The organism is Colwellia sp. MB02u-9 (genome assembly GCF_014077085.1).
In the GTDB taxonomy this organism is placed as follows: domain Bacteria; phylum Pseudomonadota; class Gammaproteobacteria; order Enterobacterales; family Alteromonadaceae; genus Cognaticolwellia.
This window is the reverse complement of the sequence record NZ_JACGVF010000094.1, coordinates 230687-602740: the sequence shown is the minus strand read 5'-3', so window position 1 is coordinate 602740 and position 372054 is coordinate 230687. Positions and strand designations below refer to the sequence as shown.

Genomic DNA, 372054 nt, shown 5'->3' with positions numbered 1-372054 from the left:
AAGGGTTTTATCTACAGACCAAAGTCAATGCTTTAAGGTTGGACTCAAACTCTCTTAGTTCTCGTCATAGAATAATAGCTCATTACTCTATTTAGAGAGATACAAGGTTGGACTTTAGTCCATCAGGTAAAATGAAATTTAACTTTTTTGGTATTAAGATGGCTCAACAAAAAAAGACCTGCTGCAGATTTTTTGTTAATTCATTGCTTTGATCGTCGGCTAAGCGTTTGACGGACTGAAGTCCGACCTACAAAAGAGCTACAAAAGACCTATAAAACAGTTGACTAACATACTCTTTCCTCTATAGCCTTTTAAAAATAAGACTTCATAACTTAACATCCTTGTTGTCGAACAGAGCGTTTTAATTAAACATCTATAAATTATTAGCAATTTGGTTATGAGTCATTAAATTATTTTTCGCATATTTGAGTAATAATATGCCACATAGAACAATAAAAGCGGTTAAATACAGTGCCGCGTTATAATTGCTAAATTGCGCGATTAACGCCACACAATAAAGTGGTGCAACTACTTGCCCAACGCCATAAGCGGCAGTAATTACCCCCATGATAAACACAGGATTTTTACCAGCTAATTGGCCACCAAAATTCATAAACAGTGAAACTAGGCCAATAAAGGTGCCACCGTATAACACGCCACTGAGTAAATTAAGCCATATATTGGCAGAGAAGGTCGGGATTAAAATAGCAATGACCTGCAGTGCCATCGCCACCATCATAATGTCGATACTATTAAACCTGTGTGCTAAACGCATCCAAATAATGCAAGAAGGAATACCCGCTAAACCAACCGCTAACCAAGCATAGCCACCATAACCCGCTAACCCCGGCAGTGAGTTTACTATGTCAGGAAGAAAGGTCGCTTGTACCACCATGCCAACACCTTCGGTGAAGTAGGCCAGCGCCAACACAATCACCAGTGGCGTAAATAACGATTTATCAAATTTGTGGCTAATAACTTTGTCAGCCCCTTGCTTGTCAAAACTGAGAATATAGGCGGAATAGCAGGCGAATATTACCCCCGCAATCGCTAAAGCTAACCAAGCATGTTGCCAATTGTCACTATAGGCAAAAACACTGCGCATGATTAAGTCAGACACCAAGATTGAAAAACCTAAACCACTAAAGTGTATACCCATTGCTTTGGTTTTATTGGTATTTTGTAGTTTTGACATCACGATGGCAGAGCCAACCACTAATGCCATAGCCGCGCCAAAGCCAGCAAATAGGCGAGACAGTAACCAAATAGTATTGTTTTCGGTAAAAGCCAGTAGCAGTGACGTGGTAACACACAAGGCTAAGCCAATGCGGAAGAACTTCACTTTGGCATGAATATCTTTAATAAAAATAGAGAAAATTGAACCCGATAAATAACCAACATAGTTAATTGACGCAAGTACACCGGCGAAAGCGATACTGAGGTGGTTTTCCAACATGGATGGCAGTAATGAGGTAAAGGCAAAACGCGCGACGCCAACACCAACGACTAAGGCTAGAATGCCAGCCAATAAGATCGCGGCATTGTTATTTCGATCAAGCAACATGTTAAATTCCTGTGTTATCGCTTACGGTCAATACTGATGAAAAGACAGTAACTGAGCCAGTTTTGGTCGTTAGAGCACAAACAAGCTAATGCTCTAATGTAAGGACAGAAGTCACTGAAAGCAAATCATTATTTGTTATTAAGAGTATATAAAAATAGCGAGAAATAAAATTAAAGCCAAGCAATGATAAAGTCGAACAGAACTATTATCTCTGATGTTTTTTTAATTTCTTGCTTGAAAACCTTATCGCCACCCCCACATGTTAACTATCGAGTGAGTATTGGATAATGATGTTTAATATTCACGATAAACAATCATTTTAATGTTAGTTAGAGTAGGAAGTTTCCAGATGTCTGAGACAGGCCAAAAAGAAGTTCACGGTTTTCAAACCGAAGTAAAGCAACTATTACAGTTGATGATCCACTCACTTTATTCAAATAAAGAAATATTCTTACGCGAGTTAGTTTCAAACGCTGCTGATGCCGCTGATAAATTACGTTTTAAAGCATTATCGAATGCTGATCTATATGAAGGTGACGGTGATTTACGTGTGCGTGTCAGTTGCGATAAAGAAAACAATACCCTGACTATTTCTGATAACGGTATTGGTATGACACATGACCAAATCGTTGAGCATTTAGGTACTATTGCCAAATCAGGTACTGCTGAATTTTTCTCACAACTTTCTGGTGACCAAGCGTCTGACTCACAATTAATTGGTCAATTTGGTGTTGGCTTTTACTCAGCATTTATCGTTGCTGACTCGGTCACTGTGCGTTCACGTGCTGCCGGCGTTGATGCTTCGGAAGGTGTTGAGTGGACAAGTGCCGGTGAAGGTGAATTCACTACCGCTAAAATTGAAAAAACTAACCGTGGTACCGACATTATTCTTCACTTAAAAGAAGAAGAAAGTGAGTATGCTGATGATTGGCGTTTAAAAACTATTGTTACTAAGTATTCAGACCATATCTCTGTTTCAGTTGAAATGTTAACACCGGAAGTACCGGGTGTTGACGCGATTGAAGAAGTAAAAGATGATGAAGGTGAAGTAACAAAACCAGCCGTTGAAGCACGCGACGCTGTTCCTGCTATATGGGAGCCTGTGAACAAAGCCACCGCACTTTGGACACGAGAAAAGTCTGAGATTACTGACGAAGAATATAAAGAGTTTTATAAGCATGTATCACATGACTTTGGTGACCCACTTTTATGGGAACATAATAAAGTAGAAGGTAAAACTGAATATACTTCATTACTTTACATTCCATCTAAAGCCCCGTTTGATATGCATAACCGTGAGAAACAGCATGGTTTAAAATTATTTGTTCAACGTGTGTTTATTATGGATGACGCCGAGCAATTCATGCCAAGTTATTTACGTTTTGTAAAAGGCTTATTGGACTCAAATGATTTGCCTTTAAACGTATCACGTGAAATTTTACAAGATAATAAAATCACGCAAGCCATACGTAAGGGTTGTACTAAACGTGTTTTAAAAATGCTTGAAAAATTGGGCAACAAAGATGCTGAGCAATATCAACTATTCTGGAACGAATTTGGTCAAGTATTAAAAGAAGGTCCAGCAGAAGATTCTTCTAATAAAGATGCTATTGCTAAACTCATGCGTTTTGCTTCTACTCATGAAGATAACAGCTTGCAAAGTGTTTCACTTGCGCAATACGTTGAACGGATGAAAGAAGGCCAAGATAAAGTTTATTATGTCGTTGCTGATAGTTTTGAAGCGGCTAAAAACAGCCCTCATCTAGAAGTGTTCCGCAAAAAGGGCATTGAAGTACTATTGATGGCTGACCGAATTGATGAATGGTTAGTGAGCCATCTAACTGAGTTTGATGGTAAGCAATTACAATCAGTTACCCGTGGTGGTTTAGACTTAGGTGATATGGATGATGCTGAAACGAAAGAAGCACAAGAAAAACTTGAGCAAGAATTCGACTCAGTTGTTATTCGTATAAAAGCTGCGCTTGCAGGCAAAGCCAAAGACGTTAAAATATCACAACGCTTAACCGATTCACCGGCTTGTATTGTTGCTGATGAACATGATATGAGCAGCCAAATGATGAAGTTGATGCAATCAGTGGGTCAAGAAGTACCAGATTCATTGCCAATTTTTGAAATTAACGCTGAGCATGACTTGATCAAGCATGTTGCTGAAGAGCAAGACGATGAAAAGTTCACACAATGGACTGAAGTTTTATTTGAACAAGCCATGTTGGCAGAGCGCGGCAGTTTGAAAGACCCAGCAACTTTTGTTGCTCGTTTGAACAAACTAATGTTGAGCCTAACTAAATAAACTGCAGTTAGGTTAAATAATGATCTAGGTCATATTATCATTCGACTATCATTAGACTTTAGTCAAAAAAAGGAGCTTTTTAGCTCCTTTTTTGTTTTTTTGCACTGCTAGCTACTTGTTTGAAGCCCTTTGAATATGTATAGTGTTTGCTCTTTCACAAAACTAATTCATTAATTAAATAGGGTTATACTAAATGCGCATTATTTTATTAGGTGCACCAGGTGCCGGTAAGGGTACTCAAGCACAATTCTTAATGGCTAAATTTGGCATTCCACAAATCTCTACCGGTGACATGCTTCGCGCTGCGATTAAAGCAGGCACTGAACTCGGCCAAAAAGCCAAAGCAGTGATGGACGCAGGGCAGCTCGTATCTGATGAATTAATTATTGGTTTGGTTAAAGAGCGTATAGCTCAAGACGACTGTAAAGCCGGTTTCTTACTTGATGGTTTCCCACGCACAATTCCACAAGCTGATGCAATGAAAGCGAGTGGCGTTACTGTTGACCACGTTATTGAGTTTGATGTACCAGATGAAGTGATTGTTGAACGCATGGCAGGCCGTCGTGTTCATGCCGGTTCAGGTCGCGTTTATCATCTCGTTTACAATCCGCCAAAAGAAAACGGTAAAGACGATGTAACGGGTGACGACTTATCTGTGCGTCCAGATGACGAAGAAGCAACTGTACGTAAGCGTTTAGGCATTTATCACGAACAAACTAAACCATTAGTTGACTACTACCAAGGCGAAGCTAAAGCCAAGGCTTGTGCCTATTTAACGATTGATGGCACACAACCGGTTGAACAAGTAAGCTCATTGTTAGATGAGAAACTATCATAAGTTAAGCACTGAATGCTAAGTTATGAAATATGAAGCTCGCTTATGCGAGCTTTTTTATGTTTAGTATGAAGGGATTTTTTTGTGCCAAATAAAATCTAAGGCTTTATGTAGGCTGGACTTCAGTCCATCAGGTTTAATGAAATTTAACTTTTTTACTATCAAGACAGACAAAAATAAAACCTGCTGCAGATGTTTATTGCTTCTCTAATTAACAGCTCGCTTAGCGTTGACGGACTAAAGTCCGCCCTACAAAAAAATAACAAAAACCACAAAAACCACAAAAAAATTATCCAGCGCTTGATTGTCACCCGTAGGCATTATGTAGGGTGGACTTTAGTCCATCAGGTTAAATGAAATTTAACTTTTTTGCTATCAAGACCGACAAAAATAAAACCTGCTGCAGATGTTTATTGCTTCTCTAATTAACAGTTCGCTTAGCGTTGACGGACTAAAGTCCGCCCTACAAAAAAAATAACAAAAAAAATAACAAAAACCACAAAACAATTATCCAGCGCTAGATGGTCACCCGTAGGCTTTATGTAGGGTGGACTTTAGTCCATCAGGTTAAATGAAATTTAACTTTTTTCTATCAGTATCGACAAAAATAAAACCTGCTGCAGATGTTTATTGCTTCTCTAATTAACAGTTCGCTTAGAGTTGACGGACTAAAGTCCGCCCTACAAAACAATTATCCAGCGCTACATTGTCACCCGTAGGCTTTATGTAGGGTGGACTTTAGTCCATCAGGTTAAATGAAATTTAACTTTTTTCTATCAATATCGACAAAAGTAAAACTTGCTGCAGATGTTTATTGCTTATCAAATTAACAGTTCGCTTAGCGTTGACGAACTAAAGTCCGCCCTACAAAAAAATAACAAAAACCACAAAAACAACAAAATAATTATCCAGCGCTAGATTGTCACCTTTAGGCTTTATGTAGGGTGGACTTCAGTCCATCAGGTTAAATGAAATTTAACTTTTTTCTATCAATATCGACAAAAGTAAAACTTGCTGCAGATGTTTATTGCTTATCTAATTAATAGTTCGCTTAGAGTTGACGGACTAAAGTCCGACCTACAAAAAATCACAAAACAATTATCCAGCGCTAGATTATCACCCGTAGGCTTTATGTAGGGTGGACTTCAGTCCATCAGGTTAAATGAAATTTAACTTTTTTCTATCAGTATCGACAAAAGTAAAACTTGCTGCAGATGTTTATTGCTTATCTAATTAACAGCTCGCTTAGCGTTGACGGACTAAAGTCCGACCTACAAAAAAATTACAAAACAATTTCCCCAGGCTACATTGTACCCTTAGGCAGGTTGGTGAGAAAGAACGGTGATATAGCTGATAAAATCTACCTAGTGCTTAAACCCTTGCTAAAGCGTTAATTCTACTTTTATTACATACATTAATGGGTTTTTAGCATACCAATATGGGGGATATCATCCTCTAAGTACATTTCACTGACACGTTCAAAACCGTGCTGATTATAGTATTTCTCTAAATGTTCTTGAGCTGATATTTTTACGGTGTCATTTGGGAAAAACTTTAGGCATTCAACTAAACCGACTCGCATTAGTTCGTGACCAAGCCCGATACCACGGGCACATGAGGCAGTAACGACACGACCAATACTAATGTTATCTGGATAGGTTAAGCCTTTGGGTAAAATACGTAAATATGCGGTCATAACACCGTCTTGATAGCAAAATAGATGTTGGGTTTGTGGGTGGCGATCGTGATCGTCTAAGTCAGGATAAAAACAGCTTTGCTCAACAACAAACACATCAATTCGTAATTTTAATAAATCGTAGAGTTCATCGGTGTTTAACTGTGAAAAGGTTTTGTTTTCCCAGATTATTTCTACAGGTATAAGCGATTTTTTTAGCAAATTTTTCATATTTCATCATACTTTTTCATGAGGTTTAGGTGATGTACAGCCTGTACTAAGTCTTGTTTGTGACGCATTTCGTTATATACTTGCGGATAAGGTAAATTGCTTCATGACGATTTTTTATTTTTTATTTTTTATTAGTGGTCAATTGATATTCTCACGACGCATTTCTTACGAGCCACTTCTGACGAACCACTATGAGGAATTGCTCATAGTGGTTCGTCACTTGATAAACTATTTTATGAGTCATTGAGGTTTTATTATTTGCCGCTAAGTCGTAAATAATCAAACCTCAACTAAGACAGTTTATTTTTAGCAGATTTTCAGCAAATCACTAGGTAGTTAGCTTACTCTCAGGTGAAATTTTACTATTCTGCTTGATCAGTAATTGTTCAAAATTATCCTTTGTCAGTGGCCTTGATAATAAGTAACCTTGGCCAAAAAGACAACCGGCTTCAGCTAGAAACTTTTGTTGTTGCTCTGTTTCTATTCCTTCAGCAATAACGTCAATATTGAGCTTGCTGGCCATTACTATGATGGCTTCACATAACGCCGCATCTTTATTATTAGCAGACATATTTTGTACAAAGCTCTTATCAATTTTTAAGTAATCAATGGCATAGTTTTTAAGATAAGAAAATGAGCAATAGCCAGTACCAAAATCATCAATAGAAACAGCGATACCTTGTTGACGAACTTTATCAAGTACGTTGACGACTGCTGTTTGATTTTCCATTAATAAATTCTCAGTAATTTCAAAGGCAATGGCTTGAGGCGAAATATTTTGCGCTTTAAGGGACTCAGTCCATGCAATAATTTGCTTGCCTTGATTTCTATATTGTACCGGCGAGGTATTGATACTGATCATCAGATCTTGACAATATGTTAGTCTCCAATGTTTAACCTGCTTTGATACTTGATTAAATATCCACTCACTAATCTCTGTAATGAGTCCTGCTTCCTCAGCAATAGGGATAAAGTCTGCTGGCGGAATTAAGCCTTTTTCAGGGTGCTGCCAGCGAATAAGTGCTTCAGCTTTAGCTATGTTATGATTTTCTAAGTTAACAATAGGTTGATAAACCATGTGAAATTGTTGCTGTGTAATGGCGATACGTAAGTCTTGAATAATTTCCATGCGCTTAAGGAGTTCGGTACGCATGTTTTCGGTAAAGTAGTTAATGTTATTGCGCCCACGCGTCTTAGCACTATACATGGCTTGGTCGGCATTTGTTAATAAAGCATCAATGCTCATTGCATCATCAGGATAAAGGGCAACACCGATACTGGCGGTACAATGAATACTCTGTCCATCAATTATATAGGGCTGGGAAAGGGTGCTTAACAATTTTTGTCCAACCTTATCAACATCGATTGCTGTGGCTGTACCTACAAGTACGACAATAAACTCATCCCCGCCTAAACGGGCAACAATATCGTTCTTTCTAAGACAACTTTTTATGCGTTTAGCACTTTCGATAAGCAGACTATCGCCAGCACTATGACCTAAAGAGTCATTAACATCTTTAAAGTTATCAATGTCTAGCATAGCAATAGCGAGTTGTTTTCTCTCACGTTTCGCGTTGTCGAGCGCCGTAGCTAAGTGTTCTAGTAATAAGTTACGGTTTGGTAATTGTGTTAAATTATCAAAATTGGCTTGCTGCCATATGATGCTATCGACTTTATCTCGTTCAATGGCAATACAAACAAGATTAGACACTTGTTCAATTAAGGAGAAATCGATATCTTTTGGTGTTGATATTTTACGATGATAAATAGCAAAAACCCCTAATGCTTCGCCTTTATCATTAATAATAGGCTCTGACCAACAAGCGCCTAATTGAGCTTTTTTAGCTAACTCGGCCCAATTAGCCCAATAAGGATGAGTTGAAATATCGCTGACAATAACTCTTTTTTTTGTGAACACTGCTGTGCCGCACGATCCCATGCCATAGCCAATAGTTACACCTTCTATAGCTTCGTTATAAAAAGCAGGCAGACTAGGAGCTGCGCCTATCACTAAGTTTTTTCCTGATTTGTCGAGTAATAGAATACTGCAGATCGCTTCAGGATATGCGTGCTCAACGTTATGTATGACGGAGTGCAATATAGTAGATAATTTACTTGAGCTGGCAATTAATTCGAGAGTGCTATTACGTAATTGGCTTACTTTATCTTTTGCTGATAATTGACGGTTTTTACTTTCCATAAACATTGAAAAGGCTAATGAAAAGATATTTGTTAAAATTAAGGCGCCAATAACGCGAGGTAAAGTAAAACTGTCAAATTGTTGATAGGTAATAAATAATGCAATGATTATCAATAAGGCATTCAACAGGTTGGCGGTGACTGTGGGAAGTAAGTAAAAGCTGGATATTATTATTGGAAATAGCCAAAAAATCAAGCTCTCACCTTGAATGTAAATAGCGGTTAAGACTGTGATGTGAAGAAAAAAAACAAGTAAGCCACTAAAAAATTTAGTTTTACTAGTATACCAAACGCCAGAAAAAATGCTGCCTATGCCCAATATCACAATAAGGTTAATAATAATTCCTAGATTGTCGTGTGTGCGAATGCTTGAAATCAGGGCTGGAAGTAAGGCTAATATTGCCGTAGCCGTTACTGTTAATAAAATTTTATCATCTATTGAGTGACTTTTCATTTTAAAAATTATACTCCTTTAATTTTTTATAGTTCAATATTATTGCTTGAAATGCGACTGAGCAATCCTTTTACTTATAGCCTAATATAACGGAAAATTTACTGGTATGTAATGAAAAAAACACAAGTAAAGCACAAGTAAAATATAAGTAAAATATAAGTAAAACAAGAGCATATAAATAACATTTTAATTGCTTTTTGTTTACATTGGTCGGTAGGTACTGTTAAACGCTGGCTATATCTTGGCTGTATTTTTGCCATATTTTTGAGAGTTATTTTAGACAATATAATCAAAAGATAGTTGTTTATACTGATTAATCTTTAGTTTTGGATATTTAATATAGAAGAAATTATCACAGGATTTTGGTCAAAAAAATAGCCAAATACAAGGCATTTAATTTAATAACTAGTGGTGCTAAATATTAAATAAATAATGTCGTAGAAGCTTTTTAACCAGTAGCAATGAACAGAAAATTAATGATATGGCTAAAAGCTAGTGGTAAATATTTAGCATTAACCTAGTGCAAGTAAAACCTAGTGCAAGTAAAATTTAGTGCTAATTTTTGAAGCACTAGATTAATTTTTTGAAGGTTTTTTGCTCCCTAAAGCTTTTAAAACGCAGACCATCATTGTGTGCCGTAACTTTTATGGAGTGATATTTGAAATTTGTTATGGCCTAATGTGACTCTAGTTTTACTTTGAAACCTAGCTACTCTATTCGCTGCTATATGCGTTAATCTGTTTTTAGCATACCAACATGTGGCATATCATCTTCTAAATAGATATCGCTAACACGAAACAAACCATGATGATTGTAAAGTTTCTCTAAGTGCTCTTGTGCTGAAATTTTTATGGTATTTTCTGGAAAGATTTTTTAAGCAATCAGCTAAGGCAATGTTCATTAGTTTGTGGCCAAGTCCAAAGCCACGAGTACAAGGCGCAAACGACCACACGGGCAATGCTAATGTAGTTTTGGTAAGTTAAGCTTTTAGGTAAAATACGTAAGATAGCAAAATTAATGTAAGGCTTGGCGATGGCAGTCATGCTCATCTAAATCTGCATAAAACAGCTTTGCTCAACAACAAACACATCAATTCGAAATATTAGGAAATCGTATAGCTCATCGGTATTTAGTTGTGAGAAAGTTTATTTTTCCAGTTTAAGCCTTTGCTTTTCATTTTTCAAATTCACTTTTTTCGTTATGACAGTTAATTAAAAATTGTTCAAAATCTTTTTTCAGTAGAGGTTTTGCTAATAAATATCCTTGGCCAAAAGTACAGCCTGCTGTAGCTAACAACTGTCGTTGTTGCGCGGTTTCAATTCCTTCAGCAATCACTTCTATATTAAGCTTATCCGCCATAACAATAATGGCTTCGCATAGTGCCATATCATTGTTATCTGATGACATGCCTTTGACGAAGCTTTGATCAATTTTTATGTAATCAATTGAGAAGTTTTTAAGATATGAAAATGAGCAGTAACCGGTGCCAAAGTCATCGATGGCAACCATCACGCCTTGTTGCCTAATATCAGCAATAATATTGTCCACCTGGACATGAGTTTCCATTAGTAGGCTTTCAGTGATTTCAATGGTCAAGGCATGGGTTGGAATGTTGTGTTGCTTTAATTGCTCAACCCAGTTTAAAATTTGTTTGCCGTGATTTTTATACTGAACAGGGGAGGTATTAATACTGATTTGTAAATTTTCGCAATATGCCCCTCGCCATAACTTTAGGTCCTGTAAAACCTGTTGGAATACCCACTCGCTTATTTCAATAATCAAGCCAGTTTCTTCGGCAATCGGAATAAAATCTAACGGTGAAACAAGGCCTTTTTCAGGGTGCTGCCAACGAATTAATGCTTCGGCTTTATAAGTGTTATTGTTTTGTAAATTTACAATCGGTTGATAAACTAGAAAAAATTGCTGTTCTTTTACCGCGATGCGCAGGTCTTGAATTAACTGCATACGTTTGAGGAAGTCTGTACGCATATTTTCAGTAAAGTATTGTATGGTATTACGACCTTTTGCTTTAGCGCCATACATAGCCTGATCAGCATTTTTCATTAATTGGTTAATATTGTCGGCATCATTCGGGTAAATTGCCACGCCAATACTGGCCGTACAATATATTTCTTTTTCTTCAAAAAGATATGGCTTAGCCAAAGCGGTTGATATTCTCTTGCCAAGAATCTCTATGTTTTGCACACCATTAGTATTGGTTAAAATAATGATAAATTCATCACCCCCTATCCTAGCGATAATATCGCTTTCTCTGAGAGTGTCTTTAATGCGTTTTGCGGTTTCTACTAGCAAAGCATCACCCGCACTATGGCCTAAAGAGTCGTTTACATCTTTAAAGTTATCAATGTCGAGCATAGCAATAGTAAATTGGGTATTTTCACGTTTTGCCTTTTTAAGTATATTGCCTATATATTCGTTCACTAAGCTGCGATTGGGTAATTGTGTTAAATGGTCAAAATTGGCTTGATGCCAAATCAGTTGATCTGCCTTTTCGCGTTCGATTGCAATGCGAGACAAGCTGACAAATTGTTCGATTAATCTAAAATCTTTTTTTGTTGGAGAGGTTACTTTTTTAAAATATATGGCAAATGTACCTATCACTTTGCCACTGTTGTCGATAATAGGCTCTGACCAACAGCTAGATAGATTTGCTTTTTTTGCTAACGCTGACCATTGCACCCAATAAGGATGAGTAGCGATATCTATTACGGTAACTCTTTTACCGGTATAGGCAGAGGTACCGCACGAGCCGGCCCCTTGAGCTATCTCTAGACCTTCCATGGCTTGATTATAAAAATCTGGCAAACTCGGTGCAGCTCCTAACGTAAGCTTTTTTTCTGTTTTATCAAGCAATAATATACTGCACATAGTGTCAGGATTTTCATTTTCGACGGCATCAACAATCGCGTACAATACGTCAGATTGCTTGGCTGAACATGCAATAAGCTCTAAAATTTTATTACGTAAGAGGTTAAAACTTTCATTTTCCATGAACTTCTTATTTTCTTTTTCTATATATTTAGAAAATACAAAAGCACAAATAAGAGTAATAATTAGTGTTATCACAACTCGAGTGAAGGTGAAACTATCGAATTGGTTATAGGTTAATGAACAAGATATTATGACGAGGGTAAGGCTAAGTAGCAAAGCAAGTAAGGGCGTCATCAAATAAAAAGAAAAAATAATGGCGGGATATAACCAGTAAATAATACTGATCCCTTTTATATACAAGGCTATCATTGTAATAATGAAAATAAATATGGTTACTACTTTGCTATATAATTCAACATTCCTTGTGTACCAAACACCCAAAAATGTGCCAACCATTACAGAAACTGCTAAAAAGTCGACAATTATGTGTGCTAGCTTGCCGTCATTAATACTAGCAATAAGGAGTGGAAAAACAGCCAAGCCAGTGATGCTGGTTATGGCGAGTAATATTTTTTCTTTTAATGTGCGTTGCAACATTTTTATGACCAAACCATATTATAAATGAATGAAGATTCGACTTTAAGTGACTGAATAGCAGAAAAAGTTAAGTGATTAAAATAGCACGAAAAGTTTAGATATGCGTAGTAGACTAACCGGTAAGTTGGTTAATTGACATATATTATTCACCAAAATACTTAAGATAACCTTAAGGTGTATTTTCTAGTGATTTTTTACTTTTATTTAATGAAAGTTATTGTTTTTATTTGAATTGTATAAAGCATCCAAGAGTTAATTAAGGGGTATTTTGGTGGCAATTAAGTGCTAAATTAATGTTATTAAAGTATTGATCGAATGTAGGGTTTTCGTTTTTTATGCTTTATTTACAACAGCAAATTTGAATATTAAACACGGCGACGATGTTAACCAGACATGACGAGTTAAAATCGAAGGGCTTGCAATTAATCGATGTTTATTATGATCGTTTTTCAAAGAATTGTGCCCAAGCGCTTTTGATTTAAATAATCAATTATTTCTTGTTTGTAGTGTTTGAACCGCTGTTGAGTTCTGGGTATTCATTATTCTAAGACTTTTTTTGGATGGTTTTTAGGCGCTACTATAGTCAGTAAGTACTTGATTCAATCATCAAGCGCTAAAGTAATGTTAGTGTGATATGAGCTTTTGGTCAGTGGCAGATATTGACATAGCAGACTTGAAATTTTAGCGGAATTTTTCTCATTACTTATAACGAACTCACCTGACTGAATACCAATCTGACAAAACTATTGCCCACTTTTACAAGTAAAAACACCTTAAGGCCGCAGTATTGATCTCAAGCCCAATAGTGAACTATTGGGCTATTTAACACCTGCATTGATTTATTTCTTATGATCATCAAGAGCAGAAATATCAGTAAACCATTGTTATAGCATGCTATAAGCTGTCATTTACTTTTTATTATGCCTAGATTGCAATACTGCCATTACTTCACTTAGGTCAATATTTTGATCTTGTAGTAGCACTAAGGTGTGATAAAACAAGTCGGCACATTCACCTAATAAGTCTTCTTTGGTTTCAGCGACGGCAGCTAACGCCACTTCGACACCTTCCTCGCCCACTTTTTGCGCTATTTTAGTGGTGCCGCGGGAAAATAAATGTGCTGTGTAACTATCTTCTGGCGCGTCATTTTTACGACTGGCAATCACTTGCTCAAGTTGACTGAGAAAGTTTTGCTGGCTAATGGCTTGTTCAGGAAAGCAAGACTCTGTGCCTAAATGACAAGTAGGACCTTGCGGCCGGCAAGCGATAAGTAAGCTGTCTTGATCGCAATCTGTCACTACTTGGCTAACTTTTAAATAGTGACCACTGGTTTCGCCTTTGCACCAAAGTGCTTGTTTAGCGCGGCTATAAAATGTCGCTAAGCCAGAGTTTAAGGTTTGCTCTAAAGCCTCAAGATTCATATAGCCTTGCATTAAAACGGCTCCGGTATCTTGATGCTGAATAATGGCTGGGATCATGCCCGCCATTTTATCCCATGCCAATTGGCTAACATTGTCTTGTGTAATTAGCATAATCTGATCTCAACTTTTTCATTTTTAAGGGTTTGCTTTAATTCATCCATCGCTATGATAGCTTTGTGGAAAACACTAGCAGCGAGCGCGCCGTCAACATCTGCTTGCTGAAAAACATCAACAAAATGTGATATTTCTCCAGCACCACCTGAAGCGATTAACGGTACATTGCACAGTTTACGTACTTGGCTAAGTTGCTTAATATCATAGCCTTGGCGAACACCGTCTTGATTCATACAATTGAGTACAATCTCACCAGCGCCTAATCTTTGTACTTCTTGGATCCAATCTAGGGTGCGCCATTTAGTTTTTTGTGTCCGGGTTTCATCGCCGGTAAATTGGTAAACTTGGTATTCACCCGCACCATTATTAGCGTCTTGATTGAAAAAGCTATCAACACCAACCACAATACACTGCTGACCAAAAATATCAGCTAAACGCGATATTAAGCTTGGGTCTCTTAACGCCGGTGAATTAATGGATATTTTATCCGCACCCATCATTAAAATTTGCTTTGCATCTTCTTCGGTTTTTATACCACCGGCAACACAAAAGGGAATGTCGATAACTTGAGCAATGCGACTAACCCAGCTTTTGTCTACTACACGGTCATCTGAGCTGGCGGTAATATCATAGAAAACCAGTTCGTCGGCACCGGCTTGTGCATATTTTTGCGCGAGCGGTACTATGTCGCCAATAATTTCATGGTTACGAAACTGCACACCTTTTACTACTTTACCATCGCGAACATCAAGACAAGGAATTATGCGTTTGGCCAGCATGCGATTGCCTCCTCTAACGTAAATTTACCTTCAAGCAGTGAGCGACCCAGTATTACGCCATCAACACCCGTGGGTATTAGGGCTGTTATGTCATCTAATGAACCAATGCCGCCAGACGCTTGCCATTTTATGCTTGGATATTGCTGACAAAGTTCTTGATACAAGGCAACATTACTTCCGGTTAATGTGCCGTCTTTACTGATGTCGGTACACAAGACATGAATTAAACCGGCAGCAATGTAGTCATCTAATAAGGTTTCTAAATTAACGCCACTGTCTTTTATCCAACCGTGTGTGGGTAGGGTTTTATTACCCATAGCATCAATTTTTACATCGAGTGCTAGCACAATACGTTCACCACCAAATTCGGTTAGCCATGCTTGCACTAATGCTGGCTCTTTGATGGCGAGTGAGCCAATAACAATACGGTCAGCGCCTAAGTTAAGTAGCTGTTGCACGTCTTCTTTACAACGCACACCGCCACCCACTTGAATGATCATGCTGTCGTGTTTTACTAAGCTTGCTAGTAAGGTTAATTGGCGTTTATTGCTGTCTTTTGCACCGTCTAAGTCAACAAAGTGCATGACAGTTGCACCCGCTTTAGCATAAGCATTTTGTCGTTCTTTTGCGGTGTATTGATAGTTGGTTTTTTGTTGGTAATCACCTTGAAATAATCGCACGACTTCGCCGTCAATTAAATCGATTGCTGGGATCATCATCGCTTACATCTCCAAGAAATTCTTAATTATTTTACTACCAAGCGCACTAGAGCGTTCAGGATGAAATTGGCAACCGATAAAGTTGTCTTTGGCAATGGCAGCAGAAAATTCACTACCATAGTGGCAGCGGGCAACAGTATATTCAGAAATGGGCGCCGCAAAGCTATGCACAAAGTAGAAATAGTCATCAACCTTGATGCCGGAAAATATGGCATGGTCGCTAACCTGAGTTAGGGTATTCCAGCCCATATGTGGCAGACGTAAGGTTTTAGCCTCAAGCGGGCGAACATCGGTAGGGATCAAGCCTAAACATTCAACCACTTCATCTTTACCTACACCTTCAGCAGAAGTACGCGCCATTAATTGCATGCCCAAACAAAAACCTAATACCGGCTGGGTAAGCTGTTGTAGTGTAGCCACTAAACCTTTTGCCCTGATATTTTCCATGGCGTGGCGAGCACTGCCCACACCAGGTAAAATAACTTTGTCAGCACTTTTAATGACCTTGATGTCATCAGAAATAGTAATAGCAAAACCTAAACGTTCGACGGCAAACTTTACCGATGCCAGGTTTGCACAACCGGTGTCAACAATAACAAAGTTAGCTTGCGGGTTTTCGCTCATGCTATAAACATCCCTTTGTGCTGGGTAGATCATCACCGTCAACCGCTATGGCTTGACGCAAAGCACGACCAAATACTTTAAATAAGCTTTCGACTTGGTGATGACAATTGCCTTCAGTGGTTGAAAGGTGCAGTGTGATTGCCATCGAGTCAGCTAATGAACGAAAGAAATGTGGCACCATTTGGGTCGACATTTGTCCGACCATATTATCTGTAAATTTGGCGTCAAATTCTAACCAAGGACGACCAGAAAGATCAATCGAGCACTCAGCACGACATTCGTCCATAGGTAAAACAAAACCAAAGCGACCAATACCGCGTTTGTCACCCAAGGCTTGCTTAAGCGCTTGGCCTAAGGCTAAAGCTGTGTCTTCAACACTGTGGTGTTCGTCAATGTGATAGTCACCATCAACACTAACTTGCATGCTAAAACCGCCATGTGCAGCAATTTGTTCAAGCATGTGATCAAAAAATCCTAAACCGGTTTTGATCTTAATATCACCGATTTTATCAAGGTTGATGGCGACATTGATATTGGTTTCTTTTGTTGTTCTAACCACTTTCGCTACTCTTGAGCTCGTCAGTAGTTGCTCAGCAATGTCGTTCCAATTAAGCGATTGACGGTTATATTTAAGCGCTTTAATACCCATGTTGGCTGCAAGCGCGATATCAGTGTCTCGGTCGCCAATAACATAAGAGTTGGCAAAGTTAACTTTACCTTGCTGTAAATAGTCACTGACTAAACCTAATTTAGGTTTGCGGCAGCTACAATTGTCTGCTTCAAAATGTGGGCAAAGTAGTACGTCGTCAAAGTTAATTCCTTGCGATGCAAACATGGCCATCATTTTGTCATGTGGCAAGTCAAAGTCACTTTGTGGGTAGCTTGTGGTACCTAAGCCGTCTTGGTTTGACACCATGACTAAGCGAAAGCCTTTTTTCTGCAAGGCAATTAACACCGGGATCACGTTAGGTTCAAAAACTAACTTGGCTAAACTATCGACTTGCTTATCGCTAATAGGCTCTTCAATTAAAGTACCGTCTCGGTCGATAAATAAAATATTTTGTTGGCTCATATTAATTCTCTTTTGCCACCGTTTGGGCTGTTGTTGTGATAAAACTATTGATGATAGTTTGCTGTAATAGGCCAAGTTCGCGTTCACTACCAATACTGATGCGTAAACAGTTGGCTAAATTTTGCTGTTTTGATTGATCACGGATTAAAATACCTTGCTCTACCAAACCATTAAAAATAAAGTTTTTTACTGCTTCATTTTGACAACGAAACAAAACAAAATTTGCATCACTTTTAAATACTTGGCTGCACCAACTTTGCTGGGTTAGCCAAGTGGTTAATTGTTTACGTAAAATTTCAGTTTCTTGTACGCGAATACTTACTTGTTCTAGGCCAGATGGTGCTAAAGCGGCACTAGCAATATCGGCAACGGGCGCTGATATTGGGTAAGGCGCTATTACTTTACTGATCATCGAAATAATGTCTTGATTAGCTAGGGTAAATCCGCAACGTAAACCGGCTAAAGCAAAAGCTTTTGACAGTGTTCTTAAAATAACTAAATGTGGATATGTTTTAAGCCAGCTAGACACAGATTGTTCAGGGCTAAATTCGATATAGGCTTCATCAACCACAACAATGGCTGAGTCGGCAAAGAGTTCAAGCACAGTTTTAATATCTTGCTGTGCCAGTAAATTACCCGTTGGGTTACCTGGCGAGCACAAAAACACCACTTTGGCTTGACCAACTTGTGCTTTTAAACCGGCTAAATCTAATGATAACTCTGTGGTTAATGGTACTTTAATAATACCGGCGCCATGATTTTCTGCGCTAATAGCATACATGCCATAAGTGGGTGGACAAATGACAATGCTGTCTTGATATGCTTGGCAAAAGGTTCTGATGATCAGCTCTATGCCTTCATCTGCGCCGCGAGTGGCTAGCATGTTTTCTGCGGCTATAGCACTATAAGCACTATAAGCATTGATCAGGTTTTCTGGCTGAAAGTCAGGATAGCGATTGATGCTGTCGCTGCTGACTTGGTATATACCGGGACCTGAAGCTTCGTTAGCGTTGAGCCAAATTTTGCCTTGCATTGCACCACTGCTAGCATAAAGTCTGCGCGCAGACTGGTAAGGCACCATATCTATGAGTTCTTTGCGGGCAAGTTTGTTTGCAATGCTCATTTATGCCTCCGTACTCTGGTTGGAGCTGCTGTTGCTCTGTCGATCAAAATCAGCTTTTGTGTTGTTACCTGTCGGCTCTAACGGCGCTTCTAAGCGAATAGTAACGGCACGTTTATGACCGTCTAGTCCTTCAGCATCGGTGAGTTCGCAAATACATTCCGCCAAACTACTTAAGCCTTGACGCGTAATTTCTTGCACAGTAAAGCGTCTTGAAAAGTCAGCCAATGACAAACTACTGATCACTTTTGAATAACCATAAGTGGGTAGTACATGATTGGTACCGCTAGCATAATCACCCGCCGATTCTGGCGTATACGCGCCAACAAAAATTGAACCGGCATTACGTAGTTCAGTTAATAACTGCTGAGCATTGTCGGTTTGAATAATTAAGTGCTCAGGCCCATATTCATTTGATATTTCAACGGCTTGTGCCAAATCTTTAGTCAGTATTAATCGACTTTGCTGTAAGGCTTGGCGCGCTATTTCTGCTCGTGATAACAGGGTGAGTTGCTCTGCTAAGGCTAACTGAACGGCATTGATGAGTGCCATGCTATCTGATAACAAAATAACTTGGCTATCGGGACCGTGTTCGGCTTGCGATAATAAATCAGCGGCGACAAATCCTGCATTAGCATTAGCGTCTGCTATGACGAGCACTTCTGATGGTCCTGCTGGCATATCAATAGCAAAGCCATTGACTTGCTGTGATAGTTGCTTTTTGGCTTCGGTAACATATTTATTGCCCGGACCAAAAATTTTGTTCACCGCTTTAATTGTTTGCGTACCAAAAGCTAATGCTGCACAAGCTTGTGCGCCACCGACACTATATATTTCTTCAATATCGCATAATGAAGCCGCCACTAGAATTTCGTCAGCTAATTGACCCTCTTTATTGGGCGGGCAAACTAGGACTTTGCGTGGGCATTGTGCTAATTGTGCGGGTACACCTAACATTAATACCGTTGATGGTAAGGGGGCGCTACCGGCTGGAATATACAAACCCACACTAGCAATAGCTTCAGTTTTTAAGGTACATACCACACCAGGGGTAGTTTCAACACGAATGTCAGCACTGATTTGTGCTTGGTGAAAACGTTTAATTTGCCCATAAGCTGTTTCAATGGCTTTTAATCGTTTAGGCGTTAATCTGGTTTTTGCTGCAGCAATTTGCTCTGCTGTCACTTTTAAAGTGTCCAGCAAGACGCCATCAAATTTTTCGGTAAAATCGAATAAGGCTTTATCACCGTTTTTTCTTACATTGGTGAGAATATTTTCTACTTGTTGTGATAACAAACCGCTTTCTGCAATAGCCGGGCGGGCAAGCGCATAATTACGTTCAGCACTGGACAAGTTTTCCCAGATGATTAGGTCTTTTAGTCTGCTGGCATTTTGGTTGTTTGTATTCATGCGTTAGCCCATCATTTTTTCAATTGGCATTACTAAAATAGAGTTACAACCTAAAGCGTTAAGTTGCTCCATGGTTTCCCAAAAAAATGTTTCTGTCGCGACAACGTGCACAGCAACAATGTCTTCACGTCCTGCTAAAGGTAATATGGTGGGTGTTTCTTTACCTGGCATAAGCGCACTGACTTGGGCGATTTTGTCTTTCGGTGCATGCAGCATGATGTATTTACTTTCTTTGGCTTTCATCACGCCTTGAATACGAGGTAATAAAGTGTCAAGAATCGCTTGTTTCTCTGGTATTAAAGCTTTATTGGTTTGAATTAATGACGCGTGTGAGCGAAAAATTTCTTCCACTTCAACTAGGCCATTCGCTTCTAATGTTGCACCTGTAGATACTATGTCACAAATGCCATCAGACAAGCCAACACGAGGCGCGACTTCAACAGAGCCTTTTAGTAAGCAAAATTCGACGTTGACACCGTTGTTTTTGGCAAAACGATTCAGTAACTGTGGATAGGTGGTGGCAAACCTAAGGCCATCTAGACTTTTTATACCTTTATAATCAAAGCCTTCTGGCATGGCTATTGACAAACGGCAGCCGCCAAAGTTTAAACCTAAGGTGCGAATATATTTTGATTTTTGGCCCATTAACTCACGCTCTAATGCGGCTTCTTCCAAGGTGTTGTCGCCAACGATACCTAAATCGCAAACGCCGTCCATGACCAAGCCTGGAATATCGCTACTACGTACGCGCATGATATCAATGGGCATATTAGAAACATGAGCAAGTAATAGGCGATCAGAGACATTAAGTTTAAGGCCACAACGCTTTAATAACGCTTGTGTGTCGTCGCTTAAGCGACCTGATTTTTGCATTGCAATGCGTAAACGTGGTTCTGTTGTCATGATTTTTCCTATTAATTTTTAAATTTTTTGTGCTATTTAGTCGCTTTTTATGTGTTTTATCATTGTTCAAAAAAGCATGTATATACAATTTCAAAGCCATAAAAATGCGAAAACCCCCGAGAGATGAACTCTTTCGGGGGTTTAGAAATTAATTTTTATTTATCTTACACCGCTGAAAGGTTCATAGCCCTCAGCGAATAAACCTGAGCAGCTAATCTGTATGATGATGGTGATGAATGGCAATCAAGTTTAAAGTCATGTGGTATTTACTCTATTATTGCTTCAGTTAGCATAGTTGTAAGATAATAATTTATTTGGCTATTTTTTAAATTAAAGCGCTACTTTTAAGTTACTTTAAATGATTCTATAAAAGCTATTGAAAAAAGACAAAAACTTTTTAAAGTACTTACTTTAATTTAGATTTAACGATACGTTGATTCTTAAGTTAGAGCAAGTGTTTAATGTTAACTCAATATGATTTTTTGAACTAAGCTAGTATTGTTTTGTTCTAAAATGTGTAGCGTAAAAAAGGTAAAGGTTAAGCGAGTATTGCCGATATATAATGATGACTAGATAACTATGACTATATAGCTATGACAAAGCAGAGATGTTTTATTTTAATCAGGGGGCATAACAATGGACATTTTCACTACCGCATTAACCCGTGTTGTCCCTGTGCCTATAAAACCTGCTAGCTTAAAAGTTAAGGCATTGATGAAAGCGGCTGCAACTCATGCTGTTTCTGACGATACAGCAGGTTTAGAGGAGCCGGCATTATATTTTAAAAAATCGTCTGATCAAGAAGAAAGTACTGACAAGCCAGCGCCAGAGGTGGTTGAAGCAACGCCAGTGCCAGCAGATAATACCGGTCAACATATTGATGTTTTTGAGGATAGTGAGTGCACACATTCAGAAAAAGATGATAAGCCCCACCTAGATATTTTTGTATAAAATTAAGCTATTGGCATAAAAACCAAATTAAGCTGACTGAGTTAAGCTAGCCGAATTAAGCGGGTAGTATCATGCATGACTTAAGGCATACGCTGAGCTTATTTTACTTGACCACTTCAACCTGACTGTTTATTTTATTCTCAACTCAACTCAACTCAACTCAACTCTTCATTCTACGCTTCATGCTATTTTTCACCTTACCCTGCATTTTATGGGGTATTTTATTTTGCCTTTAATGATTTTAGAACTGCATTATATTAGCGCTATTATTAGTCAAGCTTAGCGTTATTTTTCCTGTTATTTTTGTCTGTGATGATTATAATGAGCGCAAATTTATCAATGTCGTACCTTTATGAGTGCTGTTGAACATGCGTTTTCACATCAAGGTGCTTTAGCTAAAGCTATTAATGGCTTTTCTCCACGCCAAGCTCAGCTAGATATGGCACTAGAAGTTGCTAAAGCTATTGAGCAAAAAAGTTCGCTTATTGTTGAAGCGGGGACAGGTACGGGTAAAACATTTGCCTACCTAATTCCGGCGTTATTGGCTAACAAAGCCAATGCTGAAAATAATGAGGGACAGAAAAAAATTATTGTTTCAACCGGAACAAAAAACCTCCAAGAACAATTATTTCATAAAGACTTACCGTTAATTCGCAAAGCACTGGCCAGTAATGCACAAGTGGCGTTATTAAAAGGCCGCGCCAACTACCTTTGTATATATCGTTTGGAGCAATATCAACAATCGCGTGGCCAACTTGACGCGCAAACATTGGCTGATTTTGTCAAAGTGCGATCTTGGGCCAATGGCACACAAAGTGGTGATATTGGTGAGTTAGTTAATGTGACTGAAGGCTCACCGGTATTTCCGTTTGTTACCAGTACTGTTGATAATTGTCTCGCCAAAGAATGTCCTAATATTGAAAATTGCTACTTAATTAAAGCGCGGACAAAAGCGATTGATGCCGATCTTGTGGTGGTAAATCATCATTTGTTTTTTGCTGATATGGCGCTAAAAGACAGCGGTTTTGGTGAGTTAATTCCTAAAGCTGATGTGATGATTTTTGATGAAGCTCATCAAATTGCTGATATAGCCAGTGAATATTTTGGTGAGGCGTTTTCCACACGACAGTTACTTGATCTTTGTAGCGATGTTTTACAGGTTTACAGAACAGAATTAACCGACGTAAAACAGTTGGCAAAGGCAGCAGAAAAGCTGTTGAAAACCAGTCAAGAATTTCGTTTACTTTTTAGTTACGATCCCGAGCGTGGCAACTGGCGAGAAAAACATCAACAGCAGAAGTTTGCTCATGCCTTTAGCTTATTAAAAACAGATTTAGACTTTCTTTATCAAGTGATCAAACTTTGTGTCTCGCGTAACGAGGCGATTGATCATTGCTTTGACCGAGCGTTAAATCTATTAACGCAATATGAAGTGATGGCTGATGTAAATGCTATGGGCATGAGCTTTTGGTATGAAACCACGCCACGGCATGTTGTGCTACATAAAACACCCTTATCGGTGGCAGATAAGTTTGGTACTTACGTAAAAGAATCAGGTGCGGGTTGGATATTTACTTCAGCAACGCTTGCTGTTGATGGCGAGTTTAAACATTTTTCTAGTCATTTAGGTATAGAGCATTCGGCCAGTTTGTTACTGGATAGCCCGTTTGATTATGCGAAACAATGCCAATTAATTATTCCGCGTTATTTGCCATCCGCTAATGATATGAACCGCGCTAAAGCCTTAAGTGAACTTGCTATTCCCTTAATTGCCGCCAGCGCTGGCGCCTGTTTTATGTTGTTTACCAGTTACCGTGTTATGCACCAAGTTGCTGAATTATTGGCTGAGCGTATTGATAACCCATTACTGGTGCAAGGACAAATGGGTAAGCGTAAGTTATTAGAGCAATTTGTTGAGCAAGACAGTGCTGTGTTGCTTGCCACAGCAAGTTTTTGGGAAGGCGTTGATGTTAGAGGTGATAAACTTACCTGTGTGATAATCGACAAACTGCCGTTTGCTTCACCGAACGACCCTTTGTTGCAGGCCCGCAGTGAAGATGTAAAACGACAAGGCAAAGACCCATTTGCACAAATTCAATTACCCCAAGCGGTTATTGCTTTAAAGCAAGGGGTAGGGCGTTTGATTCGTGATGTTAATGACAAGGGTATACTGGTTATCTGTGATGACCGACTGGTTAATCGTCCATACGGAGAAGTTTTTCTCAAGAGTTTACCTGACATGAAGCGCAGTAGAGATATTAACCAAGCCGCAGAGTTTTTAGCGCAACTGGTTGGTCGCGAATAACTTTTATCGTCAATAAAGTTTGCCGCGATCCAACTTGCGGTTAATTGACGTTGCAAGGATGCTTGTTTAGACGAGAAAAGTTTATCTGGGTTAAAGTTTACCTGAGTTAAAGTTCTCTAGGCTTAAGGTAAAATAATGTTAAACTCGCCGGATTAGTAATGACAGTAATTTTAAAGGGTTTTTGACGTGAATTTTTTGGCCATCGATGCCTCTACTGAAGCTTGTTCAGTAGCAATTAAATATTTTGATCAACAGTTTAGTGAGTATGAACTGTGTCCTCAGTCTCATAGTTTGCGTTTATTACCTATGATTGACAGTGTATTAAAGCAGGCGAACGTTAAGTTAACTGAGCTTGATGGTATTATTTTTGGTCAAGGACCGGGAAGTTTTACCGGTGTGCGTATTGGCATAGGCGTAACACAAGGTTTAGCTTTTTCTGCAGAGTTGCCGGCGCGCGGTGTATCTACCTTACAAGCGATGGCTCAGCAAGCTTACCTTGATAAAGGTGTCAGCAAAGTTATTGCTGCGATTGATGCGCGTATGTCAGAGGTATATACCTGCTACTTTGAAGTTGATGATCTGGGTATTATGCAGCCAAAAACTGAAGAAACGGTATTAAAACCTGAGTTGGTTGCCCAGTATTATAAAGACTTAGTATTACCCGCTTATGGTGTTGGAACAGGCTGGGACGCTTATCCTGCCTTGGCAGCATTAAAGTCCAATGTGGATTCACCTGAAATTTTGTTTCCAACGGCTGTAGCTATGTTAGCCATTGGACAAGTAGATTTTGCACAGCAGTGTGTTGATGCTGAAAACGCCCAGCCTAAATATGTTCGAGATACCGTGTCATGGCAGAAGCTGCCTGGGCGATAAAATAGATATTATATTGCTTTTTGTGCTGAATGAGTTTTTTTGATAAACACTTTCTCATACGGGCTTATGCTATTGCACTCGTTATGTTTTACTGCCTTTTAATCTAGCTTGGTTATTGCCCAGCTGATTTTTTGATGAAAAATAGTTTTCACCTTGATGATAAATTTGTTAGATTACTTTTATGCAAGTCAATAATTCTGTCAACTTAACATCCCAACCGGCTATCGGGTTAGGGAAGAATTCGTCTGTACCCGCTCAAGAGCAACGTACTAAGGCACTTGCACGCGAAGCGCTTAGTAGCGAAGAAAGTCAAAGCCAAAAGTCACCATCGGATATTAATACACGCCAACGCCTCGATATCGATGAACAGGCAATGGCACTAATCGAACGTCAGCCGTTGTCCGTGTATGACAGTGGTAACAGCTCACAACAAAGCCCACAACAAAATTATCAGCAAACGAGTACCCATAGTGGTTATGATACGCCATCGAGCCAAAATCAATTGGCTGTAGCTGCTTATCAGTCGGTTGATGCTATTGCTCAACGCGATAGTATTCAACAAATTTTTGGTGTTGACTTATTTGCCTGATTTATTGGATAAAAATTATCATTCCTCTACCGAAAAAACACCATGAACTTTAGCCCTAAATACAAATTTTGGCTGATGTTACTCACGGCCATCATTATTTTACAACTGCCTTTTATTTCCATTCCATTTAAATGGTTAGAAAGCTATTTTCATGAAATTAGCCATGGCTTAACGGCGCTGTTAACCGGCGGAAGTATTGTACAAATTCAACTGTTTCCTAACGGCGCGGGGTTATGTACCACAAGAGGTGGCTCGGCATTTTTTATCAGCTTAATGGGTTATGGCGGCGCAATATTATGGGGCAGTCTGATATTTTACTTGGCGTCGAGTCATAGAAAAACAGCACATATTTTTTCTATACTGCTGATTGGCTTATTGGCGAGCAGTATTTTATTGTGGGTACGAGACTTATTAACCTTATTTATTGTGGTTGTTTTACTTATGTTAGTGATAGCGCAACTAAAATATTCATCACAAAAACACCTACAAACGTTATTACAATTAACCGGCTTATTAGTCTTAATTAACAGTTTAATGAGCCCGCTTTATTTACTTGACGGTCAAGCAAAAGGCGACGGTGCTGCTTTAGCTAATATGACCTTTATTCCTGAAATGATATGGGTTGTTATTTGGTTTTCGGTGGCATTATTTGCCACCTATCGACTCAGTAAATTATCCTTGCGTCGCACAGGTTAGCGATTAAAAAAGCATTATTTCTCCGTAGCGTTAGGCTACTCTTTTCCAACTTATAAAGGATTTTTATGGCAACTTCTGATGTATTTAAACCAGTGGAGTTTGATGTCAACGGCCGAAAAATTAGTGGTATAAGTTATGGTGATGAGCAGGGCCCCTTGCTTTTATGCTTGCATGGCTGGCTTGATAATGCGGCAAGCTTTCAACCGTTAATGCCGTATTTGTCAAACTATCATGTTATTGCTATTGATTGGCCCGGACATGGCTTATCTGATCATCGAGGCGCTGATGCCCATTATCACTTTTTAGATTGGGTCTATGACTTGATGAGTTTATTTCGCTCACAGCAATGGCAAGCTATCGATATTATTGGTCACTCTATGGGAGGGATGGTAGCGTCTGCGTTTTCGGCTGCCTTTCCTGAACATGTGAAATCATTAACATTGATTGACAGCATCGGTGTGTTAACCTCAGATGCAGCGACCACCACCAAGCAATTACGCAAAGGCTTGTTAAGTCGTTTAACGCGAGATAATAAAGCTAAAAAGTATCATGCTAGTCTCAACTCTGCTGTTGCGGCTCGTGTGTTAGTATCAGATTTAAGCACCGATAATGCTACGCTGATTGTCAAACGCGGTATTGAGCAAACTAAGGCTGGCTTTAGTTGGCGTGCTGACATTCGTTTACGCTCAACTTCACCTTATCGATTTACCTTAGCGCAAGCCGAGCAACTTGTTGCTGATATAAGCACACCTGTGCAATTACTTTACGGCAGCAAAGGGATGGAAATGGTAACTAAAGGTTTAAAGTGCTTTGGCCCTTTGTTTAAAAATTTACAGGTGCATGAGTTGAGCGGTGGCCACCATCTACACATGGAACAAGCTGAGCAGGTCGCTAAGCTGATAAATGCCTTTATTCATCAGCAAGCTAAGCAGTAAGATTAATTCAAGCAGTATATAACGGCTCCTTGCAGTGGATCGGGTATACGTTATTTAGGGCGAATTTTAACCAGTTTGATGATATTAAATTTACTAATTATCCAGTTAATTTAAACAAGTGTTTAAATTAACTGGATCGACCAGTGAAAATTTGATAAAACGTGTCATTAAATTAAAAATAAAAATTTAAAGAGGAAAGGTACCGTGGAAAAAATTTGGCTTGAGAAGAGTTACCCTCCTGGTGTTCCATTTGAAATTGATCCTGATAAATACGCTTCAATTGTCGATATGTTCCATAAATATACTGAGGTTTATGCCGATAGAGCTGCCTTTATTAATATGGGGGCGCAGATTAGTTATCGTGAACTTGCGCAACAAGCTACAACCTTTGCTGCCTACTTACAGCAAGACTTAGGTTTAGTTAAAGGTGATAAATTTGCCATTATGGTACCCAATTGTTTGCAATATCCGATTGCACTATTTGGCGCCCTGTTAGCAGGTTTAACTGTGGTGAATGTCAATCCGCTCTACACAGCACGTGAATTAGAACATCAATTAAAAGACTCCAACACTAAAGCGATTTTGATTATTCAAAATTTTGCCAGTATTTTAGAAAAAGTTATTGATAAAACACCAGTAGAAAAAGTTATTTTAACCTCGCTTGGTGATCGTTTAGGTACAGTCAAAGGTGCCATTGTTAACGGCGTTGTTAAGTACGTTAAAAAAATGGTGCCCGCTTTTAATCTTAAGAATATAGAGCATTTTAATAAAGCTTTAGCTAAGGGAGAAAAATTAAGTTTTAGCCCAGTGACAATTTGCGGTGATGATTTGGCCTTTTTGCAATACACCGGTGGTACAACGGGTGTTTCAAAAGGCGCGATGTTAACGCATCGCAACATGGTTGCTAATCTAGAGCAAGCTAAAGCAGCGATTAAACCGCAATTAGAAGAGGGTAAAGAGCTGGTTGTTACAGCCTTGCCGCTTTATCATATTTTTGCTTTAACGGCTAATTGCCTGACATTTATTACCCTGGGTGGTACCAATTTATTGATCACCAATCCTCGTGATATGCCGGGGTTTGTTAAAGAGTTAGCAAAATATGACTTTACAGCCATTACCGGTGTAAACACCTTATTTAATGGTTTATTGAACACCCCGGGCTTTAGTGAACTCAATTTTTCTAATTTAAAATTATCACTAGGCGGCGGTATGGCGGTACAACGTCCGGTGGCCGAAAATTGGGAACGTGTCACGAAAACACGCTTACTTGAAGGCTATGGCTTGACAGAATGTGCACCTTTAGTAACGCTTTGCCCCTATAACCAAACACATTATAGTGGCAGTATTGGTTTACCTGCACCTTCTACCGATATTCGTATTGTGTTGGAAGATGGCAGTGACGCTAAAATAGGTGAAGCTGGAGAAATGTGGGTTAAAGGCCCGCAAGTAATGAAAGGTTATTATAATCGTCAAGAAGCAACCGATGAGATTTTAAAAGCTGGTTGGTTAGCTACAGGTGATGTCGCTTGTATGGATGAGAATGGCTTTTTCAAAATCGTTGATCGTAAAAAAGATATGATTATTGTTTCTGGCTTTAACGTCTATCCCAATGAAATTGAAGAGATAGCAATGAGCCATGAAGGTGTACTAGAAGCGGCTGCTATAGGTATTCCCAATGAAGCTTCTGGTGAAGCAGTCAAATTATTTATTGTACGTAAAGATCCTAATTTAACTAAGAAATCGTTAATTAATCACTGTCGTGAAAACTTAACTAATTACAAAGTACCAAAATTTGTTGAGTTTCGTGATGAGTTGCCAAAAACCAACGTTGGTAAAATATTACGACGTGAATTGCGCTAATGTAGAGATCGTTATCGCTTGTCGTTAATCGACCATTAATTGACGTCAAAGTGACTTAATAAAAAGGCCAACTAATGTTGGCCTTTTTATGGTCAAATGAATTGTATGCTAGGTTCACATGGATGTGAAAGAGTGGCGATGTTCAAGTCGCTCTTAGCCATCTCGGTAATTGCTCCAGCCTTAACTTTAATGACTGAGATTTTTGTCAGAACATAGTGCAACAACATAATGCAATAACATAGTGCGATAACAGTAAGATAGCTATTATTTCAATCTAAAAGCACTAGGTTCTTAACTTGTTATTTTGCAGGGAAAAGGCATTATTGTGCGTTTATTCTTTCGCCATTAACCGCTTTGCTATCGTTAGCCATTAAATATACGTAAAGTGGCATGATATCTTTCGGTAAAGCAATTTCAGCTTTGTTTTCTGCGGGGTAAGCCACTGAACGCATATCGGTATTCGTTGCGCCGGGATTTACTACGTTAGTTCTAAGCGAACTGTTTTCATATTCGTCCGCAATAACCTGCATGAGTCCTTCTGTGGCAAATTTAGAAACGCTATAAGCACCCCAATAAGCTTTACCTTTATTGCCGACACCTGATGAGGTAAATACTAACGATGCATGGTCAGCTTTGAGTAACACAGGGATTAATGCTTGTGCTAATAAAAACTGGGCATTAACGTTAACTTGCATGACGTCTTGCCAAGTTTGTTGATTAATTTGGTTAAAGGGCGTTAACTCGCCTAGTATTGAAGCATTGAGTAATGCCCCATCTAATTGACCAAATTGATTATCAATGGTGGCGGCTAAGTCAATATAATTTTTCTTTGTTGCCCCTTTCAAATCTAACGGTACAATGGCGGGTTCAGGATAGCCCTTAGCGAGTATTTCATCATAAACTGCTTCTAGTTTTGCAACGGTTCTGCCTAATAAAATAACCGTAGCGCCTAACTCAGCATAAGTTAATGCTGCTTGGCGGCCAATACTTGCGCCCGCACCGGTTACTAAAATGGTTTTGTTGGCTAAAATTTGTGGTGTTATTGTATAGTCAAACATAAGATTAATTTTTGAAATAATTTGATAACAATATTACTACTTTCACTGCTATGCTGACGAGAGTTTTTCGTTACTAATCTACATTTGTGGAATAAAACTTTGAATAAATTAAAATATCACTAGCACTTGAACTATTCTTGAGGTAAGTTTAACTGGTCGAACAAGTTGAGTTTAATGCTGGTATAAGTATAAAAATCAACGATAATAATGAAAAATAATAAAGATATATTTAGCCAGTAGTTAAGTATATAAAATAAAGATAAGTCAGTGGGGAGATAAAATGAAAAAGTTAGTACTCAGTCTAGCAATAGCGAGCACATTAGGTTTAAGTGCTTGCCAAGACGAAACCATAACAGATGTTGAAAGTGAAGTGGTTGAAAACGGCACGGTTGTAACAGCCACAGCACGCGTTAAATTTGATCCAGCGGCGGGCGCTGCTGGACTTTCTATACCAAATGATTTGATTTTTTCTGGTACGGTTGATGGAACCTTAGAGATTCCTGTTGCCGACCCTACTGATGGTTCAGATCCTTTTGTTGCGATTAGTGCACTTGACGGTTGGTCAATTTCTCAACCTTTTCCCCTCGCTATTGAATTCCCAGCAGGAACTTCTTTAGATGCCAGTAGTGCTGCTGAACCTGGATCGGTAAGAGTTTTTGAAACCGTGATGGGTGGTGACGTCAATGACAGTGATTGTACCGCTGTAACACGTGGCCTAGCCTGTAAAGTGATTGGCGAACTTACTTTTGGCCAACATTTTGTTACGCAAAAATCCGGCGACAATGTTTTGTTTGTCCCGATTCAACCCCTTAAAGCAGAAACGACTTATGTCATGGTGATGACGAATAATCTTCGTGATAACAATGGTAAAGCAGTTGCTGGCTCTAGTACTTATGAATTAGCGCGCCAAGATATCAATACCTTACCTTTGGGTAACGAGTCGCAATTAGGCTTACAAGGCGCGATTAATAGTTATGAAGCGGCTGTAATCGCTGCTGGCGTTGATAGCGATACTATTATTTATAGTGCTGCGATGACGACACAATCAACTACACGCGTATTAAGTACGGTTAAATCTTTAATGGCCGCTAGTGTACCTCAGATGGTTGCTAATGCTCAGCAAGGAACTCCAGCTATTGGCGTAGCTGATACCACTCTGTCAGTTGCGGATGTGTTAGCAGGTCAAATTCCTGAAAGCTTGGTACCGTTATATTCTGCAGCAAACTATATTCGTGGTTCAATTACACTACCTTATTACTCAGGCGTACCCTCTGCGGAAAACCCACTAGCACCGGTGAATGATTGGTGGCGTGCCCGTTGTGATTCAGGTGCTACACTGGCCGGATTAGCAGCAGCAAACCCAGCGGCAATTCCTGCTGGGCCATTAGATGCAAATGATGGCTTTTGTATGAACTTTGGTTTACGTGATTTAAGCTCAAGCTCAAATCCAGCGATAGCGGCTATTGATACTGAACGTAATTTAACTAAATTTAATCCAATTCCAACAGGAAAAATGTTGCCGATTGATGTGCAAATGACCACGCCAGATTTAGCCTGGGCTAACCCAGTGCGTGAAAGCATGGATTTACCAGCGTTAGAAGAGCCTGCAAATGGTTGGCCAGTAGCGATTTTAGTGCACGGTATTACCTCAACAAAAGAACAAATGTTACCCATTACCGGTATGTTATCTATATTTGGTATAGCAACGATTGCGATTGATCAGCCATTACATGGTAGTCGCGGTTTTGATTTAAATGGCGATGATGTTGATGATATTAATGCCAGTACCGTATCAACTTTACATTATGTAAACTTGGGTAGCATGTTAAGTATGCGTGATAATACACGCCAAAGTACCTCGGATTTACTGGGTTTGCGTTTAGGTATGAACTTTTTAGGCGGTGCTGATAGCGATGGTAACTCAATAAAAATCGATAGTTCAAAAGTTCACCTGTTAGGTCATTCATTAGGTGGTATTTACGGGATTAATGCAGTTGGCTTAGCAAACACTGAGTTAAACCCACAAATCGATGGTTTATTTAAAATTGCCAGTACTTCTCTAGCAATGCCGGGTTTAATGTTGGCTAACTTTGGTTTGGATTCGCCAGCATTTGAAGGCTTAGCTAAATCTAATTTAACCTTACAGCTATCGCCTGAGTTTAAAGCAGCCGTTGAAGCAACTTTACCTGCTAATTATACCCAAGAAGAATTAAGTGCTTTCTACTTTGCTTTCTATGAAACTTTATCGGCTGAGCAAAAAGCCACTTTAAATGGCGGTTTCGCTCAATTTACTTTTGCAGCGCAAACAGTGACAGACTCGGGTGACCCTATTGCTTATGTACAAACATTAGCAGCGACTGAAACACCTACGCATTTAATCGAAGTTGTCGGTAATGGTGATGATAATTTATCAGACCAAGTTGTGACAAATAGAGCACCATTTACCCCTATGGGTGGTACTGAACCTGCGATTGCTTTCTTAGGCTTGCAAGGTGTGAGTGAAGACACTAATGGCTCAGGTGCAGTGAGATTTGTTAGTGGTCACCATAGTTCAATACTTGACCCTCGTGCTAAAGCCGCTTCACCAGATGCTGCGTTAAGTGCTAGAGCAACGCAAGAAATGCAATCGCAAGTGGCGGTGTTCTTTGCGACGATGGGACAATTAATTAAAGTAACTGACACTGCGGTTGTACAGTAGATTGCACAGTAGATTGTACAGTAGAGTATTCATGCACTTTGTGTTGAATAAAGCCTGCACTTTAGTCACAGTATTGAGTTAAGTTAGTTTTAATTAAATATTGTCGCAGGTTGACAAAATACTAACGGTCCATATCTTGGGCCGTTTTTTTTGGCTGGTATTTTATTTGTCTTGTAGTGCTTGTAGTACTTTTAATTCTGTAGCACTAAGGCCTAGTTTTTGACGGCACAGTAATGTTTTAGCTTAACGTACTTATGCCAGAGCAAAACTATACCAAAACTACACCAGGGCAAAGCTATGCTAAATAACGCTAGCCCGTGCTCAAAAGAGCCGGGTGTAAATCAGGGCAATTAGTTAACAATGTAATTGTGGTAGCGGATAAAGACGCATTTTTAAATACTACTCTGCAGTTTAGCCATTATTTTATAAAGCAAAGATTGGCTGACAGTTGCTTATTTATTTTCATTTAAGTGGTAACTTTAGTGAATAATTAGCTATTCCCCTTTTTTTACAAACTATATCCCCCATATTGATAACTAGAATAATCATTACAATTAATATACAACAATAGGATTAACAGTTGTTAACCTGTTGTTTAGGAGAAAAATATTGGAATTTCTGTATGAATACGGTTTGTTTTTAGCTAAAACCATCACTTTCGTTATTGCGGTGGTTGCAATTATTATTGCTATTGCCTCTTCCGCAATGAAGCAAGGTGGTAAGAAAGGTGAGCTAGAAATTATTGACTTATCAGAGCAATATATTGAAGTTGAAGAAGATATTACCCACCACCTTTTATCTAAAGAAGAGTTAAACGAAAAAGAGAAAAAAGATAAGAAGGCGGCAAAAGAGCAAGCCAAAATCGATAAAAAAGCTCTCAAAGACGGCAGTGACGAAAAGAAAGCCATCCCACGTTTATTTGTTGTCGACTTTAACGGTAGTATTGATGCTAAAGAAGTGGGCTCTTTACGTGAAGAAATTAGTGCAATTTTAACTGTGGCTCAACCCAGCGATGAAGTTTTTGTTCGTTTAGAAAGTGGCGGCGGTATGGTGCACGGTTACGGCTTAGCGGCTTCACAACTCGACCGCGTACGTCAACGCAATATTCCATTAACGGCATCAGTTGATAAAGTGGCAGCCAGTGGCGGCTATATGATGGCCTGTGTGGCTAATAAAATAGTCTCAGCGCCATTTGCTATTCTTGGTTCTATTGGTGTTATTGCACAAGTGCCAAATTTTCATAAGTTATTAAAGAAAAATGATGTCGACTTTGAGCAGTTTACCGCCGGTGAATTTAAACGTACGGTCACCATGTTTGGTGAAAATACCGATAAAGGCCGTGAAAAATTTGTTGAAGAGCTTGAAGATACGCACGTGTTATTTAAAAACTTTGTTAGTGAGCATCGTCCAAGTCTAGATATCGCTAAAGTGGCAACAGGTGAGCATTGGTTTGGCACACAAGCAAAAGAATTAGGGCTTGTTGATGAAATACTAACCAGTGACGATTACTTACAGGCGCGTTGTAAATCTCACAAGTTAGTGCAAATTAAGTATGCAACAAAGAAAGGTTTAGCTGAAAAGTTTTCAAAAGCAGCATCTTTGTCATTTGATAGCATTATAAGCAAGGTTTGGCAAAATAATCGTATTTTTCCAAGTTAATAGCTTTGGCTGATTTAAGCTAATAAGGTCATATCAATGGACAGTTTTTTTTGGCATAAATGTTGGGAGCGCAACAAGCTGGGTTTTCACCAAAGTGACATACACCCTTTATTGTCTCAATATTTCAAAAAACTGTCTTTACCCTCCGATCAGCATGTGTTTGTGCCGCTATGTGGCAAAACACTTGATATGGCCTATTTAGCGCAGTATTGGCAGGTTACAGGTAATGAATTAAGTAAAATTGCCTGTAGCGACTTCTTTCTCGAAAACAATATTGAGTATCAAAAAAAGACCTCAGGTGATTTTGAGCAGTTTTTTTGTCCTCAGCTTTCACTATTACAAGGTGATTTCTTTAAGCTTTCTGCAGACGCCATTCACCGCGTAGATTGGATATATGACCGTGCGGCCTTAATTGCGCTACCAACAACAATGCAGCAAGCATACGTTAAGCATTTGAAAACGTTTTTTTGCTCACATACACGCTTATTTTTAGTAACAGTTGAGTTTCCAAGAACGCAATTAAGTGGTCCGCCATTTTCGATAACAGCCACTGATGTACAACGCTTGTTTTCAGGCTTCAATATTGAATGTATTGCGACCCATGAGCTTAAAGATAAGCAATTTGCCCAGCGAAGCTTTGAAGTTGATTACCTGAGAGAAAAGCTATATATCATCACTAAAAAATAATAGTGGATGAAGTAAATATCTAGCTAAACATAGTGTTTAGTGCTTATTTTTAAGGAAATAGCGGTTAATTTAAATAGCGCTCAGTTAAATTTTTATTAATGGAAGGGGAGTTTTTTTAAAAGCTTAATTGAGTTTATTAGTGATGTATTTAACCTGACGGTTTTTATTTGACGTCATAAACTTGAGTAATATCTAGCAGTATAAATGCTGACCTATAATGATCAATCTAAAGCCTTCACTGCTTCCAATACACCTATGTTCCAATACACTTATGTAACCATTAATGTTACTTTGATTAGCTGCAATACCTTAGAAGGTATTCCTAAGTGCTTTAGATAGCTTACATAAGATTAATTAAGTTGCTATTGATTGCCTTATATTTTCGTATAGTTTATTGGGCTTTAAATAACAAAAAAGGTGCTGTTGGGCACCTTTTTTTTGAAGATTAAGAGTCAAAAAGTTAATGGTTAATTTAATAGCCCTACTATTCAGCAAGCATCACCGCTTTGATGATAATTTCAGCGCCTTTGTTGACATGAAAATCCTTCATTGTAACTTGAGCGTGAGCTATTTTTTCGATAGGATTTATGACTATCGTATTTAACTTAATTGATTGTGCCAAGTGTAGTTTAGTGATTTCTACTAGTTCAACGGCGTTGATAGCCTGTACTTTAACTAATTGTGTTGCTTGGCTGTTACTTGCCACTAAAGCTAACATGGCGATAGTTGCTAATTTAAAAATGTTTTTCATAAGTCACCTGTAATAAAACGTTAATTGGTTTTATAGATGTTTTGGGACTCGTTCTTTTCAATGACAAACAAGGGTTGGGAGCCTGTTTGATTATTACCCGATTATTTCGGGGTAAAGATGAAGTCCTTCATCTATGGCGTGCATATTACGGTAAAACTGGTAAAGTTTATAATGACTATTTATAATGCCATTCATTAGAAAAACTAATCCGACATGCTTATGTCGAAAACTTGATGAATTATGCAAGCATAGATTCATTTTTAACGTAAATTTATAGGTGTATCTTGGCGAATAGACTCCCACCACTTAACGCTTTGAGGGCTTTTGAGGCATCTGCTAGGCAGTTAAGTTTTACCCGGGCAGCGGAAGAGTTATTCGTTACTCAAGCAGCAATAAGTCATCAAATAAAAGCCTTGGAAGATAATTTAGGCATAAAATTATTTATGCGTAAAAATAGAAGTTTGTTACTGACAGAAGAAGGCCAGTCATATTATCTTGATATTAAAGATGTGTTTAATGCCTTACATGACGCCACAGAAAGATTATTAGCCCGCGGGGCAAAGGGTGCTATTACGGTCAGCTTGCAGCCAAGCTTTGCCATACAGTGGTTGGTGCCTAGGTTAAACACCTTTAACTTATTACATCCTGATATTGACGTGCGTATCAAAGCAGTTGACCAACCTGAAAATTCGCTTACTGAAGATGTTGATTTAGCAATATACTATGGTAGAGGGCGGTGGAGTGGTATTCATGCGGAGCAATTACATACCGAGTATTTGATCCCCGTGTGTTCGCCTTTATTATTATCGGGTAGTAAACCCTTAGGCATAATTGATGATTTAGCAAATCATACTTTATTACATGATGCCTCGAGAAGAGATTGGAAAAGATGGTTTAAGCATGTTGACTTCAAAGGCGGTAATGTTAACCATGGCCCAATATTTAGTCATTCGGCGATGGTGTTACAAGCGGCTATTCATGGCCAAGGGGTTGCTCTGGCGCATAGTGTGCTTGCGAAACCGGATATTGATAGTGGTCGATTGGTTTGCCCATTTAAAGAAGTATTAATCAGTAAAAACTCTTATTACATTGTCTGTCGAGAAAAACAATTGGAATTAGGTAAAATAGCGGCGTTTCGTGAGTGGGTATTACAAACGGTTGCCGACGAGCAAACTATGATTGATGAAGGGTAGCTAGTGTGATCAACAACGAATTATCAGTTAGTAACGAACTAAATTGCGCCAAAGACGCAAAAGCATTGGTCATATTTGCCCATGGTGCGGGTGCGGATATGCATCACCCGTACATTGAAGAACTTGTTGGTTTGATGAATGCTCAGCAATTGAGTGTTTTACGCTTTAACTTTCCTTTTATGGACAAGCGTAAACTTGATGGCAAAAGGCGACCACCGGACAGAATGCCCGCGCTAGTTGAGTGCTATCAAGCCATATTAGCAAAAGCCAATAGCACTTTACCGATATACATTGCCGGAAAATCAATGGGTGGTCGAGTAGCGGCGACTTTAGCGGGGGATAGCGTTTTAATGAAAAGTAATTTAGTACGGGGCGTTATCTGCCTAGGTTATCCATTTCATCCGGTAAAAAAACCAGAAAAGTTACGCTTAGCGCCATTGCAAGATACACAATTGCCTGTGTTGATCTTACAAGGCGAAAGAGATGCGCTAGGTAGTGAAAGTGAAATTAAGCAATACGAAATTTCCTCACGTTGTCAGTTACATTACTTTAATGACGGTGACCACGATTTAAAGCCACGGGTAAAATCGGGTTACACCCTAAAACAGCATCAAACTACAGCGGTTCATAAAATGAGGAGTTTTATCGATGAAATTAATAACAGTTGCTAAACTACTGATGATATTTGTTGGTATCAGTGGGTGTTTTTCTGTATTATTCGGCGCTTGGTTAGCCCATGGTGGGCAATCGCTACCTTTGGCGTCACAAGAACGACTAATGACCGCATTAACGTATCAGTTTTTTCATACGTTAGCGCTAATGCTAACCATCATCTTATATAAGCTGCACGAAAAAGCTATGTTATTGATCGCAGGAATATTATTTGTGATTGGTATCGTATTTTTTAGTGGTAGTTTGTATATCAGAACGTTATTCGATGTGTTGAGTATTGGAAAGTTGGCGCCATCAGGCGGCCTGTCATTTGCACTTGCCTGGCTAGTGGTTGGATTTGCAGGTACTAAAATGTTTGACCAAAAGTTAGGTAATTAATTAAAATGACTGCAATAGTTTTATATTGTCGCCCCGGATTTGAAAAAGAATGTGGCGCAGAAATTCAAGAAAAAGCTTCATGGAATGAAGTATATGGCTATTTAGAGCTAACTAAAAACCAGGGCGTAGTTTATTTTCATTTAAATAAGCCGGAAGAGGGTGAGATTTTAATGGAAAAAATTCCATTAAAGCGACTTATTTTCGCTCGCCAATGGTTTGTCACGGTAACTGAAAAAATAGACTTACCTGACTACAATCGCGTTGAAGCCATTGTAGAAGTGTTAGGCACTGAGTGGCAATACGCTGATTTGCGTATGGAAACTCCTGACACAAATGACGGTAAAGAACTGTCGAAGTTTTGTCGTAAATTAGCAGTACCACTGCGACAAGCACTGAGAAAAGATAAAGTACTGACCGAAAAAGGTAATAAAGATGGCGCGGTGTTACATGCGTTATTTTTATCAGGCAAAGAAGTTATATTCGGCTTTTCATTAGCGCGAAATACTTCGCCACATGTGATGGGTATTCCACGTTTAAAATTCCCTAATGCCGCACCAAGTCGTTCAACATTGAAACTTGATGAAGCTTTTTTATATTTTATTCCTAGAGAAGAATGGGATATACGTTTAACCTCAGGGATGAATGCAGTCGATTTAGGTGCAGCTCCAGGTGGTTGGACTTATCAATTGGTTCGTCGTGGCATGATGGTAACGTCAATCGATAATGGCCCAATGGCGGAATCATTAATGCAAACGGGTCAAGTAAAGCATCGTACAATGGATGGCTTTAAGTACTTGCCGCAAAAGAAAAATGTTTATTGGTTAGTATGTGACATGATTGAAAAGCCACAACGCGTGGCAAAGCTGATGAGTGAATGGTTATTAAAAGGCCTATGCCAAGAAGCTATTTTCAACTTGAAATTACCCATGAAGGGGCGTTATCAGCAAGTTAATGATGACTTACAAACGATGAAAGATGCTTTTTCTCTGCACAATGTAAAATATGAATTGTATGCCAAGCATTTGTACTATGACCGCGAAGAAATAACCGTTCACGCTAGGTTATTATCTCCGCCGCCGATGGATATTTAGTGACTTTCTACTAACAATATTTTGAAAAAAAAGCCCTATATTTCTGATGGATTTTAGGGCTTTTTTATATTTTAAGTTTATCTATCTGCTAATACTGTTGTTTTACTATCAAATACACCGCTGTTATACATCAAGAGATAATCTTCCTTTTTATAAAAAATAGTAATGCTAATGATAGGATAGCGTATGATTTTGGTTCACCGACTGTTACCGTATTTGACACGCCTTGAATGACTATATTTTGAAAAGCGATAACTTCGCTGCCACCATTGACCTTAGCTTTCAATTCAAGTGTTAACAAGCTTCCAGTGTCTAAAATGGATGACGAAAATGCTTTAAATTCATTACTGAGTAATCGAGAATTTACCGTCATGGGATCGTTAAGCGCTATTAAGCTATTATCTTCTAAGCGGTAATTTTGTTGGGTATCTTCATTGCTTATACTTTGAAAAATTGTACTGTATGGATTGTTGTCAATACTGTAGCGCCATAAAAATTGGTCACTACTTTCAAAGTCGCCCATTGCCGCCATGTCGATAAAAAATGTTAATGCAGATAAATTTTTGATGTTGATTTTCCACTTAGCGAGGGTATCATCGATTGGATTATTCAAGTTGACGGTATCAACAATGCCAAAAAAAGCTTGTGTATTGGTACTCGAAACAATGCCTAAACGGTCAGATGTTGCTATTTCACTGTTATCTAATAATGCGTTGGGTATATTTAAACCAACATCTCGCTGATAGATTTGAAAGCCATCGTTAATACTTGAAAAAGCATTTTTGAATGGATTAGTATAGTTAATATGTGTCGATGAATGGGGTGTTAATAGCTCATAATTTATCAATGATGCATGGCTATTTCCGGTAAGAAGGTAGCTGCATATTATGGCTATAGTTTTTAGGTGAAATGGCTGCATAACAAAGTCCTTTTTGTCTTTAATATTTTGCTATAAGTTCCTCTAAGAAGTATTCGCTTTATTTGAAAAAGCAGGTAATTAACCGCTTTAAATACAATTAGCTTCATCCTTGGAGCAGGTTAGTATTACAGTAGTTTATAGGACGAATGTTAATAAATAGCCTATAAAACCTTAAACAGTATAGCGCTAGTGTTAATAAATGCGAATTTACCCAAGCCAACAATGTGAATCGACCTAGTAATTGAAATTATTGAACATTAAATACTATTAGGTCAATTTACACTAAGGCCAGAAAGCACTCAGTGATTGTTATCAGGAATAACCTTACTTGTTGATCACTTAGATTTGCTTACTAAGGTTAAAAATATATAAGTGTGGGACTCGTTATTTGGTCAAAAGATGTTAAAAACTCTATTTTAAATAAAAAGTAAAGACGTTCCCTTAAGTAAAAAACAAAAAATATTATGAATAATTCTAATATTTACATCTTCATAAAAAGGAAAACAATAATGAAAGAACTACTTTTAGCCGTAATTTATAGCATAGCATTACTCAGTGCAGCGACGACATCGGCTAATAATAACAAGCTAAACACGGTAGCTATATTTGATGCACAACACCCTCCAGGCAATATTGCTATTACGCCGTCGGGCAGAAAGTTTTTGTCAATACACGGATTTTACGGGCAAAAGCAAAAAATTATGGAGTTGTTCAAAGACGGTACAACAAAACCTTATCCTAATGAAGCGTGGGCGTATGCTTACAATAACGGTAAAGGTTTTTATGATGTACTAGGTATTAATGTATCAGCCAATGGTATTTTATGGATGCTAGATACGTCAGGCCCTGATCACGCTGGACGATTAGTCGGTTGGGATACTATTAACGAGCAGCTTCATAAAATCATTTATTTAGCAAAGCCAACAATTACAGAGACCTCGTTTTTAAACGACTTAGCGGTTGATAACAAAAATGGATATATCTATATAGCAGATACAGCACAAGGCAGCCAAGCCGCGATTATTACTGTAAATATTAAAACAGGTGCAGCGCGAAGAGTGCTGCAAAACAGCCATTATACTACTGCCGAAAACATCAACATAGTTATTGAAGGTCGCACTATGAAAATTGGAGGACAAGCGGCACGTTTAGGTGTAAACCCAATTACCCTTGAGCCAAATGAAAATTGGTTATACTTTGGCTCTATGTCAGGTACATCGATATATCGTATTGCTACCAGCGCAATGATAGATGAAAGTCTATCAAGTAAAGCGCTTGAACAAAAAGTAGAGCGCTATGGTACTAAGCCAATTTCTGATGGCATTATTGTAGATGGAGGTGGCAACGTTTATGTCACGGATATTACTAACGGCGCTATCGGTGTGGTTAAGCCCAGTGGCGATTATGAAGTGTTATTTAAAAATGAGCGGCTCGTGTGGCCTGATGGCTTCAGTTATGGCGCTGATGATAAAATTTACTTCACTGTGAATGAACTTCACCGTTCACCGCCACTTAATGACGGTAAAGACGGTAGCCAAGGCCAATTTAGCGTGCTTTCTTTTGAGCCGCTCGTTAAAGGTAAAGTAGGTCGGTAAGTGCCACTATTCAGCAATAACTAACCGTCACTATTAGCATTGAGCAGTCTTTTAAAGACTGCTTTTTAGAAGCTAAAGTCGCTTTATTACTGTATTCCAACATGGATAAAAGGTTCAGTTTTTAGCGAGATGAGGAAGGTTTTTGAACCTCTATTTTAGTTTGTGCTTAGCGCACCAAGTAATTGTGAATTTATTTCAGTATGAACAATTTCTGAGTGAGTCTCACTTGATGATGCAGAAGTTGATTTAGCTAAAAAACTATCACTTCTGAAACAGTAACTGCGTTTAGCACTTTTGTTGAGGTAATTTCATTACTCATTACTCATTACTCATCACTATTCAGACAAATTAACTTTTTTTGAGTTATAACCAGTTATTCCTGCTCTAGAATATTTATACTAAGCTTGTTATACCTGTGCCATTAAACTTGTGGTTTTGTTATTGACAGGATCAATAAATTAATAACATGTGCAAGATAAGAGAAATGCTGAAGATAAAAAAACCAAGCACTGTGGCTTGGTTTTTCATATAAGGTAATAAGCAGTGTTATAAACGTTCTAATACAGCTTGTGTGAAGTCTGAGGTGCCGTGTGTGCCGCCAAGATCTCGTGTGGTGCGATCGCCAGATTCGATAACTTCCGTTATAGCGCGACGAATGTTATCTGCTTTATCAGCCATACCTAAGTATTCTAGCATTTGAATAGCGGCTAAAATAACTGAGGTAGGGTTTGCCAAGTTTTTGCCTGCAATATCAGGCGCACTGCCATGAACCGCTTCAAATATTGCACAGCCATTACCAATATTAGCGCCAGGTGCCATGCCTAAGCCACCCACTAAACCTGCACATAAATCTGACAGTATATCGCCAAATAAATTTGTAGTAACAATTACATCGAACTGCTCAGGATTCATGACTAACTGCATACAACAGTTATCTACAATCATTTCTGTTGATTCAATTTGTGGGTAACGTGCGGCTACTTCACGGGCTACTTTAAGAAATAGGCCAGATGTTGACTTTAGGATGTTAGCTTTATGAACAGCAGTTACCTTTTTACGACCTTCTTTTATCGCCGTTTCATAAGCGAAAGTTACAATGCGTTCAGCACCTTCACGAGTGACAAGACTTTTCGCTTCCGCTTGATTTCCGTCTTCTGAAACTGTTTGTCCTAGGCCTGAGTACATACCTTCAGTATTTTCACGAATGGTAATGATATCAATATTTTCATAACGTGCCTTCGTGCCTTTAAATGACAACACAGGACGAACATTAGCATATAGTTGAAAATGCTTACGTAAGGTGACGTTAATTGAAGTAAAACCTTCACCTACAGGTGTCGTTAACGGACCTTTTAGGCTGATTTTATTTTTTTCAATTAGTGCTAAGGTTGATTCTGGCACTAAGTCGCCATGATTCTCCAATGCGGTTAGACCAGCGTCAGCATACTCATATTCAAAATTACAGCCGGCTTTATCTAATATTTTGATAGTTGCGTCGATAATGTCTGGACCTATGCCGTCACCTGGGATCACTGTTATGGTTTGTTTTGCCATTGTTTAATTGCCTTTTGAGTATTGCTTTTTTGAATTGCGAGAATCGTGAGTTTTTGTTTAAATATAAAACACTTACCAGCCAATATATTTGACCTGACACTACGCTTATTGATTCAACCGAGTTAATGCCTGCAATTATAGCAACTAACCGTAGCAGTTAGTAAGTTTTACTGTAAAACTTTAGTCTAATTCCTGTGCTATTAGGTTTCTAGTTGTTGGTAGGAGAAAAAATCAAGGCTGATGTTTATTCTTCTCAACTAAACTTGGGCTATTTTAATTAGCACATACGGGTAATAACTAAGTGGCATGGGTAGCTAGTGTTATATTTAGTGTGGAGTTTTAAGAATAAATATTTTTTTTCAGCAATATACGCGATATGAGTGATAGGCGTCGATTAAATATAAAAAAATGACTTATCAGGCAGCTAATATGTCATCACTTGATGTTAAGTATAGCTGTTTAAATATTACTGAGATGTGCAGTTTAAAACGCTTTAAACTGCTGATAAGCTGTTTTACCAATAGCGGTTAAAATACCATTAGTAAACAATAATGCGGTGCATTCATCTTGTGTAGTGATGCCGTCAGACTTTACATGTTGGGTGCGGTAAAAGCTGACTTGATACCTGCTTTCGTTAACTATTTTTGCTTCGGTAATATCAGGACTACCTAGCTGTTCGATGGCACTATTAAAATTAAATTTTTTCAATTCAAGTTTAGCAATAAATTGTTGATTGTAAGCTTCTCGGTCTTCCCATTGCATGTTTGCAGGGCTGTCATCGTAAAAGTTGACCACTAAGGTGACAAATATACCGTATGCTGCTAAGGCGACTAATATGATAGCAATTATTTTTTTATTCACTTTTAATCCTTGAAGCTTTCTTGGTCATTATTTTTGAGTCATTATTTATTGTTAACGTCATTACTCATTATTGAGCTCTAAATAATGAGTAATGACGTTTTAGTGCGTTTTAATGGCTAGAGTGAAAATACCAGCAACAACTTTCAATGTTACCAGATTGTTAACTGCTGGCAAGTGCATTTTAAAAGGGTAGTCTTATGTCTTTTAAATTAAACCCTAAAGGGATATCAATTTTTAATGTCAGTAGTTTGCGACTTAACGTAATTTGTTCATCATGTTGCAATAGCTTTTCACTGATGCTATTTTTTAAGTCTTTAGCATTCAGTATACTTTTAATCGAGCCATACTGATTTAATAATTTTGCTGCGGTTACTTGGCCTATGCCGGCTACGCCAGGAATTTTATTAGTGTTATCACCCGTTAAAGTCCATAAGTCCATTAACTTATCTGGTTTTACCGTGAACTTGTTAAGTACATATTCTTCGTCTAAATAACGACGATTAAAATAGTCATAGACTTGGATATTGGGATTGAGTAGTGATAAAAAACACTTATCTGTAGATACCACAGTTACATTTCTACCACGCAATGCAACCTTTATTGCCAAGGTTGCAATTAAATCATCAGCCTCGTCTGCTTCTGAAACTAAAGAGTCAACGTGGTGTTGCATAAAGCGGTCTTGGATATCAGTTAACTTGTCAGCCAAATGCTCGGGCATTTTTTTACGGCCTTTTTTATAGTCTGGATAAATGTCATAGCGCCAACATGGCGCTTGAGAGTCAAACACCGCAAGCGCATGGCTAGGCTTTAACTGTTCAATAATTTTTTGTAAGGCTTGTTCACATGCTTTGGCGGTATTAAATAGCACTTGTTGCTTGGTATTTTCAGCCAATTCATTGTTCAACAAAAATGGCCGTTCTTGCACAGCATAAATTCTTCTGATTAAATTTAATGCATCAATTAATACCAAATGGACCGTCATAAAAATTAACCTTCAATGACTGTATAACAAGGAATGTATTCACTACCAGGTAGTTTCATTCTTTGTTGTTTGACGAAAGAATTCAATAGCGTGTCCATTAATGCCATCATCTTACTATCACCACTTATTTTAAACGGCCCGTTTTCTCGGATGGCTTTTATGCCACTGGCTTTGACATTACCGGCAACAATACCAGAAAAAGCCCGGCGTAAATTGGCGGCTAATGACGCTATGCTTTGGTCATAATGCAAATTTAATGAGGCCATGTTTTTGTGATCAGGCTCGAACGGCTGTTGAAATTCAGTTTCAATCACTAATGACCAATTAAAATGATAAGAGTCACCGGTCAATTTTCGATGTGCGACCACTTCTTCTGTGCTTAATTTAAAAGTTTTTGCGACTTGTTCAGGGTCATCAATAATAATTTTATAGAGTTGCTGTGCTGATTCACCAAGCGTGTTGGCAATAAAAGTGTCAATTTGCTGAAAATACTCTGCACTTTCAATGGGCCCAGTTAAAATAATAGGCAATTTTTGTAACTGATTTTTTGGATGTAGCATAATACCTAAAATATAAAGTAACTCTTCTGCTGTACCTGCACCGCCGGGAAAGATAATAATACCATGCGACATACGCACAAATGCTTCTAAGCGTTTTTCAATATCGGGCATAATGACTAATTCATTAACGATAGGGTTTGGTGGCTCGGCTGCAATAATACTAGGCTCAGTTAATCCTATATAGCGGCCAGTTGTGTTGCGTTGCTTGGCATGACCAAAGGTTGCTCCTTTCATTGGGCCTTTCATCGCGCCAGGCCCACAACCTGTACAAATATTAAAACTCCGCAAACCCAGGTGATAACCTACTTGTTTGGTATATTTATACTCGGTACTATTAATCGAATGTCCACCCCAGCAGGTGATCAAATTAGGTGAACTGTCAGGAATTATCGCGTTGGCATTGCGTAACATATCAAAAATAACATTAGTGACACTGTCGACATCTTTAGTGCTGTAACAATCACCAATAAATAATATGTCGCGTAACACCGCCGAAAGGTGCTCTTGAATACCCTTGATAATAATACCGTCGACAAAAGCATGTTTGGGCGGGTTATCTAAGGCTAACTTAACACCACGCTCACGCCTTAATACTTTAATTTGAAAGTCTAAAAATTGTTGATATATATCTTCAGCATTATCGGTATGACTGCCGGCATTGAGTACGGCTAACGAACAATTACGATAGAGATTATAGAGTTCACTGGTGGCGGATTGTTGTAAACGGTCAACTTCTGCTTGAGACAGTAAATTCATTTTGCCAACAGGATTAATTTGAGTATGCATAACGGTACTTCCTCGTGCTGATTATTATCCGTAAATAACGCTATATTTCCGTCTTTCTAGCTTGATACCATGCAGCGTTAGCATGTTCAAATGCGGTAATTTGTAAAAATAAACGGTAGACTTGCCACCTTTTTACGTAATATATTGAGCTTGTTTACTACAGTGGATTTATCGATATTACTCAACAAGTTCTTCGTCACCATATCGGCTAATAAAAGCCTCTTTGGCCATAACACTTGTTAAGGTAAAGGGTGTTGATTTTTTGCTAAACTACTGAGTTTTTTAGCATATATTTTAAGTTGATTAATTTTTTATTCAACAATATGTCACTGTCTTTGCAAGCGAGTGACAATTTATCATCAAGTTGTTCAATAATGCTGCTAGTACGCTGAGCGTGAATCGCGGTATCAAATAAAGATTATAATCGGTTAATAGTGATGTTCGCGATAAAACTTTCACTCATAAACTTTCAGCCATAAAAAAGCGCTCCAAAATATACTCATTGAATGGAAACAATAGCACTAGGTATGTTTTGAAACTATTGCTTTTACATCAAGGCTAAAGCAATAGTTTCTTGTTATATGATAATAATAAACACAACCATATAAAAAGCCAGTATAAGTGTATATCTAATAACTGACTGCTTAAAAACTACACGTTGTGTTGGCTTATTGTCGTAGTGTTCTTAATTTAGGCGCTTTTGTTTTGCTTGTTGAGCGAAATGGATTAATGTCTAAGCCGCCTCTGCGGGTATATCGAGCAAAAACTGTTAGGTGTTCAATCTGACAAAAACGCTTGAGATCACAAAAAATTCGCTCAACACATTGTTCATGAAATTCATTATGTTGGCGAAACGAAATTAAATATTTTAATAAGGTTTTATGACAAATTTGTTGACCGCTATATTCAATATAAACACTCGCCCAGTCAGGTTGATTAGTGATTAAGCAATTTGACTTTAATAAATGGCAAACTAAATATTCAGTCACAACATCTGCTTGGTCATGGTTGATACTTTTTAGTATTTGTGGAGCAAGTTGGTAATGACTCACTTCAATGTCTAACTCATCTATACATAATGCGCTATCAAGGGCTATAGCGAGTGCAGGGCAGTTATTGACAGGAAAAAGTTTTACTTCTGCACTGGCGCCAGCGGTAGCGGATAAGTCTTTTATTAATGCAGACTCTACACTTTGCCACGAGGAGAATCTAGTCTGATTAAAACTGTTTAAATACAGCTTAAAAGACTTTGACTCTACAATGTTTGGGCTGGTACATGGAAAACTAAATTCAGCCACCGCAACAACGGGCTTACCCTTGTCATTTAACCATGACAGCTCATAGCCATACCAAACATCTTCACCTTTAAACGGCAGCTTGTTTGTTGTTAAACCTAAACTGTCTCTATTTAAGCTCCTAGGTACCGCTTGTAGTAATTCTGGGGTATATTGGCTGCAATAGCTTGTTACTTTTCCAAGCGTTAACTTGCTTAACGCTTTTGCGTTTGTATAAGTGCTCATTTTTGCGTAACTTCTTCTCTGATTGTAACAAGGTTGAAATCTTTCTCTATTTTATAGGAATTAACTGCTAGATGAAAATATCAAATCACTCTCTTAATGAACTCGTATGGCAATTTTCTCAAGATTACTTACAGGCATACCAAGATAGGTTTCAACATTTACCTATTACCCAGAAAGATGAAGACTGGTCATCGCCTTGTGAGCAGGGTGTGCATGAAGAAGATTTTTCTTTATGGCAGCCAATAAAAATGGCACAAGTGCTAACGTTTGATAATGTTGAAGCGGCTTTGGAAGTCAAACTTCATGCTGACATTAAAGACTATTTTACCACTATCTATAGTGACAGCTTAGACGCCAGTTGTGTAGAAGGAGACTTGTCATTGTTATTTGTATGGAGCGAAAAAGACTTTGCGCGTCTACAAGAAAATATTATTGGCCATATTTTAATGAAAACAAAATTAAAACAAAAGCTAACGATATTTTTTGCGCTGACTGATGATGACGACCATATTATTTCATTAGACAATGACACAGGCTCAGTGTGGGTGGAAAAAGTGGGCCGTGAGCCACATAAAAAAATAGCAGAGACACTGGCTGAATTTATGTCACAACTTACGCCTCGGATACCGCCAACCAGTATTGAAAATGCTCAGTAAGCGATAAATTACTCAAACATTATAATGACTTTTTGGCCGTGCTGAGCATAAAGTCAGCTATTTTTTTGCTGGTCTAACAATTGTTTTAGCTGTTGCTTTAATTCAGTTATATCTCGCTGCAGTGGCGCTAAAGCATTTGCTATCAGTAAACTTATTTCTGTGTTGTTAGGTTTTGCTTCAGTTGAGGTTTTGGTGGTGATTTCTTGATTTTGAGCCTGTATAAATTTTGGCTCGTGGTGCCAGTTTTTTAAAGCCGAAATTATTTTTGGCAAAGGTACGGCTTGATTCAGCTGACTTTTAATCAGTGCCACACTGGGCACTTTACCTTCATTGGCTAGCTTGTTGGCGATGATGGAAATTTCATCAGATATAGTCATAACGCATAACTCAGGTGTTAAAGAAGCAATATTTTAGCGAAAAACACTAACGCTGTCTCGCTTTGTTTTTAGTTTTTTTATTTATATTCAATACAATCAGTTGGTTATGAAAGTGGTTTAGTATTTGCAATTAGCCTTATCAAACCCATTACTTTTGATAAGAGAAAAATAAAATGAAACAAACGTTATTAGCACTCATTGTTATTGCGCCATTAACCTTGACTTTAACCGGTTGCGTTATTGCCGTTGGCGGCGAAGATGGTCACTCTATTTCTGGCGATTTTGACGATAGAGAATATCAAAATAGAAAAAAAATCGCCGGTATACAATTAAACACCACGTTTGCTGATGTTTCTCGTGTAATGGGCGTAGCTGATTTTAATGAAACTTATTTCGATGACGGCAAAACGGTTAATGTAGTTTATTTTCGTACACATCGTTTGCACAAAGATGGCTTAACAACGAAAGATGAGTGTACAAAGTTAGTTTTTGTTAACGATGAATTAACTGCCATAGAGTAAGGGTGATAATCAGTGGTGTGTTGATCGGGCTTATACCAATCTCACTCATTATCTGATCATTTTTACTGGTTAAAATAATCCACTACTGCGTTATTTATTTAATAATTAGCACAACTAGTGATTAAAATAAATGCCTTATATTTGGCCATTTTCCCTGCGTATAAAGTAGACCACCTAATTAATGAAATTGGTATGAGTATCTTAAAGGCATGAGAAAAGGGTGATATCAATTGATATCGCCCTTTTTAGTTTTACAAACGTAACATTTTCAGCATCGACTAACTATGTTATTAACGACCCGCTGGGAATAAACAGCGGGGATAAATTAGTTATGCCGCTTTGCTCTGTTTTGATGTGTTCTGCTACCCCTGTTTTTTTGGCTGCGAGTTACCTTGGCGTTTGAGCGCTTATGCACGCTTTTTTCACTTGTTGAAGTTGGGTGGTTTTGGTAAGTTTTTTTAGGTTTTTTTACAGCTTTAAGATAACTTTTCTCAGTACGGGCTCTATTAGTGATGCCTTGATCATTTTGGCTATAACTGTCTTTTTTTATATATTTTTTAACCTCATTATTCCTATTCCTATTCATATTTACCTGCGGCTTAGCTGTTTCGATTTTATCGTTATAGGGTTTTTTACTGCCCTTAGTTTGTTGCCAAGGCTTATTTTTATAGGCTTTTTGTTGAGTTAATGAATTTTTCTTAAGCGGATGCTTGTCAATTTTCAGCGCTCGATTAACCTGCAGCTTATGCTTCAGGCTTTGGTTTTGGTTTTTACTGTGGGTATATTTATTTCCGGTATGTTCAGTAAGGCGTTTATTTTTATTCACAAAAGACTTTTGTTTTGTACGCAAAGCCTTATGCTTTTGCACATTAGGTGTGTGACTGCGATATTTCTTCTGTATGTTGGATGTGCGATACGCTACGCCTTTTCTATGGCGAGGGTTATGCTGCCAAGGTTTTGATTGATAACTGGTAGACGATTTTTTATTACTATGGTGTTTGTAATATCGAGACTTGTGATGATTAACAACCACATGACGATTACTCCAGTGCACGGCACCAAAAAATAGTCCAACAGTCAGGTGGACAGGGTTATGCCAATAATAGGGGCCATGATTCGAAGCATAGTGCACAGGGTGGTGCCAAAAAATGGGCGGATAATGTGACCAGCGCCAATCGCCATAAACGACTCGAGTATCGTAATAAGGCACATAAATAATATCAGGTTGTCTTGACTCTATGATGATTGTTTGGCTTTCTCGAACAACCTTGACGTTACTCATATTTTCAAGGTTACCTGCTTGATCTGCTTGTTGGCGTAATCTTTGTAAACTGGCAAGCACCTGTGCTTCATCTTGTAAAAAAGCATCACCTAAATTAGTCATCCAATGTAAATCTTCACTTAATTTTTTAAGTATGTTTGGAAAAGGTAATAGGGCTTTAACGCTAGGATCCCAATCTTTGTCTTCTGCGGCATCAGCAAGTGCTTGAGTACTTAGCCGGTTATTTTTATTTAACCATCGCTCGGCGTCAACAACTTCAATAGGATAGGTTGTGGCAATAAGAATGTGGCTAAGCAAAGCGTCTGGATATAATGCGATGGGCGCTAGCATTTGTGCTAACTCAGCATCAGTAAAGTGACTGGCTTGGTCTGTTAAGCTAGGTTCAATGTTTGACTCATCGAAAGTTACACTGGTGTTGTCAGCGGCAAAACCTAGGGGTGAAAACACCAAGGCGCTTGATAAAAATAGCATTAAATAAATCAGTGAGTTTTTAAAGTTAATTTTTTGCATCTTGCTACTCCTTAATACGTATGATTAAAAAGCCGCCTATTCACACTAGCTATTTACATAGCCTAACGGTAAATAGTTAGTGTAAAACAGCTGAAGTGGCTTTTTAAGCTTTTTAAGTTATGCTAGCAATATTAACTGCTGTAAACTGAACGTTAGCTGAATCGAGTACTTATCAGGTGAGTTAAATTTTATAGTGGGAAATTAAGTGTAAACTTGGCACCTTTTAGTCGCGCTGACGACTCAATGCATATGCTACCTTGGTAACTATTGACTAAATCTCGCACTATCGCCAAACCAATGCCATGACCATGCTGATAAGTGTCGGCTCGAGTACCACGTTGTAATATCTCTTCTCTTAAGTCGGGCGCTATGCCAGCCCCGTCATCTTCAATAATGATCATCATGTTTTTGCTACTGTGACTGATCTCAAGTTGTATTTCTTGCTTAGCGGCTTTGCAGGCGTTATCTAATAAGTTACCTAGTATTTCTAATAGGTCGGCTTCATCACCTTTAAAGTTGCATTCATCGGTAATATTGACCACAAATAATAAGGATTTATCGCGGTATATTTTTTCTAAACTTTTGATTAATTTTTTCGCTATTGGTGCTACCGCTGTACCCAAGTACCAGGAGGATTGGCCAGCGCTTTGTGCTTTGCGTAACTGATATTCAATGATGGCATTAATAATATTGAGCTGCTCTTGAGTTAGTGGCGATAACGCGGCTTGAGTTTGCATAACAGCCAGGGGTGTTTTTAAACTATGAGCGAGATCTGATAAGGCATTACGATAGCGCTGGCGCTGTTTTTGTTCGGCATTTAATAATAAATTCAATTGCTCAGTCACTTGATGTAGCTCGGTTGGGTAAGTGCCGATAAGACGCTCACTTTTGCCTTGTTCGACATCACTGAGCTCTGTTTGTAAGGTTTTTAACGGCTTTAACGTCCATAACGACCAAAGGTATTGAATCAATAAAAGTACTAGCATTAAACCGGCTAACCCTAGCATTAATTGGCGATGAAATTCGGCCATCATCTGAGTTAAGTCGTTTTGTTGTTTAATAATATGTAGGGTCATGGGCAAAGGTTGTTGTTCACTGCCATAACTGACACTTAAGCTATAAACAAAGTGTGGCTGCGCTGCTATCTGAGCTTGATAAAATGCACTTTCTCCTAAGTGAGGTTGTTGAAAGTTTTCTGCCGGCCATGGCGACAGTAATGACTGAGAACTCCAAAGCTTTTCAGGTGAGCTGGGTAGTTGATGCGCCGTATTTTCTTGCATGGTTGCTGAGCTACTAGTGAGCACCGCATATAAGCCTGACTGGCTAACATTAAATTGCGTTTCCAATAACTGCTCAGGCATCAGCAAGCTGTTATTTTCAACTTCAATAATGGCTAAAATTGAGTAGGAATAAGCAGAGAGTTCATTTTTTAAACTAGCAAGCATATGTTTTTCATAGGCATTACTGATAATTAACCCAACAATGGGCAATAAGATGAAAATCATTAATAAGGCACTAAGCAGCACTCTGGTTTTTAATGATTTAAGTGACTTTTTTAGCGAATTTAACAACTAAATTTACCTTTTGTAAAATAAAAGCCCAATGCCATGTTCGTTTGATTAACCAGAGGTTAGATGTGTTAAGTCTTTTAATAAATAGCCTTGGCCACGTAAGGTTTCAATAAATTGGTATTGGTTTTCAGGGTCAAGTTTCTTTCGTAGGCGGCGGATAAAAACTTCTATCACGTTGGAGTCCAAGTCAAAGTCTTGATCATAAATATGTTCGGTGAGCTGTGTTTTTGATTTGACTTCACCTAAATGGTGCATCAAGTATTCAAATAATTTGTATTCATAACTACTGAGCGAAATAGCCTGTTGATTAACGCTAACCTGCCTACTTGCGGTGTTAATCGCAAACGGGCCATTTGCGATTAACGGACTTGCTTGACCCGCACTGCGTCGAATTAAGGCATTTAACCGTGCTAACAGTTCTTCAATATGAAAAGGTTTAGTTAAATAATCATCAGCGCCAGCGTCTAATCCAGCGACTTTATCTTGCCAACTACCACGCGCCGTGAGTATTAATATAGGAAAGCTAAAACCTTGTTCGCGCAAAGATTTAACAACGCTCACTCCGTCAATTTTTGGTAAGCCTAAATCAATAATAGCCGCATCATACGGAAACTCTTGGCCTTGAAATAAACCATGCTCACCATCACTTGCCACATCGACACAGTATTTTACCGTGATTAAATGATCTTTCACGTGTTGTTGCAGATTTTTATCGTCTTCGATGAGCAAAATTCGCATTAATTAGTTTCCTGATACATGGCCTGATTGTGCGTCAACGTTAACTGAAATTACATGACCGTTGTCTTTAAGTAACTTTACCCGGTAGCTTGGATTTTTTTTAGAACCATTGTTATTAACTTTTAATATTTTACCGCCAAATTTGTTTTGAACAATTCGGGCCGCTTGTTGAGGGCTAAGTGATTTAGCACTGTTAGATTGACCATAGTTTGCTTTTACAATCATCAAGCTATTAGGCGTAGCCTCAATACTAGCAAACACTGGGGCTGCTATTAATGACGTTACTACGCTTAAGATAAATAATTGTTTTTTCATTGTGAAACCTTATTAAAACGACTTGATCAAAACGAGATTGTCAAACAGTGTAAAATAATGATGGATAGAATCCAAGTAGGGGTTATTTTAAAATAACTAAACTGAATGCTTTCTGAATATAAGCTTACTGTTTTATTCGTCTGCATCTCATGGTGTTTAATGACGGTAGTATTTAAAAGTTAAAAACAGTGTTCAGCTAGGGTTCAGAATACCTCAGGTTAAATGACAGCCATACTTTATCAAGGCTATCATTATGTTTAATAAAATTTTTTATAAACTGTTTAACAAACGACTTAATAAGCTATTTAATCAGAAATTTACTATCAAGTTAACAGCAACATTGTTGTTGGTCAGCCAAGTGTCTGTTGCACAAACGCAGCTAGACGTTGAACAGGCAAGTCGCTCTGTTAGCGGATTAAAAAATAATGTCTTCGAGCGTGAAAAAACTAACCTTAACCCTAAAGAGCAAGTCAAGATTTCCCAGAGAACCTTAGCATTTAAGGGCATGAGTCGACCTGAGGTAAGCTATGCCCGCCAGCAAAAAGCAACATCAAATTTACTCACCTCATCGCTCAGTCAAAATGTTGAATATGATGCCGGCTCCTATCATAGCTTTGTAATTTACAGTGGTTACAGTGAGCTTATTGTGGATATTGATGAAGACGGCTATTATCAGCGCTTTAGCGTCACATTCGATGCCGATATATTATCGTCAATGGCGAATGAACAAGCCGTTGTTTATGCTGATTTATACCTGAGTCAAAACGGTGGGCCTTGGGTTTTGTACTTTTCTAGTGATGACTTTGTTATTACTGGCGAAGATAGTGAAGATGAGTTTGAAGTAGTTACTCAGTTAGACTCGGGTTATGTAGCAGATCATTATGATGTGCTAATTGATTTATATGAAGTGGGCTTTAGTCCTGTGGTGGCGACTTACAGTGCCAACAATACTAATGCGCTTTATGCACTGCCATTAGAAAGTAGCGACTATGATCCTGAGTATATAGCGGTTGAATACTACGATGAACACTCAGGGGGCAGCAGTTGGTTATTGTTCGGCGCATTATTGGCCTTAGTTTACCGCTATTGTTTAGTTAAATTCGATGATATTAAAAAATAAATTAAACTGACAAGGTTATGTTATTTCGCAGTAATAAAGCGACTATTAGCGAAAATAGCGTGGCTTGTCGCTTATGTATAGTAATAAAGTTTGACCTGATTTCTAATATCCTGATATGGTTGAGAGATAAAAAAACAATAAAAATCGTACTATTTATGAGGGACTCTAGATGTCACCAGAAGTCATTGAAAAAACCAATGTCGATATAAAAGCTGCATACCTTTCGGCTGAAGATTTAAAATTAGCCGCATCATTATTATACCAAGCGTATCATGACGACCCGGTGTTTCTTGAAATATTCTCTGCGGATAAAAGCGATTATGAACAACGCTTACGGGCAGCGATACGCGAAGAACTGAATGTTTTTTGGCAAGCAAAGCAGCCAATGATCGGTTTGTATTTAGGTGAAACCATGGTGGGCGTTGCCTGCTTAAATAACCCTGAAGAAGGTGTGTCATCTGAGCGATTTTGGCATTGGCGCTTGAAAATGATGCTTGGTGCCGGTTATTTTAGTACCAAACAAATGATTGAAAAAGAAAATATTGTTTTAGCGACAGTACCGTTGAAAAAATTTCACATGTTGTCTTTTATTGCTATACATCCATTACATCAACACCATGGCTTTGGTCATTATTTAATGGCAGCGGTAAATACCATTTTAGCAGAGCACAAAGACAGTGAAGGCGTTGCTGTTTACGCTACCAGTAAAAAATATAAAGCATTTTTTAAAGACGTAAACTATCAGTTCATTAAAGAAGTTGCTGTCGGTAATGTCTCTGGTTCTTTGATGGTTTATTATCGAGAAGCAGCGGAAAGTTAATGCTTAAGCATTTAGCTGTCAATTTTATATAAGTAAAGTGATACAACCAAAAGCTTTACTTTAGCTCGCTAGCTAAATCATCAACTCGTCACAAGGGTTATGGTTTTCATTGATTATGGGCGACTGGCATTTAGTTATTGGCTGTGATGCTATAGTGACGTTAGCATTAACTAACTAAAAGGTTTGCTCATAACATTTCTAGTAGGTTTTTTGTATAAACCGTTATCACTTCTAACTTAACTCCCAACGAGCAAGCCAAGAAAGCGTCACCTTTGGTGTTATCGATTTTGGCAATACTTTTACATAGAGACTCTTACCTAGAGGCTTTTATATAAACGCTCCCACATAGAGACTCCAATATAGACGCTCCCACCTAAATCTGAGTTACTAAGGTGACACACACGCAGTTGCCGAGAATAAACGCTTTTGGCTCTGGTAACCAACTTTCTGTTACTTTCACCCTATATTGTGCTGCCTTAAATTATGTCTGGTAGCGAACCCTTTCTCAGCTTGCACAAGTCTGCATCTTAAAATGCAAGGGGCACAATACTAGTAGTTTGTTTTTCGTACACCTGAATGCGCTAACTCAATGTAAGACATGTCTCACATTACTGTAAGATATAATACTTTTGATAGGCATGTAAATATTTTTATTTATTTTAAGTTATTGTTCTTATAGGTTTATTTTTTATTTTTCAATGCTGTGATTGATTTTTTGATGTTTTTTTTAAATCACCTACTTTGAAAAGCTAGCATTTAGTCTACTATTATACCTGTCAGGAAGACAAAGGGATTACGAATAACGGTAATGGTTTACCACTAGGATGCTTAGATTAGCAAAGAGATAGGATGTCTCACAAGGATAGATTGAATAGTTGTCACGGAATAATCATCAGGAAGATGAATATAGACAATTGATGTAACTAGGATAGTTATTATTAAGGATAATAGGATGTAACTAGGATAGTTACTATTAAGGACAATATGATGTAACTAGGATAGTTATTATTAAGGACAATATGGACAGCAAAAGGTTTGCTAGGAAAGGCTAGGGATAGCTCTTTATGGATGAAGAGGGAACATTATATATTTATGCAGGATGCATATAAGCTAGTTATAGAAATGCGGTTCATTGAACCGCTTTTTTTTCGTCTAAAATTCACTCAACGTACTAATGCCAGTCTAATTTAAAGCCAATCTAACAAGCAATTTTGTTAAAGCTTATTTTAAACAAGGCCATTAAACCCCTCTTTAAATCCAATCATCAATTAATTCAATGCTGGTTTTTTTATTTTTAGGTCAAATTAATATTCAATTAAATTGGCATAAAAAGACGATTTCCCTAACCTCGCTTGACTACCTTTTAATGAGAAACTGTAACCGCAGAGTAAAAATTTGTTTTTAAAAGCGATATTTTTAATTAACGCTTTGGTGTCTAATGGCGAAAAATAGGCATAATACTTGTTATCTATTGTGCTGACACTATAGGTTCTGATCACTTCTTCTTTCGTAAACTCGATGCTTTTACAACTTTTATCACCTGCAGCAGTGCCTAGGGACCAAACGTTAAGGTTATCTTTAACACTAGCTTGCCACTGGATGACAATAGCGTTATCAGCAGCGATCATGATAGAGAAGTTGTCTGGCAATGTTATTTGATGTTGAAATTCTTTTGTTGTTTTTTGAATTTCACTTGTGTGTTCCACAGGATTATCAGCCGGTGTTGGCTGAGTAAATAGCATTGATATAATGAATGCTAGTACTAATAAAAAGCTAATCAAGGCTATAGTGAGTTGGCTATTTTTTTTGCTAAAAAGCGCTAAGCGAATTGACTCAGCAAGTTCGACTTTATCTTGCGAACTATCACTGAAGTGATTGGCATGGGTGGTTGAAGAGGTATTTTGATTGTTATCTGCAAGTGGCGAATAATCATTTTTATTATCCGAAGATTGATTGATATTGACACTATTCATAGTAGGTTCAATACGTTGGCTGTTACGAGAGTTAGTTTTTTTTAGTTGTTGAAAATCAGATAAATTAACTGGACCATTATAACCAAGTATATAGCGTCTTTGACTTTTACTTGGGTAAGTTAAAAGTACTACCATCATAAGTAAAGGTATTAATAGCAACCAATAGCTGCTGTTGTAGCCAGTAAAAACAATGAAAAAACCTGTTACCAAAAAACTGCCCGCAGGCGCTAGAATCCAAGTGTTATGTAGGTGCGCATCATTGAGTCGGCGCCGAGTAGCCGCTAAGTATGTTGATGAACATAATAACAGTATAAAAATGGCGCTGAATTTATGATCACTCAAGCTTTCATTCAGTATGATAAAAGCAAGAAAACATGTAAGACTAATAAAGATAAAACGTTGTCGGTTATCAAAACCGTGCCAGCAAAATAGCGACTTAATAAGTTGCAAAAGACCTCCAAAAATAAGTTAGCTATATGGCGGTATACGCTAACTTGAAAATTACTAAAATAAAACTCAATGAGAGTTATCAAGGGTAACTAATTTAGCCTGCGAAGTCAGTTTATCTGAGATATTTGTTTGTGCATTTGTAGTCATTTATCAAACTAATAAAAATAAAAGTTTATCTAGCTATTTAGCACAGCAATTAAAGTAGACTCCGTACTGTTAAGTAGGCACAGAGCTAGGGAGACGATTAAGTACAGAGAAAAAATAGTGTTGTATTTATAGAATTAATCAATTTATTGCTCAGAGAGTATTAGGTTATATATTTAGGTTAATATGGATACTTTGCAGGACGTTTAGGTTATTCATGGAGTGAACAGACCCTTTTAGAATGATATGTTAAGGGCATAATTAGCGAAATCAAAAAAAAGCGACTTAAGGTCGCTTTTCCTTTACCTGCTTATTTATTCAGCGTTGTGTTAGTTAACTCGGTAAGGGGGCGTGTCGATATTGTCAAGTTTGTAACCGCGTAATATCATTGTGCCATGGTATGTAGATTCACCATCACCACTAAATTCAAAATCAAAATGACTTAACCAATGTGGTCCTAAGCGTTTAGAGAACCTAAATCGACTCGATAAACGCGCTATCGCTATAAATTGCAAATTTTCATCTTTACAATATTTATCAACATGGGAGCGAGCATACTCAGATACTTTTCGTAAATACACAAAATACCAAAAGAGTAAGCCAATAAAAAGTAGATAGTAAATGTTTTCCATGAGAATGCCTATGGTTTAAAAAGCGTGCCAATGGCTTGGGCCAAATCAGGGCTGCGTTTTGGTGAACGAATGGCTTGCAATAGTACGGGGCGTATCGTCGGTATTGCAACTAAATCTTTAAATATTGCTGAAAATAAGGCCTTGTTTTTATCTTTTATTAAATGCTCTAAGTAGGCGGAAAGCATGTTTTCCGTACTTAATATTGGCCATAAACGACCCGCAATAATAATCAGTATATCTTCGTCTAACCTTTGATTAGTGATTAAGTTACTCAGCAGGTTTTGACTATAAGTGTGCTCAGTACTCGATGCAAGTGCACGTAACAATGCAATGGTAATGACTGTATTGTTACTGGTTTGTGCTTGTTGAAAACGTAGTGTTATTTGCTCAATAACGTCAACAGGTAAGCTAACGTTTTCAAGTGCAGAAGATAAGGGAACAAGTACTTGTTCAGGCAAGTAACTTAAAGCGTTGGTTAAAACCTCACTGTTGTTAGCTTCGTTGAGTCGAAAGGCAAAGTCAGATAAACCTTGTACCCCAAGGTCTTGCCAAGCTTCCCATCCGTTGACACCCGATAAGTAACGTTGTGCAGGTGCATAAAACTTGCTGGCCGCTTGTTTAAGCGACGTTGACAAAACACTATTTATCGCGGCTAATTTATACTGGGCCGGTGTAAAGTGATAAGGATTTTTCTTCAGTAACGCTTCTTGTTGCTCGGTTGGATTTACCGTAAGGTTTTCACCTAAGGCTTCAACAATAATGGCAATAAAATGATTCCTAGCTCCTTGATTTAATAGGCCTCGTTCATCTAACGGTAGTTTGACAAACCATAAGTAAGGGCTAGTAGATTGCTTTTGCCAAAATGCAATGGCAAGCATTGCATGACCTTGAATTGGAAAGGGGTAAGGCAGTTGAGCTGCTTCAATTTGTTCAAATTGCTCTATTGATATTTTATCTACTCGACGACCGATGTCGTAAATACAATATTGAGAATCTGATAAGTTCAGTAATGCTGAAATTGAAGAAATAGTGTCCGAAGTTATACTCATAGAATCTACTGTCGCTATTAAAAGTTTGATAAGTGGCTAGGTGTTGTTATGGCTCAACATTATAGAGATAACGCTGCTTTAACTCCACCGTTAATCTTTATCCTGTGATTTTAGTTAACGGCAATGATTATTATCTTCTATCTATAAAATTTATACTGCACAATTTCTATTTAGCACTTAAAGTAGCACTGCTGTGACGTTAATAGATCCAGCACTAAATTTGAGAAGGTAAAAATCTATTTTTGACCGCTAAATTGGCTAAGTACTATTTTTATCGAACGATTAATAACAACAATACAACAATACAACAATACAACAATAACGAATATTGACCATTTGGCCTGTGAGGTATTAACCAGATTATTTTGAGCAATAAAAGTTAATATCAGAGAGAAAAATAAATTAACATGACAATTAAAAATGCGGGTACGGTAATTGTTGAAAAACCACTATTGAAAATTTTATATCAAGATGAATATCTTGTGGCTGTTGATAAACCCCCAGGGCTTTTTGTCCACCGAAGCTTTATGGACAAAGATGAAATTTACTTTGCTTTACAACTTATTCGTGATCAAATTGGCCAATATGTTTACCCATTACATCGGCTTGATAGACCCACATCAGGTGTGTTGTTATTTGCCTTAACCCAGGATGTAGCTCGCTTAATGGGGCAAGCGTTTAGCGAGAGGAAGATAAAAAAAACTTATTTTGCCTTAACGCGGGGACATTTGCTAAATGAAGGGGTTATTGATCACCCATTAAAAGAAAAGCTTGATGATTTAGGAGATAAAAATGTTAGCCGTGCTAAAGAAGCGCAAAGTGCAGAAACATTTTACAAGTCAGTCGCTATTGCGTCATTGCCGGTGCCCTTAGGTAATTATGCAAGCGTGCGATATTCGTTAATTAAATGTCAACCTCATACGGGACGCCGTCACCAAATTCGTCGACATCTCGCTCATTTACGCCACCCTATCATTGGTGATATAAATTATGGTGACAATAAGCAAAATCCATTTTTTGGTGAACACTTTGGTTTTAAACGTTTAATGTTAATGGCTAAACAGGTGGAGTTTATTCACCCCGTAACAGGGCTAGAAATGTTAATTGAAGCTGAGTTTGATGAACAATGGCAGCAGATATTTAATGTCTTTAAATGGTAATACTCGGCTTTTACAGTCGTGGTGTATTATTTGTCTCAATCTAACGAATCACGGGGCTGTTAATTTACATCCTCATTTTTTGTTGCAGGATTTAACCTAACTACGTTAGCTTGATACCCACTACCTTAAATGATAGTGGGTATCAGCCTATATATTCTATGGCGTTAACGCTTGCATAACAATATAGAAAGCTAAGGTGCTCTGAATTTACACACCTGCTTAGATCTTGCTATTAGCAGTTATTAAACTTTTCTTATATTTTAAATCGTTCTACTAAGCTATCTAAGTTCATTGCCATTGCGGTTAACGATTCACTTGAAGAGGCTATGCGGGTTGATATTTGTGCACTATTTTCTGTACTATCACTAATCGCATGCACATGAGTATTAATTTCACCAACGACCGCGGCTTGCTCTTCTGTTGCCGTGGCGACCTGAGTGTTTAAATCTGAAATTTGTTGAATATTTGCAACAATTTCATTGAGTGCTTCTGTGGTCTGCTGAGCATCAGTTACCCCAATTTCGGCAGTCTCTTTACTTTCTCTTATACCCTCTACCGCTCGCTTAGATTCCGTCTGTAACAGGTTGATCATTTTATTAATTTCATCTGTTGCCTCGCTGGTGCGCTTCGCCAAGTTGCGTACTTCATCAGCGACAACAGCAAAACCACGACCCTGTTCGCCAGCTCGAGCTGCCTCAATAGCGGCATTTAAGGCCAGCAAGTTTGTTTGCTCTGAAATGCCACGAATAACATCAAGAACACTACCAATTGCATTGCTCTTTTCGGCTAACGACGCAATGGTAGTCGATACTGACTCCATCTTCTGAGCCATCTGGTCAATATTTTCAGTGGAATCTTTAACAACAATTTGCGCATGCTTAGCTTGAGTTGTTGCTTCATTTGTCGAGTCTGCTGCATGGGCGGCATTTTCGGCAATTTCGCTGATGGTTGAACCCATTTGACTAATGGCTGTTGCAACTTGCGTTGCAATATCACGCTGACTTTCGGCATCTAATCTTGATTGTTCTGCATCTTGAGAAACTTTAATAGCGGCTTGGCGAACACTTTTCGATGTGGTGGACACATCATTAACCACAGCATGTATTTTATTGATAAAGGTATTAAAACCATGAGCTAAACGCGATACCTCATCACTACCGCTTTCACTTAGTCGGTAACTAAGATCGCCTTCTCCATCACCTAATTCACTGAATACTCGTGCAAGATCGTTAATAGGTTTGGTTAAACTTTTTGCTAAGATGATACTGATAAAGATAAACACAACAACAATAATACCAAACCATATAAGCATGTAATTTCGAGATTCGTTCAATGCTAAGTAAAGCTCAGCTTTTGGAACTTCTGCAACCACATACCAGCCAAGGCTTGAGATATAGCTAGTCGCAATAATTAAATTTTCGGTTTCTTGGAAGGCAAATTCTTTTTGGGATAAAAGAATTTGAGCGTTTATATTACTGTAAAGATCAGTGAGTTTTGTTTTGTCACTTTTTTCCTTATCTTTATGAATTTTCACTAACCCTGAATCATTCACAAGATAAACAAAGCCAGACTCTTCAATTTTAAAGCTATTTAAATAACTCACCATGTCATTAAATGACTTTGACAATCCGGATATACCTCTTCCGTTCAGCTGCTGATAGTTGATAAACACATCGACATTACCATTAGGGTATTCGTAGGTACTTGCGGACTCTTCTTTGTTTCCATTGGTGAACGCAAAAAACCAACCATCAATATTGTCATCTTTAAGTACACGAAGAAAACCATCTTGGTTCCAATATTTAGCTGTTTTACGATCGGCAAAAGATGCATTACTCAAGTTGTTATCTTTAGCTATTTTATCTAACATTTTTATAACGTTAGTATCATTGTCTGCACTCGCACCAGACTTTATCCAATCAAGCAAAAAGGGGTTTGTTGCAATGGATTTTGTCAGCACTTTCATTTCTGAAATCTCTCCATCCACAGCATTGCGAACGCGCAGCAAAAGGTTAGGTAAGTCGGAATGCTGCAGTCGAGAAATAAGTAGCTCTTTAGCTTTTGAGTGACCGACAAATCCGACAATGCTAGTAGATATGACGACAGCCATTAACATGGCAATCACCAGTTTAGATCGGATAGAAAGGGTGGTGAAAAATCTCATTAAAGAGTTCCTATGGGTAAGTTTTCTGTAGACTTTGCTGTTACGGCGATTTGACAATAAAACTCTGTTATAACGGGGGTATAACAAGTGTTCGCTATAAATTTTTTCTAGTTTAACATATGCTTGTATTCTCACCATTAAAAAAACAATCATTCAGCTATAAATTCGGCATGAGCTGATACTGATTTTATCTAATTAGCACCAGCAAAAATCTATTATTTTTTGTCTGCCGCTAATTAGGCTGATTAACTGCCTACAAGCCGCTAGGCATTAACAGAGAGCAGTTTAATAGATAGGTTACTTAATGGCGTTTTTATCTCTATTTGTAGCAGTAAATTATGATGTTTTTATTGATAATAAAGTTTACTTAGCTTGATGATTGCAAAGGTGATAGTGGTAAGCGTTATAGTGGCAAAGCTTAGGGCAATTATAAATTTGACTAAGTTAGATTATTTGACCTTCTTGCTTGATATTATAGTGCTTTGACTTGTTGATGAACTTTCGATTTAAAGCGCTTTTTAAGCATTGGGTTTATGGTGCTGAGCAGAAATGTAGAAAATTTATTTAGTCAATCTAGATGAGAAGCAAGGTGTTAACAAACAGGGTTTTATTTAAGAGGTGATAATATTTTCATGAAACTTGTGCAGTGTACTTAACAACACTACACAAGTTAAGGTTAACAGTTAAAGCAGAAAATTACTCTTCAGATACCGAGCGAAGTAGGGCATTAATACCTACTTTAGCACGTGTTTTTGCATCAACTTTTTTAACGATTATCGCTGCATATAAGCTATAGGTACCACATTTAGAGGGAAGGTTACCTGGCACAACAACTGAACCTGCTGGTACTCGACCGTAATGCACTTCACCAGTTTCTCGGTCATAAATACGCGTACTTTGACCGATATAAACGCCCATTGAAATTACGGCACCTTCTTCAACCACAACGCCTTCAACAATTTCTGAACGAGCGCCAATAAAGCAATTGTCTTCAATGATGGTTGGTCCGGCTTGTAGCGGTTCAAGTACGCCGCCAATGCCAACGCCACCTGATAGATGCACGTTTTTACCAATTTGTGCACAAGAGCCAACCGTTGCCCAAGCGTCTACCATACAGCCTTCATCTACATAGGCACCAATGTTAACGAAACTTGGCATTACCACAACATTTTTACCAATAAAACTACCGGTACGCACTGACGCACCCGGTACAACTCTGACACCATCAGCAACAAAATCGGCATGGCTATAATCAGTATATTTCATCGGCACTTTGTCGAAAAATGTGCTTTCTGCGCCGTCGATAACTTCGTTATCCCAAATTCTAAATGAGAGTAACACAGCTTTTTTAAGCCACTGGTGTACAACCCATTCACCCGAAATTTTTTCTGCAACGCGCGCTGAGCCATTGTTTAATGCCGCTAATGCATCTAATACCGCTTGTTTTACTTCAGTAGAGACAGTGGCAGGCGTAATGTTCATACGCTCTTCAAACGCTTGTTCAATAATTGTTTGTAATGCTAACATCAAAAATTCCTAAGATTAATTTGCTAAAGTTTATCGGTGACTATCAGCGCAAAGCATCGCTTCTAATACGTTTTTTTGCTCTGTGGTTAGTATTTTATTGTCATTATTTGAAATGGTAAAAACATCCTCAGCTTTTTCGCCGAATGTGGTGATTTTAGCTGAATGTATTTGTATGTTACATTTTTGAAAAATAGTAGCAATATTAGCCAATAAACCGGGATGATCTAAAGCCACTATATCTAATATCGTCCGGTTTTTTGCTGTACCGTCGATAAAACTGACATGTGTTGGTACTTTAAATTGGCGAAAGCGTTTCGCTAAAGGCTTAGGCTTGATACGGATTTCTTTTGACGCTAATTTAACGCTTAACGAACGCGCTATGGTCAGGGCTCTAGCACTATCATTAATGGCTTTATTACGGTTATCTAAGACCACAAAGGTGTTAGCAGTGAAGCCAGACTTATTAGTAGTTATTTTTGCATCATGTATGGACAGTTTTTTTGCGCCAAGTAATGAAACAATATTGAAAAATATATTAGGTTTATCCTTTGTATAAACAAATACTTCTGTGCCACCACGATAAGGTTTTGGACTAATAATGACCAAGGGCTTAACTTTGTTGTGCGACAAAATATGCTTAGAGTGCCAAGCAATTTGTTCAGGAGAATAACGTAAAAAGTAGTCGGCTTTAAACTCTTTCCATAATTGTTTTAAGCGCTCTTGATCAAGTGATTCTACTTTTAAAATTTCAATAGCTTGTTGTTGATTTTCTCTAATTTTTGCTCTTAAATCAACTGGCTTTTCAAGACCACGTCTAAAGGCTCGTTTAGTACTATAATATAAATCTTCCAGTAGATTAGCTTTCCAACTATTCCATAAACTTTCGTTGGTGGCACGCATGTCAGCGACAGTTAAACAGTATAAGTAGTCTAAGTGAGCTTCGTCTCGTACAATCGTGCCAAAAGTTTTAATGACTTCAGGGTCAGAAATATCTCTGCGCTGAGCGGTAACTGACATTAATAAATGTTTTTCTACTAGCCAAGCGATCATTCGACCGTCGTGATCACCTAATTTATGGATTTTAGCAAAATTTAACGCGTCAATCGCGCCAAGTTTTGCATGATCACCACCACGACCTTTAGCAATATCATGAAATATACCGGCAAGATATAATAGCTCAGGTTTACGAACACGTTGAACAATTTTGCTGCACAAAGGGTATTCATTATTATGTTTTACTTGGCTAAAACGGTACAAGTTTTTTAATAAACGATAACTGTGCTCGTCGACAGAATAGGCATGAAATAAATCAAACTGCATTTGGCCAACAATATTTCGCCATAGCGGTAAGTAAGCACCAATAATAGAATGGCGGTGCATAAGTGTAAACGCTAGGCCTAAACCGCGAGGGTGTTTAATTAACGCGATAAAGATTTCCCGGCAGCGAGCATAGTCAATCATACCTGATACTAATCGCCGGCGCGCATTACGCATTAAGCGTAAAGTCTCTGGATGTAAGTCAGTAATCTCTTTATGTTGGGCAATCAGTAAAAACATTTCCATGATCATGGTTGAACGGGTAAAAACTCGTTTATCACAGACCTTGATTTGACCATCAATAATGACAAAGTCATCATTAAGCACTATTTTCTTACTGTGTTTTTTTTCGTTTAATATCGCGTATTCAAAATGCTGCAATAGCATTCTATTTAACTCTGAAACACGCGATATAATACGGAAAAATCGTTTCATCATCCGTTCGATAGCAAGCTTGCCACCATCGCCAAAACCCATTAACTCAGCAACATCAGCCTGGTAGTCAAACAGTAAGCGGTTTTCATTACGTCCAGCGATAAAGTGCAATGCACAGCGCATGCGCCATAAATAATCTTGACACTCAAGCAGTTCAAAAAATTCATTAGTGGTGAGGTAGTTATGGTCAATCAATTGCTCAAGCGTATCTGCCATAAAATGACGTTTGGCGACCCAGCCAATAGTTTGAATGTCGCGTAAACCACCAGGGTTAGCTTTCAAGTTAGGTTCGAGGGTATAAGATGCGCCATGGTATTGTTGATGACGTTGATACTGTTCATTACGCTTGGCAAGAAAAAACTTTTCAGAGGTCCAAAAGATGTCTTCAATCAACAAGGGTTGTAATTGAGACACTAAGGCATTATTACCGCAAATTTGTCGCAATTCCATCAAGTTTGTCGCGATGGTAACATCGTCAATTGCTTGATTTAGACATTCTTTTATGTTGCGAACGCTATGGCCTATATCAAGTTTTACATCCCAAAGTTGGGTAATAAAAGCGGATATTTTTTCGGCTAAGTCATCGGCTACGACATTTTGGGTAATTAATAAAATATCAACATCTGAATAGGGATGAAGCTCTTTGCGACCATAACCGCCAACAGCAACCAAACTGATTTGAAATTCATCCAAATGGTGCTGACACCAAAGTTTGGTTAAAATCAGATCAACATAAAAAGCTCTAGCAGCAACAAGCGAGGTAACTTCACTAATGGGAAACTGCTCTTTTTGCCACTGAAGAAATTCATTACTCAGTAAACATATTTGTGAACTATTTAATGAAGGGGCACTAACGGAGAGAGCCTCAATGTACTTATCTGGAATTAATGATGATGTATTCAACAATTAGCTCTCATATTTAGCTCTCATATTTTTTATTAATATTGCCATTAGCTTTTAATTTATAATATTACTAATGGTTACTGAGTTATTAACCATTTAACCATTTAACGATTTAATTATGTAATATTCGGGCAATGGTGTCATCTTTGCGTAAGGTTAATATTTCGCAACCCGTTTTGGTCACTACAAGGGTGTGTTCCCATTGTGCTGATTTTTTACCATCTAAGGTATATACCGTCCATTTATCTTCTTTGTCGAGCAAGGTATTAGCACGACCTAAATTGATCATAGGTTCGATGGTAAAGCACATGCCTTCTTGCATCTTTTCGTTGTCATTATTTTTATAATGAACAATTTGCGGTTCTTCATGGAATTCTGTGCCTATACCATGGCCACAATATTCTTTGACTATCGAATAACGCCCCGATTTTTTGATGAATTTTTGAATAGCCGTGCCTATTTCACCAAAGGTATTGCCGGGCTTAACTTTTTTAATGCCGATATAAAGTGCTTCTTGGGTAATACGACAAAGACGATTATCTTCAGCAGACGTTTCACCAATTAAAAACATTTTACTGGTGTCACCGTGGTAGCCATCTTTTATTACGGTAATATCAATGTTGAGTATATCGCCATCAACTAAAGGCGTGTCATTGGGAATGCCGTGGCAAACCACGTGGTTAACTGAAGTACAAATGGACTTTGGAAAATGATGGTAATTTAAAGGTGCCGAAATGGCATTTTGTACTTTGTCAGTAAATTCAGCACATAAGGTATTAAGCTGGTCGGTTGTTACGCCAGCCTGAACGTGAGGTTCGATCATTTCCAATACATCTGCAGCAAGTTTTCCCGCAATTTTCATTTTTTGAATTTCTTGCTGATCTTTAATCGTTATTGTCATAAAACCTCAAACGTGATTCTGTAAATAATGTGAATAGGATAAATTAATTAGCTACTTAGACTGTTTATTGAAATAAACAGTCTTGCAAAAAACTGTATTGCAATAAAATTAGGTCGTAGGTAAATAATAATTATGGGTGATTTTACCTGCTTTTGTTACTTATTCCCAATCGTAAAACGCTAGAGTGAATAATTAAATAACAAATAGCAGATGTTTGCTAGGTATAGCGTGTAAATATTAACGATGGAAAAAAGTACTGTGCAGCAGTAAAAATAATTTTAGCGTTCTTTTTTCTACATATTGAACGATGTTTATTGGGCTATTTTTATAGGGTAATACCCTTTAAAAAATAGTGATGACAACGCGAAGTTGTCATCACTTAGCATTAAGATAAATTCTCTAATTCAATGTTAACGGCTTCTATTATGGCTTCAGGATTCTCTAAATAAAGGTTGTGATTTAACAATACCAAACTCTCATTGCATGCTAGTAACATCGCTGGAATGGCTTGTGTGCCAATAATTTCCTGCACTTCAATAATATCATGAATAGCAAATTCAGCATCTTTGGTTAGCTTGTTAGATTGCAGGCACTTTGCCGGTGGTGACAGCTTGAGTTCGTCAATAATATCACTAACGCTTTCTTGGTCAGTCAATTCATTACCCAAAACAAAATGTGCATGCTGCAATTTCGTCAACAATTCAAAGGCAGACTTTGCTGATTTGTTTTGCACCCAGGCCATTAAGTTAGCGGCTAAAGTTGAGTCTTTTGTGTAATTGAGTGTATCAAGGTAGTTAGCACCAAACACTACTTGACTAAATTCGCCTACATCAGCAAGGGTAGTGGCTGATACTTTGTTGTCGCCATCGTAATAACCTATGTGCATAGCTCTAAGCGTAATGTTTGGAAAAGCACTTAACACTTTTTCAACTAATACTGCAGAGGCATAGCTCCAAGGACAATGACTATCATAAATATAAAAAAGTTCTGCATTTGGTGTGTTCAATGACATAAGTTAACGAGCCTGATAAAAAAGTGGCCTAATTTTAACTTGCTGGTATTAAAGATCCTAGCCCTTAGTAAAATAAAATATTATTAAGCTTAATTTCAAGTTAAAAACTAGTTAATTGCTCTTGAATATGTTATAAAGTGCGCCGTTAAATTGTTTGTCTGAGTCGTCGATGATGCTTGTCTAAATCTTCGCTGATTTTTTCAAATATATTTAGCACTAAAAAGGGTATTGAAAAAATTCAGTACATTAAAACTAAACTCACATACATCTAGCAAAGATATACCGGGGTGCTCAGCGAATTTACAATAAGTAAAACGCAATAAGGGTCGTGTATATTGGATGTATGAACGCTTAACCCCACAAAGGAAAAAACATGCCAAACGTTTCTATGCGCGATATGCTTAAAGCAGGTGTTCATTTCGGTCACAAAACCCGTTATTGGAACCCAAAAATGAAATCATACATTTTTGGTGCTCGTGATAAAGTTCATATCATCAACCTTGAACAAACTGTACCAATGTTCAACGACGCTCTTGCTGTATTAAGCAATGTTTCTTCGAAGAAAGGTAAAGTTTTATTTGTTGGTACTAAACGCGCAGCAAGCGATGCTATAAAAGATGCAGCGATAAAATGTGATCAATTTTACGTAAATCACCGTTGGTTAGGTGGTATGTTGACTAACTGGAAAACAGTACGTCAATCAATCAAACGTTTAAAAGATCTTGAAGCTCAAAGTTCTGACGGTACATTTGAAGCACTTACTAAAAAAGAAGCTTTAATGCGTACTCGTGAAATGGAAAAACTTGAGAAAAGCCTTGGTGGTATCAAAAACATGGGTGGTTTACCTGATGTTTTATTTATTATTGATGCGGATCATGAGCACATTTCTATTAAAGAAGCTAACAACTTAGGCATTCCAGTAATTTCTGTTGTTGATACAAACTCAAATCCAGATGGCGTTGACTACATCGTTCCAGGTAACGATGATGCGATTCGCGCTGTGACCTTATACTTAGATTCTGCAGCTAACGCTGTACTTTCAGGTCGCGAGCAAAACATCGCAGTACAAGCTGAAAAAGACGGTTTTGTTGAAACTGAATAAATTCAGTTTTAAGTAACGTTTTATGCTGTTATTACCACAACAATTTTGGTTGTTGTGGTAATTACTGATAACTTTTTATATTGAGGAAAATTTCATGACAATTACTGCTGCACAAGTTAAAGAATTACGTCAACGCACAGCTGCGGGCATGATGGATTGTAAAAAAGCTTTACAAGAAGCTAACGGCGATATGGAACTTGCGATTGAAAATATGCGTAAGTCTGGCCAAGCGAAAGCGGCTAAAAAAGCGGGTAATATCGCTGCTGAAGGTACAATCTTAATTAAAACTGAAGGTGGCCTTGCTGCTTTAGTTGAAGTTAACTGCCAAACTGATTTCGTAGCAAAAGATAATAACTTCCTAGCTTTTGCTAATGAAGTTGCTGATGCCGCTCTTGCTGCTAAAGCAACTATCGAAGAGTTACAAGCTCAATTCGAAGAAAAGCGCATTACGCTAGTGACAAAAATTGGTGAAAACATCAATGTTCGTCGCGTAGAATACATTGAAGGTACTACATTAGCGACATACAGTCACGGCGCTACTATCGGTGTTGTTGTTGCTGGTGAAGGTGATGCAGAAGCACTTAAGCACATCGCTATGCACGTTGCTGCAAGCAAGCCTGATTACATCAATCCTGAAGATGTTCCTGCTGATGTTGTTGAAAAAGAAAAAGCGATTCAATTAGATATCTTAAAAATTGAAAATGACAAGCTTGAAGAAAACAAGAAAAAGCCTGTAGAATTGCTTGAAAAAATAATTATTGGTCGTATGAAAAAATTCACTGGTGAAGTATCTTTAACCGGTCAACCTTTCATCATGGAACCTAAGAAAACTGTCGGCGTTATCTTAAAAGAGAAAGGCATTTCAGTTGCTAACTTTGTTCGTTTAGAAGTTGGTGAAGGTATTGAGAAGAAACAAGAAGATTTCGCTGCTGAAGTTGAAGCACAAATCGCTGCGGCTAAAGCTTAATTCACCTTGGTGAATTGATATGAGTTAAAGCAAATTTCTTGAAAAAGCGCCAATTGGCGCTTTTTTTATGGCAAAATTTTGCAGGTAATCCAGGCGACAATAAGTCAGCTACTTTGGATAATGTGTAGTTATTGTTCAAATATCATACTATTTTATCAGTGAAAAACGATAAATAGCTTCTAGGGTAGACTTTTTTCATATTTGACTTTCGAACCGTGGCTAAACGTATTAAAATAGTCGCGGTCGATCAGACCTAGTCTATTTTAATTTAAAAATTCTTAAGGAATGTTTATTACATGAGCATCAACCCCAAACCAATGTATCGTCGAATTCTTTTAAAACTTAGTGGTGAAGCCCTAATGGGCGAAGAAGGTTTTGGCATAGATCCGAAAGTATTGGATCGCATGGCACAAGAAATAAAAGAATTAATCGAAATGGGCATTCAGGTTGGCTTAGTTATTGGCGGTGGTAATCTGTTCCGTGGTAAAGGCCTGGCTGAAGCCGGCATGAATCGTGTTGTGGGTGACCAAATGGGCATGTTGGCAACCGTGATGAATGGCTTAGCTATGCGTGACGCTTTACATCGTGCTTTTGTTAATACGCGTTTAATGTCAGCAATCGATTTAGCTGGTGTTTGTGACCGCTATAATTGGGCTGAAGCTATTAGCTTATTAAAATCTGGCCGTGTAGTTATTTTTAGTGCTGGCACAGGCAACCCATTTTTTACCACTGATTCAGCAGCGTGTTTACGTGGTATTGAAATTGAAGCGGACGTGGTGTTAAAAGCGACCAAGGTTGACGGCATTTACTCAGAAGATCCTGTGGCCAATCCAGATGCAACCTTATATAGCCATTTAACCTATCAAGACGTTTTAGAAAAAGAATTACAAGTGATGGATTTAGCTGCTTTTACGCTAGCGCGTGATCACAGTATGACGCTACGTGTGTTTAATATGAATAAACCTGGCGCATTAAAGTCCGTCATTATGGGTGGTGATGAAGGTACAACGATAGATCACGCCAAAAATTTAAATTAATTAGTGCAGGAATAAAATAGTGATAAACGAAATAAAACAAGACGCTCAAGAAAGAATGGCGAAAAGTATCGAGTCATTAAAAATTAGTTTGAACAAAGTACGTACTGGGCGAGCACATCGTTCATTACTCGATAATATTGTTGTCTCATATTACGGTATGGACACACCGCTTAACCAAGTGGGTAATATCGCTGTGCCAGACGCACGTACTCTAGCTATTACCGTATTTGACAAAGGTATGATTGGTGCAGTTGAAAAAGCCATTTTAAAGTCTGACTTAGGGCTTAACCCGTCATCACAAGGTACGTTAATTCGTATTCCTTTACCGGCGCTAACCGAGGAACGACGTAAAGACTTAGTTAAAGTCGTTCGTGCTGAGGCAGAAGGCGGTAAAGTTGCGGTACGTAATATCCGTCGTGATGCAAATACTGACATTAAATCATTGAATAAAGAAAAAGAAGTCAGTGAAGACGAAATGCATCAAGCGGAAGATGACATACAAAAGATTACTGACACGTTTATTAAACAAGTTGATGATATTTTGACCGTTAAAGAGAAGGAATTAATGGAAATTTAAAATTTTCATTGCTTAATCCATAACGCCGTAGATAATGACTACGGCGTTTTTGCATAGACCAATTTAATACTCAGCGTTAAGCTTACTATGGAGAGTATGTGAGTAAAACAGATAACCAAATTAACCCCTTGCTAGCAGCAGAGGCAAAAATACCTCAGCATATTGCTATTATTATGGATGGTAATGGCCGTTGGGCGCAGTTAAGAGGGAAAAAACGCGCAGCAGGGCATAAGTCTGGTGTTGAGTCAGTGAGATCTTCAGTCGCTACGGCAGCAAAAAGCGGTGTTAAAGCGTTGACCTTATTCGCCTTTAGTAGCGAAAACTGGCAACGGCCCGAAAGTGAAGTTGGCGTTTTGATGGATCTGTTTATGTTTGTGTTAACTCGAGAAGTTAAACGATTGCATAAAAATGGTATTAAATTTAATGTGATTGGTGACTTGAGTAAGTTTTCCAGCAAATTGCAGAAAATGATCCAAGACTCAGAAGCTTTAACGGCTGAAAATACTGGTATGGTATTATCAATCGCCGCTAACTATGGTGGTCGTTGGGATATCACTCACGCAGCAAAAAAATTGGCAGAAAAAGTAGCACGTCAAGAAATCACCGCTGATGAGATTACCGAAGCCGCACTGCACGAACAAACAAGTTTGGCGCAGTTACCTGAATTAGATTTATTGATCAGAACAGGTGGCGATTATCGCATAAGTAATTTTTTGCTTTGGCAAGCAGCCTATGCAGAGTTATATTTTACCGATATCTTATGGCCAGACTTCAATGAAAAAGAGTTTATAAAAGCGATTACTGTGTTTGACCAACGAGAACGACGTTTTGGTCAAACGGGTGAACAAGTAACTAATAAAAACTAAAAATACTTAATAACAATTTGATTAACCAAATGATCTACTTTTTAATGAGGAAAAATGGATAAATACCAGGCATAAAATTTAGTCAGTAGTTATTCTACTGATAAGTTTTATAACGCCGTATTTTTTCATTTTAACCAGTAAAAATTAACCGGTCATTAATCAAGTTGCTATAACACAATTTAAGGAATATCGTTTGTTAAAACAACGCATTATAACTGCATTAATACTCGCACCCGCTGCGATTTGGGCGATTTTTTATTTATCTCTAATTAACTTTGCAGCAGTAATGCTAGTTGTTATGGCTATTGGTGCTTGGGAATGGGGACCCTTAATGGGTTTTGCCAACAAGCGTCGCCGATTAGCTTTTGTGGGGATCACCAGTATATTAATAGCAACATTATGGCATTTTTTACCGCTTGAGCAATTGTGGCATGCGCCAAAGCTTTTACTTGAGCAAGCCAATATAGTGTTATGGTTAGCTGTTGCTTGGTGGTTGTTGTCTGCAGGTTTAACCTTTTTATACCCACGCTATAGCGCATTTTGGTCAAGTCATCGCTCGGTGCGCGGAATTTTTGGCTGTTTAACGTTAATTCCTACGTGGTTGGCTTTTATGGTGCTTAGAAGTAGCGATTATCAAGTAGACAGTTACCATGGCGCGCAATTGTTGATGTTCCTGCTTCTCATGGTGTGGAGTGCTGACGTTGGTGCTTACTTTGTTGGCAAGTCTATTGGCAAGCGCAAACTGTTACCCAATGTCAGCCCAGGTAAAACCTTAGAAGGTTTCTTAGGCGGGGTTATTTTTGCCTGTGTTATGGTGGCAGTTGCCGGTTATATTATTGATTGGTCTATAGCGCAGTATCGCGTTGTAATACCCGTAACGATTTTAATTACCACTATTTCTGTCTTGGGTGATTTAAATGAAAGTATGTTTAAACGTCAAGCGGGTGTGAAAGACAGTGGTACCATATTGCCAGGGCACGGTGGAGTACTTGACCGTATTGACAGTTTAACCGCAACAGCACCTATCTATGCGTTATGTTACGTATATTTGGGTTGGTAGCATAAATGCAAAAATTGTGTATTCTAGGCTCTACCGGATCCATTGGCAAAAGCACCTTAGATGTTGTGCGATTGCATCCTGAAAAATTTGATATTGTGAGTTTGTCGGCTTATTCAAGCGTTGATGATATGTTCAATCAATGCCTAGAGTTTCAACCTAATAAAGTCGTTATGGTCTCTGAAATACATGCCGAACTGCTTGTTAAAAAATTGATTGTCGCAAAACTTATTAACATTGAGGTGACCTCAGGTACTTCTGCGCTTGAAACCATCGCACAAGACCCGATTACTGACACCGTCATGGCAGCCATTGTCGGTGCTTCAGGCTTGTTGCCGACATTAGCAGCAGTAAAAGCCGGTAAAAAAGTGTTGCTCGCTAATAAGGAAGCTTTAGTGACTTCTGGCGCCATATTTATTGAAGCCGTAAAAGAATTTGGCGCCCAGCTTTTGCCGATTGATAGCGAACACAATGCAATATTTCAGTGTTTACCCTTAAGGGCACAACAACAACCAGGTTATTGTGACCTAGCTGATAACGGGGTGAGTAAAGTCTTATTAACGGGCTCAGGTGGACCGTTTAGAACCTGGGAGAGTCATGAGTTAGAGCATGTGACTCCTGCACAGGCTTGTGCACATCCTAATTGGGATATGGGCCGTAAAATATCGGTTGATTCAGCTACTATGATGAATAAAGGCCTAGAGTTTATTGAGGCCAAATGGCTGTTTAATCTTGACCCTGATGATATTCAAGTTGTGCTGCACCCGCAAAGTACTATTCACTCTATGGTGCAATATAAAGATGGCTCTGTTATTGCTCAAATGGGTAATCCTGATATGCGTACACCGATTGCGCATGCATTAAGTTTTCCACAACGCATTGAATCTGGCGTCGCACCCTTTGATTTTTTCGCAGCTAAATCATTAGAATTTCAAGCCGTCGACTTGGTTAAGTACCCGAATTTAAAGTTAGCCATTGATGCCTGTAAAAGTGGCCAAGGTGCATGTACGGCACTGAATGCCGCCAATGAAATAGCCGTTGATGCTTTTTTAAACGAAAAAATAAAATTTACTGATATTGCAAAAATAAATGAAACTTCTGTCAATAAATTTGTCTCAGAAAAGGTGACTTCAATTGAAGAGGTTGTTGCTTTGGATAAAAATGTTAGAGTCTTCGCACAATCACTGATAACTCAAGCCAAGCATTAGCGTAATTAAAGAGTAGTAGCATGTTAGAGTTTATATGGAATCTTGTGTCTTTTGTTGTTGCACTGGGTATTTTAATTACCGTTCACGAATACGGTCATTTTTGGGTCGCACGTAAAAACGGTGTGCAAGTAGACCGCTTTTCTATCGGTTTTGGTAAAGCCATTTGGCGTAAAGTCGACCGTCACGGCACTGAGTTTGTTATCGCCATGATACCACTGGGCGGATACGTAAAAATGCTCGATAGTCGAGTCGATGACGTAAGCGAAGCACAAATAAGTCGCACCTTTAATGCCAAGTCAGTGTATCAACGCATTGCCATTATAGCCGCTGGGCCTTTTGCTAATTTTGGCTTTGCTATTGTCGCTTTCTATTTAATGTTTTTAATTGGTGTGCCAAGCGTAAAGCCTATTATTGGTGAGGTAACTGCGGGTTCAATTGCTAGTGAAGCTAACTTACCAAAAAATAGTGAAATAATTGCTATTTCAGGGCAGGAAACCTTAGACTGGCAAGCGGTTAATTTAGCGTTAGTCAGTGCAATAGGTGACAACAATATTATCTTTACGGTAAAAACCGCTGATAGAACATCAAGTCAAGACTTTAACTTAAATACCAAAAACTGGATATTTGCTCCGGAAAAAGAATCCTCGATAGCCAGTTTAGGTTTTATGCCATATCGGGCTAATGTACAAGCAAAGTTAGCCGTTGTTGCAGCAGGTAGCCCAGCAGCAAAAGCAGGATTAGCCGTAGGTGATGAATTACTTTCGATTGCGGGTGAAAACATTAATGGTCAATGGCAGAAGTTTTCTGATCAAATTAAACTCTATCCAGACAAAAATATTCCGGTTAGGGTATTACGAAATGGTAAAGAATTAACGCTTAACGTTCAACCTGAGGCAAAAACGCAGCAAGGTAAGGTGATTGGTTATTTAGGCGTACAGCCGATATCGGATCCCTATCCAAAAGAATATTTATTTGAACAAGCTTATGGTCCAATATCTGCACTTGAACAAAGTGTGGTAAAAACATGGAATTTAGTAACATTAAGTTTTGATATGATTGGTAAGTTAATTACCGGTGACGTATCAGTTAAAAATTTAAGTGGCCCAATATCAATTGCACAAGGTGCAGGTAATAGCGCTAGTTATGGCTTTGTCTACTTTCTGGGCTTTTTAGCGCTTATTAGTATCAACCTTGGCATAATTAATCTTTTACCTTTACCTGTTTTAGATGGAGGACATTTGTTTTACTATTTTATCGAGCTTTTAACGGGGAAACCCGTGCCAGAAAAAATACAAGAAATAGGTTTTAAATTTGGTACTATAGCGTTACTAAGCTTAATGAGTATCGCCATATTTAACGATTTATCGCGATTATAACTAAAAGAAGTATATAAAGTTAATATTTTATGATTATTAAAAAACTTGCCCTGGCGGTATTATTAGGTAGTTTGGGAACATCAGTGCAAGCGGCTGACGATTTTCAAGTAGAAGATATTCAAGTTAAAGGCCTACAGCGTGTTGCGCTAGGAGCGGCCTTAACTCATATCCCATTCAATGTTGGTGATAACTTAAACGAGTTTCGTGTATCACAATCAATTAAGGCACTTTATAAGTCTGGCCACTTCAGTGACGTTGTGGTCTCAAGAGATGCTAATGCTGTTATTTATCGGGTCCGAGAAAGAGCAACGATTAGTGCCATTACTTTTGATGGTAATAAAGATCTCAAAGAAGAGCAATTAATCGAAAGCCTTGACGGCAGTGATATTCGTGTTGGTGAAACGCTAGATATGACCGTTATTTCAGGTCTTGAAGTCGGTTTAGAAGATTTTTATCACAGTGTGGGTAAATACAACGCTGATGTTAAAGCCAATGTCACTCACTTGCCGCGTAACCGCGTTAACATCGACTTTGTTTTTAAAGAAGGTGATGCTGCAGCGATAGAGCAAATCAATATTGTTGGTAATGAAAAGTTTTCAGATACCGAGTTGCTCGAGCGCATTGAATTAACTTATGATTCACCTTGGTGGGACTTTATGGCGCAAGATCGCTATCAAAAGCAAACCTTGCAAGGTGATATGGAAACCATTAAAAGCTACTACCTCGACCGAGGTTATTTGCAATATAAAGTTGATTCAACACAAGTATCAATGACACCGAATAAAGAAGCGGTATACATCACGCTTAATGTTACTGAGGGCGAGATTTATACCGTTAGTGAAGTTGACTTTATTGGTGATATGGCCGGCTTTGAAAAAACTATTCGTGCCATTACCCCGATTAAAACGGAAGAACTTTATAATGGTGCGCTGGTGACTTACTCAGAAGAGTTAGTCAGCAAGTTTTTAGGTCGTTATGGTTATGCCTATCCAAAAGTGGTGACTATTCCTGAAATTGATGAAGAAAACAAAACCGTGAAACTGGTGTTGTCTGTCGATCCGGGTAAACGAGTTTATGTTAATCGCATTAACTTTAAAGGCAATAATGTCACCTCTGAGAGCGTTTTACGCCGTGAAATGCGTCAAATGGAAGGTGCTTGGTTATCTAACAATCTCGTTGAAGGCTCAAAAGCTTGGTTACAACGTTTGCCTTATATGGAAACGGTTGAATTTCAAACTAACCAATTACCTGGTGAAGACGACCTCGTTGATATTGACTTTGAAGTGAAAGAACAACCATCGGGTTCATTTACCGCCGGTATTGGTTATGGCTCAACGACACAGTTAAGTTTAAACGCGGGTATCCAGCAAAATAACTTTTTAGGTACGGGTAATCGCTTAGGTTTTAGTATTAATACCTCAAGCTACTCAAAAAGTGCCAATGTTTCTTACACCGACCCTTATTTTACGGTTGACGGTGTTTCGTTAGGCGGTAATCTTTTCTATCAAGAGTTTGACGCCGGTAATGCCAACTTAGTTGAGTATAATAATAAAACTTACGGTGCGGGTATTACCTTAGGTTTTCCTATTAACGAGTATGTGCGCTTAAGTTTTGGTGCAGGTTATAAGAATAATGGTATTACTCGCTTAGAGTCTTACGAACAAATTCAGAAGTTTTATGAATTATATTCAGATCCTGATGATCCTGATGGTGGGTTAAATTTTGAGAACTTTGATATTAATGCCGCCATATCACGTTCAACGCTGAATCGCGGAACATTTCCTACTGCCGGCTCGCAACAAAGTTTATCTTATAAGATGACCACGCCTAACTCAGACGTGAATTATTTTAAAATTAACTTAGATACTAAATGGTATTTTCCGTTAACCCAGGACCAACGCTGGACTGTTTTAGCTAAGTTTCAGCTAGGTTATGGTAATGGTTATGGTTCTGTCGAAGGCAACGATCAAGTTTTACCATTTTGGGAAAACTTTAGAGCGGGTGGCTCTGGCACTTTAAGAGGTTTTGAGTCAAATATTGTCGGACCACGTGCCATATATCGCCGACCAACTTCAATTCCAGGAACACCGGATTCAGTTGGCTCTAATGGTGGCTGTTGTTTAGGTCCTGATCACGATTTCATTCAAACCTCTAGACGTTCTGTTGGTGGTAATGCTATTGCTATTGCAGGTCTTGAACTTATCGTACCAACGCCATTTTTAGATGAAGGCTTTAGTAACAGTGTTCGCACAAGTATATTTATTGATGCCGGTAATGTTTGGGATACCGAATTTGATTTAAACAGCTACAAAGACTTGAATAGCATTGAGCGTGAAAAAATTGATGACTACTCAGATGCAGGTCGCTATCGCGCGTCAGCAGGATTATCTGTACAGTGGTTATCACCCATGGGGCCAATGATTTTTAGTTTTGCTAAAACATTGAAAGAAATTGAAAGCGATGATACCGAATTCTTTAGCTTTAATATCGGCCAAACGTTTTAAGTTTTGCTTAAATAAAGGCTGTTAATTGACATAATTTAGCTTCCTTTAAATAAATAGGCTTGAACCAAATTAACTGAGGCGGTATAACTACCGCATAACAAAATTAAATAAAAATATTGAACAATATTTTAGGAGTAAAAATTGAAAAATTTGATTAAATCTATCGCTATGGCTACTGCAGCATCAGGGTTTTTATTAGCAAGTTCAGCTATGGCAGCAGAGCAAAAAATTGGTGTAGTTAACTTTCAAGAAGTTATGGGTAAAATTCCACAAACTGCAGCAATAATGAAAAGTCTAGGCGAAGAGTTTAAAGACGAACAAGCTGTGTTATCAAAACTTGAGACAGATATTAAGTACCTTCAAGAAAAGCGCAAACGCGATAGTTCTTTGATGAGTGCTAAAGATATTGCAGATTTAGAAGCTCAAATTGGTACGCTTTATCAAGATTATCAAGCGAAAGGCAAAGAGTTTCAGGAAAAAACTGGTGCGCGTAAAAACGAAGAAACTAATAAAATCATCGCATTGGTTCGCCAAGCAATAGACAATATTGCTGCAAAAGGTGATTATGATTTAGTACTTGAGCAAAGTGCCGTAGTTTATTCAAAACCAGACTCTGCCATCACAGCAGAAGTGGTTAAGCAAGTTAGTGTACTGAAGTAATAATTTATTGTCAGGCAGTTTGAATAAAAACTAATACAGTTCTTTATTCTTTGCTTTCTCGCCTATTTAATATTCCGAATCAAGTTGATTCGGAATATTGCGTTTAGCCCTAAGATGGCTAGCACTTTTCTTTAAGTCGAAATGGATTAAATAATTGACTACATTCAATGAGACAAAGAGTCATGTTCAATACGGATAATTGCTGCTACATACGCTGATGACTTACACCCATGTAAGAAGATGGCTCTACAGTATAAGTCAATACTTGTACGTCTATGTAAGCCAATAGAAAAAAGTCGCAGCACATTGTTGAAATAGTTAACGGATGTGATAGTGCACAACGAAACAGTGTGCTACTTAGACGATTTGAAGCTGAACAATTAATTTACCTGCCTGTTATAACGGCTACTTTAAACTTTACCTTAGACAACATATAAAAAGTTGATGCTTATGAGTTACATTCTTGCAGACATTGCAGAAAAAATAGGGGCTGTTGTTCAAGGCGATGAACAATGTGAAATATTGAGTATTGCCACCTTAGCTGGGGCATCATCCGGACAAATCGCTTTTTTAGCGAACAGTAAATACAGTGAACAATTAGTAACAACTCATGCCAGTGCCGTTATTGTCACCGAAGCTGACGCGGAAAAATGTCAAACTAATGCCTTGGTCATGGGTAACCCTTACATGGGCTATGCTTTAGTTGCGCAGTTACTTGATACAACACCAAAACCTGCCCACAGCATTCACGCCAGTGCTGCTATCGATGATGGCGCTATTATTGGTGAAGGCGTGACTATTGGTGCTAATGCGGTGATTGAAGCCGGTGTGAATATTGCAAACGGCGTCAGTATAGGTGCAGGGACTTTTATTGGTATTGGCGCTCAAATAGGTGCTAACTCTAGTATTTGGTCTAACGTTAGTATTTATCATGGCGTGGTTATCGGTAAAAATTGCTCAGTGCATGCTAATACCGTTATTGGTTCCGACGGTTTTGGTTATGCAAATAATAATGGCAGTTGGGTGAAGATACCGCAATTAGGCACAGTTATTATTGGCGATAATGTCGAAATAGGGGCGAGCACAACAATAGATCGTGGCGCTTTAGGTGACACTATTATTAATAATGGCGTTATTTTAGATAATCAAATTCAGATTGCTCATAATGTGGTAATCGGTGAGAATACCGCCATGGCGGCTTGTAGTGTTATTGCTGGCAGTACTGAGGTTGGAAAAAATTGCGTTATTGCTGGCCTTGTTGGTATAAATGGTCATATTAGCATCGCTGATAACTGTGTATTTACCGGTATGACCATGGTAACAAAAGCGATATCTGAGCCAGGGGTTTATTCATCTGGCATGCCATGTCAACCCAATAAAGAATGGCATAAAAATAACGCAAGAATTAAAAAACTTGAATCGTTAACTAAACGCTTAAGTACAGTAGAAAAAGAATTATCTCAATTGAAATAATTCTCGCTAACGAAAGAATTCATTAAGTTAATGACGATGAGTAAAAACTTGCACTTAAACGTCATAATTAAATACATAAAGGAATAAATTTTGGAATCGCAAAATAATATTATCGATGTTGAAGGAATTAAACAGATCATTCCACATCGTTACCCGTTTTTATTAGTTGATCGTGTACTTGATTATACGCCTGGAAAGTCAATCCATGCGATAAAAAACGTCACAGTCAATGAGCCTGCATTTATGGGACATTTTCCAAGCTATTCTATCTTTCCAGGCGTACTTATTCTTGAGGCGCTGGCGCAGGCTAGCGGTATTCTAGGCTTTAAATCAGTTGCAGATAAAGTCGATGGTGAATTGTTTTTATTTGCCTCAATTGATAAAGCAAAATTTAAAAAGCCCGTTCATCCTGGAGATACCATGCATTTGCATTTAGAACTTATTAAAGAGCGCCGTGGCATGTGGAAGTTTTACGGCGAAGCTAAAGTTGATGGCAAAGTGGTATGTTCTGCGGATTTAATGTGCGCAAGAAGAGCAATATAATATGATAAATTCAACGTCATTGATCCATCCGCAGGCTATTATTGAAGCTGGGGCCGTTATTGGCAAAAATGTTAACATTGGACCATGGACTCATATCGCAGCGAATGTTGTTATTGGTGATAATTGTCAGATAAGTTCACACGTAGTTATTAATGGCCCAACGACTATTGGTAATGGCAATCGTATTTTCCAATTTGCTTCGATTGGTGAAGATTGCCAAGATTTGAAATATGCCGGTGAGCCAACAGAATTGGTGATCGGGGACAACAATGTTTTTCGTGAATACTGCACCGTGCATCGCGGTACTATTCAAGACAATAATCTCACGCAAATTGGTAGCAACAATTTATTTATGGCTTACACCCATGTTGCGCATGACTGTATGGTTGGCAGCCACTGTATCTTGGCAAACGGTGCGTCAATTGCAGGCCATGTTCACGTTGGCGACCATGCCATTATTGGCGGTATGACCGGTGTGCATCAGTTCTGTCATATTGGCGCGCATTGTTTTGTTGGCGCCAATTCTTTAATTCTTAAAGATATTCCTCCTTATGTTATGGCCTCAGGCCAACCGGCAAAACCTTTTGGTTTAAATAGTGAAGGCTTAAAACGCCGTGGTTTTGATAAAGAGGTTATCTTGCATATTAAACGTGCTTATAAAGCGGTTTATCGCCAAGGCTTAACGGTTGATGAAGCCATGAAAAAAATTGCTGAAGGGGATGCAAGTCTAGCTGAATTAACCTTCTTCACTGACTTTATTAAAAATTCAAGCCGCGGTATTATCCGTTGATTTTCCTGTGATTAAAGTGAATTCAAAACCGTTAACTGACAATAACTTACCGAGTAGTGAAACGATGAATGATGCTGTAGTAACTTTTGCTATGGTGGTTGGTGAGCATTCTGGCGATACCTTAGGTGCGAGCTTAATGCAACAACTGCAACTGAGTTACCCTAAGGCCAAGTTTATCGGTATTGGCGGCCCTAAGATGTTGGCGCTGGGCTTTGAAAGCCTATTTGATATGGAAGAATTATCGGTAATGGGGGTTTTTGAAGTGCTTGGTCGCTTACGGCGGTTACTGCATATTCGAAAAACTTTAAGCGATTATTTTATTGCCAATAAACCTAACGTTTTTATCGGTATTGACGCGCCTGACTTTAATATTAGCTTGGAAGCACGGCTAAAAACACAAGCGATAAAAACTGTACATTATGTTAGCCCTTCAGTTTGGGCTTGGCGCGAAAAGCGCGTTTTCAAAATTGCCAAAGCCACCAATATGGTGCTGTCTTTATTACCTTTTGAAAAAGCTTTTTACGACAAACATCAAATACCTTGTACCTTTGTTGGCCATTCGCTTGCTGACGATATTCCGCTGGTGAGTGACAAACGCATGGCGCGACAAGCGCTCGGTTTATCTGAGTCAGCAAAAATACTGGCACTGATGCCAGGTAGTCGCGCAGGAGAGCTTGCACGACTGGCTGAACCATTTTTATTGACAGCAAGAAAACTCTTGAGTACTGAGCAGGCAAGTAGCGCTGAAATTATCTTTGTTGTGCCTATGATCAGTGAGCAAAGGGCGCAACAATTTCATCAACTACATCATAAAATTGCGCCAGAGCTTTCGGTACAGGTTATCGTTGGAAAAACTCAACAAGTCATGGCTGCCAGTGACTGTTTATTAACCGCATCAGGTACGGTCACGTTAGAAGCCGCCTTAGTAAAACGCCCAATGGTGATTTGTTACAAGTTTAACCCGTTGACTTATCATATGTTTAAAGGTTTTGTGAAATTGAAGTGGTTTTCATTACCCAATCTACTTGCTAACAAAAGCTTAGTGCCTGAGCTGTTGCAAGCAGAGGTTAGTGTAGAAAATATTCTACCTTTAGTTACAGAGCGTTTGTTTGAAGATCAGTCTGCGTTGAATCAAGCTTATACTGATATCCACTTAACGCTTAAGCAAAATGCTAGCAAGCAAGCGGCTAAAGCGGTTATCGACTTATTATAATAGTGAACTAGAGTAATTATGCCTGCAGTTAAAAAAGTTTTTCCACCTTTTGAATATCCCTTAGCCTACTGCATTGCCGGTGTTGATGAAGTGGGTCGTGGGCCATTGGTCGGCGATGTCGTGACGGCTGCGGTGATATTAGACCCCGATAATCCTATTGAAGGATTAATGGACTCAAAAAAGCTCTCAGAAAAAAAAAGACAGCATTTGTCAGGAGAAATTAAGCAACGTGCTATTGCTTGGTCAATAGGCCGTGCGTCGCCAGAAGAAATTGACAGCCTTAATATTCTCCACGCTACCATGTTGGCGATGCAACGTGCTGTGCAAGGCTTAAACGTGACACCTGATTACGTCTTAGTCGACGGTAACCGTTGTCCAACGTTTGCTCATGAAAGTGGTCATATTACCGGGCAAAGTGTAGTTAAAGGCGATGCGCGTGTAGCAGAAATTAGTGCCGCCTCAATTTTAGCGAAAGTAGCCAGAGATGGCGAGATGGTCGCCTTAGACAAGCTATACCCTTACTATGGTTTTGCACAACACAAGGGTTATCCAACAAAAGCACATTTAGAAAAAATCATTGAACATGGGGTATTAGATTGTTATCGCAGAAGTTTTAAGCCTGTCGCCAATGTACTTGCTAATACACCAGCCCATATTACCAATAATTAGAGCACTAGATGTCTGAATCTGAGTTCCCAATATCTGCCGCACTATCGGGTCAATTAGTCAGCGCTAATGATCCCAAGTTTATTCATCTAAGAGTGCATAGTGACTATTCTCTGTCTGATGGTTTAAAAAAAGTTAAGCCCATTATTGCCAGAGCAGCCGAGTTAAATATGCCAGCGATGGCATTAACCGACCAAACTAATTTATGTGGTTTAGTTAAGTACTACCATGCCGCACACAACGCCGGTATGAAACCTATTATAGGCTGTGACTTTTGGGTTAAAAGCGCTGCGCTTGAAGATGAACTATCACGTTTAGTGATTTTAGCAAGTAACAATGTAGGCTATAAAAACTTAACAGAATTAATCTCTCAAGCCTATTTACGTGGCCATATTCAAGGTAAAGCGGTACTAGACCGCGATTGGCTAATTGAGCGCGCAGAAGGCTTGATTTTACTTTCGGGTGGCCGAGAAGGCGATATTGGTAAAGCATTACTAAAAGGTAATAATGAACTTGTTGATGAAATGCTCGGTTTTTATCAAGAATATTTTCCTAATTGTTATTATATTGAGCTGATTAGAACCGGTCGTAACGATGAAGAGAATTACCTTCATCTTGCTGTAGATCTTGCCTCTCGTTATGAGCTTCCTGTTGTTGCCACCAATGAAGTGATGTTTTTGAGTCCAGATAACTTTGATGCTCACGAAATTCGCGTCGCTATACATGACGGTTACACTTTAGACGATAAACGTCGGCCAAAAAAATATTCTAAAGAGCAGTATCTTCGCACTGAAGAGGAAATGTTAGCCCTTTTTGCTGATATCCCCGAAGCACTAGCCAACTCAGTCGAAATTGCAAAACGCTGTAATGTTACCGTGCGCTTAGGGGAATATTTCTTACCTGATTTTCCTACTGAGGGCTTATCGATTGAAGACTTTTTGGTTAAAGTATCAGAAGAAGGTTTAGAAGAAAGATTAGAATTTTTATTTGATAAAAACGCCCCTGATTATGCCGAAAAACGTAAACCTTATGACGAACGTTTAGCTATTGAGCTAAAAGTGGTTAATAACATGGGTTTTCCGGGTTATTTCCTGATCGTGATGGAGTTCATTCAGTGGAGCAAAGATAATAATATTCCGGTCGGACCTGGACGTGGTTCAGGGGCAGGTTCGTTAGTGGCTTATGCCCAAAAAATCACCGATCTTGATCCACTTGAATATGATTTACTTTTTGAGCGTTTTCTCAACCCTGAACGTGTCTCTATGCCTGATTTTGATATTGATTTTTGCATGGACAGACGCGATGAAGTGATTGACCACGTTGCAGAGTTATATGGCCGTGATGCGGTATCGCAAATTATTACCTTTGGTACTATGGCTGCAAAAGCGGTTATTCGTGATGTTGGCCGAGTGCTTGGTCATCCTTATGGTTTTGTTGACCGTATTTCAAAGTTAATCCCACCGACACCGGGCATGACCTTAGCAAAAGCGTTTGAAGAAGAGCCAAAGCTGCCGGAGATGTATGCTCAAGACAGTGACGTAAAAGATCTTATTGATATGTGTCGCATCTTAGAGGGCACAACACGAAATGCCGGTAAACATGCCGGTGGTGTGGTTATTTCGCCCACCACGATTACTGACTTTGCACCCCTTTATTGTGATGAAGACGGTAAAAATCCAGTCACCCAATTTGACAAAAACGATGTTGAGGACGCCGGTTTAGTTAAATTTGATTTTCTTGGTTTACGTACCTTAACCATTTTGCAGTGGGCCATAGAAATGGCTGATGAAAAACTGTTGAAACAGGGTAAAGAGCGGATTGATTTAGCGACCATCAATCTCGAAGATAAAGCCAGTTTTAAAGTGTTATTAAGGTCGGAAACAACGGCTGTTTTCCAACTTGAATCCAGCGGTATGAAGTCACTTATCGCAAAACTTAAGCCGGATTGCTTTGAAGATATTATTGCCTTGGTAGCACTGTTTAGACCTGGGCCTTTGCAATCAGGCATGGTTGATAACTTTATTGAACGTAAACATGGCCGTGAAGCGATAAGTTATCCTGATGCAACTTGGCAACATCTTGACTTAAAACCTATCCTTGAGCCCACTTACGGCATTATTCTTTACCAAGAACAGGTTATGCAAATTGCCCAGGTGCTAGCGGGTTACTCGCTGGGTGGCGCAGATATGTTACGTCGTGCAATGGGTAAGAAAAAGCCAGAAGAAATGGCCAAACAGCGTGAGGGTTTTGAAGCCGGTGCTGTTGGCCGTGGCGTTGATGGTGAGTTGGCGATAAAGATTTTTGATTTAGTTGAAAAATTTGCCGGCTATGGTTTTAACAAATCACATTCTGCCGCCTATGCTTTAGTGTCTTATCAAACGCTGTGGATGAAAACCCATTTTCCAGCACCTTTTATGGCGGCAGTAATGTCAGCCGATATGGATAACACAGATAAAATTGTTACCTTAGTTGATGAATGCGGCAACATGGGACTTGATTTATTACCACCAGATGTTAACCGTGGCCACTATAAGTTCACCGTCAATGACGCCGACCAAATTATCTATGGTATTGGCGCGGTCAAAGGTGTTGGTGAGGGCCCGATAGCAGCCATAATCGCCGCACGTGAAAGTGATGGTGAGTTTATTGATTTGTTTGATTTTTGTGCTCGAGTTGATTTGAAAAAAATTAATAAACGCATATTAGAAAAACTAATTAAGTCTGGTGCCATGGATGCGCTTGGGCCTAATGCCAAAGACGGGCCACATCGCGCTGCCTTGTTTGAGACTTTACCCGAAGCGCTAAAAGCGGCTGAGCAACATGCCAAAGCACAAGCTATTGGGCAAAACGACTTATTTGGTTTGATTAATGAAGAGCCAGAAGACAATCGACAAGCATTTAAAACCGTTGCAAAGTGGCCTGAACAGCGCTGGTTAGATGGCGAAAAAGAAACATTAGGTTTATATTTAACCGGTCACCCAATAAATCGTTATTTAAATGAAATTAAACGTTATGCAACCGGGCGTTTAGTCAGCTTACAGCCAACTAATAAAGATAAAACTAGCATAGCCGTAGGCTTGGTTTTAGCGGTGCGGGTATTAGTCAACAAACGTGGACGGCGCTGGGCCTTAGTCACGCTAGACGATAAAAGTGCGCGTATGGATATCCGATTATTTCCAGATGACTACGATAGGTTCGCTGAATTGCTGATATCTGATGCAATTTTGGTCTGTAGTGGACAGGTCAGCTTTGATGATTACTCTGGGGGTATTACAATGACTGCTCGAGATATTATGACCATTGCTGATGCACGGGAAAACTATGTCACGTCATTAGATTTGCAAATCGATAAAAATCAGCTATCAGGACGATTTATCGATCAGTTTACGGAGGTGTTAATGCCTTATAAAGATGGTATTTGCCCAGTTCGTGTTTTTTATCAAAGAGATGAAGCGCAAGGTATGCTAGAGTTGGGAGTACAGTGGCGCGTATCGCCAAGCGACACGCTATTATACGATTTGAAAACCCTATTGGGTGAAGAGCAAGTCGAGTTAAAATTTAAATAGGTAGCGTTTATTAACAACGGTACTCAAAGCCAACATAGGTAAGAATAATCATATGTCACTAAATTTTTTAGATTTTGAGCTCCCCATTGCGGAACTTGAAGCAAAAATTGAAGAATTGCAATTGGTCAATAATGGCCAAGGATTAGATCTTGATTTAGAAGATCAAATTTCTCAGTTGCGAGAGAAAAATAACGAACTCACTCAAAAGATTTTCTCTGGCTTAGATCCTTGGCAAACGGCGCGAGTTGCCCGTCATCCTCAGCGCCCATATACCTTAGATTATCTGCCACGTATTTTTACTGAATTCGATGAATTGGCTGGCGATAGAGCCTATGCTGATGATAGAGCTATTGTTGGTGGCACGGCGCGTTTAGACGGTCGACCTGTGATGATTATTGGTCATCAAAAAGGTCGTTCAACTAATGAGAAAGTTAAACGTAATTTTGGTATGCCACGTCCAGAAGGTTACCGTAAAGCCTTGCGTTTAATGAAAATGGCAGAGCGCTTTAAAATGCCAATTATCACTTTTATTGACACCCCGGGTGCATATCCTGGTATTGGCGCTGAAGAACGTGGTCAAAGTGAAGCAATTGCGACGAATTTAAAAGCAATGTCACGTTTAAATGTACCGATTATTTGTACTGTTATCGGTGAAGGTGGCTCAGGTGGTGCACTCGCTATTGGTGTTGGTGATAAAGTGAATATGCTGCAATATTCAACTTACTCAGTTATTTCTCCAGAAGGCTGTGCCTCTATTTTGTGGAAAACGGCTGATAAAGCACCGACAGCAGCAGAAGCTATGGGTATTACGGCTAAACGTATTAAAGAGTTAGGGCTTATCGATAGTATTGTTGAAGAACCCTTAGGTGGCGCTCATCGTGATATGGATCAAATGGCGGCATTTCTTAAGCAAGCGTTAAAGTCTGATCTTGCTGAACTTGATAAACTTTCCAGCGATGAATTAATTGAAAGTCGTTATGATAAATTAATGTCATTCGGCTACTGTTAAAACCATAAAAAGCGACCGACAAAGGGTCGCTTTTTATATGCTTGGTAACACTTCCCTTAGTCATCATATTTTATACGCGATGTTGTTTTAGAACTGTGAATATAATTGAATTAGCACTGGTGAGTTTCTTTAAACCTACACCAGAAAAACCTATTATTATTGCCTATAGCGGTGGTGTAGACTCCCAAGTACTACTTGTTGCCTTGGCAAAATTAAAACAACAGCAACAACTGCCCAATGCTATTGTTGTTTGTCATGTTAACCACGGTTTAAGTCCTGATGCCGATGCGTGGCAAACGTTTGCACAGCAAGAATGCGATAGATTATCTTTAACTTTTATCAGTCATAAATTAAATTTAAAAAAGCTAGCACAGCAAAGCTTAGAAGCGATTGCGCGTGATGCACGCTATAAAGTTTTAGTGCAAGCAAGCACTGAACCTGCCTTTATTGTTACTGGTCATCATCTTAATGATCAAGCAGAAACATTTTTATTGGCCTTAAAACGTGGCTCGGGATTAAAAGGTTTATCGGCTATGCAGGTAAGCTTACCGTTAGCGCAGCATACGCTTGCTCGGCCACTGTTATCGATATCTCGTAGCGATATTGTTGCCTATGCCAATCAGCAGCAACTGAGTTGGATTGAAGATGAGTCTAATAGTGATGAGCGCTTTGATCGAAATTTTTTGCGTCATCAAATTTTGCCAACATTGGATGCGCGTTGGCCAAGTATCAATAAGACGATAGCGCGCAGTGCTGAGCATTGCTTGGAAGCGCAGCAACTGCTAGATGAATTAGCGCAGCAAGACTTAGCGGATTGCCAATATTTGTCTTGTCAGTTATCTGTTGCTAAATTGAATGCACTGAGTGAGCCAAGGCTTAAAAACCTGTTACGCTATTTTTTATCTAGCCATGATTTTTTGATGCCAAGTCGTCAACAACTAATGCAAATATGCCAACAATTAAATGCACAAGCTGATAAGTCGCCGGTTGTTCAGTTAGCCGCGTGTTGCATAAGGCGATATAAAACAGCGCTGTATTTAACCGCTATTTATCAGGATCTTTCAAAATGGCAACAGAGTCTAGATGTAGCGGTTTTAGCCGATGAAAAATCCTTTCAGGTTTGTCTTCCAGATAAATTAGGCGTGTTGAGCTTTTCGAGTTTATCAACACAAGAGCAAGATATAAGTCATTGGCAAGCGTTGATCAAAAGACCCAAAAACAATCAAATAGTCACGATACGTTTTTCTCACGAAAATCCTATCTGTTTACCGCAATACCGACAGCATTCACGCCCGGTAAAAAAAGTATTACAAGAGCTTGCTATCCCGCCATGGCAGAGAAAAAGATTACCTTTTATATATTATGATCATGAACTAGTCGCTGTAGCAGGGCAGTTTGTTTGTCAGGCCTATGTCGCTGATAACAAAAATTCAGCGTGGGCTATTTCATGGCAGGGTGAACTGTCTTTTTAAAGTTACCGTGTAACGAATAAACTAGACAGTTCTGGTGCATAAGTGGTAAAAAATATTTCATCAATACGTTATCTTAATAACTCAAATAACAATAATTCAAATAATAATAACTTAAATAAGAGCAACTATGACAACAGAAAATACTCCTTTAGAAAGTCAGTCACTTTTTAGCAAACTAAAAGCGATTAATATTGTTAACCAAATCATTATTGCTATTATTTTGGGCATTGCTTTAGCACTTGTTGCACCTGCTATTGCTCAGTCATTTTCCATGCTGGGCAGTTTATTTGTCAGTGCATTAAAAGCGGTAGCGCCTATTTTGGTCTTAGCTTTAGTCGCGTCATCTATTGCGAATCAAAAACCGAATAGTGATGCGAATTTGAAGCCTATTGTCGGGCTTTATTTAATTGGCACTATAAGTGCGGCATTAGTGGCGGTGGTATTAAGTTTTATTTTTCCTGTGCAATTAACCTTAGATTTAGTTGGCGCCAGCGCTAATCCCCCACAAGGTTTAGGTGAAGTATTATCAACATTAGCCTTTAAAATTGTTGATAACCCTTTCAATGCCGTTGTTACTGGTAATTTTATTGGTATTTTAGCTTGGGGCTTAGGTTTAGGCTTCGCGTTGAAAAAAGGCAGTGATTCAACCAAGGTGATGGTGCATGATTTTGCTGAAGCTATTTCAAGTATTGTTAAGTTAGTTATTCGTTTCGCACCCTTAGGCATCATGGGTTTAGTTGCCAATACAGTAGCGACAACAGGCTTTGATACCTTAGGTGAATTTAGCCACTTAGTGCTGGTACTTTTAGGCTCAATGCTGATCATGGCATTGATCGTTAATCCCGTCATTGTTTACTTTGTTATGCGTAAAAATCCTTATCCGTTAGTGCTAAGGTGTTTAAAAGAGTCAGGTATTACTGCATTTTTCACACGTAGCTCGGCAGCAAATATTCCTGTAAATATGGAATTATGTGAAAAACTTGATTTACATGAGGATACTTATTCGGTCTCTATCCCTTTAGGTGCCACTATTAACATGGCTGGAGCGGCCATCACGATTACCGTATTAACCCTGGCGGCAGCGAACACTTTAAATATTGAAGTGGATTTTGCTACTGCTATTTTATTGAGTGTTATTGCGGCGGTATCAGCTTGTGGTGCTTCAGGCGTTGCGGGTGGTTCATTATTACTTATTCCACTGGCTTGTGGTTTGTTTGGTATTGATAATGACATTGCTATGCAAGTGGTGGCGATAGGTTTTATTATTGGTGTTATTCAAGACTCAGCAGAAACAGCACTGAATAGCTCTACAGATGTTGTTTTTACGGCAGCAGCCTCGCATCATATTACTAAAAATTTATAAGACATTTAGCTTAAATTTTAGTGTGCTTTATTACTGTCCTACGGAATAAACTGAAAAAAACCATCGTCCTGAAATATATTCGGCTCGATGGCTTTATTGCATAAAGCAGTAAAGCAGTAAAGCTTTAAAGCTGCTTTAGGCAAAATAGAGTAAAACACTGTCATTAAATAAATTGTGTGGCTTAATTTCTACCGTGGCAATAATCAGCACTTCTTAAATCGCTTAATTAAGAGCATAATAACGCCAAAATTTTTGTGGATATATTATCATGGTAACCGAACAGGCATTAAAGCAACGTAGTAACTCAAGTTGTGAACTTTGTACTTCAACTGACAACTTAACGGTATTTCCTGTGCCGCCAACCAGTGATTTAAGTGCCCAGCAAAGCATTTATTTGTGTAACGTTTGTTTAGCACAAGTCGAAGGCAATGCTGAGCTTGATATTAATCATTTACGTTGTTTAACTGACGCGATGTGGAATCAAGAACCTGCAGTGCAAGTCATGGCTTATCGTCTGCTACATAAATTGTCAGCAGAAAGCTGGGCGCAAGATGCGCTAGATATGATTTATCTAGAAGATGCGGTAAAAACATGGGCAGAGCAGGGTATAGCTGCCGCTGAGCGCGAAGGGCCAACACGCGATAGCAATGGCGCTGAATTGCAAGATGGCGATAATGTCACCTTGATTAAAGATCTAAAAGTTAAAGGCGCAAACTTTACCGCTAAACAAGGCACCATGGTCCGTGGCATTAGCTTAACGGATAATCCAGAGCATATCGAAGGTAAAGTTAACGGAACGCGTATTGTGCTAGTAGCTAGCTATTTAAAGAAAGCCTAACGTTAAAACAGCGCTATTATAAGCCAATAAATAACGACGAAAGCACTATCAGCCTAACCTCTGCTTAGTGCTTTTTTTATTTGATGGTAGTTTGCCTTATCAGCAGTGACAAGTACGCTCAATTTGGGCGATCTTGTATCTGGGCATATCTGGGTATATTTGGCTCACTGGTTGGATTTTTTAGCCTTTTTTTTCATCTTACAATGATTAGGAGGGCGAGTACTGTTGCGCTGATTACTATGATGACACCTGTTTTATTTGTATTTAGGGGCAAGGTTAAATAATGAGCGGCGAAAAATAAAACCCGCTTAATGGTCAGCTTAAGCATAATTACCGTTAAAATAAAAACGCCAAATGCTATGCACTTGGCGTTTTTTATATTCAGGATGAATGGTCAGTTTTTATGTTTTCGACAAAAGCTAAGTACCGACATCCATCCCGGCAATGACAGGATCACATGAATGTGAAAGAGTGGCGATACTTAAGCTATTATAAGCCTAACTCACCATAGCTTTAACGATTTAATGCGATGTAGTCATTAACCATATCTTCTAATACGTTAAGCGGTACTGCGCCATTGGTTAATACAACATCATGAAATTGGCGGATATCAAACTTATCGCCTAACTGTTGTTTTGCTTTGGCTCGCAACTGCACAATTTTCAACATACCAATTTTATATGCTGTCGCTTGTGAAGGCATAACGGCATGACGTTCAACCATTTTTATCGCATCAGACTCTGCATTTGGCGTATTATTCATGTAATACGCTAGGCTTTTTGTACGATCCCATTTTTTATTGTGCATGCCAGTATCGACCACTAAACGGCAGGCGCGCCATAGCTCCATTGCCAAACGGCCAAAGTCAGCGTAAGGGTCTTGATAAAAGCCAATTTCTTTTGGGATCATCTCTGAATATAAACCCCAACCTTCACTATAAGCTGTGTAACCACCAAACTTTCTAAACTTTGGAATACCTTCAAGTTCTTGTTTTAGCGCTATTTGCATATGATGGCCAGGAATGCCTTCATGGTAAGCGAGTGCTTCCATTTGATACGTTGGCATGGCTGTCATATCGTAAAGGTTAGCGTAGTAAATACCAGGGCGTGAGCCATCAGGAGCGGGTTGTTGGTAAAAGGCTTTACCCGCAGATTTCTCTCTAAACGCTTCAACTTGTTTAACTTTTAAGTCTGCTTTTGGTTTAGTAATAAATAACTGATCTAGCTCATCTTTCATAGTATTAATGATGTCAGTTGCTTCAGTTAAATAACGCTGACGGCCAGCTTCATCGCCAGCATAATAAAATTGTGGGTCGTGGCGCATAAATTGGAAGAACTCGTTTAATGAGCCTTCAAAGTTAACCTTTTTCATGATCACGCGCATTTCATCATGTATGCGTGCAACTTCATCTACACCAATTTTATGAATTTCATCTGCGGTTAATTCAGTGGTGGTTGTTCGGTTTAGGGCATTATTATAAAATTTATCGCCTTGTGGAAATTTCCAGGCACCGTAGTTATCATCAGCTTGTTTTTCAAGTTCAGTTAAGTAGCTGACTAATGCTTGATAGCCGGTCTTAAACTCTGTCGTTAAGGCGCTTGCTAGCTCATCAGTTAAGGACTGTTTCTCTTCATCAGAGAGTTCTAATTGTGCTATTTTTTTATTAAAGTCTGTAAATAAAGTACTGTCAGCTTGATTATCAAATGGGGCACCTACCAGTAAATTGCTTGCATCGCGTATGACATGAGCAAAAACAAATTTGGGGGCAATAATACCTTTATCAGCTCTGATTTTAAGTTGATCAACCAATTGCTCCAGTAACAGTTTCGAGTTTTTTACACGGGCAATATAGTCATGGGCTTGCTTAGTGTCTTGAATACTATGTTGGTTAATCAGTAATGCGGGTATTTGTGAGTGCACCCCAAACATTTGGTTAACAGGGTAGTTATGGTGACGCCAAGGATAGTCAGCAATTTTTTGTGTTAATTTTTGTGAAAGTAGCTGGTAGCTCAACTGGGTTTGTTTATCGACATTATTGATGTCAATGACTTGAATTCGTTGCAGCGCTTGTTTAGCAAATTCGAGCTCTTGAGCACTATTTTCCTCTGATAGATCTTGCCACTTATCGTAGTCAGTTTTAATGCCAAGATAGGTTTGTCTAACAGGATTACGATTAACGCCTTCCATAAAAATAGTGTCAAATAACTCATTTGCTGCTTGAGAAGCTTCAGCTGTGCTATTAAGTTGTGCTGATGAAGATGGCATTGCAAGTGCATTATTGCCTTTAACAACGGGTGTTATAGTCTCATTACTGCAAGCAACGGATAGTACCGCAGTAATAGAGATAACAAGAAGTGATTTATTGAAGGTCATGTTGGAGTCCTATTTTAGTTTATGCGCTATATTGCCGTTATCTTTCGTTAGCGATCAAGCATGCCGCGCTCAATGGTGGTTTTTTTGCGATGACTTTCAGTTATTCTCTCATAGTTCAAATAAGAAATTTATGGTTTACCACATTAATCAACTTGCTATAGTAGTGTCATTGATGGATAAATTATTCGCCTTCGAGGTGACAAATAAATAAAGTATTGGCAAGTAATAGCCTTAGCCAAAAGCGTGCAGCTATGGTTAGCTTTCGACGGGCAATAATAAACGATAGAGCTTTTCTGTTAAGCTTACGAAAAGTAACGATGAACCAGCATTTACAATATGCTGGACTTTATCTTGATGATACAGCTCATCTGCTGCGCATTGATGAGTTTTTTTCTGATTCGTATATTATTTCATACCAAAATAAAGCGATTGGATTATTAAAATTAGGCTTGTTTGCTGATAAAATTCACCTGCGCCAATTTCAGTTATTACCGCAATATCAAGGTTTAGGAATCGGCAGTAGAGTGCTTGAGTTAGTTAAGCGTAAAGCTCAAGACAAACAGCTCGCTATTACGTTAAATGTATTGTTAAAAAATCCGGCTATTCAGTTATATTTACGCCATGATTTTGTTGTTATGGATAGCAATAAACTCGAGTATCAAATGCGCTGGCAATGTCATCAATAAATAGCAAGTTTCAGACCTTTAGCCGTTTAAAAATAGCCGTTTAAAAATTTAGTGCTTTTGGTCATCATACGCTGGATTTATTTTTCTCTAATTTAGGGCGCTCTTATTAAAATTAGTCTTAAGTTAGGCATAAGTTTAAACATAAGCTTAAACATAAGGTTAGACGTAAAGATCAATGTTAGCTTTGCAGGCTAACATTGACTTTAAAGCTAAAAAGCATAATTAGTTTAGTAAATTTTACCTTCAGTGGCTACTTGCGCTTTATCAATGCGCGTTGGTGTTACTGCGCCGTCAACAAGCGACTGTGTTGCTGTCGCTAACGATTCAATGACTTTATGCATCGATGATAAGTCTAAACTACTAATATTGTCGCTAACTTGATGATAATGTTGGTCCTTATCGAGTTGTGTACTGCTAAAACTGTGTGCAGGTACACCTAAACGCGCCAAAGTTGCATTGTCTGAGCGATAAAATAGCCCTTGTTTTGGGTAGGGGTCTTGGTATATTTGTGTGTTAAGCGCGATGAGTTTGTCATTGAGTAATGCGCCTAAATTAGAGCGTTCCATACCCGTCATCCAAACAGTTCCTGGACCAAATTTCGATGGTTTGCCAATCATTTCAATATTGATCATGGCAACCACGTTATCAGGGTTAAGCTGCTGTGAAAAATAGCTAGAACCAAAGCCGCCAATCTCTTCAGCAGTAAAAGCACTAAACATTAAAGTACGTTTGTTATCGCCTTTTTGGGCGTAATATTGCGCTAAATTTAATACCGCTGTCGTACCAGATGCATTGTCATCAGCGCCATTATAGATTTTTTTACCATCGTCTGTGATACCCAAGTGGTCGTAATGTGATGAGTATAAAACGATTTCTTTAGTGCTTTCAATACCGGGTAAGACACCCACTACATTGGTTAGCGATTGTTTAGTTATTATTGCACTGGCGTCAACGCTATAGTTTTCAATTTCATTTTCGTCACTTAATACCATGACAATAGCACCAGGATGTTCAAGTGAAAGCTTAGTTAAGCCACGATTAAAATAGTTTTGATAGGCCTTAAAGCTTTTGGCATGTGCGCTATTGATAATAACTAAGTGTTGACCACCTACTTGGTTTAACTCAGTTAAGATTTTACGTAAATCATCGGTTTTATCAACCCTATGGCTTTGTGCATTACCGAATTGCCAATTTACTTGTTCCATCGTTGTCGCTATAGCCAAGTATTCAGGACTAATTTTTTTACTATTTAACACCACGTTAAGCGTTTGAGCTTGAATTTGATTGACAGTAAAAGTTTGTAAGAACAGCGCAGGTTTATCTTTGGCGTCAAGAGTCGCATTAATGGCTGCTTTACTTAACGGGAGATTGTTTTGCAGGGGCTTTAGGCCAATATTAGCAAAGCGCTGAGCAATATAATTTGCCGCTTGGTCAATTTCAGGGCTAAAACTTGCCCGACCTTTTAAATTGTCAGCGGCTAAATAGGTAATATCTTTGACCACTTGTTTTAAGGGTATTGTTGCTGCAACGCTAGAAAATGAGCAGGTAATCGCTAACACAACCGACAATGTTTTGAGTTTATAATCAGTGTTTTTCTCTAGTGAAGAGTTAAATATGCGCATCATAGTTATTGGTGTTGCCATAGTATTTAAAGCTTTTTTATTGAAATTTCACATAGATAATCAAGTGGTTAACGCTAAGTGTCGTTATTCAATTAGCGCATATTAGGCTAAGGTTATTTAAGTTTATCGAGTTCAATTAATAGTGACTGTTCACCACAGGTAAGCCAGCACTGGCCATCTTGTATACTCACTTGAAACTCCATCGAGCGATTGGCGAGTAGCTCCAAAGCTTGTGATGTTTCTTCACTAAAGCTTTCTACCGATAGTTTATTGAGTTGATTTAGTTTACTTTTAGATTGTTGCCACCAGGTGTCTACGCTGCTGCCATAACAATAAAGCTTTACTTGTTGGGCGCGATTACAGGCTTTTTTCAGCCTTTTTTCATCGAGTTGGCCTAGCTCAATCCATAGTTCAATGACATCACTGTAATTAACTCGCCAAATGGCTGCTTCGTCCTCATCACTAACACCTTTACCAAATTGTAGGTTTTCACTGGCATTGAGGACATATGCAATGAGTCTGATCATCATACGACGGTCATTCTCAGAAGGGTGCTGTGCTATGGTTAATTGTATGGTGTCATAATAGTGACGATCCATATCAGAGAGATGGATCGTCGCTTTTTTGATGGTTGCTTTTAAGGCCATGAAGATTCTGAGTATTATTTTTGATTAATTAATTCAGTATATTAACGCGTATTAAGTCCTTGTGATAGCAACTTATAACAAGTGAATTAATTAATCTTCAGCTAGTATGTGCTATTTTACCAGCTACCTGAATTTTCCATACTTAACCAAGGTTCTTGTGGCGCTAATCGCTCACCTTTTTGCAATAATTCGATTGAAATATTATCAGGTGATTTAACAAATGCCATGTGGCCACAGCGTGGTGGTCGGTTAATAGTAATGCCGGCGGCCATTAGCTTTTCACATAAGGCATAGATATCGTCAACCTCAAAGGCTAAATGGCCAAAGTTTCTACCCACAGTATATTCTTCTGCTGAATGCCAGTTGTGGGTAAGTTCTATTTCAGCGGCACCCGGCTCTGTTGCTAAAAATATTAAGCTGAATTTACCTGCAGGAACGTCAAAACGGCGGGTTTCTATTAAGCCTAAATGCTTAATAAAAAAATCTAGTGACTTATCTAAGTCCGTAATACGAATCATAGTATGTAAAAATTTCATAGTTTACTCGTCCATTTTCTATTTAATGATAAAAATATTTAATGATAAAATTGATAACCTTATCATTTTTAGTCTTTGATAATATTATTTGGGGAGGTTTTTAAGTTATTTATTGTAAAAATATATCGCTCAGTTTCCACTTCCTACTTCCCCTGATGAAAGTATTGGTTTTTTGCTTTGCTAACAGGTAAAAATTATTGAGTTAAAGTTTAAGCACCATACTTATACTAGCGTTTATTTACCGTCGTGTTTTACCTCTTGGTATCTTTTACTGAAGAGAATTCTTGATGCTGAAAGCTTAATTAGCTCAATAATCGCATCAATTTAAATCGCATCAGTTAGGCTCATGGATGATGACATCTAATGTTAATTTTGCTGTACTGATTGTCGTTCAATAAGTTCAGGAATAAACATGTTGGTGATGTCTAACTCTTTTTGCTTATAAACATTTTTCAGGATCCATTGAGTAGACATTTTCGCCATATCGTTAATTGGAAAATTAATAGTGGTTAATTGAGGGTAGAGATACTCAGTGAAAAAAGCATTATCAAAACCAATAAATGAACATTGTTCGGGGATTAACAATTTATGATCCCTGGCTCCTCGCATGGCCCCAGATGCCATCTCATCATTTGAACAAGCAACAGCAGTAAATGTGGTTTTATGCTTGATGAGGTAATTAATACCATCTCGACCGCTTTTTGTTAAATAATCACCTTCATAGAGTAAACTTTCTTTAAAGGGGATATTGGCTTCAGCTAACGCTTTTTTATGGCCAGCTAAGCGTTCAGTAGAATCTTGTTTTGTTAAAGGTCCAGAGATATAAGCAATCTCTTTATGCCCTTGTTCAATTAAATATTTTGCGGCTAAATAACCGCCTAGTTCGTTATCTAAATAAAAGCAATGGTCACTAATTTCTGAGATATTGCGGTTCAAAATAACAAAAGGGGTTTTACCTTTACTTAATTTAATTAAGTAGGCATCTGAAATGGCGTCAACCAGTAAAATAAGTGCGTCACATTTTCGATCAATTAAAAAATCTAAGCCATTTATTTCACTTTTTTCATCACTATGACCTGCAGTAATAACCGCATGTTTACCTGCATTTCTGAGCTCTAATTCAATGCTGCTCAACATGGCACCAAAAAATGGACCATGTAACTCAGAAACTAGTACACCAACACTGTTTGAACGATTGGAAGCTAATGATCGGGCAATAGTATTTGGGCGATAGTTTAACTCGTTCATGGCTGCCACGACTTTTTCTTTAGTTTTTTTACTGACATGCTCATGATCATTTAGTACGCGAGATACAGATGATAATGAGACTCCCGCTAATGCGGAAACTTCGTATATAGTCGCCATTTTATTCCTTCATCTTTTTTATTAATGCTGCTTTAGAGGACTTAAACATAAAAGGTCTTAGCTAAACCCAATACTGAGCCTATAGTTATAACTGTTATAAGATACACAAATAATTTCTATTTTAGAAGCGCTTCCTATGACTGTAAATAATAGTTGCTTTTTATCTTAATGACATTCAATATGGAAGCGCTTCCAGTTTATTTTAAAAATACTTACTTAAGGACTGCCTGAGTGTATTAAAGTGGAAAATTATAAAAATAACAACAGCAGCAATGACCTGTTGTTCATAATTATTAGGGGAATTATATGGCTAGTACACCGGTTCAATCAAATGTGAATAGGTTTTCATCAAACACTGAAAACCAAAATTATACTTTTGCACTTACATCATTAACATCACTCTTTTTTATGTGGGGATTCATTACCTGCTTAAATGATATTTTAATTCCTCATTTGAAAGCTATTTTCGATTTATCTTATAGCCAAGCAATGCTAGTACAGTTTTGTTTTTTTAGTGCGTACTTTCTCGTTTCTATTCCAGCAGGAAAAATAGTTAAAAAAGTAGGTTTTCAAAAAGGCATTGTGCTTGGATTGATTGTTGCTGCCATTGGTTGTTTTGCTTTTTACCCAGCAGCAGCCATGCACAGCTACCCGGTATTTTTAATGGCACTATTTATATTAGCCAGTGGTATTACGATATTACAAGTGTCAGCTAATCCTTATGTCAGTATTTTAGGCAATCCTGAAACAGCCTCTTCACGTCTGACGATGACACAGGCATTTAATTCACTTGGCACCACGGTCGCGCCATTTTTTGGTGCTTATTTGATCTTAGATCAAGTAGCAGAATCAATGTCGGTCGCTCAACAAGCAGAATCAGTGCAATTACCTTATGTTTTACTCGCCGGTTTATTATTAATACTGGCGGCTATTTTTTCTTATATAAAATTACCTGTCATTGAGCATATTGAAGAGTCAGTGGCTGAAAAACCGATAGCAGGTAGCGCTTGGGAATATCGTCATTTAGTTTTAGGTGCCATTGGTATTTTTGTTTATGTGGGGGCTGAGGTTTCTATTGGCAGCTTTTTAGTCAGCTTTTTTAATGATCCGAACATTGCTGGTTTAGAAGAATCACAAGCAGCAAAATATATTGCCTATTATTGGGGGGGGGCGATGGTGGGACGATTTATTGGTGCCGCGGTTATGCAAAAATTAGCCGCAGGAAAAGTATTAGCCTTCAACGCTTTTATGGCAGTAGTATTTATTATTATTACTATCTTTGCATCTGGTCAAATAGCGATGTTGGCCATTCTGTTAGTAGGTTTATGTAATTCAATTATGTTCCCTACCATCTTTAGTTTGGCCATTAATGGCCTAGGCCAGCATACCAGCCAAGGCTCAGGTATTTTATGTTTGGCGATTGTTGGTGGTGCTATTTTACCACTGATTCAAGGTGTTTTAGCCGACAGTATTGGCCTACAAAACTCATTTTTCTTACCCATTATTTGCTATGCATTCATTGCTTATTATGGCTTGTCAGGTAGTAAACCTGTATCAGTAAAGGTATAAATATTGTTATGTTTATTCAAATAAATTCACTTAAAAGCGTTGCTAAACCCTTCATGGGGATTGCTGTCGCCATGTCACTTTTTGCTTGTACTGATAACGCTAACTCTAACGCTAACTCGGATATAGCTCAGGTTGATGTTGCCCCTTATGGCGAAAACAATATAGCCATTTGGCCGGTACTTGATATTGAAGTTAAAAAAGACAGTAACGTTGAAACTAAAGTCGCGAAAATTTTAGCGACTATGACGTTAGAGCAAAAAGTTGCCCAGATGATCCAACCTGAAATCCGAGACATTACGGTTGAAGATATGCGTAAATATGGTTTTGGCTCATATTTAAATGGTGGGGGTGCTTTTCCTGATAATAATAAGCACGCAACACCTGCTGATTGGATAAAATTGGCTGAATCTCTGTATCAAGCATCAATCGATGACTCAGTAGATGGGACAAATATTCCAACTATGTGGGGTACTGATGCAGTACATGGTCATAACAATGTGATTGGCGCAACATTATTTCCACATAACATTGGCTTAGGCGCGGCAAATAATGCTGAACTTATGGAAAATATCGCCAGTATCACGGCTAAAGAAGTGATGGTAACCGGTATTGATTGGGTGTTTGCTCCTACGGTTGCCGTTGTTAGAGATGATCGTTGGGGCAGAACCTATGAAGGTTATTCTGAAGACCCTGAAATAGTTGGCTTATATTCGGCCGCTATTGTAAAAGGGCTGCAAGGTGCTGTAGGCGATGACTTTTTAGGCGACACTCGCGTTATCAGTACAGTTAAGCACTTTATTGGTGATGGTGGCACAAAAGGTGGTGATGACCAAGGGGATAACTTAGATAGTGAAAGAGATCTTTTTAAACATCATGCCCAAGGTTATGTTGGTGGCTTAACGGCTGGCGCGCAATCAGTAATGGCATCATTCAATAGCTGGCATGGCGCTAAAACGCATGGCAACAAGTATTTAATGACCGATGTTTTAAAAGATCGTATGGGCTTTGACGGCTTTGTTGTTGGTGACTGGAATGGTCATGGCCAAGTAAAAGGCTGTACTAACGAAAGCTGTCCACAAGCAGTCAATGCGGGCTTAGACATCTATATGGTGCCAACAGCTGCTTGGAAACCTTTGTATGAAAATACCATTAAACAAGTTAACAATGGTGAAATTAGCTTATCAAGAATAGATGATGCGGTTAGCCGTATTTTAAGAGTAAAAATTCGTGCAGGTTTATTCACTAAACCCAGTCCAAAAAATCGTCCATTATCAGGTAAAACTGACTTAATTGGCTCAGCAGAGCATCGTTTAGTTGCTCGTCAAGCCGTACGTGAATCTTTAGTTTTGCTTAAAAATAAAGCTAATTTATTACCCTTAACGCCGAGTGCAAATGTATTAGTTGCAGGAGATGGCGCTGACAATATTGGTAAGCAGTCAGGAGGATGGAGTATTACTTGGCAAGGTACAGGTAACACTAACGCTGATTTTCCGGGTGGGTCTTCGATTTATGACGGTATAGAGCAAGTTGTTAATGCGGCTGGCGGTAAAGTGCAATTAAGCCCTACAGGTGAGTTCACTGAAAAACCAGATGTTGCTATTGTTGTTTTTGGTGAGGAACCCTATGCCGAGGGTAATGGCGACTTAGATAACCTTGAGTATCAACGCGGTAATAAAACCGATTTAGCTTTACTCAAACGTTTAAAAGCACAAGGGATACCTGTTGTTTCTGTTTTTATTAGTGGACGACCAATGTGGGTAAATGCGGAACTTAATGCGTCAAATGCTTTTGTTGCTGCTTGGTTGCCAGGTTCAGAAGGCAATGGTGTCGCTGACGTTTTATTTAGTAAAGCGGATAGCAGTTTACGTTATGACTTTAAGGGTAAGCTTTCATATTCATGGCCTGCTAGTGCGGATCAAACCTCTGTTAATAGATTTGATGAAAACTATCAACCCCTATTACCTTATGGTTTTGGTTTAAGCTATCAGCAGCAAGATAATAAAAAAATGACCCTATTGTCTGATCAGTTAAATGAAGTCTCTAAAATATCTTCTGATGAGTTAGCCACTTTTAAAATATTTGAATTAGCGATTAAGCAGCCATGGAGTGTTGCGTTGCAATCAGGTGAACAGTCATCTCCTGTAACTTCAAATACGCAGTCATTAGGGGCTATTACCTTAAGAACTATGGACAAAGTGGTACAAGAAGATGCTAGAACCATAACCTTTGACGGCAGTGAACTAGCAGGTGTCAATATCTTTAGTAACTTTCCGGAAGATTTGCGGGCATATAGCGAGGCTGACTCGGTATTAAGTTTTAGCGTGCGTTTAGAAACTACACCAGTAGCACCGATTAATTTAGCTATGAGTTGTGAAGGGGATTGCAAAGGTTCACTTGATATCACCTCATTGTTAATTAACCAGAGTTTAAATGAATGGCATAACGTGACGATCGACTTAGCTTGCTTTAAAAAAGCAGGTACAGATTTCTCCAAAATTATGTCGCCTTTTAACTTGTCTACTCAAGGCAAAGTTTCATTAAGCTTCGCTGATATAAACTTAACGCCACAAGGTATTGATAAAGCAACAATGAGCTGTGATTAAACTATTATTGACGCGTTAAATTAAACCGCCGTATGACTAGAATTACGGCGGTAACTACTGATTGCAATTTATTAATAAAAACATATATATAACAAGGACTTTTCTATGCAGCATTTAACATTATTACTCATAGCCTGTTCAATGACTTTACTCGGATGTGGTGGTGGATCGGGTAACAACACGAACACGACTAATATATCAACTACGCCAGCTACAGATATATCTTCTGATCATGCGAGTGAAGAGAGTAAAGACCCAACAACTGCTTCTGTAGTGAATAATCAATGGCAGTTAATTTGGCAGGATGAATTTAATGATAACAATATTGATTTAAACAAATGGAGTTTTGAGGTCAATTGTTTTGGTGGGGGTAATGATGAACAACAATGTTATACCGACCGAGAAGATAATGCTTTTATTGAACAAGGTATTTTGAAAATAGTGGCATTAAAAGAAAATTTTACCGGTCCTGCGGCACATGACGATGATACTAATTACAACGCTATGAATACCCGCACTCTACCTTATACATCAGCACGTTTACGCAGCAAAAACAAAGGTGACTGGACTTTTGGACGCTTTGAAATTAGCGCTAAATTACCGCAAGGACAAGGCACTTGGCCAGCCATTTGGATGCTGCCTACTGACTGGGCTTATGGTGGATGGGCTGGCTCGGGTGAAATTGATATTATGGAAGCGGTGAACTTAAAAACACAATCAGATGAAGCGGGTGCGAGCTCAGGAGAAGAAGAATCACGTGTGCATGGCACGCTTCATTATGGCCGTGCCTGGCCTGAGAATGTTTATTCGGGTAAAGGATTTAACTTACCTGATGGTGTAAACCCTGCAGATGGTTTCCACGAATACGCTGTTGAATGGCAAGCAGGGGAAATTCGTTGGTATGTTGATGATATTCATTTTGCTACCCAGCGTGATACCGGCTGGTATAGCCAATATATGAATGATGAGGGTTTATTGGTAAACGGTGAGGGTGGTGCACCTTTTGATCAAAAATTTCATTTATTATTAAATTTTGCTGTTGGCGGGAATTGGTCCGCTTCGGTTAACGACAAAGGCATTAATGACAGTGTATTTCCACAATCATTAGAAATAGATTATGTCCGAGTGTATGAATGCTCAGTGTCACCTCTCACAGGTGCTGGCTGCGCAACAATCGGTGATGACGCCGCTTTAGTGGGTGGTAAGCAAGCACCGGCGCTGTAACGTTAATATAGAATTGACTAAATTGAAATTTCTGCTAACTAATATCTTTATGATGCTAGTTAGCATTTTTTTTGATGTATAAACTAATGTTACGATAGGTATCAACCCAGTAAATATCTTTATTTTTTGCTAAGAAATCTAGTAGCTCCTGATGAGCCTTTATAGAAACAGGCAGATGATCACCGCCAACGCCGTGAAAAGTAAAATTAGCGATAGTACCGTAGAAAGCCGCTTGCTTTGCATAAGCTATTAACTCAGTCCCCGAGTTCCCCGATGGCGACCAAACTGCAGCATCCATCACATTGATTGAACTGCGACTTTTTGGGATTTTACCGACATGAGATTTAATGCCGACAAAAGCATCATGAAGCGCATGCACGTAATTTTTATGCTCAACCAACTGATCGGCACAAGGTACAGTAAAGGTTCTTAGCGTTTCACCATCAATAGCTTTTAAAAATGTATTAGCGGTATTAATCTCTTGAATAATTTCATCAAATTGTTTTTTATCAAGATCATTGTAGGTTAGTACCCAATCTCTGCCAGGTAGCGAGCCATGACAGGCATGATTTATTGAATGATTACCTAATTCATGGCCCTGTTTAGCTATGTGACGCCATTCTTCTAAGCGGTTACTAACCGTTGGTGAACTCAAGGTTAAATAGAATGAAGCTTTTAAATTGAGCTTATTTAGCGCAGGCAAGGCATGATCTAACTGACTATTTAATGCATCATCATAGGCCAGACTAATCGCTGCTTTAGCATGATTAGGCCATTCGAAAATTGTCTTAGCTGATGCGTTTGAGCAAATGAATATTGATAATATCGTTATCGTTTTCAAGTTATGTAAATTCTATAAAAACATTTGCCGTGAGCCGACCTGTTTTGGGATTTGGGTCTATATCATTTTCAGGGGAAATAATGATCGAATGAAGTAATTGTCCAGGATAAATAACTAAACGATTGGGTTTATATTCAATTTGTTGATATAACTCAAAATGCTCATTTGAACGAATACAATATTCCTGAGCAGACTCGCCATTATTATCAATAAAGCGTTGAGCCGAAGTTAAATAATATTCCACATTATGCGTTTCAATTTTGTCTAACCCCGTAGGTTTGTGACGAAATAAGCCTGTATTGCCGTGCTTATCATTATTGAGGTAATGCAAAATAGCAAAGTAAAATGGCCTACTGGTGTCAAAATGAGGCATGCGCTGCAGTAAGTTTAACTCGGTTGCGGCTGTAGTGATCAAAGAAAAATAAGCTTCTTGAGGTTTTAATTGTAAGTGCTGAGGAATGTTATAGATATGGCAAATATCTTGATAAATGGCTTGTAGTACATTGATGACATAGTTTTTAGGTAAAGGTGCTCTTATACCTGGGTAATAAGTGTTATCAAGTGCTTTAAATTCAGCATGAGCACAAGCGTGAGCAATAATGTCATGGGTATCAATAGCAAAGTCATCAATGACGATCACCGGTGTTTTATCAACACCGACGGTCATTATTTTAAGCTTAATATCGCGATTTATTTGTATAGCTAAGTCATTCATTTTTTATATCATAAAATAGAACAATTAATCGGCAGCGCAGTAAGATCTGCCGGAATATTTTATTTTTCAATCCGTTACATCGTAGTGGATTTACAATAATGATTGATAAAATCGTTATTGTCAGGCCAGTTATCCACTTTGCGTTTTACGGCTGATTTTATATTATTTAAAAAGCTCGTTAATTCTTCATCGCTCATCAAATCTACAATAGGATGATATTGCTCAGGCATTAACCCTTGTCCCATCATGACTTGTATCCAAGAGGTTTCACCGAATAAGTCTTCTGCTTTTTTAAATACCTGGCCACTTTCCTTAAACAACGACATACGATGTTTTAAGGTATCTGGAATTTCCATATTTTTGCAATAGCGCCAAAATGGTGAATCTGTGCGCTCTGTTAAATGATAATGCAGAATAATAAAATCTTTAATGTTGTCGACTTCAGTTTTAGTTTGGCTATTAAATTCATCAACATCAGCTTGATTAATACCCTGAGAAGGAAACATTTGCATTAATCGCACAATGGATTTTTGAAATAAATGTATACCGGTTGACTCCAATGGCTCGATAAAACCAGAAGATAAGCCAATAGCAACACAGTTTTTATTCCAATGTTTACGGCGTGTGCCGGTTTTATATTTGATCACACGAGGTTCGTTGAGCAACTCACCTTGAACATTCGCTAAAAGTGTTTGCTTAGCTTCTTCATCTGTCATATATTTACTGCAAAAGACTAAACCATTACCGGTGCGGTTTTGCAGCGGTATTTGCCATTGCCATCCAGAGTCCCTAGCGATAGCGCGGGTATATGGAACCGGTTTTCTGACCATTTTAGTTTGTACTGCGATAGCACTGTCACAAGGTAAGATGTGACTCCAATCTTCAAAACCTGTATTTAGTGCTCCTTCGATTAACATGCCTTTAAAGCCAGTACAGTCGATGAAGAGATCCCCCTCAACAATTTTACCTGATGCTAAAGTAATTGAGTCTATATAGCCGGATTCGTTATCTAGATTAACCTGGGATATTTTACCTTCAATGCGTGTTGTGCCATGTTTTTCAGCAAGACTTCTTAAAAACTTAGCATAGAGCCCAGCATCAAGGTGATAAGCATGGTTTAACTCTTGATTTGCTAAAACGGCAAACTTTCCGGCTCTTGCGCCCAAATGTTCAGGAACATAATCACCAATATCAGAAACAATGCCTTTTGCACGGCCTTTTAGCCAAAAATGTTGAAAACCAGCCGCCCAACAACCTTTACCTAGAAAACCAAAGGAATGAATATAATCTTTACTTATGTCGCGCCAGTTTTCAAAAGAAATGCCCAGCTTAAAGGTGGCATTGGTTGCTGCCATAAACTCTTGTTCATTAATGCCTAATAATTGGTGAAAAATATGTAAGGTAGGAATCGTTGCTTCACCAACGCCAACCGTAGGGATTTCGTCTGACTCTATTAAAACAACCTCTATGCCTTTACCTAATAATTTTGAGAGTGCTGCTGCTGTCATCCAACCCGCAGTACCACCACCAGCAATAACGACTTTTTTAATTTTTTTGTTTTGTGTTTTCAAAATAAAACCTTATTAATTAACTTTAGTAGGATGATTTGTTGTACTTAGTTACTATCGTTTTAATTTATTCAGTAAATCTGCGCGTATTTGTTTCGCTAATAATTCATCAAGGGGTTTTGACAATCGGCCTTGAGCAGCGGTAGGAATATGAGAGAAATCTTCTTGGTCATGCTCAAAAATATAATAGTTAAATTGCGCTTGCCATGCTTTTCGCTGAGCTAAAGGCAAGTCTTTTAAGCTTAACATCGCCAACATAAGGGCATTGTTAGGGCGTCCCATAAATGCGGGGCTATCACGCCACCAATGGGTTACTAGCACGTTAAACGCGGTTAAACTTTCAACATGATGCCACCACATACTAGGTAAAAATAGGGCATCGCCAGCGTCCAACTCGGCAACTTGTGCCGAGGCTAACGCTTGTTTAAACTTTGGATATTTAACAAAATCAGGGTGGTCAAAGTCCACTAAACTAATTTCTTGTCCACCGGGGGAAAACTCCATCGGGCCAACATACAAATTTTCAAGCTGCTCGGGTGGGAACAAAGTAAATTTACGACTACCCACCACACAACAAGCTAAATTATTAGGGAAATCAAAATGTGCAGCTATTTTGCTTTTATTGCCTAACCATATACTGGTTAACGGCTTTAAATGGTCGATGGAGGCATTGTTTTCTTCATTATAGCCAGGTAAGCAATGGTTAATTTCAGTCGAACCGACATACATTGTCGGTGGTTGCGGATCATTGACATGCTCAAGTAACTTGTCAAGCACTTGGTTCAGGTTGGCTTTTGAACTGTTAAAATTAAAACCTGTCATGTTTTCATTGTAAAAAACACGGCCATTATTTTTAGGCTCACCATAATAGGCAGTTATAGGCGCATTGGTATAAAACTTTCTTAAGTAATCAGCAGCCAATTGTGGCGAGGTTTTACCCGCAATAACTGCCGGCCAATTACTGCCAAAATTTTTCAAAATCATGGGCTCAGTAGAAGACAAGACAAATTCTGGAATATTGCCGGGTTGGCAATGGTGAATTTCTTTTACTTTATGATTAATTGTTAGCACCTAATCACCTTATTTAGCTCTGTATTAATGGTTTTACAAACCCAACTGTTCATTTTTTTTATTCATTAACGCTCGAACATTTGATTGCGAAGCAATCGCCATATAAATGGCTTGTAAATATCCCAACTGATGCAGTTTGGCCAAAGTATCCGGGGTTAGCGTTTTTAATTTATCTTCATTAATAGTATAAAAACCAACCATTTGGTTTTGGCTTTTATCGTTTAATGTCATATCTAGCGAGAAAGGCTCTAACAACTCATGTTCAATCAGTAATTCCATAAATAACTTACTGTCGATAAGGCCATGATGCATGGTTTCGAGTATATCTGCGGCATTATCTAAGTAAGGGGTATTGCCACCAAACTCTAAAAACAGTGCTTCACCTTTGTCTTGGCTCACTCTTGGGTGTTCAAGATCAATATGTAACACTCTTTGTTCTTTTTCTTCGCCATCTTCTACAACTTTTTGTACGCCAATTAAGAACGGCTGTCTTGCTACGCTTAATGGAATGTAAGGTGCCTGCCAGCCATCTTTTGATAAAAATAAGTTTTCATTTTCTTGAAAACCAAATAGCGCAACCGCATAAAATTGACCTGTACTTGAGTCTTTATTAAAAAATATCGGATAATAGGCCTGAACGCTTCTAAATTCAGTGGGGAAGGTTAGGGTAAACCAAACATTGTCGCCGTATTTTTCTTCACGTTCGGTAATAACTTTTAAATTTTGATGATCGGTACTATTTAGTAATACGTGATTTGCCATTTTCATTCCAAATTATGTTGTTTACTGATGTGTGGCTAGATTTTTTAAGCGTTGGTATCGCTATATTTTTGGTAAGCCATATTTTTTAATTTTATTAATTAATTCACGATTTGTTGGCAAGGCAGATAATAGTTGTTTTGTTCGTTGTACATTTTCATTGAACAAAGCCTCTGCTTTTGCTGATTGGTCTGTTCTTTTTTTATGGGGAGCTTGGGTAACAAAGCCCATACCATATAAAACGAATTGAAAACTTGCTGGCGGAAACATTTCTTCCGTATGAATTGCATCGTATTTATATGGCGCTTGATATTGCCATAATGCTAACTGTTCTCGTAAGCTCTCTGGGATATGCATTTCATTTTTATTATCGCACCAATAATCTGAATCCGTTCTTTTACTTAGCACGTAATGCAATTTGAGGAAATCAATGATGTTGTCCCAACGATGTAAAAACTTGCTATTAAAGCGCTTAGCCACAATGTCCATTGCTTGACGGTTTACAGGTAGTTGTTCACTGATCATTTTAGCTGAGAGCTCTATTAACACTAATGCTGAAGCTTCTAGCGGCTCAATAAACCCAGCAGACATTCCTACAGCCACACAATTTTTATGCCAGAACTTTTCTCTGTGTCCAGGGTTTAGTGCTATTTTACGAATCATTGCCGCGTTGGCAGACTTTTTACCCATAAGAGGAGTAATGTACTCTATTAACTCTTCCTCAGCTTTTGTATCGCTAATATGAGCACTAGAGTAGGTGTAACCGACACCACGGCGTGAAGGTAAGCCTATATCCCAAATCCAACCGGCAGTTTGCGCGGTTGATGAAGTAAAAGAAGCAATAGGGCTATCTTCATTTTCATGAGGAACATGAATCGCTAGAGCGGAATCATTAAATAAAATATGTTTTTTACTGATGAAAGGAATTTTGTAGTGTTTAGCTAATAAAATCGATGCTGAGCCTGTACAGTCAATAAATAAATCAGCAGAAATATCACCATGTTTTGTGGTGGTAATTGAGGCTATATCTTCATTCTTTGCTGAGTTGATCTTACTGACATGATCAACAATGTGTTTAACATGCAATTTTTCAGTGCAGTGTTTGCGTAAAAAACGACCAAATTTAACTGAATCTAAATGATAACCATAATTGGCTGCAAATGAATATTCAGCGCTGGTGATTTGTTTTGGGGCTAGACCATGAGCGCCTAAATGACTTTGTTGACAAACGGCATCGGCAAAACTGATTTTATCTCGAAATGGTTGCCAATACGATGATAGGTTTATGTCATTAAAGCCATGTGGCAAGGTAAAAGGATGATAATAGCCTTCATGAGTATTGGTAATCCAATGAGTAAATTTTGACCCTTGTTTAAAGCTAGCATCACACTCGATGAGAAATTCAGTTTCTGAAATCCCCATTTTTTTCAAGGTAGTACGCATTGATGGCCAAGTGCCTTCGCCAACCCCCATAGTGGCAACATCTGCAGATTCAACTAGGGTGATTTCGATACCTGAATCTTGAGCACTGGCGTGTTCTGCCGCAATTATTCCAGCGGTCAACCAGCCAGCCGAGCCACCACCAACAATCACAATTTTCTTTAATGGTTTATTCATAAATTTACTTAAAATTAAAATATTTACAAAAAACATAAGAACATATTTCAACTAAAACTATATCGTGCTTTCTTTAGGCGATCTACTGCTAGTTAACGACTAACTGGGTATCTAACCTACTTAAGCGCTTGAAAATATTTGTTTAAGACCGATGTTTTTTGTAATAATTCTATTTTTACATCATATATAAAGAGGCCGCATAAAATATCAAATACATTATCAAATAATTTATACGGCCTTTAATTTACTTTCTTATCAGCTCAATAAAGGGCTGTTAGAATGTATAGCGAGCACCTAAAGAGTAGCGTGCACCTTGTTGAATTGAATCTAATACTTGTCGTTCATCACGTCCACTAGTGCGGGCATTTTCTTCAGTAATGTTGATGGCATTGAAGAAAACAGTTAATCCTTCTGCTTGTGGTACATCGTAACTTACGGTCATATCAACTTGAGCATATTCTTCAATATAGCGTGGGCCAGGACCGGCTTGACCATCTTGTACAAGCGCTACTAAGAATTTATCACGCCAGTTATAAGCAATACGAATTGATAAACCATCTTTTTCGTAGAAGCCAACAACGTTAGCCGAATCACTAATACCTAATTCAGCCGCTTGAGCGCCAATGTCAAAGTCATCATGTTCATTGTCAGTATTTGTTTTAGTGTAATTAACAATAGTACCAAAACCGCTATCACCAAATAAGTGTTGTACGGCAAACTCAATACCGTCATAACCGGTTTTTTCAGTTAAGTTTATCGGAGTACTAATACCGAAGTTCATCAAGTTATCAGTTTCAGCATTACCTAAAATAATAATGTTGCCACCTTCCATGAAGACGTGTTCTGGATCTGTTGCCGCATAGGTATCAAAGATGTATTGACGTTGTGCTAAACCATCATTGCCAACAGCTGCTCGTGCTTCTTCTGTATAAGGACCGTCTGCAGGGTTAACAATACCCGTGGTAGTATTTACCGTGTCTACTAATATATCGTTTGTTACGTCTTTAGTGAAATAACCTAATGAAACGTAACTACCTTCGCCGTAGTACCATTCTGCTGATAAATCGATGTTTTCAGATTCAAGTGGTAATAAACCAGCGTTACCGGTAGAACCTATACCGCCACCTACACGAGCACCAGGGTTTAGCAGTGTGCCACCAATCATATTGTTATATTGAGGGCGGCCAATAGTTTCACTGTAAGCTGCGCGAAGAATAACATCATCAGTAACTTCTAAATTGAAGTTAATGCTGGGTAGCAAATGATCATAGCTTGCTTCTTGTGTACCGTAGATAACATTACCAGAGCTTAATAGTGATACTTCACTGGTACCTTCCCAACGAGGTTCATTAGTAAATTCAGGCACTGAAGACGTTGAAGTAACATCTGTTTCTTCATAACGGATACCAAAATGCACATCAAATGGCATAGTACCAATTTCACCTTCGTAATTATATTGGAAGTAAACTGAAGTCATTTCTTCTTTAGTATATTGGTCAGTTTGTGAAGCATAGTCGCTTGATGGACAAAATGAATTACCACAATCACCTAAAGCAGATGCCTGTACACCTAATACATCAACAGCACGTTCTCTAACGCCATTAAAATCAAAGGCGAAATAATTTTCTAAAATTTCGACATCGCCATTATAACCTTCAAAGTTACCACCGCTTAAATTGTCAAATTGGTCTTGAATGCTTCTACGTGGAAATAATGACTCATCGAATGAACCAGCAGTACCTTCACCACCCCAGTTATTTCGTTGAACATTCTTTTCTCTATGTCGGCTTTCAGAACTGGTCAATGCTAGACCAAAATCTATGCTACCGGCTTCTTCAAGAATATAATTACCATGCAGTTGAGTTTGCGTAATATCAGCACGGTTTTTGATGTTGATAAAAGAACTACCGGTTACAATCATGTCTGAGGCTTGAACTGCATTACCGCCAGTAACAGATAGTACTGGAATATCACCCGTATAGTCAGTTGCAGAAGCCGTACGAACAAAAGCAGCCATACCGATAGTGTTGCTTGAACCTAAAGGACTATTTGGATCACTTTGAGCTGACGAGTCGTGATGATCTAATCTTAGATTTAAGCTGTTATTTACTTGCCATTCTAAATTTAAACCAAGCGATTTAGTTTCATCTTTAACACTAAAGTCACCGCCACCCATTGCAAGATCGGTAGGCTTATTTGGATCAAAAGTTTCAGAATAAACAGCAGGAGAACTTATTGGGCCATCTGTCCAAATATTTTCACTTGGTCCAAAGTTATACCATACTGAAATGTCGTTAAATTGTGTGTCATTTTCTTTTTTTACATAGGTGTAATCAAGGGTCGCAGTAATAGCATCTGTTGGGCTATATTGCAGCACTAATTGGGCATTACTTCTTTTACGCTGTTGTTCTTCAAACTTGTAAATAGTATTTTGTGGTACTGAATAAATGTCATCGTCGCCTGGGCGATTAGTTTGGCTATCATCTCTTCCTACACCACCCCATGCCGCATTAGAGCCACCCCAGTCATTATCCTGTACACCTGAAAAGCTTCGCCAGAAAGCTGTTTTACCTTGCTGACTACCACTTTCACGCTCTGAATAACTACCTGATATCGAAACACCAAATTTACCATCATCAAATGTATTTGAATACAAGCCCGAAAATTGTGGCGTAGTAGAGCCTTCTTTGGTTGTTTGATCTTTTAATGCTTCAGCACTAAATACCGCTTTTTCGCCTGGATTATCAAGAGGGCGATGGGTAGTAATATTAATTGTTGCCCCAATACCACCGGTAGGAACATCTGCTTTTGAGGTTTTGTATACCTGAACACCGCTAACACCTTCAGCGGCAAGATTGGAAAAATCAAACGAGCGATCACCGGTAGTAGTCGGAAGTTGACGACCATTAAGTGTGACTAAATTACGTTCAGGACCAAAACCACGAGCGGTTACTTTACTGCCTTCGCCGTTTGATCTTTCTATAGAAATACCCGTAATACGTTGTAACGATTCAGCTAAGTTACTGTCGGGAAATTTACCAATGTCTTCAGCGTTAATAGCATCAACGATACCACTAGCTGAGCGCTTCATATCCATCGATTTAACCATACTGCTACGGATACCCGTAACTTCGATCACTTCAGTTTTATCTTTTGCAACTTCTTCAGCAGCAAAAACCGGCGTTATTGCCGTTACGCCTAAAATTATAGATAAACTTGTAGCAAGTTGAGTTTTTTTAAAAGTTGAATTCATCGTGTGTCTCCCGAGGTATTTCATATTATGATTATTATATATTTGGAAGCGCTTCCAGTTCAATTTAAAAAAACATACTTCAATCAGGAAGCGCTTCCACAATTTAAAATATTTTACTAATAAGGTCAACCGTATTTTAATAAATAAAGTTAACTATTTTAGAGCTTTTACTCGTTAAATTTAAGTTTAAATGTTGTTTAGTTGTTAGATTTAGGATGCATTTATTTATTTGATAGAGGCGACGTTAACTCGCTAATAAAACGCTAACTATATTATTTTAGGCTAGCGATTTACATTTTTCAAATTAACTAACTTGATGTATTTTTTAAAGCTTGGTGAATAAATTGCACTTTTTTTGCATCAAGTATGTACCAGCGCATTACCCAGGCAACTAATATCGACCCTACAGCAGGAAAAATAGTGAAAGCAGCTAATATGCCTTGTTGCGTGTTAGTGCTTTGTTCTACATCAGCTTGGTAGCCATAATAGGCCAATAACCAACCCGCTAATGCACCGCCAATGGCAACGCCAAGTTTGATGAAAAAAACGATAGCTGAATAAACCATACCCGTTATTCTAACGCCAGTTTTCCAGTGTCCATAATCGATAGTATCAGCCATTTTTGCCCAAAGTAAGGGGGTGGCCATCTGCAGGAAAAAACTCCAAAGAAAGAATAAAGTGAAGGCCATAACGGTTTGTTCACTGCCAACAAAATAACTGATAATACAAATAAAAGCAGCGATTGATTGTAAACAAATATAGGCTTTAATTTTACATACTTTTTTAGATAGCGGTAACGCCAGTGCACAACCTAGAATGCTACCTATCATCCCTAAAGTCATAAACAAGGTGATCAGGTCAGCGCGACCTAAATAATACTTCACATAATAAACCGCCAGTGTGCCGCGCAGTACTTGGCCACTTAATAACAATAATCCAGCTAAGCAAAGAATTCGCCATTGATCATTTTTCCATAAGGCAGACAAATCTTCTTTAAAGCTTGAGTTTTGATCTTTTGGCGGGCTAACTCTTTCTTTAGTACCGGCAAAACAAAGCAGAAAAAGCATTAAGCCTAGCAAGCTCATGGCTATCATAGTGTACTGATAGCCTTGTGCTTTATCTCCAGCACCAAACCACTCTACTAATGGCATAGTGCCTGCTGCAACGATTAGACCACCTAACATACCAAAAACAAATCGATATGATTGTACTGATACCCGTTCTTCAGGGTCAGCGGTCAGTACACCACCTAGCGCTGAATAAGGAATGTTTATCGCGGTATAAGCGATCATTAATAAAGTATAAGTCGCAAATGCATAAACGATTTTACCATTGTCAGATAAATCAAAGGTGGTAAAAGCTAAAATACTGATCAGGCAAAAAGGCAGGGCTAGCCATAATAAATAAGGCCTGAATTGTCCCCACTTAGTTTTCGTTCTATCAGCCATCGCCCCCATTAAGGGATCAGTGATTGCATCAAATATTCTAACCACAAGAAAAAGAGTACCAACAAGTGCAGGAGAAAGACCAACCACATCGGTATAATAAATAAGTAAAAACATCATCACGGTTTGGAAGATGATATTACTGGCTGTGTCGCCTAAACCGTAAGCTATTTTTTCTTTAATTTTCAGCATGTGAATCTCTTTTTTTTTAAATTAATATTCTTCTTATTTTATATACAATGACACTTTACGTTGTTCAATTAACTATTTGATAAATAATTGCTATTTCGTTGATGGATTAAATCACGATAGGCATAACCACTGGCTTTTATTGTTCTTTCTTGGCTTTGATAATCGACATAGACAATACCAAACCTTTTTAAATAGCCTTCAGCCCATTCAAAATTATCCATTAAACTCCAAGCAAAGTAACCTCTTATGTCGACACCTGATTCAATGGCTGTATTTACTGCGTTAAGGTGGCTTTGGTAATAAGCGACTCGGTGAGCATCTTCTACTTTGCCATCTTTGATGCTGTCAGGCATTGCGGCACCATTTTCAGTGATATAAATAGGAGGTAAGGTGTATTTGGCATTTAAAGAAATCAATAAATCAGAAAACCCTGATGGATATATTTCCCAACCCATATCGGTTAATGCAACATCTTTAAGGGTAATTTGAGCGAATATTTCATTTTCATCAGCTTGATATATTGCACGTGTATAATAATTAATACCTAAAAAATCAACAGATTCTGCAATGATGTCCATATCACCTGCAATAATATCAGGCTGTTGTGATAATGGCAGTTGTGAAAGTATTTCTGGATATTGAGCATCAAAAATAGGCTTTATATACCATTGATTAAAATAATCATCAGCGAACTGAGTTGCGGCTATATCCGCTGGGTTTTGGGAAGCAGGGTAGCTAGGGCTAAAATTAAGTACTATGCCATTAAGTGTATTCGGGCTTAATTCTTTAAGTGATTGCATCGCTAAACCATGAGCAAGTAATAAGTGATGAGCTGCCTTTTTACCAAACTCTTTACCTTTAATACCTGGTGCATGAATGCCAATTTCATAGCCTAAATAAGCGCTACAAAAAGGCTCATTTAACGTAGCATACGAATGCACTCTATTGCCAAATGCTTTAATCACTATTTCGGTATATTTTTGAAATTCGTAAGCCGTTTCTCTGCTTAACCAACCACCTTTATCTTCAAGGTGTTGAGGTAAATCCCAGTGATAAAGCGTAACAAAGGATTTAATGTTTTTCTCAACTAATTTATCTAACAAGGCAATATAAAATGCGATACCTGTTGCATTGATACTGCCATCTTCATTAACAACTCTTCCCCACGAAATAGATAAACGATAAGCATCAACGCCGAGAGATTCAATCATTTCGATGTCTTGAGGCCATTTATGGTAATGATCACAGGCAACGTCTCCATTTGAACCATCGACAATAGTGTTTTCTAAAGAGCAAAATGTATCCCAGATACAGGGCAATCGTTGCTCGATACCGCCCTCGATTTGGAATGAGGCAGTAGCAACACCATAAATAAAATCTGTTGAATTCATTTTTGAGTTATAAGGTAAAGTCAATTTCATAGTTATTTATTCTTAATGATTTATTGTTAGTGGTTTTAGTTAGCGTTAATTATTTTTAGATCTTTCAGTTTTTTATCGCATTTGGAAGCGCTTTCAATTTAGCTCGATTGATATTAAAGGTCAATCTGTTTTCGGTAAATAGTAGGGTAACTAATGTCTGGTATAATGATTTTTATGTGATTTAAGTAGCAAAGGGCATGTTTTTAGTTGACTAGGTCAGTAGCTTGCTACTAGAGATCAACATCCAAAAACGCAAAGCCTAGTTCAATTTTATCAATGTCCTATTTACGCTTGCTTTACGTCAACCGCATGGTTATTCTGCTCTTATTTTTATAGATAACAGATGAAAGAATGAGTATGAAATTACCCTTTACATTTCCGATAATTCTTGATGGTGGTATGGGCCGTGAACTGCAACGTATTGGTGCCCCTTTTCAACAACCAGAATGGTCAGCTCAAGCGTTAATTGAAGCGCCTCATTTTATCTCTCAAGTGCATCGTAGCTTTATTAAGGCCGGTGCTGATATCATTACCACCAATACCTACGCGTTAGTGCCTTTTCATATTGGTGAGAAACGCTTTAACGAACAAGGGACTGAGCTTATTAAACTAGCCGCTAGGTTAGCACGAGAGTGCGTTAAGGATAATTCAAGTTTGTTAGTCGCGGGTTGTATTCCGCCATTGTTAGGCTCTTACCGACCAGATCTTTTTTCAGTGGCACAAGCGCAGCCCTTGCTTGAGTTATTAATAAAAAATCAGGAAGTTGATGTAGATTTATGGCTAGCCGAAACGATATCATCTATCGCAGAAGCCGCAATGATCAAGGCTCGCACTCTTGTTACTGGCAAACCTACTTGGATTGCCTTTACTGTTAAAGATGAAATATCCACCGAGTCGACTCTACGTTCAGGAGAGTCAGTTTATGATGCCGTTAGCGAAATTGCAGGGCAAAATGTTTCGGCAATATTATTTAATTGTAGCTGTGTCGAAGTCATGCAGACCGCACTTATCACCGCTAAACAGGCGCTATTAGATCAAGGAATTGAACACCAAGTTCAGTTAGGTGTGTACGCTAATAATTTTTCAGTAATTGGTGAACTACACGAAGCGAATAAAAGTAATGGTATTTCTGGTATCAGAGATGATGTTCCACCAGAAAAGTATAGCGAATTTGCCTCATCTTGGCTTAAATCTGGTGCTTCTATTATCGGTGGTTGTTGTGGGGTTTCACCGGCACATATCAAAAAATTAGCAGAACTTAAATAATGTCATCACTTGGAAGGCAAATATTGAATGTTGAATTTTTAGTGTTGAATCTTAATACTTAATATCTGCCGCGGTACTATTAGTCTTTGTATAACAATCAGTATTGAGCAAAAATAAAACTGAAACCTGAAGTTTTTTGGTCATATTCTGATAAAAACTAAGGCTGAAAGCCTACAATTAGCTAGGTTTTGAGATCGCTAATTGTAGCTCTTACTTAAATAGCACTCATCAGGGTGAGCTTGATAGCAATAAGCATCAAGATAAATCCTGCTACTTTATCAATTTTTTGTTTTTGGCGATTAAAGCGAGGCAATATACTGGGGTGTGATAACAGTAAAGCAATACCGCTGTACCAGATAAAATGTGCCAACATAATGATCAAACCATAGCTTATTTGCATTATTAATGGGGTATCTACCGACACTATTTGGGTAAAAATACTTAAGAAGAAGATAGAGGTTTTAGGGTTTAATATGTTGCAAGTAAAGCCACGACGCAGCGCGATAAAGGCCGAAATATCTGCTGTTTGATATTTTTGGTCATTATGTAAAGGCTCGGTTGTTGTTAACAACTGCCAAGCAATATAGATAAGATAAGCCGCGCCTAAATATTTGATTATAGAAAATAACCAGGCTGAATTTGCAATTATCACGGCTAAGCCTGCAATTGAATAACTGGCATGAATACAAACAGATAAACACATGCCTAAGCTCATATATAAACCGGCCAAACGACCATTGTAGATACTCGTGCGGGTCACTAACACAAAATCAGCCCCAGGTAACATAGCCATAAAAATAGCGATGGTGCTCACCGCGATAATTTCTGCCATATACGTATTGATTAACAACTCCATATTTACCTCTTATCATTTAACATATGCTCACAGCAGCCGACTCATGACTGCGGATGTATGTTAATCTATGAGATATTTAAAACAATACACATATTTGTATAAGGACTTGTGCCTAGTGGACACAAATAAACTCATGCCTTTATTGTCTGATATGGCTATTTTAGTCACTGTGGTTGAGCAGGGGAATTTTAGTAAAGCGGCAAAAAAACTTGGCGTAACACCCTCAGCAGTGAGCCGTCAAATAAGCAGATTAGAAGATGCATTAGGTATCAAACTATTACAGCGTACAACACGACAACTGGCGTTAACTGAGTCAGGAAAAATAACTTTTGATTACTGTAAACAGATGGTTGAGTCGGCAGAAAAAGCGGTTAATGCCAGTCGTTCTATCACATCGACGGTGAGCGGGTTATTGAGGGTGGCGGCACCAAAGTCACTGGCCAATCAGGTATTACGGCCACTTTTTGTTGAGTTTTTAAAACGCTATCCAGACATTCAGTTACATTTAAAAGTCACCGACCGTATTTTAGATCCGATCCATGACGGTGTCGATTTTTTGATTCATATTAATGACTATCCTATTGAAGCTTTGGTCAATGTTAACATTGGCCGCGTTGAACAGGTGTTATGTGCCAGTCCTGATTTTTTAGCCAAGCATGCTCTGCCAAAACATCCCGATGATTTAAAAAATTTACCTTGCATTTGCTTAGGCGAAAATATGACCGACAACCGATGGCGATTTAGTAATGAAAATCATAAAACTACCGTAGAAGTCACGGGATCATATTTACTTAACCACAGTGAAATGCGTCGAGACGCGATTGAACAGGGCTTTGGTATTGGCTCTTTACCCGATTACACCGCGCAGCAAGGGCTTGAAACGGGAAGGTTGATCCCGCTATTGCAAGACTGGCAGTTACAATGTAGTTATCACGGTGATATTTGTTTGCAGTATGTGCAAAGTAAATATATGCCCAATAAAAACCGCATGTTTATCGATTTTATGAAACAAAAATTACAGATAATTAAATCAGACTGCTAAGTGATTGTTATTAACACATAGGCAGTTTGATGGGTTTAGTTTATCAGTAAGAACCGTTAGGTTATTAGCAAGGTGGTTTTCATTTACTTTCGCTGCTGGCGTTAACGATAAACACTTAAGCTCAATGGTTAATATTGCACTTGTACTGGTCTTAAATAAGTTAAGTAAACTTTTAGTCTTCAGTTTTGTCTTTAAAGTCGCATAAGTCTTCAATAATACATGAACCGCATTTTGGTTTGCGAGCTATGCAGGTGTAGCGGCCATGAAGAATGAGCCAATGATGTAAATTAAAGAAAAATTCTGTTTTTCTTGGCGTGTGTTTGATGATGTTTTTTTCTGTTTCTTCTACTGTCTTGCCTTTGGCGTAGCCAGTGCGGTTAGCGACGCGTTGGATATGGGTATCAACGGCAATAAAGTATTTACCCTCATTATCTTTTAGCCAACCAAACCCTGTGTTGAGTACAACATTAGCGGTTTTTCTGCCAACGCCGGGTAGGGCTTCAAGGGCCGCTCTATTTTCAGGCACTTCACCATTATGCAAATCGATTATCATTTGACAGGTTTTAAGGGTATTTACCGCTTTGGTGTTAAATAAACCTATGGTTTTGATGTAAGACTTCAAGCCGTCAAGACCAAGGTCAAGTAGTGCTTGTGGTGTATTAGCGACAGGATAAAGTTTGTCAGTGGCTTTGTTGACACTGACATCAGTGGCTTGAGCGGATAATAACACCGCAATTAATAACTCAAAAGCACTGGAGAAATTAAGCTCTGTGGTTGGGCTTGGGTCGTTGTCTCGCAACCGAGTTAACATATCTAGTCGTGTTGCTTTATTCATCAGAGATATTTTTTATTGTTTTCATTTAGGTATGCTTAGTTAAGTGCGCTAGTTAATTTTCAAAGTTTACACGAACACGTTCAATAGCTTGTTCTAATTTTTTAGGCTTTGCTTGTGCTACTTTATGATCAATAACATTTTTACCTGCGATTAAAAAGCCCATGGCAATAAAGGCACCTGGCGGTAATATCATCAATAAAAATTGGCTATCAAGCTGGTAAATCTCTACTCTTAATCCTGTGGCCCATTGCCCTAAAAGCAGGTTTGCGCCATCAAACAATGTACCTTGACCTAAAACTTCACGTATTGCCCCCAAGACAACTAATACGGCTAAGAAACCAAGCCCCATCATTAAGCCATCAAAACTAGATTGTTTAATGGGATTTTTAGAGGCGTAGGCTTCTGCCCGACCAATAATAGCGCAATTAGTGACGATGAGCGGCAGAAAAATGCCCAACGACTGGTATAAGTCGTAAGTAAACGCGTTCATCAGCAATTGCACACAGGTAACAAAAGTGGCAATAATAAGCACAAAAATTGGAATGCGGATTTCTTTGGGCACCCATTGTCTGATGGCTGAGACGGTGGCGTTTGAACAAATCAGGACAAACATGGTTGCTATGCCTAAGCCTAAAGCGTTAACAACCGTTGAGGTTACCGCCAATAAGGGACAAAGGCCAAGCAACTGTACCAAGCCCGGGTTGTTTTTCCATAAACCTTGCCAAGCTAATGCTTTATATTCTGGATTTATTTTCATTGGTCCACTCCACAGTTACTGGCGGTATTAAAAATTACTTTTTGATTAGCTTGAAAGTAGTCAATGGTTTTTCTAACTGTTTTCACTACAGCTCTGGGGGTAATGGTAGCTCCGGTAAACTGGTCAAACATACCACCGTCTTTTTTAACCGCCCAGCGATTATCGTTTTTATCTAAGACTTTTTTTCCAGCAAATGTTGTGATCCAGTCACTTTTTCTGAGTTCTATTTTATCACCCAAACCGGGTGTTTCTTTATGTAGTAATGTTCTAACGCCACTCACACTGCCATCAATGTTGAGCGCAATTAACAATTCAATATTGCCACTGTAGCCGTCGGGAGCCACTGTTTTAATGGCAGCAGCTGTTGGCATGTTATTTAATCGCGCACGGTAAATTACATCGATTAACAACTCTGTGTCCTTGCCCGTAGGCGCTATAATACAGTCACGGAACATTTCATTATCATGACTATCTTTTTGAATAACTTGGTTTAATTGCTGAATTAATTGTTGTTGAGACTGAAGCTCAATGCGATCTTCTGTCAGTAGCTGCACTAAAGCAACGGTCGCCGTACAGGCTACCGCGAATAAGGCTAATATTTTTGAGTTTTTACTTATTGCAGGCGTTAACTCAGACATTATTTTTTCACTCCTAAGTCGTGGCCATAAGTGCGAGGGCGGGTATATTGATCAATTAAAGGCGCAGACATATTACAGAGTAAAACCGCAAAGGCGACAGCATCAGGATAGCCACCAAACTTTCTGATCAGAAAAACCAATAAGCCAGCCAGTGCGCCAAAAACGAGTCGACCTTTAACGCTCGTTGCACCAGAAACAGGGTCGGTCAGAATGAAAAATGCCCCTAGCATGGTTGCGCCAGTAAACCAGTGAAACATAGTTGAGGCATTGCTATCAGGACTAATCATAAAGGCAATGAAACTACAAACAAATAAACTTAATAGAAAACTTACGGGTGTGCTCCAAGGAATGGCTTTTTTACTCAATAAAAATAAGCCGCCAAGTAGAAAGCCAGCATTGATCCACTCCCAACCCACGCCAAAATGTTTACCTATGGTTGGGGCTTGCATACTCTCAACTACCGTTAACCCTAAAGTCATATTAGTTTTAACCGTATCTAGCGGGGTCGCCATAGTAAAACCATCGATGTGGGTACGAATTTGTTCAACTGAGTAACCTTGAGGCGTATAGCCAGAAAAAATAACGGCAAGCGTGTCAGTTAATTGTATATCCATGGCCAGTAATGATAGTGGTGGTTGCCACTGAGTCATTTGCAGCGGAAATGAAATCAGCAGCATTACATAGGCTGCCATTGCTGGATTGAAAGGGTTATGTCCTAAACCACCATAGAGTTGTTTAACCAGTGCAATCGCAAAAACGCTACCAATAACTGATATCCACCAAGGGGCTAAGGCAGGTAAACTTATACCCAGTAAAACAGCGGTTAATATGGCGCTACCATCAAATAACTGAGGCGTAATTTTTTTATTTCTTAATGATAGTACCGTAAACTCAGCGATGATTGCGGCAGCTACTGCTAAAGAAATATGAATTAAGTTACCCCAGCCAAAGAAGTACCATTGCGCAAATATCCCTGGAATGGTGGCATAAATCACCAGCCTCATTAGGCTTGATGTTTCATTTTGTTGATGATTGTGCGGTGAACTTGCTATCCAAAAGGCCATGGTACTTAATTACTCTGAAGTTGTTGATTTGTTGGATGAAGCGGCTAGTTTTTTCGCCTTTGCTTTAGCCACTACTGCCGCTACGCGCGCTTTTTTAGTTGCCGCAATATCCGCTTGTGCTGCTGTATTACTGTCTTGCATAACATCAATGTTAGCGGGCGTTGTTGATGGCTCCGCACTGTCAAACGATGTTTCAGCCGCTAAATTTGCTGCTGTTTTAGCTTTAGCTTTAGCCTTTGCTTTCGCGATTGCAGCGGCCACTTTCGCCTTTTTATTTAGTGCTTGAGTGACTTTGTCATCTGAATCTGATGCTAAGTTAACTATCTCAAGGGGAATTGCTTTTGTTCTTGCGTCAACTTGAGCATTAGGGCTGTCTGATATTGTTTCTGCTTGAGGTTTATTTTCGTTTGCTTTTGCTTTTGCAATAGCTACGTCAACCTTAGCTTTTTTATCAATGACAACCGGCGCTGCTTGCGATGAGCTTGGTGACTCGTTGTTTTGCAGCGTATCTAACGACTCTATTTGTGCTTGGTTTTTCTGTGCTATTTTTTTCGCTTTTGCTCTTGCAATAGCATTGGCCACTTGGCTTTTACTCTCGTCAACTGGTACAACTGATTCAGCAGTCATCTCGACAGTACTGGTAACAGAACCTTCAGCAGTATTTTGCTTTAGGCTGGCTTGAGCTTTTTTTGCTTTTACGCGAGCAAGTGCGTCTGCTACTGCAGATTTCTCTGATTTTGCTGCACTTGTATCTGTATTCATTCTGGCTTTGCGCGCCTCGGCAGCTTTTTTATGTTTTTCTACTCGGGCAACTTTTTCGCGTTCAAGTCTTTGCTTACGCGCTTCAAATCTAACTTTGGCTTTTTCGGCTTTGATATCGAGTAATTTTTGTTGACGTATTTCAGCTTTGGCAACACGATAATAATGCACTAAAGGTATTTGGCTTGGGCAAACGTAAGCACAAGCACCACATTCAATACAGTCAAATAGATTAAGCTTTGCCAGTTGTGCCTGATCTTTTGCTTTCGCACTCCATAGTAATTCTTGTGGTAGCAATTGTGCAGGGCATACATCGGCACATTGACCACAACGAATACACTCAACCTCTTTACTACTCGTTGACGAAAAGGGTGAGGCTATTTCAATTTCACTAGGCGCTAAAATACAGTTGGTGGTTTTTATCACCGGAACTTGATCATGAGGTAAACTAAAACCCATCATAGGGCCACCCATGATTAAATGCCTATTTTGACTGTTTTTGTAGCCACATTGATCCGTTAAAAAACCAACGGGAGTGCCAATAAGTGCCCAGATATTTTGTGGTTTTTCTAGCGCTTGGCCGCTAACGGTAACAACGCGTTTGATCAGTGGTGTGTCATTGATAACGGCGTCAGCAATAGCAAAGCAGGTGGCAACGTTCTGCATCACTATACCCAACGAGCTTGGTAAAACGCCACTAGGGACTTCTTGACCGGTTAATATTTGTATCAGTTGTTTTTCACCACCACTTGGGTATTTCGTTGGAATAACACAAACGTCGATATGGTCAATATCTGCCGTGGCTTTTTTTAAGGCTGCAATGGCCTTAGTTTTATTTTCTTCGATACCGATAAGAATGTTTTTTGGAGTTAATAAATGGTCAAGAATTTTAATGCCATCTAGAATGGTTGGGCTATGTTCTTGAAGCAATAAATCATCAGCAGTGATATAAGGCTCACACTCAGCAGCATTGATAATTAAGTAATCTATTTTAGCTAAGGTGCTTACTTTAACTTGTGTTGGAAAGCCTGCGCCTCCCATACCAGAAATACCTGCATTAGCTATTTTATCTAATATTTGCGTTTTGCTTAATGAGTGAAATTCAGGACAAATATGACGCTGTTTCCAAGTGTCTTCTCCGTCAGGTGTTAATATAATGCAAGCTTCACTTAAGCCAGAAGGGTGAGGGATCGCCATTGATTTAATGGCCGTGATTGTACCACTCGTAGGGGCGTGAATCGGCACCGACATTGGGCTGTCACAATCACTTAATATTTGCCCTTTAAGCACCTTGTCGCCGACTTTGACCATGACATTACCTGCCTGGCCAATATGTTGACGAATAGGGATAATCAACTGTTCAGGAATTTGCGCACTGGCAATGGGTTTGGAGCAGGTGAGAAATTTTTGCTCAGGCGGATGTATGCCGCCATGAAACTGCGAAAAACTTCCTCGTTTTATACGTTCAATTACCGATTCCACCCAAACCTCGTCTTAATTTATTTGTACTACAGGTATACTATCTAAATCCCATTGCCAGTTTTGTGTTGTTGTGGCAACTGAGATCATCTCTATACAATCTACTGGGCACGGTGCAACACATAAGTCGCAACCGGTGCACTCATCAGCAATGATAGTGTGCATTTGTTTGGTTGTGCCTATAATGGCATCAACCGGACAGGCTTGAATGCACTTGGTACAGCCAATACAGTCTTCTTCAATAATAAAAGCGACTTTAGGGGAGTTATCTGCTTCATGATTCTCATCTAAAGGCTGAACTTCTACCCCCATTAAATCAGCAATTTTTTTAATGGTGTCTTCACCACCTGGCGCACATTTGTTTATAGCTTCACCATTAGCAACGGCTTCTGCATATGGTTTACAACCAGGGTAACCACATTGGCCACATTGTGTTTGTGGCAGCAGTGCATCTAACTGTTCAGCCAGTGGATCACCTTGTACTTTAAAACGCACTGAAGCGAAACCTAACAAGGCACCAAATAAGGCGGCAAGAACACCCAGTACTAATATTGCGATGATTGTATTCATTAAAACTTAACCAATCCTGTAAAACCCATAAATGCTAATGACATTAAACCTGCGGTGATCATGGCAATAGCTGAGCCTTTAAATGGCGCTGGTACATCGGCATTAGCCAGTTTTTCCCGCATAGCTGAAAACATGATTAATACTAAAGAAAAGCCGACAGCGGCGCCAAAACCATAAATGATAGATTCGAAAAAATTATGTTGCTCATAAAGGTTTAATAGCGCAACACCAAGTACGGCGCAGTTAGTGGTGATCAGTGGCAGAAAAATACCTAACAAGCGATATAAGTTTGCACTGGTTTTATGCACAACCATTTCAGTAAATTGCACGACAACGGCAATCACTAAAATAAAGGTCATTGTGGTTAAATATTCTAAACCTAAGGGCGCTAGAATATAACTATTGACGATGTAGCTCAGTAACGAAGCTAGCGTCATAACAAATGTTGTCGCAAACGACATACCTATGGCAGTTTCAGTGCGAGACGACACGCCCATAAATGGGCATAAGCCTAGGAATTTAACCAAAACAAAGTTATTTACTAATACTGTGCCAACAAGTAGCAAGAGATAATCAGTCATTTGATCAATATATTACTGTGGAAATTCGCGCTATTATCCGTGTTTATCTGGCAATAAACAACATACGAACCGTAAGGATATTCATTTTAATGTGTGGTTAATTACTTGTGGTGAAAAAAACTGAGTAAAGTTAAACAATGAAGCCACAAGTTAATGGCTTTTAAAATTAGATGAAAAAATAAAAAGCCACAGTATTTCAGTGGCTTTAGTTAAGGTTGCTTAATCCACTACACCAAAGAAATAGCTCTGGGCTTACCAATATAGAAACCCTGACAGCCATCAACAAATAGTTTTTCAAGCATAAATTTTTCTTCTTGGGTTTCAACGCTTTCTGCTAATACACTCACACTTAATCTGTGGGCTAAATCTACCATCAAACGCATAAAATATTGATTATTTTTGTCTTCGTCAATATCTCGAGTGTAAGTGCTATCCATTTTAATAAAGTCAGGCTTTAAATCTCTAAAAAATTTAAATGAAGTTAAGCCAATACCAAAACGTTCAACGGTAATTCTGGCGCCAACTCGGTGGATCATATCAATAAATTTTTTGCTGGTTTTTATATTTTGTTGTAAGCCACTTTCAGTAATTTCAAACACCAGTTTTGAGGCAATGGCGGTATCGCGTAAAAGCCGTCTTTCTAGCCAAATAACGAAATGACCGTCGTTTATCGAACGAGCACTAATATTAATACCAAAGAAATGATTTTGCATATTTCTATCCTCAATTTCTTTTATTACAGTCTCTATAATCATCTGGTCAACAGCAGCAATTTTGTCGAGCTTTTCAGCCATAGCGAAGAAAGAAGCCGTGGGAAGAATATCGTCATTACTATTTAAAAAACGAGCCAAAACTTCTGAGTATACCCGGTTGTTAGGGCTGCTGGGCTTAATCGACTGGACAAGTAAATTAACTCTTTGGTTTTCAATAACACTATCAATTTCTTGCCGCCAATGTTGATTGCCATAACTCGCGCTGATGTTGTATAAAATGCTACTGTCAGCTTGGGCATACCAAGCATTAACGCTTTTGGTTTGGGCGACACTAATGCCGGTATCAGCTAACGCTAAAAGTTCACCTACAGGTTTGTTATCATTAAAATAAACCAAACCTGTATAGCCAATAGAGTCTAAATCTGACGTATGTTGATATTCATTAAAACTTGCCGTTAGGTCTGCCGCAAATGTTTCTGCGCTTTTTAAGCTCACATTGGGGATTAATGTCGCAAAGTCAGAACTATTTAAACGAAAAACTTGCGCACCTCTATATCGGCTGATGGCATTTTTCATTATATCAGCCACCTTGCGGATATAATTATCACCTTCATGATAACCGTGCACTTGATTAATGGTTTGTAATTCAGAGCAACGAGTAATCGACAAAACCCCGAAATCAGAACGGCTATCTGCATTTTCAAAAAATTGAATAAAACAGTTACGATTTTCTAATTTAGTTACTGGGTCGATGTAGGCATCTTTTTCTAATAAGGCTGTTGCGCTAGTTTTTTTAGCAAGCAGTGTTTTGAGTTCAGTTAAATTTTGCTGAATTTCAGGTAAATCAATTATATTATCTTTAACCTCATCAGGGTCATCTTGACCGGAAATGATAAGGTTAAGGTCTTGCTTTATTTGCTCACAAATACTTTGAGTTAATCGACGATAGCGTGCAAGGCTAAATGAGGTTGCAATAAAAATGAATAAAATACTTAATACAAACACCGATAATACCGCTTTACGTAAAAAGACTACCGCATGATTGGCATCTAATTGATATCGTATCGTTAACGCTGAATTAGGCAATTTCACTTGGCTAATAGGCGCCAGTATTAAGTCGGCAAACTGCATAGGCTCTTGTTGCTGATTAATAATGATGGCACCCTCATTATTAGCAATATTGATAAATTGGTAACGGTTGAACTTTGATACTTGCTTGGCAAAGGTTGCACTGTCGCCAGGTTTTATCTCTTGGTCTACAGTGAGTAATGTCTGCTGGTGTTGAATTTGTTGCTCAGAAATTTGAAAGGCCAATAGCAAAGTACAGGTAATTGCTATGCTAGCAATGAAGCCCAAAGCAAAGAGAAAATTTCTTAAAAGTAATTGAGAATATCTATACATATAATTCCAGAATGCCGGTATGTGCCGCTGTAATGATCACAAGTTAAGTGTTGCGAATGATTTTTAACATGAATTAGAGTAATTTACTAACTATCTGATTATGCCGCAATAATTATTATACTCATCTCGGTGAAGTTTGTAGTAATTTTTTTCGCTAGGGCGCGCTTAGCTTACTACTTTAGCCTTATAGTGTTTAAGAAAATTAACTTGCTATCAAAATAGCTATTCTATATAATACGCGCAGCTTGAATGTAGCAATATTTCACTGAATAGATTTTTATCGCAATTAGGTAAAACTTCTAAGATATTGTTATACAGAACCAAGAGAGTTATTGCTTGGTTTACATCGTGGGTTCAGTGAATAAGCCCCGCGTAATGGGGCTTTTTTGTATCTTAACTTTGTGAAAAGGTGCAATAGCAGCAAGGTATATCGCTGGGCTTTATGCCCTTTTTTTGTTTCTGGACTCTTCCAAATTGGAGAAAATGATTGGCTAAATTTGAACACAAACTCACCGCAATGTTACGTCCTGCCGTTGAAGAAACGGGTAAGGAGTTATTAGGCGTTGAATTTCATAGCGCGGGCAACCACTCGGTTTTACGAATATTTATCGACCATGAAAATGGTATCGATGTTGATGACTGTGCTGAAGTCAGTCGTCAAGTAGGGGCTATGCTAGACGTAGAAGACCCAATCAGTAGTGAATATAGCTTAGAAGTTTCATCACCCGGGCTTGATCGCCCGCTTTTTGATAAAGCGCACTTCGAAGCGGTTGTTGATGAAACGGTAGAAGTAAAAATTTCAATGCCATTGAATGGCCGTCGGAAATTCAAAGGTAAATTAGTTACTGTTGAAAACGACAGTTTAATTGTCATGGTTGATAACGAAGAATATGAACTTGTTATCAGTAACATAGATAAGGCTCACCTTGTTTATAACCATCGTAAATAAATTTAAAATACTGAGAAAGGCTAACTAGCATGAGTAAAGAAATATTACTGGTTGTAGATGCTGTTTCTAATGAAAAGGCATTACCACGAGAAAGCATTTTTGAAGCGATGGAAACCGCTTTAGAAACAGCGACAAAAAAGAAATACGAAGGCGACATTTTAGTTCGTGTCAGTATAGACCGCACAACGGGTGAATTTGATACTTTTCGTCGTTGGTTAATCGTTGAAGAAAGCGATACACCAATGGAAAACCCGTATGCTGAAATTAGTTTGGCAGCAGCACAATATGATGAACCAGAATTAAACGTTGGTGATTATGTTGAGGATCAAATCGAATCTGTTAAGTTTGACCGTGTAACAACGCAAACGGCAAAACAAGTTATTGTACAAAAAATACGTGAAGCAGAACGTGGTCTTATTGTTGATGCTTACCAAGAGCAAATTGGCGAAATTATCACAGGTGTGGTGAAAAAAGCCAGCCGTGACAGTGTTATTTTAGACTTAGGAAATAATGCAGAAGCGATTATTTACCGCGATGACATGTTACCGCGTGAAAGTTTCCGTCCAGGCGATCGTGTTCGTGGTTTACTTTATGAAATTAAACCAGAAGCACGTGGTGCGCAGTTATTTGTGAGCCGTACAAAACCAGAAATGTTAATTGAACTTTTCCGTGTTGAAGTACCAGAAATTGGCGAAGAAATGCTTGAGATCAAAGGCGCAGCTCGCGACCCAGGTTCTCGTGCAAAAATTTCTGTAAAAAGTAACGACAAACGCATCGATCCAGTGGGTGCTTGTGTTGGTATGCGTGGTTCACGCGTACAAGCCGTTTCAAGTGAGTTAGGCGGTGAACGTGTTGATATCGTTTTATATGATGACAACCCAGCACAATATGTTATCAATGCAATGGCACCGGCAGAAGTTGCCTCTATCATTGTTGACGAAGACAAAAATACCATGGATATCGCTGTTGAAGAAGGCAACTTAGCCATGGCGATTGGTCGAAGTGGTCAAAATATACGTTTAGCTAGCCAATTAACAGGCTGGGAACTAAACGTCATGACCGTTGCAGACATGAACGAAAAGCACCAAGCTGAAAACGATAAAGTATTAACGCTATTTATTGACAAGCTAGACCTTGATGAAGACTTTGCCTTGATGTTAGTAGAAGAAGGCTTCACATCGTTAGAAGAAATTGCTTACGTACCTGTTGCTGAAATGCTTGATATTGACGGCATGGATGAAGACATGGTTGAAGAATTGCGCGAACGTGCAAAAGCAGCAATTACTACGCAAGCATTAGCCAGTGAAGAAACACTTGAAGGTTCAGAGCCAGCAGAAGATTTATTAAATCTTGCCGGTTTAGAACGTCATTTAGCGTTTGTATTAGCGAGTCGTGGTATTACAACATTAGAACATCTTGCTGAACAAGGTGTTGATGAAATATCAGACATTGAAGAATTAGATGAAACCAAAGCGGGCGAGCTAATTATGGCTGCACGTAATATTTGTTGGTTTAACGAAGAATAACTCACCGGGAGAATTATATAGATGGCAAACGTAACAGTAGAACAACTTGCCACAGAGATCGGTACACCGGTGGAGCGTTTAGTTAGCCAATTGGCTGACTCTGGCGTGAATAAATCGGCAACTGATTCTGTTTCGCAAGAAGAAAAAGAAGCATTACTTGACCACTTGAAAAAGCAACATGGTGATGACTCAACCGCTAACCCAAGCAAAATGACCCTTAGCCGTAAGCAAAAGTCTACTTTGGTGTTAGGTCACGGCAGCAAAGCTAAGTCGGTTCAAGTAGAAGTACGTAAAAAACGTACCTACGTAAAACGTAGCGATTTAGAAGAGCAACAACAAGCTGAAGTTGATTCGAAAGCGGCTGAAGAAGCACGCATTCAAGCAGAAGTCGACTTGAAAGCTAAAGCAGAAGCTGATGCTAAAGAAGTAGTAAACGCGCTTGCAGTAGCGGCAGTAAAAGCAGAAGTGCAGGCAGAAGCTAAAGCCGAAGCAAAAGTTGAAGCAGACGCTAAAGCTAAGCAAGCTGCTGTAGTGAAAGCAAAGAATATTGAAGAGTCGGCTGCTAAACCAGCACCAGTGGTAGCTGAAACTGAAGAAGCGAAAAAATTACGCTTACAGCAAGATGCTGAATTAGCCGCTAAAGTTGAAGAAGAAGCCCGCTTGTCTGCAGAAGTAGCACGTAAACTTGCTGAAGAAAACGAATCACGTTGGAAAGAGCAAGAAGCAGAGCGTAAAGCGAAAGAAAAAGAAGTAGTGCATTTAACTTCTTCTAAATACGCGCAAGAAGCTGAAGACAAAAGTGACTCGGCAGATGAAAGTGGTCGTCGCCGTAAGAAGAAAAAACCTGCTGGCCAAGACAGAAATAACCGTGGTCGTAATGCCAGAGGCAAAGGCAAGTTAGGCTTATCTTCACCTCAAAGCTTAAAGCATGGTTTCACTAAGCCAGTTGAAATTAAGCTGAACGAAGTTCGTATCGGCGAAACAATTTCGGTAGCAGAGTTAGCGAACAAAATGTCTGTTAAAGGCGCTGAAGTCGTTAAAGCCATGTTTAAAATGGGTGCTATGGCAACCATTAACCAAGTGATTGACCAAGAAACTGCAGCATTAGTTGCTGAAGAAATGGGTCGTGAAGTTGTGTTAGTGAAAGAAAATGCCTTAGAAGAAGCGGTACTTTCAGATCGTGATCATACCGGTGAAGCTATTACACGTGCACCTGTTGTGACTATTATGGGTCATGTTGACCATGGTAAAACATCATTACTTGATTATATTCGTAAAGCTAAAGTAGCTGATGGCGAAGCGGGTGGTATTACCCAGCATATCGGTGCTTACCATGTAGAAACAGGGCACGGAATGATCACATTCCTTGATACTCCTGGTCACGCGGCCTTTACAGCCATGCGTTCACGTGGTGCTAAAGCAACAGATATTATTATTATTGTTGTTGCCGCAGATGATGGTGTAATGCCACAAACAATTGAAGCTATTCAGCATGCTAAAGCATCTGACGCGCCAATTATCATCGCTGTCAACAAAATGGATAAAGAAGGTGTAGATACTGACCGTGTTAAGAGTGAATTATCACAACACGGCGTACTTTCTGAAGAGTGGGGCGGTGACGTTCAGTTCTGTCATGTATCAGCTAAAACTGGTTTAGGTATTGACGAATTACTTGACGCTATATTAGTACAGTCAGAAGTTCTAGAACTTACGGCTGTTGTTGATAAAATGGCTAATGGTGTTGTTGTTGAGTCTAAACTTGATAAAGGCCGTGGCCCAGTGGCTACAGTACTTGTTCAAGAAGGTACATTGAACCAAGGTGATATCGTACTTTGTGGTTTAGAATACGGTCGTGTTCGTGCTATGCGTGACGAAAACGGCAACGCTATTCAATCTGCCGGTCCATCTATTCCAGTAGAAATTATTGGCTTAAGTGGTGTTCCAATCTCAGGTGATGAAGCAACTGTTGTTAAAGATGAGAAGAAAGCGCGTGAAGTTGCTTTATTCCGTCAAGGCAAGTTCCGCGATGTGAAACTTGCTCGTCAACAGAAAGCTAAACTTGAAAACATGTTTGCGAGCATGGCTACGGGTGAAGTTTCTGAAGTTAATGTAGTACTTAAATCTGATGTTCAAGGTTCACTTGAAGCCATTTCAGATTCATTGACTAAGCTTTCTACTGATGAAGTTAAAGTACGCATTATTGGTAGTGGCGTTGGTGCTATTACTGAAACAGATGCAACCTTAGCTTCGGCTTCTAACGCTATTGTGATTGGTTTTAATGTTCGTGCCGATGCAGCAGCGCGTAAAGTCATTGAAATTGAGAAAATTGACTTACGTTATTACAGCGTTATCTACGCCTTAATCGACGAAGTTAAAGCAGCAATGAGCGGTATGCTTGCTCCTGAGTTTAAGCAAGAGATCATTGGTTTAGCACAAGTACGTGATGTATTTAAGTCACCAAAAATTGGCGCAATTGCTGGTTGTATGGTTACTGAAGGTATTATCAAACGTTCAGCACCGATTCGTGTATTGCGTGAAAACATAGTTATTTACGAAGGTGAGTTAGAATCTTTACGTCGCTTTAAAGATGATGTAGCAGAAGTTCGTAATGCTACTGAATGTGGTATCGGTGTTAAGAACTATAATGATGTTCGTGTTGGTGACCAAATCGAAGTATTTGAAACGATTGAGATTAAACGCACACTTTAATCGCGTTTAGTTTTCATGGTTTAGTTAAAATGGGGGCTTAGCCTCCATTTTCATTTACAAAATATACGTAATACTTAATATTGATGCAGGTATACTGTTATCAATATTAACTCATTACGTTGTAGGAATTATTTATGGCCAGAGAATTTGCTCGTACTGATCGAGTTGCACAAGAAATTCAAAAAGAAATCGCGATGATTATTCAGCGCGAAGTAAAAGATCCACGTTTAGGTATGGTGACGGTAAATGCGGTAGAAATTACCCGTGATTTAGCTTATGCAAAAATATTTGTTACCTTCTTCACTTTGGAAGGTCAAAATGTTGATGTTTCAATCGAGGTATTAAATGAAGCGGCAAGTTACATTCGCACTTTGTTAGCTAAGCGTATTAATGCCCGCATTATGCCAGAGCTACGATTTATTTATGATAGCTCTATGGTTGAAGGTGTTCGCATGGGTAACCTAGTTGATAAAGCGGTTGCTGAAGACGTGAAGAATCACGAAGGTGAAATAGACGAAGCCCCAGCCCCAGAGAGCGAATAACCATGGCGAAGAAAAGAAAAGGCCGTGCTATTAACGGCGTTTTATTACTTGATAAACCCTATGATATGTCGTCTAACAATGCGCTACAGCGAGTTAAACACATTTATTTCGCGCAAAAAGCAGGTCATACCGGCGCTTTAGATCCATTAGCCACTGGTATGTTACCGATATGTTTGGGTGAAGGAACTAAGTTCTCTCAGTTCTTACTTGATACCGATAAAACTTACCAAGTTACTGCTAAATTAGGTGTGCGTACTACCACTAGCGATGCGGATGGTGAGGTTGTTAGTGAAAAGTCTGTTGATGTCAGTGCTGAGCAATTAGCCATAGCATTAGACTCATTTCGCGGTACAACTCAACAGATCCCATCAATGTATTCAGCGTTAAAGTATCAAGGGCAACCTTTATATAAATATGCTCGTGAAGGTATTGAAGTACCTAGAGAGTCACGTGACATTACGGTATTTCGCTTGGATTTATTACGTTTTGAAGGTGATGAAGTTGATTTAGATATTCATGTCTCTAAAGGTACTTACATTCGCACCATTATTGACGATTTAGGCGAGCTTTTGGGCTGTGGTGCTCATGTTGCTCATTTACGTCGCAGTGCTGTGGGTAATTACCCGACAGAAAAAATGGTGACAATCAAAACATTAGAAACCCTGTTAGCACAAGCCGTCGCTGAAGATGTTCCGCCATCGGTGTATTTAGATGACTTATTATTACCGATGACAACCGCTTGTGATGGTATTCCTGCGGTTTTTGTTGATGATATGTCAGCAAACTTTTTACGCCACGGTAACCCTGTACAGTGCTCAAATGCGCCGGCAAATGGGCTAGTACAAGTATTCATTGGCGATGATGTTGATACGGGTGAGTTTATTGGCGTTGGTGAAATTGATGATGATGGTTTAGTTAATCCTAAACGTATCACTGTTGTTGGATAACTTTATACCTTAGGTTTAGGTTGCAATTACAGCCGTTATTGATAGACTGTGCGTTCTTAGAACGTCTTGCTGACTTAGTGTTCGGCTCGACGCGATTTTAAACACTAAAAATTAAGGTAAATATTATGTCTTTAAATGCTGCTGAAAAAGCTGCTATCGTTGCAGAATACGGACAATCTGAAGGTGATACTGGTTCTCCAGAAGTACAAGTTGCTTTGTTAGCTATACAAATCAACCACTTACAAGGTCACTTCAAAGAGCACATCCATGATCACCATTCACGTCGTGGTTTATTACGCATGGTAAGCCAACGTCGTAAATTACTTGATTACTTAAAAGGCAAAAACGTTGAACGTTATACTGCTTTAATCGGTAAATTAGGTATACGTCGTTAAGACGAGCTTTATTATAAAATAAGCAAAAATCATAAAAAGGAGCCTAATGGCTCCTTTTTTTATCCCTTGAATTTACCCACTTAAGTTTGAGAGATATGAAACTGTGTCCTACGCTGTTTTTATAGCGAGCAGCATCATAATGTAGCTACTTAACTGTTATCGGGCATAAAATCTAAATTTAAGCCTGATAGATAAGTGAAATTGCTCGTACTTTATCGTTATGACCGCTAAGGTTTATGCAAAAATATAATGCCTATGTCGTCTATGGCGTTGCTCTAATAAACTGAAAGTTATCAGGTATTCTTAGCGTTAAAATCAGAAATTAGCTGTTAAAGTCAGAAGTTAGATATAAGTGAACATACATTTTAGTCATACCCATAGTAATGATTTTTTTGAGTAACAACGAAATTAATAAAGTCAGTATTAGTTAATTTGATATAGATAGCTGCAATGATTAATATAGTAAAAAATAAGGCGTCAAAAACGTTGATAATTTTAAAGAGCAGTTTTTACCTATTGCTAATAGCAATAGTTTCCCTTGCCATTTATCTCTATGTAAATAAAGCGCCTGACAGATCTGTTGCAGAACTTAGTCAACGTTGGGCAGCTGAACCCTCACAATTTTTAAATATTGCCGGCATGAATATTCATCTCAGAGATGAAGGGCCAACATCTGATCAAGAGCCTATTGTGTTAATCCACGGCACGAGTGCGTCATTGCATACGTGGGACGGTTGGGTTGAGGTCTTAAAAGAGCAACGTAGAGTTATTCGTTTTGACTTACCCGCTTTTGGTTTGACAGGCCCCGATCCACAAAACAACTATAAAATTGAACATTACGCTGAAGTAGTTATTGCCGTGTTAGATAAATTGCAAATCAATAAGAGTGTCTTAGCTGGTAACTCGTTAGGCGGTTATATTGCTTGGGCAACAGCTGTATTACACCCCGATAGAGTCTCAAAATTGATTCTAGTGGATGCCAGTGGATATCCTTATGAGTCTACATCCATACCACTTGCTTTTAAATTGTCAAAAAATCCGGTCACAAGTCTCTTATTAAATAATGTTTTACCAAAATCCTTGGTAGCACGCAGTGTTAAAAATGTTTATGGAAATCCTGATTTGGTCAGCGATGAATTAGTTGAGCGATACTATCAACTATCTCTTCGTGAGAGTAACCGTAGTGCTTTAAAAGCACGTTTTGAGCAAACATTACCCGGGCCGCTAGCAAAAAAAATTCAAACAATAAAACAGCCTACACTTATACTCTGGGGTAAAAAAGATCAGCTAATACCGGTTAAACTTGGCGTGCAATTTGCGCAAGAAATCGCTAATAGTCAATTGATTGTTTTTGATAAGTTAGGCCATGTACCACATGAGGAAGATCCCCAAGCAACAGTGTCGGCAGTGATAAAATTTTTACAGGTTAACTAAGGCCAACTTAGCCTCTTACTGGTAAGTTGATAAAGGGCTGTTGCCTGCATTGTGATTTTAGACACTAGTCTTACCTATAGCTAAGTTATGAGAATAACACTTGAGGCAGTTAGGTTACCGAGCACAACTATGCTCTGTTCTGCCATCCTGATGCGCTCAACTTTTACTATTTTTTATCATTCTTAGTGTTGTCTTCAGGCCATGCCAGTAACTTTTGCTCAACTTACTCAAATCTGCATCTTGAAGTTGAGCCGATATAACATGCAATACAAATTGTCAGAATAGCGAATATAGGCGAAAATCTTTAGGTTTTACTCTTTTAAACCCATCATTTATGCTTTCAGGCTAGTAAAAACATAGGTGTTAAGTATAATGTGCGTGCAAATTTCGTATTTGTAAAAAACTAATCAATCAAACTGTATAATTTTTTGTTCAGCTTAGTGCGTAACTTATCGGTAACGCCTTAATACTTAATGATTAACTAAGTGAATAAATAATTGTACAGATTGATTAAAATCAAAAATATCTAAGGAACTAACTAAATGTTTAATCCAGTTACTAAAACATTTGAGTTCGGTCAACATACCGTAACTCTAGAAACGGGCGTTATTGCTCGTCAAGCCACTTGTGCCGTTATGGCTAGCATGGACGATACCTCAGTATTAGTCTCTGTTGTTGGTAAAAAAGAAGCAAAACCAGGACAAGACTTTTTCCCATTAACGGTTAACTATCAAGAGCGTACTTACGCTGCTGGTAAAATCCCAGGTGGTTTCTTTAAACGTGAAGGCCGTCCTTCAGAAGAAGAAACATTAATCTGTCGTTTAATCGATCGTCCAATTCGTCCACTATTCCCTGCAGGGTTTACTAACGAAGTTCAAGTCGTTATCACTGTAGTTTCTGCTAACCCAGAAATTTCTCCAGATATTATTGCTTTATTGGGTACCTCTGCTGCATTAGCCATTTCAGGCATGCCATTTAGCGGTCCTGTTGGTGCAGCGCGCGTTGGTTATACTGACGGAAAATACATTCTTAACCCATTACAATCTGAATTAGAAGCTTCTCAGTTGAACTTAGTTGTTTCTGGTACAGACTCTGCCGTATTAATGGTTGAGTCAGAAGCTGACGTGCTTTCTGAAGAAGTTATGCTTGGCGCTGTTATGTTTGGTCATGAGCAAATGCAAACAGCTATCACGGCTATTAAAGAAATGGCTGCAGAAGTTAACAATCCTAAATGGGATTGGGTTGCACCGGTTAAGAACGCTGATGTTATTGCTAGAATTACAGAGCTTTCTGAAAGCCAAGTAAACGAAGCTTATCAAATCACTGAAAAAGCAGTTCGTTACGAAAAAATTAAAGAAATTCGCAATGGTGTTATCGAAACATTATTAGCCGCTGATCCTGCGCTTGACGTGCAAGAAGCCAAAGATTTATTCCACGACTTAGAGAAAACAGTCGTTCGTGGTCGTATTACAAAAGGCATGCCTCGTATCGATGGCCGTGATCCTGAAATGATCCGCGCACTAGACGTAATGACAGGCGTATTACCACGTACTCATGGCTCTGCTGTGTTTACTCGTGGTGAAACTCAAGCCTTAGTTGTTGCTACTTTAGGTACACAACGTGATGCACAACGTCTTGACACTATTATGGGTGAGAAAACTGATAGCTTCATGCTACATTATAACTTCCCTCCATACTGTGTTGGTGAAACGGGTTTTGTTGGTTCTCCTAAGCGTCGTGAAATCGGCCATGGTCGTCTTGCAAAACGCGGTATGTTGGCTGTTATGCCTTCTGCTGAAGAATTCCCGTATTCAGTTCGCGTAGTGTCTGAAATCACTGAGTCAAACGGTTCATCTTCAATGGCTTCTGTTTGTGGTACGTCATTAGCACTTATGGATGCTGGTGTACCAATCAAAGCTTCAGTTGCTGGTATTGCTATGGGTCTAGTTAAAGAAGGCGATGACTTTGTTGTACTTTCTGACATTTTAGGTGATGAAGATCACTTAGGCGATATGGACTTTAAAGTAGCGGGTACTACCGGTGGTATTACTGCACTTCAAATGGACATTAAAATTGAAGGTATTACGCAAGAAATCATGCAACTTGCTTTAAACCAAGCAAAAGCAGCGCGTAATCACATCTTAGCTGTTATGGATGAAGCTATTGGCGGACATCGTGATGATATCTCTCAATTTGCTCCACGTATTCATACCATGAAAGTTCCTCAAGATAAAATTCGTGACATTATCGGTAAAGGTGGCGCAACTATTCGTCAGTTAACTGAAGAAACCGGCACGACCATTGAAATTGAAGATGATGGTACAGTTAGAATTGCGGCGACTGATGGCGAGCAAGCTAAAGATGCTATTGCACGTATTACTGCATTAACTGCTGAAATTGAAGTGGGTACTATTTACACAGGTAAAGTTGTACGTATCGTTGATTTTGGCGCGTTTGTTAACGTATTGCCAGGTAAAGATGGTTTAGTACATATTTCTCAAATCTCTGAAGAACGTGTTAACGCTGTTAGCGACGTATTGACAGAAGGCCAAGACGTAACGGTTAAAGTATTAGAAGTTGACCGTCAAGGTCGCGTACGTTTAAGCATGAAAGAAGCAATGGAAAAACCTGTTGTAGCGCCTACAACTGACGCAGCAGAATAATTATTTTGTTATAAATCAAGTGTATCAGGTGCGTTTTTAAAACCGACCTGACATCTTGTACACAAAAAGGGAGCTTAATTGCTCCCTTTTTTATATACTCAATAGTATAAATACTTACTAGGATACTGCTTTTCGTGCGCTTACTTTCTAAAACTCAACTTTCTCAAGCTTTATTTTCTAAAGTGTTACTTATTTCAGGTTTATTGCTCACTCAAGGTTGCTTATCAACAACCCCTGAGCAATCAGTTATTGGCGACTTGATTATTGCTGAACCCATTGCCATTAGTTATAAAAATGAAATAGCGCTGGCACGATTAACACAAGTGTTACAACGCGCTGAAATCAGCGATGGCCAAAGAGCAGAATTGTTTTATCAGCGCGGGGTTGAATACGACAAGGTGGGTTTACGTGCTTTAGCTCGTTTTGATTTTAACCAAGCGCTTAATCTAAAACCTGATATGTCAGACGCCTACAATTTCTTAGGTATTCATTTTACTCAGTTACGAGAGTTTAATCAGGCATACGATGCCTTTGATTCCGCGATAGAATTGGCTCCCGATCATGAATACGCTTATTTAAATCGTGGCATTGCGCTATATTATGGTGGCCGGCCAAATCTAGCTGCAGATGACTTTAAGGTATTTAGACAATACCAGCAGAACGATCCTTATCGCCTGTTGTGGCAATATTTGGCGGACGTAGAATTAGATCAGCAAAAAGCCAATCAAGACTTAGTAGTGTATGCGCAACAGATAGATGAAAGGGTGTGGGCAAAAAATGTTATTAAACTTTACTTAGGCGAAATGAGCCAAGGTACTTTTATTGCTCGGATGGCAGAAGATGTAACTTCAAATGAAGCACTGACAGAGCGCTTATGTGAAGCCTATTTTTATTTAGGTAAGTACAGTCAACTGCAAGGTGATGTTAATGCCGCTATTAACTTTTTTAAACTGGCGCTCAGTACCAACGTATATGAATTTGTTGAGCACAGGTATGCCAAACTTGAATTAGACTTAATGCGCGAAACAGCACTAGAAAGTAGTGAACCTTAATCTGCATTTACAGACAAAATGTGATGATAATTAAAAAAATTCTAATAAGCTTAGTTGTCTTTACATCGCTAAGTTTATTTTTTTTCATCACTGATTATCGCGAAAAAATTGCTAACGCCGAGATCACCCGTCATCAACTATCTATACTAGAAACCTTAGACCTTTTTATTAATACTGATGAACGATTAGTTCAGCTGTTAGCAAAAAGTAATAACAAGGCATGGCTACACTTAGCAAAACTCCATGGCGACTCCAACGCCCATACGGCTTATCAATTAGCTGAATATTATCGTCGCGATAAGCAAATAACATCAGCTGAACTATGGTATCGAGTAGCGGTACGTCAGCAGCATATTGCGGCGCGAATAGCCTTGGCAAATATTTATTTTAAGCAACAACAATATACTGACATTAAGCCATTATTATCGCCTATTGCGGGCAATGAAAATGCGCTAGCCATGTTATATAAAATAGCCTTATATCAAGGTGATCTAGCCTTTATTGCAGAGCATAAAAATAGGCTAGCGCAAGGTGGAAATATTGGCTTGTACAATGAGCTTGAACAGTTTTCTGTGTTTAGTGAAAGCCAAGATCAAACGAAGAGTGAAGAAAAACTCGAGTACAATACAGAACAAAATACAGACCATAATATAAAAAAAAATATAAAACAAAATTCAGCTTGCTCGGTAGATGTACAACTGTTTGCCACAAGCTTAAAAGGTTTACGACATGGCCAACAGTTAATGTCAGCCTTTGGGCAGCACAAGTTGGCAAAATATATTTGTTTGCGAACACCTAAATATATTCCTGCCGAAGCCATTAATTGCCTGCATGGCGTTAGCGAAAATATAAGCTGTAATACCAGCGTTTGGACCACACGCAATGACATTAATACTCGTTATCTTGGTGTTATTGTTGAGCAAGGTGGTGCTAATGTCGATCATGGTATTATGTATATAGACCAGGATGACAACCTAGATGTTTTAATTCATGAGCTTAGTCATTTCATTGGCTTTGTTGATGAATATCCGCTGCCAAAACAACATCAAAAGTGTCAGCAAGTTCAGCAAAGCCCCTTTGCGCATAATTTGGTTGTTTTGCCTGATTTTTATCAAGGGCAGCGTGAAAAGTTGCGAGCAAGCATACTGTCTCAGGTGCCATGGCGAAATTTAATTAAACACTCAACACCAATATTGTCGAAGTATAAGCAAGGCTGGACGTTAGCCACACCAGTAACATATCAAAACGAAATAGGGCTGTTTACCACAGCTTCTTGTAATAAACAGCGTAAAACGCAAGCGTTTAAACCCTTAGCCTCGCGTACAAAGCTGGAGTATTTTGAATTGTATTTTCCAGAAATATATCTAAATATTATTGAGTTAGCACCCAAGCTTTTTTTAATGCCAAATTATCATTTTAATCTGAAGCGAGATTTAGCTCATTAAGAGAATCATGCCAAGGTGGTAGGTATAGTAAAGGCTAAGTAATTTGATTAATTAACACTTAGCAACTTAACAACTTAAAATACAGCCAACTTAAACATTATACTTATTGGCTATATGGTTATGTTTTTCGTTTCATTAGTTAACTTGATGTCAGCTAATATGTTCTTTAAGTACATTAATCTTAGATTCCTTTAGTGAATTGAACTTATTTACTTTTTTTAAATGTGCTGCCGAATTTACGTATTCCTGCTGTAATGCAGTTTTTATTCTTACTTTAGCTATCGGCCACATGGTGTTGTTGTTAAATACTGACAGTTCTTCCTCTATTAACGCTTTACTATTTTTGGTGGAGCTAACTTTTTTCCTTCTAAGAAACCATGAAAATAATGCCATAGTATTTATCCCTCCAATTACTCACTTAAGGTATAGCGTAAATTATTTCTTTTTGCTGAACGATATTTAATATTTTATCTATATGAAGATTTTATCGCGCTTATAAAGATTTTAACCAACAAGTTAAGATATAATTGTGGCAACTTAATGAAATTACTATTACATTTTTATGGAAAAATTTTCTTTTACTTCCTTTCGTCAACAATTTCCTATTCTTGCCGGCAAAGTTAATGGCAAAGCGTTAATTTATTTTGACAATGCGGCCACAACTCAGAAACCAAACTGTGTTATTGACAGCCATAAAAATTATTATCAATCGAATAATGCCAATGTGCATCGCTCTTCTCATGCCTTAAGCGCCAGAGCCACTGTGGCTTATGAAAGCGTTAGAGAAAAAGCACAGAAATTTATTAATGCTAAAACCAGCAAAGAAATTATCTGGACCAAAGGTTGTACTGAAAGTATTAATTTAGTTGCGCAGAGTTGGGGACGAACAAGATTACAACCCAATGACGAAATTGTTTTAAGCTATAGTGAGCATCACGCTAATATTGTGCCTTGGCAGATTGTTGCAAAGCAAACGGGTGCTAAAATTAAAGTATTGCGGCTAACGCAAACCGGTGAAATAGATGTTGCTCAATTAGAGGGAATTATTGGCGAACGCACCAAAATTGTTTGTTTTGGTCATATCTCTAATGTTGTTGGCCGAATTAATCCAATTGAAGAGATCATTCGTGTAGCGAATAAGTACCAAGCATTAACCTTAGTTGATGGCGCTCAGGCAATTGCTCATTTAAGTGTGGATGTCAGGGCATTAGGCTGCGACTTTTATGTTTTTTCTGCTCATAAAATGTATGGCCCAACGGGTGTTGGTGTGCTGTATGGGAAGCAGGAATTATTAGAGGAAATGCCACCATATCAAGCCGGTGGCGAAATGATCAAAGCGGTGAGCTTTGAGCAAACAACATTTAATGACTTACCGTATAAGTTTGAGGCTGGTACCCCTAATATTGCGGGTGTTGTAGCCTTAGGTGCGGCGATTAGTTTTATTGAAAACCAAGGGCATAGCGGGATATTTGCCTACGAAAGACAATTAACACAATATTGCTTTGAGCAGTTATCAAGCGTACAAGGGTTAAACTTTATTGTTGATGAAGTGCCTGATATTCCGGTATTTTCATTTACTCTTGCAGGGCAACATAATCATGATGTTGCTACTGCACTAGACAGCGTAGGGATTGCGGTTCGCTCGGGGCATCATTGTGCTATGCCTTTAATGCAATATCTCAATATTGATGGCTGCATCCGCTTATCTTTGTCGGCATATAATAGCTTTCAAGAGATAGACTTTACGGTGCAGAAATTACGAAGCTTGAGTGAGCCAATATTGACTGTTAGTGATGATTTAAGTGCTTCAAAACCTGATGACATTATTAGCGTTGATGCGCTTGCCAACAGTAATTTAGCCGTTGATGACATATTAGCTATGTTCGCTAAAGCAAAAAGTTGGGACAGTAAACATCGTGAAATTATGATGTTGGGTAAAAAGCAATTACGCTTACCTGATGAAGATAAAACCGAGCTGTCATTAATTTCTGGCTGTGAAAGTCAGGCATGGTTGTTGTGTTATCAAGAGGCAGATAATTCGTTTCGCTTTAAAGGTGATAGTGACGCCAAAGTTATCAGGGGCCTATTTGCCATTATACTGGCCGCGGTTGATAACAAAACGGCAGCACAAATAAGCGCTTTTGATATGGACAGTTATTTCGCTCAGTTAGGCTTATTACAACACTTAAGCCCTTCACGTGGTAATGGACTTAGAGCTATTGTGCAGAAAATACAGCACTCGATAGCCCAATAACAGTAACCTGTTAGCCTTTATGTCGAATATGTAAAGGCTAACTAAGCGCCTTTTTCAAATATTTATCCATTGCTTTGGCAACCGCAAAAAAAGCAAAACAAGCGGTAACGTGAGTTGCTGCGCCAAAGCCACCACTACAATCTAAACGCATTGATCCATCGCCTGACTGCTTAGCATGGCAAACATTACCTTCGGAGTCTGGGTAACGTAGTTGTTCAGTGGAAAATATCGCATCAATTGAAAACTTTCGTTTCACATTCCGTGAAAAATTGTACTCTCTGCGCAGTTGGTTACGTACTTTCGCTAGCAGCGGATCTTGAAATGTTTGGCTTAAATCGGCAATGGCAATTTTACTGGGATCAATTTGACCACCAGCACCACCAATGGTAATAATCGGTAATTTATTTCGTTTACAATGAGCAATAATCGCCGTTTTAACATTAACAGAGTCGATAGCATCGATAACGTAATCAAACGAATTTGACAGTAAATCACCGACATTTTCCAGTGTTACGAAGTCTTCTATGGTACTAACCAAGCACTCAGGATTAATTTGCTTTATTCTATCGCGCATAACGTCAACTTTACTTAAGCCTACGGTATCGGTTAAGGCATGAATTTGGCGATTAATATTGGTGACGCATAAATCATCTAGGTCAATTAATGTTATCTGCCCAATGCCATTACGGGCTAAGGCTTCTGCGACCCATGAGCCAACACCGCCGATGCCGATCACACAAAAGTGTGCCTGCTGTAGCGCTGTACTTTGACTGTTACCATATAACCTGGCAATCCCACCGAACCTTAATTGATAATCTGACATTATTTATCTACTCGCTTGAAAATTCGCTGCGCATTATAGCAGTACCTTTCAGTAAAGCTACGAGCGCAGGTAATATAGTGCTCAGTAAAGACATCATTTTAGTTTTTTTAGCTGCAATTTTTACCCTATTGCTCTATTTAGTATTTATTAGCCTTATAATGAATATTTATAGTATTGATAGAAAAATAGCCCTATCTTGATGATAAATAATCAGAGGTGTTGGTTTTTTAACCATAAATCAAGCTTGTTTTAGTCAGAGTGTAAAAAATTGTGATAAATATAGCTGTAAATGTAGGTGAATATGTCATTTTTTAGCAAATTTAGACTCATTTTTATAAAATAATTTACTTAATTAACGCTGATATTTATCGAAATATCACTCTACTACTTTTTAATCGCCATAAAATGAGGTTATTTTTGACATCTTCATGGCTAAAAACAACAAATATTCAAGCTGTATTAGCCATGTGCTGATTTTTGTTAAGGGTTATTGCTTGATGGTTTAGCCACATTATTGGCTTTTGCATAGGATAGTTAAAGCGGTTTAACTAAGTGTTCTAACTAAGTGTTCTATCAGGTGCTCATTAGTCATTTACCAAGTCTTTGAGTTAGATGCCATTAAAAATCAGGCGATTAATTAAGTTTTTTTTTGGCCACTGGAATATGAATATAGCCTTAATTTTTAGCCATTTTATAAGCGCTGTTCGTGCTATAGCTAAATAATACCTATAACAATACTGTTAAGCCGCAGGCAGTTTGACGATAAACTGTGTTTGCTGTTCATTGATAATAGTAAATGATATTTCACCATGTTGTACTTCAGTCATTAGTTTAGCTGAATAGGTGCCCAATCCTGTGCCAGTACTATGGTTTGAGCTGGTGTACTTCTCAAATAACGATGAGCGTAAGTGCTTAGCAATAATCCCGTGGTTGGTGAGTTTAAAGCATATATCATTATTATCATGGGTTAATGCTATCGTTATCGCGTGATTTACAGGTGAGGCCTCTACTGCATTTTTGATCAAATTATTGAAAATTGACAAACAAAGTAATGGCTCAACCATAATGGCATATTCACTATCAAAGCCATTTAATACAAAGTGGACTTTTTTATCATGGCTAATACTGGATATCGCATTGATGGCATCGTCAATTAACAGGTTTAAGTTGGTTGCCTGCGGCATTAGTGTATAAATACCTTGCTCAATTTTGTAGACATTGAGTGAGTTATTAACCATGTTTACAACATTATTTACTGCGCGATTAATTGATTTTGCTGCTTTTTTATCAGCTAATCGATATGTTTCAAATAAAATATTGTTCAAAGGCGCTTTTAAATCGTGATGAGTTATTTTTTCAATATCTTCACGTAACTTGGCATTTTCTTTAAGAGTAGCTACTTGCGCAGACAGATCTAGCTTTTGCTGCTGTAAGCGGATGTGTGTAGCAACACGAGCACGCAGCAAATCACCATTTAATGGTTTGGTAATATAATCAACAGCACCTAAATCAAAACCATATTTTATATCTTCAACGAGTGCTTTAGCGCTAAGGAATATTACCGGGATACTGGCGCTTGCCTCATTGTCTTTAAGGCTTTTACAAACTTGATAGCCATCCATTTTTGGCATCATAATATCAAGTAAAATCAATCTGATATTATACTTATTATTGGCCACTATTTTCAGTGCATGTTCACCTGATTTTGCCGCCATTACGCGGTAAAGATCACGCAAGTTTCCGGCTGCTACATCAATGTTACTGCTTTCATCGTCAACGACAAGGATAGTTGGCTTTTGTGCTAGTAACACAGGTGCTGTGTTACTAGCAGGCTTTGATAACACACCACTATCATTATCATCTTCTTGATGAGTTTGAGCAGTAAATATAGCGTTTTGTGTTAAGGCAAATAATGCTTCGATCACATATTGTTTTCTAAAGGGGGGAAATAGAGAGATGCTATTTGTTAATGTGCATTTTATATTATGGGCTTTGTCTAAATTTAGTGCTGAATTTTTTTCGTCAATTTGATGCAAGAGTACCATTAAAGGCAGTTGTTTTATCTTTGAAGCTTTTGCTAATTCGTCACGAAAATTTAAGCTATTCTTACTGGTTAAATTATCTGCACAAATTAACAAGCTTATAGTTGAAAATTGCGCATATTCTATTGCGTCTTCAGCATTTTCGATACAAGCAATGGCATTTTTACTAATACCACAGGAGAGTAATATTTTAGCAAGAGCTTCGCGCACTAAGCGACTTTCATCGACGATTAAAATATGGTCAAGCACAAATACGATACCGTTTAAATTATAAAAAATTGCTGTAACAATATAGTGTTTGAAACAACAATGTACAGAAGTTTGTTGACCCAATATATTAGGCTATTAGTTGAGCAATAACTTATTTCAGGACTGAACAAAATTATAAATCGAAAAAGGCAACCAAGAGGTTGCCTTTTTTATCTAAGGTGAAGGGTTAGCTAATGAAATTTAGCCTTTATTATCTTTCACTTAGAGGAATAAATGTACGGTTGATTTCGCCAGTATATTTTTGACGAGGACGACCAATTTTTTGTCCAGGTTGACCTAGCATTTCATCCCAATGAGCAATCCAACCAACGTTACGTGACATGGCAAAGATTACCGTGAACATATTCGTTGGAATACCAATAGCTTTTAGAATGATGCCTGAATAAAAATCAACATTTGGGTATAATTTTTTCTCAATGAAATAAGGGTCTTCAAGCGCTACTTTTTCTAACGCCATTGCTACGTCAAGCAACGGATCTTGAATACCTAATTCTTTTAACACTTCGTGACAAGTGTCACGCATTACCGTAGCACGAGGATCGAAGTTTTTATAAACACGATGACCAAAGCCCATTAAACGGAACGGGTCAGATTTATCTTTTGCTTTAGCAACATATTCGTCAACACGGTCTAAAGAACCAATTTCTGTAAGCATAGTTAAACATGCTTCATTTGCGCCGCCGTGTGCAGGGCCCCACAATGATGCAACACCCGCAGCAATACAGGCATATGGATTAGCACCAGAAGAACCAGCTAAGCGCACAGTAGACGTTGAGGCATTTTGCTCATGGTCAGCGTGTAACGTAAAAATTCTGTCCATCGCACGCGCAACTGTTGGGCTAACAACATAGGGTTCTGCTGGAACAGAGAACATCATATGCAAAAAGTTTTCTGCATAATTTAAATCGTTACGTGGGTAAACGAATGGTTGTCCAATACTATATTTGTATGCCATTGCCGCAATAGTAGGCATTTTGGCAATTAAGCGATGTGCGCTACGCATACGTTGATCAGGTGCGTGGATATCTAAGTCACTATGATAAAACGAAGATAGCGCGCCAACCACACCACATAGCATCGCCATAGGATGCGCATCAGGGAGAAAACCATGAAAAAAGTGTACTAATTTTTCATGTACCATGGTGTGATTATTGATAATGCTTTTAAATTCATCGTATTGCGTTCTATTTGGCGCTTCGCCGTGCAATAAAATATAACAAACTTCTAAGTAATCTGCTTGCTTAGCAAGATTATCTATCGCATAACCGCGGTGTTGTAAGATACCTTTATCACCGTCAATGAAAGTGATCGCAGACTCACAAGACGCTGTTGCCATAAAGCCTGGGTCATAGGTAAAGTAGCCTGCAGCACCTAGAGTACGGATGTCTATTACATCGTTACCCGCACTACCTTTATGAATTGGCAATTCTGCAATTACATTACCGTCGATACTAAGAGAGGCTTTTGAATCAGCCATATGTTTCGTCCCCATTATAATAAATTGCTTATCTTGAAAATTGTTAAAACGTTAAAATTAAGCGCTTAGACAATTTTTGTTAATATAAAACTAACACCATTCTACTTCAGATCACCCCCTATAAGTCAATTCGTTTGTTGAACACTTAGACTAAAGTCAGATGCGCCAATAAATATTTGTAAACTAAGGTTAGCCATTAGTCGCAAGCCTTGAAAATAGGCGCTAATTTGTCGGCAAGAGAATTGTAATTAATGGATTTCACCTATATAATCGGGCCGATCTAAATTCTTTTTTTTGCATTCAATTATTAAGTGTAGAAATATAATTTGAATCGAAAGGGGGTTATCTAACCGAGTAAATTAGTTAGGTAGCGTAAAAAACAAATAAGTTGAATGCTCCAAGAGCTCCTTAGGCGACAATCGTGAAAAAACAACGTCCTGTAAACTTAGATTTGTCAACAATTAAAATGCATGCAGCAGCTAATGCTTCTATATTACACCGAGTATCAGGTGTAATCATGGTGTTTGCTATTGGTATTTTATTGTGGACGCTTTCTTTATCCCTATCTTCTGCTGAAGGTTTCAGCCAAATAGAGGCACTACTTAGTGGTGTATTCTTCAAAATAATTATCCTTGGTACGCTTTCTGCTCTTATCTATCATCTACTTGGCGGTATTCGTCATTTAATTATGGATTTAGGTTATTTTGAAGAGTTAGCTTCGGGTAATGCTACAGCAAAATTTGTTATCGCACTTTGGTTAGTGCTTACTGTAGTGGTAGGAGTTAAATTATGGTAAACAATGCAGCAACAGTAGGCCGTAGTGGCGTACATGACTTTGTACTTGTTCGTGCAAGTGCAATAATTTTAGCATTTTATACTTTATATCTTGTCGGTTTTTTCGTTATAACCCCAGATGTAACTTTTGAAATCTGGCAGTCATTTTTTAGTGGTTTTGGCACTAAAATATTTACAATCTTAGCACTTATTGCGTTATTAGTGCATGCGTGGATTGGTGTCTGGCAAGTACTTTCCGATTACATTAAACCAGCGCTTTTACGTGGCGGTTTGCAATTTTTCTTTTCTGTTCTGTTGCTAGTATATCTTGTAGCAGGCTTATTAACTGTGTGGGGTGTGTAAGTGAACGTTCCAATTCGTGAATTCGACGCCATTGTTATTGGCGCAGGTGGTGCAGGTATGCGCGCTGCCTTAGCAATATCGGAATCAGGCAAATCTTGTGCTTTGATTTCAAAAGTATTTCCTACTCGTTCTCATACGGTATCAGCGCAAGGCGGTATTACCGTAGCCTTGGGTAATGCTCATGAAGATCATTGGGAACAACATATGTACGATACGGTTAAAGGTTCTGATTATATCGGTGACCAAGACGCTATCGAATATATGTGTAAAACGGGTCCAGAATCCATTATCGAATTAGAGAAAATGGGCTTACCTTTTTCTCGTACCGAAGAAGGTAAAATTTACCAACGTCCATTCGGTGGTCAATCTAAAAACTTTGGTGGCGAACAGGCCGCACGTACAGCAGCAGCAGCTGACCGTACCGGTCATGCATTGTTACATTGCTTGTATCAACAAAATGTTAAAAACAAAACTAACGTCTACTCAGAATGGTACGCTTTAGATTTAGTTAAAAATAGTGACGGTGCCATTGTTGGTAGTACGGCTATTTGCATTGAAACAGGTGAAATAGTTTACTTTAAAGCCCGTGCAACAGTACTTGCTACTGGTGGTGCTGGTCGTATTTATGCATCAACCACTAATGCTCATATCAACACTGGTGACGGCGTTGGCATGGCGGTTCGTGCTGGCATACAAATGCAAGACATGGAAATGTGGCAGTTCCATCCAACAGGTATTGCCGGTGCTGGTACGCTAGTAACTGAAGGTTGTCGTGGCGAAGGTGGTTACCTGCTTAACAAAGACGGTGAACGCTTCATGGAACGTTACGCGCCAAATGCTAAAGATTTAGCAGGACGCGATGTTGTAGCTCGATCTATGATGACAGAAATCCGTGAAGGTCGTGGTTTTGACGGTCCTATGGGTCCACATCTTAAGCTTAAACTTGATCATTTAGGTCGTGAAACGCTAGAAAAACGTTTGCCAGGTGTTTGTGATTTATCTAAAACATTCGCTCATGTTGATCCAGCGGTAGAGCCTATTCCAGTTATACCAACATGTCATTACCAAATGGGTGGTATACCTTGTAATGTCAATGGTCAAGCAATTAACTTCAACCCAGAAACGGGTAAAGAGACGATTGTAGAAGGCTTATTTGCTGTTGGTGAAATTGCCTGTGTATCAGTTCATGGTGCAAACCGTTTAGGCGGTAACTCTTTACTTGATTTAGTAGTATTTGGTCGTTCTGCAGGTAATTTCTTAGGGACTTACCTAAATGATACCCAAGCAGGTACAGATGCATCTGAGTCTGACTTAGAGGCTTCATTAGCGCGTACAAATCGTTGGGAGTCATCTACTAAAGGTGAAAGTCCATTCCAGATCCGTAAAGATCTACAAAAGTGCATGCAATATAACTTCTCAGTGTTTCGTGAAGGCGATGCCATGGCTGAAGGTATGAAAGAATTAACAGAAATTCGTGAACGTATTCAACATGCCAGCCTTGATGACAAGTCTTCAGAATTTAACACTGCGCGTATCGAGTGTTTAGAATTAGACAACTTGATGGAAACTGCTTTTTGTACGGCAAAAGCTTCGAATTTCCGTACTGAATCACGCGGTGCGCATGCGCGTGCAGATTTTTCTGTTCGTGATGATGAAAATTGGTTATGCCATAGTATTTATACGCCAGAAACACAATCTATGTCTAAGCGTCAAGTAAATATGGCACCGGTCCACCGTGAAGCTTTCCCTCCGAAAGCAAGAACTTACTAAGGAGAACTATCGATGAAACAAATTTTTTCGATATACCGTTACAACCCTGATGTTGATAACAAGCCTTACATGAAAGACTATGAGCTGGAAATTCCAGAAGGCTCAGACATGATGGTACTTGACGCTATCACGTTATTAAAAGAAAAAGATCCATCATTATCATTTCGTCGTTCATGTCGTGAAGGTGTTTGTGGCTCTGATGGTATGAATATTAATGGTAAAAATGGTTTGGCTTGTATTACACCTTTATCTGCTGTTCCAGCAAAGAAGATTGTTTTACGCCCATTGCCAGGTTTACCGGTAGTGCGTGATTTAGTTATTGATATGACTCAGTTCTATAATCAATATGAAAAAATCAGACCTTACCTTATTAACGATGGTAAAGCGCCACCTGCACGTGAGCACTTGCAATCTATTGAAGAACGTGAAAAATTAGACGGGCTTTATGAATGTATTTTATGCGCATGTTGCTCATCATCTTGTCCTTCTTTCTGGTGGAATCCTGATAAATTTATCGGTCCAGCGGGTTTATTACATGCTTATCGTTTTCTTATCGATAGCCGTGATACTGCGACAGAAGAACGTTTAGATGACCTACAAGATGCCTACAGTGTATTTCGCTGCCACGGTATCATGAATTGTGTTGACGTTTGTCCGAAAGGATTAAACCCAACCAAAGCTATTGGCCATATTAAGTCAATGTTGCTAACCAGAGCGGTTTAATTTAATCATCCGAGTGCTTTCTAGCGAATGTGCTCGGATATTTTATTTTAACCATATGTTTTGATTGCTTTTATCCCATAAAGGAACAGGCAATGCCCGAAGGTGCTATGAAGGCTTGGATAGAGTCTTCCCATTTAAGTGGTGCAAACGCTGCTTATATTGAAGAATTATACGAATCTTATCTTAATAACTCACAATCTGTTACTGCAGAGTGGCGAGGTATTTTCCAACAACTTCCTAAAATTGAAGGTGCTGACGTTGAATATCGGCATTCTGAAATCCGCGATGAATTTAAAGAGCTGGCCCAGCAAACACAAAAAACCGTGGTTGTTTCAGGTGGCAGTGACGCTAAGCAAGTAAAAGTTTTACAGCTGATCAATGCTTTTCGTTTTCGCGGACATCAAAATGCTAACCTTGACCCTTTAGGGTTATGGAAACGTGACAAAGTACGTGACCTGCAATTATCTCACCATGATCTATCAGAAAATGATTTTGATCGTGAGTTTAAAATTGGTTCTTTGGCGACTGGCCATGACTCAATGAAACTTGGTGACTTATATAAAACCCTTAAAACGACTTATTGTGGCTCTATTGGTGCAGAATATATGCACATTAACTCCACTGATGAGAAGCGTTGGTTACAACAACGTTTGGAATCAGTGCAGTCACAAGCTGTACTTAGCGTTGAAGAGAAAGAAGAAATATTTAAGGGATTAGTTGCGGCTGATGGACTTGAAAAGTACTTAGGGGCAAAATTCCCAGGTGCAAAACGCTTCTCTCTTGAAGGTGCTGATGCGCTAGTCCCCATGTTGAAACAACTCATCACTCGTGCCGGTACACAAGGCGCCAAAGAAGTCGTCATGGGTATGGCCCACCGTGGTCGTTTAAATGTGTTAGTTAATGTGATGGGTAAGAACCCCTCTAAGCTATTTGACGAGTTTGCTGGTAAGCATGACGAAATATTATCTTCTGGTGATGTTAAATATCACCAAGGTTACTCGTCTGACTTTGTTACCCCAGGTGGAAATGTTCATTTAGCACTCGCCTTTAATCCATCGCATCTTGAAATTGTTAACCCTGTGGTTATCGGTTCTGTGCGTGCACGATTAGACCGTCGTGATTGCAATGAGGGTGATTTAGTATTACCCATCACCATTCATGGTGACTCGGCAATTGCTGGCCAAGGTGTCGTGCAAGAAACCTTTAATATGTCGCAAGCACGGGCATTTAAAGTTGGCGGTACTATTCGTATCGTGGTGAATAACCAAGTAGGCTTTACGACATCAAGTTCAGAAGACACCCGCAGTGGTGAATACTGTACTGAAGTGGCAAAAATGGTTTCAGCACCGATTCTTCACGTTAATGGTGATGACCCTGAAGCGGTGATCTTAGCAACACAAATCGCCCTTGATTATCGTAATGAATTTAAACGTGATGTGGTGATCGATCTAGTTTGTTACCGCCGTCATGGTCATAACGAAGCCGATGAGCCTAGTGCCACTCAGCCAGTTATGTACAAAAAAATTAAAAAGCATGCTACTCCCCGTCAACTTTACGCTGATAAGCTTAATGCTGAAAACTCGCTTAACAAAGCGAGAACTGATGAGTTAACCGCTTATTATCGTAAATTGCTTGATGAAGGCCAATGTACTGTAGAACAGTGGCGTCCGATGACAGAACATTCTGTTGATTGGTCACCTTATATTGGTCATAACTGGGATGACGACTACGATAAAGAAATTTCGCTTGAGAAGTTAAAAGAGCTTGCGAATAAAATTTCGACTATTCCAGATGGTTTTCCAGTACACAATCGCGTAAATAAAATTTACGATGATCGTGTGAAAATGGCCAGTGGCGAAAAATTACTAGATTGGGGCATGGCAGAAAACTTAGCATATGCCTCAATTGTTGATTTAGGCAAGCGTGTTCGTTTGACCGGTCAAGACTCAGGTCGTGGTACGTTTTTCCATCGTCATGCCGTTTTACATAATCAAGACGATGCTAGTTGTCATTTACCATTGCAACACATTAGAGAAGGTCAAGGCCCATTTAATGTCAATGACTCAGTATTATCAGAAGTATCAGTACTAGCATTTGAATATGGTTATACTACAGCAGAGCCAAGTGGCTTAACCCTTTGGGAAGCACAATTTGGTGATTTCGCTAACTGTGCACAAGTGGTATTTGATCAATTTATCAGTTCAGGTGAACAAAAGTGGGGTCGTTTATGTGGCTTAACTATGTTGTTACCTCATGGCTATGAAGGTCAAGGCCCAGAGCATTCATCTGCACGTTTAGAACGCTTTTTACAACTGTGTGCTGATCACAACATGCAAGTGTGTGTACCTACAACACCTGCACAAGTGTTTAATATGTTACGACGCCAAGTGGTTCGCCCTATGCGTCGTCCATTGGTGGTTATGTCACCTAAATCATTATTGCGTCACCCGATGGCCGTTTCTTCATTAGAAGAGCTTTCTACCGGTGTTTTCCATAATGTTATTGGTGAAGTTGATGAGCTTGATGCTGACAGTGTTGAACGCGTAGTGTTCTGTAGTGGTAAAGTTTACTACGAACTACTGGATCAACGCCGTAAGAATGAGCAAACTAATGTTGCCATCATTCGTGTCGAACAATTATACCCGTTCCCAGAAGATGAGCTAAAAGTTGAAATTGCAAAATATCAGCACGTTAAGCAATTCGTTTGGTGTCAGGAAGAACCGCAAAATCAGGGTGCTTGGTACTGTTCACAGCATCACTTTAGAGCGGCTATCCCTGAGAAAGGCTATTTGACATATGCAGGTCGTAATGCTTCTGCAGCACCAGCTGTAGGTTATATGTCAGTACATGTAAAAGAACAACAGGCGCTAGTTTATGACGCGCTTAATGTGGAATAGACCCTCTTTTTTATAAAGAGATTAATTAAGAGTGTGTAAGGAATTATATAAATGACAACCGAAATCAAGGTTCCCGTTTTACCTGAATCAGTTGCAGATGCAACAATAGCGACTTGGCATGTACAAGTAGGCGATAAAGTAACTCGCGATCAAGTATTAGTAGATATCGAAACTGACAAGGTGGTACTTGAAGTACCAGCAACATCAGATGGCGTTATTACTGAAATATCTCAAGCTGAAGGTGCTACAGTTTTAGGCGAGCAAGTTATTGCTATTTTGTCTGAAGGTAAAGCATCTGAAAGTAAGAGCGAAGAAGCCACAGCCACCGCAAGTGCTCCTAAAGCATCAGACAGTGCAGTTAAAGTGATTGATATCGTTGTGCCGGTATTGCCAGAATCAGTTGCTGATGCAACTGTAGCTTCTTGGCATGTTGCTGAAGGCGATACAGTTACTGTTGACCAAAATTTAGTTGATATTGAAACTGATAAAGTCGTTTTAGAAGTTGTCGCCCAAGAAAATGGTGTTATTGGTAAAATAATCCATGTTGAAGGTGATACCGTCTTAGGCAGTCAAAAACTTGGTGAGCTTAACGCCGGTGCAACAGCAAGTTCAGCGCCAGTTGCTTCAGCTGAAGAAGCTATTGGTTCTGACGAACTCGCTAGCCCATCAGTACGTCGTTTAATGACCGAGAAAGGTCTAACGGCTAGTAATGTTACTGGCACAGGTAAAGGCGGTCGTATTTCTAAAGAAGACGTAGAATCAGCTGCCCTTGCAGCTAAAAGTGCGCCAAAAGCAGCACCAGCTAAAGCAGCGGCGCCAGCGCCAACTGCACCAGCTTCTGCCGCATTAGGTGAGCGCACACAAAAACGTGTACCTATGACACGTTTGCGTAAAACAATCGCGACACGTTTACTAGAAGCGAAAAATTCTACGGCTATGTTAACCACGTTTAACGAAGTTAACATGAAGCCAATTATGGATCTTCGTACGCAATATAAAGACGTGTTCGAGAAAACGCATGATACCCGTTTAGGTTTTATGTCGTTCTACGTTAAAGCGGTCACTGAAGCACTTAAGCGCTACCCAGCAATTAATGCCTCAATTGATGGTGATGATATTGTGTATCATAACTTTTTTGATATATCGATTGCCGTATCTACGCCACGTGGCTTAGTTACACCGGTATTACGTGATGCAGATCAACTCAGCATGGCGGGCATCGAGAACGGTATTCGCGCCTTAGCAATTAAAGGTCGTGACGGAAAATTAACCATGGACGAAATGCAAGGTGGTAATTTTACTATCACTAATGGCGGCGTTTTTGGTTCATTAATTTCAACACCTATACTTAACTTGCCACAAGCGGCAATTTTAGGTATGCACAAAATCCAAGACCGCCCAATGGCTGTTGACGGAAAAGTTGAAATTTTACCTATGATGTACCTAGCACTTTCTTATGACCATCGTTTAGTCGATGGTAAAGAATCAGTAGGTTTCTTAGTAACAATTAAAGAGCTGTTGGAAGACCCAACACGCTTGTTGCTAAACATATAGTAAGTAGTAATAATAAAATCTATTGTTCGATCTAGACTATAGTATTAGGCTCTAAGGACTATGTTCTTTAGAGCTTTTGTACTATACTCTTTCGACTTTTTTCGATGGTAGTAATTTAATGATTATTGCCATTTTCATCTACAGATAAATGGATAAAACACCATGAATTTGCATGAATATCAAGCGAAACAATTATTCGCTGAATATGGTTTACCAGTTTCTGAAGGGTTCGCTTGCGATACTCCTCAGGAAGCGGCTGAAGCGGCTGATAAAATCGGCGGCACAATGTGGGTTGTTAAAACTCAAGTACACGCCGGTGGCCGTGGTAAAGCTGGCGGTGTTAAGCTAGTTAAAACAAAACAAGAAATCAAAGATTTCGCCCAAAACTGGTTAGGTAAGAACTTAGTTACTTACCAAACTGACGCAAACGGTCAGCCAGTAGCTAAAATTTTAGTAGAAAGCTGTACAGATATTGCTAACGAATTATACCTTGGTGCTGTTGTTGACCGCGCAAGTCGTAGAGTAGTATTCATGGCCTCTACTGAAGGCGGTGTTGATATCGAGAAGATTGCTGAAGAGACTCCTGAGTTAATTCATCAAGCTGAAATCGATCCACTTGTTGGCGCTCAACCTTACCAAGCACGTGAATTAGGCTTCAAGTTAGGTTTAAACCCAACGCAAATGAAGCAATTTGTTAAGATCTTTTTAGGTCTTGCAAAAATGTTTGAAGATTTCGATTTTGCCTTATTAGAAATCAACCCGTTAGTTATTACTGACGAAGGTAATCTTCACTGTTTAGATGGTAAAATTGGTATCGATGGTAATGCTTTATACCGTCAACCTAAAATGCGCGCGTTCCACGATCCATCTCAAGAAGATGAACGTGAAGCTCATGCAGCACGCTTTGAATTAAACTACGTAGCCTTAGACGGTAACGTTGGTTGTATGGTTAACGGTGCAGGCCTAGCAATGGGTACTATGGATATCGTTAACTTACACGGCGGCAAGCCAGCTAACTTCCTAGATGTTGGCGGCGGGGCGACTAAAGAACGTGTTTCTGAAGCATTCAAAATCATTCTTTCTGACGACAACGTTAAAGCTGTTTTAGTTAACATCTTTGGTGGCATCGTTCGTTGTGACATGATCGCTGAAGGTATTATTGGCGCGGTTAAAGAAGTAGGCGTTAAAGTACCTGTTGTAGTACGTTTAGAAGGTACTAATGCTGAACTAGGTCGTGAAGTTCTTAAAAACTCTGGCTTAGATATCATTGCTGCTGAGTCATTAACTGATGCAGCGACTAAAGTTGTAGCAGCTGCGGAGGGCAAATAATGTCTGTCTTAATTAACAAAGATACTAAAGTAATCTGTCAAGGTTTCACTGGTGGTCAAGGTACATTCCATTCAGAACAAGCACTTGAGTACGGTACACAAATGGTTGGTGGCGTAAGCCCAGGTAAAGGCGGTCAAACGCATTTAGGCCTACCAGTATTTAATACAGTACGTGAAGCAGTAGAAGCAACTGGCGCAACAGCAACAGTTATCTACGTACCAGCTCCGTTTTGTAAAGATGCAATTTTAGAAGCTATTGATGCAGGCATCGAGCTTATCGTTACTATCACTGAAGGTATTCCAACTTTAGATATGGTTGACGTTAAAGCTAAGCTTGATCAATCTGGCGTTCGTATGATCGGTCCTAACTGTCCAGGTGTTATCACTCCGGGCGAAACTAAGATTGGTATCATGCCAGGTCACATCCATTTACCAGGTAAAGTTGGTATTGTTTCACGTTCTGGTACATTAACGTACGAAGCCGTTAAACAAACAACTGATGCTGGTTTTGGCCAATCTACTTGTGTAGGTATTGGTGGCGACCCTATCCCAGGCACTAACTTCATCGACGTATTGGAAATGTTCCAAAACGATCCACAAACTGAAGCAATCGTAATGATTGGTGAAATTGGCGGAACTGCTGAAGAAGAAGCTGCGGAATATATCAAAGCTCATGTTACTAAACCTGTAGTATCTTACATTGCTGGTGTTACTGCACCAGAAGGTAAGCGTATGGGTCACGCTGGCGCGATTATCGCCGGTGGTAAAGGTACAGCTGATGAGAAATTTGCAGCACTAGAAGCGGCCGGTGTTAAAACTGTACGTTCTTTAGCTGAAATTGGCTCAGCACTTAAAGAGAAAACAGGTTGGTAATCAGCTTTTGATTGCAAACTGTTATTCTTAATAAAAACCCGCTTTTAGCGGGTTTTTTGTTTTTATCTATATCCTGTATATCTTTTAGGAATTGCTAGGTCATTCGAGTTTTATAGTCACTGTTGAAACACATAATATAACCACTATTTCTTTTTACAAATATTGAAATAGCATTCCAAAATTTGATCTATAAATTGACGTACAACTTTTCCAGGATTTTCTTTTACTGTGATAATTTTAGCTTTCTTATATTTTTTAGTTGGCTTCCAGTCTTTATTATGAACTCCAAATGATAATTGATCTCCCCATGTACCTATATTTATCAATTCTATATTACTATCCAACTGCTGGGATTTTTGATTAACCCTTGCGGAAACGTATAATTTTATTTGTGGTTTGGATTCTCTTGTTAATTTGCGACCTTTTTTATCGTCTGTCTGCCCCAAAATTGACATGGCTTTAGAAAATTTAAATCTTTCAAAATAAAAAATGAAACCAACTTTATTTCCTGTACTTTCATCTTCGAGATTGAGACTTAAATACCAAGTATTGGTCACCTTCCTATCTTCTAATATATCTAAATATTGACTAAAAGATAACATTTCATATTCTTTAATTGAAAATTTTACATTTGGAATATAGCTCTCAATTTCTCTAATGTTTTCTTTTAGTAATGCTCTAAATACAGAAATTTGATTTTTCCAAACTTCATACTGAAATGCATATGTTTCTTTAGCTTTATGATATACATCTACTGATATTTCTTTAGATTCATCCTCAGGTGTTTTTAATAGCTTCTTATAGCTATTTTTCCATGCTATCTGTCTTTCACTTTCATTAATAAATTCTTCATAAATACTGACAGTTTCTCGAATACTGTCGACTATTAATTCAATTAACCTACCAATGTTCCCCTTATCAGCCTCAATCAGAGAGTTATAATAATTATCTCTATTAGTTATTTTAATAATGACTTCAGGATAACCTTTTTGTAATAAGAAAAAATTCAAAAAAAGACGAGATACCCTGCCATTACCATCACTAAATGGATGAATCCATGTTAGCCAGTGATGTAAGATTGAAGCCATAATTAAAGGAGAGTATTTATGAGCGTTCCTATTCATCCATTTAAAAAGATGCTCTATATGTGAGTCAACTGTCAAAAAAGATGGTGGATTATGATCAGAGTTTTTTATAGTTACTTCATCACGACGAAAAGCTCCTGCTGGGATATTAGGAATATTTTCCATAATCAATCCATGCAATTCCAATAATGTGCGTCGAGTTAACGGTTCACTTCCATCTATTAATGAATACAAATACTCTGTTGCATTAGCTAGAGATTGCGCTTCAATTTCATCTTTTAATGGCCGTTCGTTTACAACCATCTTATCTAGTATTAACTCAGTCTCACGTAAACTTAATTTATTACCTTCAATGGCATTGCTATTATAAACTTGAGAAATTAGTAACTGTTTTTTTAACTTACTATCTAAATCATTGTCTAAACCTTTATCTCTGCGTTGATTCAAATCTTCTATTACTTTTTCAATGTTTTGCAAAGACTCTTCTAAATCTACATTTAATTTGAAATTTGGAATATCATAATCCATTGAAATACCTTTTAAAAAATATACCCGACTAAATAAATATTATCATATAATCTCAAATTAGTTAGTGGTTAAATCAACTATTAACTAAACCGACGCTAATATTAAAATTTATCAGGCCACCCATAACAACTGCATTACATTTATCTTATTAAACATGAGGTTATGTCGATGCTATTTCTAAATTAATGGTTTTGAGTTTACTTACTGGTCCTGCATCGGTGTGCCGACTGCACCGCAAGGGAGGCTGACGCCGACCTCCCTCGGCTCTGCTGTTCCTCCATGACGTCCAATATTCTTCTACGTACCAGTGCTGATGGCACATTCGTGTGCCAACAACGCTTTCCATGCCAGTGATACGTGAATATTGGCCATCATTGGGGGGTTTAATGAAGCATAATTTATCAGGCCACTCATAATAACTGCCTCATATTTAGCTTAGTAAACTAAGAATTAGATGGCTACGGGTTCCCAATTAATTGTTTGGAGTTTGTTTACTAGTTTGGTGTCGGGGTGCCGACGACACCCAGAAAAGAGAAGGGAGACTAGCGCCGCTCATGCTTCTTTGGCTCTGAACTCCCTCGGCGCTGCTGCATTAAACGTGTTTCCTCCATGCTGTCCAATATTCTTCGACGTACCAGCGCTGAACGTGCATCCATGCCAGTGAAAGGTGAATATTGGCCATCAGTCCGGCGTTTAACGAAGCAGACTTGGTGTTTGGTTTATCGTTCGTAATTCTCCATTTGTTCATCTAGAAAATAATACTTCAACGATCGCTAGATCCCATCTCAGCAACGGAAGCTGAATCTAGAAAAGTGCGATGCTTATCGGAGCCATGCATGGCGTAGACTGCCGTGTGAAGGGACGATTTTAGGCAGGAATAAACATTGCGCCGCTTATTTTTAAAGAAAAGTGAGTTGGAGTGTTCTGCTGAGTCGGGCGCCATGGGGAGTCCAAAGGCCGAGTTTAATAGGAGCAGCGTGTAACGCCCCTCTGGGTGTTGTCGGCACCGCGACGCCAAGCAGACAAAAGAACTCCAAGCGGATAAGTACTAATATAAAATAAACAATAAATACTGTTGATTTTACAACTAGGTTACATTGGTTTCCCTGGTCTCGTTACAACCATTAAATAGATTTCATTTACTTTTGTTTATTTCTATTCTATTTATTTAAAACATTGCCGTTTATAATGCCGCATTAATTTTATAGCTTTGAAGAGTAATATGAACTTCCCAAAAGATGAAACCGGTAAAGTATTGTTTGAAATGCAAAAAGCGGGTATCGATTTAACCGTTATGCATACTATTGTTTTTTTTCACTTATTTGAAACACAAGAACAAGCAGAGGCTATGGCAGCTCATCTTGCTGAAATAGCACCTGATATTATTTGTGATGTTCACATTAATGAAGATCCAAAAGCATGGGATTTAGATTGTGCAATAAAAGTTATCCCTCTTTATGATGCAATTATTGCTCAAGAAGCTCAGTTTGAACAAATAGTAACTCAGTTTAATGGTTATACGGATGGCTGGGGAATTGAAGCTTAAATTACTCATGTTTTAGCTAACTTATCAAGTCACCCATAATAATTTTGTCATATTTAGGTTAGCAAACTAGGGATTAGGTGGTTCTTGGTTTTAAATTAATAGCTTGGAGTGTGTTTACTGGTTTGGCGTCGGGGGTACCGACGACACCCAGAAAAGATTAGGGAGACTAGCGCCGTTCATACTTCTTTGGCTCTGGACTCCCTCGGCACTGCTGAATTAAACGTGTTTCCTCTATGATGTCCAATATTCTTCGAGGCACCAGCGCGGATGGCACTGCGTTTCTTGCCATCCATAGCACCGCGCTTTCACTGATATCCATGCCAGTGATATGTGAATATTAGTCATCATTCCGGCGTTTAATGAAGCAGACTTGGTGTTTGGTTCTTTTCTTGAGTTTATTCTTTAATATTTCAATAAATAAGTTTGCTAAATAACCACACCATAGAACTCAAAAACTCCTGATCCCATCTCAGCAACAGAAACTTAATTTAGATAAGTGCGATGTTTATCAGAGCCAGGGATGGCGGAGACTGCCGTGTGAAGAAACTATTTTCGGCAGGGATAAACTTCGTGCCACTTATGTTTAAAGAAAAGTCAGTTGGAGTGTTTGCTGAGTAGGGCGCCATGGAGCGGGAGTAGGGAGTCCAGAGGCCGAGTTTAATATGAGCAGCGTGCAACGCCTCTCTGGTGTTGTCGCCACTGCGACGCTGAAATATAAACTCAAAGCTTTTAAATTTTGAATATACTACATTGCCGCTGTGCCGACAGTAGCCAAAGATAGGTTGAAACAACCCGCTCTCTGATTGCTGTTTTAAAGCTAATTATTACTCAAAAGTGCGTGCCAGTATTACTTTTGCTTCTTTTCGCGCTAAACAACTCGCTAATGGTTTGTCGTTAAACATTTTTTTAGTTACTTGTTTTGACACCGTTTTCACTTCTTGTTCATTCCAGTTAATGACAACTTTGCAGTTAATGACAACTTTGCAGTTAATGTTATCGCTACTTTCACTGTAGATAATCTTAACTGAATCAGAGCGGTTGATAAGTATCTTGTATGGATATCCCATAGCAGAGGTTAATTTTTCATAACTTGTAGTTTTTGATTTTTCTGCATTGGCTGAAATTGAAATAATTGATACTAATGCAATAACTATTAATCTTGAGTTAAATATATTCATAACGTTCTCAATGTAGGTAGTGAGTGATAGCAATAAAATTACTCCTTGTATTAGCAAGCTACAAACGATATAAACTTAACAATACTTAAGATTTTCTAATGTCATTGTTGGTGTTAGGTCGAAATAAACAGGTAAAAATATTATGCGTATGCCGCCACTGAAATCATTACAGGTATTTTTATCTGCCGCTAGGCACAAGAGCTTTAAGGCGGCTGCTGAAGAGTTATTTGTCACTCAAGCGGCGATTAGCCAGCAAATTAGAATTTTAGAAAGCTATTTTGCCACGCCTTTGTTTATACGTGAGAACAAGCAAACACAGCTCAATGCTCAAGGTTTGCGATTATTCCCATTTATTGAAAATGCCTTTGAACAGATAAAACTGGGAGTTAATGCGGTTACGGGTGAGCCTAATGCTAATGAATTAAAAGTTAGCGCGTTACATTCTGTTACCTCGCTATTGTTGTTACCAAACATTAATATTTTTCAGGAAGAAAATAGCGAAATATGTGTGCAATTTGCACCAAATAATAACCTAGAGTCATTTATGCAAAATGGCGTAGATGTAGCGATCCGTCGTGGTTTTGGTGAATATCAGGGGTTAGGCAGTCGTAAACTCACCGATGATGAAATTATCTTAGTTGCTAGCCCTTTATTAGTTGGAGTGGATAGCCAAGATCCGACTGAAATTTTTACGCTACCTTTACTTGAAGATACCAGTAGTGATATTCAAGAGGCGATTAATGACTGCTGTAAACAATTTCACATTAATAAAGCTGAATTGAGCAGCAGCATACGAACAACAGATGCATTACCTATTATTCAAAATGTGCTAGCAGGTCAGGGCATTGCGTTTGTTAGTCGCGCTTTAGTTAATCACAATATTAAAATGGGTCAGTTAGTCAATGTTTTTGATTACGCTTATGCTAGCTCACGTGCTTTGTTTTTAGTTGCGCCTGAGCACCATTTTAACTGGCCAAAAGTGCAACGTTTTGAACAATGGGCTAAGGCCTTGTTTGTCTCATAAAAAACAGCCAGTTCACATCTTTGTATATCTTCAACGAGACAATAATTTAGCCGCTTTATCACCATAATTGTATTCACAGTCTTAATAGAGCCGGCTACATACAGTGTGTGGTTTTTGTCGGCTTTGAAAGTAAAAGCAATTTACCTGTAGTTAGTAACTGCTTACAAAGTAAAATGAAATGTGCGAAGTAGCTTAGTGTTAAATGCTCAAAGTTAGGACAGAACCAAGGTACTATAAGGCTTAACTTAGATTAGTTTTTTCCGTGTAATTGGTCTATTATATTTTTAACAAATCAGAGCTTTAAACAGTTCATTGGCAATCTATAGGAAAATAATAATGAAAAAACTATTCAAGGTAATGCCCCTAATTTTAGTCCCTTTTTTGAGTGTTATATCGCTATCTTCGCTCTCATCTAACTTGCCAGTGCATGGCCCTATTACTTTTGCTACCTATGATAGTAATGGTGACGGGGTCATTAGTGAGCAAGAGTTTGACCAAGTCAGAAGTGAGCGTATGGCAACGAAAAAATCTGGCAAAGGTCACAGCATGGAACCAGGACGCAGAAAAGCCGATGGTATGAGTAAAGGCAGAAATATGGCTAGCTTCACCAAATTCGATTTAAATGGTGATGGTGTTATCTTAAAACAGGAATTCTCTGATGCTAGAGCTGCAAGAAAAAAAGCGGGTGTCAAACAAGGCTATCCTATGCGCAATCTCGCTAATGCCCCTAGCTTTGAAGATATTGACAGCGATGGTAACGGAAAAATATTGTCGGAAGAGTTTGCTCAGTATCATGTTAATCAACGAAAAAATATGATGAAAAAGTAAATGCTGACTCTAGGGTGGGGTTTATAACCTCGTTGAATTTTTAATGATATGGGCTCAATGATTTAGCTAAGTTAGCAGTGCAATAAAAATAAATTTTATTGCACTTTACTATTGCACTTTACTAGTACAAATAACGCAATAAGTAACGGCTAGTTATTTTTATGTTGTACTTGATAAACGCTTTTAAAAGCCAGTACCTTTGGGGAATTTATTTCTTTCTTTAGCATAACTTAATAGGTATTCAACACACAGAAGGCTTCATTATTAATTTGTATTTTTAATTAAAAATAACAGTTTCACTCCTACTCTTACTTTAGCCACTGCTCCAGCCTCAATTATTACACTGGATTCTGGGACTTCAACAGCGCTATCATCATTATTGTTACAACCTATTTGAAGAACTGAAGCGGTTAAAACGATTAAACCCAAGATGTTTCCAACGGTAAGTTTTCATGTTTCTTCCCTGTATTAGTCTGTGTCAAACTAACTAATTTCTCTGACAATATAGTTCAGAGAAATATCATGCTAGATCAAAAGTATGGCAATTTAGCAAAATTTTTGTGATGAACAGGTGACAAGTATTAGTCATGTCATAACTGTCTTGACTAAAAGTTGCTTTAAAGCTTTAGACCTAAATAGATAATAAAACGACTAACATTACTACGCCATACTTAAGTGCAAGCTGCTAAGCTTTTGTTGCTATCAAATAAAACCAACCAAGTTAACCTATAGAGTTAACCAAATTGTCATATTTCATTCAAATAACTGTCATATAAATTGATTAGTTTAGAGGAAACAATCAATAGGAGTATTTGTGATGCAATCTAAAGAATGGCAAGAAGAAAACCTTAATGATATCGATGCTTACTTCGATAATCAGAAGAAAAAAAATAGTAAACAGGCTAAGCGTAAGTGGCAAGAAATAGAGGCTTTTAAGGAAAAACAAAGAATGCAGCGAGAAATGGCATCTTATGATGATTATGTAACACATTAATATGGAATGTATTAATACTCAGTTATATTATGTTGGAGCGCAAATGATTGACATTTTTTTGTCGTAGTTTGCGTTCTTTAATTTAATTTGTACTGATCATGGTATCCAAACCAGCGATTATAGACATTTCTCCATAATTTAGGTGATGGTTCTGGTCAAACCAAATGGCATTGCGCTATAATCCGTTTTTTGTCATTAACCGTGTATTACTTCATGAAGTTTCCCGGACGCCGTCAACATCGACATTATTTTCCTGTCGACCATAAAAACCCATTAACAAACCAAGTAAATCCTAGCGCTCAAGCTGCTCAAAACTATATTGTTGGTATAGATCAGGTTTTAGTGGATATTGAAGCTAAAGTTGATCAAGCATTTTTGAATGAATTTGATTTAAAACTTGGTATGTCACAGGTTATCTCAGACGAAGTTACTCAGCGCCTTTATCAACGTTTGAAAGATGAATCGCTGATCAATTACGAATTTGCCGGCGGCACTATTGGCAATACTATGCATAATTACTCTGTGCTAGCGGATGACCGTTCAGTTTTACTGGGTGTTATGTCCAAAAACATACATGTTGGTGACTATGCTTACCGGTTTATAAGTAACACCTCTTCACGTGTTGATCTTAACTATCTTCAGCCTGTCGACGGACCTATTGGTCGTTGTTTTACCTTGATTGATGATCACGGTGAGCGCACTTTTGGTATTAATGCCGGCTTAATCAATCGTCTACACCCTGACTCTATTGACGAGTCATTAATTGCCGGAGCTTCAGCACTGGTTATTAGCTCTTATTTGATGCGCACACAAGCTGGCGACACCATGACCGAAGCAGCAATTAAAGCGGTAAAATGTGCAAATGCTGCTGGCGTACCTGTGGTGCTGACCTTAGGTACTAAATTTTTAATTGAAGAAGAACCTGAGTTTTGGCGTGATTTTGTCCAAAAGCATGTCAACATACTGACCATGAACGAAGAAGAAGCATTAGCCATAACGGGTATTGAAGAACCACTACTCGCTGCGAATAAATGCTTGGATTGGGTTGATATGGTTATTTGCACCGCTGGTAAACACGGCTTATATATGGCGGGCTATGTTGATGAAACCTTTAAACGAGAAAGTGAATACCCATTATTATCGGGCGAGATAGATGAGTTTAATCGTTATGAATATTCTCGTCCCATGTTATTGAACGATTGCCATCAACCAATGCGAATATATACCCATTCTGCCCCTTATATGGGCGGCCCTGAAAGTATAAAAAATACCAATGGTGCTGGAGATGCTGCGCTTGCGGCTATATTACATGACTTAAGTGCCAATGTTTATCATAAAAATACGGTGGCAAACTCAAGTAAGCATGAGCAATTAGCCTTAACTTACTCGTCGTTATCGCAAATGAGTAAATACGCCAACAGAGTCAGTTATGAGGTATTAGTACAACATTCTCCGCGTTTGTCGCGTGGTTTACCGGAGCGAGAAGACAGCTTAGACCAAGCCTATTGGTCGCAGTAGTTAACGGTAAACCTGCGGATAAAATCCAGTAGCGTTTGCCATTGTTATGGTGGCAACTATTTAATTAGCTAAATTAAAACTACAATAACGACGCTTTTCTAACTGATGAAAGCACATGGTACATACTATTTAATTACTTTAATGAGACATTACTTTTTTGCATGACTACTCTAACAACACATAAATCATCACAACGACGCTTACTAATTGCACTGGCTATTACCAGTGTATTTATGTTGCTGCAACTTGTTGGCGCCGCCTATGCAAATTCTTTGGCGGTATATGCAGATGCAGGGCACTTGTTTGTGCATAATAGTTCACTATTTATCGCCTTAATAGCTTCAACCTTAGCGATAAAATTTGGTCGAACGTTTAGTGATGGTTATCGTCGTTTAGAGCTTTCAGGTGGTTTGATCAACGGTACCTTATATTTACTGATCAGTTGTTGGATTTTACTGCAAGGGGCCGAGCGATTATTTGGCCACGAGCATCATGATGAACATGAAATAAACACCTTTGTTATGTCGGCGGTTGCCTCGTTAGGCTTTCTATTTCACGGCGCGTCAGCTTATGTTTTATATAAAGGCCGTAAAGATAGTGTTAACGTCTATGCAGTGTTTTTGCATACCTTTTTTGATCTGCTATCTACCATAGTCACATTCGTCACCAGCATTGTCATTCATGTTACGGGTTGGACAATTGTCGATTCGTTGTCGAGCATACTTATTTCTGTATTTGTACTTTATACCGGCTCTAAACTACTTTATAAATGCATTAAAGGTTTATTTTTTAATGGCGTTCGCTTACCGGCATTGAAGAAAATTGAAACGGCCCTGCAAGGTTTAGAGCACATAGACAATGTGCACAATTTAATTGTTAAAAGTGACAACGGCCAAGTAGTGGTGGGTGCTCATATCGTACTAAAACACCAATGTACTTTAGAAAAGCATGATGAAGTATGCCGCTTTCAAGTCGAGCGTGTGCTAAAAGAACAATTCGATGTTAATACCAGCGTACTGCAAATTGAAGCGAGTGGTTGTAAGCACAGTTAATCAGCTTTGATGTTAGCACTAAAAAAATCAGACTTAAGATACGATTGCTTATAAGAAATTTTTTCAAAACCACTCAGTGATACAATTAAGTAGTTGGCCATTAGGTTATTATAATGTCCTTTATGACATGATTGATTTTTGTGGTCTTTTGAAACAGAGTTAGCTTATGCACACCGTAAACGCTATATTGGAAATAGCTTTTATTTCATTTGGACTTTTTATGTTAGAAATTCACGGTCGCTGGAAAATAAAGGTTACTGATAAAGTACTTATGCAGTGGTTTGCAGATTCATGGAATGAAGAAGCAATTATTGCTTACGTAAAAGAGTTTAAAGCAGCGGCAGCACCCTTGATGGGTAGTGATTGGGCAATAATTTCTATTTTTGAGCAGTGGGAGTTAGGTGTACCAGAAATAGAACAACATGTGGTTGAGCATTGTGAATGGTTTAAAGCACAGGGTTGTATTAAAGACTGCCATGTTTACCGACCTAGTGCAGTTAAAGAAATGCAATTAGAAAAAATGATACCACACACAGAGCAGGGCTATGAGCGTGCTGTCTTTGACAATTTAAATGATGCCATTAATTGGCTTGACTCCGAAGGTTTTTCTTTAAATCAAGATCAATTTTTATATGACATCATTAAATCAGAAACTTAGTTAAATCAATTCTTTATATGAATAAAGTGCTTAGTTCAAATAACCATTAAATAAACTACCTGATGTTATGTATTTCAAAATAAAAAGTAGAGGACAATATCAAATTCAGTTAATGGATATCACCTATATAAGTTATATCACCTATATAGGTGATTGTTAGTTAAGCTTAATAAATAAAGCACTAACGTCCAGTAAGATAAATATAACTTGGTAGTGAAATATTTATGAATAATCTGTTAATAAATTATAAGAAACTGTCGAAGAATTATAATAGGTAATTTTTTAACGTACCGGCTTAGTAGAACCTAAGCCTTTTTTAATGGTTTAGTCTCTTAAGTTTAGCTTCTTAATAAAGCGTCTAAGCTATCAACAACTTCACTCCAGTCAGAATCAAGCACAATAGCTTCTTGTAAAAATTGCGCTTGGCCATTGCTCCAAAAATCAGCATCAGCAAGTGCCTGATTTACTGGGATACCACGGTTAGACGCAATAAAACGTTCTATTTCCTCATCACTATTCTTAAGACCCAATTGAGCGAACAAACTTGTCATATTGTGTTTTGAAAGATCCATAAAATACTCCCTTATTAAGTGCTTAAGTATAGTAACTATAGAAGAACTTACTCTATATTATCAATAGTTTTAATCTATCAAAGTGTTAACTGATGTTGATGGTGATAGCGTTTTGGCCTTGGTGTTAATACTACTGTTACTAATACTTGACCCTAATAAAGATAATAGGCAATAGCCAGTAAAGAAATAAAAGCCTGGTCCTAATGCGGACAATGTTTCACTGCTGACAATAAAATCTAACTTAAAACCAAATACCGCGAATTGTTGTTGTGTTGCGGTTTCAGCGTGATTAGTTGATAGTACCGCAAGAAAAATGGCGACAACAAAAACGTCAGCCATTGACCATTTGCCAATTTGGCTAATAAACTTATAAACGGTAATCTCTAATCTAGAGTTTTTATTTGCGTAAGCAATACTGAGTAAAATAAATTTCAATACCGGTATTGAAATAGAAAAAGCAAAAATTAATAACGCCACTAACAGGCGATCATCTTGCCAAAGTTCTTGTATGGTTTGCAACAATGACAAGTTTTTATCAATGATTGTATTAGTGATTTTTGCACCACTCACATTAGCTGTCATGGCCATATTGAGAGAAAACATTGGCAATAATATACCCGGAATAAATAATGCGATGGCAATAAGGTTAAAGAAAAAACCTAAATGTTTTTTAATCATCATGTTATAAAATTTTCCAAAATGAAGTCGAGCAGGTATATAATCTTATTAGCATCTCTAGCAAGCATCAATTGTGATCTACAACTATTTTTTAACTTGAACTTCGGTCAGTTTATCAACAGTTGCTGAGCATGATTGCAGAAAAACATCCATAAAATAGCCGACTTCAGGCATTTGCTGTTTAATGGTTTCTAGCTTCAATTCTAAGCGTTCTTTTACATGGTCAAACTCATGGTTTTGATGATTTAATTCATCAAGCGCTTTAATATAAGCTACTAAAATATCAGCCGCTTTGACAATTTTTTTGTATTGTTCATCCACGTTATCTTGCACAATTATATCGGCAAACATGGCTTGAAACTCTTCAGGTAAAGACTGAAGACATTGTTTTTCAGCTATATATTCAATTTTTTTAAACTCTCGAGCAATCTCAGGATTAGCATATTTTGTTGGGCTAACAATATCACCAAAACGGGTCTCACTGGCTTCATGATAAAGTGCAACAGTAGCCACTTTATCCGCATTAATGTTGCCCGAAAATTTTTGATTTCTAATCACTGCCAGCAAATGGGCGACAATAGCCACTTGGTGAGAATGCTCAGCAACATTTTCTGGTTTAACACAAAACATCAATGACCAACGTTTAATCAGTGGCATTCTGAACATCCAGGCAAGAAAAGTACTTTGCATTATATAACCTTATTCACTGGTTGACTGACGGTAAGTACGGAAAAATTTGGCTAGTTTTTCCAATGCAGGTTTTAATTCGTCCACATGCGGTAGAAACACTAAGCGAAAGTAATTGTCTTGCTTAATATTAAAGGCGCGACCGTGTACCAAGAGTATTTTCTCTTGCTTGAGTAAGTCTAAAACCATTTTTTCATCATCATGGATGTTAAATTTTTCTTGGTCTACTTTAACAAACAAATATAAAGCGCCCATAGCTGGGTTACACGATAAACCATCAATTTCATTGATCATTTTATGTGCAAGGTTACGCTGCTTTAATAAACGGCCATCATTTTTAATTAATTCATTAATGCTTTGATAACCACCGAGTGCGGTTTGAATAGCATGTTGGGCAGGCACGTTGGCACACAAGCGCATTGAAGAGAGAATATCTAAGCCTTTTAAATAATCTTCGGCATGTATTTTAGGGCCAGTAATTACCATCCAACCGGCACGAAAGCCGGCGATACGATAGTTTTTAGACAAACCACCCATAGTAATGATTAAAACATCGTTTGCTAATCTCGCCGTTGGAATATGTTGTGCTTGGTCATAAAGAATTTTATCGTATATTTCATCACTGAATATGATCAAGTTGTGTTCACGCGCAAGTGTGATAATACCTTGAAGCACTTCTTCGCTATAAACTGCTCCCGTAGGATTATTAGGGTTGATCAAAACAAGAGCTTTGGTTTTTGACGATATTTTGCTGGCGATATCCTCCAGATCTGGAAACCACTGGTTTTCTTCATCACAACGATAATGCACAGGTTTTCCGCCAGACAGAGCAACAGCTGCAGTCCATAATGGGTAATCAGGTGCTGGAATGAGCACTTCATCACCATTATCTAACAAGCCTTGCATCGCCATAACAATGAGTTCGCTGACGCCGTTACCGATATAAATATCATCAATACTGACATCTAAAATGCCTTGTTGTTGAAAATACTGCATTACGGCTACGCGTGCAGGGTAGATACCTTTTGACTCACAGTAACCCTGAGCTGTTGGCAGGTTACGAATAACATCTTTTAAAATATCATCAGGGGCTTCAAAGCCAAAGGGAGCAGGGTTGCCAATATTAAGTTTTAAAATTTTATAGCCTTCATCTTCTAAACGTTTGGCTTCTGCGGCAACTTGTCCACGAATTTCGTAGTAGACGTTTTTTAATTTTGAAGATTTGGTGATAGTTTTCATAATGGCAGTCTTATAAATGATAAAAGTGAATTAACGTTATCGTCATCGTTAAAAGAAAATTAAGCTAAGTATAAAGCTATAGTCATTGTGTGAGCGTATTTCATAATAATTTCATTCAGTTATTACCCACTTTCGCTAATTAAAATAGCTTAAGGTACTGCTCACATAGATGTGAATAGTTAGGTGTTGTCGGGCACTAAAAACCTGTGTCCTCAACCCCAATAGCTTGTGATGGATCAATAAAGCGCCGTACATTAATTTATTTCCTTGCACACAACAAGTTCACAAACTTAATGGCAGTGGTATTTCATTAATTTGCTTGCGTCCATTGTTGCTAATATTGCTTAACTTTGAAACAGTTACTTGCAACTTTTTTATAATAAATCGCTAATAACTATATCATCTTGTTATTATGATTGATTGTTCAACCATTTATTCAACTTGGTATAATAAGTTTTACTCAGGAGAATTAGCCAATAGGTTGACCGAGTGCTTTATTGGGATGGGATAGCTGCCATTGTTTGTGGCATAGTATGTAACATAATGAGATAAAAAAACGGCTGTGCACAAACTGCAAAGCCGTTATTATATTTAGCTTGGTTTGACCTTTAGGACCAAACTTGCAAAGAGTCGTGATTAGGCAAACAAAGACATAACATCGCTTATTGCCAACAGAGACTTATCACCAGTAATACGATTTTTTACTTCAATTTCTTGGTTGTCGAGATTACGCTCACCAATAATAAGCAATAATGGTGTGCCAATTAATTCATGATCGGCAAACATAACGCCAGGGCGTTCTTTGCGATCATCAAATATAACTTCTATACCAGCGGTTTGTAATTGTTGGTATAAGGCTTCAGCAGTTTCTTTAACACGAGCTGATTTTGCCATGTTCATTGGCACAATGGCAACTTGATAAGGTGCAATTGCTGCCGGCCATTTAATACCATATTTATCGTGGTTTTGTTCAATGGCAGCGGCAACAATGCGTGAAACGCCAATACCGTAACAACCCATAGTCAAAATTTGGTTTTTACCATTTTCCGTTAACACGCCACAGTTCATTGTTTGAGCGTACTTTTCACCCAGTTGGAAAATATGACCTACTTCAATACCACGTTTAATAACAATGCTACCTTGACCACAAGGGCTAGGGTCACCAGCTGCTACATTACGTAAGTCGGCAACGCTGTAGTTCTGTGCGTCACGCTCCCAGTTTACGCCGGTTAAATGCATGTCATTTGTATTTGCGCCACAAACAAAGTCAGCTAAATGCGCTGCACTTCGGTCAACAATAACCTCAATACTTAAACCAACCGGACCAATTGAGCCCGCATTACAACCAGCGGAGGCTAAAATTTGTTCGTCAGTAGCAAAAGTCAATGGCGAGGCGATTTGTGCTAAATTTTCAGCTTTAACTTCATTTAACTGATGATCGCCGCGCAAGACTAAAGCAACAATAGGGGCTTTATTTTCTTTTGTCGCTACGCCAGCAATCAATAATGTTTTAACCGTATGGCTGGCATCAACAGATAAGCACTTGGCAAGATCTTCTATTGTACGCACGTCAGGGGTTGAAACCTTTGCTAAACTTTGTGTTGCTGCAGGTCGTTCACCCGTTGGCGCTAGCGCTTCTGCTTTTTCGACGTTAGCAGCGAAATCGCTAACATCACTAAAGGCGATGTCATCTTCGCCTGAGTCGGCTAAAACGTGAAATTCATGCGAAGCTTCACCACCAATAGAGCCGGTATCAGCAATAACTGGGCGGTAATCTAGGCCTAAACGGTCGAAAATACGACAATAGGCATCAAACATCGACTGATATGTTTTTTTCAAACACTCTTCACCTAAATGAAAAGAGTAAGCATCTTTCATTAAAAATTCACGGCCACGCATTACGCCAAAACGAGGACGAATTTCATCACGGAATTTTGTTTGAATTTGAAACAAGTTTAATGGCAGTTGTTTATAACTACTAATTTCGTTACTAACCAGCTTAGTGATCACTTCTTCATGCGTTGGGCCTAAAACAAAAGCACGATTATGGCGGTCATTTAAACGTAATAACTCTGGGCCGTAATCTTCCCAGCGTCCCGACTCTTCCCATAAGTCAGCCGGCTGAACCATCGGCATGAGTACTTCTAATGCGCCAGCTCGTTCCATTTCTTCACGCACAATGTTTTCAACTTTACGAAGTACCTTTAAGCCTGTCGGTAACCAAGTATATAAACCTGATGCGACATTACGCACTAAACCAGCACGTAACATTAATTGATGACTGATAACTTCAGCACTAGCAGGGGTTTCTTTCAAAGTTGAAAGTAAATATTGGCTTGTACGCATTGAGAAAAAATTCCATTAATAAACAAGTATAAAATATGACGCTTATTCTAGCAGGGCAGTTTCAGCCACAAAAGGTTTAAATCGCGCCAATAGATAAAATTTGCCTATAAATGAAGATTAATAGTAGTTAATACTCTTAAGCACTTGTTGGTTTTCGCCCATACCGCCAATGGTCAGTAATTTTCCGTTGAGTTCTAATAGGCCACGATGGTCCATAGTGGCGGTTTTGCTATAGGTAACTTGCCATTTATCTGTGTCGAGATTATAGCGCCAGACTTCATTGCTTGGCTTTGATGGTTCGCCGTTATAACCTATGCCGTTGTAATTATAAGGATTATTACTACCACCAATAAAAACAATTTCTTTTGTGTTCGATGTGGTATTTATCGTGCCTTTTGCCGCCATACGGTATCGTGACTGGCCCGTTGGGTGCTTGACTTTAAACCACGAAATTTCACTTGGACTTTGCGGGTTTATTTCCCCGCGATAGCAGGCAGTTTGTGCCGCATAGCTTCGACGTTTATTAAAGTGAACATCAATACCAACACCATCGCAAACCAGTATTTTATTATCAATAATACCACCGGCTTGGCCAAATACCGCTTTACCTGGAAAGGGTGATGCCTGCTGCCATTGGTTGGTTTTTGTATCATACAATTGCACTAAATTAACGTTACCGTCATTATGCCAACCACTGATTAAGAAGATATAACGGCTTTGATAAGGCAGGGCAATACTGTCATCAACGGGTACGGGCATAGGGGTTAATGCTTGATAGTGATCGTCTAAAACATGATAAGCATAAACGTCAGGCACCGACACTTCACTATGATCTTTAGCAAGGGTATAACCACCAAAAACATAAGCTACCTCATTAATGGCAGTAGCAACACTTGCTAAGCGACCAACCAAGCCATTGACTGTTTCTTTTATTGGTACAGCAGATTTCTCACGCCATTGATTTTTAGTCACATTATAAACAAAGCTGCGATTATGAACATCTTGGTAGCCTTTGCCGTTTGCTAGTCCGGAAAACGAAATGATGTAGTCTTTATTATTAATTTTCACTTGCGCAACGGCATTATTGCTAACGGCTTGCGGTAGTTGGCTGTGCTCACTGGCTTTGGCTATTACTTGAAAAATCACAGTAGGTAGAGAAAAACACAAGGCTAACAAGGTAAAAGGTAGTACTTTTGGCATGGGTGACTTATGGAATTAGTTTAAGCGATTTAATCAGTGATCCTACCATGGAGTAGTGAGCAGAATACTGAACCTGTAACAGGTTTTGTTACAGGTTTTAGGCTATCAAAAAAATTTAGCTTATTTAAAGGTAATCAATGCATTCAGTTGTTTAATACAGTTCGGCTTGCTAAATTTTTGGCGACCAACGGATATAAAATTAAGTTATAGCGTTTTATGCTAAGTACTTGAATGAGTAAAGCGTTTCTAGGCACAATATTACCTGTAGGATGGAATTTATGTAGTCAACTTTATGTAGTCAATTTAACAGACTAGGTTCAGTTTACACGCTTACTGGCAACAATCGCATACTAAGAGGAATTAAAAAGAAATTGGTTTACGCTTTGAGCGAGCTTTGTCAGTGACTTGAACACTTTGTGCTTTGTCATTATTACTGGATTTTTTCTTTTTAGCTTTTTTAAACGCGTTCTGTTTAGTTAAGGTGGCCTCTGCTTGTTTTTTTGTTGTTAGGGGTAATTCGTCTTTACCTAGTTTAACCACATTAACCTGAATAATTTCACTGTTAAATTCTATAATATCAGCGTGATAAACTTTTTTGCGCTTTTGAAATTCTACTTCGTTATTCAATAATACATATCCCTCACTGATCACTATTTTAGCTTCACCGCCACCACTGACCATATTCGCTATTTTTAATAATTTGCAAAGTTCAATAGGTTGTATAGAAACATCAATAAGTGGAAAGTTTGAAGGCATGTAAGGTCTATTCTTGTAGTTAACGAAAAAACTGATTATATCTTAGTTGTTTTGTGATGTCGTTGTCGTATTAGCGAGAACGGCAAGTAAAGTTAATAACTAGAGTAGCGTAAATTATCAATGTCTAGATAATAGGATAAAACCCCGTTAGCAACCATTATTTCACCAGCATTAACCACAGCGGCAATAAATGCATTAATGGTTAAATTAATGGTTAAATTAAAGTATTATTGCATTTATTAATGTAAACAAGCGGGCTGTTGTCCGCTTTTTTGATGCCTAAATTCTGTAAGACATTAAAATATTAGGTTTTTTCATTTTAAACGATATTTTTATTTGACAAGTTTGGTGGTTAATTTTTATCAAAGCATTAACTGTAACGCTTTATAACTTATGAATAACGAGATTTGAACGAATAAAAACAAACATAAAAACACTTAATATAAAAAATTCAATATAAAAATAGTAACAAGCTATATAAATAACTCTGAGGAAGAGAACCCACCCATGTATGTAAAAAATTCGCAAACCTTTAAAAAATCTGTTTTATGTTTAGCACTCAGTTCCGCATTATCTGTAACCACCTATAGTTACGCTGAAGCAGTTGCCGGAAAACTTGCTGTTGAAGGCATTGAACGCATTCAAGTTACGGCCTCACGTCGTGCATCGACTGTGCAAGAGGCTCCTTTAAATATCACCGCACTTGATAGTGATGTGATGAAAGATCAAAACATTACACAATTATCAGATGTTGCTCGTTGGGTACCAGGTTTAAGTGTTGCTGATCAAGGGGGTCGTACGGGCTCTCCGATTGTTGTCCGCGGTTTAAATACTAACTCATCAGGCCCTGGCTCTGATGGTGGCACTGTGGCCACTTACATTGGTGAAATTCCCCTAGTCGTTGACATGAAACTCATTGATGTTGAACGAGTTGAAATATTAATTGGTCCACAAGGGACCTTATATGGTGCAGGCACTTTAGGTGGTGCTATTCGCTATTTACCGAATAAACCTGTGCTTGATGTAACCTCTGGTTCGCTCTATGGTGACATTTTCACTTTATCTGAAAGTGATGATACCGGTGGTGAAGCAGGTTTTGTTTTTAACACGCCATTAATTCAAGATGAATTAGCCGTGCGTTTTGCCTTTAATTATTTAAATGAACCTGGCTATATTGATTACAATTATGTGGTGCGCGAGGGAGGTGTTTCATTACCTGATCCAGATTGGTCAGATGCTGATGCAGTTAGCGCTAACCTAAAACAGGTGAAAGATGCTAACGATGAAAAAACGAGTACAGCTAAAGCGATGATCCGCTGGCAGCCGAATGAAGTTTTTGATGCAACTTTGTCGTATTTTTATCAAAAACAAGACATTGGCGGTCGCTCTATTGTTCATAACAGTAGCTTAAGCGAGACAAATCCTTTAACGACAGTTATAGGAGAATATGACTCAGGTTATCGCTATCAAGAACCAAGAGAAAAAGAAGACACTTTACTGAGTTTAGAAATCACCCTTGATTTAGGTTTTGCTGAACTGACTTCTGCTACCGGTTATTCAGAATTTGAAGCACTGGGGCAACGTGATCAAACCGACTTACTTATCCGTTTAGATTACAGCTATGAAGAATTTCCAGGTTTTTCCACTTTTACTCGAGAAGTGGATGAGGCTGAAAACTTTACCCAAGAAATTCGTTTAGTATCAACAGGAGATTCAGCACTTTCTTGGATTGTAGGTGCTTATTACAACCAATTCGAAAGTTTTGGTGATAGCCGTGAATATGCGCCTGGCTTCGATCAATATGCTGTTGATAACTGGGGTGGCAATCAATTACGTCCTGATTCATTAGAGTATATTTCGGTGGGTAATACTGACATCACTGAATCAGCTTTGTTTGGTGAGTTAACTTATAGAGTAACCGATAAATTAACGCTGATGATTGGTGCTCGTTTTTATGACTATGAAGTTAACTCGTCTTCAGCAGTAGACTTACCTTTGTATAACACCTTATTTGATAATTATGCAGCAAGTGAAATCAATTTAGATCTTGAAAGCACTCCGCCTGCTGATGGTGATGGCAACTTATTGAAAGTTAATGCCAGTTATCAATTTAGTGATGATGTGATGGCTTATGCCACGTTAAGTGAAGGCTTCAGAATTGGTGGCTCTAATGGTGTTGCTGCCTGCCCTGATGACGTCGAAGAATCGGGCTTTCAAAATGTTTGTGCCTTACCCGATGAAGCTCTTTACGAAGCAGATACCACAACTAACTATGAATTAGGTTTTAAGAGTACTTGGTGGAGTAACCAATTACATTTTAATGCCGCGGTATTTATGGTTGAGTGGGACAATGCTCAAGTCGCGGGTGCTACTTTTTATGGTCAGCAACCTATTACCAGCAATGCCGCAGCAGCAGAATCAAAAGGGGTTGAAATATCAACTCGCGCCATGCTAAGTGATAATATTACCGCCTATGCTACTTACGCTTATACCAATGCAGAATTAACCAGTGACGCCCCTTTTCTATTTCAAGTCTTAAGTGAAGATCAGCTTGATGCAGGTGTAGAGCAAAGTTTTTATGATGGTAAAAATGGTGATCGTTTACCCGGCTCACCTGAACAGCAGTTTTCATTAGGCGCAAGCTATTCTACCGAGATTTTTGGTCGCACAGGTTTAGATATCAATTACGGCTTAACTTATCAAAGTGATGTTTACTCTAAGGTCGGTTTACGCGCTGATGGCGAGGTTTTACCAGGCTATGCGATAAGTAATGTGTCAGCAAAATTAACAGAAGGTGCTTGGTCGGTCACCTTATACGTGGATAATATGTTTGATAAATATGCCTATAGCTCGGTACGTCGTGATCAAGGTGATATTGGCTTAGCAAAGTTTCCTGTGATGAACTCGAACGATGCGAGCCTTCAGCGTAACTATGGACATTACTTAATCACGCCACGCAAAGTAGGAGTACGTTTCGAATATTTATTCGATTTGTAATGATTTAAGTATAATTTTTACTTAAATCAAAAGTATAAAAAAACAAAGGCACAGTATCATTTAAACGTTTAAATGATACTGTGCCTTTTTAGCATTTTTTTTAGCATTTTTTTTAGCGATTTATCCCCATAACGCTAACGCCGAAGCTTTAAACTGTATAACACAGTTTGTTATGACACCATTACAAGCGAGGCAAGCAGTGACTTATTAACAGTGCGCGATGATTAAATGGATAAAAAAGTGGCATAAATAAAAGCGGACAATTTTGTGGATATTATTGTGGTTAATGATAATCCAATAGAAAGAATTAATACCCTTGTAGATATTTTTTTGTGATAAAAACTGGCAAAGTATATCAACAAGTGTGATTTAAAATAACTAAATTTGAGTAGTTGAAGTATGTCTAACACAACAAAAATATTGCATCAGCAGGCGCAACAAGCTTTAAATCAAGGTTTGTATCAACAAGCCCATCAAAAACTAATCGCTATTTTACAACAAGATAAATATTTTTCGGATGCTTATTTTTTGCTAGCCATGATTGCTAGTGCGCATCATAATTTTCTTAAAGCTATTGAGCTAATTGAACAGGCCAACAAGCTTGCTCCTAACAATGCCGAATACTTATCACAACTGGCCAAGCACTATGCACTGGAAAATAATCATGTGCAGGCGGTGTACTTTGCTGAACTTACGGCTCAACTTGCCTCAAAATCATCATTAACGCTAGATACGCTTGGTGTGGCCTATAGTAAAATTGGCTTACACGAAAAAGCGGTGATTTTTTTTCAACAAGCCGTAGCCATTAACGATAAAAATCCTAATTATTTCTTTAATTTAGGCGCAGCACTCAAGTTTGTTGGTGATTTTGACGGCGCTAAAAAAGCCTATGAAAAAACTATCGCAATGGCTCCAAATCATTACAAAGCTCATGCCGCGTTAACGGGTTTAGGCGGCATATCGGCAACATCAAACCATATACCTCTACTTGAACAATTGTTTTCACAAACGCAACATGCAGACGACAGCTTATATATAGGCCATGCTCTTGCCCGAGAATATGAAGCACTGAAAGATTTTGATAAAGCATTTTTCTACTTAGATACGGCAAAAAAATGTAAACTCAAACAATTTAACTACCATTTTGATGAAGATAAAGCGCTGTTTAGCCGTCTTGAAAGTCACTTTAAAAATGTTGATAGCTCAAAGGTTCAAGGTTTCGACACTGATGAGCCAATATTTGTCGTTGGTATGCCAAGATCAGGCACAACGCTGGTTGAACGAATTATTTCACAGCACAGCGAAGTAACAAGTGCAGGTGAATTGCAGCACTTTGGTTTGCTACTTAAAAAAATGGCTAAAACCACCAGTAAGCGTGTGATTGATGCAGAAACAATAGCAGCGACAGAAAATATAAATTTTGCCAAGTTAGGCGAAGATTATATTGAAAGTACGCGGGCAATAACCGGTAAAACAGCAAAATTTGTTGATAAAATGCCATTAAATGTACTTTATGTTGGCTTTATTTTAAAAGCATTACCAAAAGCTAAAATTGTCTGCTTAGATAGAAATCCACTGGATACCATTGTGAGTAATTTTCGACAGCTTTTTGCGGTTAATCAATCCTATTATAGTTATTCATATGATTTAGAAAGCACCACAGAATTTTATTTACTATTTAAACAGTTAGCGGCTTTATGGTTAGCACTTTTTCCAGAAAATTTTTATTTTATTAATTATGAGAAGTTGGTTAATGACCCAGTAAATGAAGCCAAGCAGCTGATTGAATTTTGTAATCTTTCTTGGCAAGAGCAATGTGTTGATATTGAGCAAAATTCTGCGCCTGTCGCTACAGCCAGTGCAATGCAAGTTCGTAGTCCAATTAATAATAGTTCAGTGGGTAACTGGAAAAAATATGACGCTTATCTAGATGGCGTAAAAGCGATATTAGCCAGCAGAGAGCAAACTTAGTATTTTAATCTAGATTGATTTTTAGAAAACTCTGGCGAATTTGTAAAAGAAATTAATAGTATGCATTAGCACTAAAGCTAGAAAATACACATGTTTTTGATCGATCAATCACTTTGTGTCGATAGCTGAATATCAGCCTAAAGTCTTTCTTGAGCCATCTGGCTAACGATGAAGGTGATAATTCAAAAGAGCAGATATGACTTTAATTTCTTATTTATATTAATAATAAGGAAATTAAATAAGCAATAAAGATGGTGGACGATACTGTGCTTGAACTAGTGATTTGGCGCGGATAATAAAGAGGTGAATGTGCTTTTAGTTTTACTTTAAGAGGAATATTAATGGTATGGAAATTTTAACTGGAAATAAAGATGGTGGACGATACTGGGCTTGAACCAGTGACCCCCGCCTTGTAAGGGCGGTGCTCTCCCAACTGAGCTAATCGTCCATTTAAGTTTTACTTCTTTATGGCAAAAGAAGTGGTGGACGATACTGGGCTTGAACCAGTGACCCCCGCCTTGTAAGGGCGGTGCTCTCCCAACTGAGCTAATCGTCCATTTTAGTTTTGCTTCTTTATGGTAAAAGAAGTGGTGGACGATACTGGGCTTGAACCAGTGACCCCCGCCTTGTAAGGGCGGTGCTCTCCCAACTGAGCTAATCGTCCGATATAAATTTACACATACTATTTAAACAGTACTAACAGAGAAGTGGTGGACGATACTGGGCTTGAACCAGTGACCCCCGCCTTGTAAGGGCGGTGCTCTCCCAACTGAGCTAATCGTCCTTCTCTGTGGGGGCGTATTATAGGGAGATCATAAAAGCTGTCAACCAAAACTCAGTAATTATTTATATTTATTTTCACTATTGAGCTTGAATGCTTTAAATTTGGACAGACTGATGGTTTTGTGAACTTTATTTTTATTTGTTGTCTCAGGTCGTCAGGAAATTTAACGCGCTAAAAGGTGTATTTCATGCACTTGCCTGATAAAATGGCGCAACTTTTTTAATAACCTTTGTTTTATTTGCTGACTTACGCAAATAAATATTTCATTGAGACTTTTATGACTTTAACAACTCGATTCGCCCCTAGCCCTACGGGATATTTACATGTTGGTGGTGCTCGTACTGCTTTATATAGTTGGCTCTATGCGCAAAAAAATGGTGGTGACTTTATTCTTAGAATAGAAGACACGGATTTAGAGCGTTCAACACAGGCATCCGTTGACGCCATTATGGACGGCATGAATTGGTTAAACCTACCATGGACTCATGGGCCTTATTTTCAAACTCAACGCTTTGATCGCTACAAAGAAGTGATTGAGCAACTACTCACTTCTGGTAACGCTTATCGTTGTTACAGCACTGCTGAAGAAGTTGATGCTATGCGTGCAGAAGCGAAAGAGAAAGGTGAGATTGAGAAATACAATGGTTTATGGCGTGAACGCACCGATTATCCAACAGATAAGCCTTATGCGATTCGTTTTAAAAATCCATTAGGCGGCGATGTTGTTATTAAAGATATGGTTAAAGGCGATATTACTATTAGTAATGAGCAACTGGATGATTTAATCATTGCTCGCTCAGATGGTACACCCACTTATAACTTAACAGTTGTTGTTGATGACTGGGATATGAAAGTATCACATGTGGTTCGTGGTGATGACCACATCAGCAATACGCCAAAACAAATTAATATCTTAAAAGCATTAGGTGCAACCGTACCTGAATATGCCCATATCCCGATGATATTAGGTGATGACGGTAAACGTTTGTCAAAACGTCATGGCGCTGTAAGTGTAATGCAATATCGTGATGACGGTTTCTTGCCAGAAGCACTATTGAATTATTTAGTGCGTTTAGGCTGGTCACATGGTGATAAAGAAATTTTTTCTCGTGAAGAAATGATTGAGTTATTTGATCTTAAGGACTGTAACCGAGCAGCTTCAGGCTTTAATACTGACAAACTTATCTGGGTTAATCAGCATTACATGAAAACACTCGATCCGGTTTATGTTGCCTCTCATCTTGCGTGGCATATGAAAGAGCAGGGTATCAATGTTGAAAATGGCCCAGCCCTTGAAGAAATTGTAAAAATACAAGCGGACCGAGTAAAAACATTAAAAGAAATGGCACAAATTAGCCGATACTTTTATGAAGATTTTACTGAACTTGATGCGGGTGCGGTGAAAAAACATTTACGCCCGGTAGTAAAAGCACCTCTGTTGTTAGTAAAAGAGAAATTAGCGGCTTTGACTGATTGGTCAGCTGCACCCATTCATGCTGCGATTAACGACACAGCAACAGAGCTTGAAGTAGGCATGGGTAAAGTGGGCATGCCTTTACGTGTTGCTGCCACAGGTGGTGGCAATTCACCCTCATTAGACATTACCTTAGCATTGTTAGATCAGCAAAAAGTTTTGGCTAGAATTGATCAAGCTATTGCCGTGGTTGATGCGCGTATCGCAAATAGTTAATTTATAAAATTAACGTTTTGTGAAAAAAGATAAACAAAAGCCAGCGTAATTGCTGGCTTTTTATGTTCAGGACGATGTTACTGATAACACTTAGTTAAATAGTGATTAAAACTTAGTAGTATCGGTAAACAAGCCCACTTTTAAATCTTTCGCTGTGTAGATAACACGACCATCAACAGAAACCGTACCGTCAGCAATACCCATAAATAATTTACGCTTAATAACGCGTTTTAAGGTAATCTTATAAGTGACTTTTTTCGCTGTTGGCAAAATTTGGCCAGTAAATTTAACTTCACCTACACCCAAAGCTCTACCATGACCTGGACCACCTGACCATGCTAAGAAAAAACCTGTTAATTGCCACATTGCATCTAAGCCAAGACAACCCGGCATAACAGGGTCACCTTTAAAATGACAATCAAAAAACCAAAGATCTGGATTTATGTCTAATTCAGCGATAATTTCGCCTTTGCCATGTTCGCCGCCATCATCATTAATGCTAACAATTCTATCCATCATTAACATATTGTCAGATGGTAACTGGCTGTTGCCAGGGCCAAACATTTCACCAGTACCTGCTTTTACTAGGTCTTCTTTTGAGAACGAATTTTGTTGTTCCATGTCATCACTTACGTTTATTAATAATTTCAAAGACCATACTTTAGCTAACACTTGTACGCTAAACAACTCCGAACAGTTAAATAAATTTATATATGACTTAACAAATTCACAATATTTTGTAAGAATTGGTTATACATAACTACTAAGGTTTTAAACTTTTAATAGGTAAGGTATTGATGAATATAAAAAAGAAAGCATTAACTAATGCGGAAAAACAAAAACGTTATCGTGAACGGCAAAAAGATCGCGGTAAAAAAGAAATGCGCGGTTATCTGACACCAGAAGCACAAAAATGTTACGAACTAATTGCCGAGCAAACAAAATGGAATGACAGTATCATTTTAAGTAATGCAGTGCGTTTGACTTATGCGGCATATAAAAATGGCCAAATTCACTTGTTAAATAACTGGCTAAATAAAAACGAGCTGTAATCATGACTTAAACGACCTTGATTAAGGAAATGAATTAGAGAAAAAGCAAGAATTTATATTGTGTTAGAGACCAATTCGCTATATTCTTTTTATTAATTCTGCTGCTTTTTATAAAGTGATAAATAAGGTAATTCTACGTTGATAAATGTTTTGTTAGTTGATGACCATGAGTTGGTTCGTACTGGAATACGAAAAATCCTAGACGAAGTAAAAGGACTTAAGGTGATTGGTGAAGCTAAAACAGGCGAGGAAGCCGTACAATTTTGTCGTAAAGTCGAGCCTAATGTTGTCCTTATGGACATGAACATGCCAGGCATTGGCGGCTTAGAGGCAACAAAAAAAATTATTCGTTATGCGCCTGATGTAAAAGTTATTGTGTTAACCGTTTATTGCACTGACCCCATTCCGACAAAAGTTATGCAGATTGGCGCGGCAGGCTATTTAACCAAAGGTGCCGGTCCTGATGAAATGATCAATGCGATTCGTGCTGTTCATAGCGGCCAACGTTATATAACACCCGAGATTGCCCAGCAAATGGCGTTAAGCCAATTCAAATCCCCAGATGAAAATCCTTTCAGTAGTTTGTCCGAACGTGAACTGCAAATCATGTTAATGATCACGCGTGGCGAAAAAGTACCTGATATCTCACAACAATTAGTACTAAGTACTAAAACCATTAATAGTTACCGCTATCGTATGTTTGATAAGCTTAATGTCGGTAATGACGTTGAGCTAACGCATTTGGCTATTCGCCATGGTATGTTAAAAACTGAAGTGCTATAGCATTGTCTGATAAAATTTTATCAAATGATGAAAGCTCATTTGATCATAAAGCCTTCCTAGCGGCAGTTTCTGAACAAGCTGGCGTTTATCGCATGTACAACATAGCCCAAACAGTGATCTATGTTGGTAAAGCGAAGCAACTAAAAAAACGTTTAGCGAGTTATTTTCGCAAAGATGTAGGCAGTAATAAAACGCGCGCACTGGTTAAACAAATTTCTGCTATTGACGTTACCGTAACCCATACGGAAGGCGAAGCGCTGATCCTCGAAAACAATTATATTAAAAAGTATCAACCAAAATATAATATCTTACTGCGCGACGATAAAACCTATCCCTACTTACTGATCACAGACCACAAACATCCAAAATTAGGTTTACACCGTGGTGGTAAAAAAGTTAAAGGTGATTACTTTGGGCCATACCCTACGGTAGGTGCTGTCTGGGAGAGTTTGCGTTTAATGCAAAAGATTTTTCCACTCAGACAGTGTGAAGACAGCTACTATCGGGCCCGAAGTCGGCCATGCTTACAGCACCAATTGGGCCGATGTTCAGCACCTTGTGTAGATAAAATATCGCCCACGGATTATCAAAAGCAAGTGCAGTTAGCCAAATTGTTTCTTAAGGGCAAAAGCTCGATTGTAATTGAACACCTAGTAGAGAATATGGAAAACGCCAGTAAAACGCTCAATTTTGAACATGCGGCAAAATACCGAGATCAAATTGCGACCTTAAGAAAAGTTCAGCAGCAACAGTTTGTCAGTGGTACTGCCGCGGAAATGGATGTTATCGGGCTTCATCGTCATAAGTCGCAAGCTTGTATTCACTTATTATTTGTTCGAGAACATAAAATATTAGGCAGTAAAAGTTATTTTCCAACTGTGCCCGTTGATACCAGCGATGCGGAAATAATGGCGGCTTTTATTAGCCAACATTATATTGGTAATGAACTTAACTTAGGGGCTATCCCAAAAGAAATTATTATCCCTGAGGCCATTGATAACCAGCAAGACATCGTTCAGGTCATTAGCGCCCAAGCAGAGCATGAAGTAAAAATATCACATAATGTTCGCACCGAGCGCGCGCAATACCTTAAATTAGCTTGCACTAATGCTGCAACGGCTTTAATGACGAGAAACTCTCATAAAGAATCAATGCAGGCAAGATTCGTCGCATTAAATGAAGTGTTTGAGCTAACCAATGGCATATCACGCATTGAATGTTTTGATATTAGCCATACTATGGGACAACAAACCGTCGCGTCAAATGTGGTGTTTAATCAAGAAGGGCCATTAAAAAGTGATTATCGACGTTACAACGTGTACGGCATTACGCCAGGTGATGACTATGCCGCTATGGCATTTGCTTTAGACAAACGTTATAGCAAAGTCACCAGTGAAGAAAAAATGCCAGACATTATTTTTATCGATGGCGGTAAAGGTCAGTTGGCAAAAGCGGAAGAATTTTTTGCCGGCGTAGATAAAGTAAAAACCCCGTTATTGGTTGGGGTTGCTAAAGGTGAGTCAAGAAAGCCAGGGCTAGAAACCTTAATATTAGCCGGTAGTCATCAACTCATATCGTTACCTGCTACGTCACCGGCACTGCACCTTGTACAACATATACGAGATGAGTCGCATCGGTTTGCCATCACGGGCCACAGAGCAAAACGACAAAAAGCCAGTAAAAAATCTACATTAGAAGATATTCCAGGAATAGGGGCTAAAAAAAGACAAGCGCTTTTACAATATTTAGGGGGCTTACAAGAAGTATTAAAGGCAGACAGAACCGCGCTAGAAAAAGTGCCGGGTATCAGTAAAGTATTGGCAGAAAATATTTATGACGCCTTGCATGACAATTAACTCACAATCTGTGTAAAATGTCTTTTACTTCGATACAATTTTAATTAGTTAACGATAAGAATATAAGACATATTATGTGGACAATCCCCAACCAAATTACTTTATTTAGAATTGTTTTAATCCCGGTTTTTATCGTGGTGTTTTATTTGCCCGTGTCGTGGAATCATTTTGGTGCCTTTGTTGTTTTTTGGTTTGCCGCGGTGAGTGATGCGCTTGATGGCTACTTAGCAAGAAAACTTAATCAGTCGTCTGCCTTTGGTGCTTTTATTGACCCCGTTGCTGATAAACTAATGGTGGTTGCTGCGCTGGTAATTTTGATTCAAGACTTACAAGTGTGGTGGATATCAATATCAGCGATATTAATGATCGCGCGCGAAATATTTATTAGTGCTTTACGTGAGTTTATGTCTTCACGAGGTAAAAGAGAAATAATCGCTGTTTCACAAATGGGTAAATATAAAACGGCCACACAAATGTTAGGTATTATGGGATTAATTTGGTATCCAACTTATGATATCCCATTAATTTTGTTTGAATTTCCGCATGAAATATTACTTTTTGCCGCTTTTAGTTTTTATGCCATTGCCACTGTGCTTACTTTTTGGTCTATGGTGATTTATTTCAAAGCGGCTTGGCCAGAGTTAACTAAGATTAATTAGTGTTAAATAGCTTGTTTTTAGTTAAAAAAACACCACATTAGTCGCTTTTTGAGCAGTCAAAATAAAATTGATATTAAAGGGTTGACTCATAAGTTTTTCAATGTAGAATGCGTTTCCAGTTGACAGGGAGTCAGCACATGAAGCGGCTGTAGCTCAGCTGGTAGAGCATCACGTTGCCAACGTGAATGTCACGAGTTCGAGTCTCGTCAGCCGCTCCAATTTCTCTTTAAGAGAATGTACAGGGAAGACTACCTTATGGGTAGTAAATGAAAATAGTTTTGATGTAAGTGGCGGGTTGGCAGAGTGGCTATGCAGCGGATTGCAAATCCGTGTACCTCGGTTCGACTCCGGGACCCGCCTCCACATTGCCCGAGTGGTGGAATTGGTAGACACAAGGGATTTAAAATCCCTCGCTTGTAAGAGTGTGCCGGTTCAAGTCCGGCCTCGGGTACCATTTCATTTGTGCAGTAAGAATTAATACATATTGGTGTATGTATGGGAAAGTTTAAAATAATGAAGCGGCTGTAGCTCAGCTGGTAGAGCATCACGTTGCCAACGTGAATGTCACGAGTTCGAGTCTCGTCAGCCGCTCCAAATTTTAAACGTGTTAAAAATCTTAGTTTGCTAGTTATAAGTTTACTGGTTATAAATTAAGACCATGAAGCGGCTGTAGCTCAGCTGGTAGAGCATCACGTTGCCAACGTGAATGTCACGAGTTCGAGTCTCGTCAGCCGCTCCAAATATGACAGTTATTACTGTCAAAGTAGGGTCCCAATCTCTACTATAAAAAAAACTCTCGATGCCCGAGTGGTGGAATTGGTAGACACAAGGGATTTAAAATCCCTCGCTTGTAAGAGTGTGCCGGTTCAAGTCCGGCCTCGGGTACCATCTTTTTACTTTACGTTCTGTTGAGTAAATTAAAAAAATCATATAGTAATTCAGTTTTTTCCAATATAATCAAATCCTTGTCAATATCTTCTATAAAAATATTTTTAACTACCTCTCTGTAATAGTTGCTAACTAGACTTGATGTTTTGTATTAATATTTAGATTTTTTCAAGATTCTTATGCTTTTAACGGCTTAAACCCTTGTTTAAATTTACCACGCACAAGTTCACTAATACTTGTATCATGACTATTAGCATAAGCCTTCAATACTACCTCTTGAACACCTCCATAAAAATTTAACCGCTATTTTCATTTACGCCATTTGAATTTATGACTACCGATGACAATATTTTTAACATTATTGATACTAAAAATTTAAGTTTTTTACCAAAATCTGACTAATAGAAATAGTACTGACAGAAATTTCCTTATTTTACTTAAGTCTAGTATCATTCAACGCTGACTGTTTATGCGTTAATTTGACGTAAGCTACTGAGCAACATAGTCTCGTCTAAACAATAATAATAACAATTAACCCCCAATTGAACCCTAGTTCTATAGCAGCCCCGTCAACTATATTGCAACAGTTCACAGAGAAATTATGTCTATCCGACCCCCAAAGCAATTAAACATTATTATCGCCATGTATCTTGGTTATGCTGCCATGATGATCTGCCGTCAAATGATTACTATTCTAAGTCCTGCCATGCTTGCCGATGATACCTTAGGCTTAACAAAAACAAATATTGGAGACTTCGCGGCTTATGGCACCCTAGGTGCACTTGTGGGTAAACTCATCTGGGGGCCTCTTGCTGATGTGATTGGTGGGCGCTTTACTTTTTTAATTGGAATTTTTCTTACCGCACTGTTTGTTATCGCCTTTGGACTTTCGCCTAATGTAATGGCTTTTACTGTCTTTTCATTCTTGCTTTACTGCACAAAGTCTTCAGGCTGGCCAGGTATGACTAAACTGGTTGGAGAATGGTATCACCCTCATCATTACGGACGGGTGTGGAGTATTATCTCTACCAGTTCTAGATTTAGTGTGGTGTTGGCGACTTTATTTTTTGGTTGGTTGTTGAGCTTTATGCATTGGCGTTCAGTAGGCTTCATCGCTGCGGCTTTTGCATTGGTTATATTTATTGGTTGTTATTTTTTCCTGAAAGAAAAACCTGAAAATCCAAATTTTTTCAGAGAAAATGAAGGTGATCATACCGACACTAGTGCCGAAGGTATAGAGTTGGCGAAAGCATCAAAACAGGCGATTGATAACAAATATAATCACCCCCTTCAAGGCACAAGTATGCTGGCGGGTATGCTGGCATTTGTTAAAAGTCCTAGAGTCTGGTTGGTCGTGCTCATGCTAATGATGCTTACTTGTATGATGGCCTTTTTAGATTTTGTTGCGGTTTATCTTATGGAAACTTACCAATTATCGCCCTCACAGGCAGCAATGGCATCTACTATATTTCCCGTCGGTTCTTTAGCCGGACTGTTAGCGTCGATCGCATTTTACGACCGTTTTTCCAAAAAGGGCATCCGGACAGTTTTAACTATAGCCATGACGCTGAGTTTATTGAGTGTACTGACCTTGAAATATTTATCTTGGTTTAATCTCAGTGTTGAGGTGAACTACATGGTGGCTTTGAGTGCAATTTTCTTATTCGCTTTTTCAATTTCTCCCGCTTATTACTTACCTATGTCAATATTTTCCATCGAATATGGTGGCCCCCATAGCGCAAAACTAGTGAGCTTTATTGATGCTTTTGGCTTTGCGGCCAGTGCAACATTTGCTTTTATTGGTGGAAGATTGGCCGATAGTGCGGGCGGTTGGTCTAGTTTTATGAATATGCTTATATTGATTTCAGCGGTTGGTATTATATCTGTTTGGGCATTTATGCATGCAGAATATAAAGCGGCAAAGTCAGGGGAAGTGTTAATTAAGCGCTGATCACGTCAATTGCTTAATGTTTATAAACATTTTAACGCCATCCGCCTAAGTAATATTGGCGGGTGGTTCAAAAAACAACTTCTTCTAAATAGACCCTTTTCACCGAAGATTACTGTTTATTTCCTCTATATCCAGTAATATTTTAAATATTGTAGTATGCTACAGCGTCAAAATTTCTGCCATATTAAATAATGAAGTTATAAACCAGATAACTTCTAGGCTACAGCCGTTTTCTAATTATTGTTAACGGTTTGTCGCCAAGAGGCAAAAGGATGTCGCTGTTGATAAGCGCTTTGCTTCACAATTAAGATATTAATTTACTTAGTAGCAATTAAAATTGGCTAAGTTGCAGTAAGATAATCAACGAAGATAACCAACTAGGATATACATGTATCAAATAAACCGACCCGCTAAAACAGCATTGACTATGGCGATCGCTCTGGCATTGAGCAATGGCACAGTACAAGCTCAAGAAAATAGTACAGTAGAAGACAAAAAAGTTGAGACTGAACGTCAGGTCGAAACTATCGTTGTTACTTCAACTCGAAGAGCAGAGAACCAACAAACTGTACCGCTGGCTGTACAGGCAATGAGTGGTGCAAAACTTCAAGAACTAGGCATTGATAGCTTTGAAGACTACATTGCATTGCTGCCAGGTGTTAGCTCTGAAGGTCAAGGGCCCGGTAAACAAGAAACATATATCCGTGGTGTATCCGCGGGTCGTTCTGATGTCAGACTTGCTGGCATTGGCGGCGAGCCAAGTGTTGCCTTTTATCTCGACGAAGCACCAATCACCACGCCTGGTCGTAATATAGATTTATATGCAGTTGATCTACAACGCATTGAAGTTTTAAAAGGTCCTCAAGGTACATTATTTGGCGCTAGTTCACAGGCAGGTACTGTACGTCTTATTACCAATAAACCGGTATTGGACGAATTCAGGGCCGGTGGTGAGGTAGGTATGTCATCTACTAAGAGTGGTGGCATCAGTAATAAAACTGAGGGTTATCTTAATATTCCCATTGTAGACGATACATTTGCACTACGTATTGCGGCTTATAATTCTACCGATGCTGGCTTTATTGATAATGCCCTTAGCACGACTCAATTACCATTGACTAATCCAGGATTAGGTGGCAGCGTTCCTTCATCTCGACAAGTGGTAAGTAACGCTACGCTTGCAAAAGATGATTACAATGAAGCGACACATAGAGGCATGAGAGTTAGTGCATTATGGCAAATCGATAACGATTGGGATTTGTTAATACAACACACAAACCAACAGCTTGATACTGAAGGCTCTTTCGAATACGACCCGGCTATTAGTACTGAAGATGACTTGAATGCTTCGACTTTCTCTCCCACTGAAGGTGATGATCAGGTCGACCTCACACAATGGACGCTAAATGGTATGCTTGGCGGACTTGAAGTTATCTATAACGGCTCGTTCACCAACCGAACGTTCCAAGGTAATACTGATTATACGGCTTACATTGAAATAGGCCCATATGTTCCTTACTACACTTGTAGTTACCCAGGTTATGATGAATGTTTTAGTCCTGTGATGACGACTTCTGAACAATTCGAAACAGAGCGTGTTGTGCACGAAATTCGTGTGGCAACCAATGCGGAAGATCGTTTTCGAGCGATTGGTGGTGTTTTCTATGATGATCAGCAACTTAACACCTTAACTGACTTCAACTATGCTGGGTCTATTGCCGCAGGTTTCTCACCAAACTTCCCAATACCAGGCGCTTTTACTAATACAGATGGTAGTGCTCGACCTCCTGGCGTAACCTACTTCAATGATTACCAAACAGATCGTGAAGAGCTATCGGTATTTGGTGAACTTGCTTACGATGTTACTGACGATGTCACCGTAACCCTAGGTGCTCGTCACTACGAGATTGAAATGGGCTTGATGGGACATTCGTCTAATGGCCAAAGAGCATCTGGACCAGAAGCTGCTAACGGAACAAATGTCGATTCAAGACTGGCTGGTTTGACTCCTGCAACGATATCAGGAACTATTTACAAAGCCAATATACGCTGGAAAATGAATGCTGACGCGATGTTTTATGGCACGTATTCAGAAGGCTTTAGAGGCGGTGGATTCAATCGTTCAGCGGGCACAGGTGGCATTCCAGCGACCTTTGATACCGATACTGTCGTCAGTGTTGAATTTGGCTGGAAAACAGCTTGGCTTGACAATACATTGCGTTTTAACGGCGCTATATATCATGTTGACTTCAGTGATATGCAGCAAGGTGTTCTAGATCTTAGTATCGCCAATAACTCATTTTTTGACAATGTTGGCTCGTCTGAAATCAATGGTCTTGAATTTGAACTTAATTGGGCGGCGACCGAAAATGTCGACCTTTTTGGCTCATTGAGCTATATCGATTCAGAATTGACCGATATTCCAAATACGCTAGTGAATATAACACCTGTAGGGTCAAACCTGCCTTACGCACCAGAAAGTGAAGGCGTTATTGGCGGACGTTACTATCAAGAAATCGGCGATTTCTCTGCTGTTTTCCAAGGCGTATTCAAATGGACAGACTCACGTTTTAATAGTCTAGTTGATGCTGATCGCGTCGAGTTACCGTCTTATACTCAGGTTAACCTGTCAGCCTCTATTGGCAAAGATGACTGGAAAGCAACGCTCTTTGTTGACAATGCTACCGACTCTCTTGGACAAGTTGCCGCAGGTTCAGCCGATAATGTTTATAGGGTTTCACCGACAAGACCTCGTACTATTGGCTTTAGAATAAGCTATGATTATTAGTATTTGACCTTATTTTAAAGTACTTTAAGATAAGTTAGGGTCGGCGTTTAATCACGCCGACCTATTTCTTTCTGGATCTTTTTTCTAGACCTTTTTTCTGGACCTTTATAGATAATATCAATGGTATCTTGATATTTAGCGAGAGATTATTTTGCCAAATCAATTGAAAAACCTCCAACCTGACCAAGTGATTAAACAGTGTCAACTCTTGATTAAGAAAGGCCACTTAAGCCAAGCATCTGCAAATCTTGAAGATATGCTGGTGGAAAATCCAGGACATATTGAAGGTGTTTATTGTCTTGCAGTTTGTCAGCGTAAACAACAAAAGCATAGCCAAGCCATGGCAAGTCTTGATCAAATTCTAGTAAAAATGCCTGAGCACGGCAGAGCTCATCAAGAGCAAGGTTATATTCACAAAGCAATGGAGAACACCAGCCAAGCCATAGCGTCTTTTGAAAAAGCCGTTACCTTAAATCCAGCATTGTTTGGCAGTTGGCGTGTACTTGCTGCAGAGCCTGACTATCCAATGCGTGAAGAAGCTAAGCAGCGTGTTGAATGGCTCTCTAGCCTGCCACCGGCATTGGTTTCTGTTTCTAGCCTAATATACCAAAAACAACTACATCGCGCAGAATGGCTCTGTCGTCACTTTCTCAAAGACAATCCACATCAACCAGAAGCTATGCGCTTACTGGCTGAGTTAGGGACGAAGTTTCAAATTCTTGATGACGCAGAATTCTTATTAGCTAGCTGCCTTGAATTTGAACCAAATTATAAAAGGGCCCGTTTGGACTATGTTCATGTGTTGCATAAGCGCCAAAAATTTCAAAAGGCACTTGAGCAAGCAAAAATTCTGTTAGATTCAGACCCAAAAAATTCAAACTTTAAAATTGGTCTTGGTAATGCGCAACAGGCAACCGGAGATTTTGAAGCGGCTATTAGCACCTTTGAAAGTGTATTGCATAACAACGCCGCCAATCATTCAATCTACCTAACTCTAGGCCATGCTTTAAAAACAATGGGCCGTGTTGACGACGCTATTACCGCGTACCGTAAAAGCTATAGTATCAAACCTGATTTTGGCGATGCGTTCTGGAGTTTGGCCAATTTAAAAACTTACCGATTTACTGCCGATGAACGTCAGCAAATGCGGGATCAGGAAGCAAGCCCGACAACCGCGATAAATGATAAAATTCACTTCTGCTTTGCTCTAGGTAAAGATTTGGAAGATAGCGAACACTTTGATGAAGCCTTCTTTTTTTACCATCGCGGCAACAAGCTGAAAAGCGAACAAGACCAATTTGATAGTAAATCCCTAGAATTATCGTTTGAATTTCAGAAAAATAATTTTGATGCCGCATTTTTCGAACGTAATAAACTGGCCGGTTGTTCTGCCCCTGATCCGATATTTATTGTTGGACTACCACGTGCGGGTTCAACACTTTTAGAACAAATTCTTGCTTCACACTCACAGGTTGATGGCACGATGGAATTGGCCAATATCATAGGGTTAGCACACCGCTTGAATGGACGACAAGCCAAGCAGGATGAGCCGAGATATCCCAGTATCCTAAAAGAGTTATCAGCTGATGAGCTGACTAAAATGGGCGAGCGTTATATTGAAGACACTCAGCATCATCGCCAAGGAGCGATTTTTTTCATCGACAAGATGCCAAACAATTTTAGACATATCGCTCTTATCAATCTGATCCTCCCTAACGCTAAAATTATTGATGCCAGACGTGACGCCTTATCTTGTTGTTTTAGCGGTTATAAACAACTATTTGGTGAAGGCCAACAGTTTTCCTATGATCTTGAGAATATTGGCAATTATTATCGCAACTATGTTGAAATAATGGACCACTGGGACAAAGCATTACCAGGCAAAATTTTACGGGTACAATATGAAGATGTGGTGGCTGATTTAGACACTCAAGTTCGGCGTATATTGGACTACTGTGGTCTGCCTTTTGAACAGGCCTGTATTGATTTTCACACCAATAAACGTGCTGTTCGCACACCAAGTTCTGAGCAGGTGCGCCAACCTATTTATCAAAGTGGTCTGGAACAATGGCGCAACTATGAATCACATCTAGGGCCACTGAAAAAAGCATTAAGCAATGCTAAGTAAGCCTCAAATAAGTTTTAAATAAGTAAACGCTGCATTTTCTTTATTGGCCTTAACGGTCAATCAAGAAGCCGCGGTGTCTGCAATTAATCAGCAGTTTTTAGCACCCGTTAACTATTATTAGATCTAAAATATAAAGGAATCAATCTTGGCTAAAAAAATACTAAAAATTGGACATCGTGGTGCCATGGGACATGAGCCAGAAAACACGATAAGGTCTTTTAAAAAAGCAATAGAATTAAATGTTGATGCGATAGAGTTAGATGTATACGTATGCAAGACAGGTGAGCTTGTCGTTATCCATGACGATAAAGTAGACAGAACCACTAATGGTGTTGGCTATACCCAAGATAAAACGTTTGCAGAATTAAGACAACTAGATGCGGGTAAAGGTGAACTTATCCCAACACTCGAAGAGGTCTTAGACTTTGTTGATAAAAGAGTGATGGTAAACATAGAGTTAAAGGGCAGAAACACAGCCATTGCAACGTATCAAGTCATAGATAAATATATTAAAAAACATGCTTGGTCAGCGCTTGATTTTATGGTCTCTTCATTCGACCATCATGAATTAAATAAATTTAAACAGCTAGCTCCCCAAATACCTATTGGTGCCTTACTTGACGGCATACCACTTTCTTATTCCGATTGTGCGGTTGAACTTAATGCGCAGTCGATTAATTTAAGTGTAGATTTTATTAACCAGGACTTTGTCAATCACGCACATAACAACGGTTTAAAAGTTTATGTGTATACGGTTAATGATTATGATGATATTGCCGAAATGGAAAAACTGAATATTGATGGTATTTTTTGTAATTTTCCAGAAAGACTATAATTAAGACAATATTACATGTGATACCAGTATCGATAGCGCCTCGTTAAGAGGCAAAAAATTGTTGGCTAAAATAAGCAATGCAGGAGCAAAACCAGTTGTTTTTTTGTCCTGCTTGGGTCGCTTGTTATGAGTACGTGGCAACAAAGGGATGCATCATGTATTTATTATTTTAGGTCTAAGCAAGAAGCCAATAATGCTACCAAAGAGATTCTTGTACATTGCTTCTATCTCTTCTTTACTGATACTGCCGCCAAAGATAAGCATCTCAAGTTTTTCTCCTGGTTCTTTCACAAAATACCCTGATGAACTGAATCCGTTTTTTTCATAAAAAGCTTTACGCTTGATTCTTTGTTCGAAGTTTTTTTCTTGCTTATCAAGTTTCTCAATGTTAAGTACAATTCTTTTTCCTGAGTGCATAACTTTCATTGAATCCATCACTTTACTGCCATACCCACCTGAGCGAAAAGATTCCGATATAGCTAAAAAGTGTACCAATATAATGTCTTTAAACTCAGTGGTGTAAATGAGACCTATCCAAGTATCATCTGCATAAAGAACGTTAAAGCCTACCTTACCTTTTCTCAGTTTAAATTTAAGGATCCAGGTGGGAATACGTTGAGCTGTGGTAAACGCTTTCTTATACAGATCGATAACCTTCGAGTAGTTATCGTCATTTTGATTTAGTGGTCGTAGATTAATGCTCAAATGTAATACTCAACGCCTGTTAACGTGCAATAATATAGTTGGCTAATATTAGTGATCGTAGTGAACAAAAAGCCAGCTGTATTTTGTTATACGTATTTTATTTATTTTCACGGTGCCCATAACTCAATGCTCGAGTAATTTCCCATTTATTATTTACATTACGCCAAACCATAACAAAATCAGATTTTCCTTCGCATTTTTTAGCTTTAGTTTCACAAAAAATGTGAACACCTTCAGTGATTGCACCAAACTGATTAATTGGATAGGCTTTGAAGGAACCAGCTACAAGTTTACGAGTGTAATTACCGCATGCGTTTTTTTTAGTATTTGAGATCATACTTCTCCGATCCCAAGTAACACCACCGTTATCGTGATAAAACTCTACATCTGGAGAGAAATAACTAGCATATTTTTTTAACTCTCCAGGGCTCTGACAGTTGTTAAAAAATTCAAAAAGCTCTGTATCAAGAACTTTCATTCTGTCCTCCAAAGGAGCTTCATTAGCCAATGATTGCATTGATACAAATACAAATAAAAATATACTTAATTTTTTCATATAACCTCGATTCCTACAGCATACGTATAACGCCTAAATTACAGCCAACTGTTTTTTTCCCTGTTTAATTTCTTAGCTACTACTTAGCGCTCAAGCCTTTAAACACAGAGCTCAAAGCTATCACAAGACAACTAGCATGAATTAAAACAACCACATAAAACCCTATAGGGTCTGAATTCAGATGCAAAACATGATCATTTCTGGAATGAATTACTCCATATTTATATGCATTAATTAATTGCCATGAAAAAAAAGGAATACAAAGAAACATTAAAAAAATTTTAAGGTAAGCTTTATCTTTTTTATTAATAAGTTTCCGAGGTTTAGGTTCATTCTCAGGATTTTTTTCTCGTTTTCTTATTTCATTTAATAATAAATCGTATCGTTCGGGATAACACTCTTTATCAATGTTATCTTTAACATCGTACAACTCTACAAGAGTATATTTCGTATAATCTGGATTCATTCAACTCTATCCGTTTAAGCACCTTGATACTAAGTGATACTACGACTGGCTAGTTCTTTTTTATACTTTCGTTCCGACATAAACCAAGTTAATACACCAAACAATACTCCAGCTAATGGCCAAACTATATAATGAATAATGGCGGATTTCGATGTGAAGCCATCAGAAAAAGGCTTATTCATAAAAGCCATAAAAATAAACATTGGTAAGCCCCATGATAAGACACCGGTAAATAGCACAAAATTTAATTTCCCTTTTGTTCGCGTTGATTCCCAAACTTTAAATTGATCATCTTTCATTTGATTTAACGTCCATATTTGAATGACACATAACGCCCCATTAAGCATTAATAGGCTAAAAATTGTGATCTAAAATGAAAGCGAAGCGAACAGCCCACTGTTTTTAGTCCGGTTGAATTGCTTATGTGCACTTCTTACTTGAGTCATTGTTTAAGCTTCGTGTAAGCATGCCACCAAAAATATTTAAAATGCCTTCAAGAGTATCTGAATTTTGATTGTTTTTAACCTTGTTTCCGTGAGTGCCACTCTTGTTTTTATTCTCATGTCTTTCAATTGCATTATCACCCGCACCGACAACAAAATCACATGCAACATTCGTTGGCTTAGTTGTTGAGCAACCACCTAAAGAAACTAAACATGAGATTATGATAATTTTTACTGAAACTTTCGAGAACATACAAACTCCATGTGCACTAACGCCTCATTAAGAGGCAAATACTATGTTGGCTAAAATAAGCGACGCAGGAGCAAACAGCCAACTGTTATTTGTCTTACTGTAATACCTTGTTATGTAAAAAGTAAACGTAAATACTTCTTTTCATTTAACTCGTTATGCTAGAAAATATTTGAGGTTATTTAGACAATTATTTTCAATGTTAATCTTTTATTATTTAACGCTTATCTCTAATAATTCTCTCATCATTTGTCTGCCAAAGTTGACAAACTTACCTCCACCACTTGAAGTTAACATAACTACTCCAACACCATATTCTGGAGAAAATAAATACTCACAGCCATAACCATCTAAATCGCCACCGTGAAACAATACTGTTTCAGAAAACAGAGGAAACTGATTACTTGCTTCAAACATTCCAAGGCCATAGCTTAATCCAGGGTATTTCTCACCACCCTGAGTAAATTTCGTATCATATTTTATTTGAGTTGAAACGAGCGGTGAGTTCTCTCCACTTTTACTAAATAACGAGTATGCCTTCATTTGTAACACCATAAGATGAGCCATATCATCAATGCTTGAGTAAACACCGCCATGTGGCGTTAACAATCCCATATCCCATGGCTTAGTCAGAACTTGGCGATCATCTTTTCTGTAAGGAAAAGCTTGTTGAGTGTTCTTTTGGCTTTCAGATAAATTTACCAGTGTGTTTGGAAGCTCATATTTATCAGAAATATAATATTTAACTAATTGAGCATAATTTTTATTTGTCACTTTGCTCAAGACATATCCAAGTAGGGCGTAATTAAAGTTTGAATAGTCCCATTTTTCATTCACTTTAAAGCTTAATTTCATCACTTTTAATGCACTTAATAGCATTTGTTCATCATAACCACCTAAAAATGCATCACCATCAATCCTAGTGACGTTTTTGGGATAATTTGGTAAACCAGAACGATGTGTCAATAAATGTTCAATCGTTAATGATTCAAACTTTGACAGAGAGTTTTTTGGGAAAGCATCGGGTAAAAGGTCAATAACACGGTCAGTTAGCTTAAGCTCCCCCTTATCAATGAGCTCCAATGTAATAATACTGGTTAATACTTTCGACTGAGAGCCAATTTGAAATAACGTTTTGGAGTTTATTGCTTGCTTAGTTTCTCTATCTCTTACACCTAGTCCAGATGTAAACACAACTTTTCCTTGTTGAATAATGCCAACAGCTATTGCCGGAATATTTTCCTTAGCCATAAAGCTTTTAACTTGTTGTTCGATTTTAAGCTTATCTACTAGAGTAGTCTGAGCGAATACTGGTGGAATAAGGAATAAAGAAAGGAAAGCTAACTTTTTTATCATGATTTATCTCGTTTTAGTAAAGTTGGCGACTATTGCCAAATCTTAATTTTCTGCATAACAGCTTATATATGTATGTATGCGTTTAAGCATCACACTCGCCAAAAGTAACATTAAATTAACATTAATGTCCGGTACTTTCAAAGCATTAGAAACTAGTAATGCTAAATCACATGTATATTAGGGTGTGTTACTAAGACGCCTTAGTAACACACCTCGAAAAATCATACTGACTTCCATATAAAAGGGCATTACATCGTTTACGCTAATAGATAATTCAAAAAAAATATATGGCAAAATTTTTAACTGCAATGTCAGTAATGCAGACAAATTAGCATTAGCAGTTTTATGATGAACGACCTTTTACCTAGCTAAATTATGCTTAATTGATGCTTGTATCGACTTTTAATGGTGACAAAAATTGTTATTCTTTTATGCTGCTTTGTGTACAAAACGCCATAGAGAATTTATTTATCATCCATTAGCGCTGCGGTATCATCAAAGATGTTATTTTTACTATTGAAGCAATATTGTCTGTATAAGTTAATGAGCCTGTAACAAAATCTGTTATAGGCGCAAGTTAATCAATGATTTGCTGATGAAATTTATTTTTTCTAGTATCAATGCCATTGATAAAAGCCATCATGCTTGCCATGGTATTAACATTTTTACAGGGATATTATTATCAATCATAGGCAGAATTTATAATGATCTGGTTATGACGTTTGCGCGGTACATACACTATATACATCTGTTACTTGCTCAGGTATATTCTCATTATCTTCGTTTTTAAATACACCTTTAAATATCCCTTTAAAGACATTGTTTTTTAAACATATTTTTTAGAGATTATCCAAGTGAAAGAAAAAGCTACTTCTTTTGATATCGCCTACCAAGCCGGTGTTTCTCAGTCAACAGTTTCTAGAGCACTACGCAATAGTCCTTTAGTTAATGCAGAAACTCGACAAAAAATTCAGGCTATTGCTAAAGCATTAAATTACAAAGTAGATAAAAATGCCAGCAACTTACGCTCACAGCATTGTGACACTATTGCCTTGTTATTATTTGAAGACCCCACCAATGACAATTCAGCGATTAATCCCTTTTTCCTTTCTATGTTAGGTAGCATAACGAGAGCTTGCGCACATAAAGGTTATGATTTATTAGTCTCTTTTCAACAATCGAGTAATGACTGGCACGCAGATTTTGAAGACAGTAATAAAGCAGACGGCCTGATATTATTGGGCTATGGCGATTACGTTGATTATGAAGAAAAGTTAATTAAATTGAGCGAACAAGGAACACACTTTGTGCGCTGGGGTGCAGAAGTTAAAAACTTACCTGTGGTCTCTATAGGTTGTGATAATTTTCTTGGTGGCAAAGAGATTACTGAGCATGTGATTAAGCAAGGGAGAAAACACTTTGCTTTTTTAGGCAGTGCCTCTAGTCATGCGCCTGAATTTTTCGATCGCTATAAAGGCCATTGCCAAGCACTAAAAGATAATAACTTAGTAGTGAACACTAACATGCAGTTTAATGCCTTTTACACGGAAGAGGCAGGTTACAAAGCGGCTTGTGAATTGATAGCAAGTGGGCAAGAATTTGATGCAATTTGTGCGGCTAGCGATTTAATTGCCATTGGCGCGATGAGAGCACTTAAAGAACGTGATATCAACATACCTGAGCAAGTGGCTGTTGTTGGCTTTGATGATATTGCCATTGCTAGCTTTACCTTTCCACCTTTAACAACGGTTAAGCAAGATACTCAAATAGCCGGTGAGCTATTAGTAAACACCTTGCTTGACTCAATTAATGGTAAAGAGACTTCAACGACCTTAATAACGCCAGAATTAGTGATTAGAAAATCTTCTGGCTATTAACTACTGGATATTAACTACTAGCATAAAGCTTAATAGTTAATATCCATAACGCTGAACTTAAATTGTTAGTCAGCATTTTGGCTTGCTATTTTATCCTCGGTACCATCTTTGACAAAATAGACCGACAGAGCCGCTAATATCATTGAGACACCCGCCATCATTATAATGTAAACCGCTTGGTTATCAAAAACGGCGGTTAATATCCAGCCAGCAAAAATACCTGAAACAATTTGAGGCGCAGCTATGGTGAAGTTAAATATTCCCATATAAACGCCTGTTTGTTTCACGGGTAATGAGCCCGCTAAAATGGCGTATGGCATAGCTAATATTGCTGCCCAAGCAATACCAATACCTACCATAGGTAAGAATAAGTCTACTGCGCCTTGTGGCACTTCAATTTGAGTAATCCCTAAGTTGACCATGATTAACTCAGGATTTTGCATCAGCATAATACTTAAGTAACCTATACCACCGGCAAGTAACGAGACAGAGTAAGTGAGTTTACGACCAATTTTACTGGCTACTTTAGCCATAAACAATGAAGCTATTGCGGCAAAAAAAGAGTAAGCAGCGAAAATGATGCCCACCCAATCTCCAGCGCTGCCTTTTGCGTTAGCAATATGTGTAGGTATGGTACCGATAGACGCTAAATAATCTGGGTCAAACCATTTGGCCTCAATACCCCAAATATGCTGAGCGATAGCTGGCATGGTATAAACCCACATAATAAATAATGCAAACCAAGAGAAAAATTGCACCAAGGCTAATTGCTTCATGGTACTTGGCATGGTTTTCATTAGGCCAAAAAATTCAACCAATTTATCGCTAAGAGTCTGCTCAGTATCGCTTTGTTCTAATGGGGCTAAGCCATGAGTGCCCGGGGCATATTCTTTGGTTCTAAACACTGTCCACAATACTGAGCCTAGCATGACTGAGGCGCCAATATAAAAGGCCCAAATAACGGAAGGGGCAACTGACCCTGCGCTGCTAGCAGTGTTTTCTAGGCCAACAACATTGGTCAGCACGAAGGGCAGTATGGAGCCAAAAACGGCACCAATATTAATTAAAAAAGATTGGATTGAATAGCCAATATTACGCTGCTCAGCGGGCACCATGTCAGATACCAAAGCGCGGAACGGCTGAAAGGCTAAATTGAACGACGCATCCATCAAGGCTAGCATCATAGCGCCAAAAAATAAGGGCGTAATAAAGCTGGCTAAGGTCGCTGAATTTGGCATTAATAGCATGCCAATAGCCGCCGCAAATCCGCCTGCTAAAATGTAAGGGTTACGTCGACCTAGACGATTCCAGGTTTTGTCTGATGCGGCGCCTACTATGGGTTGAATTAACAAGCCCATAATGGGCGCGACTAACCAAAATAACGATAAAGAGTGTAGATCAGCCCCTAAGTCTGAAAGTATTCGGCTGGCATTGGCATTTTGCAAAGCAAAGCCAAACTGCACGCCTAAAAAACCAAAACTTACGTTCCATATTTGCCAAAAATTAAGACGGGGTTTTTGATGAGCGGTAGGGGTGTTTTTATTTTTATTTTTATTTATATGTTCATTGATACTTTTATTAGTATCGGCATCAGTTGTGGTCATGTAGCGGACTCTTATAATTAATGATTTTAGCGAGTTTAATAATCTAAATATACTCATAATAACGCTGAACAGCTATCTCCTACATACGTATTCAGCGGTATAATAAAGCGGTATCTTGCGTCTTAACTTTACAATTTAGGTGCATTTTACTTAATTATCTATCCTGAGTGTTAATGGTTGGTGTTGCCAATTAAATTTCACTGTTAGTGTCTTTTCTGTTTTATGCCAATAAACCTCAGACTCCGCTGTATTAGGGCCTATTGGCAATTTCTCACCTGCAAGCGTAATGTTTTTAGGCATAGTAAGCCAATGATGAATGATTAAAGAAATCTGCCTGTTTTCTGGCATGTTAGGGTAACCTTCACCGCTGTGATTAAAGGAAAATACGATATTTTTTTCACCTGAGTTATGTTTGTTGAGATTATTTTGCTTGGCGCTAAAGTGTAATATTTCATACTGGTTTTTTGATAATGACTGCAAGCTTTTACCATCATCTTCATACATTTCTCCTGCACTGCGCTTAACTGAATCATCGGCGTAATAATGTAGCCTTAGCTGGCTGCTATCGTAATCTTGGGTTGATTGAATATCGTCAATCATGGGAATAAATGCCCCTGCGCGAACCAATACAGGCAGCGTTTCTAGGTGAGTGGCTAAAGAAATGGTCTGCTCGCCTTGATACTTTTTATCGGTGAAGTAATCAAACCAAACGCCTTTGGGTAAAGGTATTGATACTGATTTTACGCCAGCATCTACAATGGGTGTTACTAAAAAAGCATCGCCCCAAAAATAACTGGTCGCATTGTCCATTAAGCTTAGGCTTCTTTCGTTTTCAAGCTCATTTTCAGACTTATCTTTAAGCGCGCCATCACGCTTATATACAGTCGTTTCATTAAGCTCATTAGCAAAAAATAGCGGGCGCATTAATGGCATACCTGTGGTGCTATTTTGATAGGCTAAGGTGTAATTGTAAGGCAGTAAGTTATATCTGAGCTTAATAAATTTTCGCAAAATATCTTGGGTTTCTTTATCATGAAATACGACTTCTGGCGCTATATTATCTTGTGCATGTGGACGGTAAATCGGTTGAAATACGCCGTATTGTAACCAGCGAATATACAGCTCTTTATTAAAAGTTTCACCACCGGCAAAGCCACCTAAATCTGAATGGGTATAACCCATGCCTAATACACCCATTTGTAGGCTAAGCTCTACTTGGGGTTTTAATCCGCCCCAAGCGCGACTGACATCACCAGTCCATGGGATCATGCCATAGCGTTGTGAACCGGCAAAACCTGAACGCATCAAAATAAATGGCCGCTCGTTGGGCGCTAAGCTGAGCTGATTTTCAAAAACCATTTTAGCCCACTGATGACCATAAACATTATGAATAGCATCGCCATTTACCACGCTACCGTCGCTTAAGGTATGTAAAATATCACTAGGGTGAACCTCTGGCTCACCTAAATCACCCCACCAACCCGTTACGCCTTGCTGGTATAAGGTTTTATATATGCTATTGAACCAGGTTTTTCCTTTATCGCTAAAGACATCGATTAAGCCGGTATTGCCAAAGTAAAAGTCAAAACGCTTGGCCATACCGTCAGTGTTTTTAGCTAAAGCCTGACTTTTTTCGGCATCAGCCCATTTTTTCGAGCTGGTCAGTACAAACGGCTCTGTGATTAGTATGGTGTTCACACCTTGCGCTTTAAGGTCACTGATCATTTTTGTTGGGGTGGGAAAGGCGGCTTTATCCCATGCTAAGTTACCCATGTGGCCTTGAATGTCTTTACCAAACCAGTATAAATCGAGTATTAACGCATCAAGAGGAAAGTCTAAGTCGATAAATTTATTAACCGTATCTCGTACTTCTTGTTCAGTGCGATAGCCAAAACGCGAGGCATAGTTACCTAGCGCCCAGCGTGGTGGCATAGGTTGCTTACCGGTAACATCAACATAATTATTGATAAGTTCAGGATAAGTCTTGCCAGCAAAAACCAGATAAGACATGCGACCTGATACCGCTTCAAATTGCATAATGTTTTGTTCTGATTTGCCTAAATCCATCCAACCTTTTGCTGAGTTATCAAATAACAAAATGTATTTATTACTCGAGAATACGGCAGGTAAACTGAAATTCATTTGGTTTGATTGGGTTTCATAACCGTAATGTGCGCGATTATATAACGGCATACGATGATCACGCCTGTCCATACCTAATACCCGTTCACCACCACCCAAGAGCTTTTCGTTTTCACTTAACTTAAAACGAAAGCCTTGCACATTATACGCTTGATTATCTTCTACCGCTGTACTGAGAAAAAATCCGGCTTCTTCTGAAACTAATAGTTTGTCGCCTTGATAATAACTAATGCTAAAAGGCGATTTATTAATGACCGCGTTAATTTTTCCAGCAGAGAGTATCAGTTGCTGGGGATTTTCGCTGACCAAAAACTTTTGCTTTAGGGCCTGTTCTTTAATGGCGAACGAAGGTAAAAATGCGGCATTATTGCGTTTATTTTTATATTGATAATGTGCTTCAATCGCATAGTCGCTATAGGCACTTAAGGTCAAGGGTCCTAGTGTTGTGGTGATCACTAAGCTTTGATCTTTTAGTTGATGGTTTAGGTAGCTATTTTTTTCGCTTGCCATGGTTTGGAGCGCGAATAAGAGTACAAATAGACAAGTACTTTTTATCAGTAAAAGTGAACGCAAGATAAAGCCCTTTATTGAATTTTTTATCTAATAACCAAGATAATAACCTGACTCAAGCTAACACAGCACTTTGAATACGTATGCAAGCTTGTGTTAGTTATATTATGTTATTAGTCATCACTAGGTTAATAGGTAAAGAGATGGTGTTATGTCGGGCTATATTTTCAGCTAGTAAAGTTCAGCTCGTAAAGTTTAGCTCGTAAGTTTTAGTTGATCACTTTATGTCGAGCAGGTCGGGTATAAGTCATGGGTGAAATATTCCCCCCACAATCTACTACATACGTATGCAAAATTAAGGAAAATCAATGCATACGTATGCAAAGGCTATTCCCCACCAAATGAATTGCGTATTCTTATGCTGTAATAATAAAGAGAGAATTCAAGAGCAAGTAATAACCCTATTTTTAGTGTCTTAAATGAATTCAAAATACAGCCTGGAGTTTTATAATGAGTGAACAAATGTGGTGGCGTGGTGCAGTAATTTATCAAATTTATCCGCGCAGCTTCTATGATAGTAATCAAGATGGTATCGGTGATTTACCTGGCATAATCAGTAAGTTAGATTACATTGCTAGTTTAGGCGTTGATGCTATTTGGATCTCGCCATTTTTTAAATCACCCATGAAAGACTTTGGCTATGATATTAGTGATTATCGTGATGTTGATGCTATTTTTGGTACTTTAGCCGATTTTGATGAATTAATTGCTAAAGCACATGAACGCAATATTAAAATCATGATAGATCAAGTGTTGAGCCATACATCAGATCAGCATCAATGGTTTATTGATAGCCGTGAAGACCAAAGCAATGATAAATCTGACTGGTATGTTTGGGCTGATGCTAAAGAAGACGGTACCGCGCCTAATAATTGGTTATCTATTTTTGGTGGTAGCGGTTGGACATGGGAGCCTCGTCGTCAGCAATATTATTTGCATAACTTTTTAACTAGCCAGCCAGATCTTAATTTTCATCAGCCAAAAGTGCGAAAAGCTGTGCTTGATAATGTTGAATTTTGGTTAAAGCGCGGTGTTGATGGTTTTAGGCTAGATGCGATAAACTTCTGTTTTCATGATGCTCAACTGCGTGACAATCCGGCTAAACCAAAAGCGTTAAGACAAAGTATCGGCTTTGATGAAAAAAATCCTTATGCTTATCAATATCATTATTTTAATAACACTCAAGATGAAAACTTAGTTTTTATTGAATCTATTCGAACCTTATTAGATCAATACCCTGGCACCGTCACTTTAGGTGAAATATCTTCAGAAGACTCATTAAAAACCATGGCAGAATATACCCAAGGTGATCATAGATTACATATGGGCTACAGTTTTGATTTACTGACCGATGAATTTTCAGCTACTTACATTAAGCAAGTTGTACAAACGCTTGAAGAACGTGTGTCTGATGGTTGGCCTTGTTGGGCGATTTCAAATCATGACGTGCAACGGGTGATCAGTCGTTGGGGGAAGAGTCAAAATGCAGCGCAAAATGCTGATTTAGCTAAAATGCTATTCGCCATGATTTCCTCTTTACGCGGTAGTGTCTGTAGTTTTCAAGGGGAAGAGCTTGGTTTAACTGAAGCTGACATTGCTTTTGAAGATATTCAAGACCCTTACGGTATTACTTTTTGGCCGCAATTTAAAGGACGTGATGGTTGTCGTACGCCGCATCCATGGCAACATGATGAAATTAATGCCGGCTTTAGCCAAGCTAAGCCTTGGTTACCTGTGGCGGTTGAACATCAAGAAAAATCGGTGAATTTACAAGACAGTTCAGCAGACTCAGTGCTCAATAGTTATCGTCATTTTACCCAATGGCGTAAACAACACAGTGCATTGCTTTATGGCGATATTGCTTTTGTTGATTCGCCAGAGCCGATACTGGCTTTTATCCGACAAGATAGCGTTGAAAAACTCTTAGTGTGTTTTAATTTTAGTGATCAAACTCAAGCGTTCTCACTTGATTTATTCAGCGATGAACTCTTAGCGCTAAGCGATCATAACTTAACAACCGCTCAGGTTATTAAGGGAAAAACTGTTGACGGTAAAACGCTTGATAGCAAAATAATATTACCCGCTTTTGGCTGTTTTTATGCTTCGTTATAACGTGATATAGAGAATATAAATGATGAGAAAATTGTTATCCCTTTGCAGTTTATGCGCGCTAACCTTAGTGGTTAATGTAAAAGTATATGCTAGCGATGTCAGTGAAAAATTTACGGCAAAAGCGGTTAAATTAGCGCCTTATCAACAACGAGACTTTCAGGATGAAATTTTTTACTTTGTCTTACCGGACCGATTTTATAATGGCGATAAAAGTAATGATTTAGGCGCAGCAGCAAATGATACCAAACGTGCTATATCACGTGGTGGCTTTGATAAAAAAAATAAAGGTATGTATCACGGTGGTGATTTAGCCGGGCTGACAGAGAAATTACCTTACCTTGATAATATGGGCATAAGCGCTATTTGGTTAACACCGGTATTACGCAATCAAGCGGTGCAAAACGGCAGTTCAGGTTATCACGGTTATTGGATTGTAGATTTTAGTGAGATAGACCCACATTTAGGCACGAATGCAGCATTAAAAAACTTTATTGATAAAGCCCACGAGCGCAATATTAAAGTATTTTTCGATATTATTACCAACCACACAGCTGATGTTATTAAGTATAAAGAATGTCACAGCAGTGATGGCTTAACTTGGCTGCTTGAAGATAAAAACTGCCCATTTAAGTCACTAGCACAACTTGCACAAGGCGATACCTACACACCCTTTATTCCACAAGGTAGTGAAAACCTGAAAACACCGGCATGGCTAAATAGTGTTGATGTTTACCATAATCAAGGTGATTCTAATTGGGTAGGTGAAAGCGCCATTCGTGGTGACTTTGCCGGTCTTGATGATGTTGATACCAATAGTGAGAAAGTGGTTAAAGGCATGATTGATATTTACACCGCCATTATTGATGAGTTTAAACCTGACGGCTTTCGTATTGATACAGTAAAACACGTTAATATGGCTTTTTGGCAAACGTTTTCACCTGCCTTGATAGCACATGCCAAAACACAAGGTATTGATAACTTTTTTATGTATGGCGAAGTCTATAGCTTTGAGCCTGAGCTGCTAAGCCCTTTTACTGTAGAGGGAAAGCTGCAATCAGTTTTAGATTTTGCGCTACAAGGTGCACTTCAACAAACCTTGGTTGAGCAAAAAGGCACTGATGTGCTCGCAAAATTATTTGCTCAAGATTATTTATACCAAACGTCGCATCAGGATATTGAAAATACTAATGCAAACCAACTGGTTAACTTTACTGGTAATCACGACATGGGGCGCTTTGCTTATACCTTAAAAGAAAGTGACTATAACTACAGCGAAGCAGAGCAAATTCAACGAAATTTGTTAGCCCACGCCCTGTTGTATTTTAGTCGTGGTGTGCCGGTTATTTATTATGGTGATGAGCAAGGTTTTGTTGGCGATGGTGGTGATCAAGCCTCACGCCAAGACATGATGCCATCTCAAGTGGTGAGTTATAATGATGATGATTTACTGGCAAGTAATCATACGACTGCAGATGATAATTTTGATACCAGCCACTTGTTTTACCAGAGCTTTGCTCAGTATGCCGAGTTATACCAGCAATACCCGGCGTTACGTTTTGGCAAACAAAGTACGGTATACGCGCAAAGTAAACCCGGTATTTTTGCTATTACGCGCTCACATACCTTTTCGTTAAATGAACAAGAAAAAGAGCAAACTTTACTGATTGTTTTTAATACGGCTGATCAGGTTAAATCACTTAAGGTACTTAATAGCGGTATTTATAACGATAAGCATGCGAAGCGGCTTTATTTATCAGCGGCTAGCCAAGGCGATGATAAAATAGCCCCGTTAAGCTTTGCTATTTATCAGTTGCCATAACCTACCATCAGGTTAGCAACTTTTATCTCAACCTTTTACTGACCTTACTGACGATACCTTAGACAACCGATAACTAAACCGACGGTTGTTTATGCCTTTAAACTGGCATGCATTAACAAGGCAGGTATCTAAATGATTAACGCTACAATAGGGATCACGATATTCGTGGTTCTCTTCTCACAATCCAATTAGCGGTTCAATTCGGCGATTATAGTGCTGTTATTTATTTTTTCAGTATTTTCACTATCATCCTGAACACAGCTTATTAAAAATATTTTTTGATCATCGCGTTACACTTCTTAACAAGGCGAATACGTTTTTTCGGGTATTATTACATGACTCTTCAGTATTTAATCCATTCTTTACAATACGATAAATATTTTATTCCCCATAATTTCCGAGAACTAATATGACATTACAAAAATCAATACTTGCCGCTGCCATCACATTGGCAACGTTTAACAGCTATTCAGCTTCTTTTCAGTTAAACGAAACTAGTGCTTCTGGCTTAGGTCGTGCATTTGCTGGTGATTCAGTGATCGCCGACGACGCGGCTGTTTTAGCGCGCAACCCAGCAGCCATGGCCTTATTTGACAAAAGCTCTTTTTCATTAGCAGCCACGTATATCGATCCCGGTGTCAATATTAAAGGTATGGATGCACCCGATATGCTTGGCGCAGACTACGATGTTAGTCAACTTGACCAAGATGGTGTGGTACCAGCCGCTATTATTCCAGCCATGTATTTTATTAACCCGGTCAATGATACTTTTGCTTATGGTATTGGCATTAATTCAAATTTTGGCCTTAAAAGTGAGTACGACAACGATTATGCTGCTGGCTCGATTGGTGGTAAAACCGACCTGAAAACGGTCAACGCTAATATCAGTGGCTCATACCGTGTCAATTCACAGCTTAGTCTAGGTTTAGGTATGAACCTAGTCTACGGTGAGGCTGAATTAATTAGGCATGCAGGCAGCGTGTTAAAAGCGGGTGTTACCATTCCTGGCGTTGGTACTCTTGTTGCACCAGTACCAACCAGTACTGAAATTGTTAATATGGCAGGTGATGATTTTGGTTATGGTTGGAATGCCGGTGTTGTTTATGAAATCAATGAAAATCACCGATTTGCGCTTTCTTATCGTAGTAAAGTAGAACTTGCATTTGAAGGCGAATTTTCTGGACTTGCAGTACCGGAAACTGCTGCTAGCTTATCGGTAGATATGCCAGCCGTGTCAGAGTTTTCAGGTTTTCATCAAGTTACACCGCAATGGGCTACACATTACAGCATTATGTATACGCAATGGTCGAGTTTTGAAAAACTTGAAGCCTATGCCGGCAATGAACTAGCGTTTGAAAAGCAAGAGAATTTTGAAGATAGCTATCGCTTTGCTTTAGGCGCAACCTATGATGTTAATCCAGTACTCGCGTTAAGACTTGGTGTTGCGTTTGACCAATCTGCTGCTGAAGACTATCGTTCAATTTCAATACCTGATAGTGACCGATTATGGTACAGCGCTGGCGCTACATATCAGTTAAGTAGCACTGAAAGCATCGATTTTGGTATTTCATATATTAACGGCGATAATGTCGTGGTCACTGAAGAAGATGCTTTATTAGGTCAATTACCTGAATCACTTAGTGCATTTGTTGGTAATAAAGACTGGAGCTTTAGCTCAGAAGGTAACGCCTTGCTGTTGGCCGTGCAGTACAACAAAAGCTTTTAAGGTGATAAGGTGTTTTGCGCAGTTAATTAAACATTCACCTTATTTACCGGTAGTTTAAAGCGTTTTTTTAGCTTTATATCAGCTAAACAGTGCTTCAGTTAAAGCCAATCGTGTAGACGATTGGTTTTTTTATGCTTAAGGTAAGTCTCCATTATTGATAGTGGTTCTAACCTTTGATGCTGGTATGAGTAAAATAGCTTTAGGCTATTACTTTGATTTAAAATAAACTTTCAATAACAGTTGGACGTTGTCCTAAAATATTCGCTGTTTTGCTAAACGTTCGGTCTTATTTATTTACATTATGTCGACTTAATAACAGCAGCTTACAGATTAATGTAATGCTATACTTTTGACAATAACACGATATTCCAGTGACAAATATTCTACATTTAAGAGGTTTTTATGGCACAACAAGGTTCTGGCGGTAATGTTTTAGCAGCGATATGCAGTTTTTTTATTCCAGGTTTAGGCCAATTGGTGCAAGGGCGTTTACTGCCTGCTATTTTGTTTTTTGTTTTCGCCAGTATTTTCTGGGCACTTTCATGGTTAATCTTCCCGATTGCCTTCGCACTTATTACACACTTGTGGGCAATTATTGACGCTGCAAAATTCTCCAGCGGTAACAGATTTTGAAAACATTAAAAACGCAAAATAGCGCAGTATCAAGATTATACTTGGTTGTTATTGCCCTAGTGTTACTGGTTGGCTGTCAATCGGCTTATTATTCTGCCATGGAAAAAGTGGGTGTGCATAAGCGCGATATTATGCTCGATCGGGTTGAAAACGCCCAAGGCGCTCAAGAAGATGCTCAGCAACAGTTCCAATCGGCATTAGAGCAGCTGTCTCAATTGATCAATTATGACGGTGGTGATTTGACCACGCAATATGAATTGGTCAATGACCAATATCAAGCCAGTAAAGCTTCGGCTGAAGAAGTGGCTTCTCGTATTGATGCTATTGAAAGCGTTGCCGATGCACTTTTTGCTGAATGGAATGAAGAAATTCAACAATATTCAAGTAATAGCTTAAAGCAAAAAAGCCAGCAAAAACTGAGAAAAACCGAGCGTAATTACCAAAGTTTAATTAAGTCGATGTACCGAGCTAAAGACGGAATGGCACCTGTGTTATCCGCTTTAAAAGATAATAGTTTATATCTCAAGCATAATTTAAATGCGCAGGCTATTGGCGCCTTACAAGGCGAGTATAAAACCATTAAACGCGATGTTGAATCTTTAGTGTCAGAAATGAGTAAAGCGATAGCGCAATCACAGCAATTTATCAATTTGTTAAAAGCAGAATAGCTTGTGAAGCTTTTTATTTTACCGACCATGATAGTCACATTGCGATAGTTTGTTTTGTCTTTTTATTATATATAATTAATCCTGTAAAACAGGAGCACAAGCAAACTACTTTGTGTATGGCTCTGTGTTATTTATTCAACGTATAGGAATCCAACATGGGTCGTTATTTTAAACGCCTTAGTCAAATTTTAGTTATTACCTTTATTCTCCTTTATGCTCTCATTTGGTTACTCTCACCGATTATAATACGTTATGCTCTGAATACTTATGGATTGCCAAAGCCTTTATTACTAACTTCTGCATCTAGTATTCGCTATAACCCGTTTACTGCTCATTTAACTATTAGTCATTTAGAAGTTAAAACTAATCAGCAAAGCAGCGCACTTAAACTGCAAAGTCTGAACGCAGAATTACATTTACATCAGTTATTGTTTGATAAAATTTATGTGGCTGAATTTACGGTCAATGGCTTATTTATTCCTGTCATGGTCAATGAGTCGTCACTCAATGTTGCCGGCATTGAATTACGTAGCGAAAATTCTACCCCGTTAGCAACAGAAGCAGAAACAGAGCAAGCAAGCACTGACTTTCCTTATCAAGTTATTATCCCTGAATTTACCTTAACCGATGCTGACATCGAATTAGTGCATTTTTCACAAACACATAACATTCAATTAGATTCATTTTCTTTACAGAACATTTTACTTGCACAAAATGAACAAGAGATTAAATTAAATTTAGTGAGCCATTTAAATGGCTCACTAATAGAAGTTGCTTTAGATGGTCGTTTGTTGAAACAACAAGGCAAAATTAGTATAGATTTGAATGCGAAAAATATTGCCTTAAGTTCAGCAAAAACTTTTTTGCCTAGTTCTATATCAGCATTTGATGGCAAAGTAAGTTATGCCAGTAAAATGGATATTGTCATCAGCAATGAGCAAACATCAGTCAATACTAGTCACCTAATAGCCTCAGTTGATGATCTGCATGTCGAGCAAAATAATATTGCTCTAGCTATTAAGCGTCAAAAAATTCAAGTGCAAGATTTAGCGGTGTTATTACAGCCAAATAAACCCATCAATGTTGATGTTATGTTGAATTATGTTATTGAAGGGCTTGCTGCAAAATCGAAAGAGAGTAATGCGCTCTTAGCTGAAATAGAAAATTTATCAGCCAATAATATTGCCCTGCAATATCAGCAAAATATGGCTAAGGTAACGATTGAAAATGTGCAAGTGGCTAACAGTGAGTTTTCAAAAAATAGGCAACAAAATATGCCAGCATTAGCGGCCTTTAATAGCTTGTCGGTAAATAATATTGAGTATACGCCTGAGCTTATCGCCGTTAATAACATAACTTTATCCGGACTTGTGGCTAACGTTTTATTAGATAAAGAAAAGCAATTGGCGACACTGGTTGCACTTGCTAATAACGAGGATAAAAAAACACTTGGCACTGAGCAAGAAAGTAAAACGGCTGATAATGAGCTTGTTACACCAGAGCTTTTAGTTGATGAAACGAATAAACCTGTTAAGCCTATATTTAAACTAGGGCAGTTTAGCTTACTTGATGGCGCACAGATAGACTTTAAAGATACGAGTGTTACACCCTATTATGAGCGTAACGTAAACATTACTCATTTGCTTTTGTCAGATCTTGATAGTGGCAAGCCTGAGCAGGAAGTTGTGCTTAATATACAAGGAAAAAGCGATAAATATGCTAATTTTGACCTAAAAGGGCGAGGCTTACCCTTTGCTCCCCAGCAGAAATTCACGCTAGATGCTGTGATTAAAGAGGTGAGTTTACCGGGTATTTCTAGCTATATTAAAGAGGCTTTACAATACGAGATTGAAAGTGGCCAACTTGATATAACGCTTAAAGCCGCCTTGACGGGTAAGCAACTGGATGGCGATATTGATTTATTACTTCGAGGTATAGAGTTCACTTCAGCGGATGATCATGAAAGAGGTGTAATAAAAGAGCAATTTAGTGTGCCGTTTAATGTTGCTTTGGGTATGTTAAAAGACTCTGATGGTAATGTAGCCTTGTCGTTACCACTTACTGGCGATACCAGTTCACCTTCATTTGGCTTGTCAGGCTTGTTAACCTTATTGGTTAAACAGGCGACGATGTCAGCGGCAAAAGATTATTTGATCACCACGTTTGTCCCTTATGCCAGTGTGATGAAAGTGGCCATGGCAGCGGGTGAATTTGCCCTTAAACTAAGAATTAACGACTTAACTTATCCGGCCAGTGCAACTGAATTGAATACAGAACAACTAGAATTTAGTCGCCAAATGTCTGTGATGCTTGCCGATAGAGACAAGGTTAATGTCAAGCTTTGTGCTGTAGCAACCGCGAGCGATATTGCATTGACTGATGCTTCACAAGCGCATCAGCCAGAAAACATAGCGCGTTTAAATCGACTATCGCAACAACGTGTGGAGATATTTAAAGCGCACATGGTTGAGCAATTAAAAGTTCCTTCCGCACGGCTTTTGTTTTGTACGCCACAAATAGACACTTCAAACGGGGCTAAACCACGTATAAAGTTTGTTATTTAGGTTATTTACTTGCTTAATAAGTCGTTCACTTAATTAATCAAATGAGTCTAACTTTAGTGTTTTTAAAAAAGTAGGGGTGTTATTTTATAATAGCATCAAGCATCAAGAGATAGCAAGAAATGCCATAGTTAGCCTATAGTTAATTTCTTTGCATACAACACAAGTATAAGGCAAGACCCGCTTAAATTGATACGACAATAACTGCTACAACAGTTGCTGCAATAGAGCTAAATTTCTCGTACTTGTGTGTTAAAAATTCGGCTATTATGCCGAATTTTTTGCTTTTAATTAATACTTACGATTGACTTGTGGCTTGAGTTAAACGTTGAAAAAGTTTTTCAGCTTGTACTCTTTCACTAAATATTGATGTGTTATCTAAGCTTTTTCTAAGTACGGTTAATGCTTCTTTGTTACGTTCAAGCTTGGTCAATGTGAAGGCTAAATGATAAGTAATGCTTGGGTTGTTTGAGTCCATAGCATAAGCATTTCGTAGTAGATTTAAGGCTAAGTCATAATCGCCTTGTTGTGCGATGATCCAAGCATAAGTATCTGAAAATGCGGCTGACGTCGAGTTAATCTCAACGGCTTGCTTTGCGTAAAACCTAGCGGATTCCAAATCTTCAAATTGTAAAATACTAGCTAAATTATTTAATATCGCCGCCTGATTTTCTAGCGATTTAACGCTAGCCAGTATTTCGTAGTGTGGCTTAGCGGCTAATAAATTGACATTATTTAAATAATGATCAGCAAGTAAATTACGCGCTAAATGGTAGTCAGGAAAATCTTCCAGCAGTGCAGTTACCAGCTGAATAAATTCATCATTTTTTATATTTAGCTGCGCGAGTTGATAGAGTTTGATTAATGCTTGGGTATTTTTCTTATCAAGTATTAAGGTTTTAAAGTAATACGCTTGAGCGGGTAGAAATTGTTGTTGGGCATAATAATAATGGCCACGAAGTAGTGCTGTAAGACTATTTTTTGGATGTTGCTGTTCAATGCTATTCAAAAGCTTGTTGCTTACAGCATAATCTTGCAAAATTAAATTTATATTAACCAGCGCAAATTCAATGTTAAGTTTATCAGTTGAGTTACCCTCTAGGGTAGAAATAGCTTGCTCAAGACTGAGCTTACTTGCGACTAACATGTTTGCTTTAGCTTGAAGTTCGGCTAACGCATAAAAGTCTTGTGAAGACTTTGCCAAACTCGATAATATATCTATTTGCTTGTTGCTGTTGTCTTGATCTTTTAAGGCTAAGTAAACTTGCGCTTTTAAGCGTACATATTTAGGATTTAAAAAACTTAACTTGGTTAATTGATCCAATAAACTCATTGCCGCTATGTTCTTTTGTTGGCTAATATAAATATACAGCAAAGTCTCCAATGCAGAGATATTGCTTTGTTCTTTTTGTAACAGCTCAACAAGTGTTGCAATGGCGTGGTCAACTTCACGCAAATCTCGATTGATTTTTGCTTGTAATATTAATACCTGACTTGCATTGGGTGTGCGTGCTAATAAGTCATGACAAATAGTTAACGCTGGCGCGAGTTGATTCACTAAGGCAAGGGCAGAAGCTTTATTGAAAAGGCTGGTATAATCATTGGGTTTTATCACTAAAATTTGTTCAATAATGGTTAATGCTTCAAGCCATTTGTTTTCTGCTAAAAGCAGTGTAGATTTCAATTTTAAGTAATCACTATTGTTTACATCAGTTATCAGTAAGTTATCTGCAATAAGCATTGCAGCAGCAATATTATTATTTTCTTTTAAAATTAGCGCTTTGGTGATCAGTAATTTTGGATGTGCATCTAGGTCGAGCGCACTATCAAGTAAGGCTAAAGCGCTAGTTGATTGGTTAAGACGAGTTAACAATAGCGCTTCTGCACTAAGATAATCAGCTGTTTTTTGAAAGTGAACAGGTAAATTATTTAACATTTGCTCAGCTTTAAAGAGTTTATTTTTCTTCAGGTATATTTCAACTAACTGCAGTGATAATTTTAGATCATTTTTAATTAACGCCGGCTTATTTTCAAGTGTCGTTTGTGCTTTAGACCACTGCCCTTGGCTTATATAGATAGAGACTAGTAAATTAATGGCAAATAAGTCGTCTGAATTATCCTTTAGATAAGCTTGCAGTTGTGTTTGTGCGAGCTCAAAATCCCCTTTGACATAAGCACTGACACTAGCGACATAGAGCAACGACTGATTACTTTGCTTGTCTTCATCACTCAGTAAGGATAAACGATTGCTGATGTCGTCTAAAATTAAGCGAGACTCTGCTTCTTGATGGTTATTTGATAGCAGTCGGCTTTTTAGTAATAGTGCGAAGGGGTCTTCAGGGCTATTTTTTAGCACTAAATTAATAATGCTTAAGGCATCATTTATACGATTTTCACCGGTATATACATTGGCAAGTGTACGCTGAATAAAGGGGTCTAATGGCGCAAGCTGATAGGCTTTTTCCAATGCGACTAAGGCCTGTTTATATTCAAATTTGGCTATGTGTAATTGCCCTTGTAAATACCAACCTTTTGCATCTTCAGGAAATAAAGATAACAGGTGCGTTATTTTTTCATTTGCTTGGAGGTGTTTTTTTTGCGCTAAAAAATGAGTGGAGAGGCTTTGTAGTACCCTAATATTATCAGGCGCTATCACATAGGCTTGTTGTAAATATAAGTTGGTTTTTTCTATTTCGTCTAGAGCACTATAGGCATTAGCAGCTAATAATAACCATTGTAAGTGGTTGTTATAATTTAGCTTTCCTAAGTCGTTTAATGCAACCACTTGTTGGTATTGTTTAGATAACATCAATGCGTTAGCTAACTCATTTAATATTAAATTGATGTCGGCACCATTGCTTAACGCTTCTTGATATAGGCTCGCGCTGTCAGTGTAATGATGCTGTTGTAGTAGTATTTTTGCCATTAATAATTGGCTGGGTAAGTCATCAGGCGTATTTTTTAAAGCATTTTTTAGATGTATATAAGCCGCTTCTATTTCACTGGCATTAAATGCGATGTGGGCTTTTTCATAGTCATAACTGGCATTACTGGCATAACTAAAAGGAATGACCATCATTGACAATATTAAAACGGTATAGCGCATAGTACCTCGGGTTTCTTTAAAAGTAGTGTTGATATTGAAAATTTTTATAATAGAATTTTTAGTAAAAATAATACGCGAGCAGAAATGAAAAAAAGATGGCCAAAGCCATCCTTTTTATTGATCAGGATTAAGTGCGGCGTTTACCAAAACGCGTTAAGCAGATTAACGCGATTAAAAACATGACTATCGTATTAGGCTCAGGTACTTGCGCTGGATCACTAGCTGATTTGCTGAAAGAAACACCAGATAGCTTCATTCCATCATTACCTTCCCATGCGGCATTACCACCAAATACTGAATTTAATGCGCCAATTAACCACATAGTTGAATACTGGTCCTGAGTATCACCATGAAAATTTGAGTAATAACCACTAGCATTTTCGACTTGAGCATAATCTGACTTTAGGGTATGGCCACTTGCTAAGCCAGCCCAAGTTTTGTTATTTAAACTGTTAGAATTAGTAAACACTGAATTATCTAACGCTGCTACACTGACTTGGGTTTGGCTTGCACTTTTTGCTATCCAGCTATAGCTTGCACTGACTAATGATACTTCTTCAGAAAAAGACAATAGAAAGAAGTCATAGTCTTTATAACCACAAGTACCAAAATTATCTGCGGAATGGCTGTATGTATTGCAGTAACCACCATGTTGTTCGTCTTGATTTTGCATAGACCAACCACCATTAAATTTATCAAAATCTACAGCGCGTTTAATTGCACTGTCTTGACTACGATCGGTTGATAAATTAGCGGTATCAGACCAGCCAGAGACATTAATAGTTACGCCATCGACGTTAACATCAAACTGATTAAAGTTACTTCTTGTTTCAATTACGTGACCAAAACCTGCGGTTGTGGTACTTGCTAATGCAGGCCCAGAGAGTAATAACAATCCTGCCATCATTAGCCTTGTGAACGAATACCTCATTAATCTACTCCTATAATTCTTTATTAAATGTATATTAATATTTTCGACATATACAACGCGTTAAGCAAAAAGCAGGCCGATATACTTTGTTCTTTACTTACAGTTAGTTATGTTTATGTTTTTTTTGAACTGTAAAAAAAGCTGACAATATTTTAAGGTATTTATACTAATGACTCGCATTTCACTGCTTTTAACTTTAATCTATTAAAAAATAACAGTTATTATGGTGTGATGTGAAGATAAGTTGCTCGAGAATTTGGTGCTTAGTTACTTTTGAACTTTTACGTTTGTTTACCACTAAGCGTGGCTTATTGGCGTTATCAGCCTTTGCCACAATCTGGTTTATTATCTTGTATTATTTTGTTGGCTCAGCGTCTTCAATGGTTATTTCGCCTTCATTTGAAAGCATGGCGTCGCAACTGTTTGGTGCTTTGGGACTAACGGCGCTGTTAGATTGGCTGGTCGCTGAATACGCTATTTATTGGTTGGTGGCGGTATATTTTTTCCCAAGCTTTGCTTTATTGGTTTGTAGCGATCAGTTTTGTTCCGATAAGCATCGTGGCACATTAAGGTTTATCACCCTAAGAACAACCCGAGCCGAGTTAGTATTAGGGCGTTATTTAGGTCAGCTGCTTATTATAGCGATATTAATATTGCTGACCTCAATAGCGACAACTATATTAGCCAGTGTGCGAGATATAACACTTTTATCGGCCAGCCTACAGATAGGAGCTACATTATCTTTAGAATTATTAATCGTTGTTATGCCGTTTATTGCCTTAATGTCATTGCTTAATAACTTGGTTAATTCAGCGCGACTGGCGATAGTTGCCGCCACATTATTTTTTGCTTTAGGCCCCTTGGTGCTTGCTTTTATTCAATATCAATTTGGCCAAGTTTTTTATCTAAACTGGCTATTTCCAGGTGAGCAAATAAGCAGTATTTTATCGCAAAATAACATGGTTACTAGCCAATATTTATTACCTTTAATACAGACCGCTTTGTTATTAATGACCAGCCATTTCCTGATGAAGAGGGCATCACTATGAGTTTAATTATCGATGTTCAACAAGTCACGAAACGATATGGAGATAAAACAGCCCTAAACAAGGTTGAGTTTTCCTTAGAAAAAGGTGCGCCAGTGGCTTTAGTAGGCCCTAATGGTGCAGGTAAAACCACTTTGTTCAGCTTGTTATGTGGCTATATTCAGCCATCATCAGGCAAGATTAGTATATTAGGACATGCCCCTGGAAATTCAGCGCTGTTTGGGCGTTTGTCAGCCTTGCCCCAAGACGCGCAACTAGACCCTAGGTTTACGATTGCGATGCAATTAAACTTTTATGCTCGCTTACAAGGTATGAGCAACAAGTTGGCTAAAAAAGATACGGCTAGGGTTTTAGACATGGTAGGTTTGTCGGATGCGTTAACTAGCCTACCAAGTGAGTTATCGCACGGTATGCGAAAACGCGCAACCATAGCGCAAGCCTTATTAGGTAGCCCGGAAATTGTCATGTTAGATGAAGCAACCGCTGGGCTTGACCCTGCTAATGCTAGAGAGATACGCGCTATTGTTAGTGAGCATGCCAGCGACGTTAACTTTATTTTAAGCTCTCATGATCTTAGTGAACTTGAGCGACTATGTGATCAGGTGCTTTATCTTGATAATGGTCAGTTAAAACAGCATCAAACCCTGAATAATAATGACAGTGCTGGATTTTTAACGCTGAGAATGAAACAAATTTATCCAGAAATTATACCGGTAATATTACAAATTCCTGGGGTTAGTCAGGTGGCTATGACACAAGATAAAGAATACTTACTTACCATCAGTAATGAGCAAGGTAAGCTAAGCATTGAAATGAATTTATTAACGGCTTTAGCAAGCAATAATTGGTCTTATACTCAACTTATTAATGGTAAAACACTTGAAAACCAATTGTTTTAACGAAAAAACATCTGAAATTTTTTGATGGGAATATCACTGTTGAATACTCACTTACCTGGCTAAGGGCAAATAGATAAAGACCATTTCCTGCGTTATGGATTTCAACCATATGTCTATATCGCTGTTGGTGATTAAGTTAATACAGGGTGCAGCCGTCGAGAATAACTCTTCCTGGCGGTGCAACCCTATCTCGCTCTACCTTCATTATCCATGCCTTTTAACTAATCTTTTATTGATTTGCAAAAAGTTGCCTATTTAAGAGGAGCGGGTATATATTCTCCCTCTAAGCTCGCTGGTATTTGGCCATTAGATAAATGATTAAGCCAGCTTAGATACTGCTCATAAGACATAGGTTTAGCATAGTAATAACCTTGGCCAATATCGCAACCAAAACTGCGTAAAGTTTCTTCATCTAAGCTGCTATTGATACCTTCTGCAACCACTTCTAAGCCCAGCCCTTTTGCCATTTTCACTGCAGTTTCCGCAATAACTTTACGTTTATTATTGCTACAAACATTTTCAACAAATTCTCGGTCTACTTTTAACTCTTGGAACGGCAACTGATTAATTTGCGACATGGAAGCATAGCCAGTACCAAAGTCGTCAAGACTAATCGTAATACCTAATTTAATAAGGTTTTCTATGGTTTCTATTGCGATGTTATTTTGTGCAAAAGAAACAGATTCTGTTAATTCGAAAATGATTTTTTCTGCTTTAATATCACTGCGATTAATTATCTTGGTGATGTCATCAATAAAATTTTCTTGAATAAGGTCTTTACCACTGATGTTGATAGACACCATGTGATTGAGACCCGTATGTTGTGTTAGCGCTGCTTGTTGACTCAAAGCTGTTTCTACTACCCATAAGGTTAATGAGGGTATTAAACCAAAATCCTCCGCGACGGGAATAAAAATGTCAGGTGAAACATGACCAAGCGTTGGATGTTGCCAGCGAATTAAACATTCACTACCACAGACTTTATTGGTTTTTAAATCGATCTGCGGTTGATGAAATAACTCAAACCCTTGCGTTGTTATTGCTTGTTGTAGGTCAATGGCCAACTGTATTGATGAAGGACTACTTTGGTTATCTTTTGGCGTGAAGTAAGCCCATTTATTTTGCGTTAACTCAGCTTTATTTGCGGCAATTGACGCGTTATTGATCATACTCGTACTTGAGCTATCATGAGCAGAAAAGTTTGCTAAACCAACATACGCGGATAATGGCAGTTTGAGATCTTTAATATAAAAAACATCACGAACGGCTTGCTGAATTGAGTTAACAAATAGTGCTATATCTTGCTCGTTAGGTGAATTGTCAATGACGATAGCCAAGCTGCTATTTTCGAGATAGCAGAGTTTCTCAAATTGCTCAGTGATATTAAGTACAGCGTCATTAAACCTGAACAATGAAGATAATTTTAGATAGACCTGTTGAAAGAATTGGATGCATATTTGTTCATTGATATACAGTTCGATACGGTGAAATTGCTCTGGTTTGATCACTATTACGGTAAAGTCTTGCTTACCTTCTTCTATTAGCTGACTGATTTTATGGTCTAAATTTGTTTGTCTCGGTAAATGGTTACTTTGGTGGTAGGCAACCATAGTTAGCTTTTCTTGCTCATTGCGGCGAATACGCTCAGCTAAGGCAAATGACATAAAAGTTACTTCAATCATGATGGCAAATAGGAGTGCATTACCCGTTAAAAAGCTATATTCAAGCTGATTAAGCAGCACCATAGGTTGAATAACACCGCCAGTTAATAAGGGCAACCAGGACAAGAAGTAAAAGCGTGCCCATAAAAAATCTCGTTTCAGGCGGTTAAGAATTAAGAAGAGTGTGACAATGTAAAATATTGGCTGCAGAGAGAAAAAAAGTTTAATTTGTGTTAATTCGTCGAGTGAAAGAGAATATAGCCCTAATAAACTTAGAACAATACTAAATACAATTGAATATTTGTAAGCCCAATGTTTTAAACGGTCATAACGTAAAAAATAAACCGTAAATAACAGTAAAAAAATAATCAGTAAAAAATGTGTAAAGATAATATATTTATTGAGTAACTGCATTACCTGGTCGGAGAAAAGAAAATATCCATAACCTGTTAATGAGGACAGTGCTGCAAAAGCAGATAATAAGTAACCAATATACAATAAATAAACTTTATCTTTGTCAGCAAAAAATAATACTAAGTTATATATTGCCATGATGAGTAATATGCCGATAAATGCGCCATATATTAATTGAGATAGCATTACTCTTTGTTCGAAGTCTTGCGGGGTAAATAACAGCAGAGGAATATTAGGAGGACCAGAGTTTTTCACTTTTATCAGGTATTCACTATGGCCGAATTGATTCAGTTGTAGTCTTGCATAAGGGTAAACATTTTGGCTTAACGCTTTTGAGTTGGCGCGTTTATGATAAATTTCTTCTGGCGCAGTTAAGGCGTTTAGTTGATAAACGATAAAAACATCAAGCATACTATGTTCGGCCATCAATATTAGTTGCTTGTTGCCACTATCTTGAATAAAGCTTTCTGGCGTGCTGGCAGTTATCGATGTTTTATCAATAGGATAATGCAGGGATAGTTTTATCCAATAACTTTGCTGTGCTAATGTATAAGGAATACTATTTAATTTACTAGCGATAAAGTCAGTATTACTTAAGACATTATTAAGATCAGTATTGTTAGTTTTATCAATGTAATAGCTGCTATTAATAGTAACGTCACTATTTAGTCCGCTGATGTTTTTTTGGTCAATATTATGAATAAGGCCAGCAAAGCTTACAACAATAGCAAGTAAAATGATGGCAATTAAAGCGGTGGAAATTCTTTTGCTGAATTCGGAAAATATCAAGAAATACATACTCATCTAAGTGAATGATAATTCAAAATGTTGGCCTTGCGGTTAACTTTCAAGACTCACCACATTTTCGTTACGGCACACATCATTTCGCTCAACAGCTTGTAGTCTAATGCTTAGCTTATGCTTGTTAGATATTTTTACTAGATTATATTACCTTGCTATACAGAATCATTGCACGTTAAAGGTGCTGCATTGTACAAATAACTAAAAAGTACAACTAACGCTATAACCAGTAAAAGTAAGCAGTAAAAAAATCGACAGTTCGATAGTCGCTAAAAAATTTAATATTTCTATTACCAATAATGTAACAGAAATATGACTATCAAGTCACTGTTTTAGTATTAATGAAATAATTTTTGAATGAAATTCAACGACTAGGGTGTAAAATAAGATTGTCAGAGATAAAGCTTTGGGTGGTATATTTTATAAATCAAACCTACAAAAATAATCAGCGGTAAGTGTAGAGCATATCTTAATAAATTCTTTATTTTTAAATTTCACACTAATTTTATAGTGACTTGGAAGCAAAAATTTTGTCACGGCTGAGTGAAACTAACCCATAGTTTTTAAAGACCAATAGAGGACATTAACATTTTAGAAGATGTATCTAGTTGTCAGTTATCCTTGGAGATAGTGAACATAAAATTGGGTATAGTTAGCATTGTCTCAGCAACAAAAGTTAGTAATTTAAATAACGCTTTAAAATTAGCTAATGAATAATTGCTATGATCTAGGCATGTTAAAAATAGCTGCCGAAGGGCAAACGGAAAAATGGTCAATAAAGCGTTACTTTTTAAGCTTGCAGTTCACCGTTAACTGGCGAAATATAGCTTAAATTCGTTGCCAAGATAGCCTGTAATTCATGAGGAATAAAAAACATGTGCGGTCGGTTCAATATGACTTTTGATAAGGGTGTTAAAAAACTTTATACCAGCTTAAAAATTAACAAGGTAATTGATAAGCCTATTGATAGCCGTTGTGTAAAAGCGGCCGATACCATTTCCATTGTCAGGAATGTAGGTGAACAACGGCGTGTGGAAAACGCTACTTGGTGGTTATTGTTAGACCAAACGGTAAATGGTTTTAAAGCGTCTAAATTTACTTCATTTAATACACGATATGATAAGTTAAATACCCCAAGAAGTGCAGGTTATCAAGCCTACCGTAGTTCACGGTGTGTTATTGCGGTTAAAGGTTTTGGTGAAACTGAATTTGTGAATAAAAAACCTATACATTATTACGATATGGCAGCAGAGTCAGGTGGTTTAATACTCGGCGGTTTGTGCCGTGAATGGAAGCACGAAACAACAGGTGAAATAAAACTTAGCTGCTCGGTTATTACCTTGCCACCACACCCAAAGCTGATGAAAATTCACAGCAAAGCAATGCCGCTAATCTTACCGCAAGAATCACTATTAGTAGATAGGTGGCTAAATACTCAATTTAATGAGGTTGAGCAATTTAAACACTTGCTACAACCCCATATTCCACAAAATCTTATTGCTCACCAGATTGATAAACCTATGACTTATAAAACGATCTCAGAATCACAGCTTATTAACCATGATTGATTCTATAGGGTGGCCGTAACGCTCAATTAAACACTGTCTTTCTTTAGAGCCGGTGGTATCCTTGGGCAGAAAAACATCTTATTTCAACAAGTGTTTAATACGTATTTTGATAGAAAATATGACACTTCAGCAGATGCAGATAAGGAACGAACATTACCCATTGTTGACGTTGATAAGTTATTGCAAACTTAGCACAAAAAGTAGAGGTTCAAACATGAACAGACTAGGATTATTGGCTTTGGTAGCAAAGTAGAGCTGTGATCTATCATAGTTGGTCTTAATCATGATGTGGCATATGACTTAGCGTCCACTTACTTAACGTTTAATGCGTCATTTTCTAACGCCTAATATGGCCCTTAACGAATTAGAGATAAATAAAAAATTGCCGTTAAGTTTTATAATAACAAAACCTTAAAATTTCATAGGCTTCTCGGGTTTTGATAAAGTCATCTGCGCAGCCGCCTTTATCAGGGTGATTAATGAAAACTTTTTTTTGGTAAGCCTGACGTATCTTAGACCAATCCACACCTTGATTTAGTCCTAACGTTGTCAGGGCATCGCCAACTTTATCTACTGCCTGATATTTTTGCCAAAAACTAGCAAAAAGTGATTCAACCTCTTCAACAGTGATGTTATTCAAATTAGACCAGTTTAAATAGTAGTGGGCCAGATCATTATCGCGCGTGGTCAGGGAATTTTTAACGCCATTACAATGTGGCACCAGACAGATTTCTAAAGGAAAAATTGTCAGTGAAAAACCCTCTGTTTGAATATCATGTTGAATTTGATACAGCGCATTCATAACAAAAAAATTCTTTTGGAAAATGGCTATCTGAGGAGCGACATCCGTTAGAATAAGCGCAAGAAAGTCTTGTTCACAAAGCTTTACCAAATCAAGCAGCGAGCAGGAACTTTTTTGCTCTCTTAAATATCTCAGTATCGAAATAATTAAAGGATTGGTCATAGATTTCAGTTCCCTTTCTATTTATTGCACACACATTACTGTCAGCGGGCACAGTACAAGCTAGCGTTCACTGGTTAGAGTCAAGAGTATCTTGCTCGTTCTTAAACAGACCATAGCAATAATGAGGATATCAGGTCAAAATAGTACTAACAATTAAGCTTTTCAGCTCAGCCAAAATATCCACTGTTAGCGAATAGAAGACCATTTTATGAAGATATAAAACAGCGCTTAATAGACTTTTTAGATACAAAAGCTGAACATCCCAGAATATAGACAAGAAAGATCAATCAAGAGATACAAATTCATTAGCCAGAAATTATTTGATATATACTTTCTAATGACATGCTTTATTTAAAGACCCTGTAACAAAAACTGTTACAGGGTCTATTTAAACGATAAAAAAATTTTAATAAAACTCAAGGAAAGGGAATCGCATGTGCCTTTATTTACTCCCTGTTTATTCTTTATTTATTCTTTAGTTATAAAATCAACTCGCCGCTTGAATCCGTTTTATCTGGTTGCTTACATCAGATAAATTTCCTGTTTTAAGCCAAACTTTTGCGCCATTACTTTTTGCTGTTACTGTTAATGTGTCGCCTAAAGGTAAACGCATCCAGCTATGCTTTTGCAGTAAATCATTTTGTGCTTGTAATTCCCCGGCTAATACTAATACCTCTGCACCTTCAGGAACCGATAAACTCATTTTTGTATTCGGTTCAAAATAATAAACCGACACTTCTTCATGTTTGTCTTGGTATAACGGGGTAATAGAGACGCCAACTGTTTGCGAAGGAATCGCTGACATTTTATCTATCCGGAGGCGAACATGGGTTCTATCTTCAGGTTGAAATTGCCACAATTTTACAAAAATAATACAGCCGTTATCAGAGCGTGGCGTATGACTAGATTGCGGAGGATTTCGAACATACGAGCCGATAGGGAAATCTCCACTTTCATCTTGAAATACACCGTCAAGTACCACAAACTCTTCGCCGCCGGTATGAACATGAGGAGAAAATTTACTGCCTTTTGCGTATCTTACTATGGAGGTTGCTCTAGCCACCTCGCCACCTACTCTATCTAGAGGTCTTCTTTCAACACCTGGCATAGGTGAGGCTAACCAGTCTAACGAGGCACTATGAACAATGGCTCTTTGCGTAAAATCATCAAGAATTCCCATCAATAAATCCTAGTTAAAAAAGAGTAAAGGGGAGCGAGTTGTTAATGCCATTGAAGCGGTTAAACAACTCGCGATATAGTTTTATTTAAGGCTTGGTCGGTCTTGAATCTTTGCACGCCATGCAAGTAAATGTGTGTATTGACTTGGCACGGTGAGTTGACCAAAATCAGCAAAAGCAAGACCTGCAAATAAGGTGATATCAGCCATCGTAAATTCGTCACCGGCGACATAAGGCGCGGTACTTAATACGGTATTAAAATATTTAAAACCGGCCAGTACATTTTTAGCTTGTTTATTGCCCCAGGCTTTATTTTGGTCTATTTCAAGGTCGGGTCCTAAACCATCAGTCGCATGATGAAAATAAGTAGCGGCAGCGTCAAGTACCATAAATTCAGCTCTGCGTTGCATCATGCTAATAACAGCACGCTCTTTTGCAGACGTTCCTGTTAATGAAATACCGGCAAATGTGTGATCGATATATTCAATAATAGCGGAACATTCAGAAATATAAGTACCATCATCTAATTCGAGTACTGGAACACCCGCAGCTGGATTTTTTACTAGGAAAGCATCACTTCTATGCTCAGCGTTCATTACATCAACAGGAACAAAAGTAACCTGGTCTAGCGCATTTTTTTCAGCTAAAGCCATTCGAACACGAAGTGGATTAGGAAAACCTTCAACATCATATATTTTCATTTTTATTTCCAATTAATGAGTGTAGTTAAATAAGCATTATTTTATTTACTATCAACTTACTTAGTTTTTTATCTAACAACCAAGCTGTCTATCTATTGATAGGTAGCTTGGTTGTTTTTATATCAATTGTCAAATGTTAACTTGTAGCTAAATGTAGCTGCTAGCGCGTTGTAAATAGCTTGCTTTTACATTGAACGCTAGTTAATATTATCTATCAGTAGGTAGGTGGGTTTGAGGTGTTAATGAATAAAAATCGCGTAATTATTGTTGGTGGTGGATTAGCTGGTTTGTACACAGCATTTCAGTTAGAACAGTTAAATATTCCCTATGTGCTTTTTGAAGCGAAAGATGTTTTTGGTGGGCGCATTCATAGCGAACAGCCTAAGGGAAATAATGATGAAGCGTTATTTCATGATCTTGGCCCAACATGGATATTTCCGCATCATTATCGTATGAAAGCATTAGCCGCTAATTTGCAGCAAAATTTATTTCATCAGCATATTGCTGGCGCGGTTGTTTATCATGAACATACCAATATAGCCCCTAAAATCATTAAAAATGGTCAAGGGCCTTTATTGCATCGTTTAGAAGGGGGTTTATATAAACTCATTTTGGCTTTACAAGCTAAGTTATCAAAAAGTAATTACCAGCTTAGTTGTCAAGTGGATCGTTTACTAAAGGTCAATGATACTTGGCAAGTAACAGTGAAAAATACAAAAGATGCTTCGGTGGTTATTCACGAAACCGACAATTTAATATTAGCCTTACCACCCAGACTTATTCATGAATACTTAACGCCTGCTCATTGGGCGAGTGAAGCGTTAACAAAAGCGTTAGCGGCTGTACCCACTTGGATGGCAAACCAAGCAAAGTTTATAGCGACTTATAACACACCTTTTTGGCGAGACAATGGCTTGGCAGGACAAGCATTTAGTCGCGTTGGACCTATGGTAGAAATTCATGATGCCTCAGCCGCAGATCAGCAGGGTTTTGCATTGTTTGGTTTTATCGGACTTTCATCCCAAGCGATAAAAAGTGTCTCTATTGAAGATTTAAAAGCCCAGTGCGTTAATCAGCTTAAGTTATTGTTTGGCGAAGCAGCCGAGGACTATGAACAATGTTATTTAAAAAGTTGGGGTAACGATGTCCATGTTGCCACAGATAACGACAGAGCAGAGCCACCGGCGCATCCTGATTTTCATATCAAGCGATTTTATCAAGAGTTATCGTCATTAAATTTATATTTGGCAGCGAGTGAGTTTTCTGAGCAAGACGCGGGTTACCTTGAAGGCGCGATTAACGCCGCTGATACAGCGATTAGTTTATTGCAAAAAGAACTCTTGTTTAAAAGCACTAAAAACGGACCAGCATCTTAGTAGTATCTATTTAGCGAAATTATTAAGTATTTGAATAAAATGACTTAGTCATTGATAATAGCTGATATTATTGAGTAATTAACATCAGCAGTAACCTTGTCTGCTTATATCGTTAATACGGGCCTTAAAGCTACTCAATAACATCATTATTTACTTAACCTCTCACATAGCATTTATTTATGAATAAAAAATCTCAAATACTCACATTAGCTGAAAACAAAGTAAGGTCTGGCGGCTACGGTAATTTTAGCTTTAGAGAGCTTGCCGATGAAATCGGCATTAAAAGCTCAAGTGTGCATTACTATTTTCGCACCAAAGCTGATTTAGCTGCAGAATTAGCCCATCAGTATACCGATGTATTCTTAGCATCACTAAATGATGAAAAAGCAAAGCAACCAGAAAGTAGTGCGATCAAGCTCTATATTAATATGTTCAAAGCGGCATTGGAAAAAGATAACCAAATGTGCTTATGTGGTTTATTAGGCGCACAGTTAGACGCCTTGCCAGAGCAAGTAAAAAGTGAAATTAAACGTTTTTTTGAATTGAATATAAACTGGTTACAACAAAGATATATTGAAGAAAAAGACATGACAGCAGCAAGTGCCAAAGCTAAAGCTATTCAGTTATTAGCCTCTTTAGAGGGCATGATGATTTTATCTAAAGTATTAGATGATAAAACGGCTTTTGATAATATTCAAGATTATCTTTAACCACGTATTCTGACAAACTATGCTATTTAGACAATGTTGCTAAACAATATTTACTTAAGCTACGTGCCATTGTTTTGGAATTATTGAGGAATGGTTATCGCATTAAGCCATATTAGAAAAATACCTAAATCTCATTTTTATGTCCGATCACATAAGTCCGTGAATAGCCTAGACGAAGCTAAACCTATATGAAATTAATCCCAAAAAACAGGGTCAAAGCGAAACAAAAATAATTCAGCCTATGCTTGTGTAAACACACTTGGCAGTCACAGACAGTGAGTCACCTAATTTACTCAAACACACAGCTAATAGTTGGCTAGGTTTCGCTCAGCTAAACAATTTTAGCCAACGATAACTTAGCCTGCTATTTAGGCGTTGAGCAATATAAGGACGCAGACATGAATACAGATAAAGTTGCTGAGAATTTTAGCGATATAGAAGGGGCAACGGTTGTTATTACGCATAGAGTGCGTGAGGGCAAGCATGCCGATTACGAAAGTTGGTCTAATGAAATTGCGCCGCTTTGCAAAGCCTCAAAAGGGAATCTGGACTGGCACATTGTCTGTCCAATTTCTGGACTGACCGAAACCTACACAATTATTATCCGATTTGACACTCGAGCACATTTACAAGACTGGATGGAGTCGCCGACTCGCTCTCGTCTGATTGACAAGGTTCAGCCGTTATTAGTCACTGGTGATGATTTTTTTATCAGTAGTGGGCTAGACTTCTGGTTTACCCCTGAAAGAGCTAAAGCTAAAGTCCCCGTCCGCTGGAAACAGTGCATAGTGACATGGTCTGCCATTTACCCTTTAGTGCTTGGTGTGCCGATAGTCATTGCACCCGTGCTGCAACTATTACATTTTCCCGATAATCACTTTATAACTACGCTTGCAGTAACAGGAGTCATCGTTTTTCTCATGGTTTATTGGATCATGCCTCGTTACACACGATTTATTCAGCGATGGTTATTCAGTTGAGACACATTTATAGCCCAGCAACAAGGTGCAGATGACAGCTTTTTTCCACTTTGCTTTGGCGAATACAAAGCTGAAGCGGGATTTTTTCACTACTAAGAGAGATTTTTTTGATGGAATTTAAAATATTCGGTCTTTTTATCATTACAGCTTTAGCTGAAATTATGGGGTGTTATTTACCGTATCTTTGGTTACGTGAAGATAAGTCAATTTGGTTGTTGGTTCCAGCTGCGCTAAGCTTGGCCACATTTGCGTGGTTGCTTTCTCTGCATCCTGAGGCCGCTGGTAGAGTTTATGCGGCCTATGGTGGTGTTTATATTTTTATGGCTATTTTATGGTTGTGGATTATAGAAGGAATTCGCCCAACAGCATGGGATTTAGTGGGTTCAGGAGTAGCACTTCTGGGTATGGCTATTATTATGTTTGCCCCCCGCACGTCATAACAATTAAAAAATGTAAACTGTGCGGCTGTTTCAGCGCTGATATAGCGAGAAAATCTTAACGTTATTAGGGCGTCTAAAAAAGCTTTACCCCAGATCCAGCCACCGGAAAATAAACGTTTTTAGAGACTAAATACAATCCCAAAATGACTGCGGCGTAGGTTTTGCAGCGGCTAAAGTATCACCATCAAATAGTTAACGTTATTTGGTCTTTAATTTTCTGTAGAGATAGTAGCCTAACTTTTAATCACTATGGGTAAATTTTGATTTTAAAATTTGTGAAGCCTTAAAAATTATTCTACTTTTATAAGTCTGTTATAAGTATTCATCTTGTTTTAAAAATGAAAAGTTTACAAGTGAGATCAACATGTCAAAAAAATTAGATAGTGATATCCCTCAAGAAGCATTTGACTGGTACGACGAATATGCCCATGGAGGAATGGATCGCAGAACCTTTATGGCAAAATTAGGTACTTTGGTTGCTGTAGGTTATTCAATGGCCTTATTAACATCAACACTGCTGCCTAATTATGTCTTAGCCGAACAAGTCTCTTTTAATGACGCTGATATAAAAGCAACCTATGAGACCTTTTATTCCCCAAATGGTTACGGCAAAGGCGCTGGCTATTTAGTCACGCCAACCAAAAAAACAGGCACTTTACCCGTTGTTTTAGTTATTCATGAAAATAGGGGACTGAACCCATACGTAAAAGATGTCACTCGTCGGCTGGCTAAAGCGGGTTATCTTGCCTTTGCACCAGATGCTCTGTTTACACTAGGAGGATATCCTGGGAATGACGACGAGGGTAGAGCAATGCAAAAAACCATGGAGCGTTCTAAAATACAACAAGATTTCGTTGCGGCAGCAAAATTCATCAAGAAGCATGACAGAAGTAACGGCAAACTCGGTGCTGTTGGGTTTTGTTTTGGCGGCTACATAGTTAATTATTTAGCTGCGATTGAGTCTGATCTTATTGTTGCTGGAGTACCTTTTTATGGCACACCTGCACAAAGTGAGTTAAGGAAAAATATTAAGGCTTCGTTACTTATTCAGCTTGCTGAACTTGATGAAAGAGTTAACAAATATTGGCCTGAATATGAGAACGACTTAAAAAAGGTAGGAGCCCCTTATCAAATGCACATGTATAAAAATGCCCAACATGGTTTTCATAATGACTCTACTGGTCGCTATGATAAAGAAAATGCAGACCTTGCATGGGATCGTACGTTAGCATTTTTTGCTGAAAAATTAGTTTAAAAAACACTTCGTAGGAGGACCCACAAGTAAGGGATAACGTCAGTTTTTGGGTGATTAAGAAGGGCGTAAATGATCACTCTGGGATTCTTTTGACAGTAAACGTTGATTTTACTCAGCTCTTTATAACTTAAATAACTATAGCCTCAGATAATTTAACAGCATAATCGACCTTAACACCAAGATAACATCAGCTATTTTCCACTTACAATGATGAGGTAAATGCGTTATATCTATAGGCTAGTGATGGTAAAATATGATGTCTGTAAATTTAACTATTGGGTAACTGAAATAAAAATGATAAAAGTAATTATTGAGCGTGTACTCGCTGACGATATGGAAAGAACATACGATTCTGAAATTCGCAAAAGTTTAACCGCAATAATGACAGCAAAAGGTTATATTTCTGGCGCATCATACCGCAACATTAATAATCCTAATATTAGAACGATTATCACCAACTGGGATAATGTGGCTTGTTGGAATCGTTGGCATAAGTCAAAAACACGTCGTGAAGTTAATAAGGCGATTATTTTAATGCTAATACAAGACGAAAAAATTAAAGTATTAATATCGCAGTCATAATTTTTCTGCTAACGTCTGCAAAGCGCTCAAGAGAGTCATTGTTGGGGCGATTTTGAACACCAAAAAACGACTGCTTTATCGCAATAGTTATGGTTAACTCTCCCTCCAAAGGCAGCGAAATCGCCTCAGGTTTTGAGACATTTAAAATCGGCATTAAGTTTCAGTGCTTTCTGATATAGATAAAGCATGGTCTATTTCAACAGCGAAATATTCAATTGTGCTTTCTAAATTTGAATGTCTAAGCAATAGTTGGCTCGCGGCTAAAATTTTTGCTTGAGCGTAAATTAGTGATGCTTTAGCTCTTCACAGAGCATGTATTTTATACTGGGTTATATCTAAGCCTATAGTGGACACCCAGTAGTTAACTATATTTGTATCATAGTGATAACAGATATAGTTAACTACTTTCTTTTGACCAACAGCTTTACCTTACGCCAAGTAGGGATTATTTAATCCTATTGACGTGCAAAACTGATCGCAAAAATGAAAAGGTGAGGTTTATAAATAGGGATACTCATTATTCAATTGTGTATGTAAAGGCGTTGCTATTAATATATGGCACCTCTAATTTACTGATCCCTGCATCTTCAAGTAGTTTCGGTATAAAAATATAAAAATATAGTAATAGAACAGAAAATGCAATGCATGCGGAGAAAGAGCAGCGTTGGGTTGGTTTCAAAAGTTATTTTTTTGCGATCTGTTCTAATAAAAGTTATTCAATGATGGTTTCGGAGAAAATAATAATGTCAGAAATAAATAAGTTTTCAAAAACAGTCACTTTAGACGAATCACAACCTGCTTCACAAGCCATGCTTTATGCGATTGGTTTGACAGAAGAGGACATGAAAAAAGCACAAGTGGGTATCGTTTCTACAGGATGGGAAGGCAACCCCTGCAATATGCACTTAAATGAACTTGCTAAAGAAGTCAAAAAAAGTGTCATTGCTGCTGATTTGGTGGGATTAATCTTTCACACCATAGGGGTGAGTGACGGTATTTCAAACGGAACGGCAGGCATGAAGTATTCCTTAGTTTCTCGTGATGTAATTGCTGATTCTATTGAAACGGTTGCCGGTGCTCAATATTATGATGCTATGGTGGCAATCGTTGGCTGTGATAAAAACATGCCCGGGGCAATGATGGCCTTGGCGCGTGTTAATCGTCCAGGTATATTGGTTTATGGCGGCTCTGTTAAAGCGGGAAAATGGAAAGGTGAAGACTTGAATATTGTCTCTGCTTTCGAAGCTTATGGAAAAAAATTACAGGGCGTTATCTCTGATGAAGACTATAAAGGTGTGATTCAAAATGCGATCCCAGGAGCGGGCGCTTGTGGTGGAATGTACACCGCAAACACTATGTCTTCAGCGATTGAGGCTTTAGGGATGAGCCTGCCTTACTCTTCGTCTAATCTAGCGGTGAGTGAGGAGAAAAAGATAGAAGTGACCAAAGTGGGTGATGCCATTAAAAATCTGCTGGAAAAAGACATAAAACCACAAGATATTATGACCAAAAAAGCGTTCGAAAATGCTTTAAGAATGATCATGGTTTTAGGCGGCTCTACTAACGCAACTTTGCATATGATAGCCATGGCGCGAGCCTGTGGTGTTGATTTAGGTTTAGATGATTTCCAAGCTATGGCTGACAAAACGCCATTGTTGGCAAACTTAAAGCCCTCAGGTGAATACTTAATGCAAGACTTACATGCCATAGGCGGGATCCCTGCGGTAATGAAGTATTTATTGGCTGAAGGTTTGTTGCATGGTGATTGTTTGACCGTTACAGGGCAAACCATTGCAGAAAACTTAGCTGATTTACCTGGCCTGCCAGCAGTTCAAGATATCATCAGACCTTTAAGTAACCCATTAAAAGCAACGGGTCACTTACAAATTCTTTATGGAAACTTGGCTTCTGAAGGCTCAGTTGCCAAAATTACAGGCAAAGAAGGTGAAGTATTCGAAGGTCCAGCAAGAGTTTATGAAGATGAATTCGCGGCAATAAAAGGCATTGAAGACGAAGTACAAAAAGGAGAGGTTATCGTTATCCGTTATTCTGGGCCAAAGGGAGCGCCTGGAATGCCTGAAATGCTAAAACCAACGTCAGCAGTAATGGGTGCTGGTCTTGGCAAAGACGTAGCACTAATTACTGATGGTAGATTCTCTGGAGGTTCTCACGGCTTTGTTGTTGGACACGTTACCCCTGAGGCTTCAGAAGGTGGATTGATTGCTTTGGTGCAAAATGGCGACATTATCCGTATTGATGCAGTGACGAACAAGTTGGAACTGAAAGTAGACGAGGCTGAAATTGCCCAGCGTAAAGCCGCATGGATAAAACCGGCTTATAGAGCTACCAATGGTGTATTACGAAAGTATATTGCCACGGTAAAATCTGCATCGCTAGGGTGTGTTACCGACGAAATAGACTAACAGAGCCCGCTTTGATTTTGCATTCTGTTGTGATGCTATCAAAGCGGTCAAAGTTCTGAGATTAAGTTTCCAGCGAAAAATCTCCCGACACTATACTTGACTGTTTAGTCGACACACTAGCTTGTGTAGTGCTCGTGCTACGTTTTTCTGAATGCAAAAACACCTCAGTCTGTCTGGTTTTAACCACTAAATAGTCAAGAACAACCATAGGATATGCGGTGTCTGAAGGTTTGACTTGCCTGATAACCGCACTGATTATAGTAGATATTAATGTGGTTGAAATATCAGTCTTATACCTTTCTTTGAACGTACCGAGGATTTATCTAGTCCTCATACCTTTAAGGTAACTTTGCATAAATTGTTTTTATTCACTTTGTACACGACGGACGGCATTTAGCCAGCCTTCATACAGATGATCACGCGTGGACTTATCAAATTCAGGTTCAAAACGTTTTTCGCGAAGCCACATCGACTCTAAATCTTCTAATGAGTTATATACTCCAGCTTTAAGTCCGGCAAGATAAGCCGCCCCCAATGCTGTAGTTTCGGTGATCTGAGGACGATCAACCGTCGCGCCTAATACATCAGCAAGAAATTGCATCAGCCAGTTATTAGCAACCATGCCACCATCAACGCGCAATGCTATTGGGCGTACACCATCACTTTCCATCGCTCTTTGTAAATCTTTAGTTTGATAACACACTGATTGTAAACCCGCGGTGACTATTTCTTTTATCCCCGTATCTCGTGTTAAACCAAAAATGGCTCCTCGGGCATTTGGATCCCAATAAGGAGCCCCTAAGCCCGTAAATGCAGGGACTAAATAAACACCATGGTCAACAGGTGTTTGTTGCGCTAACGGTTCTGCCTCTGAAGCGGCATCAATCAGTTTCAAGCCATCTCGCAACCATTGAATAGTCGCTCCGGCAATAAAAATACTGCCCTCTAAAGCATAGGTAACCTTGCCATTAAGTCTATAGGCTACGGTTGTTAGTAATCTATTTGATGATTTCAGTGCGGTGTTGCCGGTATTAACAATCGTAAAACACCCCGTGCCGTAGGTGCTTTTGGCCATACCTTCACGGAAACAGGTTTGACCAAATAGCGCGGCCTGTTGATCACCAGCCATACCTAAAATAGGAATTTCAACGCCTAAAATATTTTTATCTGAGACACCAAAATTATCAGACGAGTCCATAACTTCAGGCAATAACAAGCGAGGAATATTGAATGTAGTTAATAACTCTTCATCCCATTCTTGGCTGTGTATATTAAACAACATGGTACGCGATGCGTTTGTTGCATCAGTGCGGTGTTCTTTTCCGTTGGTTAATTTCCATAATATATAACTATCAAGGGTACCAAATGCTAATTCACCGTTTTCAGCACGAGCTTGGGAGCCTGCTACATTGTCTAAAATCCAGCGTATTTTAGTGGCAGAGAAATAAGGATCGATTAACAATCCCGTTTTTTCAGAGATTAATGTTTCTATATTATTGCTTTTGAGTTGTTGGCAGTACTCACTGGTACGACGATCTTGCCAAACTATAGCGCGATAAATGGGTATGCCAGTCTTGCGATCCCATATCAATGTCGTTTCACGTTGATTTGTAATACCAATGGCTTTAATAGTATCAGTGCTATTATCAATGGCAGCAATAACCTTTTTACAGGTACTTTCTACTGTGCGCCAAATATCATCAGGGTCATGTTCAACCCAGCCATCATTGGGGAAATGTTGTGAAAACTCCTCTTGGGCAGAATGTTCACTTCGGCCATCACGGTTAAATAATATAGCCCGAGAGCTGGTAGTGCCTTGATCAATTGATAGAATATAGTCAGTCATGCAAAATCCAGTGATGTTATTGTTCGGTGTTAAATGATGTTAAAAAACGTTAACTTATGTTCGTTAATGTTCATTTATATTAGCTGTATATGTTTTATCCATTATTTACAACAGGATAAATAATATTATCAGCTAAATTTCTTTGCTAATATCATTCATCCTGTCAGAATAGTGACTAATTGTTACGTTAACTTAAGTTTTGATTAAAATTAACATAGTTGCTTTAATTCAAACGAATCAAATAATCCAAAAGTATAAATTAAATGAACCAACAACAACGCCAAGCGTTAATTATTGAGAAGATTCAAGAGCATGGTTTTGTAACCATTGACGAGCTGGTTGAACATTTTAAAGTAACACCTCAAACAGTGCGCCGTGATCTTAATCAACTTGCTAAAGCACAGAAAATTTCACGTCATCATGGTGGTGCGGGTACTGAATCGAGTACAGTGAACACTGATTATCAAACACGAAAAATTACCGATCTTCACTCAAAAGAAAAAATTGCTGCTGAGTTGGTGCAAATGATTCCTAATGGCGCATCACTTTTTATTAATATTGGTACCACAATCGAAACCATTGCCCGAGCGTTACTAAACCATAAAGGTTTGCAGGTTGTAACCAATAATTTAAATGTTGCCTCAATACTTGGCGCTAAAGAAGACTTTACAGTAGTTATTGCCGGTGGCGAAGTTAGACACAGAGATGGTGGTGTTATGGGGGAGGCCACAGAAGACTTCATTAAAAAATTCCGGATGGATTTTGGTATTATTGGTATTAGTGGTATCGATTTAGATGGTTCATTATTAGATTTTGATTATAGAGAAGTCAGGGTAGCTCAAGCCATTATCGAGAATTCACGTCAAGTACTGTTAGCGGCTGATCAATCAAAATTTGGTCGCAACGCTATGGTACGCTTAGGTAACATTAGCCAAGTAGATCATTTTTTTACTGATGCGACACCACCGGATGAAATAACACAAATTCTTGTCGACCATCAAGTCACTTTGCACTTAGTATAGTTTTGCATTTAATTTATGCTACCTGAGATTATTAATTATGGTATAAACTTTTCCAAATTCAATAACCGCTACTTAACTGATATTTTTCCTCTCACATTTATATTGTTCAACGTAGCATTAGTCTTTAATGAGCATAATTTGATAGACAGATAGTGGTGAAATATATTAAGGCGAACAAGAAAAACTTCATTAAATAAACCACTATCTAGATAACAGCCTGTCTCTATTATTAATCTCTTGTTTTATAAAGCCTATCGAACAAACAGATGACCTACATTAGCTTCACTTTTTTTACCCAACTTATATTAATAATTATCAAGTAGTTATTAATATAAGCAACAATAAATGTTCGTAAATGTTCGCTTTGTGTTGATATTGTTTCTTTTTAAAGGTATTGTCGACAAAACAACATTGTATTATCAGTGGATTTAGCAATAAGAAAGTTAGAAGCTACGTCAGATTCTTCCTTGCGGCAATTAAAGAGGACAATATGAAAGATCAAAGTGTTATTTATGACTTACTCGTTATTGGTGGTGGCATTAATGGAACAGGCATTGCTGCTGATGCAAGTGGTAGAGGTCTAAATGTTTTACTTTGTGAAATGAATGATCTTGCCTCATCAACCTCATCAAACAGCAGTAAACTTATTCATGGCGGCTTACGCTACCTTGAGCATTACGAGTTCCGCTTAGTTCGTGAAGCGCTTGCTGAGCGTGAAACCTTATTAAAAAATGCGCCTCATATTATATGGCCTTTACGTTTTCGCTTGCCTCATCGCCGTCATTTACGCCCTTCATGGATGATCAGAATTGGTTTGTTTATGTATGACAACTTAGCTAAACGCGCTACTTTGAAAGGTTCGCATGGTATCAAGTTTGGCAAAAACAGCCCAGTTATTGACAGCATAACTAAAGGCTTTGAATATTCTGACGCTTGGGTTGATGATGCTCGTATGGTGGTGCTTAACGCGATAGCCGCTAGAGATAAAGGCGCAAATATTATGACACGCACTCGTTGCTCTAATGCTAAGCGAGTAGATAATATTTGGCAAGTAACCCTTCATGATAATTTAACGGGGCAACAGCAAACTGTTAAAGCTAAAGCTTTAGTTAATGCGGCAGGTCCATGGGTGACTAGCTTTTTTGATGACGCATTGAAAACACCTTCTCCGAAAAAAATTCGTTTGATCAAAGGTAGCCATATTATTGTGCCGCGTATTCATAATGAACCTCAGGCCTATATTTTACAGAACGAAGATAAGCGCATCGTCTTTGTTATTCCTTATGAAGATGACTTTTCTTTAGTCGGTACGACAGATATAGAGCATATTGGCGACCCAGCAACAGCTTGTATTTCAAAAGAAGAGAGTGACTACTTAGTGTCGATAGTTAATGCTCATTTCAAGCATCAAATAACCACTGAAGATATTGTTGCCACCTATTCAGGCGTAAGGCCTTTACTTGATGATGAATCAGATTCAGCCGCCGAGGTAACACGTGATTATACTTTTGAAGTAGATGCTCCTGACGGTAAAGCACCATTATTGTCAGTATTTGGTGGCAAGATCACAACCTATCGTAAATTATCTGAAGCGGCAGTTGATGGCATTATTAGTCATTTTCCTAAAGCGGGTAAAAGTTGGACAGCCGATGCTGCACTTCCAGGGGGTAATTTTGACACTCAACACAACCTACAAACTAGCCTTAAACGTCAATATAATTGGCTGCCGCGAAAAATAATTAATCGTTATGTTCGCTCATATGGCACCTTGAGTCATGAAATTTGTGCTGGTATTAGCTCAATGGATGAAATGGGCCAAAACTTTGGTGCTGGCCTTTATCAACGTGAGGTGGAGTATTTAATAGCACAAGAGTGGGCCGTTGACCTTGAAGATATTATCTGGCGACGCAGCAAATTAGGTTTGCACTTAACCCAAGTAGAAAAAGATACATTAGCAAGCTTTCTTGTAGCTTCTACTGACAGCTTGAAAGTCTCGTCAAAGCAAAATTCCCTATCAGAAAAAGTATAGCTATTTTACCTCCTATCTAAAACGATATCACTGACCTTGGCTGTTTCAGTAAGCTAAGGTCAGTGATAAAAATTAAAAATTAACAGCAGAGATTAATGTAAATTATTTAGCTGTTTCATTTGTTTGCAGTCCAGATGATTTACATCAGACTGCTTTTGTATACTTAATAGTTTTGCAATAAATAAAAGGCTCTGTTCCTGTTAGCTGTTATCCCTTAATATCATCTTAGTTTCACCAATATATTAACAGTGCATCACATTATTATGATTTGCAGATAAAGTGTCTTTACATGGCTACTGTCATTAACAAAACATTACGGTTTTACACCAGTCAGCGCTCTTTTTTCTAACGCATCAATTCTATCTTTTATTGGTGGGTGAGAAGTCCATAAATGGGTAAAGCCTTGCTTTTTTTTTTCACCGATACCAAAAGCGGCCAATTGCTCAGGTAGTGCTTCAGGTTCTTTTCGAGCTAAACGCTTTAAAGCACTGATCATATTTTGATGACCCGCTAAATCAGCACCACCTGTATCTGCTACAAATTCACGTTTTCTAGAGAAATACATCACAATAACGCTGGCGAGTATCGATAATAGAACTTGCGAGATAAGAACCGTAACAAAGTAACCAATACCATGTCCGCGATCATTTTTTAAGATAACTCTGTCAACTACATGGCCAACAAGGCGAGACAAAAACACAACAAAGGTATTCACCACCCCTTGAATTAACGTTAACGTTACCATGTCACCATTCGCAATATGGCTCATTTCATGACCAAGTACTGCTTCAATTTCACCCTGGGCCATATTATCAAGGAGTCCTTGAGATACAGCGACTAATGCATTGTTTTTAGTTGCTCCTGTAGCAAAAGCATTCATTTCATTTGAAGGAAAAATAGCGACTTCAGGCATTTTTATACCAACAATATTGGCTTGCTTTTCTACCGTTTGTATTAACCATTTATTAATGTTGGTTGTAGGTGCTGTAATAACAACTGCACCCGTCATTCGCTTCGCCATCCATTTAGAAATGAATAATGAGATAAACGAACCACCAAAACCAATAACACCTGAAAGTATCACTAAGGATTGGATATTTAAATCGGAGCCATTTTCTGCCAATATACTATCAACACCTAGCAGTCTTAATGTGACACTTAATACCAACATAATAGCAATGTTCGTAAGTAAAAAGAGAAAAATTCGTTTCATTATAATTCCTAAAGTTGAATGTTCAGATACATTATAGTATCAATGCTGAGATGAGAAAATTTACTCAAGTATTTGTGTGTTAAATCAGGTGATGAATGTGTAAAAGAAGATTAACTTGAATATTTACATCGACCATGCAAATTGTAATAAACCATAACTCAGACGGTGTAAAAACGTTTTGATCACTTTTTCGAATAAGCACAGAATACTTATGATTAATCTCAATACAATTCAATAACCCACTATATATTTAGTCTAATATTCAGTAAGTTAATTGATTCTATAGTAGATTTATGTTAGGTCATATTAAAGGTTTATCTCGCTCCCAAGTAATATTTCTTCTGAAATACTTGATAACTTTTTTTCTAAAGAAACCCCGGTCAGAGTAATAGACGTATTTGTCGATAACTTAGATCTAGAGCGCCTTGGCTTTAAAAGAATAAAAGGGTCGGTGACAGTTGATAATTAGTCTCATTTGATTGTTGTTTACTTTTAAATAATAACAATATCATATATTTAAACTAAACCTGTATTGGCTGTTATTTTTATGGTTAGTATCCTATGAATCAACTTAAATAAATAAAGTGATGATTATGAATTACAAAACTGTAGGAATACATATAACCAAAAAAAATAGAAAGTATTTTGTGGCTGAAATTAATAATCACAAAATTAAATTAGAATCAGATGCTATCAGAGAAAACTAGAATTAGGTGAGCAGTCACTTTTGGTGGAAGATATTAGTATCCGCAATAAATACGGGTCAAATGACAAATATAAACTAGCAACTACTATAGACAAGCAAAAATGTACTGACATTTACTTTTTCAAAAGTACTGTTAGTATGAAATATTGGACCACAGACACTAGCGAAAAATCAGTTTTTAGACTTAGTGTCCTTAATGAACTTCTAAACCAACAACGAGAGTAAAAATTATGGAATATAAGAACAATCATAATAAATGAAAGATATGACTATATTAGCCTTCTCATATAATGAGGCTATGTAAAAAAGTGTATTTAAATAAAGTGATTCAATCGAGGTAAGAAATGTGTGGCTAACTCTATTTATATTTAGCCAGCTGAATTGGAATAGAGCTAGTATTCTTTTTCTTTACAGCGATTTATTTAAAAAAATATAGTTGGGTACGCATCGAATCAATGGTTAGTTTAAGTTCAGTTTTGTTGACTTTACATTGCTATATTAAACTATGTTTTTATTTTCTTAATTGGGTTATTATTTCAACATAGCGTTTGAAATATAGGGTAAATACCCCTTTATATATTCCCCAAAAAAAACTACAAGTTGTTGATTTTATTAGGGTGTAAATACTCAAGAATGAATAGGTAATGGAAAATATAATGACTTATAATGTGTTGAATTTAAAGGAAATAAAGTCTATCCTCTTTGTCTGTATGGGCAATATTTGTCGTTCGCCAAGTGCAGAAGCGGTTTTTCGTCAGAAATCACAAGCGCTCTCATTAATCATAGATTCAGCTGGGATCCTTGGTTCACATGCCCGTGAAAAACCTGATCACCGAGCACAAAAAGCGGGTATTGCACGAGGATATTCCTTTGATAAAATTAAGGCGCGTAAAGTTACTGAACAAGATTTTGAAAATTTTGACTTGATATTAGCGATGGATAAAAAAAACGTTCAAGATTTAATGAAAGTCGCGCCTGAAGGTCTTCAGTATAAAGTACAGTTATTTTTAGATTATGCGGAAAATGTTGAGGATCAAGAGGTACCAGATCCTTACTACGGTGGTGCTAAAGGCTTCCAGTTTGTTTTAGATTTAGTAGAAGATGCCAGTGACGGGCTAATTAAACGCCTGATAAGTGCATAAGAGCCTTTTAAGCTGAGCTTAAATAACCTTTAAGTACTAATAGCTGTTTATGCCTATGTTATAAAATATTGCCCACTTGTGCTGGTTATAAGCTACACCACGGCAGCGCTGCTCTCAATCACAATAGCCAGTTATTTCTTTTGCCTTGATTTATTTTCACTTCGTACAACAAGATCACAAACTTAATGACATTGGCATTAAGTAATTTGCAGACAGATAACTAGAGATAACTAGCTAAAATAGAAAACCAAAATACCAAAATACAGAAATTAAAAAGCCAATTGCGTAATGCAATTGGCTTTTTTTTTAGTCCTTCAGATATTTATCCTGAAGATTAGTGGGTAACTTAACTAAGTGTTGGTTTAGTTGGACCCGCTGAATTTCGGCTAGTAACATTAGAAAAAAGTGAAGATTTTCCTGACTTAATATGCACTGTTCTCTGTTCATTCGCTACAAAGTCACGAGGAATAGTGCCATCACTAACAACAGTTTCTGGCTTAGTCATTGGCGCCGATGCTTTACCTGATGTTTTACTTGCTGCCGCTTTAACTTTACGTTTAATGTTTTTTACTTTAGCACGTACTTTCTTAGGTTTTTCATCAAGGGTTACTGGCTTATCTTCAGTAGAGGCTGCAACGCTATCTTCAACAGTTGCTGCAACCGCATTTACAATTGCTGGCGTTTCTACTTCAGTTTTTGCTACTAAAGGCTCTGGTGCTATTGTTGCAGGTTGTTCGATAGAAACTTGTTCTTCTATCTTAGCCTCTACTACAGGTGCCTCAGCTTTTTGGCTGTTAACTTCTTCAGTAGTGTCAGTATTTTCTACTTGTACTTCAGCTGTTGACGCTACTTCATTAACGGTTGATGTTGCTGCTTCGTCCGCTACGTTTGCTGTTTGCGTATTAACAGTTACATCAGCTTTAATAACGACTGTTTCAGGCTCATCAAAAGGTAAGTTTTGCTGAACTTCATTTTCTGTGTCATTAATCACTTGTGTTAATGCGTCTGCTTGTACCTTTTGAACTTGCTCAACACTAGGTGCTGTCTCAGATACTTCAGCCGTAGCATTAGCGTCATTAACATTACTACTAGATTCAACTGAGTTTTGTTCTGGATAACGAGCCGTTACTGGATCTTCAGTAATTTCACTCTTAACATCGCTTGCCTCTGCATTTTGTCTACGACGTTGGCCGTGGGCACGCATATGGCGAGGAGAACGTCGGCTTCTTGGGCGTTGTTCTTCTTTTACATTGTTAGTTGCTTGTTCGACAGTGGCGTTATCAACATTATCAGTCGCATCTGCTACTGTTGAGTTATCAACTTTACTAGTCTCAACTTTATTAGTCTCAACTTTACTAGTCTCAACTTTACTAGTTTCAACAGTATTGTGTTTAGGTGTCGTGTCTTGAACTAGGCTAACATCAGCTGCAATATTCTCAACATGCGTATTGTTTTTAACATCACTATTAACCCGCACTTTTTGGCGAATATTACGACGTTGACGACGCTCAGTTAGTTTGTCTTCTTTAGGTTTTTGTACGCGTTCTTTTTGAGGCTTAGCTGTTGTTGCAGGTGCCACAGGCGATGTAGGTGTTACATTGCTTTGGCTATTTGCACTATTGTCATTGGCCTCTTGAGATTTACGTTTGTCATTGCGAGAATCGTTGCGACCTTCATTACGAGAGTCATTATGGCTTTCGTTACGGTTTTCGTTACGTCCTTCATTACGGCTTTCGTTGCGAGAATCGTTACGATTATTGCGGCGCTGACCTTGACGAGCTCTTTGAGGGCGACGTTCACTACTTTTAGTATTGCTCTCTTGAGGTTTTTTCGGTTCAGGTTTAATTTCTTCTTTTTCTTCTGCGGCAAAAAGAGACTTAGCCCAAGACACAATACCAGCAAGTAAGCTTTTTGTTTCAGCTTGTTTTACTACAACAGGCTCTGCAGGCTCTTGCTTTTTTGGGGCTTGTTTAGGTGAAGACATACCTTGAAGTAGCGGTTCATCACGTTTGTTGACTTCTTTATCAAATTTAGGCATCACAGCTTCTTCAGATGCTGCTTGTCTAATCATTACATCGTAGCTGGCTTCTTCGATACCTTCGTCATTTCTTACGCGAATAACTTCATATTGTGGCGTGACCATATTCGGATTTGGGATAATAAGAATATTGACGCTGTGTTGTTTTTCAATATGAAATACTGAGCGGCGTTTTTCATTTAATAAATAGGTTGCAACAGGTACAGGAACTTGTGCTTGCACTTGTTGTGTGTTGTCTTTAATGGCTTCTTCTTCCATTAAACGTAATATTGATAATGCCAATGACTCAACGCCACGAACATGACCAGTACCACTACAACGAGGACATACACTTTGGCTAATTTCACCAATAGAAGGACGTAAACGCTGACGTGACATTTCAAGCAAGCCAAAGCGAGATATGCGACCTAACTGAATGCGAGCTCTGTCTTGTTTCACAGCATCGCGCATTCTATTTTCAACTTCACGTTGATGACGAACTGGGGTCATATCGATAAAATCGATAACCACTAAACCACCTAAGTCACGTAAGCGTAATTGGCGAGCAATTTCTTCAGCGGCTTCTAAGTTAGTATTGAATGCTGTTTCTTCGATATCACTGCCTTTAGTTGCTCGGGCAGAGTTAATATCAATTGAGGTCATTGCTTCTGTTGGGTCAATAACGATTGAACCACCAGAAGGCAAACGCACTTCGCGTTGAAAAGCTGTTTCTATTTGCGTTTCAATTTGATAATGGGTAAATAAAGGTACGTCATTGCTGTAAAGCTTAACTTTACTCAAGAAGTCTGGACGCACAACTTCAATGTGTTTTTTAACACTTTCAAATATTTTAGGGCGATCAATCAATACTTCGCCAATATCACGACGTAAATAATCGCGAATAGCACGTAAAATAACGTTAGTTTCTTGATGGATTAAAAACGGTGCAGGACGGCTTGCGCCGGCTTCTGAAATAGCATTCCAATGGTGTAATAGAACGTTTAAATCCCATTCAAGTTCATCATATTCTTTACCAACACCTGCGGTACGAACAATTAAGCCCATGCCCTTAGGTAGAGTAAGCTTACTTAATGAGGTTTTTAAGTCTGTGCGCTCATCACCTTCAATGCGACGTGAAATACCGCCAGCGCGAGGGTTGTTTGGCATCAGTACTAAATAACTACCGGCAAGACTAATAAAAGTAGTTAACGCAGCGCCTTTTTGGCCACGTTCTTCTTTATCAATTTGCACGATAACTTCTTGGCCTTCACGCAATACTTCTTTGATATTAGGACGGCCTTGAAAGCTGTAACCTTTAGGGAAGTATTCACGCGCGATTTCTTTCATAGGTAAGAAACCGTGACGATCAGCGCCGTAGTCGACAAACGCCGCTTCTAATGACGGTTCAATACGGGTGATTTTGGCTTTATAGATATTTGATTTTTTTTGTTCGTGACCAGGACTTTCGATATCTAAATCATAAAGTTGTTGACCATCGACAAGCGCTACACGCAATTCTTCTGATTGTGTAGCATTAATTAACATACGTTTCATAGTTTGTGTGACTCATTTTAGTCACAACACACCATTGCTTAGAACACAAAGTAACCTATCGCTATGGTAACAGCAACTTGTCAGCCTCACGGGTGTCAATCTTACTACGCCATATTACGTAGCAAGCTGTTAAAAATTCTGATTGTCTAATATAACTGAGGTGTTTGACACCGCAATAAAATTGATTCTTTATGTGCTCAGCCTGTGTGCTGTGCGCAACAGAAAATTAAGTGCTTCGTTAATTTTAGTTCGATATTATTATCGTGTTTTCTAATAATTTAACGGTTGAAAATGTGACTTATTTTTTCTGTTTAATTACATAATTGCTTTAATTGCGCTGGACAATATGTTTATGCGTTATTTTTGACAAGTTACACGCGTCAAATTCGCAATAGGCCTTACTTTTAATATCTCAACAATGATGTTTGATAAAATTGTTTCATACTAACGTGGCCGCATACTTGCCTCTTACGTCTCGCTTAAAGCATCCTTTTTACTTGTTACTGCTAATATGTAGCAATAACCATCTTATTATCACACTTTATTTATGGATAAGGCAATTAAATCCTCGTTTTAATTGCCTGTACTTAGAAAAAAATATGTTAAACTGCGAACAATTATGGTTCCTAGTAAAACAGATATGACTGATAGCCCAAAAGCGCCTAGCAAAATAGATATAACAGATACCCCAAAACCTCAAGTTAGATTTTTCACTGTAGACAGTGAAGATGCGGGTCAGCGTATCGACAACTTTTTAATGAAAACATTAAAAGGTGTGCCAAAAAGTATGTTTTATCGCCTGTTACGAAAAGGCGAAATACGTGTTAATAAAAAGCGTACCAAGCCTGAGTACAAGTTAGTTGATGAAGACATTATTCGCGTTGCTCCTATTCGTGTGTCGGAAAATACTAATACAGTGTCTACACAATTAAATGTTGTTGCTAACTTAGAGAAACAAATACTCTTTGAAGACGAGCGTTTAATTGTTATCAATAAACCTTCTGGTATGGCAGTACATGGTGGTAGTGGATTAAGTTTTGGTTTAATTGAAGCACTTCGAGCTTTGCGACCAGATGCGCGAATGTTAGAACTAGTGCATCGACTTGACCGAGATACTTCCGGTTGTTTAGTTGTCGCAAAAAAACGTTCAGCACTACGACACTTGCATGAACAACTTAGAAATAAAACCGTACAAAAGTATTATCACGCTTTGGTTAAAGGCCGTTGGTCGAGTAAATTAACCCGTGTTGCGGAAGGGTTAAAGAAAAATGACTTAAAGTCTGGTGAACGTGTGGTGGTGGTAGATAATATTAATGGTAAAGAGTCAGAAACCCGTTTTAAAGTAATCCAACATTATAAAAATGCCACGCTTGTTAGAGCCTTTCCAGTCACAGGGCGAACTCATCAAATTCGTGTGCATTGTCAAACCAAAGGCCACTCGATTGCTTACGATGCAAAATACGGCCATGAAGATTTCGATCACGAAATGAAAAACTTAGGTTTGAAACGCTTATTTCTCCATGCGGCGAGTATCGAATTCATTCACCCATTAAGTAATGAACGTATAAAAATTGAAGCACCGTTAGAACCATCGCTAGAAAAATTGTTAAAAAAATTAACTAAAGCGGATGTTCAATAAAAGTACCTAAAAAATACTGAGCTGTTGCGTGAAAGCTCAGTATTAATGTGCCAGTTATGGCATAAATAAAAATATCATTGTTTAAACTTAAAACTCTTCAATAAATTTTGTTCTAGGGTTTTAAGTTTTGCTAAGACGATGAGCTTTTTATTTTTAGGGTGCAATGAATAATAGCTTTATTAGCTTTATTTAGGGTGAGCATAATAAAACCTTATGGATCTAATATACCAAACAAGCTAAATGCCATTGCTAAAACATTGTTGGTAACTTTTAGAGTATCTAGTGGCTCGATCATACTTAAAGTCACCATCTTTTATGCCTGGTATTTATCCATTTTTTTTGATGAAAAAGTGGAACACTTAATGAATCAAATTGCTATTAGAGATGGAGCACCTAAAGCATGAGTACTTAGCTTTTTTAATCTCAACCCAGTTGTCAGTCTAATAGCGTGCCTTGCCCGACAATAGGCTTCTAGCACTGTTCTATTGGCTTAAATCCCTGTAAGCCAATAGCTTAACTTGTTTACATTGAACGTGCTTTTTGATGCACAACATCATAGATAGAGCCAAATGATTGTTTTACATTCAGGTCCATATTTATATGGAGTTTTCTTGCTATATCACTAGATGATATAACCCCTCGTATATGATGACTTTTTCTATCTAGCACTAGGCAGTGACGAAGTTGATAATTTTCTAACGTTGACACTACATCACTCACCGATGCATCTAATAATTCACGATAATCAAAAGCGTGAAAATCCGACTTTGGAATCATTAAATCTTTCACTAACACATCTTCTCGACAAACCCCTTTAGATAGCTTTGCCACAATATGTTGCTCTGACAATTCATTGGTGCTGATCAGGCCAATAAAGTTATTTTCTTCTGAGACCACAATGTTCATTCTAACGTGGGTTTTTAACATTAATTCTAATGCGGTAACGGCCATAGTATCGCCGTCGATCATGATAGCTTTATGAACTTTAAAATCAGTAAATATTTTTACCGCAGGTGATTGTAAGTTAATTTCTTCAAACTGCTCTGGTGAGACAATATTATCGGTATCTTCTAAGTTAACTAAATGTAATTTTTTCATATTTACCTCTGAATGTTTGCTGCATTTGTTGCCAATAATATCGACGGGTCGATTGATATCTAAACAAATGCTTTTAACTATTTATTTAACCTCACATTAGAATAATGGCCGGCAATATAAATATTAAATTAATGATCAATAACTTGCTGTTATGGGGCGTTATTGAATACTTTTTATTTCTCAACGTTAATAACTTGGTGCTTATCGAAACGAACTCGTTTGATTAAATATAGACTGCTGAGCCAAAATTCACTGTTTTAAATTTTGCATGAAAAAACACGGCAGACACAATGCAAGAAAAATACACAGCTATAAAAATAAGATTTTGAGGCATTTCATTTATCTCAAAGTCAGTTTTTGGTCTTAGCAAGATATTGCCGTGCTTAACTTACAGGAGCTAGAGCACGACTCATCAATAAGATAAAACCTTAATATTATGCGATAAACGTATAGTGAAAAATAAAAGCTGGGGGAGCTCTAGAGTGAAAATTATGAAAATAATACTGCAGAATGAAGGGACTTAAATCACTTAAATTAATATAGTTACAATTTTGAAGCTGAACAATGGATGGGTATAACAATGAAGGGTCATCAAAATCTAGATTGTCAACTTGTTCAATTTCAGCAATATTCGATTTTGTAAAACTTAAATCACCTAAAGCGGTTAAGTCTATTTCATTCGCTGAAACAGCCGGTGATAACATGCTTATAATGAAAAGAAATTTAAACATCGCTTTAAACATTTTTTTAAACATTGCCTAGGTAAATTTAAGGTAAATTATAGTTATGTATAGTTATGCTTTAAGTGATGGAGTGGTGATAGCCATAATTCAAGTTAAAAAATATAAAAATAGCTCATTAATTACCAAAAGTTAATCGCTCAACTAGCAGAATGTAAGCTTGGGTGTGATGAATACGGTTATATATAACGCACTGTAATACCCATTTGATTAATTATCTGCTCATTTTTCATGGTTGAAATGAAAAACTACAGGACTACAAAGTTGCATAACGACTGACTAAATTTTCCGCCTTATATTTAGCCATTTTTACTGATGAAAAAGTAGAACACTTAATGAGTTAAATGGGTATAAAACAATTTGTGAATGGAAACTAAAAGAGATACACGCCATGTTGAACAATCAATGTATCTCTTTTTTTGGCTAGTTAAGTTATTTATGCTGGATCTTAAGCGGTTATAAGAACAGATAATATTTTTCTGTGCTATGTGATACGATTCAACGTCAAATTAAGCGCTAATTTAAGCAGCACAGTGAGTTTATTTAAACACTGACCTGTTCTGCTAACACATTTACATCATGTTGCTTTAATAACTCAACCAGCTTGATAAGCGGTAAACCAATTAAAGTGTTGGGATCATCACCTTCCAACTTTTTGAACAAACAAATGCCTAATCCTTCACTTTTAAAACTACCGGCACAGTTATAGGGTTGCTCTGCGTGCAGGTAATTTTCAATGTCGCTTAGCGAAAGCTGATTAAAATGCACTAAAAAAGGCTCTATTAAAGCGGTTGTGTAATCTAAACCGCTGTCATAGACACATAAGCCGGTGTAAAAAACGACAGTTTTATTACTAAATTTTTCTAGTTGCTTAACGGCATTTTCAAAGTTATGTGGCTTGCCAAGTATTTCACCGTCACACATCGCTACCTGATCTGAGCCTATAATTAAAGCGTCAGGAAATTCGCCGGCAACTGCTTTAGCTTTTTCAATGGCTAAACGTTCAACTAACTCGACGGGTGACTCGTTGTCAAACGCGCTTTCATCAATATTAGGTTTAGCACAGACAAAGGGAATATTAAGTTTTTCTAAAATTTCTTTACGAAAAGGGGAGGTGGAGCCTAAAACAAGTTTTTTCATTAATATCACTCAAAATATAAACAGATTGCTGTTAATATATGGCCTATCTTGAGTTTTTAAACAAATTTAGCTATTTTTCTTTTGACACTAGGTGATTGGCACCTTATTATGCGCGCCTTATGAAAAATCTTAAACTCCCGATAACGATAGACCCATCCAGAAGCGCACAGCGAAAGTTAGTGTGTGACGGATACTTTGAAGTATCTGGGATGAATAGATTGCTAGCTGTGTGTCAAACACGGTCTGAGCAGGTCCAAGTAAATGCCACTTTTGATGTGGATGAAGTTGGCTTGATAGTAATATCAGGTTCCTCATCGGCAACAGTTGCATTAACTTGTCAGCGATGTACTGAAGAGTTCGAATTGGAACTAGAAGTAAGTTTTACTTTTAGCCCAGTGAAAGACGTTGAAGCTGAAGCTGAGTTGCCGTCATATTATGACGCAATTGAATTAGATGAAAATGGTGAAGTTAACTTGCTTGAGTTAGTGGAGGATGAGTTTTTACTCGCGATTCCATTAATTCCAAGGCATTCGATCAAAGATTGTCAGTCTCCGGCTGATAGTGTTTGGGGTAAATTGCCTGAAGAGCTTGAAAAACCGAGTCCATTTGATGTATTGAAAAAACTTAAATAGTTAATTTTTAGCTAATAACCAAATTTTTAGGAGTAGGCAATGGCAGTTCAAAAGAGCAAAAAGTCTCGTTCAAGACGTGGCATGCGCCGTTCACATGACGCAGTAACGGCAACGCATTTATCAACAGATCCAGTATCTGGTGAAACTCACCGTCGTCACCATGTAACAGCTGATGGCTTTTACAAAGGTGTTAAAGTAATCAATAAGTAATCTGTAACGATTACCTTGATTAATCTAACCATAGCGTTAGATGTTATGGGGGGCGATCAAGGCCCCCACGTAACACTTCCTGCAGCAATGCTCGCAATAGAAAACTTCCCCAATCTTCACTTATTATTGTGTGGTGACGAAGCCGTCATTATTGAAATACTCTCAAAAAAACAATTTTACCCTCATCCAAGAATAACCTTATACCCAACAACCCAAGTTGTTGAGATGAACGATAAACCTATTTTTGCCTTGCGTAATAAAAAGCAATCATCCATGCGCAAGACCTTAGATTTGGTTCACGAAGGCCAAGCACAAGCTTGCGTGAGCGCGGGTAATACAGGGGCACTTTTTTCAATGGCGCACTTTGTCTTAAAAACCTTACCTGGAGTAGAGCGCCCAGCACTCATTTCTGCATTACCTAGCAACAAGCCTGAGCAACATGTTTTTATGTTGGATTTAGGGGCGAATGTTTTTTGTGACTCAAACGTATTATATCAATTTGCTATTATGGGCTCAGTCATGGCAAAAGAGGTTGATGGTATTGAAAATCCGAAAGTCGCGTTATTAAACATGGGTGAAGAAGAAAATAAAGGCAGCGATCATATCAAACAAACTGCCAGCTATTTACAGGCCAATGATGATATTAATTATATTGGTTTTATAGAAGGTAATGATATTTTTACTAATAAAGCTGATGTTATTGTTTGTGACGGTTTTGTTGGCAATGTTGCGTTGAAAACTTGTGAAGGTGTGGCCAAAATGGTCTATACACAACTACAAGAAATCATCAAAAAACACTTTTTAGCGCGAATTATGGGCAAATTATTGTCTAAGACCTTAAAAAAACTCTTTAAACCCATGAACCCCGACCAGTACAACGGTGCAAGTTTGATAGGATTGCGCGGTATTGTGGTGAAAAGCCATGGTAACGCCAATGTAACCGCATTTTATACGGCGATTACTGAAGCTATTACCGAGGTTGATCGGCAAGTACCGACAAAAATCAAAGATAAGCTTGAACATAGTTTATGCCACAAATAATATTTTTTGGCTATATAGCCGCGTAACAGGTGAATATAAGCTTGAGCAATTACAGCAGCGTAGATCGGGTAATGATTTACGCTGATACAGTGAAAAATTAAATTAAATTAGGTCTAATAATGCAAAATAATTTAGCGTTTGTCTTTCCCGGTCAAGGTTCACAATCTCTAGCTATGTTGGCGGATTTTGCTGAAAATGAAGTAGTACAAAATACTTTTGCGGAAGCATCTGCAGCACTAGGTTACAATTTATGGCACTTGGTTCAACAAGGGCCAGTTGAAAAGTTAAACCAAACAAACTTTACCCAACCTGCGTTATTAACGGCTAGTGTTGCCATTTGGCGTGTATGGCATGCTAATTCATCAATAACACCTAAACTATTAGCAGGTCATAGTTTAGGTGAATACTCAGCGCTAGTGTGCGCAGGGGTGTTATCGTTGGCGGATGCTGTTAAGCTCGTAGAGAAGCGTGGTGAGTTCATGCAAGCATCTGTGCCTGAAGGCGTTGGTGCGATGGCCGCCATTATTGGTCTTGATGATAAAATTATTATTGATGCCTGTGCAAAAGCGGCAAATGATGAAGTTGTTTCAGCGGTGAATTTTAATTCTCCTGGCCAGGTGGTTATTGCAGGTCATAAGGCGGCCGTTGAACGAGCGGGTATATTATGTAAAGCAGCCGGTGCAAAACGCGTGCTACCTTTACCGGTAAGCGTACCATCACATTGTGCATTAATGAAAGATGCGGCAGAAAAGTTAGCAGAAGAATTTAACAATGTTAGCTTTAATGAACCGACTATCCCAGTGGTTAATAATGTTGACGTTACCGCTGAAAACTCGGTTGAAGCTATTAAAATAGCACTGATTAAGCAATTATATAGCCCAGTTCGTTGGACAGAAACTATTCAGTATTTAGCGCAACAGGGTATTGAAATTGCGATCGAAGCAGGGCCAGGTAAAGTATTACAGGGCTTGTTAAAACGCATTGATAAAACCATCAGTTGTCAATCTGTTAATGACAGTGCGTCGTTAACTAAAGCATTAGAATCAGTAGAGTAAAATTATATGTTTTCATTAGACGGTAAAGTCATTTTAGTGACGGGCGCAAGTCGTGGTATAGGTAAAGCTATTGCAACACAACTTAAAGCTTTGGGTGGTAATGTTATTGGTACGGCAACCTCTGAACACGGTGCGGCTAATATCAGTGAGTATTTAGGTGAAGGCCAAGGTTTGGTGTTAAATGTCACTGACGATGCCTCAATTAGCGCTATGTTTGATTTAATCAAAGAAAAACATGGTTCAGTTGATGTTTTAGTCAATAATGCGGGTATTACGCGTGACAATTTACTGATGCGTATGAAAGATGATGAATGGAATGATATTATAGAGACCAATCTAACATCGGTCTTTAAAATCAGCAAAGCGGTATTACGCGCTATGATGAAAAAACGCCATGGCCGCATTATCAATATTGGCTCGGTTGTGGGTACAATGGGCAACGCGGGTCAGGTTAACTATGCGACTGCGAAAGCCGGATTACTTGGTTTTACTAAATCTTTAGCACGTGAAGTTGCTTCTCGTGGCATAACCGTTAATACCGTTTCACCTGGTTTTATTGATACAGATATGACCCAAACATTAACGGATGAGCAAAAAGAAGGCATTTTTGCCCAAGTACCGGCCAACCGTTTAGGTAAGCCGGAAGAAATTGCTAACGCTGTTGCTTTCTTAGCATCTGATGGCGCGGCGTATATTACGGGTGAAACATTACACGTAAATGGTGGCATGTACATGGTTTAACACAAGTTTGCTTTTTGGCGATTTTATGTTAAATTCGAACAAATTATATACTGTCAACAGATTAGACCAGCAAAAAAGTAAAATTAGAAGCTTGCATGGTCGGCTTTTGACGAATAAACTACATACAATTCTGAACAATTGTATTTTCTAGTAAAGGAAGAAAAATGAGCACTATTGAAGAACGCGTAAAAAAAATTACTATTGAGCAACTTGGTGTAAGCGAAGACGAAGTTAAAGTTGAAGCTTCTTTTGTTGACGACTTAGGTGCAGATTCTCTAGACACTGTTGAATTAGTAATGGCATTAGAAGAAGAATTCGATACTGAAATTCCAGATGAAGAAGCTGAAAAAATTACAACAGTTCAAGCCGCAATCGATTACGTTACTGCTAACCAGTAATAATAAACGAATGTGATTAATTTCAGGCGGTTTAATTACCGCCTGATTTGTTTTTATAGTTTGAAAATATTTACAGCAAACACTTAACTTAAGTCATATTAAGCGCTAAGTGAGCTGAAATTAAACTCCCGCTTTTATTCAATTCTATCGGAGGCAGCACATCTCATGAGACGCGTTGTAGTAACCGGTCTTGGCATGCTTAGCCCTCTAGGCAACAGCCCTGAATCAACCTGGACAAATCTACTACTTGGTAAAAGTGGTATTGCTGACATTACGCATTTTGATACCACTGAGTATCCAACGCGTTTTGCCGGTTTAGTTAAAGGGTTTGATGCAGAAGACTATATGGCTCGTAAAGATGCCAGAAAAATGGATTTATTTATTCAATATGGCGTTGCTGCAGGTGTGCAAGCCGTTAAAGATTCTGGTATAGAAATTAACGAAGAAAATGCCCCACGTATAGGGGTAGCTATTGGCTCTGGCATTGGTGGCTTAGGTCTTATTGAAGAAAACCATGCTAAATTGTTAAATAATGGTCCACGTAAATTGTCACCATTTTTTGTACCTTCTACCATTATCAACATGATTGCGGGTCATTTATCCATTATTTTTGGCTTGAAAGGCCCCAATATCTCGATTGTTACCGCTTGTACTAGTGGTGTACATAATATTGGCCATGCAGCCCGTATGATAGCCTACGGTGATGCTGATGCTATGGTTGCTGGTGGTGCAGAAAAAGCATCAACCACATTAGGTCTAGGGGGCTTTGGTGCTGCACGTGCCATGTCAACGCGAAATGATGCACCACAACAAGCTTCACGACCATGGGATAAAGACCGCGATGGCTTTGTTCTGGGTGATGGTGCGGGTGTACTTGTACTTGAAGAGTATGAACATGCGAAAGCCCGTGGCGCAAAAATTTATGCTGAATTAGCAGGTTTTGGTATGAGTGGTGATGCCTATCATATGACCTCACCGCCGGCTGATGGTGCAGGCGCGGCTTTAGCAATGAAAAATGCCATCAATGATGCGAAAGTTGATATTGCTAAAATTGGTTATATCAATGCTCATGGCACTTCAACACCGACAGGCGATATTGCCGAAACCAATGCGATTAAATCTGTATTTGGTAGTTCAGCTTTTGATGTCATGGTAGGGTCAACTAAGTCTATGACAGGGCATTTACTCGGTGCTGCCGGTGCTGTTGAAGCAATTTTCAGCATTCAAGCATTAGTTAATAATGCGGTGCCTCCAACCATTAATTTAGATAACCCTGATGAAGGCTGTGATCTTGATTATGTTGCGCATACTGCACGAGATGCTAATTTAGATTACGTGTTGTGTAACTCATTTGGTTTTGGTGGTACAAATGGCTCGTTGATCTTCAAAAGAATTTAGTGAACTGTAGAGATTAAAAAGTCACGTTATTACATCAAATGTACTTTTAATTTCATTAGCGCTTGAATTTAAAAGCTTAAGCCTGAATACTGCTGTATTCAGGCTTTTTTATGGCAATTATGGTATTAAGTTTTGTAGACGGAAAAATAGCTAATTCGATATCAATTGATGATCGTGGCCTAGCTTATGGTGATGGTTGCTTTACTACCGCTTTGATTACTGATGGTAAAGTGGCTATGTTGCCAGAGCACCTCAATCGTTTGGCACAGCAAAGTCAGCAACTAGGCTTACCTAAAGTAGCCTTACCTGTGCTAGCAGAAAGTATAAGAAAAATCAGCGTAGGAATTAAGATCGGCATCGTCAAAGTTATTATCACCTGTGGTAGCGGCGGTCGTGGCTATTCGCGCCTTGGTGCAGAGCAAGCTAGGGTAATTATTTCCGTCAGTGATTACCCTAAGTTTTATCCTCAATGGCAAAAACAGGGGATTTGCGTAGGGATTAGTGAGCTAAAGCTCGGTATTAACCCTATGCTGGCCGGTTTAAAACACTTAAACCGTTTAGAGCAAGTTATGTTAAGAGCCGAGCTAGATAGACGCACAGAAGATGATATAGTTGCTAGTGATATTAATGGCAATGTTATTGAATGTTGTAGTGCTAATGTCTTTTGGTTAAAAGCGGGGCAATGGCAAACACCGATATTAAGCACTGCCGGCGTGGCTGGCTTAATGCGGGCGAAAATATTGTTAAATAACCCGAATATTCAACAAGATAATTATCCACTGTCTCAATTAGATAATATCGATGCGATGTTTATTAGTAACGCCATTTTAGGTATAGTGCCGGTTAAGATTTTTAATGGTCAACAATTGGATATTTCACAGGTTAAAAGCATACAAAGCCAATGCCTTAACGTTGAAAGCTAAGATATAAAGATGAAAAGATTTTTTTTAAGCCTGTCGTTGTTGGTTAGAAGAACATTAATGACTTTAGCGGTTTGTGTACTACTCAGTATTTTGGCTGTTATTGGCGTTATGATAATGTCAGAAATGAAAGTTCAGCAGCCACTCGCTATTAAACAAACTGAGTTTTTAACGATTAAGCACGGTACTTCATTTAATGCTTTTTCCAAGCAGTTGGTTGATAAAGGCTGGTTGCAAGAGCGTTTTTGGCTACGCAGTTATGTGAAATTTAATCCTCAAGATAGCAAAATAAAGTCAGGAACCTATCAAGTACAGGCAAACATAAGTACGATAGAACTGCTTGATTTAGTGGTATCAGGTAAAGAACATCAATTTTCTATTACCCTTATCGAAGGTAGCACCTTCAAGCAAGTTTTGGCTCAGTTAGCACAACATCAACATATTACCCATCAACTTGCTAATTTAACCCTAGTGGCTATTGCGAAAAAATTATCCATAGCGCAAGATAATCCTGAAGGATGGCTGTTTCCTGATACCTATGCGTTTACCCAAGATACAACGGATTTGAGCATCATTAAACGTGCATATGAAAAAATGCAAAACGCGTTAGCAGTGCAGTGGCATAATAGAGCTGAAAACTTACCCTACAAAACGCCATATCAAGCACTTATCATGGCGTCAATTATTGAAAAAGAAAGTGGCCGGCACACTGAACATCCTCGTATATCGTCGGTATTTGTTAACCGTTTAAATAAAAAAATGCGTTTACAAACTGACCCAACGGTAATTTACGGTTTGGGTGAACGTTACCAAGGTGATATCACTTACGCTCACTTGCGGGAAAAAACCGCTTATAATACCTATAAAATAAAAGGCTTACCGCCAACACCCATCGCGTTACCTGGTGCTCAAGCGCTGCAAGCCGCATTAAATCCAGAGTTGAGTGACTATTTGTATTTTGTTAGCAATGGCGCAGGCGAACATATATTTTCCAAAAATTTAGCCGATCATAACCGTGCGGTAACCAAGTATCAGCGTAAGAAAAACTAACGTTCACATTTTAATAAAGTATTTTGGATGATTTCAGCATGAAGAAAGGTAAGTTTATTGTTGTCGAAGGCATAGAAGGCGCAGGTAAGTCATCGGCTATTAGCGTTATTGAAGCTGTGTTAAATAAATATAATATCCCTTTTATAAAAACTCGAGAGCCTGGTGGTACGCCATTAGCCGAAGCTCTGCGAGACATTGTAAAATCAGTCAGTCATGATGAAAAGCTAACGCAAGAAACTGAACTTTTGTTGATGTATGCCAGTCGTAGTCAATTGCTAGTGAATAGAATTTTACCCGCCTTAGCAGAAGGTACCTGGGTGATTGGCGACCGTCATGACTTATCATCACGGGCTTATCAAGGTGGTGGACGACAGTTTGACGATGCGATAATGAATGCTATAGCTGATGTTACCTTAAAGGGCTTTACACCCGACTTAACCGTCTATTTAGATATTGCGCCAGAATTAGGTTTAGCTCGAGCACAAGCGCGAGGCGAATTAGATCGGATTGAACAAGAAAAAATTGATTTTTTTCAGCGCGTACGCAACAAATATCTAGCTTTGGCACAAGCGTCAGACAGCACAGATATTATAGATGCGAGCCAAGAGATGGACCTGGTGCACAAAGCTGTAGTCAACTCAGTCGAAGCTTTTATTAATAGTAAACAAGGCTAACAGATGAAAACTTGGTTATTGGCGCTTCAGCAGCAATTGTCTCGACAAATTCACGCAAATAAGCTTCCTCATGCCTTGTTATTTTCTGGTGTTGATGGCGCGGGTCAAGAAGAAATAGCGCACTGGCTGATTAACGTGCTGCTGTGTCAAGACTTAAAACAAGACTGGCCACAAAACAGACCACCAGAAAAAGAAGAAAATTTAAGCCCAGTAAGCCCAGTAAGCCAAGTAAGCCAAGTAAGCCCAGTAAGCAAAGTAAGTGAAGAAACGACCAATGTGCAGCCGTTTATTTTTCAGCCTTGCGGTTATTGCAAAACTTGCAAGTTGTTTACCAATGGCAGTTATCCGGATCATCTGACTATCGTTAATGACAAAAATACCATTGGCGTAGATGCCATACGGAAACTGAGCCAATTTTTTGAGAAAACCGCTCATATCGGCATCGCTAAAACAGCCTTAGTCAATCATGCTGACACCATGACCGTATCAGCAGCTAATGCGTTATTAAAAACGTTAGAAGAGCCAACCTCTCAAAGTTTCATTATGTTAACAACGCATAGCAGTGATGTGCTGTTACCTACTATTATCAGTCGTTGTCAAAAATTTGAAATACGTCCACCGGTCGGCAAAAAACTTTTGGCTGAATATAAAAAACAGGGTAATGATGTTTTTGTAAACCTTAGTCATCTTAGCGAATTAACAGACGAAGCAACTGCCGTTGCGTTTACCGCGTTTCGTGATAAGGTCAAAGACTATTTATGCGCTCATCAACACCGTGCAGAGATATTAACCTTATTGGTTGAACGTCATGATGGCTTTCGTTGGTTGGAAAAAATCTTAGTTAATTTGATGCGTAATCAATGGGGCTGGCCAACAGCAGGACATGAAAATCAACAAGCAAGTGTCATCAATAAACAACAGTTATGGCAGGTATATAATTTAGTCCAAGCGGCCAATATTAAGTTAAAGACATTAGTGCAAGTTAATCGGCAGTTTTTAAGTGAAAAATTACTCACCGATATTAGCCTTGTCGTTGAACAAAAAAATCAATAAAAACATTAATAAAAAAGCCAATAAAAATAGAGGGATGATTTTGAAAAATATTACACTTGATTTTATGTCAGATCGTGATTTATATCAGTCATATATGCCGTTTATGAAAAATGGTGGTTTATTTGTTCGCACCACAGAGCATTATGAATTAGCCACTGATGTGAATTTGCTTGTGACATTACCTGACTCCTTAGAGCCTTCAAAAATTAAAGGCAAAGTTTCTTGGATCACCCCCATTGGCGCGCAAAACGGTACACCTGCAGGCATAGGTGTTAGTTTTTTTGAAGATCCTGACAATATGCGTAGCCAAATTGACAAAGCGATAGGGCATTTATTGAGTTCATCTGAGCCGACCTTATCAATGTAACATGCTTATTTTTATCTAACTAAAATAGCACTATTGAATATTATGCCCATTGAGAATGTTTTTGTGATGTCAGCAACTCATTAATTCAATCGGTATGATAAATACCCAAACTAACCTTTAGCACCTTTGTGCGGAGTAACCCTGTGTTCATAGATTCCCATTGTCATTTAGACCGTTTAAAACTCGAAGATTTTGACAATAATTTAGATAATGTTGTTAATGCGGCCTTGGCAGAAAAGGTTAATACTTTATTGTGTGTTAGCGTTACTTTAGAAGACTTTCCAGCGATGGCAGAAGCAACGGCTAAATATGACAATGTTTGGCTAACCTGTGGTGCGCATCCGCTGAATCAAGCGGATGAAATTGACCCGGCACTATTAACTCGTTTAGCGACCGACCCACGTGTTGTCGCTATTGGTGAAACGGGCCTTGATTATTTTTATGCGCCCGAAACAAAACCAGTGCAGTTAGACTCTTTTCGAAAACATATACACGTTGCTAATCAGCTAAAAAAACCCCTGATTATCCACACTAGAGGTGCTCAAGAAGATACCTTAGCTATGTTAAGAGCAGAGCAGGCGGAAAATGTTGGTGGCATTTTACATTGCTTTACTGAAAGTTGGGAGATGGCTGAACAAGCAATAGCGATGGGTTTTTATATCTCCTTTTCCGGCATTGTTACTTTTAAAAATGCGACTGATTTAAAAGAAGTGGCGAAAAAAGTACCCTCAGACCGTTTTTTAATTGAAACGGATGCGCCTTATTTAGCACCAGTGCCCCATCGTGGTAAACAAAATCAGCCCGCTTACGTAGTTGAAGTCGCAAAACATTTAGCCAGTATTCGTGGTACTTCGGTTGCAGAGATTGCCCGACAATCGAGTGAGAACTTTCATCGTTTGTTTCCTGAAACTATTCCTGTCAAATAGTGCTACTTAAGAGAATTTTTAATACTATGAGTCAAAACTAACCATAACACTATGGCTAGTCTTGTGTGTCATAATATTTATACTAAGAATAAAAATAAAAGAGAGCAGGTTTGTTAAATCGTATTTGGAGCGGATTTTTCTTTGTTGCCTTTATTTCTGCCATAGTGCAATGGCTGGTTTTTGATCAAATTTTAATTTTTGAAGAAATTGTTAACGCCATTTTTGATATGTCTAAGGTAACGGTTGAGATTGCGATTGGCCTGATTGGCATTTTAAGTTTTTGGTTAGGCATGATGAAGATAGCGGAACATGCCGGTATTATCGACAAAATTGCACAGTTTATTTCACCACTATTTGTCCGTCTTATGCCAGAGGTACCCAAAGGGCATCCGGCCATAGGTTCAATGACCATGAACTTGTCGGCAAATTTCTTAGGGTTAGATAATGCGGCTACGCCTTTAGGCTTAAAAGCCATGCAAGACCTGCAATTGCTGAATCCAAACAAAGAAACGGCAAGTGATGCGCAAATACTCTTTCTGGTGTTGAATACTTCCGCGGTAACCTTATTCCCTGTTACTGTTTTTGTTTATCGTGCCCAACAGGGAGCGTTAAACCCGACTGATGTTTTTGTCCCTATTTTATTGGCAACATTTGCCTCAACCCTCGCAGGATTGTTTGCGGTTGCATTTGTGCAAAAAATAAAACTTTATCAGCAAGTTATTTTACTTTATTTAGCGGCAGGCATCGCACTTGTCGGTGGTGTTGTGGTTTATTTCACTACCTTGAGTGCAGAGTTGTTAGCGCAACAATCCTCCTTGATGGGCAATTTACTCATATTCTCCACGCTAATTAGTTTCTTATTCGTCGCCTTAAAACGCAAAGTGAATGTATATGACAGCTTTATTGAAGGGGCTAAACAAGGTTTTGAAACCAGTATAAAAATCATTCCTTATCTGTTGGCCATGTTGTGTGCGATTGGGGTATTTAGAGCCAGTGGCGCTTTAGATATTTTGATTGAAGGCATACGACAGTTAGTGTTGCTTTTTAATGGTGATACCCGTTTTGTTGATGCACTACCTACGGCATTTATGAAGCCCTTAAGTGGCTCTGGCGCTCGTGCTATGATGATAGAAACCATGAATACTCATGGCGCTGATTCATTCGCTGGTCGCTTAGCTTCTATTGTGCAAGGCTCTACTGAAACTACATTTTATGTTTTAGCGGTTTATTTTGGCTCTGTTGGTATTCGTTATAGTCGCCATGCCTTGGCTTGTGGACTTATTGCTGATCTTGCCGGCATTACTGCTGCTATTGGTGTTTGTTATTGGTTTTTTGGCTAACCCTGTCTATTGTCGACACTTGGTGGGCATTGTTAAACATGATAACAAGATGAATTAACGGATGAGTAAATGCGGGTGTATTTTACAAATACGCTTATTTAACATTGGTTTGTTTGTTTTTATTGGTGAGTAATTGTAATATCACTTCACACTATTTCATAGTGTCTACGACTAATGCCTAATGAGTATTGTCGACAATACCCTAGGCTTCACATTGACTATTACTGAAAAGTTGTTATCATAAGCGCCTTGTTTTTATATCTGTCGACAATATTAATGGCGTTAAACAACCCTACAACTCAAGCCGCGGTTACTACGGCAGATAAAGTATTTGAGCAAATGCTACACGCCATTGTTGATGGCACCATCAAATCTGGTAGTAAAATTAGTGAGCCAGAACTAGCTAAAAACTATCAAATTAGTCGTTCAACCTTGCGTGAAGCGCTAAATCGTTTGGAAAAATGTCATTTAATTGAACGTAAAGCCAATGTTGGCTCTCGTGTGGTTGAATGTTCAATTGCTGGGCTGTTAGAAATTTACGTCGTTCGCGAAGCACTCGAAGGCATGGCATGTCGCCAAGCCGCGATAAATATGACTGAAGATGAAATTATTGAAATGAAGGTCATGCTTAAGCAGCATGCAAGTGCCAAGGCATTGCGTGACGGTATTGCCTACTATCAAGAAGAAGGTGATTTAGACTTTCACTATAAAGTGATACTCGGTAGTCATAATCAACAACTCATTAATATCTTGTGTGGTCAGCTTTATCACCTTGTTCGTATGTATCGTTGCCAATTTGGAATGAATAGTCCACGAGCAACTAAAGCGTTTGATGAACATTCTCGCATTATTGAAGCGATAGCTGATCGTGATGGTGAATTAGCCGAAATGCTAATGAGGCGTCATATTGCGGCTTCACGCAAAAATATCGAAAAGAAAATTGCCCAGCAACAATAGCGGCAAGCTGTAAAGTTAATTTAATACAACATATACACGACTAAAAAAGGATAAAGCAATGTCTAAACAATTATCTCCTGGTGCTAAATTTCGCCAGGCTTTAGCAAATAATAAACCCTTGCAGGTTGTAGGTACCGTTAACGCTTATTGTGCCATGATGGCTGAACAATTAGGTCACCAAGCTATTTACTTATCTGGTGGTGGTGTTGCGAATGCCTCTTATGGCTTACCCGATTTAGGCATGACATCATTAAATGACGTTATTGCCGATGTATCACGCATTACTTCAGCTTGTAGCTTACCGCTTTTAGTGGATATTGATACCGGCTGGGGCGGTGCATTTAATATTGCTAAAACTATTCGTGATATGGAAAAAGCCGGCGCTGCTGCAGTTCACATTGAAGATCAAGTAGCGCAAAAGCGTTGTGGCCATCGTCCGAATAAAGAAATTGTTTCTACAGAAGAAATGGCGGATCGCATTAAAGCGGCCGTTGACGCGCGTATTGATAGCGACTTTTTCATTATGGCTCGCACTGACGCCTTTGCTCAGGAAGGTTTAGAAGCCGCGCTTGAACGTGCTAAAGCCTATGTTGCTGCTGGTGCAGATGGTATTTTTGCTGAAGCTATTCAAACTGAAGCGCATTACAGAGCTTTTACTGAAGCGCTTGATGTGCCGGTATTAGCCAATATTACTGAATTTGGCCAAACAGAATTGTGGAATAAAGCTCAGTTAGGCGAGTGGGGCTGCGCCATGGTGCTTTATCCGTTATCAGCATTTAGAGCGATGAATAAAGCAGCAGAGTCTGTTTATAAAACCTTGCTTGCAGATGGTGACCAAAAAACAGAAATCGATAACATGCAAACACGTATGGATTTATATGATTACCTGGGTTACCACGATTATGAGCAAAAGCTTGATGCTTTGTTCTCTGAAGGTAAAAACAAGTAGTTATATCTGTTCTACTTCAACACCTTAAAGTGGAACAGCTATAAGCATTAAAATATATCAATAAGAAACTAAATTTTAACCCTTAACAGTAAATTAATCACTGTTAAGTACTAGGGGAAAGAATAATGAAAGATAAAAAATTATCAGGTGCTGGCTTACGTGGACAAAGTGCTGGCGACACAGCTTTATGTACGGTAGGAAAATCAGGTTCGGGCTTAACTTATTGTGGTTACGATATTGCTGATTTAGCTGAAAATTCAACTTTTGAAGAAGTGGCTTACTTACTCTTCAACGGTGAACTCCCTAATGAAACAGAGCTAGCTAGCTATAAAACTGATTTATTGGCGATGCGTGATTTACCGCAAGCTTTAAAAGCTGTACTTAAGCTGATCCCAAAAGAAGCACATCCAATGGATGTTATGCGCACGGGTTGTTCATTTTTAGGTAATTTAGAACCAGAAAATGATTTTAGTGAACAAAATAAAGCTGCAAACCGCTTGTTATCGGCTTTTCCTGCCATTATGTGTTATTGGTATAAATTTTCACATGAGGGTATAGAAATTGACTGTACTTCAGATGAAGCGTCGCTAGGTGGACATTTTTTACGTCTATTAAATGGTAAAAGTCCGTCTAAACAGCATGAGCGCGTGATGGATGTATCATTAATTCTATACGCTGAGCATGAATTTAATGCCTCTACGTTTACGGCACGTGTTTGTGCTTCAACGCTATCAGATATGTTCTCATGTGTGACCGGTGCTATTGGTACGCTACGTGGGCCACTTCACGGCGGTGCTAACGAAGCTGCAATGGACATGATTGAAAAGTTTAACTCTCCTGCTGATGCCAAAGTACAAATGGCTGGTATGCTTGAGCGTAAAGAAAAAATCATGGGTTTTGGACATGCGATTTACAGCACATCTGATCCACGTAATGTCATCATCAAAGCATGGTCTGAAAAGCTGGCCGCTGAAAATGGTGATACTTCGTTATACGATATTTCAGTAGCCTGTGAAGAGTTTATGTGGGACAGCAAAAAGTTATTTTGTAATGCTGATTTTTTTCATGCCTCAACCTACAATTATATGGGGATTCCAACGAAATTATTTACCCCTATTTTTGTTTGTTCTCGTTTAACGGGTTGGGCGGCTCATGTTATGGAGCAACGTGAAAACAACCGTATTATTCGCCCGTCTGCTGACTACATTGGTGCAGAGCCTCGTAAAGTGCAACCTATCGCTACTAGGTAAGCTAACAGGTAGTTATTACTTAGCATCAATATAAATAAAAGCCTTATCTATGCTGATAGGGCTGCTATAAGCTGCTAGTGATAATGCCGTGTCATTAATTAAATTACTTAAAAAGAGTCTGTTGTACTCTTTTTTACTATGTGGAGTAAGTTATGAATTACGATTACCGCAAACCTTTGCCAGGTTATAAACACAATGGTGTAACAATAGATTTTTTCGATACACGAGAAGCGATTGAAACAATCAGCCCCGGTGCATATAAAACACTACCTTACACTTCACGTGTGCTCGCTGAACAATTAGTTCGCCGGTGTGACCCTGCAACCTTAACTGATTCGCTAAAGCAAATTATTGAAAGCAAGCAAGATTTAGACTTTCCTTGGTATCCGGCACGTGTAGTTTGTCATGACATTCTTGGTCAAACCGCTTTAGTTGATTTAGCCGGCCTTCGAGATGCCATTGCGGATCAAGGTGGCGATCCAGCTAAAGTTAACCCTGTTGTACCCACACAATTAATTGTCGACCATTCACTGGCCGTAGAAGCTGCTGGGTTTGATAGTGAAGCCTTTGAGAAAAATCGGGCAATCGAAGACCGTCGTAACGAACACCGCTTTCATTTTATTGAGTGGACCAAAACTGCTTTTAAAAATGTTGATGTTATCCCCGCGGGTAACGGCATTATGCATCAAATTAATTTAGAGAAAATGTCGCCGGTTATTCAAGCGCGTGACGGTGTCGCTTTTCCTGATACTTGTGTTGGTACTGATTCTCACACACCACACATTGATGCCTTAGGTGTTATTGCTATTGGTGTTGGTGGTTTAGAAGCCGAAACCGTTATGCTGGGTCGTCCATCGATGATGCGCTTACCCGATATTATCGGTGTAAAGCTGACCGGTAAACGTCAACCGGGCATCACAGCAACGGATATAGTATTAGCGATCACTGAATTTTTACGTAATGAAAAAGTGGTGTCTGCTTACTTAGAATTCTTTGGCGAAGGCACTAGAAGCTTAACTATTGGTGATCGAGCGACTATCTCAAACATGACTCCAGAATATGGTGCATCAGCCGCTATGTTCTACATCGATGAACAAACCATTGATTATTTGAAAATTACCGGGCGTGAACCAGAGCAAATAGCACTGGTTGAAACTTATGCTAAGCACACTGGCCTGTGGGCTGATGATTTAGTAGAGGCGCAATATCCACGGGTTATCGAATTTGATTTATCAAGCGTAGGTCGTAACTTAGCCGGTCCTTCTAATCCACATCGTCGTTTAGCTACAGCTGATTTAGCCTCAAAAAATATCGCTAAAGATCTTGCTGCTTGTAAAGTGCAAGAAGCTAACGGACAAATGCCTGATGGCGCGGTCATTATTGCCGCTATTACCTCTTGTACAAATACCTCTAATCCACGCAATGTTGTTGCTGCAGGCCTTATTGCTAAACGTGCAAATGAGCTAGGCTTAGTGCGTAAACCTTGGGTTAAATCTTCATTTGCGCCAGGTTCAAAAGTAGCCAAGCTTTATTTAGAAGAAGCGGGCTTATTGGTTGAAATGGAAAAACTAGGTTTTGGTATTGTAGGTTACGCCTGTACAACGTGTAACGGCATGAGTGGCGCGTTAGATCCAAAGATTCAACAAGAAGTGATTGACCGTGATTTATATGCAACCGCAGTATTATCAGGTAATCGTAACTTTGATGGCCGCATTCATCCGTATGCAAAACAAGCCTTTTTAGCGTCACCACCGTTAGTGGTTGCTTACGCTATTGCCGGAACTATTCGTTTTGATATTGAAAAAGACATTTTAGGTCAAGATCAAAACGGTAACGACATTACGCTGAAAGACATCTGGCCAAGTGATGAAGAAATTGATGCGATTGTTGCCTCATGTGTCAAACCTGAGCAATTCAAAAAAATCTACACACCAATGTTTGATTTAGGCGCTTTTGAGCCCGCTGAAAGTCCGTTGTACGCTTGGGATGAAACCAGTACTTATATTCGTCGTCCTCCTTACTGGGATACAGAGGGACAAGGCGCATTAGCCGGTGAACGTACCATGAAAGGTATGCGGCCATTAGCGGTATTGGGTGACAATATTACCACCGATCATTTATCACCTTCAAATGCTATTCAATTGGACAGTGCTGCGGGTGCCTACTTACATAAAATGGGCTTACCAGAAGAAGACTTTAACTCGTATGCAACTCATCGTGGTGACCATTTAACCGCGCAACGTGCAACATTTGCTAACCCTAAATTATTTAACGAAATGTGTCGTGATGACAAAGGTGAAGTTAAGCAAGGCTCACTCACGCGTATTGAGCCCGAAGGTACTGAATCTCGGATGTGGGAAGCCATTGAAACTTATATGGAACGCAAGCAGCCGCTTATTATTATTGCCGGTGCTGATTATGGTCAAGGTTCATCACGCGATTGGGCGGCGAAAGGTGTTCGTTTAGCGGGTGTTGAAGTGATTATTGCTGAAGGTTTTGAGCGTATTCACCGTACTAACTTAGTGGGTATGGGCGTGTTACCGTTAGAGTTTATTAACGGTGAAACTCGTCATACTTACCATATTGATGGTTCAGAAACTTACGATGTAGTGGGTACGCCAACGTCAGGTGGAGCGATGACGGTAGTCATGACGCGACGCTCAGATAATGGTCAGGACGAAGTCGTTGAGATTCCAGTAAAATGTCGTTTAGATACTGCTGAAGAAGTGTCTGTTTATGCAGCCGGTGGTGTTTTACAAAAGTTTGCCAACGATTTTTTAGAGTCTAATGGCTAAAGGCTTATTTTTGATGATAGTGGCGTTACCTGTACTGAGCTATAAATATAGCGGGTGTACAGCTGTCTTGTGGTCAATAAAAATAATGGCTTTAGATAGTAAAGGTTAATGAAAAATATGAGCAGCAATTTAATTGCTGCTTTTTTATGTTCAGGACGAACGGTATGACGTGATCACATGGATGTGAAGGAATGTCGATGCAATCAACGAGCGTTTTGAAGTGATCACATGGATGTGAAGCAACGTCGATGCGATCAACGAACACTAAATTGTCCACATGGAAGGTTAACAAAGTGGCTCATATTGATAAAATTTAGAGGTGTTAAATGTCTTCAGTTTCTCAAGTAAAAATCCCCGCAACCTATATGCGAGGTGGTACGTCAAAAGGTGTATTTTTTAATCTTACTGACTTGCCAGAGCGTTGCCAAATAGCGGGGCAAGCTCGTGATAATATGCTACTTCGAGTTATTGGTAGTCCAGATCCCTACGGTAAACAAACCGATGGTATGGGTGGGGCTACATCAAGTACCAGTAAAACCGTTATTTTGGCTAAAAGTGCTGTGGTAGATCACGACGTTGACTATTTATTTGGTCAAGTGGCGATAGATAAAGCGTTTGTTGATTGGAGTGGTAATTGTGGGAATTTGACCGCTGCAGTGGGCTCATTTGCCATTATGTCGGGTTTAGTTGCTGCTAGCCGTATTCCTAAAAATGGTATTTGTACGGTACGTATTTGGCAAAAAAACATTAGCAAAACGATTATTGCTCGCGTGCCTATTACGCATGGGCAAGTACAAGAAACTGGTGACTTTGAACTTGATGGCGTAACCTTTCCTGCTGCAGAAGTACCAGTAGAATTTATAGCGCCTGTTGACCCTAGTGAAGCTATGTTTCCGACAGGTAATGTAGTTGATGAGCTAGCAGTTCCCGCGATAGGTACTTTTAAAGCAGCTACAGTTAAAGTCACTATGATCAGTGCTGGTATTCCCACTATTTTCTTAAATGCTGAAGATATAGGCTACACAGGTACGGAATTACAAGAGGCGATTAATAATGATGAAGCGGCATTAGCACGTTTTGAAACTATTCGTGCTGCTGGCGCAATTAAAATGGGTCTGATAAATGATGTATCTGAAGCCGTTGCACGTCAACATACCCCAAAAGTGGCTTTTGTCAGTGCCGCTAAAGACTATGTAACATCAAGTGGTAAAGCGGTTTGTGCAACGGATATAGACCTACATGTTCGTGCTTTATCTATGGGTAAGTTACATCATGCGATGATGGGCACGGCAGCCGTGGCGATTGGCACTGCAGCCGCAATTCCAGGCACCTTAGTGAATTTAGCCGCTGGCGGTGGCGAACGTGACGCTGTTGTTTTTGGTCACCCATCGGGCACCCTTAAAGTGGGTGCTCAAGCATCAAAGGTTGATGATATGTGGACGGTAAATAAAGCCATTATGAGCCGCAGTGCTCGGGTATTAATGGAAGGTTGGGTGCGTATTCCTGCGGATTCATTTTAAGTTCATTACTGGCTTTGAACAGCGATAAAGGCTTTAATAAAGCACTATCAGTAATGCTTTTGATAGTGCTTTTTGTTAATGCACAAGATTTTTATATTATAAAAATTGTTATCTAGAACAATTTTTCAAGGCATTTACGTGAGACTAAATAGACTAATTAATTACTCACTTTCAGATAGGCTACAGAGTAAATTTATTTGCTCTGCGTCATTACAATAGCTCGCTATTGTTCGACTCTATGCTGCTATATTGTGCTATTGACTGAGAGTTATGTAAGCATGCATGATTTATCTATTGGCTATGGCAAAAATAAAACCTATGGCTGTTGAGCAATATGACACTATTTATATAAAGAGATGGTTGTTACACAGCAAATAAATAATCATCAAGGTTGGTAAAATAAAAGCTTAAAGAAATATATCAAAAAGCGAGTAGTAGACGATTTAACGATGAAAAAATGATAAATGCGCCATTAAAGTTAATATTTATCATAAAATTGCTAGATAATTGCTAATTGCTGCTGATAGCGCTTTAGTTTTCTGCGCTATCAGGGTATGTTATGCGTTTTTATTGTAGGCATCTTCATTAATGACAAAAAACACCTTTTATCGTGACTTATATAAGCAAGTTGAAGCCTTGATCAGTGATGAAACTGATGTGATTGCTAATATGGCCAACGTCAGTGCTTTGTTATTTGAGCAATTAGCAGATGTTAATTGGGTTGGTTTTTACCGTTTGATCAATGACGAACTTGTCCTTGGTCCATTTCAAGGTAAAGTGGCTTGTATCCGTATCCCTTTAGGTCGTGGGGTTTGTGGAACAGCGGCAAGTAAAAATGCAGTACAACGTGTTGCTGATGTGCATGCGTTTGACGGTCATATTGCTTGTGACGCTAGCAGTAATGCTGAAATAGTATTACCTTTAAGGTTGAACGAGAAAGTGATAGCTGTGCTTGATATTGACAGCATAGCATTCAATCGTTTTGATAGTGATGATCAAGCAGGATTAGAAAAAATAATTAGTTTGTTTGAAAATGTTATGATTAACCATGGCGTGGTAAACTAATGAAAGAATTTATTGTTATTCATGACTACCTAGTTTCAGAAGCCGTTGTTGGAGATTGGGAAGGTGATGAAGAGATAGTTGCTGAGCGTATTAACGAGATTTATCATACCGTTTATGACTTAGCAGAAGAAGATATTGCACCAGAGGTTTTAGAGCAGTTGCTTTCTTTGGTGTGGGACACGTGGATAGGGCAAGAAGCCTTAGCTGAAATCGAAAGTGAAGATATTTATGATTGGTGCCGACATTTGTTGGAAAATCGTGAACAATATCTAGCAGAGCAGAATTAAAATTTTGAAAAGTTGTATTTATGGAAACTAAAATAGAAAGTGAAGTAAAAGTGGTAGCAGACGCGGCAGTTGAAACAACAGTAGCAGACGCAGCAGTTGAAACAACACCAGTAGTAGATGCGGTGGTTGAAACAACGCCAAATGTTGATGCTGAAGTTAAGCGTATTAGCACAAAAGAAATTATTGGCTATTTGGCGGAAAAATTTCCAGCATGTTTTTCTATCGAAGGTGCTGCAAAACCATTAAAAATTGGCATTTTTCAAGATTTAGCAGAAAAGCTGATTGGTGATGAAACGGTAAGTAAAACTCGTCTACGTCAAGCACTTAGACATTACACAAGTAGCTGGCGTTATTTGAAAGCAATTAAACTAGGCTGTTTTCGAATTGATATTGACGGTAATGACTCTGCAGAGATTGATCAAGAACAAGCAGATTATGCCAGCAAAACATTAAAAGAAAGCCAAGAAAAGTTTGGTACCAAAAAGCCTAAAGACAAAGTGGCTAAAAAACCTTATAAAGGTAATGCTGCTAAGGGAACTAAGCCGGTTGCTAAAGACTCTACAGATGGTAGCCGTAAAGAAAAATTCAATACGGTAAAATCAACCAAGCGCGTAGTTACAAAACCAACCGTTACACTTAAACCGGTTGAAACAAGTAATGTTGTTGTTGGCAAAAATATCAAAGTGCAATTGGGACAATCTTCAATGGACGCTGTTATCACAGAAGTTTCTGGCAAAGATGTTAGCGTACAATTAAACTCGGGTATGGTTGTGAAAACACAAGTTAAAAATATTTTTACAGAATAAATTTGGAGTATGTGAATGCATAAATTTTGTTGTATAGCTATAGCGGTATCATTGTCACTTGCCAGCATCTCAGTTTTTGCTGAGACTAAGGTAGACAATGAAAGCTTATTGATACTGGCGCCAGAAAGTCAACATGCTGCCTCTACAAAGCGAATTACGGCACAGTTTACGCGTGCACACTACAAAAAAATAAAAATTGATGACATACTTTCAGAGCAAATTTTTGATCGTTATATTAAGCAATTAGATTACGCTCGTAACGTATTTCTGGCTGCTGACGTTAAAGGCTTTGAGCAGTATCGTGATGAATTTGATTCGGTTATTGCCCGCGGTAAACTTGATGTTGCTTATGAAATCTACAACCTTAATTTACAACGCCGATTAGAACGCTATCAATATGCACTAAGCCTTTTAGCAAGCGAAAAACCTTTTGATTTTGACCTTGATGAATCCTACGACTTTGATCGGGAAGATGCTCAATGGCCTAACTCTGTTGATGAATTAGACGAGTTATGGCGTAAAAAAGTTAAATATGATGCATTAAATTTAACGTTAGCCGGTAAAGAGTGGGAAAAAATTCAAGAAGTATTAGGCAAACGTTATCGTTACGCGATTAAACGCTTAAAGCAAAGTGAAAGTGAAGATGTATTTCAAGTCGTCATGAACAGCTTTGCCCGCGTAGTTGAACCACACACTTCATATTTATCTCCCCGTAATGCTGAACGTTTTCAAATGGAAATGAATTTATCACTGGAAGGTATTGGTGCAGTTTTACGTGCAGAAGAAGACTATACCGTTATTCAAAGTGTGGTTTCTGGAGGCCCGGCTGATAAATCTAACGAATTAAACCCTAAAGATCGTATTGTCGGTGTTGCACAAGATGATAAAGAGTTTGTCGACGTTATTGGTTGGCGTTTAGACGATGTTGTTGAACTGATCAAAGGTCCTAAAGGCAGCAAGGTTAGGTTACAAGTTTTAGGCGCAGAATCAGAAGATGACAGCAGCATTAAAGTGGTTTCTATTGTTAGAGATACCATAAAACTTGAAGATCGCGCGGCAAAATCAGAAGTCTATTTTGAAAAAGAAGGTGATGAGAACACTAAAAAATTGGGTGTGATCACGATCCCCAGCTTTTACAACCATCTTTCTCGCGACGTTAAGCTTGAAATAGCTAAACTTAAAGAGGAGAACGTGTCTGGTATCATTGTTGACCTTCGTGGCAATGGTGGTGGCTCGTTAACAGAGGCAACTTTACTTACCGGGCTATTTATTGATAAAGGCCCCGTAGTACAAGTGCGTGATGGTGCTAACCGCGTACAAGTTAACAGTGATAAAGACGGTATTAGTTTTTATGATGGGCCACTGACTGTTATGGTCGATCGCTACAGTGCTTCAGCGTCAGAGATATTCTCAGCAGCCATTCAGGATTATGGACGAGGCATTATTGTTGGTGAACACACTTTTGGCAAAGGCACTGTCCAGCAACATAGAGGTCTAGGCCGTGTCTACGATTTGTACGAAAAACCGTTTGGCAGCATTCAATTTACCATTGCCAAGTTTTATCGCATTAATGGTGGTAGCACCCAACACCGGGGTGTATTACCCGATATTGAATTTCCATCGGCGATAGATCCAGCTGACTGGGGCGAAAGTAAAGAAGAAAACGCCTTGCCTTGGGATCAAATCCCAAAAGCGCAATATAATAAGCTTAATGATATTAGCAAAGATGTATCATATTTGACTTCATTGTACAGTTCACGTGTTGAAAAAAATCAAGAGTTTAATTATTTACTCTCTGATATTGCAGAATATAAAGCTGAAAAAGATGATAAAAATATCTCATTAAACTTAGCCAAGCGCAAAGAAAAAAGAGAAAGTCGTAAGGCTAAGCAATTAAAGCGTGCGAATGAACGACTTACCGTTATGGGTAAAGAAAACGTAGCTGACTTAGATGACTTACCAGAAGATTTAGAAGCACTAGACCCGTTTTTAGACGAAACAGCAAGAATTACCTTTGACTTAGTGTCACTGGGTAAAGTCGCCAAAAAATAGCTGCTTTACTGATACAATAATGAAAGCCACCTTAGGGTGGCTTTTTAGTGCCAGGTTTCTTCGACTGATTTTTACCTGAAATAACTGCATAATTATTCTTTAAATCCTTATAAACAAAGGGCTAGTTAGCAGCTTATTGTCAAAAATAGCTTGCACTATCTGCGAACAGTCGGCATCTTACTAGCACAAATAATTTAACCACTATAATAATTAAGATAATAAGGTGTAAATTTATCTATGTCTGACCCTCAATCTTCGCGACAACCTTCTATGTTGGACTCTCTTATTCCAATCGTTGTCCTTATTTGTTTATTAATTGCCGCGGTAACTTTTTTTGGTGATAGTTCATCATCAGGACCTAACCAAATAGCCTTGTTTTTAGCGACGGGCGTAGCTGCGGTGATTGGGCTAAAAAATGGTCATAAATGGCATGAGATGGAAAAATCGATTATCCATGGCATATCAATTTCTTTAGGCGCGGTGCTAATTTTATTAGCAGTAGGGTCATTAATTGGTACATGGTTGTTATCAGGTACTGTGCCTACGATGGTTTATTATGGCTTGAAAATTATAGACCCCAGTTGGTTTTATGCCGCAACCTGCCTAGTGTGCGGTGTTGTAGCGATGAGCATAGGCAGCTCTTGGACCACTGCCGCGACAGTAGGTGTTGCATTTATTGGTATTGCTGGCGGCTTTGAACTATCGCCATCGGTTACTGCTGGTGCCGTCATATCAGGCGCCTATTTTGGTGATAAATTATCGCCATTATCCGAAACGACTAATTTAGCCCCTGCGGTAGCCGGTAGTGAATTATTTGCTCATATTCGCTACATGCTATGGACAACGATTCCTTCAATTACCATAGCGCTAATTTTATTTCTTATTATTGGCTTTAACCATTCTACTTCAGGGGTGGGGAACACAGATAGTATTGTGTCATTAACCAGTACCTTGGAAAATACCTATAACATATCAGCCTTGAACTTAATCCCCTTACTGCTACTATTAATAATGGCTTATAAAAAAATGCCAGCATTTCCAGCGGTTGCTATCGGTGCGGTATTAGGCGCTATTTGGGCGGTTATTTTTCAACAAGACTTGATTTCTAGCATGGCTCAAGAAGGTGTAGATTCAACTAAAGCCACTATTATGGTAGTATGGACGGCATTTTTTGACGGCGTAGTTGTCGACACAGGTAACGCGGAAATTGATCAACTGTTAAGCCGTGGTGGTATGTCGGGTATGTTAAATACTATCTGGCTAGTGGTTACCGCATTAAGCTTTGGTGCAATTTTAGAGCATTTAGGTATGTTGAAAAAATTTGTTGAGTCAATCTTAGCGAAGGCAAAATCAACAGGTAGCTTAATTGCCAGTACCGTAGCGACTTGTATAGGCACTAACTTGATCACAGCCGACCAATATATGGCTATAGTGATGCCGGGAAGAATGTACAAAGAAGAATATGAAAAAAGAGGCTTAGACCCAGTAGTATTAAGCCGAACATTAGAAGATTCGGGCACTATTACTTCACCATTAATCCCTTGGAATACCTGTGGTGCATTTATGTTTGGCGCTATGGCATTAACATCTTATGATTATATCTTTTATTGTTTCTTTAATTTAATTAACCCTATTTTAGCCGTGACATATGGTTATATGGGCTTTAAGATAAAAAGACTAGTGACAAAGAACTAAAAAATTTACAAAATTAATAAATATTCACAAAGCCTGTTTAATACAGGCTTTTTAATGTCTATTACAGGCGTTAACTTCTAACCAAGATACAATGTACTCTATTAAGGATGCGCATGAGTGATTTTACCCCACGCTATTTAGCTGACTATAGCGAAGCAAACTTTTCTATTTCTACCGTTGAGTTAACCTTTAAACTTGATGAATATAAAACTCACGTGACCAATCGCATGCACATGACTCGAAAGGTGGCAGATAATCAACCCTTGATACTCGATGGCGAGCACTTAACTTTATTATCAGTTTTGATTGATGATGAACCGCTCTCAAGTGATGATTATCTCGTCAGTGATAGCAGTTTAACCCTTGCTATTGATCGCAACGAATTTACGCTAGAAATCGTTACTGAAATTAATCCTATTGAAAATACCGCACTTGAAGGCTTGTTTAAGTCAGGCGAGGCCTACTGCACTCAGTGTGAAGCGGAAGGTTTCAGGCGCATTAGCTATTACCTCGACCGTCCCGATATCATGGCAACGTTTACCACCAAAGTTATTGCCAACAAAGCGCAGTTTCCTTATTTGTTGTCTAATGGTAATAAGATTGCTGCAGGCGACTTAGCCAGTGGCCAGCATTTTGTGCAATGGCATGACCCCTTTCCTAAACCCTGTTATCTATTTGCCTTAGTTGCCGGTGATTTTGATGTTTTAAAAGATGTTTATAACACCAGTTCTGGTCGTGACGTTGCCTTGGAAATATTTGTTGATAAAGGCAATATTCATAAAGCGCATCATGCTATGGCGTCGTTAAAACATGCGATGAACTGGGATGAAGAAACCTTTGGCCTTGAATATGATCTTGATATTTACATGATAGTCGCTGTTGATTTTTTCAATATGGGCGCGATGGAAAATAAAGGTCTGAATGTATTTAACAGTAAATTCGTTTTAGCCGATGAAGCTAGCGCGACCGATGTTGATTACTTTAATGTTGAGGCAGTTATTGCCCATGAATATTTTCATAACTGGACCGGTAACCGTGTTACTTGCCGAGATTGGTTTCAACTGAGCTTAAAAGAAGGGCTGACAGTATTTAGAGATCAGCAATTTAGTGCTGATATGCATTCAGCTTCAGTTAACCGTATTCAAAATGTGCGGGTGTTACGTTCGCTGCAATTTGCCGAAGATGCTGGCCCAATGGCACATCCGATTCGACCAGAAAAAGTTATCGAAATGAATAACTTTTACACCTTAACGGTTTACGAAAAAGGTGCTGAAGTTATTCGTATGATTCATACCTTGCTTGGCGTGGATAAATTCAGAAAAGGTTTAGATCTATACTTTCAACGCTTTGATGGTATGGCGGTGACATGTGATGACTTTATCAGTGCTATGGCAGATGCATCGGGTGTTGATCTTAGCCAATTTAAGCGCTGGTACACCCAAGCAGGAACGCCTGTATTACAGATTAGCGAAAGCTTTGACGAAGACTTGTCTGAATATCACTTAACCATAGCGCAAACTAATGGCGAAAATCCTGCCTTGCATATTCCTGTTGGTATTGAATTAATGGCTAATGATGATCAGCCAAATCAGTCGCAGTTACTACAATTAACAGAGCAAAAGCAAACATGGACTTTTAAAGCTTTTAGCCAGAAACCTGTGTTGGCTTTATTAACCGGGTTTTCTGCACCGGTTAAAAGCCAATTTTCACAATCGGATCAAGACCTACAATGTATTATGACCCGTGCTAACGATGATTTTTGTCGCTGGGATGCAGGGCAAAAACTCTTAACAACCTATATCACTCAGCTGATGCTGCAACCGACGTTGAGTTTACCTGAACATTTATACCAAGCCTTTAAAACCATATTAACCGCCGATATTTCAGCCGCTTTTAAAGCTGAGCAATTAACATTACCGAGCTTTAGTGAATTAGTTGATAATATTGAAGAAGTTGACCCTATCGCTCTACTTGACGCCATTGATAGTGTTAAGCATGTTTTAGCAAAAGAACTAGCACCATTTTTTTTACAGCAGTATCAGCAAAATATACAAGCTGATTATGCAAGTGACGGTATTGCTATCGGTAAACGGGCATTAAAAAATATTTGCCTATCTTACTTGAGCACGCTTAGTAGCCAAGAAGCTTTATTAACCAAGCAGTTTCAGCAGTCAAATAATATGACCGACACTTTAGCTGTGCTTAACTGTGCGGCGAAAAATAGTCATGAAAACTTTGCTAATATGATGTTAGATTTTGAGCATAAATGGTCTGACACAGCATTAGTCATGGATAAATGGTTTGCGATACAAGCAGGTGTTAATGAGGAGGCTATCTATGAAAATTTAGCGGCACTTATTGCACATCCTTTATTTAGCTTAAAGAATCCAAATAGAGTTCGTGCCCTTATTGGTGCTTTTACGGCTAGCAATCCTCGTTATTTTCATTGTGCTAGTGGCCGAGGTTATCAGTTTTTAATTGAACAATTAATTCTGCTTAACGATATTAATCCACAAGTGGCGTCGCGATTAATTACGCCGCTTATTCAATTTAAGTCGTTTGATCAGTACAGACAAACCATGATAAAAACCAAGCTCGAACAATTTGCTAAGCAAGTAAATCTTTCAAAAGATTTAAAAGAAAAACTTGATGCTGCGTTAGCGCATTAGGAAAAAGCATGAAGTACTATTTTAGCTTGAATATAACGAGCCAAGAATACTTACCTTATTATCAAGGGCGAATTAAATCCATTATTGTTATGACCGAGCAGAGAGTAAAGGTTGAATTTCCGGCGATGCATTTACGAGTTTATTTAACTAGAAATGGCATTAAAGGGCGCTTTTGCTTGCAAACACTTAACAATAAGTTTTTATCATTAGATAAAGTATCATGATTAGAGTTTTTGCTTTAAACAGTGGTCGGACCATTTGAAATAAGTGTCGCTATTAGCAGGTTGTATGTCGGCGGTTATTTCTGTTCACTATTTGAGGATTACAGCTTATTAAGATTAGGCGTTTAAAACAAGCGTTTTAAACGCCTTTTTGTTCTCATCAGATGACCTGATTCAAGTCTTGAATATAAAGGGCTTTAACAAAGACTTTAGCACTTGCCACTGGGTCAAAATGATGTAATTATTGTTTTATACCATGTACGTAGCATATAAAAATAAAATGCAAAATCACATCTGGGGAGATAGGAAATGAAACAGAACCTTCGCAACGGTTTTTACAAAAAGCCACTGGCTTTGAGTATAGCTGCCGCTTTGATAACATTAGCTAATGTTAATGTTCAAGCAAAAATCTTTGAGTTAGGAAACTTCGACATTACTTTTGACTCTACATTTTCAGCAGGTACAAGCTGGCGAGTAGAAGACCGTAATTGGAATGACAACGTTGGTAAATCTAATAACGTTAATAATGGTTTTGATTTTAGCCAATATCATCCAATACTAAATGCTAATCCGAGTGCGGCTACTGTATGGGACGGGGCTGGAAGTTATTCGACCAATGGCGATAACGCTAATTTAAATTTTAATTCGGGCGAAAGCTTTTCAAAATTAATTAAAGGGACACATGAGCTTGGTGTGCGTTATGAAAACTTAGGTTTTTTTGGTCGCGCTATGTATTTTTATGATTTTGAAATGGTCGACGGCGATAGAGCTTGGACAAATCCAAGTTCTGGTAAGGTTAATGATCCATGCCGTGATAATGAAGCGAAAGACCAAGTATGTCGTGATGTTCGCATGTTGGATGCTTTTGTTTATGGTGATTTTGAACTCGGTGCAATGCCGTTTTCTGTCCGTGTTGGTCAACAGGTGATTAGTTGGGGCGAAAGTACCTTAATCTCTCACGGTATTAGTGAACTTAACCCCGTAGATATTGCCCGCTTAAAAGCACCTGGCGCAGAGTTAAAAGAAGCCTTTATTCCTTTTGGCGCCGTATGGGCATCGCTAGGGGTTACAGAAACTTTTAACGTTGAAATGTTTTATCAATATAGCTGGGAAAAAACTGTTTTACCTGCACCAGGGAGTTATTTTTCAACTAATGATTTTGCCGGTGATGGTGGCCACTATAATAATGTGCAATTAAACTTTGCTAGTAATCCAGATATGGATCTTGACTCATTAATTAACAATTTAAATGGCTTAAGAGCGCAAATATTAAATGGCAATGTTGCTCTTGCTGACGCTGCTGGTGCTTATGTGGGTGGTTTCCCAACGAAATTAACCTTACGTGAAGACGGCGCTGAAAACGATCCAGAAGATGGCGGTCAATACGGTTTGCGCCTTTCTTGGTATTTACCGGCGTTAAATGATACAGAAGTTAGCTTGTATCACATGAATTATCATAGCAGACGTCCAGTATTTTCAGGTATTACCGCTGACTTTACCGGCGCAGCTTTAGCTCATGATGTTGGTATGTTAGTGTCGACTGAAATCACACAAGATAACTATACGGATTTACAGGCTTTTTCTCGTGTTGAACTGGATTATATTGAAGATATAAAACTGTATGCTTTAAGCTTTAATACCGCTATTGGCACAACATCGGTTGCCGGTGAAGTGACCTTCCGTCAAGATGAACCGTTGCAAATAGATGACGTTGAATTGTTATTTGCGGCTATGCCACAACAATTAGCGAATAATTTAGGGCGTGATGAGCTTGATGGTATTTCGCAAATGCCTACTTTCGCTGGTGGCACACGTGCTAATGGCTATATTTTATCTGACACAATACAAGCACAAATGACTTTAACCCATTTATGGGGACCAACGCTTGGCGCCAGTCAATTTGTGACCTTGCTTGAAGTGGGTGGTATTGATATTCGTGATATGCCAGAGCAAGATGTTTTACGTCTAAATGGCCCAGGCACTAGCCGAAATGGTGGTGTTGCAGGTAAAGAAGGTCTAGAACTAGCGCTACAAGACGGCGTTGAAACCAACCCATTCCCAAGTGCTTTTGCATGGGGTTATCGCTTTGTAGGTAAATTGGATTATACCAACGTGTTTGCCGGCATTAACGTTTCACCAAAAGTTGTCTTTTCACATGATGTGAATGGTATTACACCGGATCCTTTATTCTTGTTTGTTGAAGATAGAAAGTCAGTGTCATTAGGTTTAGGTTTCGATTACCAAAGCCGTTGGTCTGCTGATTTTAGCTACAACAGCTTTTTTGGTGGTGTAGGCACTACGAACCAATTGGAAGATCGCGATTACGTATCTTTTAACATCAAGTATTCAATTTAAGGCTGTAGGAGGATTACTTTCATGAAAAATATTTTTAAAAATACCTTTAAAAAGGTAACGCTAGTATCAATAGCGGTAACCGTAGCATTAGCATCAACCAGCGCTACTGCAAAAATTAGCGAGCAAGATGCAGCTAAGTTACAAAAAGAATTAACGCCCTTTGGTGCTGTTCGTGCAGCTAACGCAGATGGTTCTATTCCAGCGTGGACAGGTGGGATTACATCAGCACCTGCGGGCTATAAAGTGGGTGATCATCATCTAGACCCATTTGCTGATGACAAGGCAATGTATACCATTACAGCTAAGAACCTTGCGCAATATAAAAATTTATTAACGCCAGGCCAAATTAAGTTATTTGAAACTTATCCTGATACTTACAAGATGAGTGTTTATCAATCTCGTCGTTCAGCATCATATCCTGAGCATGTTTATCAGGCGACTGTGGAAAATGCCACTAGAACTGAACTAGTTGAAGGCGGAAATGGTATTATTCAAGCGGCAATTGGTATCCCATTTCCAGTACCAAGTGATGGTTTAGAAGCTATTTGGAATCATATTTTACGCTATCGTGGTGAAAAATTGACGCGTGAAGGTGGTCAAGCAGCGCCAACGGCGTCAGGCGATTATACCTACATGGGATTTGATGATCAGTTACTTATACCCTATGGCGTTAAGGGTGTTAAAGCTGAAGAGCTTCAAAAAACCAATATTTTATTTAAGTTTAAACAAAAAGTGACTGAGCCCGCACGTTTAGCAGGTACGGCTTTATTGGTTCATGAAACTATGGATCAAATAAAAACACCTCGCCAAGCTTGGACCTATAATACCGGTCAACGTCGTGTTCGTCGTGCACCTAATGTTGCTTATGACGCACCAGGTACAGCGTCAGATGGTTTAAGAACAACAGATGACTTTGATATGTTTAACGGCGCACCGAATCGCTATAATTGGACATTAAAAGGCAAGCAAGAGTTGTTAATTCCATATAATGATTATCGTTTGCATAGTGATGATTTAAAATATGATCAAATTTTACAGCCGGGTCATATTAATCCTGAATTAGTACGTTACGAGAAACATCGTGTTTGGGTGGTCGAAGCGAACTTAAAATCAGATACACGTCATACTTATAAAAAACGCGTGTTTTATATTGACGAAGATAGCTGGCAAGTAGCGGTTACTGATATTTATGATAACCGTGATGAACTATACCGAGTGGGTGTTGCCCATGGTATTAATTACTATGAAGTACCAACGCAATGGTCAACTTTAGAAGTGTTTCATGATCTACAATCTCGTCGTTATATTGCGATGGGTTTAGATAACGAAGCCAGTATGTATGACTTTTCAGCCGATTTAAATGATGTTGACTTTACGTCTTCAGCATTACGTCGTGAAGGTCGCAGATAAGTAATAACCTTGATAAAACGGCTGGCGAGTGCTAGCCGTTTTTGTTTTAAAGTTTTCAAATAGTTATTTAATTTTTATTCCACTGTTTATTAGCTAAGCTAAAGACGGTGGATATCTTGGTATCGATGGGCATTACTAAAGCCCATTTCCCCTTAATATACCTAATTTGAGGCTTATGGCCTCTACAGTCCAAATGAATGGAGCTAATATAGTTAATGATGCGTCTTCTCGTTATTTTACTCAGTTTTCTTACTATCCCTATTATTAATGCGCAAACACTCGACTCGGTAATTGCTCCACTGGCGAGTAAATCACTCTTGCTTGATATTACGGTAATTAATCAATCAAAATTAGTGGTTGTTGGTGAGCGTGGTCACATTTTACTTTCAACAGATGGTGTGCAATGGCAGCAAGCACAAGTGCCTGTACAAGTAACATTAACCGCGGTTTATTTTACCGATGAAGACAACGGTTGGGCGGTCGGCCATGACGCCACTATATTATCGTCAAAAGATGGTGGCCTTTCTTGGCAAATACAACAGCATCTACCACAAGTAGAAAAACCCTTGTTGGATGTGTTGTTTTTAGATAAAGATAACGGTATTGCTATTGGCTCCTATGGTTTGTTTTATCGTACAAATGACGGTGGCGAGCATTGGGTTATAGAGCATCATAATGAATTGCTTTACCCAGAGGACCAAACGTATTTAGCCGAATTAAAACTACAAGATGAAGAAGCGTATTTAGATGTGCAAAGCAGTATATTACCGCATTTTAATCGCGTTGTTGCCGATGGTCGTACGTTATATTTAGCGGGTGAAATGGGTTTAATTGCAAAAAGTAATGATTTTGGTACGAGTTGGGAAAAACTTGATGAGATATATCCAGGTTCATTTTACGATATAAAACGCACACAGGAAGGCAACTTACTGGTTGTGGGTTTACGAGGTCATATCTTTCGTAGTTTACGTAATGGTACGCCATGGCAAGCAATTGATAGCGAGGTTACCGCCTTGTTAAGTGCTATTGTGCTTAGTGACGATCAACGGGTTTTTATCTTGGGTAATAACGGCGTCTTATTAGAAAGTCGTGATGATGGTGCTACATTTACCCAACATCTTCAAAAAGATGGTAAAGCACTTATAGCGGGGGTTTGGTATGAAAATAAAATTATCGCCGTCTCTGATGTTGGTATCAAAACCATTAACGTAACTAAGTAACTGTCATGAAATTTAACTCTATTATTAATGTTGTCGAAGCAACACTTTTTCGTCGTCGATTAGCCGTACTGGTATTTTTTGCTCTGACCAGTATATTTTTGTTGTTTCAAGCAACACAAATTAAGCTTGATGCAGCCTTCACCAAGCATATCCCACTTAACCACACTTATATGAAAACCTATCTCGAGCATAGGGAGAATTTTGGTGGTGCAAATAACGTATTGATTTCAGTGTGTGATAGCAGTGGGGATATTTTTAATTCTGAGTTTTTTACCGCCTTAAAAGGCGTACATGACCAGCTATTTTTTATACCGGGTGTTGACAGAATTCAGGTGAAATCTTTATTTTCACCTAGTACACGATTTGTTGAAATCGTTGAAGATGGTTTTGCCGGTGGGCCAGTAATACCGGCCAGCTTTCAATCAGATGCCGCGGGTTTAGCTATTGTAAAAGGTAATATAGAAAAAGCGGGCATTGTTGGTAGTATTGTTGCTGATGATTACAGTTGTTCTATGGTGAAAGCCTCGTTAATGGAAATTGATCCAAATACGGGTGAGAAGTTAGATAGCATTGTACTTGCTGGTCAATTGGAAGATGAAATTCGGGGTAAGTTTGAAAAAGACAATATCTCAATTCATATTATTGGCTTTACCAAAATGGTGGGTGATGTTGCACAAGGAGCAAAAGGGGTTGTAACCTTTTTTGCTATTGCCATCGCTATTACAACGTTAATGGTATTTTGGTTTTGTCGCTCAATTGCTTTAACTATTTTACCTATTTCATGTTCATTGATTGCCGTTGTATGGCAACTAGGTATGTTATCAACGCTCGGGTTTGGCTTAGACCCTATGTCGATTTTGGTGCCCTTTTTAGTCTTTGCAATCGGGGTTAGTCATGGTGTGCAAATGATTAACTCTGTTTCTAAATTGGTTAATACGGGAAAAACTAGCAAAGAAGCGGCGCAACTGAGTTTCCGTGTGCTATTAGTGCCAGGTGGTATCGCATTGTTGTCAGATACTGTGGGCTTTATGACGTTGTTATCCATTGATATTGGCATTATTCGCGAGCTTGCCATTACTGCGTCACTGGGTGTCGCCATGATTATTTTAACTAATTTGGTCTTGTTACCGCTGTTAGTTTCTTACATGCATGTGCCAAAAAGTAAAGAAAATCAGCAAGCTAAAGAGGGTTCTGCGACCGATGGTATATGGCACTTTATGTCGTTATTTGCGACACGTAAGGTCGCGTTGATTATACTAGCTTGTACGGCTGTGCTTTATATTGTGGGTTACCAAGAAGCCCAAAATATGAAAATAGGGGAGTTACATGCCGGTGCACCCTCACTGCATGAAAAGTCACGTTATAACCAAGATACCTTTTTAATTACCGACAAATATGCCATTAGTGTCGATTATATGTCAGTGATTGTTGAAACCACGGCAGACGCTTGTACTTACTATAATCATATGAACACTATTGATAGATTTCAGTGGCGCATGGAGAACATTCCAGGCGTGCAGTCAGCGGTAAGTTTAGCGTCCATCGCAAAAATTGTGAATGCGGGCTACAACGAAGGTAATCCGAAATGGCGTGTGCTATCTCGTAATACACAAACCTTGGTGCAATCAATTGCACGCGTGCCATCCTCTAGTGGTTTACTCAATAGCGATTGTAGCGCCATGCCGGTGATTTTGTTTTTAACAGATCATAAAGCCGAAACAATTAATCGTGTGGTTGATGCGGCAAAACTTGCGGCTAGCGAACTAGGTAATGATAATTTATCGTTTAAACTTGCTTCTGGTCCTGTTGGCGTAATGGCGGCGACTAATGAAGCGGTAGAAGCTGCGCAGATCCCTATGATGCTGTATGTTTATGGTGCGGTGATTATTTTATGTTTGTTAAGCTTTAGAAGTTTAAGAGCAACAATCGCTGTCGTTGTGCCACTTTACGTAGTATCAACGCTTGCACAATGGTTGATGACAGCACTTGATATTGGCTTAACGGTATCAACGTTACCGGTTATCGCCTTAGGTGTAGGTATAGGTGTTGATTACGGTATTTATATCCTCTCTACTATGAGTGTTAAGCTGCGCAATGGTGCTACGGTTCAAAGTGCTTATTTTGACGCGCTTAAAGAGCGAGGCAGTGCGGTACTAATCACCGGAGTGACTTTAGCGATAGGTGTTTCAACCTGGTTTTTCTCTGATTTAAAATTTCAAGTTGATATGGGAATACTATTAACCTTTATGTTTTTAGTTAATATGATTGCTGCCGTACTGGTATTACCAGCTATAGCGGCATTTTTATGGCCACAACGAAAATAAATGCTAATTAATTTAAAAAATAATTGTGCATAAATAAACAAGAAAATGACCGAAAGGTCATTTTCTATTTATAACTAATGAATAAATAGAAAATGTCAGTATCAGAGACAGATAAATGTACAGTTTTTAAAGTAATGCATCTAAAATAGTCCTCGCATTTCCCTATGTTTATTAATAAGATCGCTGTTATAATTTGTAGCCTAAGACAGACTAAAAATAATAATTTTTTTAAGCGTTTTATCCAAAAAGGGAAAAGGCATGACGTTAGTAGACGGTTTACCTTCAGTGATACTCTCGAACGTAGCAGAGTTAATACAAAAAAAAGTTCCATCGGCAACAGCTCCCCTTGTAAATCAATTTTCTGAGTTGCTTTATAAAAACATTTCCACGTTAGATTTAGATCATAGAAATGACAGTGACATGTACGGTGCCACGCTAAGTCTGTGGAATACGTTGAACGATTCTCAAGATGATAAGCCAGTGATTAAAGTCTTTAATCCACAGGTTTCAAAAAACGGTTGGAAATCTAGCCATACCATTATCGAAATAATTGTCCGTGATATGCCATTTTTAGTCGACTCTGTGCGTATTGCCTTAAGTCGATTAAACCTAACACCACATTTAATGCTAAATTCGCCAATAAAAATTATTCGTGGCAAAAGCAAAAATATCACTAAACTTTCTTCCTCTGTCGACCAATCATTTAAGTCAACGTCTGTTGAAACAGTATTTTTTATCGAAATTGATCGTCAAATTGACGCTAAAGTATTAGAAAATATCGCCAAAGAATTACATTCAGTGGTCAGTGATATTGCTGTGACAGTAAACGATTGGCAACCTATGCAGGCACGTCTGCGTAGTGTTATTGAGGAAGTTAAACAGGCTGTTTTACCTTGTTCTAAAGAAGAGCACCGCGATAGCGTGAGCCTTTTAGAATGGATGTTAGCCGATAACTTTACCTTATTAGGTTATCGCGCTTACCAAGTGAAGACATTAGAAGGCGACATAGCGCTTTCGGCTGATATTAGCACGAGTTTAGGCTTAATGAACCAGTATGGCGGCAGCAAAGAGCGCCTGATGTCTGAGCTGAGCGAATCAGCCCGAGAAATAGCGTTAGGCAATAACTTACTTGTTTTAACAAAAACCAATGCTAAGTCGCGCGTACATCGTCCCGCTCATCTTGACTATATTGGTGTGAAACGTTTTGACAATAAAGGCAATGTTATTGGTGAAGAGCGCTTTGTTGGCTTATTTGGTTCGGCTTATTATACCAATAGCGCTTTAGATTTACCGTTAATCAAATCTAAAGTTTTGGCTACATGTAACAATTCCGGTTTTGCTCAAGGCACCCATGCTTATAAAGCATTAATCAACATACTTGAAACTTACCCAAGAGATGAGATTTTACAAAGTTCACCCGCTGAATTATTGAAAAATGTCATCGGTATATTTCAAATGCAAGAGCGTGATTATTCAGGCTTGTTTATGCGCCGTGATGCCTTCAACCGCTTTTACTCTTGTATGGTTTATGTACCACGCGAGCGTTACAACACGGCACTACGTGTTAATACTCAAAAATTGTTACAAGAAGCATTAGGTAGCAATGAAGAAGTAGAATTCACCACTTACTTCTCAGAGTCCGCACAAGCTCGTACGCACTATATCGTTAGAGTTAACTCGACAAAAGCAGACATTAATGTGAAAGAAATTGAAAAGAATTTAAACCATGCTGCACGCAGTTGGGATGATAATTTAGCTGATTCATTAAACTCGCATAAAGGCGAAGCCAAAGGCAAAGCGTTAAGTAGAAAATATACTAGCTTCCCACAAGCCTATAAAGATGAAGTTTTACCGGGCACAGCTATTGTCGATATTGAAAAGTTTGAAGCTTTATCTGCTGACAACAAACTTGAAATGTTGTTTTATCAACCACAAGAAGAAGACGCTAACAGCCGCTCTGTAAAATTAAAGTTATTCCATTCGGGTGAGCCATTACATTTATCTGATGTTCTACCTATGTTGGAAAACTTTGGTTTACGTGTTATCGGCGAAAGTCCGTATGCCGTAAAATCAGAAAGCGGAGAAGTCTATTGGATTTTAGACTTCTCAATGTTACTTACGGGCAAAGGTAAGTTCAACTTAGAGATTGTTCAAAGCTTATTCCAAGACGCTTTTGCAAAAGTGTGGTCAGGGCAGTTAGAAGACGACGGATTTAACCGTTTAATCTTAGGCGCTGAATTAGGCGGTCGTGAAGTATCAATTATCCGTGCCTATGCTAAATATGAGCGTCAAATTGGTGGTACCTTTAGCCAAAATTACACTGAAAATACTTTTGCTCGTTATCCGAGTATTGCCAAGTTATTAATTAGACTGTTTAACTTACGCTTCTCACCGGCTAAAAAGTTAAATGAGAAATTGATAGAGAAAGTGCACACTAGCATAGAGTCTTCTCTAGACAGTGTTGCTAGCTTAGATGATGACCGTATTATTCGCCGCTTTGTTGAGATGATTAATGCCACTATTCGTACTAACTATTTTCAGCCACATCCTGTTACGGGTGAGAAGTCTTATATTTCATTCAAGATTTTACCAGCGCTAATTACAGACGTACCTTTGCCTTTACCTAAATTTGAAATATTTGTTTACTCTCCGCAAGTAGAAGGTGTGCACTTACGCGGTGGTAAAGTGGCTCGTGGTGGTTTACGTTGGTCTGACCGTCGCGAAGATTTCCGCACTGAAGTACTAGGTTTGGTGAAAGCCCAACAAGTTAAAAATACCGTTATTGTCCCTGTGGGTGCAAAAGGTGGTTTTGTTTGTAAGCAACTACCAAGCGGTAACAGAAATGAAATTTTTGAAGCGGGTAAAGAGTGCTATCGTACCTTCATTCGTGGTTTACTTGATATTACCGACAATATTATTAACGGTGAAATAGTCCCGCCATTAAATGTTGTGCGTCACGATGAAGATGACCCTTATTTAGTTGTTGCCGCTGATAAAGGTACCGCTACATTTTCGGATATTGCCAATAGTATTTCTGATGAATTTAATTTTTGGTTAGGCGACGCGTTTGCCTCAGGTGGCAGTGTTGGCTACGACCATAAAGGCATGGGAATAACCGCTAAAGGTGCATGGGAATCAGTTAAACGTCACTTTCGAGAAATGGATATTGATTGTCAAACTACTGATTTTACTGTCGTTGGTATTGGCGATATGGCTGGTGATGTTTTTGGTAATGGCATGTTATTATCAAAACACATCCGACTACAAGTCGCATTTAACCACTTACATATCTTTATTGACCCAACGCCAGATGCAGCGACTACTTATGTTGAGCGTGAGCGTTTATTTAATCTTCCAGGTTGTTCATGGGAAGATTTTGATATGTCACTGGTTTCGGAAGGAGGGGGATTATTCAATCGCTCTGCTAAGTCAATAAAGTTGACGCCGCAAATTAAGAAAATGATTGGTACGCAAAAGCAAACCATGGCACCTAATGACTTAATTCAAGCTTTATTAAAAATGAAGGTTGATTTGTTATGGAATGGTGGCATTGGTACTTACGTTAAAGGCTCAAAAGAATCTCACCTAGAAGTGGGTGACCGTGCTAACGACTCATTACGCATCAATGGCCAAGATCTAGAAGCGAAAGTAGTAGGTGAAGGCGGTAATTTAGGCTTAACGCAGTTAGGTCGAATTGAATTTGCCGCTAAAGGCGGTCGTCTTAATGCTGATTTTGTTGATAATGCCGGTGGCGTTGATTGCTCAGATAACGAAGTTAACATCAAAATATTACTCAATGGTTTAGTTCAAAATGGTGACTTAACGGTTAAGCAGCGTAATAAAATTCTTGCTGACATGACCGAAGAAGTGGGTGATATCGTGATAGATGATTGCTATCGCCAAACTCACTCTTTGTCAATCACAGAGTTACGTGGTGTTAAGCAGCTGAAAGAACAAGCACAATTTATTACTGAGTTAGAGCGTTCGGGGAAATTAGTTAGAGCGTTAGAATTTATTCCAAGTGATGAAGAAATTGCTGAGCGTTTATCTTTAGGTAAAGGGCTAACACGCCCTGAGCTTTCTGTTTTACTTGCCTATAGTAAAATGGTACTAAAAGAAGAGCTGGTTTGTCCTGAAATTAGCGACAACGAATTTCACCAAAGCTTGCTCATTAAAGCCTTTCCAAAAAAGCTGCAAGATAATTACAGTGCGCAAATGCAAGATCATCCCCTACGAGCTGAAATTATAGCGACTAAGTTAGCCAATAATATTGGTAACGATATGGGCTTTAATTTTGTTCACCGTATGAAAGAAGAAACTGGGGCAACAACGTCTGAAATTGCTAATTGCTATAGTATGGCGAGTGCGGTATTTGAGTTATCAGACATTTGGACGCAGATCAGTGATTTAGATAATAAAATTTCTACCTCTATCCAAACAGAAATGCTATTTCAGTTACGCAGAACAGTACGCCGTGCTACACGTTGGTTCCTTCGCCATCGCTCTAAGTCAATGAACATTGCTCAATCAATTGAATTTTATCATGCCACATTTGCTGAACTTTCAAGCAATATTACTAGTTATATGATTGAAGATGAAGCAGCGCAAATTAAGCGCGTGGAAAATGATTTGATTAAAGCTGGGGCGCCTGAGTCTGTGGCATTAAGAATTTCATTACTGAGCACCTTGTTCTCGGTAATGGATATTGCAGAAATTGCAAAATCTGAAGCCGTGCCAACTGAATTAGCGACCGATCTTTACTTTAAACTGGGTGCCAGATTAGACTTACATTGGTTCTTAGATCAAATTACCACGCAACCGGTATCGAACCACTGGCAAGCGCTAGCAAGGTCGTCATTTAGAGAAGAGCTTGATTGGCAACAACGTTCATTAACTTCGGTGATATTAAGTGGTAATAAAAACTCGACCGATATTGATGCCATGTTGGATAAATGGTTTCTAGATAATGCCCAACCACTTGAGCGCTGGCAGCATATTTTAGCTAACTTTAGAGTTGGGCAAACTCATGAGTTTGCCAAGTTCTCAGTTGCGTTGCGAGAATTAATGTTGTTAAGTTTGAACTGCGACCCCGTGAAATAAGTGTTAAGATCCCCGCCATGAGCGGGGATTTTTTTGTCATCAAGTTTATGTTTAGCGATTGATGTTAGTTTCTCGCATGGCAATTTATACCAATTTCATTAATTAGGTGGTCTACTTTATACGCAGGGAAAATGCCCAAATATAAGGCGTTTATTTTAATAACTAGTTGTTCTAATTATTAAATAAATAACGCAGTAGTTGGTTATTTTAACCAGTAAAAATGATCAGATAATTAGTGAGCTTGGTATTAGTATTATATATAATTAAAGAGGTATTATGTTTTACTCAGCTATTCGTAAAGTGTTTTTTAAATTCGATGCAGAAGCAATTCACGAATTAACGATTAAAGGCTTTAAAGCAACAGGCGCTTCGCCGCTTAATTTACTTTATAAGCAAACCATAGCCAATAAACCGGTGGAGGTTATGGGCATTAAGTTTCCTAATCCAGTCGGTTTAGCGGCAGGGTTAGATAAAAATGGCGAATGCATTAAAGCCTTTGAAGCTTTAGGTTTTGGCTTTGTTGAAGTGGGGACAGTAACGCCACGACCTCAACCAGGTAATGACAAGCCACGAATTTTCAGATTACCAGAAGCAAACGCTATTATTAACCGTATGGGTTTTAATAATAAAGGTGTTGATTATCTCGTTGACCAAGTAATCAAAGCTAAGTACCCTGGTGTTTTGGGTATTAATATTGGTAAAAATAAAGATACGCCAGATGAAAATGCTAAAGATGATTATATTCACTGTATGCGTAAAGTTTATGACTATGCTACTTATATTGCGGTTAATATATCATCACCTAATACCCCAGGTTTACGCTCGCTACAATATGGCGATGCACTTAATGAACTACTATCAGCATTAAAAGCTGAACAAACTGCGTTAGCAGAGCAATATGGTAAGTACGTGCCTGTTGCGGTAAAAATAGCGCCAGATTTAAATGCCGAAGAAATAAAGTCTATTGCCGAGTGCTTAATTGCCAATAATATTGATGGCGTAATTGCCACAAATACCACCTTAGCACGTGATAAAGTGTCACATTTACCCTTTGGTAATGAACAGGGCGGATTAAGTGGCGCACCGGTAAAAGAAAAAAGTACTGAAGTTATTCAATTACTAGCAAAAGCACTTGATAACAAGCTGCCGATTATTGGTGTTGGCGGTATAGCGTCGGGCGCAGACGCTCAAGAAAAATTTGCGGCAGGGGCAAAGTTAGTCCAAGTCTATACTGGCTTTATATATCAAGGGCCAGAATTGATAAAAGAAATCGTGCAAACACTGAAGTAAAATTTCTCAGCCTTACGCGAGCAAATTTATTGCAAAAGCAAAAAATATAAAAAGGCCATCAACTGATTTCAGTTGATGGCCTTTTTTGTGGTTCAATCTCCACTTATAATTCAATGCCCACTTATATAGGGTGAGTTAAATTTAGGGTCCAGACTTACTCGCTAATATAGCCTCTAAACGTTCCATTCGCTCTATGAGTAATTGCAGGCTAGTATCAAACTGATTGATACTAGTGGCGGTAAACATTTGCTGCTTATCACGACTTTTTGCATTGGCATCTAAGGTATTGAGCTGTGTAGATAGTTTTTTAAATTGCTCTTTTAAGCTACTGGCAGTAACCATTTGCTCAGAAACAGCATTAATTGAAAACTCGGTGGCGGTAATCTTATCTTTTAAATCATTAAGTGCGTTATTTTGCTGGCTAACTGAACCGGTGTTTTTATCTTGCTGTTGAGCCATGTTGATACTTTTTGAATTTAAGGCTTTAATTTCTTCTTGATTTCTCCGCCAAGCTGAAGCCCAGAGTTTATCCATTTCAGATAATAATAATTCTGTTTTTTCACTAACCGCTTCTAACTTAACCTTTAAAGCAATGGTTGACTCACCGATTTCTTCACCGGTAGCTGAGAGTTGGTTTTCTAGCTGTTGAATTCGCGCAGAGCTCGACGCTAAGGTATTGTTTACACTCACTTGCTGTTGATAAAAATACCAGCCAGTACCCGCTAGAGCAAAATAAGGTATTAATATTAATAATGTTTGCGCTGCAGTTAATGTTTTGGGTGTATTAGTTGCAGAGTTCACTTGCTCTGACTTGTGTGCTTTAGCTACAGGTTCACGAGCCATCTTAACTTGATCTTGATCGATATTAATCGTTGGAATTTCAGGTTCTACACGGTTTGACAAGATAGCTTCCTACTAACAATGGCTGTAATACCCATTGGATTAATGAATTGATTTATTTGGCCATATACTAAGTTAAGAGTATAAGTTGAGAGTAACTGTATAATATTTAGTAAATATTGTACAAAAAAACCGACTTTAATAGTCGGTTTTTAATTTTAGGCTTAAAATTTCTCAGTTAGCTAAGACTAATAACTGTCATTATGCACACTTTGCACAGCACGTCCTGAAGGATCGGCCATGTTAGCGAAACTTTCATCCCAAGCTAACGCTTCTGGTGTACTACAAGCGACTGATTTTCCGCCAGGTACACAATCTGCTGCGGATGCTAGCGGAAAGTTTTCTTCGAAAATACAACGATAAAAATAAGCTTCTTTAGTATCGGGTGTATTCACGGGGAACTTAAATTCTGCGCTCGCTAACTGTTGGTCGCTAACTTGTGCTTCAACATGTTGCTTTAGACCATCAATCCAAGAATAACCCACACCATCAGAAAATTGCTCTTTTTGACGCCATAAGATCTCTTTTGGCAAGTAACCTTCAAAAGATGAGCGTAAAATAGCTTTTTCCATCTTGCCATTACCGCACATTTTATCTTCTGGATTAATGCGCATGGCAACATCCATAAAGTTTTTATCTAAGAAGGGTACGCGTGCTTCAATGCCCCACGCTGACATAGATTTATTCGCACGTAGACAATCAAACATATGTAATTTATCAAGCTTGCGCAACAATTCGTTATGAAACTCTTCCGCATTTGGCGCTTTGTGGAAATATAAATAACCACCAAATATTTCATCAGCACCTTCACCAGAAAGTACCATTTTAATGCCCATGGCTTTTATTTTTCTCGCCATTAAATACATAGGTGTAGAGGCACGAATCGTGGTTACATCATAAGTTTCTAAGTGATAGATCACTTCTTTAAGTGCGTCGATACCTTCTTGTTCGGTAAATATAATACTATGGTGTATTGTACCTATGCTCTCAGCAACGGTTTTAGCGGCAATTAAATCTGGCGAGCCAGCTAAGCCGCAGGCAAAAGAATGCACTTTAGGCCACCATGCTTCAGACAAATCATTTTCTTCGATACGTCTAGCGGCAAATTTTTGCGTAATGGCAGAAATTAATGATGAGTCTAAACCGCCAGAAAGTAATACGCCGTAAGGTACGTCAGTCATCAAATGGCTTTTAACTGATTCTTCTAATGCTTCGCGTATTTTTTCTTTACTGGTGTTGTTATCTTTTATCGCTGAATATTTTTGCCAGTTGCGTTGGTAATATCTTTCAACTTTACCGACTCTGCTATCTAAAATATGACCTGGAGGAAACTCTGCTACCGTTTTACAAATGGGCATTAACGCTTTCATTTCTGAGGCAACATAGAAGTTACCTTCAGCGTCATAACCGGTATAAAGTGGAATAATACCCATGTGATCACGGGCAATTAGATAACTATTGTCTTGCTCGTTATATAGACAAAAGGCAAACATACCTTGAAGCTTATCGACAAAGTCAGTGCCAAATTTTTCAAACATTGGAATGATAATTTCACAATCCGAAGCGGTTTGAAAATCATAGTCAGGCGTATGTTGGCTGGCTAATGCTTTATGATTATAAATCTCACCATTGACCGCTAAAACTTTTGATTTATCACTGTTATATAATGGTTGAGCGCCATGTTCAGTGTCAACAATTGACAGACGTTCATGCACTAAAATTGCGTGGTCATTGTTGTAGATACCAGACCAATCTGGACCACGATGACGAAGTAAGCGAGAATATTCTAAAGCTTTTGGACGAAGTGCGTCTGCACCCGTTTTAATATCTAATATACAAAATATCGAACACATTGAAGTGCTACCCCTTTATATTTATTAATGACAAATTGTGTGGTGAATGCGCTCTAACAAGTTTATTCAAGCGTATTATGCGATATTATCTCTAGGTAAACATGATAGTGTTTACAGAAACTTATCGTTCAGCAATATTGCTGTTGCGTGACACCTTACAGTATTTGATAAACAATCAATAGTATTTTTACTCTAATGACACAATAAGGTGTAAAAGCGGTTTTTTTTGTAACATTAATCGCTCGTGTTTAAAAAGTAGATACATTAATATATCAATGATAAGTATAAAGAAATTAGCCGTTTTATTTTAATTTCAATCATAAGTAAGAGCAATAAATGTTAAAAACTGTAAATAAAATAACCCTAAAGATCTTTGTTGTCGCCATCTCACTTGGCCTAAGTTTATCTATTAGTAGCCAAGAAATTAACTACGCTGCATTAACGGTTGAAGAATTACGGCTTGATAACGCGCTTAAAGCAATGCCAGATGTTTCGACAAGATTAAGCGCACGAGCTGAGAAATTTGCTAGTCAATTAAACCGAGCAACTAGCTATACCGTGTTAACACAATTAACTATTCGTCACGGTAAAGGGCTATGGTTAGAGGCGAAAAAGTCATTTAACCAATTGAACGACTACGACGATCGGCCGTTATATTGGTCGCGCTTACAAATGAGCAAAGCGTTACGCTCTACCAAAGCATTTACGACCTTGTTTCCTAATCAACAACGCAAGTTGTTATGGACACTGGAGTTATTATCTCGTGGTCAACTGGATGTGAAGTTTGATAAAAAAGCCGATAAGAAAATTTTATTGACAGGTTTTGATCCCTTTTTTCTAGATAGACATATCGACCAAAGTAATCCATCAGGAGTAGTTGCCCTCGCTTTGGACGATTTAGTGGTTAGCATTGAAGGGCAAAGTGCGGAAATTGAAGTGCTCATTATTCCTGTGCGTTTTGCAGATTTTGACCAAGGCATGATAGAAGAACTACTCAGCCCTTATATCGCCAATAAATCTGTTGATATGGTATTAACCGTAAGCATGGGGAGAGATAATTTTGATTTAGAGCGTTACCCGGCGTTAAGACGCAGCGCTAACGCGCCTGATAACCTTAATATATTGACAGGTGCTACGAAAAACAAGCCATTAATACCCAAGTTTAAAACCGCCGCTTTGCAAGGACCTGAGTTTGTTGAATTTAGCTTACCTATATTGGCAATGTTAAAGGGTGCTGGTCAATATCAGGTTAACGACAATCGCACAATATCGACCTTATTAGGTGGTACATTTAAGGGGCAATCACTGGCAGATATTGTTAAGCAAACTTCGGTTAGCGGCTCAGGTGGTGGTTACCTTTCTAATGAAATATCTTATCGTAGTATCTTATTACGTGACCAATATTATTCAACTTTACCGGTAGGTCATATCCATACCCCGAAAATTAAAGCCTTCAATCAACAAGCATTGATGGATATTGTTAAGCAAACGAAAAACATTATTACTCAAGGTGTCGCCGGTTTATAATCGTTTAGTTATAAACGCGTTTATATTATAAAGGCATTAATATGACCAACGACTGATGCTTTATTTCAGCACAAAAAAACGCTAACTCAGTTAGCGTTTTTTAATTTCTCCCTTCGCAACTATCTGCTACGACTAAATTTATTGGTGATAATATTATCAATAATTAAGGTGTTAAATATTATTCGTCACATCTACCGACAGCTTTAACATTTGTCCCGGTTGTAAGTATTTATCACGATTAAGGCTATTCCAACGTTCAATATCTTTTATCTTGACATTAAACTTGTCGGCGATACGGGCAAAAGAGTCACCTTTGCGTACACGATAATGAATGTTACGCATTATCGCTTTCTCGTTTGGTGTCATAGCATCTAAAGCCAGTGTTTTAACCGCTGTTTTTTGCCAAATAACCAGTTTTTGTCCAGGTTTAATAGTGTCTCTTGGCGCCATACCATTCCATTTTGCAATACTGCGGGTTGAAACACGATAGGCGCGGCTGATATCCCACAAGGTATCACCAGATTTTACTATATGAATGCGCTTTTCACCGGCCAATACTTTGTTTTGTGTTTTTGCCAAACGTTGATTTTGTGAGAGTAAATAACTGTCTAACGAGGCGGTAGCAACAGGAATTAATAAAAATTTTCCGGCTCTGATCTGATTGCCTTTAATGTTATTAACTTGTTTTATTAACGCTATTTCAGTATTAAATTTTTGTGCTATTTCACCTAGGTTGTCACCGTTTTTAATTTTATAGCGTTGCCAAGCTAGACGTTCTTTTGCGCTCAATTTGGCAAGGCCTTGCTTAAAGTTTTCTATTTTGTGGTTGGGTAACAATAAATAATGTGGGCCGTCAGGGTCGGTTGCCCAACGATTAAAACCTGGGTTGAGTCGCTGCAACTCTGTTAATGTCAAGTCAGCTAATTGCGCTGCTTTGGCTAAATCAAGCTGTGAACCAATATCGACTTGACTGATCACCGAGCTATTATCAATTACGTGCAGTTTAATTTTAAATTCTTCGCTACGTTTTACAATGTCAGCTAACGCTAATAATTTAGGGACATAAGCACGAGTTTCTTTTGGTAAATCTAAAGACCAAAAATCTGTAGGTAGGTTTTTCTTTTTATTTTTTCTAACCGCACGTCTTACTCGTCCCTCACCTGAGTTGTAAGCGGCAAGCGCTAACATCCAATCACCATCAAAAAACTTGTTTAAGTATTTTAAATAGTTAATAGCACCTTGGGTTGAGGCAACTATGTCACGTCGTCCGTCAAACCACCAATTTTGTTTCATGCCGAAGCGTTTGCCTGTGCCGGGAATAAATTGCCACATACCTGATGCACGACCATGTGAGTAAGCAAAAGGGTCAAAAGCGCTTTCAACTATGGGTAATAAGGCAATTTCAATGGGTATATCGTTCGCTTCTAATGCTTCAACGATGTAATACAAAAATGGCTCAGCGCGTTTAGCTACGCGGTTTAGATAGTCAGGGTGCTTTATAAACCAATTTCGTTGGCTAACAACACGAGGATCTTCGGGTATCGAAAATTCAAGCTTGCTGCGAATTCGTTGCCAAACATCATTTGACAAATAGCTTTCTTTTAAGTCATTGCCCAGATCTATATCACCGTCGGCAATGGGATGAATAACGTCAATAGCTTCATCAACCAGCAGCGCTTGATTGATCTCTGCCGAAGAGGCAACATCGATAAGTACTTGAATATCATTATTAGTTTCAAGGTTATTTGATTGATTTTGGTTTAAAACTGATTGGCAACCGGACAATAGCAGTACGGTTGCGATAGATAGGGTTATATTCTTCATGCAAGGTCTATTTAAATTTACTAGCCGCCAGTGTCACTTATTTAGGGCGGTTATTCAAGATTTGCGCAATAAAAACGCCTTAAAAATTGTCTTTCCATGCGCGGATAATGGTAAAGGTTTGTAATTTATCATTAACCTTTTCACCACTGAACTCAGCCGCGCTTGTCATCAAGCTAGACTCGTTACAGCGTAGAAATGGATTGATTTTCCTTTCAAGCATGATTGATGTTGGGATAGTGGCAATATCTTGTTCGCGCTTTTGTATTACTTGATTATAATAATCTACCAACTCGGTATTATCGGGTTCAACACTTAGGGCAAAATTAAGGTTAGCTTGAGTATATTCATGAGCACAATAGACCTGAGTGTGCTCAGGTAAAGCGCTTAGCTTTTCTAATGAGCCAAGCATTTGGCTCGGCGTGCCTTCGAAAAGGCGACCACAGCCACCTGAAAACAAAGTATCACCACAAAATAAATTGTCTTGTGATAAATAAGCTATATGGCCACTGGTATGACCTGGAAGATCAATGACATCAAATTCAAGGTCTAAATCAGTTAACGCCACCTTAGCGCTTTCGTTAAGCGCGACATCACAGTGTGGAATGTTTTCACTTTCAGGGCCGTAAATGGTTAATGGCCATTGCTTACTTTTACAATAATCAACAAGTTTTTTAATACCACCCACGTGATCAGCGTGATGGTGAGTGATTAATATACTCGACAGTTGCAGTTTTTGTTGTTCAATAAATTCGATACAAACATTGGCGTCACCTGGGTCAACTAAGGCCATGTTGTGACCTAAGTTCGACGAAATAGCCCAGATATAATTATCTGAAAAGGCCTTTATCATGGAAACTTTCATATTAGTGCTGCTTTGGGTTTGCTGCATGTGTGGCTCCTGAGTATACTGAAGATATGATTATACTTACTTTTTCGACAGTTTAATATAATGAAGCCAGCACTCGCGTTTAGGCACCCTGATTATCCAAAATCTTGGCAAAACTTACCTAATGGTGACTTGATAGTTGCCAATATTAATCAAGCGCTAGCGCCTTGGTGGCCAAAGTTTTTTGGCTATCATATGCTAAAAATTGGCGCTTTAAGTGGTGAAATATCGAGTGTAGATAGCCCGATTAAGCATCAATTAACCTTAACAAACCAGCTGGAAAATAGTGATGTTATTGCTGAAATTGATGATTTACCCTTACAAAAGCACAGTGTTGATGTCTGCGTATTGGCCCATGCTTTGGAGTTTTCGTTAGACCCTCATCATGTGGTGCGTGAAGCCAACCGGGTATTAATTCCTAATGGCTATTTAGTGATCACTGGATTTAATCCTTTTAGTTTAGTGGGTCTTAATCAATTTATTCCTTATAGGCGTAAGCAAACGCCTTGGAATGAAAGGTTATTTTCACCTATGCGAGTGAAAGATTGGCTGCACTTAATGGGATTTGAGATCCAACTAGATAAACGGTTTTTGCATTCGTCATTATCTGGGCAACTCACTCAGGGACTTTTTTGTAACTATTGGCATAATATAGCGGCACGTTATTTTCCAAGTTTAGGCTCTGTTTATGTCATTGTGGCGAAAAAGCGCGTATTACCTTTAACGCCGATCAAACCCAAATGGCAACTCAGGCCACACTTTGAACCCGTGAAGGTGCCAACGATGAATTCATCAAGAAAAACCAGTAAAAAATCAAATCAGTAATGGTAAAGCAGTACTAAATATAATAACTCAATATTTAAGGTCAGAATTAATTAATGCAACTTCATGAATTCGAAAGCTATTTAAACAACTTATTAAAGCCTGAACAAATTAAAGACTTTTGTCCAAATGGTCTACAAATTCAGGGGCGAGATAAGATCAGTAAGGTCATCACGGGCGTTACCGCTACACAAGCGTTAATCGAACAAGCGATTGCTGAAAAAGCCGATGCGTTAGTCGTACACCATGGTTTTTTTTGGAAGAATGAAAGTTATGTCATCCGTGGTATGAAACATAAACGCATTAAGGCGTTACTGGCAAATGACATCAGTTTATTTGCCTATCATTTACCCTTAGATATTCATCCAAGCTTAGGTAATAACGCACAATTAGCGAAATTATTTTCAATCAATAATGTCGCGCCATTGGAAGAGGGTAACGCCTTGAGTGTTGCTGTACGTGGAGACTTTACTCGTGAACTTAGCCCACAAACACTTGAGCAACGCATTAATGAAAAGCTCAACCGAACTTGCTTGCACATAGCACCGCCATCAAATAAAGCGATTAAAACCGTGGCTTGGTGCAGCGGTGGTGGGCAAGGCTATATTGAGTTAGCGGCTGAACACGGCATAGACGCGTTTATCAGTGGTGAAGTATCTGAGCAAACCACTCATGTTGCGCGCGAGATGGATATTCATTTTTATTGCGCTGGCCATCATGCCACCGAGCGCTATGGCGCTAAAGCATTAGCCGAACATTTTAATCAACATTTGCCATTAGAGGCTAAGTTTATTGATATTGATAACCCAGCCTAAGCGGCAGATTATTAATACCAATATAGCGGAAAAATATAGCACCAAATACAAGACTGCTGTTCATGCACGATTGTACTTGGTAATGAACTAGCCTTATGTAAATTTTTACTGCACAAGGCTTTTTGGTCATTAAGTCGTGTTGTACAAATTGCTGCTGCTTTTAGTTTGTCAGCTATTAGCCTTTAAACCATTGCACAATACGCCCGAGGGTTTCGTACCAAACCGTAGTAGTTTGTTGTAATTTTTTAGCATTAGGTACGTAATAAGACCATGGAGTAAGGCCATTGCTTTTAACCCATGGGCTTGCCGGTGCAGGGATTGGATTGACGCCGTAGCGTTGGAAATAGGCCATGGCTCTGGGTAAATGATTGGCACTAGTGACGAGTACGACATTTTTATTTAACACGCGTGGTGCGATAAGTTGCGCTTCTTCTTCGGTATCTTGAGGGAAATTTTCAGTCAATATTTTATTTTTTGGCACACCTAATAATATCGCTGCTTGCTTAACTTTTTCTGCGTTTGAACTGACATCGCCATCGGCAAAACCTGAGGTAATTATTTGTGCTTCGGGGTGCATGCGGTAGATACGAACAGCCTCAACTAACCTTTCTAATGAACTAGACTTTAACTCACTGGTCGCAGGCAAACCCTGAACGCTGGTGTGAACACCACCCAAAATAATAATATAATCAACCGGCTTATTGCTGCGGGTAAATGCGGGATAATTATCTTCTAATGCCGCCATGATGTTATCGGATAAAGGTGGAAAGGTACTCAAAAATAATAAAGTGGTTGCGGTAAATAGCGCCCAAAAACTCAATTTTGGTTTTAAACGATAAAAAATAATAGCGATAATTAACAGTAAGATAATAATGCTCAGTGGCATAATCATTAAGCTAATTATTTTTTTTAGTAAAAATAGATCCATGTTACTCAGTCCAAAATAGGCTATAAAAATAGGGTAATAAGTTTTCAAGATGCTAAAGCATAACAATTATAAGACCTTGAAGCAGTGGCTAATTGTGACAAACTATTTCATTTGGACGTCTAAAAGTCTGTTGATATTTACTTTTAGATAGGGTCTAATGACTGCGCTGAAAATTAGAATTTTTACTCCACTTTTATAATGCCCTTATCTATCAAGTATGATGATGTTATTAATTAAGTAGTACAGAAATAGAAAAATTTTTCGCACCAGAAGAGGCGCAATTGCTAGGTAGGTAACATGAGGACCCATTCCTTTGACTGTTACTGAGGGGGACAATTGCCGAGAATATTGATATGGGGGCATATCATGTTCGGTCGCTAGGGCTGAATCCTTAGGGCTGTCACCGCTAGAAAAACAGCAGTTTTTTTAGCATAGGGTGGAGAGCTTCTGGCTGAATAGTACCGCCTGAATAACGGGTTTTTAACCTAATTCGCTCTACGCTCAGTCATGCTCTTCCTGTTAGTTATTTGCCTGTTATATTTGCTATGTTTAATGAAATAGCTTTAGCAATGCAGGCGTTTAGGAAGAATTTTTATGTTAATATCCCATCTTACTAGCCTTAATCACATTAGTGTTGGCACATTGTTATCTAAATATACATCTCGCGATAGACTCGAATGTTCAAGCATTCAATCTCAAACTCATGGAGAATCTGCATGTCTGTAATCATAGATCATACCAATACTGAAAATATTACCGTTGCAAAGTTTGGCGGCACCAGTGTTGCTGATTTTCATGCGATGTTACGCTGCGCGGATATTATTAAAAATAATAGCACTAACCGTTTAGTGGTGGTATCAGCTAGTGCTGGTGTTACTAATCACTTAGTACGTTTAAGCCAAGCAGACGTTGCGATAAGCGAACAACAACAAATTATTACCCATATTGCTGATATTCAATTTGCCATAACCCAACATTTTGATAACCATCAAGCTATTGATCAAGAAATATCAGGCTTATTAAATGCGTTACGTACTTGTGCTGAGCAACAAGCAAAACAATACAGCACAAAAACCAGTGATGAAATCCTGAGTTTTGGTGAACAATTCAGTTCACGAATTTTTGCACAAGTGTTACAACTCGTCGATGTGAATGGTCATTATTTTGATGTTCGCCAAGTCATGAAAACTGATAGTTTATATGGTAAAGCGCAAGTTGATTTAACCGAATTAGCGGTTAATACTAAAGCACTACTTTATCCCTTACTTAATGAGCAAGTTATTGTTACACAAGGTTTTATCGGCTGTGACCCGCAGGGTAATACGACCACCTTAGGTCGCGGTGGCTCTGATTACAGCGCAGCGTTGTTAGCTGAAGCTGTTCAAGCCAGTAATTTAAGCATTTGGACTGACGTGGTGGGTATTTTTACTACCGATCCACGGATAACAGATCAAGCACGTTCGATTAATGAAATTAGTTTCGGCGAAGCGGCGGAAATGGCCACCTTTGGCGCGAAAATTCTACATCCGGCGACACTTATTCCAGCTATGCGGCAAGATATTCCTGTTTTTGTGGGTTCAAGTAAAGAACCTAACGCAGGTGGCACCAAAATACAGCGCCAAGTTGACTCTAATCCTACTTATCGTTCGATTGCGCTGCGACGCGAGCAAACCTTAGTGACAGTAAAAAGTCCACAAATGCTGCATGCCAGTGGTTTCCTAGCGAAAGTTTTTACCGTATTAGCCAAACACCAATTAAGTGTAGATTTAATTACCACCAGTGAAATTAGTGTCGCGCTAACCTTTGACAATCCTTATGGTTCAACACAAGCCTTGTTAACTCAAGCCGTGGTAGAAGAGTTAGAACAACTTTGTGAAGTCAGTGTTGAGCATGGTTTGAGTTTAATTGCGGTGATCGGTAATAAAATTCATGGCACTAAAGGGGTTGGCAGCAGTATTTTTGATAAGATAAATGATTTTAATATTCGCATGATTTGTCATGGCGCAAGCAATCATAATCTGTGTTTTCTCGTGCCAGAAGCCGATGCTAACCAAGTGGTTGAACGTTTACATAGTACCTTGTTTACCGACTAAGCTGATGTCAGTAGACAAAATTATGGTTTAAACCATAAAATAGTCATGACTAAAAGGTAATGATTATCAAAATAAGCACCAAAAAATAGCGCTTAAAAAGGGACATTGTACTGTCCCTTTTTGCATTTAATTTGGCTGGCTTTTATAAATAAGCTTATTCGTATGTTAAAGGGTCGGTCACATTATTGTCAGCAAAGGCCTCTAGGCGCTCTTGACATGCACCGCATTTACCGCAGGCTTGTACTCGGCCATTATAACAAGTCCACGTGTCATCGTAACGCAAACCCATCTTTAAACCATCAGTTAATATATCGGATTTACTGTTCGTTAAGTAAGGACTGAAAATTTCAACCGCTTGATAATTCGCGATTTGACAAACCTCATTCATTTTCATAACAAATTCAGGTCGACAATCAGGATAAATAGCATGATCACCCGAATGAGCACCATAATATACTTGCGCGGCTTCTACTGAGACGGCATAACCCACAGCTAACGACAGTAAAATCATATTACGATTAGGTACAACCGTTGACTGCATACTTTCGGCTTCGTAATGACCTTCAGGAATGTCGATATCATCGGTCAAAGACGATCCCGCTAATAACTGATTAATGGATGAAATATCAATAACCTTATGAGCAACCCCCAGTTGTTGACAAACTTTACTGGCACAGGCAATTTCTTTCACGTGTTTCTGGCCATAATCAAAGGTTAAGGCATAGACTTCTTTACCGTCTTTTAAAGCGCGGTGCAGTACGGTGAATGAATCCATGCCACCAGAAAAAATTACTACGACTTTACTACTCATATTTACAGATCTCTTGGGGTATAATAAACTTGCGCATTCTACTAGAAATTATCTAAGCATTAAAGAAATGACCACACGTTATAAAATAAATGAATTGTTTGAAACTCTACAAGGCGAAGGCTCATTTACCGGCCAACCGTCAATTTTCCTTCGTTTACAGGGTTGTCCTGTCGGTTGTTCTTGGTGTGATACTAAACATACCTGGGACATTCATCCTGAGTTAGAAATAACCAGTAAGCAACTGTTAAGTAAGGTAGAAGAGACTGAACAATGGTCAAATTTATCCTTAGATGATATTGCTGCAATCTTTAACAAGCAGGGCTTTAACGCTAAACATATTGTTATTACCGGTGGCGAACCTTGCATGGAAGATTTAACCGCCTTGTGTTTATATTTTGAAGCACAAGGTTATAGCTGTCAGGTAGAAACCTCAGGCACCTTTGAAATTAGAGTCTCTGAGCAATGCTGGGTTACTGTATCACCCAAAGTGAATATGCGTGGCGGTTACAAAATTTTAGCCAGCGCGATGCAAAGAGCAAATGAAATTAAACATCCGGTGGCCACTGAGCAACATATTGATGACCTAAAAGCCTTATTAGCCACACATCAAGTAGAAAAAAAGCAGATTTATTTACAACCTATTAGCCAAAAACAACGTGCCACCGAGCTTGCTATTGCCGCTTGTATTAAAAATAACTGGCGCTTATCGGTGCAAGTACACAAATACATTGGTATTGAATAGTATTTTGTCATAGTTGTCATAGCAAATGCAGTAATGCGCTAGCTTGTCATGATCCAAACTTACTGCAATGCTGGAAGGGCAATGCTAGAAGTGCAATCATTAGAGGTGCAGCAATGCAAGATACAAGGTTAAGTGTAATTTTCATAGTCAACACAGCCTAGCTTAAGACATTAACATTATTTTGTTAATGGTAAGGTAATAATAACCTCAACGCCGAGCTGATTTTGCTGGTTTACGGCTTTTATTGTGCCGTGATGAAATTGACAAATTAAGCGCGCAATATACAAACCTAAGCCTAAATGAGGCTGTTCATTATTGTGTTTTTTCCTGATCGACACCATAGAGTCAAACAGTTGTTCACTCATTTGTTCAGGCAATAGCTCACCGTTATTGCTGATGGTTAACGTCACCTGTTGATTATTACGTGTGACGCTGGCGGTAATTTTATTATCGTCAGAAAACTCTACGGCATTGGCAATCACTTTATCTAATAACTGCGCGATATGTTCTGGTGAACCCAAAAGCGGATGCTTTCCTGGTGTTATATCATTGAATGAAAAATCAATATCAGGGTAAATCAGGCGATAACCTTGCATACAACCGTTAAATACCTGAGCTAAGTCAAAGGCACTTTTGTCGGTGTTTTGTAACATTTGCTCTATTCGGGTCGCTTCATTCATATTGGTTAAAATTAAGCTTAAGCGCTCAATACCATGTTGAGCGCGCACTAAATAGGGGTTTTCCACCAGGGGTGCTTGCCTTTTATCATTATTATCTCGTGTTGTTGCCCTGATACTTTGTTGCTGCATGGCTAAGGTTTCTAACGAGGTTCGCACCACGGCAATAGGCGTGCGCAATTCGTGTGATAAACGTGACGACATATTTTCTAAATAGTGATTATATTGACTCAGGCGATTAACCGCAGTTGAGAAACTACGCGACAAATCACCAATTTCGTCATTGGTATTTGAGGTATCAACATTGCCACTAATACGACCATGTTCGTCAATCGCCATTTCTGCTTGATTACTTAAGGTTCTGATCCGGTTTGATATCCGCGAAGCAAACAAGAAGAAGGCCAACGCGCCCAATAACATAATGGCCAAAATAGAACTAAAAAGCTTTTCAAGCGCCTGATTTCTTAAGGTGCGAATGCCATTAGTGGTTTCTTCAACAATCACCGCACCTTTTACCTGTTTATTAATAAATATTGGGTAAGCGGCTGACAATACCACCGCTTGTTGATCTGTACTTAAACGCCACTGCGACATAGGCTCACCCGTTAAGGCACTTTCGATATGTTTGCCTGTCAGGTTTTCTGAGTCATAAAGTTGGTCAATAAAATTACTGGGCGGTTGCGTCAGTATTCTTTCATATAAGGGTTTCAGTATATTGTTTTCAACGCTATGCCAAGCCGCTAATATAAAATTATCATCAGTATTATCAAGGCGTTCATTGTTAATGTTAACGCGCTTATTCCAGACACCGCTGGCTTTTTTTATATTACCTGTGGTGGCTAATACCCGATGATGTTGGTCAACCACCCAAATGCTAGAATTGGTATAACTCATGCCTTTAACAATGCGCTCAATTTCGGGTGAGGGTACTAAAATAGTGCCTAATGTCTCGGCAGAGCTGGGATCTGCTGAGCCCAGCGACGCTTGAATGCTACCTAAGGGGCTATCAACATCGTGCACCGCAAAAGCAATATTGTCGTTAAACTCAGTTAATGGCACGCGCACTTCAACGTTATAACCTTGTGCGGTATTTCGCCAATGCCCTTGAATTTGTCTAGCAGGTACAGGGATATCGGCTTCAATATCGGTAATACGATAAGCATCTATCCAGCCAGTGGTTTTATTGCTGATAATAAAGCGACTGAAAACGCCTTGTGGATTAATAAAAGCAAGCTCTAAGTGGTCATTATTAATGATGCTACGGGCATTACTGTCACGATATATGACCTTGTCGTCAATCACCCCAAAGTATAAATACAAATACTGACCATAAGTGCCAACCGCCGCGGTAAAATTTATTGATAATTGCTCAGGCGTTAGTTGGCTATAAAGTTGGTTATTTTGCTGATAAAAATGCGCTTTGTTGGCAAAGTCAGGCCAGTCTTGATTTAAACCGTCGAGTTGAATGGGCGCGGATAAACCGTAACTATATAGGTCTTTGCCTTTTTCAACGCTAGGTAAAAAACTCGCTTGATTATTAAACAAGTTTGCCCGCTCATGCATAGCGGTAGCAAGTGCTCTGGCTGTGCCTATTATGGTTTGCTCTTGACCATAACGGAGGTATTTTTCCATTTCCCAAACATATTGATAACCAAACCATGGAATGGTAAATAGAAAGCTTGATAATAAGAGCAGTTTACTTCTTAAGCCAAAACGCCATTTCATTGTCATTTTAGTTTAGTTACCTGAATTTTCTTTGGCGCTTTGGTTCCAGCGATAACCCATGCCATAAACCGTTTCAATACAATTAAAGTCGCTATCGATATGGCTGAATTTTTTACGCATGCGCTTGATATGCGAAGTAATGGTTGAGTCATCAACATAGATGTTTGAGTCCTGCATTAACTGGCTACGGTTTTTCACATGGCCGGGATGCTTAGCTAATGCGTATAACATCCAAAACTCGGTAATGGTTAAATCTACATTGTGCTCTTGCCATTGAATGCTCATGCGCTGACTATCGACGGTTAATGGCCCGATAGTGAGCATATAATCAGCTTGTTGTGGTTTGCCTAAGGCGTCTTGACGACGAAATAGCGCGGCAATTCGGGCAGACAAGTGCGGTAAGCTAATATCTTTGGTGAGATAATCATCAGCGCCAATACGCAAGCCCGATACGGTATCAACATCACTATCACGCGCGGTTAAAAAAACAATCGGTAAGGTTGTCGACTTTGACCGTAACCATTGGCATAACTCAAAGCCAGCATCATATTCATGTTCAAGGCCAATATCCAAAATGGCTAAATTAGGTAAGCGTAGATTAAACGCTTGCATAGCGTTTGCCTTATTAGCGTAGGTTTGTACTTGGTAACCTTGTAGGCGCAATACATCAGCATAGTTTTCTCTAATGGCGGCATCGTCTTCAACAATAGCAATCCGTTTCGACATGATTGTTGTTTATCCTTTATCTCGTTGTGCGTAAATATCTGCATAAAAACCTAGCTTAATAATATCGAATAAACGCCATCGATGCTGCTAATTGTTGACATTGCCATAATGTTGCCACATTTGCTCACTGAATTGCCATATTTGCGCCCTTTAGTCGTCGTTTTTCTACGCTTTAATAACACCATCAAAAACAAGCAAGCTAATTAAGTGTTTAGTTAGCAAGTATCCATCGACTATTTATCACCGACACTATTAATGAGAGACACCATGATGACAAGACAATTAACCACAGCAAATAACCCAAGTGTAAGTAAAACTTCTCGAGCCAAAAAATTGATTAATGTTGCTTTAATATCAGCCTTAACGGTCAGCCCCGTCTTTGCAACTTCATATGAAGAAACAGCGCAAGACAAAATAGCGCAAGAGAGTTCAGCACAATTAAAGGAAGAAATTGGCTTCGGCACAGGCATGGTTATTGGTGCTATTTTAGGCGGACCTATTGGCGCCTTTATCACTGGGGTAGCCGGTAATATGATTGCAAAAAACATCAATGCCACGGATGAAATTGAAAGCTTGTCAACCGCCTACAGCGCAGAGAAAAAAAGTAATGAAGTATCGCTAGTTCGCTACCAACGACAAATTGAGCAAGCAGAGCAAAGCTATCAAATGGAGTTGTTAGCGCTAGAGCAAAACTATCAAGCGGCGAGTAACCTACAAGCACAAAACTTATTAATGAGCTTACAGTTCTCTACCGGCTCAAGTGAAATTAAGTCACATTATCAAGAGCAGATAGAAAGCTTAGCGCGCATTGTGCAACAATCACCTAATTTAACCTTAGATCTTTCTGGCTATACCGATAAACAAGGTAGTGATGCGCTAAACCAAGCACTTTCATTAGCACGTATTAATGCGGTTAAAAATGCACTGATTGACCAGGGCGTAAAGGCTGACCGCATTAGCTTATTTGCTTTTGGTGAACAGCAATCTGTGGTGGCATCAGTAAATAAAGAGGTGAGTTTTTATGATCGTCGTGTGGTTATCAAGTTAAAAAACACCGCATTAGCCAATGATGCCACTCAACAAGAAAACTCACAAACGGCCAAGAACTTTTAACACTGTGCATTTTAACCTGGTATAGACGGCAATCTAAGCTAAGAAAAATCTAGTCTAAAAATAACTAAACTAGGTGTAAAAACAACAGTTAACCCATTTATCTGTTAACTGTTTCAATAAAAATCAACAAAAAGCCAAGGCGTTCTGCCTTGGCTTTTTGTTTTAACCTTTACTTAGAACACGTTATTAAGTATTTATTAGGCGCTTATTAACCATAGGCTACTTGCCTAAAGTAAACTTAGTATCAGCATCTCGAAGTAAATATAGCGCTGCACAAGCAGCTAACATAGGCCATGCGGCGAAGAATAATAAATTATTAAAAGCATCCATATACTGCGCGTAAGCTGATAATGTTGAACCCGCATGCATCAGAAAAATTAAACCGTAACTGAGGCGTTTTTTAATGCCAAATAAAAATGCGAAAACCAATATTAATTGTAGCGCGCCTAAAACATAAGCCATGATGTCATTAAAGCCGCTGATTTTATAAAAATGTTCAAAAATTTTAATACTATGTGCTGGATTAACAAACTTGTCTAGCGTCCAAATAAACATCACAATAAACACACCTACCCGTAAGAATAGTAATGACCATTGCAAGTTGCTTTGTAAGTTTTTGTTGGCTAGGGGATCGGCTGTCGACATATAAATTCCTCAAATTAAATAAAAGTGTTGGTAACAAGGTTAAAGACCGAGTAATCAAGCTTAAATTTCAACATTATGATTTTTTAATTACCGAGAGGCATTTCAATGGCGACTATAATAATAAGCAATAGCAGTAGGCCTAAAACACTTTGTCCTAGGCTCGACAATAGCATGGAGTTGTCTTGCCATAGCTTTATCACAATGGCGATGCTACTGAGACTAATTGAGGCTGTCGAAAAAAACTCAAGATAAACCCTAACAATAATATAAAGAAAATGGCGCCAACCGCGTGCGGTAACAATGGGTCCATATGCATAGCTAGTATCCTTTTCAATCATCGGGTTTATGGTAAGTTAATAAGCTTGCAAGTAGAGCTACGCATTATAAATATTGCATAAAGCAGGGTAAAAACAAGGTTAAAAATCCAGTCAATTAAATCTTAGTCAATGTCTTAGTTAATGCCTTGGTTTAAGCCTTAATTTAACCATTAGTTGAAGTTTCAAGTAAAGCATGAGTTTAAACGCATTTAATTTACCAGCGCGATGTATTTGGATGATTTATTGTAAATAATATTTATTTAATGATCTCCTGCAACAAAGTCGTCATAATTATTATGCTGAGGTTTTATTTTTATCAGTCAATCAAGCATGGAAGAATATTGAAACAAGTGAATTCCCCTTACCGCAATCGACTACTCTATACATTAATGACTCTTTTAATGTTAGTAAGTGCCTTTGCAGTGCAATCAGCAGAGCTTGGTGAAAATGTTGGTACCCATCTCAATATTATGGGTGTTGAAAGCGCATTCAAAACCAATATCTTACGTAATTTGAGCAGTAACGAAAATACCATTCCATTGTCACTGCTGGGTTTTCCACAATCAGACAATTATATTTTAACTAAAGCCCGCAGCGCGTTGCAGGCATTGGGCTATTACCAGCCTGTGTTAACCTTGGCTGACGATAAACAAGGCAAAATACTCACCATTGATTTACAGACTCCTGTGCGATGGCACAACACTAATATTGTGCTCAACTGCGAGAATGAAATTAAGGAAATCCCCCAACTTATTGCTAAACATCCATTTACCCAAGGCAAAATTATTAACCATGGCGATTACAGCCAGTTTAAAGCCTCGTTGCAACGCGAAGCACAAGAGTTAGGTTTATTAAACGCCACTTTTTCATCTAGTGTGTTAAATGTTGATGTGGCTCAGTTTCAAGCCGATGTGCATTGGGTGTTCAACTGTGGCGCTCGCTATAGCATTAACAAAGTGACGATTGAGGGCACAGTTTTATCCCATGATTTAATCAATCGTTATTCAACCATTCGCTCTGGTGACAATTATAGTCAACTCGACATTATTGCCAGTCAGCAGGCCTTAAATCGCTCTGGTTTTTTTAAATCAGTGGTGGTTGAACAGTCAGTTGACCATCTGACAAAAACGGTCGATGTTAGCCTTTCAATATTGGATACTGACAAATATGAACTTAAAACTTTGTTAGGTTATGGCACTGACAGTGGCGGGAAATTAGGGGTAAGTTGGAGAAATCGACGAGTAAATAGTAGCGCTCATCAATATATTGCCGCCATAGATTTTAATAAAGTAAAGCTCGATATTGCCGATATACACGCAACCTTTCAATACCAAATACCGTTAGATAAAGCCAACAGTCAATGGATAAACTTAGTCAGTTATCAGATTAAAAATGAGGAAATAGGTCGCAGTAAAATTTTCACCTTAGAGTCTGTGCTGGCCAATAAAATCAATGAAAATTGGTTTAGTCAATGGTCAATTGCCATGGCACAAGAGCTGTTAGAATCAGATGCTAACGTGAATCGTAGTTTGCAATATATTGTCCCTTCATGGCAACTCAATTATTACAGTGTTACCGATCCCTTTTCCGCTATAGCAGGTTGGCGTTGGCAAAGTATATTTCGTTTTAGTGGTGAGCAAGTTAGCGATCCCGATATAAAATTTTTACAAACTGATCAAAAAGTAAAACGTATTTGGTCACTCAATAATAACTGGCGATTATTGTTACGTGCACGTTTGGGCACTACGTGGATGGATACCGATGATTTTAATCGCTCTATGCCATCAAACTATCGATTTTTTGCCGGCGGTGATGTTTCAGTCAGAGGTTATAAACATCAAAGTTTGTCGCCTCTGGAGAACAACGTCTCACTAGGTGGTAAGCATGTTGTATCGTCAAGTTTTGAGGTCGATTACTTATTTAATGACGACTTTCGTTGGGCGGTATTTACCGATCAAGGCAATGCCTTTAATGATTGGCGGGATTGGAAAATATATAAATCAATCGGCACTGGTCTAAGGTGGGTAACACCGATTGGCGCTATTCGACTCGATATTGCTAAAGCACTTGATGGTAATAAAGGCTGGCGTTTTCATATCACCATAGGGCCAGATTTATGAGTTACTTCAAAAAGAAAGCGCTGTTAAAGTGGTTTAGCCTAATTACTACTGGCTTAATGGTTATCACGCTGTTAATGCTCTCATGGCTGTATACGACAGAATCAGGTTTGCAGTGGTTAGCTGCGCGCATTGCCCAACTGCAACCACAGGAACTACGTTTAGGTAAAATCAGTGGCACATTAAATACGCGCATAAAGCTAGCCGAGCTTGAATGGCAACAAGAGGGCACCAAAGTACAGATGACCGAGTTATCGGTTGACTGCCAATGGTTGCACTTGATTGACCGTTTGCTCTCGTGCGATAGCATTGCTTTAACTAACTTAGCGGTATCGAGTGTTAACGATGAAAAAACCGCCTCTTCGCCAGAGGCATTACCCAAGCTAGTGACAGTGACATTACCTATTGCGCTCAAAGTGAAGCAAGTGACTATGGCTAGCATTAGCTATCAGGCAATGAGCGCTAAAATAACCCCAGCCAAAAACAGTGACCCCGCAACAAGCATACCTTCACAAAGAGCCCATTCAGCAAACACAGCTTCAGCTAATACACCTTCAACTAGTACGGAGTACAATGTTAGCGACCTAGTATTAAAAAAATTAGCCTTCGCGCGTAGCAAAGCAAGCGTCGGTGAGTTAAAGCTTACATTTGACGAACACAAGATAGCGGTATCTGGTTATCTTGACATGCGAAAAAAGTGGCCGCATCAGTTAGCGGTTGAGGTGCAGGGGGCCAAACTTTCGGTCAGTGTGAAATCTAAAGGCAATATCAGTGACTCATCACAATTAACTTTACAGTTGCAATCGCCTAATCAAATGTTAGTGACTAGCGATTGGTTTTATAACCAAGGCTTATTTTTAAAGCGTGGCATATTAATAGCTGATAAACAACAAGTTGAGTTGGCCAGTCAAGCTATTGATCTCGAAAAAACCAAAGCAAACTTTGAACTTAATTGGCCAAAGTTGAGCGCTAAATTACAAATACAGGCAAGATGGCAAGATTTTAAAGACATACAGTTAACCATTAATACCGAGCTAGCTAATGTACTAGATTGGCGTGCGAGTTCAGCCGTCTCTTTGTTATTAAAAAATGAGCTTAATGCCGCGCAAATCGCCACAACCTTGCGCCAAGCACTGCCCGAGGCGATTGACCAAAGCACCCCTGCGATAAAGCAATCATGGCCAGTGCTAGCGAGCCTTGATTTGGCCATTAAACAAGGTATTGCTACGGTTAAAAGTAACAAGTTAACCTTGGGTAATTTAACGGCAACAATACAAGGTGAGTTTAATGTTGATAATCCGACCTCTGAAAACTTTTCGCTAAAAGGTCAGCTTAATGGTCGCTCGTTAGCATTAAACAATGTCTTTGAGTTGGCTAATGTCAATGCCAGTTGGCAGTTAGAACAACAACAGTCTCAATGGTTTATTTCTAGTCAAGGCAAGATAGATAAACTTGCGCTGGCAAAGTTTGACGGTAAAAAAATTCATTGGGCGTTAGATTTTAGCGAAGGCTGGCAGGGCGATGTTAAGGCCGACGCACTTAATATTAATGAGTTTAGCCTTGAACAACCTTCATTGAAAATCTCTGGTTTACCCGCTGATCATAAAATGCTCATTAGCGCTACATTAGCTGAAAATACAGCTGTTAAATTAAGTTTTGATGGTCAATTACTGCAACAAGATGCAAAACCGTTCAGCATCAATAGTGATATATCAAAGGCTATATGGCAGATCAGTAAGCTTGATTTTAAGGCTGAAAACCAACAACAAGCACTGGTTTTAACCACAGAGCAATTACAATTAAGTGCTGAAAATCAACGAATAAAAAATCTATGTCTTAGCGGCAGTGGCAAACTTTGTATCAATGCGGATAAGCAAGTAGAGCAGTGGACAGCTAATTTAACTTTCGAACAATGGTCAATGTCACCGATTTTCCAGCAGGTTAAGCATTGGCAGTCCAGGCTACTCGCTCAGTCATCACAATATCCACAGGAAGTTGAAGGTATGGTGACAGGTCAGTTAGCGTTATCAGGTAAAGGTCAGCAATTGGCAGGAATTTCGGTCAATGTAACGATACCAAGCTTTAAATTGCAGTCATCTGACGTTCAAATACACGGACAAGAACTGACTATACTTAGCCAGCAACAGCAAAATTCTATCGCAATCACCACACAATGGCAGACAATAAATACCCAGTTACACTTACCCGAGTGGCCAGCTAAAATTTCGATGCCTACAGGTCAGATGTTGTTGTCGATTACGCCTGACTTTACCGTCGATTTTGACTTAGCACAAACTGATATTACCTTGAGCGTTCCAGATGAAAGCAGCCCAGCTGACACACAGCTATCAAAGCATTTATTAACGGTAGCGCTTTTAAAACTGCAGGGTAAATGGCAAAAAGATAAAATATCTACTGGTTTGAAGATACGGTTATCTGGCGAAGATGAAATAACGGCCCAGTTTAACAGTGACTGGCCGCTGATTGATTCAGCTCGTCTTGATGGCGACTTGTCAGTTAATTTACAGCAATTTGAATGGCTTAAGCAGTGGCAAAAACGTATCGATAAAATAGCAGGTAGTCTAGTGCAAAACTTTACCTTAGCAGGTACTTGGCGTGAGCCAATATTTACCGGCGAAGGTTCGCTTGGCATTGAACATTTAGTTATTGATGAATATGGCTTAGATATCCGTAACAGCAAAGTAAAATTAAGTAGTCAACAAGACCGTGTTATATTATTAGGCGAATTACAAAATCCGCAGGGATCACTAACAATAGCAGGGCAAGCAAAGCTATCAATGCCGATAAAAGCAAATCTAACGATTGAAGGTCAACAAGTTACCTTGGTCAATAATAATGATAATAAATTAATTGTTTCGCCCATGTTAAAGGCAAATTATCAAGACAAGCACTTAACTGTAGACGGTAACTTAATTGTTGACCAAGCTGATATCAAAATAGCGTCTTTGCCAAAACCTGCCATTAGTGTTTCAGAAGACCAAGTTATTATTGACGAAAAAAACCTAGCCGAAAAAGACCCAGCACTTGACTATAATATCTCGCTAACGCTATCAGCAGGAGACAATGTTAAAATCAGTGGTTTTGGTTTATCAAGCGAAATACAGGGTAATTTATCTTCATCACTTATTACCGGCCAACCTTTGACTCTTAATGGTCGCTTAGATTTAAAAGAGGGTAAATTTGAAGCCTACAAGCAAACATTAACTATTGAACAGGGGCAATTATTGTTTCTGGGTACGGCAGAAAATCCAAGCATTCAGTTTCGAGCGGTTCGTATAGTTGATGATATCAAGGTTGGGATTATTGCTGATGGAACAATACATAACCCTCGTTTAACGTTATTTTCAGAGCCAACAATGGCAGATGAAAATGTATTGTCATTACTGATCACTGGCCGAAAATTAGATTCTTTATCACAGCAAGAGGGCAATGCACTGACCAGTGCCGCCATTAGTTTAGGGGTAGAGAGTGCCAACAAATTAGTGCAAAAAATTGGTGAGCAACTGGGCCTCAAAGATGTGGCTTTTACCAGTAAAAGTGCTAATAACGGAAATAGCACGCGTGTTGATATTGCCGCGAAGATTAATGACCGTTTAAATGTAGGGTACGGCACCAGTATTGACTCTGACAGTAGCGTTCAGGCGGGGTGGAATATTGAATACAAGCTATCACCGAATATATCGTTTGAAGCCATTAGTGGCGATGAAATAAGTGCTAACATCAACTATAAAAAGCAGTTTTCATCCACTAAAGACAAAGACAAAGACAAAGACAAAAATTAGTACTGGCAATTAAATTAAAAAGAAGGTGTTTATGTCAACAAATTCAACAGGCTCCACCCAGCTAACATCAACAGCAATAGTCACACCTGTAAGCATTCCTAAACGTCATCCATTCATCAGTTGGTCATTGGCGATATTAACAGCCATGCTTGGAGTGTATTTATCGATAATACAATTTGCTGGTTTAGAATGGCTTTCTCGCAGTGGTTGTTTAATTGTGATACTGGGTGTTTGGTCCGGGTTGGGTGGTATAATACAAGAACGATTATTACTTAGTCGACTTAATTTTCATCATCGCATAGTACTGGCTCGCACTAAAAGAAAATTACATAAATCCAAGGTATCAAGCGAAAATATAGCAAGCGAAATTCAAAGCATTGAAGATGACTTTGAAGAAAAAACCGGAAAATTATTACAAGCCGTTAGATTACAACTGGGTATTCTTGAGGTTTCATTACTTATTACAGGGACGTTATTGTGGGGATTTGGGGATTTATTTTTTATATTGCGTAGTTAAGTTAAGTTAAGTTATAAAATATTTGACTGATAAATAACGATAATTTTTATTCATCAGTCAAAAACAGCAAAACTAGTTAAGGAGTATTGATTAAAACCATATCACTATTTTGATGGCTAATAAGTGCTGAAATTGTTGAGCCATTGAGCCACTTGTCAAATAAGCTGTGCTTTCTACAGCCGAGTACGATTACGTCTATTTTATTATCGTCAACGTAAGTGAGCAAAGCATGCTCTGGTGTACCACGAACAAAGGTTAACAAGTTTTTTGCGCATTTTACTTGTTCAGCGAAACGATATATTTGTTCTTTGTGCAAGGCCTCAATTTTTTTTTCGTATTCAATCGCCAAAGGTGGAATGTGAATAACGTGTAATAAAAAGGCCTCTGTTTGCTCTGCGGGTGTGCACCACTGGCGCATAAAGAGATAAACTTTACGATCAGACTTGTTGTCGCTGTCATCTTCATGAAATGGGTCAATTGCCCCGATGGCTTTACCATCAGATAACCATTTTTCTTGGTTTAATATAAATACCGTATGCTGATTATTACTAATATATTGATTATCAGCCGAGGTAAGGCCAGATTTTGAGCGAATAATAACGACAGGATCTAGTGTGTTAGCCTCGTTATTTACTTGCTTTGACCAGTATTTTTCTTTACAGATATGCACCTTGCTCTTTGGGCAGTGCTGCTTAATTTTTAATTCAATTTGGTCAATTTTGTTTTGATGATTTGCCTGTAAGTTACCTGACATTGCGGCGAGTTCATTTGAAAAATAACGGCGATCAAAAAAGCGCTGATGATGATGTAAATACCAAACAACATTCGCTGAAAATTTATTTTTCAGTAGGCTTATCTTAGAAAAAATGGTATGAGTGATTTCCAAATCAGACAAAACAATGTGTAATGTTGTCATGATACCCTCCTTGAAGTGGTTGATAATTAACCGCAGTAAACGCCAATATATATGCGGAATTTTGTCTATACACAAGTGACTTAAGATAGCATAATCTATCAATATAGAAAGAAATTATTAATTGAAAAGTAAGCTAAATTTATACAGTTTCACAAGCTGTTAGGTACTTTAAAATTAGCTACTTTGAAATTAGATAACAGGCAAATAAAACAGAGAAAATTAAAATGCTGAATAATGCATGGTGGGGCGAGTTTACTTTTGACCTTCAACAACAACGCTGCTGGCGACTGGGTGAGAGAGCCATCATTCTTAAACGCTTAGACAATGAATGGAACAGTTGGAATCTAGAAACAGATACTGATAACAACGAGCTAATGGTTGTTGGCAATGGCGATGAAAATTACGCTATTGGTGAAGCAAAATTCGGCCGATATTTGCAACAAAGCACGTCTCAAAACGTACGGATATTACCTTTACTAGCAGACCGAGCCGTAGTGGCGCGCCCAGATACACCCTTAACTTTACTTGCGGGTGAGAAATCACGGTTATACGTTAGCACGCCTATTTGGTTCTCGGCTCAATTATTACCTAAAGGTGAATGCTTACTTGATTTACCCTTTTGGCGACCGTCTGACTCTTGGTTTGGTCCATCGACAAGAGAAGGGCAAATATGTTACGCAAAATATACTGAGGCCCGTATTCAGCTTAATAATATAGACAAACGGCCACATCGCGCAATAACCCCAATTACTGTGATTAATAACCATAGCAAGGCGTTAACCATAGAGCGCATTAATGTCCCGGTGACCTTGTTGCATTTATACGCTGATGAAGAACATCAACTTTGGACCACGGGCATTTCGGTGCATCGAGATGGTGATAGTGCTAATGTTGAACTGCATCTTGATAAGCAAGCGCCAGTTGAAGCCTTATCGCCGGTGTTAATTAGTGGCCCAAGAATCGCAACCGAACAAAGTATACTCATACGCAGTATTAGTAGCTTGTTTGCTTAAAAAGAGAGATTTTGTGAAAGACATCATAGCGTTTATCGAGCTACTAAAAGCCTCACATTTATTTGCTTTTATTCAGGCTACTTTATTGTTTATTATTGGTTTTATCATCGCGCGCTTAATCAGCAGTGCTATTGTTAAAGTATGTCAGCATAAAATGACGGCTCATGGGCAGTTATTCCTTAAAAGAACTATTTTTTACGGTATTTTAATTTTAGTTACCATTTCAGCCTTAGATAATATCGGTATTGATCTCAGTATTTTACTTGGCGCAGCGGGCATTTTTACTGTTGCTTTAGGGTTTGCTTCTCAAACGTCAGCATCAAACTTAATTAGTGGTTTATTCTTGATGATTGAACGGCCCTTTTCTATTACCGATGTTATTCGTGTCAACGACATTACCGGTGAAGTTATATCGATTGATTTACTCTCAGTTAAACTACGTACGTTTGACAACTTGTTTGTCCGTATTCCCAATGAAAGTATGATAAAAAGCGCGGTCACCACACTGACCAAATATCCGATTAGGCGTGCTGATTTAATCATTGGTATTGCCTATAAAGAAGACATTGAAAAAGTACGTAATATATTGATGGATATTGCGGCGAAAAATTTAATTTGTTTAGAAGAGCCGGCGCCAGTTTTTATCATAACTGGCTTTGGTAGCTCTTCTATTGATATTCAGTTTTCAGTGTGGGCGATACGAGAGAATTTTCTAACCTTGAGAAATAGCATGTATATAGAGATTAAAAACGCGTTTGATCAGCAAGGAATTGAAATACCTTTTCCACACGTAAGTTTATATGCGGGTACGGCGACAAGCCCTTTTCCACTTTCATCTACTAACAATGACAGTGACAAAAGCGATAAGTAATTTAGCCGCTAGTTTAACTGCGCATATAAAGTTTTAACAAGCACTAAAGTTACTGGTTTAAAACGCTATACTGGAGCATGTAACCGACACTGTTTTTCAATTAGCTTGTATGCCAGCAGCTTTAGCCCCAAGTTTACTGACAGTGTACTGACAGTGTACTGACAGAAAGTTGTTATATTTTAATGATGGTTTTTCTGAGTGGCGCAAGTCGCGCTAATAATTTGTTTTGGATTGGGTAGCTAATATCTGCATTATCCATAGCCTCAATAAAAAGCTCAACAAAATGATTAAATTCGTTTTTATTGATATACATACCTTGATGAATATCTTTCATACTGTCACCTTTGTATTGACAAGGACCGTCAGCTAAATGGCATAAAAACACCGTGAGTTGGTCTTTAAAACGGGTGACATTACTTTGAGCAAAATGAGCAAACACCACATCATCTTGACCAATAATATTAATTAAATTATCAATGATGTTATCAAGTGCTGGCTTTTCACCCATTTCTTGATAAAGGCTGGGCTCGGTCTGTGCATGATTATTACTATCAATGTGGCTATCACTATGACTATCAATATTACTGCTAGGCGAAGAGCAAGCTAAACAACTCATTAATAGCAGTAATATTATTGATTTTGTCATATTCACTATTCCATTTTTCATTATAAATACCACATAGTTGATAAATACCAACCGGTTTGTTTGTCAATGGCGGCAATACTACCTAAGTCAACATAGGCCAATGTCACGCTAAGATGTTTATTGGGAAACCAGGCAATGAAAATATCTTTCCAGTGGTCTTCACCCAAATTTAAGTTATCAGGTTTTTGCCTAAATTCGACACCAAGGGCTAAGTGTCGGTTAAGTAAAATAGCGCTTGAAACTTCTAATTGAATTTTTTTCTTTTCATGAGCACCACCAAAACCCAGCAAGCCTAGTTGATTGCTTTTAGTATGTCTGGCGGTAACGTTCCATAACCAGTTGTAACCATTAATAAAGCCTAGGTGCAGTTTACTTGCGGCGATGTAAACATCAGTGCCAGTATCTTTTTTTGCACCTAATGAAAATGCGACATCACTGGTTTTTAATCTTTTTGATTGAATGCCTAAACTCACTTGCGGCATAGTGGAGTAGACTAAATCGCCAAATAAATTAATTTTTGCGCCAATAATATTTTGCTTTAAATGCAGTTTAAGCGGGGTTACTTCAAAGCTTTGTTTAGCATACGACAATTCTATTGTGTCATATAAATTTGCCTGTACAGCACAGCTATCTAAAGAAAAGTCTTTAACAGTAACTCGACTACATACCGCACTGACCGAGATACTTTCTTCAGTCGCATAGCCGGCTAACTGCGCCCAAGGTACAATGCCACCGCCGCCAGAGCCTTCAATTTGAGAAACCCCTGGCGTGGCTAATATTTTACCTTCAGCTGAGCAGTTGGCAGAGCAAAGCGCAAGAAAACAGCCATAAAGTAAGGGTGATATTTTATTCATAGGCATTTAACCATATTAGTAATTCAGCTGATTTAATGGGACGTGAAATAAAGTAACCTTGTGCATGGTTACATTTCATCGCTTTGAGCATATCTAGAGACGCTTTATTTTCTACACCTTCAGCAACCACACTAAAACCTAATTGGTGGCTCAACTCTATGGTAGATTGAACAATGTATTGGTCTTTTTCTGATGTGTCTAATTCAAGTATAAAGGCTTTATCTATTTTTAACTCATCAATGGGTAATTGCTTTAATTTACCTAAAGATGATTCACCAATACCGTAGTCATCAACAGAGATTTGTATACCGGTCTGCTTTAACTGTGTGAGTCGACTAATCACTAAATCTTCATTAGTCATAATATCTCGTTCAGTTATTTCTAAGGTAACAAGTTTAGGATCGACATGGTATTGTGAAATTTTTTCAAAAATAAAGTCAATAAAATCAGTATGGATCATGTCCTGCGCTGATATATTGATGGCAACCTTAAGCTTAAGGTTTTTAGCTTGCCACTCTTGTTGCTGCTTAAATACCGTATCTATGACCCAATGGGTTAATTTAATAATAAGCCCCGATTGCTCAGCTAAATCAATAAATAACTCAGGAGAGACAAATTGTCCATTCGGTTTTATCCAACGAATTAATGACTCTACTTTTTCTATTTTTCCGTTTTCTAAATTGAGCTTGGGTTGATAAACCATGAACAACTCGCCATCATCACGTGTTAATGTTTCTCTGAGTTCTTCAAGTAAATTTAACCTTTCTAAATAGGCTTCATCTTCACCACTTTGGTAAGCTCTTAGCGTTGCATTTTCTGTTTTTGCAGCTTCCAAAGCAATAGTCGTTCTTCGCACTACTGCTTTTACATCGCTACTTTGCTCGGGGAAAAGACAAGTGCCAAGACAATAATTTAAATTCAACCAGAGTTTATTAACTTTTAACGGAGCTCTTAAAGGCGGTAAAAAATGTTCAATAATATCCTCATAACTTTCATTGTTTTTTAGGTTAATAACCACCCAAAATTCAGTACCTGAAAATCGTCCTACCATTAATGTTTGTTCTGGATAAATGGCTTTAATCCTTTCGACAACAGACCTAAGGGTAAGATCACCAGTGCTTGAGCCTAAACTATCGTTTATGCGTTTAAAATTGCGTACGTTTATTGCCATCAGCAATAATGAACCGTCAGTGTTATGATCATGTAAGGCGATTTTTTCTGCCAGCAGTTCAAGAAAAGTAGTGCGATTATAAACATCGGTTAACGCGTCATGTTTTGCCTGATAATTAATTTTAATTTCACGTTGTTCAATTTTTTTACCCATTTGAATAAAGCTGCTGTAAAGCCGGAGCACTTCTACACCACCGTCTGACATCATACTGTTATGCTCATATTTACCGCGAGCAAAGTCATGGCTTAATTGCGTAAGTTGCTGCAGAGGTTTAGTGAGGCTTCTGGCAATAAAACTACAAACAATGGCGGTAATGCCAATGATCAAAAGCGAAATTAACAGTGTAATAGCGACTAATTTATCAAGCTCTATATAGCTTGGAGATAAATCTACAGACAATTGTGCAATGTATTCATGATTTTGCGAATCAGTAAATGTTATCAGCTTGTTCTCATAAAGCTTTCTTTCAAAGAGTAACCACGAGTTATCGGTTTTCTTAAAATGTTCTTTATGGCTGGCATCGATATTTTGCAAAGTCGATATAATCAGTGCATCGTTATAAATAAAGCTAACTTCAACCGTCATTAGCCTTTTTAACTCATTAACGAAGGCCTGATCTATTTGGAAACCTATGACAGAGTAGGCAATGGTTCTGGGTGCTTCAACAGGCAAAACAATGAGTTGGTATAAATTACCACCAAGCAGCATTAACTGAGTTTTATTCAAGTTTTGTTTTATGGCCATTAAGCTTTGGCTTAAGGTCGAGTCAAAGGTAAGTTGGTTATTACTTGAAGAAATAATTTCACCATTTAAATCACTTAGCACCATTAAACTCGCATTAATTCGAGAACCATGGTTTTGTAACACGCTAGCAATAGTGGCCTGATCACGTGAGGCAACCGCTTGCTTAAAACCGAAGTCTGCCGTCAGCACTTTTGATGCCGTCAGCAGTAATTCTTCTTTGGCTTGTAAATACTCTATTAATACGTTTTCAGCACTGGTAATACGTTGATTTATTTGTAGGTTATGTGACGATATGGTTTTCCACAAAGACACGGCTAATAAACTGGCCACCGTTAAAACAACCAGTGACACACCTAGAAAAGTGATTTGTTTACGTAGAGTAAGTTTACTGGCCATTTTTTTTGAAGATACTTTGAAAGGTATTGCGTGGCTCAGGCGCTTCAACAACTAAATTAATCACCAATGCGCCATTATTATTTTTGCTTTTAGACAAATCTTCATAACTCATATTTGTTAAGCGAGTCACCGAACTTGCATGCCAAACATTAACGCTATCGTATGCAACCGTATCTGCTAATCTTGCTATGCCTTGCTCGTTAGTCATTAATACCTGCGTTGAGCTAGCAATATAAATATAACCAATCATGGAGTCGTGTATGTTGCAGCCTAATACAGCCACGCCGGCAACATCAAACTGTAATGGTGCTTTAGATTTTCCTGAGTAAAGTTTTAATTCAAAAGGTTTTACCGATGAAAACGAGTAAACATGATGCCTGATGTTGTCACTATTGGGGAAATTAACATAGTCACCTTGATGGATAACTAACACCTCGGGTTTAAAAAGTTTATCAACCTGATCCATAATCAAAGTATTTGGTGGTGACACAGCCTCAGCAGCAGGATTGGTTACAGAGAACTCCAATACTGCATTTTTAAGTGGCAAGCCATGTTGATCTTGCACTAGAAAAGACGCGGCGCTTGCTTGCGTACAAAGTACTAAAAGCGTAATAACAATGCTTGAGGTATTTAAAAGACGATTTATCATAATTTCCTTTTAAAACTATTTAGGTAAAGTATCAATAAGAACGCTGATTGAGCAGACTTATTGCAAAATAAAATCAGTGACTTAACCTAGCTATATCTTAAAATCAGATTAAGTTTTTGGTCAGGTAATTGCAAACTAAATATCAAAACCAAAGCGCTTAAATAAAACGGTACCGTGAGTAGGGCAGTGAAATGCATTAGAGATATTTCTTCTCAATGCATGCAGTACTTAACGGTTTAGAAAAAAAGTAGCCTTGTATGCGCTGAATATTAAGTTGTTGGCATAAACGTAAATTATTTTCATCTTCAATACCCTCTGCGACAATATTTAAGCCTAAAGAATGCAGCATAGCGGTAAGGCCATCTACTAAGGCTCGTGTTTTTGGCTCATTGGAGGCAAGCATTAACGACTTGTCAATTTTAACGGTATTAATGGGGAAATTTTGTAAATGTGATACTGACGAAAACCCAGTGCCAAAATCATCTAATGCAATATGGCAACCTAACTGGCTAATTGATTCGATAACCGCAATCGCTTGACTACTGTTGTCAAGTAAAGCCGTTTCAGTGAGTTCAAATTCTATCAATGCTGGTGGTACCTGATATTTTTCTATTATGCTTTTGATGAAACTGATCAATGTTCTATCAGCCAATTGTACGCTTGATAAATTAATGGCGATGGATAATGCTTTGTCGCTTTGTAAATTCCATGTTGATATTTGATATATGGCTTGGGCTATCACCCAGCGACCAATATCAATAATGGCACGAGAAGACTCAGCGATAGGTATAAAACTATCTGGAAAGTGCAAGGTGTTTTGAAAGTTCCAGCGTATTAATGCTTCAAAGCCGATAACTTGTAATGTGACTGTGTCAACTATAGGTTGGTAATGTAATATAAATTCATCGCGCTCTAAAGCACCAACTAAATTAGCTTCAATTTGGTATTGTTGTAAAAATTGCTCTTGCATTTTTTTTTCAAAATAGCATATTTGATTTCGACCCAATTTTTTTGCGCGATACATGGCAATGTCGGCATATTTAAGTAATTCAGTAGCGCTGATGCTATTGTCAGGGAATATGGCAATACCAATACTTGCGCCCATTTTTATTTCTATACCTAAAATATTAAATGCCTCATCAAAACAATTTAATATCCGTTGAGTTACTCTGGTTGCATTGTCTACAGATTTTAAGTGGCTTAATATAATAGCAAATTCGTCTCCACCTACACGCGCAAATAATTCATTTTCACGCAGGCACTTGTAGACTCTGTTGGATACTTGTTTTAACAATAGATCGCCAATATCATGACCATGGCTATCGTTAATGAATTTGAAATTATCAAGGTCGAATAATATTAAGGCTAATTTAGCGTCATCACGAGGTTGTTGTGTAATGTTTAAACGTAAAGCCTCTTCAAATACGTAACGATTAGCTAAGCCAGTTAATGAGTCATGTTCTGCTAGCTCTCTTGCTTCTTGGTAACTTTTATAAAGTTTTTTCTCTAATTCAAAGCGTGTTTGAGATTGTAGTATTGCACGTTGTAACCTTGATGAAGTGACCTCTGATTTAAGTAAAAAATCTTGCGCACCATTTTTGATGCATTCTAACGCTAAATCTGACTCTTCAGAATTACTCAGCATAATAATGGCAACAGATTGATCTACTAAAGCGCTGCGTAACTCTAGTAATAATTCAATACCGTCACGTTTAGGCATGCGGTAATCTAATAACACCACATCAAACTTTTCAGCTTTGAAGGCTGCTAAGCCTTCATCTACTGACTCAGTTTCAACAATATGACAGTCGCTATTAGCTTTATTTAATGTTCTTATAAGGTGTTCGCGATCGACAACGTCGTCGTCAACAATTAAAATATTCAAATTTTATCCTTTCGTGATCATCACGGTAAAAGTCTGGCTGATTTGTTTAACTTTCTGGGAAAAGAACTATTTTCCAATAGCCTTTGAGCACCTTTACGATGTCTAAAAAACCGTCTCCTACTTGATCTTTAATAAAGTAACCCGCGATATTTTTTTGGTAGCTGGCGGTAATATCTTTATCTGATTTTGATGTCGTTAAAACAAAAATAATACTCTTGTCTAATTGTGGATCTTGACGAATCTTTTCTAAAAACTCTAAACCATTTAAACGCGGCATTTGTAAATCAAGCAATATAATATAAGGAGAGGGTACAGCACCGCTGCGCAGTAACTCTAAGCCGTGTAGGCCATCAGTTGCTCTGATAATGGTGTTACCTAGGCACAATTTGTCAAAGGCACGCGTTATAGACATAGCATCGACATCGTCATCTTCAATTAATAACAGCGTTACTTCTTTTTGTTCAGTCATTTATCCAGTTATCCGTTTATCTTATTTAATGCCAGTATTGAGTTGCTATATTTTTGTTGTAATGGGCCATAAAAGCACTATGGTAGTGCCTGTAATACCATCGGAGTCAATCGTTAAACTGCCGCCATAATATTCGATGGTTTTCTTTGATAATGACAAGCCCATACCACTACCTTCCACTTTATCCCTAGGTCGTAAAGTTTGAAACATTTCTAACGCTTTATCAAATAATTCGCGTGGAATACCCGGGCCGTCATCTTGTACACTAATATGGTGCATTTTATTCATTGTTTTATACAATATTTTAATGTGACCCGTGGGTTTATCGTGATGTTTTACGGCATTTGACAGGAGATTGCGTAGTATAATTTCTATTGGCGTTCTAGGCAAAAGTAATATCTGCTTTTCTACCGACAAATTAAAGCCTGTTGGGTGATCTATTAGACTAAAAATCTCGTTAGCTATTATGGCTAAATCAAATTTTTGAGGTTTATATTCATGTCGGCCAATACGAGAGTAGTCGAGTAAATCGTCTAGTAACCTATTCATTCTGTCAGTGCGGCTATTAAGCAATGTTAAATGTTTTTTGGAGCCCTCAGGTAATATGCTTTCACAATCCTCAGTGATCCAACTGGCTAATTTTTTTATGGCATTTAAAGGTGACTTCAAATCATGTGAAGCTACATAAGCAAACTGTTCAAGATCTTGGTTTGAGCTAATCAGACGTTGAGTGCCAATTTTGAGTTCCTGAGTCATATCGTCAGCATAGATTAATGCTTGCTTGTTTGCTCTTGAAAGTACAATAAACAAGGCGAGTATCAAAAGATCAATAATAATACCACCCGCTAATATGAAATACGGTTGATTAGAACCTGAAGCCTCTCGAAAGAATAAATTTGAACTAACAATAAACTTCCATTCTCGGCCATAGAAATTAACATCGATATGCTTAATAAAGAGTGGATTAGCGTCTATTTCAATACTGTCGACATTATTTATATCATTATATAATGATTTACCATCGTCGCTAATATGTAATGAAACATGGCGTTGCTCAACAGCTAAGGTGCCGGAAATAAGTTTAGACATAATAAAAGGCGCATAAGCCACGCCTTGTATCGACGCTTGGCGAGTATTTACTGAGTTGTGCGGCATACCTTTTTTATAGAAAGGGGCATAGAAAAGAAATCCAGGCGTTTGTTTCTCGTCTTGTACCAGGGTAATGGGTCCGGTTAATTGTGCTAAACCTGTATCTCTGGCTTTTTTGACCCCCAAGTATCTATTTTTTTCAAAGGCTACATTTAAACCCACAGCCTGTTTATTTGTTAAGTACGGCTCAATAAAGGTAATTGGCCAAAGTTCTTCATCGGGATATAAGGGGTGGATGCTAAAATTTGGTCGGCTTTTTTGCTGCTGTAGAATAAAGCTATTATGTTGGTCAGACTTAACATTATAAATTAACCCTAGGCCATTGATGCCAGGGTAGGTTTGGTCTATGCGTAGGCTATTGCTGTAGTTTTCCCATTGCTGGTTAGTAATATCACCTTCGCTAGCATCAACATGAGCGACAGCTCCCCATAAGGCGTGTTCATATAGCTGCATTCTTTCTTTAACAAGTTCTATAACGTGCAAAGACTCACGCTCAAAACGTTCAGCCACTCTTGTATTAACCTGCGCTGAAGCAATGTACCATGCCCCAATAGTTAATATGGTTGAAAGGATTAATATTAACCAATGTATACTGTGAAATCGACTTGCATCAATTAATTTTTGTCTTTTAATATCAGTATGCGTTACTGCTGTCACACTATTTTTCATTAATGGTGTCTCGATATGTTGTTTTAAATACCTAAGATAAATATTAAGACCTATCCTTGGTGCTAAAAATTAATACACATACCTCAACAATATTTGCTAAAGATGATCACTTAAAGTGAATTAGTTAACATTGAAGGTATAACACTGAATAATGGCAGTGAAATAAGAGCAATAATAAGGTTAACTGTGCCTTAAGATAATATATAAATAAGTGGATTACCAGTACATTGCCACTGTACCTAAGACGCTAAAGTGATTATCAACCTAACTTGTGTTTTTTTTAAACAATTGTTGAGTCAGGTAATATTATAAGGATTCTAATACGGATAAAGTAAACTTAAAGTTCACCAATAGTGGATTTAAATGATATTTTTTAGGGTATTACAGAAAATATAACCTAGTTTATTTAATTGTTAACCTTCATCTTAACCTTAACAAGAACAAGTGGTTAATATTTTTGTTACCGCGAAGCGTTTAATTAATTTATTTGATTAGTTCGAATAAATTAATGCGCTTGCTAGCTTGATATGAATGACTATAATTATGTTTATATATTATTTATTGAGTAATGAAATGACAAGCAAACGTACCTACAACACTAATTTGATCAGTGTTGTTATTTTCACCATGGCGCTTTTAATCACAGCGACTGTTTTTGCGTCTCCTGACGATGCTAAAGCTAAGGTAAAGCAGATATTTAGTCAGGTTGAAGCTTCGCTAATTAAATTAAAGCAAACTGAGACCTTAACCAAGACGAATATTAAAGACGTGTTAAACAAGTATTTATTGCCAGAAGTCGATACCCGATACTTTACTTATAAAATCTTGAATAAAAATTTCACTAAGGTTCCTGAAGAACTCAGAGAGCCTTTTATCGCTGAGTTATCGTTACAGCTTATCAATACTTATAGTAATTTATTAAATAAATATGATAATGAAGTGATCAATATCGGCGAAAGTACCATCTCTAAAAGTGGTAAAATGGCGATGGTTGATATCACCATTGTTGGCAGCACTAAAACCAATAAAGCCGTGGTTAAATTATTACAGTCAAGTACACAAGCCTGGCTTTTCTTTGATATTGAGGTTGAAGGAATAAGCTTATTGCAAACAAAACAAGCAGAAATAAATGCCAGTTTTAATAAATTGGGCATAGAAGGTACTTTGCTACAGTTACAGAAAATTAATCATAAAGTCGTTGAGGGTTAATTAACGCTAAAAGTTAACAAGGATTACGAGCTATTAAGCACCGCTAAGCATCAACTAAGCATTACTATCAGTAACTAAAAATTACAAGGCCATTATTATTTTATATATAGACACTATGGTTGAATTTTTATTGCAACATAAACTCTTATTAACTCTACTATTCATTATGGCTTTTTATGCCACTAAAGCATTAATAATCAAGCTGATAAAAAGAAAGTCTAAGAAAAGTAAAAGATTAAAAATTAATATGGTAAATAATATATTTACTTTATTAGTTATTATTTTTATTTTTAATATTTGGTCGAGTGAAATTCAAAGGTTTGCTTTTTCAATTGCGGCCTTTATTGTTGCCATAGTATTTGCAACAAGAGAGTTCATTCAATGCTTTATTGGCTTTATTTATATCTTATCCAGTCGACCTTTTCGCATTGGTGATTGGATACAGGTAGGAAATTATTATGGTGAAGTGCACTCTAACGACTGGGCAAATTTAACGCTTTTAGAAGTTGATAAGCACAATTATCAATATACAGGTAAAACCTTGTATGTGCCTAACAGTCAGTTAATTACCTCAGTTATTAAGAACCTGAATTTTTTAAAACGTTATGCGATGCACCACTTCATCATTGTGCGTGATGACAGTGTTAATCCCTTTATTTTTATTGATACACTTTATGAAAAGGCAAATTTATATTGCATTGAATTTAAAGAGGTGGCTATGCGTTATAATCAACTAATAGAAAATCGTTTAGATATCAGCATTTCTGGTCCTAAACCTCATATTCAAGTAGCTACTTCTGAACTTGGTGATACACAGGTGGTGTTTTCTATTTTTTGCCCAACAGAAAAGGCGCTTGGGATAGAGCAAAAGCTTACTGCGGATTTTATGAAACTGTGGTTTGAAAATAAAAAAGTTTAGTGCTGCTTATCTAATTTAGACTGTCTAATTTGAACTGAATTAATCTTAACTGAATTAATCTTAACTGAGTTAATCTGCGACTGATTAACTTTAAGGTGATTATTTTTTAGATGATGAATTTAAGCTTATTTTATATGAAAAAATCAGCTTGCTTGACGTGTCATTTATAAATATTGACCGATCAATTAAGCTGATGTAAGTGTTAAAGTAATCTAATTAACCCGTTAATTTCATTAAGTTATTGTCCACTTGTGCTCGTTAACTACACTAAGGTAACCGTGTTATTAATTACAATAGTCGGTTGTTGAGCGACAATATTAATCAAAGTAGTATTGCTGTGCTTATCATTAAAGATAATTAACTGTTAATTAACTGTTAATTATCTTTAATGAGCCATCAAGGTGTATGTCTCGTTGCGGATATGCCACGACAATATTCTCTTGTTCAAATAATTCTTCCAAACGAAATCTTACGTTGCTTTTTGCAATTCTTAAACCACTTTCCACTCTTGAGTTGACCCAAAAAGTGACTTCAAACATTAAGGCATTATCGCCAAAGTCGTCAAAGGTAACTAAGGGTTTAGGCTCTGTTAGCGCTTCAGCTTGTTCTGTGGTTGCTTGCATAATCAAGCCCGCAACTTTTTTGGCTGGCGAGCCATAAGCGACACCCACTTTAACCGAACATCTAACAAACTGGTCTACTAAGGTCCAGTTAACCACGGTGTTTTCAAGTAACTTGCTGTTAGGTATTAATAAATGTACACCGTCTACTCGCTTTATACGGGTTGACCGGGTGTTGATTTCTTCCACTAGGCCTTTGGAGTCTTCAATTTCTAAAAAATCGCCAATACGAATAGGGCGCTCCCACATTAAGATCCAGCCACTGATAAAATTATTAATAATATTTTGTGCACCAAAACCAAAACCGATAGCAATGGCGCCAGACAAAAAAGCAAAAGCCGCGATCGGCACATTCATAAAGTCTAATATGCTGATCATAATAATGGTTATCGCGATAACATATAAAACGCGTTCCACTAAGTGAATAATATTAGGGTCAGTTTTTTTTGTTGTTAAACGACTACTGATTAACTTAATTAGCCACTTGGTTAACAATATACCCATAAAAATTATTATGGGTATAAAAAGAATATCGCCTATCGTGATAGGTTGCTCTGATATCGTAATAACGATATGAGAAAGTATCACTTTCGCTTGTTCTATAGTCTGTTCAATAGTCATACTAAAACCTTAATAAATGGTATGTTATGAATTTACAAAGGCTTTTGATGGGTCTATAAGAAACCTTTCACCAATTGCCTCGCGACCAAATAACATTAAGTAACTCATATCTGAGCGGTCAGTTAAAGTTATTTCAATCGGCCAAAGTTCACTACCTAATTTTACCGGTGTTGATATTACATAGCGTTGCTCTGAGGTACCATTTGAAGATTTAACTCTTCTAATGTCATGAATAGGGGCTTCACAAGAAATCATATTTTCAACATTATAGACATCAGGGTGTAGGTCAAATCGCACCATCACCTTACCATTTTTTTTAAATTTTGTAATGTTATCAACATGTAGAGAAGAGGTTTTAGCGCCGGTATCAACGCGCACCTGTATATCTGTTATCGCTAAATCAGGTAGCGTAATAGTTTCCAAACTACCAATAATTATTTTTTGTTTTGTGGTCATATCACGTTACCTTATTTTAAACGTTGTTCTCTGGTAGTAGGTTGTCTTGAGCACTCTCTATTTGCTCAAATATATGTTTGTCATCTTCTTCAAAGTAGGCAATATGAAACATAGCTTCACCTTCTTGTACTAAAGGAATATTTTGTTGACCAATTAATATGCCAGATCTACTGGCTTTCACCACATCAATAATTTCGCCATACGGACTGCCAATTTCTGCCAGTACATCACCTTTTTTTATTTGTTCACCTAAACGAACGCGATGATTAACTATGCCACTGGCATTAGCGCGTAACCATTGACTGCTGTTAGCAACAAAGGGTGCGATAATTTTTTTGCGCGTCGACGAAGCTTTACGCATGCCTAAATGCTTTAATACGTTAGTAATGCCTCTCATGCCGGCGCGAATTGAAAACTCATCAAAACGTAAGGCTTCTCCAGCTTCATAAAGCAATACTTTAGTATTATGTTTTACCGCCGCCTCTCTTAATGAACCATCAATAATATTTGAATTTAATACCACAGGAACGCCAAATACCTGCGCAAGCTCTTTGGTTTCTGCACAAGATAGATCGGCTCTAATTTGTGGTAAATTGGAGCGGTGAATTGCGCCGGTGTGAAGATCAATGCCGTAATCGCAATGTTTAACAATTTCATTGAGAAAAATATAGGCTACTCGCCCAGCCAGCGATCCTTTTGCTGAGCCAGGAAAACAGCGATTAAGATCTCTTCGGTCAGGCATGTAGCGACTTTGGTTCACTACGCCATAAACGTTCACCATAGGAACGGCTATTACGGTTCCTTTGGTGATTTTAAATTTATTTTCGCTGATTAATCGCCGAATAATTTCAATGCCATTTAACTCATCACCATGCACCGCAGCACTAACAAAAATAGTAGGCCCAGGTTTTTTTGAACGAATAATATGTACAGGTAAAGAAACGTCTGCATCTGTATATAACTTGGCTACAGGCAAGTCTATCTTGCGTTGTTCACCAGGTAATATCACAAATTCACCTATTTTTAATGGACCCATCATTACCCTTATCCTTTACCACGAGTTTTATTGCTGTTTGGTTTGGCATTTTTTTCTAAAAATTCAAAAATCATACCGGCAATGTTTTTACCTGTTGCGGTTTCTATACCTTCTAAGCCTGGAGATGAGTTTACTTCCATCACCATAGGACCATTTTTGGAACGCAGTAAATCTACGCCACACATATTTAAGCCCATGGCTTTTGCCGCTTTAATTGCTGTGTCTCGTTCTTCTTTTGATAACTTCACCACTTCAGCACTACCACCGCGATGTAAGTTAGAACGAAATTCACCTTCTGCACCTTGTCGTTTCATGGCAGCAACGACTTTGCCACCGATAACTAAACAACGAATGTCAGCACCACCGGCTTCTTTGACAAATTCTTGTACCAAGATGTTAGCTTTTAAGCCCATAAAGGCTTCAATAATTGACTCAGCGGCTTTTGCAGTATCAGCTAAAACAACACCGATACCTTGCGTGCCTTCTAACAACTTGATAACAACAGGTGCGCCACCAACATTTTTAATTAAATCTTTGGCATTATCAGGTTTACTGGCAAAGCCGGTACGAGGTAAGCCAATACCTTTACGTGATAACAATTGTAATGAGCGCAATTTATCGCGAGAACGACTAATAGCAACTGATTCATTAATATTAAAGGTGCCCATCATTTCAAATTGTCGCGCAACCGCTGTGCCGTAAAAGGTAACAGAAGCACCGATACGAGGAATAATCGCATCATACTTAGGTAATTCTTTACCGTGATAACGCACAGCCGAATGGCTACTGGTTATATCCATATAGCAATGTAGAGTATCAATAACATCAACTTCATGTCCCATTGCTTCGCCTGCTTCTTTTAAGCGTCTTGTAGAATAAAGATTTTTATTTCTTGATAATATTGCTACTTTCATAATGGCTACCTGTTCATTTCACTTTTATTATTTAAAGTGATGTAAATATTGAACTAGAGTGTATAGTCAGCTTCTAAAATAATAAAACGCAATATTTTGACCAGTTCAATCAAAATATTTGATTAGAGAGGGTTTTATGAAATTTGAATTATTAACCACATTTTTGGAAGTAAGCCGAACATTACATTTTAGAATCGCCTCTGAAAATCTTTTTATTACCCAGTCAGCCGTTAGTGCCCGCATAAAGCTTTTAGAAGATGACTTGGGTGTTTTGCTGTTTGATCGTAGTAATAAACATCTAAAGTTGACGACTGAAGGTCTTCGACTAATAAAGCATGCCAATGAAATACTTTTTATGTGGCAAAAAACCAAGCACGATGTTGGTGTAGTCGAGCATGATGCGCAGCAACTTGCCATCGGTTCGTTAAACTCTATCTGGGATATTGTCTTACAAGGTTGGTTGCAGAAAATTCACCGTAATTTAGACAGTGTTAGTTTATTTACCAGTACCTATTCGCCCATGGAGTTAAGAAAAAATGTTATTGGCCGCGTGGTAGATCTTGCGTTTTTATTTGAACCACCATTTATCGAAGATTTAGTCACCGAGAAAGTAGCCACAGTGCCACTGCATTTAGTAACCACAAATCCCGATCACATTGAAGGCTCGCATGTCGACAATTATATTATGGTAGATTATGGTGAGTCGGTAAATACTCAGCATATGCGTGAATTTCAGCATGCTCCACCGGCAAAACACTTTATGAGTCAGCCTCGCATCGCCTTAAATTATATTTTACAAGCGGGGGGAGGTGCACACTTGCCTCGGCAAATGACTTTTGAACATGTTGAAGCGAATAAGTTGTTTGTTGTTGAAAGTGCGCCGGTTTATCATCGTGAAATATTTGCCGTGTACCTAGCGAAAAGTCAAAAAACCGAGGTTATTAAGCAAGTGATAGGTTTATTTCCCAACATACATTTTTAGCGCAATCGACTTTATAAAATAGATTAATAGCTTGTCGTTAAGGGTTGAATAACCAATACAACTTTAACCCTTAACGGGTAATAAGTTTGTTTTTTTAATAGGGAACTAGACAGGCTAAAAGTATTTTACTCGGATAAAATAGAGTCTGTTTTATGGTCTAATTACTTTGAAATAATGGTCAAATAATCTACTAAAATCAGTGGGGCATCACTTAATAAAGTCTATATACCTTCAAAGCAGCCTGAGGCAAAGCTATTCAACACTGCAAAAATTAATGGTGTAAACCCAACGGTTATACTTAAGACAACAAGCTTCATATCAACAATAATCGTGCAGAGTGAATGGCAAAAACGTTTATCTTTAGTCAAAAAATTATTTGTTCTCAAATAAAAGTCATTTTTAAGAGCTAGTCTGATATTGCACACGATAAAATAAATACTAAAGACAAGTGCATTAATTAAGTTTGACTATCTTCTGTGTCGTCTTAAACATTTGAATAGCACATCAGTCAATATTGATAAATGATCATCTTGTAACATAGAGCTTAGCTAAGTGCTTTGCCTAGAACATCACACCAAATTAACCAACCGGATCAGAGTCATCTATATCATTGTCAGGTAATTCAGCATCTTCACTGGTATCAGTGTTAGTTCTGCCGATGTCAGAATCATCTAAATCATTGTCAGTTAATCCATCGTTTTCATTAGTATCAGTGTTAGCTCCGCCAATATCAGCATCACCGACGTTATTAGCAATAGTTTCAGTATTTAAATCGACAGCAGGGGGCAAGGACAGCGCTTTATCGTCATTTCCACATGAAATAAGCATAAACAACATTGAGCAATAAAACATACATTTATAAAACATGATAAACCTTGTTATTAAGTGGTTAAATTGGTTAATAAATAGTTAATTATATTAACATGTGGTTAAGAAGTAAAAGTTATAGTTGAAAAAAATAAAAAAATGTTTATTATTTAATTTCTGTAGTTTCTGTAGTTTCTGCAATCTCTGCAATTTCTGCTTTTTCTGTGTTTTTAAGTAGAGTAATCCTATATTATTAGTTCAATATATGCAATTCACAAAAGTAGTGTTTTCATGCAATGAGAACGTTTGTGTATAAATAATAAAATAACCTGAAAGGTCACCAATATGAATAGCAAACACATTTTTCTATCGTCAGTAATAAGTTTACTGCTCAACTCACCTTTAGTGATGGCAACTAATCAGGTTGAAAAAACAAACACAGAGAATGCGACTACTCTAATCGCTAATGAAAACTTTAGTGGTACTTATATTGGTTTTACTAACCCCAAAAATGTCTTTGCCTCTACGTTAACCATAGTAGGCCCTAATGGCTTTTCTGTCAGTGAATCGGTTGATATTGAGATTCCCGCTATTGAATTATCCGCTTTTGGTGTATTAACCGATGGTTTGTACACCTATCAGTTAACCGCTGCACTTTCCGATGAGTTTGTTGTGGCAACTCATCAACCTTTGAATAATGGCCGAGGTGAAAATGAACGTAAGCAGTTACATAAAGCGATTAAACAAAGTGGCCATTTTTATATTGAATCAGGTGAAATTAAAAATTTTGCTACTCAGACCCATTCAGTTGAATAATAAATTAGCTAATCAAGAGATATAATATGAAAAATAGAAAAATTAGATTAGTGAAAGCGCCCATTATTGCACTCATCAGTGTTGCCGGATTTAGTAGCTTTTCAGCACTAGCTGATCAACAAATACAAGACGATTTAGTTGTTACTGGTAGTATTTGTACTGGATTTGATTGCGTCAATAACGAAAGTTTTGGTTTTGATACCCTAAGGCTCAAAGAAAATAATCTCCGGATAAGGTTTCAAGATACCAGTGGAACTGGTGCTTTTCCAACTACTGATTGGCAAATAACGGTTAATGACTCCATCAATGGCGGCGTCAATAGATTCAGTATTGACGATATTGATAGCGGCAAAACCCCATTTACTATTTTAGCTAGTGCACCATCAAACAGCATGTATGTCGCTAGTAGTGGTAATTTAGGATTAGGCACAGCAGCGCCAATCGTTGATCTGCATGTGCGCGGTTCTGACACGCCAACTATTCGCTTAGAGCAGGATAGTAGTAGTGGTTGGAGTCCACAAACTTGGGATCTTGGCGGTAATGAAACAAGCTTTTTTATTCGTGACATAACTAATGGTTCGAGAATGCCCTTTAGAATCATGCCGAATGCACCTTCTAACAGTCTTTATATCGCAGCTGATGGTGACATCGGTTTTCAAACCAGCACACCAGATGGTCTGTTAGATATTGCACACCCTAGCAATTTCAATAACCATGCATTTTTAGTCAGCCCTTCAGGCGTTGTGGGTGTTAATATTGACAATGGATTTGTGCCTAATGGCTTATTTGATATTCAAACAACTGGTGGCTTATCTCAGTTTATGGTCAACACTAACGGTGACGTCGGTGTTCAAACCAGCACACCAGATGGTCTGTTAGATATTGCACACCCTAGCAATGCCGACAACCATGCATTTTTAGTCAGCCCTTCAGGCGATGTTGGTATTAATATTGACGATGGACAAGTGCTTAATGGCTTATTTGATATTCAAACAACTGCCGGTTCCTCTCTGTTTACGGTTAACACTGACGGCACAATCGGTGTTGGTGTTCAAAGTGTTAACGCCTCAAATGTACTTGAGTTTGCCAACACTGCACACTTGACAACAGGTGGGGTATGGACCAATGCATCAAGCCGTAACTTAAAAAATAATATCACTGATATTAGTGCCGAGGTTGCACTTAATACGATTAAAGCGCTTAAACCTGTTACTTTTACCTACAAAATTGAGCCTACTGAAAGTTACGCGGGTTTTATTGCCGAGGATGTACCTGAAATAGTTGCCACTAATGATCGTAAAAGTCTAGCGGCAATGGATTTTGTTGCTGTACTGACCAAACTGGTGCAAGAACAACAAAAAGTAATAGAAAATTTGCAGCGCCGTGTCGAGCAATTAGAGCAAAGTAAAAACATGCAATAACTGCTGAGTGCACGAGTTAATTATTTTTTAAACCTGTAGTTAACTCATTACCTATATAAGTGATTAGTATATAAGTGATTAGTGCACTTTTATCTCTCGTTAAAAATGGCTAATTCTCTTTTTATTATGTTAGCCCTGTACCTGCAGGCGCCAAGTAAAAGTCAAACGCAGGGCTTGTTTTGTTGTGCTTCGCTTAAAATTCCAAAAGAGTATCATTAAATGAATAAAAAAATGTCTTTTATACCTAGCTTCCTCAAAGCCTTGGCGCTTGTGGTTTGCCTAATGTGGAACTTTTTAAGCCATGCTGTGCCCTTGAACACACCAGTATTTAGTGTTAGCTTTTCCCCAACAACGATAGGTCCTGGTAGTGTCTCAACTATGACCTATACCATTGACAACTCGGCGCAGGCAACCGGTGTTAGTGGACTTACCTTTACCAACACACTCCCTGCCGGTATGACCATCGCTTCACCGGCTTTTGCACTCAATACTTGTCGTAACGGTAGCTATGTTTCAACACCAGGGAGTAGCGTGACCTCCTTTAGTGATTACCGTTTGGGCGCAGGTGCAAGCTGTAGTTTTCAAGTCGATGTTACTAGCACCATTGCAGGTGCTTATACTAATATCACAGGCGCACTAAGTACTAGCGCTGGCAGTGTGGTTACGAGCTCAGCTACCTTAACAGTCGATGATAATCGTCCAGTTTTTAGTATGGCTTTTTCACCGGCTATAATTGCCCCAGGCGCGGTTAGTACCTTAACTTATACCATAGATAATAGTGCTAATAGCTCAATTGCTAGCTCTCTATATTTTACCAATAACTTGCCAACCGGACTTACTGTTTATGAGAAGCCTAATATTACTAATAGCTGCACAGCAACGGTGGTTGCAGAGCCTAGGTCTACCTCGTTAATCAGCTATTCTGGAAGGGTGGTTGCCGGTTCAACCTGTACTGTTTCAGTAGATGTAACAGCGCCTTCTGCTGGCGTTTATCAGACTAAAAGTATTGATTTATCATATCAAGGCTCAAGTGTCAGTGGACAGGCTAGCGCTGAACTAACAGTGGGTAGTTCATTTATGTTTATGACCTTTCCAAACGCCAGTGCCCCAGGTACAACTGTCGACCTTACTTATACTATTAATAATTTAGATAGAATTAATACCGCTTTAGATATCGGCTTTACCAATGATCTTAATGCGACATTAAGTGGATTAACAGCGACAGCACTGCCGTCTGACGGTTTTTGTGGCGCTGGCTCTAGCCTAACAATACCAAGCCCAATTTTAGACATTAACGGCCGCAGCACAGGTCCAAGCCCGATTACCGTTGCGGGTGCTAATTTGTCGGCAGGAGCTTCCTGTACATTTAAGATCAGCGTGTTAATACCTACAAGTGCTGCTGCGGGGAGTTATACTAACACCACAAGTATTATTGACTTAACTTTAGGTTCGGTCACTACTAAAGCCGCGTCCACTAATACACTGGTAATTAAAAAGGCACCGCAAGTCAGCATGTCTTTTCTTAACAATACTGTTAATAGCGGTGAAAACCTGACCTTGCGTTATGTGGTTACTAATACCGATCCGACGAATAGCGTTACTAATTTAGGGTTTACTATGCCTATAGATTCTATAGTTTCTGGTATGGTGTCGAATACATTACCCGATGCAAATACCTGTGGCGCTGGCAGCACCTTCTCAGACCTACTATCTATTACTAATTTTGTTGATAGGGATTTCAAATTTGCTGGTGGAACAATAAGCGCTGGGGGCAACTGTACTTTTGATCTTGTGCTTACTTTACCTGCAGACAATTCTTCGGCTAATTATCTTCTCACTACTTCAATTATTGCTGGCACTGTTAATGGTGAAACTGTTTATGGTAATCAAGGTCAGGACACTTTATCGGTTATTAGTGCCGCTAAATTGTCCTTGGCAATTGTTGAAGAACAAATAGCACCAGGGGGGCAAGTGACCCTAGAGTTTACGCTTGATTACAGTGAAAGTGCTATCGCAGATGTTTCCAACCTTGCCTTTACGGTTGATTTGAATACTGTTTTGAGTGGCCTGACTGCAGTATCAACACCTTCCGGTGACGTTTGTGGTGCTGGCTCAACTATTAGTGGCAGCTCAATACTCACATTTTCTAGTGGCTCTTTATCGAGTGCTAGCCAATGTACTTTTTCTGTTACACTGTTAGTACCTAATAATGCAACTCCTAGCACTATTACGTTAACCAGCTCAGCAGTAACAGGAAGTACAGGTGGGCAAGCAGTTAACAGCGCTGCAGCCTCTGATACTCTTGTGATCAGTGCCTTGCATTTAACTAAGTCTTTTAGTCCTGACGTTGTTTTAGCAGGTGATATTATTTCGCTGACTTATACGCTTACCAACAGCTCTGCAGATGCTACACTGATTAGTTTTACTGATCCAATGAGTTCAGTGATTAACTCATTTCAGGCGATCACTCTACCTACCGATCCTTGTGGTGTCGGGTCAAGTATCACAGTTACAACGTCTAGAGGTATAACGTCTTTAACTTTTGCAGGAGGAAATTTAAAATCGGGAGAATCCTGTACCTTTATTGTTGATCTTCAAGTACCAGCTGGTGCGGCAGATGGAGTATACAACAGTGTAACTAGCAATGTTAATGGTACTGTTAATGGCAGTAACACAATTAGTGTTGCTGCAACGGCTACATTGGAAGTTCAATCGTTAACCGCATTGCTTACAAGCACTGCAGGCAATCCAACAGCCAGTAGCCCTATACTTGTTAATATTAATTTTAGCCGCGACGTAGTCAACTTTACAGTTAATGACTTAGTTGTTAATAATGGTACCTTAGCTAACTTTAGTGGTTCAGGTAATAGCTATCAGGTCGATCTTACCCCCTCAAGTAACGGTGAGGTGACGGTAGATTTACCCGCTAATAGCGTTGATGATCTGGTAGATAATAGCCTTGCAAACTCTTCGTCTAACCAGTTATCGCTTGTGTATAACAACAATGCCTTTATTTCTGCGTTAGTTCCAGCAGCTAATATACAAGTGCAAGGTAGCAGCTTCAATATCTCTGGGACTAGTCCGACCGAGGGCATGGTGATCTACCTTTACAGCGACAATAACAATGATGGTGTTGCTGATAATAATACGGCGTTAGCGTCTACATCTGTTAATGGAGGTAGTTGGACATTAGATGCTCCAGTTACGCTCGGCAATGCGAATAATTTTTTAGTGGGCAATCAAACAACACGGGCCATAGAAGTTATCGATATACCGACGATTACAGAGATAACAAATTTTGCACCAGTTATCAGTGGTTCGCCGGGCAATGTTGCAGTAGAAGATTCAGTGTATACTTTTACGCCAACGGTCACAGATACAAATAGCAGTGATACCCAAACCTTTAGTATTAACATTAAACCTAGCTGGGCAACGTTTAGCACGACAACAGGCGCCTTAACGGGCACACCGACTAATGCGGATGTTGGTACCACCTCAGGTATTGTCATCAGTGTTGCCGATAGTGCGAATACATCAGACAGCTTAGCGGCCTTTAATCTGACCGTGACAAACACCAACGATGCGCCGGTAATAACAGGTACGCCAGCCACAACGGTGGCTGAAGATATTGCCTACAGCTTTACTCCTATAGTTTCTGATGTTGATGCAGGTGATACCCAAAGCTTTAGTATTAACATTAAACCTAGCTGGGCAACGTTTAGCACAATAACCGGTAGCTTAACGGGCACACCGACTAATGATGATATTGGTACCACCTCAGGTATTGTCATCAGTGTTGCCGATGCTGCGAATGCAACAGTAAGCTTAGCGGCCTTTACTATCACAGTGTCAAACACCAATGATGCGCCGGTAATAATAGGTACACCAGCCACAACGGTAGCTGAAGACAGTAGTTATAGCTTTATCCCAACAGTTTCTGATGTTGATGCAGGGGATACCCAAACTTTTAGTATTAATATTAAACCTAGCTGGGCAACGTTTAGTACTTCAACAGGTGGCTTAACGGGCACGCCGACTAATGCGGATGTTGGAACCACCTCAGGTATTATCATTAGTGTTGCCGATAGTGCGAATGCATCAGACAGCTTAGTGGCCTTTAATCTGACCGTGTCAAACACCAACGATGCGCCGGTAATAACAGGTGCGCCAGCAACAACTGCGGTTGAAGATGCTGCCTACAGTTTTACTCCAACAGTTTCTGATGTTGATGCAGGTGATACCCAAAGCTTTAGTATTAACATTAAACCTAGCTGGGCAACGTTTAATGCGACAACTGGTACGTTAACCGGCACACCAGTTCAAGCCGATATAGGTACCACCTCAGGTATTATCATCAGTGTTGCCGATGCTGCGAATGCAACAGTAAGCTTAGCGGCCTTTACTATCACAGTGTCAAACACCAATGATGCGCCGGTAATAACAGGTACGCCAGCAACAACGGTAGCTGAAGACAGTAGTTATAGCTTTATCCCAACAGTTTCTGATGTTGATGCAGGGGATACCCAAACTTTTAGTATTAATATTAAACCTACCTGGGCAACGTTTAGCACAATAACTGGTAGCTTAACGGGCACACCGACTAATGCGGATGTTGGAACCACCTCAGGTATTGTCATCAGTGTTGCCGATAGTGCGAATGCATCAGACAGCTTAGTGGCCTTTAATCTGACCGTGTCAAACACCAACGATGCGCCGGTAATAACAGGTGCGCCAGCAACAACTGCGGTGGAAGATGCTGCCTACAGCTTTACTCCAACAGTTTCTGATGTTGATGCAGGGGATACCCAAACCTTTAGCATTAGCAATAAGCCCACATGGGCAACGTTTAATGCGACAACTGGTACGTTAACCGGCACACCAGTTCAAGCCGATATAGGTACCACCTCAGGTATTGTCATTAGTGTTGCCGATGCTGCGAATGCAACAGTAAGCTTAGCGGCCTTTACTATCACAGTGTCAAACACCAATGATGCGCCGGTAATAACAGGTACGCCAGCAACAACGGCGGCTGAAGATACTGCCTACAGCTTTACTCCAATAGTTTCTGATGTTGATGCAGGTGACACCCAGACTTTTAGCATTAGCAATAAACCTACCTGGGCAACGTTTAGCACTTCAACAGGCGCCTTAACGGGCACACCCATTAATGCGGATGTTGGTATAACTAGTGGTATTATCATTAGTGTTACCGATGCTGCGAATGCATCGGTAAGCTTAGCGGGCTTTACTATCACAGTGACAAACACCAATGATGCGCCGGTAATAACAGGTACTCCAGCAACAACGGTGGCTGAAGAGGACGCCTATAGTTTTACCCCAACGGTGACTGATGATATTGGTGATACCCAAACCTTTAGTATTACTAATAAACCTAGTTGGGCAACGTTTAACGCGTTAACCGGCGCATTAACCGGCACTCCTTCGAGAACAGATGCTGCAGATTATGCAGATATTGTGATTAGTGTTACTGATAGTGCTAATACCGTAGGAAGTTTGCTTGCCTTTACCATTACGGTGACTAATACCAATGAAGCTCCTGTGGCTGATGCACAAACTCTATCACTTGAAGAAGATAGCGAGTTAACCATCATATTATCTGCCGAGGATTTTGATGAAGATGAATTAACCTATGCCATTTTGACTGAGCCAGTGCATGGTTCTTTAGTTCAATCAACTGATAATATATGGATTTATACAGCGAATACAAACTTCAACGGCACGGATAACTTTACTTATAAAGCAATGGATGCAGAAACTGATTCTGAGCCAGTAACTGTTGAGTTAACGATCAACCCTGTTAATGATGCACCTGTCGCTCAAGATGACACAATTGTTCTTACTTATAGTGAAAACGGACGTTATAACCTTGATGTGTTAAATAATGACAGCGATGTTGATGGCGATGTTTTGAGCATTATTAATGCTAATAGCGCTATTGGTAATACGCGCATCGAAGTAGGAGAATTGATTTTTCAAATACAAGGTGTTTTCGAAGGTGAGATTAAATTACAGTATGCTATTAGCGATGGCAATGCCGTCAAGGATAACGATGATAGTAAAGCAAACGTAACACTTGTTTTTGATAACCATATTGATGCCTTACTGCCTGTTATTACTCTACCTCAGGATATTGATATTAATGCGACGGCTTTATTTACTAAGGTTGACTTAGGTGTTGCTACCGCTATTAACAGTGAAGGTGGTTCAGTGCCTGTTTCTCTTGTTGATGGCATTACACGCTTTGTCCCAGGTAATAACTTGGTCTATTGGCAAGCGCAAGACAGTGATGGCTTTAAGCGAGTTGTTACGCAGCGTGTTACCGTTCAGCCATTAGTTAATATTGCTGTAGACAGCCAAGGTACTGAGGGTTCTCATTATAAAGTCGCTGTTCACTTAAATGGTGAGTCACCGACTTATCCTGTCATCGTTCCTTACTCTGTAAGTGGTGATGCGGATAGTAATGACCATGACTTAGTATTAGGTGAGCTTATCATTGATTCTGGTTTATTGGGCTATATCGAATTTGATACCTTTAGTGATGGGGTAGTTGAAGCCGATGAAGTCGTTGTTATCACCCTTGATAATAATGTTAATTTAGGTGCGAAGTCAGTATTCACCTTAACCATTACTGAAGGTAATCTTGCGCCACAAGCAAGTATTACGGTTTCTCAAGATAATGAACAACGGACACTGATTGATAAAACTTTAGGAGAAGTGGTTATTACCAGTGAAGTATTTGATGCTAATAATGACGATAACCATAGTTACACTTGGACGAGTGTTAGCGGTGTATTAGTTGACAGTGATGCAGAGGATACAAGCTTTACCTTTGACCCAACAAATGTAGCAACAGGTCAGCAAACATTATCACTTAACGTCACCGATAATGGTGAGTCGCCATTAAGCACTGTAGTATTTGTCTACCTTGATATTGTTGAGGCATTACCGACATTAACTGATATTGATAGCGACGGTGACTTAATTCCTGATAATGCTGAAGGCCATGGTGATATAGATGATGACGGTATTGCTGATTACTTAGATAACAATAATAGTCGTTGTAATATACAAACTTCAGAAATAAGTCAGCATGAGTTATACCTTATTGAGACTGAGCCAAGTACTTGTTTACGCCGAGGCATTAATACGGCGAGTAACCAGTCTGGTGCATTATTACTGAGTGTAAATGAAGTTATCAATGATAATGAAGCGATAAATGTTGGCGGTATTTTTGACTTTATCTTAAGTGGATTACCTGTTGCAGGACAAAGTATCAGTCTGGTATTACCACAACGCTTACCTATTCCTGAAAATGCTATTTATCGTAAATTAACGTCAGATAAGGTTTGGGTTGAATTTGTAGTAGATACTAATAATTATTATTCATCAGCCGCTGGCGAAATTGGATACTGTCCTGCGCCAAATGATGAAAGTTGGTCCCTCGGGTTGACCGCTGGCCATTGGTGTGTGCAGTTAACGCTAGAAGATGGTGGCCTAAATGATGATGATGGTGTTGCCAATAGTCGTATCGTGGACCCTAGCGGTGTTGGTGTTTTTAACAACAACAATACCTTACCAGAAATTATGTCAGAGCAGGTTGTGACAACACAAAATAAATCAGTGACAATTGATGTGCTTGCTAATGATATAGATAGCGATGAAGACAGTTTGAGTATTACCAGTGCAATTGTTGATTTTGGTAATGTGACGATTGTAGACCAACAATTACACTATCAACCTGACGCTAACTTCTTTGGTTTAGCGACCATCATTTATGGTGTGAGTGACGGCAACAATGGTACAGGCTTTGGTGATGTAGCTGTCAACGTTATTGAAAATACAGCGCCTGTTACTGTAGATGATAGTGCCACTACGGATGATAGAACAGCCATAACTATTGATGTACTAGCGAACGACACTGATGTTGATAACGACGAATTAACTTTGATAAGTGTCAGTGCAGAGCAAGGTGGTATCATTATCAGCAATAACATGCTGGTTTATACGCCGCTTGATAGTTTTGACGGTTTTGATACTGTTACCTATCACATTAGTGATAATAATGGTGGTGAAAGTCAGGGGCAAGTTGCGGTCACAGTTAATGCTTATGAAACCATTATTATTACCAATAAATCGAGTGGCGGTAGTTTGGGGTCAATCATTTTACTGTTAGGAAGTGTAATGCTATTTATTCGACGAAAAAGCACTTTAGTGATGTCTAAAACAGCAACAGGTAAAACATTAGTGCAATGCTTTAGTTTATGGGGGCTGCTTAGCTTTAACATAATTTTTAGTAGTTATGCTGCTCAAGCAGCAAAGTTCGACATTTTCATTAAAGCTGAACTTGGTCAAGGCAAAGCAAAAACTTCAGGGATTTCTAAGCAAGTTCCTGTTGGGATTATTACTCATATTGATAATAAAGCAACAAGCTGGTCTATAGGTGTAGGGACTAATATCACCAAAGATTGGAGTGTAACACTTAGTTATGTTGATATGGGTGAAGGGTCTTTAGCAATCACGGGGGATACGCTTATCGCTAGTGAGTATCACCAAAGTGTTGCTAAAATTGTACCTGTTTTAGTTAAAGGGGTCGGACTTAATGGTCACTATCATTTTTTACAAAGTGAGCAATATAATGCCTCTGTTCTATTTGGGTTGTTAACTTGGGACAGTGATGTTGTTAGTGCCTATGAAGACCAACGCATTGATCATGATAACGATGGTATAGATATGTATTATGGCATTGAAGGCACTTATAAAATAGATGAGGCGTGGGGAGTTAATGCTGGCATTAAGCGTTATGCGCTTGATGTTAATGATGTTGATATCGCCTATTTAGGATTGACGTATGAATTTTAAACTTTAATTTAAAATACTTATTTCGCACTTAATCTCGCATGCGGGCAAACTGTATGCGCTGAGTGTAAAATGAAGACTTTAAAAACTAAAAACATAGATTTAAGTAAAATACACCTATCAAAGAGTGTATATTTTATTTCTCAAACACAGGTGTAGAGGCATATATTATAAATACCTGTTTCACTTTATACTCTGGTACCGCAATAGTAAATGTTAGTGTTGTGATTAAAATACAATTGCGCAACATATAAAAAAGTAGCTATAAGTACTGAATTTAAAAAGTGCCTAAGTAACCCAGCCCAATCTGTAAGGCATTCATTATTAAGCTAAACCATCCAAATAAATATCAATATGGATGGTTTTATTGCAAATAGGGCTTACGCAACAGGTTTTCTAATAGCAATGCAAAAATTGTAGCCATCAAAGAAAGCAATCTAAGAAAGTCACCACTTAAATATCAGCGAAGTTAGTCAGCTTAATCTGCGGTTATTACATCGGTTGCTTTTTGTAATCACAGCGCTATTGAGTCGCTAGCATTTATGTTTAGGTATGTTTAGCTATTTATAGCAAATGAGTATCATTAAACCACTGTGAAAAACCCAACAGATTACACTAACTGCTCAGCCAAGTAGTCCACCAGTAGCCTTATTCTAGGGGATAAATGACGATTTTGCGGGTAAACTGCCCATATACCTTCATCAAGAGCACGATAATTATCTAATAAAGAGATCAGTTCACCACTTCGTAGGTGTTGCTGCACATAATAATCGGGTAATTGCACTATGCCTAAGCCTTTGAGTGCGGCATCGGTTAAACTATGACCACTGTTATAGCGTAATCGACCTTTGACGCGGACACTTTTTTCTTTGTTTAATTCTCTAAAGTGCCAATAATCAGCTGTGCCCAATAAACAGTTGTGTTTACTTAGCTCTGATATAGAGTGGGGTATGCCATGACTGTCGAGATAACGTGGTGAGGCACAAACATAGTTGCTTCGTTTACCTAATTTTTTTGCCATCATAGACGAATCACTTAATTTCCCCAGACGAATGGCTAAATCATAACCATCTTCGGCTAAATCAATTTGTCGGTTACTCAAGTAAGCCGATACTTCAACATCGCTATAGCGCTTTACAAAATTATTCACGAGCGGCAATATTTGTTTTTCACCATAGGTTACTGGTGCGGTGAGTTTAATTTTACCTTGAGGTTTTGATTGCAGATTGGTGATTGCCCGCTCTGCTGCGTCTAAGCCATCAAGTACGCTGCGACAGTGCTGATAAAAAACCCGTCCTTCTTCTGTTAAAGAAACTTTGCGGGTAGTACGGTAAAATAACTTTATATTTAGGCGCTTTTCTAACGCACTTATTTGACGGCTTACTTGCGCAGTTGATATGGCCATTTTTTTTGAGGCCAGTGTGAAGCTCTCATTTTCGGCGACATATACAAATTCGCTAATCCCTTCCCATTGCATAATTGTTACCTATATGTACAAATACTTTTATAAATTACTATATTATCACTTTTTAAGAAACAATTATAATAGCCGTCAGTAATAGCAGATTACGGCTATTATTGTTACCAGCTGGTAAAAGTGAATTGTATTCTAGTGGTATTATCATGCCTAAAAGAATGTATTAAACTACAGCCAATAGTAAAAGTAGAAATATCTATCAATTGAAGGTGAGCATAAATATGTCAGACAAGTTTATTAAATCAAAAGCGGCTATTGCTTGGGGACCTAAGCAACCATTATCTATCGAAGAAGTCGATGTGATGTTACCGCGCAAAGGCGAAGTGCTAGTAAAGGTTATCGCCTCAGGCGTATGTCATACCGATGCATTTACGCTTTCAGGAGAAGATCCAGAAGGAATTTTTCCTGTTATTTTAGGCCACGAAGGTGGTGGTATTGTTGAACAAATTGGTGAAGGTGTTACTAGTGTACAAGTGGGCGATCATGTTATCCCTTTATACACACCAGAATGTGGCGAATGTAAATTTTGTTTATCGGGAAAAACCAACCTTTGTCAAAAAATTCGTGAAACCCAAGGTAAAGGGCTAATGCCTGATGGCACTACGCGTTTTTATAAAGACGGCCAACCCATTTTTCATTATATGGGCTGCTCTACGTTCTCTGAATACACGGTATTACCTGAGATTTCTTTAGCGAAAGTAAATAAAACTGCACCGTTAGAAGAAGTTTGCTTATTAGGTTGTGGCGTTACTACGGGTATGGGCGCTGTGATGAATACGGCGAAAGTTGAAGAGGGCGCAACCGTTGCTATCTTTGGTCTTGGCGGTATTGGTTTATCGGCAGTTATTGGCTCAACTATGGCGAAAGCGAGCCGTATTATTGCAATTGATATTAACGAAAGTAAGTTTGAGTTAGCCAGAAAACTCGGTGCTACTGATTGTATTAATCCGAAAGATTACGATAAGCCGATTCAAGACGTAATTGTTGAATTAACTGATGGCGGCGTTGATTACTCGTTTGAATGTGTGGGTAACGTCGACTTAATGCGCTCTGCTTTAGAGTGTTGTCATAAAGGTTGGGGTGAGTCAGTCGTTATTGGTGTTGCCGGTGCAGGGCAAGAGATAAAAACCCGTCCGTTCCAACTTGTGACTGGGCGAGTATGGAGAGGATCGGCATTTGGTGGTGTTAAGGGGCGTACTGAATTACCTGATTACGTAGAACGCTACTTACAAGGTGAATTCAAATTAAGTGATTTTATTACTCATACTATGGCACTTGAAGATATTAATGATGCGTTTGAGTTGATGCACAAAGGCGAAAGTATTCGCAGTGTTATTCACTTTGATAAGTAAACTTTATTTTAATCGCTGTGACTTATCTTAAAAATAAATTGCAAACTATCTTAATATAACTTTTATTCCCCCTTTTTTGCAGCATAAGCTGTGAGCACAAAAGGGGGTAATATGGTGAGGTGTACCATGACAATTGAGCATTTAATAGAAAACGTTAGTGTAAATAAAAGCTTTGGTGGCTGGCAGAAACAATATAGCCATCAATCCAAAATCTTGAATTGTACTATGCGCTTTGCTATTTACCTGCCGCCGCAAGTATCAAACGGCGAAAAAGTACCGGTGTTGTATTGGCTTTCAGGCTTAACATGCAGTGATGAAAACTTTATGCAAAAAGCTGGTGCACAGCGTATAGCTGCCGAATTAGGTATGGCTATTGTTGCTCCAGATACTAGTCCACGCGGCGAGGGTGTTGCCGATGATGAAGGTTATGATTTGGGTCAAGGGGCAGGCTTTTATGTCAATGCCACCCAAGCACCTTGGAATCGTCATTATCAGATGTACGATTATGTGGTTAATGAGTTGCCAGCGATAATTGAAGCAGCATTTGAAGTGTCAGATCAACGCGCTATTAGTGGTCATTCGATGGGTGGACACGGCGCATTAACTATTGCGATGTTAAATCCTGAAAGCTATAGCTCAATGTCGGCATTTAGCCCCGTTTGTAATCCAGTGCAAGCGCCTTGGGGCAAAAAAGCTTTTACCACTTATCTAGGTAAAGACAAAGCTGATTGGCGCAATCATGATGCCAGTGAATTAATGCGCAAAGCCACGGCGTTTATTCCAGCTAAAGTGGCTCAAGGCGGTGCGGATAACTTCCTAGTTGAGCAGTTAAAGCCTGAAACATTAGTAGCGGCAGCTAAAGATAATGGTTATCCATTAGAGTTAACTATTCATGAAGGTTATGATCACAGTTATTACTTTATCTCATCATTTATTGAAGAGCACCTGCGCTTTCATGCCGAGCACTTTGCCCAATAGCAGCATCACGGCCGTTGCACGATTTGACGGCCGTTTTTCTGGCATTAACCTGAGTTTTTCATAGCCTAGTATCTTACGGGGCAAAGCCAATGAACATCCGCATTAAATTTACTGATGACCATTAAAAACGCAGTTTTTTTTAGCTTATATTTTCTCTTTTACAACCTATTATGCGCTATCTTCTGAATTCTATTCTCATTCTTTATTAATTAAGCCGTGGTTAATCGCAAAGCGAACAAGATCAGCCAGTGATTCTATATTGAGTTTAGCCTTTATATTGCGACGATGAGCTTCAACAGTACGAAAGCTTATGTCGAGCTTTTTAGCGATATCTTTACTGGAAAAACCTTGTGCAACAAATGAGAGAATAACTTGCTCACGTGTGGTTAACTTATCGTTTTCCATTTTCAATGGACTTTCTTGTAACATTTTTGCAATCGAACTACTAAAGTGGGTATTACCTTTGGTGACCGCTTTTATAGCAAAATAAACTTCCTCTGATGATGTGTCTTTTAATACATAACCTGAAGCGCCCGCTTGAATGGCGCTGTGAACAAACTCAGAACTATTATGCATAGTAAAAATTAACACTTTAGTATCGGGCAACTGCTCGGTAATAATCTCTGTTGCATCAATACCATTCATTAATGGCATACTGACATCCATCAAGATAACATTGGGTTTAAGCTCCTTAGCTTTATTTAGTGCATCTTTACCATCATGGGCTACGCCTATGACTTCGATATCATCGTAATAAGCCAGACAAGCAGACAATCCCCCTTGAACCATAGGGTGATCATCGACTAATAAAACTGATATTTTTTCTTGTGGTTTATTATCATGTATCATTTTGTTTTACTGCTCGATTTAAGTTATTAAAATAATTTGCAAAACTTTTCGTTGGAATTTTAACGGTTATTTCAGTGCCGGTTTTGGATGAGCTAATATGAAATTGACCCAACTGATATTCAACACGTTCAGCCAAGTTTCTTAAGCCAATACCTGAGTGCTTTTGTTTAGTTTTCGCGTTTACGTCAAAGCCTATACCATCATCTTTTATACTCAAGGTTAGCCAAGTTTGCTGTATTGAAATATCAATTAATACGAATTTAGCGCCAGCATGTTTTTTAATATTGGTGAGTGACTCTTGCACCACGCGGTAAAGCGTTGTATTAATAAAATCGGGTAACAGTTTTTTTAATGATGGTTTGCTGACTTTTATCTCAATATTTGTTTGTTTAGCGAAATCGCGACTCAGGTTTTCAATGGCGGCTGACAAACCTAGCTCGTCTAATATTTGGGGATGCATATGATGAGATATTCTGCGCACTTCTTGGATAGCAAAGCCTAAGTTATCTTCCGCCTGTTTAAGTGATGCTGGCTTTTCTTGTTTGTTTTTTCGAAGAAAAAAAGTAGTGGCTTCGAGCGAATATTTAATTGAAATTAAGGTTTGAATAATTCCATCATGTAACTCTCTTGAAATATGCCGGTTTTCTTCTTCTTGCACATCAATGATCCGTTGGCCTAATTCACTAATTTTTGCTTCAGCTCTTTTTTTATGACTTAGATTAACGGCAATGCCAAATAAAAATATAAAAAATATCGAAGAAAGCGCCACAATCAAAATAATTTTTTTAGTATAATTAATATGTAAATCAATCTCTTGATGTAAGTTGTTTAGTTGTGAGTAAACGTCATCTAAATAGACCCCAGTGCCTAACATCCATTGCCATTTATCAATGTAAACAGAATAGCCCAATTTGGGCGCTTTCACTTTTCCTGACGGTTTCAGCCAGTCATAGCGATAAAATCCTCCGCCAGCATGAGCATTTTCCAATAAAACTTGAATAATTTTATCGCCATTTTCACCTTCTAAATCCCACCAACTTTCCCCAACTCTATCTGGCTGTTTAGGGTGAACAATGGCGATGGCTTTATCATCATAAATAAAAAAATAGCCATCATCTCCGTTGTATAGCATATTTTTAAAGATGCTTGCCACCGCAACTTTAACCAGGTCTTTTTTATCTTCTGATAACTCAGTCATATGTTCGACCGATGAAAGTGCAATGGCTATATAGTTTTTTAATTCTTGTTCTTTTTGGGTAATAAGGAAAGTTTCCAGTGTTTTAACATTGAGATCAGACAATTCACGATATTGACTAGAAACGAAATAATAGATAATAAAAGAGGTTAAAATAACCTGAATTATGGCAAGATAAAACATCCGTGATGGAATTCTCATGTCAACAGCCTTTATTAATATCAAGATAAAAAATTTAATCATCGCAAAATTAGCACTAAATTTCTATCACAGATAAATAGTTAGGTAGTAATACCTAGTAAAGAAGTCTAATACTTCCTTACGGGCTATTATGTAAAAATTGACTACTTACGCAACAATGGGTTGCTTAAAATAGACTAATAGGTGGAAAGGTGAACATGTTAAAAACCTCAATACTAAAAGTATTATTCATTGCGTCAGTTGCATTCTCTGGATTTGCAAATGCTGATGCTGACGATAACAAAAAATACCGATGGAAATTAGCGGAAACTTGGGGGCCTAATTTTCCTATATTTGGTGACGCATCAAAAAATATGGCTCGTTTGGTTGACGAAATGTCAAATGGGCGATTAACCATTCGCATTGATTCTTCAAACAGACACAAGTCAGCCTTTGGTATTTTCGATTTTGTTAAAAATGGTCAATATCAAATGGGACATTCGGCATCTTATTATTGGAAAGGGAAAGACTTTAATACGATGTTTTTCACTACGCTTCCTTTTGGTATGACGGCACCTGAGCAATATGCTTGGTTCTACCATGGCGGCGGCATGGAATTAATGAAGTCGGTATATGACAAACACGGCATCATGTCATTTCCGGGCGGTAATACCGGTAATCAAATGGGAGGTTGGTTCCGTAAAGAAATTAATACTGTTGAAGATCTTAAAGGCTTAAAAATGCGCATTCCTGGATTTGCTGGTGAAGTACTTGCTAAGCTAGGGGCTAAACCGACTAATATTCCTTCTGCCGAACTCTATACTGCGCTAGAAAGAAATACTATTGACGCATTAGAATGGGTTGGCCCATCGCTTGATCTTAGAATGGGTTTTCATAAAATAGCGCCTTATTATTATACTGGCTGGCATGAACCTGCGACAGAACTGCAGTTTATGGTTAATCCAGAAGCTTATAATTCGTTACCTGAAGACTTGCAAAAAATTCTAACCGCAGCAATGAAACTGGCTGCTTACGATATGTACATTCAGTCGATGCATGAAAGTGGTAAAAACTTGGCGACTATTCAAGAAGATTATCCTCATGTAAAAATTAGATCGTTTCCAAAACCTGTTATGGCAGCAATTAAGCAAGCAAACGATGAACTTTTGCTAGAAGCCGCGGAGAAAGATCCTAAAACAAAAGAGATTTTAGATTCAATTGCCACTTATCAGAAACAAGTACGTGCCTGGACTAACTTTTCAGACCGCGCTTACCTAGATAACTTTGATTCGAAATAATTCACTTCTAACCATCACATACATACCTAGCCGCCATTGTTAGGTATGTGTGGAGACAACATGAATACTTTAATTAACCTATTAAGAAAAATCATTGATACGGTAGGAAACCTATGTAGCCTGCTGATGGTATTGATGATTTTAAATGTTTTCTATGACGTGGTATTACGATACTTTTTCAATGACGTCAGTATTGGTATGCAAGAACTTGAATGGCATTTTTTTGCTGCAATGTTTATGTTTGGTATCGGATACACCCTTAAAGAAGATGCACATGTCAGGGTAGACATAGTCTATGATCAATTATCTAGCAAGAAAAAAGCCATCATTAATCTTGTAGGATCGCTGTTTTTGGCGCTGCCATTTGCTTGTGTATTAATCTATTTTGGTTGGGATTATAGTTATGAAGCTTATGCTATTGGTGAAGGTAGTGGCGACCCTGGTGGCCTGCCACATCGCTGGATAATACGCAGTGTTATTCCCCTTTCTTCGCTATTTTTAGTGCTTTGCATTACTTATGTTGTGTTAACTCAAGTGAAAGCATTAATGACTAAACCCAACTTTAAAGAGGCGCAAAAATGACTGGAATAGTTTTATTTGCCGTAGCGTTAATGTTCCTGTTTTTTGGTTATTCAGTGGCTTTTACGTTTGCGGGTATCTCCCTTATTGTTGGCGTTCTCAGCCTAGGGACAGATCTTTTCGCCTTTATGCCATACCGCATCATGAGCATTATGGAAAATACCACGCTAATGGCTATTCCTATGTTTATTTTCATGGGTATTGTTTTACAAAAAACAGGCCTTGCTGAAAAATTATTAGAGTCTTCGGCAAAATTATTTGGTCAGGTAGCGGGTGGTTTGGCTATTTCAACCATTATCGTTGGAGCACTATTAGCGGCATCAACAGGTGTTGTTGGTGCAAGCGTTGTGGCGATGGGAGTGATATCTCTACCGGTAATGTTAAAAAACAATTATCATCAACCAACCGCTACTGGCGTTATTTGCGCCTCGGGTACCTTAGGACAAATCATTCCCCCCTCAATTATTTTGATTATATTGGGTGATGTGATGGGCGTGCCTGTGGGAGATTTGTTTAAAGCGGCGATATTGCCAGGCTTTTTGTTGATTTTGATGTATACGCTTTACATTCTTGTGCTAGGAAAAATAAAACCAGAATTTTGTCCACCTATGGTGGTGACAGAAAGTAAGCAGGAATTATTAATTCAAGCCCTGAAAGATATTGTGCCGCCAATGCTATTAATCATAACAGTGTTGGGGTCAATATTTGGTGGCATTGCTACGCCAACAGAGTCATCGGCCATAGGGGCTGTTGGCGCGGTTATATTAGCGACATGCTATGGTAAATTTTCCTTTAAAATGATCAATGACGTTTCAAAAGAGTCGGTAAAAGTGAGTTCTATGATCTTTGCTGTACTGCTCGGCGCTACGGCTTTTTCAATGGTTTTTACCTATTCAGGCAGTGACTTTATCGTTGAAGACTTTTTTATGGATCTTCCTGGTGGTCAATGGACATTTATATTATCTGCAATGGTGGCGATATTAATACTGGGTTTTTTCATTGATTTTATTGAAATTGCTTTTTTAGTTGTGCCAATTTTAACACCCATTGCCATGGCATTAGATATTGACTTAATTTGGTTTGCTATTCTTATTACGATGAATTTGCAAACATCATTTTTAACCCCGCCGTTTGGCTTTAGTCTGTTTTACTTAAAGGGGGTAGCCCCTAAATCAATAAAAACGCTAACCATATACAAAGGTGTGATTCCATTTATCCTAATGCAATTAGTTATTTTATCGCTAGTTTTATTGTTACCTGGATACCTGATCATTACATAACAGTTAGCGAGTTCACTATAGAGAACTAAAGGACTTATCTGAGTGAGTGAATATTGGTTTTATTTATTACTGACAATAACAGGATTTATTGCGGGAATTATCAACACATTAGCAGGGGGAGGCTCTAACTTAACTCTCCCTGCATTAATGATAATGGGTATGCCTGCTGACATAGCTAACGCGACTAACCGAGTGGGTGTGCTGTTACAATCAGTGTCAGGGATTGCTGGTTTTAAGAAATATAACAAGTTAGCAAGCCACGATTTACCTGCTATTTTAAGTTTAACTATACTGGGTGGTATATTTGGCGCATTGGCTGCGTTGGTGATGTCAGCGCAAACCCTTAAATATGTGCTACTTGGCTCAATGATCGCTATGTCGTTGGTGATGATTTTGGTGCCTAGTATAATATTACCCAATGTTGAAACAGCCCCTAAACTTGTTCGTTCAACACCCAGTTCCTGGCTAATACTGTTTATTTCGGGCTTTTATGGCGGATTAATACAAGCAGGTGTGGGTTTTATTTTGCTGTTTGCCCTTGCGGGCTCTCTTCATTACGATTTAGTGCGAGCCAATGCTTTAAAATTAGTGTGTACGCTAGCATTTACTTTAAGCGCTTTAGGCATTTTTATTTATCAAGACTTAATTCTTTGGTTACCGGGCCTAGCATTGGCCTTGGGTAATATCATCGGCGCTTGGATAGCGGTTAAGATATCAATAAACATAGAACCTAAATTATTGAAAATATTTATATTAATAATGACATTATTGGCGTGTGCTGCGGTGCTGTACCTAGATTAGCATGCAGTAACACTATGATATTTAAAAAGTAACGCCATAATCTTGAACGTTTAATGAGCACTAGAATACTAGATCAGTTATTACTTGTCCTCCATGTACTTTAAATAAAAAAATTAGACCTACGAATGCATGTCAGTATTATTACAAGTGCACTTACTGTCGATAAAGTGTCGAGAAATGTGTCGAACAAGCATTAAACCCTTAGCGGCATTGCTATGAATGAGGAATAATTAGCGTATGAAATATCCTATTAAAGGCTCCTGCCAATGTGGGCAAGTAACATACAAACTGTATGAACAACCTAGTAGGGTTTGGGCTTGTTATTGCACGGAATGCCAAAAGCTCTCTACTAGCCCATTTAGTGTTACAGCCATTATTGCGTCAAATGCTATTGAGTTTGAAGGTGAGTTAAATGAATGGAGTAGAATCGCCGATAGTGGTAACAGAAATAACGCAAAGTTCTGCTCAACTTGCGGGAATAGAGTTTATCATTACAACCCAGATGACTTAAGCACGATCAAATTAAAATTAAAACCAATCAGTTTAGCAGACGCCAGTATATTTAAACCATCGGCTCATGTTTGGGTAAGTGAAAAGCTCAGTTGGTGCCAGATCCCCAGTGGAGCTAAAACATTCGAAAAACAGCCTTTTTAGATTTATCCAATCAGGCGCAACTTATGCTCTAACGTGGTTAACCATGAGGGTAATATTCCTAATATTTGGGCTATACATTATAGTTTTTTATTAACAAATTCATTATTTTAGTGTCATGAGTTAGGCGTTTTAACCAAAAACGGTCTTGAATATTTGTTCTATTGTTATTCATTAATAACGTTAATTCTCTTTTTATTCAATGCGAATAGGTTTTTTCAGTTTGAATGCTGTCATGCATAGTACAAATAATAGGGCGAATACTTTCTAACAATAGAGAGGCAGACATAATAAAAAACCTTCAGCTATATACTTGTACAGCTAAAGTAAATGGTTAAATAAAAATAAAATATCTCTTCAAGTTGTATTACTACAACTTTTTAGTAATGCAGTATTAATTACACATATGATTAAAGTAAATAATTTAACTATATGAATATAAGGTGTTTTATTTTTCTTCTGCTAAGAGAGGTGAGTAGTAGGACGTCTTATTAATCTCCTCATTAGTATTATATTCTTTGTGTTAATTGTTTCTAATACCTTGTAAGTATGGGATATTAGTGTAAATAAAGTGTTAATTATGGTGCGGGGTTAGTAAGACTACCCATAATAAGCTGTTATGTGCAAATGTCACTTTGGCATTCGTAATTATCATTCAAAATAAGGATATACTTTGAACAAATTAATTTTACTCTTACCTATGCTGTCTCTTGGTTGTTTTGCTGAAGAAAATAGTCAAACTAAAAATTACTCTGTCGGCCTTGGTATGGGTGCTATGTATAGTGGTATAGGTGCAAATATCGCACTGGTTTCAAAAAACGATTTTAAATATTTTTCAGCTGGTTGCACCGCATATGGCTCCATTAGTGGTGCTGAATGCGGGTTTGGTGTCGGTTGGGTTACAGCAGACTTATTTGACTTTGAAACAAACAATCATGGCTTTGGTATTTATGCCGGCATGTTGGGTGAGGAGAGGTATGCTACCTTCAAAAATAATCAATATTCATTCCATAAAAATAACTACTATGGGGCAGGTGTAAGCTATACCTACTTTATGAATGGTATAAATAAATCAGGTGCTACTTTCGGAATATCTTTTCATGCCACTAATGCTGAGTATGACGGACGATATGGTTCTTTTCTTCAGCTAGGTTATCAGTTTTAGCACATAGCAAGGTGTTGAGACTGTAGAGTAACTAATTCAGCCGAAATCACTAAATTTTTGTGTTCCTGTATCGCGCTGTAGACGATTTATTCGATATAGGTAATGCATTTGGTACCCCGATTTTTAGGGGGAATTCATAATAAACGAGTTATGCTACAAGCTCGTTAGGTTTTTAAAGGAGTAAGTCTTTTGAATTCAATTAGAAAGATTATATTAATTAGTTTGTTTTTACCATTTACAGCTTTCGCAGAAGGTAAAATTGGGATTGCCGCAGGCGTGTCAGTTGATGGATTCTTTAGTCCTGAAATAACCGAGTTTAAAATTGATAAAGTTAATTCTGGATCTCCAGCAGAAAAAGCTGGAATTAAAGTTGGTCAATTAGTTCTTGAACTTGATGGTTGCAAAATCCCAGGCTGCCCAGCGGATAAAGCCAAAAAAATAATGGATAAAGAAACAGGTGAAGTATTATCATTGCTAGTTAAAAATTTAGATGGCAGTGAAGTTTTGCTAAAAATTCATGTAGGTGAGTAAAAACCGAATAAGAAATTAAACAAGTACAAAAAAAACAGTTGACTATCGCCACTTGCTTTAGTTAATTTTTTTGTGATTTAGGTAGTTAACTTTTAGGTAGTTAACTTTTAGGTTTGTGCTTGTTTCTATTCGTTTTTGTGGTGACTTTATCGACATAGGATATTTTGTATTTTTTGTTACACAGTTTTCGCCTAAATGGATTTAGTGCACATTACTCAACTCCTTCTAGGTTTTATAAACTCTGCTTCTGTTTTCGCTTAATCAGTTTTTGTATAAATGGCTCTAATTGACAGTTAGCAGTAAAGTGGCGATAAGTTCTTAATTTTACTCATTTCGCACAACAAACTTTGATATTTTTGGTTATTTCAGTGTCTGCCATTACGCAACATATAACAACATGTCTCAAATAACATTTAAGGACAAATGATAATGACCGAAACAAGAACACATTTGCGAGAATTTTTGGTGGCCTGGCTTGAGCACAATATGCCGGGTAATGTCTTTGTGTGGTACGACATTTTAGTCATTTTATGGATAATCATATTTACCTTAGTATTACATTATATTATTAAGGTCTCAGCTAAGCATTTTATCAAGGGCAAGTTTGAAACTATCGACCAGCCACAGGCCAAAAATTTAACCTTAGATTTATTTCAGCGCCTGGCGAAACGACTTTCGTTGACACTGCAAGGCGCCATTGTGGTGGTTCAAGCCAAGCTTTTATTAGCGAAAGGGAGCAGCTTATTACATCTTGCTGAAGTCGTTACCGACCAGTGGATAATCTTATTTTCTTTGTTGTCGTTGTTTACCTTTTTAGACATTTTGCAAGCGCTTTCAGATAGACGTACAAGTCAGGCGCACTTTCCGTTAAGAGGTCTTTTGCAAACCGTTAAGCTTGTTGCCAGTATGTTAACGTGTATTTTAGCGGTGTCGTTGCTGATGGACAAATCACCCCTTATTTTATTGAGTGGCTTGGGCGCATTGTCTGCCGTAATGTTGTTAGTATTTAAAGATCCTATCTTGGGCTTAGTTGCCGGCATACAGCTCTCAGCTAATAATATGCTGGCAGTGGGAGATTGGCTTGAAATGCCAAAGTATGGTGCAGACGGCGATGTGATAGACATTGCTTTAACAACAGTAAAAGTAAGAAATTGGGACAAAACGATTACCACTATTCCTACCTATGCACTTATTTCAGACTCATTTAAAAACTGGCGCGGCATGTCTGAAGCGGGTGGTAGAAGAATAAAACGAAGTATTCATCTAGAAATGAGCAGTGTCTGTTTCTTAGATAAAGAGCAACTAGGTGAATTGAAAAAGGCGCATTTACTCAGCGAGTATATAACGCATACGGTGCCAGAAATTGAAAAAGAAAATACGGATAAAAAAACTGATATGACAGTAATGCAAAATGGCCGGCGACTAACCAACGTTGGTACTTTTAGAAAGTATCTGGTGTCATTTTTGCAAAACCATCCTGATATTCATCAAGGAATGACCTTGATTGTTAGGCAGCTAGAGTCAACAAGTGATGGTTTGCCCATTGAAATTTATGCTTTTACCAACACAACAAACTGGAATGCTTACGAGGATATTCAGTCAGATATTTTCGATCATGTTATTGCGGTGTTACCCGCTTTTTCACTGAGAGTGCATGAGTCACCAACCGGGAATGATATTAGGTCATTGGCGAAGCACTAGCTTGATAATTTTATGATCTTTTAAACTGTAAAGCTGCTGAACTGTTAAACTAACAGGTTTTACGCTAAGCCATAAATATTGGGCTTAGCGTCTGTCGCACTCTTAAAGCCGCTATGTTTAAAATATCAAGGTTTAAAGCATCAAAATTTAAAGCATTAACGTAAAGGTTTAAAGTATAAACATTTAAAACTTGCCACTCGCTTATAGAACATTTTTCCGCTTTGGCAACGCATAAGCAGTAGTGACTGAATTTTTACTGATAGTAGATATGACAAGCTATTAGTCATATTCACTGGCATACCATTCATGTTCATAAGCTAAACTACCCCATAAAGCATGTGCTAAAGCGACTTCAGACAATGTTTGATTAAGCGTTTTTGGCGTTAGTTTTTTTTCATCAAAATCATAACTGAAATTCATCGGATCTTTTTGTGGTTGTAGTATCGTCACTTCATTGTCTTCCATATAAGCAAAATTTTCAGCATATTGCATCATAGCTCGCCCTGAACTTTGTGGTTTGGTTAAATCATGGCCCAGCATAGGCGAATGATTTGTCACGCCCATTAACGACAAAAGTGTTGGCGCTAAATCAATTTGACTGACAACTCTTTCGTCAGAAAACTGCTGCTTTGATGAATTGAGAATAACACCTGGAATATGAAAGTTTTTGATGGGCACAAGATCACTGCCAAATGCTCTTGCATCATGATCGGCAACCACCAAAAATATAGTATCTTGCCAATAAGGCTGTTGCTTTGCTTTAGTGATAAATTTACCTAAGGCATAGTCGGCATATTGGATAGCTTTGTGACGTAATAACTCCTTCTCATCATATTGGCTTAGTTGCTCTGCTGTATACTCAATAGGGGTTATAACGCCTGGTGGAATTTCAAAAGGGTCATGATTACTAGACGAAAAAATAAAACTAAAAAAGGGCTTGTCGCTATTGTTTAACTTGGTCAATTCAATATTGGCTTGCTTGAATAAATCTTCATCACTGGCTCCCCACGAGCCAATAAACTCAGGGTTTTGAATATCGTTAAAATCAACAATATCACTAAAGCCGTTGCCCAAGAAAAAACTCTTCATGTTGTCGAAATGACTTTCGCCGCCATAAATAAATTGTGTGGTGTAATTATGTTTGGCAAGTAAACTCGCAATAGTGAAGAAGCCATGCTGTGATTTATCAAGTTTAACTACTGCTCTGGCAGGCGTTGGTGTAAAACCAGTAATTACGGCTTCAATGCCTCTAACAGAACGTGTACCTGTGGCATATAAATTTTTAAAGGCCCAGCCTTCATTATTTAATTTATTAATTTCAGGACTAAGAGGAAGCCCGCCCAACGACGAGACAAACTGAGCACCTAAACTTTCTTCTAAGATAATAACCAAGTTTTTAGCTTTACCTTGATAAGTAGGTGCGCGAGAAGCCAAAGAGGGTTGAATGAGATGGGTAAATGCTTGTGGTGCTAAACCTGTTTCTTGTTGCACAATGGCAATGACTTTTTCAGTGGCCATTTCACCATAAAGCTTTGAGGCATTTTTTTCATTACCTAACTGTTTATAGGCATGAGCAACACTATAGATAGAATTTAGTGTTAACGAATTTATTAAGGGATCGGTAGAAAAATAAACTAACGACGGATTTATTGGCCGATGTCCAACAGTGCCTCTGGCACACAGCACAAGTACGACAAATAAAGTAACAAATGAAAGAGTCGCTGACTTAAACGATACCGAACGTCGAGGTTGGTTTGTATTGATCAGTTTAGCTAATAGGTGCCAAAACAATTTACCTGGAATGAGTATTAAGGTGAGAACCATAACTAAGGTAAATAAGTGACCGTTGAATAACATTTTCATTACTTCATTAGGATAAGCTAAATATTCAATGAATAGTCTATTTGGTCTGAAACCATATTCATGGATAAATGCTGGCGTGGCTAATTCAAAAAATAATACACTGATAAAAATGAAGAAAAATAGTACCTTCAATACCTTTAGCCATATTTTTTGATAACCGGAAATCATAAACCATGGATGGACTATGGCAGGTAAAATTAATAAATAGCCTAATGCGCTTAAGTCGATTCTAAAACCATTTAAAAATAAGGTTAGAAAGCTATTAAACGTATCGAATCGCTGCATTTGCCATAGACCTAAGCCCAGTCTAGAAATGAAAAGTGTCAACATTAATAGTAAGAAAAATAAGACAAAAGGTCGTAATAAATTAAGTGTAGTTTTAAACATCGTTTCAATACCGCTAATAGAGGACGCTGCTACTTTAAAAGATGAAACTTAAGAGACGCTTAATTTAAACTGAAAGCGCGCTATGTTAGTTACAATTGTTACATTTTTTAACGAAAAACAGGTTGACTAAGGCTTAATCTACTTATTTTGTATTTACTTTGCAATAAATACTTAGCATAGAATTTTGGAAGATGAGGGTTGATAATATTTAAAAAATTATATTATTTAGGGACAGGCTTAAGTGAGTTTATTACTTTTAACAGTACTGTATTGACACGATTTATATCGATCACACCTTTTTTAAAGGCTAAATATACGGGTAACTTGTATTCGGCTATGTCTAAAACCTCGACTTTAAAATCGACATATTGATTTTGTAAAATATATTTCCCAACAACTTTACTGGTCACGACTGCATCAAGTCTTTTAAGGCTCAGCATTTGAAACAGCACTTCGTTTGATGGTAGTTCATGAAAATCAGAAGTTCGTAAACCGTTAAACGAGAGAATATCTTGATGAAAATTTATACCTCGATAAACTCCAACTTTTTTACCTGATAAATCAGTGGTCTGTAAATTTTCGGGGTAAAATATCGATATCCTACTGATATGCGTTGGTTTATTCGAATATTCTAGAAATTGCTCTCTGTCTTTAAGTTTTGCTAAGGAGAAATAACAATCATAGGTGTTTTTTTTGATTTCTTTTTTAAGTCTAGACCAAGGTATATTAACTATCTTGACGTCATAATTAAGTTGTTTAAATACAGGGTCAATGATGGCCATATCTAAACCAGTAAAGCGGTCGTTAGATTGGTCAAAAATGGTGTAAGGAGGATAATGAGTTGTAGCACAAGTTAATGTTTTTACTGCGGCAAATGAATGATTTGGTATCAGCAAGGTAAGTAATATAACTAAAGTAAACTTGTAACAAGCATTATGTTTAAACATCAATAAAACCAAATCTCATTAGATAAATATTGCACTAAACAACATAACATATGAAATCAGTATAAGGTAATTATTGTTTCAAATTATAGCTTCAACTGGTGGCTTAAAATGGTGGCTTGAAATATAGATTTGAATAGAGTGTTTAAATATGATTAAAGCCCGATTAAATTTAAATAATAGCGCTGAACTGCTTTACTCAAATAAGGTTTATTGGTCGCCTGAAAGCAATTATTAAATAATAGTCTGTTCATCACAGCCAGATAATTACGTTAATAAAAGGCTGCTACTGCAACCCTTTTATTAACGTATCAGCTTTTAAAGTAATACTACTAGCCAAATACTGCTGGCGACAATAAGACTAATAAATACCGCCGCTGAGCCTAAATCTTTTGCAAGACCCGATAAGGGATGAATCTCTAAGCCCACACGGTCTACCACCGCTTCAATTGCGGTATTGATGATCTCGGTAAATAGTATGAAGAGTACAGCGAGTATTAAGGTAACTTGCTCTTTGGCACTTATATCAAATATAAAAGATACCGGTATAGCAATAAACAGCAGTAACAGTTCTTGCCTAAATGCTGATTCATTTTGATATAACCATTTGAAAGCTCTAAACGAGTTCAATGAGGCTAATACTATTCTTTGGATGCCCTTAGGCTTATTTTTATTGTCAAACACTAGTCTGCTAGCTCCATTTCTAATGAGGTTGATACTGTGGTGCGGGCTATCGCCTGTTGCGATTTACAATCAATGAAGGGATCACTTTCAATGCGATAAGCTGTAGTTTTAACCGACATGATACTCAATAAGGTATCGAAAACATTATCATGACTTATCGGCGATTTTGCCAAAGCATTTAAACATTGGCGATTAAAGTCAGTTTGTATTTTATCCGTCCAGTAGATCATGGGCACGTGGGTT

General features: G+C 38.5%; 286 protein-coding genes, 10 tRNA genes, 1 riboswitch and 1 other annotated feature (1 of these 298 running past the window's edge). Of the genes, 172 read left to right on the top strand and 124 right to left on the bottom strand.

Annotated elements, in window-relative coordinates; all coding sequences use genetic code 11:
* Positions 1-373: 373 nt before the first annotated feature.
* Positions 374-1564 (bottom strand): YbfB/YjiJ family MFS transporter, encoded by a 1191-nt coding sequence (locus H4J65_RS11180; protein ID WP_182198203.1) that lies wholly within the window; start codon positions 1562-1564, stop codon positions 374-376.
* Between the two features lie 349 nt (positions 1565-1913).
* Between H4J65_RS11180 and htpG the strand changes: the two genes are divergently transcribed.
* Together htpG and adk are read left to right on the top strand one after the other, a co-directional pair.
* Positions 1914-3875, top strand: coding sequence for a molecular chaperone HtpG (gene htpG, locus H4J65_RS11175; RefSeq protein ID WP_182183276.1), 1962 nt, complete (start codon positions 1914-1916; stop codon positions 3873-3875).
* A gap of 193 nt (positions 3876-4068) precedes the next feature.
* The gene (gene adk, locus H4J65_RS11170) at positions 4069-4713 is read left to right on the top strand and encodes an adenylate kinase (RefSeq protein WP_182198202.1); all 645 of its coding nucleotides are present in this window, start codon (positions 4069-4071) and stop codon (positions 4711-4713) included.
* Positions 4714-6124: 1411 nt separating this feature from the next.
* On the opposite strand, the gene H4J65_RS11165 is transcribed toward adk, so the two are convergent.
* The 12 genes from H4J65_RS11165 to hisG form a co-directional block, all read right to left on the bottom strand.
* On the bottom strand, positions 6125-6616 hold the full coding sequence (locus H4J65_RS11165; protein WP_182185632.1) for a GNAT family N-acetyltransferase: 492 nt from the start codon (positions 6614-6616) through the stop codon (positions 6125-6127).
* Positions 6617-6944: 328 nt separating this feature from the next.
* Positions 6945-9269 carry an EAL domain-containing protein gene (locus H4J65_RS11160; protein WP_220465128.1) on the bottom strand — a complete coding sequence of 775 codons (2325 nt, stop codon included), beginning with the start codon at positions 9267-9269 and terminating at the stop codon, positions 6945-6947.
* An 881-nt stretch (positions 9270-10150) separates the two neighbouring features.
* Positions 10151-10318 (bottom strand): hypothetical protein, encoded by a 168-nt coding sequence (locus H4J65_RS11155; RefSeq protein ID WP_182198201.1) that lies wholly within the window; start codon positions 10316-10318, stop codon positions 10151-10153.
* A gap of 124 nt (positions 10319-10442) precedes the next feature.
* Positions 10443-12758, bottom strand: a complete 2316-nt coding sequence (locus tag H4J65_RS11150; protein WP_182198200.1) for an EAL domain-containing protein — start codon at positions 12756-12758, stop codon at positions 10443-10445.
* Between the two features lie 908 nt (positions 12759-13666).
* Positions 13667-14290, bottom strand: a complete 624-nt coding sequence (hisIE, locus tag H4J65_RS11145; RefSeq protein WP_182198199.1) for a bifunctional phosphoribosyl-AMP cyclohydrolase/phosphoribosyl-ATP diphosphatase HisIE — start codon at positions 14288-14290, stop codon at positions 13667-13669.
* Positions 14284-15072, bottom strand: a complete 789-nt coding sequence (gene hisF / locus H4J65_RS11140; RefSeq protein ID WP_182137589.1) for an imidazole glycerol phosphate synthase subunit HisF — start codon at positions 15070-15072, stop codon at positions 14284-14286. Before hisF ends, hisIE begins: the two co-directional genes overlap by 7 nt.
* On the bottom strand, positions 15054-15791 hold the full coding sequence (hisA, locus tag H4J65_RS11135) for a 1-(5-phosphoribosyl)-5-[(5-phosphoribosylamino)methylideneamino]imidazole-4-carboxamide isomerase (protein ID WP_182198198.1): 738 nt from the start codon (positions 15789-15791) through the stop codon (positions 15054-15056). The genes hisF and hisA overlap by 19 nt, the downstream gene beginning before the upstream one ends.
* A gap of 3 nt (positions 15792-15794) precedes the next feature.
* A complete protein-coding gene (gene hisH, locus H4J65_RS11130; RefSeq protein WP_182198197.1) occupies positions 15795-16415 on the bottom strand; it encodes an imidazole glycerol phosphate synthase subunit HisH in 621 nt (206 codons plus the stop codon).
* A gap of 1 nt (position 16416) precedes the next feature.
* A complete protein-coding gene (gene hisB / locus H4J65_RS11125; protein ID WP_182198196.1) occupies positions 16417-17487 on the bottom strand; it encodes a bifunctional histidinol-phosphatase/imidazoleglycerol-phosphate dehydratase HisB in 1071 nt (356 codons plus the stop codon).
* Position 17488: 1 nt separating this feature from the next.
* On the bottom strand, positions 17489-18610 hold the full coding sequence (gene hisC, locus H4J65_RS11120) for a histidinol-phosphate transaminase (protein ID WP_182198195.1): 1122 nt from the start codon (positions 18608-18610) through the stop codon (positions 17489-17491).
* Positions 18611-20017 (bottom strand): histidinol dehydrogenase, encoded by a 1407-nt coding sequence (gene hisD, locus H4J65_RS11115; RefSeq protein ID WP_182198194.1) that lies wholly within the window; start codon positions 20015-20017, stop codon positions 18611-18613.
* 3 nt (positions 20018-20020) lie between these two features.
* A complete protein-coding gene (gene hisG / locus H4J65_RS11110; RefSeq protein ID WP_182198193.1) occupies positions 20021-20920 on the bottom strand; it encodes an ATP phosphoribosyltransferase in 900 nt (299 codons plus the stop codon).
* 104 nt (positions 20921-21024) lie between these two features.
* Positions 21025-21156: a sequence feature (His leader region), on the bottom strand.
* Between the two features lie 400 nt (positions 21157-21556).
* On the opposite strand from hisG, the gene H4J65_RS11105 reads away from it, so the two are divergent.
* From H4J65_RS11105 to fadD, 7 genes are all read left to right on the top strand, one after another.
* A complete protein-coding gene (locus H4J65_RS11105) occupies positions 21557-21871 on the top strand; it encodes a hypothetical protein (protein WP_182185647.1) in 315 nt (104 codons plus the stop codon).
* 352 nt (positions 21872-22223) lie between these two features.
* Complete coding sequence (locus H4J65_RS11100; RefSeq protein WP_182198192.1) at positions 22224-24176, top strand: ATP-dependent DNA helicase; 1953 nt, start codon at positions 22224-22226, stop codon at positions 24174-24176.
* Between the two features lie 186 nt (positions 24177-24362).
* A complete protein-coding gene (tsaB, locus tag H4J65_RS11095; protein WP_182198191.1) occupies positions 24363-25049 on the top strand; it encodes a tRNA (adenosine(37)-N6)-threonylcarbamoyltransferase complex dimerization subunit type 1 TsaB in 687 nt (228 codons plus the stop codon).
* A gap of 181 nt (positions 25050-25230) precedes the next feature.
* Entirely contained in the window at positions 25231-25638 is a 408-nt protein-coding gene (locus H4J65_RS11090) for a hypothetical protein (RefSeq protein ID WP_182198190.1), read from the top strand.
* Between the two features lie 42 nt (positions 25639-25680).
* Complete coding sequence (locus H4J65_RS11085) at positions 25681-26334, top strand: M50 family metallopeptidase (RefSeq protein ID WP_182198189.1); 654 nt, start codon at positions 25681-25683, stop codon at positions 26332-26334.
* A 65-nt stretch (positions 26335-26399) separates the two neighbouring features.
* Complete coding sequence (locus tag H4J65_RS11080; RefSeq protein WP_182198188.1) at positions 26400-27269, top strand: alpha/beta fold hydrolase; 870 nt, start codon at positions 26400-26402, stop codon at positions 27267-27269.
* A gap of 204 nt (positions 27270-27473) precedes the next feature.
* Positions 27474-29129: a long-chain-fatty-acid--CoA ligase FadD gene (fadD, locus tag H4J65_RS11075; RefSeq protein ID WP_182198187.1), complete on the top strand. Its 1656-nt coding sequence runs from the start codon at positions 27474-27476 to the stop codon at positions 29127-29129.
* Between the two features lie 320 nt (positions 29130-29449).
* Here the strand turns inward: fadD and H4J65_RS11070 are convergent, their stop codons facing one another.
* Positions 29450-30187 carry a YciK family oxidoreductase gene (locus H4J65_RS11070; protein WP_182198186.1) on the bottom strand — a complete coding sequence of 246 codons (738 nt, stop codon included), beginning with the start codon at positions 30185-30187 and terminating at the stop codon, positions 29450-29452.
* 280 nt (positions 30188-30467) lie between these two features.
* Between H4J65_RS11070 and H4J65_RS11065 the strand changes: the two genes are divergently transcribed.
* The 3 genes from H4J65_RS11065 to H4J65_RS11055 all read left to right on the top strand — a co-directional run bounded on the left by H4J65_RS11065 (position 30468) and on the right by H4J65_RS11055 (position 35231).
* Positions 30468-32885: a VolA/Pla-1 family phospholipase gene (locus H4J65_RS11065; protein WP_182198185.1), complete on the top strand. Its 2418-nt coding sequence runs from the start codon at positions 30468-30470 to the stop codon at positions 32883-32885.
* Positions 32886-33494: 609 nt separating this feature from the next.
* On the top strand, positions 33495-34544 hold the full coding sequence (gene sohB / locus H4J65_RS11060; protein ID WP_182137605.1) for a protease SohB: 1050 nt from the start codon (positions 33495-33497) through the stop codon (positions 34542-34544).
* A 36-nt stretch (positions 34545-34580) separates the two neighbouring features.
* On the top strand, positions 34581-35231 hold the full coding sequence (locus H4J65_RS11055; protein ID WP_182198184.1) for a thiopurine S-methyltransferase: 651 nt from the start codon (positions 34581-34583) through the stop codon (positions 35229-35231).
* A gap of 484 nt (positions 35232-35715) precedes the next feature.
* Here the strand turns inward: H4J65_RS11055 and H4J65_RS11050 are convergent, their stop codons facing one another.
* Positions 35716-35982, bottom strand: a complete 267-nt coding sequence (locus H4J65_RS11050) for a hypothetical protein (protein ID WP_182185667.1) — start codon at positions 35980-35982, stop codon at positions 35716-35718.
* 284 nt (positions 35983-36266) lie between these two features.
* Here H4J65_RS11050 and H4J65_RS11045 point away from each other — a divergent pair, with 284 nt between their 5' ends.
* Genes H4J65_RS11045 through rlmM form a run of 4 tightly spaced genes read left to right on the top strand, consistent with a single transcriptional unit; the run spans position 36267 to position 39316 of the window.
* A complete protein-coding gene (locus H4J65_RS11045) occupies positions 36267-37175 on the top strand; it encodes a transcriptional regulator GcvA (RefSeq protein WP_182137608.1) in 909 nt (302 codons plus the stop codon).
* A gap of 5 nt (positions 37176-37180) precedes the next feature.
* Positions 37181-37846 (top strand): alpha/beta family hydrolase, encoded by a 666-nt coding sequence (locus tag H4J65_RS11040; RefSeq protein WP_182198183.1) that lies wholly within the window; start codon positions 37181-37183, stop codon positions 37844-37846.
* The gene (locus H4J65_RS11035) at positions 37824-38225 is read left to right on the top strand and encodes a DUF423 domain-containing protein (protein ID WP_182137610.1); all 402 of its coding nucleotides are present in this window, start codon (positions 37824-37826) and stop codon (positions 38223-38225) included. Before H4J65_RS11040 ends, H4J65_RS11035 begins: the two co-directional genes overlap by 23 nt.
* 5 nt (positions 38226-38230) lie before the next feature.
* Positions 38231-39316, top strand: coding sequence for a 23S rRNA (cytidine(2498)-2'-O)-methyltransferase RlmM (gene rlmM / locus H4J65_RS11030; protein ID WP_182137611.1), 1086 nt, complete (start codon positions 38231-38233; stop codon positions 39314-39316).
* A gap of 130 nt (positions 39317-39446) precedes the next feature.
* Here rlmM and H4J65_RS11025 read toward each other — a convergent pair whose 3' ends face one another.
* Entirely contained in the window at positions 39447-40235 is a 789-nt protein-coding gene (locus tag H4J65_RS11025) for a hypothetical protein (RefSeq protein WP_182198182.1), read from the bottom strand.
* A gap of 509 nt (positions 40236-40744) precedes the next feature.
* On the opposite strand from H4J65_RS11025, the gene H4J65_RS11020 reads away from it, so the two are divergent.
* On the top strand, positions 40745-41830 hold the full coding sequence (locus H4J65_RS11020) for a major royal jelly family protein (protein ID WP_259367589.1): 1086 nt from the start codon (positions 40745-40747) through the stop codon (positions 41828-41830).
* Positions 41831-42376: 546 nt separating this feature from the next.
* Here H4J65_RS11020 and H4J65_RS11015 read toward each other — a convergent pair.
* The 5 genes from H4J65_RS11015 to queF form a co-directional block, all read right to left on the bottom strand.
* A complete protein-coding gene (locus H4J65_RS11015; protein ID WP_182137614.1) occupies positions 42377-43384 on the bottom strand; it encodes an isocitrate dehydrogenase in 1008 nt (335 codons plus the stop codon).
* A gap of 483 nt (positions 43385-43867) precedes the next feature.
* Positions 43868-44245 carry a DUF3192 domain-containing protein gene (locus H4J65_RS11010; RefSeq protein WP_182137615.1) on the bottom strand — a complete coding sequence of 126 codons (378 nt, stop codon included), beginning with the start codon at positions 44243-44245 and terminating at the stop codon, positions 43868-43870.
* 181 nt (positions 44246-44426) lie between these two features.
* Positions 44427-45227: a flap endonuclease Xni gene (gene xni, locus H4J65_RS11005; protein ID WP_182137616.1), complete on the bottom strand. Its 801-nt coding sequence runs from the start codon at positions 45225-45227 to the stop codon at positions 44427-44429.
* Positions 45228-45232: 5 nt separating this feature from the next.
* Complete coding sequence (gene ppnN / locus H4J65_RS11000) at positions 45233-46573, bottom strand: nucleotide 5'-monophosphate nucleosidase PpnN (RefSeq protein WP_182137617.1); 1341 nt, start codon at positions 46571-46573, stop codon at positions 45233-45235.
* Positions 46574-47241: 668 nt separating this feature from the next.
* Complete coding sequence (queF, locus tag H4J65_RS10995) at positions 47242-48093, bottom strand: NADPH-dependent 7-cyano-7-deazaguanine reductase QueF (protein WP_182198180.1); 852 nt, start codon at positions 48091-48093, stop codon at positions 47242-47244.
* 71 nt (positions 48094-48164) lie between these two features.
* On the opposite strand from queF, the gene syd reads away from it, so the two are divergent.
* Positions 48165-48749 carry a SecY-interacting protein gene (syd, locus tag H4J65_RS10990; protein WP_182198179.1) on the top strand — a complete coding sequence of 195 codons (585 nt, stop codon included), beginning with the start codon at positions 48165-48167 and terminating at the stop codon, positions 48747-48749.
* 53 nt (positions 48750-48802) lie between these two features.
* Here syd and H4J65_RS10985 read toward each other — a convergent pair whose 3' ends face one another.
* The gene (locus H4J65_RS10985) at positions 48803-49126 is read right to left on the bottom strand and encodes a hypothetical protein (protein WP_182198178.1); all 324 of its coding nucleotides are present in this window, start codon (positions 49124-49126) and stop codon (positions 48803-48805) included.
* A 173-nt stretch (positions 49127-49299) separates the two neighbouring features.
* Between H4J65_RS10985 and H4J65_RS10980 the strand changes: the two genes are divergently transcribed.
* On the top strand, positions 49300-49647 hold the full coding sequence (locus H4J65_RS10980) for a DUF3192 domain-containing protein (protein ID WP_182137621.1): 348 nt from the start codon (positions 49300-49302) through the stop codon (positions 49645-49647).
* Positions 49648-49972: 325 nt separating this feature from the next.
* On the opposite strand, the gene H4J65_RS10975 is transcribed toward H4J65_RS10980, so the two are convergent.
* The 4 genes from H4J65_RS10975 to H4J65_RS10960 form a co-directional block, all read right to left on the bottom strand.
* A complete protein-coding gene (locus H4J65_RS10975; RefSeq protein ID WP_259364549.1) occupies positions 49973-51439 on the bottom strand; it encodes a DUF3300 domain-containing protein in 1467 nt (488 codons plus the stop codon).
* A gap of 188 nt (positions 51440-51627) precedes the next feature.
* Entirely contained in the window at positions 51628-53010 is a 1383-nt protein-coding gene (locus H4J65_RS10970; protein WP_259367588.1) for an ATP-binding protein, read from the bottom strand.
* Positions 53011-53058: 48 nt separating this feature from the next.
* On the bottom strand, positions 53059-53748 hold the full coding sequence (locus H4J65_RS10965; protein WP_182198177.1) for a response regulator transcription factor: 690 nt from the start codon (positions 53746-53748) through the stop codon (positions 53059-53061).
* Positions 53749-53751: 3 nt separating this feature from the next.
* Positions 53752-54063, bottom strand: coding sequence for a PepSY domain-containing protein (locus H4J65_RS10960; protein WP_182198176.1), 312 nt, complete (start codon positions 54061-54063; stop codon positions 53752-53754).
* Between the two features lie 253 nt (positions 54064-54316).
* On the opposite strand from H4J65_RS10960, the gene H4J65_RS10955 reads away from it, so the two are divergent.
* Together H4J65_RS10955 and H4J65_RS10950 are read left to right on the top strand one after the other, a co-directional pair.
* On the top strand, positions 54317-55183 hold the full coding sequence (locus tag H4J65_RS10955) for a choice-of-anchor H family protein (RefSeq protein WP_182198175.1): 867 nt from the start codon (positions 54317-54319) through the stop codon (positions 55181-55183).
* 169 nt (positions 55184-55352) lie between these two features.
* Positions 55353-56003, top strand: coding sequence for a GNAT family N-acetyltransferase (locus tag H4J65_RS10950; protein WP_182137625.1), 651 nt, complete (start codon positions 55353-55355; stop codon positions 56001-56003).
* A 1304-nt stretch (positions 56004-57307) separates the two neighbouring features.
* Here the strand turns inward: H4J65_RS10950 and H4J65_RS10945 are convergent.
* The 3 genes from H4J65_RS10945 to H4J65_RS10935 form a co-directional block, all read right to left on the bottom strand.
* On the bottom strand, positions 57308-58318 hold the full coding sequence (locus tag H4J65_RS10945; protein ID WP_182198174.1) for a hypothetical protein: 1011 nt from the start codon (positions 58316-58318) through the stop codon (positions 57308-57310).
* Positions 58319-58899: 581 nt separating this feature from the next.
* On the bottom strand, positions 58900-59202 hold the full coding sequence (locus H4J65_RS10940) for a DUF3301 domain-containing protein (RefSeq protein WP_182137627.1): 303 nt from the start codon (positions 59200-59202) through the stop codon (positions 58900-58902).
* 8 nt (positions 59203-59210) lie between these two features.
* Positions 59211-60251 (bottom strand): DUF3549 family protein, encoded by a 1041-nt coding sequence (locus tag H4J65_RS10935; protein ID WP_182198173.1) that lies wholly within the window; start codon positions 60249-60251, stop codon positions 59211-59213.
* 407 nt (positions 60252-60658) lie between these two features.
* Between H4J65_RS10935 and truC the strand changes: the two genes are divergently transcribed.
* On the top strand, positions 60659-61411 hold the full coding sequence (gene truC / locus H4J65_RS10930) for a tRNA pseudouridine(65) synthase TruC (protein WP_182198172.1): 753 nt from the start codon (positions 60659-60661) through the stop codon (positions 61409-61411).
* A gap of 253 nt (positions 61412-61664) precedes the next feature.
* On the opposite strand, the gene H4J65_RS10925 is transcribed toward truC, so the two are convergent.
* The 5 genes from H4J65_RS10925 to H4J65_RS10905 all read right to left on the bottom strand — a co-directional run bounded on the left by H4J65_RS10925 (position 61665) and on the right by H4J65_RS10905 (position 69670).
* Positions 61665-63575: a methyl-accepting chemotaxis protein gene (locus H4J65_RS10925; protein ID WP_182198171.1), complete on the bottom strand. Its 1911-nt coding sequence runs from the start codon at positions 63573-63575 to the stop codon at positions 61665-61667.
* 696 nt (positions 63576-64271) lie between these two features.
* Entirely contained in the window at positions 64272-65102 is an 831-nt protein-coding gene (gene dapD, locus H4J65_RS10920) for a 2,3,4,5-tetrahydropyridine-2,6-dicarboxylate N-succinyltransferase (RefSeq protein ID WP_182198170.1), read from the bottom strand.
* A gap of 30 nt (positions 65103-65132) precedes the next feature.
* Entirely contained in the window at positions 65133-67757 is a 2625-nt protein-coding gene (gene glnD / locus H4J65_RS10915; protein WP_259363351.1) for a [protein-PII] uridylyltransferase, read from the bottom strand.
* Positions 67758-67869: 112 nt separating this feature from the next.
* Complete coding sequence (map, locus tag H4J65_RS10910) at positions 67870-68658, bottom strand: type I methionyl aminopeptidase (RefSeq protein ID WP_182198169.1); 789 nt, start codon at positions 68656-68658, stop codon at positions 67870-67872.
* 385 nt (positions 68659-69043) lie between these two features.
* Positions 69044-69670: a hypothetical protein gene (locus H4J65_RS10905; protein WP_182198168.1), complete on the bottom strand. Its 627-nt coding sequence runs from the start codon at positions 69668-69670 to the stop codon at positions 69044-69046.
* 373 nt (positions 69671-70043) lie between these two features.
* On the opposite strand from H4J65_RS10905, the gene rpsB reads away from it, so the two are divergent.
* The 20 genes from rpsB (at position 70044) to H4J65_RS10805 (ending at position 93957) form a co-directional block, all read left to right on the top strand.
* Positions 70044-70772, top strand: a complete 729-nt coding sequence (gene rpsB / locus H4J65_RS10900) for a 30S ribosomal protein S2 (protein ID WP_182137637.1) — start codon at positions 70044-70046, stop codon at positions 70770-70772.
* Positions 70773-70866: 94 nt separating this feature from the next.
* The gene (tsf, locus tag H4J65_RS10895) at positions 70867-71739 is read left to right on the top strand and encodes a translation elongation factor Ts (RefSeq protein WP_182185707.1); all 873 of its coding nucleotides are present in this window, start codon (positions 70867-70869) and stop codon (positions 71737-71739) included.
* A gap of 296 nt (positions 71740-72035) precedes the next feature.
* Complete coding sequence (gene pyrH, locus H4J65_RS10890; RefSeq protein WP_182137639.1) at positions 72036-72776, top strand: UMP kinase; 741 nt, start codon at positions 72036-72038, stop codon at positions 72774-72776.
* A gap of 19 nt (positions 72777-72795) precedes the next feature.
* A complete protein-coding gene (gene frr / locus H4J65_RS10885; protein WP_182137640.1) occupies positions 72796-73353 on the top strand; it encodes a ribosome recycling factor in 558 nt (185 codons plus the stop codon).
* A gap of 98 nt (positions 73354-73451) precedes the next feature.
* Entirely contained in the window at positions 73452-74219 is a 768-nt protein-coding gene (locus tag H4J65_RS10880) for an isoprenyl transferase (RefSeq protein ID WP_310649933.1), read from the top strand.
* 193 nt (positions 74220-74412) lie between these two features.
* Entirely contained in the window at positions 74413-75279 is an 867-nt protein-coding gene (locus tag H4J65_RS10875; RefSeq protein WP_182198167.1) for a phosphatidate cytidylyltransferase, read from the top strand.
* Positions 75280-75284: 5 nt separating this feature from the next.
* Positions 75285-76484, top strand: coding sequence for a 1-deoxy-D-xylulose-5-phosphate reductoisomerase (gene ispC, locus H4J65_RS10870; RefSeq protein WP_182198166.1), 1200 nt, complete (start codon positions 75285-75287; stop codon positions 76482-76484).
* A gap of 20 nt (positions 76485-76504) precedes the next feature.
* A complete protein-coding gene (rseP, locus tag H4J65_RS10865) occupies positions 76505-77860 on the top strand; it encodes a sigma E protease regulator RseP (RefSeq protein WP_182198165.1) in 1356 nt (451 codons plus the stop codon).
* Between the two features lie 29 nt (positions 77861-77889).
* On the top strand, positions 77890-80364 hold the full coding sequence (bamA, locus tag H4J65_RS10860; RefSeq protein ID WP_182198164.1) for an outer membrane protein assembly factor BamA: 2475 nt from the start codon (positions 77890-77892) through the stop codon (positions 80362-80364).
* A 141-nt stretch (positions 80365-80505) separates the two neighbouring features.
* Positions 80506-81024 (top strand): OmpH family outer membrane protein, encoded by a 519-nt coding sequence (locus H4J65_RS10855; RefSeq protein WP_182137646.1) that lies wholly within the window; start codon positions 80506-80508, stop codon positions 81022-81024.
* A 450-nt stretch (positions 81025-81474) separates the two neighbouring features.
* Positions 81475-82497 carry a UDP-3-O-(3-hydroxymyristoyl)glucosamine N-acyltransferase gene (gene lpxD / locus H4J65_RS10850; protein WP_182198163.1) on the top strand — a complete coding sequence of 341 codons (1023 nt, stop codon included), beginning with the start codon at positions 81475-81477 and terminating at the stop codon, positions 82495-82497.
* 90 nt (positions 82498-82587) lie between these two features.
* Positions 82588-83040 carry a 3-hydroxyacyl-ACP dehydratase FabZ gene (gene fabZ / locus H4J65_RS10845; protein ID WP_182137648.1) on the top strand — a complete coding sequence of 151 codons (453 nt, stop codon included), beginning with the start codon at positions 82588-82590 and terminating at the stop codon, positions 83038-83040.
* 1 nt (position 83041) lies between these two features.
* Entirely contained in the window at positions 83042-83830 is a 789-nt protein-coding gene (gene lpxA / locus H4J65_RS10840; RefSeq protein WP_182137649.1) for an acyl-ACP--UDP-N-acetylglucosamine O-acyltransferase, read from the top strand.
* Between the two features lie 64 nt (positions 83831-83894).
* The gene (gene lpxB / locus H4J65_RS10835; protein WP_182198225.1) at positions 83895-85043 is read left to right on the top strand and encodes a lipid-A-disaccharide synthase; all 1149 of its coding nucleotides are present in this window, start codon (positions 83895-83897) and stop codon (positions 85041-85043) included.
* A gap of 18 nt (positions 85044-85061) precedes the next feature.
* The gene (rnhB, locus tag H4J65_RS10830) at positions 85062-85712 is read left to right on the top strand and encodes a ribonuclease HII (RefSeq protein WP_182185723.1); all 651 of its coding nucleotides are present in this window, start codon (positions 85062-85064) and stop codon (positions 85710-85712) included.
* Between the two features lie 8 nt (positions 85713-85720).
* Positions 85721-89275, top strand: coding sequence for a DNA polymerase III subunit alpha (gene dnaE / locus H4J65_RS10825; protein WP_182198162.1), 3555 nt, complete (start codon positions 85721-85723; stop codon positions 89273-89275).
* Positions 89276-89327: 52 nt separating this feature from the next.
* Complete coding sequence (gene accA / locus H4J65_RS10820; protein ID WP_182137652.1) at positions 89328-90284, top strand: acetyl-CoA carboxylase carboxyl transferase subunit alpha; 957 nt, start codon at positions 89328-89330, stop codon at positions 90282-90284.
* A 95-nt stretch (positions 90285-90379) separates the two neighbouring features.
* Positions 90380-91756, top strand: coding sequence for a tRNA lysidine(34) synthetase TilS (gene tilS, locus H4J65_RS10815; RefSeq protein WP_182198161.1), 1377 nt, complete (start codon positions 90380-90382; stop codon positions 91754-91756).
* Positions 91757-91883: 127 nt separating this feature from the next.
* On the top strand, positions 91884-93119 hold the full coding sequence (gene sstT, locus H4J65_RS10810) for a serine/threonine transporter SstT (protein ID WP_182137654.1): 1236 nt from the start codon (positions 91884-91886) through the stop codon (positions 93117-93119).
* A gap of 268 nt (positions 93120-93387) precedes the next feature.
* A complete protein-coding gene (locus tag H4J65_RS10805; RefSeq protein ID WP_182185736.1) occupies positions 93388-93957 on the top strand; it encodes a PhnA domain-containing protein in 570 nt (189 codons plus the stop codon).
* A 513-nt stretch (positions 93958-94470) separates the two neighbouring features.
* Here H4J65_RS10805 and H4J65_RS10800 read toward each other — a convergent pair.
* The gene (locus H4J65_RS10800; RefSeq protein ID WP_182198160.1) at positions 94471-96330 is read right to left on the bottom strand and encodes a DUF885 family protein; all 1860 of its coding nucleotides are present in this window, start codon (positions 96328-96330) and stop codon (positions 94471-94473) included.
* 317 nt (positions 96331-96647) lie between these two features.
* Here H4J65_RS10800 and H4J65_RS10795 point away from each other — a divergent pair, with 317 nt between their 5' ends.
* On the top strand, positions 96648-97016 hold the full coding sequence (locus H4J65_RS10795; RefSeq protein WP_182198159.1) for a GNAT family N-acetyltransferase: 369 nt from the start codon (positions 96648-96650) through the stop codon (positions 97014-97016).
* A gap of 227 nt (positions 97017-97243) precedes the next feature.
* Here H4J65_RS10795 and H4J65_RS10790 read toward each other — a convergent pair whose 3' ends face one another.
* From H4J65_RS10790 to H4J65_RS10775, 4 genes are all read right to left on the bottom strand, one after another.
* A complete protein-coding gene (locus H4J65_RS10790) occupies positions 97244-98659 on the bottom strand; it encodes a M28 family metallopeptidase (protein WP_182198158.1) in 1416 nt (471 codons plus the stop codon).
* Between the two features lie 92 nt (positions 98660-98751).
* Positions 98752-99285: a YaeQ family protein gene (locus H4J65_RS10785; RefSeq protein ID WP_182137658.1), complete on the bottom strand. Its 534-nt coding sequence runs from the start codon at positions 99283-99285 to the stop codon at positions 98752-98754.
* A gap of 116 nt (positions 99286-99401) precedes the next feature.
* Entirely contained in the window at positions 99402-99821 is a 420-nt protein-coding gene (locus tag H4J65_RS10780; RefSeq protein ID WP_182185749.1) for a VOC family protein, read from the bottom strand.
* Positions 99822-100187: 366 nt separating this feature from the next.
* Positions 100188-101186, bottom strand: a complete 999-nt coding sequence (locus H4J65_RS10775; protein ID WP_182198157.1) for a LacI family DNA-binding transcriptional regulator — start codon at positions 101184-101186, stop codon at positions 100188-100190.
* Between the two features lie 306 nt (positions 101187-101492).
* On the opposite strand from H4J65_RS10775, the gene H4J65_RS10770 reads away from it, so the two are divergent.
* From H4J65_RS10770 to H4J65_RS10760, 3 genes are all read left to right on the top strand, one after another.
* A complete protein-coding gene (locus tag H4J65_RS10770; protein WP_182185753.1) occupies positions 101493-102755 on the top strand; it encodes a sugar MFS transporter in 1263 nt (420 codons plus the stop codon).
* A gap of 53 nt (positions 102756-102808) precedes the next feature.
* Positions 102809-105358 carry a glycoside hydrolase family 3 N-terminal domain-containing protein gene (locus H4J65_RS10765; RefSeq protein WP_182198224.1) on the top strand — a complete coding sequence of 850 codons (2550 nt, stop codon included), beginning with the start codon at positions 102809-102811 and terminating at the stop codon, positions 105356-105358.
* Between the two features lie 105 nt (positions 105359-105463).
* Complete coding sequence (locus H4J65_RS10760; RefSeq protein WP_259367584.1) at positions 105464-106582, top strand: glycoside hydrolase family 16 protein; 1119 nt, start codon at positions 105464-105466, stop codon at positions 106580-106582.
* Between the two features lie 55 nt (positions 106583-106637).
* Here H4J65_RS10760 and H4J65_RS10755 read toward each other — a convergent pair whose 3' ends face one another.
* From H4J65_RS10755 to H4J65_RS10715, 9 genes are all read right to left on the bottom strand, one after another.
* Entirely contained in the window at positions 106638-107423 is a 786-nt protein-coding gene (locus tag H4J65_RS10755; protein ID WP_182198156.1) for a polysaccharide deacetylase family protein, read from the bottom strand.
* A gap of 1 nt (position 107424) precedes the next feature.
* Positions 107425-108138, bottom strand: a complete 714-nt coding sequence (locus H4J65_RS10750) for a DUF6445 family protein (RefSeq protein ID WP_182198155.1) — start codon at positions 108136-108138, stop codon at positions 107425-107427.
* 74 nt (positions 108139-108212) lie between these two features.
* Positions 108213-109709 carry a tryptophan halogenase family protein gene (locus H4J65_RS10745; protein WP_182198154.1) on the bottom strand — a complete coding sequence of 499 codons (1497 nt, stop codon included), beginning with the start codon at positions 109707-109709 and terminating at the stop codon, positions 108213-108215.
* A 51-nt stretch (positions 109710-109760) separates the two neighbouring features.
* Positions 109761-110777, bottom strand: a complete 1017-nt coding sequence (locus H4J65_RS10740) for a cupin-like domain-containing protein (RefSeq protein WP_182198153.1) — start codon at positions 110775-110777, stop codon at positions 109761-109763.
* Positions 110778-110810: 33 nt separating this feature from the next.
* Positions 110811-111539: a SapC family protein gene (locus H4J65_RS10735; protein ID WP_182198152.1), complete on the bottom strand. Its 729-nt coding sequence runs from the start codon at positions 111537-111539 to the stop codon at positions 110811-110813.
* 60 nt (positions 111540-111599) lie between these two features.
* On the bottom strand, positions 111600-113153 hold the full coding sequence (locus H4J65_RS10730; RefSeq protein ID WP_182198151.1) for a tryptophan halogenase family protein: 1554 nt from the start codon (positions 113151-113153) through the stop codon (positions 111600-111602).
* A gap of 274 nt (positions 113154-113427) precedes the next feature.
* Positions 113428-116406 (bottom strand): TonB-dependent receptor, encoded by a 2979-nt coding sequence (locus tag H4J65_RS10725; RefSeq protein WP_182198150.1) that lies wholly within the window; start codon positions 116404-116406, stop codon positions 113428-113430.
* A gap of 308 nt (positions 116407-116714) precedes the next feature.
* A complete protein-coding gene (locus tag H4J65_RS10720; protein WP_182185769.1) occupies positions 116715-118043 on the bottom strand; it encodes a glycoside-pentoside-hexuronide (GPH):cation symporter in 1329 nt (442 codons plus the stop codon).
* Positions 118044-118111: 68 nt separating this feature from the next.
* On the bottom strand, positions 118112-119464 hold the full coding sequence (locus H4J65_RS10715) for a GH1 family beta-glucosidase (protein WP_182198149.1): 1353 nt from the start codon (positions 119462-119464) through the stop codon (positions 118112-118114).
* A 357-nt stretch (positions 119465-119821) separates the two neighbouring features.
* On the opposite strand from H4J65_RS10715, the gene H4J65_RS10710 reads away from it, so the two are divergent.
* The gene (locus H4J65_RS10710; RefSeq protein ID WP_182198148.1) at positions 119822-120730 is read left to right on the top strand and encodes a homocysteine S-methyltransferase family protein; all 909 of its coding nucleotides are present in this window, start codon (positions 119822-119824) and stop codon (positions 120728-120730) included.
* Positions 120731-120944: 214 nt separating this feature from the next.
* On the opposite strand, the gene H4J65_RS10705 is transcribed toward H4J65_RS10710, so the two are convergent.
* On the bottom strand, positions 120945-121586 hold the full coding sequence (locus H4J65_RS10705) for a LysE family translocator (RefSeq protein ID WP_182198147.1): 642 nt from the start codon (positions 121584-121586) through the stop codon (positions 120945-120947).
* Positions 121587-121701: 115 nt separating this feature from the next.
* Between H4J65_RS10705 and H4J65_RS10700 the strand changes: the two genes are divergently transcribed.
* The gene (locus H4J65_RS10700; RefSeq protein WP_182198146.1) at positions 121702-122628 is read left to right on the top strand and encodes a LysR family transcriptional regulator; all 927 of its coding nucleotides are present in this window, start codon (positions 121702-121704) and stop codon (positions 122626-122628) included.
* A gap of 172 nt (positions 122629-122800) precedes the next feature.
* Here H4J65_RS10700 and nth read toward each other — a convergent pair whose 3' ends face one another.
* From nth to H4J65_RS10660, 8 genes are all read right to left on the bottom strand, one after another.
* Complete coding sequence (gene nth / locus H4J65_RS10695; protein WP_182198145.1) at positions 122801-123463, bottom strand: endonuclease III; 663 nt, start codon at positions 123461-123463, stop codon at positions 122801-122803.
* A gap of 52 nt (positions 123464-123515) precedes the next feature.
* On the bottom strand, positions 123516-124220 hold the full coding sequence (locus tag H4J65_RS10690) for an electron transport complex subunit E (protein ID WP_182198144.1): 705 nt from the start codon (positions 124218-124220) through the stop codon (positions 123516-123518).
* Positions 124217-124858 carry an electron transport complex subunit RsxG gene (rsxG, locus tag H4J65_RS10685; protein WP_182198143.1) on the bottom strand — a complete coding sequence of 214 codons (642 nt, stop codon included), beginning with the start codon at positions 124856-124858 and terminating at the stop codon, positions 124217-124219. The genes H4J65_RS10690 and rsxG overlap by 4 nt, the downstream gene beginning before the upstream one ends.
* Complete coding sequence (rsxD, locus tag H4J65_RS10680; protein WP_182137677.1) at positions 124858-125922, bottom strand: electron transport complex subunit RsxD; 1065 nt, start codon at positions 125920-125922, stop codon at positions 124858-124860. The genes rsxG and rsxD overlap by 1 nt, the downstream gene beginning before the upstream one ends.
* Positions 125923-125931: 9 nt before the next feature.
* On the bottom strand, positions 125932-128163 hold the full coding sequence (gene rsxC / locus H4J65_RS10675) for an electron transport complex subunit RsxC (RefSeq protein WP_182198142.1): 2232 nt from the start codon (positions 128161-128163) through the stop codon (positions 125932-125934).
* 12 nt (positions 128164-128175) lie between these two features.
* The gene (rsxB, locus tag H4J65_RS10670; RefSeq protein ID WP_182137679.1) at positions 128176-128730 is read right to left on the bottom strand and encodes an electron transport complex subunit RsxB; all 555 of its coding nucleotides are present in this window, start codon (positions 128728-128730) and stop codon (positions 128176-128178) included.
* Positions 128730-129311 (bottom strand): electron transport complex subunit RsxA, encoded by a 582-nt coding sequence (gene rsxA, locus H4J65_RS10665; RefSeq protein WP_081153075.1) that lies wholly within the window; start codon positions 129309-129311, stop codon positions 128730-128732. Before rsxA ends, rsxB begins: the two co-directional genes overlap by 1 nt.
* Positions 129312-129538: 227 nt before the next feature.
* The gene (locus tag H4J65_RS10660) at positions 129539-131425 is read right to left on the bottom strand and encodes an EAL domain-containing protein (RefSeq protein ID WP_182198141.1); all 1887 of its coding nucleotides are present in this window, start codon (positions 131423-131425) and stop codon (positions 129539-129541) included.
* A gap of 487 nt (positions 131426-131912) precedes the next feature.
* Between H4J65_RS10660 and rimP the strand changes: the two genes are divergently transcribed.
* The 10 genes from rimP to H4J65_RS10610 all read left to right on the top strand — a co-directional run bounded on the left by rimP (position 131913) and on the right by H4J65_RS10610 (position 145087).
* The gene (gene rimP, locus H4J65_RS10655) at positions 131913-132374 is read left to right on the top strand and encodes a ribosome maturation factor RimP (RefSeq protein WP_146878039.1); all 462 of its coding nucleotides are present in this window, start codon (positions 131913-131915) and stop codon (positions 132372-132374) included.
* A gap of 29 nt (positions 132375-132403) precedes the next feature.
* Positions 132404-133900, top strand: coding sequence for a transcription termination factor NusA (gene nusA, locus H4J65_RS10650; protein WP_182137681.1), 1497 nt, complete (start codon positions 132404-132406; stop codon positions 133898-133900).
* A gap of 21 nt (positions 133901-133921) precedes the next feature.
* The gene (gene infB / locus H4J65_RS10645; protein ID WP_182137683.1) at positions 133922-136609 is read left to right on the top strand and encodes a translation initiation factor IF-2; all 2688 of its coding nucleotides are present in this window, start codon (positions 133922-133924) and stop codon (positions 136607-136609) included.
* Positions 136610-136743: 134 nt separating this feature from the next.
* On the top strand, positions 136744-137151 hold the full coding sequence (rbfA, locus tag H4J65_RS10640; protein ID WP_182185793.1) for a 30S ribosome-binding factor RbfA: 408 nt from the start codon (positions 136744-136746) through the stop codon (positions 137149-137151).
* Between the two features lie 2 nt (positions 137152-137153).
* Entirely contained in the window at positions 137154-138098 is a 945-nt protein-coding gene (gene truB, locus H4J65_RS10635; protein WP_182137686.1) for a tRNA pseudouridine(55) synthase TruB, read from the top strand.
* A 125-nt stretch (positions 138099-138223) separates the two neighbouring features.
* Positions 138224-138493, top strand: a complete 270-nt coding sequence (rpsO, locus tag H4J65_RS10630; RefSeq protein ID WP_182185802.1) for a 30S ribosomal protein S15 — start codon at positions 138224-138226, stop codon at positions 138491-138493.
* Between the two features lie 516 nt (positions 138494-139009).
* Entirely contained in the window at positions 139010-139927 is a 918-nt protein-coding gene (locus H4J65_RS10625) for an alpha/beta fold hydrolase (protein ID WP_259367583.1), read from the top strand.
* A gap of 542 nt (positions 139928-140469) precedes the next feature.
* Positions 140470-142590, top strand: a complete 2121-nt coding sequence (pnp, locus tag H4J65_RS10620) for a polyribonucleotide nucleotidyltransferase (protein WP_182198139.1) — start codon at positions 140470-140472, stop codon at positions 142588-142590.
* Positions 142591-142724: 134 nt separating this feature from the next.
* The gene (gene nlpI / locus H4J65_RS10615; RefSeq protein WP_182198138.1) at positions 142725-143642 is read left to right on the top strand and encodes a lipoprotein NlpI; all 918 of its coding nucleotides are present in this window, start codon (positions 142725-142727) and stop codon (positions 143640-143642) included.
* A gap of 23 nt (positions 143643-143665) precedes the next feature.
* The gene (locus H4J65_RS10610) at positions 143666-145087 is read left to right on the top strand and encodes a lipopolysaccharide assembly protein LapB (RefSeq protein WP_182198137.1); all 1422 of its coding nucleotides are present in this window, start codon (positions 143666-143668) and stop codon (positions 145085-145087) included.
* Positions 145088-145237: 150 nt separating this feature from the next.
* On the opposite strand, the gene H4J65_RS10605 is transcribed toward H4J65_RS10610, so the two are convergent.
* Entirely contained in the window at positions 145238-145480 is a 243-nt protein-coding gene (locus tag H4J65_RS10605; RefSeq protein ID WP_182185809.1) for a hypothetical protein, read from the bottom strand.
* 169 nt (positions 145481-145649) lie between these two features.
* Between H4J65_RS10605 and H4J65_RS10600 the strand changes: the two genes are divergently transcribed.
* Positions 145650-147341, top strand: a complete 1692-nt coding sequence (locus H4J65_RS10600; RefSeq protein ID WP_182198136.1) for a SufS family cysteine desulfurase — start codon at positions 145650-145652, stop codon at positions 147339-147341.
* 37 nt (positions 147342-147378) lie between these two features.
* Here the strand turns inward: H4J65_RS10600 and tcdA are convergent, their stop codons facing one another.
* From tcdA to H4J65_RS10585, 3 genes are all read right to left on the bottom strand, one after another.
* Positions 147379-148164 carry a tRNA cyclic N6-threonylcarbamoyladenosine(37) synthase TcdA gene (gene tcdA / locus H4J65_RS10595; RefSeq protein WP_182198135.1) on the bottom strand — a complete coding sequence of 262 codons (786 nt, stop codon included), beginning with the start codon at positions 148162-148164 and terminating at the stop codon, positions 147379-147381.
* 740 nt (positions 148165-148904) lie between these two features.
* A complete protein-coding gene (locus H4J65_RS10590) occupies positions 148905-150455 on the bottom strand; it encodes a hybrid sensor histidine kinase/response regulator (protein WP_182198134.1) in 1551 nt (516 codons plus the stop codon).
* A gap of 211 nt (positions 150456-150666) precedes the next feature.
* Positions 150667-151953 carry a citrate synthase gene (locus H4J65_RS10585; protein ID WP_182137700.1) on the bottom strand — a complete coding sequence of 429 codons (1287 nt, stop codon included), beginning with the start codon at positions 151951-151953 and terminating at the stop codon, positions 150667-150669.
* Positions 151954-152374: 421 nt separating this feature from the next.
* Between H4J65_RS10585 and sdhC the strand changes: the two genes are divergently transcribed.
* The 8 genes from sdhC to sucD all read left to right on the top strand — a co-directional run bounded on the left by sdhC (position 152375) and on the right by sucD (position 162235).
* A complete protein-coding gene (gene sdhC, locus H4J65_RS10580; protein ID WP_182137702.1) occupies positions 152375-152749 on the top strand; it encodes a succinate dehydrogenase, cytochrome b556 subunit in 375 nt (124 codons plus the stop codon).
* A complete protein-coding gene (gene sdhD, locus H4J65_RS10575) occupies positions 152743-153090 on the top strand; it encodes a succinate dehydrogenase, hydrophobic membrane anchor protein (RefSeq protein ID WP_182198133.1) in 348 nt (115 codons plus the stop codon). Before sdhC ends, sdhD begins: the two co-directional genes overlap by 7 nt.
* Positions 153091-154860 (top strand): succinate dehydrogenase flavoprotein subunit, encoded by a 1770-nt coding sequence (gene sdhA, locus H4J65_RS10570; protein ID WP_182137704.1) that lies wholly within the window; start codon positions 153091-153093, stop codon positions 154858-154860. It abuts the gene before it with no gap.
* 12 nt (positions 154861-154872) lie between these two features.
* On the top strand, positions 154873-155583 hold the full coding sequence (locus H4J65_RS10565; protein ID WP_182188871.1) for a succinate dehydrogenase iron-sulfur subunit: 711 nt from the start codon (positions 154873-154875) through the stop codon (positions 155581-155583).
* 92 nt (positions 155584-155675) lie between these two features.
* Positions 155676-158480, top strand: a complete 2805-nt coding sequence (locus H4J65_RS10560; RefSeq protein ID WP_182137708.1) for a 2-oxoglutarate dehydrogenase E1 component — start codon at positions 155676-155678, stop codon at positions 158478-158480.
* A gap of 51 nt (positions 158481-158531) precedes the next feature.
* Positions 158532-160034 (top strand): 2-oxoglutarate dehydrogenase complex dihydrolipoyllysine-residue succinyltransferase, encoded by a 1503-nt coding sequence (gene odhB / locus H4J65_RS10555; protein ID WP_182137709.1) that lies wholly within the window; start codon positions 158532-158534, stop codon positions 160032-160034.
* Positions 160035-160196: 162 nt separating this feature from the next.
* Positions 160197-161363: an ADP-forming succinate--CoA ligase subunit beta gene (gene sucC / locus H4J65_RS10550; protein ID WP_182137710.1), complete on the top strand. Its 1167-nt coding sequence runs from the start codon at positions 160197-160199 to the stop codon at positions 161361-161363.
* Positions 161363-162235, top strand: coding sequence for a succinate--CoA ligase subunit alpha (gene sucD, locus H4J65_RS10545; RefSeq protein WP_182137711.1), 873 nt, complete (start codon positions 161363-161365; stop codon positions 162233-162235). The genes sucC and sucD overlap by 1 nt, the downstream gene beginning before the upstream one ends.
* A 143-nt stretch (positions 162236-162378) precedes the next feature.
* Here sucD and H4J65_RS10540 read toward each other — a convergent pair whose 3' ends face one another.
* The gene (locus H4J65_RS10540; protein ID WP_182198132.1) at positions 162379-163848 is read right to left on the bottom strand and encodes a Fic family protein; all 1470 of its coding nucleotides are present in this window, start codon (positions 163846-163848) and stop codon (positions 162379-162381) included.
* 1222 nt (positions 163849-165070) lie between these two features.
* Here H4J65_RS10540 and H4J65_RS10535 point away from each other — a divergent pair.
* Positions 165071-165394: a ribonuclease E inhibitor RraB gene (locus H4J65_RS10535; protein WP_182198131.1), complete on the top strand. Its 324-nt coding sequence runs from the start codon at positions 165071-165073 to the stop codon at positions 165392-165394.
* Positions 165395-166218: 824 nt separating this feature from the next.
* Here the strand turns inward: H4J65_RS10535 and H4J65_RS10530 are convergent.
* On the bottom strand, positions 166219-166572 hold the full coding sequence (locus H4J65_RS10530; RefSeq protein ID WP_182198130.1) for a hypothetical protein: 354 nt from the start codon (positions 166570-166572) through the stop codon (positions 166219-166221).
* A 142-nt stretch (positions 166573-166714) separates the two neighbouring features.
* Between H4J65_RS10530 and H4J65_RS10525 the strand changes: the two genes are divergently transcribed.
* Together H4J65_RS10525 and H4J65_RS10520 are read left to right on the top strand one after the other, a co-directional pair.
* Entirely contained in the window at positions 166715-167596 is an 882-nt protein-coding gene (locus H4J65_RS10525) for a LysR substrate-binding domain-containing protein (RefSeq protein WP_182198129.1), read from the top strand.
* A gap of 336 nt (positions 167597-167932) precedes the next feature.
* Positions 167933-168424 (top strand): EF-hand domain-containing protein, encoded by a 492-nt coding sequence (locus H4J65_RS10520; RefSeq protein ID WP_182198128.1) that lies wholly within the window; start codon positions 167933-167935, stop codon positions 168422-168424.
* A gap of 264 nt (positions 168425-168688) precedes the next feature.
* Here the strand turns inward: H4J65_RS10520 and H4J65_RS10515 are convergent, their stop codons facing one another.
* Positions 168689-168853 (bottom strand): hypothetical protein, encoded by a 165-nt coding sequence (locus tag H4J65_RS10515; RefSeq protein WP_182198126.1) that lies wholly within the window; start codon positions 168851-168853, stop codon positions 168689-168691.
* 388 nt (positions 168854-169241) lie between these two features.
* On the opposite strand from H4J65_RS10515, the gene H4J65_RS10510 reads away from it, so the two are divergent.
* The 4 genes from H4J65_RS10510 (at position 169242) to H4J65_RS10495 (ending at position 172646) form a co-directional block, all read left to right on the top strand.
* Positions 169242-169418 (top strand): DUF3545 family protein, encoded by a 177-nt coding sequence (locus H4J65_RS10510; RefSeq protein WP_182137715.1) that lies wholly within the window; start codon positions 169242-169244, stop codon positions 169416-169418.
* A gap of 213 nt (positions 169419-169631) precedes the next feature.
* Positions 169632-170936 carry an inosine/guanosine kinase gene (locus H4J65_RS10505; protein WP_182198124.1) on the top strand — a complete coding sequence of 435 codons (1305 nt, stop codon included), beginning with the start codon at positions 169632-169634 and terminating at the stop codon, positions 170934-170936.
* A 161-nt stretch (positions 170937-171097) separates the two neighbouring features.
* Entirely contained in the window at positions 171098-171988 is an 891-nt protein-coding gene (locus H4J65_RS10500; protein WP_182198122.1) for a cation diffusion facilitator family transporter, read from the top strand.
* 220 nt (positions 171989-172208) lie between these two features.
* Positions 172209-172646 carry a hypothetical protein gene (locus H4J65_RS10495; protein ID WP_182198121.1) on the top strand — a complete coding sequence of 146 codons (438 nt, stop codon included), beginning with the start codon at positions 172209-172211 and terminating at the stop codon, positions 172644-172646.
* A 338-nt stretch (positions 172647-172984) separates the two neighbouring features.
* Here the strand turns inward: H4J65_RS10495 and H4J65_RS10490 are convergent, their stop codons facing one another.
* The 7 genes from H4J65_RS10490 to H4J65_RS10460 form a co-directional block, all read right to left on the bottom strand.
* Positions 172985-173218 carry a DUF2789 domain-containing protein gene (locus tag H4J65_RS10490; protein WP_182137721.1) on the bottom strand — a complete coding sequence of 78 codons (234 nt, stop codon included), beginning with the start codon at positions 173216-173218 and terminating at the stop codon, positions 172985-172987.
* 69 nt (positions 173219-173287) lie between these two features.
* Positions 173288-173896 carry a paraquat-inducible protein A gene (locus H4J65_RS10485; RefSeq protein ID WP_182137991.1) on the bottom strand — a complete coding sequence of 203 codons (609 nt, stop codon included), beginning with the start codon at positions 173894-173896 and terminating at the stop codon, positions 173288-173290.
* 84 nt (positions 173897-173980) lie between these two features.
* The gene (yfbR, locus tag H4J65_RS10480) at positions 173981-174586 is read right to left on the bottom strand and encodes a 5'-deoxynucleotidase (RefSeq protein WP_182198118.1); all 606 of its coding nucleotides are present in this window, start codon (positions 174584-174586) and stop codon (positions 173981-173983) included.
* A 9-nt stretch (positions 174587-174595) separates the two neighbouring features.
* Positions 174596-175822: a pyridoxal phosphate-dependent aminotransferase gene (locus H4J65_RS10475; RefSeq protein ID WP_182185845.1), complete on the bottom strand. Its 1227-nt coding sequence runs from the start codon at positions 175820-175822 to the stop codon at positions 174596-174598.
* Between the two features lie 636 nt (positions 175823-176458).
* A complete protein-coding gene (locus H4J65_RS10470) occupies positions 176459-178168 on the bottom strand; it encodes a proline--tRNA ligase (protein WP_182198116.1) in 1710 nt (569 codons plus the stop codon).
* A 117-nt stretch (positions 178169-178285) separates the two neighbouring features.
* Complete coding sequence (locus H4J65_RS10465; protein ID WP_220465126.1) at positions 178286-179368, bottom strand: kelch repeat-containing protein; 1083 nt, start codon at positions 179366-179368, stop codon at positions 178286-178288.
* 360 nt (positions 179369-179728) lie between these two features.
* Positions 179729-180124, bottom strand: a complete 396-nt coding sequence (locus H4J65_RS10460) for an RNA-binding S4 domain-containing protein (RefSeq protein ID WP_182188853.1) — start codon at positions 180122-180124, stop codon at positions 179729-179731.
* Positions 180125-180631: 507 nt separating this feature from the next.
* Here H4J65_RS10460 and H4J65_RS10455 point away from each other — a divergent pair.
* Together H4J65_RS10455 and H4J65_RS10450 are read left to right on the top strand one after the other, a co-directional pair.
* On the top strand, positions 180632-183121 hold the full coding sequence (locus tag H4J65_RS10455) for a TonB-dependent receptor (RefSeq protein ID WP_182198113.1): 2490 nt from the start codon (positions 180632-180634) through the stop codon (positions 183119-183121).
* Positions 183122-183520: 399 nt separating this feature from the next.
* Positions 183521-185092 carry a sulfotransferase gene (locus H4J65_RS10450; RefSeq protein ID WP_182137732.1) on the top strand — a complete coding sequence of 524 codons (1572 nt, stop codon included), beginning with the start codon at positions 183521-183523 and terminating at the stop codon, positions 185090-185092.
* Between the two features lie 372 nt (positions 185093-185464).
* On the opposite strand, the gene H4J65_RS10445 is transcribed toward H4J65_RS10450, so the two are convergent.
* The 4 genes from H4J65_RS10445 to H4J65_RS10430 all read right to left on the bottom strand — a co-directional run bounded on the left by H4J65_RS10445 (position 185465) and on the right by H4J65_RS10430 (position 185876).
* Positions 185465-185540 (bottom strand) — tRNA-Val (locus H4J65_RS10445).
* A 32-nt stretch (positions 185541-185572) separates the two neighbouring features.
* A tRNA-Val gene (locus H4J65_RS10440) sits at positions 185573-185648 on the bottom strand.
* Positions 185649-185680: 32 nt separating this feature from the next.
* Positions 185681-185756: transfer RNA gene (locus tag H4J65_RS10435), tRNA-Val, on the bottom strand.
* Positions 185757-185800: 44 nt separating this feature from the next.
* Positions 185801-185876: transfer RNA gene (locus H4J65_RS10430), tRNA-Val, on the bottom strand.
* 277 nt (positions 185877-186153) lie between these two features.
* Between H4J65_RS10430 and gltX the strand changes: the two genes are divergently transcribed.
* A complete protein-coding gene (gltX, locus tag H4J65_RS10425) occupies positions 186154-187566 on the top strand; it encodes a glutamate--tRNA ligase (RefSeq protein WP_182137734.1) in 1413 nt (470 codons plus the stop codon).
* Positions 187567-187671: 105 nt separating this feature from the next.
* Here the strand turns inward: gltX and fabA are convergent, their stop codons facing one another.
* Positions 187672-188187: a 3-hydroxyacyl-[acyl-carrier-protein] dehydratase FabA gene (fabA, locus tag H4J65_RS10420; RefSeq protein ID WP_182137993.1), complete on the bottom strand. Its 516-nt coding sequence runs from the start codon at positions 188185-188187 to the stop codon at positions 187672-187674.
* A gap of 176 nt (positions 188188-188363) precedes the next feature.
* Here fabA and H4J65_RS10415 point away from each other — a divergent pair, with 176 nt between their 5' ends.
* From H4J65_RS10415 to H4J65_RS10350, 14 genes are all read left to right on the top strand, one after another.
* Positions 188364-188618, top strand: coding sequence for a hypothetical protein (locus H4J65_RS10415; RefSeq protein WP_182137735.1), 255 nt, complete (start codon positions 188364-188366; stop codon positions 188616-188618).
* Between the two features lie 138 nt (positions 188619-188756).
* Positions 188757-189401, top strand: coding sequence for a UvrY/SirA/GacA family response regulator transcription factor (gene uvrY, locus H4J65_RS10410; RefSeq protein WP_182137736.1), 645 nt, complete (start codon positions 188757-188759; stop codon positions 189399-189401).
* Between the two features lie 2 nt (positions 189402-189403).
* Positions 189404-191257: an excinuclease ABC subunit UvrC gene (uvrC, locus tag H4J65_RS10405; RefSeq protein WP_259367582.1), complete on the top strand. Its 1854-nt coding sequence runs from the start codon at positions 189404-189406 to the stop codon at positions 191255-191257.
* Between the two features lie 74 nt (positions 191258-191331).
* Positions 191332-191916, top strand: a complete 585-nt coding sequence (gene pgsA / locus H4J65_RS10400) for a CDP-diacylglycerol--glycerol-3-phosphate 3-phosphatidyltransferase (protein ID WP_182137737.1) — start codon at positions 191332-191334, stop codon at positions 191914-191916.
* Positions 191917-192058: 142 nt separating this feature from the next.
* A tRNA-Gly gene (locus H4J65_RS10395) sits at positions 192059-192134 on the top strand.
* Between the two features lie 71 nt (positions 192135-192205).
* Positions 192206-192279 (top strand) — tRNA-Cys (locus H4J65_RS10390).
* A 4-nt stretch (positions 192280-192283) separates the two neighbouring features.
* A tRNA-Leu gene (locus tag H4J65_RS10385) sits at positions 192284-192370 on the top strand.
* 64 nt (positions 192371-192434) lie between these two features.
* Positions 192435-192510: transfer RNA gene (locus H4J65_RS10380), tRNA-Gly, on the top strand.
* A gap of 69 nt (positions 192511-192579) precedes the next feature.
* Positions 192580-192655, top strand: a tRNA-Gly gene (locus H4J65_RS10375).
* Between the two features lie 62 nt (positions 192656-192717).
* Positions 192718-192804 (top strand) — tRNA-Leu (locus tag H4J65_RS10370).
* 601 nt (positions 192805-193405) lie between these two features.
* Complete coding sequence (locus H4J65_RS10365) at positions 193406-194755, top strand: MFS transporter (protein WP_182198111.1); 1350 nt, start codon at positions 193406-193408, stop codon at positions 194753-194755.
* 388 nt (positions 194756-195143) lie between these two features.
* Positions 195144-197543, top strand: coding sequence for a TonB-dependent receptor (locus H4J65_RS10360; RefSeq protein ID WP_182185862.1), 2400 nt, complete (start codon positions 195144-195146; stop codon positions 197541-197543).
* Between the two features lie 151 nt (positions 197544-197694).
* On the top strand, positions 197695-199671 hold the full coding sequence (locus H4J65_RS10355) for a tetratricopeptide repeat-containing sulfotransferase family protein (protein ID WP_182198108.1): 1977 nt from the start codon (positions 197695-197697) through the stop codon (positions 199669-199671).
* Positions 199672-199816: 145 nt separating this feature from the next.
* Positions 199817-200506, top strand: a complete 690-nt coding sequence (locus tag H4J65_RS10350; RefSeq protein WP_220461010.1) for a glycerophosphodiester phosphodiesterase family protein — start codon at positions 199817-199819, stop codon at positions 200504-200506.
* Positions 200507-200659: 153 nt separating this feature from the next.
* On the opposite strand, the gene H4J65_RS10345 is transcribed toward H4J65_RS10350, so the two are convergent.
* From H4J65_RS10345 to H4J65_RS10320, 6 genes are all read right to left on the bottom strand, one after another.
* Positions 200660-201211 carry a GNAT family N-acetyltransferase gene (locus H4J65_RS10345; RefSeq protein WP_182137741.1) on the bottom strand — a complete coding sequence of 184 codons (552 nt, stop codon included), beginning with the start codon at positions 201209-201211 and terminating at the stop codon, positions 200660-200662.
* A 97-nt stretch (positions 201212-201308) separates the two neighbouring features.
* On the bottom strand, positions 201309-201767 hold the full coding sequence (locus H4J65_RS10340; RefSeq protein WP_182198106.1) for a nuclear transport factor 2 family protein: 459 nt from the start codon (positions 201765-201767) through the stop codon (positions 201309-201311).
* Between the two features lie 79 nt (positions 201768-201846).
* Positions 201847-202233 (bottom strand): hypothetical protein, encoded by a 387-nt coding sequence (locus H4J65_RS10335; RefSeq protein WP_182198103.1) that lies wholly within the window; start codon positions 202231-202233, stop codon positions 201847-201849.
* 29 nt (positions 202234-202262) lie between these two features.
* Positions 202263-202532 carry a hypothetical protein gene (locus H4J65_RS10330; protein WP_259363364.1) on the bottom strand — a complete coding sequence of 90 codons (270 nt, stop codon included), beginning with the start codon at positions 202530-202532 and terminating at the stop codon, positions 202263-202265.
* A 121-nt stretch (positions 202533-202653) separates the two neighbouring features.
* On the bottom strand, positions 202654-202929 hold the full coding sequence (locus H4J65_RS10325) for a hypothetical protein (RefSeq protein ID WP_182198101.1): 276 nt from the start codon (positions 202927-202929) through the stop codon (positions 202654-202656).
* 210 nt (positions 202930-203139) lie between these two features.
* A complete protein-coding gene (locus H4J65_RS10320; protein ID WP_182198098.1) occupies positions 203140-204282 on the bottom strand; it encodes a serine hydrolase in 1143 nt (380 codons plus the stop codon).
* An 854-nt stretch (positions 204283-205136) separates the two neighbouring features.
* Between H4J65_RS10320 and H4J65_RS10315 the strand changes: the two genes are divergently transcribed.
* Positions 205137-206159 carry a LacI family DNA-binding transcriptional regulator gene (locus H4J65_RS10315; RefSeq protein WP_182198096.1) on the top strand — a complete coding sequence of 341 codons (1023 nt, stop codon included), beginning with the start codon at positions 205137-205139 and terminating at the stop codon, positions 206157-206159.
* 65 nt (positions 206160-206224) lie between these two features.
* Here H4J65_RS10315 and H4J65_RS10310 read toward each other — a convergent pair whose 3' ends face one another.
* Together H4J65_RS10310 and H4J65_RS10305 are read right to left on the bottom strand one after the other, a co-directional pair.
* Positions 206225-207763 (bottom strand): MFS transporter, encoded by a 1539-nt coding sequence (locus H4J65_RS10310; protein WP_182198093.1) that lies wholly within the window; start codon positions 207761-207763, stop codon positions 206225-206227.
* 150 nt (positions 207764-207913) lie between these two features.
* Positions 207914-210415, bottom strand: a complete 2502-nt coding sequence (locus H4J65_RS10305) for a TIM-barrel domain-containing protein (protein WP_182198091.1) — start codon at positions 210413-210415, stop codon at positions 207914-207916.
* A 510-nt stretch (positions 210416-210925) separates the two neighbouring features.
* Between H4J65_RS10305 and H4J65_RS10300 the strand changes: the two genes are divergently transcribed.
* The 6 genes from H4J65_RS10300 (at position 210926) to H4J65_RS10275 (ending at position 219997) form a co-directional block, all read left to right on the top strand.
* Positions 210926-212587 carry an alpha-glucosidase gene (locus H4J65_RS10300; RefSeq protein ID WP_182137750.1) on the top strand — a complete coding sequence of 554 codons (1662 nt, stop codon included), beginning with the start codon at positions 210926-210928 and terminating at the stop codon, positions 212585-212587.
* 19 nt (positions 212588-212606) lie between these two features.
* The gene (locus H4J65_RS10295; protein WP_182198089.1) at positions 212607-214406 is read left to right on the top strand and encodes an alpha-amylase family glycosyl hydrolase; all 1800 of its coding nucleotides are present in this window, start codon (positions 212607-212609) and stop codon (positions 214404-214406) included.
* 409 nt (positions 214407-214815) lie between these two features.
* Positions 214816-216132, top strand: coding sequence for an outer membrane protein transport protein (locus H4J65_RS10290; RefSeq protein WP_182198086.1), 1317 nt, complete (start codon positions 214816-214818; stop codon positions 216130-216132).
* Between the two features lie 402 nt (positions 216133-216534).
* Positions 216535-216765, top strand: coding sequence for a hypothetical protein (locus H4J65_RS10285; RefSeq protein ID WP_182137753.1), 231 nt, complete (start codon positions 216535-216537; stop codon positions 216763-216765).
* A complete protein-coding gene (locus H4J65_RS10280) occupies positions 216762-217433 on the top strand; it encodes a DUF2959 domain-containing protein (RefSeq protein ID WP_259363366.1) in 672 nt (223 codons plus the stop codon). The genes H4J65_RS10285 and H4J65_RS10280 overlap by 4 nt, the downstream gene beginning before the upstream one ends.
* A 155-nt stretch (positions 217434-217588) precedes the next feature.
* A complete protein-coding gene (locus H4J65_RS10275; RefSeq protein WP_182198083.1) occupies positions 217589-219997 on the top strand; it encodes a DUF748 domain-containing protein in 2409 nt (802 codons plus the stop codon).
* 295 nt (positions 219998-220292) lie between these two features.
* Here H4J65_RS10275 and H4J65_RS10270 read toward each other — a convergent pair whose 3' ends face one another.
* A complete protein-coding gene (locus tag H4J65_RS10270; protein ID WP_182198080.1) occupies positions 220293-223100 on the bottom strand; it encodes a tetratricopeptide repeat protein in 2808 nt (935 codons plus the stop codon).
* Between the two features lie 127 nt (positions 223101-223227).
* The gene (xdp1, locus tag H4J65_RS10265; protein WP_182198078.1) at positions 223228-224031 is read right to left on the bottom strand and encodes an exosortase-dependent surface protein XDP1; all 804 of its coding nucleotides are present in this window, start codon (positions 224029-224031) and stop codon (positions 223228-223230) included.
* Between the two features lie 233 nt (positions 224032-224264).
* On the opposite strand from xdp1, the gene H4J65_RS10260 reads away from it, so the two are divergent.
* Both H4J65_RS10260 and H4J65_RS10255 read left to right on the top strand, forming a co-directional pair.
* The gene (locus H4J65_RS10260) at positions 224265-225080 is read left to right on the top strand and encodes a hypothetical protein (protein WP_182198075.1); all 816 of its coding nucleotides are present in this window, start codon (positions 224265-224267) and stop codon (positions 225078-225080) included.
* A complete protein-coding gene (locus H4J65_RS10255) occupies positions 225077-225976 on the top strand; it encodes an ABC transporter ATP-binding protein (RefSeq protein WP_182185901.1) in 900 nt (299 codons plus the stop codon). Before H4J65_RS10260 ends, H4J65_RS10255 begins: the two co-directional genes overlap by 4 nt.
* Before the next feature lie 251 nt (positions 225977-226227).
* Here the strand turns inward: H4J65_RS10255 and H4J65_RS10250 are convergent, their stop codons facing one another.
* On the bottom strand, positions 226228-228840 hold the full coding sequence (locus tag H4J65_RS10250; RefSeq protein ID WP_182198073.1) for an EAL domain-containing protein: 2613 nt from the start codon (positions 228838-228840) through the stop codon (positions 226228-226230).
* Positions 228841-229561: 721 nt separating this feature from the next.
* Here H4J65_RS10250 and H4J65_RS18295 point away from each other — a divergent pair.
* A complete protein-coding gene (locus tag H4J65_RS18295) occupies positions 229562-229684 on the top strand; it encodes a DUF4113 domain-containing protein (protein ID WP_404851946.1) in 123 nt (40 codons plus the stop codon).
* Positions 229685-229727: 43 nt separating this feature from the next.
* Positions 229728-230420 carry an SOS response-associated peptidase family protein gene (locus H4J65_RS10240; protein ID WP_182198068.1) on the top strand — a complete coding sequence of 231 codons (693 nt, stop codon included), beginning with the start codon at positions 229728-229730 and terminating at the stop codon, positions 230418-230420.
* Between the two features lie 388 nt (positions 230421-230808).
* On the opposite strand, the gene H4J65_RS10235 is transcribed toward H4J65_RS10240, so the two are convergent.
* The 3 genes from H4J65_RS10235 to H4J65_RS10225 all read right to left on the bottom strand — a co-directional run bounded on the left by H4J65_RS10235 (position 230809) and on the right by H4J65_RS10225 (position 233263).
* A complete protein-coding gene (locus tag H4J65_RS10235) occupies positions 230809-231384 on the bottom strand; it encodes a DNA-J related domain-containing protein (protein ID WP_182198066.1) in 576 nt (191 codons plus the stop codon).
* A 487-nt stretch (positions 231385-231871) separates the two neighbouring features.
* Entirely contained in the window at positions 231872-232564 is a 693-nt protein-coding gene (locus H4J65_RS10230) for a cupin domain-containing protein (RefSeq protein ID WP_182198063.1), read from the bottom strand.
* Positions 232565-232645: 81 nt separating this feature from the next.
* Complete coding sequence (locus tag H4J65_RS10225; protein ID WP_182198061.1) at positions 232646-233263, bottom strand: glutathione S-transferase; 618 nt, start codon at positions 233261-233263, stop codon at positions 232646-232648.
* 242 nt (positions 233264-233505) lie between these two features.
* Here H4J65_RS10225 and H4J65_RS10220 point away from each other — a divergent pair, with 242 nt between their 5' ends.
* From H4J65_RS10220 to ilvD, 7 genes are all read left to right on the top strand, one after another.
* Positions 233506-234639 (top strand): FAD-dependent oxidoreductase, encoded by a 1134-nt coding sequence (locus H4J65_RS10220; RefSeq protein WP_182198059.1) that lies wholly within the window; start codon positions 233506-233508, stop codon positions 234637-234639.
* A gap of 179 nt (positions 234640-234818) precedes the next feature.
* Positions 234819-235349 (top strand): TetR/AcrR family transcriptional regulator, encoded by a 531-nt coding sequence (locus tag H4J65_RS10215; protein ID WP_182137765.1) that lies wholly within the window; start codon positions 234819-234821, stop codon positions 235347-235349.
* 398 nt (positions 235350-235747) lie between these two features.
* Entirely contained in the window at positions 235748-236329 is a 582-nt protein-coding gene (locus tag H4J65_RS10210) for an antibiotic biosynthesis monooxygenase (RefSeq protein WP_182198057.1), read from the top strand.
* A 110-nt stretch (positions 236330-236439) separates the two neighbouring features.
* Complete coding sequence (locus H4J65_RS10205) at positions 236440-236769, top strand: YnfA family protein (protein ID WP_182198055.1); 330 nt, start codon at positions 236440-236442, stop codon at positions 236767-236769.
* 364 nt (positions 236770-237133) lie between these two features.
* Positions 237134-238024: a dienelactone hydrolase family protein gene (locus H4J65_RS10200; protein WP_182198053.1), complete on the top strand. Its 891-nt coding sequence runs from the start codon at positions 237134-237136 to the stop codon at positions 238022-238024.
* A 294-nt stretch (positions 238025-238318) separates the two neighbouring features.
* A complete protein-coding gene (locus H4J65_RS10195) occupies positions 238319-238606 on the top strand; it encodes an antibiotic biosynthesis monooxygenase (protein WP_182137769.1) in 288 nt (95 codons plus the stop codon).
* A gap of 743 nt (positions 238607-239349) precedes the next feature.
* On the top strand, positions 239350-241029 hold the full coding sequence (ilvD, locus tag H4J65_RS10190; protein WP_182137770.1) for a dihydroxy-acid dehydratase: 1680 nt from the start codon (positions 239350-239352) through the stop codon (positions 241027-241029).
* Positions 241030-241393: 364 nt separating this feature from the next.
* Here ilvD and glpK read toward each other — a convergent pair whose 3' ends face one another.
* The gene (gene glpK / locus H4J65_RS10185; RefSeq protein ID WP_182198051.1) at positions 241394-242875 is read right to left on the bottom strand and encodes a glycerol kinase GlpK; all 1482 of its coding nucleotides are present in this window, start codon (positions 242873-242875) and stop codon (positions 241394-241396) included.
* A gap of 263 nt (positions 242876-243138) precedes the next feature.
* Between glpK and H4J65_RS10180 the strand changes: the two genes are divergently transcribed.
* A complete protein-coding gene (locus H4J65_RS10180; protein ID WP_182198048.1) occupies positions 243139-243897 on the top strand; it encodes a DeoR/GlpR family transcriptional regulator in 759 nt (252 codons plus the stop codon).
* 490 nt (positions 243898-244387) lie between these two features.
* The gene (gene glpD, locus H4J65_RS10175; protein ID WP_182198046.1) at positions 244388-245926 is read left to right on the top strand and encodes a glycerol-3-phosphate dehydrogenase; all 1539 of its coding nucleotides are present in this window, start codon (positions 244388-244390) and stop codon (positions 245924-245926) included.
* Positions 245927-246239: 313 nt separating this feature from the next.
* On the opposite strand, the gene htpX is transcribed toward glpD, so the two are convergent.
* Complete coding sequence (gene htpX / locus H4J65_RS10170; protein ID WP_220465125.1) at positions 246240-247139, bottom strand: protease HtpX; 900 nt, start codon at positions 247137-247139, stop codon at positions 246240-246242.
* Positions 247140-248501: 1362 nt separating this feature from the next.
* On the opposite strand from htpX, the gene H4J65_RS10165 reads away from it, so the two are divergent.
* A complete protein-coding gene (locus tag H4J65_RS10165; protein WP_259367580.1) occupies positions 248502-248987 on the top strand; it encodes a low molecular weight protein-tyrosine-phosphatase in 486 nt (161 codons plus the stop codon).
* A gap of 346 nt (positions 248988-249333) precedes the next feature.
* Here the strand turns inward: H4J65_RS10165 and rne are convergent, their stop codons facing one another.
* Positions 249334-252558, bottom strand: coding sequence for a ribonuclease E (gene rne / locus H4J65_RS10160; protein ID WP_182198044.1), 3225 nt, complete (start codon positions 252556-252558; stop codon positions 249334-249336).
* Positions 252559-253234: 676 nt separating this feature from the next.
* Between rne and rluC the strand changes: the two genes are divergently transcribed.
* The gene (gene rluC / locus H4J65_RS10155) at positions 253235-254197 is read left to right on the top strand and encodes a 23S rRNA pseudouridine(955/2504/2580) synthase RluC (RefSeq protein WP_404851948.1); all 963 of its coding nucleotides are present in this window, start codon (positions 253235-253237) and stop codon (positions 254195-254197) included.
* A gap of 522 nt (positions 254198-254719) precedes the next feature.
* Here rluC and H4J65_RS10150 read toward each other — a convergent pair.
* Together H4J65_RS10150 and H4J65_RS10145 are read right to left on the bottom strand one after the other, a co-directional pair.
* Complete coding sequence (locus H4J65_RS10150) at positions 254720-255295, bottom strand: CBS domain-containing protein (RefSeq protein WP_182137776.1); 576 nt, start codon at positions 255293-255295, stop codon at positions 254720-254722.
* A 1283-nt stretch (positions 255296-256578) separates the two neighbouring features.
* Positions 256579-257175 (bottom strand): nucleoside triphosphate pyrophosphatase, encoded by a 597-nt coding sequence (locus tag H4J65_RS10145; RefSeq protein WP_182185955.1) that lies wholly within the window; start codon positions 257173-257175, stop codon positions 256579-256581.
* Positions 257176-257294: 119 nt separating this feature from the next.
* Between H4J65_RS10145 and yceD the strand changes: the two genes are divergently transcribed.
* From yceD to pyrD, 32 genes are all read left to right on the top strand, one after another.
* On the top strand, positions 257295-257807 hold the full coding sequence (gene yceD / locus H4J65_RS10140; RefSeq protein WP_182137778.1) for a 23S rRNA accumulation protein YceD: 513 nt from the start codon (positions 257295-257297) through the stop codon (positions 257805-257807).
* 39 nt (positions 257808-257846) lie between these two features.
* On the top strand, positions 257847-258017 hold the full coding sequence (gene rpmF / locus H4J65_RS10135; protein WP_077286058.1) for a 50S ribosomal protein L32: 171 nt from the start codon (positions 257847-257849) through the stop codon (positions 258015-258017).
* A gap of 15 nt (positions 258018-258032) precedes the next feature.
* Positions 258033-259058, top strand: a complete 1026-nt coding sequence (gene plsX, locus H4J65_RS10130; protein WP_220465124.1) for a phosphate acyltransferase PlsX — start codon at positions 258033-258035, stop codon at positions 259056-259058.
* 119 nt (positions 259059-259177) lie between these two features.
* Positions 259178-260113 (top strand): ACP S-malonyltransferase, encoded by a 936-nt coding sequence (gene fabD / locus H4J65_RS10125; RefSeq protein WP_182198040.1) that lies wholly within the window; start codon positions 259178-259180, stop codon positions 260111-260113.
* A 6-nt stretch (positions 260114-260119) separates the two neighbouring features.
* Positions 260120-260854, top strand: a complete 735-nt coding sequence (fabG, locus tag H4J65_RS10120; RefSeq protein WP_182185960.1) for a 3-oxoacyl-ACP reductase FabG — start codon at positions 260120-260122, stop codon at positions 260852-260854.
* Positions 260855-261018: 164 nt separating this feature from the next.
* Complete coding sequence (gene acpP, locus H4J65_RS10115; protein ID WP_077286054.1) at positions 261019-261252, top strand: acyl carrier protein; 234 nt, start codon at positions 261019-261021, stop codon at positions 261250-261252.
* A 165-nt stretch (positions 261253-261417) separates the two neighbouring features.
* Positions 261418-262650, top strand: a complete 1233-nt coding sequence (gene fabF, locus H4J65_RS10110; RefSeq protein WP_182198038.1) for a beta-ketoacyl-ACP synthase II — start codon at positions 261418-261420, stop codon at positions 262648-262650.
* Between the two features lie 110 nt (positions 262651-262760).
* The gene (gene pabC / locus H4J65_RS10105; protein WP_182198036.1) at positions 262761-263573 is read left to right on the top strand and encodes an aminodeoxychorismate lyase; all 813 of its coding nucleotides are present in this window, start codon (positions 262761-262763) and stop codon (positions 263571-263573) included.
* Between the two features lie 9 nt (positions 263574-263582).
* Entirely contained in the window at positions 263583-264620 is a 1038-nt protein-coding gene (mltG, locus tag H4J65_RS10100; RefSeq protein WP_259367579.1) for an endolytic transglycosylase MltG, read from the top strand.
* Between the two features lie 38 nt (positions 264621-264658).
* The gene (tmk, locus tag H4J65_RS10095) at positions 264659-265294 is read left to right on the top strand and encodes a dTMP kinase (RefSeq protein ID WP_182198034.1); all 636 of its coding nucleotides are present in this window, start codon (positions 264659-264661) and stop codon (positions 265292-265294) included.
* A gap of 3 nt (positions 265295-265297) precedes the next feature.
* On the top strand, positions 265298-266347 hold the full coding sequence (locus tag H4J65_RS10090) for a hypothetical protein (RefSeq protein ID WP_182198032.1): 1050 nt from the start codon (positions 265298-265300) through the stop codon (positions 266345-266347).
* The gene (locus H4J65_RS10085; protein ID WP_310649932.1) at positions 266295-266714 is read left to right on the top strand and encodes a PilZ domain-containing protein; all 420 of its coding nucleotides are present in this window, start codon (positions 266295-266297) and stop codon (positions 266712-266714) included. The genes H4J65_RS10090 and H4J65_RS10085 overlap by 53 nt, the downstream gene beginning before the upstream one ends.
* Before the next feature lie 143 nt (positions 266715-266857).
* Positions 266858-267640 carry a TatD family hydrolase gene (locus H4J65_RS10080; RefSeq protein WP_182198030.1) on the top strand — a complete coding sequence of 261 codons (783 nt, stop codon included), beginning with the start codon at positions 266858-266860 and terminating at the stop codon, positions 267638-267640.
* A gap of 110 nt (positions 267641-267750) precedes the next feature.
* A complete protein-coding gene (locus tag H4J65_RS10075; protein WP_182137786.1) occupies positions 267751-268980 on the top strand; it encodes a nucleoside recognition domain-containing protein in 1230 nt (409 codons plus the stop codon).
* A gap of 276 nt (positions 268981-269256) precedes the next feature.
* Positions 269257-269937, top strand: coding sequence for a GntR family transcriptional regulator (locus H4J65_RS10070; protein WP_182137787.1), 681 nt, complete (start codon positions 269257-269259; stop codon positions 269935-269937).
* Between the two features lie 58 nt (positions 269938-269995).
* Positions 269996-270886, top strand: coding sequence for a methylisocitrate lyase (gene prpB, locus H4J65_RS10065; RefSeq protein WP_182137788.1), 891 nt, complete (start codon positions 269996-269998; stop codon positions 270884-270886).
* Positions 270887-271011: 125 nt separating this feature from the next.
* Entirely contained in the window at positions 271012-272136 is a 1125-nt protein-coding gene (prpC, locus tag H4J65_RS10060) for a 2-methylcitrate synthase (RefSeq protein WP_182137789.1), read from the top strand.
* A gap of 152 nt (positions 272137-272288) precedes the next feature.
* Positions 272289-274931, top strand: coding sequence for a Fe/S-dependent 2-methylisocitrate dehydratase AcnD (gene acnD / locus H4J65_RS10055; protein WP_182198027.1), 2643 nt, complete (start codon positions 272289-272291; stop codon positions 274929-274931).
* Positions 274932-275257: 326 nt separating this feature from the next.
* Positions 275258-276451 carry a 2-methylaconitate cis-trans isomerase PrpF gene (gene prpF, locus H4J65_RS10050; protein WP_182198024.1) on the top strand — a complete coding sequence of 398 codons (1194 nt, stop codon included), beginning with the start codon at positions 275258-275260 and terminating at the stop codon, positions 276449-276451.
* Positions 276452-277039: 588 nt separating this feature from the next.
* On the top strand, positions 277040-277516 hold the full coding sequence (locus H4J65_RS10045; protein WP_182137792.1) for a GAF domain-containing protein: 477 nt from the start codon (positions 277040-277042) through the stop codon (positions 277514-277516).
* On the top strand, positions 277516-277803 hold the full coding sequence (locus tag H4J65_RS10040; protein ID WP_182137793.1) for a hypothetical protein: 288 nt from the start codon (positions 277516-277518) through the stop codon (positions 277801-277803). The genes H4J65_RS10045 and H4J65_RS10040 overlap by 1 nt, the downstream gene beginning before the upstream one ends.
* A gap of 20 nt (positions 277804-277823) precedes the next feature.
* On the top strand, positions 277824-278609 hold the full coding sequence (gene proQ, locus H4J65_RS10035) for an RNA chaperone ProQ (protein WP_182198022.1): 786 nt from the start codon (positions 277824-277826) through the stop codon (positions 278607-278609).
* A 15-nt stretch (positions 278610-278624) separates the two neighbouring features.
* On the top strand, positions 278625-280661 hold the full coding sequence (prc, locus tag H4J65_RS10030; protein WP_182198020.1) for a carboxy terminal-processing peptidase: 2037 nt from the start codon (positions 278625-278627) through the stop codon (positions 280659-280661).
* A 237-nt stretch (positions 280662-280898) separates the two neighbouring features.
* Positions 280899-282356: a Na+/H+ antiporter NhaC gene (gene nhaC / locus H4J65_RS10025; RefSeq protein ID WP_182185977.1), complete on the top strand. Its 1458-nt coding sequence runs from the start codon at positions 280899-280901 to the stop codon at positions 282354-282356.
* Positions 282357-282463: 107 nt separating this feature from the next.
* Positions 282464-285025, top strand: coding sequence for an aminopeptidase N (gene pepN / locus H4J65_RS10020; protein ID WP_404851945.1), 2562 nt, complete (start codon positions 282464-282466; stop codon positions 285023-285025).
* Positions 285026-285033: 8 nt separating this feature from the next.
* Complete coding sequence (locus tag H4J65_RS10015; RefSeq protein ID WP_182137798.1) at positions 285034-285249, top strand: DUF2835 family protein; 216 nt, start codon at positions 285034-285036, stop codon at positions 285247-285249.
* Between the two features lie 306 nt (positions 285250-285555).
* Positions 285556-287601 (top strand): DUF1302 domain-containing protein, encoded by a 2046-nt coding sequence (locus tag H4J65_RS10010; protein WP_182137799.1) that lies wholly within the window; start codon positions 285556-285558, stop codon positions 287599-287601.
* Positions 287602-287622: 21 nt separating this feature from the next.
* The gene (locus tag H4J65_RS10005) at positions 287623-289011 is read left to right on the top strand and encodes a DUF1329 domain-containing protein (RefSeq protein WP_182198015.1); all 1389 of its coding nucleotides are present in this window, start codon (positions 287623-287625) and stop codon (positions 289009-289011) included.
* A gap of 215 nt (positions 289012-289226) precedes the next feature.
* Entirely contained in the window at positions 289227-290231 is a 1005-nt protein-coding gene (locus H4J65_RS10000; protein ID WP_259367577.1) for a YCF48-related protein, read from the top strand.
* A gap of 5 nt (positions 290232-290236) precedes the next feature.
* Positions 290237-292555, top strand: coding sequence for an RND family transporter (locus H4J65_RS09995; protein WP_182137801.1), 2319 nt, complete (start codon positions 290237-290239; stop codon positions 292553-292555).
* A gap of 258 nt (positions 292556-292813) precedes the next feature.
* The gene (locus tag H4J65_RS09990) at positions 292814-297655 is read left to right on the top strand and encodes an NAD-glutamate dehydrogenase (RefSeq protein ID WP_182198013.1); all 4842 of its coding nucleotides are present in this window, start codon (positions 292814-292816) and stop codon (positions 297653-297655) included.
* Between the two features lie 276 nt (positions 297656-297931).
* Positions 297932-298945, top strand: coding sequence for a quinone-dependent dihydroorotate dehydrogenase (gene pyrD, locus H4J65_RS09985; RefSeq protein ID WP_182137803.1), 1014 nt, complete (start codon positions 297932-297934; stop codon positions 298943-298945).
* A gap of 141 nt (positions 298946-299086) precedes the next feature.
* Here the strand turns inward: pyrD and H4J65_RS09980 are convergent, their stop codons facing one another.
* Positions 299087-299848, bottom strand: a complete 762-nt coding sequence (locus tag H4J65_RS09980) for a hypothetical protein (protein ID WP_182198011.1) — start codon at positions 299846-299848, stop codon at positions 299087-299089.
* Between the two features lie 185 nt (positions 299849-300033).
* Positions 300034-301698 (bottom strand): asparagine synthase B, encoded by a 1665-nt coding sequence (gene asnB / locus H4J65_RS09975; RefSeq protein WP_182137805.1) that lies wholly within the window; start codon positions 301696-301698, stop codon positions 300034-300036.
* A gap of 336 nt (positions 301699-302034) precedes the next feature.
* Here asnB and H4J65_RS09970 point away from each other — a divergent pair, with 336 nt between their 5' ends.
* A complete protein-coding gene (locus H4J65_RS09970) occupies positions 302035-303225 on the top strand; it encodes a hypothetical protein (protein WP_220465123.1) in 1191 nt (396 codons plus the stop codon).
* A gap of 171 nt (positions 303226-303396) precedes the next feature.
* On the opposite strand, the gene H4J65_RS09965 is transcribed toward H4J65_RS09970, so the two are convergent.
* Together H4J65_RS09965 and gloB are read right to left on the bottom strand one after the other, a co-directional pair.
* On the bottom strand, positions 303397-305049 hold the full coding sequence (locus tag H4J65_RS09965; protein WP_182198009.1) for a LysM peptidoglycan-binding domain-containing protein: 1653 nt from the start codon (positions 305047-305049) through the stop codon (positions 303397-303399).
* Positions 305050-305128: 79 nt separating this feature from the next.
* Positions 305129-305938 carry a hydroxyacylglutathione hydrolase gene (gene gloB, locus H4J65_RS09960; RefSeq protein WP_259367576.1) on the bottom strand — a complete coding sequence of 270 codons (810 nt, stop codon included), beginning with the start codon at positions 305936-305938 and terminating at the stop codon, positions 305129-305131.
* Positions 305939-305998: 60 nt separating this feature from the next.
* Here gloB and H4J65_RS09955 point away from each other — a divergent pair, with 60 nt between their 5' ends.
* Both H4J65_RS09955 and H4J65_RS09950 read left to right on the top strand, forming a co-directional pair.
* Positions 305999-306760 (top strand): class I SAM-dependent methyltransferase, encoded by a 762-nt coding sequence (locus H4J65_RS09955; protein WP_182185995.1) that lies wholly within the window; start codon positions 305999-306001, stop codon positions 306758-306760.
* A 53-nt stretch (positions 306761-306813) separates the two neighbouring features.
* Positions 306814-307572, top strand: a complete 759-nt coding sequence (locus H4J65_RS09950) for a Nif3-like dinuclear metal center hexameric protein (protein WP_182198006.1) — start codon at positions 306814-306816, stop codon at positions 307570-307572.
* Positions 307573-307747: 175 nt separating this feature from the next.
* Here H4J65_RS09950 and H4J65_RS09945 read toward each other — a convergent pair whose 3' ends face one another.
* Positions 307748-308500, bottom strand: a complete 753-nt coding sequence (locus H4J65_RS09945) for an ElyC/SanA/YdcF family protein (protein WP_182198004.1) — start codon at positions 308498-308500, stop codon at positions 307748-307750.
* 262 nt (positions 308501-308762) lie between these two features.
* Positions 308763-308955: riboswitch (Lysine riboswitch) on the top strand.
* A gap of 261 nt (positions 308956-309216) precedes the next feature.
* Between H4J65_RS09945 and lysC the strand changes: the two genes are divergently transcribed.
* Positions 309217-310593, top strand: coding sequence for a lysine-sensitive aspartokinase 3 (gene lysC, locus H4J65_RS09940; protein ID WP_182198001.1), 1377 nt, complete (start codon positions 309217-309219; stop codon positions 310591-310593).
* 154 nt (positions 310594-310747) lie between these two features.
* Here the strand turns inward: lysC and queC are convergent, their stop codons facing one another.
* Positions 310748-311404 (bottom strand): 7-cyano-7-deazaguanine synthase QueC, encoded by a 657-nt coding sequence (queC, locus tag H4J65_RS09935; RefSeq protein WP_182197999.1) that lies wholly within the window; start codon positions 311402-311404, stop codon positions 310748-310750.
* 67 nt (positions 311405-311471) lie between these two features.
* Between queC and queE the strand changes: the two genes are divergently transcribed.
* Complete coding sequence (gene queE, locus H4J65_RS09930; RefSeq protein ID WP_182197996.1) at positions 311472-312146, top strand: 7-carboxy-7-deazaguanine synthase QueE; 675 nt, start codon at positions 311472-311474, stop codon at positions 312144-312146.
* A gap of 176 nt (positions 312147-312322) precedes the next feature.
* Here queE and pdsS read toward each other — a convergent pair whose 3' ends face one another.
* Together pdsS and pdsR are read right to left on the bottom strand one after the other, a co-directional pair.
* Complete coding sequence (pdsS, locus tag H4J65_RS09925) at positions 312323-314554, bottom strand: proteobacterial dedicated sortase system histidine kinase (protein ID WP_259367575.1); 2232 nt, start codon at positions 314552-314554, stop codon at positions 312323-312325.
* Positions 314555-314560: 6 nt separating this feature from the next.
* Positions 314561-315274, bottom strand: a complete 714-nt coding sequence (gene pdsR, locus H4J65_RS09920; protein ID WP_182197993.1) for a proteobacterial dedicated sortase system response regulator — start codon at positions 315272-315274, stop codon at positions 314561-314563.
* Positions 315275-315541: 267 nt separating this feature from the next.
* Here pdsR and pdsO point away from each other — a divergent pair, with 267 nt between their 5' ends.
* Positions 315542-316387, top strand: coding sequence for a sortase-associated OmpA-like protein PdsO (gene pdsO / locus H4J65_RS09915; RefSeq protein ID WP_182197990.1), 846 nt, complete (start codon positions 315542-315544; stop codon positions 316385-316387).
* Between the two features lie 219 nt (positions 316388-316606).
* Here the strand turns inward: pdsO and H4J65_RS09910 are convergent, their stop codons facing one another.
* Positions 316607-317032: a hypothetical protein gene (locus H4J65_RS09910; RefSeq protein ID WP_182197988.1), complete on the bottom strand. Its 426-nt coding sequence runs from the start codon at positions 317030-317032 to the stop codon at positions 316607-316609.
* A gap of 718 nt (positions 317033-317750) precedes the next feature.
* Here H4J65_RS09910 and H4J65_RS09905 point away from each other — a divergent pair.
* Genes H4J65_RS09905 through H4J65_RS09895 form a run of 3 tightly spaced genes read left to right on the top strand, consistent with a single transcriptional unit; the run spans position 317751 to position 323786 of the window.
* Entirely contained in the window at positions 317751-319469 is a 1719-nt protein-coding gene (locus H4J65_RS09905; RefSeq protein WP_182197986.1) for an autotransporter assembly complex family protein, read from the top strand.
* Entirely contained in the window at positions 319466-323269 is a 3804-nt protein-coding gene (locus H4J65_RS09900; RefSeq protein WP_182197983.1) for a translocation/assembly module TamB domain-containing protein, read from the top strand. The genes H4J65_RS09905 and H4J65_RS09900 overlap by 4 nt, the downstream gene beginning before the upstream one ends.
* A gap of 31 nt (positions 323270-323300) precedes the next feature.
* A complete protein-coding gene (locus H4J65_RS09895; RefSeq protein ID WP_182197974.1) occupies positions 323301-323786 on the top strand; it encodes a hypothetical protein in 486 nt (161 codons plus the stop codon).
* 76 nt (positions 323787-323862) lie between these two features.
* Here the strand turns inward: H4J65_RS09895 and H4J65_RS09890 are convergent, their stop codons facing one another.
* Positions 323863-324702 carry a universal stress protein gene (locus tag H4J65_RS09890; protein ID WP_182197972.1) on the bottom strand — a complete coding sequence of 280 codons (840 nt, stop codon included), beginning with the start codon at positions 324700-324702 and terminating at the stop codon, positions 323863-323865.
* A gap of 224 nt (positions 324703-324926) precedes the next feature.
* Here H4J65_RS09890 and H4J65_RS09885 point away from each other — a divergent pair, with 224 nt between their 5' ends.
* Together H4J65_RS09885 and H4J65_RS09880 are read left to right on the top strand one after the other, a co-directional pair.
* Positions 324927-325715 carry a hypothetical protein gene (locus tag H4J65_RS09885; protein ID WP_182137831.1) on the top strand — a complete coding sequence of 263 codons (789 nt, stop codon included), beginning with the start codon at positions 324927-324929 and terminating at the stop codon, positions 325713-325715.
* 13 nt (positions 325716-325728) lie between these two features.
* Positions 325729-326586, top strand: coding sequence for a mechanosensitive ion channel family protein (locus tag H4J65_RS09880; RefSeq protein ID WP_182197969.1), 858 nt, complete (start codon positions 325729-325731; stop codon positions 326584-326586).
* A 172-nt stretch (positions 326587-326758) separates the two neighbouring features.
* Here H4J65_RS09880 and H4J65_RS09875 read toward each other — a convergent pair whose 3' ends face one another.
* From H4J65_RS09875 to H4J65_RS09845, 7 genes are all read right to left on the bottom strand, one after another.
* Entirely contained in the window at positions 326759-327232 is a 474-nt protein-coding gene (locus tag H4J65_RS09875; RefSeq protein WP_182197967.1) for a group 1 truncated hemoglobin, read from the bottom strand.
* A gap of 20 nt (positions 327233-327252) precedes the next feature.
* Positions 327253-328086: a DUF3034 family protein gene (locus H4J65_RS09870; protein WP_182197950.1), complete on the bottom strand. Its 834-nt coding sequence runs from the start codon at positions 328084-328086 to the stop codon at positions 327253-327255.
* Complete coding sequence (locus H4J65_RS09865) at positions 328079-330397, bottom strand: EAL domain-containing protein (RefSeq protein WP_182197948.1); 2319 nt, start codon at positions 330395-330397, stop codon at positions 328079-328081. Before H4J65_RS09865 ends, H4J65_RS09870 begins: the two co-directional genes overlap by 8 nt.
* Positions 330387-331046: a methylamine utilization protein gene (locus tag H4J65_RS09860; RefSeq protein WP_182197944.1), complete on the bottom strand. Its 660-nt coding sequence runs from the start codon at positions 331044-331046 to the stop codon at positions 330387-330389. The genes H4J65_RS09865 and H4J65_RS09860 overlap by 11 nt, the downstream gene beginning before the upstream one ends.
* A gap of 196 nt (positions 331047-331242) precedes the next feature.
* On the bottom strand, positions 331243-332931 hold the full coding sequence (locus H4J65_RS09855; RefSeq protein ID WP_182197942.1) for a bifunctional diguanylate cyclase/phosphodiesterase: 1689 nt from the start codon (positions 332929-332931) through the stop codon (positions 331243-331245).
* Between the two features lie 46 nt (positions 332932-332977).
* Positions 332978-333400 (bottom strand): response regulator, encoded by a 423-nt coding sequence (locus H4J65_RS09850; protein WP_182137838.1) that lies wholly within the window; start codon positions 333398-333400, stop codon positions 332978-332980.
* Positions 333401-333445: 45 nt separating this feature from the next.
* The gene (locus H4J65_RS09845; protein WP_182197939.1) at positions 333446-335218 is read right to left on the bottom strand and encodes a CHASE domain-containing protein; all 1773 of its coding nucleotides are present in this window, start codon (positions 335216-335218) and stop codon (positions 333446-333448) included.
* 573 nt (positions 335219-335791) lie between these two features.
* On the opposite strand from H4J65_RS09845, the gene H4J65_RS09840 reads away from it, so the two are divergent.
* Positions 335792-336427, top strand: a complete 636-nt coding sequence (locus H4J65_RS09840; RefSeq protein ID WP_182197937.1) for a phospholipid-binding protein MlaC — start codon at positions 335792-335794, stop codon at positions 336425-336427.
* A 247-nt stretch (positions 336428-336674) separates the two neighbouring features.
* A complete protein-coding gene (locus H4J65_RS09835; RefSeq protein ID WP_310649826.1) occupies positions 336675-337346 on the top strand; it encodes a mechanosensitive ion channel domain-containing protein in 672 nt (223 codons plus the stop codon).
* Between the two features lie 368 nt (positions 337347-337714).
* On the opposite strand, the gene H4J65_RS09830 is transcribed toward H4J65_RS09835, so the two are convergent.
* From H4J65_RS09830 to rimK, 4 genes are read right to left on the bottom strand one after another with little or no spacing between them, the layout of a single operon-like run.
* Entirely contained in the window at positions 337715-338587 is an 873-nt protein-coding gene (locus H4J65_RS09830; protein ID WP_182137841.1) for a mechanosensitive ion channel family protein, read from the bottom strand.
* A 24-nt stretch (positions 338588-338611) separates the two neighbouring features.
* Positions 338612-339043 carry an ATP-dependent zinc protease gene (locus tag H4J65_RS09825; RefSeq protein WP_182137842.1) on the bottom strand — a complete coding sequence of 144 codons (432 nt, stop codon included), beginning with the start codon at positions 339041-339043 and terminating at the stop codon, positions 338612-338614.
* Between the two features lie 16 nt (positions 339044-339059).
* Positions 339060-340079 carry a succinylglutamate desuccinylase/aspartoacylase family protein gene (locus tag H4J65_RS09820; protein ID WP_182138007.1) on the bottom strand — a complete coding sequence of 340 codons (1020 nt, stop codon included), beginning with the start codon at positions 340077-340079 and terminating at the stop codon, positions 339060-339062.
* An 8-nt stretch (positions 340080-340087) separates the two neighbouring features.
* Positions 340088-340993 carry a 30S ribosomal protein S6--L-glutamate ligase gene (gene rimK, locus H4J65_RS09815; protein WP_182137843.1) on the bottom strand — a complete coding sequence of 302 codons (906 nt, stop codon included), beginning with the start codon at positions 340991-340993 and terminating at the stop codon, positions 340088-340090.
* 136 nt (positions 340994-341129) lie between these two features.
* On the opposite strand from rimK, the gene H4J65_RS09810 reads away from it, so the two are divergent.
* Positions 341130-341975, top strand: a complete 846-nt coding sequence (locus H4J65_RS09810; protein WP_182137844.1) for a LysR family transcriptional regulator — start codon at positions 341130-341132, stop codon at positions 341973-341975.
* A 579-nt stretch (positions 341976-342554) separates the two neighbouring features.
* On the opposite strand, the gene H4J65_RS09805 is transcribed toward H4J65_RS09810, so the two are convergent.
* A complete protein-coding gene (locus H4J65_RS09805; protein WP_182182857.1) occupies positions 342555-342842 on the bottom strand; it encodes a hypothetical protein in 288 nt (95 codons plus the stop codon).
* 285 nt (positions 342843-343127) lie between these two features.
* Between H4J65_RS09805 and H4J65_RS09800 the strand changes: the two genes are divergently transcribed.
* The 3 genes from H4J65_RS09800 to H4J65_RS09790 all read left to right on the top strand — a co-directional run bounded on the left by H4J65_RS09800 (position 343128) and on the right by H4J65_RS09790 (position 353899).
* Positions 343128-343598, top strand: coding sequence for a hypothetical protein (locus H4J65_RS09800; protein WP_182197935.1), 471 nt, complete (start codon positions 343128-343130; stop codon positions 343596-343598).
* Positions 343599-343624: 26 nt separating this feature from the next.
* Positions 343625-345019 carry a tail fiber domain-containing protein gene (locus tag H4J65_RS09795; RefSeq protein ID WP_182197933.1) on the top strand — a complete coding sequence of 465 codons (1395 nt, stop codon included), beginning with the start codon at positions 343625-343627 and terminating at the stop codon, positions 345017-345019.
* A gap of 219 nt (positions 345020-345238) precedes the next feature.
* The gene (locus tag H4J65_RS09790; protein WP_182197931.1) at positions 345239-353899 is read left to right on the top strand and encodes an Ig-like domain-containing protein; all 8661 of its coding nucleotides are present in this window, start codon (positions 345239-345241) and stop codon (positions 353897-353899) included.
* 607 nt (positions 353900-354506) lie between these two features.
* On the opposite strand, the gene H4J65_RS09785 is transcribed toward H4J65_RS09790, so the two are convergent.
* Complete coding sequence (locus tag H4J65_RS09785; protein WP_182137845.1) at positions 354507-355373, bottom strand: LysR substrate-binding domain-containing protein; 867 nt, start codon at positions 355371-355373, stop codon at positions 354507-354509.
* A 221-nt stretch (positions 355374-355594) separates the two neighbouring features.
* Here H4J65_RS09785 and H4J65_RS09780 point away from each other — a divergent pair, with 221 nt between their 5' ends.
* Both H4J65_RS09780 and fghA read left to right on the top strand, forming a co-directional pair.
* The gene (locus tag H4J65_RS09780) at positions 355595-356725 is read left to right on the top strand and encodes an S-(hydroxymethyl)glutathione dehydrogenase/class III alcohol dehydrogenase (RefSeq protein ID WP_220461236.1); all 1131 of its coding nucleotides are present in this window, start codon (positions 355595-355597) and stop codon (positions 356723-356725) included.
* Between the two features lie 126 nt (positions 356726-356851).
* Complete coding sequence (gene fghA, locus H4J65_RS09775; RefSeq protein WP_220465121.1) at positions 356852-357703, top strand: S-formylglutathione hydrolase; 852 nt, start codon at positions 356852-356854, stop codon at positions 357701-357703.
* Positions 357704-357898: 195 nt separating this feature from the next.
* On the opposite strand, the gene H4J65_RS09770 is transcribed toward fghA, so the two are convergent.
* The gene (locus H4J65_RS09770; RefSeq protein WP_182197929.1) at positions 357899-358552 is read right to left on the bottom strand and encodes a response regulator transcription factor; all 654 of its coding nucleotides are present in this window, start codon (positions 358550-358552) and stop codon (positions 357899-357901) included.
* The gene (locus tag H4J65_RS09765) at positions 358542-359948 is read right to left on the bottom strand and encodes a cache domain-containing protein (RefSeq protein WP_182197926.1); all 1407 of its coding nucleotides are present in this window, start codon (positions 359946-359948) and stop codon (positions 358542-358544) included. Before H4J65_RS09765 ends, H4J65_RS09770 begins: the two co-directional genes overlap by 11 nt.
* A gap of 197 nt (positions 359949-360145) precedes the next feature.
* Between H4J65_RS09765 and H4J65_RS09760 the strand changes: the two genes are divergently transcribed.
* The 8 genes from H4J65_RS09760 (at position 360146) to H4J65_RS09725 (ending at position 367933) form a co-directional block, all read left to right on the top strand.
* Positions 360146-361225: a TRAP transporter substrate-binding protein gene (locus tag H4J65_RS09760; protein ID WP_182137848.1), complete on the top strand. Its 1080-nt coding sequence runs from the start codon at positions 360146-360148 to the stop codon at positions 361223-361225.
* Positions 361226-361285: 60 nt separating this feature from the next.
* On the top strand, positions 361286-361807 hold the full coding sequence (locus H4J65_RS09755) for a TRAP transporter small permease subunit (protein ID WP_182137849.1): 522 nt from the start codon (positions 361286-361288) through the stop codon (positions 361805-361807).
* A complete protein-coding gene (locus H4J65_RS09750; protein ID WP_182137850.1) occupies positions 361804-363084 on the top strand; it encodes a TRAP transporter large permease subunit in 1281 nt (426 codons plus the stop codon). The genes H4J65_RS09755 and H4J65_RS09750 overlap by 4 nt, the downstream gene beginning before the upstream one ends.
* Positions 363085-363126: 42 nt before the next feature.
* Positions 363127-363885 carry a sulfite exporter TauE/SafE family protein gene (locus tag H4J65_RS09745; protein ID WP_182137851.1) on the top strand — a complete coding sequence of 253 codons (759 nt, stop codon included), beginning with the start codon at positions 363127-363129 and terminating at the stop codon, positions 363883-363885.
* Positions 363886-364122: 237 nt separating this feature from the next.
* On the top strand, positions 364123-364539 hold the full coding sequence (locus tag H4J65_RS09740) for a GFA family protein (RefSeq protein WP_182197924.1): 417 nt from the start codon (positions 364123-364125) through the stop codon (positions 364537-364539).
* Positions 364540-365209: 670 nt separating this feature from the next.
* On the top strand, positions 365210-365701 hold the full coding sequence (locus H4J65_RS09735; RefSeq protein WP_182197922.1) for a hypothetical protein: 492 nt from the start codon (positions 365210-365212) through the stop codon (positions 365699-365701).
* A 189-nt stretch (positions 365702-365890) separates the two neighbouring features.
* On the top strand, positions 365891-366232 hold the full coding sequence (locus H4J65_RS09730) for a PDZ domain-containing protein (RefSeq protein WP_182197920.1): 342 nt from the start codon (positions 365891-365893) through the stop codon (positions 366230-366232).
* A 429-nt stretch (positions 366233-366661) separates the two neighbouring features.
* Positions 366662-367933 carry a mechanosensitive ion channel family protein gene (locus tag H4J65_RS09725; RefSeq protein WP_182197909.1) on the top strand — a complete coding sequence of 424 codons (1272 nt, stop codon included), beginning with the start codon at positions 366662-366664 and terminating at the stop codon, positions 367931-367933.
* A gap of 279 nt (positions 367934-368212) precedes the next feature.
* On the opposite strand, the gene H4J65_RS09720 is transcribed toward H4J65_RS09725, so the two are convergent.
* From H4J65_RS09720 to H4J65_RS09705, 4 genes are all read right to left on the bottom strand, one after another.
* Positions 368213-370183: an LTA synthase family protein gene (locus H4J65_RS09720; protein ID WP_182197907.1), complete on the bottom strand. Its 1971-nt coding sequence runs from the start codon at positions 370181-370183 to the stop codon at positions 368213-368215.
* A gap of 221 nt (positions 370184-370404) precedes the next feature.
* Complete coding sequence (locus H4J65_RS09715; protein ID WP_182197904.1) at positions 370405-371130, bottom strand: ABC transporter substrate-binding protein; 726 nt, start codon at positions 371128-371130, stop codon at positions 370405-370407.
* Positions 371131-371445: 315 nt separating this feature from the next.
* On the bottom strand, positions 371446-371811 hold the full coding sequence (locus H4J65_RS09710; RefSeq protein WP_182137858.1) for a diacylglycerol kinase: 366 nt from the start codon (positions 371809-371811) through the stop codon (positions 371446-371448).
* Positions 371811-372054: the 3' end of a phosphoethanolamine transferase gene (locus H4J65_RS09705; RefSeq protein ID WP_182197902.1), read on the bottom strand. Its footprint extends 1445 nt past the window's final position; the window shows 244 of its 1689 coding nt (coding positions 1446-1689); its start codon lies off the right edge, out of view; it ends in the stop codon at positions 371811-371813. The genes H4J65_RS09710 and H4J65_RS09705 overlap by 1 nt, the downstream gene beginning before the upstream one ends.

Bases quoted from the DNA above. Each gene is read 5' to 3' on its own strand.
- H4J65_RS11180 (WP_182198203.1), bottom strand. From the start codon at position 1,564: ATGTTGCTTGATCGAAATAACAATGCCGCGATCTTATTGGCTGGCATT.
- htpG (WP_182183276.1), top strand. From the start codon at position 1,914: ATGTCTGAGACAGGCCAAAAAGAAGTTCACGGTTTTCAAACCGAAGTA.
- adk (WP_182198202.1), top strand. From the start codon at position 4,069: ATGCGCATTATTTTATTAGGTGCACCAGGTGCCGGTAAGGGTACTCAA.
- H4J65_RS11165 (WP_182185632.1), bottom strand. From the start codon at position 6,616: ATGAAAAATTTGCTAAAAAAATCGCTTATACCTGTAGAAATAATCTGG.
- H4J65_RS11160 (WP_220465128.1), bottom strand. From the start codon at position 9,269: ATGAAAAGTCACTCAATAGATGATAAAATTTTATTAACAGTAACGGCT.
- H4J65_RS11155 (WP_182198201.1), bottom strand. From the start codon at position 10,318: ATGAGCATGACTGCCATCGCCAAGCCTTACATTAATTTTGCTATCTTA.
- H4J65_RS11150 (WP_182198200.1), bottom strand. From the start codon at position 12,758: ATGTTGCAACGCACATTAAAAGAAAAAATATTACTCGCCATAACCAGC.
- hisIE (WP_182198199.1), bottom strand. From the start codon at position 14,290: ATGCTAATTACACAAGACAATGTTAGCCAATTGGCATGGGATAAAATG.
- hisF (WP_182137589.1), bottom strand. From the start codon at position 15,072: ATGCTGGCCAAACGCATAATTCCTTGTCTTGATGTTCGCGATGGTAAA.
- hisA (WP_182198198.1), bottom strand. From the start codon at position 15,791: ATGATGATCCCAGCAATCGATTTAATTGACGGCGAAGTCGTGCGATTA.
- hisH (WP_182198197.1), bottom strand. From the start codon at position 16,415: ATGAGCGAAAACCCGCAAGCTAACTTTGTTATTGTTGACACCGGTTGT.
- hisB (WP_182198196.1), bottom strand. From the start codon at position 17,487: ATGAGCCAACAAAATATTTTATTTATCGACCGAGACGGTACTTTAATT.
- hisC (WP_182198195.1), bottom strand. From the start codon at position 18,610: ATGAGCATTGCAAACAAACTTGCCCGCAAAGAACTCATAGATATGGTG.
- hisD (WP_182198194.1), bottom strand. From the start codon at position 20,017: ATGAATACAAACAACCAAAATGCCAGCAGACTAAAAGACCTAATCATC.
- hisG (WP_182198193.1), bottom strand. From the start codon at position 20,920: ATGACAACAGAACCACGTTTACGCATTGCAATGCAAAAATCAGGTCGC.
- H4J65_RS11105 (WP_182185647.1), top strand. From the start codon at position 21,557: ATGGACATTTTCACTACCGCATTAACCCGTGTTGTCCCTGTGCCTATA.
- H4J65_RS11100 (WP_182198192.1), top strand. From the start codon at position 22,224: ATGAGTGCTGTTGAACATGCGTTTTCACATCAAGGTGCTTTAGCTAAA.
- H4J65_RS11090 (WP_182198190.1), top strand. From the start codon at position 25,231: ATGCAAGTCAATAATTCTGTCAACTTAACATCCCAACCGGCTATCGGG.
- H4J65_RS11085 (WP_182198189.1), top strand. From the start codon at position 25,681: ATGAACTTTAGCCCTAAATACAAATTTTGGCTGATGTTACTCACGGCC.
- H4J65_RS11080 (WP_182198188.1), top strand. From the start codon at position 26,400: ATGGCAACTTCTGATGTATTTAAACCAGTGGAGTTTGATGTCAACGGC.
- H4J65_RS11070 (WP_182198186.1), bottom strand. From the start codon at position 30,187: ATGTTTGACTATACAATAACACCACAAATTTTAGCCAACAAAACCATT.
- H4J65_RS11065 (WP_182198185.1), top strand. From the start codon at position 30,468: ATGAAAAAGTTAGTACTCAGTCTAGCAATAGCGAGCACATTAGGTTTA.
- H4J65_RS11055 (WP_182198184.1), top strand. From the start codon at position 34,581: ATGGACAGTTTTTTTTGGCATAAATGTTGGGAGCGCAACAAGCTGGGT.
- H4J65_RS11050 (WP_182185667.1), bottom strand. From the start codon at position 35,982: ATGAAAAACATTTTTAAATTAGCAACTATCGCCATGTTAGCTTTAGTG.
- H4J65_RS11035 (WP_182137610.1), top strand. From the start codon at position 37,824: ATGAAATTAATAACAGTTGCTAAACTACTGATGATATTTGTTGGTATC.
- rlmM (WP_182137611.1), top strand. From the start codon at position 38,231: ATGACTGCAATAGTTTTATATTGTCGCCCCGGATTTGAAAAAGAATGT.
- H4J65_RS11025 (WP_182198182.1), bottom strand. From the start codon at position 40,235: ATGCAGCCATTTCACCTAAAAACTATAGCCATAATATGCAGCTACCTT.
- H4J65_RS11020 (WP_259367589.1), top strand. From the start codon at position 40,745: ATGAAAGAACTACTTTTAGCCGTAATTTATAGCATAGCATTACTCAGT.
- H4J65_RS11015 (WP_182137614.1), bottom strand. From the start codon at position 43,384: ATGGCAAAACAAACCATAACAGTGATCCCAGGTGACGGCATAGGTCCA.
- xni (WP_182137616.1), bottom strand. From the start codon at position 45,227: ATGACGGTCCATTTGGTATTAATTGATGCATTAAATTTAATCAGAAGA.
- ppnN (WP_182137617.1), bottom strand. From the start codon at position 46,573: ATGCATACTCAAATTAATCCTGTTGGCAAAATGAATTTACTGTCTCAA.
- queF (WP_182198180.1), bottom strand. From the start codon at position 48,093: ATGAGCACTTATACAAACGCAAAAGCGTTAAGCAAGTTAACGCTTGGA.
- syd (WP_182198179.1), top strand. From the start codon at position 48,165: ATGAAAATATCAAATCACTCTCTTAATGAACTCGTATGGCAATTTTCT.
- H4J65_RS10985 (WP_182198178.1), bottom strand. From the start codon at position 49,126: ATGACTATATCTGATGAAATTTCCATCATCGCCAACAAGCTAGCCAAT.
- H4J65_RS10980 (WP_182137621.1), top strand. From the start codon at position 49,300: ATGAAACAAACGTTATTAGCACTCATTGTTATTGCGCCATTAACCTTG.
- H4J65_RS10975 (WP_259364549.1), bottom strand. From the start codon at position 51,439: ATGCAAAAAATTAACTTTAAAAACTCACTGATTTATTTAATGCTATTT.
- H4J65_RS10965 (WP_182198177.1), bottom strand. From the start codon at position 53,748: ATGCGAATTTTGCTCATCGAAGACGATAAAAATCTGCAACAACACGTG.
- H4J65_RS10960 (WP_182198176.1), bottom strand. From the start codon at position 54,063: ATGAAAAAACAATTATTTATCTTAAGCGTAGTAACGTCATTAATAGCA.
- H4J65_RS10955 (WP_182198175.1), top strand. From the start codon at position 54,317: ATGTTTAATAAAATTTTTTATAAACTGTTTAACAAACGACTTAATAAG.
- H4J65_RS10950 (WP_182137625.1), top strand. From the start codon at position 55,353: ATGTCACCAGAAGTCATTGAAAAAACCAATGTCGATATAAAAGCTGCA.
- H4J65_RS10940 (WP_182137627.1), bottom strand. From the start codon at position 59,202: ATGGAAAACATTTACTATCTACTTTTTATTGGCTTACTCTTTTGGTAT.
- H4J65_RS10935 (WP_182198173.1), bottom strand. From the start codon at position 60,251: ATGAGTATAACTTCGGACACTATTTCTTCAATTTCAGCATTACTGAAC.
- truC (WP_182198172.1), top strand. From the start codon at position 60,659: ATGACAATTAAAAATGCGGGTACGGTAATTGTTGAAAAACCACTATTG.
- H4J65_RS10925 (WP_182198171.1), bottom strand. From the start codon at position 63,575: ATGAGATTTTTCACCACCCTTTCTATCCGATCTAAACTGGTGATTGCC.
- dapD (WP_182198170.1), bottom strand. From the start codon at position 65,102: ATGTTAGCATTACAAACAATTATTGAACAAGCGTTTGAAGAGCGTATG.
- map (WP_182198169.1), bottom strand. From the start codon at position 68,658: ATGACAATAACGATTAAAGATCAGCAAGAAATTCAAAAAATGAAAATT.
- H4J65_RS10905 (WP_182198168.1), bottom strand. From the start codon at position 69,670: ATGTCATTGAACACACCAAATGCAGAACTTTTTTATATTTATGATAGT.
- rpsB (WP_182137637.1), top strand. From the start codon at position 70,044: ATGCCAAACGTTTCTATGCGCGATATGCTTAAAGCAGGTGTTCATTTC.
- tsf (WP_182185707.1), top strand. From the start codon at position 70,867: ATGACAATTACTGCTGCACAAGTTAAAGAATTACGTCAACGCACAGCT.
- pyrH (WP_182137639.1), top strand. From the start codon at position 72,036: ATGAGCATCAACCCCAAACCAATGTATCGTCGAATTCTTTTAAAACTT.
- ispC (WP_182198166.1), top strand. From the start codon at position 75,285: ATGCAAAAATTGTGTATTCTAGGCTCTACCGGATCCATTGGCAAAAGC.
- rseP (WP_182198165.1), top strand. From the start codon at position 76,505: ATGTTAGAGTTTATATGGAATCTTGTGTCTTTTGTTGTTGCACTGGGT.
- bamA (WP_182198164.1), top strand. From the start codon at position 77,890: ATGATTATTAAAAAACTTGCCCTGGCGGTATTATTAGGTAGTTTGGGA.
- lpxD (WP_182198163.1), top strand. From the start codon at position 81,475: ATGAGTTACATTCTTGCAGACATTGCAGAAAAAATAGGGGCTGTTGTT.
- lpxA (WP_182137649.1), top strand. From the start codon at position 83,042: ATGATAAATTCAACGTCATTGATCCATCCGCAGGCTATTATTGAAGCT.
- lpxB (WP_182198225.1), top strand. From the start codon at position 83,895: ATGAATGATGCTGTAGTAACTTTTGCTATGGTGGTTGGTGAGCATTCT.
- rnhB (WP_182185723.1), top strand. From the start codon at position 85,062: ATGCCTGCAGTTAAAAAAGTTTTTCCACCTTTTGAATATCCCTTAGCC.
- dnaE (WP_182198162.1), top strand. From the start codon at position 85,721: ATGTCTGAATCTGAGTTCCCAATATCTGCCGCACTATCGGGTCAATTA.
- accA (WP_182137652.1), top strand. From the start codon at position 89,328: ATGTCACTAAATTTTTTAGATTTTGAGCTCCCCATTGCGGAACTTGAA.
- sstT (WP_182137654.1), top strand. From the start codon at position 91,884: ATGACAACAGAAAATACTCCTTTAGAAAGTCAGTCACTTTTTAGCAAA.
- H4J65_RS10805 (WP_182185736.1), top strand. From the start codon at position 93,388: ATGGTAACCGAACAGGCATTAAAGCAACGTAGTAACTCAAGTTGTGAA.
- H4J65_RS10800 (WP_182198160.1), bottom strand. From the start codon at position 96,330: ATGACCTTCAATAAATCACTTCTTGTTATCTCTATTACTGCGGTACTA.
- H4J65_RS10795 (WP_182198159.1), top strand. From the start codon at position 96,648: ATGAACCAGCATTTACAATATGCTGGACTTTATCTTGATGATACAGCT.
- H4J65_RS10790 (WP_182198158.1), bottom strand. From the start codon at position 98,659: ATGGCAACACCAATAACTATGATGCGCATATTTAACTCTTCACTAGAG.
- H4J65_RS10785 (WP_182137658.1), bottom strand. From the start codon at position 99,285: ATGGCCTTAAAAGCAACCATCAAAAAAGCGACGATCCATCTCTCTGAT.
- H4J65_RS10780 (WP_182185749.1), bottom strand. From the start codon at position 99,821: ATGAAATTTTTACATACTATGATTCGTATTACGGACTTAGATAAGTCA.
- H4J65_RS10775 (WP_182198157.1), bottom strand. From the start codon at position 101,186: ATGGCGACTATATACGAAGTTTCCGCATTAGCGGGAGTCTCATTATCA.
- H4J65_RS10770 (WP_182185753.1), top strand. From the start codon at position 101,493: ATGGCTAGTACACCGGTTCAATCAAATGTGAATAGGTTTTCATCAAAC.
- H4J65_RS10765 (WP_182198224.1), top strand. From the start codon at position 102,809: ATGGGGATTGCTGTCGCCATGTCACTTTTTGCTTGTACTGATAACGCT.
- H4J65_RS10760 (WP_259367584.1), top strand. From the start codon at position 105,464: ATGCAGCATTTAACATTATTACTCATAGCCTGTTCAATGACTTTACTC.
- H4J65_RS10750 (WP_182198155.1), bottom strand. From the start codon at position 108,138: ATGAATGACTTAGCTATACAAATAAATCGCGATATTAAGCTTAAAATA.
- H4J65_RS10735 (WP_182198152.1), bottom strand. From the start codon at position 111,539: ATGGCAAATCACGTATTACTAAATAGTACCGATCATCAAAATTTAAAA.
- H4J65_RS10730 (WP_182198151.1), bottom strand. From the start codon at position 113,153: ATGAATAAACCATTAAAGAAAATTGTGATTGTTGGTGGTGGCTCGGCT.
- H4J65_RS10725 (WP_182198150.1), bottom strand. From the start codon at position 116,406: ATGAATTCAACTTTTAAAAAAACTCAACTTGCTACAAGTTTATCTATA.
- H4J65_RS10720 (WP_182185769.1), bottom strand. From the start codon at position 118,043: ATGCTGAAAATTAAAGAAAAAATAGCTTACGGTTTAGGCGACACAGCC.
- H4J65_RS10715 (WP_182198149.1), bottom strand. From the start codon at position 119,464: ATGAAATTGACTTTACCTTATAACTCAAAAATGAATTCAACAGATTTT.
- H4J65_RS10710 (WP_182198148.1), top strand. From the start codon at position 119,822: ATGAAATTACCCTTTACATTTCCGATAATTCTTGATGGTGGTATGGGC.
- H4J65_RS10705 (WP_182198147.1), bottom strand. From the start codon at position 121,586: ATGGAGTTGTTAATCAATACGTATATGGCAGAAATTATCGCGGTGAGC.
- nth (WP_182198145.1), bottom strand. From the start codon at position 123,463: ATGAATAAAGCAACACGACTAGATATGTTAACTCGGTTGCGAGACAAC.
- H4J65_RS10690 (WP_182198144.1), bottom strand. From the start codon at position 124,220: ATGAAAATAAATCCAGAATATAAAGCATTAGCTTGGCAAGGTTTATGG.
- rsxG (WP_182198143.1), bottom strand. From the start codon at position 124,858: ATGTCTGAGTTAACGCCTGCAATAAGTAAAAACTCAAAAATATTAGCC.
- rsxD (WP_182137677.1), bottom strand. From the start codon at position 125,922: ATGGCCTTTTGGATAGCAAGTTCACCGCACAATCATCAACAAAATGAA.
- rsxB (WP_182137679.1), bottom strand. From the start codon at position 128,730: ATGAATACAATCATCGCAATATTAGTACTGGGTGTTCTTGCCGCCTTA.
- rsxA (WP_081153075.1), bottom strand. From the start codon at position 129,311: ATGACTGATTATCTCTTGCTACTTGTTGGCACAGTATTAGTAAATAAC.
- H4J65_RS10660 (WP_182198141.1), bottom strand. From the start codon at position 131,425: ATGTATAGATATTCTCAATTACTTTTAAGAAATTTTCTCTTTGCTTTG.
- nusA (WP_182137681.1), top strand. From the start codon at position 132,404: ATGAGTAAAGAAATATTACTGGTTGTAGATGCTGTTTCTAATGAAAAG.
- infB (WP_182137683.1), top strand. From the start codon at position 133,922: ATGGCAAACGTAACAGTAGAACAACTTGCCACAGAGATCGGTACACCG.
- rbfA (WP_182185793.1), top strand. From the start codon at position 136,744: ATGGCCAGAGAATTTGCTCGTACTGATCGAGTTGCACAAGAAATTCAA.
- truB (WP_182137686.1), top strand. From the start codon at position 137,154: ATGGCGAAGAAAAGAAAAGGCCGTGCTATTAACGGCGTTTTATTACTT.
- rpsO (WP_182185802.1), top strand. From the start codon at position 138,224: ATGTCTTTAAATGCTGCTGAAAAAGCTGCTATCGTTGCAGAATACGGA.
- pnp (WP_182198139.1), top strand. From the start codon at position 140,470: ATGTTTAATCCAGTTACTAAAACATTTGAGTTCGGTCAACATACCGTA.
- H4J65_RS10610 (WP_182198137.1), top strand. From the start codon at position 143,666: ATGATAATTAAAAAAATTCTAATAAGCTTAGTTGTCTTTACATCGCTA.
- H4J65_RS10605 (WP_182185809.1), bottom strand. From the start codon at position 145,480: ATGGCATTATTTTCATGGTTTCTTAGAAGGAAAAAAGTTAGCTCCACC.
- H4J65_RS10600 (WP_182198136.1), top strand. From the start codon at position 145,650: ATGGAAAAATTTTCTTTTACTTCCTTTCGTCAACAATTTCCTATTCTT.
- tcdA (WP_182198135.1), bottom strand. From the start codon at position 148,164: ATGTCAGATTATCAATTAAGGTTCGGTGGGATTGCCAGGTTATATGGT.
- H4J65_RS10585 (WP_182137700.1), bottom strand. From the start codon at position 151,953: ATGGCTGATTCAAAAGCCTCTCTTAGTATCGACGGTAATGTAATTGCA.
- sdhD (WP_182198133.1), top strand. From the start codon at position 152,743: ATGGTAAACAATGCAGCAACAGTAGGCCGTAGTGGCGTACATGACTTT.
- H4J65_RS10565 (WP_182188871.1), top strand. From the start codon at position 154,873: ATGAAACAAATTTTTTCGATATACCGTTACAACCCTGATGTTGATAAC.
- H4J65_RS10560 (WP_182137708.1), top strand. From the start codon at position 155,676: ATGCCCGAAGGTGCTATGAAGGCTTGGATAGAGTCTTCCCATTTAAGT.
- odhB (WP_182137709.1), top strand. From the start codon at position 158,532: ATGACAACCGAAATCAAGGTTCCCGTTTTACCTGAATCAGTTGCAGAT.
- sucC (WP_182137710.1), top strand. From the start codon at position 160,197: ATGAATTTGCATGAATATCAAGCGAAACAATTATTCGCTGAATATGGT.
- sucD (WP_182137711.1), top strand. From the start codon at position 161,363: ATGTCTGTCTTAATTAACAAAGATACTAAAGTAATCTGTCAAGGTTTC.
- H4J65_RS10540 (WP_182198132.1), bottom strand. From the start codon at position 163,848: ATGGATTATGATATTCCAAATTTCAAATTAAATGTAGATTTAGAAGAG.
- H4J65_RS10535 (WP_182198131.1), top strand. From the start codon at position 165,071: ATGAACTTCCCAAAAGATGAAACCGGTAAAGTATTGTTTGAAATGCAA.
- H4J65_RS10530 (WP_182198130.1), bottom strand. From the start codon at position 166,572: ATGAATATATTTAACTCAAGATTAATAGTTATTGCATTAGTATCAATT.
- H4J65_RS10525 (WP_182198129.1), top strand. From the start codon at position 166,715: ATGCGTATGCCGCCACTGAAATCATTACAGGTATTTTTATCTGCCGCT.
- H4J65_RS10520 (WP_182198128.1), top strand. From the start codon at position 167,933: ATGAAAAAACTATTCAAGGTAATGCCCCTAATTTTAGTCCCTTTTTTG.
- H4J65_RS10510 (WP_182137715.1), top strand. From the start codon at position 169,242: ATGCAATCTAAAGAATGGCAAGAAGAAAACCTTAATGATATCGATGCT.
- H4J65_RS10505 (WP_182198124.1), top strand. From the start codon at position 169,632: ATGAAGTTTCCCGGACGCCGTCAACATCGACATTATTTTCCTGTCGAC.
- H4J65_RS10500 (WP_182198122.1), top strand. From the start codon at position 171,098: ATGACTACTCTAACAACACATAAATCATCACAACGACGCTTACTAATT.
- H4J65_RS10495 (WP_182198121.1), top strand. From the start codon at position 172,209: ATGTTAGAAATTCACGGTCGCTGGAAAATAAAGGTTACTGATAAAGTA.
- H4J65_RS10490 (WP_182137721.1), bottom strand. From the start codon at position 173,218: ATGGATCTTTCAAAACACAATATGACAAGTTTGTTCGCTCAATTGGGT.
- H4J65_RS10485 (WP_182137991.1), bottom strand. From the start codon at position 173,896: ATGATTAAAAAACATTTAGGTTTTTTCTTTAACCTTATTGCCATCGCA.
- yfbR (WP_182198118.1), bottom strand. From the start codon at position 174,586: ATGCAAAGTACTTTTCTTGCCTGGATGTTCAGAATGCCACTGATTAAA.
- H4J65_RS10475 (WP_182185845.1), bottom strand. From the start codon at position 175,822: ATGAAAACTATCACCAAATCTTCAAAATTAAAAAACGTCTACTACGAA.
- H4J65_RS10470 (WP_182198116.1), bottom strand. From the start codon at position 178,168: ATGCGTACAAGCCAATATTTACTTTCAACTTTGAAAGAAACCCCTGCT.
- H4J65_RS10465 (WP_220465126.1), bottom strand. From the start codon at position 179,368: ATGCCAAAAGTACTACCTTTTACCTTGTTAGCCTTGTGTTTTTCTCTA.
- H4J65_RS10460 (WP_182188853.1), bottom strand. From the start codon at position 180,124: ATGCCTTCAAACTTTCCACTTATTGATGTTTCTATACAACCTATTGAA.
- H4J65_RS10455 (WP_182198113.1), top strand. From the start codon at position 180,632: ATGTATGTAAAAAATTCGCAAACCTTTAAAAAATCTGTTTTATGTTTA.
- H4J65_RS10450 (WP_182137732.1), top strand. From the start codon at position 183,521: ATGTCTAACACAACAAAAATATTGCATCAGCAGGCGCAACAAGCTTTA.
- gltX (WP_182137734.1), top strand. From the start codon at position 186,154: ATGACTTTAACAACTCGATTCGCCCCTAGCCCTACGGGATATTTACAT.
- fabA (WP_182137993.1), bottom strand. From the start codon at position 188,187: ATGGAACAACAAAATTCGTTCTCAAAAGAAGACCTAGTAAAAGCAGGT.
- H4J65_RS10415 (WP_182137735.1), top strand. From the start codon at position 188,364: ATGAATATAAAAAAGAAAGCATTAACTAATGCGGAAAAACAAAAACGT.
- pgsA (WP_182137737.1), top strand. From the start codon at position 191,332: ATGTGGACAATCCCCAACCAAATTACTTTATTTAGAATTGTTTTAATC.
- H4J65_RS10365 (WP_182198111.1), top strand. From the start codon at position 193,406: ATGTCTATCCGACCCCCAAAGCAATTAAACATTATTATCGCCATGTAT.
- H4J65_RS10360 (WP_182185862.1), top strand. From the start codon at position 195,144: ATGTATCAAATAAACCGACCCGCTAAAACAGCATTGACTATGGCGATC.
- H4J65_RS10340 (WP_182198106.1), bottom strand. From the start codon at position 201,767: ATGAAAAAATTAAGTATATTTTTATTTGTATTTGTATCAATGCAATCA.
- H4J65_RS10335 (WP_182198103.1), bottom strand. From the start codon at position 202,233: ATGAATCCAGATTATACGAAATATACTCTTGTAGAGTTGTACGATGTT.
- H4J65_RS10330 (WP_259363364.1), bottom strand. From the start codon at position 202,532: ATGAAAGATGATCAATTTAAAGTTTGGGAATCAACGCGAACAAAAGGG.
- H4J65_RS10325 (WP_182198101.1), bottom strand. From the start codon at position 202,929: ATGTTCTCGAAAGTTTCAGTAAAAATTATCATAATCTCATGTTTAGTT.
- H4J65_RS10320 (WP_182198098.1), bottom strand. From the start codon at position 204,282: ATGATAAAAAAGTTAGCTTTCCTTTCTTTATTCCTTATTCCACCAGTA.
- H4J65_RS10310 (WP_182198093.1), bottom strand. From the start codon at position 207,763: ATGACCACAACTGATGCCGATACTAATAAAAGTATCAATGAACATATA.
- H4J65_RS10305 (WP_182198091.1), bottom strand. From the start codon at position 210,415: ATGGCAAGCGAAAAAAATAGCTACCTAAACCATCAACTAAAAGATCAA.
- H4J65_RS10300 (WP_182137750.1), top strand. From the start codon at position 210,926: ATGAGTGAACAAATGTGGTGGCGTGGTGCAGTAATTTATCAAATTTAT.
- H4J65_RS10295 (WP_182198089.1), top strand. From the start codon at position 212,607: ATGATGAGAAAATTGTTATCCCTTTGCAGTTTATGCGCGCTAACCTTA.
- H4J65_RS10290 (WP_182198086.1), top strand. From the start codon at position 214,816: ATGACATTACAAAAATCAATACTTGCCGCTGCCATCACATTGGCAACG.
- H4J65_RS10285 (WP_182137753.1), top strand. From the start codon at position 216,535: ATGGCACAACAAGGTTCTGGCGGTAATGTTTTAGCAGCGATATGCAGT.
- H4J65_RS10275 (WP_182198083.1), top strand. From the start codon at position 217,589: ATGGGTCGTTATTTTAAACGCCTTAGTCAAATTTTAGTTATTACCTTT.
- H4J65_RS10270 (WP_182198080.1), bottom strand. From the start codon at position 223,100: ATGCGCTATACCGTTTTAATATTGTCAATGATGGTCATTCCTTTTAGT.
- xdp1 (WP_182198078.1), bottom strand. From the start codon at position 224,031: ATGAGGTATTCGTTCACAAGGCTAATGATGGCAGGATTGTTATTACTC.
- H4J65_RS10255 (WP_182185901.1), top strand. From the start codon at position 225,077: ATGAGTTTAATTATCGATGTTCAACAAGTCACGAAACGATATGGAGAT.
- H4J65_RS18295 (WP_404851946.1), top strand. From the start codon at position 229,562: ATGAATAATTGCTATGATCTAGGCATGTTAAAAATAGCTGCCGAAGGG.
- H4J65_RS10240 (WP_182198068.1), top strand. From the start codon at position 229,728: ATGTGCGGTCGGTTCAATATGACTTTTGATAAGGGTGTTAAAAAACTT.
- H4J65_RS10235 (WP_182198066.1), bottom strand. From the start codon at position 231,384: ATGACCAATCCTTTAATTATTTCGATACTGAGATATTTAAGAGAGCAA.
- H4J65_RS10230 (WP_182198063.1), bottom strand. From the start codon at position 232,564: ATGGGAATTCTTGATGATTTTACGCAAAGAGCCATTGTTCATAGTGCC.
- H4J65_RS10225 (WP_182198061.1), bottom strand. From the start codon at position 233,263: ATGAAAATATATGATGTTGAAGGTTTTCCTAATCCACTTCGTGTTCGA.
- H4J65_RS10220 (WP_182198059.1), top strand. From the start codon at position 233,506: ATGAATAAAAATCGCGTAATTATTGTTGGTGGTGGATTAGCTGGTTTG.
- H4J65_RS10215 (WP_182137765.1), top strand. From the start codon at position 234,819: ATGAATAAAAAATCTCAAATACTCACATTAGCTGAAAACAAAGTAAGG.
- H4J65_RS10210 (WP_182198057.1), top strand. From the start codon at position 235,748: ATGAATACAGATAAAGTTGCTGAGAATTTTAGCGATATAGAAGGGGCA.
- H4J65_RS10205 (WP_182198055.1), top strand. From the start codon at position 236,440: ATGGAATTTAAAATATTCGGTCTTTTTATCATTACAGCTTTAGCTGAA.
- H4J65_RS10200 (WP_182198053.1), top strand. From the start codon at position 237,134: ATGTCAAAAAAATTAGATAGTGATATCCCTCAAGAAGCATTTGACTGG.
- H4J65_RS10195 (WP_182137769.1), top strand. From the start codon at position 238,319: ATGATAAAAGTAATTATTGAGCGTGTACTCGCTGACGATATGGAAAGA.
- ilvD (WP_182137770.1), top strand. From the start codon at position 239,350: ATGTCAGAAATAAATAAGTTTTCAAAAACAGTCACTTTAGACGAATCA.
- glpK (WP_182198051.1), bottom strand. From the start codon at position 242,875: ATGACTGACTATATTCTATCAATTGATCAAGGCACTACCAGCTCTCGG.
- H4J65_RS10180 (WP_182198048.1), top strand. From the start codon at position 243,139: ATGAACCAACAACAACGCCAAGCGTTAATTATTGAGAAGATTCAAGAG.
- glpD (WP_182198046.1), top strand. From the start codon at position 244,388: ATGAAAGATCAAAGTGTTATTTATGACTTACTCGTTATTGGTGGTGGC.
- htpX (WP_220465125.1), bottom strand. From the start codon at position 247,139: ATGAAACGAATTTTTCTCTTTTTACTTACGAACATTGCTATTATGTTG.
- H4J65_RS10165 (WP_259367580.1), top strand. From the start codon at position 248,502: ATGACTTATAATGTGTTGAATTTAAAGGAAATAAAGTCTATCCTCTTT.
- rne (WP_182198044.1), bottom strand. From the start codon at position 252,558: ATGAAACGTATGTTAATTAATGCTACACAATCAGAAGAATTGCGTGTA.
- H4J65_RS10150 (WP_182137776.1), bottom strand. From the start codon at position 255,295: ATGAAAAAATTACATTTAGTTAACTTAGAAGATACCGATAATATTGTC.
- H4J65_RS10145 (WP_182185955.1), bottom strand. From the start codon at position 257,175: ATGAAAAAACTTGTTTTAGGCTCCACCTCCCCTTTTCGTAAAGAAATT.
- yceD (WP_182137778.1), top strand. From the start codon at position 257,295: ATGAAAAATCTTAAACTCCCGATAACGATAGACCCATCCAGAAGCGCA.
- rpmF (WP_077286058.1), top strand. From the start codon at position 257,847: ATGGCAGTTCAAAAGAGCAAAAAGTCTCGTTCAAGACGTGGCATGCGC.
- fabD (WP_182198040.1), top strand. From the start codon at position 259,178: ATGCAAAATAATTTAGCGTTTGTCTTTCCCGGTCAAGGTTCACAATCT.
- fabG (WP_182185960.1), top strand. From the start codon at position 260,120: ATGTTTTCATTAGACGGTAAAGTCATTTTAGTGACGGGCGCAAGTCGT.
- acpP (WP_077286054.1), top strand. From the start codon at position 261,019: ATGAGCACTATTGAAGAACGCGTAAAAAAAATTACTATTGAGCAACTT.
- fabF (WP_182198038.1), top strand. From the start codon at position 261,418: ATGAGACGCGTTGTAGTAACCGGTCTTGGCATGCTTAGCCCTCTAGGC.
- pabC (WP_182198036.1), top strand. From the start codon at position 262,761: ATGGCAATTATGGTATTAAGTTTTGTAGACGGAAAAATAGCTAATTCG.
- mltG (WP_259367579.1), top strand. From the start codon at position 263,583: ATGAAAAGATTTTTTTTAAGCCTGTCGTTGTTGGTTAGAAGAACATTA.
- tmk (WP_182198034.1), top strand. From the start codon at position 264,659: ATGAAGAAAGGTAAGTTTATTGTTGTCGAAGGCATAGAAGGCGCAGGT.
- H4J65_RS10090 (WP_182198032.1), top strand. From the start codon at position 265,298: ATGAAAACTTGGTTATTGGCGCTTCAGCAGCAATTGTCTCGACAAATT.
- H4J65_RS10070 (WP_182137787.1), top strand. From the start codon at position 269,257: ATGGCGTTAAACAACCCTACAACTCAAGCCGCGGTTACTACGGCAGAT.
- prpB (WP_182137788.1), top strand. From the start codon at position 269,996: ATGTCTAAACAATTATCTCCTGGTGCTAAATTTCGCCAGGCTTTAGCA.
- prpC (WP_182137789.1), top strand. From the start codon at position 271,012: ATGAAAGATAAAAAATTATCAGGTGCTGGCTTACGTGGACAAAGTGCT.
- acnD (WP_182198027.1), top strand. From the start codon at position 272,289: ATGAATTACGATTACCGCAAACCTTTGCCAGGTTATAAACACAATGGT.
- prpF (WP_182198024.1), top strand. From the start codon at position 275,258: ATGTCTTCAGTTTCTCAAGTAAAAATCCCCGCAACCTATATGCGAGGT.
- H4J65_RS10045 (WP_182137792.1), top strand. From the start codon at position 277,040: ATGACAAAAAACACCTTTTATCGTGACTTATATAAGCAAGTTGAAGCC.
- H4J65_RS10040 (WP_182137793.1), top strand. From the start codon at position 277,516: ATGAAAGAATTTATTGTTATTCATGACTACCTAGTTTCAGAAGCCGTT.
- proQ (WP_182198022.1), top strand. From the start codon at position 277,824: ATGGAAACTAAAATAGAAAGTGAAGTAAAAGTGGTAGCAGACGCGGCA.
- prc (WP_182198020.1), top strand. From the start codon at position 278,625: ATGCATAAATTTTGTTGTATAGCTATAGCGGTATCATTGTCACTTGCC.
- nhaC (WP_182185977.1), top strand. From the start codon at position 280,899: ATGTCTGACCCTCAATCTTCGCGACAACCTTCTATGTTGGACTCTCTT.
- pepN (WP_404851945.1), top strand. From the start codon at position 282,464: ATGCGCATGAGTGATTTTACCCCACGCTATTTAGCTGACTATAGCGAA.
- H4J65_RS10015 (WP_182137798.1), top strand. From the start codon at position 285,034: ATGAAGTACTATTTTAGCTTGAATATAACGAGCCAAGAATACTTACCT.
- H4J65_RS10010 (WP_182137799.1), top strand. From the start codon at position 285,556: ATGAAACAGAACCTTCGCAACGGTTTTTACAAAAAGCCACTGGCTTTG.
- H4J65_RS10005 (WP_182198015.1), top strand. From the start codon at position 287,623: ATGAAAAATATTTTTAAAAATACCTTTAAAAAGGTAACGCTAGTATCA.
- H4J65_RS10000 (WP_259367577.1), top strand. From the start codon at position 289,227: ATGATGCGTCTTCTCGTTATTTTACTCAGTTTTCTTACTATCCCTATT.
- H4J65_RS09995 (WP_182137801.1), top strand. From the start codon at position 290,237: ATGAAATTTAACTCTATTATTAATGTTGTCGAAGCAACACTTTTTCGT.
- H4J65_RS09990 (WP_182198013.1), top strand. From the start codon at position 292,814: ATGACGTTAGTAGACGGTTTACCTTCAGTGATACTCTCGAACGTAGCA.
- pyrD (WP_182137803.1), top strand. From the start codon at position 297,932: ATGTTTTACTCAGCTATTCGTAAAGTGTTTTTTAAATTCGATGCAGAA.
- asnB (WP_182137805.1), bottom strand. From the start codon at position 301,698: ATGTGTTCGATATTTTGTATATTAGATATTAAAACGGGTGCAGACGCA.
- H4J65_RS09970 (WP_220465123.1), top strand. From the start codon at position 302,035: ATGTTAAAAACTGTAAATAAAATAACCCTAAAGATCTTTGTTGTCGCC.
- H4J65_RS09965 (WP_182198009.1), bottom strand. From the start codon at position 305,049: ATGAAGAATATAACCCTATCTATCGCAACCGTACTGCTATTGTCCGGT.
- gloB (WP_259367576.1), bottom strand. From the start codon at position 305,938: ATGCAGCAAACCCAAAGCAGCACTAATATGAAAGTTTCCATGATAAAG.
- H4J65_RS09955 (WP_182185995.1), top strand. From the start codon at position 305,999: ATGAAGCCAGCACTCGCGTTTAGGCACCCTGATTATCCAAAATCTTGG.
- H4J65_RS09950 (WP_182198006.1), top strand. From the start codon at position 306,814: ATGCAACTTCATGAATTCGAAAGCTATTTAAACAACTTATTAAAGCCT.
- H4J65_RS09945 (WP_182198004.1), bottom strand. From the start codon at position 308,500: ATGGATCTATTTTTACTAAAAAAAATAATTAGCTTAATGATTATGCCA.
- lysC (WP_182198001.1), top strand. From the start codon at position 309,217: ATGTCTGTAATCATAGATCATACCAATACTGAAAATATTACCGTTGCA.
- queC (WP_182197999.1), bottom strand. From the start codon at position 311,404: ATGAGTAGTAAAGTCGTAGTAATTTTTTCTGGTGGCATGGATTCATTC.
- queE (WP_182197996.1), top strand. From the start codon at position 311,472: ATGACCACACGTTATAAAATAAATGAATTGTTTGAAACTCTACAAGGC.
- pdsS (WP_259367575.1), bottom strand. From the start codon at position 314,554: ATGACAATGAAATGGCGTTTTGGCTTAAGAAGTAAACTGCTCTTATTA.
- pdsR (WP_182197993.1), bottom strand. From the start codon at position 315,274: ATGTCGAAACGGATTGCTATTGTTGAAGACGATGCCGCCATTAGAGAA.
- pdsO (WP_182197990.1), top strand. From the start codon at position 315,542: ATGATGACAAGACAATTAACCACAGCAAATAACCCAAGTGTAAGTAAA.
- H4J65_RS09910 (WP_182197988.1), bottom strand. From the start codon at position 317,032: ATGTCGACAGCCGATCCCCTAGCCAACAAAAACTTACAAAGCAACTTG.
- H4J65_RS09905 (WP_182197986.1), top strand. From the start codon at position 317,751: ATGTTAGTAAGTGCCTTTGCAGTGCAATCAGCAGAGCTTGGTGAAAAT.
- H4J65_RS09900 (WP_182197983.1), top strand. From the start codon at position 319,466: ATGAGTTACTTCAAAAAGAAAGCGCTGTTAAAGTGGTTTAGCCTAATT.
- H4J65_RS09895 (WP_182197974.1), top strand. From the start codon at position 323,301: ATGTCAACAAATTCAACAGGCTCCACCCAGCTAACATCAACAGCAATA.
- H4J65_RS09890 (WP_182197972.1), bottom strand. From the start codon at position 324,702: ATGACAACATTACACATTGTTTTGTCTGATTTGGAAATCACTCATACC.
- H4J65_RS09885 (WP_182137831.1), top strand. From the start codon at position 324,927: ATGCTGAATAATGCATGGTGGGGCGAGTTTACTTTTGACCTTCAACAA.
- H4J65_RS09875 (WP_182197967.1), bottom strand. From the start codon at position 327,232: ATGACAAAATCAATAATATTACTGCTATTAATGAGTTGTTTAGCTTGC.
- H4J65_RS09870 (WP_182197950.1), bottom strand. From the start codon at position 328,086: ATGAATAAAATATCACCCTTACTTTATGGCTGTTTTCTTGCGCTTTGC.
- H4J65_RS09865 (WP_182197948.1), bottom strand. From the start codon at position 330,397: ATGGCCAGTAAACTTACTCTACGTAAACAAATCACTTTTCTAGGTGTG.
- H4J65_RS09860 (WP_182197944.1), bottom strand. From the start codon at position 331,046: ATGATAAATCGTCTTTTAAATACCTCAAGCATTGTTATTACGCTTTTA.
- H4J65_RS09850 (WP_182137838.1), bottom strand. From the start codon at position 333,400: ATGACTGAACAAAAAGAAGTAACGCTGTTATTAATTGAAGATGACGAT.
- H4J65_RS09845 (WP_182197939.1), bottom strand. From the start codon at position 335,218: ATGAAAAATAGTGTGACAGCAGTAACGCATACTGATATTAAAAGACAA.
- H4J65_RS09840 (WP_182197937.1), top strand. From the start codon at position 335,792: ATGACAAGCAAACGTACCTACAACACTAATTTGATCAGTGTTGTTATT.
- H4J65_RS09835 (WP_310649826.1), top strand. From the start codon at position 336,675: ATGGTAAATAATATATTTACTTTATTAGTTATTATTTTTATTTTTAAT.
- H4J65_RS09830 (WP_182137841.1), bottom strand. From the start codon at position 338,587: ATGACTATTGAACAGACTATAGAACAAGCGAAAGTGATACTTTCTCAT.
- H4J65_RS09825 (WP_182137842.1), bottom strand. From the start codon at position 339,043: ATGACCACAAAACAAAAAATAATTATTGGTAGTTTGGAAACTATTACG.
- H4J65_RS09820 (WP_182138007.1), bottom strand. From the start codon at position 340,079: ATGGGTCCATTAAAAATAGGTGAATTTGTGATATTACCTGGTGAACAA.
- rimK (WP_182137843.1), bottom strand. From the start codon at position 340,993: ATGAAAGTAGCAATATTATCAAGAAATAAAAATCTTTATTCTACAAGA.
- H4J65_RS09810 (WP_182137844.1), top strand. From the start codon at position 341,130: ATGAAATTTGAATTATTAACCACATTTTTGGAAGTAAGCCGAACATTA.
- H4J65_RS09805 (WP_182182857.1), bottom strand. From the start codon at position 342,842: ATGTTTTATAAATGTATGTTTTATTGCTCAATGTTGTTTATGCTTATT.
- H4J65_RS09800 (WP_182197935.1), top strand. From the start codon at position 343,128: ATGAATAGCAAACACATTTTTCTATCGTCAGTAATAAGTTTACTGCTC.
- H4J65_RS09795 (WP_182197933.1), top strand. From the start codon at position 343,625: ATGAAAAATAGAAAAATTAGATTAGTGAAAGCGCCCATTATTGCACTC.
- H4J65_RS09790 (WP_182197931.1), top strand. From the start codon at position 345,239: ATGAATAAAAAAATGTCTTTTATACCTAGCTTCCTCAAAGCCTTGGCG.
- H4J65_RS09785 (WP_182137845.1), bottom strand. From the start codon at position 355,373: ATGCAATGGGAAGGGATTAGCGAATTTGTATATGTCGCCGAAAATGAG.
- H4J65_RS09780 (WP_220461236.1), top strand. From the start codon at position 355,595: ATGTCAGACAAGTTTATTAAATCAAAAGCGGCTATTGCTTGGGGACCT.
- fghA (WP_220465121.1), top strand. From the start codon at position 356,852: ATGACAATTGAGCATTTAATAGAAAACGTTAGTGTAAATAAAAGCTTT.
- H4J65_RS09770 (WP_182197929.1), bottom strand. From the start codon at position 358,552: ATGATACATGATAATAAACCACAAGAAAAAATATCAGTTTTATTAGTC.
- H4J65_RS09765 (WP_182197926.1), bottom strand. From the start codon at position 359,948: ATGAGAATTCCATCACGGATGTTTTATCTTGCCATAATTCAGGTTATT.
- H4J65_RS09760 (WP_182137848.1), top strand. From the start codon at position 360,146: ATGTTAAAAACCTCAATACTAAAAGTATTATTCATTGCGTCAGTTGCA.
- H4J65_RS09755 (WP_182137849.1), top strand. From the start codon at position 361,286: ATGAATACTTTAATTAACCTATTAAGAAAAATCATTGATACGGTAGGA.
- H4J65_RS09750 (WP_182137850.1), top strand. From the start codon at position 361,804: ATGACTGGAATAGTTTTATTTGCCGTAGCGTTAATGTTCCTGTTTTTT.
- H4J65_RS09740 (WP_182197924.1), top strand. From the start codon at position 364,123: ATGAAATATCCTATTAAAGGCTCCTGCCAATGTGGGCAAGTAACATAC.
- H4J65_RS09725 (WP_182197909.1), top strand. From the start codon at position 366,662: ATGACCGAAACAAGAACACATTTGCGAGAATTTTTGGTGGCCTGGCTT.
- H4J65_RS09720 (WP_182197907.1), bottom strand. From the start codon at position 370,183: ATGTTTAAAACTACACTTAATTTATTACGACCTTTTGTCTTATTTTTC.
- H4J65_RS09715 (WP_182197904.1), bottom strand. From the start codon at position 371,130: ATGTTTAAACATAATGCTTGTTACAAGTTTACTTTAGTTATATTACTT.